This is a genomic window from Bacillus sp. EKM208B, from assembly GCF_011800725.1.
Classification (GTDB): domain Bacteria; phylum Bacillota; class Bacilli; order Bacillales; family Bacillaceae; genus Bacillus; species Bacillus velezensis.
The window spans coordinates 57672-516248 of the sequence record NZ_JAANHO010000002.1 but is presented as its reverse complement, the minus strand read 5'-3'; the positions used below and the strand labels follow the sequence as shown (position 1 = coordinate 516248).

The following is a 458577-nucleotide window of genomic DNA, read 5'->3' as shown; positions in this document are numbered from 1 at the left end:
CGAAACTAAACAGCCAATCGCCGATACAATATCGGCAATTGGCTGTATGAAGGTGTTTTGATCCCTGTCTCAAAAACAGGGGTCAGTCCCGAAATGCCGGGCTTCTTTGTGCATTATGCTTTTTTGACGCGGGGACTTCTTGGTTTTTGGTATTTCTCCGCTTGTTTGATTCCTTTTCTCTCGCTCGCTAATGACTTGTACAGAGACACGATCATCAGAAGGATCACGACTGAAAACGGAACCGCGGCGAGAATGGCCGTGTTTTGCAGTGCGGCCAGACCGCCGGAATATAATAATACCGCTGCCACGGCGGACTGGATGATGCCCCAGATGATTTTCACCCGGTTTGAAGGGTCTAATGAGCCGTAAGACGTTTGCATTCCAAGCACAAATGTCGCTGAATCCGCTGATGTAATAAAGAATACAGCGATCAGAACAAGCGTTAATACGGATGTCACCATTGTCAGCGGATAGTGGCTGAGTGCGCCGAACAGCATCGTATCCGTTGACATTCCCGCGACATTGAATACGCCTTTCTGCTGAAGATCCATCGCGGATACACCGAAGATTGCAAACCATAAGAAAGCCAATATACAAGGTGTCACCAACACCCCGATTAAAAATTCCCGGATCGTCCGGCCCCTTGATACACGGGCGATAAAAATGCCGACAAACGGCGACCAGGATATCCACCAGGCCCAATAGAAAATGGTCCAGCTGTTAATCCATTCGCGTTTTTGGGGATCATTCGGAGACAAGCGAAAGCTCATCTGCACGATATTTTGGATGTATTGGCCGATAGAATCGGTAAATGAGTTCATAATCAGCACCGTCGGGCCTGCAATGAGCATAAAGATCATTAAAATACCCGCGAGCGCCATGTTGGTATTGCTTAAGTATTTAATCCCTTTGCCGATTCCGCTCCACGCAGAAATCAAAAATAACACGGTCACGACAGCGATCAGGATCAGCTGAATGGAAAATGTTTTCGGAATGCCGAATAAATAATGCAGACCGCCGTTGATCTGAGTCGCTCCGAGCCCTAAGCTTGTCGCCACACCGACAACGGTCGCAAACACCGCGATACAGTCAATCGCTTTGCCGATCGGCCCGTTTACTTTATCGCCCAAAAGCGGTGTCAGTGTGCTGCTGATCAAACCGGGCGCGTCTTTTCTGAATTGAAAATATGCGATACATAAAGCGACGACCGCATAGATGGCCCAAGCGTGCAGCCCCCAGTGGAAAAATGTGTACCGGAGCGCATCACGAAATGCTTGGGGCGTTTCTGTTTCACCTGAGGGAGAGCTGATGGCGTAATGGCTGATCGGTTCCGCAGCCCCGTAAAATACCAAACCGATTCCCATGCCTGCGCTGAAAAGCATGGCAAACCATGATAATAAGCCGAATTCCGGTTTTTCCCCGGGTTTTCCGAGTTTTATTGTGCCGATCGGACTCACAATGAGAAAGAGACAGAAACCGACAAATATAGAAACGACCAGCAGATAATACCAGCCGAAAGAATCCGTAATAAATTTTTGTGCCGTATCAGTGACTTGCTGCAGGCTGTCAGGAGAAATGGCCCCCCATAAAACCGCAGCTGCTGTGATGACAATCACAATCCAAAAAACACTGGAGATGTTCTTCTTCAAACGTTCTCACCCTCTGACTATTTTTTTCAATACGCCATTTTGTTTTAGTGTGGTCGTACGATTACAGATCATTCCTTTCTTCCTATTCCCTCAATCAGGTGAAACAAAACGCAGAAAACTCTATCATGTTTTTGGTCAATTATCAACGGGGACGCTCAGGTAAATGCGCTTTAAACCATTTAGAGCGAGCGTGAGAAACGTCCTGCATTCAAACCGGCGAGACGACCCGTGACAAAGGCTGAAGTGATATTGTAGCCCCCGGTATAGCCGTGAATGTCGAGTATTTCTCCGCAAAAATATAAGCCTTCCATTTTTTTAGACGCCATTTGTTTCGGCTCAATCTCTTTTACGGAAACACCTCCGCCTGTGACAAACGCTTTGTCCAAAGAAAGCGTTCCGTCAGCGGCAACCGTAAATTGTTTGCAGTCTTTGACAAAAGCCCTGAATTGATCCTTCGGCAGTTCCGTAAAGCTTGTCTGCGGATCAAGACCGTTCCGTTCCAGAAGAAAAAGCAGGTACCGTTCCTGCATCCACGGCTTCAGCGCGTTTTTGAGCGCTTTTTTCGGTGCGTCTTTCAGTTCCTTGTGCATCTTTTGAAATAACTCTTCCTCGTTGAGGCCGGGAAACAGATCGATGCGGAGTTTGACCTCTGGCTGCTTTTTCAGTTCTTTGACGACAAACTGGCTGCAGCGGAGAATGGCGGGGCCTGACAAGCCGAAATGGGTAAACAGCATGTCCATCACGTGTGTGACGATTGGTTTTCCTTTTTTATTCAGGACGCTGACGGCCGCGTTTCTAAGAGACAGCCCCTGAAGTGTTTTTTGTTTAATAAACGGTTCTGACGACGTAACCGGCACTTCCGTCGGAAAGAGTTCGGTCACGGTATGACCAGCCGCTTCCGCCCATGCATAGCCGTCTCCGGTGCTGCCGGTATGCGGGACTGATTTTCCGCCGACCGCGATAATGACGGCGTCTGCGTTAATGTGTTCGTCATTGTTTGTCGTAATGCCTGCTGTCCTGCCGTTCTCGTACCGCACTTCTTTGATTTTTTCATTTGTGCGGATGGTGACATTCAGTTGTTTTAATCGGTTCAAAAGCGCATCGACAACGCTTTGCGCTTTGTCCGTCACCGGGAACATGCGCCCGTGGTCTTCTTCTTTCAGCTGAATGCCGAGTTTTTCAAAAAAGGCGATGATATCTTCATTATTAAATTCGGAAAACGCGCTGTATAAAAAGCGGCCGTTGCCGGGGATGTGTTTGATGATTTCTTCAACGGGGAGGCGGTTGGTCACGTTGCAGCGCCCGCCGCCGGAAATCGCCAGCTTCCGTCCCAGCTTGTTTCCTTTATCGATTAATAATACGTCCGCCCCTTCTTCGCCTGCCGCAATCGCAGCCATTAAACCGGACGGACCGCCGCCGATCACAATCACGTCATAATGTTTCATATTTCATCAACAACTTTCTTTTTCACGTATAATAGGCGGAAATGTCCGCTTTCTGCTATTATAGCGAAAGAAAGGGAATCCTTAAACGTATTTTGTTTTTCAAAGGGTTTTCCCAAAAAGTTTCCCGCTGTAATTATTACCGTCTAATTGCCCAGTTGTGTTAAAATAGAAAAGTTGAATCTTCGTAGAAAATGGTGATGAGGAAACATGTCAAGCAAATTGTTAAGGGGCACGTTCGTGCTGACGCTCGGCACCTATATATCGCGGATTTTAGGGATGATTTATCTGATCCCGTTCGGAGCGATGGTCGGAGCGACGGGCGGAGCTTTGTTTCAATACGGATATAATCAATATACACTGTTTTTAAACATTGCCACGATGGGATTTCCCGCCGCGGTTTCAAAATTTGTCTCGAAATATAACTCCAAAGGAGACTATGAGACGAGCAGGCGGATGCTGAGAGCGGGAATGTCGGTTATGCTCGTAACCGGGATGATCGCTTTTTCAATTCTTTATATTTCGGCGCCGTTTTTTGCGGAAACATCTCTCGGCGGCACGAGTAACAACGGACTTACGATTGACCACGTCGTTTATGTCATCCGGATGGTCAGTCTGGCACTTTTGGTCGTGCCGATTATGAGTCTTGTGCGCGGTTTTTTCCAAGGTCACCAGATGATGGGGCCGACAGCCGTTTCACAGGTTGTGGAGCAGCTTGCCCGGATCATCTTTTTATTGGGCGCAACGTATTTGATTTTAAGAGTGATCAACGGCGGCCTTGTCATCGCGGTCGGATACGCGACTTTCGCGGCGCTGATCGGATCATTCGGAGGGCTTGTCGTCCTTTATATTTACTGGAATAAGCGGAAGGGCGATCTCCTGGCGATGAAGCCGAATCTCGTCCCGTCTGCGAACTTAAGTTATAAAAAAATGTTCATTGAGCTTTTCAGTTATGCCGCTCCTTACGTATTTGTCGGACTGGCGATTCCTTTGTATTCATATATCGATACGAATACGTTTAATAAAGCGATGATTGCGGCGGGCCATAAGGATATCAGCCAGGACATGCTTGCGATTGTCACCCTTTATGTGCCGAAGCTTGTTATGATCCCGGTTTCTCTGGCGACCGCTTTCGGTCTGACGCTGATTCCGACGATTACTGAATCGTTTACGAGCAGGAATTATAAGCTTTTGAACCAGCAGATTAACCAGACGATGCAAATCATTCTGTTTTTGGTTATTCCCGCCGTTGTCGGGATGTCCGTGTTATCGGGTCCGGCCTATACGTTCTTCTACGGCTCTGAAAGTCTTCGCCCGGATATCGGACAGGATATATTGTTCTGGTACGCGCCTGTCGCGATTCTGTTTTCTCTGTTTACCGTAAACGCCGCGATCCTGCAAGGGATTAATAAACAGAAATTTGCTGTCGTGAGCCTTTTCATCGGCGTCATTATAAAAGTGGTGCTGAACGTGCCGCTGATCAAGCTGTTTCAGGGGGACGGGGCCATCTTGGCAACGGCGCTCGGTTATATCGCTTCTCTTCTGTACGGTTTTATCATGATTAAGCGCCATGCGGGCTATTCGTATACGGTACTTATAAAACGGGTCATTTTAATCGCAGTCCTGTCCGTCCTGATGGGAGTCGCGGTCAAGCTGACTCAATGGCTGCTCAGCTTCTTTGTAACATACCAAAGCGGCCAGGTGCATGCGGCGATTGTCGTCTTTGTCTGCGCCGCTGTCGGCGGTGCGGTGTACATGTTTGCCGCGTACCGAATCGGATTTTTACAGAAAATGTTTGGAAACCGTCTGCCCCGCGTTTTGAGAAGAGGCAGGCATTCCGCCCATTAAGAATAATGAATAGTCCGCTTATCGCGGGCTTTTCTTTTTAAAGGAGAGGATCAGGATGAGACTTGATAAGCTGCTTGCCAACAGCGGATTCGGCTCAAGAAAAGATGTGAAAAAAATCGTCAAGGCTGGGGCTGTCATGATTGACGGAGAGCCGGCGAAAGATGTGAAAACCCATGTCGATCCGGAAAAACAGGACATCACGGTATACGGAGAGCCGGCAGATTATCGTGAATTTATTTATGTCATGATGAATAAGCCGCAAGGAGTGCTGTCCGCTACCGAAGACAGCCGCCAGCAAACGGTGGTTGATCTGCTGACGCCTGAAGAACAGCGATTTGAACCGTTTCCGGCGGGACGTCTTGATAAGGATACGGAAGGCTTTTTGCTTTTGACCAATGACGGGCAGCTCGCTCATCGCCTGCTTTCTCCGAAAAAGCATGTGCCTAAAACATATGAGGTCCGGTTAACTTCACCCCTGTCACCGGAAGACATCGTTCATCTGGAAAGAGGCGTCGTCATTGAAGGAGGCTATAAGACGAAGCCGGCAGCCGTTGAAATCATTACAGAAAGCCCGGATGAAACGGTGATTCACTTGACCATTACAGAAGGCAAATATCATCAGGTGAAGCTGATGGCAAAGGCTGTCGGAAATGAAGTGGCTTATTTGAAGCGGCTTTCGATGGGGGCTGTTTCTCTTGACCCGGATCTTAAACCGGGAGAATTCCGCGAGCTGACTGAAGAGGAGCTCGAAACGCTGAGAGGCGCTGAAGTGTAATCGATATCAGAAAAGCCCAAAACAGATTTGTTTTGGGCTTTTTATATAGAGGAACAAAAAACAAGGCAAAGACGCTGCTTTGCCTTGCAGCATGTCAGGCCGAAAAGGGCCTTATGTAATTGTTCGCTTAAGATGTAATTTTCACTTTTTTTCGTGTTGTCTCCCACTTGCCTCGGCTAGGACTATGAACAAGATCATTGTATGCTAACACATTTAAGTCTCGCTGAATGGTTCTAGGTGTAATGCCGAATTCATCAACCAGTTCCTGTGTTGTCACAAGGCCTTTTTCCTGGATGAACATGTAAACTGATTTAATCCGAGTCAGCATACGATTTGTTGAAGGTTTCAAAAAACCACTCCCTATCATAAGATCGGATGGACTTGATATACCACAACTTTCGACTCTAAAACTTCGTACGAATAAGCAACAAAGGATGACATTCTGTTTTTTCTCTTTTAACTGCCTCCATTATACACGATATGGACGACATGAATCTAGGAATAAGCGCAGATAATTTTTTCCAAATGGGTGCCGCCTTGGTGCATTACTATGTCCGGTCCGCTTTTATTATTATGGAAACTGAAACTTTTTTTATACATGTCCGTATGAAAACGGGGGAGTGAGAAGTTTGGGAGAATTATTGAATGCAAACATTGTCTGCGCCGGTTATGCTGACAGGCCGAAGGTGATTTCTGATGTATCTCTGTCAGTCAACGCTGGTGAAATTGCCGGTTTAATCGGAGCGAACGGCGCGGGGAAAAGTACAGTGATAAAGGCGGTTCTCGGGCTGTCCCGGGATATAGAAGGCGGTATTGAGTGGAATGATTCATCTTATGCTTACATACCGGAGCGTCCGAGTTTTTACGATGAACTGACGCTTTGGGAGCACCTCGAGCTGACCGGGTCATTGCGGGGTATAGAAGGGGAAGAATGCCGTGAGCGGGCAGGGCGGCTGCTTGAAGAGTTTTCGCTGACTTCTGTAAAACATGATTTGCCTTCCGGCTTTTCAAAAGGGATGCAGCAAAAATTGATGCTCATACAGGCATTTTTGGCGAAGCCGGATATTTACATCATTGATGAGCCTTTTATCGGACTTGATCCGATCTCAACGAAGCTGTTTACCGACATGCTGATTGCTGAGAAAGAAAGGGGCGCGGGGATTTTGATGTGCACTCATGTTCTGGATACGGCGGAAAAAATCTGCGACCGGTTTTATTTGCTGGATCAGGGCGCTCTGCTTCTTCAAGGCACGTTAGAGGAGCTTCAGGAAAAAACGGGGAGCCGTTCACTGCTGGATTGCTTTTATTCAGCGGTTCGGAGCAGTCAGCGATGACCGGGCGGGCTTTGTTTTTTCAAAGGCTGTTTCATTATTGGCGCTATCAATGGAAGGTGTTCCAGACGGTCATTGATTGGACGGTCGCGCTGTATATCGTTCTTCCCGCTGCCGCATTTGCCGTTTATCAATATGCTGATTGGCTGAACGGCAGGGGGCTTCTTAATGGAGCGGCAGGAGTATTAGGGTGGGGCTGGCTGTATGTATTCAGTGCCCTGCTGTTGTGCACGGGTTTTATTCATACCTTTTTGCTGGAAGCGGATCACGTATTTTTGGTGCATGCAAAACATCTGATGCAAAAGCTGAAACGGTATGCGCTTTTGTATTCGATGTTCCTTTCCCTTATCAAATGGGGTGCGCTTGCCGTATTGTTATTTCCCTTATGGCGCCAATACGGTGACTGTACCTTACCGGCATATTCAGGTATGTTTTGCTGTCTGTTCGGCTTCCATACTGCAATATTAGCGGTGCACCGGCACAGAAAAAACAGCAGGCGGACATTCGGGAATCAGGCGGCGGGCTGGCTGAAAGTGATGGTTCTGATGGCGGGGGCGTTTTTTATGATCGTCTTTGCCGCCGAATGGTATTGGCTTTGGCCGGCGGGCTGTATATTGTTCATCTGTTCCGCTCTTTTGACTTGGAAAGGGACGGAGACATTATCAGCCTTTGAGGAAGAAGTGCTTGAAGAGAACAGGCGCAAGCTTTCATTCGCGGCCTCTGTTTTGATGCTCAGCCATGATGTGCAGCTCCCGAATGGTAAAAATAAAGGGCGGAGCAAGCCGTTTTTATATCCCGGCTCAAAGCACATCTTTACAAAACGGTCGGCGTATACGGCGTGGAAAGAATTGTTCTTTAAAGTGCTGATCCGAAACGGCGGGTATCTCCGGCAGCTTTACCTTTTAACCGCGGCTTTTACGGCTCTTATTCTCGTTCTTCCGCTCTTAGTGAAGCCGGCAGTCCTTATTTTATTTGCGATCGTCAGCCGCTATGCCGCGTCGCTTTTATTTGACCGGATCACGGATAAACCGGTTTTAAGCGGTATCAAGAGAGACAGTGATGACTATTTCAGGGCGCGAAACAGCGCATTAACCGTCATTCAAATCATCTGTTCCGCCTGGTGTCTCATTGCCGCGATTCTTTCCGTTCTTTATATGTGAAAATCCCTTTCCGAAAAAGGAAAGGGATTTTTCTTAATGTCCGTTCAAAATAAAAAGCTGAATAAAAAACAGCACGGCGAAGATGATGACTAGAGGATGGATTTCGCGCCATTTTTTCTTAGCTGCTTTAACAAGCGGATATGAAATGAAGCCGAGTGCGATTCCGGTTGAAATACTGGACGTTAAAGGCATCGCCAAAATGACGAGAAAGGCCGGGAACGCTTCATCAAGCTCATTCCAGCGGATATTTGAGACTGCGCCCATCATCAGGCTGCCGACAATAATCAGAGCCGGTGACGTAATCGCGGACACTTCCGATAAGACGCTGACAAGCGGGCTGAAAAACATGGAAACGGCAAACATAACGGCTATCGTCAGCGCCGTCAGACCCGTTCTTCCGCCGGCCGCCACACCTGCTGAAGATTCAACGAACGCGGTCGTCGGGCTGGTGCCGAAGATGCTTCCCACCGTCGTAGCGGTCGAATCAGCCAAAAGCGCTCTTCTGGCATTCGGCAGCTGATTGTTTTTGATCAATCCCGCTTGTTCGGCGACACCGATCATGGTGCCGGTCGTGTCAAAAATCGTAACGAGAAGAAAAGAAAACACAACGGCGTACAGACCGTGATGCACGACATCCCCGAGGGCACCGAACGGATTTGTGATCAAAAGCCCCTCCGGCAGGTGCGGGAAGGACATGAATCCTTTCGCGAAATGGATCTGTCCGGTCAAAAAGGCAATGATAGCGGTCAGCGCCATTCCGATGAACAGAGCCCCGTTTACATTCAGCACCATCAGTACAATACTGATGATAAGTCCGATAAGCGTTAAAATGACGGCGGGCGAATGAAGATCGCCGAGTGCGACCAGATTAGATTTATCAGCGGTGATGATTCCGGATTGGCGTAAGCCGATAAAAGCGATAAATAAGCCGATGCCGGTCGTAATTCCGTATTTTAAATTGTCCGGAATCGCTTCTATAAGTTGTTTTCTTAAAGGCGTTAACGATAAAATAATAAAGATGACTCCCGCGATAAAAACGGCGCTGAAAGCCGTCTGATACGTAATGCCGCTGCCTGTGCCGACAACGTGAAAGGCGAGATACGCGTTTAAGCCCATGCCGGGGGCAATGGCGATCGGAAAATTCGCAGCGAGAGCCATCCATAAAGTTCCGACAATGGAAGCGATAATCGTCGCGGTGAACACCTGGTCAAACGGAATTCCCGCATTGGAAAGGATCACCGGATTGACGACAATGATATATACCATTGTGAAAAAGGTGGTCAATCCCGCGGTAATTTCTCTTTTTATTGTCGTTTGATGCTTGTCGAGATGAAACATAAGTACCTCCAATGACGAACATTTTTTCAAAACATCATCTATATTATTCGTTTTATCGACATTTTGCAAGTCTTTATCAAGAAAGGGGATTTGTGATGAACTGGGAAGTTGAAGTCATCAGAAACAAAGAAGATCTGATCCGTGACACGCAGAAGTTTTTGCAGATCAACAGCGTAATGGACGAAACAACAGCCGGTCCCGGCCGGCCGTTTGGAGAAGGCGTCAATGCCAGCCTGACGTCACTGCTGGAATTCGGTGAAAAAGAAGGCTTCACCGTAAAGAATCTTGACGGCTATGCGGGCCATATTGAATGGGGAACGGGTGACGAAATCGTCGGCGTTCTGTGCCACGTCGATGTCGTTCCGCCCGGAGACGGCTGGACGAGCGATCCGTTTTCAGCCGATATCAGGGACGGCCGGATATATGCCAGAGGCGCCATTGATGATAAAGGGCCGACAATGGCGGCGTTTTATGCGCTGAAAATCGTCAAAGACATGCAGCTTCCTTTATCCAAACGCGTGAGAATCATCATCGGAACGGATGAAGAAAGTGATTGGAGATGCGTGGATCACTACTTCAAACACGAAAAAATGCCTGACATCGGCTTTGCTCCTGACGCGGATTTTCCGATCATTAACGCGGAAAAAGGAATTATAGATGCGTCACTGCGCATTGCAAAAAGCGCTTCTGATAAAGACGCAAAAAACGGGCTTCTGTCCTTCCGTTCAGGACTGCGCTTGAACATGGTGCCGGATGCGGCTGAAGCGGTTATTGAAGGGAACGGTCTTGATGCCGTGCACGCATATTTCAGCAAATGGCTTGAGCAGTCAAAAACACAAGGTGAAGCAGTTTCGGAAAATGGAAAACTGACGCTTCGGGTATACGGAAAATCATGCCATGCGATGGAACCGGATAATGGTGTCAATGCCGGCTTAAAGCTTGCTGAATGCCTTAACGGAACGGAGCTGGATGGAGCCGGAAAGCACTTTGTCAAAACCGTCAGTGACTATTTTTCAAATGATACACGAGGCAAAAAACTGAAAATTGATTGCAGGGATGACATCAGCGGAGAGCTTACATTGAATGTCGGCACCTTTACATACAGAAAGGGTGAGGAAGGAGAACTCGGCATCAACATCCGTTATCCCGTCACTTCAGACAGCAAAGTCATCCGTGATGCTTTTACGTCTGCTGAAGAATTCAGGCTTGAAGAATTTAAAGACAGCAAACCGCACCACGTTTCTGCCGATCATCCGCTCGTAAAGACGCTTCAAAAGGTTTACGAAGGACAGACGGGAAAGAAAGCGGATCTGATTTCAATCGGCGGAGGAACGTATGCGAGATCCCTTTCGGCGGGCGTCGCGTTCGGGCCGCTGTTCCCCGGCCGGCCTGACAGCGCGCATCAAAAGGATGAGTACATTGAAATCGATGACCTTCTCCGGTCAACCGCTTTATACGCCGAAGCCATTTATGAGCTTGCCAAGTGATAATAAAAAGGGACGCCGAAAGCGGCATCCCTTTTTATCATTCAAATGACCATAAATCCGTTGATAAATAACGTTCTCCCGTATCGGCCGTCATACAAATGACGATCTGTTCGGAAGGGAGGCGTTTTGCGGTTTCAATGGCGGCGAAGCAGGCGGCGCCTGAAGACGGGCCGACGAGTATACCTTCTTCCCGGGCCAGACGACGTGTTGTCGTATACGCATCTTCATCAGATATTTTCATGATTTCATCGTAAACGTCCTGATTCAGTATGCCGGGAATAAATCCGGGGCTTGTCCCGACAAGCTTATGGGCGCCGGGTTTTCCGCCAGACAGGACGGGAGATCCCGCCGGCTCGGCGACATGAACAATCATATCCGGGAAAAGCTCCTTCAGCGTTTCTCCGGTTCCGGTAATGGTTCCGCCCGTTCCTGCCGTTGCCACAAAAGCACCGAGCGGTCTGTTGAGCTGCTGAACGGCCTGATAGATTTCAATGGCGGTCGTTTTTCGGTGGGCATCTGGATTAGCGCCGTTATCGAATTGCATCGGGATAAAACTTCCCGGAATCTGTTCGGCGAGTTCTTTCGCTTTTTTGATGCTGCCGGGCATTCTTTCCGCCCCCGGTGTTAACACAACCTCCGCGCCGTACGCTTTCAGGAGGTTGATGCGTTCTTTCGTCATCGTGTCAGGCATGACGAGGATTGCCTTGTAGCCGCGCGCCGCCGCGTTCATCGCCAGGCCGATGCCTGTGTTGCCGCTTGTCGGTTCGATGATGACAGAGCCGGGTTTTAAATGCCCGCTGTTTTCCGCTTCAATGATCATATTGTAAGCCGCTCTGTCTTTGACACTGCCGCTCGGGTTAAACGATTCTAATTTTAAATAGACCTGCGCTGCATGTTCTGGCTGAAGGCGATTGAGCTTTACGATCGGTGTGCCGCCGATCAGCTCCGCCGTGCTGTTTACGATTTTCAAGGCCGGCTCATTCCTTTCTGTATAAAACGTTCAGTACATAATATCCTATCATAATGAGCGGACAGGGTTCTCCTCTCCGCTTATCCGTTTTATAATAACACCATAACCAAAGAGGGGGAGATCCTCGTATGAAAGCTTCATTGCCGCATTATTTTATCGGCATTCCGATTCCGGCTGACATTGCTGAACCGATTTGGGAAGCAGCCAAAAAGGAGCCGGCGTTATCATTCAAAAAATGGGTGCACCCGCATGACTATCATATTACACTCATTTTTCTCGGAGCCGCGGATGAAGAACGGCTTGCGAAATTATCGTCTCTGCTCGCAGATGCGGCGTCGGCAGCGCAGCCGTTTACCGTACAGTTTCAGCATCTGGATATTTTCGGCGACCGCAGACAGCCGAGAGTGCTTCACCTTGAGCCCGAACGGAATGAACTGCTCTTTGATTTGCGGGAAAAAACAAAACAGGCTGTTTTGAAAGCCGGTTTTCAAGTGGAAAAACGGCCGTATCACCCTCATATGACGATGGCGCGGAAGTGGGCGGGAGACCGGCCGTTTCCTGACGATGTGCCGTTTGAAAGCGGCAGGGTGCAAAGTGCCGTCAGCCGGTTTTCCCTGTTTCAGACCCATCTTGACCGGTCGCCTAAATACGAAGAAATCGCACAGTTTCAATTGACATAAACAAATATTCGGAGTGGAGAAATCACATGGCACAGATCATCAAAATTCACGACTGCATATCCAGATATGAACTTGATCCATATCATTATATGAACCAGTTTATCCGGCTGAAGAAAGAACGCTGGGAGGCGCTTCTTGAAGCGTTTGACCGGATGACGGAAGAAAAAGAAACGGAAACGGCTGCAGGCGGGGAAACCGATCAAGCGCCGGCCAGGAAAAAATTTTCTTTAAAAAAGAGAAAAGAAGAAAATACGGCCGATATAAATGAAAAGAGGCACCAATGGTTTGATGAGCCGGAGGGAGAAGAGGCGCTGTTCGGGAATCTTCCGTCTCAAAAATCTGAGCTCGCGCCTTTTTTCAAAGATCAGCTGTATGACTTTCAATTAAAATGGGCGAGCTCCACGCTTTCTCAAAAGTCTGAGCTTTCGCAGGCGGTCAAAAGGGACAGGATGTTAAAAATGCTGGCTCAAAAGCTGCCCGATTCCTATTTTGTGATGTATCATCCGGTTCTGCAAATTCAGCAGGCGTCCGTCGAACTGAGTATGATCATCATCTCGCCGCTGGAGATTTCCTGCGCCGCTTTTATGGAAGCGGAAGAGGACAGCGTATATATCGGATCAAAACACCGTTTTTGGGAAGAAAGAGGCTCCGGCAGCACGCGCCAAGTATTGAATCCGTCTCTCAGCCTGCACCGGACGGGCTCGGTCGTTTCGCAAATCGTAAAAGAAAAGCAGGCCGACATTCCCGTGCAGAAGCTTTTGCTCAGCAGAACGTCTTATATTGATTACCCGGAGCCGCCGTACGGGCTGGAAATAGCTGATAAACGGACTGCCGCAGAGTGGCTGGAAAAGCAGCAGAAAAATACGGCGCCGATCAAGCACCACCAGCTGAAGGCGGCGAAGGCTCTTTTGTCTTACGGCTTGAGCGATTCAAGCCGGAGACAGGAATGGCTTGATTAAAACGGACGTTTGCCGGCTGTCTCTTCATCTATGAAGCAGGTGAAAACAAACGATGAGTCAATGGTTTTTTATTATTAATCCGGTCTCAGGAGGCGGGCGGGGCCGGCGTGTCTGGAAATCAGTTCAAAAAGAGCTGACCAGGCGCGGGGTCAGCCACCGCTCTTTTTTGACCGGGCATCCCGGACATGCGGAGGTGCTGGCGAGACAGATTTCAATGATGCAGGATCATAAGCTTAAGCGGCTGTTCGTCATCGGCGGTGACGGGACGATGCATGAAGTCATTAACGGACTGAAAGGAACGGATCAGATTGAGCTGACCTTTGTGCCTGCCGGTTCGTACAATGACTTTTCCAAAGGGCTCGGTATTAAGAAGTCGGCGCTCCTCCAAGAAATCAAAGGTCTGCACCGCCCGCTCACACGGAAATTTTTTGCGGGAAACATCAACTTTTTTCATGACAAAGCGCAATCACTTTATTTTATTAACCACCTGTCTGTCGGCTTCGATGCCTCAGTTTTGAAAGCAGCCGCGAATTTTCCGTTTTCGCGCGTTCTTCGGTTTTTGCGTCTCGGATTTGTGATTTACCCGCTCGCGCATTTACATACGGCCTCGGGGTTTCAGCCGTTCAGATTTGTTTGCACGGCAGACGGCCAGAGGCGTGAATTCCGCAATGTCTGGTTTGTCATTGCGGCTAATCACCCTTATTACGGAGGCGGCATGAAAGCGGCGCCTTCAGCAAATCCCCGTCAAAACCATTTTGATATTGTCATCGCAGAAAACCTGTCCTTTTTCTCGCTGTATCGTTTTTTATGGGCGATGAGCTTCGGCCGGCATATCAAAATGGACGGAGTGACGATGATAAAGGGGAAGGAATTCGTTTTTGAAACAGATGGGAAAATTCCGTTTCACTCTGACGGCGAGCTGATCGGAACGACGCCGTTTCGGCTTATGCCGGGCGGTACGCCGTTGAAAATAAAAACATAATAAACAAATGAAACCCGTCAAATGTTTCACGGCAAAGAGCGGTTCGCGGCATAAATCTTCAGAATTCACAGGTGTTCTTGCTAGTTTTGCTTGACGAAGTTTGTGCTGTAGCGCTAAAATTTATAGGACGGCTATTGATTAGCATATGAGACTCTCAATAGCTGTCTTTTTTATTCTCATGAAATTGTTTATGACAGGCCGCTCCGCCAATAGAGAAAGGCTGGAGGCCTATTCTAAAATATTTTAAGAAATGATGGGTTGAACATTGATATGAACTGGTTGGGACAATTACTAGGTAGCGATTGGGAGATCTTCCCCGCCGGAGGAGCTACAGGAGATGCATATTATGCGAAACATAACGGCCAACAGCTTTTTTTAAAACGTAATAGCTCGCCCTTTTTAGCCGTGTTATCCGCCGAAGGCATTGTTCCGAAGCTGGTTTGGACGAAACGGATGGAAAACGGGGACGTCATTACGGCTCAGCATTGGATGGCGGGCAGGGAGCTGAAGGCAAAGGATATGAGCGGACGCCCGGTGGCTGAGCTGCTCCGCAAAATCCACACATCAAAAGCTTTGCTCGACATGCTGAAAAGATTGGGAAAAGAACCGCTTGATCCGGGCGCCCTTTTGTCGCAGCTGAAGCAGGCCGTCTTTGCCGTGCGGCAATTTTCGCCGCTTATTCAGGAAGGCCTTGCTTATTTGGAAGCTCATGTGGATCAGGTGCAATTCGGTGAAAAAGTCGTTTGCCATTGTGATGTGAATCATAATAACTGGCTTCTGTCTGAAGACAACCAGCTGTATTTAATAGATTGGGACGGCGCCATGATAGCCGATCCGGCCATGGATCTCGGCCCTTTATTGTATCATTACGTCGAAGAGCCAGCGTGGGACAGCTGGCTTGGGATGTACGGCATGAAGCTCACGGAAGGGCTTCGGCTGCGGATGGCGTGGTACATGTTATCGGAGACCATCACCTTCATCGCCTGGCACAAATCAAAAGGAAACGACAAAGCGTATCATGATGCCATGGAAGAGCTTCATGCCCTGATGAAGCGGATTGTCAAGTAGTCAGGAGTACGAATCCATCTGCTCCACCCATTGGGACAAATGGTTTTGGTGCTCCTGAATATGCGTGTCGATGGAATCGGCCGTGATGCCGGACTGGCTGTAGCGGTAGACATCCTCGAGCACGTTTTTTATATTTGAATCAAGCCCGGTGTTGGCCATCAGTGATTTGATGACGCGCTCCAGCTGTTCATACTCGGCAACCGTGCCGCAGCAATCCAATTGATGGTCGGCCAGTATGTCCTTTAATAACCGGACCTGATGTTCGCTTGTTAAGCCCATGATTCATATACACATCCTTTCTGTGTCATACATTGTGCAAAGCGGTGCGGTTTTATGCATCACATGAGTGTTCCGGACCGGGGAGCCTCTTTTTTTATGCAGCCGGCGCCTTTAAAAGGCGCTTGCGGCTCTTTATGTTTCATGGTATGTTGTTACTCGAAATTATAGATAGAGGTGTCAATCATATGAGAATGCGCCATAAACCTTGGGCGAATGATTTTCTGGCAGAAAACGCTGACATCGCCATCAGTGATCCGGCCCAGTATAAAGGGCGGTGGAACACGGTCTTTGGCAATGACAACCCGATCCATATTGAAGTCGGTACGGGAAAAGGGCAGTTCATTTCAGGAATGGCCAAGCAGAATCCGGATATCAACTATATCGGGATTGAGCTGTTTAAAAGCGTCATCGTCACTGCCGTCCAAAAAGTAAAGGACAGCGGGGCTCACAATGTCCGTTTGTTAAATATAGACGCGGAAACACTGAATGACGTATTTGAACGGGGAGAAATCAAGCGCGTATATTTAAACTTTTCTGACCCGTGGCCGAAAAACCGTCACGAAAAGCGCCGTTTAACATTTAAAACGTTCTTGAAAAAATACGAAGAAGTGATGGGCGAAACAGGTGAGATTCATTTTAAAACCGATAACCGCGGGTTATTCGAATACTCTCTGAAAAGCTTTTCCGAATACGGCCTGCTTCTGACGGAAGTCAGCCTTGATCTGCACAACAGCGATCCGAAGGGCAATATTATGACAGAATACGAAGAAAAATTCTCCGCGCTCGGCCAGCCGATTTACCGGGCCGAAGTTGAATGGAGAACAAAAGACAGACTCTGATGCGGGAGTCTGTTTTTTTATGCCGCCATTTGCTACCATTACATCAGGAGGGATCAAGATGGAGACATTGAATATTGGGAATATTTCATTAACATGGCTGGACGGCGGTGTAACGCATATGGACGGCGGAGCGATGTTCGGCGTTGTCCCGAAGCCTTTATGGTCGAGAAAATACCCCGTAAATGACAAAAACCAGATTGAATTAAGAACAGACCCGATTCTGATCAGAAAAAACGGCCTGAATATATTGGTTGACGCGGGTATCGGCAGAGGGAAATTCTCTGATAAACAAAAAAGGAATTACGGCGTAACACAGGAATCCAATTTGAAACAATCTCTTCGTGAACTCGGGCTTTCCTGTGAGGACATTCATATTGCCGCGATGACCCATCTTCATTTTGACCATGCATGCGGTCTGACGGAGTACAGCGGAGAGGAGCTTGTCTCTGTTTTCCCGAATGCCCGCATTATCACTTCTGCGACAGAGTGGCGCGAAATGAGAAATCCTAATATCAGATCGAAAAATACATATTGGAGAGAAAATTGGGAGGCGGTACAAGATCAGGTCGAAACCTTTGAGAACGAGTATCAGCTGACAGAAGGCATTACGATGCACCACACCGGCGGCCACAGCGACGGCCACAGCGTTATCGTCTTAGAAGACGGAGGGGAGACGGCTGTGCATTTTGCCGACCTGATGCCGACGAACGCGCATAAAAATCCGTTATGGGTGCTGGCCTATGATGATTATCCGATGACTTCCATTCCGCAAAAGCAGAAATGGCAGACGTTCGCGGCAGAAAAAGACGCCTGGCTGATTTTCTATCACGACGCGATTTACAGAGCGGTAAAATGGGGAGAAGACGGCGAAGTGGCTGCATCTGTCAAACGGGAGAAAAAATAAGCGGATCGATGATTTGCCTGTATGAATTTCGGGAATAAAAGCAAACCTAAGACAAATTGCTTTGAAAGGAAGAGACAGGTGAATCAATTTCAAGTGACGAAAGATGGAGAAATCAAAACAACTCTGCGCGGATTAGAAGTGCTTTCTACGCCTTTTTTAAATAAAGGGGTGGCCTTTACACAGGAGGAAAGAAAGGAACTCGGGCTCGAGGGATTTCTGCCGCCGAAAGTATTGACAATCGAAGAGCAGGCGAGGCGGGCCTACGAACAATTCAGTTCGCAGCCTGATGAGCTGAGCAAAAATGTCTACTTGACCGCTCTCCATGACCGGAATGAAACGTTATTTTACAGGCTGTTAAATGATCATTTAGGCGAAATGCTTCCGATCGTATATACGCCGACCGTCGGCACTGCGATCCAGCGTTACAGCCATGAGTACAGAAAACCCCGCGGTCTGTATTTGTCAATAGATGACCCTGAAGGAATGCGCGCCGCATTTCAGCAGTTCGGAAAAAATGAAAACATTGACTTAATCGTTGCCACAGATGCGGAGGGCATTCTGGGAATCGGTGACTGGGGCGTCGGCGGCATCGCCATTTCTGTCGGAAAACTCGCGGTGTATACGGCGGCGGCCGGAATTGATCCGTCACGAGTGCTTGCGGTCGTATTGGACGCGGGGACAAATCAGGAAAGCCTCTTAAATGACCCGCTTTACGTCGGAAACCAGCATTCAAGAGTGCGCGGCGAGAAATATGACCGCTTTATTGATGAGTATGTCTCGCTTGCCCGGGAAACATTCCCGAATGCGCTGCTTCATTGGGAGGATTTCGGTACGGCTAACGCCCGCGGCATATTAAAACGGTATAAAGATAAAGTCTGTACGTTTAACGATGACATTCAAGGAACGGGCGCGGTATCGCTTGCAGCTGTTTTAGCGTGTGCGAAAGCATCAAAAGTGCCTTTAAAAGAGCATAAAGTCGTCGTCTTCGGCGCGGGAACGGCCGGTATCGGAATTGCTGAGCAGCTGCGCGAAGCCATGGTGCATGACGGATTAAGCGAAGAAGAATCCTACAGCCATTTTTGGTGTATCGACAGAAACGGATTGTTAACGGATGATATGAAGGACTTGCGTGATTTTCAGGTTCCGTACGCTCGCCCTGCTGATGAAGTGAAAGAGTACGGCCGCAGCGGTGAAGGCGGATCAATCGATCTGGCGGAGACGGTGCGTCAAGCCAAGCCGACGATTCTGATCGGCACATCCACCGTATCAGGCGCATTTACGGAAGAAATCGTCAAAGAAATGGCCTCGCATGTCAAACGGCCCGCTATTTTGCCGATGTCAAACCCGACGACATTATCAGAAGCAAAACCTGAAGATTTAATTAAATGGACGGAAGGCCGCGCGCTTGTCACTACGGGAAGTCCATTTCCGCCTGTTGCGTATAACGGCGTTACCTACCATATCGGACAGGCGAATAACGCGCTCGTATTCCCGGGACTCGGACTCGGCACGATTGTGACGAAAGCAAGGCTCATTACGGACAATATGTTCGTTGCCTGCGCGAATGCCATCGCCGGTATGGTGGACGTCGGCAAGCCCGGTGCGCCGATGCTTCCGAAAGTGGAGGATCTCAGGACGGTATCGGCAACCGTGGCGGTAGCCGTAGCGAAAGCAGCCATTCAGGACGGTGTAGCGGAAACGGAACCCGAGGATCTGATCCAAGCGGTGCAGGACGCGATGTGGCACCCCGTATATAAACGAATTCGGCCGATGTAACCGAATAAAGCCCAAAACGCTGATGGTTTTGGGCTTTATTTTTTGCTTGTCCGAATTATGAGGCGACAGAATCAATGACATCGACAATCTGGCCTGTTTTTGCATTGACCATAACTTCATATTGCTCCAGTTCGCCGAATGCCGAACGTGTCACGCCGGTTTTGTATACCTGGATGGTTTCTCCGTTTACCTGGTAGGGCTCGGGCTCTGTGTAAATCCATGATCCGTCTATCGGCCCGCGCTGTTTAAAAGCCGCTTTCACGATACGGAGCGCTTTTTCTGAAGAGATATAAGGTTTCATCGCATACTTTTTCACTGCGATGGCAGCGCATAATCCGACTCCTGCACCTAAGAGAAAATGACGTAATTTCAATATGAAGCACCTCCAATTATGTCGTAGTTTTTATTATACAGAAGATGCCAGACGGTGTTAAGTAAAGCGGCGGTTTTCCAGCCCATTCAATCTGAGCGCTTGGAAAACGGTTGTTTTTCTAATAAAATAAAAGCATTACATAGAAATGAGGGGAAAATATGAATGAGGAAACGAAAACGCTTTTCCGGACGCTGACGCAGCTTCCCGGCGCACCGGGAAATGAACATCAGGTCCGCTCCTTTATGAAACGGGAGCTTGCGAAATATGCGGATGACATCGTGCAGGACAGGCTCGGAAGTGTTTTCGGAGTAAGGCGCGGCGCTGAAGATGCGCCGACCGTTATGGTAGCCGGCCATATGGATGAAGTCGGGTTTATGGTAACGCAGATTACGGATAACGGCATGCTGAGATTTCAGACGCTAGGCGGCTGGTGGAGCCAGGTGCTGCTTGCCCAGCGCGTCGAGGTGCAGACGGATAACGGACCGATTATCGGCGTCATCTCAAGCATCCCGCCCCACATTTTAACAGATGCCCAGCGCGCAAAGCCGATGGAGATCAAAAATATGATGATTGATATCGGTGCCGATGACAGAGAGGACGCGGTCAAAATGGGGATCAGACCGGGACAGCAGGTCGTGCCGGTCTGCCCGTTCACCCCGATGGCCAACGAGAAGAAAATATTGTCCAAAGCGTGGGATAACCGCTACGGCTGCGGGTTAAGCATTGAATTATTAAAAGAGCTGCAAGGAAAAGACCTGCCGAACAATCTGTACGCCGGGGCCACCGTTCAGGAGGAAGTCGGCTTGAGAGGGGCGCAGACAGCGGCCAACATGATTCAGCCTGATCTCTTTTTCGCGCTTGATGCCAGCCCGGCAAATGATATGAGCGGCGATAAGGAGCTGTTCGGCCGTCTCGGCGAGGGGGTGCTGCTCCGCATTCTCGACAGAACGACGGTCATGCACCGCGGGATGAGAGAGTTCGTCCTTGATATGGCGGAAACGCACAATATCCCTTATCAATATTTCGCTTCAGGCGGGGGAACGGATGCCGGACGGGTCCACATATCAAACAGCGGGGTTCCGTCTGCCGTCATCGGCATTTGTTCAAGATACATTCATACAAATGCCGCTATCATCCATGTCGATGATTATGCCGCGGCGAAAGAAATGCTCATTAAGCTGGTCATGGCGAGTGACAAACAGACGGTCGAAACGATCAGAGAAAATGTGTAAAAAAATAAGCAGGACCGCATAAAGGCGGCCTGCTTATTCTGTTTCAAATAAATAAGAGAGTGCTTTCATCGCTTGATTGACGGTTTCGACCGTGATATTGGCTTTTCTGGAAAGCTCTTTCAGCGGATGATGAAGTTCTTTCGGACGGATGAGGATGAGCGGCTTTCCTTTTGCGATGGCATAAGAAGCATCCATCGCGGTATTCCACTGTTTATATTTCTCGCCAAACAGGGCGATCACAAAATCGGCTTTTTCCATCAGCACCTCTGTACGGAAATTGTTGATATCGGAAGCTCTGGCGTCTTTTAAAACAGAATCGGGCTGCACGCCCATAATCTCTTCTCCGATATTGTCTGAGCGTTCATGGTTTTCCATCGGGCCGACAAACGTAATCGGCAGGTCCAGCGCTGTTGCTTTTTGTTTGATTTCATCCCGCCAATCACTGTGGATTTCACCCGCTAAATACACGACAAACTGCATCTTTTGCCCCTCCTTATGTACATATTCAGATTTTCGTACGGCTACAAGCAAAATGGTAAACGAAACTTGCTTGATAATGCAAATGAAATATGATAATGATATTGCATATAGTTGGTCTTGCCGTAAACAGTCTGGTATGATCCAATTGGACAAACATCAGCATATAAAAAACTCATAATCCAGATGGAGGAATGACAATGAAAAAGATTGAAAGCACGGAAGAATTGCAAAAAGCGGTACAAGACGATTGGGCGGTATTTATGTTTTCAGCGGATTGGTGCCCGGACTGCCGCTTTGTGGAGCCGTTTCTCCCTGAGCTGGAAGCGGACTTTCCTGAATTCACTTATTACTACGTAGACCGCGATCAATTTATTGATACATGCGCGGAATGGGAAATTTACGGCATTCCGAGCTTTATTGTGTTTAACGGAGGAAAAGAAGTGAACCGCTTCGTCAGCAAAGACCGTAAAACAAAAGAAGAAATTGAGCAATTTTTAACCGATTCCCTTGCTAAAGCATAAAGGAGGCCACGGGCTTTGAAAATGACGTCAAGGAAGCTGGCGGATTTATTAAAACAGCGCCTGCAGCACGAGAACCGATCCTTCTTTTTTGACAGAGAAAAAGACACCCTCCGTGTTGAGGATCAAACGACCAAAAAAGGCATCACATTGGAGCTCCCGCCGATCATTGCGAAGTGGGAGACGAAAAAAGAAGAAGCGATCGACGAAATCGTATACTATGTGTCAGAAGCAATGGAGGCGATGGAAGGCAGCGGACAGGAGATGTCCGGAAAAGAAGCCGGAATCTATCCGGTCATCCGCTCCACATCATTTCCCGATCAAACGAGCGACGGCATTCCGCTCGTGTATGATGACCATACGGCCGAAACGAGAATCTACTACGCGCTTGACCTCGGTAAGACGTACCGCTTAATTGACAGCCGTATGCTCGAGAAAGAAAACTGGACAAAAGAACGGATCAGGGAGACGGCGTCATTCAATCTCCGCTCTCTTCCTTCGGTTGTGAAACAGGATACGGTTGCGGACAATTATTTTTATTTTTTCAGGGCGAATGACGGCTATGACGCCAGCCGGATTCTCAATGATTCGATTCTTCATGAATACAAGCAGGCCGCTGAAGGCGAATTGGCGATTTCCGTCCCGCATCAAGATGTATTAATACTTGCTGACATTCGAAATGAATCGGGTTATGATATTTTAGGGCAAATGTCCATGAGCTTCTTTGCAAGCGGCACGGTGCCGATTACGGCCCTTTCATTTCTGTATAATGAAGGCAGACTGGAACCTGTGTTTATCATGGCGAAAAGCCGGCCGAAAAAGGATTAGAAAGGATTTTTCTTATGAACGCTTTTTACAATAAAGAAGGTGTGGGAGATACGCTTCTGATCTCTCTTAAAGATGCGGCACGCGAAGAAATCGCCTATGAAAGAGAAGGCGATGTCATCAGAATTTTTAACAAAGAAACAAAAGAAACGACGGGCTTTAACATTTTTAATGTGTCTTCTTACTTACAGATTGAGGACAATGGCCCCGTCGCTTTGTCTGAGACATTCGTTCAGGATGTGAATGAAATACTGAACAGAAACGGCGTTTCAGAAACGCTGACGGTTGACCTTTCTCCGAAATTTGTTGTCGGTCACGTTGAATCGAAAGAAAAACATCCGAATGCGGATAAACTGAATATCTGCCAAGTGAATGTGGGAGAGGAAACCCTTCAAATCGTTTGCGGCGCGCCGAACGTGGACAAAGGGCAAAAAGTCGTCGTCGCTAAAGTCGGCGCGGTAATGCCGAGCGGACTTGTGATTAAAGACGCTGAATTAAGAGGCGTTCCGTCAAGCGGCATGATCTGCTCCGCGAAAGAACTCGCTTTGCCGGATGCGCCGGCGGAAAAAGGGATTCTTGTTCTTGAAGACAGCCGCGAGGCCGGCGAAGCATTTCAATTCTAACTCCCATAAATAAGCGCACAGAATCGAATGATGTGAGAGAAAGCCGTTAAGCAGGCCTGCTTAACGGCTTTCTTTAGTTAGAAGCTTAATCTTTTCTGAGCCGCCCGGCAATGGTATACTAAATATCGTCCCAGACTACTAAAAAGGGAGTTAGAGAGTGATTAAACATGAGTTGGCTGAATAAATTTTTTGACTTATTTTTAGGTGAAAAAGAAGAAGAGCATGAACGTGAACCGAACACGCATACCCAAATCCCGAAACAGCAGATACCGGATCAGCCAGAAGGCAAATTAACGCGCATGGAAGATCCTAAAATATATTACGAATATCCGAAAGGGAATTTCCGCTTCCCCGTCGTTCCGGACGGCTATAAGCGAACGGAGCAAAACCAAAGACAGCGGGAAAGGCACGAACGCCGCCAGCCGTCCCGGGGTTATGCCGCCGGGCAGGAGCAAACCGAGCGGAAACAGCATACACATAAAGAGCCTGATACGGTGAAAAAGCCCTTTAAACCGTCATCCATTCCTTCACCGGTTTACGGCTTTCAATCTCAGCACAGCATAAAAAAAGCGCCTATTTCCGAAAAGCGGCGTGAAGAGAACGTAACATTGCTGTCAGAGGAGCAATTTGTTTCGCCAAAATCCGGTCAGGAAACGGAAAAAGAGCCCGTCTTCACAACATCCGGCATAACAAAACAGACGAATGACCGGCCAGAACCGTTTGCGAAACAAGAAACGGAAGAAATCCAGGCTGCTAAAAAAGAGGAGCTTCACACCGAGGGTGAGAATGCAAAAGAGCAAGTGTTTACAGCAGCAGAACCGCAGCAGACTGAAGAGCGGGAGCACACGGAAAGCGCGGAGTCTGCCGGCTTTACAGAAGAACAGGAGCATGAACAAACCCGCCCGCACCCTATAATAGAGCCTGAGTATGAAGCATCCCGAACGGCTGACAATACAGAGGAACAAGCGGCGCCGCAGGAGGAATACCAGGAGCCTGAGCCGGAAAAAGCACCGCCTTTTGAAACCGCAGAAGAACCGGTGTATACATACACAGAACCCGGATACGATGAGGAAGTTCAGCCGCAGTCTGAAGACAAGCCTGAATCAGCTGAAACCGAAGCGGAACAGGAAGCAGACTCTCAGCCTGAGTACAATGAAGCAGAGCGGCATTCAGACCCCGAGCCTGAACCTGCAAGCATCGAGACGGCCGATGCCCCGTCCCGGCCTGCCGAAGAAAAAACGGAGCATCCCGGACAGCCTCAGACTGTGAAAAAAGCGGAGCGGCCGAAAGAGCGCAATGTACCGTTTAACGTCATGATGCTTAAAAGCGATAAACACAAGCAGACGAAGACGCCAGAGGGCGGAGCGAGCTATGTCTTTCCGAATCTGTCGCTTCTGGACGTACCGCCGGCGCAAAGACATGACGACCAATCGTGGATTGAAGAACAGCGCGAGCTTTTAAACGTTACACTGAAAAACTTTAATGTGCGCGCCCAAGTCGTTCATGTCACACAAGGCCCGTCCGTCACACGTTTTGAAGTGCATCCTGAGCCCGGAGTGAAAGTAAACAAAATTACAAACTTAGCAGATGATATTAAACTGAGCCTGTCTGCCAAGGATATTCGGATTGAGGCGCCGATCCCCGGTAAAAACACGATCGGCATTGAAGTTCCGAACCGCGTAAGCAAAGTCGTCGATTTAAGACAGATGATCAGAAGCGCCGCTTTCAGGACGAATCCGTCTCCGCTTACAGCCGCGCTCGGTGTCGATATTTCCGGAAACCCGGTCGTCATTGATTTGAAAAAGATGCCGCACGGGTTGATAGCGGGTGCGACAGGATCGGGAAAAAGCGTCTGCATCAATACCATTTTGGTCAGTCTGCTTTATAAGGCGGATCCGAGTGATGTCAAAATGCTTCTGATTGATCCGAAAATGGTCGAGCTTGCGCCTTATAACCAAATTCCGCATTTGGTCAGCCCCGTCATCACGGACGCCAAAGCCGCGACCGCCGCGTTAAAATGGGTTGTGGAAGAGATGGAACGGCGATATGAACTGTTTGCCCATTCGGGTGTGAGAGATATCGGCCGCTTTAATGAATTAACCGCCGATCATAAGACAGGCGAAAAGCTCCCGTACCTCGTAGTGGTTATTGATGAGCTTGCCGATTTAATGATGGTCGCGCCGAACGATGTGGAAGAAAGCATTGCCAGAATCGCGCAGAAAGCGAGAGCCTGCGGCATTCATCTGCTTGTCGCGACACAGCGTCCGTCTGTCGATGTCATTACCGGAATGATTAAGGCAAACATACCGACGAGGATTGCATTCTCCGTCTCAAGCCAGGTAGATTCCAGAACGATCATCGACATGGCGGGAGCGGAAAAGCTGCTCGGAAAGGGCGACATGCTGTACTGGGAAAACGGTACCGGAAAACCGGTGCGCCTGCAGGGCAACTTTGTATCCGACAGAGAGATTGACCGCGTCGTCTCTCATGTCAGAAAGCAGCTGCCGCCTTCTTATTTGTTTGAACAGGAAGAACTGATCAGGCAGGGAAGCGCCCTCAAGGAAGAAGACGAACTGTTTCCTGAGGCGTGCCAATTCGTCGTGGAGCAAAACAGCGCCAGCACCTCAAGCCTTCAAAGAAGGTTCAGAATCGGTTATAACCGCGCCGCGAGGCTGATTGACATGATGGAAGCCGAAGGCATGATCTCAGAAGCGAAGGGCAGCAAACCCCGTGAAGTGCTGATTACGGCCGCTGACATTGCTCAAGAATAAGAATATCGTTCATTTTTCTCACAAACATGGTATGATAGTGGATGGACCATCAAAACTGCATCACTGTCACGCGCTGAAATATCATGCGGCAGGTTTAATCAAAAAGAAAGTTACAGATACTGACGATAACGTAAAAATAAATGGAAGCGCCGCTGTGCGGGCTTTTTGCCCGCGGCGGTCGCAAAATGAAATGAGCGTCATATACTGGGGAACAGATAGACGTTTGTTGGAGGTACGATTATGACTGTTTATCATTTTGTTGGAATAAAAGGGACAGGTATGAGCCCGCTTGCTCAAATCCTGCATGATACAGGGTATCAGGTGCAGGGATCGGATATCGAGAAGCAGATTTTCACTCAGGCTGCCCTTGAAAAAAGAAATATCCCGATCTATCCGTTCAGCACCGATAACATCAAACCCGGCTTAACGGTAATCGCCGGAAACGCATTCCCTGATTCTCATCCGGAAATCGCAAAGGCGCTCGCTGAAGGGATTCCTGTCATCAGATATCATAAATTTTTAGCTGAATATATGAAAAAATATACAAGTGTCGCGGTAACGGGCGCACACGGCAAGACGTCCACAACGGGCCTCTTGGCACACGTGATGCAGCAGGCGAAGCCGACTTCGTTTCTTATCGGGGACGGAACGGGCAGAGGAAATGAAAGCAGCGAATACTTTGTATTTGAAGCCTGCGAGTACCGCCGTCATTTCTTAAGCTATCAGCCTGATTATGCGATTATGACGAATATTGATTTTGACCACCCTGATTATTTCGCCAACATTGACGATGTGTTTGATGCTTTCCAAAACATGGCGCTTCAAGTCAACAAAGGCATCATTGCCTGCGGTGATGACGAGTACCTGCCGAAAATTCACGCCAATGTGCCTGTCGTGTATTACGGCACGGGAGAAGAAAATGATTTTCAAGCGAGAAACATCGTAAAAAATACGGAAGGCACGACATTTGACGTCTTTGTCCGCAATACGTTTTACGATACGTTCTACATCCCGGCATACGGCCATCACAATGTCCTCAATTCCTTAGCGGTCATTGCGCTCTGCCACTATGAAGAGATAGACGTGAACATGATTAAGCTCGGACTTGAATCATTCGGCGGCGTCAAACGCAGATTCAATGAAAAAGTGATCGGCAGCCAGGTACTGATCGACGACTACGCCCACCATCCGACTGAAATCAAAGTCACGATTGAGGCGGCGCGCCAAAAATATCCCGAACGTGAAATCATCGCGGTATTTCAGCCGCATACGTTTACACGGACGCAATCATTCCTGGATGAATTCGCAGAAAGCTTAAGCGCGGCTGACCGCGTGTATCTGTGTGACATTTTCGGCTCTGCCCGCGAGAACGTCGGCAAGCTCACGATCACGGATCTTCAGGAAAAAATCGATAACGCAGAACTCATTGAAGAAAATGACACATCCGTGTTAAAAGCGCATGAAGGCGCAGTGCTGATCTTCATGGGCGCCGGAGACATTCAAAAATATATGAGAGCCTATGAAAACGTCATAGCGTAACGAAAAAGCAGTGGGGCTCTCACTGCTTTTTTGTGCGTGCTGCAAAGGGATTTACCGAGAAACGGAGAAATAGTATACATACAGATCTTTCATATATGTTTATCATTTTAAGAATTGGGTATATACCACTATATCCTGCAATAAGGAGGTATTAGATGATCATCATTCTTTACTTAAGCGTCGCACTCATTGCCGTTGCATTTCTCATCCTCGTCATCTATCTGTCCAAAACATTAAAGTCCGTGCAGATGACTTTAACAAACGTTGCCTCGACTTTAGACGGCCTTGAAGGGCAGATGAAAGGCATTACCGCAGAGACAACCGAGCTGTTACATAAGACAAACCGTCTCGCGGAAGACATTCAGGAAAAATCAGAGAAATTAAATACGGTTGTCCATGCTGTCCAGGAAGTGGGAACTTCCGTCCAGCAGTTTAATACATCCATAAAGCAGGCAGCAGGTTCCGTTACGGCCTCTGTAAGAGAGAATCAGGATAAGATCAGTCAGGTTGTCACCTGGAGCCAGGCCGCTATGGAAATATGGGACAAGTGGAAGCAAAAGAAAAAAACATCGCTTTAATCATAAGAAAAATCCACTAAGGAGGAATCATAATGAGCAAAGATGGAATCAATAGTAAGGATTTTTTAATCGGAACGCTGATCGGGGGAATTATCGGCGCGACAACGGCGTTGTTTCTGGCGCCTAAATCAGGTAAGGAGCTGCGCGACGATCTCGGCAGTCAGGCTTCTGCGTTAAAGGATAAGACGGACAGAATGACGGCCGACGCGAAAGAAAAAGGCTCTCAATATGTCAGCATCGCCAAGGACAAAACATCTAATATCACCCAGCTGGTAGCTGATCAGTCAGGCCAGATTATGAATAAAGTGAAGGATTTAAAAGACCGTTCTAAGAGCACACTAACCGAGAAAGCCGAAGAGACGAGAAGCGAAATGCAGGACACGGCCCAAAGCATCAAGGCCGAAGCGGAAGACGCCGGGGAAAAAGCCGGTCAGGCAAATCGCTGATCTTCAATAAGGAGAGATAACCGACATGACAAAACAGCTGATATCGTCTGAAGAAGAGTTCAAAAATGCCGCTGAGAAAGAAAACACGCTCGTGTTTTTGAAACACAGCACAACCTGCCCGATCAGCCAAGCCGCGTTTCAGGAGTTTGACGCCTTTGCATCGGAGCATTCGGAAGTGCCTTCTTATTACCTGCAGGTGCAGGACAGCCGGCCGCTTTCAAACTATATCGCCGAGACATACGGCGTGAAACATGAAAGCCCGCAAGTATTCGTCATTACAAACGGCGAAGTGAAATGGCACGCGTCTCATTCACAAATCACAAAAAACGCAATAGAGCAGCACCTTTCATAATTGCTGGCCGCCGGTTGATACCGGCGGTTTTTTTTTGAAAAAAACTATTGATCATTTCAGCCGGATCATGTAGGATATCAATATACGTTACTTCAACGCATAAAAGCTTAAAAGCGTTTTGGTGATAAAGTAAAATGTGAAAAAATTTATTATTTCATATTCCTATTTTCGCATAACTGTAGTAAGATGCATGTTAACCATTAAAATAAAACATAGCATAGAAGGGATGAAAAAGATGAGCAACAAGGAATTAGAGAGCCTAAGACAGCAGGCAGACGCACTAAACTTAGAAATCCTTAAATTAATCAATGAACGCGGAGCCGTTGTAAAAGAAATCGGTAAAGCAAAGGAAGCACAGGGTGTCAACCGATTTGACCCTGTCAGAGAGCGTACAATGCTTAACCGCATTATTGAAAGCAATGACGGCCCATTTGAAAACTCAACGATCCAGCATATTTTCAAAGAAATTTTCAAAGCCGGACTTGAACTTCAAGAAGAGGATCACAGCAAAGCGTTGCTCGTCTCCCGGAAGAAAAAAGCAGAAGATACGATCGTTGATATTAAAGGCGAAAAAATCGGTGACGGCGATCAGAGATTCATCGTCGGACCTTGTGCCGTAGAAAGCTATGAGCAGGTTGCCGAAGTAGCGGCCGCAGCGAAAAAACAAGGCATTAAAATCCTGCGCGGGGGCGCGTTTAAACCCCGCACAAGTCCGTATGATTTCCAAGGTCTCGGTGTAGAAGGCCTGCAAATTCTTAAACGCGTCGCTGATGAATATGACCTCGCGGTGATCAGTGAAATCGTAACGCCCGCACACATTGAGCAAGCGATTGATTACATTGACGTCATTCAGATCGGCGCGCGGAACATGCAAAACTTTGAATTGCTGAAAGCGGCCGGCTCCGTTAAAAAGCCGGTATTGTTAAAACGCGGTCTTGCCGCAACAATTTCAGAGTTCATCAATGCAGCTGAATACATCATGTCACAAGGAAACGACCAAATCATTCTTTGTGAGCGCGGAATCAGAACGTACGAAACGGCAACGAGAAACACACTCGACATTTCTGCCGTGCCGATTTTGAAACAGGAAACTCACTTGCCGGTGTTTGTTGACGTCACACACTCAACAGGACGCCGCGATCTCCTGCTTCCGACAGCAAAAGCGGCGCTTGCGATCGGCGCTGACGGCGTGATGGCCGAAGTTCACCCTGATCCTTCCGTTGCCCTTTCAGACTCTGCGCAGCAGATGGATATACCTGAATTCGAGAAATGGCTGAACGAATTAAAGCCAATGCTGAAAGTAAAAGCATAATACAACGTTCCGCTCTTTAAAGGCCGCCTCGCGCGGCTTTTTTTCGTATCTTCATTTTATTTAATTATAAAATGAAAGTGAACGTTTTCATCACTGGGAAAAACGTGTATAATTTCATGAGAGATATTTAAATTTGATGAATAATGAAAAATAATGTACACTACTGACTTACGCTTACAATCATAAACGACAGAATGCGAAATCGTACGACATTTCTTTACATAAAGTGTTTATGCTATAGATAAGGATAAGTGTATCCAGTAAAAGGAGTGGTTTCAGTGAGCAACATTACGATATACGATGTGGCCAGAGAAGCAAATGTCAGTATGGCGACTGTTTCCCGCGTCGTGAACGGCAACCCGAATGTAAAACCGACGACCAGAAAAAAAGTATTGGAAGCCATTGACCGGCTCGGCTACCGCCCGAACGCGGTGGCAAGAGGGCTTGCAAGCAAAAAAACGACAACGGTCGGCGTCATCATCCCTGATATCTCAAGCATTTTCTACTCTGAACTTGCGCGTGGAATTGAAGATATCGCGACGATGTACAAATATAATATTATTTTAAGCAACTCGGACCAAAATCTTGAGAAAGAACTGCATCTGTTAAATACGATGCTTGGCAAACAAGTGGACGGTATCGTATTTATGGGCGGCAACATTACGGACGAGCATGTCGAAGAATTTAAGCGCTCTCCTGTGCCGATCGTCTTGGCGGCATCAGTGGAAGAACAGGGCGAGACGCCTTCTGTCGCCATTGATTATGAACAGGCGATTTATGATGCCGTTAAGCTTTTTATTGATAAAGGGCATCGCGATATTGCATTCGTCTCCGGACCGATGCAAGAGCCGATCAACCGTTCGAAAAAACTGCAAGGGTACAAACGGGCGCTTGAAGAAGCGGCGATTCCGTTTAACGAGCAATTCGTAGCGGAAGGCGATTACACCTATGATTCCGGTATGGAGGCGCTTCAAAGCTTGATGGGCCTTGACCGGAAACCGACGGCGATTCTTTCTGCGACGGATGAAATGGCCCTCGGCATTATCCATGCGGCCCAAGATCAAGGTCTTTCGATACCTGATGATCTTGATATTATCGGTTTTGACAATACGAGATTGAGCCTGATGGTCCGCCCTCAGCTTTCAACAGTCGTGCAGCCTACGTACGATATCGGCGCCGTGGCGATGAGACTTTTGACAAAACTGATGAACAAAGAGCCGGTTGAAGAGCATATCGTCGAATTGCCTCACCGCATCGAATTAAGACAATCAACCAAGTCATAAAAAAACGGAAAAGCAAGCTTCACTCTGAGGGGTGGAATCTTGCTTTTTTACTTGAGTAAGGAGAAGATATGAAACGTTTTGATTATCTGACGCCCGTTGGCTTTATGTTAGGCTGTATTATTGTCGCAATCGGTATTCTGTCAGGGACGGGACTGGCGGGAATCAGTTCATTTTTAGATTTGACTTCTTTTTTAATCGTCACAGGCGGCCTTGCTGCGGCGATCTTTATCAGTTTTCCGCCGAGGGATTTAAAGAAAACCCCTTCTGTTCTGAAACAGGTATTCTCCCGTCAGGATGACAATGTGAAAGAGCTTGTCAGAGTATTTGTCAGCCTTTCGGAGCAGGCGCGCAGGCAGGGGCTTCTGTCTCTGGATGACCAGGCGCGTGAGATCAAGGATCCGTTTTTAAAAAAAGGGCTTTTGCTTGCGATTGACGGCTGGGACGAGGAAACGATCCGGCTGGTGATGGATTCTGAGATCGCCGCGATGGAAGAAAGACACAGAAAAGGAAGACGCGTTTTTGAAAAAGCCGGTGATTTCGCACCCGCCTGGGGAATGATCGGGACGCTCGTCGGGCTCGTTCTCATGCTCAAAAACTTAAATGACCCGCATACCCTCGGACCGAACATGGCCGTTGCGCTATTGACGACGCTGTACGGAGCGCTGCTTGCCAACTTGGTATTTATCCCAATCGCGGCAAAGCTTGAAGAAAAAACGGAAAGTGAAATTTTCATCAAACAGGTCATGATCGAAGGGGTTGTCGGCATCCAATCGGGCAAAAATCCCCGCAACCTCGAAAGTCAGCTTGTCGTCTTCAGCTCAAGAGAAGACTGGCGTAAAGGACAGCCTGCGAACAAGAAAAAGGGCGCTGTCCATGAAGCTTAGAAAAGAGCGTTTTGAAAGAAGAAACAAACCGGAACATTCCGGCGGTTCACCAAGATGGATGGTGACGTTCGCTGACTTGATCACGCTCATTCTCGTGTTCTTTATATTGCTTTTTTCGATGTCGCAAATAGACGCGGAAAAATTTCAATCTGCCGTTTCATCGATTCATACAAACGGCAGCGGGGGTGAACCGGCGTCATCAGACAAAGCAAACGAAAATAAAGAACAGGATTTGCTGTTACAAAACGTGAAGACATACATAAAAGCGCATCATTTGAGTTCGAAATTGACGGCGAAGCGCGATGAGCGCGGAGTGGTTCTGGTGCTGCAGGAGGCCGTTCTGTTTCAGACAGGAAAAGCGGATGTGCTGAAAAACGCCGAGCCGGTTCTGCATCAGATCGCGGTGCTTTTAAAAACAATTCCGAATGACATACAGGTAGAAGGCCATACGGACAGCCGCCGGATTTCCACCTATCAATTTCCGTCGAACTGGGAGCTGTCGTCTGCAAGAGCGGCGAGTGTGATCCGGTATTTTACCGCGAATGAAGACTTTTCCGCCAAACGGTTTATCTCTGCCGGGTATGCGGATACGAAACCTGTGAAGGACAACAAAAGTCCCGGACATATGAAAGAAAACCGCCGTGTAGAAATTGTGATCAAAAAAACGACCTCCTCATAAGGTCGTTTTTTATTTTGTCTTATACCGCTGCTCAGACCGGATGGCAAAAAGTGCTTTTTCCACGGTTTGGGCATTTTTTTCTGAAATTTCTTCTTTGCGGGGAATCGGAGGATATAATTGTTCAGGATCACTCCAAAAAGCGGGCAACGTGCAGGGGGAGTGCTTCTGCCATTTATCAATCCATTTCTGCGGTATGCGTTCCCCGGGATCAATCCCTTTCATCTCAAGCCAAATGCGGCTCCATGCTCTCGGGACGACTCTCCAAATATCGTATCCGCCGCCGCCGACCGCGATCCATCTGCCGCTGCAATATTGATGGGCTAATGAATGAGCGAGCCGCGGGATCTCCTGATAAATGGAGATTGTATTGGACAGGTGTGTCAACGGGTCGTAATAATGGGCGTCCGCACCGTTTTGGGTAAGAATCACATCCGGTTTAAAAAAAGCCGCGATTTCTGAGGCGGCCGTTTTGTAAGCGTGAAGAAAGGAATCGTCCTCTGTGAAAGCGTCCAGCGGAATGTTAAAAGAATAGCCGTAGCCTTGCCCGCTTCCTTTTTCCAGTACCTGTCCCGTCCCGGGAAATAAATAACGCCCGGTCTCGTGAAAAGATACAGTGCAGACATCAGACCTGTCGTAAAACGTAAATTGAACGCCGTCGCCGTGATGAGCGTCTGTATCAATGTATAGCACTTTTGCCCCGTAGTTCTTCTGGATGTATTGGATGGCCACGGCGCTGTCATTATAGATACAAAAGCCTGAGGCCCTGCCGCGGAAGCCGTGGTGAAGGCCGCCTCCTAAATTGCAGGCGTGCCTAGCTTGTCCCGTCATGACATAATCAGCCGCCGTTAAGGTGCCGCCCACCAGAAGTGACGCGGCATCATGCATGCCGGCAAAAACGGGAGTGTCTTCCGTTCCGAGACCGTAGCTTTCTCCTTCCGCGGCAGGGAGCCGGCCCGCACCCGCTAGTTCCACCGCCTGTATATAATCCTCCGTATGAACGAGAGCCAACTCTTCTTTAGCGGCCGTGCGCGGTGTGACGATATCTCCTTCGTCAAACGCATCCGCCGCCTGAAGCAGATCGTATGTTAAAAGCACGCGGCGCTGATTGAACGGATGTTCCTGATGAAATTGATACGTCTGATAAGAAGGCGAGTAAACAAAAACGCTGTCTCTCATGGCTGATCCCTCAAATGTTTCGGCCATAAGACATTGTATCCGGCTTCTTGAACGGCACGGATAAAAGGGAGCGGATTCATCGTCTTCACCCGGAAGACGAGAATGTTCGACCCGGCGGAATCATGGGGATAGACGAGCACACTCAGGATTTGCAGCTGAAGATCACGGCACATGCAGCTGAGATCAGCAAGGCTTTTTGTCATATCCGTCACCAGGATTTCCACCTGTGATCCCGGCTGGGCCGCGCCTGTCAGGCTGACGAAAGTCCGGAGCACGTCGGTTTTCGTTAAAATGCCCGTCAGCTTATGGTTTACCGTAATCGGCAGACAGCCGATGCCGTGCTCATAAAAGGAAGCGGATATTTCTTCTACAAAGTCAAGCGGATGGGCGCAGATGACATTCCGCTTCATAATGGTCTCCACTTTGTTTGTCAGAAACGCGCCGCGTTCCTTTTGTTCAAAGCTGCCGGGGCCGGCCTGTTTAATGTCTCTATCTGTGACAATACCGGTGACGTGCAGCTCGTCGTCGATGACAGGGAGATGGCGGATATGATATGCCTTCATTTTACGGACGGCTGTTTCAATGGAGTCGTGTTTTGAGACGGTGATGACGTCCCGTTTCATGATTTGTTCTGCAATCATCTTTTTATCCCCTTTGTATGTCAGTCAATACATAAATCGCTGATAAAAACGAAGCCTGTCGAACTGTTCAATTGACTCCTGACTGACGTGCCTGCCGATGCGGGCCATCAGACAATTGGCCGGGTGAGAGCTGATTTCCGGTTCATCCGTTGCGAACCAGACAAGACCCCCGGCATTCATCATCTTTTCCATGATCTTTCTGTATTCCCACACATCTTTTTTCATTCCTTTTAAATCCCAATGCCAGTAATATTCCGTCGTCATGATGATGTACCGTTCCATCTGTTCATCCATCATGCTGACTGTCAGCAGCGTTTTTCCGACAGAACAGCCCCTGTAGCCGGGAGCGACCTCGATCGCCCCGAGTTCAAGGAGGTCTTCCATATTTCCGTCAGACCACCGTTCAAGCGGATCAGGATATAAATACGTCACATAGCCGATAATCGTCTGTCCGTCCCTGGCGATAATGATCCGACCTTCAGGAAGCCCGGCGATCTCGATTAACGCTTTGTGCTGTTCATGAGGAAGGCGAAAGGCTGTCAGGCCTTCATGAAACTCATACTGTGCTAGGTCATCTGGAGGAACGGGCCCTTCTACTAAAAGAGGGCCGGCTGCTGTCTGAATTAATGAAGAATGGTACGTTTTATGATGTTTCACTGATTCACCGCCTGTCGGTTCTTAATAAAAACACATCTCTCTTAAGCATAACAAAATATAAAGCGTTTTCAATAGTGTTGTAATTTATATTTTAAAAATTGAGAAAACTGTGAACATCTACTATAATTAGTCTATAGATAAGCAAAGGGGGATGTTGCATGAATTTGAAAGCGTTGCCGGCGGAAAAGGGGAATTATCATCTGCGAAATTATGAGGAAACGTACCGCAGCTTCGATTGGAAAGAGGTCGAAGCGGAGTTTTCCTGGCATCAGACGGGGAAGCTGAATGCGGCGTATGAAGCAATTGACCGTCATGCCGAATCATTTCGAAAAAACAAAGTAGCGCTGTATTACAAGGACGCAAACCGGGATGAAAAATACACATTTAAAGAAATGATGGAGGAATCGAACCGGGCGGGAAATGTACTGAGACGGTATGGAAACGTGGAAAAAGGGGACCGCGTTTTTATTTTCATGCCGCGTTCGCCGGAGCTTTACTTTATCATGCTCGGCGCAATTAAAATCGGTGCGATCGCCGGTCCTTTATTTGAAGCGTTTATGGAAGGCGCCGTCAAAGACCGCCTTTTGAACAGCCAGGCAAAGGTTGTCGTGACGACACCTGAACTGGCCGAACGGATTCCGGCGGACAGCCTGCCCGACCTCGAGCATATTTTCATTGTCGGCGGCAGCAAAGAAGCGGGAGATAAAATCATCCATTATGATAAAGCGGCTGAGGGAGAAAGCACGAGACTTGATATTGAATGGATGGACAGAAGAGACGGCTACCTGCTTCACTACACATCAGGATCTACCGGAACGCCCAAAGGTGTGCTCCACGTTCATGAAGCCATGATTCAGCAATACCAGACCGGCAAGTGGGTGCTTGATCTTAAAGAAGACGATATTTACTGGTGCACTGCGGACCCGGGCTGGGTGACCGGGACGGTGTACGGGATATTTGCGCCGTGGCTGAACGGAGCGGCGAATGTGATCGTCGGCGGCAGATTCAGTCCGGAAAACTGGTACGGCACGATTGAGAAGCTCGGTGTCAGCGTCTGGTACAGCGCTCCGACGGCTTTCAGAATGCTTATGGGCGCCGGAGATGAAATGGCATCCAAATTTGACCTTACTTCACTTCGTCACGTCCTGAGTGTCGGAGAACCTTTGAACCCCGAGGTCATCAAGTGGGGACATAAAGTATTCGGCAAGCGCATCCACGACACATGGTGGATGACAGAAACGGGCGGTCAGCTCATCTGCAATTATCCTTGCATGGAGATCAAGCCGGGTTCAATGGGGAAACCGATTCCGGGAGTGGAAGCGGCGATCGTTGACAATCAGGGAAATGAGCTTCCGCCGTACCGAATGGGAAATCTCGCCATTAAAAAGGGCTGGCCGTCGATGATGGATTCCATTTGGAATAACAAAGAGAAATATGATTCTTATTTCATGCCGGGCGGCTGGTATGTTTCCGGAGATTCTGCTTATATGGATGAAGACGGTTATTTCTGGTTCCAAGGCAGAGTCGATGATGTCATCATGACATCCGGCGAGCGCGTCGGCCCGTTTGAAGTCGAAAGCAAACTTGTTGAACATCCGGCGATTGCCGAAGCCGGCGTTATCGGAAAGCCGGACCCTGTCCGGGGAGAAATTATTAAAGCGTTTATCGCGCTCAGAGAAGGGCATGAGCCATCCGATCAGCTGAAGGAGGACATTCGCCTCTTTGTAAAACAGGGGCTTGCCGCGCATGCCGCACCGCGGGAAATTGAATTCAAAGATAAACTTCCAAAAACACGGAGCGGAAAAATCATGAGACGTGTGCTGAAGGCATGGGAGCTGAACCTGCCGGCAGGCGACCTGTCCACAATGGAAGATTAAAGACGGCGTTGACATCGTATCTTATTTATGTTAAAAATGAGTAAGCTTCATACGAAAAGGTTTTGATTGAGACAAGTAGGGTATCTGATTGTTCAAGAGAGCTGATGGCCGGTGAAAATCAGCACATAAGATATGCCGAATACACTCATGAACCGCTTTTGCGAACAAAGCCATTCCAAGGCTTTCAGTAGTGAAAGAGCGGACACGGTCCGTTATCAAAAAGAGTGATAAAAGCTTTTTTTATGTTTTTATTAGTAGGGTGGTACCGCGATTATATCGTCCCTTCGTTTTAAACGAAGGGGCGTTTTTTATTTTCATAAACAAAGGAGCAGACAAAATGACTAACTTATTAGAGGATTTATCATTCCGCGGCTTAATCCAGCAAATGACGGATGAAGAAGGACTGAATAAACAGCTGAACGAAGAAAAAATCCGTTTATACTCAGGGTTTGACCCGACGGCTGACAGCCTGCACATCGGACACCTTCTGCCGATATTGACACTGCGCCGTTTCCAGCTTGCAGGCCACCATCCGATTGCGCTTGTAGGCGGCGCGACGGGACTGATCGGCGATCCGAGCGGCAAAAAAGCGGAGCGTACGTTAAATACTCAGGATATCGTTGTCGAATGGTCGCAAAAAATTAAAAATCAGCTTTCCCGATTTTTAGATTTCGAGGCCGGAGAAAACCCCGCTGTCATAGCGAACAACTTTGATTGGATCGGAAAGCTGAGCATTATTGAATTTCTCCGTGACGTCGGAAAGAACTTCGGAATTAACTACATGCTTGCGAAAGATACTGTAAGCTCAAGAATTGAAACCGGAATTTCTTACACAGAATTCAGCTACATGATCCTGCAATCCTACGATTTTCTGAATCTGTACAGAGAAAAGAACTGCAAACTCCAAATCGGAGGCAGTGACCAGTGGGGCAACATCACGGCCGGTCTTGAACTGATCAGAAAATCAGAAGAAGAAGGGGCGAAAGCTTTCGGTCTTACCATTCCGCTCGTCACAAAAGCTGACGGCACGAAATTCGGCAAAACGGAAGGCGGCACCATTTGGCTTGATAAAGAAAAAACATCGCCGTACGAATTCTACCAGTTCTGGATCAATACAGATGACCGCGACGTCGTCAAATACTTAAAATACTTTACTTTCTTGTCAAAAGAGGAAATTGAAGCTTATGCTGAAAAAACGGAGACGGCTCCTGAGAAAAGAGAAGCGCAGAAACGTCTCGCCGAAGAGGTGACTGTTCTTGTACACGGCCGCGAAGCGCTTGAGCAGGCCGTTCATATCTCCCAGGCGCTATTCAGCGGCAATATTAAAGAGCTTTCCGCTCAAGACGTCAAGGTAGGATTTAAAGATGTACCTTCGTTTGAAAAAGACCGCTCTGAAGAACTGTCTTTAGTAGACGTGCTTGTGGAATCTAAATTGTCGCCTTCAAAACGGCAGGCCCGCGAAGACATTCAAAACGGAGCTGTTTACATTAACGGCGAGCGCCAGACGGACATCGGGCATCTTCTGACTGCGGAAGACCGCATTGAAGATCAATTTACCGTACTGCGCCGCGGAAAGAAAAAATACTTCCTGATCACGTACTGAAAATAAAAAGCAGTCCGGCCGCTCAATGCGGCAGGCTGCTTTTTTATGTTTTGTGAATACTGCACGGGGAAATGAGTACAGTACATAGTATAAGCAAAACAGGGAAGGGGTGCTGCGCCGTGAATTTCATGTTTACCATCGCAAAAGAAAGATTGCAGCGGGATCATTGGGAACAGCAGCAAAGCATAAATGCCGAAGCCAAAGCCGAGGAATCAGAGACGGAAGAAGAAAATCCGACATCATAAAGGGAAAGCCTCCATTCTGCGGAATGGAGGCTTTTGATTGTCACCATATCAGCCTGACGGCGGCCATCAGCACGACTCCTGTGATGACCGTGATGGATAAGCTTTTTGTCCGCATCGCGCAAAGCAATGTCGGGATGAGAACGATCATTGCTTTCCAATCAAAGGTCAAAGCGCTGTTTGTTTTCACAATCATGCTTTCCGTTACCAGAGCCGTCAAAATACAAAGCGGAATAAAGGAGAGCCATTTTAAAGCCAACTCAGGCATCTGAATGTTCCGGACAAATATAAACGGAACAATGCGCGGCACAAGTGTAACAATCATGCAGCCGAGTATAATCCAGATCATTTGTGTGCTGATGCTCATTTGTCCGTCACCACCCCGATCGTTGCCACAATCACGGTTGAGGCGATAACCGCGATGTGTGACGGGACGAAATACGATAACAAGACCATAAAAATGATCATATAGAGAATTAAGGAGAGGCTGTGCTTCAGCTTTTCCGAAGCGGACGACTGCAATTGCAGCACAAGCAGCGCCGCAAACATAGCGGGCAAAGCAAAGTCCAGGCCGAGCGCGTAAGGATCAGATATCCATTGTCCGAGAAGCCCGCCCATCACGCAGGAAATAACCCAGCACACGTAAGCGGTTATATTGAGACCGTTCATCCACTTATCGTATAACCTGCCGTTCTGAGCCGCTTTGTTCACCGCTACCCCGAAAGATTCGTCAGTAAGCAAAGCCCCGAAGCCGATATTTTTCGCCAAAGAGTATTTCGTGAAATACGGCGCGATGGTCAGGCTCAGCAGAAGGTGCCGCAGATTGACGATAAACGTCGTTAAAATAATGGCGGAAATAGGACTCCCGGAAACAAGGAGCGAGCAAATAATAAATTGGGCGGCGCCGGCATAGACACATAAAGATAACAAACAAATTTCAAGAATGCTTAGATGTGAGGCAACGCCAACGATGCCGAAAGCAAAACCGATGCTCATATAGCCCAGCAGCGTAGGCACACAATCCCGCACCCCCTGTAAAAACGTATCGTTCATTTCCCGGGAAACGGCGGTTTTTTGCACTTCTGTGTTAATCATTTTTTATACTCCTTTCATAGAGATTATAATGATAACGACTAATGAAAAAATCAAAGAAAATACGGTTCACATTTATATGAACCGATTTCCGGTGACGACATGAAATAACGAATGATTTTGTTTCATCAGGCCTTCAACTTTCTCAGCCCCGACTTCTTTCACAAGCTCCGCGAACATCAGATCGTGCCTCATATATTCCATAGCCACGAGAACGAGAGCGGGATCTTCTGATTTAATGGCCCAGGCATTCGTCTGCGGAGAAAAATTGGCGATTAAGACTTCTTTATTATCGCGGGCAGCTATCGTTAATCTCCCGCCCATCCGTTTCTCCGCCACTTCAGGAGACATATTATGATTTGTCGTATTTCCAAGTTTCACTTCCGGAGGGCCGAACACAATCGAAAAGACGGGCAATTGTTCGGCGGCGCGTTTGTTAGCGGCTTCTTGAATAAAGGGAATCTGCTGTTCCCAGACAGACAGCCACAACTCTTCCTCGGCTTTTTCAATCATATCCTTCATCTCATTGATGACATGATCATTCGTGCTGATGCGGCGGATGACATTCATCTCCTGCTCGCTTTCCAGCGCCAATAACTTTTCCTCAAGGTAGCCGAATGAGCTCTCGAAATCGTGCCGGAGCCGGTCGATTAATTCCTTTCCGGCCAGCGGGGCATATGTAACCGGATCAGACGGCACAATATGGACAGCGCCTTTATCAACTAATTTCCCCAATACCTCATAGATCATTGAGCGGGGGACGCCTGACCTTTTGCTGATTTCATATCCGGTAACAGGCGAGTGTTTCAACAAGCCGATATATGCTTTACATTCATATTGAGAAAATCCAAATTTCTGTAATTCTTTCAGAACATCCTCCATAAACATCCTCCATAAACATCCTCCGTAGTGGTTATTCATGAAACTACTATAATGTAAGCGATTATATCTTGTCAATGGGACTTGAGTGCTGAAAGAAAGGTGCGCCTGTTTTGTCGCTTTCCAACTTAGTTTATGGTGAGTTACATGTATGGCTTTTGTGAAAAACGTTGCCGTAGACCCACACGAATGCCGTTTGATACGATAAATTCAAGAAGTTAAAAAGAGGAGGATCACGGTGGAAAACACCTCTAAAATCGCTTTTTTATCGGTTATAAGCAATTCCCTGGTCGTCATGCTCAAAATAGTGGTGGGGATAATAACCGGATCTGTCGCGATACTTTCTGAAGCCATTCATTCTTTTTTAGATTTGATCGCCGCCTTCATCGCCTTTATCTCCGTCAGGATTTCAAAAAAGCCGGCTGATACAGGGCATCCGTACGGTCATGGAAAAGTCGAGAATCTGTCGGGGACTATCGAGACGATTCTGATTTTTGCGGCAGGGATTTGGATGATATATGAATGCGTTCAAAAACTGGTCAACCCGGCGCCGGTTCATCTGCCCGTATTGGGCATTGTTGTGATGCTTGCGGGGGCTCTCATTAATTTGATCGTTTCGAAGTTCGTAAAAAGAGAAGCCGAAAAGGTTAATTCCGTGGCAATGAAATCAAATGCCCTGCATTTACTGACTGACGTGTACACATCATTAGGCGTAGCGGCAAGCCTTTTGGTCGTTACCATAACGGAGTGGTACATACTTGATCCCATTATAGGTATGGTGCTGGCGATGTATATCATATATGAAGCGTTTAAGTTAATGAAAGAAGCATTCCCGCCGCTGATTGATACCCGTTTGTCGGAAGAGGAAGAAAAAACAATTTTAAAGATTATTGAAACATTTCAACAGGAATTTATTGAAATTCACGATTTTCGTACAAGACGCTCCGGCCCGCAGGAGTATATTGATTTTCACCTGGTCGTAGCCTCTCACGTGACGATTAAAGACGTGCACGACCTGTGTGACCGCATTGAAAGAGATATTACGAATGAATTCAAACAAGCACAGGTAATGATTCACCCCGAGCCGGAGAGCGAGAGGAAGAAATAAATCGATTTTATGTTTGCGTTTGTTCCCGGCAAAAGGCCCGTTCCCACGGGTCTTTTTGTTGTATAAATGACTATTTCTCGCTCATATGAGAGAGAAGCTTATACACGTGAGGGGTTCATTTCATACGTTATGTTGTAAAGAAAAAGGGAGGTGAACAGAATTGAACGCTATTTCTGTTAAAGAAATTGAACATGGAGTTGCCGTTGCGGAAAGAGAAGGTTTAGGGGAGTATTTATACCAAGAACCGGTTTCTAAAAAATGTTCGCGCCGTTCCCGCAGCAGAAAACGGACACACCGTTCCCGCAGCAGAAGACGGACGCATCACCGGACACACCGTTCCCGCAGCAGAAGACGGACGCATCACCGGACACACCGTTCCCGCAGCAGAAGACGGAGCCATCACCGGACACACCGCTCCCGCAGCAGAAGACGGACGCATCACCGGACACACCGTTCCCGCAGCAGAAGACGGACGCATCGCCGGACACACCGTTCCCGCAGCAGACGGTCTCATCAAAAACGTACCCGCAAACGCTGTTTTAAATGCTGACTGCAGACTCTATTACAAGTAACGGGGATCTGCTATAATGGCAAGAGAACTGCATAAAAGATCCGGTATCATCATCTGCGGACACTGAACTGACAACATGGCGCTGTTTGTTCGTGTCCGTTTTTTATGTCAAAAAAGATGCCGGAGGATAAAAAGGAAGGGATGACGCCGAATGAAGCTGAATGAGGATTTTTATAACTCTGAAGGAAAGACAGTCTCTTTGCCAAACATAAGCAGCAAGCTTTTGCATATCACGGACAGCGGGCATATCAGCATTGACTTCATCAGCATAAGCAGGCTGCGGAAGGCTTCAAAAATCGCGATCTTAGGTGACAGCGTCGCCCGGGGGCTGCGTGCGGAATACGGCTTTGGTGACATTCTGAAAGACCGGACAAACGCTGAAATAACCAATCTGTCTGTCAGCGGCGTTAACATGAGCAACAACGGAAGCGGTAACATTTATCAGCAGGCGCTTAAAACAAAGGGACATGATGTCATCATTGTCCAGGGAACAGATGATGATTGGTGCAACCACATTCCCATCGGCACAGATGAAAAGGATATCACCACATTTTACGGAGGCTTCTGCCAAGTGATCCAGCAGCTGCGGAGCGGAAATAAAGGCGCGAGCATCATTGTGGTGACCCCAACGAGACAAGCAAAAATATCAAAAGGAAAAATCGTCCGCCGTGATACTGATAAAAATAAACTGGGCCTGAAGCTGGCTGACTATGTGAAAGCCCAAAAAGAAGCCTGCACACTCCTCTCTGTACCGTATGCCGACCTGTTTGATACAGATCTCATCGACCCGTATAATCCCGCTTTCCGCAGCATGTGCATGTCAGAAGGTCTTCATCCGAACGAGAAAGGGCATCAAATCATATTTCAGGAAATCTGCCGGAATTATTATTACTATTATGGGTAACACAGCGCTAACAGATTATTTTCGGCTTTGCTTTTCTAAAAGCTCAATTATTCTTTGAGATGCGTGTCTTTGCGCTCTCAAAAGCGAGATGATATTACCGGTAAAACCGATTAAAATGATAAGCAGCAAGATGATCATCCACATAGCGAACCTCCTGTCGAGTGTCGAAAAACCCACTCTTAATTTTACTTATTATGGATGGGGAAGAGAATAGGTCTAACTATTGGTGTTTCTTTATAAATCCATAAAAAAAGCACAGACTGAACGGGTCTGTGCTTTTTTCTCTTATTTCAGCAGGTTCAATGATTCACGATTAAAGGCTTCCAAATCGTCAGGTGTTCTGCTCGTTACGATGTTATGGCTCACGACGACTTCTTCATCTTTATAATGTGCGCCGGCATTGATTAAGTCTTTGCGGATGCTGCGGAATCCCGTGATATCTTTTCCTTTAAGAAGGTCGGTATCAATCAGTAGCTGCGGGCCGTGGCAGATTGCGAAAACAGGTTTCTGATCTTCCACGAATGCTTTAGTGAATTCACCCGGGCGGTCATCTCCGCGCAGAAGATCCGGTGAAAAGCCTCCGGGAATCAATAACGCATCGAATTCCTTGGCGTCTGCGTCTGAGATCGCTTGATCAATCTTTACTTTCTCACCGTGCTTGCCCGTCACTTCTTTCCCTGCTTCCAAATCTATTGTCACCACACTGTGGCCCGCTTCTTTAAATGCGTCCGCCGGGCTTGTATATTCAATATCCTCAAATTGATCTGTCATCAGAACTGCGATTTTTTTGCTCATACATCATGCCTCCTGTGAATTTGTATATGACAAGAATATCAGGCAGATTCCCGCCTCACAACGTATTTGCTTATGAAAAAAGACCCCTCTGAAAAAGAGGAGCCAAAAGGTACGGAGGTCTGCTGAAACTTACGTGTTTAACTTGAGATAAGGCAAGAAATCGAACCAATTACTTTTTGCGTCTTTTTTTATGCTTTTTACACCCGCATTTCCCCGGATCTCCCGGATCAATGACTTCGTGAATTGTTTCTTCCTTATAAACGTGGCGGGGAACATAACGGATATGCTCTCTGTTAATGTGTTTGATGGGATGGACGTAAACCACTTCTTTGTCAGTATACTTGTCAGTCACAATATACTTAGGGTCACAGTAATACACTTTCGATTTTTTACCCATTCATCTCACCTCCCGTATTTTATTAAATGCTGGCAAGGAGGGTTTTGCATCGGACAAGTACACCGTGGCAAGTCCACAATTTTTCATATGCAATTTCGTTTTTCTGGTTTTTCCTGAATCCGCCTCAAATTGGAACGGTTAACCCTTTTTGAGCGGGGAAATCTATAAAAAAGAATTCAAAAACGATTCTTTTCTCAGGTCAATCGAGATGCATACATCTTTAGGGGGATTTCAGAATGCTCGATGAAAAAACGATTGAAATCATTAAAAGCACAGTGCCGGTCTTAGAAGAGCATGGTGAAGAAATCACAGGCCGATTTTATGACCTGCTGTTTCAGCATCACCCTGAGCTGCTGAATATCTTTAATCAGACAAATCAAAAGAAAAAAACACAGCGTACGGCCTTGTCGAATGCTGTGATCGCGGCCGCAGCCAATATTGACCGGCTGGAAAACATCGTTCCCGTCGTCAAACAAATCAGCCATAAGCACCGGAGTATCGGTGTTAAGCCCGAGCATTACCCAATCGTTGGAAAGTACTTGTTAATCGCGATAAAGGATGTGCTAAAAGACGGGGCCGCTCCTGAGGTCATTCAGGCATGGGAAAAAGCATACGGCGTCATTGCAGACGCTTTTATCGGAATTGAGAAGGACATGTATGAACAAGCGGAAACGCAAAAAGGCGGCTGGAAAGACTATAAGGCGTTTACAATTGATAAAAAGGTAAAAGAAAGCAAGGAGATAACGTCGTTTTATTTAAAACCGGAAGACGGACAAGTTCTCCCCGAATTCAAAGCGGGGCAGTATATCAGTGTAAAAGTATACATTCCGGACACGGGCTATACGCATATCCGCCAGTACAGCTTATCCGACGTGTCCGGTAAGGATTATTACCGGATTTCCGTTAAAAAAGAAGGGGTTGTTTCCTCATATCTGCATGACCAATTACACGAAAAGGATTCAATTGAGATCAGCGCTCCGGCCGGGGATTTCGTATTAGACCCTGATTCCAAAAAGAATCTCGTTCTCATCAGTGCCGGTGTCGGAATTACTCCGATGATCAGCATGTTAAAGACGGTTGCCAAAACCCAGCCGCAGCGAAACGTTCTCTTTATCCATGCGGCAAGGAGCGGAGAGTATCATGCGTTGCGGCATGAGGCTGAAGAAGCCGCGGAACACTCATCCGTTGACACCCTCTTTATTTACAGCGAGCCGTCCGAACAAGACCGTTCAGAAAACATTCGTTTTCGGGAAGGCCGGATTGACAAAAAGCTGTTAGAAGAAGTGATGACAGATAAAGATGCTGATTTTTACCTGTGCGGATCACCGTCGTTCATTAAAGAAATGAAAAAGCTGATTTCTGAATTCAATACACCGCCGGAATCCATTCACTATGAATTATTCGAACCCCAGCTGAGTATGGTGTGATGGAAGAAGGAAGGACGATGATTTTAATGTATGAAGCACCCGGATTGGGTGCTTTTTTATTCTCTTGCAAGGAACGATTGAATTAAGTGCCGCCGCATGTTAAAAACACATGAGCCGAGAGTTGGATATTAGCGTGATTGCTCTCAGTCAGCTTTCTCACGGGGCGTTGAACAGCGGCAGGATAAACGACCGATGATGTCAGACATAAGAGAATCGGGACACATTGAACAGGACGCGGATGTCATTGGGGTTCTTTATCGGGATGATTATTACGACAAGGAAAGTGAGAGCAAAAATTTATTGAGATCAAATAGGCAAGCAGCGAAACGGCCCGGTCGGAACTGTTTCACTCGTGTTCATCAAAGAGTACGGGCTTTTTGTCAACTTGGAGCGGCGTTTTGACGATTAGAGATTGGTATGAAGCAGCGCTCCGAAACAATTATTACTCACTTATCCTGCTGATCGAATTTTTGGTGTGCGAGAAAAAAAACGGTGCGGCTGCAGGATTCGGAAGAGGTGCTGAATTTTTATTTACAAGAGAAATTTAAAGACGGGATGAACGCTTATTTGTTGGTATACGAACAACGGATTTAAAGGAGGAAACAGTATGAGATTAATCAGTTTAGATCATATAAAGAGATAAACTTGTCATAGACACGACACAGTACGGTTACTTTGCGGTTATTCTATCCAATGGAGCTGCAAGGATGGCTCCGCTCCCCACATACAGGGAAACAAAGATAATTACAAATCATGGCAAGATCACCCGCGTTAAATGGGACGAAGGAGAATTGTTTAATTGGATACAAGTCCAAGACGGAAAGCCTGCGGACACTGATCATTGTACAGAATTACTGTGCTCTGATTGGTGTCCGTTTTTTTGTTTTCCGGAAGCGGCTTATTTAAGGGGAATTAAACAGGAGGAAACATATGTAAGATTTAATCATTGAATATAAAAGCGCATTGAAAGATGTACCGGCAGTTATCGGAGGTTGCTGACAGTCTCTTAACCGCTGAACAAAACAGCGATAAAAAGATTATTGGCGGCATGATAAGCGACATTGAATACAATCGAATGGCTGCAGAACGGAAGACAACCCGGCGCCCGCCGTGGTGCTGATCGCAGGGATGCGTATAAAAGGACGATCCTTTCTGATCCGCGTTTAATTGATGCGCTGCCGGAAGAATATGCAATCGTTCAGGACCCTGATGGAGAGGCAAGCGATTGGAACAGGGAAAGAATAGCGATCTTTATCTGTACTGACAGACCGCGAGAAAGATATTTTTATCATGCACGCTGTGCAAAATATGTTTATGAAGAAATAGCTGCTTTACTCAATATAAAAAAAGGAACCGTCCAAAAGAATATTGAACGATCCCTCTTAAAAATGAAAAATAGAGCAAATGACAGCCTTTTTGTTTAGCTTAACAGGCTGTCTTTTTTATGATGATCTTTTATTAATGCCAAGCCGCTCACGTAATGCAAATTGAAGAAGCTGCGAAAAGTTTACACCTTCTTTTTCTGCTGCTTCCGCCAGCCATTTAGGTACAGTAAGTGTCTTTTTCACCGCTTTGTTTTCCATTTCATCACGGACAATATCTGTCCAGGCGCTTACCATAACAACAAAACCGGTTGCCGGCACTTTGATATATTTTGGAGCGGAGGGGGAAGGGATGTCTTCGCCGTCTTCTTCCATGCCATATAGAAAGCCTTCGAGCGCATCTTTTGCCATGATCATAGCATCATCCACGTTCTCGCCTTCTGAAATGCAGCCGGGTAAATCGGGAAAGGTAATTGTGTAGCCGTCGCTTCCGTTTTCTCCTGCATCAAAAATCGCCGGAAATAAATACTTTGCCATATATATAAAACCTCCTTACAAGGGGGTTGTTTAAGTATAGAATTTAGTGTGCTGGGTTTGAAGTCTTTTTTGGATGTGGGACTGTTACCGTGCCCGGTTTGGTTGGATGTTAAAGTGGTGATGACTACCAACAACCCGCTTTAAATACTACTCACCTTTAGTAAGTATCTTTACGATATCTCTTGATAATTTCATGTTTCCCTTCCTTACATATAGGATTATAATGCGTATTATTTATACGTGTTGATACTTATTTGTGAAAAAAAGCATTTTTTGTCTTGCGGTTGAGTCTAATTTGTGAAAGGAACTTTTTGTTCGACAAATTTTTTCAAATGGTTCCTTTATCGCTCTCCTTTACCGATAATAAGGAAGGAGGGATCTAATTTGAGACTTAATATTAAAAACATCATATTCATATTTGTTATTGTTTCTTTATTTCTTGGAGATTTGCTACTTTACTCAGGAATATTAAATATGTTTTTTAAAGATAAAGAAACTATATGGGCTGGGTTAATTGCTTTTACTGGTGCAATATTAGGAGGTGCAATTACATATTATGGTGTCAAACTTCAGATTCAGCACAGAGAAAAAGAAATTTTTATGAGCACTGTGACTGAAACTTTGACCAAGATAAATGTTTTAATGAGTTTTCTAACACCTAGTTTCAATAGCTTTTTCTTTTTAGAACATTGTTATATGGATGAAGATATTAAGGCAAGGCATATACGAAGAAGTGTTATAGAATTTAACAAAGTTCTAACGGCACAAAAAGATATTGTTTACAAATATATTGATTATGAATTGGTAGAATTAATTGAATTTCACCAGAAGTTCTTACATTTGCAAAATGAAAAATTGAGTTATAAAGAGGCGCATGCTGCAATGGAAAAATGCAGAGATATTTACACTGTGTTGAATAATGGAAAAGAGAGAGTAAAACAAAAGTATAGAAAATATAAAAGAACAGAATAGCAATCTTCGGGGTGCTTTTTTATATTCCATGTAAACAACTCTGGTGAATCGTTCGACAAATTTTGCAAACAGTTCCTTCATTACGCTCTTTCACTGATAATAAGGTGGGAGGGGAAGCAGATTGAAAAAAATATTTATAATTATTCCTATACTAATTTTTGTTCTATCCGGTTGTGGTCTAGAAACAAAAGAGGCTGAAACTTTTTTAAAAGAGCTATCAAAAAATAAATCATTATCACAATATCTTAGTGGGGAGCCAACTTTAGAATATACAAACTCAATAAAAAAATATTATGAATTTAAAATTAATTTATCCATGAATAAGAAATTTAATAAACTCTCTGATAAAGAAAAATATAAAACTCTTTACCAAGTTTATGAGTTAATTAAGGATAAAGGCTTTTCTTATAAGATCAGTTGTGGGGATAAGTATACTTGTTCAGTAGATGAATTACATGCCAAGTATAACAACGATGATTATACAATTGATTTTAAAGATGGTTATTCTTTGAATCAGTTAGAAAAAAACGATGAAGTTATTTTTGATGTGGAGGATGAGAAAGAGAAAAGTAAAGAAAATTTATCAGAAGAAGAGACTCAATCATCTAGTGACCAAATCATATATGATTACATGGAAAACGAATTTAATAGAATTACAAATTACGGGGAGAATTACACCCCTGAGATACATGATTCAATGGTTGCTGAACTTGCAAGCAAAAAGTTCGGTATAACAGCTGAAGAAGCAAATGAAATATACGTGAGCATGTCTATGAATAAATATAAATAACTATAACTGAGATAAATCTTGAAATTAAATCTATAATTATGCTAGCGCCTCAAAATGAGGCGCTTTTTTATATTCTCTGTAAACTTCACCCGGTGATTCTCAGGATAAACAATTGGCGGTTAACGGCTTGAGTGCGGGGGCAGTTTAGAAAGAATATGATTGGAGGGATTACATGAAAACAATTAGTCAAGCCTTTGAGGAATTAGGAAAGAATCTGAGGTGTGCGGCTGAAAGGATGCCAACGCCCAAGCCGCTTTCCACTGAAGCTTTTATTATGTTGAGTAAAGGAGATAGAGCATGGAAACAATTTATGCGCACCCATTTGAAACGTCATGGTTTATTGCGCTCACGTTCTTCTGCTTGTCGTGTGTAGTCTGTTCAGGTGAATCAGAAAAGGAATAAGCATGGCAAGGCAACGTGACGAATTAGACAAAATCTATAATACAGCAAGCTGGAAGCGGGTAAGAAAAGCCGTTCTAATTAGGGACGGCTATTTGTGTTGTGAGTGACGTCGTCGTGGATTAATAGGAGGCAAATACGGTCCACAATCTCAACACATTAAGAGATGATCCAAGCGGGGCATTTGATCTTGATAATCATAAAACGATCTGTTTAAAGTGCCACAACAGGAGGAACCCGGAAAGAAGCGGTGGGGAGAAGGAAAAAACGATTATATGAAAGTAACACTTATAGCGGAAAATATGGAAGGTTTTTTCTCCATAATAGAGAATTTTTAGGGAAGGATGTTAAAGCAGGTAAATCATATTCAAAGTCGTATTATCCTAAAAAGACAAAGTTTTTTATGTCCCAACATACTTCGGTAGCCGGCTGGAAAGGTTCACTTCCTGATACTTCAACTGGAACATTGGCTCCTGCTCTTGCGAATAAAATAGCAATGCTGTATCCAGAGATAATAAATACTCACAGCAAAAAAACAATGCCCTTACCGGCTAAAGCAAATTTCCCGGCTGTACCTGTCGATAAAAGAGCTAAATGGGATAGCAGAACGGATCGAGGTAACTATATAAAGAAGTACATCGACACATACGGTGATCCGAAGTGGAATTGGAGTTCATTCGATATTCACCATGTGCTTCCGCTAAAGTATGGGGGAAAAAATAACTTTAATAATTTGTATCCTCTCCCTCGTGATATGCACCAAAATCTATTAAATCCTTGGAGGGATAAATATTAATAAGTAAGAGGTGGCTCAATGGCAGTTTTTGTTGAAAAAACGATCCAGGGTCTAAAAGAATTAATTGATGAAAAAGGCCGCTTAAAAATTTTAGGGAATGAAGGAACTCTTTTAGAAACAGAATGTACTTTCTCTAAAGGTGCAACAGATCTGGAGATTGAGAGTTTTGAGAAGAAAATAAAAGTCTCACTTCCTGAAGATTATAAAACCTTTTTAAAATTGCATAACGGAGCCAGAATATTTGATTTGTTGATTTACGGTGAGAATGTAGGTGGGGGTTTGCATATTCTTAATGTAGAAGAGATTGAAAAGTATATGCAAAATGGTTTTTTAAAGCCTCAGTTTATTCCCGTCGCACATCTGTTAGACGGATGTTATTTGTTAATTGACAAAACCAAAATATCCACAGATCCAAACTATTTATGGTTCCGCGGATTTGTCGAGTATGAACCAATGCAACTTAATTTTGAGATATTTTTAGATAGGTATATTTTATCTCAGGGATCAAGTTTTTGGGAATGGAATATCTACACTGCTGAAAATTATTATAGGACTCACCAGGGTGATGAGGATTAACCTTTCCTACAGTTGGGTTGGTTCATTTTTACTATTAGACTTCGATTTGAACTTTTAAAAATAGGTTTAATTTAAGAGACGAACCGATTAATTGGTGTATAGAGGATTTATAAAAAGCGCAGATACTCTGCGCTTTTTTATTTAAGTATTTTCCGAATCATTCGCAGCCCGTTTTTGGAAGAAGGATAACGGAAAGCGAAGTCGAAGCGGTTCGTTTGTTTGACGACGCTTTTTTTGTGCGTAAACGTGTTAAAGCTGTCAAATCCGTGATAGCTGCCGATGCCGCTTTCCCCGACGCCGCCGAATGGCAAATACGGCGTCGCAACATGCATTAACGTATCATTGACACAGCCTCCGCCAAACGACAGATTCTCTAAAACAGCGCGCTCAGTTTCTTTGTTTGTGGTGAAGAGATACAGGGCGAGCGGCTTTGGGCGTGATTGGACTTTCTCAATGACTTCCCCGATATCACGGTATGTAAAGAGCGGAAGAATCGGCCCGAAAATCTCCTCCTGCATCACTGGAGAGTCATCCCTCACTTGTTCGAGAATGGTCGGCGCAATTTTATGATGAGCGGGATCAGATTGTCCGCCTGTGAGCGGGATGCCATCATGCAGAAAGCTGAGCAGCCGCTGATAGTGGCGTTCACTGACGATTTTGCCGTACTGCGGATTTTGTTCAGGCTGAGGGCCGTAAAATTCGCTGATCGAACGCTTCATTTCTTCTGTGAGCTTCGTTTTGATATCTTGGTGGACAAATAAATAATCCGGTGCGATGCAGGTTTGCCCTGCATTTGTAAATTTCCCGAAGACGATGCGTTTGGCGGCAAGCTGTATATCAGCATCCTTATGGACAATGCAGGGACTTTTGCCGCCGAGCTCCAAGGTAACGGGAATTAATTGTTTGGCGGCGGCCTCCATGACGATTTTTCCCACGGCAACGCTTCCGGTGAAGAAAATATAGTCAAAGGGCTGCTGTAATAACACAGTGCTGACGTCGGGTCCGCCCTCCGCCATAGCGACATAGTCACTCGGAAAAACGCTGCTGATGAGTTTGGAAAGAACAGCGGAAACCGCCGGCGTATATTCTGACGGTTTAAGAACGACTGTGTTTCCGGCCGCAATGGCTCCAATCAAGGGTGAAAGCGCCAGCTGCAAGGGATAGTTCCAAGGCGCAATCACCAAAACGGTTCCATACGGCTCAGGGATGATGATGCTCTTGGAGCCTAGGTGAGTCAGAGGCGTTTTGGCTCGTTTCGGTTTGATCCATTTCCCAAGCCGCTTCATCACAAAACTGATTTCCTCCAGTACAATTCCGATTTCTGTTGTGTACGACTCCTGTTCGGATTTGTGGAGATCCTGATAGAGAGCGGCTGTTATATCGGCTTCTTGTGTTTTGATGGCTTGTTTCAGCTTTTGCAGCATGTTCAGTCTCGATTCTAGCTGTCTCGTATGCCCCGCCGCAAAATAGGCTTTGTGCTTGCTGACGATAGAGGGGATGCTGTTCATTTCGTCTCTCCTTTTTGTAAGGTATGGTGATTTATTATGTGGAAAATTTCTTCTGCTTGTCAAATGGGGGTTTCTAATGTACATGTAGCTGAAAAGCCAGTAGGCACATAAAAAAAGCCCCGGACAGGGGCTTTTTTTAATAAAGAGAGGGAGCATCTGTCCATTATTCTGACAGCCCAAAAGAAAAACCCCGGAAACATTGTCATTACAACATGTCCGGGGTTTAATCCAATGCTCTTTAAAGAGCGTTTTACTTAACGGGAGTAGAACTCAACGATAAGCGCTTCGTTAATTTCCGGAGCAAGCTCAGAGCGCTCTGGAAGACGAGTGAATGTACCTTCAAGCTTTTCAGCGTCGAAAGTAAGGTACTCAGGAACGAAGTTGTTTACTTCTACAGATTCTTTGATGATAGAAAGGTTTCTTGATTTTTCGCGAACACCGATTGTTTGACCAGGTTTTACTTGGTAAGACGGAATGTCAACGCGGCTTCCGTCAACAAGGATGTGACCGTGGTTAACTAATTGGCGTGCTTGACGGCGAGTGCGCGCAAGACCGAGCTTGTACACAACGTTATCAAGACGTGCATCTAAAAGAATCATGAAGTTTTCGCCGTGTTTACCAGTCATTTTTGCAGCTTTGTCAAACAATGTGCGGAATTGACGTTCGTTTACACCGTACATGTGACGAAGTTTTTGCTTTTCTTGCAATTGCAAACCGTATTCTGATAGTTTTTTACGCTGTCCCGGACCGTGGGGACCTGGTGCGTAAGGGCGTTTTTCTAATTCTTTACCTGTACCGCTAAGAGAGATTCCTAAACGGCGAGACAGTTTCCAAGATGGACCTGTATAGCGAGCCATAATGTGACTCCTCCTTTGGTTTTATTTTGTGGAAAATAAAAACCGTCTGTTCGATCCGACCGTGCACATTTTGTTTTCATGTATCCTCGCTCCAGCAGCAGAGAGTTACACGATACACCTTACAGCTAAGGAACAAAATGCAAACACAGAAGCTGAACAAAAAGGCTGCAATATTTCACACAAAGAACATTATATGATTTTTCCCCGCCGCCGTCAACCATTTCTCCATGAAGAGTGCCGGTTTATGATATAATGTACAAAAATGAGTAGTACATGTTTAGGTGATAAAAATGAAAAAACAAACAATTGATGAAGTGACGGCCTTTCATCAGAAAATGCTTTCTTTTTTCTTAACGAAATCTGAATCCGTCTCATTATCCGACTCGCTGTTATGGCTGGCCTCAGCTCTAGAATCCTGCTTTACATCTCTTTCATTGACCCTTTCACCGGCAGAATCAACACGTTTCACCATAAAAACAGAAGATGAACCGCATTATGCTCCGCTGAAAGAGAGCGACGGCCGTTTTATGATCAGGAATCAGACGTCCGGCAGATCCTTTTATCTGTGCTCGGAAGGCGGGCTGCCGATCCCGGAATCATTGCCTGAGATCGTTACTCAGTTTATTAATCAATCTGTGAGACAAAGCGGGCTGTTTGACAAAACGAAGCATCAGCGGAAAATTCACAGAATGACAGAAATGTTCCATTCGCTTTTGGACCAAAATGAGGTTTTGGAAAAACTGCAGGCAAGTTTGAGTACGGCTTTCCGGTCTTTCCGTTTTTCACTGTTTATCACGCAGGATCAGGATACGGACAGACAGCTTCCCGCAAAAGAATTACATATGGAAGGAAAAGATGCCGATCCGTCTGCCCTGAAGGTTTATTTATCGGGGAGACTGCTCAGAAAAGGCAGGTCATCTGCTTATCTGCCGATCAAAGGCCAGCAGGGGACTTACGGGGTTCTGAAGACGGAGGGGCTGCAGGATGCCGTTCTTTCGTGCAGTACTCTCAGTGAAATGCTGCTGCTTGCGGGCGCAGCGGGAAAAGCATTTGAAAATGCGCAGCTCTATGAGCAATCGAAAAAAAGCATTGCGAATCTGGAGCTCATTAATGAAACATCGCGCCAGCTGAATCAGCGCCTCAGACTCACTGATACGATGAGGGAGCTCGCCGCCATTATGACCCAATCGTTTCATGCGGAAGAAGTGGCTTTTTTTCATATTGATCATTTTGAGACGCAAAATCTGCTTCCGGGACATACCGCTTTTTTTAAGACAGAACGTGCGAACCCTTATATCAGCATTGTGAAAGAAAAGCTGTTCGAGGGAGAAAAGGGCGTGTTTATCGGCAGCGGAAAGACTGTATTCGGCGAAAACGGCTACGGCTCGCTGATGGCGGTGCCGATGATCGAAAATGACACCGTCTTCGGGTTCGCGATTTTATTGAAAAAGGATTTGTATGCTTTTACGTTTGAAATGTATAAGCTTTTTCAAGCGCTCATTCACCATGCGACATTGGCGGTCACGAACTCCATGCTGCGCGACAGGCTTGAGCATCTTGTTCAGACAGACCAGCTGACGGAGCTGTATTCAAGAACCTATTTGGATGAGAAAATTCAATACAGCATGAAAATTCATAAACGGGGTGTATTCATCCTCGTTGATATCGATAATTTCAAAAATATTAATGATACATACGGTCATCAAACGGGAGATTCGATCCTGATTCAGGTGGCCTCCGTTATGAAGAACCATATTCGTGAGCATGATGTCGCTGCAAGGTGGGGGGGCGAGGAGCTGGCTGTCTATCTGCCGAATATCAACGTGTCATCCGGAGAACGCATCGCTAAAAGGCTGGTTCGCGCCATCCGGGAAAACACCGAGCCGCGCGTGACGATTTCCTGCGGCGTTTCCTGCTGGTCAAAGTCCGGCCCGATGCCGTTGAAATTGCTCGTTCAGCAAGCGGATGAGGCGCTTTATATCGCCAAACGGAACGGCAAAAACCGGCTGATCATCCATCAAAACAGCACGACGACATAAAAAAGGAGCCGGCCTGCCGGCCGGGCTCCTTTTTTTATCCTAATCGTTTTTCAAGCGTTTCAACGAACTTTGCTAAATAGGTTTCGTCCGTTTCATCAAAACGGTTTTTCACGGGGCTGTCAATGTCCAGCACACCGATCACTTCACCGTTTACGCGGATCGGGAGAACGATTTCTGACTGGGAAGCCGCGTCACAGGCGATGTGTCCCGGGAACGCATTCACATCGGCAATCCGCTGCACGTCGCCATTAGAGTAGGCAGTGCCGCATACGCCTCTGCCGAACGGAATGCGCACACAGGCAGGAAGTCCTTGAAACGGTCCGAGCACGAGCTCGCCCTCTTTAGCGAAGTAAAACCCCGCCCAGTTGACTTCATGTAATGAATGGTATAAAAGCGCTGACGCATTCGCGTAATTTGCGATCGCATCCGTTTCATCTTCTGTCATGGCTTCGAGCTGTTTAAGCAGAAGCTGATAACTTTTTTCTTTATCTCCGGATTGTTTTTCGACATGAAACATGGAAAACCCTCACTTTTTCTATAATATCAAACAAAGTTCCGGCCGTTCTGCCGGCATTTGTCGAGAAGTTCTTACAGGAACGGCGCCTTTCTGCTTGAATTGTTACACATAAAGGGGTGAGCCGTATGAAAGTAAGCACCAAAGACAAAATTATTAACGCCGCTGTCCAGCTGTTTAACCAAAAAGGTTATTCCGGCACGTCCGTCCGTGAAATCGCAAAGTCAGCTGATGTAAATGTTGCGCACATCTCCTACTATTTTAAAGGGAAAGGCGGATTAATGGAACATTTAGTTTCCGAGTTTTACGAAGGCTATACTGAAGCGCTGGAAAAAGCCGCCGTCAGTATGAACGGTGAAGACGCGCAGGAACGCATCCTGCGGGTGATTTTCGATATTTTATCCTATCAGCACGATAACCGTCAATTAACGCGGTTTGTATATCGGGAAGTAACGATTGATTCCGTGCTTATCAGGGAAATTATGTCTACTTACTTAATGAAAGAAAAATATATTTTCCAGCTGGTGATTGAAGAAGGGCAGTCACGCCACAGACGGCTGACGCTGCCCGTGCCGCATTTTATTCTGCAATTGAAATCCCTCTTGATGATGCCGTATCTTCAGCCTCAATACATTACCGAGGTGCTCTATATGCAGCCTCATGAACCGTACTTTTATAAAAGGTATTTTGAAGAGGTGAAGATCTGGATCGAAAGCGTGTTCCGACGGCCTGATGCGGCGCTTATGAAGTAATGATGCTTTTGTACGTTTCATAGGAACTGCCGACATCTTCCGCTTGATGGGCGTCCGACCCGAATATGAGCGGGATTTTTTTTTGCTTCGCCGTCTCAGCCATCCAATCCTCCATGTATACTTCCCCGGCAAACTTCTTTCTGAGCCCGGATGTATTCACATCCAGCTCCATTCCGTGTTCTTTCACGGCGTCAAGACAGCGGGCCGCAAGCTCTCTTATTTGAGGTGACATGCTGTAAGGGAAAAGGCGCGCGAATTTTTTGACGAGCGTGATATGGCCGACCCGTTTTGGCTTAAAGGGGCCGAGCGGTGTTACAATGGAAGAATACACAGTTTCATAGTATTGTTCATATACGGCTTCAACGCTTCCGAAGTGCGCGGCGAGCTGCTGAAAGGCGTGCTCGTCAAAATCGAGGCAGATATAAGACGGACCGGTCTTCAAAAAATGAACGGATAAAATGCCGTCATCCAGTGAGGGGCCGTACGTGTTCAGAAACGCCGCGGTTTCCTCTTCATACCCTGTGATAAAATCGGTTTCTAGCCCAGTCAGAATGCTGATTTGTCCATCGTATTCCTTTTTCAGCTGTGACAGCCGCTCCAAATAAACCTCCATCTGTCTGAGATCCATCGCGCTGTCCTGAAGCGGTACGGGATCTTGAAATGACGGAGGAAGGGGGGCGTGCTCTGTAAATGTGATCGAGTCAAAGCCTCTTTCCAGGGCCTTTTCGACATATTGTTTCAGCGCATCCTTCGAGCCGTGAGGGCAAAAAGGCGTGTGGATATGAGCGTCTCGTTTTTCCATTTGTGTCACTCCATTAAAAAATTGCAGAATCCTGCCGAAATTATGCAAAAAGTTTTTGATTTCTGGTCAAAAAATGTTGGTTACATGGTATCATAATAACAATGAAAACGACAGATTTTCTCAATACATATATTGAAATCTTTCTGAATACATAAAACACCCTGACAGATTAAGAGAACAACAAGGGGGCTCATTATGGAGTTAGTCATCGGATTATTGGTTATACTGCTCGCGCTCTTTGCGGCGGGCTACTTTTTCAGGAAAAAAATTTATACGGAAATTGACCGGCTGGAGTCATGGAAGATTGAAATTTTAAACCGTTCGATAGTGGAAGAAATGTCCAAGATCAAACATCTGAAAATGACCGGAGAGACGGAAGAGTTCTTTGAAAGATGGCGCGAGGAGTGGGATGAAATTGTCACAGCCCATCTGCCGAAAGTAGAAGAGCTCCTTTATGATGCCGAAGAGAACGCCGACAAATACCGGTTTAAAAAAGCGAATCAGGTGCTTGTCCACATCGACGACCTCCTCACTGCAGCCGAATCAAATATAGAAGGCATACTGCGTGAGATCAGCGACCTTGTGACGAGCGAGGAAAAAAGCCGCGGAGAGATTGAACAGGTGCGTGAGCGGTATTCAAAAGCGAGGAAAAACCTTCTGGCGTACAGCCATCTCTACGGAGAGCTTTATAACAGCCTGGAGACGGATCTCGACGAAATCTGGAGCGGCATAAAAGAGTTCGAAGAAGAGACGGAAAGCGGCAATTACATCAAAGCGAGAAAAGTGCTGCTTGAACAGGACCGCAGACTGGATCAGCTTCAGACATACATAGATGACGTTCCGAAACTGCTTGCGGACTGTAAACAGACCGTGCCGAACCAAATTGCCAAGCTGAAAGACGGCTACCGGGAAATGACGGAAAAAGGCTACAAATTGGAGCATATTCAAATCGAAAAAGAGCTGGATACACTCACAAATCAATTGAAACGGGCCGAAAACGCGCTTTTGGAAGAATTGGATGTCGACGAAGCGTCCGCCATTCTTCAGCTGATTGATGAAACCATTCAATCGATGTATGACCAGCTGGAAGGCGAAGTGGAAGCCGGACAGTCCGTATTAAGCAAAATGCCTGAGCTGATCATCGCGTATGAAAAGCTTGAGGAAGAAAAAGACCGCACAAAAACCGAAACGGAGCTCGTCAAGGAAAGCTATCAGCTGACGGCGGGTGAAATCGGCAGACAGCATGCCTTCGAAAAACAGCTGGAAACGATCGGCCGGCTCCTTGAGCAGGCGAGAGAAAAGCTTGACGGTGAGCATGTCGCTTACTCGCTGCTGATTGAAGAAGTCGAGGCCATTGAAAAGCAGATGGAAGAGGCTCAGAAAGAACATGCCGAATACCGTGAAAATCTGCAGGCGCTCAGAAAAGAAGAACTGCAGGCGCGGGAAACGCTGATGCATCTTCGGAAAACCATTTCTGACACGGCCCGAATGCTGCAAAAAAGCAACGTGCCGGGAATTCCTGAACAAGTCAAGGACAAGCTCGAGGCGGCAAATCATCATATAGAAGAAACCGTCAGCCAATTGGAAGTGCTGCCGCTGAACATGGAGGAAGCCGCCAAACATCTGACCGAAGCCGAAAAGGTGGTTGAGGAAGTCAGCGAAGAGGCGGAAGATCTTGTGATTCAGGTGAAGCTGATTGAGCGGATCATCCAGTACGGCAACCGCTTCCGAAGCCAGAATCATATTTTATCCGAACAGCTTAAAGAAGCGGAACGGCTGTTTTACGCTTTCAGCTATAATGAAGCTTATGAGATGGCGGCAGATGCTGTTGAAAAAGCAGCTCCCGGCGCCGTGAAAAAAATTAAAGCTGATCAGTCTGCTTCATAGACGCACAAGCAAAAACTGCACCCTGATGGAAATCAGAGGTGCAGTTTTTTAGTTTCTCACGGAATATAAAAAGCGCCTGCGGCTGATATACGTCAAGCCGCAAGCGCTGAATGTTACGATTTTGCTTTATTTAATTCGATGGGCGGGCTGGTAAAAAACGTGATGATGCAGCCGATGATCGCTCCGGCAATGCCCGGAAGCACCCAGCCGATTCCCATGCTGTAAAGCGGAAGATTTGCGTTTAAGAATGAATCTAATGATCCGAGCGGAATGCCTGCTGCCTTCAAACCGTCCAAGATACTGAACAGCCCCGTTCCGATCAGGCAGGCGATATAGACTTCCCGTCTTTCCTTAAAGATTTTATCAATAAAGGAAAGGACGATAATGACAATCGCCAGCGGGTAAATCGCTGATAAAATAGGAACTGAAAATGCAATAATCTCAGCAAGTCCGAAATTTGAAATCGCCAGACTGAACAGCGTGACAATCGTAACCACCATTTTGTATGATAAAGCGGGAATCAATTTTGAAAAATATTCGCCGCAAGATGTGACAAGCCCGATGCTTGTCGTTAAACACGCAACGGTGATGGCAGAGCCGAGAACGATGTTTCCCAGTGAACCGAACAGGTAATCTGATGAAGCTGATAAAATCTTTGCGCCTTCGCCGATCGGCCCCACAGCGTCCGTGCTTGTCGCTCCCAAATAGGCCAAAGATAAATAAATGAATGTCAAACCTGCCGCTGCAATCAGACCCGCTTTAATACAAGCGGCGGCGAGCGCTTTACGCTGGGTGACGCCCCTGCTTTTAACAGCGTTGACGACAACGACGCCGAAGACGATTGAGGCGAGCGCGTCCATTGTTTTATAGCCTTCCAAAAATCCTTTGAACACAGGCGTTCCGGAATATGCCTGATGTACGGCGCCCAGCCCGCCCATCGGAGTGACAATGGCTTTTACGACGATGATTAAAATAATACCGAATTTAATAGGAGTCAAAATCTTTCCGACTCTGTCAACGATTTTGGAAGGATTAAGAGCTAAATAATACGTAATAGAAAAAAAGATCAACGTGAAAACAAATAAAGATAATCTTTCCGGAATGCCGCTTAAAAACGGAACTGCACCGATTTCATATGAAACGGTTCCGGTTCTCGGAATCGCGAAAAGCGGCCCGATTGATAAATAAAGAACAACGGTGAAAATAGTCCCGAATACCGGATGAGCTTTATCGGCAAGCCCTTTCGCGTCTTTGCCCGTTAATGCGATGGCGATAATACCCAAAAGCGGCAGACCTACGCCGGTCAGTAAGAAACCGCCCATCGCTTTCCAGACATTATGCCCCGCCGCTTGCCCGAGCTCCGGCGGATATATCATATTTCCTGCCCCGAAAAAAAGTGCGAAAAGCATGAAACCGATAATAACGGTATCTTTGACAGGTAGTGAGTGTTTCATAAAAATCCTCCTAAATACTATGTTGAAATATTCTGTCAATTAATTGTCAGATAATATAACAAAACGAACATTACTTATTATATGGCAATGTACAGAGAAGTCAATACTCGATTTATTGCGAATTTATATTTACTTTTGTTATGGTAGCATAAATATCATACGATGTACCGTTTTCATTAAAGGAGTAAAAAAAATGATATATTTAGACAACAGCTCAACGACCGAGCCGTATGAAGAGGTATTGGATGTGTACAAACAGACGAGCAGCCGGTATTTCGGCAATCCTTCGTCTCTGCACCAGTTAGGAACTGAGACGGAACAGCTCCTTGAAGCGGCCGCTCAGCAAATAAAAAAAACCTTGCGTTTAAAAAATTATGATATTGTATTTACATCAGGCGCGACTGAAGCGAATAACGCTGCGTTAAAGGGAGCAGCCTGGGCAAACATGAGTAAAGGAAGACATATCATTGCTTCGGCGATTGAGCATCCTTCTGTGACGGAGACGCTTGATCAGCTGACAGAGCTGTTCGGCTTTGAAGTCACATATCTTCCGGCCGATCAAAACGGCTTCGTTTCTTTGAAAGACGTCAAATCGGCTATCAGGCCGGATACGATAATCGTCAGCGTCATGCATGTCAATAACGAAGTCGGCTCCATTCAGCCTGTAAAGGAAATCGGCGGGTTTTTGAAGCAGCACCGGAATATTCTGTTTCATGTTGATCATGTGCAGGGCATTCATAAAGTTCCGCTGTCTATAGAAGAAGCGGGCATTGACCTTTGCACCGTTTCAGGGCATAAGTTTCACGGCTTAAAAGGGACAGGAGCGCTTATCGTCAAAAAAGGAACGCGGCTCATTCCGCTTATCACGGGCGGCTCGCAGCAAAAAGGCGTCCGCGCCGGAACGGAACACACGGCAGGCGCCGTTTCCCTTGCGAAAGCGATCAATCTTTCCGCGCGTGACATGAACGAGCGGCTTTCTTCCGTGGAGGCTGCCAAGAATGCGCTCATGGAAAGGCTGAGCGGGACGGACGGGGTCGTCATCAACACCCCCGCCGAAAACAGCGCGCCGCATATCATTAATTTTTCCGTTCCGGGCGTGAAGGCGGAAGTGCTGCTGCACATGCTTGAGGAAAAAGGAATATATGTCTCCACAACCGCGGCATGTTCGGCAAGAGAGCACAAACCGAGCCGTGTTCTTCTGCAAATGAATAAAGGCGAACAGATTGCATCAAGCAGCATAAGAGTCAGCCTGAACTTCAGCCATACGGCTGACATCACGGAGCCGTTTATGGCCGCGTTGGTGCCGGCTGTTCAAAAACTAAAAAAAATGATGAGGTAGCATATGAATTACGATCATATTTTAATCCGTTTTGGTGAAATATCCACAAAAGGAAAAAACAGACGCAGTTTTATTGAAAGATTAAAACAGAATATCCGCCTGGTATTAAAGGATTATAAAAAAGTAAAATACTTTTCAAACCGGGACCGGATGTCAATTACACTTAATGGAGAAAACCCGGAGGAAATTTGTTCCTTATTAAAGAATATATTCGGCATTCAAAGCTTTAGTCTCGCAATTAAATGCGAAAGCAAGCTGGAAGACATTAAAAAAACGGCTTTAGCCGCGATAGAAGGCGAATATAAACCGGGGAATACGTTTAAGGTCGAGACGAAACGGGCTTACAAACAATTTGAATTAGATACGAATGCGATGAACGCTGAAATCGGCGGGCATATTTTGAAAAACACGGATGGATTAACCGTCGATGTGAAACATCCCGATATTCCGCTTCGGATTGAAATCAGGGAGGAAGCGACATTCCTGACCATTCGTAACGAAAAAGGCGCCGGAGGCCTTCCTGTCGGTTCCGCGGGTAAAGCGATGCTGATGCTTTCCGGCGGTTTTGACAGTCCGGTCGCCGGTTTTTACGCGATGAAACGGGGATTATCAGTTGAAGCCGTACATTTCTTCAGTCCGCCGTATACGAGTGAACGGGCAAAGCAGAAAGTCATGGATCTCGCGGGATGCCTCGCGAAGTTCGGCGGCAGTATGACGCTTCATATCGTGCGGTTTACAAAGACGCAGGAACTCATCCAAAAACAAATCCCGGAGAACTATACGATGACGGCGACGCGGCGTCTTATGCTGCAAATCGCGGACAGAATCAGAGAAGAACGGAAAGCGCTCGCGATCATTACGGGAGAAAGCCTCGGGCAGGTAGCGAGCCAGACGCTTGAAAGCATGTATGCGATCAATGCCGTGACGGCAACGCCGGTTTTGCGCCCTTTAATCGGAATGGACAAAACAGAAATCATCGAGAAATCAAAAGAAATCGGCACGTATGAAACAAGCATTCAGCCGTTTGAGGACTGCTGCACCATCTTTACGCCGCCAAGTCCGAAAACACGCCCGAAAAAAGAAAAAATCGAGCACTTCGAAAGCTTCGTTGATTTTGAACCGCTGATTGCAGAGGCCGCTGCGGGCATCGAAACCATCACTGTTTACTCAGAGCAGGAAGCTCACGATAAGTTTGCCGGCCTGTTTTAAAACTGTATACAATTACCAAAGTTTTTTTGAATGAAGACATGTGTTTTATCACATTCTATACTCACAAGGAGGTGATACACATGTCACAACAATCAAACAGCGGAAACAGCAACCAGCTTTTAGTGCCAGGCGCTGCTCAAGCTATCGACCAAATGAAGTATGAAATCGCTTCTGAATTCGGTGTAAACCTTGGACCGGAAACAACTTCTCGCGCCAACGGTTCTGTCGGTGGAGAAATCACAAAACGTCTTGTCTCTTTTGCTCAGCAAAGCATGGGCGGAAGCAGCCAGCAGCAGTTTTAATCACAACTTCACATAATGGCTAAGAGAGCGGGGAATTCCCCGCTCTTTTTTCATGAGTATAGATAGAAGGCGGGAAGCAATTTATGCATATTTTTATTGTAATGGCCTATGTTTATGTATAATGGGGAAAGAAAGTGAGGAGTTGTTCGTGTTAAAACGAGAAGATTTAATCGCCCCAAAGAACTATAACCTTGTAAATGAAATCGAAAAGTTCAGCCGTTCCAAAGAGAAGAACGCGCTTATTTGGGAAGATCAAACAGGCGGCAAGAAAGTCTGGACGTATGAAAAATTGATGGAAGAAACGAATAAAATCGGAGCCCGCCTGAAAGGTCTCGGATTTGAAAAAGGCGATAAGCTGATTGTCATGGTTCCGAGAGTGCTTGAAGCGTATGCCGTTTATTTAGCGATCTTAAAAGCGGGGATGGTCGTCATTCCTTGCTCGGAAATGCTGCGCGCCAAAGACCTTGAATACCGGATCAAACACGCCGAAGTGAAAGGCGCTATCGTTTATCCTTCATTTATAAACGCGTTTGACGAGGTGAATACCGGGCAGCTGGTGACATTGTCAATCGGTGAAAATGATGCCGGCTGGAAAAACCTCCTAACGATTGAAGCGGACGGAGACAGTTTTCAAACAGCTGATACAACAAGAGAAGATATGGCGTTTTTGTCCTATACTTCAGGCACGACCGGCCAGCCTAAAGGCGTTGTACATACACACGGCTGGGCCTTTGCCCATTTAAAAACATCAGCCGGTGCATGGCTGGATATTTCTGAAGACGATACAGTGTGGGCCACCGCGGCGCCCGGCTGGCAGAAATGGGTGTGGAGCCCGCTGCTCGCAATTCTGGGAAGCGGCGCGACAGGAGTCATTTATCACGGCAGATTCAACGCCAAGACGTATTTAGAGCTGCTGGAGCGCCATCAAGTAAATGTCTTCTGCTGTACCCCGACGGAATACCGCCTGATGGCAAAAGTGGAGGAGTTGGACAAATATGATCTTTCTGCCCTTCACAGCGCAGTTTCTGCTGGTGAGCCATTAAACCGGGAAGTCATTGACGTATTCCGGAAGCATTTCGGCATTAAAGTGAGAGACGGATACGGCCAAACGGAGAGCACCCTGTTAGTCGGCGTCCTGAAGGACATGGATATTAAGCCGGGAAGCATGGGCAAACCGACCCCTGGAAATCAAGTGGAGATTATAAACGATAAAGGCGAAATATGCGAAACTGGCGAAACGGGCGATATCGCCGTGCATTTGAGCACACCGGCCTTATTCAAGGAATATTATAAAGATCCCGAAAGAACGAAAAAGCAGATTCGCGGAGATTACTTTCTTACAGGAGACCGCGCGAAAAAAGACGAGGACGGCTACTTTTGGTTTGAAAGCCGCAATGATGACATCATCGTCAGCTCCGGATATACAATCGGGCCTTTTGAAGTAGAGGACGCGCTCGTGAAGCATCCGGAAGTGAAAGAATGTGCCGTCGTGGCGAGCCCGGATGAAATCAGAGGTTCAATCGTAAAAGCTTATGTCGTTTTACAAGACGATGAAAAGCGCAGTGACGAACTTGTCAAAGAACTGCAAAACCACGTAAAAACGATTACGGCGCCTTATAAATATCCGAGAGAAATTGAATTTGTCGAAAGCCTGCCGAAAACGGCGTCCGCAAAAATCAGACGTGTGGAGCTGAGACAGCGTGAAGAACGGCTGAAGGCTGATAAAAAAGCATAATACAGGATAAAGGGTGAGCGGGGATGAAAGCGATTTGGCACGGCGGCACCATCTATACAATGCTGGACAAGAATCATGTCACTGAAGCCGTTTATACCGAAGAAGGCGTCGTCAGGCAGACGGGCAGCTTCCGGGAACTCCAAGGAACATACGGTTCGCCTGATACGGAGGAAATCGATTTACATGGAGCTGTCATGTTCCCGGGGTTTACGGACAGTCATATGCATTTAATCGGGCACGGGGAAAAACAGCTTCGCCTCGATTTGTCGCAGCTGACGTCAAAAGAAGCGATACTGCGGGCTGCAAAAGAAGCAGAGCGTGAATTGGAAGATGGCGAATGGCTGATCGGCGAAGGCTGGGATGAAAATCTGTTTGAACGGCCGGTTTACGTCACGAAGCATGACCTTGACCTGCTCTTTCCCGACCGCCCCGTCCTGCTGAAGCGGGTATGCCGGCACGCCGCGGCGGTTAATTCGGCCGCATTGCGCGCGGCGGGAATTACAAACGAAACACCTGATCCATACGGCGGGATTATCGTCCGGGACGGAACCGGTCCGACAGGCCTCCTGCTGGATAAAGCCCAAGAGCTTGTGACACAGGCCCTGCCGCCCGTCTCACTTCACTATGTCAAACGCGCGCTTCAAACGGCGATTACGGACTGCTGGTCAAAAGGCCTGACCGGCGGGCATTCAGAAGATCTGGCATACTACGGAGACGCGTCCATTCCCGTTGCCGCGTACGAGTCGTTAACCGGCAGCGGCCTTTATCCTTTTCGCGCCCATCTGCTCGTACATCACGAAGCCGTCGACAGCTGGAGCGCTCTGGATAAATCGATCGGACCTTATCTGGAATACGGAGCGATGAAAATTTTTGCTGACGGCGCGCTCGGCGGCAGAACCGCTCTATTGAAAAAGCCTTATCACGATGATCCGTCAGTCTCCGGCGTTCAGGTGCATGATGACGAAACCCTTGCCGCTCTTGTTTATAAAGCGAGAGAGAAAGGGATGGAGATTGCCGTGCACGCGATTGGCGACCTTGCATTTGAAAAGGTGCTGGATGTTATCGAAAGATACCCGGCAAAGCCCGGACAGCTAGACAGGCTCATTCATGCGCAAGTATTAGATGACGGATTGATTGAAAGAGCCGCCCGGCTGCCGATCGGACTTGATCTTCAGCCGCATTTTGTGGCCAGTGATTTTCCGTGGGTGATTGACCGGCTCGGAGAAGAGCGGATGAAAACGGCTTTCGCCTGGAAAACACTGCTGTCAAAAGGGCTGCTGTGCGCCGGAGGTTCAGATGCCCCGATTGAGCCGGCCGATCCGCTTCTGGGCATTCAATCGGCTGTGCTCCGTACAAGCAAGCAGCACCCGGAAGGTCCGGCCTATTATGAAAAAGAGTGCCTGACCGTGTACGAAGCCATTCAGCTTTACACGGAGGGAAGCGCGGCCATCATCCATAAAGAACATAGCCGCGGACGGATCGCCCCCGGCTATGATGCCGACTTTACCGTACTCAGCGGTGATCCGTTCATGACGGACCCGAAAAAGCTTCATGAATTGGAAGCGGTCAAAACCGTCGTCGGCGGCCGTATCGTATATGAAAAAGAGGACAGGCGCTGATGCCCGTCCTCTTTTTTTATGATAAAAATGATCGTTTTACTTTTTCCCAGAAAGAGTTGTCTTTCAGTTTCACCGTTTTGATTTTTTTATCGGATAGTCTAATCTCAACCTTTTTGACATTCCGCGTGCTGAGCGCTTCATTATCAAGCCCGATAATCGGATGCTCATTGCCGTCTTGCACCACCTGCAGTGTCAGCTTCCGGTCTGAGCTTAAAATAAACGGAGATCCGAGTGTACGGTATGTGTTGTTGTTCAACGACGCCAGTTCGGATACCTGCATGCAGGAAATCAAAGGATCAACAACGGCGCCTGAAACAGATTTATTGTAGGCGGTGCTGCCCGTCGGGGTGGAAATGATCATCCCGTCTCCTCTGAACGTCTCAAAATGAAGATCATCAATTAACACATCCATCACAAACGTTTTAATAATGCTTGAACGGATGGAAACCTCGTTTAAACAGTGAAAATGATTGCTGCCGTCCACCGTTACGTGAATGAGCGGGTATTTTCTGACCTCAAGCTGTTCCGCGGTCATGCTGGCCGCCATTTTTTCAGGCTCATCGCTGTGAAAATCACAGTACAAATGGGCTTTCCCTTTTTTAGCGATGCCGACATACAGACAGTCATCACGGAATCCGGTTTTTCTGACGGCTTGCAGAAATGAGCCGTCGCTGCCGATGCTGGCGATAATTCCGGCATCCTCCGGTTGAGCCGCAACTGTAAAACCGTGCGATTCAGCAAGCTGCTTCAAAGAGCTGACTTGTTCTTTTGTTTCGTTGTTTTGTTTGTGAAAAAAATAAACATTGCGGCGAAGATCGGTCATATCCCCATTCCCCTTTGCTGTCATATTTACGTTTTTCTCCCAGCAGGTATTGTGTTAAAATACCTGTGGCAATAGTGTAACATGTTTCCTGTTTATCCGTTAAGGGAAAGCGCTTCATGAAAAAAATGAATCTTTTTTTACGGGGGAACGTACGAATATTGACAGAAAAGGAGGAGAACAAATGAATGCAAAAAGATGGATTGCGCTCGTCATCGCGCTCGGCATTTTCGGCGTATCAGTCATTGCAAGTGTGACCGTCGGGGTGCTGAAGAATATCGGAGATACAGGGTCTGACTTTGCATCACTGACAGATGACACAGAGGAAGTGACGCTGGATAAGGGCAGCCCCGGCAGTAAAATCGCCGTGCTTGAAGTGGACGGCACGATTGAGGATAACGGCGGGTCCGCTGGCCTGCTCAGCTCAGGCGGGTATGATCACAGATCATTTTTAAAACAGGTTGAGCGTGCGAAAGAAGACAAAAGCGTCAAAGGAATTGTGCTGAAAATCAATTCCCCTGGCGGAGGCGTGTACGAAAGCGCGGAAATACATAAAAAACTGGAAGAACTAAAGAAAGAAACGAAGAAACCGATTTATGTATCCATGGGCTCCATGGCGGCATCGGGAGGCTACTATATTTCAACGGCCGCCGATAAAATCTATGCTTCACCGGAAACGCTCACGGGTTCACTGGGCGTCATCATGGAAAGTGTCAATTATTCCAAGCTCGCCGATGAACTCGGCATCAAGTTTGAAACCATTAAAAGCGGCGCGCATAAAGACATCATGTCCCCGACCCGCGACATGACGAAGGAAGAAAGAAAGATCATGCAGACAATGGTAAACGATTCTTATGAAGGATTTGTCAATGTCATTTCAAAAGGCCGGCACATGTCAAAAGCGGATGTGAAAAAAATTGCCGACGGCCGTGTTTACGACGGCAGACAAGCGAAAAAAATCGGCCTCGTTGATGAGCTCGGTTTTTACGATGATACGATCAGCGCGATGAAAAAGGATCATAAAAATATGAAAAACGCTTCAGTCATCACATACGAGGAAGGATTCGGATTAGGCTCGCTCTTTTCCATGAGCGCAGCGAAAATGTTTAAAAGCGAAATTGATTTTCTGAATATGAAAGAACTCATTTCGCAATCCGGTTCGCCGCGGATGATGTATCTCTATGCAAAGTAGGGGGGAAGAAAGAATGGACGCGACTTACGAAGGCTTTCACGGCAAAGAAGGGGAAGCTGAACAACAGAGGGCGCCCGAGCAGGCATATGCGGGCTTTTGGATCAGGTTTTGGGCGTTTCTTCTCGATTGGCTGGTGGTCTGGGGACTAAACCATCTCATCGTTTCACCGATTTTCACGCTGATGAAGCTCCCGGCAACAAGCGGAATGTTTACAATCTCAGCTTATTCCGTCACAACCCTGATCGTCTACCTCGCCTATTTTGTGTTCATGACGAAATGGTTTCATCAGACACTCGGCAAGATGGTCTTCGGGTTAAAGGTCACTTCTTTGACGCCCGGAAAGCCGCTGACTTGGAGCACCGTCATTTTCAGAGAAGCGGTGGGGCGTTATATCGATAAAATCTGGATTCTCTATATCGTCATTGCGTTTACGCCCAAAAAGCAGGGCATTCATGATCTGATCGCCGACACAACGGTGATTCACGAAGCGCTGTACCGCAAATAAAAGCAGTAAACCCGGAATAAACGTCCGGGTTTATTTTTTTTGGTTTTGGCGATAATGCTGCTAAGGAAGTGAAGCTTATGGGATATGCCGCAGCAGCTGTTATTCTCATTCTCATTTTGGCCTGGCTGCTCATGAGGATGAAAATCCATCTGACTTTCGAATATCTTCATGATAAAGATAACGACAAACTGACGTTTAAACTCTCGGCCTTATACGGGCTGGTCCGTTTTAAAAAAACGCTGCCCGTCATTAAAGTAAACAGCGAAGACGCGTCAATTGATGTCAAACAGGACACGAAATCAGAAATGAAAGGTCAGAAAAAAGAGAAGAAAAAAATCACATATGAAGATGTCAAACAGAGCATTCACAGAATAGAAATGATTCTGCACCAAGTCTTTCAGATGCGCCAAATCGGCGCCTCATTTCTTGCGGGAGTCCGTGTTACGAAGTTCGAATGGGTGACGGTTATCGGAATAAAGGACGCCGCCGTTACGGGAATCGCCGCCGGCGGATTGTGGGCCGTAAAGGGAGGCCTTACGGCGATGCTGTATGATCATCTGCGTTTCATACATAAACCGGTGTGCGAAGTCATTCCGTCTTTTCAAGTGCCTGCATCCAAGACGCATTTGCAGTGTATATTCTTTTTTCGTTTTGGACATCTTATAGGTGCAGCTTTCAAATTGCTCAAATACGGGCGGAACGGACTTTCTATCATACGAAAGAAACAGCCGGTTCCGGTTGCTTCAAAGAATGATTCATCAGTTTAAGGAGGAGCGCATATGGCAGACCATCCCATTCAAGGTTTAATGAAAACCGCTATGGAAAATTTAAAAGAAATGATTGACGTGAATACAATCATCGGCGATCCTGTTGAAACGCCTGACGGCAGCGTAATCTTAACGGTTTCAAAGGTCGGATTCGGATTTGCGGCGGGCGGAAGCGAGTTTGGAGGAAAGCCGGCTGAAAAAAGAACCGATGATGATGAAAGAAAAGAGCAGAAGCTCCCGTTCGGCGGCGGAAGCGGCGGCGGAGTATCCATTACGCCGATTGCGTTTCTGATTGTCGGAACAAACGGCGTGCGTATGCTTCATTTGGACGAAAACACCCATCTGATTGATAAACTGTTAGACTCCGCGCCTCAAACGATTGAACGCATCCAGCATATGTTTAAAAAGAATGAAAAAGGCCGGAACCAAAAAAGAACGGATATCGATTTATAACAGAAAAGTTAACTGCCGCCCGCAGTTAGCTTTTTTTACGATGCGGCATAACCTTTGCAGTTTGCATAAAACTCGACTATGATAGAGCTATACATAGATAAAGGGAGGAATCAGAATGGCTGAAATTACATTTAAAGGCGGAGCCGTGACGCTGATCGGACAAGAAGTGAAACCGGGTGACCAAGCTCCTGACTTCACGGTTTTGACAAACGGATTAGAAGAGAAGACATTAGCAGATATGAAAGGGAAAGTAACGATCATATCCGTTATCCCTTCCATCGACACAGGCGTATGTGACGCGCAGACACGCCGCTTCAACGAAGAAGCCGCAAAACTCGGTGATGTGAACGTTTATACAATCAGCGCCGACCTTCCGTTTGCACAAGCGCGCTGGTGCGGAGCGAACGGAATTGATAAAGTTGAAACGTTATCGGATCATAAAGAGATGTCATTTGGTGAAGCATTCGGTGTTCACATCAAAGAACTTCGTCTTTTGGCGCGTTCCGTATTCGTCCTTGATCAGGACGGAAAAGTCGTTTACGCGGAATACGTAAGCGAAGCGACAAACCACCCGAATTATGAAAAGCCTATCGAAGCTGCAAAAGCGTTAATCAAGTAAAGAGAGAAAAAGAGCTCCGGGTGCTGCCGCGGAGCTCTTTTCATGGCAAGGAGGAAACAGCATGCAACACGACCATGTCGGTCAGATTTATGAACTTTTAGATGAAGCTGCCCAAGTGATAGCAGAAGGCCTTCAGATTTCTTATATTGAGGGGCTTGCGGAAGCGGGAGAAATGTATTTTCTTGAAAAGGCCGACCAGCTTCCGCTTCAGGAAAAGCAAACCGGCGAGCTTAACAGCCTGCTCGCGAAAGCAGACTTCAGAAAATGGGAGCATGAATGGATCCGCAAGGCGTTCCAGCTCGCCATTTTAAAAGGGCTCAAAGATAAGTCCCATCCGAACAGACAGATGACGCCTGATACGATCGGCCTTTTCATCAGTTACCTCGTGAATAAATTTACGGGCGGCCGAAAAGGCCTGACATTGCTGGACCCCGCCTGCGGCACCGGAAATCTTCTGCTGACCGCGGCAAACCAGCTTTCTGACAAAGCGGGAAAAAGCTTCGGCATTGAAATCGACGATGTCCTTCTGAAGATCGCATATGCGCAGGCGAATCTGCAGGAAAAAGAAATGGAGCTGTTCTGCCAGGACAGTCTTCAGCCGTTATTTATCGAACCGGCCGATGCGGTCATCTGCGATTTGCCGGTCGGCTACTATCCGAATGACGAAGGCGCTGAAGCGTATGAGCTGAAAGCGGATGAAGGCCACTCATTTGCCCACCACTTATTTATTGAGCAGAGCGTCAAACATACAAAACCGGGCGGATACTTATTTTTTATGATTCCGAACCATCTGTTTGACAGCGCGCAAAGCGATAAACTGAAGCGGTTTTTTGCGGAAAAAGTGTATATCAACGCCCTTCTTCAGCTGCCGGCTACTATGTTTAAAGACGAAGCGCAGGCAAAGAGCATTTTAATCTTGCAGAAAAAAGGCGAAGATGCAAAGCCGCCGAAACAAGCGCTTTTGGCGAATCTTCCTTCCTTTGCGAACCAGCAGGCGATGCGGGAGATGATGGCAAAATTGGATCAATGGATTCAAAAAGAAAAATAATGGCGAAAAAGCAGTGTGAGATGCAAAATCCCGCGCTGCTTTTGCTTTTTAAAATGAATGGAAATCAGGACGATAACACAAATTAAGGAAAGAAAATAACATTCCGTAAGGCGGTACCGTCCATTTGGCACAAATGAAATTTATCAGAAAATATCGACTTCATATTGTAAGCGGTACCAATGTGGATGTTGACTTGAAATGCTGAGTTGACAATGTTTAAATGGAAAAGTCAGATATTTTTTGGACTGCAATTATGGTCTGGGAAAAAAGAACGAACAAACGAAGAAGAATTTTGATAGGAGCGTCATTTATGTCTAAAATTATTGCAATTAACGCAGGAAGCTCATCTTTAAAATTTCAGTTATTCGAAATGCCTTCAGAAAAGGTGCTAACAAAAGGTTTAGTAGAACGGATCGGTATCGCCGACAGCGTTTTCACAATCTCTGTTAACGGCGAAAAAAATACAGAAGTGACAGATATTCCGGATCATGCGGTTGCGGTGAAGATGCTGCTTCACAAGCTGACTGAATTCGGTATTATAAAGGATTTAAATGAAATTGACGGAATCGGCCACCGTGTGGTTCACGGCGGAGAAAAATTCAGCGATTCTGTTTTGCTTACGGATGAAACAATCCGTGAGATTGAAGAGATTTCAGAACTTGCGCCGCTTCACAACCCGGCTAACATCGTCGGCATTAAAGCCTTTAAAGAAGTGCTTCCGAATGTGCCTGCGGTTGCAGTGTTTGATACGGCGTTCCACCAAACGATGCCTGAACAATCTTACCTGTACAGCCTACCGTACGAATACTACGAGAAATACGGCATCCGCAAATACGGTTTCCACGGCACTTCTCATAAATACGTGACACAGCGCGCAGCTGAGCTTCTCGGCCGCCCGCTTGAAGATTTGCGTCTGATTTCCTGCCACCTCGGTAACGGCGCAAGTATCGCGGCCGTAGAAGGCGGAAAATCCATTGATACGTCAATGGGCTTCACACCGCTTGCGGGTGTCGCGATGGGAACACGTTCAGGAAACATCGACCCTGCATTGATTCCGTACATTATGGAAAAAACGGATCAGACGGCAGATGAAGTATTAAATACATTAAATAAAAAGAGCGGACTGCTTGGCGTATCCGGTTTCTCCAGCGACCTTCGCGATATCGTGGAAGCTTCAAAAGAAGGAAACGAAAGAGCGGAAACGGCTCTTGAAGTGTTTGCAAGCAGAATCCATAAATACATCGGTTCTTACGCTGCGAGAATGAGCGGCGTTGACGCGATTATTTTCACTGCGGGTATCGGTGAAAACAGCGTTGAAGTCAGAGAACGCGTGCTTCGCGGCTTAGAATTCATGGGTGTATATTGGGATCCTGCGCTGAACAACGTGCGCGGCGAGGAAGCGTTTATCAGCTACCCTCACTCTCCTGTCAAAGTCATGATCATTCCGACTGACGAAGAGGTCATGATCGCACGCGACGTTGTCCGCCTTGCACAGTAATGATCGAAAAAAGCACATCCTTTTAGGGTGTGCTTTTTTATTGAATGCCTTAGAATCAAACGTTACGATATGTTTAATACATAAACGATGAGGTGAAGCAATGAGTGTGCATGAACATAAACAAGAAGCCCCGTCAGCGGTGCGCTGCAAGGTGATCACAGTCAGCGACACGAGAACGAAAGAAACCGACAAAAGCGGGCGCGTCATGATGGACTTCCTCAGGGAAGCGGGATTTGAAACGGTCGCTTATGACATTGTTAAAGATGAAAAAGATGAATTGCAGAAAGCCGTTTTATCCGGCTGTATGGATGAATATACAGATGCGGTGCTGTTAAACGGAGGGACGGGCATTGCCGAAAGGGATGTCACAATTGAAGCGGTCACGCCGCTGTTTTCAAAAGAACTCCCGGGATTCGGCGAGCTGTTCCGCATGCTGAGCTATACGGAGGACATCGGTTCCGCCGCCATTTTGTCCAGAGCGGCAGCGGGTGTGATCCAAAATACCGCAGTCTTCTGCACGCCCGGCTCCTCAGGCGCCGTAAAGCTTGCGATGAGTAAACTGATTATTCCTGAACTGCCCCATGTGCTCCGGGAAATCCGAAAAGATTTATAAATGTATAAAAAGGCTCTGCTCCGCTCAAAAAATTGGGTGGGGTTTTTTTTATAAAAGGCTTGAAAAAACAGAATTTACTTGTTACAGTGTATACATACTAAATGCATTTTTATTAATTAAAACTAATTTTTATACAAAGGGAGCTTTTAACATGGCAGAACAAAAAAAGGTTGTATTGGCATACTCAGGAGGTCTTGATACTTCTGTAGCGATAAAATGGCTGCAAGAACAGGGATACGATGTTGTTGCCTGCTGCTTAGATGTAGGGGAAGGAAAGGATTTGGCATTCGTTCAGCAAAAAGCGCTGGAAGTAGGCGCCGTAAATTCCTATGTGATTGATGCGAAAGAAGAATTCGCACGGGAGTACGCGCTTATTTCTATGCAGGCCCATACAATGTATGAAGGCAAGTATCCGCTCGTATCTGCATTATCCCGTCCGTTAATCGCGAAAAAACTCGTTGAAGTCGCGGAAAAGGAAAACGCGGTGGCCGTAGCGCACGGCTGCACGGGAAAAGGCAACGATCAGGTTCGTTTCGAAGTATCCATCAAATCATTAAATCCTGATCTGGAGGTCATTGCTCCGGTCCGTGAGTGGCAATGGTCGCGTGAAGAAGAAATTGAATATGCCGCAAGCCGGGGCATTCCGATTCCGATCAATCTTGACAGCCCTTATTCCATCGATCAGAACCTATGGGGACGCGCCAATGAATGCGGTATATTAGAAGACCCGTGGGCGGCGCCGCCTGAAGGGGCATATGACCTGACAGCATCTCTTGAAAACACGCCGGACGTTCCGGAAATCATCGAAATCGCATTTGAAGCCGGTGTTCCGGTTTCAATCGACGGCGTAACCTACCCGCTCGCTGATTTAATTCTCAAGCTGAACGAGACTGCCGGAAAACACGGCATCGGCCGGATTGACCATGTGGAAAACCGCCTGGTCGGCATTAAGTCCCGTGAAGTTTATGAGTGCCCGGGCGCGATGACTTTGATTACGGCTCACAAAGAGCTTGAGGATCTGACTTTAGTGAAAGAAGTGGCCCATTTCAAACCGGCAATTGAACAAAAACTGTCTGAAATCATCTATAACGGTTTATGGTTCTCGCCGTTAAAAGACGCGCTGCTTGCATTCTTGAAAGAAACTCAAAAACACGTCACCGGCGTCGTGCGCGTCAAGCTGTTTAAAGGCCATGCCATTGTAGAAGGACGTAAGTCGGAATATTCACTCTACGATGAAAAACTTGCGACATATACAAAAGACGATGCGTTTGACCATCACGCGGCAATCGGTTTCATTGAGCTTTGGGGGCTGCCGACAAAAGTAAACAGCATTGTGAAAAAGAAGGAGCAGATTGAAGCATGAAGAAGCTTTGGGGAGGCCGTTTTCAAAAAACACCGGAAAAGTGGGTCGATGAGTTCGGCGCATCCATCACATTCGACCAAAACTTAGTCAAAGAGGATATTACAGGGTCTCTCGCTCATGCGGCAATGCTGAAAAAATGCGGCATTCTGACGGAAGAAGAAGAAGGCGCCATCCGACAGGGGCTGCAGATCCTCCTGCAAAAAGCAGAGGAAGGGACGCTTGAATTCTCTGTTGATTATGAAGATATCCATTTGAATATTGAAAAAATGCTGATCGAAGAAATCGGACCGCTAGGCGGCAAGCTCCATACCGGCAGAAGCCGGAATGACCAGGTGGCGACCGACATGCATTTGTATTTGAAAGATCATGTCTCACATATCATCGTGCTGATTGAACAGTTCCAAAAAGCGCTGATCGAAAAAGCGGAGGCCAATGTCGAGACCATTCTGCCGGGGTACACCCATTTACAGCGGGCTCAGCCGATTTCTTTCGCCCACCATCTGCTTGCTTATTTTTGGATGCTTGAACGGGATAAAGAGCGTTTTCGCGATGCTATGAAGCGGATTAACATATCGCCGCTCGGATGCGGGGCGCTTGCCGGAACTACGTTTCCGATAGACCGTAACTATTCGGCGGAGCTGCTCGGTTTTGACTCCATTTATGAGAACAGTCTTGACGGAGTCAGTGACAGAGATTTTATTCTCGAGTTTTTAAGCGGCAGCAGCATGCTGATGATGCACCTTTCGCGTTTATCAGAAGAAATCATTCTATGGTGCTCGCAGGAATTCAGATTCATTGAACTGGATGATACGTATGCGACGGGAAGCAGCATGATGCCGCAGAAGAAAAACCCCGACATGGCGGAGCTGATCCGCGGTAAAACCGGACGCGTATACGGTGATATGATGGGGCTTTTCACGATTATGAAAGGGCTCCCGCTCGCTTACAACAAAGACCTGCAGGAAGATAAAGAAGGCATGTTTGACACGGTGAAAACCGTTGAAGGAAGCCTTCAGATTTTCACGGGCATGATTGAAACGATGAAAGTAAACAAAGACATCATGAAACAAGCGACAAAACAAGATTTTTCAAACGCGACGGAACTTGCCGATTATTTAGCTAAAAAAGGCATGCCGTTCAGAGAAGCGCATGAAGTGGTCGGCAAGCTTGTGTACAGCTGCATTGAAAAAGGAATCTATTTAAGTGATATGGCATTTGAAGAATTCCTTCAAGCCAGCAGTCTCTTTGAAGAAGATATCTATACCGTGCTCGATCCGCATCATGCGGTTGAAAAAAGAATGAGCGCCGGCGGAACGGGTTTTCAGCAGGTAGAACAGGCGCTCGTAAAAGCAAAAGCCTGCGCCGGCATTTAATTTGCTGAAATTTCCTTCATATTTTCCCGTTATATCAGACACCCTACATCTATAAAGATGGGAGGTAGAAGGAATGCGCAAAGAACAAGACCGTTACATCTACGATGAAAAAGAAAGTGAAGAAACGGCCAGACTCATCTCAGAGGCATACGAAAGCGGTTATGTCGGCATGGAGGAAGCCTCTGCTCCTTCAGAAAATTAAGCTGTCTGTAAAGACGGCTTTTTTTTCGTGCGGACGAAGTGCAAAAAAGTGATATTGCCGTTTGTTTATAGTAAAGTAGAGGGAGAAACGTCTTGATTCTATTGAAGCGGCAACGTTGCCTGGGGAGGGTATTCAATGTGCGACATGCTCTAATCACTGCCGGTACAAAGGGATTGGGCCGAAAAGTGACTGAAATGCTTCTGGAAAAAGGCTTTTCTGTCACAGTGAATTACAGACAAGACGAAGAAGCGGTCGCCTGTCTGAAGGCGGATTATCCCGGGTGCCATGACAGATTGCAATTCGTTAAGGGCGATGTAACCCGGAAAGAAGATCTCATTCGGATCGCCGATGCAGCCCTTCAGCGGTTTGGAAGGATTGACATACTGATTAACAATGCCGGGCCGTACATATTTGAGCGCAAAAAGCTAGCCGATTACTCCGATGACGAATGGTATGACATGCTTGAAGGGAATTTAAGCGCCGTTTTCCATCTATTTAAAGCGGTTATCCCGGTCATGAGACAGCAGCGGTTCGGCCGGATTATTACATACGGTTTTCAAGGAGCGGACCATGCCCCCGGCTGGCTTCACCGTTCCGCTTTCGGAGCGGCTAAAGTCGGATTGGCTTCGTTAACGAAAACCATTGCGATTGAAGAAGCCGAATCAGGCATTACGGCCAATATGGTCTGCCCGGGTGATATTGTAGGAGATATGAAAGAAGCGTCTATAGAGGAAGCAAGACGGAAAATCGGCAAAGAAAAGACGCCGATCGGCAGGTCCGGAACCGGAGAGGATATTGCGAGAATCATCGCCTTTTTATGTGAGGAAGATTCCGATCTTGTAACCGGAACGGTCATTGAAGCAACAGGCGGGCTGAATGTGATTAACAGGCATCAATCCCTGTAAGTTTTTTCGTTTGTCAAAAAGGGAACTTGATAAATATTAATTTTTTATGAGGTGAAAACGATGAAAGTGACTTATCACGGACATTCTGTCATTCAAGTGGAAACGAAAACCCATAACATTATTTTTGATCCGTTTCTGACCGGAAACAGTCTGACAAATTTGAAACCGGAAGAAGTGAAAGCGGATGTCATCCTGCTTACTCACGGACACAATGACCATGTCGGAGATACAGAGCAGATCGCTAAACAAAACGATGCGCTCGTCATTGCGCCGAACGAGCTTGCCGTTTATCTCGGCTTTAAAGGTTTAAAGGTCCACCCGATGCATATCGGCGGGGCGCGCCAATTTGATTTCGGCAAAGTGAAACTGACACAGGCATTCCACGGATCGGCGGTCACTGATGAAGAAAACAAAACCATTACGTACACGGGGATGCCGGCCGGGATTTTATTGACGATTGACGGCAAAACGATTTTCCACGCCGGAGACACGGCGCTGTTCTCAGATATGAAACTGATCGGGGAACTGAATCACATTGACCTGGCGTTTCTGCCGATCGGTGATAACTTCACCATGGGCCCTGAAGACGCGAAACTCGCGGCTGAGTGGCTGAGAGCGAAACAGGTCGTTCCCGTTCATTACAATACATTTCCTGTCATTGAACAGGACCCTGACGCTTTCGCCGAAAGTCTGCCCGGAGGCGTCGGCAAAGTCATGGCGGCCGGCGAGACCATTGAGCTTGCCTGACATATGTGTCAAAGACCTTCTGAATCAAGCATTCAGAAGGTCTTTTTGTGATGCCGCCTTTTTTCGGGCGTCTCATTGCGAATGAATCCCCCGTACCCTTATAATAAAAGCAGAAGACTGTCCTTAGAGGTGAAACGCTTGGCAACAAAGCATGAACAAATCCTATCATACATAGATTCGCTTCCTGTCGGTGAAAAAATTTCGGTCAGAAGAATTGCGAAAGAAATGAAAGTCAGTGAAGGAACGGCTTACAGAGCCATTAAGGAAGCCGAAAACAAAGGATTCGTTTCCACTATTGAACGTGTGGGGACCATCCGGATTGAACAGAAGAAAAAAGAAAATATTGAAAAGCTGACATACGCCGAGGTCGTCAATGTGATAGACGGCCAGGTGCTCGGCGGAAAAGCCGGTCTGCATAAAACGTTGAATAAGTTTGTGATCGGCGCGATGGAGCTTGACGCGATGATGCGTTATACGGCGGCGGGGAACCTGTTAATCGTCGGGAACCGAATCAACGCCCACCGCCAGGCGCTTGAGGCGGGCGCAGCTGTTTTGGTAACGGGAGGGTTTAATACCGACGACAGCATTATCGAGCTGGCCGATATGCTTGAGCTTCCGATTCTCTCTACGAGCTACGATACCTTTACGGTAGCCGCGATGATCAACCGGGCGATCTATGATCAGCTCATAAAAAAAGAGATTGTGCTCGTGGAAGACATTTTGACGCCCGCAGATCGGACAGTGACGCTGTCCCCTAAGGATAAGCTGGAGAAATGGTACGAAAAGAACTATGAAACCGGACACGGCCGCTTCCCGGTTATCGATCAGCAGATGAAAATCCACGGAATCCTCACATCGAAAGATATCGCGGGGCATGACCGGTCAGTTCCGATTGAAAAAGTAATGACTAAAAACCCTGTCACGGTGATCGGGAAAACATCTGTCGCCTCAGCGGCTCAAATGATGGTTTGGGAAGGAATTGAAGTGCTTCCGGTGACAGACGGGCATCACAAACTGATCGGAATGATCAGCCGCCAGGATGTCTTAAAAGCGCTTCAAATGGTTCAAAAGCAGCCTCAGGTCGGTGAAAAGCTGGATGATATTGTTTCAAGAGGATTTAAAGAAGAGGAAGATGACAAAACGCCGGCCGTTTATCAATATGAAGTCACGCCGCAAATGACCAATCAGCTCGGCACGATTTCTTACGGGGTGTTTACGACGATTTTAACCCAGGCCGCCAGCCGATTTTTACGCTCCCGCAAACGCGGCGAGCTGGTCATTGAAAGCATTACGATTTTCTTCTTGAAGCCCGTACAGATGGAGTCGGTCATTGAAGTGAAACCGCGCATTTTAGAGGCGGGCCGGAAATTCGGGAAAATGGAAGTGGAAGTGTCAAGCCAAAGCGGCATCGTTTCAAAAGCGATGCTCATGGTGCAGCTGATGGAGAGAAGTTAAGGGACGCACCCGGGTCCCTTTGCATTCATTATGCGTGGTCCCTCTCCGCTTCCTTTGCATGGATGGGCTCATAATGCTTATAGGCTCTATACCCGGCCCATGCGCTGCCTGCTCCGATTAAAATGAAGACGCCGCCGATGACCAGGGTCAGGACGGAGTGAAACAGAATCATTTGGTTTACTCCGTACAAAAGCACCAGCGCCCCTAATGCCATACTTGATTTAGCCGAAAAACATTCCTTCTCCAGCGCCCGTTTCGTCTGGATTCCTTTTACTTTGTAATACACGTAAAAGCAGGCAGAAAGCCCGATGAGAAAAACAAAAACCAGCATAAATGAAATCCTCCATTATATGAGTTTGCAAAACCGTTTATACCGTTACTGAAAGATTTTCCTTTTCCATGGATAAAGAGTATGATTAAATGAATAAAAACGAAAAGGAGAAAACGATGAAATCCGAACTGATCAGAACCATATCATTATATGACACCATTATCTTACATAGACATGTGAGGCCTGACCCGGACGCCTACGGTTCACAGTGCGGCCTTACGGAAATCCTGCGGGAAACGTATCCCGAAAAAAATATTTTTGCCGTCGGACAGCCTGAGCCGTCCTTGTCTTTTTTATATTCCCTCGATGAGGTGGATGACGAAACATATAAAGATGCTCTTGTCATCGTGTGCGACACCGCAAACCAAGGCAGGGTCGACGATCAGCGCTACCATTCCGGCGCAAAGCTCATGAAAATAGACCACCATCCAAATGAAGATCCGTATGGCGATCTGTTATGGGTCGATACGAATGCAAGCTCCGTAAGCGAAATGATCTATGAGCTGTACCTGGAAGGAAAGCAGCACGGCTGGAAACTGAATACGAAAGCAGCTGAGCTGATCTACGCGGGTATCGTCGGTGATACGGGGCGCTTCTTATTCCCGAACACCACAAAAAAGACATTAAAATACGCGGGAGAGCTCATTGAGTTCCCATTTTCATCGTCAGAGCTGTTCAATCAATTGTATGAAACAAAATTAAATGTGGTGAAGCTTAACGGCTTTATTTATCAAAATGTGTCACTGTCTGAAAACGGCGTCGCTTCCGTTTTCATTAAAAAAGACATTTTGGAGACATATGGAACCACCGCTTCTGAAGCGTCGCAGCTTGTCGGAACACTCGGAAATATTTCGGGTATCCGCGCTTGGGTGTTTTTCGTAGAAGAAGACGATCAAATCAGAGTCCGGTTCCGTTCAAAAGGTCCGGTCATCAACGGAATTGCCCGGAAATACAATGGCGGCGGACATCCGCTTGCGGCCGGCGCATCCATCTTCAGCTGGGATGAAACCGATCAGATTCTTGCTGATCTGGAAGAGATATGTAACGAACACAAGTAGAGGGGAGACCCTCTTTCTTAGTGTTCATCTGTCACGGGGATGAACCAGCAGCCGAATTCAGTCAGGTCTTCGTAGACGCGGAGATTACAGATTTGGAGTTCTTTTTTTATGAGGGAAGCGAGTGTGTTTGTTTCTGCATATGCGGAATAGCCTTGTCTGATTCGGGCTGCATGATCTTTTGCCAAGCGTCGTTCACTAAAAACCTCCATTTTCCCTTCCTCCCTTCAGAATCATTGAAAATGTCTCATCTACAGTTTATAAAAAAGCGGAGAAAAAAGCGACAGATCTATGGAAAATTTTTAAAAATGACATAATTACGTCGCAAAAGAAATATGAATTTCGACAGACAATCTCGTATAAATCGTCAGTTCCTTTACTTCAGCTTTAAATTCCTTCTCATTTATGGTGTATATTTTGTTTTCGATCGTCCGTTTTAAAAGCTCCTTTGTTTTATACACGCTTTCAATATCCTTTGTGATGACTTCAGAAATATTATCTTTCACTTGTTCCTCAAATTTCATCTTGTCAGGCTGGGCGATTCTGTATTTTTCCCCATTGATCAGCTTCACATCAACACTTTGGATGAGCAGCCTTTGCTTATTATCCTCATTTAATTTATGAAGATCTTTCTGATAGATGGAGATTTGGTTTTTTAAATCCCGCGCGTGCTCCCGCTGCTTTTCAATTAACGTCACCTGTTCTTCCTGAAACGTTCCGTATGTAAACAGAAAGAACAGCCAGCTGACGATGGCTCCGCACATCATTCCCGCAAAAAAACGCTGCCATCCCGGTTTTTTATAATACTCGGGAATTCTCATGATGACATATTCTCCTGGGTCAGCCATGAAATAATCAGCCAGCCGGTCTGCGCGCCGCCCATTGCTGAAATAATTAAAAGAAGCTGTTTGAAGATGTCGCGCGTGTTACCTTCCCACAGCCCCCGCTCGAAACTGTATACCGCGTCAAATGTTCCCCCGATGGCCGCGACAAGCGCCCAGATCTTCAGCCTGTTCGCCAATTTTGTGATCGCCGTCAGCGGAGGCTCGCCTGATAAATAAGCTCCGAGGCCGCCGATCAGCGCGCCGCCGAGCAACACACCGAGGGCGATAAAATAACTGCTGATGAAATTCGCCATAAATCCGGCTTCCTGATCCATATATACACCACCTCACTTTTCTATCATATTGAGCGAAACGGACAAGTATGATGATGAGTCAAAAAAGAACATTTGTTTCTTAAGAAAACCCGTCTTATAATGTAGAAAGGCAAAATGAACGTATGGGAAAGGAGTGGCGGCATTGTCTTTTGTTCACCTGCAAGTACATAGCGGCTACAGCCTGTTAAACAGCGCCGCTTCTGTAAAAGAGCTTGTTGCACAAGCGAAGGAACTCGGATATTCATCATTGGCGCTGACGGACGAAAATGTGATGTACGGCGCCATTGAGTTTTATAAAGCATGCAAATCAAACGGAATTAAGCCGATTATCGGTCTGACGGCTTCTATATACACGGATGATACGGAGCTTGAAGCACACCCGCTCATTCTTTTAGCAGAGACAAACACGGGATATCAGAACTTGGTGAAAATCTCAAGTGCGCTGCAATCCATGGCAAAGGGCGGCATGAAGCGAAAATGGATGAAGAGCTATCATGAGGGGCTGATCGCCATTACGCCCGGTGAAAACGGGTACATTGAAAGCCTGCTTCAAGCCGGGAAGTTTGAAGAAGCGGTCCGGGCTGCCGAAGGATTCCGGGAGCTGTTCGGAGACGGCCGTTTTTATTTAGGGTACCAGCCGTTTAAAGGACATGAGACATTATCAGAAGAGATTCTCCGCCTGTCAGCCGAAACGGAAATCGCTGTCTGCGCTGCGGGAGATGTCCGCTATATCAAGAAAGAAGATCAAGATGCGTACCGCTGTCTGTGCGCTATTAAAGCCGGAGAGAAATGGGAGGATCAGAGCGGGAATCTGCCGGACTTATACTTGAGGACGCCTGAAGAAATGGCAGAGCTTTACACGCGGCATCCGGAAGCGATTGAAGCAGCCGCCCGTATCGCCCGGCAATGCCGGGTCGATGTAAGCCTCGGACAGACACAGCTTCCGTCTTTTCCGGCGCCGGACGGCAAATCAGCCGATGACTATTTGGCGGAAGTCTGTCACGAGGGGCTGCGCCTCCGTTTCGGCACTCCTGATGATCGCGCTGTCCGCCGTCTTGAATATGAGCTGGACGTCATCAGGCGCATGAAATTCAGTGATTATTTTCTCATCGTATGGGACTTTATGAAGTACGCGCATGAAAAGGGTATTGTGACAGGCCCGGGAAGGGGGTCCGCGGCAGGCTCGCTTGTCGCTTACTCGCTTTTCATTACCGACGTGGATCCGCTTAAACATTCTCTGCTGTTTGAGAGATTTCTTAATCCCGAGCGGATCAGCATGCCGGATATTGATATCGATTTCCCTGATACGAGAAGGGATGAGGTCATTCAGTATGTACAAAATAAGTACGGGGCCATGCACGTGGCCCAGATTATCACCTTCGGGACATTGGCCGCAAAGGCGGCGTTAAGGGATACCGGGAGAGTGTTCGGAATCAGCCCGAAAGAAGCCGACCAGCTTGCCCGCCTGATCCCGTCGAAACCGGGAATGACGCTTGAGGAGGCAAGGCGGCAGTCCGCTCAGCTGAACAGGCGGCTGTCCGAATCCGCCGTTCTTCATAAAGTGTTTCAGATCGCAAGGAAAATTGAAGGTCTTCCGCGGCACACGTCAACACACGCGGCCGGGGTCGTTCTCAGTAAAGAGCCGCTTTCTGAAGTTGTCCCTCTTCAAGAAGGGCATGACGGCGTATATTTAACGCAGTATGCGATGGATCACCTGGAAGATCTCGGTCTTTTAAAAATGGACTTTTTAGGTTTGCGCAACCTGACGCTTATTGAATCCATTAAAACGATGATTGAAAAAGAGACGAATACGAAAATTGATTTTTCCGAGATTTCTTATCAGGATAAAAAAACGTTCTCGCTATTGTCAAACGGTGATACGACGGGTATTTTCCAGCTGGAATCATCAGGAATGAGAAACGTGCTGAAGCGCCTGAAGCCGTCAAGACTGGAAGACATTGTCGCGGTTAACGCGCTTTACAGGCCGGGACCGATGGAAAATATTCCGTTATTTATCGATCGGAAGCACGGACGGGCGCGTGTGGAAGTGCCGCACGAGGACGTAAGAAATATTCTCAGTGACACTTACGGCGTCATCGTCTATCAAGAACAGATAATGATGATCGCCTCGCGCATGGCAGGGTTTTCATTAGGTGAAGCGGATCTGCTCAGACGGGCTGTCAGCAAAAAGCAAAAGGACATTCTGGACAGAGAGCGAAGCCATTTTGTTGAAGGGTGCTTAAAAAAGGAGTATTCTGTAGTCACTGCAAACGAGGTCTACGATCTGATTGTAAAATTCGCTAACTACGGATTCAACAGAAGCCATGCTGTCGCATACAGCATGATCGGCTATCAGCTCGCCTATTTAAAGGCGCATTATCCGCTATATTTTATGTGCGGGCTGTTGACGAGCGTCATCGGCAATGAGGACAAAATATCGCAATATCTGCATGAAGCGAAGGGGAGCGGGATTCAAGTCCTTCCGCCGTCAATAAACAAAAGCGGTTTTCCGTTTGCGCCGGAAAACGGAGCCGTCAGATACAGTTTGCGGGCCGTTAAAAACGTAGGCGTCTCGGCAGTGAAAGATATTTATAAAGCAAGAACACATAAACCGTTCGAGGATCTTTTCGATTTCTGCTTTCGCGTACCTGCAAAAAGCGTGAATCGGAAAACCATCGAAGCCCTTATATTTTCTGGCGCCATGGACGAATTCAATCAAAATCGCGCAGCCTTGCTGGCCTCCGTTGATGTGGCTTTAGAGCACGCTGAACTTTTTCGTGCAGGTGATGACCAAATGGGATTGTTTTTGGAAGAATCGTTCTCCATTAAGCCAAAATATGTAGAGGCTGAGGAATTTCCGCTCGTGGACAAGCTTCGGTTCGAAAAAGAAGCTCTCGGTGTTTATTTCTCAAGCCATCCTTTGTCTGCTTTCAGGGATCTCCTGAAAAAACGGGGGGCCCAAGCGATCACAGCAGCGCGGCAGATGCCGAAGGGGCAGCTGTCAATCGGCGCTTTGCTCGCGGGCATCAAAACGATTCGGACAAAGACAGGTCAGCATATGGCGTTTCTCACATTAAGCGATGAAACGGGAGAAATGGAAGCCGTCGTTTTTCCTGACCAATATAGAAGGCTGTCTCCGCTGTTAGAAGAAGGCGCGCTTTTATTCGCCGCCGGGAAAATGGAAGAGCGTCAGGAGAAGACACAATTCATCATGTCATCCGCCTCTCTTCTTGAGCAGACGGAGGCAGACAGAGCGCCGTCTGTTTACATCAAAATCGAAGGCAGCCGGCACAATCAGGAGTTTTTGGAAAAGATGAAGCGTATTTTACTGGAGCATAAAGGGGAAACCGGCGTTTATCTTTATTATGAAAAAGACAAGCAGACGATCAGGCTGCCGGATACTTTTCATATTCAGGCGGACCATCAGGCGTTATACCGTTTAAAAGAGCTGCTGGGCCGCGAAAACGTCGTGTTAAAATAGTGGTAACAATAATCGTTTTGTTATACAATTGAAACAATTGTGCTATCTTATTTAAAGATTCTGAAATTTTTCATCTCCAGCGATTGTACCAGTCTATGCGGCAGAATATGTAACAAAGTACTTAAAAGGAGTGTTTAGAATGTCATTAAGAGAAGAAGCGTTACATTTACACAAAGTAAATCAAGGAAAGCTGGAATCAAAAGCAAAGGTAGAAGTCAGAAACGCGGACGACTTAAGCCTTGCCTACTCTCCCGGAGTAGCTGAGCCTTGTAAAGAGATTTATGACGATAAAAATAAAGTATATGATTATACAATGAAGGGGAACATGGTAGCAGTCGTAACAGACGGATCAGCCGTTCTCGGTCTCGGTAATATCGGGCCTGAAGCTTCACTTCCGGTCATGGAAGGGAAAGCGGTGCTGTTCAAAAGTTTCGCGGGCGTGGATGCATTCCCGATCGCGCTTGACACAAACGATGTGGACAAAATCGTTGACACTGTGAAGCTGCTTGCACCGACATTCGGCGGTGTCAACCTTGAAGATATTGCGGCGCCGAACTGCTTCATTATCGAAGAGCGCCTGAAAAAAGAAACAAACATTCCGGTTTTCCACGATGATCAGCACGGCACTGCCATCGTAACCGTTGCCGGACTTGTAAACGCGCTGAAATTATCAGGAAAATCCATGTCATCCATTAAAGTTGTGGCAAACGGAGCGGGAGCCGCAGGCATCGCGATCATCAAGCTTCTTTACCATTTCGGCGTACGCGACATCGTAATGTGCGACTCTAAAGGGGCGATTTACGAAGGGCGTCCGGCCGGCATGAACGCAGTGAAAAACGAAGTGGCGAAGTTTACAAACCAAGACCGCAACGACGGTTCGCTGCAGGATGTCATTAAAGATGCAGACGTCTTTATCGGCGTATCAGTCGAAGGCGCGCTGACGAAAGAAATGGTGGAAAGCATGGCGAAAGATCCGATTATCTTCGCAATGGCCAACCCGAATCCGGAAATCATGCCTGAAGACGCGCGCGCAGCCGGCGCAAGCGTAATCGGAACAGGCCGTTCTGATTTCCCGAACCAGGTCAACAACGTTCTGGCATTCCCTGGAATTTTCCGCGGGGCGCTTGACGTTCGCGCGACTCACATCAACGAAGAAATGAAAATTGCTGCGGTTGAAGCGATTGCTTCCCTCGTTTCAGAGGAAGAATTAAGCGCTGATTATGTCATCCCGGCTCCATTTGACAAACGTGTGGCTCCTGCCGTTGCGAAAGCTGTTGCGAAAGCAGCGATGGAAACGGGCGTCGCCAGAATTACGGTCGATCCTGAGGAAGTGGCTGAAAAAACAAGACAGCTCACAGTCATCGGCGAATAATAACACAAAAATGAAATGGCAGCGCGTTGGAAAAAAACAACGCGCTGCTGTTCAATATACGGACTGCTGGCATTTTTTTAAGGGCAGGTCTTAAAAAAATTTCAGCAGAATCCTTATTTCTTTTGAAAACGCTGACAGATAAGGCTGAACAACGCTTTTCACGGTATGAAATCCGTCCGTTTCCGTCTGTTTTGCAGCAAAAAATGTCGAATGGAGGATGACACCGTTTGACAAAAAAAGTACAATAGTTTCGGTAAAGTTATTATTAAGTCTATCTAATCGGAAGACATGCAGTGAAGAGAACCCTTCACAAAAGGGAGGTAATCATTTGTTAAAGGATATATTCACAAAAAAGAAAAAATATGCTTCCGTGCCGTCTGAGCAGGCAAAACATGATGTTCCGGAAGGCATTATGACAAAGTGCCCCAAATGTAAAAAAATCATGCTCACAAAAGAGTTAGATAAAAACCTGCGCGTCTGCATGAACTGCGGGCACCATTTCCCGATGAATGCAAAGCAGCGCATTGAAAGCCTCCTGGATGAAGATTCATTCGAAGAATTCAACCAGGGAATGATATCTGAAAACCCGCTCGGTTTCCCGGGATACTTAGAAAAAATCGAAAAAGACCGTGAGAAAACATCGCTGAATGAAGCGGTGGTTACCGGAAAAGGAACCATCGGCGGATTCCCGGCCGTGATCGCGATCATGGATTCAACATTCCGAATGGGCAGCATGGGTTCGGTTGTCGGCGAAAAAATCACGCTTGCAATTGAAAAAGCAAAAGAGGAAAAAGTCCCGTTTATCATCTTTACCGCTTCCGGCGGCGCACGTATGCAGGAGGGGGTCTTAAGCCTTATGCAAATGGCCAAGACAAGCTCTGCATTAAAACTGTTCAGTGAGGAGCAGGGACTGATTATTTCTGTCATGACCCATCCGACGACAGGCGGCGTATCGGCCAGTTTCGCGTCTCTCGGTGATTATAATTTCGCTGAACCGGGCGCCTTGATCGGATTTGCCGGAAGACGTATTATTGAACAGACGATCGGGGAAAAACTGCCGGAAGATTTCCAGACGGCGGAATTTTTATTAAAGCACGGCCAGCTTGATGCGGTGATTCACCGAAACGACATGAAAGACAAACTCGCATTTCTGCTGGACATGCACCAAACAGGAGGTGAGCATGAGTGGCTGCAAGATTAGAATTTGAAAAACCAGTGATTGAACTGCAGACGAAAATCGCCGAACTGAAAAAATTCACCCAAGATTCGGAGATGGATTTAAGCGCTGAAATCGCAAGGCTTGAAGACCGGCTCAGCAAGCTCCAGGATGAGATTTATAAAAACCTGAAGCCGTGGGACAGAGTGCAGATCGCACGCCTTCCCGACCGGCCGACGACGCTTGATTACATTCAATACCTGTTTACCGACTTTTTTGAGTGCCACGGAGACAGAACGTACGGAGACGATGCGGCGATTGTCGGCGGAGTCGCCAAATATCACGGCATGCCGGTCACCGTCATCGGTCATCAGCGCGGAAAAGACACGAAAGAAAACCTCGTCCGCAATTTCGGAATGCCTCACCCTGAGGGCTACCGCAAAGCGCTTCGTCTCATGAAGCAGGCGGATAAGTTCAACCGCCCGATTATCTGCTTCATCGACACGAAGGGAGCGTACCCGGGTAAAGCGGCGGAGGAACGGGGACAAAGTGAAGCCATCGCCAAGAACCTGTTCGAGATGGCCGGCCTGACAGTGCCTGTCGTTTGTATCGTCATCGGGGAAGGCGGCAGCGGAGGCGCGCTTGCGTTAGGTGTGGGCAACCGCATGCTGATGCTTGAGAACTCGACGTATTCCGTTATTTCTCCTGAAGGAGCCGCGTCCATTTTGTGGAAAGACTCCAGCCTTGCGAAAAAAGCGGCCGAAACCATGAAGATTACTGCGCCCGATTTATTAGAATTAGGAATTATTGATGATATGATTAAAGAAGTGAAGGGCGGAGCTCACCATGATATCAAGCAGCAGGCGGGCTACATTGACGGTATTCTTAAAGAAACGTTAAAATCTCTTCTTCAAATGAACGCCGAAGAATTGATCTCACAGCGCTATGAAAAATATAAAGCAATCGGGAAAGTTTCGGTTGAAGATCAATATATCGGGGTAAACTGAATAGACGTGAAGCCTATGGCTCACGTTTATTTTTTGTGATTTTTGTGATATTCCTTAAATTTTATTTAAAAACAATTTATTTAATTGTATAATAGGTAAGGTTTCATGGGAGCTCAGGCGTCCCTTTTCATTGTTTTAGGGCAATGATCATGATATGTTTAACATATATATGTTGCTGAGGTGAATAGGAAATGAAGCGTATAGGAGTTTTAACGAGCGGCGGGGATTCCCCGGGTATGAACGCTGCGGTGCGCGCGGTTGTGCGGAAAGCTATCTACCACGACGTCGAAGTGTACGGAATTTATAACGGTTATTCAGGATTAATCAGCGGAAAAATAGAGAAACTGGAGCTTGGTTCGGTCGGTGACATCATCCACCGCGGCGGAACAAAGCTGTACACGGCCAGATGTCCTGAATTCAAAACAGTTGAAGGCCGTGAAAAAGGAATCGAAAATTTAAAGAAACTCGGCATTGAAGGTCTTGTCGTCATCGGCGGAGACGGTTCATACATGGGTGCGAAAAAATTAACGGAACACGGGTTTCCGTGTGTGGGTGTACCGGGTACGATAGATAATGACATCCCGGGAACTGATTTTACGATCGGATTTGATACGGCGCTAAATACCGTAATTGATGCGATTGATAAAATCCGTGACACCGCTACGTCTCATGAGCGTACATACGTTATTGAAGTGATGGGGCGCCATGCGGGCGACATTGCTTTATGGGCAGGTCTTGCAGGCGGAGCGGAATCAATTTTAATTCCTGAAGCGGACTACGATATGCAGGAAATTATCGGCCGTTTGAAGAGAGGGCACGACCGCGGCAAAAAACACAGTATCATCATCGTTGCAGAAGGGGTAGGCAGCGGGGTTGAATTCGGAAAACGCATCGAAGAAGAAACGAACCTTGAAACACGGGTATCCGTTTTAGGGCACATCCAGCGCGGCGGATCTCCAAGCGCTTCTGACCGGGTTCTTGCAAGCCGCCTCGGCGCTTACGCGGTTGAGCTTCTGCTTAAAGGAAAAGGCGGACGCTGCGTAGGTATACAAAACAACAAGCTTGTAGACCATGATATTATAGAAATTTTAGAATCAAAACATACTGTTGAACCAAACATGTATCAGCTTTCAAAAGAACTGTCTATTTAAGGCGGAAGAAGCTGAAGATTTCAGAAGGAAGTGAACGAGTTGAAAAAAACAAAAATCGTTTGTACAATCGGTCCGGCCAGTGAAAGTGTAGAAATGCTGACAAAATTGATGGAAGCGGGTATGAACGTTGCTCGTCTGAATTTTTCACACGGTGATTTCGAAGAGCACGGCGCAAGAATCAAAAACATCAGAGAAGCAAGCAAAAAGCTCGGCAAAAACGTGGGGATTCTCCTCGATACGAAAGGTCCGGAAATCCGCACGCACGATATGGAAAACGGCGCGCTTGAGCTTCAGGCGGGAAATGAAATTATCGTTTCTACGAAACAGGTGCTGGGAACGCTTGAAAAATTCTCAGTTTCTTATGAAGGCCTGGCAGACGACGTGTCAGCAGGGTCTATCATCCTGTTGGATGACGGTTTAATCGGATTGGAAGTGCTGGAATCAAATCCGGAAAAACACGAAATCAAAACAAAAATCTTAAACAGCGGCACGCTGAAAAATAAAAAAGGCGTAAACGTTCCCGGCGTCAGCGTCAACCTTCCCGGAATTACTGAAAAAGACGCCAAAGACATCGTATTCGGTATCGAGCAAGGCGTTGATTTCATCGCTGCGTCATTTGTACGCCGTTCTACGGATGTCCTGGAAATCCGCGAACTGCTTGAGGAGCATAACGCCTCTGACATTCAAATCATTCCTAAGATCGAGAACCAGGAAGGCGTGGACAACCTGGATGCGATCCTGGAAGTATCTGACGGCTTAATGGTAGCGCGCGGAGACCTCGGCGTAGAGATTCCGGCCGAAGAAGTGCCGCTCGTGCAAAAAGAAATGATCAAAAAATGCAACGCGCTCGGCAAACCGGTTATTACTGCGACTCAAATGCTTGACAGCATGCAGCGCAACCCTCGTCCGACACGCGCTGAAGCAAGTGACGTTGCCAACGCCATTTTCGACGGCACAGACGCTATCATGCTTTCCGGTGAGACGGCTGCGGGACAATATCCTGTCGAGGCGGTTCAAACAATGTTTAACATCGCCACACGCACGGAAGAATCTCTGAACTACAAAGAAATTCTGTCTAAACGCAGAGATCAGGTCGGCATGACGATTACCGATGCGATCGGCCAATCAGTTGCGCACACGGCGATCAATCTGAGTGCGGCAGCTATCGTTACCCCTACAGAAAGCGGCCATACGGCGCGTATGATCGCGAAATACCGTCCGCAGGCTCCGATTGTAGCCGTTACGGTTAATGAGTCTGTATCACGCAAACTCGGCCTTGTATTCGGTGTATTCCCGGCAAGCGGCCAAAACGCGAATTCAACCGATGAAATGCTTGAAGATGCGGTTCAAAAATCACTTGACAGCGGCATCGTGAAACGCGGTGATCTGATTGTCATTACAGCAGGTTCTGTCGGTGAATCAGGCACGACGAATCTGATGAAAGTCCACACTGTCGGCAGCGTTATCGCGAAAGGGCAAGGCATCGGACGCAAATCTGCATTCGGTCCGGTCGTTGTTGCAAAAAATGCGAAAGAAGCTGAACAAAAAATGACAGACGGCGCAGTATTGGTTGCTTCAAGCACTGACCGCGACATGATCGCTTCACTTGAAAAAGCATCAGCGCTCATCACTGAAGAAGGCGGTCTGACAAGCCATGCAGCCGTTGTCGGTTTAAGCTTGGGCATTCCGGTTATCGTCGGTCTGGAGAACGCAACTTCAGTTTTAACAGAAGGACAGGTTATCACAGTTGACGCTGCCCGCGGCGCTGTGTATGAAGGCCGCGCAAGCGTTCTTTAAACAGCTTTAAAAAAGAGAGGGGGGGTTCTCCCTTCTCTTTTGTCTTTAGGCTGATTTTCCTATTCCCATGCGGGCGGTGACGCGCTTTTAGAAGGGCGGGAGGGCAGAAAAATGAGAGTGTTATTCTTACTGTTTATCGTGTGTCCGGCAATTGAAATCGGCTTGTTTTTGCTGGCGGGAAAATGGCTCGGTATTTTTCCGACCTTCCTTCTCATCATTTTGACAGGCGTGTTAGGCGCCTTGGTGGCAAAAAGACAGGGAACCGATGTGTATCATCGGGTGATGCGCGACCTGCAGCACGGCAAAATGCCGGGGGAAGCGCTTCTTGACGGAATATGCGTCTTTTTCGGAGGCCTGCTTTTGATGCTTCCGGGTTTTCTGTCCGATATTGCAGGGGCCTGTCTTCTGATTCCGTTCACTCGGAACCGCATGAAGCCGCTTTTGTTCAAATGGCTGAGAGGAATGTCAAAAAATAAGCGGATCATTATCAAATAAAAACGGCAGCCTTCTTACAGGGCTGCTGTTTTTATTTGGACTGAACAGTAATATAGGCCCATATTTCTTTTAAAGCGCCCGTTGTGATAAAGGCTTGAATGAAAACGAGCAGCGCGGGCCCCGCAGCCAGTCCTAAAATTCCGAACAGTTTAAAGCCGGCAAACAGGGCGATTAAGGTCGCAAGCGGATCAAGTCCGATTGACTTGCTTAAAATTTTCGGCTCCGTCAGCTGGCGCTGAATGAGAACCACAATATATAAAATACCGAGACCGATCGCTTGAGGAAGCTGACCGGCAATGGCCAAATACATAATCCAGGGAACAAAGACCGACCCGGCGCCGAGATACGGGAGAAGGTCCACCAGGCCGATAAAAAAGGCGATGGTTGCCGCATGCTCAATCCCTAAAAGAAAAAGTCCGATAAAGACAATGATCATCGTGAAAAGGATGAGCACGGCCTGCGCCTTAATGAAACCTGCCATCGCTTTTTTCAGCTCTCCCGATACGGCCTTGGCGTTTGCTGAAACCCGTTCCGGAAGAATAGAATAAAGCAGCGCCTTCAGCTTATGCCAGTCCTTTGTCATAAAAAAAGTCGCCAGCATTGCGAAAATGAAGACGGCAGCTGTATTGGGAAGGAAGGCAATCCATTTCGGCACCAGCTCCAAAAGATGTGAAAGCATTAGCCCCGCATTTTTAGCGGCTGTATCACCGAGGGTCTGAATATGCGTCACGATGGATGCCTGCTGATTGGTTTCCAGTCCGTTAAATAAGACGGTCAGCTCGTGGTACAATGGCTGAATGCGGGAAGTGAACAGCTCTTCGCAATACGTCATAAAGGCGCTGATATGGGGAGGGAGCGTTTTGGCCAGATAGGCGGTTCCCGAAATGATTTCCGCAACGAGAAATGTCGCCGCGCCAAGAAGAATAAGCAAAAAGAAGACCAGGACAATGACAGTATTGACTGACCGGGGCAGCCCCGTCAGTTTGTCCAGCCAGTCAACTACGGGAATGATCGCCGATGACAGAATAAGGGCGATCAGAAACGGATAAGTTAACGGAAATGAGGCGTAACCGGCCGCTAAAGCGCCGCCGGCCGCAGCGAGTACAAACAGCGCGCGGAAAAAAACAGTTGCATAGTGCGGGTTCACATCGATCCTCCTCTCGGTCGGCACGTCCTATTACATTAGTTTATTCTTCAAAAAAAAGGATATGAATACAGATATGATGAAAGAGGGTGCTTTCAGGATGTTTACACAGGCGAATTTATTTTTACTATTATTGCTGGCCATCGCATTGGTAGCCAAAAATCAGTCATTGCTTTTTGCCGTCGGCTTTCTCATTGTGATAAAAGCTGTCGGTCTTGATCAGAAACTATTTCCGGTTATTCAGTCAAAAGGCATCAACTGGGGGGTCACCGTCATTACAATCGCCGTTTTAGTGCCGATTGCCACAGGTGATATCGGTTTTAAACAGCTCGGAGAAGCGATGAAATCATATTACGCGTGGATCGCTCTCGGTGCCGGGATCGCGGTTGCCTTAATCGCCAAAAACGGTCTCACCTTATTGGAAAACGACCCTCATATTACAACGGCGCTGGTCATCGGCACGATACTTGCCGTCGCGCTTTTCGGAGGCGTCGCCGTCGGCCCGTTAATCGGCGCCGGAATCGCCTACTTGGCCATGCAAATCGTTAAAATATTCACTTCGTAGAGTAAAAAAGCGGCGTAAAGCTGCTTTTTTTTGCGGGAGAATTGCACTTGCGCATTTTGTAAGTCAGACAAATGCCATTTACATTATTCCGATGAATGAAGTGGCTTACCATGTAACAAAGAACTTCGGGATTGACGGCGCACATGGAGCGAAAACAGCGATTGCAGTAATTCCAATTGATGAATGGATTGAAAGGCTGATGGAATTTATGGGCCTGATACCAAAGCAAAACTTAAAATAAGCGGAGGCCCTTTCCTTCAATTTGAAAGTTTGTTAAATTTATAATGAGAATGAAAAAACACAATTCGGTTGGTAGTCCGGATGCATGATTTAAAATGTCAGTAACCTTCCCCTCCTCGGGATGTCCATCATTCTTCAGTAAATTTAGGAGGAGGGAATCGTTATGAAATTAACGGTTTACTACGATGGTCAGTTTTGGGTAGGAGTCATTGAAGTTGTGAATGATGGAAAATTAAGAGCAATTCGTCATTTGTTTGGACAAGAGCCAAAGGATTCAGAAATAATGCATTTTGTTAATAATCAACTTTTACAGACTCTCTCCCACACTGAACAAGAAGGGGTTTGTGTTAAAGCAAAATCTAAGAAATTAAACCCAAAAAGATTGCAACGACAAGCTTCTAAAGAGATGAAAAATATCGGGATATCAACTAAGGCACAAAAAGCGATAAAACAGGAGCTTGAAGCAAGAAAAGAAAAGAGAAAACAACTGAATAAAAAACAAAGAGAAAAAATAAAGGAACAAAAATATTTAATCAGAAAACAAAAAGCAAAAGAAAAGCATAGGGGCAAATAGTCGGAGAACCCGATGAAGCCTTCCGATTAAAAGTTGAGCGGCATCAGTTAGTTTCTTCGGAATGATTTAGAGAAAAAGAAGTATAAGTCAGAGCCCTTCTCGAGATGAGGAGGGTTTTTCTGCAATTTATTTAAATTCACTTACATCAGTAAATGAGTCAGTTTCAATTGTGAACGGCTTGATGAAGATATTTACGGACCGAAATCAGCAAATGCAGTCAAACGATTCCAGTCCATGTACGGCGTGACTGCTGACGGCATTCATGGGCCAAAGACAAAGATGAAAATCAGCGTTAAAGAAATAGGGAAAATTAGATAAAGAACGAAAAAAATTTCTAAATATAGTTGGATTGATATATTATTGAACCCTGCATATGTGATAACAATAGCAGCTTTAAATAGGTGTAACAGGAGGTAGATTACTAAAGAATCTAAGGTTAGTATTTGGGTTTTAATATTTGATTAGGGGGAAAGAATGCTATCACTTAATAGAGCTTTAAAATTACGTGATTTAGAAGTTTTTCGTGTGCTGAAAGATGGTAACATTTTATCTTACGTAATAATTGAAGATACTCGAAAGCCATTTACAGAAGAAGACAAAAAATTAGAACCATTATGTTATATGGACGAAGAAGATATTAATGCGATTTTAAATGTTTTTAAGATTTCAATTGTTAATGATGAAAAATTAAATGAAGATAATTCAATTTTTATAAGATCTTACTTTTCTGAATTTGTTAATCATACAAATTTAACGAATTTTATTATCAAAGAATATGTTCAAAAGGATTTATATAATTACGATGATGAAGATGACATCATTTTCTTTAATAGAATTTTACGTAGTATAGGATCAGATTATGTTATCAAAGAATTTGACGATATAAATTGGATTTATTTATCTCAAGATTGATTTCTTATTTAGATTTTAAAGGAGTACAGAAGATAATTTCTGTACTCCTTTTTAAGGCAAAAAATAGACTTCTAGTTTCTCTTTATAGCATAAATACAATTGACGAAAATCGTAAGTTCAGCACCCGCAAGGGGTGTATACAAGTGCTTTATTATCATGGATGTTCTATTTCCAAAATCGCTATCATTTTTTGTTATTTTCGGTTAATTAGGAAAATTGCGGTATTTTTTCGTTTACAGAAAATAAGAAATTAGTGGAAAATAAATCAAAAGAGGAGGAGGGGAATGAATGCATGGACCAGGTATTACCGTCTTCACATGTAGGCGTTAAAATTAACGAGTGGTACAAGATGATTCGTCAATTTAGTGTGCCAGACGCGGAAATTTTAAAAGCCGAAGTGGAACACGAAATAAAAGAAATGGAAGAAGACGAATATTTACTTATTTATTACTCTCTCATGACTTTTCGTCATCAACTTATGCTAGATTATTTAAACCCAGAAATAAAGTATAGGACTGATAGGCCAACCACCACAGAACTACTTGAGAAGATTGAGAAACCACAAAAAACACTTACCGGCCTCTTAAAATATTACTCACATTTTTTTCGCGGAATGTACGAATTTGATCAGAAGCAGTATGTAGAAGCAATTAATTTTTATCGTAAAGCAGAGATGGAAATTCATCATGTCTCTGATGAAATAGAACAAGCTGAGTTTCATTTTAAGTTGGCAGAGGCTTATTATAATATGAAACAAACGCACGTATCCATGCATCATATTCTAAAAGCGTTAGAAATTTATGATCGAAACCCGCTTTATACCGTCCGAAAAATTCAAAGTTTATTTGTAATTGTGGGTAATTATCTTGATTTTAAACATTACGAAAAAGGATTACAGCATCTTGAGGAAGCCTTGAAGCTTTCGCAAGAATTTGGTCATAAAAGGTTGATTTCCTCTGCTCTTTATAATTTGGGTGAAAGTTATCACTACATGGGACAAGAAGAAAAGGCCGAAGCGTATTTGAGACAAGCAATTGTGATTGGTGAAGAAATGAAATTGAGAACTCTGCCCCATTCATATTATTCACTTTCCATAGTATTATTTAAGCAAAAGAAAACAGCCGCGGCAGGCCAAGCTTTAAAAGAAGGTTTAAAAACAGCAGTAAAATATGACGACAATTTGTTTTGCTTATTAACAGAGTTTTTATATGTTTTATTTGCTGAACCGATTAACAAAGACAGCCTTGTAGAAATTTTAAGTAAGCTTGAAAATATTCATATGTATTCGTATGTCGAAGAGTTGACACTTTTAACAGCAAACTTTTTCAAAGGAATGAAGGACTTTGAAATGGCTACAATTTTTTATGATAAGATGGTGGAGTCTCAACTTCAAATACAGCGGGGGGATTGTTTGTATGAATATTAAAAAAGCAATTTGTTTCTCTGTCTCTGCTTTCGCTATTACGTTCGGTGTAATTGCTTTTGTAGGAAACACGACTCATCTTCATCATAATGCAGCCAAAACTGATAATGAGGTAATACAACTAGCTGCGCGACTGCAAACATGATTTAAAAGATGTGGCCTTTTTAGGGCTGCATCTTTTTTTGTCATGCATTTTCGATTTTTCTCTTTTTAGGCGGGGCTGCGGCTGCTGCATTACAAGCATGGTAACAGGTTATGTTACAAGGGTGATATTCGTTTGAAGTCCGCATAAAAATACAAAAGGATCGTTATATACACAAAAGCGAAATACGAAGTAACAACAAAGATATATATAAGAAAATTTGAGCCAACTAAAACCAAGACATGGATTTCTGAAGCTGATCCGAACATTGATTCAGTCGAGTAAACAAATTAACCCCCTTCTCCGGTAAAGAAGGGGGTTAAACTTGCGGTGAAGTTGTCGCGCCTGTCCTTTTAAAGTCTCCTCCAAAACTCCCCCAAATGAAAACATGAGAATACATGGTTTTACAAAGCGCCTGAAAGCAAACGATTAAATTTATCAACGAAAAGCCTTGATATATAAGGCTTTTAAAACATTTTTAGTTAAAAGTCTACAAATTAATCAGATTATTGTTTATAATAAGAATAGGCTTAAACTTAAATAAGCTTATAAGAATTTGTTATGTTCCTCTATAAGCATACTGGTTATGTAATCGCAACCATTGAAATGTAAGCATTTTCTTAAAGGGGAAAGGGATTGTTTGCATGACTCATTTTAAGTAAGCCGTATGTTTTATATACTCTTTAAAGGGGAATTTTGATTGAAAAGGAGAGGTTGAATATGACAGCAACACGCGGTCTTGAAGGGGTTGTAGCAACAACATCATCTGTAAGCTCTATTATCGACGATACCCTTACATATGTAGGGTACGATATTGACGACTTGACAGAGAATGCAAGTTTTGAAGAAATCATTTATTTGCTGTGGCATCTGCGCCTGCCGAATAAAACGGAACTTGCTGAACTGAAAAAACAGCTTGCGAAAGAAGCTGCCGTTCCACAAGAAATCATTGAGCACTTCAAATCCTATCCCCTCAATAACGTACATCCAATGGCTGCGCTCCGGACGGCGATTTCATTACTCGGTCTGACTGACAGTGAAGCCGATGTCATGAATCCGGAAGCGAACTACAGAAAAGCCATCCGTCTGCAGGCGAAAGTGCCGGGCATTGTCGCCGCTTTCTCAAGAATCCGCAAAGGACTTGATCCTGTTGAACCGAAGGAAGAGTATGGAATCGCGGAGAACTTCCTTTACACCTTAAACGGTGAAGAGCCTTCTCCGATCGAAGTGGAAGCGTTTAACAAAGCGCTCATTCTTCATGCGGATCACGAGCTGAATGCATCAACATTTACGGCGAGAGTATGTGTCGCCACCTTATCTGATATTTACTCAGGCATCACTGCCGCCATCGGCGCTTTAAAAGGACCGCTTCACGGCGGAGCCAATGAAGCCGTCATGAAAATGCTGACAGAAATCGGCGAAGTGGAAAACGCCGAGCCTTATATCCGCAGCAAAATGGAGAAAAAGGAAAAAGTAATGGGCTTCGGACACCGTGTGTATAAGCATGGAGACCCGCGCGCCAAACACTTAAAAGAAATGAGCAAACGCCTGACGAATCTGACGGGTGAAAGCAAATGGTACGAGATGTCAATCCGTGTCGAAGAAATCGTAACGTCGGAGAAAAAACTCCCGCCTAACGTTGATTTCTATTCCGCATCTGTATACCACAGTCTCGGCATTGATCACGATCTGTTCACGCCGATCTTTGCGATCAGCAGAATGTCAGGATGGATCGCCCATATACTTGAACAGTACGATAACAACCGCCTCATCCGCCCGCGCGCTGATTACACGGGTCCGGATAAGCAGACTTTTGTTCCGATTGATGAAAGAGCCTGATCAAACGGGAGGCTGGTGATTTTCATGTCGTTAGCCTCTTGTTAATCAAGCCCGGATTGGTTTACAATTTTGATAGAATCTTGAGAAAAGTCATTTTATTTTCTATACAAGAAAAATAAAATGTTTTCTAAATATGAATTACATACTGGGAGGTAATATTGTGTCACAAGGTGAAAAAATTACAGTCTCTAATGGAGTATTAAACGTACCAAATAATCCGATTATCCCGTTTATTGAAGGCGACGGCACAGGCCCTGATATTTGGAACGCCGCTTCTAAAGTATTGGAAGCCGCTGTTGAAAAAGCATATAAAGGCGAGAAAAAAATCACGTGGAAAGAAGTTTATGCCGGTGAAAAGGCTTATAATAAAACAGGTGAGTGGCTTCCTGCCGAAACGCTGGAAGACATCAGAGAGTACTTCATCGCCATCAAAGGTCCTCTGACGACACCGGTCGGCGGCGGTATCCGTTCTCTGAACGTGGCGCTGAGACAGGAGCTTGATTTGTTTACGTGCCTGCGCCCTGTCAGATATTTCACGGGAGTGCCTTCTCCGGTCAAACGTCCTGAAGATACGGATATGGTCATTTTCCGCGAGAATACGGAAGATATTTATGCCGGAATTGAGTATGCGAAAGGTTCTGAAGAGGTTGAAAAGCTGATCAGCTTCCTGCAAAATGAAATGGGTGTTAACAAAATCCGTTTCCCTGAAACGTCAGGAATCGGCATCAAACCTGTTTCTGAAGAAGGCACAAGCCGCTTAGTCAGAGCTGCCATTGAGTATGCGATCGAAAACGGCCGTAAGTCTGTCACGCTTGTCCACAAAGGAAACATCATGAAGTTCACTGAAGGGGCATTTAAAAACTGGGGCTACGAGCTTGCCGAAAGAGAATACGGAGATAAAGTATTCACTTGGGCTGAATATGACCGCATTGTCGAAAAAGACGGAAAAGAAGCGGCTGATAAAGCGCAGAGCGACGCGGAAGCGGCAGGAAAAATCATCGTCAAAGACAGCATCGCTGATATTTTCCTTCAGCAGATCTTGACCCGTCCGAGCGAATTCGACGTCGTGGCGACTATGAACTTAAACGGAGACTATATCTCTGATGCGCTTGCCGCTCAGGTAGGCGGAATCGGAATCGCGCCGGGAGCGAACATCAACTATGAAACAGGCCATGCGATTTTCGAAGCGACTCACGGAACGGCTCCTAAATATGCCGGCCTTGACAAAGTCAACCCGTCATCCGTCATCCTTTCAGGAGTGCTTCTTCTTGAACACCTGAACTGGAATGAGGCTGCTGACTTGATCATTAAATCTATGGAAAAAACGATTGCTTCAAAAGTAGTAACGTACGATTTTGCTAGATTAATGGACGGTGCAACTGAAGTGAAATGTTCAGAGTTTGGTGAAGAGCTAATCAAAAACATGGACTGAACCTAAAGCAGACTTCTAATGAAGCCAAAAAAGGAGAAGAGAATCATGGGAAAAACACGCAGTAAAGTTTCTGTTATCGGAGCAGGATTTACGGGAGCGACAACAGCCTTTCTTACAGCTCAAAAAGAGCTTGCAGACGTTGTGCTCGTTGATATTCCGCAATTAGAAAACCCGACAAAAGGAAAAGCGCTAGACATGCTCGAAGCAAGTCCGGTTCAAGGATTTGACGCGAAAATCACAGGCACGTCCAACTACGAGGACACAGCCGGTTCTGATATCGTCGTCATCACAGCCGGAATTGCGAGAAAACCGGGCATGAGCCGTGATGATCTTGTATCTACAAACGAAAAAATCATGAGAAGCGTCACACGTGAGATCGTGAAATATTCTCCTGACTGCATTATCGTTGTATTGACAAACCCTGTTGATGCGATGACATATGCGGTGTACAAAGAATCAGGCTTCCCGAAAGAACGCGTCATCGGACAATCCGGAGTGCTTGACACTGCGCGATTCAGAACATTCGTCGCTGAAGAATTAAACCTGTCTGTAAAAGATGTGACCGGTTTTGTTCTTGGCGGACACGGTGACGACATGGTTCCTCTCGTCCGTTATTCCTATGCGGGCGGCATTCCGCTTGAAACGCTTATCCCGAAAGACCGTCTTGATGCGATTGTAGAACGCACAAGAAAAGGCGGCGGGGAAATCGTCAACCTTCTCGGCAACGGAAGCGCCTACTACGCGCCTGCTGCATCACTGACTGAAATGGTAGAAGCCATTTTGAAAGATCAGCGCCGCGTGCTTCCGACTATCGCTTACTTAGAAGGCGAATACGGTCATGAAGGTATTTACTTAGGCGTACCGACGATTATCGGAGGAAACGGCCTAGAGCAAATCATCGAGCTTGAACTGACAGACTATGAAAAAGCGCAGCTGAGTAAATCAGTTGAATCTGTCAAAAACGTGATGAAAGTATTGTCATAAGAAAAAAGGGAAGGCTTCCGAATCAGAAGCCTTCCTCTTTTTACAATTAATGAAAGCGTTTTCTTTTTCCCTGAGCGATCCTTTCTCTGAAAATGATCAAAAAGGCGAATTGTCTGAACGGGCAGTATTGGATAAAATGAAATCATAAAGTGATATGCAGCACATAAAATAGAGAAAATTGGATGTCGGGGAAAATAGACAGCGGAGGGCGCAGCATGAACAAAAAAATTTTAGTTGTAGATGATGAACAATCTATCGTTACTCTTTTACAGTATAATCTGGAACGGTCCGGCTATGATGTCATCACCGCATCAGACGGCGAAGAGGCTCTGGAGCAGGCAGAGAATGAAAATCCGGATTTAATCGTACTGGATGTCATGCTGCCGAAAGTGGACGGAATCGACGTCTGTAAACAGCTCAGACAGCAGAAAATGATGGTTCCGATCTTGATGCTGACAGCAAAAGATGAGGAGTTTGATAAAGTGCTGGGACTGGAGCTCGGAGCGGATGATTACATGACAAAGCCGTTCAGTCCGCGGGAAGTCACTGCGCGGGTGAAAGCCATTTTAAGAAGGGCTGACATTTCTTCGCTGTCACAAGGCAGAGAAGAGGAAAAGGACGGGCAGATCCTCATCGGCGAGCTGAAAATTCTTCCGGAGCATTACGAAGCGTACTTTAAGTCAGAACAGCTGGAACTGACGCCTAAAGAATTTGAACTGCTTCTGTATTTGGGAAAACATAAGGGAAGAGTGCTGACGAGAGATCTTCTGCTGAGCGCGGTCTGGAACTATGATTTTGCCGGGGATACCCGGATTGTTGACGTTCATATCAGCCATCTGCGCGACAAAATCGAATCAAATACCAAAAAACCCATCTATATTAAAACAATCAGAGGTTTGGGGTATAAACTGGAGGAGCCAAAAATGAATGAATAAAGTCCGTGTGCGTCTGTTCGCTTTACTCGTTGTATGTATCATATTGGTTTTCAGTGTTCTCGGCCTTTTTTTACAGCAGCTTATTTCTTCATCCGCTGAAGAAAGAACGGCGGATCAGCTGAAAAAGGAATCGGTATACATAGCGGGCCTTCTTGACACCGGCCGAATTGGCAATAAAAGCAATGAAACGGTAATCCGTGATGCCGGCCGCACCCTCGGTATAAACGTCGCCGTGCTCAACGAGAAGGGTGACGCCGTATATCATTCCGGCAGTCATGCTGATGATTCAGCCGTAAAGGAGTTCATTTCTCACAATAAAAGTGAGGAAGCCGTACAGTCGAAAAGCAAAGTCATCCGCGGCACTGCCGTAAAAAATGACGCCGGGAAAATTGCGGGGTATGTACTCGTTTCCTCTGAGATCAACGGCGGTTCAAGCGTTGCCGGAGAAATGTGGGGCATGCTGGCAGCAAGTCTTTGTACCGCTTTTATCATTATCGTTTTCTTTTATACAAACATGACGTCCCGTTACAAAAAATCCATCGACGCCGCGACAAAGGTGGCGACGGAGCTGTCCAAAGGGAATTATGACGCCCGCTCCTACAGCGGTTACGCAAGGCGGTCGGACCGTCTCGGGCGTGCGATGAACAGCCTGGCGGTCGATTTAATGGAAATGACGAGAACGCAGGATATGCAGCGCGATCGTCTGTTAACCGTCATTGAAAATATCGGATCCGGTTTGATTTTAATAGACGGGAGAGGTTTTATCAATCTCGTGAACCGATCATACACGAAGCAGTTTCATACAAAGCCTGAACGTCTGCTTCGGCGTCTTTACCATGATGCGTTTGAACATGAGGAGATCATTCGGCTTGTCGAAGACATTTTTATGACCGAGACGAAAAAATGCCAGCTGCTCAGACTTCCCATCAATATTGAGCGGCGCTACTTTGAAGTTGACGGCGTTCCGATCATGGGCCCTGACGATGAATGGAAGGGCATCGTCCTCGTCTTTCACGATATGACGGAAATTAAAAAATTGGAGCAGATGAGAAAGGACTTCGTCGCCAATGTCTCCCATGAACTGAAAACACCGATCACCTCCATTAAAGGCTTTACGGAAACACTGTTAGACGGAGCGATGAAAGACGAAAAGGCGCTTTCAGACTTTCTGTCTATCATTCTGAAAGAAAGTGAGCGGCTCCAATCTCTCGTGCAGGATTTATTGGATTTATCCAAGATGGAGCAGCAAAACTTTACGATGCGTGTAGAGTCCTTTGACGCCGCAAAAATTCTGCATGAAATTGAGGCGCTTTTGCAGCATAAGGCTGCGGAAAAAGGCATCAGCTTTCAGCTCGATCTCCCGGAAGAGCCGATTTTTGTGACGGGTGATGCGCACAGGCTGAAGCAGGTATTTTTGAATCTGGCGAACAATGCCCTGACCTACACGCCTGAAAAAGGGACGGTGGGGATTTCGGTACATGTGAAAGAAACCGTTGTCGATATCAAAGTGTCCGATACGGGAATCGGTATTCAGAAGGAAGAGATCCCGCGGATATTTGAGAGATTCTACCGCGTGGATAAAGACAGAAGCCGCAACTCGGGAGGAACCGGGCTCGGCCTCGCCATCGTGAAGCACTTAATAGAAGCCCATGAAGGTAAAATCGAGGTCACAAGCGAGCCGGGACAGGGGACTGTATTTACCGTGACGCTGAAGCGGCAGCCGGAAGCGTGATCAGCTTTACAAAGGATTAACAATTTCTTCATGGCCTGTTAAACCTATCTTGTTAGGATGTAACAGAACCCCTTCATCCAAGGAGCCAATTTTGACGGCGGGAACGTATTTTCTTGTTCCCGTCCTTTTTTGCGTTTTCACGGGGTTCGCTCATTTTCCTTTCAAATTGAACTTTGTTAAAATAAGAGAAGCTGTGAGATTAAAAAATAGAGGAATGACGAGCTTTTGCTCTTAGGAGGATATTGAATGACGGAACGAAAAAAATTAGTGCTTGTCGACGGAAACAGTCTGGCGTACCGGGCGTTTTTTGCATTGCCGCTTTTAAGCAATGAAAAAGGCATCCATACAAATGCCGTATACGGGTTTGCGATGATTTTAATGAAAATGCTGGAAGATGAAAAGCCGACCCACATGCTGGTGGCTTTTGATGCGGGAAAAACCACTTTCCGCCACAGCACGTTTAAAGAATATAAAGGCGGAAGACAAAAAACGCCGCCGGAGCTTTCAGAACAGATGCCGTTCATCCGCGAGCTCCTTGATGCCTACAAAATCAGCCGCTATGAGCTTCCTGAATATGAAGCGGACGATATTATCGGCACGCTTGCCGTATCTGCTGAAAAAGACGGCTTCGAAGTAAAGGTAGTTTCGGGGGACAAGGACTTAACCCAGCTTGCAACCGGGAAAACGACCGTTGCCATTACGAGAAAAGGCATTACCGACGTGGAAGATTACACGCCGGAGCACGTGCAAGAAAAGTACGGTCTGACCCCTTTGCAAATCATTGATATGAAGGGATTAATGGGGGATTCATCCGATAATATACCGGGCGTCCCCGGCGTCGGAGAAAAAACCGCGATTAAGCTTTTAAAGCAGTTCCATTCGGTTGAGAAACTGCTTGATTCCATTGATGAAGTCAGCGGAAAAAAATTAAAAGAAAAGCTTGAAGAATACAAGGAACAAGCCCTGATGAGCAAAGAGCTGGCGACGATTATGACAAATGCGCCGATTGAAGTCAAGCCCGAAGATTTAGATTACCAAGGGTTTGACCGTGAACAAGTTGTTGCCATTTTTAAAGACCTGGGTTTTAATACGCTTCTTGAGCGGCTCGGTGAAGAAAGCGGGGAAACGGCGGAAGAAAATTTTGAAGACATCAATGTCGAAACGGCAGAAGAAATCACCGAAGATATGCTCGTTTCGCCGTCCGCTTTGGTCGTCGAACAAATCGGTGATAACTATCACGAAGAACCGATCCTCGGCTTTTCCATCGTGAATGAAACAGGTCTTTATTATATTCCGAAAGAAATCGCCATTCAGTCTGAAGCGTTTAAATCTTGGGCTGAAGATGAATCGATGAAAAAGTGGGTGTTCGACAGCAAACGTTCCGTCGTCGCTTTGCGCTGGCAGGGAATTGAGCTGAAGGGAACGGAATTTGACGCGCTTCTTGCTGCCTACATTATAAACCCGGGCAACTCGTACGACGATGTCGCGAGCGTAGCGAAAGAATACGGGCTGAATATCGTTTCAAAAGATGAAGCGGTATACGGAAAAGGCGCAAAGCGCGCCGTTCCGGCTGAAAAAGAGCTTGCCGATCATCTCGCGCGGAAAGCGTCTGCCGTTAACAGCCTCCGTGACAAACTGCTGCACGCGCTGGAAGAAAATAATCAGCTTGAATTATATGAAGATCTCGAACTTCCGCTTGCGCTTATTCTCGGAGAAATGGAATCAATGGGCGTCAAAGTGGATGTTGAAAGACTGAAGCGAATGGGCGAAGAGCTTAAGGCGAAGCTGAAGGAATATGAAGAAAAAATCCATGACATCGCCGGTGAGCCGTTTAACATCAATTCACCAAAACAGCTCGGCGTCATTCTGTTTGAAAAGCTCGGCCTGCCGCCAGTAAAGAAAACAAAAACAGGCTATTCCACTTCAGCCGATGTCCTGGAAAAGCTCGCAGACAAACATGATATCGTCGCTTACATTCTGCAATACAGACAAATCGGCAAGCTTCAATCGACTTATATAGAAGGGCTGCTGAAAGTCACGCGCAAGGATTCTCATAAGGTGCATACACGGTTCAATCAGGCGTTGACTCAAACCGGACGCCTCAGCTCAACGGATCCGAACCTGCAAAATATTCCGATCCGGCTGGAGGAAGGGCGGAAAATCCGTCAGGCTTTCGTACCGTCCGAACCGGATTGGCTTATTTTCGCCGCCGATTATTCACAAATTGAATTAAGGGTGCTTGCGCATATTTCAAAAGATGAAAATCTGATCGAAGCGTTTACGAATGACATGGACATTCACACAAAAACCGCCATGGACGTGTTTCATGTCAGTGAAGATGAAGTGACACAAGCGATGCGCCGCCAGGCAAAGGCCGTCAATTTCGGCATTGTTTACGGCATCAGTGATTACGGGCTGTCACAAAACCTCGGCATCACCCGGAAAGAAGCGGGCGCTTTTATTGACCGCTATTTGGAGAGCTTCCCGGGCGTCAAGGCGTATATGGAAGAGTCGGTGCAGGAAGCGAAGCAAAAAGGATATGTCACGACACTTATGCAGCGCCGCCGCTATATTCCTGAGCTGACCAGCCGCAACTTCAACCTGCGGAGCTTTGCGGAACGGACGGCCATGAATACGCCGATTCAGGGAAGCGCCGCCGATATTATTAAAAAAGCCATGATTGACATGGCAGCTGAGCTGAAAGAAAAAAACCTGAAGGCGCGATTGCTGCTTCAGGTGCACGATGAATTGATTTTTGAAGCGCCTAAGGAAGAAATTGAAATATTAGAGAAGCTGGTTCCTGAAGTGATGGAGCATGCTTTGGCATTAGACGTGCCGCTGAAGGCGGATTATGCTTCAGGGCCGTCTTGGTACGATGCAAAATAAACAGAGAAAAAGGAAGTGATGATTGTGCCGGAATTACCAGAAGTTGAAACGGTCCGGCGCACTCTGACCGGTCTTGTGAAGGGGAAAACGATTGAATCGGCGGATATCAGATGGCCGAATATCATCAAAAAACCCGCCGAGCCGGAGGAATTCGCGCGGCAGATTGCAGGAGAAACAATCCGATCCATCGGAAGAAGAGGAAAGTTTTTGCTTTTCCATCTGGATCATTATGTCATGGTGTCCCACCTGCGGATGGAGGGGAAATACGGTCTTCATCAGGCCGATGAGCCTGACGATAAACATGTGCACGTCGTGTTTCACATGACGGACGGAACACAGCTCCGCTACCGGGATGTCCGGAAATTCGGCACGATGCATTTGTTTGCGCCGGGAGAGGAACAAAATGCATTACCGCTTTCACAGCTCGGGCCCGAACCCGATGATGAAGCATTTACCGCTGCTTATTTAAAAGAGCGGCTTGCAAAAACGAACCGCGCGGTGAAAACTGCCCTGCTCGACCAAAAAGCGGTCGTCGGCCTCGGCAATATTTATGTCGATGAAGCTTTATTCCGGGCGCGGATTCATCCTGAGACAAAAGCGAACAGTCTGTCAGACGGGCAGATAAAAACGCTTCATACAGAAATTAAAGACACCCTTCAGGAAGCGATTGACGCGGGCGGGAGCACCGTCCGGTCTTATATCAATTCTCAAGGGGAAATCGGAATGTTTCAGCTCAAACATTACGTATACGGCAAAAAGGATGAGCCGTGCAAGTCGTGCGGCACGATGATTTCTAAAATCGTGGTCGGCGGAAGAGGGACGCATTTTTGCGCCCGCTGCCAAAAAAAATCATAAACTGAAGCTGTTCAAGCAGGCGGCAGCAGAATGAATTTTTTCTAACACAGTTGATGACCTTTCTCCATATATATATTGTGATTCACCCAATAGGCATATGTCACAATTGCCGATCAAGAGAAAGGGAGAAACGGATATGGAGATTGTTTCTTTGCTGCTTTTGGCTTTTGCTGTCAGCTTGGACAGTTTTTCAGTCGGGTTTACGTATGGTTTGAGAAAAATGAAAATCCCGTTCAAAGCGATTGCCGTGATCGCTTGCTGTTCAGCCTCTGTGATGTTTATATCCATGCTGATCGGCCATTTTCTGACAAAGATTTTTCCCGTATCCGTCACGGAAAAACTGGGCGGGCTGATCTTAATCGGAATCGGGGCATGGGTCATCTGGCAATTTTTCAAACCGGCTAAAGAGCCGGATTACTTATTGCATGAAAAAACGTTACTTAATCTTGAAGTGAAATCGCTCGGCATCGTGATTCACATTTTAAAAAAACCGACGAGCGCCGATATTGATCAATCCGGAACCATTAACGGAGTCGAGGCGCTTCTGCTCGGTATCGCCTTATCCATTGACGCGTTTGGCGCCGGGCTGGGAGCGGCCATTCTCGGCTTTTCTCCGGTTATGATGAGCGTGACTGTCGGGCTGATGAGCTCGCTGTTTGTTTCACTCGGCATAAACGCGGGGCATTTGCTCTCAAGATGGAATTGGATAGATAAAATGACATTTTTGCCGGGAGTCCTGCTGATTATCATCGGGATTTGGAAAATGTAAGAAGGAGTGGGCTTTTTGAGCTTGGTCATCGGTTTAACGGGAGGCATCGCAAGCGGCAAAAGCACGGTAGCGCGTATGCTGATCGACAAAAAAATAACAGTCATTGATGCGGATGTCATCGCAAAACAGGCGGTGGACAAAGGAATGCCGGCTTACGGACAAATTGTGGAGGCATTCGGAAAAGACATCCTGCTGGAAAATGGCGGTATTGACAGAAAAAAACTCGGTTCTATCGTTTTTACTGACGAACAGAAGCGTCTGAAGCTGAATCAGATCGTTCATCCGGCGGTGCGTGCGGAAATGCTGAAACAGCGGGATGAAGCCGTTGCGCGAAAAGAGCGGTTCGTCGTTTTGGATATACCGCTTTTGTATGAAAGCGGGCTTGATTATCTTGTCGGCAAGGTGCTCGTCGTCACCGTACCGGCAGACATTCAGCTCAAACGGCTGATGGAGCGGAATTCCCTTACAGAAGAAGAAGCGATGAGCCGGATAACGTCGCAAATGCCTTTAGCGGACAAAACAAAAAAAGCTGACGCCGTCATTGATAACAGCGGCAGTCTTGAACATACAAAGCACCAGCTTGAGGAAGTATTGAGCGGCTGGGCATAAACAAACACCGTTCGGAAAGCCGAACGGTGTTTTTCTGGTTAAAAATCAAAATTGTCAGGATCAGGACCGACACGGAGATTTTCGTTCAGATCATCAATCCGCTTCATATCGTCAGCTGACAGTTCGAAATCAAAGACATTTGCATTTTCTTCAATACGGTGTTTTTTAGTTGATTTCGGAATGGTGATGACACCGTTTTGCAAATCCCAGCGCAAAATCACTTGAGCGGCTGATTTGCCGTACTTCTCAGCGATCTCCTGTAAGACGGGATGATCAAGCAGCTGACCTTGCATCAATGGCGACCACGCTTCAAGCTGAATGCCTTGTTCAGTACAGAAAGCAAGCAGTTCTTTCTGTGTCAGACGCGGATGGTACTCCACCTGGTTGATCATCGGCTTGATTTCCGTTTCTTTCATGAGATGTTTCAGATGGTGAATTTGGAAATTGCTGACCCCGATCGCCTTAATGCGTCCATCCCGGTAGAGGGTTTCGAGCGCCCGCCACGCATCGATATACTTTCCTTCGACAGGCCAATGGATCAAATATAAATCCAAATAATCTAAACCGAGTTTTTCTAAGCTTGTGTCAAACGCTTTTAACGTTTCTTCATATCCTAAATCGGCATTCCATACTTTTGACGTGACAAAAATGTCTTCACGTTTTAATCCCGCTTCTTGCAGCCCTTGGCGGATGCCTTCGCCGACACCTTCTTCGTTTCCGTAAATCGCGGCGGTATCGACGCTGCGATAGCCGTGCACCAATGCCGTTTTCACCGCGTTGACGAGTTCCGCGCCTTCCTCTACTTTGAAAACTCCGATGCCGAACCAAGGCATCTCTACTCCGTTATGCAATGTTGCTTTTGCTTGTAAATGTGTTGTCATGTATATATTCCTCCTATTAGTTGTCTGTTGAAACAATCAAAATGCGCTGAAGAAAAACTCACCTCCTTTCAAGGGCAGTGCGATCCCGCTTTTCAAGCTTCCTGCTCCATCCGGTTAATACGACCGCGCTGAGCACCATCAGCGCCCCGATCCAAGCGGTATGAATGATTCCGATTGAGTCTGTAATGATTCCCCCGGCAAACGAGCCGATCGCGATTCCGGCATTAAATGCCGCGATATTTAAGGCTGATGCTGTATCAACGGCGCTTGGCGCAAAACGTTCACTCAGCATCACGACATATACCTGAAGCCCCGGCACATTCATAAACGCCAACAGCCCCATGAAAATAATGGTGATCAGCCCGGCTGTTTTAAACGGCGCGGTAAAAGTCAGAACAAACAGCACAGCAGCCTGGACAATGAACATATAAAACAAGGCTTTCAGCGGATTCCGGTTTGATAAACGGCCGCCAATCATGTTTCCGATGGCAATCGCAATTCCGTAAATGAGCAGGATGGCCGCGACGGTTTCTTTCTGAAAACCGGTTACCTCCTGAAGAAGCGGAGATAAATACGTAAACACGACAAACGTTCCGCCGTAGCCTAACGCCGTAATAATAAATAAAAGCAATAACCGGCCGTTTGTGACGAGTTTGACCTGCTCGGAAAATGCGGTTTTCGTCCCTTTGCGCAAATGTGACGGAACGAGAAGCGCGTTTGTGAGGAATGCAATGATTCCTACCGCCACAATGACGGCAAATGCGATTCTCCATCCGAATTGCTGGCCGAGATAGGTGCCGAACGGAACACCGGTCACCGTAGCCACCGTCAGCCCCGTGAACATGATGGAAATCGCGCTTGCTCTTTTATGCTCCGGCACGATATTGGCGGCGATTGTTGCTCCGATTGACATGAAAATGCCGTGGGAAAACGCCGAAATGACCCGTGCCGCCAGTAAGACGCCGATTGAGGAAGCACTCGCTGCGAGCGTATTTCCGGCGATAAAAATTAACATCACCCAGAGCAGCAGCGTTTTCCGCGACATGCCGGATGTGAGAGACGTTAAAACCGGCGCGCCGAATGTCACGCCCAGAGCATACATGGAAACGGTAAGTCCCGCCGTTGTCACAGGTATATGCAGATCTTGAGATATAAGCGGCAGCAGCCCGACGCTGATAAATTCGGTTGTGCCGATCGCAAAAGCGCTGACGGCTAATGCCAGCAGCGCTGGTAAATAGCTTTGGCGATGTGAAGACATCTGTTTTCCTCCTTGAACGATAATGTATGGTTGAAATGATGCCGGGTAAACGATATAAGTATAAGAGTACATTCCTTTTCAGCCGGCAAATGTCATTATGATCGATAGAAGTGTCATTGAAAAGAACGTACTTTTAAGTGCCATAGGCACTTTTTAGTTCCTATAGATGAGGAGGAATTACCGTTGCTGAAGAAAAAATACAATATATCCGTAGAGGCGGCGCTTGAAGTGATCGGCGGAAAATGGAAGTGTGTGATCCTCTGCCACCTCATGCGCGGGAAAAAACGGACAAGCGAATTGAAGCGGCTTATGCCGGACATCACCCAGAAGATGCTGACACAGCAATTGCGGGAGCTGGAAGCTGACGGCGTCATCAACCGGATCGTGTACAATCAGGTGCCGCCGAAAGTGGAATACGAGCTGAGTGAATACGGGCACAGTCTGGAAAGAATTTTAAACGCGCTGTGCGACTGGGGCGCGATGCATATTGCTAAACGGTACGGCGAGGTGTCTTCCGTTTTAGAGGACAGCATTTTAAATGACAAATTTAAAGAACCGGGACAAATATAAGAAAAAAGCAGGCAGCCTGAGACGCTGATCCTGCTTTTTTTATGGAAGAAAGATCATTTTATATGCAAAAAAACCGATTGAACAACATATTGATCGGTATAAGGGTGGATTTTTATCAAGTTGTACTGGCGGATTTCTTTTAATGTGTTATACTATATATAAATAAAATTAAATTAGAGTGGCATATTAAAAAGGGGTGACCTGAGCATGAAGGTAAAAGTAGCAATCAACGGGTTTGGAAGAATCGGAAGAATGGTGTTCAGAAAAGCAATGGAAGATGATCAAATTCAAATAACAGCCATTAATGCAAGCTATCCCCCGGAAACGCTTGCTCATTTGATAAAGTATGACACAATTCACGGCAAATACGATCAAGAAGTTGAGACCTCCGACGACAGCCTGATCGTCAACGGAAAACATATTATGCTGTTCAATCGCCGGGACCCGAGAGAGCTTCCGTGGAAAGAATGCGGAATAGACATCGTCGTAGAGGCAACGGGGAAATTTAATTCAAAAGAAAAAGCAATGAGCCATATTGAAGCAGGGGCGAAAAAAGTTATTTTAACGGCTCCGGGCAAAAATGAAGACGTTACCATTGTCATGGGAGTAAATGAAGAGCAATTCAATCCCGATGAACATGTCATTATTTCAAATGCATCCTGCACGACAAACTGTCTTGCGCCGGTCGTCAAAGTGCTTGATCAGGAATTCGGGATTGAAAGCGGCCTGATGACGACTGTTCACGCTTACACGAATGATCAAAAAAATATCGACAATCCGCATAAAGATCTGCGGAGGGCGAGAGCGTGCGGAGAATCCATCATTCCGACTTCTACAGGCGCCGCCAAAGCGCTGTCGCTCGTGCTGCCTCATTTGAAAGGAAAACTTCACGGTCTCGCTTTGCGTGTTCCCGTTCCGAATGTGTCATTAGTGGACCTTGTCTGCGATCTGAAAACAGATGTGTCGGCCGAGCAAGTGAACGCCGCTTTCCAAAGAGCCGCAAAAACGTCGATGTACGGAATTCTTGATTATTCGGATGAGCCGCTCGTTTCTTCGGATTATAATACGAATTCACACTCTGCGATCATCGACGGACTGACAACGATAGTGATGGAAGACCGAAAAGTAAAGGTGCTCGCCTGGTATGACAATGAATGGGGATATTCCTGCCGGGTCGTTGATCTTATCCGTCACGTCGCCGCGCGAATGAAACACCCGTCAGCTGTGTAGACTAAAGATCATGGACATTTGTTAGAAAAACACCCTTAACGGCATATTCGCAAAAAACACACCTTGCAAAATAAACTTAAACACAGTATACTATCTTTCGTGAACTTCTTGCTCGTGACTGCTTCGGAATTACTTAAAGGGTTAGGACCTCTCCGGACTAACTTTCCCCCGTGGTAAATGGCCGGGTCAGTTCTCGGAAATTCACTTTTTTAATTCTTGTTAAGGGGGGTCCATGATTATGGAAACAATGGGGCGTCACGTCATCTCCGAGCTGTGGGGATGCGATTTTGATAAGCTCAATGACATGGATTTTATTGAAAAAACGTTTGTAAATGCTGCTTTGAAATCAGGAGCTGAGGTGCGCGAGGTCGCATTTCACAAATTTGCACCGCAAGGCGTAAGCGGAGTCGTTATTATCTCTGAGTCACATTTAACGATTCACAGTTTTCCTGAACACGGATATGCAAGCATTGATGTTTATACTTGTGGAGACCTGGATCCTAATGTGGCTGCGGATTACATTGCGGACGCATTACATGCAGATACAAGAGAAAACATTGAAATACCGAGAGGAATGGGGCCTGTACAGATTAAACAGGCACAAGCGAAAGTACTGTAATTTTCAAAACGCAAACACAAGGGAGCTAAGCTGAAAAAGCCATTACGCGCTTTGAAGCTGATGCTCCTTTTCTAATGTAAAAAAACAGCATTGCTTTTTCTTTAAGCATTTTTTTTGTAAAATAGAAAAGATAAGGCCGGTCTATCGGCTCTCCCAACAAATAGGCTCATCCTAGAAACGTTGGCGGGCATTTACCGGAAGCTTGCGAACCGCATTACAGCAACGAAACAGATGGGAGCTGATCCAATTTGAAATGTCCTTCATGCCAGCATAACGGTTCCCGCGTACTTGATTCACGGCCTGCGGACGAAGGGAAATCAATCCGCAGAAGGCGGGAATGCGAAGCCTGCCATTACCGCTTCACTACATTTGAGAAGTTTGAAGAGATGCCTCTGATCGTCGTGAAAAAAGAAGGCGTCCGGGAAGAATTCAGCCGTGAAAAAATGCTGCGCGGGTTAATTAAAGCTTGTGAAAAAAGGCCCGTTCCTTTAAAAACATTGGAAGACATGTGCTTTGACATTGAAAAAGAGCTGAGAAACCAAGGTGTATCTGAAGTCAAAAGCGAACTTGTCGGAGAAATGGTAATGGACCGTCTGGCGAAAATCGATGAGGTGTCTTATGTCCGCTTTGCCTCCGTCTACCGGCAGTTTAAGGATATAAACGTGTTTATCGATGAATTGAAAGATTTAATAAAGAAAGAACGCTGAGAGAGCTAAGAGATTGTGTCTGGCTCTTTTCTCATGAGCAAAATTGGCATTTGATAGATCGCAGAAACGGTGTAAAATGAGAGTAGAAACATATCGGAAGGTTTGAGAATCATGGCTGACTATTGGAATGACGTATTGCCTGTAGATCCTTATACGGTCAAAAGCCGTTCGCTTCTTCAGGATGTCGACAGACAGGTTTTGACACATCTGTACCAGCCGCTGATCGGTTCTTTTGCATTCTCCCTTTATATGACCTTATGGGGGGAGCTTGAGCAGAACCGCTTGTGGGGAGCGGAATCCACGCACAGGCAGCTGATGGGCATGATGCAGTCAAATTTAAAAAAGATTCATCATGAACAGGGAAAGCTTGAAGGAATCGGGCTGCTGAAAGTGTATATCCGGGAGTCCGAGCAAAAAGAGCGGATGTTTATTTATGAGCTGCTGCCCCCGCTCAGACCGAATGATTTTTTTGAAGACGGCATGCTGAATGTCTTTCTTTATAACAGAGTCGGTAAAACGAAATACCAGCAGCTGAGACAATTTTACACGCACCCTTCCGTCGGCGCGGACGCAAGGGAAATTACCCGTCCGTTTAATCACGCCTTTGCCTCTTTTCAGCCGAGTGAATGGAAAATGACGCCTGATATGGAAGAGGCGATGAAGCTACCCGAGGACTATGAGACGGCGTCTGTCGGACAAGCGCCTTCCTATACGGTGACGGAGGAAGTGTTTGATTTTGAGCTTTTCATGGCGGGACTGTCAGAAACGATGATACCGCGCAAATCAATCACGCAGGACGTGCGGGAGAGCATTAAAAAGCTTTCATATTTATACGGAATAGATCCTATCTCCATGCAGCACGTCGTCATGACCGCAATTAATGAACAGGATACGATAACGGCCGAAGCGCTGAGGAAAGCGGCCAGCGACTGGTATCAAATTGAAAGAAGCGGGAAGCTTCCCGAACTGATTGATAAAACACAGCCTGTCACCTTGAGAGAAAACCGGACGGAAAAAGACGATTCATTGAACGGCGAACTCATCGCACAGCTTGAGACCATATCACCGAGAAAGCTTCTTCAGGACATTGCGGATGGGACCGAGCCGTCAAAAGCCGACTTGCAGATTATCGCCGATATTATGTTCGAACAAAAGCTTGAGCCCGGCGTCACCAATGTGCTGATTTATTATGTCATGCTGAAAACGGATATGAAGCTGTCCAAAAACTATATCCAAAAAATCGCCGCCCACTGGGCCAGAAAGAAAGTCAAAACGGTACGGGAAGCAATGAAGCTCGCAATAGAAGAGCACAGGCAATATCTTGATTGGGCGGACGGCAAAACAAACGGCGCGGCGCGCGGCAAAAAAACCGTCCGGGAAGAAAAGCGCCCTGATTGGATGAAAGAAGAAGAAACCGGGAAGAAACAAGAACAGCCGGCTCTTTCCGCGCAGGATCTTGAAGAACAGAAGAAAAAAATGATGGAAGAAATGAAAAAACTGAAAAAATACTCTGCCTATTGAGACAGAGAAGCGGGGTGATATTGAATGGAACCGATCAGCCGATCCTTAGAAGGCGTGACGAAAAGACCTGACTTTCAAAAACGCCTGGAACGAATGCAGCAGCAAGTCATGGCCGACGAAGACGTCCAGGCTTTTTTGAAGGAACAGAAAGATGTAATCAATCAAAGCATGATTGACAGAGGGTTAAATAAACTGTACGAATTCGTTCAGCAAAGCAAACAGTGCGCCTTCTGCTCGAAAGACAGCCGGACGAACAGCCTGCTTGAAGGCTATCATCCGAAGCTTGTGATCAACGGGCGTTCCATTGATATTGAATATTACGAATGTCCGGAAAAGAGAAAGCTCGACCGCCAGAAAAGGCAAAAGTCCCTGATGAAGAGCATGTATATCCAGCAGGATCTTCTCGGCGCGACGTTTCAGCAGATCGACATTACCGATCCGAGCAGAGTCGGCATCTTCCAGCATGTGACGGATTTTCTGAAGAGCTATAATGAAACGGGAAAAGGCAAAGGGCTGTATCTGTACGGAAAATTCGGAATCGGAAAGACATTTATTTTAGCCGCCATTGCCAACGAGCTGGCGGAAAAAGAGTATTCATCAATGATCGTATATGTTCCCGAATTTGTCAGAGAGCTGAAAAACTCGCTCCAGGATCAGTCGTTGGAGGCGAAACTGAATATGGTGAAAACGACGCCCGTACTGATGCTTGATGACATCGGAGCGGAATCAATGACAAGCTGGGTCAGGGATGAAGTCATCGGCACCGTGCTTCAGCACAGAATGAGCCAGCAGCTTCCCACTTTCTTCTCGTCTAATTTTTCACCAGACGAGCTGAAGCATCATTTTACGTATTCACAGCGGGGAGAAAAGGAAGAAGTAAAAGCGGCAAGACTGATGGAGCGGATTTTATATTTGGCTTCGCCCGTCCGTCTTGACGGGGAAAACCGCCGCCGTTCATGATGCCGGCGTCCAATGGGAAGGATTTGAGGGAATGAGGAATAAGAAGGCTGTCACTTGGGCTGCGGCTGCGGCGGGAGCGGGCCTTTTGCTGTGGGCAAACCGCAAATATCTGAATCTGTCGCCTAAGGAGATCCGGCTGTGGGTGTTATCGTTCGGTGTTTTTGCGCCGCTTGTGTTTATCGGAATTTCCATTGTCAGGCCTTTTGTGCTGTTTCCCGTATCAATCGTTTCCGTCGCCGGAGGATTGGCGTTCGGCCCGTTTTTCGGCACCGTGTATACGCTGGCGGGCTCAATGGGCGCTGCCGCCGCGTCTTTTTTTGCGGCGGGGCTGTTTGCCTTTAATGAGAAAAGCCGTCATGGAAAAATGGAAGCCATTCAAAAGCAGATGAAAACCAATGGCTTCTTTTATATTTTTATCCTGCGCATTCTGCCTGTTAACTTTGATGTGATCAGCTATGCCGCGGGCCTATCGAAAGTCAGGCCGATGACGTATTTTTTGGCGACCGCAGCGGGCATTATTCCGGGGACGATCGTCCTGAATGTGCTCGGCGCGAGCTTTATGTCCGGAAATGTGCTGACCGTACTCGGCGTGATGTGTCTTTACATCGTATTTTTATCGCTTCCCGTTATATTTAAAAAGAAGGTGCGCCATTTGTTCGGCGGTGAAAGCTAACCTTTACGTCTATTTTAAAAACATCCCCCATATACTTGTAACAGATGCCGTAAGGGGGGACAAATATGCTTGAAGTGATCTTTGAAGATGACCACGATACCGCCGCTTTTTTACATCTCATTCAGCAATCGGACGACCGGAGACATTTTATTGTCCGTGAAGGCATAAAAAAAGTCGGAATCGCAAGGTCTGAAACGGCTTTTTGCGTTCAGCGCTTTATTGAGCCGATACTTGTCAGGTTTTTTTTGGAATGCAAAGAAGACGAGCATATGCTTTCGCTTATTGAGGACGCATACTGCTTCACCGATCAGGATGAACAGCAGCAAATCCTTCAGCTTGCACACAGCATTATGGAAGGAGAGCTTGAGGATCATCCGTTCGAGCCGAAGAAAGAGCCGCGCACACAGTTTATTTCAGATGCGCTCCGGACGATTTCACTTGATGCGGGTGTTTTTTCCGTGCGTTCGTTTCAGACGTTCCGGCTCGGCAGGTATTATGAGCGGCTCAGAGAATACGCGGAGGCTGCGATAGATGAATATCGGATGGAACAGGAATATCAAAACTTTATCCAGTCTCTGAGAGATTATGTGACATCCAATCCGCCGCGGATGAAGAAAGTCCGCATCGTACATGACCGGGCTTTTACGCTGTGGGAGCTGCGCTATTTGTCAGAACGGGAACAGAAAAAATACATAGACAGACGGTTTGTGCGGGAGCACCCGATGTATATAGATTCCCATCTCCTTGCGCCGCTGATCTCCATTGCGCCTGAGACGGTAGAACTGTATACGGACAAACCGGAGCATATGATGTCCAGAACGATTCAAAACGTGTTTCAGGAGAGGGTGCGCCTTTTTCCGCTGGGCGCGTTTGCAGCCGAGAAGACGGAAGGATAGCCGCACGGACGGCCTTGTGTAAGCGGCAGGGCTGTCTGTGCGAAATCAGACGGAAAACCGAGTTGCATTTTTCTCGCAGACATTTTATAATACATAAAAGATTAATGATTGCTACACGTATTGATAAGGACATGAAGCATTGATACCGGCTTTATAAGAGAGGAGAGCCCAGGCTGAAAGCTTTCCAGCTATGGATCATTGTCTTTACCGCCTTTGAACTTCAGCTGTGAACGCCGGAAGAAGCGCCAGTAATAGCTGACGGGAACTCCCGTTACAGAGTTTAGAGCCGCAGGTGCCGAAACAATCGGCCGTGCGGAAAAAAGGGTGGAACCACGATTCCGTTTATTTAACCTCGTCCCTTTCATAGGGGGCGGGGTTTTTGATTTGCATAAAAAAAGGAGTGACGAAGATGTCAGATATGATCAACATCACATTTCCGGACGGAGCGGTAAAGGAATTTCCGAAAGGAACAACAACAGAAGATATCGCGGCATCCATCAGTCCGGGATTAAAGAAAAAGTCTTTAGCCGGAAAACTGAACGGACAGGAAATTGATTTAAGAACGCCGATTCAAGAGGATGGTGCCGTAGAAATCATTACAGAAGGCACAGAAGAAGGCTTGAACATCATGCGGCACAGCACGGCGCATTTATTGGCCCAGGCGATTAAACGCATTTATAAAGATGTGAAATTCGGTGTCGGCCCCGTCATTGAAAACGGGTTCTATTATGACGTTGAAATGGAGCAGGCGCTGACGCCGGATGACCTTCCGAAGATTGAAAAAGAAATGAAACGCATCGTCGGTGAAAATCTGCCGATTATCCGAAAAGAAGTGAGCCGTGATGAAGCAAAAGCCATGTTTGCGGAAATCGGCGATAATCTGAAGCTTGAACTGCTGGATGCCATCCCGGAAGACGAAACGGTCTCCATTTATGAGCAGGGCGAATTTTTTGACCTGTGCCGCGGCGTGCACGTGCCGTCTACAGGCAAAATTAAAGAATTTAAGCTGCTGAGCCTTGCGGGCGCATACTGGCGCGGCGACAGCAAAAACCAAATGCTTCAGCGCGTTTACGGCACGGCCTTCTTTAAAAAGGATGACCTGAAAGAGCATTTGCGGATGCTTGAAGAAGCGAAAGAGCGCGACCACCGAAAACTGGGCAAAGAATTAAAATTGTTCGCCAACTCTCAAAAAGTCGGACAAGGCCTGCCGCTCTGGCTGCCGAAAGGCGCAACCATCCGCCGCGTGATCGAGCGCTACATTGTGGATAAAGAGCTGAGCCTCGGTTATGAGCACGTCTATACGCCTGTTCTCGGAAGCAAAGACCTGTATGAAACATCGGGCCACTGGGATCATTATCAGGATACGATGTTCCCGCCGATGGAAATGGACAATGAAACACTCGTGCTCCGTCCGATGAACTGTCCTCACCATATGATGATTTACAAGCAGGACATTCACAGCTACCGCGAGCTTCCGATCCGCATCGCCGAGCTGGGAACGATGCATCGTTATGAAATGTCCGGGGCGCTTTCAGGTCTTCAGCGCGTACGCGGCATGACGTTAAATGACGCGCACATTTTCGTCCGCCCTGATCAGATTAAAGAAGAATTCATCCGCACGGTCCGTTTGATTCAAGACGTATACGAAGACTTCGGCCTGAATGATTACACATTCCGCCTGTCTTACCGCGATCCTGAAGATACGGAAAAATATTTTGATGATGATGAGATGTGGAACAAAGCGCAGTCCATGCTGAAGGCGGCAATGGATGAGATGGGGCACGACTATTATGAAGCGGAAGGCGAAGCGGCGTTTTACGGCCCTAAGCTTGACGTGCAGGTGAAAACGGCGATCGGCAAAGAAGAGACATTGTCAACTGTACAGCTTGACTTCCTTCTTCCGGAACGCTTTGATCTCACTTACGTCGGAGAAGACGGCAAACAGCACCGCCCTGTCGTTATTCACCGCGGCGTCGTGTCAACGATGGAGCGTTTCGTTGCTTTCTTAATCGAAGAGCACAAAGGCGCCCTTCCGACATGGCTTGCGCCGGTGCAGTTCCAAGTCATTCCTGTATCACCGTCCGTGCATCTTGATTATGCGAAAAAAGTGCAGGAGCGCCTGCAGCGTGAAGGTCTGCGTGTCGAGCTTGACAGCCGGGACGAAAAAATCGGCTATAAAATCCGTGAAGCGCAAATGCAAAAAATCCCGTACATGCTTGTGGTCGGTGACCAAGAAGCGGAAAACGGCGCGGTAAACGTCCGGAAATACGGCGAGCAGAAATCAGAAACCGTCTCATTGGACGATTTTGTGAAAAAGGCTGTAGCCGAAGCGAAAAAATAACCGGAAATACAAAAAACCCCGTTCATTCAGAATGGGGTTTTTTTGCGTATAACATTATCTTTCTTTTTGTTTCTCTATAATCGCAAACAGCTCGTGAAGATCGCTGATCACGTAATCAGGTGCAATGTCCGTATCATTTTTCTTTTGCGTCCGGTTTACCCAGACTGTCGTAATGCCTGCCCGTTTCGCTCCCAATATATCAGTATTGAGGTTATCTCCGACCATAATGGCGTCTTCTTTTTTCAGGTTCAGGAGGCCGAGGCAATGTTCGAATATGGAGGCGTCGGGTTTCCCTTTTCCGAAAGCGCCTGAGATGACGATTTCATTAAAATAAGGCGCGAGCTCAGGAACGCCGGCGAGTTTTTCTTTCTGTAGGCTGGGGTCGCCGTTTGTCAGCAGAAGCAATTCATAAACACCTTTCAGTTTATCAAGCACCGCAAACGTTTCATCATACACGTACGGACGCTGTCTGCGTTCCGCCGCGAAAAACTCCGCCAAATATTCGCCGTAAGCCGCATCGTCTATACCGACGCTTTTTAAGCCGTTCGTCCAGGCGTTTCGTCTGTATTCCGGCGCAATCCGATTCAGCTGTTTAAATCCTTCGCTGACCGGCTCGGAAAAATTCGCCCATAATCCTTCAAACGGATTAATGCCGATCATGACCGTATAAGGATAGGTTTCGTATGACATATACAATTCCCGTGCCGCTTTCCGAACCGCTTCTTCAAATGTATGCGGGTCAAGGCCATATTTTTTTTCCGCTTGTAAACATGTTTCCCTGAATGTTGTTCTGACGCTTTTTTCATCCCATAACAGTGTATCGTCCAAATCAAAAAATACGGCTTTCATGATCTTCTCCTCTTTGTTATATTCTGAAACTCTCTGCCGCAAGGCTCCCGTTTATTCTACAATAGATATATAGACTGTGAAAGATTTGTTTTCAGATGATTTGAAAAAAACAGGCAGGTTTGTGTCAGATTCTGTCTCAGGCTCTAAAACGTGATAAAATAAAATTTGAAAGAACAGGTGAAAAGTATGCTGCATTTGATCATCATGATGCTGGAAAGAGTGGGAATTATCGTCATATTGGGATTTGTTCTGGCTCATACCAGATTGTTCAGACAGGCGCTCCAGCAGCCTGAGAGCTATAAAGGCAAAGCGGTGCTGATTTCAATTTTCTCGCTGTTCAGTATCATCAGCAACTATACGGGAATAGAAATTCAGCGGAATACAATCATGAATAATGACTGGGTGTTTCAAATTAATCCGTCCGGTTCAATTGCCAATACAAGAATTATGGGCGTTGAAATCGGCGGACTCTTAGGCGGCCCGTATGTGGGGATCGGCGTCGGCATACTGGCCGGCCTGCATCGTTTATCACTCGGCGGCGCGACCGCAGTCAGCTGTGCCGTCTCATCCGTTTTAGCGGGCATTTTGTCCGGCTGGATCGGACGGTATTTCAGAAAACGCTATGCGATGCCGACACCGCGGGTGGCCGCGCTTGTCGGACTCGGAATGGAATCGCTGCAAATGCTGCTCATCCTCTTGATGGCCAAGCCGTTTTCTGATGCTTGGACGCTTGTGAGCATCATCGGCATCCCGATGATATTGGTAAACGGGTCAGGGACTTTTATTTTTCTTTCGATCATTCAGTCGATTATCCGGAAGGAAGAACGGGCGAGAGCCCTTGAAACCCACAGGGTGCTGATGATTGCCGATCAGACGCTTCCGTTTTTCCGCCAGGGGCTGAATGAAAGCTCATGCAAAAGCGTCGCCGCCATCATCCACAGGCAAACAGGAACGGACGCGGTATCGCTTACGGATAACGAAAAGATTTTGGCGCACGTCGGCGCGGGTGCCGACCATCATATTCCGTCTGAAAGCCTGATCACCGGATTGTCAAAACGCGTCATTAAAACGGGTCATATTATGAAAGCGACATCAAAGGCAGAAATTGAATGCACGCACGATCCCTGTCCGCTGCATGCGGCGATCGTATTGCCGCTGACGTCAAACGGCAAAACGATCGGGACGCTGAAAATGTACTTTAAAAGCCCGTCAGGATTAAGCCGGGTTGAAGAAGAGCTTGCAGAAGGACTCGCCATGCTGTTTTCCACCCAGCTTGAACTCGGCGAGGCGGAACTGCAGAGCAAATTGCTGAAAGACGCAGAAATAAAAGCGCTTCAAGCACAGGTCAATCCGCATTTTCTGTTTAATGCGATCAATACGATTTCTGCTCTTTGCCGTACGGATGTGGAAAAAACCCGAAAGCTTCTGCTGCAGCTCAGCGTCTATTTCCGTTCCAATCTGCAGGGGGCAAGGCAGCTGCTCATCCCGCTTTCTAAAGAACTGAACCATCTGCAGGCATATTTATCATTGGAGCAGGCCCGTTTTCCCGGGAAATATAAAATCAGCCTTGAAATCGAACGCGGTTTGGAGGACATCGAAATTCCTCCTTTTGTGCTGCAGATCCTCGTCGAAAATGCGCTCCGCCATGCATTTTCAAGAAAGCAGGACAGCTGTGCCGTCAATGTCAGCGTGGTATCCGCCGGTCAGTCGGTTTTAATGCGGGTTGGAGATAACGGGAGGGGAATTGATCCTGAATTGCTGTCCGTGCTCGGAAACCGTCCGCTCCCGTCTAAAGAAGGGACGGGAACCGCGCTTTACAATTTAAATCAGCGGCTGATCGGGCTGTTCGGCCCCAAGGCAGCCCTGCGATTGGAAAGTGAGGCCGGCAAAGGTACGGAGGTATCATTTGAGCTGCCTTTGAAACTGATGACTAAAGGAGAAGAACATGCTGAAGGTGTTAATCGTTGATGATGAAATGCTGGCAAGAGATGAATTAGCTTATTTGCTGAAACGGACGAATGAAGTAAGTGACATAAACGAAGCTGAAAATATTGAATCCGCTTTTGACAGTATGATGGATCAAAAACCGGATCTGCTGTTTTTGGACGTTGATTTGTCAGGAGAAAACGGATTTGACATTGCCAAACGGCTGAAAAACATGAAAAATCCGCCGGCCGTCGTTTTTGCGACGGCGTATGACCAATTTGCTTTAAAAGCCTTTGAAGTCGACGCGCTCGATTATTTAACGAAGCCTTTTGATGAAGAAAGAGTGCGCCAGACGATCAGAAAGTTTAAAAGAGTGAAGCAGGACAGGGCAGGAGGCGTCTCAGAGCAGCCGTCCGCAGCCGGAGCGCATAAACTGGCTGTATCAGCCGGTGAATCTATTGTCATTTTAGATACGAAGGACATTATTTTCGCCGGCATGGAGGACGGACACGTTTCTGTCAAAACGTTTGCCGCTTCTTATTCCGTTCATGAAACTTTGGCGGTCATTGAGAAAAAACTGCCTGAGACGGGTTTCTTGAGAGTGCACCGCGCGTTCATCGTGAATACGGAGCATATTACGGAAATTCATCCGTGGTTTAATTCGACGTACAATCTTATCTTAAAAGACGGCTCTAAAATTCCCGTCAGCCGTACATACGCCAAGGACTTAAAAAAGCTGCTTCATATTATATGAGGCGGCTTTTGCATTTCAGCAGCCGTTTTTTGCATTTCAGAATGAATATTCAGCCGTTTATTACGAAAGCGCTTTAAAAATCGATTTCTCTTTTATAATGGACCTAACAAAGAGAAAGAGGTGAAGAAAATGAGTGCGAAAAAAGTGTACGGATTTCTGACACAAGCATTTATTTTTGCCGTAATTATGCTCATATCTAATGGGATTGCAGCGATTGTCCCCATTCCTATACCCGCTTCCGTAGTAGGTTTGGTGTTATTATTTGTCCTCTTATGCCTGAAAGTGATTAAGCTTGAACAAGTAGAAACGCTGGGAACATCATTAACGTCACTGATCGGATTTTTATTTGTCCCGTCGGGCATCTCCGTGATGAATTCACTTGGCGTCATGCAGCAGTACGGCGTGCAGATCGCACTCGTCATCTTACTCGCCACCATCATTCTGTTAGGGGCCACGGGCCTTTTTTCTCAGCTGATCTTGTCTGTCAGCCAAAAACGTCAGAAGACTGCTCCTGAAAAACAAACGGTGCGCCGTTCCAATCAGGAAAAAGAACTTGTGCAGCATTAGGAGGGAAATCGGATGAGTCCATATTTCGGTATTGTCGTTTCACTTGCGGCCTTTGGCATCGGCACGTATTTATTTAAAAAAACGAGAGGCTTTTTCCTCTTCACCCCGCTGTTTGTCGCGATGGTGCTTGGAATCCTTTTTCTGAAGCTCGGCGGTTTTTCATATGAAGATTATAAAAGCGGGGGAGACATTATTAAATTCTTCCTGGAGCCCGCGACGATCGCTTTTGCCATCCCTTTATACAAACAGCGTGACAAACTGAAAAAATACTGGTGGCAGATCATGTCTTCTATCATTGTCGGCTCTATCTGCTCAGTGACGATTGTCTATTTGATCGCAAAAGGCATTCATCTTGACGCGGCCGTTATGAAAAGCATGCTTCCGCAGGCGGCGACAACGGCAATTGCCCTTCCGCTGTCAAAAGGAATCGGCGGCATCACCGATATCACCGCTTTCGCCGTCATTTTCAACGCCGTTATCGTCTATGCTCTGGGCGCTCTATTCTTAAAACTGTTTAAAGTAAAGCACCCAATCTCTAAAGGACTGGCTCTCGGCACATCAGGACACGCACTCGGTGTTGCGGTCGGCATTGAGATGGGGGAAGTAGAAGCGGCAATGGCAAGTATCGCGGTTGTCGTCGTGGGAGTGGTGACGGTGCTGGTCATTCCGGTATTCGTTCAGCTCATCGGAGGATAAGCCCGGGTCATAGACCCGGGTTTTTTATTGTGTTGGCGCGTCCGCGGGCGGCAAAGAACGAAATTTCACATTTTTCCTTGCGCTCGCCCCGGCATCGTGTTAAAATGAAAAAGTTGATCCGGAGAAGTCATTCTTGACTAATGATCCGGTATTGTGTAGAATAGTTATTGAATTGAATATAAATCACAAGCAGAGGCACCCGCTTCTCACCTGATTGACACATTCATGTAGTTGGCAGGTTGACCGTACATTTTTATTTATGCAGATGTTCGTAGTGTGGGTGTGTTGTCATGCCCGCACTTTTTGTTTGCCTGCAGAATGCAGTCAAAAAGCGTTGTGAATCAATTCGAAGAAACTATGGAGGTGGCTCATTATTAGCAAAGATCAATTGGTTAATGAGGGTATCCGTGCACGTGAAGTTCGTCTGATCGGACAAAATGGCGATCAGCTCGGCATCAAGTCCCGTCAGGAAGCACTTGAAATCGCCGGCCGCGCAAATCTTGACCTTGTGTTAGTTGCAGCAAATGCAAAACCGCCTGTCTGCCGCATCATGGACTACGGTAAGTTCAGATTCGAGCAGCAGAAAAAGGACAAAGAAGCACGCAAAAATCAAAAAATCATTAACTTAAAAGAAGTTAGATTAAGTCCGACGATCGATGAGCATGACTTTAACACGAAATTGCGCAATGCGATTAAATTCCTTGAAAAAGGCGATAAAGTGAAAGCTTCTATCCGCTTTAAAGGGCGCGCAATCACTCATAAAGAAATCGGCCAGCGCGTATTGGACCGTTTCTCTGAAGCATGTGCGGAAGTTGCGACAGTCGAAACAAAACCAAAAATGGACGGCCGCAGCATGTTCTTAATGCTCGCGCCGAAAAACGAAAAGCAATAAGGAGGAAATCCCATGCCAAAAATGAAAACTCACCGCGGATCTGCTAAACGTTTTAAAAAGACAGGTTCTGGGAAGTTAAAACGTTCTCATGCATATACAAGTCACTTATTCGCCAACAAATCCCAAAAGCAAAAGCGTAAGCTTCGCAAGGGTGCTATTGTAAGCGCAGGAGACTTCAAACGCATCAAACAACAGCTTGCCAACATCAAGTAATCGGACAAGGAACAATTAGGAGGGAAATATAATGCCAAGAGTAAAAGGCGGAACTGTGTCGCGTCAGCGTCGTAAAAAGGTTCTTAAATTAGCAAAAGGTTATTTCGGTTCAAAACATAGATTATACAAAGTAGCAAACCAGCAGGTCATGAAATCAGGAAACTATGCATTCCGTGACCGCCGTCAGAAAAAACGTGATTTCCGTAAGCTTTGGATCACTCGTATCAACGCTGCTGCACGTATGAACGGTCTTTCTTACAGCCGTTTAATGCACGGTCTTAAGCTTTCAGGCATCGAAGTAAACCGCAAAATGCTTGCTGATCTTGCTGTAAACGATCTTACTGCTTTCAATCAGCTTGCTGATGCTGCTAAAGCTCAGTTAGACAAGTAAGTTGAAAAAGCCGCTCTCTTTCCGGGAGCGGTTTTTTTACGTAAAGGGTGACAATCAATGGCTCTCTTCATTTACGCCGTATTGATAAACGGATACGGCTTTTGGATCATGGGCGCTGATAAAAGAAGAGCAAAGGCGCACAGGTGGAGAATATCAGAGAAACGAATATGGCTCACAGCCGCCATGTTCGGCTCACTCGGCGTATGGATCGGCATGTGCACCTTCAGGCATAAGACGAAACACAAATCCTTTTTATACGGGGTGCCGCTGCTTTTTCTCACTGAAGCCGCCCTTGTGCTGATGTATTTGATGTATAAAACATAAAAAGCAGGAGAGCTTATCGCTCGCCTGCTTTTTTCGCTTTTTTGATGGGCTGGTCCCAATCAATCTTGCAATTCGGATACCGCTCCAATACCTTTTTTTCGACTTCTTCAAAATCACCTGCAGAAAAGCGGTTCAGCTTTTCCGGATTTTCGGTCCATACAAATATCGTATGAATAAACAGCGGATGATCTTTGGAAGGGATATGCTTTTCTCCCTCAAAGAGCACTCCTTTATAAGTAAGCTGGAGATTTTTTCGCGTGTTTTTCTGTTCGTCAATAAAATAAAAATTCTCTTTTGATTGTGCCAGTCTGAGCCTTCTTTTCGGGTTTGCGTAAAATTTGACGCACATGTAAATAAAATAAATAAGAAGTGCAAGCAAGACAATCCTCAATACTGTAATGGCCATATGTGTGAAGGCACCTCCTCACCTTTGTCATGATCTGATGTAATACGAAAAACAAAACAAAAGGTTTCATTTTTTTAAAAGAAATAGATAAAAACATTTACCCGTTTTTCAGGCGAATTAATCGTATGCTTCAGCATTGGTTTTGTATAATAAGAAGGGTAGTGAAAAAAAGGAGGTTTATTGATGACAAAATTAGATGAAACGCTCACCATGCTGAAAGCGTTAACGGATGCAAAAGGGATACCGGGAAATGAGAGAGAAGTAAGACAAGTGATGAAATCATACATAGAACCATTTGCCGATGACGTCACAACAGACCGGCTGGGAAGCTTAATCGCCAAAAAAACCGGCAAAGAAAACGGTCCGAAAATCATGATCTCAGGGCATTTAGACGAAGTCGGTTTTATGGTGACGCAAATCACTGATAAAGGCTTTCTCCGCTTTCAAACCGTCGGCGGCTGGTGGTCTCAGGTCATGCTGGCCCAGCGCGTCACCGTCGTGACAAAAAAAGGGGACATCACGGGGATCATCGGTTCGAAACCGCCTCACATTCTGCCTCCTGACGCCAGAAAAAAAGCCGCCGATATTAAAGAGATGTTCATCGATATTGGGGCGTCCAGCCGTGAAGAAGCAATGGAATGGGGCGTTCTTCCGGGTGACCAGATTGTGCCGTATTTTGAATTTACAGTGATGAACAATGAAAAGCATTTATTGGCGAAAGCATGGGACAACCGTATCGGCTGTGCGATTGCCATCGATGTATTAAAAAATCTGAAAAACAGTGATCACCCCAATGAAGTATACGGGGTCGGAACGGTTCAAGAAGAAGTCGGGCTGCGCGGGGCGAAAACAGCGGCACATACGATCCAGCCTGATATCGCGTTCGGTGTGGATGTCGGAATTGCCGGAGATACACCGGGAATTTCTGAAAAAGAGGCGCAAAGCAAAATCGGCGAAGGGCCGCAAATTATTCTGTATGACGCGTCAATGGTATCTCACAAAGGGCTGCGCGACCTTGTCGTGAACACGGCGGAAGAAGCGGGAATTCCGTATCAATTCGATTCCATTGCCGGAGGGGGCACGGATTCAGGTTCCATTCATTTAACCGCAAACGGAGTGCCGGCGCTGTCCATTACGATCGCGACGCGCTACATTCACACTCATGCCGCTATTTTGCATCGGGATGATTATGAGAATACGGTAAAATTGATTACAGAAGTGATTAAAAAATTAGATCGGGAAACAGTTGACCGTATTACTTACCAATAAAGATACGGAAGAATCTGCTTTTTTAAGCAGATTCTTTTTTTTGTCTGTACAAATATGAGCCCTGCGTCTACAATAAGAGAAGACATAGAAAAATCTGACAACATGTTTTTGAAAGCGCTTTAAAAAAGGGGAGGGTTTACAAATGAAAAACAGATTCAGACGCATGATCCGCTTTTCGTGCGCAGCCGTTACAGCCGGGCTGCTGTTGATGTCTTCATCTCCGGCATCTGCCGCGTTTTGGGGGGCATCAAATGAATTGCTTCACGATCCGACAATGGCGAAGGAAGGAAACACGTGGTACGCTTTCGGAACCGGTTTGGAAGGGGAGAGGGGGCTTCGCGTCTTAAAGGCGGGCAGCGGCGGCGTATGGACCGTTCAGAAATCAATCTTTACTTCCCCGCTGTCATGGTGGGGCAATTATGTGCCGAATTACGGGCTGAATCAATGGGCCCCCGATGTTCAATATTATAACGGAAAGTATTGGCTGTATTATGCGGTTTCTTCATTCGGCAAAAATACCTCCGCGATCGGTCTTGCATCATCTGCAAGCCTCAGTTCGGGAAACTGGAAGGACGAAGGGCTCGTCATCCGTTCAACAAGCGCCGATAACTACAATGCAATTGATCCGGAGCTGACAATTGATAAAGACGGAAACCCTTGGCTTGCCTTCGGTTCTTTTTGGAGCGGCATTAAGCTGACAAAGCTTGATAAAAATACGATGAAACCGACGGGATCACTTTATTCCATCGCTGCCAGACCGAATAACGGCGGAGCTTTGGAAGCGCCGGCCATCACCTACCAGAACGGCTACTATTACTTAATGGTGTCGTTTGATAAATGCTGTTCAGGCGTGAATAGTACGTACAAAATCGCTTATGGAAGATCCAAAAGCATCACGGGCCCATATCTCGATAAAAGCGGGAAAAGCATGTCAGAAGGCGGAGGGACGATTCTTGACTCCGGCAATGACCGCTGGAAAGGCCCGGGCGGTCAAGACATTGTGAACGGGAATATTTTAGTGCGTCATGCGTATGATGCCGAAAACAGCGGAATTCCGAAGATGCTCATCAATGATATCGACTGGAGTTCAGGCTGGCCTTCCTATTAATTGATCAGCCGGGCATGTGTGTCCGGCTTTTTTACTTGCAATAAAAGATTGACAGGTTGATTCCTCCTTAACTATAATAAAATTGTTCGTACAAATAGAAGGATAAAAGTTTTATAGTTTATATTCATACGTATATTTCTAAAAATGCAAGCGCTTTATTTTGATGGAAAGGGGAAATGAATGTGCTTCAGAACAAAGAATATGAATTTTGGTTTGTAACGGGAAGCCAGCACTTATACGGAGAGGAAACGCTGCAGCTTGTCGATAAACACGCAAAGGGGATATGTGACGGTCTCAGCGGGGTGTCATCAAGATACAAGATCAGGCATAAACCGGTTGTCACGTCATCTGAAACGATCAGAGAGGTTTTGCGGGAAGCGCAGTATCAAGAAAACTGTGCGGGGGTCGTGACGTGGATGCATACATTTTCCCCTGCGAAAATGTGGATTGAAGGTCTTTCCGCTTTTCAAAAGCCGATGCTTCATCTGCATACCCAGTATCATCGCGACATCCCGTGGAAAACGATTGATATGGACTTTATGAACAGCAACCAATCCGCTCACGGAGACCGGGAATACGGATATATCCAGTCAAGAATGGGGCAGACGAGAAAAGTCATCGCAGGCTATTGGGATGATGAGGAAGTCAAACATGACATTTCGCAATGGATGAACACTGCTGCCGCTTGGAATGAAAGCAGGAATATTAAAGTAGCCCGGTTCGGCGACAATATGCGGAATGTGGCGGTTACTGACGGAGACAAAGTCGGCGCCCACATCCAATTCGGCTGGCAAGTTGACGGGTACGGAATCGGCGATCTTACCGAGGTGATGAACAACGTCACCGACGCAGAAATTGAGGCGCTTTATGAGGAATACGACAAATTGTATGTCATCAGCGACGAAACAAAACGGGATGAAGCAAAAGTTTCTTCCATTAAAGAACAGGCGAAAATTGAACTCGGATTAACGGCCTTTCTCGAACGGGGCGGATATACAGCGTTTTCGACCTCCTTTGAAGTTTTGCACGGAATGAAGCAGCTTCCGGGTCTTGCCGTTCAGCGTCTCATGGAAAAAGGGTACGGATTTGCCGGCGAAGGCGATTGGAAAACGGCTGCCCTTGTGCGAATGATGAAAATAATGGCGGACGGAGAACAAACCTCCTTCATGGAAGATTATACGTACCATTTTGAACCGGGGCGTGCGATGATTCTCGGATCACATATGCTTGAAGTATGTCCGACGATCGCCCTTGATCAGCCGAAAATCGAAGTTCATCCTCTCTCAATCGGAGGGAAGGAAGATCCGGCCCGGTTGGTCTTTAACGGAATCGGCGGTTCAGCCATCATCGCCAGCATCATTGATATCGGCGGGCGATTCCGTCTCATTCTGAATGAAGCGGAAGGCAGGGAAATTGATCATGATATGCCGAATCTCCCTGTGGCGCGGGTGCTGTGGAAGCCGGAGCCATCGCTGAAAACAGCTGCGGAAGCATGGATTTTGGCGGGAGGCGCCCACCATACCTGTATGTCCTTCCGGCTTACGGCTGAACAGATGCTTGACTGGGCTGAGATGGCAGGCATTGAAAGCATCTTTATTTCCCGCAATACCGAAATACATGAGCTGAAAAAAGAGCTGAAATGGAATGACGTATTATACCGGCTGGGAGGGAATTGATATGGCGTATACGATTGGTGTTGATTTCGGCACATTGTCCGGCCGGGCGGTGCTTGTCAATGTCCGCACGGGCGAAGAAATCGCGTCTGCGGTAAAAGAATACACTCATGCCGTCATCGACCGCACGCTGCCGAAGACGGGTGAAAAACTCCCTCGGGACTGGGCGCTTCAGCATCCTGCCGATTATATCGAAGTTCTGGAAACGGCGATTCCGAACCTGCTTGAGCAGGCGGGCGCTGATCCAAAAGACGTGATCGGCATAGGAATTGATTTTACCGCCTGCACGATTTTGCCGATAGACGGCGCGGGGCAGCCGCTTTGTATGCTGCCGGAATTTGAACGGGAGCCCCACAGTTATGTGAAGCTGTGGAAGCATCATGCGGCTCAAAAACATGCAGACCGTTTGAACACGATTGCCGAAGACACAAAAGAAACATTCCTTAAAAGATACGGCGGTAAAATTTCTTCTGAATGGATGATCCCGAAAATCATGCAAATCGCGGAAGAAGCGCCGCATATATACGAGGCGGCAGATCGGATTGTGGAAGCGGCAGACTGGATCGTCTATCAATTGTGCGGTTCATTGAAGCGAAGCAACTGCACGGCCGGCTACAAAGCAATCTGGAATGAGGAGACGGGGTATCCGCCGGATCATTTTTTCGAAAAGCTCAACCCGTTAATGAAAACGATTACAAAGGATAAATTAGGCGGTACCATTTATTCAGTCGGGGAAAAAGCAGGAGGTTTGACCGAAAAAATGGCGGAGCTGACCGGGCTTCTGCCGGGGACGGCCGTTGCCGTCGCCAATGTCGACGCTCACGTGTCAGTGCCCGCGGTCGGTATTACAGAGCCGGGGAAAATGCTGATGATCATGGGAACGTCTACCTGCCATGTGCTGCTCGGCGACGAAGAACATATCGTCCCCGGTATGTGCGGGGTCGTCAATAACGGCATCTTGCCCGGATATGCGGGATATGAAGCGGGGCAGTCCTGTGTCGGCGACCACTTTGAATGGTTCGTCAAAACGTGTGTTCCGAGAGACTATGAGAAGGAAGCTGAGGATAAACACATAGACATTCACGAGCTGCTCAGCAAAAAAGCAGCTGAACTTGTTCCGGGGGAAAGCGGCCTTCTCGCGCTTGACTGGTGGAACGGAAACCGGTCAACCTTGGTGGACGCCGATTTGACGGGCATGATGCTTGGCATGACGCTGCACACGAAGCCGGAAGAAATCTACAGGGCATTGATTGAAGCGACGGCGTTCGGAACGAGGATGATTATCGAAACGTTCCGGGAAAACGGCGTTCCGGTCGAAGAGCTTTACGCAGCCGGAGGAATCGCCGAAAAAAATCCGTTTGTCATGCAGATTTATGCAGACGTCACAAATATGGATATTAAATTATCCGGGTCTCCGCAGGCGCCTGCACTGGGCTCCGCGATTTTCGGAGCGCTCGCCGCGGGACGGGAAAACGGGGGATTCTCCAATATTGCTGAAGCATGCGCGCATATGGGGAAATTAAAAGACGGCTTTTATGCCCCGAACCCGGAAAGAGCTGAGATTTATGACAATTTATATGCGGAATATAAAGAGCTCGTACACTACTTCGGCAAAGAAAACAATGTCATGAAACGCCTGAAAGCCATTAAAAACCGTGATTTTGCAAAAGGAGGGAGCCGCCATGCTTGAAGCGTTAAAAGAAGAAGTGCTCGCCGCCAATCTGAAGCTTGAGGAACATAACCTTGTCACGTTTACATGGGGGAATGTCAGCGGCATTGACAGAGAGAGCGGGAGAATCGTCATTAAACCGAGCGGTGTCGATTACAGTGAGCTGACCGCTGACAAACTGGTCGTCCTGAATGAGGACGGAGACATTCTCGAAGGCTCGCTGAAACCGTCTTCTGACACGCCGACCCATCTTTATCTGTATAAAGCGTTTCCGGCTATCGGCGGAATCGTTCATACTCATTCCCGCTGGGCGACGAGCTGGGCACAGTCCGGAAGAGACATACCCGCTCTCGGAACGACTCACGCGGATTACTTTGAAAGCGCTATACCCTGTACGAGGGAAATGTATGAAGAAGAAATTGTGAAAGATTATGAATATCATACAGGCAAAGTCATAGCCGAAACCTTTCAAAACGAACCGTATGAACAAAATCCGGGTGTCCTCGTCCACAGCCACGGCCCGTTCTGCTGGGGAACGGACGCGCTGAATGCCCTGCATAACGCCGTTGTGCTCGAAACGGTAGCGGAAATGGCCTACCATTCGCTTATGCTGAACAAACAGCTCAGTCCGATCGACAGAGTGCTGCATGATAAGCATTTTTACAGAAAACACGGGGCGAATGCTTATTATGGCCAAACTTGACGCAGCCGGGTTTCTGATTGATTTAGACGGAACCGTATTCAGGGGGCGGGAGCTGATTGACGGCGCAAAAGAAGCCGTTCATACCCTTCAGTCACTGGGCAAAGCCGTTGTCTTTTTAAGCAACCGCGGCAATCTATCAAGAGCAATGTGCCGAAAGAAACTGCTGGGTGCCGGTATCCGCACGGATGAACGGAGCATCGTGCTGTCCTCCAGTGTGACGGCATCATTTTTAAAGAAGCATTATCCTTTGTCAAAGGTGTGGGTGTTAGGAGAGAAAGGGCTGACTGATGAACTCGCTTTAGCGGGTGTCGCCTTGGCGCAAAACCCGCAGGCGGCAGACTGGCTTGTCATCTCCCTGCATGAAACCGTCACCTATGAGGATCTGAATCTCGCTTTTAAGGCGGCTTCCTCCGGCGCGCGCATCATCGCCACGAACCGGGACCGCTCCTTTCCGAATGAAGGCGGCCATGCCATGGACGTCGCGGGAATGATCGGGGCCATTGAAGCATCCGCCGGAGCAAAAACGGAGCTTGTCATCGGCAAACCGTCTTGGCTGATGGCTGAGGCGGCATGTGAAGCGCTCGGACTTCCCCCTGAGGAATGCGCCATTATCGGAGACAGCCTCGAATCTGATATCGCAATGGGCAGGCTGTACGGAATGAAAAGCGTATTGGTTCTGACGGGGGCGGCCAAACTTGGGGAGCCCCGTCTATATGAACCTGACATCGTCCTTGATTCTATTAAAGACCTGACAGAATTAGCGAAGGAGGGAATCCTTTTATGAAACGTTCTCCTGAGGACATTCAATCCGAGTTTGACAAGGAAGGGGCCAGCCGCTCACCGATTCAAATAGAAGATATCGTGATCGGGTCGAATGCAAAAGAAGAGCTTCTCACATTTCTGCAAAAAAAATGCTGGAATCATCCGGTCATCGTCTGTGACCGGAACACGTACGAGGCGGCGGGACGTCTGCTTGCGGACGAATTGAGGGCAGGCGGGATCAAAGCGTCAAAAGTCATCATTCCGGAGCATGAAGCCGGGACCGCCGCGGCTGATGAGAGGACATTGGTCTATACGCTGATCAATCTCGCGGAAGAGACGGATGTCATCATTGCGGCCGGTTCAGGAACGATTCACGACATTACACGGTTTGCCGCCTGCCAGCGCGGATTGCCGTTTATCTCATTCCCCACCGCTCCGTCAGTCGACGGTTTTACATCGGCGGGAGCGCCGCTCATATTAAACGGAATCAAAACGACGATTCAAACGAAAGCGCCGATCGCCTTATTTGCGGATACGAATGTATTAAAAGAAGCGCCCCGTTCAATGACAGCCGCGGGCTTCGGAGACATGCTCGGAAAAATAACATCGCTGGCAGATTGGGAGATTTCCAGCAGGCTAGCGGGTGAGCCGTACTCAGAAGCCGGGGCGAAGCTTGTGAAAGACGCGCTTTGGCAGTGCATTGATCACCGCGCTGACATTGCCATGGGAACGGAGGCCGGCATTCAGATACTGATGGAAGCGCTGATCGTTTCGGGTCTTGTCATGCTTGCGCTTGACCACTCCCGCCCCGCCTCAGGAGGAGAACATCACATCTCGCATTGGATTGAGATGGAAATGCTGAAGGCAAAACAGCCTCCGATTCTCCACGGTGCGAAGGTCGGCTGTGCGTGCGCGGTGCTGAGTGATATTTACAAAGAACTGGCTTGTCACGAAAAGCTTGCTGAACTGCCGCCGCACTTTCGCGAGGCGATTCAATCTGCATATGAAGGGCTTCCCGACGGCAAAACAATTGCCGGGTGGCTCACATCTGCGGGGGGTCCCGCCTGTTTTGATGAGATCGGTGTAAAACAGGACCTTGTCAGCGATGCGCTTAAGCATGCGCACACACTGAGAGACCGTTATACCGGTTTAACCATCATAAATGAAAATGCAGCGCTCTTTGCACATCATTTGCATCAATAGCCGCACGGCCTAAAGTGGAAGGGGTAATGACATGAAAAAAACGACCGCTGTATGTTTGGTGCTGATGATGCTCTTCTTGTTTACCGCCGGCTGTTCACAAGAACGGACTGCCGGCCGGCCGGGAGAAACGGAGCTGACGTTTTGGACGTTTAACGGTCTGCACGAACAGTTTTATCAGGAAATGGTCAAAGAATGGAATCAGAAATATCCGGAGCGCAAAATCAAGCTGAATACCGTTGTTTATCCTTATGGACAAATGCATGATAATTTATCGGTTTCGCTGATCGCGGGTGAGGGGCTTCCCGATATAGCCGACGTGGAATTAAGCCGGTTCTCGAACTTTCTGAAGGGGAAGGATATCCCGCTTGCCGATCTGACGCCGCTGATTGAAAAAGACCGCGATAAGTTTGTGGAAGCGCGTCTGGCCTTGTACAGCAAAAACGGAAAATTGTACGGCCTTGATACACATGTGGGGACGACCGTCATGTTTTACAACATGGATATTATGAAAAAAGCGGGCGTTGATCCCGCCTCCATTAAGACATGGGAAGATTACCGGCGGGCAGGGAAAAAAGTGCATGAAGCATCTGGGAAACCGATGGGAACGGTTGAAACAAACGACTCCGCCACATTCCTATCCATGATTTCGCAGCAAGGGTCAGGCTACTACAGCAAAAACGGAAAATTGATTCTGAACAGCAAGACGAATACAGACACACTGAATTACGTAAAGGACATGGTAAATGATAAAACCCTTCTGCCGGCTCCCGGCGGCGGCCATCACAGCGAAGAATACTACGGTTTTATGAATCAGGGCGGGGCAGCCTCAGTGCTGATGCCCATTTGGTACATGGGACGGTTTATCGATTATATGCCTGATTTAAAAGGAAAAATGGCGATTTACCCTATGCCGGCCTGGAAAGAAGGCGGTGACAGATCAGCGGGTTTAGGCGGAACAGCCACCGTCGTGCCGAAGCAGGCTGAACATCTGAAGCTCGCGAAAGAATTTCTCGGTTTTGCGAAAGGTTCGAAGGAAGGGAATATAAAGCTTTGGACGGTGCTCGGCTTTGACCCGCTCCGCTGGGACGTGTGGGATTCAAAAGAATTGAAGGAGAAAAACAAGTACACGGATTTCTTCCGGAACGGTACGTCAATTTTTTCCTCGCTCCTTGAAATAAAAGATGAGATCAATCCGATTTATCTGCATGAAGACTTCTCTAAAGCGGCTGATCTCGTTGTCAGACAAGTGCTGTTCGATGCGCTGAAGACGCAGGAAAAAACACCTAAGGAAGCCTTGGACGAGGCGGCAGAGCAATTAGAGAAATAGGAGAAGCCGTCCTATTTAACAGTGAAAGCGGGGGAGCTTTTATGAGACCTGTAAAGACAGAGACAGCACAAACCGTTTCTGCAGTCCGGAAGAAGCCGCGCCGGCGCAATGTGCTGTATTCAAAAAAAGCGGCGCCTTATCTTTTTACGGCGCCATTTATCATTTCGTTTCTCGTTTTCTTTTTGTATCCGATCATCAGCGTGTTTATCATGAGCTTTCAGCGGATACTGCCGGGAGAAATTACATTTGTCGGGTTTTCCAATTATACCGCTCTTCTTAATCCAACCTTTTATACGGCATTATTTAACACATTGGAATATACCTTCTGGACGCTGATCGTGCTGATTCCGGTGCCGCTTCTTTTGGCGGTGATTCTGAATTCGAAGCTCGTCAGGTTCAGAAATGTGTTTAAATCGGCTCTGTTTGTACCGGCTTTAACATCGACGATCGTAGCGGGGATTATTTTCCGTCTGATGTTCGGAGAAATGAATACGTCGTTTGCAAACGAGCTGATGATGAAGCTTGGCGCATCACCCCAAAACTGGCTCAACAACAAAGGTACCGGCATGTTTTTAATGGTGCTGCTTGCGTCATGGAGGTGGATGGGCATTAACATTCTTTACTTTCTGGCCGGATTGCAAAACGTGCCGAAAGAATTGTATGAAGCGGCTGAAATTGACGGGGCGAGTACGTGGAAAAAGTTCCGGCATATTACCCTTCCATTTTTAAAGCCGGTGTCCGTTTATGTATTAACGATCAGTATTATCGGCGGTTTCAGAATGTTTGAGGAAAGCTATGTGCTTTGGCAGAATAATTCCCCGGGCAATATCGGCCTCACACTTGTCGGTTATTTATATCAGCAGGGGCTTGCATACAACGAAATGGGGTACGGGGCCGCAATCGGAATTGTCCTTTTGCTTGTCATCTTACTAGTCAGCCTTGTTTCACTGAAACTGTCCGGTTCGTTTAAAGGGGAGGGATAAGCGTTGCGTAACAATTACATGTTTTCCGTGTACAGAGTCGCGTTTACCTTGTTTTTTATCATGCTGAGCCTGTTGTATATCTTTCCGATGATCTGTCTATTGCTCGGTTCTTTAAAGCCGTCATCTGAGCTGATGCGCATCGGGCTGAATCTGCGTCTTGATCCGGATGTAATGAGCCTTGATAACTACACCTATTTGTTCAACGGGGGGAGCATTTATTTCAAATGGTTTTTTAACAGCCTGCTGCTCGGCGTTCTCACCACGGTTCTCACGCTGTTTTTTTCCTCTTTGATCGGCTACGGACTCGGTGTCTACGAATTTAAAGGCAGAAATATTATTTTCGTTCTTGTGCTGATCATTATGATGGTGCCTCTTGAAGTGATGATGCTTCCGTTGTTCAAATTGACGGTGGGTCTTCATTTGATCGATTCTTATACGGGGGTGATTCTGCCGTTTATTGTGTCGCCTGTCGCCGTGTTCTTTTTCCGGCAATATGCGCTCGGACTTCCGAAGGATCTGCTTGATTCAGCGAGAATGGACGGCTGCACCGAATTCGGCATTTTTTTCAGAATTATGGCACCCCTCATGAAACCGGCATTCGGGGCAATGATCATTCTTCAATCTTTAAACAGCTGGAATAACTTTTTATGGCCGCTGATCGTGCTTCGGTCGAAAGAAATGTTTACGCTTCCAATCGGACTTTCAGGGCTGCTGAGTCCGTACGGCAACAACTATGACATGCTGATTTCCGGGTCCGTTTTTGCGATACTGCCGGTGATCATCATATTCTTGTTTTTCCAAAAATACTTCATTTCCGGCCTCACAGTAGGCGGAGTGAAGGGATAGAGAGAGGGAGGAAATATAATGAAAAAAGCGGGGATTACAGCAGATAAAGAATATATCATCGGTGAAGTGGACAAACGGATGTACGGATCATTTATAGAACATATGGGCCGGGCGGTGTATGAAGGCATTTATGAGCCCGGACACCCGAAAGCCGACAAGGACGGCTTCAGAACAGACGTGCAGGAGTTAATCAAAGAATTGCAAGTGCCGTTCATCCGCTATCCGGGAGGGAATTTTCTCTCAGGCTACAATTGGGAAGACGGTGTCGGACCGGTGAAGGACCGCCCGCGGAGGCTTGATTTGGCATGGCAGACGACAGAAACGAACGAAGTGGGGACGAATGAATTTTTAACGTGGGCGAAAAAAGTGAACGCCGAAGTGAATATGGCGGTTAATCTCGGGACGAGAGGGATCGATGCCGCCCGGAATCTCGTCGAATACTGCAACCATCCTGAAGGGTCATACTGGAGCGACTTACGAAAATCGCACGGATATGAAAAACCTTACGGCATCAAAACATGGTGCTTAGGAAATGAGATGGACGGCCCTTGGCAGATCGGTCATAAAACGGCGCATGAATACGGACGGCTCGCTGCTGAAACGGCAAAGGTGATGAAATGGACGGACCCGGCGATCGAATTGGTGGCTTGCGGAAGCTCAAACAGCGGCATGCCGTCCTTCATTGAGTGGGAGGCCGAGGTGCTTGAGCATACGTACGAGCATGTGGATTACATCTCACTGCATACGTATTACGGCAACCATGAAAATGATCTTGAGAACTATTTGGCGAAGTCGATGGATTTAGACCATTTTATTAAATCCGTCACAGCCGTATGTGATTATATGAAAGCGAAAAAACGCAGCAAAAAAACGATTCACCTTTCTTTAGATGAATGGAATGTGTGGTATCACTCAAATGAAGCGGATAAAAAAGTGGAGCCATGGATTACGGCCCGGCCGATTCTTGAAGACATCTACAATTTTGAAGATGCGCTGTTGATCGGTTCACTGCTGATTACGATGCTGCAGCATGCGGACAGACTGAAGATCGCCTGTCTCGCCCAGCTTGTCAACGTAATTGCGCCTATCATGACTGAAAAGGGCGGAGAAGCATGGAGACAGCCGATCTTTTATCCTTACATGCACGCCTCTGTCTACGGGAGAGGGACTTCAATGAAGCTGCTGATCACCTCCCCGAAATACGACTCAGCGGATTTTACGGATGTACCGTATGTTGATGCCGCGGCCGTTTACCATGAAGAGGATGAAGCACTGACCATTTTTGCCGTCAACAAAAGCAAGGAACTGATGGAAACGGAGATAAGGCTGAGGGGGTTTGAAGATTACCGCATCATTGAGCATATCGTGCTGGAGCATCAGGATATGAAAGCGACCAATCAAAAAAACAGAAAAGAAGTCATTCCGCACTCCAACGGAACGTCTTCGGCAAATGCTGAAGGGATAACGGCTCATTTTACTCCGCTGTCCTGGAATGTCATCCGTTTATCAGGAAAATAATGTTCCGAAAAGCCGGGCTGCGCTGCCGGCTTTTTTTTTACGCAAAAATCATCTCCTGTTATCTGATAATTGTGATAATATTTAGAAAAAGAGAAAAGGGGCTGGGATTAAATGAATGCGATTACAATCGTCATAGCGTCTATATGTATTTTGGCGATCGCCTATCGGCTTTACGGTACCTTTATGATGGTCAAAGTATTAAAAATCAATGATCAGACACCGACTCCGGCCCATGTGCTTGAGGATGGGAAAGATTATGTGCCGACGAATAAGTGGGTGTCATTCGGCCACCACTTCGCGGCAATCGCCGCTGCCGGCCCGCTTGTCGGACCGATTCTGGCAGCTCAGTTCGGCTATCTGCCCGGGCTGTTATGGCTGTTAATCGGGGCGGTGATCGGAGGAGCCGTGCACGATATTGTCGTATTGTTTGCATCAATGCGGAAAAATGGGAAAACGCTTTCTGAAGTTGCCAAAGAAGAGCTCGGCCCGGTGGCGGGTTTTTGCACGGGTCTCTCGATGCTGTTTATCATTACGATCACGATGGCGGGGCTGTCCATGGTTGTGCTGCACGCGCTTGAGAAAAACCCGTGGGGAACGTTTGCGGTGGGGATTACGATTCCGATCGCGATGGGGGTCGGCCTCTACTATAAAAAAACAGGCAATCTCAAACTCGCATCAACTGTCGGGTTTCTTTTGTTAATGGCCGGTGTTGTCATCGGGCCGTGGCTGCAGGCAACGGCTCTCGGGGACATGCTGACACTGGATGCGAAAACGCTTGCAGTGGCGCTTCCTGTCTATGCGTTTTTCGCCGCGGCGCTTCCGGTTTGGCTTTTGCTGGCTCCGCGTGACTATTTAAGCAGTTTTATGAAAATCGGGGTTTTTGCCGCTTTGATCGCGGGCGTCTTTTTCGTCAATCCCGCCATTAAATTCCCGGCCGTAACGGAGTTTATTCACGGCGGAGGGCCGGTGATCGCGGGTCCTGTCTGGCCGTTTATTTCAATAACGATTGCCTGCGGCGCCATTTCAGGCTTTCATGCATTTGTCGGTTCCGGCACAACGCCGAAAATGCTGGATAAATGGAGTGATATAAAGCCGGTTGCTTTCGGAGCGATGCTTGTGGAATGTCTCGTCGGAATTATGGCGCTCATTGCAGCTGCCGCTCTTGAGCCCGCCGACTATTTTGCCATTAACAGCACGCCTGAAATATTCCGCACCCTCGGGATGAATGTCGTCCATCTGCCTGAATTGAGCAAAGAAATCGGGCTCAGTCTGGAAGGAAGAACGGGCGGAGCCGTTACGCTTGCCGTCGGAATGACGTATATCTTTACGGAGATTCCGTTTTTCAGTCATTTGGCTTCATACTTTTTTCAATTCGTCATTATGTTTGAAGCGGTTTTTATTTTAACGGCGATTGATGCGGGAACCCGTGTTGCCCGGTACTTGATTCAAGAGTTTTTCGGGGAGGTCTATAAGCCGCTGAAAAAAACAGACTGGCTGCCGGGCTCGATTTTCTCAAGCGCGCTCGCCTGCCTGCTGTGGGGCTATCTTCTGTATTCGGGCGACATCAGCTCCATTTGGGCGCTGTTCGGCGTATCCAATCAGCTTATGGCGTCTGTCGGCTTAATTATCGGTGCGACCGTCGTATTAAAAATAGCGGATAAGCGGCGCTATATGCTGACATGCCTGATTCCTCTCGCTTATTTGTACGTGACCGTCAACTATGCGGGTTATTGGATGGTGCGGTATGTGTATTTGAACCCCGAAGCGGCGGGATACAACGTGCTGAATGGCGTTTTATCCATTATCATGCTTATTCTCGGGCTTGTGATTATCATTGCGGCTGTGAAAAAATGGGCAAATGTATGGCGTGATCCGAGTGCCAGACTGGAAGCTTCAATACCCGGATAAAATCCGCGGCCGATCCGAACATTGCAGCATCATAAAAAAGCAGAGAGCCGATCGGTCTCTCTGCTTTCATCTTATGACAAATCCGCCGCTTCCAAAAGGTAATCCGCCAAATGAACCGCGCGGACACGGCCTGTTAACCCTTCGCGCAAAATGCCCAGCTGCATTTGCAAAAGGCATCCGGGATTGGCTGTCACGATGACGGCCGCCTCCGTTTTTCCGGCGGCTTTCATCTTGCTGTCTAATATTTTCATAGACATCTCTGACTCTGTTATATTATAAATTCCCGCCGACCCGCAGCAGCTGTCGGCCTTTTCCATTTCTCTGTACTCAGCCCCTTTAATGCTTTTCAAAAGCGTGCGCGGTTCCTCTGACGTATGCATCACATTGCGGAGGTGGCAGGAGTCCTGATATGTGACGATATGAGGAGACTGTGCCCGCAGGTTTTTTTGATGGAACTTCAGATCAACCAGTACGGATGAAAAGTCTTTGAGCTTCCGGACGAATTGTCCGGCACGTTCCGCCCATCCAGGTTCATCTTTCAGTAAATGCGGATATTCCTGAAGAAAGGCGCCGCATCCGCCGGCGTTTGTAATGATATAATCAGCATCAAGCGCTTCAAAAGCCGCGATATTCCGCTTGGCCAGTTCTTTTCCCATCTCTTTTTCTCCGCTGTGCCCGTGAAGCGCGCCGCAGCACGCCTGGCCGTCCGGAACCGCGATTTCACACCCGGCCGCCTGTAAAAGCGCCGTTGTCGCATGATTTGTCGCTAAAAACATCGTATCCATTAAGCAGCCCGAGAAAAAAGCGGCCCGTTTTTGGACGGGACCCGCGGCAGGAAGAAAACGCGGCCTTTCCTTCATGTCTTTCCGTTTCGGGGCGGGCGGGAGCACTTGTTCCATTGTGCGCAGATGTTCAGGCAAAACGCGAAGCATACCGGTTTTTCTGACGGCGGTCTGCAGTCCCGATCTTTGGTATATTCCGAGAAGATTCACGGCTGTCTGCATGCGGTTTTGGTGAGGGAAAAGCCCGGTGAAGGCGGCTTTCCGCAAGAGGCGCACGCCCGGCTTATGTTTTTTATTTTGATGAATGATATCCCTCGCTTCTTCAAGCAGCTGTCCGTAATTGACCCCTGCCGGACAAACGGGCTCGCATGCCCGGCATCCGAGACACAGCGAAAGTGAGCGCTCGACATCTTCATCCGGCTCGATCAGTCCGTCAGTGACGGCTTTCATCAGGGCGATCCGGCCGCGCGGTGAATGGGATTCTTGAAATCCCGATTCGATATAGGTCGGACAGGAAGGAAGGCAGAAGCCGCAGCGCATACAGTTCAGCAATTCACCTTCATCCATGCGGTTTTTGAATTCTGTTTGAATTTGTTGCTGCTCTTTAGCCGTGGTCATTTCATCACCACCACGCGTTTCCTTGATGAATTGGCGAATATTTTTCCCGGATTCAGCAGATTTTGGGGATCAAGCGCTTGTTTGATCGCTTTCATGGCGGTGATGCCTTCTGTTTTCAGTTTCATTTCTAAATACGGCGCTTTTACGATGCCGACCCCGTGTTCACCCGTTATCGTCCCGCCCAGCTCAATCGCTTTTTCAAAAATGGCGGCAAAAGCTTTTTCGACACGTTCCATCTCCTCTGTATTCCGGATATCGGTGGTGCACGTCGGATGGAGGTTGCCGTCTCCGGCATGGCCGAATGTGCAGATGGACAGGCCGTATGTTTCTGCAATCTCGTTAATGGCTTTGACCATGCTGGCAATTTGTGATCTCGGCACGGTCGCATCTTCCAGAATCGTTGTCGGTTTCAGCCGGGCAAGGGCTGATAATGCGGACCGTCTGGCCTCTGTAAGCGCGAATGCCTCTTCCTCGGTTTCAGCCGTTTGGACGGATACGGCTGCTCCGTTTTTACAGATGGCTTCGATTTTTTCCATATCTCGTCTGACCGTTTCGATGTCACCGTCCTGTTCGATCAGCAGCACCGCTTTTGCGTCGGTCGGAAGCCCGATCTTGGCGTAATCTTCAATGACCTGCAGTGTCGGCTGATCCAGAAATTCGAGTGTCGCCGGAATGATTTTTTCAGCGATGATGGCAGAAACCGATTCCGCAGCCGCTTCAATATGTTCATAGAGTGCAAGCAGCGTTTTTTTCGTTTCCGGCTTCGGAACCAGCTTTAAAGTCGCTTCCGTCACAACGCCGAGCGTCCCTTCTGATCCGACGAAAAGCCGGGTCAGATCATAACCGGCGACATCCTTTGTCAGCTTTCCTCCTGTGCGGATGATATCGCCTGAAGCCAAGACGGCTTCAAGGCCGAGGACATAATCCCGGGTGACGCCGTACTTCAGCCCGCGCAGTCCGCCGGAATTTTCATTAATATTCCCGCCGATCGTCGATATTTTCATGCTGCTCGGATCAGGAGGATAAAATAAACCTTTTTGTTCAACCGCACGGATCATATCTTGCGTAATCACGCCCGGCTGGACGGTTGCCGTCAAATTTTCTTCATCGATTTCCAGAATGCGGTTCATATGTTTGAATAAAAGCACAAGCCCGCCTTCAGACGGACATGTGCCGCCGCATAAGTTTGTGCCTGAACCCCTCGGCACGATCGGAATGTCATGCCTGCTGCAAATCGTTAATATACGGGACACGTCATCCGCGCTGCGGGGGGCGATAACCGCATCCGGCATGGCTTGCAGCTGAGGAGCCGCATCATAAGAATACACAAGACGGCCCGCCGCCGAATCATCATAATTCTCCTTCCCGACCGTCCGGATGAACGCTTCTTTTGCCTCTCGTGAAATCATGTTCTCCCAACCTCCCTGATAAGAAAAGCGTTTTCATTTAATTGTAAAGAAAAACGATTCCGCACACTATGGAGAAACATATGAAAAATGATGATATGATTACGTGCTTTTTGTATGTTGATCTAAAAAGCGCAGCGCCAAATAAAAAGCCGTTATGTCTTCGGGGCGGTCAAGCTTCATATTTGTCAGTGATTCCAGTTTGGCAAGACGGTAGCGCAATGTATTGATATGAATATGCATGTCGTCGGCGGTGCGCTTTAACGATAATTGCCGATCGAAAAAGGCGCGCAGCGTATCCAGAAGTTCTTCCCGGCCGAGTACATGCTCGAAAACCCGCCGTGAAAATTCCGACCTCGTGCCAGGTGCGATATCGGCAAGACACATATCCAGTTTTAAATCTTCTTCAAAGACGGCCTGCTTGTCACCGATTCCGGCTGAAAGTGCTTTATCCGCCTGTTCGTATGATTCCGTGAGGCGCTCTCCCGGAACGATCCGTCCGATGCCGGCGGTGACAGGCTGCCCGAAAACGGCGCCGATCTTTTTAATGAGCTGTGTTTTGGAAGCCGAATTTGCTTCATGATTAATGAGAATGCGTTCATTTCCCCAGCGGACAAACAGGTCTTCAGGGCATTCGTACTGCCAGAGCCGCCCGAGCTCCTCCGCTTTATATTGCTCATAACGGCCTTGAATGAGTATGATCCGGCGGTATGCGTGAAGGTCTGCGCCGATGAGCTTTGCTTTTTCTAAAAAGCCCGGAGACCATTCTTTCAGCTGCAGCCAATCAACCATAAAGGATTCAAGCATTCTCCCACGCCACTGCGCTTCTTCCATATGGCGCGTTTCTTTAATAAACAGCTCCGTCATTTTTCTGAGCAATTCTCCGAAAGGAAGGATATCGTCAGGGTCTCCTGTCAGACCGAATACTCCGATCACTTCATGGCCTGAAAAAACGGGGAGGTTCAGTCCTGCTTTTACGCCCTCGAGCCGTTTTTCATCTTCTTTCGTAATGATGACATTCCGTTTTTCGCGCGCGCAGATCAGTGCGCCTTCATGAAACCATCCGGCGCGCGCCTCGTTGGTGCCCGCGATGATCATTCCTTTTGTATCGGCAATAATCACTTCGCGGCTGTACATATGTTTGACTTCGGCAATCAATTTCTTTGCCAGTTCCGGCTGTAACTGCATGGCGATCCCCCTCGCCATTATTATACAAAAAAAACCGGGTGTGCCATCACCCGGTTCAAGCTTATTGCGCAGGTTTTAATCCGCCTTCAAGTGTTTTGAGCATTTCATTTTTTTCTGAGTCCGACGCATGCTGCCAAAGAACTTCGAATAAGACGCCGAGGCCCGGAAGCATTTTTTCTTCACCGCTTTGGATGGCGTCAACGATAGTATGCTCCAGCTGATCCTGGTTATTGCCGGTTACATTGGCAATAACGGCGTTGCGTAAATTAAGATCCATTACAACCGCTCCTTTTTCTGAATGTGATACGCATATTCTTACCGCGCACGCGGTTTATTATGTGCTGTTCTTAAGATATAATAACAACATGCATGAAAAAAGGAGAGCACAGACATAAAGTGAAACGAATCGACTCTGCAAAAAACCAAAAAGTGAAGGACTGGAAAAAACTTCACACAAAAAAAGAGAGACTTAAAACGAATACATTTCTGATAGAAGGAGAGCATCTGGCAGAAGAAGCGCTCAAATCAAAGGGAACGGTAAAAGAAATTCTCGTAAACGATGAGAGCGCCATCCCGGCCGATCTGGACATGAGCATCCCGTGCTACGTGCTGAGCGAAGACGCGTTTTCAGCCGTGACGGAAACAGAAACGCCGCAGCGGATCGCCGCGGTCTGCCATATGCCGGATAAGCAGCCTGATCAGCTGAAACGGCTGCTTCTGATTGATGCCGTGCAGGACCCGGGGAATTTAGGAACAATGATCAGAACGGCAGATGCGGCGGGGATCGACGCCGTTGTCCTTGGTGAGGGAACAGCAGACCCGTACAATGGAAAAACGCTGCGTTCAGCACAAGGATCTCATTTTCATATTCCCATTTTGAAACGTCCGCTTGATGAGTTTACCGCTGAGCTGAAATCACAAGGCGTCGCGATCTACGGCACGGCGCTTGAAAACGGGGCGGCTTATCAAAGCGTGAAGCCTGAAGAATCGTTCGCGTTAATCGTCGGGAACGAGGGGGCGGGAGTGGACGCCGGCCTTCTGCAAAAAACGGATCTCAACCTGTACGTTCCGCTGTACGGACAGGCGGAATCGCTGAATGTGGCGGTAGCGGCCGCCATCCTCGTTTATCATCTCAGAGGATAGGTTGCGAAAAGCCTTGGATTTCACTATAATAGATAGCAATAATGTAAAAACCGTGACAGAGGACGTCAATTTTTGCACACACTGCCTTCCAGGGAGAAAATGCCGCTGACTGAGAGCATTTTTATCGCAGCACAAAAATTGATTTTCACCTCTCGAGTTGTCACCGGGACCGCGCCAAACGCGCGTAAAGGTGAACCGGAACGATCGTTTCCGTTATGTCAATGAAGCTGTCGGCAGATGAAGTCTGCCTTAAAAAGGGTGGTACCGCGGCCACAACTCGTCCCTTCTCTCAAGGGGCGGGTTTTTTTGTTTTCTGAAAAAGGCATAGAACGGTTTGGTTTACATAAAAGGAGGATGCATGATGGAAGAGAAGCTTAAACAGCTCGAACTGGAAGCTGCAGAAAAAGTAGAAGCGGCGGGTTCATTAAAAGAAGTTAACGACATTCGGGTGCAATATCTCGGAAAAAAAGGGCCGATTACAGAAGTTCTCCGCGGCATGGGCAAACTGTCCGCCGAAGAGCGCCCGAAAATGGGAGCGCTCGCCAATGAAGTGAGAGAGCGCATTGCAGCAGCCATTACGGCGAAAAATGAACAGCTTGAACAAGAAGAGATGAATAAAAAACTCAGCAGCCAGACGATTGACGTCACATTGCCGGGCAGTCAGGTAAACATCGGCGGACGCCATCCGCTGACGGTCGTTATTGAAGAAATTGAAGATTTATTTATCGGAATGGGATATACCGTCGAAGAAGGCCCTGAAGTGGAAACGGATTATTACAACTTTGAGGCGCTGAACCTGCCGAAGGAACATCCGGCCCGCGACATGCAGGACAGCTTTTACATTACAGAAGAAATGCTGATGAGAACGCAGACGTCACCGGTGCAGACGCGCACGATGGAAAAGCATAAAGGAAAAGGCCCCGTCAAAATCATTTGTCCCGGTAAAGTGTATCGCCGCGACAACGATGACGCGACACATTCCCATCAGTTCATGCAGATTGAGGGTCTCGTCGTCGACCGCAAAATCAGCATGAGCGACCTGAAAGGCACGCTTGAATTGGTCGCCAAAAAAATGTTCGGCCAAGATCGTGAAATCAGGCTCCGTCCGAGCTTTTTCCCATTCACAGAGCCTTCTGTCGAGGTGGATGTGACCTGCTTTAAGTGCGGCGGACAAGGCTGCTCCGTCTGCAAAAAAACAGGCTGGATCGAAATTCTCGGCGCCGGCATGGTTCACCCGAACGTGTTGAAGATGGCCGGATTCAATCCTGAGGAATACCAGGGTTTTGCTTTCGGAATGGGTGTGGAACGTATCGCGATGCTGAAATACGGCATTGAAGATATCCGCCATTTCTATACCAATGATGTCAGATTCATTTCGCAGTTTAAACAGGCGTAAGAGGAGGATACACATGTTTGTTTCTTATAAATGGTTAGAAGATTACGTTGACTTGCAGGGAATCGACCCGGCCGTGCTTGCAGAAAAAATTACGAGAGCCGGTATTGAAGTTGAGGGTATCGAGTATAAAGGGGAGGGCGTAAAAGGCGTTGTCATCGGACACGTGCTTGAGCGTGAACAGCACCCGAATGCCGACAAACTCAACAAATGCCTTGTTGATATCGGTGCGGAGGAACCCGTGCAGATTATCTGCGGCGCCCCGAATGTTGATAAAGGACAGAAGGTTGCCGTTGCAACGGTCGGAGCCGTGCTTCCCGGCAATTTCAAAATTAAAAAAGCCAAGCTGCGCGGCGAAGCGTCTCACGGCATGATCTGTTCCCTTCAGGAGCTCGGCATTGAAAGCAAGCTCGTGGCGAAAGAATATGCGGAAGGCATTTTCGTTTTTCCGAATGATGCTGAAACGGGAGCTGACGCAATGGCGGCCCTTCAGCTTGATGATGCGATTTTAGAATTGGGCTTAACGCCGAACCGCGCCGACGCGATGAACATGCTTGGCGTGGCTTATGAAGTTGCGGCTATTCTCGGCGCAGAGGTAAAGCTTCCGGAGGCTTCATATGAAAAAGCGGCAGAAAAAGCGGCGGATGCTGTTTCCGTTAAGGTTGAAGATACGCAGGCCAATCCGCATTATGCCGCAAAAATCATTAAAAACGTCAAAATCGGCCCGTCACCGCTTTGGATGCAGACGAAGCTGATGAATGCAGGCATCCGCCCGCATAATAACGTCGTGGACATTACAAACTTCGTCCTCCTTGAGTACGGACAGCCGCTTCACGCTTTCGATTACGACCGGTTCGGTTCAAAAGAGGTCGTCGTCAGAAAAGCGGCGGAAAATGAAACCATCGTGACGCTGGATGAGCAAGAGCGCAAGCTGTCAAGCAGCCATTTGGTCATCACAAACGGAAAAAAAGCGCAAGCCGTTGCGGGAGTCATGGGCGGAGCTGAGTCTGAAGTCCGTGAAGACACCACTGCGATTTTACTGGAAGCCGCTTATTTCGACGGACAGACCGTCCGCAAAGCGTCGAGAGACCTCGGGCTGAGAAGCGAAGCGAGCGCCAGATATGAAAAAGGCATTGATCCGGCACGCGTTCTGCTGGCGGCTGAACGGGCCTGCAGTCTCATTCAGGCATATGCCGGCGGAGAAGTGCTCTCAGGCACGGTTGAAGAAAACCATCTGAAAATCGAAGCAAACAATATTCACGTGTCTGTTGAAAAAGTGAACGCCGTGCTCGGCATGACAATCGCTAAAGAAGAAATCATCAGCATTTACAAGCGCCTCGGGTTTGCAGTCGGTGAAGCTGAAGACGTTCTCGTCGTAACGGTCCCGTCGCGCCGCGGAGATATTAGAATAGAAGAAGACCTGATTGAAGAAGCGGCGAGATTGTACGGGTATGACAATATTCCGTCCACGCTTCCGGAAACGGCCGGCACGACAGGCGGCTTGACACCGTACCAGGCAAAACGCCGGAAAGTGAGACGTTTCCTTGAAGGAGCGGGTCTTTCACAAGCGACCACTTATTCATTAACGAATGATAAAAAAGCGGCCGCTTTTGCGATCGAAAAATCATTCAACACGATGCTTGCTCTGCCGATGAGCGAAGAAAGAAGCATTCTCAGACACAGCCTCGTGCCGAATCTTCTTGAAGCCGTTTCATACAATCTGGCCAGACAGACTGATTCCGTTGCTTTATATGAAACGGGTTCTGTATTTCTGACGAAAGAAGAAAACACAAAACCAGTTGAAAAAGAACGGGTTGCCGGAGCTGTAACCGGATTGTGGCGCAAAAATTTATGGCAGGGTGAGAAAAAGCCGGTTGATTTCTTCGTCGCCAAAGGAATCGTTGAAGGCCTGCTGCATCAATTGAATGTGTCAGACCGGGTTGAATTTGTCCAGTCAGAACGCAAAAACATGCATCCCGGCCGGACGGCAAACATTCTATTGAACGGTTCGCTTGCCGGATTTATCGGCCAGGTGCATCCGGCAATGGAAAAAGAGCTGGATATCAAAGAAACGTATGTGTTCGAGCTTGATCTGCACGCGCTTCTGACCGAGGAAACAGAACCTGTCGTGTATACGCCGATTCCGAAGTACCCGTCCGTCACGCGCGACATTGCGCTTGTGGCAGATAAAACCGTTACAAGCGGACAGCTCGAAGCCGTGATCAAAGAAGCCGGCGGCGCGCTGCTGAAAGAAGTCACCGTATTTGATGTGTACGAAGGTGAGCATATGGAAGAAGGCAAAAAATCCGTCGCCTTCTCGCTCCAATATGTTAACCCTGAACAAACATTGACAGAAGAAGAAGTGACAAAAGTACATGAAAACGTGCTGAAAGCGCTGGAAGAAACGTATCAGGCCGTATTAAGAGGATAAAGAAAAAGCTTGCAGATCACTCTGCAAGCTTTTTTACTATGACCGCTTCCGTTCAACAAGGCGTTTCGCTTTTTGCGTATTGGCAAAATGAAGTTTGGTGAACGTTCTGAGCGCACCTTCTCCCTTATTGATGATCAGCTTGGCGGCAGCTTCATCGACGTGCGGCCCCGCGCCTTTTGGAATCGTCATCCCAGCCTCACGCGAAAGCTTATCCATTTCAATTAAGAAAGAATATCGCGCAATGATAGAGGCTGCGGCGACGGAAAGATGTATGCTTTCCGCTTTCGTGCTGAAAAACGTTTTTTCTTTTACGATATCCCGTCCGGAAAGATGCTTAAAATAAATGCCGGGCTCTGCGAATTGGTCAATCAGAATCGCTTCCGGTTTAACGCCGTTCATTTTTCTCAGCAGATTGGAAATCGCCTGATTATGAAGGAGCGCCTTCATTTTTCCTTGGCTCATGCCTTTTTCCTGCATCTGATTGTATTTTTCGTTTTTTAACACAAGCAGGCTGTAAGGAATGGTTTTAATTAACAGTTTGGCGATTTCAATAATCTGCGGATCTTTTAAATCCTTCGAATCCTTCACACCGAGTTCTCTCATTAAAGAGAGCTTTGTTTTGTCGGCGTAGGCGCAGGCAACCGTTATCGGCCCGAAGTAATCGCCTGTTCCGACTTCATCAGAGCCGATCACTGACATGGAGGCAATGCCCGCCGGGGGAGCGTAAAGCGGGTCGGCCGCTTTTTTGACGGTTTTCTTTGCTTTCGGCGTCTCAGCCGTTCCCCAGCGGGCCGCTTCTGTGCCGGCGTTTTTTCCTTGAAAGAGAACCTTGCCCGAGCGGTAGGCTGTAATGGTACAGCCCGGAGGCTTGGCCTGGAAGACGGCGCCCTGCGGAACGGCGGGAGTAAGGGAGCCGGCGTAGGATTGTTTCATTTGTTCCATAGCGGAAGCGGATACTTTTATAACAGAATGGGACACGATATAATCTCCTTTTTTGGCACTTTTCACTGTATATACCAGTGTATCATAACAGCCCGAGGCTCGTCTTTCCATTCAAACGATAATCGTGGTATGATAGGAACTAGGATTCTCGCGGAATGGAGGAGAAACGTTGTCTGACGGCAAAAAAACCAAAACGACAGTAAACATTTACGGCCAGCACTTCACCATTATCGGGGAAGAAAGCAAAGCGCACATGCGCCATGTGGCCGGAGTGGTTGATGATAAAATGAGAGAAATCAACGAGAAAAATCCATATCTTGATATAAATAAGCTCGCTGTATTGACTGCGGTCAATGTCGTGCATGATTATATGAAACTGCAAGAAAAATATGAAATACTGGAGCGGCAGCTTAAAGAAAAGGAATGAACACCATATGATAGATATCATCATCTTAGTTTTGCTCTTAATGGGCACATTGCTTGGATTAAAAAGAGGATTTATCCTCCAATTTATATATTTAACGAGTTTCATCCTCTCGATTGCGTTTGCGGCGCTTTTTTACAAAAGCCTGGCCCCGCATCTGAGCTTTATACCCGCGCCTGATTTTTCCGGCGGGCAGGCGGCTCTGTCTTTTATTAAAGGAAACGTAGAGACGGCTTATTACAACGCGATCGCGTTTGTCATTTTGTTTATCATCGCAAAGATTCTGCTCCGGATTATCGGAGCGGCGCTTAATATCATCGCCGGCATTCCGGTCATTAAACAGATCAACAAACTGCTGGGCGGGGTGCTTGGGTTTCTGGAAGTCTATTTATTTGCGTTTATCCTGTTATACGTCGCATCCGTACTGCCGGTAAGCGCGCTTCAGGATATGCTCGCACAATCGACGCTTGCAAATATCATCACACATCATACGCCGTATCTGTCAGGGCTCCTGCAAGAACTGTGGGCCCAGTACGGGGCATAAAAAACTTCTCTTGACCGGAGAAGTTTTTTTCAAGCTCTGCGTCAGTTGTGCCGGAGGAGAAAAATTTGTATGATGAAAAGCAGGAAACGACTGGGGGTTAACAGTATGCATAAAAAAGATATCATCAGGCTGCTTGAAACGATTGCGGTCTATATGGAACTGAAAGGGGACAACCCGTTTAAAATATCAGCCTTCCGAAAAGCGGCAGCGGCGCTTGAGCAGGATGACCGCAGCCTGTCGGAAATCGACGACATGATGTCTTTATCCGGAATCGGAAAAGGCACCTACGGCGTCATTCGTGAATATATGCAGGAAGGTGTGTCCGGCACGCTTCTCCAATTGCAGAAAGAAGTCCCGGAAGGCTTGGTTCCTCTTTTGAAGCTTCCGGGCCTCGGGGGCAAAAAAATTGCCAAGCTGTATCAGGAGCTTGGCGTTCATGACGCGGAATCGCTGAAAGAAGCATGCGAGCAGCAAAAAGTACAGGGGCTCGCCGGTTTCGGCAAAAAAACGGAGGAGAAAATCCTCCAGGCTCTCGGAGAAGCCGGAAAACAGCCGGAACGGTTTCCGATCGGCTATGCGCTCAGCATTGCTTCAGTAATTGAAGAACATTTGGCCCGGCTGACGGATATTCAGAAATATTCCCGGGCCGGCAGTCTCAGAAGAGCGCGGGAAACCGTAAAAGATCTGGATTACATTATCGCTACAGATCATCCGGAGGCTGTCAGAGAACAGCTTCTTTCCCTCCCGAACGTAAAAGACGTGATAGCGAGCGGGGACACAAAAGTATCAGTCATCCTGACCTTTGAATATGAGACGAGTGTGGATTTCCGGCTTGTGACAGAGGAACAGTTTGCCACCACACTGCATCATTTTACCGGTTCTAAAGATCACAACATTAAAATGCGCCAGCTGGCGAAAGAGCGCGGTGAACGGATCAGTGAATACGGAGTAGAAACTATAGAAACGGGAGACGTCAAAACATTCCCGAGCGAAGAAGCGTTTTACGCCCACTTCGGTCTGCCGTTTATTCCTCCTGAGCTCAGAGAAAGCGGGCAGGAGGTCGACACGTACCGGGAAGAAACGGACCTTGTGGAGCATAAAGCGATAAAAGGCGATCTCCACATGCACTCAGCCTGGAGTGACGGCGCTTTTTCCATCAGGGAAATGGCAGAAGCATGTATGGCAAAAGGCTATCAGTACATGGCGATCACCGACCATTCCCAATATTTAAAGGTAGCCAACGGGTTAACGGCCGAACGGCTCAAAAAACAGGCGGAAGAAATTGACGCGTTAAATGCTGAATTTGAAAATTTTCATATTTTTAAAGGCGTAGAAATGGACATTCTCCCCGACGGTTCGCTTGATTATGATGACAGTGTTCTGTCTGAAATGGATCTTGTCATCGCATCTATTCATTCAAGCTTCAGCCAGCCGGAGCATGTCATTATGAAACGGCTTGAACAGGCGCTGACGAATAAGCACGTGGACATTATCGCCCACCCGACGGGACGCCTGATCGGCAGACGGGCCGGCTATGAAGTCGACATCGACATGCTGATTGAACTCGCCGCCAAAACAAATACGGCGCTTGAACTGAATGCAAACCCCGCGCGCCTCGATTTGCGGACTGAGCATCTGATCAAAGCAAATGAAAAAGGTGTGACTTTGGTCATTAATACCGATGCCCATAATATCGAGATGCTCGATGATATGAAAACGGGCGTGACCGCTGCGCGCAAAGGCTGGACGGAGACAAAACATGTGTTAAACGCCCGGCCGCTACACGAGGTCAAAGCATTTCTGACGCGCAATGATTAAGTAAGGAGGATCACAAAACCGTGCAGCAAAAAGTGTTATCATCACTTGAATTTCATAAAGTAAAAGAACAGATTACCGCACATGCCGTCTCATCGCTCGGCCGGGAGAAGCTTCTGCAGCTGAAACCTTTGACGGATCTCTCAGACATCCAAAAACAGCTGGATGAAGTTGAAGAAGCATCCGCGGTCATGCGCTTGAGAGGCCATGCTCCGTTCGGCGGACTGACCGACATAAGATCCGCTTTACGGCGGGCGGAAATCGGCAGTGTGCTGACACCGGCGGAATTCACCGAATTGTCCGGGCTGCTGTATGCCGTTAAACAAATGAAGCATTTTATCAGCCAAATGACAGAAGACGGCGTCGGCATTCCGCTGATACAGGCCCATGCAGAAGAGCTGATTACATTAGGCGATTTGGAAAGGGAGATTAACTCCTGCATTGATGACCATGGTGAAGTGCTTGATCATGCGTCTCCCGCTTTAAGGGGAATCCGCACGCAGCTCAGGACGCTTGAATCAAGAGTCAGAGACCGGCTTGAATCGATGCTGCGTTCATCTTCCGCTTCTAAAATGCTGTCTGACACCATCGTTACGATTCGGAATGACCGCTTTGTCATCCCGGTCAAACAGGAATACAGATCAAGCTACGGCGGAATTGTCCACGATACATCTTCATCCGGTGCGACACTGTTTATTGAACCGCAGGCGATCGTAGATATGAACAACTCGCTTCAGCAGGCGAAAGTAAAAGAAAAACAGGAAATCGAACGGATTCTTCGAATGCTGACGGAGCATACGGCTGAACACACACAAGAAATCGCTCAAAATGTGGAAGTGCTGCAGACACTGGATTTCATTTTCGCCAAAGCGAGATACGCAAAAGCGATGAAGGCGACAAAACCACTCATGAACGGAGACGGCTTTATCCGGCTGAAAAAAGCGCGCCATCCGCTGCTGCCCCAAGATCAAGTCGTGGCCAACGATATTGAACTGGGCGGAGATTATTCAACGATCGTTATCACGGGGCCGAATACGGGCGGTAAAACCGTTACGTTAAAAACACTCGGGCTGCTGACGATTATGGCGCAGGCAGGATTGCACATACCGGCTGATGAGGGATCGGAAGCAGCCGTATTTGACAATGTGTTTGCCGATATCGGCGATGAACAGTCGATCGAACAAAGTCTGAGTACGTTCTCATCCCACATGGTCAATATCGTCAATATTTTAAAAGACGTGTCTGAAAACAGTCTTGTGCTGTTTGATGAACTCGGTGCCGGAACAGATCCGCAGGAAGGGGCGGCGCTTGCCATGAGCATCCTTGACGAAGTTCACCGGACAAACGCCAGAGTGCTTGCGACAACCCATTATCCGGAACTGAAAGCATACGGATATAACAGACAAGGCGTCATGAATGCCAGCGTTGAATTTGACATTGAAACGCTTTCGCCTACCTATAAGCTTCTGATCGGAGTGCCGGGCCGAAGCAACGCATTTGAAATCTCAAGACGCCTTGGGCTTCCGGAGCATATCATCGGCCAGGCGAAGTCAGAAATGACCGCCGAACATAACGAAGTCGATCTGATGATCGCATCGCTTGAAAAAAGCAAAAAAAGAGCGGATGAAGAGCTTTCTGAAACCGAATCAATCAGAAAAGAAGCAGAAAAACTGCACAAAGAGCTTCAGCAGCAGATCATTGAGCTGAACGCCCAAAAAGATAAAATGATGGAAGAAGCCGAGCAGAAAGCTGCGGAAAAACTGGAAGCCGCCGCAAATGAAGCCGAACAGATTATCCGCGAACTCCGGTCCATCAAGCAAGAACACAGATCCTTTAAGGAACACGAGCTGATTGACGCCAAAAAACGCCTCGGAGACGCGATGCCGGCTTTTGAAAAATCAAAGCAGCCGGAAAGAAAAACAGAGAAAAAACGCGAGCTCAAGCCGGGCGACGAAGTAAAGGTGCTCACATTCGGACAAAAAGGGGCGCTGCTTGAAAAAACCGGCGAGAAAGAATGGAACGTCCAAATCGGCATCCTTAAAATGAAGGTGAAGGAAAAAGATCTTGAGTTTCTCAAATCGGCTCCTGAACCGAAAAAAGAAAAAGCAATCACCGCCGTAAAAGGGAAGGATTATCACGTATCCCTTGAACTTGACCTCAGGGGAGAGCGTTACGAAAACGCCCTCAGCCGCGTCGAAAAATATTTAGATGACGCGGTGCTTGCCGGCTATCCGAGAGTGTCCATCATTCACGGAAAAGGCACGGGCGCCCTCCGAAAAGGGGTGCAGGATCTTCTGAAAAACCACCGCAGCGTGAAAAGCTCGCGGTTCGGGGAAGCGGGAGAAGGAGGATCAGGCGTAACGATTGTCGAACTAAAATAAAAAGGGAGTAAACGTCATGAATGCTTTTTGGGAAAATGAGCTTGTTGAAATCGCGGCTTATTACAGTGTAGCCGTCTTGTGTCTCGTCATTTTTCTGACCGTGTTTGAATTGGTGACATCCTATAAAAACTGGGTGGAAATCCAAAAAGGCAATCTTGCGGTGGCAATGGCGACCGGAGGGAAAATTCTCGGTATCGCAAATGTCTTTCAGCACAGCATCGCCCAGCATAATTCGCTTTTGCAAATGATCGGCTGGGGCGTATACGGATTTATTATGCTTTTAATCAGCTATTTTATCTTTGAATTTCTGACGCCCCGGTTTAAAATTGATAAAGAAATTGAAAAAGATAACAGAGCTGTCGGCTTTATTTCATTTGTCATCTCAGTCGGCCTGTCATTTGTGGTGGCCGCCGGGATTTAAGGGGACGGGGAAAAATGGAGAAGCTTGCGAAAGTGCTGCTGTCGGCAGCGGGAATTTTTCTGTTCATCGGACTTATTTATCTGGTCATGACATCTTAATACTGAAAAAAGGCTGCCGAACTAGAATCGGCGGCCTTTTTTATTGAGAATACCAGTTTATGCAGGCCGTATCAGAGCAAATGACGGCTTCCCAATTCATGGCGCGGATGACAGACGGCATGTCTTGATCTTCCATGAGAAAGAGTGTCGTAAAAGAATCATATATGCTCATAAAAGCGGCGCGCCGTTTTTCGTCGGCAATGATCATGTCAGCCCGCAGCAATCCGCATACATCCGAAGCCGCCGTTTGATTGAGTGAAAATATGCCTTTCTCTTCGACCGGCTCATAATAAGTGCAGCGCTTTATGCCTTTTGAACGGAACACATCCAAAAGTCCCGGAATTAAAAATGGTGAAGTGACATCATCGCTCGGCAAGTACAGATCGGGATGAAGCCGATTAAACAGCCTGGCGGATTCAGGAAGTGCATATTCCTCCCGCAGTGCCGTGACAGCGCTCATAAGCGCAAGCGCCGTCTCTTTTTCAGAACGCAATCTGACGGTTTTCCAGGAAACGGGTCTGCCCATCGCGATGATCTCCTCATCACTCGGATATATATGTTCATAAGGCCGTTTGCGCTTTTGCTCTTCCCACCCATCAGACATCAGGACAAAGGGATGAAGCAAAAAGGCGGCCGACGTAAACGGCTTAGGCAGCTGGCGCAGGATAGGAACTCCCTCTTCAAAATGCAGCGTTTCCAGCAAACTCAACACCTCCTGAGACTCGAAATTTCACATGAAACGCTTTCCAATTCCAATCACCCTTCTGCTATAATAATAGTGTATAGGAAAACAGAAGGGAGAGGTATTATGCAGTCTGAAAAGCCATGGCTTTCTCAATATCCCGAAGAGATTCCGCATGAGCTTGAATTTACTGATCAAACCCTGCCATCCAATCTGACAAACTCCGCAGCTCAATTCCCGAACCACACCGCCATTTATTTTCTCGGAAAAAAACTCACATTCCAAGACGTTCTCACAGATTCGTTAAAGCTGGCCGCTTTTTTACGCAAAACAGGCCTGAAAAAAGGTGACAGAGCCGCCATTATGCTGCCCAATTGTCCGCAGTCGGTCATCGCTTTTTACGGCGTATTGTTTGCCGGCGGCATTGTCGTTCAGACCAATCCTCTCTACACGGAACACGAGCTTGAGTATCAGCTGAAAGACAGTGCGCCGCGCGTGATCATCACCCTCGATATGCTGTTTCCGAAGGTGATAAAAATGAAAACGTTATCAATCGTCGAACGCATTATTACAACGAGTATAAAAGACTTTTTGCCGTTCCCGAAAAATATGCTGTATACGCTCACGCAAAAACAACAGGTGCATATTGATTATGACGGCTGCGAACAAATTCACAAATTAGCGGATATTTTAAAAAACGAAAGAGCGGAGGAAGCGGAGCCATTTGATATTGACCCTGCGCATGACATCGCCGTGCTTCAATACACGGGCGGAACAACCGGCTACCCGAAAGGCGTCATGCTCACACACCGGAACATTCAGGCCAATACAGAAATGTGCGCCGCCTGGATGTACAAAATGAAAAAGGGAGCCGAAAAGGTGCTCGGCATCGTGCCTTTTTTTCATGTGTACGGATTGACCGCCGTGCTCAATTTTTCCATTATGCAGGGATGTGAAATGATCCTTCTTCCTAAATTTAATCCTTTGGATACCCTGAAAACAATCGACAGGCTGAAGCCGACGGTTTTTCCCGGGGCACCGACGATTTACATCGGGCTGTTGCATCACCCGGAGCTGAATAAGTATGATTTGTCCTCCATTGAAAGCTGTCCGAGCGGTTCAGCGGCGCTTCCGGTTGAGGTCAAACAGAAATTTGAAAAAGTGACCGGAGGAAAGCTTGTGGAAGGCTACGGATTATCCGAAGCATCACCGGTTACCCATTCAAACTTCATTTGGGGAAAAAATAAACCAGGCAGCATCGGCTGTCCCTGGCCCAATACCGACGCCGGAATCTATTCAGAAGAAAAAGGCGGGCTTGCGGGGCCGTATGAACACGGCGAGCTGATCGTAAAAGGTCCTCAGGTCATGAAAGGATACTGGAATAAGCAGGAGGAGACGGCGCGTGTCATCAGAGACGGCTGGCTGTTTACCGGTGATATGGGGTATATGGATGAGGAAGGATTTTTCTACATCGCCGACAGGAAAAAAGACATCATCATTGCCGGCGGATACAACATTTACCCCCGGGAGGTGGAAGAGGCGCTTTATGAGCATGAAGCCGTTCAGGAAATCGTCGTAGCGGGCGTCCCTGATTCCTACAGGGGGGAAACGGTGAAAGCATTTATCGTTTTGAAAAAAGGCGCCGAGGCAGATGCCGATGAGCTTGATGCGTTTGCAAGAGAGCGGCTTGCGCCGTACAAAGTCCCGAAGCTTTACGAATTCAGAAAAGAGCTTCCGAAAACGGCCGTCGGAAAAATATTAAGAAGGCGTTTAGTCGAAGAGGAAGATGCTTCCCGTGAAAACAAGGTGCCTTAAAAGAAAAACTTGACAAAATCCGGATTCCTTTTTATCATGAAGTTATGAATGAATAGTCATTCATTTATCGAAGGAAGGAACGATGACATTGAACCAAAAACGGCCAAAGTATATGCAGATTATTGATGCAGCAGTAGAAGTCATAGCGGAAAACGGCTATCACCAATCACAGGTGTCCAAAATCGCCAAGCAGGCCGGCGTTGCGGACGGCACCATCTATTTATATTTCAAAAACAAAGAGGATATACTCATTTCTCTTTTTAAAGAAAAGATGGGCCAGTTCATTGAACGCATGGAAGAAGAAGTGAAAGAAAAAACGACGGCAAAAGAAAAACTCGCCCTCGTTATTAAGCAGCATTTCACACTGCTCGGCAATGACCGCCACCTCGCGATTGTGACCCAGCTTGAGCTCAGACAGTCAAATATCAAGCTGCGCCTGAAAATCAATGATATTTTAAAAGGTTATTTAAACATGCTGGACACCATTTTGACCGAAGGAATCAAGTCGGGGGAATGGAAAGACAATCTCGACGTCCGCCTCGCCCGGCAGATGATATTCGGGACGATAGATGAAACAGTGACAACATGGGTGATGAACGATCAGAAATATGATCTTCCGGATTTGTCAGACAAGGTATTGGAGCTGTTGGTGTCAGGGATTCATCAAAACTAAAGGGGGTTGACGGATGAACAGCCTTTCGATGGCGGTAGAACAATCTGTTGCGGTGATCACCATTAATCATCAGCCGGCCAACGCGCTGTCCGGTGCGGTTTTAGATGAGTTGTCCGGTCTGTTCGACCGGTGTGAAACAGATGACAGCGTCAGAAGTATCATTATTCGCGGTGAGGGAAAATTTTTCTCGGCGGGCGCCGATATAAAGGAATTTACGTCGCTTGAAAATCTTGAGCAATCTTCTGCCATGGCGGATAAAGGCCAGCAGCTGATGGAAAGAATTGAAGGGTTTCCGAAGCCCGTTATCGCAGCGATTCACGGCGCTGCGTTCGGCGGCGGTCTTGAGCTAGCCATGGCCTGCCATATCAGAATCGCTACATTGGATGCAAAGCTCGGCCTGCCCGAGCTGAATCTCGGCATTATTCCGGGCTTTGCCGGGACGCAGCGGCTTCCCCGGTACGTCGGTACGGCGAAAGCGCTTGAAATGATCGGCACTTCAGAACCTGTGACCGGAGAAGAAGCGCTCAGCCTCGGCCTTGTCACGATAGGCGCCGAACATGAGGAAGAGCTGCTGCAAAAAGCGAAAACGCTCGCGGGCAAGTTTGCGGAAAAAAGCCCGCAGTCAATGGCTTATCTGCTTGAGCTCCTTTATTCAAACAAGATCTATTCTTATGACGGCGGCTTAAAGCTTGAAGCAAAGCGCTTTGGGGAAGCATTTGCATCAGATGACGCAAAAGAAGGCATTCAGGCATTTCTCGAAAAAAGAAAGCCTCAATTCGGTGGGCGAAGATAAAGGGGATAAGAATATGAATCTATTTGTACTGATGAAACGGACGTTTGACACAGAAGAGAAAATCGTCATTGAAGCAGGAAAGATTCAGGAGGACGGGGCCGAATTTATCATTAATCCGTATGATGAATACGCCATTGAAGAAGCCATTCAGCTGAAGGAAGAGCACGGCGGAACCGTTACCGCTGTAACCGTCGGCGGAGAAGATGCGGAGAAAGAACTGAGAACCGCCCTTGCGATGGGCTGTGACCAGGCGGTGTTAATCAATATTGAAGATGATCTGAGCGATCCTGACCAATACTCCATTTCAACTATCTTATATCATTATTTCAAGGATCGCGAATATGATCTGATTCTCGGAGGAAATGTCGCGATTGACGGCGGTTCCGGCCAAGTGGCTCCAAGGCTTGCCGAACTGCTAAACATTCCTTGCGTCACAACGATTACAAAACTGACAATCAGCGGCGATGAAGCTGTGGCAGAGAAAGACAACGAAGGGGATACCGAAATCATTAAAACCTCACTTCCTTTAGTCATCACGGCACAGCAAGGCTTAAACGAGCCCCGCTATCCGTCGCTTCCGGGCATTATGAAGGCGAAGAAAAAACCGCTGGAAGAACTTGAGCTCGATGATCTCGATATTGATGAAGATGATGCCGCACCGAAGCTCAAAACGATCGAACGTTTTCTGCCGCCGCAAAAAGAAGCGGGCAGACTGATCGAAGGAGAAGCCGCTGAGCAGGCGAAAGAGCTTGTGTCACTGCTGAGAAAAGAAGCCAAAGTCGTATAAACCGATATTAAAGAAACTGGGGGATGTCAGAATGGGAAAAAAAGTGATCGTACTCGGAGAAATTCGTGACGGCGCCTTACGGAACGTCACCTTTGAAGCCATAGCCGCAGGCAAAACCATTTCCGGCGGAGGAGATGTCATCGGCGTGCTGATGGGAAAAGGCGCGGCTGATGCAGCATCAGAACTCATTCAGTACGGCGCCGACAAAGTATTTACGGCCGATGCGCCGGGGCTTTCTCAGTATACGGCGGACGGATATGCCGCGGTTCTCGGGGATTTGATCGAAAATGAAAAGCCTGATGCGGTCATTTTCGGCCACACTTCTATGGGAAAAGATTTGTCACCTAAGCTTGCGGCCCGGTTTGAAACGGGGCTGATTTCAGACAGCACGGATGTAAGCGTTACCGGAGACAACATCGTTTTTACAAGACCGATTTATTCGGGAAAAGCCTTTGAACAGGTGATTTCAACCGATCCTTTCATTTTGGCGACAATTCGGCCGAATAATATTCAGGCATTAGAAAAAGAAGCGAACCGGACGGGTGATATTGAAGAGCTTGCGGCGCCTCCGGCAGATTTGCGGACAGTCATTGAAGAAGTAGTCAAAAAAACGGCGGACGGCGTGGATTTATCAGAAGCGAAAATTATCGTAGCAGGCGGCCGCGGTGTAAAAAGCAAAGATGGGTTTGAACCGTTAAAAGAACTTGCCGAGGTGCTCGGAGCAGCGGTGGGCGCTTCACGCGGCGCGTGTGACGCGGACTATTGCGATTATTCTCTTCAAATCGGCCAGACGGGAAAAGTCGTCACGCCGGATTTGTATATCGCCTGCGGCATTTCCGGAGCGATTCAGCACTTGGCGGGCATGTCAAACAGTAAGGTCATTGTTGCCATTAACAAAGACCCGGAAGCGGAAATATTTAAAATAGCGGACTACGGAATTGTCGGCGATTTGTTCGAAGTGGTTCCGCTTCTGACCCAGGAATTTAAAAATGCCAATATTCATTCATAATCAAAACCCTCTGGCTTAATTTGTCAGAGGGTTTTGATTTGTGTTAATTGGTTCGTACAAATTATAGATTAATAAAACAATAGATTGACATGTACGAACCAATGTAATAAGCTTTTGTAAAGCGCTTACAAACTTATCCATTCAGCATGCATTCCAGATACATAGATCGGCTGTAGTGCTTTCATTCTTATTAAGGGAAAGGAATGATCAAGTTTGTCTCACAATACGGCAGTCATTCAAACTGATATCACACGGGGAACCATTAATAAAAACATATACGGACATTTCGCGGAACACCTGGGAAGAGGCATATATGAGGGCATCTGGGTCGGAAAAGATTCCGATATTCCGAATACCGGCGGGGTCAGGACGGATGTTGCCGCCGCCCTCAAACAGCTTCAGATTCCCGTCCTCAGATGGCCGGGCGGCTGTTTTGCTGATGAATACCATTGGGCAAACGGCGTAGGGAAACGCAAAACCATGCTGAATACCCATTGGGGCGGGACGATTGATTCCAATGAATTCGGCACGCACGAGTTTATGATGCTTTGTGAACTGCTCGGCTGCGAACCGTACATCGCCGGAAACGTCGGCAGCGGAACGGTTAAAGAAATGGCTGATTGGATTGAATACATGACGTTTGAAGCGGGCACGCCGATGTCCGACTGGAGAAAAGAAAACGGGCGGGAAAAACCGTGGAAGCTGAAATATTTCGGAATAGGAAATGAGAACTGGGGCTGCGGCGGAAACATGCATCCTGACTATTATGCCGACCTTTACAGAAACTTTCAAACCTATGTCCGTAATTACAGCGGCAATGAAATCTATAAAATTGCCGGCGGCGCGAATGTCGACGATTACCGCTGGACTGAAACTTTAATGAAAAAAGCCGCTGATCTCATGGACGGGCTGAGCCTGCATTATTACACAATACCGGGCGACTTCTGGAAGGGGAAAGGATCAGCGACGGAGTTTACGGAAGATGAATGGTTCACCACGATGAAAAAAGCGGCGCATATGGATGAATTGATCACAAGGCACAGTGCCATCATGGATCAGTACGATCCCGAAAAAAGAGTCGGGCTGATCATTGATGAATGGGGCACGTGGCTTGATCCTGAGCCGGGCACGAATCCGGGCTTTCTGTATCAGCAGAATACGATCCGCGACGCCCTTGTCGCCGCCACGCATTTTCATATTTTTCATCAGCACGCAGACCGCGTACAGATGGCCAATATCGCGCAAACCGTCAACGTGCTTCAGGCAATGATCCTGACAAAAGGGAAAGAAATGCTGTTGACGCCGACGTATCATGTGTTTGATATGTTTAAGGTGCATCAGGACGCATCTCTTTTGGCGACAGAAACAAAAGCAGCCGGGTACGAATGGAATGACGGCCGGCTCCCGCAAGTCAGCATTTCAGCGTCCAAACAGCAAAACGGAGACATACATATCAGCATTTGCAATATCGATCATCTGCAAAAAGCTGATGTGAAGATTGAACTGCGGGGCATGAAAAAGACAGGGAAGCCTTCGGGAACGATTCTGCACGCGGAAAAAATGAATGCCCATAATACATTCAGCAGTCCGGAAAACGTCAAACCGAAGCCGTTTTCCGGGTTTGCTCAAAAGAGCGGAAAACTTGAGGCGGAGCTTCCTCCGATGGCGATTGTATTAATCACGCTGCCTGCGGGCCCATCTTAAGTTTTGAACGCCCGCCGCCCGGTTATAATACACTGTATAAAAAAGATTATTTCCGGCGGGTTCGGGAGAAAATAATATAAGCATTAAATTAGCATGAACGAATGGGAGATGCTATACTAAAAATCATCATTTGACAATTGGAGGAATAACAAATGGCTATCGTAAAAGCAACTGATCAATCGTTCTCAGCTGAAACAAGTGAAGGTGTCGTATTGGCTGATTTCTGGGCTCCTTGGTGCGGACCTTGTAAAATGATCGCGCCCGTTCTTGAAGAGCTCGATCAAGAAATGGGAGACAAACTGAAAATCGTCAAAATCGACGTGGATGAAAACCAAGAAACTGCCGGTAAATACGGCGTCATGAGCATCCCGACACTTCTCGTATTAAAAGACGGAGAAGTCGTTGAAACATCTGTCGGTTTCAAACCGAAAGAAGCTCTTGAAGAGCTTGTAAACAAACATCTGTAAGCCGAAAGCTTCCGTTACGGCAGGGCGATTCCTTTGAAAGGGAATCGCCTTTTTTGATCTTCCAAAAGCTGAAAATGGAGAAAAACAAATGTTCGTGATACACTGAATGGACACGAGAAATGAATGTAAGGAAGGGTAACGTATGAATAAACAACTGAAAGAAAAGCTGGCCCTCCTTCCCGATCAGCCGGGCTGTTATTTAATGAAAGACCGTCAAAAAACAGTCATCTACGTGGGGAAAGCGAAAGTCTTGAAAAACAGGGTGCGATCTTATTTCACCGGTTCTCACGACGCAAAAACCCAACGGCTTGTGACGGAGATTGAGGACTTTGAATATATCGTGACTTCCTCCAATCTTGAAGCGCTTATTTTGGAAATGAATCTGATTAAAAAATACGATCCGAAATACAATGTCATGCTGAAAGATGATAAAACCTATCCCTTTATTAAAATCACCCATGAACGCCATCCGCGGCTGATTGTCACCCGGAATGTCAAAAAAGACAAAGGACGCTATTTCGGCCCGTATCCGAATGTGCAGGCGGCGCGGGAAACGAAAAAACTGTTGGACCGCCTTTACCCGCTCAGGAAATGCTCAAAGCTTCCGGACCGCGTCTGTCTTTATTATCATCTCGGACAATGCCTCGCCCCATGTGTAAAGGATATATCTGAGGAGACAAACCGCGAGATTGTTGAAGACATCACCCGTTTTTTAAAGGGAGGGCATAACGAAATCAAAAAAGAGCTCGAAGCGAAAATGGCAGAAGCGGCGGAAAAGCTTGAATTTGAACGGGCTAAAGAATTCCGCGACCAGCTTGTTCACATCGAATCGACGATGGAGAAGCAAAAAATGACCATGAATGACCTTCTGGACCGCGATGTGTTTGCATATGCCTACGATAAAGGCTGGATGTGCGTCCAAGTCTTTTTCATTCGCCAAGGAAAACTGATCGAACGCGACGTCAGCATGTTTCCGATGTATCAGGAAGCGGATGAAGAATTCCTGACCTTCATCGGCCAGTTCTATTCCAAAAACAATCACTTTCTGCCTAAGGAAATTCTGGTGCCTGACAGCGTTGACAGGGACATGATCAGCGAGCTGTTGGAAACCGCCGTGCATCAGCCGAAAAAAGGCCCGAAAAAAGAGCTGCTTTTGCTTGCGCACAAAAATGCGAAAATTGCTCTGCGGGAAAAATTCTCGTTAATCGAGCGGGATGAGGAACGGTCGATCGGTGCAGCCGAACGGCTCGGCGAAGCGCTGAATATTTACACGCCGCATCGGATTGAAGCGTTTGACAACTCCAATATTCAAGGCACAAACCCCGTATCGGCCATGATTGTCTTTATTGACGGAAAACCGAATAAAAAGGAATACCGCAAATATAAAATTAAAACCGTAACAGGGCCGGATGATTACGGCTCAATGAGGGAAGTCGTCAGAAGAAGGTACACGAGGGTGCTCCGCGAAAATCTTCCGCTGCCGGATTTAATCATCATTGACGGCGGAAAAGGGCAGATTAACGCGGCGCGCGACGTGCTCGAGAATGAGCTCGGCCTTGATGTCCCGGTAGCGGGATTGGCGAAAGATGATAAACACCGAACATCCAACCTTTTGATCGGCGACCCGCTTGAACCGGTGTTTCTGGAGCGGAACAGCCAAGAGTTTTACCTGCTTCAGCGTATTCAGGACGAAGTTCACCGTTTTGCGATCAGCTTTCACAGACAGATCCGGGGAAAAAGCGTCTTTCAATCCGTTCTGGATGATATCCCCGGAATCGGCGAAAAACGCAAAAAAATGCTCTTAAAACATTTCGGATCTGTCAAAAAGATGAAGGAAGCAAGCCTTGACGATATCAAAAAAGCCGGTGTGCCGGCCGCGGCGGCCCAGCTGCTGTTTGAAAAATTGAAAAAATAGTATTGTGCTTTTCTGAAAAATCTGCTAGAATGTGAACTAATTTCATAAGATCGTGTTATATGGTGAAGATAGAGGTGCGAACTTCAATAGTAAGCCTTTGGAGAATGATGGATTCTGCGAAAAAGGCTGAAAGGGGAGCGTCGCCGAAGTGTATCACATCCCATCGGTGTGATTCGCTGGCCTTGCATTAAATAAATGTAAGGCTGTCAAGAATTCATTTTCTTGGAGGGCTATCTCGTTGTTCATAATCAATCGTAATGATATGAAAAAGCAATGAGAGCTATTCCTCTCATTGCTTTTTTTATTGTGGACAAAACGCTCTTTTCTCCTCACCCGCACGAACCAAAATGTAAAGGGTGGTCTAGTATGGGTCTTATCGTACAAAAATTCGGAGGCACTTCCGTCGGCTCTGCCAAAAAAATTCAAAATGCCGCAAATCGCGCCATTGCTGAAAAGCAAAAAGGCCATGATGTCGTAGTCGTCGTTTCGGCAATGGGAAAATCAACCGACGCGCTCGTTAACCTCGCGGCTGAAATCACATCTGAACCAAGCAGACGCGAGATGGATATGCTTTTGTCTACGGGAGAGCAGGTCACGATTTCGCTTTTGGCCATGGCGCTTCAGGAAAAAGGATATGACGCCGTCTCTTATACGGGCTGGCAGGCGGGTGTCCGCACGGAAGCCGTTCACGGCAATGCGAGAATTACGGATATTGATATCACGGCGATTCGTTCGCAGCTTGCAGAAGGCAAAATCACAGTCGTTGCCGGTTTTCAGGGCGTAACGGAAGACGGCGGCATCACGACGCTCGGACGGGGCGGTTCCGATACGACGGCGGTCGCTCTTGCAGCAGCGCTGGAAGCGGATAAATGCGACATTTATACAGATGTTCCGGGCGTATTTACGACAGATCCGCGGTATGTCCGGTCAGCGAGAAAACTGGCGGGAATTTCTTATGATGAAATGCTGGAGCTTGCAAATCTAGGAGCGGGTGTTCTTCACCCGCGGGCGGTTGAGTTCGCGAAAAACTACCAAGTGCCTTTGGAAGTGCGGTCAAGCACGGAACATGAAGCTGGAACATTAATTGAGGAGGAATCATCAATGGAGCAGAATTTAATCGTCAGAGGAATTGCATTTGAAGACCAGATCACAAGGGTGTCCGTTACGGGTCTTGCAAGCGGACTGACAACACTTTCAACAATCTTCACCGCGCTGGCAAAACGAAACATCAACGTTGACATTATTATTCAGACACAGTCGGACGATGGGGAAGCGGATATTTCTTTCTCAGTGAAAACGGAAGATGCCGCGCAAACGGTCGCCGTGCTTGAAGAATATAAAAACGCGCTTGACTATGAAAAAATTGAAACCGAAAGAAAACTGGCGAAAGTCTCTATTGTCGGGTCGGGCATGGTTTCAAATCCCGGCGTCGCCGCGGACATGTTTGCCGTACTGGCGGAAAAAAATGTACAAGTCAAAATGGTGAGCACATCTGAAATAAAAGTATCAGCGGTTGTCAGCGAAAATGATATGGTGAAAGCGGTCGAAGCGCTTCATGATGCGTTTGAGCTTTCTAAACAGCCGTCTGCCGTATAAACGGGCAGGCAAAAAGGCGGGACTTGGAGTCACCGCCTTTTTTCAATTATACAGGGTCCTTCATATCCCATTTTACGGTCAGGACGACTTTATCCGCTCTCTTTTTTACCTGTTCATAAGATTCTGCAATCTGATCGTTCATCAATTGAATCTGTTCGGCTATAAAACCGGCTTCAAGCTGAAAACAAGGCTCTTTCTGATGTTTGAGCCTGCTGGATACGAGCGGTCCTTCCAGTTCAAATTCCAGTTCTTGTTTTTTTGATCCTGCGTTTGTCAAAGTTCCCCAGCCGGCTTTTTCAAAAAAGGCGGGGATTTCTTCCCACGATTGAAGAGGAAATTTGCGGGCGAGGCGTTTTCCCGCCCAATACATCATCGATGAATGTTCCGGGCCGAGGATATCCGGAAGCACGATTTCCCGGATTAATTCGTAGCCGTATGCGCTGACGTCGAGTTCAGTTAAAGGTTCTAAAGCTGCTTCATAATTATTCTTCATATTATGTATTCCCCTCTCTCCTTCGTTTATTATAGCTTAAACAGGGGGGAGGATTACAGGATGATCCTATAAAACAAGCGAAAAAATGTGAGAAAGATATCGCAGGAAAATAAAATTTTCCCTCCAGATAATCAATTCCGAAAATTATAATTTATGTACACGTTTTCTTGACGCCCTTTTGAGGGAGGAGTAAAATGAAATTGTCAATAAATTTTAATAAAGTGCTTACAATTGAAACGAAGTGGGGGCAGAGATTTTAGTACATTTCGCACTTAAATCAAACAGGGGGTAAAGTAATGTCTGGGAACAGAGAGTTTTATTTTCGAAGATTGCATTCCTTGCTCGGTGTTATTCCGGTCGGCATCTTTTTGATCCAGCATTTAGTCGTCAACCAATTTGCCGCAAGGGGAGCGGATGCGTTTAACAAGGCGGCCGGCTTTATGGACAGTCTGCCGTTCAGGTATGCGTTAGAAATTTTTATTATTTTCTTACCTTTAATTTATCATGCGGTTTACGGTGTGTACATAGCATTTACTGCGAAAAACAACGCTGGCCACTACAGTTATTTCAGAAACTGGATGTTTGTGCTTCAGCGTGTCACTGGTATTCTCACCCTTATTTTCGTCAGCTGGCATGTGTGGCAGACGCGGATTGCCGCGCAGATGGGCGCTGAAGTCAACTTCGATATGATGGCGAATATTCTGAGCTCGCCGTTTATGCTCGGCTTTTACATTGTAGGCGTTTTATCGGTCATTTTTCACTTTTCAAACGGCTTATGGTCTTTTGCGGTCACATGGGGGATCACGGTCACGCCGCGTTCTCAAAGAATTTCGACTTACGTGACGCTGATTATATTTTTAGCGCTTTCATACGTAGGTTTAAAAGCGATTTTTGCGTTTGTGTAAGAGAACTAGATTACTAGAGGGAGAGGGGCTATCATGAGTCAATCAAGCATTATCGTAGTCGGCGGGGGTCTTGCCGGCCTCATGGCGACAATTAAAGCAGCGGAATCAGGCACGGCCGTTAAATTGTTTTCCATCGTTCCGGTCAAACGCTCTCACTCGGTCTGCGCGCAGGGCGGGATAAACGGAGCTGTCAACACAAAAGGGGAAGGAGACTCTCCGTTTGAGCATTTTGATGACACGGTATACGGAGGCGACTTTTTGGCAAACCAGCCTCCTGTAAAAGCGATGTGTGAAGCGGCGCCGTCCATTATCCACTTATTGGACCGCATGGGGGTTATGTTTAACAGAACGCCGGAAGGGCTTTTGGACTTCCGCCGTTTCGGGGGTACACAGCATCACAGAACCGCATACGCGGGAGCGACGACGGGTCAGCAGCTTCTTTACGCACTGGACGAGCAGGTGCGCAGATATGAAGTGGCGGGTCTCGTCACAAAATACGAAGGCTGGGAATTCCTCGGCGCCGTTCTTGACGATGAGCGCACGTGCCGCGGTATCGTAGCCCAAAATCTGACCAATATGCAAATCGAGTCATTCCGTTCTGACGCCGTTATTATGGCGACGGGAGGACCCGGAATCGTATTCGGAAAATCAACAAACAGCATGATCAACACGGGATCTGCCGCATCAATCGTTTATCAGCAGGGCGCTTATTATGCAAACGGCGAATTTATCCAAATTCACCCGACAGCAATCCCGGGGGACGATAAACTGCGTCTGATGAGTGAATCGGCGCGCGGCGAGGGCGGAAGAGTCTGGACGTACAAAGACGGAAAACCTTGGTACTTCCTTGAGGAAAAATATCCGGCTTACGGAAACCTCGTACCGCGGGATATTGCGACACGTGAAATCTTTGACGTGTGTGTGAATCAGAAACTCGGCATCAACGGAGAAAACATGGTGTATCTCGATCTGTCGCACAAAGATCCGAAAGAGCTTGACGTTAAGCTTGGCGGCATTATCGAAATCTATGAAAAATTCATGGGCGATGACCCGCGCAAGCTTCCGATGAAAATTTTCCCTGCCGTTCACTATTCAATGGGCGGACTGTGGGTTGATTATGATCAGATGACAAGCATCCGCGGACTGTTCGCAGCGGGTGAATGTGATTATTCAATGCACGGAGGAAACCGTTTAGGGGCGAACTCTCTGCTTTCCGCCATCTACGGAGGAATGGTGGCCGGACCGAATGCGGTGAAATATGTTTCCGGACTTGAAACATCAGCGGAAGACCTGTCTTCTTCATTATTTGATTCCTATGTGAAAAAAGAAGAAGAAAAATGGGCCGATATTATGAAGATGGACGGCGACGAAAATGCCTACGTGCTTCACCGTGAGCTCGGAGAGTGGATGACGGCCAACGTCACGGTGGTCCGCCACAACGACAAGCTTTTGAAAACGGATGACAAGATCCAAGAGCTGATGGAACGCTTTAAGAAAATCAATATCAACGATACGACAAAATGGAGCAACCAAGGGGCGATGTTCACCCGCCAGTTCTCCAATATGCTTCAGCTTGCCAGAGTCATCACGCTCGGCGCATATAACCGAAATGAAAGCCGGGGAGCGCACTATAAACCGGATTTCCCTGAAAGAAATGACGATGAGTGGCTCAAAACGACGATGGCTAAACATGCCGGTCCGTTTGAAGCTCCGGAATTTGAATATCAGGATGTCGATGTATCACTGATTGCGCCCCGTAAACGCGACTACTCGAAGAAGAAGGTGGCGAAATAATCATGAGTGAGAAAAAGATACGGTTTATCATTACACGTCAGGATACGCCCGAAAGCGCGCCATACGATGAAGAATTCGAAATCAATTACCGCCCGAATCTGAACGTGATTTCTGCCCTGATGGAAATCCGCAGAAATCCCGTGAATGCAAAAGGAGAGAAAACCACTCCGGTCGCATGGGACATGAACTGTCTTGAAGAAGTATGCGGCGCCTGCTCCATGGTCATCAACGGGAGACCGCGCCAGTCATGTACGGCGCTGATTGATAAGCTGGAACAGCCGATCCGTCTGAAGCCGATGAAAACATTCCCGGTTGTCCGTGACCTTCAGGTTGACCGCAGCAGAATGTTTGATTCACTGAAAAAAGTGAAAGCATGGGTGCCGATTGACGGAACTTACGATTTGGGGCCGGGGCCGAGAATGCCGGAAAAACGCCGCCAGTGGGCATATGAATTGTCTAAATGCATGACATGCGGCGTCTGCCTCGAAGCCTGCCCGAACGTCAACAGCAAGTCGAAGTTCATGGGGCCTGCCCCGATGTCGCAAGTCCGTCTGTTTAACGCCCATCCGACGGGCGCGATGAACAAAGCAGAACGTTTAGAAGCGTTAATGACAGACGGCGGCCTCGGAGATTGCGGGAATTCACAAAACTGCGTTCAATCCTGCCCGAAAGGCATTCCGCTTACGACTTCAATCGCCGCTTTGAACAGAGATACCAATTTACAAGCATTCCGTAATTTCTTCGGAAGCGACAGAGTATAAGAAAGAGAAAAAGAGCCTCTTCCGCACGGGAGAGGTTTTTTTATAAGGAGCTGAAGGTGATGAAACAACCGCAATATATTGATATCCCGTTTGAAGAATGGAGACAGTCGTTTTCTTTCTTTACTGAAGTATCGGTTCGTTTTTCAGAAACGGATATGTTCGGCCATATGAATAATGTAATCCCTTTCATCTATTTTGAAGAAGCACGGATCGCTTATTTTAAACAGCGGGGCATAACGGCGCAAAACTCGGAAACGATGACGGTCGTCGCAAGCCAGCAGTGCGACTATATGCGTCAGGTGATGCCGTATGAAAATCTGCGGATTTATGTGAAAGCAAGCGCTGCCGGAAATGCGTCCGTCACCCTTCATTACCTTGGAGAAAATGAGTCGGGCCTGCCGTGCTTTACAGGTTCCGTCGTTATGGTTCAAGTGTCGAAGAAAAGCGGCAAAGCGGTCAGCTGGACGGAGCGGGAGAAAGGCATTCTGCTCGCCTGAACGGATAACTATTTCTCTAAGAGACGTCACCTCCGAAGCGCCCTTTACATATGATATCTTGACTATATAAACCCATTCGTTTCAGATTCGCTCTCACCTTAGCAAGGAGGGTTACAATACTTGAAGGAGAAAGATTTTCAATCAAAGCCGCTGCTGACCAAAAGAGAAAGAGAAGTATTCGAATTGCTCGTTCAAGACAAGACAACAAAGGAAATTGCAAGCGAGCTATTTATCAGTGAAAAAACTGTACGGAATCACATTTCAAATGCCATGCAGAAGTTAGGTGTGAAAGGGCGTTCGCAAGCTGTTGTCGAGCTTCTTAGAATGGGTGAGCTAGAGCTCTGATTCTTGCCGGTTTTCCTTCTTTTCGAGAAGGAGCCGGTTATTTGCATTGGCGCCCGGGCTGATGGGCATGCGGTGAAAATCCCGGTTTTTCCTTTTTCTCCGTCAGTCTTGCATTTTCTTAAAAAAAGAAGGAAAATAGACATGGAGCGCATAGCCCAGAAAGATCCTTGAGTGAGGGATGGACAAATGACATCAAAATCTGTAGAGCATGTTGCGGATATCGAAAAATCACTCCGCCATATCGCTGCGATCATTAAACAAAAAGGAAGAGAAATCCTTAACCAATATGCAATTACACCGCCGCAATTCGTGGGGCTTCAATGGCTTTATGAATTGGGGGATATGACAATAGGCGAATTATCAGCCAAAATGTATTTGGCTTGCAGCACGACGACGGATCTGATAGACCGCATGGAAAAAAATAAGCTTGTCGAGCGGGTCAAAGACCCGGCTGACAGACGGGTCGTCAGAATTCATCTTCTCGCTGAAGGAGAGCGCATTATCCAAGAAGTGATTTTGAAAAGACAGGCTTATTTGCGGGATATGTTTGCGACATTTTCCGAAGAAGAAACAGCCGCTTTCGAAAAATCATTATTGAAACTGCAGCATGAAATGAAAAGAAAATGAGGCGATTTTGTTGGAACAGCCGATAGGAGTCATTGATTCCGGGGTTGGCGGGTTAACCGTTGCTAAGGAAATCATGAGACAGCTACCGAAGGAAAATATCATCTATGTGGGAGATACAAAACGCTGCCCGTACGGTCCGCGTCCTGAAGAAGAAGTTCTTCAATACACGTGGGAAATGACCGATTACCTGCTGGAAAACCACCATATCAAAATGCTCGTGATCGCCTGTAATACGGCCACGGCCATTGCCTTGGAGGATATTCAGCGCAAAACGGATATTCCGGTTGTCGGAGTCATTCAGCCGGGTGCGAGAACGGCGATAAAGGTCACGAAAAACCAGCATATCGGCGTCATCGGCACGGTCAATACCATTAAAAGCAGAGCGTATGAGCAGGCGCTGCTCGGGTTAAACGCAGAACTTCAAGTTGAGAACACGGCTTGTCCGCTGCTCGTGCCGTTTGTAGAAAGCGGACGGTTTCTTCAGGAATCGGCGGAGGAAGCGGTTGAAGCATCGCTTGAACCTTTAAAAGGTACATCAATTGACACCTTGATTTTAGGATGTACGCATTATCCGATTTTAAAAGATCCGATTCAGAACTATATGGGAGAGCATGTGAAAATCATTTCCTCCGGAGACGAGACGGCGAGAGAAGTGAGCACCATCTTGTCTTATAAAGGTTTGTTAAACCAATCGAAACATGCACCGGAGCATCAATTTCTTACAACGGGGGAGCGGAACGGTTTCGCAAAAATTGCCGAAGACTGGTTCGGCCACGAAATCGGCCATGTCGAGTGCATCTCCCTTCAAGAGCCGGTCAGAAAATAAATCAAAAAACCCGCTGTTTACGGCGGGTTTTTTTGCGCTTCCCGGTCTATTTCCCGGACAGGGCTCGTATACATCATAGTACAAACAGCCTTAGGAGGGAAAAGTATGCTGAAAAAAGGACCTGCAGTCATTGCTGCAACATGTCTTACTTCGGCTTTTGTGTTATCTGGATGCGGTTTGTTTCAATCCGATAAAACAGCCGGGGAAATTGACCCGCCTCAAGACATTTCATATGTAAAGGATGAAGCGGGAATTCAGGCAAAACCAAAGCAGTCAGAGAAAAACGGCACTTCTAAAGCCGACCAGCCGGCCAATACAGTCATGCGAGAGCTGTATCTGATTGATAAAAACGGCTATGTCGCAGCACAGACACTGCCTCTTCCGAACAGTGAGGGAACCGCAAAGCAGGCCCTTGAGTATTTGGTTCAGGGAGGGCCTGTGTCAGAAATCCTGCCGAACGGCTTCAGAGCGGTGCTCCCTGCGGATACGACGGTAAATGTTGATATTAAAAAAGACGGCACTGCCGTCGCTGATTTTTCGAAGGAATTTAAAAACTATAAAAAAGAAGACGAACAAAAAATCCTGCAATCGATTACATGGACGCTTACCCAATTCAGCTCAATAGATAAAGTCAAAATCAGAATCAACGGGCACGAGCTGAAAGAAATGCCTGTGGGCGGCACGCCTATTACGGGCGACTTAAGCAGAAAAGACGGGATTAATATTGAAACGGCCGGAGTGAATGATCTGACAGACACCCATCCGCTGACTGTATATTATCTGGCGGAAACAGAGACAAGCGAATACTACGTGCCTGTCACAAAGCGGATTGACAATTCGGAAACAAATGACATCACCGCTGCCGTTGAACAGCTCGCTGACGGACCGGGCAAAGCAAGCGGGCTTTTGACGGACTTTAATAACGATGTTAAGCTTCTCAGCAAGCCGAAAGTGAAAGACGGCCAGGTTACACTGGACTTTAACAGCTCTATTTACGGAAGCGCCGACGAAAAAACAAAAATGGTATCATCGGGCGTACTGGACAGCATCGTTCTCACGTTAACCGAACAGCCGTCGATCAAAAGTGTTTCTATAAAAGTAAATGGAAAATCAGAACTGGTGAATGAAAAAGGAGAATCCCTTTCAAAACCTGTTTCGAGGCCGTCACAAGTGAATACGGGTAGTTTTTAATTTGCGATTTTTGATATACTAGTAAAAAAGAGGTTAGCGTTCCGGCTGCCTCTTTCTTTATTCACAATCCGGAACAAAAGGTTTATGTACATATAATCGGAGGTAAAATATGAGACACGACGGAAGACAGCACGATGAGCTGCGCCCTATCACATTTGATTTGGATTTTATCACTCACCCGGAAGGCTCGGTTTTAATTACAGCGGGAAATACGAAGGTCATCTGTAATGCATCTGTGGAAGACCGGGTGCCGCCATTTTTACGCGGCGGAGGAAAAGGCTGGATCACAGCGGAATACAGTATGCTTCCCCGCGCGACGAATCAAAGAACGATAAGAGAATCTTCAAAAGGAAAGGTCTCCGGCAGAACGATGGAAATTCAGCGGCTGATCGGGCGCGCGCTCCGGGCCGTCGTTGATTTGGAGAAGCTCGGCGAACGCACGATCTGGATCGACTGTGACGTCATTCAAGCCGACGGCGGAACAAGAACGGCTTCCATTACGGGCGCCTTCTTGGCGATGGCCATTGCGATCGGCAAACTCGTAAAAAGCGGCGTTATCAAAACCTCTCCTGTGACAGATTATCTCGCGGCCATTTCTGTCGGGATGGATAAAGAAGAAGGCCTTCTTTTGGATCTGAATTATGAAGAGGATTCGGCGGCTGAAGTCGACATGAATATTATCATGACGGGAAGCGGACGTTTTGTAGAGCTTCAAGGGACGGGCGAAGAAGCCACATTCTCCCGTGAAGATTTAAACGGACTGTTAAGCCTTGCCGAAAAAGGAATCCAGACGCTTATTCAAAAGCAAAAAGAAGTGCTGGGAGAAACATTGCCTGAACTGAAATAAGAAAGAGAGGCCTGATCACCGTGAAAGAAGCCATTATTGCGACACACAATCAGGGAAAAGTGAAAGAATTCAAGGAAATACTCGAACCGAAAGGCTACAGCGTCTCTTCTTTGGCGGAAATCGGATTTACGGAAGAAATTGAAGAAACCGGACATACCTTTGAAGAAAACGCCATCTTAAAAGCGGAAGCCGTGGCAAAAGCCGTAAACAAAATGGTCATTGCAGATGACTCCGGTTTATCGGTGGACAACCTTGGAGGCAGACCGGGCGTTTATTCAGCCCGTTATGCCGGAGAAGCAAAAGATGATAAGGCGAATATGGACAAGGTGCTGTCAGAATTAAAAGGCATCGAAAAAGAGCAGCGCACGGCCCGTTTCCGCTGCGCCCTTGCCGTCAGCATGCCGGGGCAGGAAACAAAAACGGTCGAAGGTCATGTTGAAGGGTATATTGCGGAAGGACCCGAGGGGGATAACGGGTTCGGCTATGATCCCATTTTTATTGTAAAAGATAAAGATAAAACCATGGCCCAGCTGACAAGCGCTGAGAAAAACAAAATCAGCCACAGGGCTGAGGCGCTCAAGAAACTGTCAAAGCTGCTTGATTCATAAGGGGGAGCGTATGCAATGAAAGTGCTGATAATAAGTGACAGTCACGGCCTTGAAGATGAGCTGGAGACGATTGCAAAGCGGCACGAAGACGAAGCGGATCTGATGATTCATTGCGGTGATTCAGAGCTTGACGCCGCACATCCGGCGCTTACGCCGTATCACACGGTAAAAGGCAATTGCGACTTTGGCGGCGGGTTTCAGGATGAACTCCTTCTGGACGCCGGTTCAAAGAAAATTCTGGCCGTTCACGGGCATCTTCACGGCATTAAACAGTCACTTTTAACTGTTTTTTACCGGGCGGAAGAGCTTGGGGCGGATATCGTCTGCTTCGGCCATTCACATATTGCCGGGAGTGAAGAGCTTCGGGGCAAGCTTTTGATTAATCCGGGCAGCATCCGTCTTCCGAGAGTCCGCAATGTGAAAAGCTATGCCATTCTTACTCTTACAGAAAGAGAAGGCGCCGTGACATTTTACGACGAAACGGGTCGGGAATTGAAGGACTTGGAGACTGCAATCAGTTTTTAACAAGTGATGGGGGAGATTTCATTCTTCCCCATCAAAAGTTTTTAAAAAAATATTGACTTATGATTTGAACCTGTATATAATAAATCTTGTCGCTGATACATAAAGCAAAAGCTGTCCCAGTAGCTCAGCTGGATAGAGCAACGGCCTTCTAAGCCGTCGGTCGGGAGTTCGAATCTCTCCTGGGACGTACAAAAAAAGAGCTGGTGACATCAGATTGAAAACTGATGCCGCTGGCCTTTTTTATCGGATGACTATATTGTCAATTCGCTGATATCATGGTAAAATGATCAGCAGAACAATTTGATTTTCATGTCCCAGTAGCTCAGCCGGATAGAGCAACGGCCTTCTAAGCCGTCGGTCGGGAGTTCGAATCTCTCCTGGGACGTATAAAAAACCTCAAGCCCTGACAATGGGTTTGAGGTTTTTTTGTATTTTATTTTTAATTTTACGAAACAAAAGTTCCGTATTTGATGAAAATTGTAAAGTAATTTTAATATAAATGAAACTTAATGTAATATTTACCGTAATAAATATATGTATAAAGATACTTAAGGCGCCCTTGAGTGATAAATTATCTAATTTCTATCATGCGTTTTGTCAATAATTGATAGAAAGACAGCAGGAGGAATTAGCTTTTGAAGTACGCATTTGCATATAAAAATCACAATATAGAAACGATCTTTTGCGGAAAAGACGAGCTGTTTGAGGAACTGAAGCAATTTTTAATCACTCAATGCGGTTTAATCATTGTTGAGGTTTCAAGGGCTGATTACTATACGGAGCAGGAAATGAATCAATGGAATGACCGTTATACTCTGTGAATAAGAAAAGAAACCGGCCGTGTGAGACCGGTTTTTGTATCATCTGAATCCGCTCGGAGCGCTGAAGCCCCCGGCATGGCCGCTGAAACCGCCCCCGAGCGCGCCGGGATGTGCCCCGGCGCCGAGGCTTCCGCCGACGTCACTGAAGGATTGGCCGTAGTACCCGGATGTATAAGGGTATGGGACGAATTGCTGTCCGGCGAATGACAGCGTGCTTTGCGGGGTCTGCTGTCCGTATCCGGATGACGGGAATCCCTGCTGAAAAGAAGGGTCACCTTGATATGGTGCTGTATGCATCGGGGCCGGAGGATAATAAGACTGCGGCGGTAAGACCGGTAAAGGCGGAAATCCGGGAGGCAGGCCCTGCATGCCTGATAACATCTTATTCATGACATCACTCATTTCTTACGAGATAAGAACAGTGTATGCGTATGTCTGTATAAAGAGCCTGTTCAATCGAACGGAATATCTGACAAGCATGCCGGAAGGACAGAGAAAAATCGTGTAATAAAATGTGACATATTCGTATATGAACGGAAAAATTTCATGTAATCTTGAGAGATTAATAAAAAAATGATAAAAACTTTTAATATTTACAGATCCCTTTGTACCAGTAATGAAAGCGTATACAAAGTAGATTGATTAATCTAAATTGTCTAATAATTATAAAAATGCTGTTGACACTGTCTGCAAACGGGCGTAATATGAGTTCAAACAAAAATAAATAAATGATTCACGCTAAAAAGAAAAATCATAAAACACTGAAAAAACAAACAAATGAAGGTTCTTTTTTAATAAAAGAGCTGCCATAATAAAAAGCGCAGAAGAGGATAAGTAGCTTTGCTGAAGTTTTTCACAGAGAGCCGGTAACGCTGAGAGCCGGTAAAACAAATCAAAGTGAACTCCCCTCAGAGTGCCGGTCTGAAATGTAAAGAGTAGGACTCGGCCGAGTGAACGCAATGTTTACTCGTTATCAAAACGGATAATCATTATCCATGAGACGGTCTGCATATGACCGTAAACAAGGGTGGTACCGCGGAGAGCAAAGCCTTTTCGCCCCTTTTGGCTATCGCATGAAATGCTTGGCTGAATGTGGGTGGGAAGGCTTTTTTATTTGCGTCAGCCGGCGCTGCGTTTTATGAATTGGATTTTAGAAGGGAACATTGAAAAGGAGGAACTGAAAATGGGCACAAATGTACAGGCGGATTCTTTGTCTGCCGATTGTACAAAAACAATGAACGGGGCTCTGATGCTGATTGAATCATTAAAGAAAGAAAATGTCGAGATGATCTTCGGCTATCCGGGGGGAGCCGTCCTTCCGATTTACGATAAGCTGTATCAGTCGGGATTGGTTCACATCCTGCCCCGCCACGAGCAAGGCGCGATTCACGCGGCAGAAGGGTATGCGAGAGTCTCCGGAAAGCCGGGGGTTGTGATTGCTACCTCCGGACCCGGAGCGACAAATTTAGTTACCGGTCTTGCGGATGCGATGATAGATTCATTGCCGCTCGTAGTGTTTACCGGTCAGGTGGCCACTTCGGTCATCGGCAGCGACGCTTTCCAGGAAGCCGACATTTTAGGAATTACGATGCCGATTACGAAACACAGCTACCAAGTCCGCCGTCCGGAAGATCTCCCCCGTGTGATTAAAGAGGCATTCCATATCGCCACGACGGGAAGACCGGGTCCGGTATTAATTGATATACCGAAGGATGTCGCAGCATTTGAAGGAGAGTTCAGATATGATCACGAGATCAGCCTTCCGGGTTATCAGCCTGTAAAAGAGCCTAACTATCTGCAGATCCGAAAGCTCGTGGAAGCTGTCAGCAGTGCGAAAAAGCCGGTTATTTTAGCCGGAGCGGGTGTTTTGCACGGTAAAGCTTCAGAAGATTTAAAAAATTATGCCGAACAGCAGCAAATTCCGGTAGCGCACACGCTCCTCGGTCTGGGCGGTTTCCCGGCAGACCATCCTCTTTTTCTGGGAATGGCGGGGATGCACGGCACATACACAGCGAATATGGCGCTTTACCACTGTGACTTGTTGATCAGCATCGGAGCGCGGTTCGATGATCGCGTGACCGGAAATCTGAAGCATTTTGCAAAATCGGCCAAAGTGGCGCATATCGATATTGATCCTGCTGAAATCGGAAAAATTATCGAAACGCAGATTCCGGTGGTCGGCGACAGTAAAATCGTCCTTCAGGAATTATTGAAGCAAAACGGAAAACAGGGACAGACAGAGGAATGGAAACAGCAGCTTTCAGAATGGAAAGAAGAATATCCGCTTTGGTATACAGACAACAGAGAAGAGGGCTTGAAACCCCAAAAGCTGATTGAGTATATTCACCAATTCACAAACGGTGAGGCGATTGTGGCGACGGATGTCGGCCAGCACCAGATGTGGGCGGCTCAGTTTTATCCTTTCCGAAAGGCTGATAAGTGGGTGACCTCGGGGGGACTCGGCACAATGGGCTTCGGCCTTCCGGCGGCTATCGGAGCGCAGCTGGCCGATCGTAACGCCACGGTCGTTGCCATCCTCGGAGACGGCGGTTTTCAGATGACCCTTCAGGAATTAGATGTCATCCGGCAGCTGAATCTTCCTGTCAAAGTGGTTATCTTGAACAACGAATGTCTGGGCATGGTCAGACAGTGGCAGGAAATCTTCTATGAAGAACGCTACTCTGAATCCAAATTCTCGGCGCAGCCTGACTTTGTCAAATTGTCAGAAGCCTACGGCATTAAAGGCGTCCGGATTTCATCGGAAGAAGAGGCGGAAGAAGAGCTTAAAAAGGCGCTTTCATCAAAAGAACCGGCCGTTATTGACGTCCGGGTCGCCAAAAGCGAGAAAGTATTCCCGATGATTGCGCCGGGTAAAGGACTTCATGAAATGGTGGGGGTGAAACCTTGAAACGCATTATCACATTAACGGTGGTCAACCGCTCGGGAGTATTAAACCGGATCACCGGCCTGTTTACAAAAAGACACTATAATATCGAAAGCATCACTGTAGGCCACACGGAAACAAGCGGTGTTTCAAGGATTACATTTGTCGTCCATGTGGAAGGCGAAAATGACGTAGAGCAGCTGACAAAGCAGCTTAACAAACAAATTGACGTCCTGAAAGTGACGGATATTACAAACCAATCAATTGTACAGCGTGAGCTGGCATTAATCAAAGTTGTTTCCGCACCGTCGGCCAGAACGGAAATCAATGGAATCATTGAGCCGTTCAGAGCTTCCGTCGTTGATGTCTCAAGAGACAGCATCGTCGTTCAGGTTACCGGCGAATCTAATAAAATCGAAGCGCTCATAGAGCTTCTCAAACCTTACGGAATTAAAGAAATCGCGAGAACGGGCACAACGGCTTTTGCGAGGGGAACCCAGCAGAAGGCGTCATCCAATAAAACAATTTCAATTGTATAACACAAAAAAGGGAGAGATTAAAATGGTAAAAGTATATTATAACGGTGATATCAAAGAGAACGTATTGGCAGGTAAAAAAGTAGCGATTATCGGTTACGGTTCACAAGGTCATGCACACGCGCTGAACTTAAAAGAAAGCGGAATTGATGTCATTGTCGGCGTCAGACAAGGCAAATCATTTACACAGGCCCAAGAAGACGGTCATAAAGTCTTTTCGGTAAGAGAAGCGGCTGCCCAGGCTGATATCATTATGGTTCTTCTTCCGGATGAACAGCAGCAAAAAGTATATGAATCTGAAATCAAAGATGAATTGACGGCGGGCAAGTCATTGGTATTCGCACACGGATTTAACGTCCATTTCCATCAGATCGTGCCTCCTGCTGATGTGGATGTATTCCTTGTCGCCCCTAAAGGACCTGGACACCTTGTCAGAAGAACATATGAACAAGGCGCGGGCGTACCGGCATTGTTTGCCATCTACCAGGATGTATCAGGCGAAGCGAAAGATACGGCTCTTGCTTATGCAAAAGGAATCGGCGGAGCGCGTGCGGGCGTTCTTGAAACAACATTTAAGGAAGAAACGGAAACGGATTTGTTCGGTGAGCAGGCTGTTCTGTGCGGAGGTTTAACAGCGCTTGTCAAAGCGGGTTTTGAAACGCTGACAGAAGCCGGCTACCAGCCTGAACTCGCATACTTCGAGTGTCTGCACGAACTGAAGTTGATCGTAGACTTGATGTATGAAGAAGGATTGGCGGGCATGAGATACTCTATCTCCGATACGGCTCAATGGGGAGACTTTGTATCAGGACCGCGCGTAGTCGATGCGAAGGTAAAAGAATCGATGAAACAAGTATTAACGGATATTCAAAACGGTACATTCGCAAAAGAATGGATCGTGGAAAACCAAGTGAACCGTCCTCGTTTCAATGCGATCAATGCAAGTGAAAACGAGCATCAGATTGAAAAGGTCGGCAGACAGCTTCGTGAAATGATGCCGTTTGTCAAACAAGGCAAAAAGAAGGAAGCGGTGGTCTCCGTTGCGCAAAATTAATGTTTTCGACACGACCCTTCGTGACGGTGAACAATCCCCCGGGGTCAACCTCAATTCCCGGGAGAAACTGGCGATAGCCAAGCAGCTTGAAAGACTCGGGGTGGACATTATTGAAGCGGGATTTCCCGCTTCATCCCGAGGTGATTTTTTAGCCGTGCAGGAAATCGCAAGAACGATTAAAAATTGTTCGGTAACAGGGCTTGCCCGATCTGTCAAAGGTGACATCGACGCAGCCTGGGAAGCGCTGAAAGACGGGGCCAGCCCGCGGATTCACATCTTTATCGCCACCTCTGACATTCATCTGAAGCATAAGCTGAAAATGACGCGGGAAGAGGTTAAGGAAAAAGCGGTTGAAATGGTGAAGTATGCAAAAGAACGCTTTCCGATCGTTCAATGGTCAGCAGAAGACGCATGCCGCACCGAACTTCCGTTTCTGGCTGAAATCGTAGAAAAAGTGATTGATGCCGGCGCGAGCGTCATCAACCTGCCGGACACTGTAGGTTACCTGACGCCGGCTGAATACGGAAACATCTTTAAATATATGAAGGAACACGTTCCGAATATCGGCCGGGTAAAGCTTTCAGCCCATTGCCACGATGATCTCGGAATGGCGGTTGCCAACTCACTTTCGGCAATTGAGAACGGCGCAGATCAAATTGAATGCGCCATTAACGGCATAGGAGAAAGAGCCGGGAACGCCGCGCTAGAGGAAATCGCCGTTGCGCTTCATGTCAGAAATGACGCGCATCAAGCCGATTCATCCCTCAATCTTCATGAATTGAAGCGGACGAGTGATCTTGTCAGCAAACTGACGGGCATGGCCGTTCCCCGCAATAAAGCAATCGTCGGAGATAACGCTTTCGCACATGAGTCCGGCATTCACCAAGACGGTTTCCTGAAAGAAAAATCAACATATGAAATCATTTCACCGGAACTTGTCGGCGTGACTGCTGATGCGCTCGTACTCGGAAAGCATTCCGGACGCCATGCGTTCAAAGACCGCCTGAATGCGCTTGGATTCCAGTTTGATAGTGAGGAAATCAATAAATTTTTTACGATGTTTAAAGAACTGACCGAAAAGAAAAAAGAAATCACCGATGATGACTTGATTTCTCTTATTTTAGAAGAAAAAGTGACGGACAAAAAAATCGGCTATGAATTTTTGTCTCTGCAAGTGCATTACGGGACGTCTCAGGTGCCGACTGCAACAGTCTCTTTAAAAAATCAGGAAAACGAACAGCTGATTCAAGAGGCGGCAACGGGGGCGGGCAGCGTGGAAGCCGTTTATAACACGCTCGGGCGCTGCATCGATAAAAATATTGAACTGACAGACTACCGCATCCAATCCAACCGGAAAGGCGAAGACGCGCTGGCTCAAGTTTTTGTCAGAGTGACCGTGAACGGAAAAGAAACATCAGGGCGGGGAATCGCGCAGGATGTTCTGGAAGCTTCTGCTAAAGCTTATCTGAACGCCGTGAACCGGCAGTTGGTGCTGGATTGCAATTTAGACGGATTAAAGAGACAGACTGCGGTCGGCTCGTAATAGAAAGGAGAACGTTTGATTTGAAAAAACGCATTGCTTTGCTGCCCGGTGACGGAATCGGACCGGAAGTGGCGGAATCAGCGGCAGATGTATTGAAAAGCGTTGCCGAACAATTCGGACATGAATTTGAATTTGAAAACGGGCTGATCGGGGGAGCAGCTATTGACGCCCATCAAAACCCCCTTCCTGAGGAGACGGTGGCTCTTTGTGAAAGATCCGACGCCATCCTGCTCGGAGCCGTCGGCGGGCCGAAATGGGACCAAAATCCTCCAGAGCTCAGACCGGAAAAAGGCCTGCTTGGCATCAGAAAAAAACTCGGCCTGTTTGCCAATCTGCGTCCCGTGACCGTATTTGAAAGCCTGTCTGAGGCTTCTCCGCTGAAAAAAGAATATATCAGCGGCGTCGACTTTGTAATCGTCAGGGAACTGACGGGCGGCCTCTACTTCGGAGAACCGAGCAGACAGTATGTCAATGAAGCGGGAGAAAAGGAAGCGGTCGATACCCTTTTTTATAAGAAAGAAGAAATCGCACGCGTTGTCAGAGAAGCCTTTAAGATGGCTGCCGGCAGAAAAGGAAAAGTGACGTCCGTCGATAAGGCGAATGTGCTTTCATCAAGCAGGCTGTGGCGTGAAACCGCAGATGAAATCGCAAAAGAATTTCCTGATGTGACGCTTGAACATATGCTTGTCGATAATGCCGCGATGCAGCTCATCTACGCTCCGAGCCAGTTTGACGTCATCGTAACTGAGAATATGTTCGGCGATATTTTAAGCGATGAAGCTTCCATGCTGACAGGTTCGCTCGGCATGCTGCCGTCAGCCAGTTTATCAAGTTCAGGTCTTCACTTGTTTGAACCCGTGCATGGATCTGCGCCTGACATCGCCGGTAAAGGGATGGCCAATCCGTTTGCGGCGATTTTATCAGCGGCGATGCTTTTGAGAACATCTTTCGGGCTTGAAAACGAAGCTCAGGCGGTGGAAAAGGCGGTCGCAAAGGTGCTTGCAGACGGCAGCCGTACACGTGATATCGCCCGGGACGGCCAATATGCCGGAACGCATGACATTACTGAAAAAGTAAAAGCCGCATTAGCCGGCTCGAATACAAAATCTATAGTGTGACGCTTTAAAGAAAGCGGTCTTAGTTCATAGGTAGAGGGAGGAAACAAAGATGATGCCTCGAACAATCATCGAAAAGATTTGGGATCGGCATGTTGTAAAAAGCGGTGAAGGAAAACCCGACCTTCTCTATATTGATCTGCACCTAATTCATGAGGTGACGTCTCCTCAGGCGTTTGAAGGGTTAAGGCAGAAGGGGAGAAAGGTCAGACGGCCGCAGAACACATTCGCGACGATGGACCACAATATTCCGACCGTCAACCGTTTTGACATTAAAGATGAAGTCGCAAAGCGCCAAGTAACCGCGCTTGAACGGAATTGTGAGGAGTTCGGCGTCCGTCTTGCGGATCTTCACAGCGCAGACCAGGGAATCGTTCACGTGGTCGGGCCTGAGCTTGGTCTGACACTTCCGGGAAAAACGATCGTTTGCGGAGACAGCCATACATCGACTCACGGCGCGTTCGGAGCGCTTGCCTTCGGTATCGGCACAAGTGAGGTGGAACATGTTCTTTCCACACAGACATTATGGCAGCAGCGGCCGAAAACGCTTGAAATCCGCGTTGACGGAACGCTCCAAAAAGGAGTGACCGCGAAGGATGTCATCTTGTCGGTCATCGGAAAATACGGGGTGAAATTCGGTACCGGATATGTCATTGAATACACCGGGGAAGTATTCAGAAACATGTCTATGGACGAACGCATGACGGTCTGCAATATGTCAATAGAAGCGGGAGCACGGGCGGGACTGATCGCTCCAGATGACACGACGATTGAATATTGTAAAAACCGTAAATACGCGCCAAAAGGCGAGGAATTTGAAAAAGCCGCCGCAGAATGGAAAGCGTTACAAACCGATCCGGGCGCCGTATACGATCATTCCATCGTGTTAGACGGCAGCGAGATTTCTCCAATGGTAACATGGGGCGTCAATCCCGGCATGGTTCTTCCGGTCGATGCCCAAATACCGGCGCCGGAAACCATTGATTCTGAAGACGGTAAAAAAGAAGCCATCCGCGCGTACGAATACATGGGAATCGCACCGAATCAAAAAATTGAAGATATTAAAGTCGAGCATGTGTTTATCGGCTCCTGTACAAATTCGCGGATGACCGATCTTCGCCAGGCTGCGGATATGATCAAAGGCCGAAAAGTCGCTGACAGCGTCAGGGCCATTGTGGTGCCGGGTTCTCAAAGCGTGAAACAGCAGGCCGAGGAAGAAGGGCTGCACCGCGTGTTTCTCGAGGCCGGCTTTGAATGGAGAGAATCAGGCTGCAGCATGTGCCTCAGTATGAACAATGATGTCGTGCCTGAAGGGGAACGATGCGCTTCCACTTCCAACCGCAACTTCGAAGGCAGACAGGGAAAAGGCGCGAGAACACACCTTGTCAGTCCGGCGATGGCGGCAATGGCAGCCATTCACGGGCATTTCGTCGATGTAAGAAAGTTTTATCAAGAAAAAACAGTTGTGTAAGGAGTGCGCGAAAAGATGGAACCTTTAAAAACGCATACGGGAAAAGCGGCCGTCTTAAACCGGATCAACGTCGATACGGACCAGATTATTCCGAAACAGTTTTTGAAAAGAATTGAAAGAACCGGATACGGCAGATTCGCGTTTTTTGATTGGAGATACCTTGAGAACGGTGAGCCTGATCCTGAATTTGAATTAAATCGCAAAGTCTATGAAGGCGCGTCCATATTAATTGCCGGAGAGAATTTTGGCTGCGGATCATCCCGTGAGCACGCTCCTTGGGCGCTGGATGATTACGGCTTCAAAATCATCATTGCTCCGTCATTTGCCGATATTTTTCATCAAAACTGTTTTAAAAACGGTATGCTTCCCATCCGTATGCCGTATGATCAGTGGAAAAAACTCGCCGGTCAATATGAAAATCAGTCTCTTAACATGACGGTTGATTTGGAAAACCAGCTCATTCACGACAGTGAAGGAAAAGAGATTTCATTTGAAGTCGATCCGCACTGGAAGGAAATGCTGATAAACGGTTATGATGAAATTTCATTAACGCTTCTGCTGGAGGACGACATTCAGCAGTTTGAATCGAAAAGAAGTTCATGGCTTCAAGCCTGAAAAAAGCCGCCCGGCATCTGTCCGGCGGCTTTTTTTACCGTGCGCACCATCCTTTCTTGTGTTTCATGACGCGTGTTGATACACTTGAACAAAATAGCGCCTGAAAGGAAATAAAGTATGACGCATGACAAGAAAAAAGCTGATATCATTCCTTTCCCCCGTCTGAAAGAACGCTTGGTTGATAAAGGGATGGCCGCCATGAAGGATAAACAGTATCAGGAGGCCCTCGAACTGTTCTCAGAGGCGGTAAGCCACGGTGATACCGAGTCCGACGTACATTTAGGCATGGCGATTTGTTTTCTGGAACTCGGGGAATTGGAAGAAGCAAAACAAGTTTGCGAGAAAATGCTGAATGAAGGGTACGGCCATTATTTTACCGTACTGCAGGTGTACATGACCATTTTAATTCAGCTGAAACAATATGAAGAAGTCAAAAGTACAATTGAAGCTGTGCTGGAAGAAAACCAGCTGCCCGCAGAAAGTGCGGAGCAATTCTACCGGCTGCTCGAATTCAGCCGCAAAATGACCGATCCCGACCAGCAGGATGAAGCATGGGAGGAGGAATACGAGGACATTCTTGATGCGGAAAAAGTGCTGAACAGCCCCGCTGAACAAATGAATCTGATTCATTCTCTTAAAGACCGCAATATTGCAAAATACACGGGTCTCTTAAAAACAATTCTTCAAGATCCGGCCGCGCATCCGCTTATCAAGACGATGATTTTGACGCTGATGGCGGAGCATGACTACAGCAAGCCGGTCCATATTACAAAATTCGGCGATTCAATGACCGCGGTTCCGAGTGAAACGGTTCAGCCTGATGCGGCTCCGATTTTGCATCGCGTTCTCCGGGTGCTTGATGAAACGCTCGGCAATGAAAACCCTACATTATACGCTGCCGTCGAGGAGCTGTGGAGAAGGCATCTGTATGTCCTGCACCCTTTTATGCCGAAGTTTTTGAACGCAGATTTATGGGCGGCGGCGCTTCATAAGGTCGGTTACGAGATGCACGGCATTGACATTGAGCCGGAGGAACTTCATATGATGTACGAGTTTGACAGCCGCGAACTCGAAGAAGCCTGCACGATGATTAAGGATATTGAAGAAATTTCTTATTTGTAAATCACGCCATATAGTTGAAAGCGGTAGGCGTTATGTTATAATATAGTGGTTGTATTTATGTATAGCGGTTTAACTGAAATGAGAATTACGGTTGGACAGGCTGCCAGTTCATTACATAATGATTCTGATTCAAAGCGGTTTTTTCTTTGACAAAGCCGCGGATTGCTTTAGAATGGAAGACCGACACAACCTGAATAGATTTTTGGAGGGAAACACATGTCTGTAAAATGGGAAAAACAAGAAGGCAATGAAGGCGTATTAACGGTTGAGGTTGATGCGGATACGTTCAAAACAGCTCTTGATGATGCATTTAAAAAAGTAGTAAAACAGGTTTCTATTCCTGGATTCCGCAAAGGGAAAGTTCCCCGCGGTTTATTCGAACAGCGTTTCGGCGTTGAAGCTCTTTACCAGGATGCTTTAGATATTTTACTTCCTGTAGAATACCCTAAAGCGGTTGAAGAAGCCGGCATTGAGCCTGTAGACCGCCCTGAAATCGATGTTGAAAAAATCGAAAAAGGCGAAAGCTTGATTTTCACTGCAAAAGTGACCGTAAAACCTGAAGTGAAACTTGGCGACTACAAAGGCTTAGGAATCGAAAAAGATGACACTGCCGTTACTGACGAAGATGTACAAAACGAACTTAAAGCGCTTCAAGAGCGTCAGGCTGAGCTTGTCGTGAAAGAAGAAGGCGCTGTTGAAAACGGCGATACAGTCGTTCTTGACTTCGAAGGTTTCGTTGACGGCGAAGCGTTTGAAGGCGGAAAAGCTGAGAACTACTCACTTGAAGTAGGATCAGGTTCATTCATCCCGGGCTTCGAAGAGCAGTTAACAGGCCTTGAAGCAGGCGCTGAAAAGGATGTTGAAGTAACATTCCCTGAAGAGTACCACGCTGAAGAGCTTGCCGGAAAACCAGCTGTTTTCAAAGTGAAAATTCATGAAATCAAAGCGAAAGAGCTTCCTGAGCTTAACGACGAATTCGCAAAAGACATTGACGAAGAAGTTGAAACGCTTGCTGAATTAACTGAGAAAACAAAAAAACGCCTTGAAGAAGCAAAAGAAAACGAAGCTGACGCTAAATTGCGTGAAGAGCTTGTTCTGAAAGCATCTGAAAACGCTGAAGCTGATGTTCCTCAAGCGATGATCGACACTGAGCTTGACCGCATGCTGAAAGAATTCGAACAGCGTCTGCAAATGCAAGGCATGAACCTTGAGCTTTACACTCAATTCTCAGGCCAAGACGAAAACGCGTTAAAAGAGCAAATGAAAGAAGATGCCGCAAAACGCGTAAAATCAAACCTGACTCTTGAAGCGATCGCTCAAGCAGAAAACCTTGAAGTAACGGACGAAGAAGTTGAAGCTGAGCTGACTAAAATGGCTGAAGCTTACAACATGCCGGTTGAAAACATCAAGCAGGCAATCGGTTCAACTGACGCGATGAAAGAAGATTTAAAAGTTCGAAAAGCAATTGATTTTCTTGTAGAAAACCGTTAATATGGTTCATAATAATAGACATAATAAAACAGGGCGCGATTAATTCGTGCCTTGTTTTGTACAATTATGATATAACTCTTTTTCTTGGGGCAAGATAGTCATTGCCGGGCTGTTTTTCGTCATACATATAGAATGTGCAAGTGCGAAACACATTGTTACCGTCTTACTGGAAAGTATGGTAAAATGCAATACATACTCGATCGTAGCAAGAACCGTTTTCTTTTGCCCTTCAGGTAAAAGAAAAAGTGAGACAAGATTAAGGGGTGAAAGAATGTTTAAATTCAACGAGGAAAAAGGACAATTGAAATGCTCGTTCTGCGGAAAAACGCAAGATCAGGTTCGTAAGCTGGTTGCAGGACCGGGTGTATATATATGCGACGAATGTATCGAGCTCTGTACAGAAATCGTAGAGGAAGAGCTTGGTACAGAAGAAGAAGTCGAATTTAAAGACGTTCCGAAGCCGCAGGAAATCCGTGAGATTCTGAATGAATATGTCATCGGACAGGATCAGGCGAAGAAATCACTTGCGGTTGCGGTATACAACCATTACAAACGCATCAATTCCAACAGTAAAGTGGATGATGTCGAGCTTTCTAAAAGTAATATTTCTTTAATCGGGCCGACTGGAAGCGGGAAAACACTTCTTGCCCAGACGCTTGCGCGTATTCTGAACGTGCCGTTTGCGATCGCGGACGCTACATCTCTGACTGAAGCCGGATATGTCGGTGAGGACGTAGAAAACATCCTCCTCAAGCTGATTCAGGCAGCAGACTATGATGTGGAAAAAGCAGAAAAAGGCATTATTTATATCGATGAAATCGATAAAGTAGCGCGAAAATCTGAAAATCCGTCCATTACACGCGACGTATCAGGCGAAGGCGTTCAGCAGGCGCTGCTGAAAATTCTTGAAGGAACGGTTGCAAGCGTGCCGCCTCAAGGAGGACGCAAACATCCTCATCAGGAATTCATCCAGATCGATACGACGAACATCTTGTTCATTTGCGGCGGTGCATTTGACGGCATCGAACAAATCATCAAACGCCGTCTCGGACAAAAAGTCATCGGCTTCGGCTCTGATAATAAAGCGGCAGACCTTGAAAAAGAAGAACTGCTTTCTAAAGTTCTTCCGGAAGACTTGCTCCGTTTCGGGCTGATTCCTGAATTCATCGGCCGTCTTCCTGTCATTGCAAGCCTTGAGCAGCTTGACGAAACGGCACTGGTTGAAATTCTGACTAAACCGAAAAACGCACTCGTCAAACAATACAAGAAAATGTTAGAACTTGATGATGTCGAGCTTGAATTTGAAGACGAGGCATTATCTGAAATTGCGAAAAAAGCGATCGAGCGTAAAACAGGCGCACGCGGCCTGCGTTCTATCATTGAAGGCATCATGCTTGACGTCATGTTTGATCTGCCGTCCCGCGATGATATTGAAAAATGTGTCATTACCGGAGCGACAGTCGCAGACGGTGAAGCACCGCGTCTTGTATTAAAAGACGGCACAGTTGTCGGCCAAGATAAAACATCAGCATAACATGACAAAACCTCCTGACCCGAATTGATCAGGAGGTTTTTTTTCTTGTCCTGACCCTTCTGAAAATGTTTATTCCGGGCTTTGCTGGGAGATACTAGCGGACAGAGGAATGAATTGGATACATAAATCGTTTTTTCAGGAGGGACCAGCATGAGTTGGACAGGGATCGCATTATTTGTACAGCTGTTTTTCGGGATAGTCATCGGATTATATTTTTGGAATCTGCTCAAAAACCAGCGTACACAAAAAGTGACGATAGATAAAGAATCAAAAAAAGAAATGGAACAGCTGCGCAAAATGCGCGCCATCAGTTTATCAGAACCTTTATCAGAAAAGGTGCGGCCGAAAAGCTTTCAAGACATTGTCGGCCAGGAAGACGGAATTAAAGCGTTAAAAGCAGCACTTTGCGGACCGAACCCGCAGCATGTCATTATTTACGGTCCTCCGGGAGTCGGTAAAACGGCTGCGGCGCGGCTGGTATTGGAAGAAGCGAAAAAACATAAACAGTCACCGTTTCAAAAGCAGGCTGTATTTGTTGAACTTGATGCGACGACCGCGCGGTTTGATGAACGGGGGATTGCCGATCCGCTTATCGGTTCAGTGCATGATCCGATTTATCAGGGAGCGGGAGCGATGGGCCAAGCAGGCATTCCGCAGCCGAAACAGGGGGCTGTGACCCATGCTCACGGCGGGGTATTGTTTATTGATGAAATCGGCGAGCTTCATCCGATTCAGATGAATAAAATGCTGAAGGTGCTTGAAGATCGAAAAGTATTTTTAGACAGTGCGTATTACAGTGAAGAAAATACGCAAATACCGAATCACATTCATGATATTTTTCAAAATGGGCTTCCGGCAGATTTCCGTTTGATCGGAGCGACAACGAGAATGCCGAATGAAATTCCGCCGGCCATCCGTTCGCGCTGTCTTGAAGTATTTTTCCGCGAGTTGGAAAAGGATGAACTTAAAATCGTTGCGAAAAAAGCAGCCGACAAAATTCAGAAAGAGATTTCTGACGAAGCTCTCAGTGTGCTGACCGCATATACGAGAAACGGACGTGAAGCCGTCAATATGATCCAGATCGCCGCCGGCATGGCGGTGACTGAGGACAGACAAGAAATTACGACAGAAGATATAGAATGGGTTGTTCATTCCAGTCAGCTTACACCTAAAAATGAGCAGAAAATCGCCGATGAACCGCAAGTCGGCATCGTGAACGGACTTGCTGTCTACGGGCCGAACAGCGGCGCATTGCTGGAAATTGAAGTGAATGTCACACCTGCGCAGGACAAAGGAAGCCTGAATATCACGGGAATTGCAGAGGAAGAAAGCATCGGCAGCCAATCGAAGTCGATCCGCCGCAAAAGCATGGCGAAGGGATCTGTGGAAAATGTTCTGACGGTTCTGCGCACAATGGGCATCAAACCTTCAGACTATGACATTCACGTCAATTTTCCGGGCGGAGGCCCGATTGACGGACCTTCAGCAGGTATCGCGATGGCCGCGGGGATTTTTTCCGCGATTCACCGCATCCCGATCGACCATACGGTGGCGATGACGGGAGAAATCAGCCTGACGGGGCTTGTCAAACCGATCGGCGGCGTCATTCCGAAAATTAAAGCCGCAAAACAGGCCGGAGCAAAAACGGTCATTATCCCATATGAAAATCAGCAGTCCATTCTGAAACGAATAGACGGAATCACCATTAAAGCGGTAAAAACGTTCCAGGAAGTGCTTGACGTCATATTGGTTGACCCTCCTTCAGAACAAAAACCGTTTGATATCCAAATGAATAAAGAATCCGTATAAACCCCATTTTTATAATGGGGTTTTTTTATGGAGGACATCTTTTCCTTTTTCAGAACAGAAAGAAAGGGTATACTACGAAGAGACTGTTTTATATACAGGGCAGGCGGATAAGCCGATTTTGCCCGATCCCGGAATTGTACAACGATGAAAAAGTTGTATTATAATGGTTCATACTAAAGTCACGGAGGTGTCAGTCACATGGCAGAAGATACAAAACGCAGCATCCCGCTCCTCCCTTTAAGAGGCTTATTGGTATACCCGACAATGGTTTTACATTTAGATGTAGGCCGTGACAAGTCGGTTCAGGCTCTTGAACAGGCAATGATGCATGATCATATGATTTTTTTAGCCACTCAGCAGGATATTTCGATAGACGAACCGGGTGAAGAGGATATTTTCGCCGTCGGCACTTATACAAAAATTAAACAGATGCTGAAGCTGCCCAACGGTACGATCAGAGTGCTTGTAGAAGGAATTCAGCGGGCGCAGATTCTTGAATACACCGAGCTCGAAGATTATACTTCGGTCGATATACAGCTGATGCATGAGGATGATTCAAAAGACGTGGAAGACGAAGCGCTTATGCGGACGCTGCTGGACCATTTTGACCAGTACATAAAAATTTCTAAAAAAATCTCCGCAGAAACGTATGCGGCTGTGACTGATATTGAAGAGCCCGGCAGAATGGCGGATATCGTCGCTTCTCATCTCCCGCTGAAATTAAAGGACAAGCAGGACATTTTAGAAACGGCGGATATTAAAGAACGTCTGAATAAGGTCATTCGTTCCATTCATAATGAAAAAGAAGTGCTGGAGATTGAGAAAAAAATCGGTCAGCGCGTCAAACGTTCGATGGAACGCACTCAAAAGGAATACTACTTGCGTGAACAGATGAAAGCCATTCAGAAGGAGCTTGGCGACAAAGAAGGAAAAACCGGCGAAGTTCAGTCGCTCACTGAAAAGATAGAAGAAGCAGGCATGCCTGAGCGTGTCAAAGAAACGGCGCTTAAGGAATTAAGCCGTTACGAAAAAGTGCCGTCAAGCTCAGCGGAAAGCTCTGTTATCCGCAACTATATTGACTGGCTCATCGCCCTTCCGTGGTCGGATGAAACAGAAGATAAACTTGATATTAAAAAAGCCGGGGAAATCTTAGATAAAGAGCATCACGGCTTAGAGAAAGTGAAAGAGCGGATTTTGGAGTATTTGGCCGTGAAACAGCTGACGAAAACGCTGAAAGGGCCGATTCTTTGTCTGGCCGGACCTCCGGGAGTCGGTAAAACATCTCTTGCAAAATCAATCAGTACGAGCATGGGGCGCCGTTTTGTGAGAATTTCACTGGGCGGAGTGCGCGATGAGTCTGAAATCCGCGGGCACCGGCGTACATACGTCGGAGCGATGCCGGGCCGTATTATACAGGGGATGAAAAAAGCCGGTAAACAAAATCCCGTCTTTCTCCTGGATGAGATCGACAAAATGTCGTCTGATTTCAGAGGCGATCCGTCTTCGGCGATGCTTGAGGTGCTGGATCCGGAACAAAACAGCACATTCAGCGACCACTATATTGAAGAGACGTTCGATTTATCGAAAGTGCTGTTTATCGCGACTGCGAATAACCTTGCTTCCATACCGGGACCTCTCAGAGACAGAATGGAGATTATCAGCCTGTCAGGCTACACTGAAAACGAAAAGCTGGAGATCGTGAAGGACCACCTGCTTCCGAAACAAATCAAAGAGCACGGGCTCACAAAGAGCAACCTGCAGATTCGGGATCAGGCGATTACGGACATCATCCGCTACTACACGAGGGAAGCCGGCGTGAGAACGCTTGAACGCCAGATTGCCGCCATTTGCCGAAAGGCTGCGAAAGCCATTGTGTCTGAGGAGAGAAAACGCATTACCGTTACAGAGAAAAATCTGGCCGACTATCTCGGAAAACGGATATTCAGATACGGACAGGCGGAAACCGAAGATCAAATCGGGGTTGTCACGGGGCTCGCGTATACGACGGTCGGCGGAGATACGCTGTCAATCGAAGTGTCATTGTCACCGGGAAAAGGAAAGCTGATTCTGACCGGGAAGCTTGGAGATGTCATGCGGGAATCAGCGCAGGCCGCTTTCAGTTATGTCCGCTCGAAAGCGGAACAGTTCGGAATCGACCCGAAATTCCATGAGAAGTATGACATTCATATTCATGTCCCTGAAGGAGCGGTGCCGAAAGACGGCCCTTCTGCCGGAATTACGATGGCCACGGCGCTCGTTTCAGCATTAACGGACCGTGCGGTAAAACGCGAAGTCGGTATGACGGGAGAAATCACGCTGCGGGGCCGCGTGCTTCCGATCGGCGGACTGAAAGAAAAGGCGCTCGGCGCGCACAGAGCGGGCCTGACTACTATTATTGCGCCTAAAGATAACGAAAAAGATATAGAGGATATTCCAGAAAGCGTCAGAGAGGGACTGAAGTTTATATTCGTTTCTCACCTGGATGACGTTTTGGAACATGCCTTAGTAGGAGAGAAGAAATGAAAGTCACAAAGTCAGAAATCGTGATCAGCGCGGTCAAACCCGAACAGTACCCTGATGGGGGGCTTCCGGAAATCGCGCTGGCGGGAAGATCAAATGTAGGAAAGTCATCTTTTATCAATTCATTAATCAATCGGAAAAACTTGGCCAGAACGTCATCAAAACCGGGGAAAACACAGACCTTAAACTTTTACATCATCAATGATGAATTGCATTTTGTCGACGTTCCCGGGTACGGATTTGCGAAAGTTTCCAAAAGCGAGCGGGAAGCATGGGGGAGAATGATTGAAACCTATATGACGACCCGCGAAGAGCTGAAAGCCTGCGTGCAGATTGTCGACCTCAGGCACGCGCCGTCTGCTGAAGACGTGAACATGTATGAATTCCTGAAGTATTACGGCATTCCCGTCATCGTTATCGCGACAAAAGCGGATAAGATTCCAAAAGGAAAATGGGACAAGCACTTAAAGGTTGTCAAACAGACGCTTGATATGGATCCTGAAGATGAGCTGATTTTATTTTCCTCTGAAACGAAAAAAGGCAAAGATGAAGCATGGGGAGCCATTAAAAAAATGATCAGCCGGTAATGAAAAACCCAAAACGCAGTGCGTTTTGGGTTTTATCGTATAGTTTTGTTCCGCTTGATAAACAATAATAAAAGGCTGATTCCGATGAAAACATACGGCCAGTATGTTTTGAAGTGTTCCGTCGGAATATGGACGGACTCCAGCCACGCCGTAATTTGTTTAAAGAAGTATAAAAAGAGGGAAAAACCAATCATGGCAGCCGCTTCGTATACATATTCTTTTCTGGCAGCCGCAAATAAGGAGAATCCGAAGACGAAGAGAATCATTTCAAAATCTCCCGGCCACCATGAGAGCTCAGGTTTGGCGAAAAAGTGTAAACCTATGCCGAAAAGAAGCAAGCCGATCAGGACGTGAGGCCCGGCCGCTTCCTTTTTGCCCTGATACAAGAGCACGGCGCCCAAGAGCATAAGGAGCACCGGCCATTCCCCCTGATTCGCAAACAGGTGAACCTGTCCGCTCTGAAGCCATGCGAATAATGAAGCGGCAAGCAGAAGTCCCGGTAATAAAATTGATGTTTTTTTCATCCTGTCACCTACCCGCAGTAAAGGATTTTTAGTATGATGATTAAGTGGAAACGAGCTTTTTATACTATAGCATAACATTTTTGAAATCTGTTCACATTTTCCCGAAGAAACTATGTTATAATTATTATAAATAATAAATTCTATGTTAGAATGATTATAAATAAATTGCGATGTACGGAGGTGCATGAAAGCGATGCATATTCTTGTTGTGGGAGTAGATTATAAATCCGCCCCTATTGAAATACGCGAAAAAATAAGTTTTCAGCCGGATGAGCTTGCAGAAGCGATGCTCCGTTTAAAAGAAGAAAAAAGCGTTCTTGAAAACATTATCGTGTCAACCTGCAACCGCACCGAAATATATGCGGTGGTCGACCAGCTCCATACCGGCCGTTATTATATAAAAACATTTTTATCCGAATGGTTCTCGCTGCCGAAAGAAGAGCTGTCTCCGTTTCTGAAATTTTATGAGAGCGACGCGGCGATCGAGCATTTATTCCGTGTGGCGTGCGGCTTGGATTCCATGGTCATCGGAGAAACGCAAATACTCGGCCAGGTCCGCTCGAGCTTTAAAACGGCGCAGGCAGAAAAGACGATCGGCACCATTTTCAATGAGCTGTTTAAACAGGCGGTGACCGTCGGCAAACGCACGCATGCCGAAACCGATATCGGCGCCAATGCCGTTTCCGTCAGTTACGCCGCCGTTGAACTCGCGAAAAAAATCTTCGGCTCATTGTCAAATAAGCACATTTTGATTCTCGGTGCGGGAAAAATGGGCGAGCTCGCCGCAGAAAACCTGCACGGTCAGGGCATCGGCAAAGTAACGGTCATCAACAGAACGTTTTTGAAGGCAAAAGCGCTTGCTGACCGTTTCTCCGGAGAAGCGCGCAGCTTAAACCAGCTTGAACATGCACTTGCTGAAGCTGATATTTTAATCAGTTCGACAGGCGCAAGTGATTTCGTCGTGTCCAAAGAAATGATGGAGAGAGCGGGCAGACAGCGGAAAGGCCGTCCGTTATTTATGGTGGATATCGCTGTGCCGCGAGACCTCGATCCGGCGCTTAACGATCTTGAAGGTGTTTTTCTGTACGATATTGATGACCTTGAAGGAATCGTTGAAGCCAACTTACAAGAACGCCGTGAAACCGCTGAAAAAGTCGAGCTGTTTATTGAAGCGGCAATTGTTGAGTTTAAGCAGTGGCTTAATACGCTCGGCGTCGTGCCGGTCATTTCGGCGCTGCGTGAAAAGGCGCTGTCCATCCAGTCCGATACGATGCAGAGCATTGAGCGCAAGCTGCCTCATCTGACGGTAAGAGAGAAAAAACTTCTCAGCAAACATACGAAAAGCATCATTAACCAAATGCTGCGCGACCCGATTCTGAAAGCGAAAGAGCTTGCGGCTGAAGCGGATTCAGATGAAAAGCTGAAGCTGTTTATGCAGATATTCGATATTGAGGAAGAGGCCGGCCGCCAGCTGGACAAAAGCCTGGATAACCGCCAGACGGTTCATTCGTTTCAAAAGGCAGAAGCAAAAACGGGCTTACGTCCGCTTGTAAGTGAGTGAGGGCTGTATGATTGATACAGCAATGGCAAGACTTAATGAAGCGACAATTGTTATTTATGCAGTAAGCGTCCTTTTTTACTTTATAGATTTTCTTCAACACAACCGGAAGGCTGGGAAAATGGCCTTCTGGTTGCTTTCTATTGTCTGGACTCTGCAAACCGTCTATCTTTCTTATTTCATGTGGCAGACGGGCAGATTTCCGGTCTTGAATATTACAGAGGCCCTTTACTTTTATGCGTGGGTGCTTGTCACGCTCTCACTTGTGGTCACGCAGATTCTGCGCGTTGATTTTATCGTGTTTTTCACGAATGTCATCGGTTTCTCGATGATTGCGATCCATACGTTTTCACCGACGGATCAGCATTCGGCCGCTTTTTCCGGCCAGCTGGTCTCAGAGCTTTTGGTCATTCATATTACAATGGCGATTCTGTCTTACGGCGCTTTTTCCCTTTCTTTTGTCTTTTCGCTTCTTTATCAGTTTCAATATTCTTTATTAAAGAAGAAAAAGTGGGGAAAATGGCTGTTGAGAATTGAAGATTTGTCAAAACTTGATTATATGGCTTACGTTTTAAATGTCATCGGGGTTCCGATGCTGCTGTTGAGCCTGATATTAGGCGTGATCTGGGCGTATGTGTCGCTGGAAACGCTGTACTGGTTTGATTCAAAAGTGCTCGGTTCGTTTATTGTGCTGCTTTTATACAGCTACTATTTATATATCAGAATGATTAAGGAACTGCAGGGAAAAGTGGCGGCGTTATGGAATTCAGCATGTTTTCTCGTGCTGATGATTAATTACTTCCTGCTCGGAAGCCTGTCGCAATTCCATTGGTTCAGTTAACGCACGCGCCCAAACAGATTCGGGAGGAAAGAAAATGAGAACGATTAAGGTAGGTTCCAGACGGAGCAAACTGGCTATGACCCAGACAAAATGGGTGATTAACAAACTGAAGGAATTGAACCCTTCCTATAACTTTGAAATCCGGGAGATTGTCACAAAAGGCGACCGCATCCTTGATGTTACACTGTCAAAAGTGGGCGGCAAAGGTTTGTTTGTCAAAGAGATTGAACAGGCGCTGCTGCATCAGGAGATTGATATGGCGGTTCACAGCATGAAAGACATGCCCGCCGTTTTGCCTGAGGGTCTTGTCATAGGCTGCATACCGAAACGTGAGGACCCGCGTGATGCGCTGATTTCAAAGGGGCATCAAAAGCTGGACGACATAAAAGAAGGGGGCATCATCGGCACCAGCAGTTTAAGAAGAAGCGCCCAGATTCTTGCTGAACGCCCTGATCTTACAATTAAGTGGATCAGAGGCAATATCGATACGAGACTTCAAAAGCTTGAAACGGAAGATTACGATGCTATTATTTTAGCGGCTGCGGGACTTTCGAGAATGGGCTGGAAAGATGATGTTGTATCTGAATTTCTCGAACCGGACCGCTGTCTGCCTGCGGTCGGCCAAGGCGCTCTTGCCATTGAATGCAGAGAGTCGGATGAGGAGCTTTTGAAGCTGTTTGCGCAATTTACTGATGAGTATACGCAGCGCACGGTGGCAGCCGAACGGGCTTTCTTACACGCGATGGAAGGCGGCTGCCAAGTGCCGATAGCCGGGTATGCGTCCGTCAATGACCGGGATGAGGTTGAATTGGTCGGTCTTGTCGCGTCTCCGGACGGAAAGACGATTTATAAAGAAACAGCGGCGGGACATGATCCGGAAGAAATCGGGAAACGCTGTGCGGCGATGATGTCTGAAAAAGGAGCCAAAGCACTAATCGACAGTGTAAAACAGGAGCTCGATCAGGATGGCAAATGACCTTCCTTTACAAGGAAAGACCGTGCTCGTCACCCGGAACAAAAGACAGGCCGCACCGTTCCGAAAAAAAGTGGAGGCGCTCGGCGGAACGGCTGTTTCGGCTTCGCTGATCGCTTTTCAGGAAGCGCTCCCGGATGAATGTGCGGACAGTCTCCGGGAAGACCTTTCTGAGCCGGGATGGCTTGTGTTTACAAGCGTAAACGGTGTCCGGTTCTTTTTTTCCTATCTTGATCGGCACGGTCTTGCGCTTTCGGGACGGAAAAAAATCGCAGCCGTCGGTGAAAAGACTGCGCGCGCCCTGAAAGAGCGGGGAGCCCGGACGGATGCGATGCCTGACGAGTATGTGGCGGAATGTCTGGCTGATACTTTAAAACGGCACGCATCAGCTGCCGAACCCATTTCAGTGATAAAGGGCAATTTATCACGCGATGTCATAAAAGCGGAGCTTGAGCCGCTTGGCTATCAAATAAGGGAATGGGTGTTATACAATACCATTCAGGATGAAAAAGGCATGGACGAGCTGAGACGGGCTGCATCCCGCTCTCATTTTGATTTTATTACGTTTACCAGCTCATCGGCGGTGCATACGTTTATGCACGCGGTCGGAGACGGAGAAAAAGCGTGGGAAAACAGCGGTGCGAGCTATATCAGCATCGGCCCTTTGACAGAGAAAGCGCTCTTGGAATACGGGATCTCGTCCCATGTGCCTGACATTTATACGATTGAAGGCATGCTGGACGTCATGTGCAGCATGTCGGGAAAGGATTGATAATGATGAATCAAACATTTAACAGACACCGCCGTTTGCGCGCGAACGCTGCGATGAGAGATTTAGTAAAAGAAACACGTCTTCACCCCTCAGATTTTATTTACCCGTTATTTGTCGTTGAAGGGCTCGAAGGAAAAAAAGAAGTTCCTTCCATGCCGGGGGTTTATCATGTATCACTCGATTTGTTAAAGGATGAAATGGCTGAGCTGATATCGCTCGGCATTAAGTCGGTCATCGTTTTCGGCGTGCCGGAAGAAAAAGACGCCTGCGGAACCCAGGCTTTTCATGATCACGGCATTGTGCAGAAAGGGATTGCTGAAATTAAAAAGCATTATCCTGAAATGATCGTAATCGCTGATACGTGTCTCTGTGAATACACGGATCACGGCCATTGCGGCGTCGTGAAAGACGGAGAAATCTTAAATGACGAGTCGCTTGAGCTGCTGGCGCAGACAGCCGTCAGCCAGGCCAAAGCAGGCGCTGACATCATCGCTCCTTCAAATATGATGGACGGTTTTGTCACAGTGATCAGAGAAGCGCTCGACAAAGAAGGATTCACGAATATTCCGATCATGTCTTATGCCGTGAAATATTCAAGTGAATTTTACGGTCCGTTCCGCGACGCGGCTGACAGCACGCCGCAGTTCGGAGACCGAAAAACATATCAGATGGATCCGGCCAACCGCTTGGAAGCGCTCCGTGAGGCTGAATCAGACGCGGCAGAAGGCGCTGACTTTTTAATCGTCAAACCGTCTATGTCATACTTAGATATTATGCGTGATGTGAAAAACCGCCATCACCTGCCGCTGGTCGCATATAATGTGAGCGGGGAGTATTCCATGGTGAAAGCGGCAGCCCAAAACGGCTGGATTAAAGAAAAAGAAATGGTGCTGGAAATTTTAACGAGCATGAAACGTGCAGGAGCCGATCTGATTATGACGTATCATGCAAAAGACGCAGCAAAATGGCTTGCTGAGTAACGATTTCATTTGACGGGAGCTGAGGCAGATGAGAAGCTATGAAAAATCAAAAGCCGCTTTTAAAGAAGCGCAGAAACTGATGCCGGGCGGAGTGAACAGCCCGGTGCGCGCGTTTAAATCAGTTGATATGGACCCGATCTTTATGCAGCGCGGAAAAGGATCGAAAATTTTTGATATTGACGGCAATGAATATATCGACTACGTCCTGAGCTGGGGGCCGCTCATTTTGGGCCACACAAATGACCGGGTCGTTGAAAGCCTGAAAAAAGTAGCCGAGAACGGGACAAGTTTCGGGGCATCTACTGAGGTGGAAAACGAACTGGCCAAATTGGTCATTGACCGTGTGCCGTCTGTTGAAATCGTGCGGATGGTCAGCTCCGGCACAGAGGCGACAATGAGCGCCCTGCGTCTGGCAAGAGGATATACCGGCCGCAACAAAATTTTGAAATTTGAAGGCTGTTACCACGGCCATGGCGATTCGCTGCTGATCAAAGCGGGATCCGGAGTGGCGACACTCGGCCTGCCGGACAGCCCGGGCGTGCCGGAAGGAATAGCAATGAATACGATTACCGTTCCATACAACGACTTGGAAAGCGTTGCACTCGCATTCCGGGAGTACGGTGAAGATATTGCCGGGGTCATTGTTGAACCGGTAGCAGGCAATATGGGCGTTGTTCCGCCGCAGGAAGGCTTTTTACAAGGACTTCGCGACATTACGGAACAGTATGGCGCGCTGCTCATTTTTGACGAGGTCATGACCGGTTTTCGCGTGGATTATAACTGTGCGCAAGGGTATTTCGGCGTGACGCCTGACTTAACGTGTCTCGGCAAAGTCATCGGCGGCGGTCTTCCTGTCGGTGCGTATGGCGGAAAAGCTGACATTATGGAACGAATCGCGCCGAGCGGTCCGATCTACCAGGCGGGAACATTGTCAGGAAATCCGCTTGCCATGACAGCGGGACTTGAGACGCTACAGCAGCTCACACCTGAATCTTACCAAGAATTTGTGAAAAAAGGCGATATGCTTGAAGAAGGCATTTCAAAAGCAGCTGCAGCACATGGCATTCCGCACACGTTTAACCGGGCGGGTTCCATGATCGGCTTCTTTTTCACAAATGAGCCTGTCATTAACTATGAAGCAGCCAAATCTTCTGATTTAAAGCTGTTCGCCAAATATTATAAAGGGATGGCCGACGCAGGCGTATTTCTGCCGCCGTCTCAATTTGAAGGATTGTTTCTCTCCACTGCGCATACAATGGAGGATATTGAAAAAACCATTCAAGCCGCTGAGAAAGTGTTCCAGGCGATCAGCCGCTGATAACGAAAAGCCGATGCAAGCAAGACTTGTATCGGCTTTTTTCAATGCCTCCATTATCATATTTTCCCGGATTGCGGCATACACCTTTAGTGACATCTAATTGTATGGATTAGATGAAAGGAGGATATGAACTTGCCGCATAATCACCGATTGCAATTTTCTGTTGAAGAATCAATCTGTTTCCAAAAAGGACAGGAAGTTTCTGAATTACTTTCGATTTCATTAGACCCTGACATCAGGGTGCAGGAAGTAAATGATTATGTCTCAATTAAAGGATCATTAGAACTTACTGGCGAGTACAACATAGATCACAGCAGTCATTTTGAAGAGCTTGATAGGGAGCTGAGGCATGTAGAGGAAGTGAGGGCGAGGGAGGATGGCACGGCCGAGCTCATTCATTGTTTCCCGGTGGACATCACGATTCCGAAAAATAAAGTGAGCCACCTCAATGATGTTTTCGTATTTATTGATGCCTTTGATTATCAGCTGACGGATTCAAGGATCTTAACCATTCAAGCTGATTTGGCAATTGAAGGGCTGCTTGAGGAATCCGAGCCAAAAGAGCCGGAGATCCCTTTGTACGTGGCGCCTGAATTTGCCAGAGAAGAAATGATCAATCTTGCCGGACATTATTCTGAGGACGAAAACGAACCAGAATTAATGATACGCCATGAGCCTGAAATACCTTTGACTGTATCAGAAGAAGCAGCACAAGAAACCGAGAAGAACGAGGAAGAAACTCCGCCTTTACTCAGGCAGGAGGAAGAAGAGCCGGAGACTGCTCCGATTCTGAGGGAACGGGAAGAAGAGCCGGAGACTGCCCCTATTCTGAGGGAGCGGGAAGAAGAAGAGCCGGAGACTGCCCCGATTCTGAGGGAGCAGGAAGAAGAAGAGCCGGAGACTGCCCCGATTCTGAGGGAGCAGGAAGAAGAAGAGCAAGAAACTGCCCCGATTCTGAGGGAGCGGGAAGAAGAAGCGCAGGAAGCTGCCCCGATTCTGAGGGAGCGGGAAGAAGAAGAGCCGGAGACTGCCCCGATTCTGAGGGAGCGGGAAGAAGAGCAGGAAGCAGCCCCGATTTTGAGGGAGCGGGAAGAAGAAGAGCCGGAGACTGCCCCGATTTTGAGGGAGCAGGAAGAAGAAGAGCATGAGACTGCCCCGATTCTGAGGGAGCAGGAAGAGGTGCCGAAACCTGTTTCCTTTACTGAGCCTCCTCCTCCCGTTTCCTTTCAACACGAAGAAGAGCCGGAAGAAGCTGAGGAGCCTGCAATCATGTCGGCTGTGAGGAATGAACCTGTATTTGAGGATGATTCAGCAGAAGTGCAGGAAGAGTCAAAAGATGATAACGAGCCGGTTTTCCCTGCGTTCACTCTGACTCCGCATGCGGAAAAACCAAAAATTGCGGAACAGCCCTTCCTTCAAAAAGAAGAACAGCCAGAGGCCGAGCCGCTTCTCCGTCAGAGTGATCATGAGGCGGCAGAAGACGAAGATGAGCCTGCGGTTTTTCAAGAAGAGCAGGCGCCCGTTTATCGCGAGTTCGTTCCGGAACGGCAGGAAGAGGAGTTTTACAGCGCTCCTAAGCTGCTTGAAGAAGAGGCTCATGATGAAGAAGGGTTTGAAATTGAGGTAAGGAAGATGGCGCAGCCGGAGGAGGAAACCGGGAAGCCTCTCGATTTGTCTTTTCAGTTTTCCAAACTGCCGCCTGAGGAGCCGGCGCAAGCTGAACCGCCTGAGCCGCTTAAGTCTGAAAGAAAGAATGAAGAAGCGGCACCGGGAACCGAGCAGAAGGAAAATGACAACTCTCATTACTTGACAAAATTATTTACAAGGGAAGAAGAAAAGTTTTCAAGAATGAAAATTTGTATCGTACAGCAGCAAGATACTATCGACCGGGTGTGTGAACGATATGACATAACATCCCAGCAGCTCATCAGAACGAATGCTTTATCGTTTGATGACGAGCTTGAAGAAGGTCAGCTTCTGTATATACCTGAATATAATAACAGCCATGCGTAAGCACAAAGAGGCCGTAAAAATGTGGTGAATGGAATGGAAGCAGTCCAATCAGTGCTTCAGGAATACGGGCTGGCGGCAGAGTATATTGAGCCTGTCAGCCCGCATGTTTGGAAGGTCTACTCAAACTACGGCATTTTTGCTTTGAAACAGCTCAAGCCGGCCCGCAGCAGTGAATTTACGGATCTTATGATTGAGATTGAGGAGAAAGGCTACCGTTCGTTTGTGCCGATCTGCCGCACGTATGCCGGCGATTTTTTTGCGGGAAGACAGACGGAGAATTCTTATTATTTAATGCCTTGGCTTCAGTACGATCAGGAAGAAGAACGGGATCAAAAACATGTTTACCTTTTTAAAGAGGTCGCGAAGCTCCACTCCGCGACTGTGCGGGACATCCAAATCCGGACTGAAGATATCAGCGGCTTTTATGAAGTAACGAAAAGAGATTGGGAAAATGATAAGCTTGTCTATGAACAATTCGCCGACCGGGCGGAAAAAGAGTGGTACCTTTCACCTTTTGAACTGCAGGCTGTTACGTATCTTACAGAAACGGTTTCCGCCGTCAATTTTGCTCTGGAACGTCTGGAAGAATGGTTTGACGCGGCAAAGGATCATGACAAGACGAGAGCGGTGATCAACCACGGCAGCTTATCGAGCCGCCACTTTCTGTATAATGATGCGGGATCGGGCTTTTTCACGAATTTCGAGAAAGCTGCGCTGGGCCCTCCGCAAAACGACCTGCTCGGCTTTTACTCCAGAATGTTCAGAAGCTATCCGAAAGCATGCCCGGAGTGTCTGGACTGGTTTTATACGTATCACAAATCATTCCCGCTCCGTGAAGCGGAAATCAGCCTGTTTCTCAGCTATATGGCTTATCCGTCCGCCATGTACAAAGTGCTGAAACGGTATCAGACCGGCCAAAGGGGCTCTGAAAAAGAAGAGTGCACGCAATTATTAAGAGCGTTTTGGCAGATGAAAAATGTTGAGCCTTTTCTCATGAAGGTTCATCAGATTGAGCGGGAGAAAAAAATAAAAGCGGAAAACGAGTCCTCTTCATAACGGGACTCGTTTTTTTATATCCATTCCAAATGCAGGGCGCACGCTAAAAACAGCAGGATGGCAAGCAGCAGGACATCAAAAGTCGTCGGAAAGAAAATCGTCCTGATCCCCTGAAAGATCGTAATCGGGATAATGACTTGCACGGATACAAGGCGGACCTGTCTGGCCCACTGGGGGAGCGAATAAGAATTGAATTTTTTTCTCACGGGCAATTCCTCCTCACATTCGCCTTTCTATGTATCGTATGTAAGGGAAAGGGCGGGGTGCATGCCCATTTATGTATGACGGCAGCGGTTTTTGGAAAAGATGATTGACGAATCAAAAACACTTTTACTATAATAAAGAACATAATAAATAAGATCATGAGCTGATATAAATACACCTGCTTTGAACGGGAAGAGTACAAGAAAGACGCATGAAGAGAGAGAAGCTACTGTGCTGAAAGGCTTCTTATGCAGTCTCATTGGAAGGTCGCCCGGGAGCATAATTTCTTGAACATACAGTAGAGAAATTCGGGCCGCACCCGTTATCCGTTTAAGTGCATGAACAAATCTGTTCATGAAAAAAGGTGGTACCGCGAAAGAGCTTTTCGTCCTTTATCAGGATGAAGGCTCTTTTTTAGTTGCTCAGCCATTTCTAAACATGCTGGAGGGTTATCATGGATACAAATGAACAAACAATGCCGACAAAATATGATCCGTCTGCGATTGAAAAAGGCCGCTATGATTTTTGGCTGAAAGGAAAATATTTTGAAGCGGGCGGCGATCAAACGAAACAGCCGTATTCTGTCGTCATTCCGCCGCCGAACGTGACGGGCAGGCTGCACCTCGGACATGCGTGGGATACGACGCTGCAAGATATCGTTACGCGTATGAAACGCATGCAGGGCTATGACGTGCTCTGGCTTCCGGGCATGGATCACGCCGGCATCGCCACTCAGGCAAAAGTCGAAGCGAAACTCCGCGAACAGGGCACAAGCCGTTATGACCTCGGCCGTGAAAAGTTTTTAGAAGAAACGTGGAAGTGGAAAGAAGAGTATGCTGATTTCATCCGCAGCCAATGGGCCAAGATGGGACTCGGACTCGATTATTCACGCGAACGTTTTACTCTTGATGAAGGGCTGAACAAAGCCGTGCGTGAAGTATTCGTCAAGCTGTACGAGAAAGGCTTGATTTACAGAGGCGAATATATCATCAACTGGGACCCTGCCACAAAAACGGCTTTATCCGATATTGAAGTGATTTACAAAGACGTACAGGGCGCGTTTTATCATTTGCGCTACCCGTTAGCAGACGGTTCAGGCTCAATTGAAATCGCGACCACCCGTCCGGAAACGATGCTTGGCGACACGGCTGTCGCGGTTCATCCTGAAGATGAGCGCTACAAGCACTTAATCGGCAAAACGGTGATTCTGCCGATTACAAACCGCGAAATTCCGATCGTCGGCGATGATTATGTTGATATGGAATTCGGATCAGGCGCTGTTAAAATCACGCCTGCCCATGACCCGAATGACTTTGAACTCGGAAACCGCCACAATTTAGAGCGGATTCTCGTCATGAATGAAGACGGAACAATGAATGAAAAAGCGCTGCAATATAACGGCATGGACCGGTTTGAATGCCGCAAAAAACTCGTCAAAGATCTTCAGGAATCCGGTGTTCTCTTTAAAATCGAAGACCATATGCATTCTGTCGGCCACAGTGAAAGAAGCGGCGCCGTTGTTGAGCCGTACCTGTCCACACAATGGTTTGTCAAAATGCAGCCGCTGGCCGATGCTGCGGTTGACCTTCAGTCAAAAGAAGAGAAAGTTCACTTCGTTCCTGACCGGTTCGAGAAAACGTACCTGCACTGGATGGAAAATATCCGTGATTGGTGTATTTCCCGTCAGCTGTGGTGGGGCCACCGCATCCCTGCTTGGTATCATAAAGAAACAAAAGAAGTGTACGTCGGCCTTGAGGCGCCTGAGGACAGTGAAAATTGGGAACAGGATTCAGACGTGCTTGATACATGGTTCAGCTCCGCGCTTTGGCCGTTTTCTACAATGGGCTGGCCTGATGAAAACGCTGAAGACTTTAAGCGGTATTACTCAACCGATGTTCTTGTAACGGGATATGACATCATTTTCTTCTGGGTATCCCGGATGATTTTCCAAGGCCTTGAGTTTACCGGCGAGCGTCCGTTCAAAGACGTGCTGATTCACGGCTTAATCCGTGACGAGCAAGGCAGAAAAATGAGTAAATCCCTTGGGAACGGCGTGGACCCGATGGATGTCATCGACAAGTACGGAGCGGATTCCCTGCGCTATTTCCTGGCAACCGGAAGTTCACCGGGACAGGATCTCCGTTTCAGCTATGAAAAAGTGGAATCCACATGGAATTTCGCAAATAAAATTTGGAACGCCTCCCGTTTTGCATTAATGAACATGGACGGCATGACGTATGACGAGCTTGATCTGTCCGGTGAAAAATCAGTTGCTGATAAGTGGATTCTCACAAGACTGAATGAAACGATTGAAGATGTAACCCAGCTTGCGGATCGTTATGAATTCGGTGAAGTCGGACGCCACCTGTACAACTTTATCTGGGACGATGTGTGCGACTGGTATATCGAAATGGCGAAGCTTCCGCTGTACGGGGAAGATGAAGCGGCGAAGAAAACAACCCGTTCTGTTCTGGCATACGTGCTTGACCAGACGATGCGTCTTCTTCACCCGTTTATGCCATTCTTAACGGAAGAAATCTGGCAGCACCTTCCTCATGAAGGCGAGTCAATCACGATCAGCTCTTGGCCGGTTCCGGTGCCGGAACATACGGATAAAGAGGCAGCGGCGGATATGAAACTGCTCGTCGAATTAATCCGTTCTGTCCGCAATATCCGGAGCGAAGTCAACACGCCGATGAGCAAGCAGGTTGAGCTTTACATTAAAACATCTACCGAAGACATTGCCGGCCGCCTTGAGAAGAACCGTTCTTACGTTGAACGCTTTACGAATCCGAGCACGCTGAAAATCGGGACGGATATCACTGCGGCAGACAAAGCGATGACAGCGGTCGTCACCGGAGCGGAAGTCATTCTGCCGCTTGAAGGGCTGATTAACATTGATGAGGAGATCGCCCGTCTGCAAAAAGAATTCGACAAGCTGACAAAAGAGGTCGAACGCGTTCAGAAAAAACTCGGCAACGAAGGATTCATTAAAAAAGCTCCTGAGCATGTCATTGAAGAAGAACGCGGAAAAGAGAAAGACTACACGGCAAAACGCGAAGCTGTCCGGCAGCGGATTGCAGAGCTGAAAGGCTGATAAAACAGCGGGGCGGTTTCCTAAGAAACCGCCTTGTCGTATAAAAGAGGGGATTTCATTGTTTAATACGTACAAAGAAGCGATCAGCTGGATTCACGGCAGACTCAAGTTCGGCGTTAAGCCGGGCCTTCTCCGTATGGAAAAGCTGATGGAAAAACTGGAACACCCGGAAAAGAACATTCGCGCTATTCATGTGGCGGGCACAAACGGCAAAGGATCGACCGTCGCTTTTATCCGTTCCGTGCTTCAAGAAGCCGGTTATACGGTCGGCACGTTCACATCGCCTTACATTATTACGTTTAATGAGCGTATCAGCGTCAACGGCACGCCGATTTCTGATGAGGAATGGAGAACGCTCGTTAATGACATAAAACCGATAGTCGATGAGCTTGATAAGACCGATGCCGGGACGGTGACAGAATTTGAAATCATTACAGCGTGTGCATTTTTATATTTTGCGAAGCGGGCTGATATCGATTTTGTCATTTTTGAAGCGGGGCTCGGCGGCACATTTGATTCAACCAATATTGTGAATCCGCTTCTGTCGGTCATTACAAGTATCGGACATGACCATATGGCGATTTTAGGCAATACCATCGAGGAGATCGCCGGGCAGAAAGCCGGTATCATTAAAAATTCCATTCCGGTCATTACGGGCGTCAATCAGCCGGAAGCACTCGGCGTTATTGAAGCGGAAGCCGAAAAAAAGCAGGCTCCGTATCAGTCACTATATAAAACGTGCAGACTGTTTAATGAAGCGGCGCTTCCGTCCGGTGAAAGCTTTTCGCTGGAAACGGAAACGAAATGCTATGAAAACATTCAAACGTCGCTGATCGGCATTCACCAAAGGCAGAATGCGGCATTGGCGATATTGGCCGCTGAATGGATGAATCGTCTGGGAGCCGCAGCCATTTCTGAAGAAGCGATGCGAAACGGTCTGAAAAAAGCTTCCTGGCCGGGCCGGTTTGAACGTCTTCAAAGCCGCCCTTTAGTGTTTGCGGACGGCGCGCATAACGAAGAGGGCGTTGAAACGCTGACAGAAACGATCAGGCAGCGCTTTTCCGATAAAAACGTTCATGTCGTATTCAGCGCATTAAAAGACAAACCGTATCAGGAAATGATTAAAAAGCTTGAAACCGAAGCGGACTCTATTCACTTTGTATCATTTGACTTTCCGCGTGCTTCAAGCGCCGAAGCCCTTTACAATGCAAGCAGTATTGCGGCTAAGAGCTTCGATGAGAACCCGGACAGTGTGAAAGAATGGATAGAACAAAAAGACGGGGCGGATGATGTCATCATCATTACCGGCTCCTTATATTTTATTTCAGAAATGAGAAAGCGGCTTATCTGACAGCCCCTCGGATGCCCGGCAGACCCTTTTCCGGTTTTGCCGGGTGTTTTTATGCTGAAAATATATTTTCAGCCATTTCAGTCATGGTGTTTTTCTTTGCTATAATCTGAGCCAGATTGATAGTAAAGGTGTGGTCTGAGTGCTTTTGTTTCTGTTTTTTCTCGGCTTGATTTTCGGTTCTTTTTTTTATACAGCAGCGTGCCGTATCCCGCTTCGAATCTCGGTTATTTCGCCGCGTTCAGCCTGTTCGTTTTGCCGCTTGCCGCTCTCCTGGGGGGAGCTTGTGCCCGTCGTTTCCTATATTCTGCAAAGAGGCAGATGCAGAAACTGCCGTGCGAAGCTGTCGGTTATGTATCCGGCGGCGGAATGCTCGACGGCGTGTTTATTCACGGCTGCAGGCATTCATTTCGGTTTCTCAAAAGAACTGTTAGTCGCGCTGTTATTTCTGTCTCTGCTCATGATTGTTACTATGACGGATCTGCAATATATGCTGATTCCTGACAAGGTTCTGCTGTTTTTTCTTCCGCTTTTCATCGCCGGCCGTATGTTTTCTCCGCTGGATACATGGTATGCAGGGTTTGCCGGAGCCGTTTGCGGATTTTTTCTGCTTGTTTTTATCATGTTTGTCAGTAAAGGAGGCATCGGCGCAGGTGATGTGAAACTGTTTGGGGTGATCGGCCTGCCGCTCGGCGTGAAGCTCGTGCTCATTGCATTCTTTCTTTCCGTTATGATCGGAACCGTATACGGTATGTGCGCCGCAGCCCGGGGCAGGCTTGGTAAAAAGCAGCCATTTCCGTTTGCGCCGGCCATCTCAGCCGGGAGCGCTTTGAGTTATTTATACGGAGAAGAGCTGTTTTCGTTTTACATCAAGCTCGCTTCAGGCGGAGCTTAAAAAATTTGGCGAACGTTTTTTGGACAAGACGACAAAAGTCTTGTTCTTTTTTTTTTTGCCTATGCTAAAGTGTGAACCATGATCAGTTCAAGGTACGGCCAAGACGAATGCAAGGGGGAAGAGACGTTGAAAAAAAGGAAGAGCAAAAAGCACAGCAAAGCAAAAAACAATGCCCTTAAAGTAACCATTAACGGACAAGAAGAAACGATGTATGGACAAGAAGATGTGAAAGAAGGCGGGGAGAAAACCGTCACATTTTCAAATTGGGAGGAAACAAAAAAGGCGGAGCAGGAGACCGCCGCATCCCATGAAGATCCGAAAGAAGAAGATTTCAATTGGGATCATGAGAAGAATTCTGAGGTATTTGAAGATGACCCGAAAGTCGTTCCGCCATACCAGAAGAAAAAAACAGGCCCTCATTTTCCGAAAAAAAAGCAGCCGTCTTCTCCAGTTAAAAAAGCGGTCACGACAATTGCCGTTGCGGCTGTTTTAGGCACCGGGCTCGGCCTTGTCGCCTTAAATATGTCGGGAAGTAAAGAAGCCTCCGCTCCTGCATCAGCTGACAAAGGTTCACAAGGGCAGACGGCGAAAGCGGGAGATGTTTCTAAAGACAAATCTGAAACAGCCGGCACAGGAGATGCGGAAACTTCAGAGGGAAACTATAAAACATATGCGGTGCAGGCCGGAAAATTTTCATCAGAAAAAGGAGCGCAAACGCTTGTTGACCAGCTGACTGAAAAAGGATACTCGGCCGTCTCATTGGCTAAAGAAGACGGATACACATACGTGATCGCCGGGCTTGCAGCGGAAAAAAGCTTATCACAGCAATTGGGTCAGACACTGATAGACCATGATTTTGAGGCTTGGGGCGGTAAAGAGCTCAGCTTTGCGGTCGATTCAGGACTGGAAGACTCTTTTAAACAAGCATCTGAGCTCTCCGCCAAAGCGATTACCGGCAAAGATCTTTCAAAAACGGAAGTGGCTGAAGCGGCAAAAGCGGCAGACGGTGCAGACGCCGCTGACAAAAAGCAGAAAGAGGCCGTGCTTCAAGCGCTGAAAGAACTGGAAACGTCGGGTTCGGAATCCGGCTGGAAAGCCCAAAAAGAGCTTTTAAGTGTTGTAAAATAGTATCTCATTTCCCGTCATCCGGCGGGATTTTTTATTTTGTCATCAAAAAGTTATTTTTCTGAAATTGTGGTTGCCCGTTTGATTTGGTAGGATAGACAAGTATCTTTTTTTCTTAAGCAAACCCTGAAAGGATGACAATCATGACAAAACGCTTAATACTCGCATCACAATCTCCGCGAAGAAAAGAACTCCTTAATCTTCTTCAGATTCCTTACAGCATTATTGCAAGCCGCACAGAAGAAAAATTAAATCGAAACCTTTCGCCGGAAGAAAACGTCCAATGTTTGGCCGAGCAAAAAGCCGGTGCTGTATTGGCCGAAAATCCCGATGCAGTCGTTATCGGGGCTGACACGATGGTGTGCATAGACGGCGAATGCCTCGGCAAACCGCATGACAGAGAAGAAGCGGCACACATGCTGCGGAGGCTTTCCGGCCGAAGCCATCAAGTCATTACGGCGGTCAGCATTCAGACGCATGACCGGAAAGAAACGTTCTGTGACACGACGGAAGTGACGTTTTGGCCGCTCAGTGAAGACGACATACAGCTCTACATTGAAACAAAAGAACCGATGGATAAAGCAGGTGCATACGGCATCCAAGGAAAAGGCGCGCTTTTAGTGAAAAAAATAGACGGTGATTTTTATTCTGTCGTCGGGCTTCCTGTCGCTAAAACAATGAGAGCCTTGAAAGAATTTAATATAAAAGCTTGATGTTCAAACCGGGAAGGGGAACAAGGAGGGGTTGATCATCCGTGATCTGCCGTTAAAATTAAGAGATTTCCCCGAAAAAGAAAAACCGAGAGAGCGGCTTCTGCACTTCGGAGCCGAACATCTCTCTAACAATGAATTGCTCGCCATCCTGCTGCGGACGGGAACGAAACATGAGTCCGTCATGAACCTCGCTCACCGGCTGCTGCGGACGTTTGACGGGCTGCGACTGTTAAAAGGCGCCTCTGCCCAGGAGCTTTCCAGCATTCCGGGAATCGGCACGGTGAAAGCCGTTCAGATTCTTGCCGCAATTGAGCTGGGGAGCCGCATTCATAAGACATCCGCCGGGGAGCATTGCGTCATCCGCTCTCCGGAAGACGGGGCGAAGTATGTGATGGAGGATATGCGCTTTTTATCCCAGGAGCATTTTGTCTGTTTATATTTAAATACCAAAAATCAAGTCATTCATAAACGCACCGTTTTTATCGGAAGTCTGAATTCATCTATTGTCCACCCGCGGGAGGTGTTTAAAGAAGCTTTCAAACGATCCGCCGCGTCCTTCATTTGTGTTCACAATCATCCTTCAGGAGATCCTACACCGAGCAGGGAAGATATAGAGGTAACCAGGCGGCTTTTTGAGTGCGGAAATTTAATCGGCATCGAGCTGCTGGATCATTTGGTCATTGGTGACAAAAAATTTGTGAGTTTAAAGGAAAAAGGATATTTGTAACACTTTTTTTTTCGTTGATTTAAGATATAATAGATTTTATGAGTTTTTCCCTTTAGGGTATTTTTGCTTTAAGAAAGGAAGATACATACATATGTTCGGAATTGGTACAAGAGACCTTGGTATAGATTTGGGAACCGCGAATACGCTTGTGTTTGTTAAAGGTAAAGGAATCGTAGTGAGAGAGCCGTCTGTCGTTGCTCTGCAAACGGATACGAAGTCCATCGTTGCGGTCGGTAACGATGCGAAAAACATGATCGGAAGAACTCCGGGCAACGTGGTTGCGCTCCGTCCGATGAAAGACGGCGTTATCGCTGACTATGAAACAACTGCGACAATGATGAAATACTACATTAATCAGGCTGTGAAAAATAAAGGATTGTTTGCGAGAAAGCCTTACGTTATGGTGTGTGTGCCGTCAGGTATTACGGCCGTTGAAGAACGGGCGGTCATCGACGCGACAAGACAAGCGGGCGCACGTGACGCTTATCCGATTGAAGAACCGTTTGCGGCAGCAATCGGCGCGAATCTTCCGGTATGGGAGCCGACGGGCAGCATGGTCGTTGATATCGGCGGCGGAACAACTGAAGTGGCGATCATTTCTTTAGGCGGCATTGTTACGTCTCAGTCAATCCGCGTAGCCGGTGACGAAATGGACGACTCAATCATCAGCTATATCAGAAAAACATATAATCTGATGATCGGTGACCGTACGGCGGAAGCTATTAAAATGGAAATCGGTTCAGCAGAAACCGGTGAAGAAAATGCGTCAATGGAAATCCGCGGCCGCGATCTTCTGACAGGTCTGCCGAAAACGATCGAAATCACGGGAACGGAAATTGCAAATGCACTGCGTGATACAGTTCTCTCAATCGTTGACGCGGTGAAGAGCACGCTTGAAAAAACACCGCCTGAGCTGGCCGCTGACATTATGGACAGAGGTATTGTATTAACAGGGGGAGGCGCCCTGCTCCGCAATCTCGACAAAGTCATCAGCGACGAAACGAAAATGCCTGTTCTTATCGCTGAAGATCCGCTGGATTGTGTTGCGATCGGCACTGGAAAAGCACTGGAGCACATCCATCTTTTCAAAGGAAAAACAAGATAATCAGGAGTTAAATAGAAGAGGTGTATCACGATGCCGAACAAACGGTTAATGCTATTACTTCTGTGTATTATCATATTGGTGGCTATGATTGGATTCTCGCTGAAGAACGGCCGTAATACCACCTGGCCTGAAAAGCTGATCGGTGATACGACGGGAGTATTTCAAAACATTTTTCACACGCCTGCCGAATATTTTGCAGGGTTCTTCGGGGACATAAAAGACCTGAAAAACACGTACAAGGAAAACGAACGCTTAAGACAAAAGCTGGACGGACAGACACAATATGAAGCGAAGCTCCAAGAACTCAAAGATGAAAACAAGAAGCTGCGTGATGAACTCGGGCATGTCAAATCAATTTCCGACTATGATCCGATTTTAGCGACCGTTATCGCCAGAAACCCTGATCAATGGTACAAGCAGATCATGATCAATAAGGGAACGAAGCAGAAAGTGGCCAAAGACATGGCTGTCACGAACGAAAAGGGTGCGCTGGTCGGGAAGATCAAAAGCAGCGGACTCAACAGTTTCACATCCGCCGTTCAGCTGCTGAGCGATGTTGACCGCAATAACAGAGTGGCCACCAAAATCTCCGGCAAAAAGGGAAGCAAAGGCTACGGTTTAATTGAAGGGTACGATAAAAAGAAACAGACCCTGAAAATGACTATCCTTGAGCCGGATGAAAAACGTGAAGTGAAAAAAGGCGACCTCGTGGAGACATCCGGAACGGGCGGCGTATTTCCTCAAGGGCTTACGGTCGGGGAAGTGACCGATGTAGAATCAGATGCTTACGGCCTGACGAAAATCGCTTACGTGAAACCGGCTGCCGACCTGTACGATCTTGACCATGTCATCGTCGTGAACCGAAGCGTAGCAACAGGGGAGGAAGGATCGTGAAACGTTTCCTTCTCCCTTTGATTATGATTTTGGTCTTTTGTGCGGAAAGCATCTATACCGATCTGGTGCGTTTTCCTTTCGTTTCCGTCGAGCAGCAGGTCGTTCCGCATTTTCTTTTGCTTGCGCTGATTTTTATGTCCGCTTATATCAACCAAAAGCATGCGGTGATCTACGGTTTCATTTTCGGATTTCTTTATGACATCAATTATACGGGTGTTTTAGGCGTTTATATGTTTGGTTTTGCCGGTTTATGCTATCTGGCGGCCAAAGCGTTTAAAGTGCTGCAGACAAACGCCCTGATGGTCATTCTGGTCGCGGTGCTGAGCGTATGTGTGCTTGAATTTTACGTCTACGGCATTCAGACGTTAATCCGCAGCGGCACAATGACGTTTAACGATTTTGTCATTCAGCGGTTCTTGCCGACCGCTTTGCTGAATATTGCGGGGGCCGTTATATTAGTCCTGCCCTTCAGGCTGTTTTATATAAGTCTGAAGAAAGAATTAAGAGATGAGTAAAAAGGATTTTATCTTTTTTTGACGAAAAGAGTATGTTGTTGAGGTGAACATTGATGAAGACCAAAAAGCAGCAATATGTAACAATAAAAGGAACAAAAAACGGCTTAACATTGCATCTGGATGATGCATGTTCTTTTGATGAGCTTCTCGATGGTCTTCAAAACATGCTGTCGATTGAACAATATACTGATGGCAAAGGCCAAAAAATCAGTGTTCATATTAAACTCGGGCATCGGTATCTGTATCAGGAACAGGCAGAGCAGCTGACTGATCTGATCGCGTCAAAGAAAGATTTAGTCGTGCATTCAATTGACAGTGAAGTCATCGCCAAAGAAGAAGCGCAGCGGATGAAAGAGGAGCAGGAAATTGTTTCTGTTTCCAAAATCGTCCGTTCGGGCCAGGTGCTTCACGTGACGGGAGATTTGCTTTTAATCGGAGATGTGAATCCCGGCGGTACGATCAGAGCCGGAGGAAATATATTTGTTCTCGGTTCATTAAAAGGGATTGCCCACGCGGGTTATAACGGAAATAACCGGGCTGTGATCGCCGCATCCGAAATGATGCCGACACAATTGAGGATCAATCACGTGTTAAATCGCTCCCCAGACCACATTCAAAAAGGGAACGACATGGAATGTGCTTATTTAGATACTGACGGAAATATGGTCATTGAACGCCTTCAGCAATTGGCTCATTTAAGACCTGATCTAACAAGGCTTGAGGGAGGAATGTGAAATTGGGTGAGGCTATCGTAATAACTTCGGGAAAAGGCGGAGTAGGTAAAACAACAACATCTGCAAACCTCGGTACCGCCTTAGCCATTTTAGGGAAGCGCGTCTGTTTGGTAGACACAGATATCGGACTGCGCAACCTTGATGTCGTAATGGGTCTTGAAAACAGAATTATTTACGACTTAGTAGATGTAATTGAAGGCAGATGCAAGACGCATCAGGCGCTTGTCAAAGACAAACGTTTTGATGATCTGCTTCATTTAATGCCGGCTGCCCAGACAAGCGACAAGACGGCTGTTGTCCCTGAGCAGATCAAATCGCTTGTGCAGGAGCTTAAGCAGGAATTTGATTATGTCATTATTGATTGTCCGGCCGGAATTGAACAAGGCTATAAAAATGCCGTCTCCGGAGCTGATAAGGCGATTGTTGTGACGACGCCGGAAATATCAGCGGTGCGGGACGCTGACCGCATTATCGGACTTTTGGAGCAGGAAGATATTGAACCGCCGCGCCTTATCGTGAACCGCATCAGAAATCACCTGGTGAAAAACGGTGACACGATGGATGTGGATGAAGTTGTTCATCATCTGTCTATTGATCTCCTCGGAATCGTTGCTGACGATGATGAAGTGATCAGGGCTTCAAATATCGGCGAACCGATTGCCATGAATTCCAAAAACCGCGCCAGCATTGCGTACCGCAATATCGCCCGGCGCATTTTAGGAGAATCCGTTCCTTTGCAGGTGCTTGAAGAGCAGCAAAAAGGGATGATGGCGAAAATCAAGTCATTTTTCGGCGTGCGTTCATAATATATACCAGAATACAAAGATCTGATGAAGCCCAGCTTATCAGGTCTTTTTTGTTTTTCAAGAGCGCATATTTGCAATGGACAAGACATAGGATGTACAAACCCAACGATTGCAAAGGATGATGGCGATGAGTCACAGAGCTGATGAAATTAGAAAAAGACTGGCCAAAAGAAGAAAACAGCGGCCTGAATCAAAACTTACTTTCGTTCAAAACGCCCAAACACAGAATTTTCCCGCGTGGCAGACGGTCAAGGAGCAGGAAAAGCACAAGCTTCTACCGGACTACGAATATCAAACGGAACACCCGCCCGAATTTAACGGACGGCATCCATTGATCAGCGCTCATTCTATTATTTTAAAATGCCTGCTGGCCGCCTGTCTCGTACTGATCTCCGCTATTGCCTATAAAACCGACAAACAGCCGCTGAGTCAGATCAAACCGGCGATCGCACAAACCTTTCAAAAAGAATTTCAGTTTGCTGCCGTAAGCAATTGGTTCGTATCTTCCTTCGGAAACCCGCTCGCTTTTCTTACGCCGGGAACGAAAAAGAAGGACGGTCAGGTGGCGGTCAGTCAGGATATGGCCGTTCCTGCCGCGGGGAAAATCCAGCAGGACTTTCAAAATAACGGAGAGGGCGTCGTCGTCGAAACCGCCAGCGAAGCCATTGACAGCGTAAAAGAAGGCTACATTATGGAAGTGAGCAAAGATAAAAAAACAGGACTGACGGTGAAGGTGCAGCATGCCGACAATACCAGCAGCATTTACGGCCGGCTAAAAGATGTTAACGTTTCATTGTATGACTTTGTCGATAAAGGGAAAAAGATCGGTTCGATCAAGCTCAACGATAAAAGTAAAGGCCAGTACTATTTCGCGATCCAGGATGGCGATAAATTCATAGATCCGATCCAGGTGATCACTTTTGATGAATAAATGGCTCAGCCTCCTTTTCAAAGTTCATGTCCATCCTTTTCTTTGGATTATCATGGGGCTTGGTCTTATGACGGGGCACATCAAAGCGCTGCTGTGTCTTTTGCTGGTCGTATCCGTTCATGAGCTGGGGCATGCTGCTCTGGCTGTGTTTTTTTCGTGGCGCATTAAACGAATCTTTCTGCTCCCTTTCGGCGGGACGGTTGAGGTGGAGGAGCACGGAAACCGGCCGCTTAAAGAGGAATTTGCGGTCATCCTGGCGGGCCCGCTTCAGCATGTGTGGCTTCAGGCGGCAGCCTGGCTCTTTTTCATGTCAGGTTTTGCAAGTGAGCAGACATTTGAGATGTTTACCTTTTATAATCTCTCCATTCTTTTCATCAATCTTTTGCCGATCTGGCCGCTTGACGGCGGAAAGTTTGTGTTTTTATACTTTTCTAAACAAATGGCTTTTCAAAAAGCGCATCTCCTCAGCCTGCAGACATCGGCCGTTTCCGCGCTTTTGCTCTGCTGCTGGATTGTGCTGGCCGTCCCCCTTCAGGTCAGCGCATGGGTGCTGTTCGTCTTTCTCGCCGCTTCTTTATGGGATGAATACCGGAAGCGGCATTATATTCAGCTGAGGTTTCTTTTGGAGAGATACTACGGCAAAAACCGCGATGTCACCATGCTGCATCCTTTGACGGTCGCGGCCGATGCCAAAGTGAAGCATGTCATGGCCGAATTCAAACGGGGATGCAAGCACCCCATTATCGTTGAAAAAGCTGGCGAAAAGCTCAGCCAGCTCGATGAAAATGAAGTGCTTCATGCGTATTTTGCCGATAAACGGACAGATTCCTCTATGGAAGACCTGCTGCTGCCTTACTAGAAATAGATTGACATATCCTTTTGGTTCTGATATATTTTTTAATGTTATGGATGTAGCACCAATGCTACAACCGCTCGGGACAGGTGATAAGAGCTTTAAAGCCCCCTGTTGCTGGCGAGTCTTAGTCTAATAGGAGGTGCAGAGAATGTACGCAATCATTAAAACAGGCGGAAAACAAATCAAAGTTGAAGAAGGTCAAACTGTTTACATCGAAAAACTTGCTGCTGAAGCAGGTGAAACAGTGACGTTTGAAGACGTATTGTTTGTTGGCGGAGACAGCGTGAAAGTCGGCAACCCAACAGTTGCAGGCGCGACAGTTACAGCTAAAGTTGAAAAACAAGGCCGTGCGAAAAAAATCACTGTTTTCCGTTACAAGCCAAAGAAAAATGTTCATAAAAAACAAGGTCATCGTCAGCCTTATACTAAATTGACAATCGAAAAAATCAACGCGTAAGCATGATTGAGGCAACAATTCGAAGATCCCGGAATGACGGGGGCATTTTGTCCTTTGAAATGACGGGACATGCCGATTTTGCTGAACATGGACGAGATCTCGTATGCGCCGGGGTCACGGCTGTCGTTTTCGGAGCGGTCAATGCGGTTATCGCGCTGGCTCCTCTCGAACCGATTCTTGATATAGGCGAGGACGGGGGTTATTTCTACTTTGAATTCCCTGAAGCCGCTGATCAGGAAGCTTTGCAAAAAGCGCAGCTGCTGATTGAAGGCATGATTGTTTCTCTTGAAACGATCGAGCGGGATTACAGTGAACACTTACGGTTGACTGCAAACCAAATATAGGAGGTGAGTTACATGCTTAGATTAGATCTTCAGTTTTTCGCTTCTAAAAAAGGTGTAGGTTCTACAAAGAACGGACGTGACTCTGAATCTAAACGTTTAGGCGCTAAACGTGCAGACGGTCAATTCGTAACAGGCGGATCTATCCTTTACCGTCAACGCGGAACGAAAATCTACCCAGGTGAAAACGTGGGCCGCGGAGGAGATGACACTCTTTTTGCTAAAATCGACGGAACTGTTAAATTCGAACGTTTCGGCCGTGACCGCAAAAAAGTGAGCGTATATCCTGTAGCTCAATAATGACACAAAAAACTCCGGTCGTTGACTGGAGTTTTTTTTGCAGTAAGCGGAGTAACATCAAGAATGAAAAGCAGAGGATGCGTGAGTGAACCCCGCCTTGAATGAGGACATCAGCTTCCCATACCCACTGGATATGTTCCCCAAGCAGTGATACCAAAAATGTTTCTGCCTGGCATCCGCATTGTATGCGATCCGAAAAAGGAACATGATGAACCAGGAAAAACAAGTGTTTTTTTAACAAAGCCTTCTCTGTTATAATTCATAGTACACACTTATCAAGACTCCTAAAAAGAAATTAAACGATTGGGAGTGCGAAAATGAAGGATGTATCGAAGAAACAAGAAGAACCTGTAAGCGATGCGGCTCTGATCAATGAGCTGATCCAATTAATGGGCCATTTCCGTCATGATTGGATGAATAAGCTGCAGCTGATAAAAGGAAACTTAAGTTTGCAGAAGTATGACAGGGTCGTTGAAATTATTGACGAAATGGTCATAGATGCAAAGCACGAATCAAAGCTCTCAAACCTGAAAACCCCGCACTTGGCGTTTGACTTTCTTACATTTAATTGGAAGTCCCGTTATATGAGGCTCGAATACGAAGTGCTCGGAGAAATTAAAGATTTATCGGCATATGATCAAAAGCTGTCGAACCTGATGAGAAAACTGTTTCATCTGTTCGGTCTGGCGGTAAACAATGAAAGTGAAAATCATCTGACCGTATCGCTGCAGACGGATCACCCTGACAGACAGCTTATTGTATATCTCGATTTTCATGGAACGATTGCAAATGCAGATGTGTTTGATGAATTTCGCAAATCCCGGTATGAGGACTTTGATGTCATGCAATTTGAGCTGACCGGCCATGAATGTGTGGCCGAAATTGGAATGAACTAGCGGTTTTTTACGGTTTAGAACGGAGGATATTATGTTTGTAGATCAGGTGAAAGTATATGTAAAAGGCGGCGACGGCGGTAACGGAATGGTTGCGTTCCGCCGTGAAAAATATGTGCCGAAAGGCGGGCCTGCCGGCGGTGACGGAGGTAATGGAGGCGACGTCGTTTTTGAGGTTGATGAAGGACTGCGCACGCTCATGGACTTCCGGTACCAGCGGCATTTCAAAGCGATACGCGGCGAGCACGGCATGTCTAAAAACCAGCACGGCAGAAATGCGGACGATATGGTTGTTAAAGTTCCGCCCGGCACAGTCGTAACGGATGACGATACAAAACAGGTCATTGCCGATCTGACTGAGCACGGGCAGCGCGCCGTCATCGCAAAAGGCGGACGCGGCGGACGCGGAAATACCCGCTTTGCGACACCGGCCAACCCGGCACCGCAGCTGTCAGAGCACGGAGAGCCCGGAAAAGAGCGCTATATCGTGCTTGAACTGAAAGTGCTTGCAGACGTAGGTCTCGTCGGCTTCCCGAGCGTCGGAAAATCTACGCTTCTGTCTGTCGTTTCATCGGCAAAGCCGAAAATTGCCGATTATCATTTTACAACGCTTGTTCCGAATCTGGGCATGGTGGAAACGGATGACGGAAGAAGCTTCGTCATGGCGGATCTGCCCGGTTTGATTGAAGGAGCGCACGAAGGAGTCGGCTTAGGCCACCAATTTCTCCGCCATATCGAACGGACGCGTGTCATCGTTCATGTCATTGACATGTCAGCGATGGAAGGCCGTGATCCGTATGAGGATTATGTGACCATTAATCAGGAGCTCAGTGAATATAATCTGCGGCTGACGGAGCGTCCGCAAATTATCGTTGCGAATAAAATGGACATGCCCGAGGCGGCTGAAAATCTTAAAGCGTTTAAAGAAAAGCTTCAGGATGATCACCCTGTCTTCCCGATCAGCGCGGTGACGAGAGAAGGGCTCCGCGATCTTCTGTTTGAAGTCGCCAACCAGCTGGAAACAACGCCTGAATTCCCGCTGTATGATGAAGAAGAACTGGCGGAAAACCGCGTGATGTACACGATGGAAGATGAAGAAATTCCATTTAACATTACCCGTGATCCGGACGGTGCGTTTGTGCTTTCAGGTGACAGCCTGGAACGCCTCTTTAAAATGACTGACTTCTCCCGTGACGAATCCGTCAAGCGTTTTGCAAGACAGATGCGCGGTATGGGCGTTGATGAAGCGCTCAGAGAACGCGGTGCTAAAGACGGCGATATCATCCGGCTTCTGGAATTTGAATTTGAATTTATTGATTAAAAAAACGGAGAGCTTGCAATGCAGGCTCTCTGATGTAAAAGGGAGGGGTGCAGGTGAAAGAAGAGACATTTTATTTAGTGCGTGAAGACGTTCTGCCTGATGCGATGCGGAAAACCCTTGAAGTCAAAAAGCTGCTCGACAGAAAAAAGGCTGAATCGGTTGCAGATGCCGTGCAGAAAGTTGATTTAAGCAGAAGCGCTTTTTACAAATACCGAGATGCGGTTTTCCCTTTTTACACGATGGTTAAAGAACAAATAATCACACTTTTCTTTCATTTGGAGGATCGGTCAGGCGCGTTATCCCAGCTTTTGCAGGCGGTGGCTGACTCAGGAAGCAACGTGCTTTCCATTCACCAGACGATTCCGCTTCAGGGCAGGGCGAATGTCACGCTCTCAATCAGTACGTCCGCAATGGAAGAAAACATTCATACGTTAATGAATAAACTGAGAAAATTTGATTTTATAGAAAAAGTTGAGATCTTAGGGTCAGGCGCGTAAGGAGAGAAGAGACATGAAAGTCGGTTATTTAGGGCCAGAAGCCACATTTACACATCTAGCAGTCAGTTCCTGCTTTCAAAACAGCGTGACACAAGCACCTTATCAAACAATACCGGCATGCATGGATGCGGCGGTTGCGGGAGAAGTTGATCTTGCATTTGTTCCTTTGGAAAACGCGCTGGAGGGTTCGGTTAACTTAACGATTGACTATTTGATTCATGAGCAGCCTCTTGCGATCGTGGGGGAAATGACGCTGCCGATTCACCAGCATCTGCTCGTTCACCCTTCGAGAGAAAATGAGTGGAAAAAGCTTGAGAAAATTTATTCTCATTCCCATGCGATTGCGCAATGCCACAAATTTCTTCACCGGCATTTTTCGTCCGTTCCTTATGAGTATGCGAAGTCAACAGGTGCGGCTGCCAAGTATGTCAGTGAGCATTCGGACCTTCCGATCGGCGTGATTGCAAATGAAATGGCCGCCGCTACATACGGATTGAGCATCGTGAAGCGGGATATTCAGGATTATCAGGACAACCACACGAGATTTGTCATTCTTTCGCCTGAAAAAGACGTCTCATTCGAAGTGAATGCGAAACTGTCTTCACGGCCGAAAACGACGATGATGGTAACGCTTCCCCAAGATGACCAATCAGGTGCGCTGCACAGGGTGCTGTCCGCTTTTTCATGGAGAAACCTGAATTTATCAAAGATCGAATCGCGCCCGACAAAAACGGGTCTCGGCAACTATTTCTTTATTATTGATATTGAACAGGCGATGGATCAGGTTCTCATTCCCGGTGCCGTTCAAGAGATGGAAGCCCTCGGCTGCCGGGTCAAGCTTCTGGGAACATATCAATCCTATTCGATATAAAAAAAGCCCTTCAGGGGGCTTTTTTTTAATCTTTTATTAAAATACCCGCGTCGTCCAGCGCTTGGCAGGCTTGGTCAATCCGCTCTTTTGTCGGGGCGCTTAACGTATGGAGGTGCACGCCTCCGGTCAGCTGTGAAAGGTAAGCGGCATTTGTCGAGTTAATGTGATCCATGAATTGTTTGACTTCTTTCCGTGTGCTGACTCTTATGGCGGCGGTTAAATCGCCGTATACGGGGTGTTCAATAATGACGTCCTTTATGGTGACGCCTTCATCGACAATGAGTTCAAGCTCTTCTTCCGTCCGCTCCGGGCCGTGCAGACAGGCGACAATCCGTTCGGCGTTTTTTTCACCGCCGGCATTCATGCTGATGTATAAGTAGCCTTGGCTCGTCGCGATGATCGGCTCGTTTTTTGCTTTCAAGAGTGATATGTCCTGCACGATCACCTGTCTTGAGACATTTGCTTTTTTGGCTAATTCGCCTCCTGTTAATGGCGAGCCGGCTTCTTTCAGCCAATGAAGCAGCATGTCGCGTCTTTTCTCCCCAGTAAGCTTCGTTCCTTCTGTCAAATTGCTGATTCTCCTTTCTTTTGCTCCCACAGCGCCGTAAATGTATGTATCAGCATATCGAGCTGTTCACATGTTGTTTCGTTTCCGAATGAGATTCGGAAAAACTGCCGCGCTTCCCGTTCGGTTTTTCTCAGCGCCTTCATAGCTGAAGAAGGGCCGTGGCTGCCGGCGGAACATGCGCTCCCGGTTGAGATGCAAATATCGTTACGATTACATTCTAACATAATATATTGTCCTTCAAAGGAGTGAAAAAAACACCCGACAATGTGGGGCAGGCATTCACCGCCGGTTTCTTCCTCTGAAAATGAAATGGGGAGGCCTTGACGCCGAATTTGGTCATACAAATAATTCCTCAGCCTGTCAGCATGCTTACGGTGTTCCTCCATATGTTTCACTGCATACTCCGCAGCAGCGGTAAAAGCGCCGATGGCCGGCACATTCACCGTACCGGGCCTGAACCCGTTTTCATGCACGGTATACGGATAAACCGGGTTCCAGCTGACACCGGGCCGAATGTAAACAGCCCCGGTGCCTTTCGGGCCGTATACTTTATGACCGGAGACGGAAAGGGCGTCGATTCCTGCCTGATCCGCATCAATCGGCAGTTTGCCGAAACTTTGAACACAATCGCAATGCAGCAAAATGTTTCGATGGTGAAGAAAAGCGGCCAGGCGATCCACTGGCTGGATGAGGCCGGTTTCTGAATTGGCGTGCTGTATGGAAACGAGCCCCGTGTCAGGACGGATATGAGCCGCCAGTATGTCCTCGGTTATAAGTCCGTTCTCGTCGGGATATATGATGGTGACATCAATTCCCCGATCAGCTAAAAACGCCGCGGCATTATGGATCGAATGGTGTTCCATTGCGGTCGTAATAAAATGTTTTTTGTGAACGGGCAGACCGTGCAGCAGTGATTGGACGGCCAGGATGTTCGCTTCCGTTCCGCCGCTTGTAAAGTAAATGCCGTCTGCGGCTCCGCCGATCAATTTTCCTGCAGAATGTCTGCAATATTCCAGCACGTCCGCCGCTCTTCCTCCGGCGTCATGAAGGCTGCTTGCATTGCCGTATACCTCTGTGCTGAGATGCTGAAAGACTTTTGCGGCTTCTTTGCTTAAAGGCGCTCCCGCCGCGTAATCAAGATAAATCATACAGCCCGTCTCCTATCCGTTTATGTTAAAAAAAAGCTTGAGTTTATTTTATCGCTGTGTAAATATAGGTGTCAAGACAGGTGTAAATATAACAGGAGGGTGATGTATGTCTGAAAAAACAATTATCGTCATTGGTTCGGGGACGGCGGCCCTTGCCTGTGCTTCCTCATTTCCTCCGTCATATCAAGTGACCGTCATCACAAAGAGAAACGTAACGAACAGCAATTCGCATTATGCTCAAGGCGGGATTGCTGTTTCATACGCAAAAGATGACTCTTTAGAATCCCATGTGAACGATACACTGTATGCGGGATGCGGACACAATGACGTGACAGCCGTGCGGCATTTGCTGAAAAGCGGACAGACCATGATAAACAGGCTGATAGAAGGCCATTTCCCTTTTGATACGAAGTCGGACGGAACGTTTTGTCTCGGCAGGGAAGGGGCTCATTCCAAAAGGAGGATTCTGCACGCCGGGGGAGATGCGACCGGACGGATGTTGGTTGAGTTTCTGGTTCGGCAGCTGAGGGACGGCATACGGATCATTGAACACGAGTCGGTTGTTGATCTGCTGATTGAACACGGACGATGCGCAGGCGTTGCCGTAAAGGATGCTTCAGGCGCCGTTTCTTACAGAAGAGCGGATTGTGTAGTGCTTGCATCAGGCGGCTGCGGCAGTCTGTACCAATATCACACAAATGATTCCGCCATAACGGGAGACGGCATCGCTCTTGCCTTTCGCGCGGGAGCTGAGATCACGGATATGGAGTTCACCCAGTTCCACCCGACCCTCCTTGTGAAAAACGGGACTGTGTACGGCCTGATTTCTGAAGCAGTGAGAGGAGAAGGAGGATATTTAGCGGATCGCTTCGGGCGCAGGATCATGGCTGGCAGACACGCACTAGAAGATTTGGCGCCCCGGGATGTGGTTTCACGGGCGATTTATGAAGAAATGATGAAAGAAAATCCTGTTTTTATAAATTGCAGCCGAATAGCCGATTTTAAGAAACGTTTTCCGACCATAACAGAAATTTGTCAAACAGCCGGTGTTGATCTCGAAAGCGGAATTCCCGTAGCACCCGGAATGCATTTTTTAATGGGCGGAGTAAAAGCCGATACATGGGGGAAAACGTCCGTGCCTGATTTGTACGCTATAGGCGAAACCGCCTGCACAGGCTTGCACGGGGCGAACCGCCTTGCGAGCAACTCACTGCTGGAAGCGCTGGCAAGCGGGCAACGATGTGCTGAACATATCATTCAAACACCGTTAAACGGAAGATATAAAAAAACCCCGAAGAAATTTGACGTCATCTTAGAAGTGCCGGACACAACGCTTCATGTGCTCCAAGCCAAAATGACAACCGGAGCGGGCATCGTCAGGGAAAAAGAAAACATGCAGGCGCTGGCATCCTGGCTTAACAACGTATCTGTGCGTCATATAAATGTGAAGGATATCACAATAGAACAAGCCGAGCTATCCTGCCTATGGAAGACTGCACAACTTGTTGTGACCTCAGCCCTTATTCGGGAAGAAAGCAGGGGAGCTCATTTTCGCGCTGATTTTCCCGGGACGGAGAAAGAGTGGCACGGAAAACAAATCATTCATTCAACATCTGGAACAGTTATCAGAAAAAACGAAAGGATTGGGGAACTATGGACATTCTGCAGCTGAAACAAATGCTGACTCATTTTTTTCAGGAAGATATCGGAACGGGTGATGCGACGTCACAAGCGATTTTTGCTGATCAGCAATGTAAAGCGCGAATCATCGCAAAAACAGATGGCGTGTTTGCCGGAGAAGCCGTTATCCGTGAAGGATGGAAGCTTTTACACGATGATATCCGCATCCGCTCCCTGAAAAAAGACGGAGAACGGATGAAAAAAGGAGACGTGCTCGCTGAAATGGAAGGCCAGGCGGCGGCTCTTCTTACGGGGGAGCGGGTCATTCTGAATCTCTTACAAAGAATGTCAGGCATTGCGACAATGACGGATGAGGCCAAAAGGCGTCTTGATGATCCGTCCATTAAGATTTGTGATACGAGAAAAACGACACCCGGGCTCAGAATGCTGGAAAAATACGCCGTTCGGGTCGGAGGCGGCTTTAATCATCGCTTCGGCTTATATGACGGCATCATGATAAAAGATAATCATATTGCCGCCTGCGGATCGATAAAGGCGGCCGTGGAGCGGGCAAGAAAAACGGCGGGGCAGATGCTTGCGGTTGAAGTCGAAATCGAATCCGAACAGCAGCTGCTCGAGGCAATTGAAGCGGGCGCAGACGTTATTATGTTTGATAACTGTCCGCCTGAGTCCGTCCGGCGTTTTGCAGGCATGACACCGGGCCATATCAAAACGGAAGCATCCGGAGGCATAACGCTCGACACATTGCCCGCTTATAAAGGAACGGGCGTCCAATATATTTCACTCGGATTTCTGACTCATTCAGTAAAAAGCGCCGACATCAGCATGGATGTTGAGGCTGCGGAACAGGGGGATTTTTAAGATGTCTATTTTTGACGTGTTAACTGCATCAGCCGAAATGATGCCGAGCCATTATAAAGACATGAGCACCGGAGAAATGGAGAAGCGGGTCGCTGCCATTAAACGGGATTTCGGAAAGCGCCTGTTCATTCCGGGGCATCACTATCAAAAAGACGAAGTAATACAATTCGCCGATACGGCAGGTGACTCCCTGCAGCTTGCTCAAGTGGCAGAAAAAAATAAAGAGGCGGAATATATTGTGTTTTGCGGCGTGCATTTTATGGCGGAAACCGCTGATATGCTGACTGATGATAACCAAACCGTCATTTTGCCCGATATGCGCGCCGGATGCTCGATGGCTGATATGGCAGATATTCAGCAGACGGACAAAGCATGGCAAGAGCTTCAAGAACTGTACGGTAACACCATCATTCCGTTAACATATGTTAACTCGACGGCGGAAATTAAAGCATTCGTCGGACGGCACGGAGGAGCGACCGTCACCTCTTCGAATGCCCGGAGTGTGCTGAAATGGGCTTTTAAACAAAAAGAGAGAATTTTATTTTTGCCGGATCAGCATTTAGGCAGAAATACAGCCTATGATCTCGGCATTCCGCTGACAGAAATGGCTGTATGGGACCCGGGGCAGAACCGATTGCTTACTGACCATCCGGAAAACATTAAAGTCATCCTTTGGAAAGGGCATTGCTCCGTACACGAAAAGTTCACAGCGGAAAATATTTCTCAGCTGCGGCAGCGGGATTCCGGCATCCGCATTATCGTTCATCCGGAATGTTCGAGGGAAGTGGTCTCGCTCAGTGACGACAGCGGGTCTACCAAATACATTATTGATACGATTGAACAGGCTGAACCGGGAAGCAAGTGGGCGATCGGAACGGAAATGAATCTTGTTCAGCGCCTCATTCAATCGCATCCGGATAAACAGATTGAATCATTGAATCCCGATATGTGTCCGTGTCTGACAATGAACAGAATCGATCTGCCGCATTTATTGTGGTCGCTTGAGCAGCTTGAAAAAGGCGAGCTGAAGGGTGTCATTAAAGTTCCGGAAGCGGTTCGGACAGAAGCGCTTCGTGCTTTGAACAGAATGCTGAGTCATACGTAGTTATAAAAATTTCCCCTCCTTCCCAAATTTTTTATCATCATGCCCAGTCCATCGGCATATAGTGTGAAGAAACGTATTGTAATGACAAATGTACCGTTCACGTTTTGTGCATAGGAGGGGAAAACGTTGAAAATTCATATCGTTCAAAAAGGCGATTCGCTCTGGAAAATAGCTGAAAAATACGGAGTTGATCTTGAAGAGCTAAAAAAACTGAATCATCAGCTTAGCAATCCAGACTTAATTATGCCTGGAATGAAGATAAAGGTGCCTTCAGAAGCCGTTCCGGTCAGAAAAGAACCTAAGGCCGGCTTCGGAACGTCTGCGCATAAGCATGAGCATCCATATGCCAAAGAAAAACCGAAATCAGTTGTGGACATTGAAGACACCATACCGGAAGAACCAAAGCCGTCGATTCCGTATGTGCCGCCAATCCCTGAAAAGCATGAAAATGTGCTGCCGGAAGCTGATATGAACCAATATTACCCGTCCAATCAGCTGTTTCAGCCGTGGTCGCCTCCTAAGCCGGAGGAACCGGTGACACATTTTGTCGAGCCGAAAGAAAAAGAGCATGACAATAACATTCCACAACAGGAGGAAATGATCAACATGGAAAACGCGAATTACCCGAATATGCCAAAGGCGCCTGAAGCCGGAAAGATGGAAGAAGAAAACGCCGCTTATCATCTGCCGAACATGCCAAACATTCCGAATGTCCCGTTTCCGAATATGCCGGCCGTTGAACCGCCTTTTATGCATTACCCGATGCCGTGCATGCCTTGTCCTTGTCCGGTTCCGGTGACACCGATGCTGCCGGGTTCTGGATTATGCCATCCGTGCTTCCCGGTAGGCGGAGGTTTCGGCGGTTTTGGAGGAGGTTTCGGAGGCTTTCCGGTCATGCCGATGCCGTTACCGTACGGATTCCATCATCCGGGATTTGGGCCGCATGCGGGTTACGGTGAATATGAAAATCAGGCCCATGAAAATGCAGAGCATTATGATGGTTCTGCATCTGGTTTCGATGGTGCTCCTTACGGTCAAATGCCGTATTACGGCGGATATTCGTCACATTACGCAAACGTGCCTCATCATGATGGAAAATATAAGGATGATGATTGCGGCTGCCATGATTCACATCATCACCATCATCACCACCACGGTTCACATCACCATCACGCAAATATGCCTGTGCAGCCATATCCGAATATGGGTGCAAACGCAGGACATTTTATGCCTTACGGCGGAGCAAATCCCAATGTCGCGCCGAATCAGCCGAGTCCAAATCAAGTATTCGGACGGCCGGAGGAAGAAGAAGATTAATGTTTCGGGACGATGTATGTCGTTCCTTTTTTTATGTCCAACTGAGGAATGGACATAACTGACAAGCTTAAACCCGCCGCCCGCCGCACATCCTAAACATGAGCGGAAAACGCTCAAACAGCGATGAATCCACGGGGGGTTTTTCCATTGGGTAAAAAATTGATGACGATCGCGGGCGTTTTAGCCGTGACGGCAAGCTTAACGGCATGCGGAGCAAATAATGCCATGAATGACGGACGCAACAATCAGTCAACACGTCCGGTCGGATATTATTCGAATGATAATGGTAATGGCAGAGGCCAGTACGGAATGGACCATCAAGGACCCGTTTCTGAAATGATGGAAAACCGAAACGGCCGTCATAATACGACAAACGTGTCCGACCAGTACGCCCCTAATGACGGGGTTCCGTTAACGACGGACGGCACATATAACGGCCGAAATGTCAATACGCCGCCGGCAGCAATGTCTTATAATGGGTATGACAACGCCGAAAACATCAGGTTGGCGGCAAAAGTTGCAAACCGCGTGAAAAAAGTAAAAGGCGTACAGGATAGTCAGGTCATCGTGACTGACACGAGAGTCGTCATTGCCGTCAGAACAAATCATCCTTTTACGAAAAATGATGATAAACATGTCAAACATGCGGCCAAAAAATTCGCGGACGGCCGTACAATTCAAGTGTTTACCGACAATGCTACTTTTACAAAGCTGCAAGACATGAACAGAAACAGCCGTTAAACGGACTGCCGGATGATTTCATCCGGCAGTATTTTTATGGATAAAGCTTCATCATTTCTTTACATATTCTTAAAACGCTCTTTATATTGCGGTGTTAACATAAAAGTAATAAAACGTAACGGAGGGGCCGGGATGAAAAAAACGGAGCATGACAAAAGCCGCGGAACAAAAACTGTGTATCTGACCGTAAGGGGATACCGGCTCAAACTGACGCCCGGACAAATGAAACTGATTTCAGCCGGCCGGGCATAATCATCGGGGCAGCCCTCATTTAGAGAGCTGCTTTTTTTCGGCTGAAACAGACAAATGAAAGAAAACGATTAAGCACCGGCATCTTTGGTCAAACTAGCATCAAGAGTTTGATTGAATAAAGAGGTGTTATTGGTGAAACGAATTTGCGGTGCTCGTCTATTGTTTATGCTTATCTTATCAGCTGCAGTCCTGATTTGCGGAGGAAAAGGCGCATACGGGGCGGAGGTCGAGCATTACGGGCCGCTTCGGGTGCATGTCCAGCTGGAAAAGGTCTATCTTGACGGTGATGTCGGCATTGAACATACGGATGAAACCGTTTTAGCGATGGAGGATTTTTGGGCCGCATATGCCGGCTGGACGCTCGTTGAGCAGAAAAAAGGCTTCGTCCTTTTCCGTAAGCATGTTGATGATATTTCTCCGCTCAGTAAGGTTAACGGTTATATCGGCGTCACGGACGGAGGCGTCATCTCCACTTTTCACGGCCGTCCCGGATCGCTGGCCGAGCCGATTCAGTCTTTCTTCCAGATTGATATAGAAAGGCTGGAAAGCCGATTGCAAAAGCACTTGGAACACGGCATACCGTACAGAACAAAAGCGGAGTTTGAGAGCGTGATCGATCATATTAAGACTTACAGCGGATGACTTTGACGCAAGACATGTGACACATGTCTTTTTTTTCTGAATGGAAGGTGTCAAAGCGAACATACGTTAACTTTTCTATAAGACTTTGGCTGTTTTTGTGTTACAATGATAAGCAGTCAAAGAGGTGAATAGGTGTGATTGAATTCGTGAAGGGGACGATTGATTACGTATCTCCCCAATACATCGTGATTGAAAACGGCGGAATCGGCTATCAGGTCTTCACTCCGAATCCGTTTATTTATAAGGTAAGCAATCAAGAGACCATTTTTACGTATCATCATATAAAAGAAGACGCCTTTTCTTTGTACGGTTTTTCAACCCGGGAAGAAAAAGCGCTTTTCACAAAGCTGCTGAACGTCACCGGCATCGGGCCTAAAGGGGCGCTCGCCATCCTCGGTTCCGGTGATCCCGGAGCCGTCATCGAAGCGATCGAACAGGAAGATGAAGCCTTTTTGGTGAAATTTCCGGGTGTGGGCAAAAAAACGGCGCGGCAGATTATTCTTGATTTGAAAGGCAAACTGGCCGACGTCGTGCCTGAAATGATTGACAACCTGTTCAATCATGAAGCGCCCATTGAAAAACAAGAGGCTGAAACGGCGCTTGACGAGGCGCTTGAAGCGCTCCGGGTTCTCGGCTACGCCGAAAAAGAAATTAAAAAAGTGCTTCCTCACTTAAAAGAGGAAACGGCGCTTTCAACAGATCAATATGTGAAAAAAGCATTGCAAAAATTATTAAAGTAAGGTGATGTTCATGGATGAACGGCTCGTTTCAAGTGAAGCAGACAGCCATGAATCAATAATCGAGCAAAGCCTCAGGCCGCAGAATCTCGCCCAGTATATCGGCCAAAAGAAGGTGAAAGAAAATCTGCGCGTGTTTATCGATGCGGCAAAAATGAGGCAGGAAACACTGGACCACGTTCTTTTATACGGGCCTCCGGGTCTCGGGAAAACAACGCTTGCGTCTATCGTGGCCAATGAGATGGGTGTGGAGATGCGGACGACGTCAGGTCCCGCCATCGAAAGACCGGGAGATTTGGCAGCCATTTTGACGGCGCTCGAACCAGGGGATGTGCTGTTTATAGACGAAATTCACAGGCTGAACCGCTCAATTGAGGAAGTGCTGTACCCGGCGATGGAGGATTTCTGCCTTGATATCGTCATTGGAAAAGGCCCGTCCGCCCGCTCCGTCCGTCTCGATCTTCCCCCTTTTACGCTTGTAGGAGCGACGACAAGGGTCGGATTATTGACCGCACCGCTCAGAGACCGGTTCGGGGTGCTGTCGCGCCTTGAATACTATACGCAGGAAGAGCTGACAGATATCGTGTCAAGAACGGCTGACGTTTTTGAAGTGGATATCGAAGAAGCTCCGGCTCTGGAAATCGCCAGACGGTCAAGGGGAACGCCGCGGGTTGCAAACCGGCTTCTCAGAAGGGTGAGAGATTTTGCCCAGGTGCTCGGCGACAGCCGCATCACGGAAGAAATCGCTCACGACGCGCTCGAACGTCTTCAAGTCGATGCGCTCGGCCTTGACCATATCGACCATAAGCTGCTGATGGGCATGATCGAAAAATTCAGCGGCGGCCCCGTCGGCCTTGATACGATTTCCGCGACAATCGGCGAAGAACCGCATACAATAGAGGATGTGTACGAACCGTATCTGCTGCAGATCGGATTTCTCCAGAGGACGCCGAGGGGACGGGTCGTGACTCCGGCTGTGTATGAACATTTTCGATTGGAGGCGCCCGCCCGTGACTGACTTTCCGAAGGTTCTCATGGTTCTCGGTGCCGTTTTGCTTATTGCCGGCGCAGTCTGGCACTTTGTCGGAAGGCTGCCCGGAGATATTTTCGTTAAGAAGGGAAATGTTACATTTTTCTTTCCCGTTGTCACTTGTATTGTGATCAGTGTGATACTATCCATTCTGCTTAATTTTTTCGGCAGAATGAAATAACAATAGACAGAATAAAGGTGAAATGATGAAAGTCGATTTATTTGATTTTGAACTGCCTGAACGCCTCATTGCCCAAGTGCCGCTGAAAGAGCGTGACGCATCGCGGCTGATGGTGCTCGACAAACAGACGGGCGGGCTGACGGACAGTTCATTTAAAGAGATTGTAAGCTTTTTTAATGAAGGGGATTGCCTCGTCTTGAACAATACCCGTGTGCTGCCTGCAAGATTATTCGGCACAAAAGAAGATACGGGAGCGAAAGTGGAGCTTCTGTTATTAAAACAGGAAGAAAATGATACATGGGAAACGCTCGTAAAACCGGCGAAACGCGTAAAAAAAGGAACGGTCCTGACATTTGGCGACGGCCGGCTGACAGCGGTCTGCACGGAGGAGCTTGATCACGGAGGCAGAAAAATAGAATTCCGGTATGACGGGATTTTTTACGAAGTGCTTGAATCACTCGGTGAAATGCCGCTGCCTCCTTATATTAAAGAGCAGCTTGATGATAAAGAACGGTATCAGACCGTCTTTTCAAAAGAAATCGGATCTGCCGCAGCTCCGACGGCCGGACTTCATTTTACGGAAGAGATTCTGGACGAGCTGAAGCAAAAGGGTGTGCGGATTGAATTTATCACACTTCATGTGGGACTCGGCACATTCCGCCCGGTCAGTGCGGATGATGTGGAAGAGCATAACATGCACGCGGAATTTTATGAAATGACGGAAGAAACCGCCGCCTCTTTAAACGAGGTCAGAAAGGCGGGAGGGCGCATTGTGTCGGTCGGGACGACATCAACGCGCACCCTGGAAACCATTGCCGGCGAGCATGACGGCGTATTTACCGCTTCAAGCGGCTGGACGTCCATCTTCATTTATCCGGGATATGAATTTAAGGCGATTGACGGCATGATCACCAATTTTCATCTTCCGAAATCTTCCCTTATCATGCTCGTTTCTGCGCTTGCCGGCAGAGAGCATGTTCTTTCCGCCTACCGTCATGCGGTAGAAGAGGAATATCGTTTCTTCAGCTTTGGCGACGCCATGCTGATTATCTAATTTGAATGACAGGAGGCCTCATACAAAGTGGCTGAACAACCGATACGTTATGAATTTATAAAGGAATGCAAACAAACGGGAGCGCGCCTGGGCAGAGTTCATACGCCCCACGGCTCCTTTGAGACGCCTGTATTTATGCCGGTCGGCACGCTTGCTACGGTAAAGACGATGTCTCCGGACGAGCTGAAATCTATGGATGCGGGCATTATTTTAAGCAATACGTACCATTTATGGCTCCGCCCGGGACATGACATTGTAAAAGAAGCGGGCGGGCTTCATAAGTTTATGAACTGGGACCGCGCGATTTTAACGGATTCCGGCGGTTTTCAGGTCTTTTCATTGAGCAAGTTTCGTAATATAGAAGAAGAAGGCGTTCATTTCCGCAATCACTTAAACGGAGACAAACTGTTTTTATCTCCGGAAAAAGCGATGGAAATTCAAAACGCCCTCGGCTCTGATATCATGATGGCGTTTGATGAGTGTCCGCCGTATCCGGCAGAGTATGATTACATGAAACGCTCTGTGGAACGGACCAGCCGCTGGGCGGAACGCTGCCTGGAGGCGCACGGGCGCTCAGATGAGCAGGGGCTGTTCGGAATCGTACAGGGCGGAGAATACGAAGATCTGCGGACACAAAGTGCAAAAGACTTGGTTTCGCTTGATTTTCCGGGTTATGCCATAGGCGGATTATCTGTCGGCGAGCCGAAGCACGTCATGAACCGAGTGCTTGAGTTTACAACTCCGCTTTTACCGAAGGACAAGCCGAGATATTTAATGGGTGTGGGTTCACCGGATGCCTTAATTGACGGCGCCATCCGCGGCGTGGATATGTTTGACTGCGTACTGCCGACCCGGATTGCCCGAAACGGCACGGTGTTTACGAATGAAGGGCGTCTGAACATGAAAAACGCCAAATATGAGCGTGATTTCCGTCCGATTGACGAAGAGTGCAGCTGCCATACATGCCAAAATTACTCCCGCGCTTACATCAGACATTTGATCCGCTGTAATGAAACGTTTGGAATTCGATTAACAACTTACCATAACCTTCATTTTCTGTTACACTTAATGGAGCAGGTCAGACAAGCCATCCGGGAGGATCGTCTTGGTGATTTCCGAGAAGAGTTCTTTGAGCGTTACGGCTATAATAAGCCAAATGCGAAAAGCTTCTAAATAAAACCATTCTTGAAAGGAGGGAAACAGATGGGTACTTTAGGCACAATCGTTCCTATTATTTTAATGTTTGCAGTGCTTTATTTCCTGCTCATCCGTCCGCAGCAAAAGCAGCAGAAGGCCGTACGCCAGATGCAGGAAGAGCTGAAAAAAGGGGATACAGTGGTGACAATCGGAGGATTGCACGGCACTGTTGATTCAATTGATGAAAGCAAGGTCATCATTAAAACAGGTGATAACACCCGTTTAACATTTGACCGCCGTGCAATCAGAGAAGCTTCCGCTGAATAACAGCGAAGCTCATACATACAAAAAAAAGAGCGGAGAATCCGCTCTTTTTTTATTACGCTGATCTGCTTCCTTTCAAATTCACTCCGAAAATGCCGCCCAGCATGCTGACTCCCAAAAAGCCGAGATGAAACAAAAGCTGACCGGATGTAAACGTTTTTCCGAACCCTAAATATTGAAACAGCAAGATGATTAATGAAAAACAGACGGCGGTTAAAGCCCCGATCATCCAGCCTTTTTCCTTCGCTTTGCCGCCCGATATAAAACCGCCCGCAAATAAAGAAAGAAAGGAAAGCGCGGTGATCAGCCAGCTGAAAGATGATTCTTCCATTGAGGTAACCGTCAGTAAAAGCGAAATCGCCAAACTCGTAAGAAGCATCACCGCAAAGATAGCCACTAAGCCATACAAGACGCCTCTTCCCACTTGTTTCGTTTCTTCCATTTTTATCTCCTCTCCGCCCCTGCGGCCTGATATATGACAAGCCGGAGCCCGTCTTTTTCTAAATGTATTCTCTGAATGTTCGAATTAGACGTAAATGCATGATGTTCAGCCCGTTTCTTACATAATTCAGAGCCGATGGCAAATGCTATGACCGTTGGAGGTGCGATATGGAAGATATTATCATTATTACGTTTCGTACGATTGTGCTTTATTTTATCATTCTTGTGATTTTCAGACTGATGGGAAAACGGGAAATCGGAGAACTGAGCATTTTAGACCTTGTCGTCTCCATTATGATTGCCGAGATTGCCGTATTGGCAATTGAAAATGTAAAAGATAAGCTTTTGCATACAATTGTGCCGATTGTCGTTTTAATGATTATTCAAGTAAGCCTTGCTTTTATTTCGCTCAAAAGCCAAAAAATACGGCAGCTGCTTGACGGAAAACCCACCATTATTATAAAACAGGGAAAAATTGATGAACGGGCGATGAGATCGCAGCGCTACAATTTTGACGATCTTCTTATGCAGCTGAGGGAAAATAACATCGATAGAATCTCTGACGTGTCATATGCCATTTTGGAGTCTTCGGGCAAACTGTCGATCGTCAAAAAGAAAACTAATAAGGATAAGCAGATGGAAACATCGCTTATCGTTGACGGGGTCATTCAGAACGAGCATCTGGACAGAATCGGGAAAGATAAACACTGGCTCGAAAAAAACTTAGCAAAAAGAGGATATCGCGATCTTTCGGTTATATCATTCTGCACGTTTACGGACGGCGCTTTTTTTATTGATCTTAAAGATGAAAAAGGGGAGCCATAAATCGGTTTTACCGCGTCACGAACTTGCCGATGACCGGAATCCGGATCAGCTCTTCCCTTTTTATCAGCCTGAATAACAGAAGAAGCGCAATGTACAAAACCGCGGTCATTGCAATCCAGCCAGTGAGATTAACAGCCTCTGACCCTGAAAAATGAACGGCGTGCTTGATGATGCGGCTGACATAACCGCAAATGAATATAACGGCAAAACAGCGCGCGTATTCTTTTATTTTAATGCTGATCGGAAGCACCTTGCTTACGGTGGCCGCATGCAGCAGGGTGACAAGGACCATCCCCGTTACAATCGCAAGTGCGGCGCCCATGATGCCCAATGAAGGCCTGGTCGCCAAAACAAAAATCAGGCCGGTTTTGACAGCGGCGCCGATAAAACTGTTCATCATGGCGGCCCCGGCTAAATTGAGAGCCTGCAGCACCGCCTGAAGGGGCCCCTGAAAATAGTAAAGCAGAAAAAACGGCGCCATCACTTTAACAAATACCGCTGCATTAGTTGATCCGTACATGACGGACATCAGTTCATCAGCGAAAGAGAATAAAATAACCACCGAAATGCCTCCGCTTAAAAGACACAGCCTCATCGCCTGTTCCAGACGGTATTCGACAACTTGCAGCTTTTTTTGCTCCATTCCTTCACTGATCGCAGGAACAAGCGCCGTTGACAGAGAATAGGTTATAAAGCTGGGCAGCGTCAAAACCGTCATGGCAAATCCGGTCAGCTCCCCGTACTGGCTGGTGGCGGCAGCGGTGGCCACTCCTGCAATCGCAAGGCTCTGAGCGACGACAATAGGTTCAAAAAACCAAGATAAATTTCCGATGAAGCGGCTTCCGGTTGTCGGGAGCGACACGCTCATCAGCTGGCGGAAGGTTTCTTTTCCATTTGCAATCGACTTGAAAAATTGTTTTCTGATTCTGATTGTTTTATTTGCTTTAAAACAAATGAATAAATAAATAAGAGAGGCAAGCTCCCCGATGACAGACGAAATCATAGCTCCGGCTGCGGCATATTCAATCCCGTACGGCAGAAACACCGTCGTGCAGACCGCGACAAGTGAAATCCGCACGATCTGCTCAAGCACTTGGGAAAACGCCAGCGGGTTCATATTCTGCCTGCCCTGAAAGTAACCGCGCAGCACGCTGGAGATTGCGATAATCGGCACGACGGGCGTAATCGCCAGAAGCGGGTAAACCGTGCGCTGATCCGTCAGCATCGTTTCGGACATAATCGGCGCAAAGCATAAAAACAGCGGCGTGAAGATGAGACTTAATATCCCGGTGACGGTAAGCGACATCACTAAAATGTGTTTCATTTTCTGCCGGTCCCCCCGCGCGCTTGCTTCAGCGACAAGTTTGCTGATGGCAACGGGGAGGCCGAATTGAGTCAAAGTGGTGGCCAAGAAAAATGTCGGGGCAGCCATCATGTATAAACCGACCCCTTCTTCACCGATAAACCGGGCGATAACCACCCGGTTGACAAAGCCGAGCATTCTCGTAATCATCCCGGCTGCGATGAGAATAAGAGTGCCTCTTAAAAAAGTCTGTTTTGCCATTTTATAAACCCCTGCCTTCTCAAACTACCTGGAATCATATACAATAAAGATATGCGCCGATGTCGTCCGAGCATGACAAGTCTTCGAGAAAAATGGAAAAAGGAGCGAGCGCCCAGTGGAGAAACATCCCGCCGAAATATACAAAGATCATTTGCGGCCTTTTTTGTACAGTAAACTTGAAGAGTTCAAAATCCTCGGATACGATGATGTTGAGCACGAGAGTTTATGGTCATACTTAATACATAAAAAGTGGAAACAGAAAAAGGAACTGCCGCTGCATGAATTGGCCGGTCATATTTTATCAGTTAAAATTGGCGATTTTATGAACTATGCAACCGTTGAAGCTTTTAAGTCGTCTAATTGGCTGGAAAGCGATGAGGGTCAGGAAGCTTTAGATGAACTGCTGAGATAATGATTTGACGGCATAGGTTTAAGGAGGAAATACATAATGAAAAAAGGACGCTTGATTGCGTTTTTCCTGATCGTATTATTGATCGGCACAGGGCTGGGGTATTTTACAAAACCGGCTGCCAATAATATTACGTTAGGATTGGATTTACGCGGCGGGTTTGAAGTTCTGTACGATGTGCAGCCCGTCAAAAAAGGCGATAAAATCACAAAAGACGTGCTCGTCAGCACGGTGCAGGCGCTGAACCGCCGGGCTAACGTTCTCGGCGTAAGCGAGCCGAACATTCAGATTGAAGGAAATAACCGCATCCGCGTACAGCTGGCGGGCGTCACGAATCAGAACAGGGCGCGCGAAATTCTGTCAACGGAAGCGCAGCTCTCGTTCAGGGATACGAATGATAAAGAGCTGTTAAACGGCTCTGATCTCGTGGAAAACGGCGCGAAGCAAACCTTTGATCCGACGACGAACGAACCGATTGTCAGCGTTAAGCTGAAGGATGCGGATAAGTTCGGAGAAGTGACGAAAAAAGTCAAGAAAATGGCGCCTAATAATCAGCTTGTGATCTGGCTTGATTACCAAAAAGGCGATTCATTTAAAAAAGAAGTCGGCAAAAAACATCCGAAATATGTATCCGCTCCGAATGTGAGCCGGGAACTAAATACAAAGGATGTCACGATTGAAGGCCAGTTCACCGTTCAAAAAGCGAAGGACTTGGCCAATATTTTAAACGCGGGCGCGCTGCCTGTGAAACTGACCGAAAAATACTCTACTTCCGTAGGGGCGCAATTCGGACAGCAGGCTTTGCATGATACGGTAGAGGCCGGCATCATCGGTATTGCAATTGTTTTCTTATTTATGCTGCTTTATTACAGACTGCCTGGACTCATAGCGGTAATTACGCTTTCTGTATACGTGTATATCACGCTTCAAGTGTTTGACTGGATGCAGGCGGTGCTGACGCTTCCGGGTATTGCGGCGCTCATTTTGGGTGTCGGGATGGCGGTTGACGCCAACATCATCACCTATGAACGGATAAAAGAAGAACTGAAACTCGGCAAATCCGTCCGCTCAGCTTTCCGTTCAGGGAACAGACGGTCATTCGCGACGATTTTCGATGCGAACATCACAACGATTATCGCAGCGGTCGTGCTCTTTATTTTCGGGACAAGCTCTGTAAAAGGGTTTGCGACGATGCTGATTCTGTCAATTCTGACAAGCTTTATTACAGCTGTCTTCCTTTCAAGATTCCTGCTCTCTCTTCTCGTGGAAAGCAGATGGCTTGACCGGAAAAAAGGCTGGTTCGGCGTCAAGAAAAAACATATTATGGACATTCAAAAAACGGATGAAAATACTGAACCGCATACGGCATTCCAAAAATGGGATTTCACGAGCAAGCGAAAATATTTCTTTATTTTCTCAAGCGCTGTAACCATTGCGGGAATTATCATCTTACTGGTCTTTAAACTCAACCTGGGAATTGATTTTGCAAGCGGCGCACGGATTGACGTGCAGAGCAATCATTCTTTGACGGTGCAGCAGGTTGAAAAAGATTTTGATTCTCTCGGCATGGAGCCGGAAAACATCGTGCTTTCTGGTAAAGAGAACCATGTTGCCGCGGCCCGGTTTGTCGGAGAGCCGTCTAAAGAAAAAATCGCTGAAATCAAAACGTACTTTAAGGACAAATACGGATCTGAACCGAACGTCAGCACGGTATCGCCGACAGTCGGAAAAGAACTGGCCCGTAATGCTTTATATGCTGTCGCCATTGCATCAATCGGCATCATTATTTACGTGTCAATCCGTTTCGAGTACAGAATGGCAATCGCCGCAATTGTATCCCTGCTGTATGACGCTTTCTTTATCGTCGCGTTTTTCAGCATTACCAGGCTGGAGGTCGATGTCACCTTTATCGCCGCTGTACTCACCATAATCGGTTACTCGATAAATGATACGATCGTTACATTTGACCGGATACGTGAGCAGATGAAAAAACGTAAGCCGAAGTCATTTGCCGATCTGGAACATATCGTGAATCTGAGCTTGCAGCAAACCTTTACACGTTCGATCAATACGGTCTTGACCGTTGTGATTGTTGTCGTCGTGCTGCTCATTTTGGGCTCATCGTCAATTACAAACTTCTCCGTCGCTTTATTGGTCGGTTTATTGACGGGTGTTTATTCCTCTCTTTACATCGCCGCGCAGCTGTGGCTTGTATGGAAAGGAAAAGAATTTAAAGGGAAAAAATCAATCGAAGAGTAAAATGGGAACAGGCTGTCTTGCAGAAGGCACCTGTTTTTTCAGGCTGCATTGAACTTAAAACCTGCATTTGCTATAATGACATACGCTTACATAATCAATCATCATTGTAAAAACATGTAGGAGGGTTCTTATGAACGTTCGTGAGTCGGAGCTTCCGGGCATCGGCCAGAAAGTAGAAGTCATTACGAAAAATCACGATAAAATCAGTATTATTCTTCATGATGACGGCAGAAAAGAGCTCTATTACTTCGATGAGAATGATCATGACGAATGCTTGGCATCCGTTGAATTTAACGACGAAGAGGCGAGGCAGATTTCCGCTATTTTAGGCGGGATGACGTATAAGCCGAAAGCGCTGGAATCTGTGGAAGTCGCGCTTGATGGCCTCGTTATTGAGTGGTTTAAAGCCGAATCTCATGCACCGGCTGTCAGCCGTACAATCGGAGATTTGGAGATCAAGAAACATTACAACGTCCAGATTATTGCGATCGTAAAGAAAAATCGGCAAAAACAGCTGAGCCCCGGCATTGATACCGTAATTGAAGAAGGGGACACCCTCGTCATATCGGGAGAAAGAAGCGGACTGAAAAAGCTGGTCCGCGAGCAGTTAACGGCCCGAATTTCCTGAGGCCGGAGTTTACTCCCGGGAAAATGGGGGAAAAGATAAGAGTGAACGATTGGGGGCAGACGCATGAATAAACAATGGACTATTATATTCGCATTACTATTTACTCTGATTGTCGCCATTTTTGCTGTCATTAACGTGCGGGCGGTTGAGGTTGATTATCTGTTCGGAACCGCTGAATGGCCGCTGATTTTAGTCATTTTAGGTTCTGTGTTAATGGGAGCGCTGATCGTGTTTTCGGCCGGTATATTTCAAGTGATGAAGCTGAAGCGCGAAATTAAAATCCTGCGGAAAGAAAACAGATCCGCAGGTGAATTGACGGCTGATTCGGACGGCCAAAAAACAGCCGCGCCGCCAGAAGAAATGCTTGAAGAGAAAAAAGGATCAGAATAACATTTGAAACCCCTCAGTCCGCTCTAGTATAATAGTGTGGTTGAGGGGTGAATTTATGTTAGCGTCAAAAATGCGCTGGGAAATCCAGCAGCCGGATCAGGAAAAAGTCAAATCACTCACAGAACAATTGGACATAACACCTCTTGTGGCATCACTGCTTGTAAAAAGAGGTTTTGATACTGCCGAAAGCGCAAGGCTGTTTTTACATACAAAGGATGCAGACTTTTATGACCCGTATGAATTAAAGGGAATGCGGGAAGCAGTTGATCGGATAAAACTGGCGGTTTCTCAAGGGGAACCGATTATGATTTACGGAGATTACGATGCAGACGGCGTTACAAGCACGTCAGTGATGCTGACGGCACTCAGACAGCTGTCGGCGGACGTTGACTTTTATATTCCCGACCGTTTCACAGAAGGCTACGGCCCGAATGAACAAGCTTTCCGTTCCATAAAAGAGCGGGGATTTTCGCTGATCATTACAGTGGATACGGGAATCGCCGCCGTCCATGAAGCTGAAGTCGCAAAAGAGCTGGGCTTAGACGTCATTATTACCGACCACCATGAGCCGGGACCCGAGCTTCCTGACGTATTTGCGATCATCCACCCGAAGCAGCCGGGATGCGGCTATCCGTTTAAAGAATTGGCCGGCGTCGGTGTGGCGTTTAAGCTTGCCCACGCGCTTACGGGTTCTTTGCCGGTAGCTATGCTGGACTTGGCGGCAATCGGTACGGTTGCAGATCTGGTGCCTCTTCATGATGAAAACAGATTAATTGCGTCACTCGGGATCGAAAGGCTTCGGACGACAAATCGGCCGGGCCTCAAAGCTCTGATTAAGCTTTCCGGCGGAGATATCGGACAAGCTGATGAGGAAACGATCGGATTTCAGGTCGCGCCGAGGCTCAATGCCGTCGGAAGAATAGAACAGGCCGATCCCGCCGTGCATCTGCTGATGACCGAAGATCAGTTTGAAGCGGAGGAACTGGCTTCGGATATTGACCGGCTGAATAAAGAGCGGCAGAAAATGGTGAAAACCATGACCGAAGAGGCTGTTGAAATGGTTCAGCAGCAAGGCGGAAACCCGTCTGCCATTGTAGTGGCAAAAGCCGGCTGGAATCCGGGAGTCGTCGGTATTGTCGCATCGAAGCTGGCTGAACGTTTTTACCGGCCCGCTGTTGTGCTTGGGATAGATGAGGAGCAGGGCATCGCTAAAGGGTCGGCGCGAAGCATCAGAGGCTTCAACCTTTTTACGAGCCTTTCACAGTGCAGAGACATTCTTCCTCATTTCGGCGGGCATCCGATGGCGGCAGGAATGACGTTGAAGGCTGAAGATGTGGCGGAATTAAGGGACAGGCTGAATCAAATGGCTGAAGAAACCCTTACGGAAGAGGATTTTATTCCCGTTCAGGAGGTTGATCTTGTCTGCGGCGTTGAAGACATAACCGTTGAAAGCATTACAGAATTGAAGATGCTGTCGCCGTTCGGCATGCTTAACCCTAAACCGCATGTGATGGTGAAAAATGCCGTGCTTGATGATGTGCGCCTGATCGGAGCGAATAAAAATCACGTGAAAATGACGGTGAAAAGTGATTCCGCCGTCCTTGACTGCGTCGGCTTTAACAAAGGGGAGCTTGAAGCCGGAGTTGTCCCCGGATCAACGATTTCCATTGTCGGCGAGATGTCCATTAATGAATGGAACAACAGAAAGAAACCCCAGTTGATGATTAAAGATGCTGCGGTGCCGGAATGGCAGCTTTTTGATATCAGGGGCAAGCGGACGTGGGAAGACACGGTCACCGCGCTGCCGAAGGAAAAACGGGTGCTCATCAGCTTTAACGAAAAAACCGCTCAGAAGCTTCGTGAAAAAGAGCTGTCGGGCGAGCTGGCCGGGATCACTTCGGAATCCGAGGCGGAAGCTCTCCAGCTTGACGGAAAATATGCCGTTTTTCTGGATGTGCCGCCGTCAGCGGATCGCCTGCAGCATTTGCTTGACGGAAAGAAGCCGGAACGGATTTATTTTGTTTTTATCAATCATGAAGAACATTTCCTGTCCTCATTTCCATCGCGGAATGATTTCAAGTGGTTTTACGCATTTCTCTTAAAAAGGGGCGCTTTTGACTTCGGCAAGCATGGTTCAGAGCTTGCGAGACACAGAGGATGGTCAATTGACACAATCAATTTCATGACAAAGGTGTTTTTTGATCTCGGTTTTGTTAAAATAGAAGATGGTGTGCTGTCTGTCGTGAGCGGCGCGAAAAAACGCGACCTGGCAGATTCGCAAACCTATCAGGTAAAACAGCAGCTGATGGAATTAGACCAGAAGCTCAATTATTCCGCAGCCCATGAGCTGAAGGAATGGCTGAATAAGCTGATGAACCAAGGTTCAGAAGCTTATGAAAGTACGAGGAGGACATAGAACAGATGGATCTTAAAAAATACGTAACAATTGTGCCCGATTACCCGAAAGAAGGCGTACAATTTAAAGATATTACGACATTGATGGACAAAGGCGACGTATACCGTTACGCTACTGACCAAATTGTTGAATATGCAAAAGAAAAAGAAATTGATTTAGTTGTCGGGCCTGAAGCGCGCGGCTTTATTATCGGCTGTCCGGTTGCATACGCTCTCGGAGTCGGCTTTGCGCCGGTTCGGAAAGAAGGAAAACTTCCGCGTGAGGTCATTAAAGTCGATTACGGTTTGGAGTACGGAAAAGACGTACTGACGATTCATAAAGATGCGATTCTGCCGGGACAGCGCGTGCTGATTACTGATGACTTGCTTGCAACAGGCGGCACGATCGAAGCAACGATTAAGCTAGTCGAAGAACTGGGCGGCGTCGTAGCCGGTATTGCGTTCTTAATCGAGCTTTCTTACCTTGACGGCAGAGACAAGCTTGACGATTACGATATTTTAACATTAATGAAATATTAACCGCATATGGAAAAAAGCACTCGTGTCAGGGTGCTTTTTTCCTATTATTTCATCATCCTGACAGATTCTTTAGGTGTTTTGAACTTCTGCCCTTTACATCTCTCGTTTTTTTCTTGATAATAAACTAATACAGTTTACATTTAAAAAAGGTGATTCCATGGCGAACGAACAAGTATTGACTGCCGAGCAAGTAATAGATAAAGCGCGCACTTATCTGCCGGAGGAGCAGATTGCGTTTGTTGAGAAAGCTTACCTGTATGCGCAAAACGCGCATCGCGAACAGTACCGCAAATCAGGTGAGCCGTACATCATTCATCCGATTCAGGTGGCGGGGATTCTCGTCGATCTGGAAATGGACCCTTCCACAATTGCGGGCGGATTTCTGCATGACGTGGTAGAGGACACGGATGTCACCCTCGACGACCTGAAGGAAGCATTTTCTGAAGAAGTGGCGATGCTTGTCGACGGCGTGACGAAGCTCGGTAAAATTAAGTATAAATCTCAAGAGGAGCAGCAGGCGGAAAACCATCGAAAAATGTTTGTCGCTATGGCTCAGGATATCAGAGTCATATTGATCAAGCTGGCGGATCGCCTTCACAATATGCGGACGTTAAAGCATCTTCCGCAGGAAAAGCAGCGGAGAATTTCAAATGAGACGCTGGAGATTTTCGCTCCGCTGGCCCATCGGCTCGGGATTTCTAAAATCAAATGGGAGCTTGAAGACACCGCTCTCCGTTATTTGAATCCTCAGCAGTATTACAGAATCGTCAACCTCATGAAGAAAAAGCGCGCGGAACGCGAACTTTATGTCGAAGAGGTTGTCAATGAAGTGAAAAAACGGGTCGAAGAAGTGAATATCAAAGCGGACTTTTCAGGACGCCCGAAGCACATCTACAGCATTTACCGCAAGATGGCGCTACAAAATAAACAGTTCAATGAAATATATGATCTGCTCGCCGTCCGTATTCTTGTCGGAAGCATTAAAGACTGCTACGCCGTACTCGGCATTATTCATACGTGCTGGAAGCCGATGCCGGGCAGATTCAAAGATTATATTGCGATGCCTAAGCCGAATATGTATCAGTCGCTGCATACGACCGTAATCGGGCCTAAAGGCGATCCGCTGGAAGTGCAGATCAGAACGTTTGAGATGCATGAGATCGCTGAATACGGGGTGGCCGCACACTGGGCATATAAAGAAGGCAAGGCTGCAAACGAAGAAGCGACATTTGAGAAAAAACTGTCCTGGTTCCGTGAAATTCTGGAATTCCAAAACGAGTCTACCGATGCGGAAGAATTTATGGAATCGCTGAAAATCGATCTGTTTTCTGACATGGTATACGTATTTACGCCAAAAGGCGATGTCATTGAACTGCCGTCAGGCTCTGTGCCGATTGATTTTTCCTACAGGATACACTCGGAGATCGGCAACAAAACAATCGGGGCGAAAGTGAACGGAAAAATGGTGACGCTTGACCATAAGCTCCGGACGGGCGACATCGTCGAGATTCTGACGTCCAAGCATTCATACGGCCCGAGCCAAGACTGGGTCAAACTGGCGCAGACGTCCCAGGCGAAACACAAAATCCGCCAATTCTTTAAGAAACAGCGCCGTGAAGAAAACGTCGAAAAAGGCCGTGAGCTTGTCGAGAAAGAAATTAAAAATCTTGATTTTGAAGTGAAAGATGTTTTAACACTCGAAAATCTTCAAAAAGTTGCCGACAAGTTCAATTTCTCAAATGAAGAGGATATGTACGCGGCGGTCGGGTATAACGGCATTACCGCTCTTCAGGTGGCCAACAGGCTCACTGAAAAAGAGCGGAAGCTGCGTGACCAGGAAGAGCAGGAAAAAATCGTTCAGGAAGTCACTTCCGAGCCGAAACATTATCCGCAAGGGAGAAAACGGGAAGCGGGTGTGCGCGTAAAAGGCATTGACAACCTTCTCGTCCGCTTGTCGAAATGCTGCAACCCGGTGCCGGGCGACCATATCGTCGGTTTTATTACAAAAGGGCGCGGTGTATCCGTTCACCGGGATGACTGTCCGAACGTCAAAACGAATGAAGCGCAGGAACGTCTGATCCCTGTTGAATGGGAGCATGAATCACAGGTTCAAAGACGCAAAGAATATAACGTTGAGATTGAGATTTTGGGGTATGACCGTCTCGGGCTTTTAAATGAGGTGCTCCAAGCCGTAAATGAGACGAAAACCAACATCTCCTCTGTCTCCGGCAAATCCGACCGCAATAAAGTCGCTACGATTCATATGGCGATTTTTATTCAAAACATCAATCATCTGCACAAAGTGGTCGAGCGGATTAAGCAGATCAGAGACATCTATTCAGTCCGGCGGGTAATGAACTAAAAGGAGCTTGCTATGAAATTAGTTGTTCAGCGTGTAACAGAAGCAAGTGTGACGGTTGACGGCGCTGTCGCCGGCCGGATCGGACCCGGCATTATGGCGCTTGTCGGCATCACTCATGAAGATACAGAAGAAGATGCCGCTTACTTGGCGGATAAAATCGTGAATCTTCGGATTTTTGATGATGAAAGCGGCAAGATGAATTTATCGCTTTTGGATACGGGCGGGGAGATTTTATCCGTTTCCCAGTTTACGCTTTACGGCGAAACGAAGAAAGGGAGACGCCCGAATTTTATGAATGCGGCTAAACCGGATCAGGCTGTGCTCCTTTATGAAAAGTGGAACGAACTCCTTCGGGAAAAAGGAGTCAAAGTGGAAACCGGAATATTCGGAGCCATGATGGATGTTCAGCTGACGAATTCGGGGCCGATTACATTGATTATGGATTCTAAACAATAAAAAAAGCTGCCGTTCGGCAGCTTTTTTTATGATTGAAAATAATGTTCCAATCCGCTTTCAATTCCGTCTGTCACTTTTTCCTGATAAGAGCCGCTATGTATGATTGTTTCTTCTTGCGGTTGACTGAGATAGCCGAGCTCATACAGCATGGCAGGCCGTTTATTTTCCCTCAGGACGTAATAATCGCCAAACAGAACGCCGCGATCCGGGATAGGGGAACGCTTCACTACTTCAGAATGGACGTCTGAGGCAAGCTGGCGATCCTTAGACGGACTGTAATAATAAGCCGTGCTTCCCCGTGTTGACGTATCGGCATAGCTGTCATAGTGAATGCTGATAAAGGCATCCGCATTCCGGTAATGAGAGGTTGAAACCCTGGCCTGCAGGCTGATAAAAGTATCATCCTGTCTGGTGATATACACGTTTGCACCGGATGCCCGCAATTTTTGGGCCAGCAGCTTAGCGGTTTTAATCGTTACGTTTTTTTCAAACTTTCCGGAGTAGCCGATCGTTCCGCTGTCTTTTCCTCCGTGTCCGGGATCAACGACGATCGTTTTGTTTTTAAGTGAGCCGCTGCCGCCTGACGTGTTGGGAGAAGGTGCTTCGCCTGTTTCCTCACCGCTTTTTGACGTTTGTACGACCCAGTTTGCCACATATGCGGTTTGTCCGTTTTCAAGCCGGACTTCATACCATTTGCCGCTTGAGCCGACAATCGGGTAGGCTGCGCCTTTATCTGCTCTTTTTACGATAGAAGCGGAAGTCGAGGCCGAGCTCCTTAAGTTGGTGCCGCCGTAAACAATATACGCTTTTTTCGAGGAGCCTGAGCCCGCAGAACCGTCTCCCGAGCCGGATGCGCTGTCCGATGAGTCAGAATCCTTTATGATGTAGTGGCTTGCTGCCCAGCCTTTTTGCCCGTTTGCTTCAATTTTCAGCCAGCCGTGGTCTTCACTTAAGATGGAAACCTTTGTTCCGCGTGATAATTTAGTCATAATCGCTGAATCATGTGATGCTGCACTTCTGACATTCAATGAAGAAACGCCGACCGTTCCGCTTTTTGACCCGCTTCGGGCCGAAGTTGCTTTCGTATCCGATCCGCCGCTGTCCGCGGTGACGTATTCGGAAGAAACCCATCCGGTTGTGCCTTGATAAGAAATGTTCACCCATCCGCTGTTCTTGTCCAGCACAGATGCATGTGCGCCTTGCGGAAGTTTGCCGATGACTTCATATGATGTTCCCGGGCCTTTTCTGATGCGGAGGTCAGGATCGGTGGAAGTGACTGTTCCGCTTGTTGCGGATGAATTGTCTGCTCCCCCGGCTGTTTTTGATATCAGCCAGGAAACGACCCATCCGGTTTTACCGGGGCTCAGCTGAAGCTGCACCCAGTCTCCCTCTTCTTTAGCGATCGGGTATCTTTCCCCTTTTTTTACTTCAGCCTTAATTCCATAGCTCAGGCCGGGACCGCCTCTGACATTGATCTTGTCTGTCGCGATGACCGCTTCTCCCTCTGCGGCGATTGCGGTGTGGAATGACGGAAGAAGCGCTGTGATGATGACGCCGCATAAAATAAGAGCAAGAGTTCTCTTCTTCATGGCTGTCCTCCTTTCTGAACTAACTAAAATACATTCTTGTATAATATCGTATTTTCCTTGCTGAATGTTAAATAAAAATAAAATGGTTTGTTTATACTAGTCATAAATACAGCGAAAAGGTGTGCAAATCATGAAATATCAACCAAAAATGGGACGCGCGCTGCACGATGCGGAAGGAAATCTGCACTTCAGTGATCAGAGCGATAGAGAAAAGGCGGGTTTTCTTGAAGAGACGGCGACGGAGTTCGGTCTCTTATCGAAAGAAGCGGTCGCAAGGAAAAACAGACGGAATAAAACTTGACAGGGGAGTGCAATCCCATTATTATAATAGAAATTGATGTACATAAGTCATGATAACGATTTTGAACCGATAATGGAGAAGAGTAGGTCAGAATGCATGGAGAAGAGAGGAACCGTCCCGGGCTGAAAGCGGATCCGCACTGCATCTTTCTCGAAACAACACTCCGGAGGTTCCCTGCTGAACGCTTTTGCAAGTCATTAGGCAGCGGACGTGAACCTGCGTTAAAGGTCAGAGCGGGGATGCTTCGGCATTCCAACTAGGGTGGCACCACGGGTATAACTCTCGTCCCTACTATACATGTATAGTAGGAGCGGGAGTTTTTTTATTTGAAGAAAGACATTAAGGAGGCCTGTAACATGGCATATCACATTCCAAGAGGCACACAGGACATACTGCCGGGTGAATCAGACAGATGGCAGTTCGTCGAACAAATTATGAGGGAGACGTGCCGCACTTATCAATATAAAGAAATCCGCACACCGATTTTCGAGCATACGGAATTGTTCGCAAGAGGCGTCGGTGAGTCTACAGATATCGTGCAGAAAGAAATGTACACGTTTGAAGACCGTAAAGGGAGAAGCCTGACGCTTCGGCCGGAAGGAACAGCCGCCGCAGTCCGCGCGTTCAATGAAAATAAATTATTTGCGAACCCGGTGCAGCCGACGAAGCTTTATTATGTCGGACCGATGTTCCGTTACGAACGTCCGCAGACGGGGCGTTTCCGCCAATTCTATCAATTCGGAATTGAAGCGATCGGCTCCAAAGATCCGGCCGTGGATGCAGAAGTCATTGCACTTGCGATGAGTATTTACCGTAAAGCCGGTTTGAAACATGTCAAGCTTGTGCTGAACAGCCTTGGTGACCAGGAGAGCCGCAAATCCTACCGGGAAGCGCTCGTCAAACATTTTGAACCGCGCATCGGAGAATTTTGCTCAGACTGCCAGTCGCGTCTGCACACAAACCCGCTCAGAATTCTTGACTGCAAGAAAGACAGAGAGCATGAACTGATGAAAACGGCTCCGTCCATTCTTGATTACTTAAATGAAGAATCAGCCGCTTATTTTGAGAAAGTAAAACAATACTTAAACGATCTCGGCATCCCGTTCGAAATAGATCCGAACCTTGTCAGAGGGCTTGATTATTATAACCATACCGCTTTTGAAATTATGAGCAATGCCGAAGGATTCGGAGCGATTACAACCCTTGCCGGCGGGGGCCGCTATGACGGGCTTGTTGAACAGATCGGCGGACCTGAAGCGCCGGGTATCGGATTTGCGATGAGCATCGAACGTCTGCTGGCAGCCATTGACGCTGAGAAAACAGAGCTTCCCGTCAATCAGGGGATTGACTGCTACATCGTGACGCTCGGAGAAAAAGCGAAGGATTATTCCGTTTCCCTCGTGTACAAACTGAGAGAAGCGGGCATCTCAAGTGAAATCGATTATGAAAATAAAAAGATGAAGGGCCAATTCAAAACGGCTGACCGTCTCGGCGCACGTTTTATTGCGATTTTAGGGGAAGATGAACTTGCCCAAAATAAAATCAATGTAAAAGATGCGGAAACAGGAGAGCAGCGTGAAGTGGTGTTAGACGAGCTGATACAAGTGTTAAAGGCAGATCAAAAGTAGTGAAGGAGAGGAACGCTATGTTTGGAAGAACATATTATTGTGGCGAGATAACTGAAAAAGCGATTGGCGAAACCGTCAAACTGAAAGGGTGGGTGCAGAAACGGCGCGATCTCGGCGGCTTGATTTTCATTGATTTGCGCGACCGCTCGGGTATTGTGCAAGTCGTGTTCAACCCTGACGTATCGAAGGAAGCCCTTGCCGCAGCGGAAGCAATCAGAAACGAATATGTGCTTGATATCGAAGGCACGGTTTCTGCCCGTGAAGAAGGCACGGTGAATCCCAACCTGAAAACCGGTAAAATTGAAATCAAAGCTGAAGCGGTGACGGTGCTCAGCACGGCGAAAACGCCTCCGTTTCCGATCAGTGACCAGGCGGCTGACGTTTCTGAAGACGTCCGGTTAAAACACCGTTATTTGGATTTGCGCCGCCCGGCGATGTTTCAAACATTGCAAATGCGCCATCAAGTCACAAAATCCATCCGCCATTTCTTGGATGAAAACGGATTTCTTGATATTGAAACACCGATTTTAACAAAAAGCTCTCCCGAAGGCGCCCGTGATTACTTGGTGCCGAGCCGGGTGCATGAAGGAGAATTTTACGCCCTTCCGCAATCGCCGCAGATTTTTAAACAGCTTCTGATGGTGTCGGGCTTTGAACGGTATTATCAAGTGGCCCGCTGCTTCCGCGATGAAGACTTGCGTGCCGACCGCCAGCCGGAATTTACGCAGATTGATATCGAAATGTCCTTTATGAGTCAAGAGGACATCATGGCTCTGGCGGAAGAGATGATGGCGAAAGTCATGCTTGAAACAAAAGGTGTTGAAGTACCGCTTCCGCTTCCGAGAATGACATATGAAGAAGCGATGAACAGCTACGGTTCCGACAAGCCAGATACCCGCTTCGGCATGCTGCTGACGGACGTGTCAGACATAGTGAAAGATACTGAATTTAAGGTGTTCTCATCAGCCGTGGCAAACGGCGGCGTTGTAAAAGCGATCAATGTCAAAGGCGCTGCCGGCGACTATTCCAGAAAAGATATCGATGCGCTCGGCGTTTTTGCCGGAAATTACGGCGCGAAAGGTCTCGCTTGGGTGAAAGTTGAAGCTGACGGCGTAAAAGGCCCGATTGCGAAATTCTTTGATGAAGAGAAGCAGGCAAAACTGGCTGAAGCGCTTGATGCTTCTGAAGGCGATCTGCTCCTGTTCGGGGCTGATAAGTTTGAGGTTGTGGCTCAATCCCTCGGCGCGCTTCGCTTAAAGCTCGGCAAAGAACGCGGCCTGATTGACGAAAGCCTCTTCAACTTCCTGTGGGTTGTGGACTGGCCGTTACTGGAGCATGACGAGGAAGAAGGCCGTTTCTATGCGGCTCACCACCCGTTTACAATGCCTGTCCGTGAAGATCTTGACCTGATTGAAACGGCGCCTGAAGATATGAAAGCGCAGGCTTACGACCTTGTCTTAAACGGCTATGAACTCGGCGGAGGCTCAATCCGTATTTTTGAAAAAGACGTTCAGGAAAAAATGTTCGGGCTTCTCGGCTTTACAAAAGAAGAAGCGGAGGAGGAGTTCGGATACCTTCTTGAAGCCTTTGAATACGGCGCCCCTCCGCACGGCGGAATCGCGCTCGGCTTAGACCGTTTGGTTATGCTTCTTGCAGGCCGCACAAACTTAAGAGATACGATCGCTTTCCCGAAAACGGCAAGCGCAAGCTGCCTTCTTACGGAAGCGCCCGGCGAAGTGAGCGACGCCCAGCTTGAAGAACTTCACCTTTCTGTCAAAAGAAAAGTGAAACAGTAAAGATCAGCAGTTTGTTTCTTGAAAATCAAAATCTGCTGTGATATGATTTTGACAAGTTAAATAAAGTCCTGATGTGTTAGTTGTACACCTAGTTTTGACCGAACATTTTTTTGATTTGGGAGCCCGTATTTTTAAATGGCGTACATGCCTCTTTTCATTCGTTAAGAGGACTTACAAGATTTAAAAAAGGGCACCCACCTGCTGAGAGCGGGTTCAAAACGAAGGAAAGCTGCAACGGCACAATTGGGACTTTATTTTTTGTGCGCTAAAACCAGCGGCTTTTTGACAAGCCGAGTTTATAAAACCAGAATGTGGAGTGAGGTTCTTGTTACATCAGTTTTCCAGAAATGAGCTAGCGATTGGAAAAGAAGGGCTGGACACGTTAAAAAACAGCACGGTGGCCGTTCTCGGCGTCGGCGGAGTCGGTTCATTCGCAGCCGAAGCATTGGCGAGGTCCGGAGTGGGGCGGATCGTGCTTGTCGATAAAGATGATGTTGACATTACAAACGTAAACCGCCAGCTGCATGCGCTCTTGTCGACGGTGGGACAGCCGAAAACAGACTTGATGAAAGAGCGGATCGCGGATATTAATCCGGATTGTGACGTCGTCGCCTTAAAAATGTTTTATACGGAAGAGACGTATGAGCAGTTCTTTGAGCATCCGCTCGATTACGTCATTGACGCGTCGGATACGATTCATTATAAAATTCATCTGATGAAAGAATGTCTGAAACGGAATGTTCCGCTGATTTCAAGCATGGGAGCGGCGAATAAAACAGACCCGACACGCTTTCAGATTGCTGATATTTCAAAAACCCATACCGATCCGATTGCCAAAGTCGTCCGCACAAGGCTTCGCAAAGAGGGCATTAAAAAAGGCGTACAGGTCATTTTTTCTGATGAAAGCCCGATCGTCATCCGTGAAGACGTCAGAAAAGAAGTCGGGAATGATGAAGCGAAAATCCGTAAAGCGCAAATGCCGCCGTCTTCCAACGCCTGGGTTCCGTCAGTGGCCGGTCTGATTATGGGCGGACATGTTGTCATGGAGCTCTTAAAGGACATCGACATTAAACGGGTTAAAGATAAATAAAAAGAAAAACAGCCTTCTTCAGGAAAGGCTGTTTTTTATTTGAATCCGCCGTTTACACGAAAGATTTTGGCCGGTATCAAAAAAGACAAGAACACATAGGGTGTCCTTGTCCGGTTATTTTTTCTGCTTCATCAGTTTTTCATACACTTGCTTTATGGCGGCTTCAAATTTCCCCGTTTGTTTCGGTTTATAGTATTGCTTGTTTTTTAACGGATCAGGCAAATATTGCTGTTCGACCCATCCGTTCTCGAAATCGTGAGGATATTGATAGCCGATCCCGCGTCCGAGCTCTTGGGCCCCTTTATAGTGGGCGTCTTTTAAATGTTTCGGCATATCGCCGATTTTACCCGTCCTGATGTCTTTGAGCGCCTCATCAACGGCTGAGATGGCGGAGTTTGATTTTGGCGAGAGGCATAATTCGATTACCGCATTGGCCAGCGGAATTCTCGCTTCCGGAAAGCCGATCCGTTCTGCGGTCTGAATCGCGCTCAGCACCCGGGGGCCTGCCTGCGGGCTTGCGAGGCCGATATCTTCATAGGCGATCACGAGAAGCCTTCTTGATATGCTTTCAAGGTCTCCGGCTTCGATCAGACGGGCCAGATAATGAAGGGCGGCGTTTGCGTCCGAGCCTCGTATCGATTTTTGGAAGGCGGATAAGACGTCATAATGCGCATCGCCGTTTTTATCATGGGTATAGCTTTTTTTCTGCAGACATTCTTCCGCCGTTTCCCGTGTAATCCGGATCGTGCCGTCGCTTGATTCCTTTGTGGAGAGCACGGCAAGCTCCAGTGCGTTCAAAGCGGAGCGGACGTCTCCTCCGCACCCTTGTGCGAAATGATCCATCGCGTCGTCGTCCACCGAAACGCTGTAGGAACCGAGTCCCCGGTGTTCATCTGTGAGCGCTCTTTTCAATGCCTGTTTGATCAGATCGGGTGTTAACGGTTCGAGCTCAAATATCTGGGTCCGGCTTCTGATGGCCGGGTTAATGGCATGATAAGGGTTGGCGGTCGTCGCGCCGATTAAAATAATCATGCCGTTTTCTAAATAGGGCAGCAGAAAATCCTGCTTTCCCTTATCAAGCCTGTGCACTTCGTCAAGGATTAAAATGACCTGGCCTGACATTTTCGCTTCCTGTACGACAATCTCCATGTCTTTTTTATTATGAATGACGGCATTCAATTTCCTGAATGCGATGCTTGTCGATCCTGCGATCGCTGTGGCGATGGACGTTTTTCCGATGCCCGGCGGTCCGTACAGGATCATGGATGATAAGTGCTTTGCACGCACCATTCTGCCGATGATTTTATCTTCTTTGACCAAATGTTCCTGGCCGATAATGTCTTCGATATTGGCAGGCCGCATCCGATACGCCAATGGTTTCATGAACATCTCTCCTTACATATACAGGGTAACGGAAAACGGACGATTAGAAAAGCGAATTGCGGCGGGCCCCGTGTTTCAATGAAAATTAGGATAAGTTATGTTATAATAACAGTTGGTCTATAAGATACTAAACAGATTATTCATATCCATTTACTTGTATAAATTAACAATTAGAATTGACTGGGGTGTTCATATTGAAAATATCGACAAAGGGAAGATACGGGCTCACCATTATGATTGAATTGGCGAAAAAGCACGGAGACGGTCCGACGTCGCTCAAAAGCATCGCCCAAACAAACAGCCTTTCTGAGCATTACTTGGAACAGCTTGTATCACCGCTCAGAAACGCGGGACTCGTAAAAAGCATCAGAGGCGCTTACGGGGGTTACGTGCTCGGGGGCCAGCCTGAAGAGATAACGGCCGGAGACATTATCAGAGTGCTGGAAGGGCCGATCAGCCCGGTAGAAGTGCTTGAGGATGAAGAGCCTGCCAAGCGGGAGTTATGGATACGCATCCGCGACGCTGTAAAAGACGTGCTGGACAGCACGACGTTAGAAGACCTTGCGAGCTACACGGACGGCGAGCAGGAAGCTTATATGTTCTATATTTAAACCAGAGGTGTACAGACAATGGAACGGATTTATTTAGATCATGCCGCGACTTCCCCGATGGATGAGCGTGTGCTCGAAGAAATGAAGCCCCATTTCTTCGGCAGTTTCGGCAACCCGTCAAGCATTCATTCATTCGGGAGAGAATCCCGGAAATGGGTCGATGAAGCGAGAGCGGACATCGCGCGCGAAATCAGTGCGAAAGAACAGGAAATTATTTTCACAAGCGGCGGCACGGAGGCTGATAATTTAGCGATTTTCGGAACGGCTGCCGCCCGGAAGAATGAAGGAAAGCATATCATTACGACCGCTGTTGAGCATCATGCTGTATTGCACGCCTGCGAAAAGCTGGAAGAAGACGGCTTTGAGGTGACATACCTCATCCCCGGCCCTTCAGGACGGATCAGTGCAAATCAGGTGAAAGAAGCGCTCCGTGATGATACAATCCTTGTTACCGTCATGTATGGCAATAACGAAGTCGGAACCATTCAGCCGATTGACGAAATCGGAGAGCTGTTAAGCGGGCATCAGGCCTATTTTCACACAGATGCCGTCCAGGCATTCGGTTATATGCCGATTGACGTGAAAAAAAGCAGAATTGACATGCTGTCTGTTTCCGGTCACAAGCTTAACGGGCCTAAAGGGACAGGCTTTTTATATGTAAATCAAGAGGTGAAGCTGTCACCGATTCTTCTCGGGGGAGAGCAGGAACGAAAGCGCCGCGCGGGGACGGAAAATGTACCGGGCATCGCCGGCTTAAAAGAAGCGGTCGTCCTTTCAAACCGTGAGAGGGAAGAGAAAACAGCGAAGTATAAGGAGTTTAAGAACATTATCATGAGCACGCTGGAAAAATCCGGCGTTACAGCGGAGGTGAACGGAGATGCCGAGAAATGCCTGCCTCATATTTTAAACCTTTACTTTCCCGGTGTGCCGGTGGAAGCGCTGCTGGTCAATCTTGACATGGAAGGCATTGCCGTCTCCAGCGGATCTGCTTGTACAGCGGGATCCGTTCTTCCGTCCCATGTGCTTACGGCCATGTTCGGAAGTGAGAGCGGCAGGCTGACTTCGTCAATCCGCCTCAGCTTCGGCCTCGGCAATACGGCGGAACAAATCGAAACAGCCGCCGAAAAGCTTGCCGCCGTCGTTAAACGGCTTGCTTAAAACGGCGGACTTATGTTTTTAATGGAGTGAATGCAAATGGAAAAACGGCCGGAGGATACAAGAGTCGTAGTCGGCATGTCCGGCGGCGTGGACTCTTCCGTGGCGGCCCTTCTGCTGAAGGAGCAGGGCTACGATGTAATCGGAATCTTTATGAAAAACTGGGATGATACGGACGAAAACGGTTTTTGCACGGCGACGGAAGATTATGAAGACGTCATCCGGGTCTGCAACCAGATCGGAATTCCGTATTATGCCGTCAACTTTGAGAAGCAATATTGGGAAAAGGTATTTCAATATTTCCTTGATGAATATAAAGCCGGAAGAACCCCCAATCCGGATGTCATGTGCAATAAAGAAATTAAGTTTAAGGCTTTCTTGGATCATGCTCTGTCACTCGGCGCGGATTATCTTGCGACGGGCCATTACGCCCGTGTAGACAGAAGCGCAGGTACAGTGCGCATGCTCCGCGGTCTGGATGAAAACAAGGACCAGACTTATTTTCTGAATCAGCTCAATCAGGAACAGCTCAGCAAAGTCATGTTCCCGATCGGTGATCTGCAAAAAAGCCGCGTGCGGGAAATCGCCAAAGAAGCGGAACTTGCGACAGCTGCGAAAAAAGACAGCACGGGAATCTGCTTTATCGGCGAACGCAACTTCAAAACGTTTCTCAGCCAATATCTCCCTGCTCAGCCGGGCGATATGATGACAATGGACGGAGAAGTAAAAGGGCGTCATGACGGTCTGATGTATTATACAATCGGACAGCGCCACGGTCTTGGAATCGGCGGAAGCGGCGAGCCGTGGTTCGCCGTCGGTAAAGATCTTGAAAAAAACATTCTGTATGTTGATCAAGGATTCCATAATCCGCTTCTGTATTCCGATAAGATCACGGCGACAAATGTCAGCTGGACGCGTCCCGGTCTGATGGACGGCGGCGAAATGACATGCACGGCGAAGTTCCGCTACCGTCAGGAAGATCACAAAGTAACGGTGAAAATGACGGGTGATGATGAAGCGGAAGTCATTTTTGACGGGCAGGTACGCGCCGTTACGCCGGGACAAGCCGTCGTTTTTTATGACGGAGAAGAGTGCCTCGGCGGCGGAACGATAGATGACGTTTATAAAGACGGAACAAAACTGTGGTACGTATAACACATGTAAAAAACCTCAACTCGCATGTTGGGGTTTTTTAGCGAAAGGAAGTTAAAAATGGATTATAATAAAATCGGGATTGACGCCATGCAGGAGGGCGATTTTGAAAAAGCGGCAGAGGCTTTTACGAAAGCGATTGAGGAAAACGGCCAAGATCCGGTGCCGTATATCAACTTCGCAAATCTGCTTTCTTCTGTGAACGAACTCGAACGGGCGCTTGCATTCTATAACAGAGCGCTCGAATTGGACAATTCGGCGGCAGCCGCTTATTACGGTGCGGGAAACGTATATGTGATGAAAGAATCGTTTTCCGAAGCGAAGGATATGTTTGAAAAAGCGCTTCGCTCCGGAATGGAAAACGGAGATTTGTTTTATATGCTGGGGACCGTTCTCGTTAAATTAGAGCGGCCGAAGCTTGCACTGCCGTATTTGCAGCGTGCCGTTGAATTAAACGAAAATGACACGGAAGCACGCTTCCAGTTCGGAATGTGCCTCGCAAATGAAGAAATGCTGGATGAAGCTCTGGCGCAGTTTGAGACGGTGATCGAGCAGGACCCAAGCCACGCGGACGCATTTTATAATGCCGGAGTCGCTTACGCGTACAAAGAAAATCGTGAAAAGGCGCTTGAGATGCTCGAAGGCGCAATCGGCATACAGCCTGATCATATGCTTGCGCTTCATGCGAAACAGCTTATCACCCAGTCATAACAAAAGGAGGGAAGGCTCGTGGATCAGCTGAACATCGAAGAACAGCCGTATGTAAAAGGCGTCATTCATACGGTCATTTATCATAATGACACCAACCTGTATACAGTGCTGAAAGTCAAGGTTGCAGAAACGTCTGAGGCGATCGAAGACAAGGTCGTATCCGTAACGGGCTACTTCCCTCTGCTGCAAGAAGATGAGACCTACACATTTTACGGAAAAACCGCCACGCATCCTAAGTTCGGCCTGCAATTTCAGGCTGAACACTTTAAAAAAGAAATTCCGACCACAAAAGAAGGGATCATTCACTATTTATCAAGTGATCTGTTTGAAGGAATCGGAAAAAAAACGGCGGAAGAAATCGTCAAAAAGCTCGGAGACGGCGCGCTCAATAAAATTCTGACGGATGCGTCGGTGCTTTACGATGTGCCGAAAATGTCGAAAAAGAAAGCGGATAAACTTGCCGGAGAGCTGCAGCGGCATCAGGGGCTTGAGCAGATTATGATCTCTCTGAACCAATACGGTTTCGGGCCCCAGCTATCAATGAAAATATATCAGGCCTACGAAACGGAAACCCTGGAGAAAATTCAGGAAAATCCTTATCAGCTTGTAAAAGACGTTGAAGGCATCGGCTTTGTGAAAGCTGACGAGCTGGGCGGAAAAATGGGTCTGTCAGGAAACCACCCGGAGCGGATCAAAGCGGCAATCTTATATACGATTGAATCGACCTGTCTTTCAGAAGGCCATACGTACATAGAGACAAAGCAGCTGATTATCAATACGCAAACGCTCCTGAATCAGTCAGCTGAAGGCGGCCGCGTTACGGAGATGGATGCGGCTGACGGCATCATCGCCCTCGGGGAGAGTAAGGATATCGTCATTGAAGGAGAGCGCTGCTATTTTCCGTCCTTGTTTTACGCCGAACAAAATGTCGCAAAACGCGTGCTCGACATTGCGGCTCAGACGGAGTATGCCGATCAATTTCCTGAATCGGAATTTCTGCTTGCACTCGGTGAACTGGAAGAACGGATGAATGTTCAATACGCACCAAGCCAAAAGGATGCCATTCAAAAAGCGCTGTCTTCACCGATGCTTTTATTGACCGGAGGACCCGGGACGGGGAAAACGACCGTTATTAAAGGAATCGTGGAATTATACAGTGAACTGCACGGAGTATCGCTTGACCCCGGTGATTATAAAAAAGACGAGACGTTCCCGGTGCTGCTTGCCGCGCCGACGGGAAGAGCCGCAAAACGGATGAGCGAATCTACGGGGCTGCCGGCTGTTACGATTCACAGGCTGCTCGGCTGGAATGGCGCTGAAGGCTTTACCTACAATGAAGATCAGCCGATTGAAGGGAAACTGATCATTATAGACGAAGCGAGTATGCTCGATATCTGGCTCGCCAGCCATTTGTTTAAGGCGCTTCCTAAGCACATTCAGCTCATTGTCGTCGGTGATGAAGACCAGCTTCCTTCAGTAGGACCGGGGCAGGTGCTCAGAGACCTTTTGGCTTCTGAGGTGCTGCCGACCGTGCGTCTGACAGATATTTACCGTCAGGCTGAAGGATCATCCATTGTGGAACTTGCGCATGATATGAAAAAAGGACTGCTTCCAAAGGGGCTGACCGCGCCGACAAAGGACCGCTCATTTATCCGCTGTAATTCTTCACAGATTAAAGAAGTCGTGGATCAGGTCGTCTCGAACGCGTTAAAAAAGGGGTATACCTCCAGGGATATTCAAGTGCTCGCCCCGATGTACAGGGGAAAAGCGGGAATTAACGAGCTGAATATGCTTCTTCAAGACATCATGAATCCGCCGAAAGAAAAAAGGCGGGAGCTGAAATTCGGTGATGTCGTCTACAGGACGGGCGATAAAATATTACAGCTTGTCAACCAGCCGGAAAACAATGTGTTTAACGGCGATATCGGCGAAATCGTGTCCATTTTTTATGCCAAAGAAAATACGGAAAAAGAAGACATGGTCGTCGTCTCGTTTGACGGCAACGAAATCACCTTTACGAAAAAGGATTTCAGCCAGTTTACCCATGCTTACTGCTGTTCCATTCATAAGTCGCAGGGAAGCGAATTCCCGATTGTCGTCCTGCCTGTCGTCAAAGGCTACTATCGAATGCTCAGGAGAAATCTGCTTTATACCGCCATAACAAGGGCGAAAAAATTTCTGATTCTTTGCGGAGAAGAAGAAGCGCTTGAATGGGGCGTCAAAAACAATGATGCCACCGTCAGACAGACGTCGCTTAAAAACAGGCTCACAGAGCAGACTGAAGAGATGGATGCAGAACTGGCCGCCCTGCAAAAAGAGCTGCCGTTCAGTGTATATGATGCGAACATCGGAATGGAAGGCATCACGCCGTTTGACTTTATGGAAGAAAAAGCGTAAATAAAACCCGGAGCATAAACATGCGCCGGGTTTTCGCCTGTGGAAGTCATTTCAAAGTATGCTGCCCGGCTTCTTGGCAAAACCTATACGTGTTCAACAAAAGGTGGTTGATCACACTTTGAGAACATGCCATGCAGCTGAAGGACGAACAGTATATGACGAAAACTCCGGGCGCAGTCTCGGGATGATATCGGATGTTTGTTTCTCTCTGGACGGCCGGCTTCTCGGTTTCGTGCTGGAGCAGAAACGCCTGTTTCACAACCGCCATCTTTTTTTAGAGGCAAGTGATATAAAAGAGATGGATCAAGAAGCCGTAGCTGCCGGTCATGCTCATTTGCAGCCTTTGCCGAAGAGCTGTTTCACTTTTGAACAGATTAAGATGCAGCCGGTGAAATCGCCTGATGGTGAAATGCTCGGTTTGCTGGAAGATGTATACTTTTGTTTGGACAGGGGCATAATCGTAGCATATGAACTCTCGGACGGCTTCTTTTCAGATCTGGCTGGCAGACGCCAAGTGCGCCGCGCCGCCGATACGCTTATTGAAGCGGGGAAAGAAGGCATCGTCCTGAACGGATAAGAGGTGTAGTCTGTGCTTGTATGTCCGAACTGCAAAAGTAAAGATATCGGCAAAATCGGCGTAAACCAATACTATTGCTGGGGCTGCTTCATTGAGCTGACGGTGGCCAAAGGCAAAATTGCGACACATCAAGTAGAGGAAGACGGCACGTTAAGCAGTCTTGATGATTTGTTTTCTGAAGACGAACGCAGTATCAATTTTTAAAGTTGAAAGGAGATACGCGCGATGGGCAGAACAATGACCTCTCTGTTGGCTTTAGGAGCTGGAGCCGTTATGTATCGTATGGCTTCTCAGTCCGATATGCTGAATAAAAAAGGTATGAAACGGATGAGAAGACGAGTCATGAAAATGTTTTAAGCAGAAAAAAGGATACTTCTCCGGAAGTATCCTTTTTACGTTTGTCTCGCTTCCAGCCGTCTGGCTGCGAGAGACAGGCTGTAATTGACCGCGAAATACATCAGGGCCGCCAGCAGAAAGATCGGGAAAAAATACCCTCCGTCAGCGCTTTGTCCGTTTAAAATCTGCGCGTTATGAATCAGTTCGGGCAGAGCGATGACGACCGCAAGTGACGTATCCTTTAATAAAGAAATAAACTGGCTCACAATCGGAGGAACCATACGCCTGAGCGCCTGCGGCATGACGACGAGAAAAAGAGTCTGCGTGTACGTCAGTCCTGAAGAACGCGCCGCTTCAATCTGTCCTTTGTCAACGGATTGCAAACCGCTTCTGATGATTTCTGACAGCATGGCCGATTCAAAAATCGTCAGCGCCGTGATGGCGGCCGCGGTAATTTCCAGTTTGATCCCGATTTCCGGAAGGGCAAAAAACGTAAAGAAAATGATTAATAACAGCGGCAGGTTGCGGATGGTTTCCACAATGGCCGCTATAATGCCCGAGACGATAGGAATTTTCGCATAGCGCAAAGTGCCGGCGGCAAGCCCGAAAATAAAACTCAGGACAATGGAGATCAGCGCAACATAAAGTGTGACCAAAAAGCCGTCCCATAAAAACTGCAGATGGTCAGGTGTATAGGCGCCGCTAAAATCCATGTTTTTCACTCTCCTTCTCTAATAACTCTTTCCGAGACGTCTTTCCAAATAGTGAACCCCGATGCTGAGCGGGATCGTTACTATCAAATAAAAAAGCGCGACGAAAATATAGACATCAAACACGACAAGAGTGCTTGAGGAAACGAGATCCGCCTGATACATCAAATCGAGTCCCGCCACCACTCCGAGTATTGATGAGTTTTTGACAAGGTTGAGAAATTGGTTTCCGAGCGGGGGAATCACGATTTTTACGGCCTGAGGAAGAATGACGTATCTCATCGCCTGACTGCAGGTGAAGCCTGACGATCTGGCCGCTTCCATCTGCCCTTTGGAGACAGTCAGAATTCCGGCTCTGATAGCTTCTGCGATAAAGGCCGACGTGTAAATCGTCAGCGCAATCGTTCCCGCCTGAAAGCCGTCCAATCTCAGCCCGGCGTTCGGAAGTCCGAAATAAAAAACGAATGTGATGAGGAGAAGCGGGATGTTGCGGATAAATTCCACATACGCAGTGCCGATCCATTGAAGGGGTTTGAAAGCCGTGATTCTCATGACTGCGATCAGAACGCCCAGCGCAAAGCTGCCTGCCAGCGCGATGAAGCTCGCAAGCAATGTGTGCAGGAAACCGTCCATATACATATCGAAGTTTTCCGTTAAAATTGAAAAGTTCATCTATGTCACTCCTTATAAAACGGGGATGAGCATGCCTGCTCATCCCGCGGTCCTTTCTATTTTGCCGGTTCTTCTTTAATCCATTTTTTATAGATTTTTTCGTACCTGCCGTCGGCTTTCATTTTTTTCAAAGAGGCGTTGATTTCCTTGATGAGTCCGGATTGGCCTTTTTTGACGGCGATTCCGTAAGGTTCATCGGTGAAGGTTTCGCCTGTCAGCTGATATTGTTTATTTTCATCTGCCATGCCGTATAAAATCGCATTATCGGTTGTGAGCGCATCTCCCTGTCCCGCTTTTAGCGCGGTGAACGCTTCGGCGTAATTTTCAAATTCCAGCACTGAGGCGTCAGGCGCTTTTTCTCTGATGTTTTGTGAGGAAGTAGAGCCTTTTACCGCCAATACTTTTGAGCCTTTTCCCAGGTCTTCGGTGCTTTTGATGCTGCTTCCTTTTTTGACGAGCAGGGATTGCCCGGCTTCAAAATAAACATCTGAGAAATCAACTTCTTTTTTCCGCTCATCCGTTATCGTCATCGTGGCGGTGATGGCGTCGATATCGCCGTTTTGCAGCATCGGAATTCTCGTTTTTGACGTTACTTCTTTAAATTCCGCTTTCTTCTCATCCCCCAGAATATCTTTTGCGAGCTGTTTTGAGATATCAATATCGAAGCCTTCAATATCACCGGAGCTTGGGTTTTTCAGTCCGAATAACCTCGTGTCGGTTTTGACGCCGAAGATGATTTTGTCTCTGTCTTTAATAGAGGCTAACGTGTCTTTTCCCGTTCCCTTTGAATCCCCGGACGTATCTTTCCCTCCGCAGGCTGCCAGCATAAAGACGGCCAGCAGTGATATCAATCCGAATGACAACCATTTTGTTACGCGTGACATAAGCGCTCCTCCGTTTCTTTTCAGTGATTTAAAATACGGCTTAAGAATAAACGCGCCCTCTCTTCACGGGGGCTTTCGTAAAATTCAGCCGGTGCAGCTTCTTCTAAGATGGCTCCGCCGTCGATAAACACGATGCGGTCCGCCACTTCTTTTGCGAATCCCATTTCATGTGTGACGACTGCCATGGTCATGCCTTCCTTTGCGAGTGTTTTCATGACATCCAGCACTTCCCCGATCATTTCCGGATCAAGCGCGGATGTGGGTTCATCAAACAGCATAATTTCGGGCTTCATCGCAAGCCCCCTGGCGATGGCGACACGCTGCTGCTGGCCGCCCGAAAGCTGTGAAGGATAAGCGTCCGCTTTTTCCGGTATACCGACTTTTTTCAAATAGTATAAGGCCGTTTCTTTTGCTTCTTCTTTTGATTGCTTAAGCACTTTGATCGGTGCGAGCATAATGTTTTGCAGAACGGTTTTGTGCGGGTACAGATGAAAATGCTGAAACACCATGCCGATATTGCGGCGGACCTTATTTATATCCGTTTTCTTGTCATGGATGGAGACGCCGTTTACCGTTAAGGCGCCTCCATCAACTGTTTCCAGCTGATTAATGCAGCGGAGAAGCGTGCTTTTTCCCGATCCTGAAGGTCCGATGATAACGACGACTTCCCCTTTTTTAATGTGCAGATTAATGTTTTTCAGCACGTGGAAATGTCCGTAGTGCTTATTTACATCCTGAAATGAAATCATGGCCATCCTCCTTAAAAAAACATGAGTCATATTGACTGGACAGTTTTTGAAATCCTTTAACACATTACGATGGTTATACAGATTTTTATGAATATTATTTAGATTATTTCGTAATTTCTGATAATTATTTCCGTCAAGAGGTCTGCGTCATAAGGCGGAGTTTATGAAACGGGAATAATTCCGGCTTTCTGTCAAAAGATAAAGCAAGGGGTGAAACGTCATGCTTCAAAAACCGCTGCAGCTCTTAATGTGGACGGCTGTATGTCTGCTCGTTTTGTTAACAGTGTATGTCTTTTGCATGCTCGATATGTTATGGTCTCCCATTTGGCTTGTTATAAAATCTCTCTTTATTCCTATATTCATCGCAGTATTTATTGCTTATCTTTTACTTCCGATTACTGAATGGCTTCATAGAAAAGGGATGCCTAGAACTTTAAGCCTGCTTCTGATTTATTGCCTGTTTTTCGGCGGAATCGGCTGGGGGGTTTATAAAGGGGTTCCTGTTTTAATTGAACAGCTGCAGGATCTGTCTGAGAGCATTCCCGGTCTTGCCAAAAACTACAACAGCATGCTGACGCATCTGCATAATCACACGGATCATTGGCCTGACGGCATGCACCATCGGATGGACAAAATGATTCAGCAGACAGAAACGTTTCTTGCCGGCACGATTGAAAGCACGATCAGAAGCATCCGTTTCGTGCTTGATTATATCCTGATCGCGGCGACGATTCCTTTTCTCGTGTTCTATATGGTGAAGGATATAGACGTCATGAAAAAGACAGTCTGGTATTTGACGCCGAAGTCCTGGAGAAAAAGGGGGAGTGAATTTCTGCGGGATGTGGACGACTCTCTCGGTGATTACATCCGCGGTCAGCTTCTCGTTTGTTTTTTGCTCGGGTTAATAGCCGGCGTTTCATTTTGGCTGTTCGGGCTTCCTTACCCGCTGATTTTGGGCCTTGCCATCGGGATTACGAATGTCATCCCGTATTTCGGTCCGTTTATCGGCGCTGTACCGGCGCTGCTCCTTTCGCTGGCGATTTCTGCTAAAGCTGTGATCATCGTAATCGTCACGATTTTTATTCTGCAATTTATAGAAGGAAACATTTTGAGCCCGCTTATTGTCGGGCGCAGTCTCAGAATGCACCCCGTCGTGATCATGCTGGCGCTCCTTGCCGGAGGAGAGCTCGCGGGCATTCCCGGCATGATTCTTGCTGTTCCGGCGGCAGCCGTTTTAAAAGTGACGGCCATTCACTTTTTGCGGATCAGGACGGAACATTGACATTCGGGTTCTGCTTGTCTATAATTTCGAGTAGAATACATACGAATCTCGAGTGACGGATATGAGTACGCCGAAGCCCTGTTTAAGAGAGAAGCTCCGATACGCTGAAAGGAGCTTCAGCAGAAGATCGGCCGAAGCTAATCCTGAGTGCAGTTAAAGGCTGCCGCAGTCCTGCGTTACGGGATGAAAGGTGACAGGCCTTTTTCGGCCTGTAATCAGGGTGGTACCGCGAGACAGCTCTCGTCCCTGTGTGAACGCATGGTTTGCATAGGGAGAGAGCTTTTTTGCTGTCGCAAAAGAGAATTTCGGGTAGTGATAAGGAGGAATATAGATGAAACACTTAACTTCTGCTGAAGTGCGTCAAATGTTTTTAGATTTCTTTAAAGAAAAAGGCCATGCCGTTGAACCGAGCGCCTCATTGGTTCCGCATGAAGATCCGTCTTTACTGTGGATCAACAGCGGCGTTGCGACGCTGAAAAAATACTTTGACGGCCGCGTTGTGCCGGAGAATCCGAGAATTGTAAACGCGCAAAAATCAATCCGTACAAATGATATTGAAAATGTGGGGAAAACGGCGCGCCACCACACGTTCTTTGAGATGCTCGGAAACTTTTCCATCGGTGATTATTTTAAAGAAGAAGCCATCACGTGGGCATGGGAGTTTTTAACGAGTGAAAAGTGGATCGGCTTTGATCCGGAGCTGCTGTCTGTAACGGTTCACCCTGAGGATGAAGAAGCTTATACGCTATGGGCGGAAAAAATCGGCGTTCCGGAAGAAAGAATCATCCGTCTGGAAGGGAACTTCTGGGATATCGGCGAGGGCCCGAGCGGACCGAATACGGAAATTTTCTATGACCGCGGCGAGAAATACGGCAATGACCCGTCAGATTCTGAATTGTATCCGGGCGGCGAAAATGACCGCTATCTTGAAGTATGGAACCTGGTATTCTCAGAGTTCAACCACAATCCGGACGGCACGTACACACCGCTTCCGAAGAAAAACATTGATACGGGCATGGGGCTTGAACGGATGGTCTCCGTGATTCAGGATGTCCCGACAAACTTTGACACTGATTTGTTTATGCCGATTATTGAAGCGACAGAGCGCATTTCCGGAGATGTTTACGGAAAGGACGCAGCGAAGGATACGGCTTTTAAAGTGATTGCCGATCATATCAGAACGGTCGCATTTGCGGTAAGCGACGGAGCTCTGCCCTCAAATGAAGGGCGCGGGTATGTACTGAGACGCCTCTTGCGCCGGGCAGTGCGATACGCGAAAACCATCGGTATCAGCCGTCCGTTTATGTATGAGCTGGTACCGACTGTTGCAGGAATTATGGACGCTTTCTATCCGGAGGTGAAAGAAAAGCAAGAGTTTATCGCCAAAGTCATCAAAACGGAGGAAGAGCGCTTCCACGAAACATTAAACGAAGGCCTGGCCATTTTATCCGACGTGATAAAGAAAGAGAAGGAAAAAGGCAGCGGCATCATCTCCGGAAAAGACGTATTCAAACTGTACGATACGTACGGATTCCCGGTTGAATTAACGGAGGAATACGCGGAAGATGAGCAAATGAAAGTTGACCATAAAGGCTTTGAAGCCGAAATGGAAAAACAGCGTGAACGGGCGAGAAATGCGCGCCAAGATGTAGGAAGCATGCAGGTGCAGGGCGGCGCATTGCGCGACATTACCGCAGAAAGCACATTTGTCGGCTACAGTGCCGTAAAAGCTGAAACGAAGGTGATCGAGCTTCTTCATGACGGGCAATTAATCAGTGAGGCGCATGAAGGGGATACCGTCCAAATCCTTCTTGACAAAACGCCTTTCTACGCTGAAAGCGGCGGACAGATCGGTGACAGAGGAGTGCTGAGAAGCGAGCAGGCTGTCGTAACCATTAAAGACGTGAAAAAAGCTCCGAACGGTCAGCATGTACACGAAGGCACGGTGGATAGCGGCACGATTCAAAAAGGCGCAAGCGTGACGGCTGAAGTGGAAGATCAAATGAGAAGCGGCGTGGTGAAAAACCATACGGCTACCCACCTTCTGCACCAGGCGCTGAAAGACGTTCTCGGCACACATGTCAACCAAGCGGGTTCACTCGTTACCGAAAACCGTCTGCGTTTTGACTTCTCTCATTTCGGTCAAGTGACGAAAGAAGAACTTGAACGCATTGAAGGAATCGTCAACGAAAAAATCTGGGAGAGCATTCCGGTAGCGATTGATTTGAAACCGATCAATGAAGCAAAAGAAATGGGCGCGATGGCCCTGTTCGGCGAGAAATACGGCGATATCGTCCGCGTCGTACAAGTCGGAGATTACAGCCTTGAGCTTTGCGGCGGATGCCATGTCACGAATACGGCTGAAATCGGTCTGTTTAAAATCGTATCCGAATCAGGGATCGGTGCAGGGACGCGAAGAATCGAAGCCGTAACAGGAAAAGGCGCTTATCAGGAAATGAACAGCCAGCTCAGCCTTCTGCAGCACGCTGCGGACGAGCTGAAATCAAACGTAAAAGACGTACCGAAGCGAATTCAGTCTCTTCAAGCGGAGCTGAAGGAAGCGCAAAGAGAAAATGAATCATTGCTCAGCAAACTCGGCAATGTGGAAGCCGGAGCCATTCTGTCTAAAGTAAAAGACATCGGCGGCGTAAAAGTGCTGGCTGAAAAAGTAAATGCGAAAGACATGAACCACCTTCGCACTATGGTGGATGATCTGAAAGCGAAGCTCGGTTCTGCGGTCATCATTCTCGGCGCCGTGCAAAATGAGAAAGTCAACCTTTCAGCAGGCGTGACGAAAGACCTGATCGAAAAAGGCCTTCATGCCGGCAAAATGGTCAAACAAGCGGCTGAAGTCTGCGGAGGCGGAGGCGGAGGCCGTCCGGACATGGCGCAGGCCGGCGGAAAGCAGCCTGAAAAATTGGAAGAGGCGCTCGCATCTGCGGAAGATTGGATAAAATCCGTTTTATAATCCTTTCAACTAGTGTAGAATGATGATAAGATGAGGACCTCAGGCTGAACTTTGCCTGCGAATTTGGGAAAGAGGTGCAAAACGGTGAGCTCGTTTGATAAAACGATGAAATTTAATTTCTCCGATGATTCTGCTGAAACAAACGTCGAAGAAGTGCTGATTACGGTATATGATGCGCTTCAGGAAAAGGGGTACAATCCTATCAACCAGATTGTCGGATACTTGCTGTCTGGAGATCCTGCATACATTCCTAGGCATCGCGACGCCCGGAACTTAATTCGCAAACTGGAACGTGACGAATTAATCGAGGAATTGGTAAAATCCTATCTAGAACAGCATAAAGAGGCGTAAATACATTCATGAGAATATTGGGACTTGATCTTGGAACGAAAACACTCGGCGTAGCTTTAAGCGATGAAATGGGCTGGACCGCTCAAGGCATTGAGACGATAAAAATAAACGAGGCTGAAGGAGATTACGGTCTGGACCGTTTATCCGAGCTGATGAAAGACTATAATGTAGAGAAGATCGTGCTCGGTTTTCCGAAAAACATGAACGGGACGATCGGTCCGAGAGGCGAAGCCAGCCAAACATTTGCGAAACTGCTTGAAACAGCGTACAATGTCCCTGTTGTGCTGTGGGACGAGCGTCTGACGACGATGGCGGCTGAAAAAATGCTGATCGCGGCTGACGTCAGCAGGCAAAAACGAAAAAAAGTCATTGATAAAATGGCGGCTGTCATGATCCTTCAAGGATATCTGGACAGTTTAAACTAAGAGGTGAAAGAAATGGAACACGGCGAAAAACACATTACAATTGTCGATGATCAAGGCAACGAACAGCTTTGCGAAGTGCTGTTCACATTTGAAAACGACACATTCAACAAATCTTACGTACTTTATTATCCGATTGATGCTCAAGACGATGATGAAATCGAAATTCACGCTTCAAGCTTCGAACCGAACGAAAACGGTGAAGACGGCGAACTGATGCCGATTGAAACCGATGAAGAGTGGGAAATGATCGAAGAAACGCTGAACACGTTTTTAGCGGAAGAAGACGAAGAATAAAATGAACGGAAAAAGCCGGAGCGCATATGCGCTTCGGCTTTTTTTTGTAATAAATTGCCGAATGCACATGAATCATGTAGTATAAGAGCTGTTGGGAGGAAAATACTTGTATGAATATCAATCAGACTAAAAATTCATTTCCGCGTAAAAACAAAAAAACGACGATAATACTGTCCTCCGTGATCGCTCTGCTTATCATCATTGGCGGTGCTTTTTTCTATGGAAAATCTCTGCTGTCCCCGGTTGACAAAGGCAGCAAAACGGCAGTCAATATTAATATTCCGAGCGGTTCTTCCGTTTCGGCAATCGCTGAAATTCTTGAGGATCAGCATGTCATCAAAAGCAAAAAAGCATTTCAGCTGTATGTAAAGTATAAAGGCGCTTCCGGGTTTCAGGCGGGATTTTACCACCTGAATAAAGGAATGGATGCGGATGCGATTATCAAAAAACTGACCGCGGGATCAACGGGATATGCCTTTCAGATCTCCGTTCCTGAAGGAAAACAGCTTACGCAGATTGCGGATGCGATCGCAAAAGAAACATCATATTCAAAAGAAGAGATCATGGCGAAACTGGATGACAAAACATTCATCGGCAAACTGAAAAAACAGTTTCCTGATACGATAACGGACGCGCTTTCAAACAAGAAGCTCAAGCATCCGCTCGAAGGCTATCTGTATCCGGCCACATATCCGTTTAATGATCCGGATGCATCGCTTGACACGATTTTGACGGCAATGGTTCAGGAAACAAACACCCGTATCGAAACGTATAAATCTGAACTGGAAAAAAAGAAACTTTCCGTCCATAACGCGCTGACAATGGCATCACTTATTGAAGAAGAAGCCACCGCCAAAGCCGACCGTCACAAAATCGCCAGCGTTTTTTACAACAGGCTCGAAGAAAAAATGCCGCTGCAGACTGACCCGACGGTATTATATGCGGCCGGTAAGCATAAAAGCCGGGTCTACTACAAAGACCTGAAAATTGATTCTCCGTTTAATACGTATAAACATAAGGGGCTGCCGCCGGGACCGATTGCAAATGCCGGTGATTCATCATGGGAAGCGGCTCTCCGCCCTGACAAAACGGATTATCTCTATTTCCTTGCAAAATCAAACGGCGAGGTTGTTTTCACCAAAACATTAAAAGACCATAATAAAGCGAAGGAAAAGTATATTTCCAAAAAAGACAGCGAATAAAAGGAGGGCAAAAGCTCTCCTTTTATTCCATTCTGAAAGGTTTTATGATAAAATATATCGGGTTGTTTACTTATGGATAAAGAAGTGTCTTAAGAGAGTGTCCCCGCGGATTCGTCAGGGGCACTCCTTTTTAGAACGGAGGCTGTTTGCCGTGAATGATCGGTATGAACAAATAAACGAGTATATAAACGCGATGCTGAAGCCTCGGCCTGATAAAGTGAAAAAGCTTGAAGCCTATGCAAAAGAGCACCATGTTCCGATTATGGAAGAAGCGGGCATTGAAGTGCTGCTTCAAATGCTGTCGATTCAACAGGCGAAAAACATTTTGGAAATCGGCGCGGCAATCGGATATTCCGCCATACGGATGGCGCTTGAGCTTCCGGATGCGAATATTTACACGATTGAACGGGACGACAAACGCTATGAAGAAGCTGTGAACAATATAAAAGACTTTGAAATGGAAAACCGGATTCACGTAATGCACGGGGATGCGCTGGAACTTTCTGAGTCTGTCCGTGTCACGGCTCCTTATGATGCCATTTTTATCGACGCGGCCAAAGGCCAGTACACGAACTTTTTTGAGCTCTATGAACCGATGCTTGCGCCGGATGGAGTCATTTTTACGGACAATGTTCTGTTTAAAGGACTGGTGGCGCAAAATCACTCGGACATTGAGCCGAAAAGAAGACGGAAGCTTGTTGAAAAAATTGATCAATATAACCAATGGCTGATGGACCGGCCTGACTATCAAACGGTCATACTGCCGGTCGGAGACGGCATCGCCATCAGTAAAAAGAAGAGGTGAAGGATCATGAAAAAACCTGAACTTTTGGTGACTCCGACTTCTGTACAGGATATTCTTCCGCTCATTCAAGCGGGCGCAACGGCCCTGTTAGTCGGAGAACAGAGATACGGCCTGAGACTGGCCGGTGAATTTTCAAGAGAAGATATAAAAGAAGCCGTAAAGACAGCTCATCAGGAAGGCGCGAAAGTGTACGCCGCCGTGAATGCTATTTTTCACAACGAAAAAGTGGACGAGCTGAACGGCTATCTTGCCTTTTTGCAGGAGGCCGGCGTTGATGCGGCTGTTTTCGGTGATCCGGCCGTTTTAATGGCGGCGCGTGAAGCGGCTCCCGAGCTTAAACTGCACTGGAGCACGGAAACAACGGGAACCAACTACTATTCCTGCAATTACTGGGGACGCAAAGGCGCACGGCGGGCAGTGCTGGCTAAGGAATTAAATATGGACAGCATCATTGACATAAAAGAGAACGCCGAAGTGGAAATTGAAATTCAAATCCACGGTATGACGTGCATGTTCCAATCGAAGCGTTCTTTAGTGGGCCATTACTTCGAATACCAGGGAAAAGTCATGGACATCGAACAGAAGAAAAAAGAAGCGGGGATGTTTCTGCATGACAAGGAACGGGGCAATAAATACCCGATTTTTGAAGATGAAAACGGCACGCACATCATGAGCCCGAACGATGTGTGCATGATTGATGAATTAGAGGACCTGATGGATGCCGGCATCGATTCTTTCAAAATCGACGGAGTTTTGAAGTCTCCTGAATACTTAACTGAAGTGACCCGCATGTACAGAGAAGCAATCGATTTGTGCTTCGAAAGCCGAGAGACATACGAAGAGAAAAAAGAGAGCTGGATAGAGCGGATTGAAAGCATTCAGCCTGTGAACAGAAGCATCGACACAGGATTCTTCTTTAAAGAAACGGTCTATTAAAAAGGAGGGTGCAACGGATGACAGCCGTAAATCAAACCATTTCCAAAGTCGTAAACGGAAAACGCGTCATTACGAAAAAACCTGAACTCCTTGCTCCGGCAGGAAACCTTGAAAAATTAAAAATTGCCGTTCATTACGGAGCGGACGCGGTTTTTATCGGAGGGCAGGAATACGGACTCCGCTCAAATGCGGATAACTTCTCAATAGAAGAAATCGCAGAGGGCGTAGAATTTGCCAAAAAATACGGGGCAAAAATATATGTGACAACAAACATTTTCGCCCATAATGAAAATATGGACGGTCTGGAAGAATACTTAAAAGCGTTGGGAGACGCAAAAGTTGCCGGAATTATCGTCGCTGATCCGCTGATTATTGAAACATGCCGGAGAGTGGCCCCGGACGTAGAAATTCACCTCAGCACACAGCAGTCCCTTTCCAACTGGAAAGCGGTGCAGTTCTGGAAAGAAGAAGGGCTTGACCGCGTGGTGCTTGCCCGTGAAACGAGCGGACTGGAAATTAAAGAAATGAAGGAAAAGGTGGATATTGAAATCGAAACCTTTATCCACGGCGCCATGTGTATCGCTTATTCAGGCCGATGCGTGCTGAGCAATCACATGACGGCCCGGGATTCCAACCGCGGCGGCTGCTGTCAGTCCTGCCGCTGGGATTACGACCTGTATCAGACAGACGGTGCAAACGCGGTCGCGCTCTACGACGAAGAAGATGCTCCGTTTGCGATGAGCCCGAAAGATTTAAAATTGATTGAATCCATTCCGCAAATGATCGAGATGGGCATCGACAGCCTGAAAATTGAAGGCCGGATGAAATCAATTCATTACGTTGCGACGGTTGTCAGCGTGTATCGCAAAGTCATCGACGCATACTGCGCTGATCCTGAAAACTTTGTCATTCAAAAAGAATGGCTGGATGAGCTGGACAAATGTGCAAACCGGGATACCGCGCCTGCTTTCTTTGAAGGCACGCCCGGGTATGAAGAGCAGATGTTCGGTGAACACGGAAAGAAAACAACATTTGATTTTGCCGGTCTCGTGCTCGCGTATAACGAGGACACTCAAATGGTGACGCTCCAGCAGCGCAATTTCTTTAAACAAGGTGACGAAGTGGAATTTTTCGGTCCTGAAATCGACAATTTCACATTCACAATCGGCACTATTTGGGACGAAGACGGAAACGAGCTTGATGCTGCCCGCCATCCCCTGCAAATCGTTACATTTAAAGTAGACAAAAAGATTTATCCGAGCAACATGATGAGAAAGGGGAAGTAATCACCAATGGGTAAGAGTCCTGTAGTTATAGGCATCGCAGGAGGTTCCGGATCAGGAAAAACAAGCGTCACCCGTTCCATCTATGAACAGTTTAAAGGACACTCGATTTTAATGATCCAGCAAGACCTTTATTATAAAGACCAAAGCCATCTTCCGTTTGAAGAAAGGCTGAACACAAACTATGACCACCCGCTCGCATTTGATAATGACTATTTAATCGAGCATATTCAAGAGCTTTTGAATTACCGGCCGATAGAAAAGCCGATTTATGATTATAAACTGCATACGCGTTCTGAGGAAACCATTCCGGTTGAGCCGAAGGATGTCATTATTCTGGAAGGCATTCTCGTTCTCGAAGATAAAAGGCTTCGCGACCTCATGGATATGAAACTTTATGTCGACACGGACGCAGATCTCCGTATCATCAGACGGATTATGAGAGATATTAACGAAAGAGGCCGTTCAATCGATTCTGTCATTGAGCAGTATGTGTCCGTCGTCAGACCGATGCACAATCAGTTTGTTGAACCGACGAAACGCTACGCGGACATCATTATTCCGGAAGGCGGGCAAAACCACGTCGCAATCGATCTGATGGTCACGAAGATTCAAACGATCCTTGAACAAAATGCAATTTTGTAATACCATAGCATAGACATAAATAACTCAGACCATATTATGTATAGGCTGGAAGGGAATGAGACAGTTCCCTTCTTTCCCTGTTTATAAACCGAAACATTTGCAGAAAACACACATTCAGTTTAAGATAAACAGTACCTATATGGGAGAGAAGAACGAGGACTGCCCTGTGTTCTCATTCTTGATTTTTTCGTTTATGCTCTCATACATAATCACACGTTATTGTTGAGGGACAACCACCAAGGAGTGAAGGAACATGGCACAAGAAAAAGTTTTTCCGATGACTCACGAAGGAAAACAAAAACTTGAACAAGAATTAGAGCAATTGAAAACGGTTAAACGTAAAGAAGTAGTAGAACGTATTAAAATCGCAAGAAGCTTCGGAGATCTGTCAGAGAACTCTGAGTATGATTCTGCAAAAGAAGAACAGGCATTTGTGGAAGGGCGCATCACGACGCTTGAAAACATGATCCGGAATGCGAAAATCATCGAGGACGACGGCGGTTCAAATGTAGTCGGTTTGGGAAAAACCGTATCATTCATCGAATTGCCGGACGGTGAAGAAGAATCTTACACGATTGTCGGAAGCGCTGAAGCTGATCCGTTTGAAGGGAAAATTTCAAACGACTCGCCAATCGCCAAAAGCCTGCTTGGCAGAAAAGTGGACGAAGAAGTGACAGTTCAGACGCCGGGCGGAGAAATGCTCGTGAAAATTGTGAAAATTTCATAAGATCCGTTTAACAATGAAACACCTCGTCCAAAATGTGGATGAGGTGTTTTTTATGATCGTATCAAAAAGGCTGAAAGCGGCCGTGATTTGTTTTCTGCTCGTGTTTTTCTTTCTGCTTGCCAGGCTGGCTGAAATTCAGCTGTTTTTTACAGAATCTTTTTCAAAATCCAATATTAATCTGATTCAGGAAAGCGTCAAGCAGCGGACGGAAGAAGTCCTTATTTCAGACGGACGCGGCTCTTTTCTTGATCGGAACGGCAAAGAACTGACCGGAAAAAAGCAGCCTGCCGTCATACTGTTTCCTTTTCTCGTGACGCAGGATTGGCCGGTTGACCGGGTATCAGACATTCTCGGAATGAAACAGGGGGAGCTCAGGCAGCTGCTCACGGAAGCAAAAAAACCGGTGATCCTGAACAGCAGAAAAATAAAACATTTGACGAAACAATCCGTGTCAAATATCAATTCTTTGAAATATCCCGGCATTTACGGCGTATATATGAAAGACAGCAAAGAAACAAACATAGCCGCTCATCTGTTGGGCGCGACAAACCAGGACCCTGAGCTTTTGAAAAAGAAATACCCCGGCAGGAAGGAACTGCCGATCACGGCAAAAATCGGGACAAGCGGGATGGAGCGGACGTTTGATGAGTTTTTACTGGCGGATCAGGACACAAAACTTTTGTATCATGTCGACGGAAGGGGAAACCCTTTATTCGGAATGGACGTCAAATATACGGCTGAAGCAAACGCGTTTTATCCGCTGCAAGTCAAAACCTCCATCGACCGCAATATTCAAAAAGCAATGGAAGATGTATTGAAAGACCGCGGGTTAAAAAAGGGGGGAGCCGTCCTTTTAGACATTGAAAAAAGCAGTGTGCTCGGAATGGTATCTAAGCCTGACGCCGACATGTCAAAGCAGCAGACACTGCAAAATTACATGCTGACGCCGATTTATCCGGGATCAGTATTTAAAACGGTGATCGCCGCAGCCGCAATAGAACAAAACGAAGTGAAGCCGGGCACATCCTTTAACTGCAATCTCAACCTGTACGGAGAGCCGGGTGATGACAAAGGCACGCTCAGTTTTGGAGAAAGCTTTGCCCAAAGCTGCAATTATACGTTTACAAGCCTTGCGGAAAAATTGATCAAAAAAGATGAATCCGTTATTGAAAACATGGCGGAAAAACTCGGTCTCACCCAGCGGGCGGGCTGGGAGGGCAAGCTGTACCGGGAAGACGGATTCAGACAGCTGTATAATGAAAAAAGCGGGGTCATTTGGGGAGATGACAAAGACAAAACCGTAAAAAAAGCCGTCGCACAGACGGCGATCGGGCAAAAAAACGTGAAAGTCACCCCTCTTGAAGTCGCCAATATGATGGCGGCGATCGCGCGCGGCGGTGAAAAAAAACAAGTGAAAATCGCGGACAAAATTGAATACAAAAACAAAACGACGATGGCGTCATTCAAAGATCAGCAGTTAAAAGGGGAAAACATCGACAAATATACGGCGCAGCAGCTTCAAAAAATTCTCAGAGAAGTCGTCACCTCACCGAAAGGAACCGGCCGAAGGTTTCAGGATCTGCCGTATGAGATAGCAGGCAAATCGGGAACGGCCCAGACGGGAATGTTCACAAAAGAAAAACAGACGCTTTACCACAAATGGTTTGCGGGATACTTTCCCGCGGACAAGCCGAAATACGCTCTCGTGGTGCTGCACATGGACACGCCGGGGGATAAGGCTCTGACAAATACAGTGTTTTATGATATTGTTAAAAAGGTACATGAAAATGAAATAAATCAGACATAGAACAACCGCTCAGCCCATGTTAAAATATATGCTGAGCAAGAGGGATAAAGGAGTGCAGAATGATTGAGCAATAAACAATCTCGTTTTGAAAACCGTGATAAGCGCAGAAAAGCAAATATGGTGCTTAACATTTTAATTGCTATCGTATCTATTCTTATTGTTGTCGTTGCCGTCAGCCTCTTCATCAACAGTCCGTCGGGCGACGTGAGCGAAAAAGCGGACACGAGCCAGAAGCAGGAAACACCTGCATCAGGCAAGACGAAGCAGACATCGGATGAAGACATAAAAGACAGCAAAAAAGATACGGCATCAGACGATGACAAAAAAGATAAACAGGATAAGGACACATCTGATTCATCTTCAGACTCTGACAGCAAAAAAGACGATGATTCATCGAAAAGTGATGACAGCAGCAAAAAAGACTCTGATTCAAGCGATCCTTTTAAAGGCGCAAAAATAACAGAGGGCGGCTCATCAAGCGATGTCGAGAAAACAATTGTTAACCCAAAATGGAAAGCGGTCGGCACAAAGCAGACGGGAGAACATGCGGCGACGTATGACTCAAGCTCTGAAGACTGGGCCGAAATGCTTGACGCCATCTCTTACGCAACAGGCGTGTCAAAAGATCACATGACAGTGCTGTGGCTCGGGAACAATGGAAGCCCGCAAGATGCGAAGGGTAAAGTTTTAGACAAAACGAACGGCAAAAAGTATCAGGTCACCATCACTTGGAAAGACAAAAAAGGCTGGAAGCCGACAAAAGTAGAAACCTTAAAATAACCGCAAAAAAGCAGCTGAGTAATCAGCTGCTTTTTTCTGTCATACGTCAGCTGAAAAATGCACCGACGCGCTGTAAAGGATTCTGCCGTCAACGACCGTCACCTGATGGGATACGGAACGGACGCGAAGCATAATCGCCTGGTTGTTTTCAATCTGAACGTTTATTTTCTTTTCAAGCTCCTGCAAAGATGCCGCTTCGAAAAATTCTACTTTATCTTTGATTAAATCCAATTGAAAATTCATCAGTACAGATCCTCCTGATTTTTCTTCTGAGTCAATGAAAGTATAAGCCTTTCTGCCGTAATTGCGCAATAATCCCAAAGTATTTTAGTACCCTTCCATTCTTTTTTGTGATAGGATAGGAACTGTTCCACGATTAATCCATACTATACTCATAGGAATTATAAATTATGGAGAGTGAAAAATATGGGCCGTGAATTTATTCCTTTATTTGAAGATTGGGCAGCGACTTATGACGCCACAGTGCACGGGGCTGACAAACAATATGCTGCTGTTTTTAAAGGATATGACAATATTCTTGACAGCATTGTCGCACTTTCAGGTTCAAACGTTTTAGAGTTCGGACCGGGAACGGGGAATTTAACGGCGAAATTAGCCGCCGCGGACAAAAAGGTGTTTGGTGTAGAACCGTCTCCGTCAATGAGAAAACTGGCGTCTGACAAGCTTTCTGACAAAGCCGTGTTCAGTGACGGAGATTTTCTGGAGTTTCCCGCTCCGCCTTTTCAAATAGATACCATCGTCAGCTCGTACGCCTTTCATCATTTAACCGATGAAGAAAAGCGAACGGCTGTAAAGCAGTATGGCGCAATCCTTCAGAAGCATGATAAAATAGTGTTTGCCGATACTGTCTTTAAAGATCATGAAGCTTATGATGAAGCCATTCAAAAAGCAAGCCGAAACGGCTATCATCAATTAGCGGACGATTTAAAGACGGAACATTATCCGACACTCGCGACAATGAAAAACATCTTTTCAGAAGAGGGATTTGCCGCGCGGTTTACGCAGCAAAATGACTTTGTCTGGATAATGGAGGCGATTAAACGGTAAATCGAAGGGATTGTGTATAAATGAAACTGGCAGTCATCGGAGCAATGGAAGAGGAAGTTACGATTTTAAGAAGCAAACTGAAAGACGCAAAACAAGAGATGATCGCTCACTGTGAGTTTACAACTGGCAGCTATGAAGGCGTCGAAGTCATCTTGCTGAAATCGGGTATCGGGAAAGTCAACGCGGCGATCAGCACGACGCTTCTGCTTGACCGTTTCAAACCTGATTATGTGATTAACACAGGCTCAGCGGGCGGTTTTCATCATACATTGAATGTAGGCGACGTCGTCATCTCAACAGATGTCCGCCATCATGACGTGGATGTGACGGCGTTTGACTATGAATACGGACAGGTGCCGGGTCTTCCGGCAGCATACAAAGCTGATGAAAAGCTGATCAGCATTACTGAGGAAGCGGTTTCTGAACTGAACGGCATTCAAGTCGCCAAAGGCACAATCGCTACGGGAGATTCTTTTATGAATGATCCGAAGCGGGTTGAAGACGTACGCGCCAAATTTGCGGATTTGTACGCGGTTGAAATGGAAGCTGCGGCTGTCGCACAGGTGTGCCACCAGTTCAAAACGCCTTTTGTTGTCATCAGAGCTTTATCTGATATTGCCGGAAAAGAATCTGACGTTTCATTTGATAAATTTTTAGAACAGGCTGCCGTTCATTCAACTGAGCTTGTCCTGAATGTCATCAAACGAATTCACTAAGCGGGGGATTCTCGTTCTCCTCCGCTTTTCCAGGAGGAGGACATATATTGAACGTGATAACAGATATTACAGAACTGATCGGAAATACACCGCTGCTCCGTCTCAAGCATTTTGATATACCGGAGGGAACAGCGGTTTATGCTAAGCTTGAGATGATGAATCCGGGCGGAAGCATTAAAGACAGGCTGGGCGGGATGCTCATTGAAGATGCGCTTCGCACTGGAAAGGTGAAACCGGGCGGCGTTATCATTGAGGCGACTGCCGGAAACACCGGGATCGGACTCGCTCTGTGCGCCAGAAAGCATCAGCTTCGCGCCGTTTTTTGCGTCCCGGAGCATTTCAGCAGAGAAAAGCAGCAAATTATGAAAGCTCTCGGAGCGGACATCGTGCATACGCCGAGAGAAGAAGGCATGCAGGGAGCCATTCGAAAAGCGGTTGAACTGGAGAGAGAGATTAATAATTCTTATGCCGTTCTGCAATTTAAAAACCGAGTAAATCCATTGACTTACTATAAAACGATCGGGCCCGAAATATGGAACGCGCTCGGCGGGGATATCCACGCTTTTGTCGCAGGAGCTGGTTCCGGCGGCACTTTTGCCGGTACGGCAGCTTATTTAAAAGAGAAAAATCCTGCCGTCAAAACGGTGATCGTTGAACCGGAAGGCTCGATCCTGAATGGCGGAGAGCCGCATGCCCATAAAACGGAAGGCATCGGCATGGAGTTTATCCCGGATTATATGGATGAGAACCATTTTGACGCCATTTACACGGTGGAAGACGATACGGCGTTTTCGCTTGTCAGAGAAGCGGCCGAGAAAGAAGGCCTCTTAATCGGAAGCTCTTCAGGGGCGGCTCTTTATGCAGCGCTTGAAGAAGCGAAAAAAGCGCCCGCCGGATCAAATATCGTCACTATTTTCCCTGATGGCAGCGATCGATATATAAGCAAAAACATTTTTCAAGGAGGTCAGTAAGATGAAGAAAAAAACGCTGATGGTGCACGGAGGAATTACGGGAGATGAAAAAACAGGAGCGGTTTCCGTACCGATTTATCAAGTAAGCACGTACCGGCAGTCGAAAGCGGGCGAGCACACGGGTTATGAATATTCAAGAACGGCCAATCCGACGCGGACGGCGCTTGAAAGCTTAATTGCGGAGCTTGAAGGCGGCGCGGCGGGATATGCGTTCGGCTCAGGCATGGCTGCGATTACTGCCGTCATGATGCTGTTTGACAGCGGCGATCATGTTATTTTGACGGATGATGTATACGGCGGCACTTACCGCGTGATGACAGGCGTGCTGAACCGCTTCGGCATTGAAGCGGACTTTGTCGATACGAGCAGTGAAGAAAAAGTCCAAAAAGCCATCCGTCCGAATACGAAAGCCATTTATATCGAAACACCGACAAACCCGCTATTGAAAGTGACTGACCTCAAACTGATGTCTGACATCGCAAAAGAAGCGGGCGTATTGCTTATCGTCGATAATACGTTTTACACGCCGTATTTTCAGCAGCCGCTCAGCTTCGGCGCGGACATCGTGCTGCACAGCGCGACAAAATATCTCGGCGGCCACAGTGATGTCGTCGGCGGCTTAGTCGTCACGGCTGATAAAGAGCTCGGTGAAAAACTTCATTACGTGCAAAACTCAACAGGCGGCGTTTTAGGACCGCAGGATTCATGGCTCTTAATGAGAGGCATTAAAACACTGGGACTCAGAATGGATGCCATCAATCACAGCGCCGGAAAAATCGCCGAGCTGCTTGAAGCGCATGATGCCGTTCAGACGCTCTACTATCCGGGATCAGCGAAACACCCGGGCCATGAGCTGACAAAAGCGCAAAGCTCCGGTTTCGGCGGAATGATTTCCTTTGATGTCGGCAGCAGCGAACGCGTCGACGCGTTTTTAGAAAAATTGAACCTGTTTACGATCGCGGAAAGTTTAGGAGCGGTTGAAAGCTTAATCTCCGTGCCGTCCAGAATGACGCACGCTTCGATCCCGCGCGACCGCCGGCTTGCGCTTGGCATTACCGACGGGCTCGTGCGGATCTCAGTCGGTATTGAGGATACTGAGGATTTAACGGCGGATGTGAAACAGGCGCTTGATTCACTTTTATAAAGAATGGATAGATTTACATTCTCTGTCGGCTGTCAGCTTGTATTATAATGTTGGTAGACTATAAAACTGGCAGGTGACCTTATATGGAGAAGAAAAGACTGAAATCATTAATAGAAGATTTTAAGCATTACGCATTTATTCTGCTTGCAGTCAGCACCTTCATTTATATCGGCGCGGTTCTTCCCGGACAAGGGCTGACTGCGGGCCAGAAAATGCTGATGTTTGTAACGGATTGTGTATTTTTAGCGGGCGCTTATTTCTGCGTTGACCGTTCACTTATTTATAAAAAGAGGCTGGAAGAGGCCGATGAATAAAAAAAAAGCCATTGTCTTTTGACAATGGCTTTTTCGTTTCTTATTCAGACGGGTTTTCGCGTAATTCTTTTCCCATTCCTTTTAAAAACTGCAGCCCGAAGCCGAGCGCGCGGTTAATATCAGGATCACCGACGGCTTTCATCAGTTCAAACATACTGACTTTCCTGTCCTCTTTTAAAAATCTTTGCGCCTGATCCGTCCCGGCCATGGCGCTTTCTAAAAGTCTGCCCATAAATTCGGGATCAGCTTTTGACAGCGCGCCTCCCGCGGCCATCATCGTATTCAGGAGATTGGTGACAGGTTCCCGGGAAATCTGTCCGAGTGCGATTTTGGCAATCTCCTCTTTTGCCTGGAGCATATAGCCGGCGGCATCAAAAATGCCCAAGCTATTCAGCTCTGCCATGATGGACATCGTTTTCGCGACGGCTTCTTCATTTTCTGCGAGAAGCGTCTTCAGCTCTTCCAGTTTTTCAGCTTTCAGCTGTTCCTCTGTTTTCGTTTCTTTTTGAATTTCAGTAATTGGGCTTGCCATAATGTTTCCTCCTTTCCTTAATCAGTTAAGTGCACATAGCCCGGACGGTTCCATTTTCGCTGAGCTTCCACACCGTTTTGCGGATGACGTTTTTTGTTCCGCGGATTCGTTTTCGGAAGCGGCGGAGTATCACAGGAACCGAGCACTTCCATGCGGACTTTTGTCTGCTTATAGGCAGGTGTATGTGTCCGTGAATCATACGCAGGCCCGGTCAGGAAATTAATCGCAGAATCTTTATCTGTAGAGTTCATCGGCAGATAAAGCTCATTTGCGCGGACGCGGTCTGTCACAAGCGCGTTCAATTTAACCGCCCCAAAAGGAGAGACGAGCCGGATCATTGTTCCGTCGCAAATTCCGCGTTCAGCCGCGAGCTCCGGCGATACTTCAACAAATACATCCGGAACTTTAGACTGAATGCCTTTTGACTTGTTTGTCATGTTTCCTTCGTGGAAATGTTCAAGCATCCGTCCGTTGTTAATATGCAGGTCATATTCTTCAGGGAATACAGCAGGCTCCACCCAATCGCTCAGCGCAAAGCGGGCTTTTTTGTCCGGGAAGTTAAAGCCGTCTTCATAAAGAAGCGGAGTGCTTTCTCCCGTAAAGCTTCCCCACAGGAAGCTGTTCCAGCCGCTAAGAACGTCGTAGCTTGCTTTTCCGAACAGCGGAGAAAGGCTCGCCATTTCTGAGAAAATGTCGCTAGGATGCGTGTAATTCCAATCAGCGCCTAAACGATTGGCGACTTCCTGAATAATCCACCAGTCGGGTTTTGCATCGCCGAGTGTCGGAAGCGCCTGATACAATCTTTGCACACGACGCTCTGTGTTTGTAAATGTTCCGTCTTTTTCAAGAGATGGAACCGCAGGCAGGATGACATCCGCGTATTGCGCCGTTCTTGAAAGGAAAATATCCTGTACAACAAAGAAATCAAGGCTGGATAAAATGTCATGAACATGGTTGGCGTTTGAATCGACGAGCGCCATATCTTCACCGACGAGATACATGGCTTTCATGTTTCCTTCTTCAATCGCATGGAGCATTTCGATATTATCAAGACCCGGCTTGCCGTCAATTTCAACACCGTAAGCTTTTTCGAATTTAGCGCGTGCCGCATCATCTGTAATATGCTGATATCCCGGAAGCCAGCCTGGAAGAGTTCCCATATCGCAAGCGCCTTGAACGTTGTTATGTCCCCGCAGCGGATAGGCTCCGGCGCCCGGACGGCGGTAGTTTCCTGTGGCAAGCAGCAGGTTGGAAATCGCCGCTGATGTATCAGAGCCGCCTGTATTCTGGGTTACGCCCATGCCCCAAAGAACACAAGTGCCGTCTGCATCACGAATCATTTCGGCAATGCGGATGATCGTATCCTGAGAAAGTCCGGTGATGCGCTCCGCATATTCCAATGTGTATTTTTCCAGCGTTTCTTTATAATCATCAAAGTAGTTGACATTTTCATCAATAAACGCCTGATCGTGCCAGCCTTGGTCAATCATATATTTCGTTACTGCCATGAGCCAGACCTGGTCAGTCCCTTGTTTCGGGCTGATAAAGAGGTCGGACCGTTCAGCCATTTCATTTCTGCGCAGATCGGCAACAATCAGTTTTTGGCCGTGCAGCTTATGGGCGCGCTTCACGCGTGTGGCCAGAACCGGATGTCCTTCCGCCGGATTGGCGCCGACGATGAGCACGAGGCCCGCTTTTGCGATATCTTTAATTGTGCCGGCGTCTCCGCCCATACCGACGGTGCGGAATAAGCCGTCCGTTGCCGGTGACTGGCAGTAGCGTGAACAGTTATCCACGTTGTTGGTTTCAAATACTTGGCGTGCCAATTTTTGAATGACGTAGTTGTCTTCATTCGTAATTTTAGAAGAAGAAATAAAACCGACAGAACCATTTCCGTGTTCGGCCTTGATCGAACCGAGTCTTGAAGCGACAAGGTCAAGGGCTTCTTCCCATGACGATTCAACAAATGCGCCGTTTTTCCGGATGAGCGGTTTTGTAATCCGTTCTTCCGAATTCACGAAGTCCCAGCCGAATTTCCCTTTCACACAAGTGGAAATCGCGTTAACCGGAGCATCGGAAACAGGCTGAATTTTAAGGATGTCACGGCCTTTTGTCCATACTTCAAAAGAGCATCCGACGCCGCAGAACGTGCAGACTGTTTTTGTTTTTTTCGTCCGTTTATCGCGCATAGCCGCTTCCACTTCTGACACGGCGAAGATGCTTGTATAGTCGGGTTCAACATTTTTTACTAAATCAATCATCGGTTCCATGACATCTTCTTTTATACCTGTCATAAATCCGGCTTGGCCGAGCATTGATTTTTCCATCAGTGCGTTACAAGGACAGACAGTGACACACTGGCCGCAGCTGACGCAGGATGATTCATTAATGGCGACGCCTTCATCCCAAATGACCCGCGGGCGGTCGCGCTCCCAATCAATTGAAAGAGTCTCATTCACCTGAAGGTTTTGACACACTTCCACACATTGGCCGCAGGCGATGCATTGGTTCGGATCATAGCGGTAAAACGGGTGAGACATATCAACCGCGCACTTTGAATCATCTTTCGGCGTATATGGATATTTCTGATGCTCAATTCCCATCATTTCCGCTGTATTATGCAGTGTGCAGTTGCCGTTGTTGTTATCGCATACCGTACAGTAAAGCAGGTGATTCTCGAGCAGGCGATCCATGGCCTCTGTCTGAGCCTCTTTTACCCTTCCCGACGTAAGCGAGATGGACATCCCGTTTTCTGCAGCCGTGGAACAAGAGCGCTGCAATTTCCCGTTTACTTCAACAATACAGGTGTCACATGTTTGAATCGGATCCACTTCCGGTACATGGCATATTTGCGGAATCTCAATTCCGTTTTGGTTTAAAATATCTAAAATCTTAGACCCCTCTGGTGCTTCATACTCCGTGCCGTCAATTTTGACACGGATAGACTGAACGTCTGTCACTTCCAATTCCCCTCCATCTTTTAAACTCGAAAAAAAGCCATGCACATAGATACCGGCCTCCTGTCCGGAGAACGGTATAAATACGCATGGCGGAATAGTTCACTAGCAAGTCTTACTAACAGACCAATCCTATTTGTATAAAACGATAGACTCGTAACACGTTTCCTATTACAAATCCATCTTCACTGCTTTTATTATAAGGTGATATTTATTATAATACAATACGAAAGGAAAACTTTAACCAGGTGAAATGTCACAAAGGGGAACCGGGAATGTCTTTCATAGGCTAAAATCGGAGGGGACAATATGTCTAAAAAAATTCATGAATTTAACGATATTATCCGGAAATTGCGCAAAGAATTATTTGGAAAGGGGCCTGAACGAATTCACACCGTTTTTGTGGATAACATGGCGGTATCTACACTTTACGGCAATCTAAGCGCAAGTGAGCAGTTTATCGCACGCACGCCTGAAGGAAGAGAAATGGTTCATGCGGCGCGGACCAGCTTAATTCAGGAACTGTATTCAAAACAAACGCCTGACGGAATGGAAGAGCTCATCGGAGCAAAGCTGGTGCATCTGTTTTCAGATATAAAAATAGAGGAAAATATTGCTGTATCGGTGTTTGTCTTTGACCGCTCAATTGAAGAGCATAAAGAAGAAATCAAAAGCTGACAATATTCAATTGACACGAAATTGTCACATTTGATATGATATGAACTGCCGGCAGTGGCCTAAGGACGATTTTTTATGGAATGTGTGCATGATCTGTACATATTCTATACCGCATATTTTCATTCTGCTTGATATTGGTGTATGGGTATGCATACAAGTTAGGCAGCATTCAAACCCTCGTTTTTTCAGACGGGTTAGTTGAATGCTGCCTTTTTTGTTAGGCGTCTTTGGAAACTGCGGGCTGAATTGTTAAATGGAGGGGTTATTATGGCTTTTCGTAAACCGGACGAAATAGCGGAGCTTGCGGTCGAATCAGGGGTAAAAAAGGTGCATTCACCGCTTTCAGCACTGATTGTATTAGGATTTTTGGGAGGAGCGTTTATCGCACTCGGTTATTTGCTTGATATCCGTGTCATCGGCGACCTTCCGAAAGAATGGGGAAGCCTGTCGAGTTTAATCGGGGCGTCCGTGTTTCCCATCGGATTGGTGCTCGTCGTTCTTGCCGGCGCGGAGCTGATTACGGGAAATATGATGTCGGTATCCATGGCGCTGTTTTCCAGAAGAATATCCGCCGGTGCATTAGTGAAAAATTGGGTGATCGTGACGTTGATGAATCTTGTCGGCGCACTGTTTGTCGCTTACTTTTTCGGACATGTTGTCGGATTAACCGAAACAGGACCTTACTTGGAAAAAACGATTGCGGTCGCACAAGGCAAATTGGATATGCCGTTTGGAAAAGTTATTGTTTCGGCGATCGGCTGTAACTGGCTTGTCTGTTTGGCCGTCTGGCTTTCTTTCGGCGCAGAAGACGGAGCCGGAAAAATCGCGGGTATATGGTTTCCGATTATGGCGTTTGTCGCAATTGGTTTTCAGCACGTTGTAGCCAATATGTTTATCATCCCGGCTGCGATTTTTGCAGGTTCTTTTTCGTGGGGTGATCTGATTGGCAATCTCATTCCGGCCTTTATCGGGAATGTCATCGGCGGGGCAGTGTTTGTCGGCCTTATTTATTTTATTGCATATTCAAAAAAAGATCAGAAAAAGCAAGGGATGAAAAGAGTTTCCTGAGGTAAGAAAGATGCCGGAAAACACGGACAATTGAAGCGGAATGCCAGCACATTTTCCGTCCAAATCTTGAAAAAAATGTTTACAAAATGGAAGTTGATGGATATACTTACAAAGTAAGAAAAAAGCAAAGGGAGGTTGAATCACATGACGACGTTAAACGGCAATCAAAATCTACAATTGAACCGATTCAGCCTGTGGAAGAGTTCGTGTCCTTCCTTAACCTCTGCCCGTCAAGCACGTTAATTTCGGAGTATCAGGACATTCGCAGCTCCCCGCAGGGAAAGAAGCACCGTCTTCTTTTGTCTGCGGATTTAGTCTGCCCGCAGCGCATATGAACTTTGCTGCGGGTTATTTTCGCTTGTGCGGATATTGAAAGGGGGTGAGCGATAATGACCATTAATCTTTTCTTTTTAACACTGACCATTTCAAAGCGTTTTAAAAGTGCGGAAGAGTATGAACGAGAACAGCAGGTCGAAGAGTTTTATAATGAAGCGAAAGAACGCCAGCTGAAACATTTTTATATGAACTAACGGACACGAAGGGCCAAAACGGAGGAGAAGGAGGAGATCATCATGTTCAGAATTGAACTGCTGAATCATTACACAATGGAGAAGGACCAGGTTTAGCGAGGATGTTGCTGTCACGTCGCAGACGGCCTGCATACCATGGTAAAGAAAGAAAAATTGGTTAGCGGGTGATAGCATGCAGGGCGGTCAGAACAGAATTCCATCCATCGGGCACGGGTATGCGTCAATGCCTCATTCATTTAAACACGGCTACGGCAACCCGTACCGCCGGCAGAGAATGGCGGCGCTTTCCCGGCAGACAAGATATATAGCACCGTATTATTGGTACTAGAGCAGGCGGAAAACCTACGTTTTCCGTCTTTTTTTTATGAAAACAAATATAAATTTCAAATAAATCGAAACGTTCATGAAGAGAAGTGCGTCTAGTTAGTACCTCATACTAATACGAGGTAATATTATTTCTGAATAATAAATCACAGGAATGGAAAAGCGGGTGTTATACAATGTTGCAACATACATCTTCAGCATTAAAACGAATGCGCGCGAAATACTTTGCTGCATCAGAACCGGCAGAGTCAGTCATTCAGCAAATCTTGATGGACATACAGGAATACGACCGCATTTTGGAAATCGGGACCGGAAACGGCTCCATGTTTAAACAAATCATCGGACAGCTTGAAAAGGGCAGTCTTAAAAGCATAGAAACATCGAAACGTAAAATACGGAAAACACAGCGCGCAAACCGTTCGGTTATAAAAGCCGGGCTCGGAAACATTCAGCAGGGGAGGCCGGAAAGCATACCGTTCCGCGACCGCAGTTTTCATAAAGTCTTCTCGTTACATACTGCTGAAACAGTCAGCGATTACCGGACAGCATGTAAAGAAGTGTACCGCGTTCTTCAAATTGACGGGTGTTTCTATATGGTTTTGAAGCCTTCGCGGATGAGTGAGAAGGATGTGATTGAGGTGCTCTATGATCAGCATTTCAGAGACATTTCAGTTGTCAGCAGAGATTCATTCCATTTTATTACTGCCATTAAATAGAATATTTCTTGGGAAATAAAAAGAGCTGCTTAAGTCACTGCAGCTCTTTTTGTGAAATTGGGCATATTTCCTTATTTTTGGTTATTTCACATATATTTTATATTAAAAAAAGTTTTTTTCTTATACAATGATAATCAGATGACCGTACATTTTAAATATTTTGAACAAACGGAATGAATATTCATTCCGCATTTAGAAAGGGGGATGAAATGACAGCTTCAAACAAGGTTGAACTCATTATGAAAGCGTCGCTTACTTTGTTTACAGATAGAGGATTTGACGCAACGACGATTCCGATGATTGCCGCTCAGGCCGATGTCGGAACCGGCACAATTTACCGTTACTTTGACAGTAAAGAGACACTTGTGAACGTACTGTATCAGGAAAGTGCGCAGCGTTTTATGAAAAAAGTCAAAACGGACTTTCAGGATATATCTGTAAGAGAAGGGTTTCATCACCTGTTTTATTGTCTGATTGATTTTACGAAGGAAAGTGAGTATGCATTGTTTTTTCTTGAAACGAATAAGGACGCCTACTTTCTGAATGAAACGAGCCGTAAGCTTCTTGATGAAATAACACAGATGCTTGACGTCTTTTTTCAGCGCGGCAAGTCTGAAGGTGTGCTCCGCAATCTGCCGTCCAATGTGCTGATGGCGCTGCTGCTCGGGGCATATCTAAAACTCTATCAGCTTGTCCGGACGGGAAGCGTCGAAATAACAAAACCGTTTCTGAAAGAATTGGAACAATGTTCTTGGGATGCCATCAGAACTCATTAATTATACGCCGAAGGAAGGAAGATCGATATGAAACAGCTAAGCGCTATACCGCAGCCGAAAACATACGGGCCTCTGAAAAATCTCCCTCACTTGGAAAAAGAAAAACTGTCACAATCGCTTTGGAAAATTGCCGAAGAATACGGCCCGATCTTTCGTTTTGAATTTCCGAGCTCTGTCGGGGTCTTCGTATCAGGCCGCGAGCTCGCGGCAGAAGTCTGTGATGAAAAGCGATTTGACAAAAATCTCAGCAAAGCCCTGCTGAAAGTCCGTGAGTTTGGCGGTGACGGACTATTTACGAGCTGGACTCACGAAAAGAACTGGCAGAAAGCGCATCGGATTTTATTGCCGAGCTTCAGCCAGAAGGCGATGAAAGGCTATCATTCAATGATGCTGGATATTGCCATGCAGCTCGTGCAGAAATGGAGCAGATTAAATCCGAATGAAGAAATTGACGTCGCCGAAGATATGACGCGCCTGACGCTGGATACAATCGGCCTGTGCGGATTTCATTACCGCTTTAACAGCTTTTACCGCGACACACAGCATCCTTTTATCACAAGTATGCTTCGTGCGCTGCAGGAGGCAATGCGCCAATCGCAGAGACACAGCCTGCAGGACAAGCTGATGATCAAAACGAGACATCAGTTCCAGCAGGATATTGAAGAGATGAATTCGCTTGTAGACCGGATCATCGCTGAGCGGAGGGAAAATCCGGATGAAAATCTGTCTGACCTTTTAGCATTGATGCTTGAAGCGAAAGACCCTGTAACGGGGGAAAGGCTGGATGATGAAAATATCCGTTATCAAATCATTACCTTTTTGATCGCGGGGCATGAAACCACAAGCGGGTTGCTTTCTTTTGCGATATATTGCCTGCTGAAAAATAAAGATAAATTGAAAAAAGCCGTTCAGGAAGCCGAGCGGGTGCTGACGGGAGAGACACCTGAATATAAGCAGATTCAGCAGCTGACATATATCCGCATGGTGCTAAACGAGACTTTGCGGCTGTATCCGACTGCCCCGGCATTTTCTCTGTACGCGAAGGAAGATACGGTTCTCGGCGGGAAATATCCGATTGCGAAGGGACAGCCGGTGACGATTCTGACTCCGCAGCTGCACCGGGATAAAAGTGCGTGGGGAGAAGATGCCGAGTCATTCCGCCCGGAAAGGTTCAGTGATCCCGCGGCCATTCCGGCAGATGCGTATAAGCCGTTCGGAAACGGACAGCGCGCATGCATCGGGATGCAGTTTGCCCTGCAGGAAGCGACAATGGTGCTCGGCCTTGTCCTGAAACACTTTGAACTGATTGATCATACTGATTATGAGCTTACGATTAAAGAAGCTCTAACCATTAAGCCCGGTGATTTTAAAATCCGTGTGAAAAACAAGGACGTGTCCAATCAGCAGTCCGCACAAAACCATAAAGCTGAAGGCAGCGGTCACAAAGAAGAAATGAAAGAAATCCCGTCCCACGGAACGCCGCTTCTCATTCTTTACGGATCAAATTTAGGAACTGCGGAAGGAATCGCGGAAGAGCTGGCTGATATCGGAAGAAGCAAAGGATTTTCAACTGAAACCGGACCGCTCGATGATTATGCCGGGAAACTGCCTGTAAAAGGCGCGGTCGTTATTGTTACGGCTTCTTATAACGGGGCGCCGCCTGATAATGCGGCGGGTTTTGTGAAATGGATGGAAACCCTTGAAGATCAGGAATTAAAGGGTGTTTCTTACGCCGTCTTCGGCTGCGGAGACCGCAACTGGGCCGCCACTTACCAGAGGATCCCCCGCCTGATAGACAAAGTGCTTGAAGAAAAAGGGGCAAAACGGCTGACCTCTATCGGGGAGGGCGACAATGCCGATGATTTTGAGTACAGTCAGGAAGCCTGGGAAGACTCATTCTGGAAGGACATCATGAAGGCTTTTCATATAGAGGCCGCTCCAAAACAGACAAACAAATCACAGTTATCAATCGAATACGTGAGTGAAGCAGCCGAGACGCCGATTGCCAAAACGTACAAAGCATTTGAGGCGGAGGTCATCACGAACAAAGAGCTTCATACCGAAAGCAGCAAGCGCTCAGTCCGGCATATTGAGCTGCGTCTCCCCGAAACAGAAACGTATCAGGAAGGAGATCATCTCGGGGTGCTTCCGCAAAACAGCGGGGAACTGATCAGCCGTGTCATTCGCCGATTCGGTCTTGATCCGAACCAGCACTTTAAGATCAAGGGCCGGCAGCTGCCTCATCTGCCGATGGACCGGCCGGTTAATGCGCCGGAGCTTTTGGCGTCCTATGTAGAGCTGCAGGAGCCGGCAACGAGAGCCCAGCTTCGCGAACTTGCCGCACATACCGTGTGCCCGCCGCACCAAAAAGAATTGGAGCATCTTTATTCTGATGATGCGGCATATAAAGAAAACGTGCTGAAAAAACGAATGACCATGCTGGACCTGTTGGAAGATTATCCTGCATGTGAACTGCCGTTTGAGCGCTTTTTAGAACTTCTGCCATCCTTAAAGGCGCGCTATTATTCAATCTCAAGCTCACCGAAGGCAGCCAGCGGGGAGCTCAGTATCACGGTCGGCGTTGTGACGGCTCCGGCATGGAGCGGCCGTGGGGAATACCGGGGCGTGGCTTCGAACTATTTAGCCGGATTACAGAATGGCGATCCTGCCGTCTGTTTCATCCGCTCGCCGCAGTCGGGTTTCGCATTGCCTGAAAATCCGAAAACGCCTCTCATTATGGTCGGAGCAGGCACAGGAATTGCGCCGTTCAGGGGATTTATCCAGGCGCGGGCTGCCGAAAAAATGTCCGGTAACAGCCTGGGCGAAGCTCATTTATACTTCGGCTGCCGGCATCCTGAAGAAGACGATCTGTACAAAGATGAATTCGACGATGCGGAGAAAAACGGCCTTGTCACCGTGCATCGGGCGTATTCCAGATTAGATCAGGACTGTAAAGTTTACGTACAGGATGTCCTGCTTCGCGAGGCTGCACAAATTATTGCGCTTCTTGACCAAGGCGGCCATCTCTATATATGCGGCGACGGAAGCAAAATGGCTCCGGCCGTCGAAAATGTACTGCTTCAGGCGTATGAAAAGGTGCATAACACTGATTCAAAAGTTTCCTTGAATTGGCTTGAACAGCTGCAGGCGGAAGGAAGATATGCGAAAGATGTTTGGGCAGGTATGTAACAGAAGAGTGAGACAACTGAAGAATGTTTTTTAATTGAAGAAAGCCGGCACGATATTTGAAATCTACTGAATCAAAAGGAATAGTTATAGGGAGTATCGTGCCGGCCTTAACTTTAGTATCGGACAAAAGACACAAATCTTTAATGTTTTTATTGATTTACATGCAGGCGGCTATGTCCCTTTTTTCTGAATTCCGCCAGAAATAAAACCGGATAAGACACTAATAGCAAAACCGAAATAAATGAAATGATACCGATCCAATGAAAATGCGTCCAAAAGAAACCGCCGCAAGACCCTGCCACGCTTGAACCGATATAGTATGCAAGCAGATATAATGAAGAGGCTTGCGCGCGATGATCACCGGCTGCGCGGCCGACCCAGGCGCTTGCGATCGAATGCGCGCCGAAAAAGCCGAAGGTAAAGACGGCAATCCCCGCGATTTTAAGCGCAAGCTGGGGCAAAAGTGTCACCGCTGCACCGGCAAGCATAACAAAAATCGCAACCTTAATCATTTTTGCGCTTCCGAAAAGATCTGCTTTTTTTCCCATATAGACAGAGCTGAACGTTCCCGCGAGATAGACAATAAAAATAAAACCGATCACAGTCTGCGACAAATGATAAGGAGCCGCCATTAAATGAAAGCCGATATAATTATATAATGTCACAAAACTCCCCATTAATATAAATCCCAGAGATATTAACAAAAGCAGCCGTTTGCGGTGCAGGACCGCTCCGTATTCCTTACATGCCGCTTTTACGCCCTCATGCCGCTGAGATGAATGGCGCGGAGCCGGAAGAAAACGCCAAAACAAATAGCTTAATACAATAGAAAGAATGCCGATGATGGCAAGCGCCGGCCGCCAGCCGAATACATCGGTCAGAAGCCCCGTTAACAGCCTGCCGCTCATTCCCCCGATGCTTGTGCCGCTGATATACAAGCCCATCATTTTCCCGAGGCCCTGCGGATCAAACTCCTCGCCTACATATGTCATAGCGACAGCCGGAACGCCTGCCAGGAAAATACCGAGCAGCGCCCTCATCGCCAAAAGCGCCGGAAAAGCCGGACTGAACGCTGTTAATAGACCTAAAACAGATGTAGCTGTTAACGACAGCACCATTAATTTTTTTCTGCCGAATCCGTCAGACAACGAAGCGGCGGCCAATAATGAAAATGCCAAAACGGCTGTTGAGATGGATAAAGTTAAACTGGCAGCCGCAGCGGAAATATGAAACTCTTCCGAAAACAAAGGCATAAGCGGCTGTGTCGTGTAAAGCGTGGCGAAGGTCACAAAGCCGCTGATAAACAGAGCCAAGCTGGCCTTTCTGTAAGCCTTTGTATGAGGCTGAATAAACGTCATGAATGTCCCTCTTTTCTCACTGTTGGTTATATATGTATCGTACGCTTTTCATTTCAATGTGTCTAATTTATAATAACTATAGAATTAATGCGTGAAGGTTATGAAGAAAGGGGAGAAGGAGAAAATGGAGCTTCATCAAATTGACAACTTCATTGCGGCGGCAACTCATCAGCATTTCACAAATGCGGCAAAAGAAAGAATGATTTCTCAGCCGGCATTAAGCCGATCGATTATCAGGCTCGAAGAAGAATTAGGCGCGCCGTTATTTTACAGAGAGACAAAAGCAGTCCGGCTGACAAGGCACGGAGAGCAGTTCTTAATAAAAGCAAAACAAGCGAGACGAGCTTTAAATGAAGGCGTTGAACAAGTGAAAAAGAATATGAGCCTGGAACACGGCGAAATATCTGTATCTTTTCTTCATACGCTCGGGCTGCGTTTAATGCCTCAGCTGATTGCCGAATTTAAAAAGCTATACCCAAACGTGACCTTCCGGCTTTATCAAGGCGCAAATGAAACGCTTCGCAAAATGGTGGAAACGGGAGAGGCGGATATCTGTCTCAGCTCCCCGCCGCTTCCCAGCGAGCTTTTACAATGGACAGTGCTGGAGAAAGAGCCTCTTTATGCGGTGCTTCCTGAGAACCACCCGCTTGCAGGAAATAAAACCATTCAAATGAAAGAGATGCAGGACGAGGATTTTGTGGGTTTTAAACCGGGATACGGACTGAGGTATATGTTTGATCTGATGTGCCGGGATTTGAATATACACCCGCATCTCGCATTTGAAGGAGAGGAAGTGTCAACCATATTAGGGCTGACCGCCGCGGGTCTGGGGGCTGCAGTGCTGCCGAAAACCGCGGAGCATTCATACTTTCCGGTCGTTTTTCTTCCGGTTGCAGATTACCAATGCGAACGCACCATAGCGTTAGCCCAGCTGAAAAACCATGCACTCTCTCCCGCTGCTGAACGTTTTAAACAGTTTGCACTTGAGTATTACAAAGCACGCAACTGAGCGGTCATTTTATTAAAATCGAAGTTGAAAATAAAGCGGAAATACAGAAAATGGAGGAAAACCATGGCGAAAAAAACAGTGAAAACAAATGCTGTCCGTATCATTGAGCAGCAAAACATTCCCTATGAGCTATTAGGTTACAAAACAGAAGGGGGACAGCCCGCAGACGGTCTTTCCGTTTCACAAAAAATCGGATACGCTGCCGAATATGTTTATAAAACCTTAGTGGCATCTGCAGGAACAGATCGTTATTACGTCTTTGTCGTTCCCGTTGCAAAAGAACTGAATCTGAAAAAGGCTGCGAAGGCGGCAGGTGAGAAGAAAATAGAAATGATTGCCATGAAGGACCTTTTGGGAGTAACCGGCTATATGCGCGGCGGCTGCTCTCCGATCGGCATGAAAAAAAGGTTTCCGACTTTTATTGATAGATCCGCTGAAACACTGGAGTTTATGATTGTCAGTGCGGGGAAAATCGGAATGCAGCTGAAAGCAGCGCCTCAAGATTTAGCCGAAGCAAGCGGGGCGGTATTTACAGACATTGTATAAATGTCCGATGAATCTAATGGAATACACGTGTCAAGGGAGAATGATAATGAAAAAAAGATATGAAAACTTGAATGGCGTGAAGAATGAACATGGATTCAGGGACATGTTGAAATGGATGAAAGAACGAAGAGAGAAAAGTAAAGACTTAAGCGAGAACATTCCGAAAGCGGTCACTAGGGATGTCCGTGATGTTGCCGTCAATCGGACGGAAACCGCCATAACATGGATCGGCCATTCTTCATTTCTGATCCAAATACAGGGGCTTAACATAATGACCGACCCTGTATGGGCGCGGCGGATGGGTTTTCAAAAACGGCTGACAGAGCCGGGATATGAATTGAGCGAACTGCCCGACATTGATGCCGTGCTCATTTCACACGGGCATTATGACCATCTTGATTTTCCGAGCATAAAAAAACTGAGAGGAAACCCGGATTTTTACGTGCCTGCGGGACTGAAAAAGCTGTTCAACAAAAAAGGCCGCAAAAAGGTCCATGAAATGAATTGGTGGGATCGTTTTGAGATGCGGGGGGTGAATATATCATTTGTTCCGGCCCAGCACTGGACACGGAGAACGCTTTGGGATACCGATACCTCTCATTGGGGAGGCTGGGTCATAGAAAGCGAAAACGGCGAGTCCATCTATTTTGCAGGAGATACAGGCTATTTTGAAGGCTTTAAAGAAATCGGAGAGAGGTTTCGTATTAAGGCGGCTCTGATGCCGATCGGAGCATACGAACCGGAATGGTTTATGCAAGTGTCACATATCAATCCGGAAGACGCCGTGAAAGCGTTTTTGGAGCTGAAGGCTGACAGCTTCATTCCGATGCATTACGGGGCATTCCGGCTTGCTGATGATACAGGCCCGGAAGCATTAAGCAGACTGCACGGCGAGTGGAACCGGCTTGCATTACCTCCTGAAAACCTGAAAGCATTAGCGCTTGGCGAAACATTTTGGCTGTAACAGCAGGTTTTCGCTGCCGACACCAATCGTTTAAAAACGGTTGGTGTTTTATTGTCAATGTGAATAGCTCTGTATAAAACATGATTTTTCCGGAACCTGCGGTAAAAAACAAAACTTTTTACTCTTTTGTTTCACTATAAAATGAAAACGGTTTCGTATGTGCAGTATATTTAACCTATCACAATTGCTTCAGCAGAAACGGACAGGAAGGATAGAAAAACAGATGAAATACATGAATTCAAGGCAGAAAAAGATTTTGTATCTGTTGTTATCTGAACCTGATGACTACTTAGTTGTGCAAGATTTCGCAGACAGGGTCCGCTGTTCTGAAAAAACGATCAGGAATGATTTGAAAACGATTGAAGATTTCCTGAATGAACATGCTCAAGCTCAGCTGATCCGCAAACCGGGATTAGGCGTCTATTTACATATATCTGAACAGGAAAGGTCACAGTTAAGCCGGCAAATTTATAATGAGCACTTTACGTGCAGGCACAAGACCGATGAAGAAAGAATACTTCACATCGCTTATGATTTATTAATGAATTCAAAGCCCGTTTCCGCAAAAGAAATTGCCGCACAGCATTTTGTAAACAGAGCTTCCATTAAAAAGGATGTAAGTGCGGTTGAAGAGTGGCTGAAGCGATTTGATCTCACGCTGGTTTCTAAACAGCGGCTCGGCTTAAAGATTGAAGGGGACGAAAAAAACAAAAGAAAAGCATTGGCGCGAATTTCAGATTTGATTGATAATATGGAGTTTACAAGCCAATTTATAAAAAGTAAGTTTTTAAGTCATGAAGCGGACTTTGTGAGAAAAGAAATCAAGTTATTACAAAAAAACCATTCTATCTATTTTACGGATGAAACATTTGAAAGTTTGCTGCTGCATACATTGCTGACGATCCGCCGTATCAAAATGAAACAGCCGGTCGCCATTTCTGCAAGACAGCTGGACGCGGTAAAAAAGAAGAAAGAATATGAATGGACACTGGCTTGTTTAAAACGGCTTGAGCCGGTATTTGCCATCCGGTTTCCTGAGGAAGAAGCCGTCTATTTAACTTTACATATTATAGGCGGGAAAGTCCGCTATCCATCGCAGCAAGAAAAGAAGCTTGATCTTGAAGATTCTGAGCTTTCCAAAGTCGTCAGGCATTTGATCAACTGTGTTTCAGAACTGCAAATGCTGGATTTTCATAAAGACCAGGAACTGATCAACGGATTGAACATTCATCTCGATCCGGTGTTGAAGCGGCTGAGCTATGATCTCTCTGTTTCAAACCCCATGCTTCACGACATCAAAAAAATGTACCCTTATTTGTTTCATCTTATCATTGACGTTTTAGAAGACATCAATCAAACATTTGATCTCTGTATTCCTGAAGAAGAGGCGGCATATTTGACGCTGCATTTTCAGGCAGCGATCGAACGGCTGCGCCGAAGCAGCCATAACCCTAAAAGGACGATCATCGTCTGCCATATGGGCATTGGCATGTCGCAATTGCTGCGGACTAAAATTGAACGCAAATTTCATCACATTACGGTAAAAGACTGTATCGCAAAAGCGGAGCTGAAAGAGTATATCAAAAAGCATAAAGATATAGATTTCGTCATTTCTACGATAGGGCTTGGAAATGTAACGATCCCTCATATTGTCGTATCACCGCTTTTGGAGTCTGCTGATGAAAAGAAGCTCAGCGCATTTATGCAACAGCTTGATACATCACATCGCCGGGAGCAAAAAACGTTTAAAATGCTGAACGACACGACTCCGTTTCTCGTTTTTTTACAGCAAGAGACAGAGCACCGTTATCAGGTCATTGAAAAGCTGGCGCAGGCTTTGTATGAAAAAGGCTATGTAGAAAAAGAGTATGGCATTCATGCAGTAATGAGAGAAAAAATGTCGGCGACAAATATCGGGGCGGGTATTGCTATCCCTCACGCGAACTCTAAATATATCAAACAATCAGCCATTGCAATCGCCACCTTAAAAGAGCCGATTGAGTGGGGGACGGAAAAGGTGTCGCTCGTTTTTATGCTTGCCGTCAAACACGAAGATCAAAACAAGGTAAAGCAATTATTCAGTGAGCTTTCCTATCTTAGCGAGCAGCCGGCATTTATTCAAAAACTGACGGAAGAAAAAAATGTGATGACGTTTTTATCGTATTTAAACTATTAAAAGCAGGGAATGGCTCCCTGCTTTTTTTCTGTTTATAGGGAAAAATGCCGTTATTTCCGGAACTTATGGTAAAAAAACGCGCTTATCACAGGCTGATTTCAGTATAAAGTTGAGACAAGATCTTGAAATTCAGACTGCAAAGGAGGATTTATATGAAACTGTTAGCGATTACATCATGTCCGAACGGCATTGCCCATACGTATATGGCTGCTGAAAATTTACAAAAAGCAGCCGGCAGATTAGGCGTTGAGATCAAAGTGGAAACCCAGGGTGGAATCGGGGTGGAAAATAGGCTGACCGAAGAGGAAATCCGGGAAGCAGACGCAATCATTATCGCGGCGGACCGTTCGGTGAACAAAGACCGATTCGCGGGAAAAAAGCTGCTGGCTGTCGGGGTTCAGGAAGGCATCCGCAAACCGGAAGAATTAATTCAAAAAGCGCTTAGCGGTGAAGTGCCGGTCTATCAATCTGCTTCAAAAGCTGAATCCGCAAGTCAGCAGGGCAAAAAACAAAACCCGATTTACCGTCATTTAATGAACGGCGTTTCTTTTATGGTTCCTTTCATTGTCGTCGGCGGATTATTGATAGCGGTTGCATTGACGCTTGGAGGAGAAAAAACACCAAAGGGGTTAGTCATTCCGGACGAGTCTTTTTGGAAAACGATTGAACAGATCGGCAGTGCTTCTTTTTCATTCATGATCCCGATTTTAGCCGGGTACATCGCGTTCAGCATCGCTGATAAGCCGGGTCTTGTCCCCGGAATGATCGGCGGATATATTGCGGCATCCGGCAGCTTTTACGACAGTGCAAGCGGCGCAGGATTTCTTGGAGGAATCATTGCGGGATTTTTGGCGGGATATGCGGCGCTTGGAATCAAAAAATGTAAAGTTCCTAAAGCAATACAGCCGATTATGCCGATCATTATTATTCCGGTGTTTGCCTCACTGATCGTCGGTTTGGCGTTTGTATTTCTGATCGGCGCCCCCGTCGCTCATATTTTCGCATCATTAACGGTTTGGCTTGCGGGAATGAAAGGTTCGAGCTCAATTCTTCTGGCATTGATTTTAGGAGCGATGATCTCCTTTGATATGGGAGGACCCGTAAACAAGGTGGCCTTTCTTTTCGGATCGGCAATGATCGGAGAGGGAAATTATGAAATTATGGGCCCGATTGCCGTTTCCATTTGTATACCGCCGATAGGGCTTGGGATTGCGACGTTTTTAGGAAAAAGAAAATTCGCCGCCGCAGAAAGAGAAATGGGAAAAGCATCATTTACGATGGGCCTTTTCGGTATCACGGAAGGAGCCATTCCATTTGCGGCCCAAGACCCCCTTCGAGTGATCCCGAGTATTATGGCGGGTTCTATGACCGGCTCGGTGATAGCAATGATCGGCCATGTGGGGGACAGAGTGGCACACGGCGGCCCCATCGTTGCTGTACTTGGAGCAGTAGATCATGTATTGATGTTTTTTATCGCTGTAACAGCAGGCTCTCTTGTCACCGCTCTGTTGGTTAATGTACTGAAAAAAGATTTGGCGAAATCCCCCGCGTCCGGCGAGGTGCTGCCGTCTGCCGCACCAAATGAAGCTGCAGCGGCAAAAGAAACAAAGGAACCATCTCAGGCTGACAGCCGAAAAGCCGGGATGACCGAAATCAAAAAACTGACTGACATTATCAGTACGGACTTGATTGAACCGCATTTATCCGGCGAAACGAGGGATGACATTATCGATGAAATGATCGAGAAAATGTCCCGTCAAGGTATGCTGCTGTCTGACAGCGGATTTAAGCAGGCCATTTTGAGCCGGGAACAGCAGGGAACCACGGCGATAGGTATGAATATCGCCATTCCGCACGGAAAGTCTGAAGCCGTCAAAACGCCGGGTGTCGCATTCGGAATAAGACGTTCGGGTGTTGACTGGAACAGCCTTGATGGTTCTGATGCAAAACTGATTTTTATGATTGCCGTACCGAAGGAAAGCGGCGGAAATCAGCATCTGAAAATATTGCAGATGTTATCCCGAAAACTGATGGATGACAGCTATCGGGAAAGGCTGCTCTCCGTTCAGACAAAAGAAGAGGCGTATGAGCTTCTGGAAGAAATCGAATAAAGCGGGGGATGATCATGTCTACTGAACCGATATTTTTCAATCCGGTTTTCAAAGAAAGAATTTGGGGAGGCGCCGCCCTGCGTGATTTTCACTATAATATTCCGTCCGAGCGGACAGGGGAGTGCTGGGCCTTCGCCGCTCATCAAAATGGACAGAGCACAGTTCGAAACGGCATGTATAAAGGATGTACGCTCGGTGAATTGTGGGAGCATCACAGAGATTTATTCGGAAACCTTGAAGGAGACCGTTTTCCTCTTCTTACAAAAATTTTGGATGCGGACCAAGACCTGTCCGTTCAGGTGCATCCGAATGATGACTTTGCCAAAATGCATGAAAACGGGGAACTTGGAAAAACCGAATGCTGGTATATCATTGATTGTGCAAAAGATGCGGAGATCATTTTCGGCCACAACGCAACTACAAAAGAAGAACTGATATCCATGATTAAGCACGGAGAATGGGACGGGCTCCTGAACAGAGTTAAGGTAAAGCCGGGAGATTTCTTCTTTGTTCCAAGCGGCACCGTTCACGCGATTGGAAAGAGCACACTTATTTTAGAGACGCAGCAAAATTCAGATACGACTTACAGATTGTATGACTACGGAAGAAAAGATGCGGACGGCAGGATGCGCGAGCTCCATTTGGAAAAAAGTATAGAAGTGATAGACGTTCCATCTGTCCGTGAACGGCCGACCGTTCACTATAAACAAACAGATGATCTGCTTGCGGCTATTTTAATAGAATGTCCTTATTTTTCAGTCGAAAAGTGGGATGTAAAAGGTGAAGCAAATCTATTCCAGCATCAGCCCTTCCTTCTTGTCAGCGTGATCGAAGGAGACGGAATAATGATTGCAGGCGGGCATGAATATCCCTTTAGAAAAGGAGATCATATTCTCCTGCCTTCCGGTTTGGGAGAATATAAACTGGCCGGCCATGCAAATTGTATTGTGTCTCATCTGTGATCCTCAAAACCCTTCTCTAGCATCAGAGAAGGGTTTTTCATTATTTTTACAAAAAGGACGAAATTTCCAGTGTATCAGTGTTTTCGTTCCTGAACTTATTCTCTCAATTTGTATATCTCCCGAGCCATCGATTCAAGTATGTACATAGCGGGGATTTGGGTGGTGACATTCGCATTTTCAACCCATTCTTCCGTCACGTAATATGAAATATTCACATCGGACATTTTGGCAATGGTTGAATGTTTATGATTTGTAATACTGATGACCCGGCTGCCTTCTTGTTTCAGCTGATTCAGATGAGTCACCGTAGAATCTCCTTCACCTGAAACCGATAATGCGATCGTGATGCTGTTATGACGGAAATGGGAATGGGCCGGAAAGTAAGGATCTTTAATATACATTGAAAGTTTCCCTAAGCACGAAAAATATCTGGCTCCGTATTCGGCGAGGATTCCTGAACTTCCCACTCCGATAAAAATGACGCTTTCTGCATCGGCCGCAAGGGCTGCTGCTTCCTTCAGCTTTTCTTCCATGCCTCCGCTTACTGTTCTTTCAAAAAATTCGGCAACGGAATGATGAGGACTCTTTAAAATCGTTTTTTTATTTGCCTCCGTATACATTTTCAGCTTCACCTTAAACTCCGAAAACCCTTCACAGTTTATTTTTTTGCAGAAACGTAAAATAGAAGCCGTCGATACATGGGTTTCATTTGCCAATTCACGGATTCGCATATAGACGACTTTCTCGCTGTTTTGGGAGATGTAGTTGTATAAAGAAGTTTCAAGCTCATTAAATGAAGCAATCATTTCGTGTGTGAACATGCAGGGGGATTCTCCTTTTTATGAGAATGGTGAATGTACATCTAATCGTAACATATCATTTTTAAAAGAAACATAGTGTTATATTGATGTGACAAATCACTTTTTGTGTCATTCAAAACAAGACGTCATCCAATGATTTACGGCACGGAACACCTGTGGATATAATTCGTTCATACGCTTTATGCATGATCTCTTCAAGGGTCTCTGACAAAAGCGGCCGAAAAAAGGAGGACAATATGAGTATCAAACTGATAGCGGTTGATATGGACGGAACGTTTTTGAATGATGAAATGGCATATAACAAAGAGCGTTTTATGAATCAGTATCGTGAATTAAAAGCGCGAGGAATTAAATTTGCCGTAGCAAGCGGAAACCAATATGCGCAGCTTACATCCTTCTTTCCGGAAATCAAAAGTGAAATCGCTTTCGTTGCCGAGAATGGCGCTTTCGTCGTGAATGCCGGAGAAGAATTATTCGCGGGTAACATGTCTGAAGACACTATAAAAGCAGTAATCCGTGCTTTAGAGCAGTATGAGGTGAAAAACGTCATTGTCTGCGGAAAAAAAAGCGCGTATATTCATGAAAATGCCAGTGAAGATGAATATCTGCATGCCAGTAAGTATTATTATGTGTTAAAAAGGGTGCCGCATTTTGAAAACATCGATGATCACATTTTTAAATTTTCCATCAGCTTTCCCGCCGAACATTGTTCCGTACTTCTGAGCCATTTGAAAAACACCATCGGGTCTTTCGTCACGCCTGTATCAAGCGGGCACGGTGACATAGATCTGATCATACCGGGGCTTCATAAAGCAAGCGGGATTAAGCTTCTCCAGAAACAATGGGGGATAAATGATGAAGAATGCGCGGCCTTCGGAGACAGCGGCAATGATCTGGAGATGGTGTCCGCCGTGAAATACGGGATCGCCATGGATAATGCGCAGGAAAGCATTAAACAGGCTGCCGCGCATATCACGCAATCAAACAATGAAGAAGGGGTCTTAAATGCGATTGATTCCATCCTCAAATGTGAAAAACCCTTTGTCTGAAAAAGACATTTTAACTGCGGAGGTGCTGAACGATGATTAAATTAGTGATTACGGATTTAGACGGCACATTTTTAAATAATCAAGGCGATTTTGACAGAACGTTATTTGAAAAAACAAAACGAGTAATGGAGGAACAGCATGTCGCTTTCGCCCTCTGCACCGGGAAGCAGTGTGAAAGGGTCGAAGCTTTATTCGGAGAAGACGTGAAAGATTTTTGGATTTTAGGAGACAGTGCCACACGTATAAAAAAGAACGGCACATTCGTATATGAATCTTTGATCAGCAATGAAGCGGGACTGTCAATTATAGGCGCTTTAGAAAAAATCAGCTGCGGGCATAGCATTATCGCATGCACAAAAAATGGCGCGATCGTAAAAGAAAATCTGTCTGAAAGTGAGATGAAATATGTAAATGCCTCTTATGCACATGTAACGAGAATAACTGATTTTACCGAGATAAAAGACGATTTTATCAAGATTACGGTTCATGACCCCGACGCCAACTGTCCGGAAACGAGAGAAAAGCTGCATGAATTTTTTCACCAATTATATATCGTAGCATCAGAGGATACCTGGATGGACATATCAAATATCGGAATACATAAAGGAACAACAGTACAAGAACTGCAGCGATTATTAGGGGTTTCGGCTGATGAAACAATGGCATTCGGAGACGGCCGCAATGACAAAGAATTGATGGAAGCGGCATCCTACAGCTTTGCGGTTAAGAATGCCATTGACGAAATAAAAGATGCGGCGCACTTTGTCATCAAATCAAATGAGGAAAGCAGCGTCATGCACACGATTATGAGAATATTAGCGCTGCAAAAACAATGATGGGCTAAAGCCAATGCGGCAGGACTTACTAGGGAAAGAAAAAGCGGGCTATCCTCAGACTTTAATTCACTCCTGATTTCCCCGAAATATGTTAAAAGTGAATAAAACGGTGTAATATCAAGATGAAAAAAATCACTTCATATCAGACAAAAAGCAGGAACTGCCTCGTTTTGAAATTGGGAGGTGTTTGTATTAGCCCGCTGTTTAGTCCCGCGATATCATTCTCATTTTTCTTCCGGCAGCTTCTTTTCTGTTAGGGATATTAGGGTATTTCATCTTTAAAAAAGTATGGATGATGGTTGTTATTGTCTTCATTTTGTCCTTGATATTCATGTTTATTGTAATAGGTGCCGAGCCGACATTTTTCATTTGGGTGGCCATGATGACGGGGAGCTGTTTTGTCTCCGGTTCAATCACTAAGACGATATGGACTTTCGCAAAGCGAAAATATTAGACAGAAGAATCCTGTTTGAACAGCTATCCTTTTTTGTCGATTGAAGAAAAAGAAGTATAGAGTTATCCGTTATGTTCTTATATTTTGTCAGTTGTTGTCAGATCGGGCTTTCTGTTAAAAATGTCTGTCTATCGTTTTGTTCTTTTTTAACTAAGCGGAGCACTATAATTGAACTGTAGATACATAGAAAAACAAAAAAGGATAAGGAGGATTTTTATGTTTCAAACCTTAGACCATTTTTTGAAATCTTGGGAGTTCGAAGCCGATGCGACACAGAAACTGCTGAATCATCTGACTGATGAATCACTTAAACAAGAAATCACTTCACAACATTGGACTTTAGGCCGTATTGCTTGGCATACTGTCGCTGCCATTCATATCATTACCTCGAACACAGATTTAACGTTCCACGCTCCGGCTGAAGATTATCCTGTTCCTGCATCGGCGCGGTTTATTGCTGAGAGTTATCATCAAGCCAGTAATGCATTTGTACAGGCGTTAAAAACGCAATGGACTGACGATACACTTCAAGAATGTGTCAACTTTATTGGTCAGCAATTGCCAAATGGTTCACTTTTGATGTTTTTAATTCAACATCAAAACCATCATCGAGGACAAATGACTGTCCTTATGAGACAAGCAGGTTTACCTGTTCCGGGTATTTACGGTCCGGCAAAAGAGGAATGGATTAAATTCGGTTTGGAAGCTCCGAAATAGGATATTGTTGTAAGGGCTCGAATGAATAGATGATACCAATCGATGTTGGTATCTTTTTTGTTTTTGAGTTATTAAACCGGTATCCATGACATGCAGACGAATCAACAGTTCAAAAGATGTAAGTTAAGGTCAATAAATGCAGAAAGGTGATTATGATGATAACTAAAATGACGCGATTCAATATGAAAGACTTCAATAAACCAAACGAACCTTTCGTTGTTTCAGGGAGAATCATCCCTTCATTTGAGGACAATGTTTGGACATATACAGAGGAGAAATTTGCTGAACCTTATGTCAAAAAATATGACGATGAAGACATTGATGTCAGTTATATTGAAGCAGAGGATAAAGCTGTCTTTTTTTATTACGCAGAGAACGACTGTGTCGGCCGGAGTAAGCTTCGTTCTAATTGGAATGGATACGCACTGATTGAAGACATTGCCGTTGCAAAAGATTATAGAAAAAATGGTGTCGGGACGGCTTTATTACATAAAGCGGTTGAGTGGGCAAAGGAGAATCATTTATGCGGTCTTATGCTTGAAACACAAGATATTAATGTTTCAGCTTGTCATTTTTATGCCAAAAATAACTTTGTCATAGGAGCTGTCGATACAATGCTTTATTCCAATTTTTCAACAGCAAATGAAATTGCGGTTTTTTGGTACTGTAAATTTTAAATATAACAGTATTTGATGTTTCGTCATTTAGCGGGTGTGGTCGCAAAGTATTCAAAACATCGGCTTGAAGATTTATAATAAGGTATATCAATCAATGCAGGGGGAGTTATGTATGAAGTGCAAAAAAATGAACAGGGTACAATTAAAAGAGGGAAGCGTATCAATGGCCCTATAAACTGCGTCTGCCCTCATTAATGGAGGGAAATTTGTGAATACGCCTTATTCACAGTCAGCTTTACGGCACAACCAAGTGTTCATTTGGCTTTGTGTTCTGTCATTTTTCAGCGTATTCAATGAAATGGTTTTGAACGTCTCATTACCTGATATCGCCAACGATTTTCATAAACTGCCGGCGAGTGCAAACTGGGTGAACACGGCCTTTATGTTAACCTTTTCCATCGGAACTGCTCTGTATGGGAAGTTATCAGATCAGCTGGGCATCAAAAAGCTGCTTCTATTTGGAATTATGGTAAATGGCTTTGGGTCGATCATTGGATTTGTCGGACACTCTTTCTTTCCTGTACTCATTCTGGCCCGATTTATTCAAGGGGCTGGTGCAGCCGCATTCCCGGCTCTTGTGATGGTTGCAGTAGTACGCTATATTCCGAAAGAAAACAGGGGTAAAGCATTTGGTCTGATCGGGTCGCTGGTGGCAATGGGGGAAGGTGCCGGACCAGCTATTGGCGGAATGATCGCTCATTATATTCACTGGTCATATTTGCTGCTTATTCCGACAGCAACAGTTATCACCGTTCCATTCCTGATGAAACTGCTGGAAAAGGAAGAAAGAATCAGCGGGCGCTTTGATATGGCGGGGATTATATTAATGTCTGCAGGCATCGTATTTTTTCTGCTGTTTACAACGTCATATAGACTATCTTTTCTGATCATCAGTATTCTGGCTTTCCTGATATTTGTGAAACATATTAGGAAAACTCAAGATCCCTTTGTTGACCCTGCACTGGGGAAAAATGTCTTGTTTATGATGGGCGCCCTTTGCGGTGGCCTGATATTCGGCACTGCAGCAGGATTTGTGTCTATGGTTCCTTATATGATGAAAGATGTTCACCATTTAAGTACTGCGGCAATTGGAAGCGGGGTTATGTTCCCCGGGACGATGAGCGTCATCATCTTCGGTTACATTGGAGGATGGCTTGTTGATCGGAAAGGTTCTTTATATGTGCTGACCATTGGGATTGCATTGATGTCTTCCAGCTTTTTAATCGCTGCCTTTTTTATAGATGCGACACCATGGCTCATGACCGTTATCATCGTTTTTGTTTTTGGGGGGCTCTCCTTCACAAAAACGGTTATATCTACAATTGTGTCTGGCAGTTTGAAACAAAAGGAAGCCGGCGCCGGAATGAGTCTGCTTAATTTTACGAGCTTTTTATCAGAGGGAACGGGTATTTCGATTGCAGGCGGTTTATTATCGGTCCGCTTGCTGGATCAAAGGCTGCTGCCTGTTAACGCTGATCATTCCGCTTATTTGTACAGTAATATGCTCATTCTTTTTGCAGGAATCGTTGTTATGAGCTGGCTGGTAACCATGAATGTCTATAAACGTTCGCAAAGAAATGACTAAAAAGGGAAAAGGATCAAACTTGATAAAAGTTTTGATCCTTTTTTTAGGAGCTTCCTTATTCCGAAACCTTTTGTCGATCAATGAAAGGGGAGTTAAAGTGAATTACATTTATAAGAAAAAGGAAAAGAAAAATGGAAATTGTATCATTTCAATCAGAGATAAATGGGAGAATGCACTTATTGAGTTTGAACAAAAAAATAATCAAATTGAGATCATGATCAATTATCGTAACGAGAAAACAACCAAGTTTTCACTGCCAATCGAGACTTTTGAGAAAGTGTATGAGGATATTAAAATAGGCCGGAGAGAAAGTTAATCATTCTGTTTGAAAATGACCATGATGAAAGATTAGATTGTTAATAAATGATAAATAATATGGAATCATTAAAAATGGATTTTGGGCGGCTCTGATAGATATGGCATCAGTAGGCATTGCCTGCACCGATTATTAAGGGATTAGCGGAATGCAAAGAAGCCGGAATTTTAGACCGGCTTTAAAATGCGTAAATGAGCGGAAGGTGTCCCGCAAGTAATCATTGTAAAAGAATAACTATGTCCTATACGAACTGTAAAATCTCCCGTTCTTGTTTATACATCCAAGTATGGGTGAGAAATTTCATGACTTCTTAAAATCGTAATTTGTCTTGAGAATTAGTAGCGGATTTCTTTAATTGACGCATCCAAATAAAGTGTCGGATCAAATAAAAAGCAGTTATAAGGGCAATCATTAATAAAACCCATATTGATGAGAAAGAAAGGATAATTAAAAAGCTGATAATAAGCATTAATGATAAACTCTTTGAAAACTTACCAGGTAGCAGTTTATATGCAGACAAAATACCGCAAATCGCATTACTAATAAAGAAAGCATTTGCTATGCCGACAATTTGTTCAACATTAATGAAGTTTATAAATAAAAGAATAAAAACGATTGTATGAATTAATGTTAATAAGCCTATGGCTCCAATTGGTATGTTTGTTTTGGAGCGGAAAGAAATCAAGGTTGTTTTTTTATTCTCTGAGGCTATTAGACGTGATACTCCGCCAGTAACCAATAAATATGTGCTCATACATAATATTGTTGTGATGAAAGCCATTGTCGGTGAAGCAAACGTTCCAAGCAATGGAATTAAAATAATCGTTAATGTGTGTGTGTGATGTAAATCAATCCATTGATAAGAAGCAGCTACAACAATACAAACCGTTGTGATGACCACCGAGCTTATTACTATTGCTTGGGGAATCGTTCTTTTTCTGTTTTTGACATCCAAACTATAATTACCTATAATTTCCCAACCAACTAGAGCCCAAAAAAGTAATAGAATACTATTACCAAAATCATCAAGATGAAATGGTGTTTTAATAAAAGCTTTATCCCTCATAAAGGGAATTGAACTAATTCCGCCACTTAACAATATTGCTGTGGCAATTGTGGAGAACATAAATGACACTTTTCCTACAGAAGAGATATTCAATAATAGAACGAATAAACAAATCATCATCAGAATGATTCCATATGTCTCTAGCGGCCAACCATTACTTTTGAACAAAGCCTTTAGGTATTGACTGGCTGTCATGAGAACGGCAACTGGCCCCACACTGCCCGCAATAATAAAAAATACAGAAGTTAATTGTTTTATATGTTGTCCAAATGCAAGTTCGACTGTATGCGCAACACCAGATTCATTCGGAAATAAAACACTCAATTTTCCAAACAATGAAGCAAATAGAAAACTAATGATCATCATCATAAACCATGCTAATATGGCATAATCTCCAGTCTTACCATAAATGATTGGTGGAAGCAATATAATTCCCGATCCTAAAATAGGACCAACAATTAATCCGCTTAAAAGTACGGGGCCGAGTTTTCTTTCTCTCACTTTCCATTCCATCCTTTCCTAAACGTGTTTTACGATCATATTCCAATTGTAATTTGTTTCCTTTCATCGGTAAAATAGATATATATGAACTGTTCCATCGGAATTAGTGATGTTCAAAGGGGGAGACATGATGGAAATACGGCACTTAAAAACATTTATAACAATTGTGGAAAAGGGAGGATTTACAAAGGCAGCCGAATATTTGGGTTATGCCCAATCGACTATAACTTCACATATTAAAGATATTGAGCAAGAAATAGGAAAACCGTTATTTAATCGTTTTGGGAAGAAAATGCTGTTAACTGAAGCGGGGGAACTTTTGTTTCCTTATGCAAACGAAATGATCAGGATATCTGAAAAAGTAAAACAAATACAATCAAACGATGAACCGATGGGGACTCTCGTTATTGGTGCTCCGGAATCTTTAACGGTTTACCGTTTACCTCCAATTATTCACGAATTCAAAAAGCTCTTTCCTAAAGTGAAAATAACATTAAAATCATCGACATGCTGGGAATTAAAAAATGATCTCCGAAATGGGAAGGTGGATTTAGCGTTTCTTTTGGAGTACGAACAAGAGGAAGCTGATTTATATATAGAAAAATTGATAACTGAACCAATGATCTTGATATTCCCTGAACATCATCAATTGAAAAATATTCCATTTGATGAATTTTATTTTTCACCTGATGAAGTGATTTTATATACAGAATATGGGTGCAGCTACCGTACTTACTTTGAAGAGTATATGAAACACCAAGGACCGGTTTCGGAGAATACCTTTGAATTCTGGAGTGTTGAGGCAATTAAGCAGTGTGTGATGTGCGGATTAGGAATTTCGTTATTACCGTTGATCACTGTACAAAAAGAGTTGAAAGAAAACAAATTAAGTGGATTGATTTTGAATGAAACACGTATTTTAACGCAGATGGCTTATCATAAAAAAAGATGGCATTCCTTAGCGATGGCTGAATTTATAAATATCGTAAAAAAACATGCGGAATTATGGAAAAGAACTCAGACTTTATAGTCGATGCTCATTAAAGTTTTCGAGTCGGTGCAAAAAGAGGAGGGAATGAGACCCCTCCCTTAAAACCTTCAATTCCTCTAATTTCATTATAAGATATATTACTTTTTTGAAATGGGGATCCAAATTTCACTTTTAAAAGATGGCGATGTTACATCTTTATGCTCGTTCCATAGGATTTCTGGGCCTTCAATTTGTTCATAATGTGACGATGGAAACCATTCGGAATAAATCCGCCCCCATACTTCCTGCAGTGCATCCGGAAATGATCCGGCTGCTTCGAATACAGCCCATGTTGAGGCAGGGACTTCAAGCTGTGATAGGTGATTTGGGCAATGTTTCGTTGTGGCTGCGCCAATATAGTGATCAAGCTCTCCTGTTTCCTCTGTCCGGCCTTCAGAAAAGTTCGTGGATGCACTAATGAGTCCTACAGGCGCTACATTAGAAAGCTCTTTTAGTTGATTGATTGCTGCTTCATCTAAACTTTCCCACATCGATGCAATGTCAGGATTCACGCCTTTAAACAAAATAGGGACTCTTTTTTTAATGCCGACGATGCGAAATGCCTCTTTTTCTTCAATGCGATAGTTCATTTCATTTCCTCCTTTGATTGATAACTGGAAGGTCATTCGCGGATAAGCTTTAAGTGAATGGCCATTATGTTTAGCTTCTGATGGTTTTATGCCATGCAAATTTTGAAATGCTCGTGCAAAAGAATCTGGTGAGTGATAACCGTATTTTATTGCAAGATCAATCACCTTTACGCGGCTGTCTTTAAGTTCAAAAGCTGCAAGAGTAAGACGTCTGCGGCGAATATATTCCGATAATGAAATACCTGTAAGGAAGGAAAACATCCTTTTAAAATGATATTCAGAGCAGAAAGCAAGCCTTGCTGCTTCTTTGAAATCAATATCGTTCGTGAGGTTTTCTTCAATATACGTTAATGCGCTGTTCATCCTTTTAAGCGAATCCATTTATTTGACCTCCTTTAACAAAAGAATAACAGGAGCGAAATGTATCTACCCGACATTTCGTGCACAGTTTTGCAGGATAACTTATATGTAATAAATTAAGTTATTCACCTGTATTTGTACAGATAAAGAAAACACCTAATAACTGCTTGGGTTTCATAAGATGAAAGAAGTTATCATTGTTTTATATTGAAAAGAAAATAAAAAAAGCCGGAATGTCAGATCCGGCTTTTCGCTCATTTCCCCTTCGACTTCTTCCGCTTCTCTTTCTCCGCCCGGTAAAACTCATGGAACATTTTCATCAATGCGCGTTTTTCAATCCGCGACACATAACTCCTTGAAATGCCGAGCTTATCGAGATGGTATTTATAGACTGAAAGAGCAACTTAAAACTTTATTAAAATAAGAGAAGACCCTCTATAGGGGCCTTAACATTAATAAATTTGACATTTTTTATTTGCGTGCCCATTCATTCCATAAAGGTTCTAAGCTGTTTTTTAGGTCTATGAATATCCATGGGTAGAGTGAGAAAAAAATAAGAATAATAACAAAAATATAAGAAGAAAGTTCATTAAACAACACTTTTCTTCTGTTGAAAGAATTGTGTTTATAAATTGGTAATGCATTCTTGCCTGTTGAATAGAATACAAAAAGAGTAAGAATCAACATCCCTGCGCTTCTAAAAATGAAAAAATAAAAAGTAGTAGTATTCCATATACTGAATGTGTATTTAAATAAGTCTATAAGCCAAATTTTAAAGGAGGTGCCTCCTTCAAAATTTACTTTTATATGATCAGCAACTATTTGTAATTCCTGTGGTGCTGAAAAAAACAGCAGACTTAGAAGAATGCAACATAAAATTATTTGCTGGATAAAATTGATGAAGAATTTACTTTTGTCATATAAGTTTGATGTAAGCTTTATGGCAATTGAAAAACGAATAAACTTAATAAACCGGATTATAAAGACAGCCAACAGAATTGCAACAAACCAATAATAGTAACTAGTATAAAATGCACCAAAGATAATGATAGCTATATAAAAAAGAACAATCATAAAATAGTTATCTGAGCCGGGCTCCCTTTTTGCATTGGTGACTTTATCTATTTGGTTTTGACTAGGCATGAAAATGTTTATTATATTGATTTTCTTTTTTCCAATATGCACAGAGTTGTTATTGCCTCGTTGAATTATTTTAGTAGGAGTTTCTTTGGTAGCGGCAAACCCTAGAATTATTGTTATGATGGTTAACAATGATGCAATAATACTTAGACCGGTATTTGTAAGATCAATCAATAGTTAAACTCCTTCTGTTCTAAAAATGAATTATCAAACATTATTCAATATTCCTCTGCTATTTTTAGAACCTTGAATGCCAAGGACACTCAGAGTTATGTTCGGAAATTTCAGAACTATAGTCAAAAAACTTAATGTTGTTCTTCAAGCTTGTCCATTAAGTCTGTAAATGAATCACAAACATAGCTAATGGAACTTTTCTTATCTTCATAAGCGATCTCATGATCCCAAAAAACAATTGCAGGTTCTTGAGAAGACATTCTGTAATCAAAACAAAAGAGATTTCCCCCTGCATCTGTAGCAAAAGGTATAATCTTATCAACTAACCGGTCTTTAACATTATCAATTGTACTAAGGAGATCAATTGGTCGAGTAGGATCTCCTATGCTCAATAAATTGTTGATTGATTCTCGAGAGTTTTGAAATAAAACGACCTTTTTATCTATAGGGGAACATCCATTATGGTCTTTAATGAAATCTCTGTAATCTGTCGGGAACTTGATTTTTAATTTTTCTTCTACCTCTTCGATCTGACTGTTTGTCGCCTCTTGAAAAGTGCTTCGTTTTCTCCATTTAATACTTTGCATTGATTAACCTCCTATTTCTCATCTTTTCCCCAAATTTTATATCCGCCAGTGTGACCAGTTTTAGTATGAATGACTCGATCTACTAGCTCCATTTTTCCAGGAGTTTGATGGTGGTGCCATGTGTATTTCTCTGGTGTTATTCCATCTTGAAGATCAAGTAAATCATCTTCGTTCAAATCAAGCTTCTTAATCAATGATGGATCTTCTTCAATCTGCTTATATAATTGTTTATTTAATTTGTCAAAATGCTGGTCTCTACTTTTTTTAAAGTCGGCTTTATCGAGTGTGAGTGTATGTTTTGATTCGAATATTGGAAATCCGTCTTTATCATAGGGAACTTTTGTTACTGGATGGACATCATTTTTCAAATGACCCATTCTTAAGTTAATAGTCGTTGTTTTGCCCGCGCTGTTTTCGTACGTGTATGGTGCAGCTTTAACAAACTGATCATGTTTGGATTGTATTGCTTTTTTTAATATAGACGTATTCTTTACATTATGGGTATTCTCAATATCTTGTGCTATACCTACAAGTGCTAGATCATCTTTATTTCTAGATAAAGAATTTATGTAGTTTTTCCCTACGGTAATCCCTTTGTTTACATGTCTAGTAGCTGCTTTTTCTCCAGTTTCAATCACTTTATCTACTTTGGTAGCACCGGCTTTCCCAAGTTTGCTTGTTACTTTCACAGCAGAGCCAACGCCTTTTAGTCCAACAAGGCTCCCGACCACATAGGTAATATAATGAGATCGTGAGTATGCATCTCCGTTAACCATTTTATCATTCCATGAATCCGCTATGTTTGTCCATATGATTTTTGCATAGGAAGGTGTCTTCAATACAGCTGAAATTGTTTTGGCTAATTTTTGTTCTTCGGAGAGCTGGGAAAACTCCCAAGTCCCGACAGCTAAATCTTTAACGCCAGTCACAGTATCCTTAGCGACATCGTAGAGACCGACTCCAACTCCTTTCAGGACTTCCCATGTGGTTTCACCAACTTCTTCGAGCTGTTGTGCTTGTTCAAGCTGAATCACATATTTTTGCTGGGAAGGTTCAAGATTCTCGTAACCGATCTTCTTCGCAATTTCCAAGTATTCATCCGGATCGGTCACACCGTCAGCGAGCTTTTTCTTCAGATCCTTGATTTCCCGCTCTTTCGCTTCTTCCTTCTTAATCGTCAAATAAGCATCCGAATGTCTTGCAATCTCGCCTTTTTTCTTATGTATGTCACTTTCTCTGTACGCCTTGGCGTTATAGTGAAGTGGTGTTGCATTTTTTCCCTTACCCGTGGCATTTTGGAGCTGCTGAAAGTCGGCCTGGATGAACTGTTCGTTCGCTTCTGTTTCTGCGTATTCTTTCGTTAGATCGTGATCAAGCTTTCCGAGTTTATGTATGGTCTTATCCCGTTTTTTGTCTGCTGAATCCAGCTTTTGATCGACATCTTCTGTAGAGAAAACATCAAGATGAATGATATCGCTGATTTCATCAAGGATACCTTTCATTTCATTGCGCTGCTCCTGCATGATGGCTTTTGATTTATTCTTCGCATGAATCAGCTCATGTTCTAAAAAGGACTCTTCCATAAACGAATCGACTAATCCCGCATCAGTTACTTTTCCTGAGATACTGTTAAGAAAAGCAATCTTCATATCGATCAGATTAAGCCAGCTGTCTGTAACGCCTGCGTGGTCTTGAAAAAAGGCTTTGATATTGTCGGCGCCTTTGCCTGAAAACTCACTGTCGTCTAAGTCAGCCATCCCCTGAAAAGCTTTCCTGAGATTGATAAATTGTTCTCTAATCTGATCATATTCTTTTGCCCGCTTTTCCGCTGCTGAGATTAACGAGGATGCTTCAAATACTTTCATATCTGTCTCCTTCCCACTTAATCTTATCTAAATTTTACCACATTATATTACATGTAAGAAGCTTCTTCCTTTTGTTAAAGATACTTTCTTTAGGAGATTTGAACTTTAACAAAATCTTAAAATAGGATTAATTCAGTTGATGAAAAATGGAAGAAATGGTTAGGCATTGGTGCATTATCTCTAAGCTTTACTTTGGCTGCATGTGGGTCTGATTCTGCTTCTACAGATAAAACAGATTCAGATAAAGCTAAAACAACAGAGCAAGCAGCAGTTTAGCGGACGAAGGAGAAAAATCAGTTGCCTTACTTGAATACTGAATAGGTGTAAAAAAAGCGGTTATTCATACGGATTGAAAAAGAAGAACACGCAGCAGATTCACTTGCTCTTGTTTGGGGCAAGTGTTGACAACCCTATACTGGTTTAATTAAAGAAGGAGTATAAAACCTGTATCAATGGTGTTACTAGATATCTGCGACACAGGTTTTATATGTAGGTAACTAATATTCTGATATATGTAACATTGCATTTTTTTATTATGCAATAGTTCACTCTATTTCTGCTTTCAATTTTTCGAACCACTCTAAATTAACCAAGTGATGTGAACGGGAATTTTCATTCATGCGGCGAAAGTAATTGATTGTGCCGGGAATTTCTTGAGTGATGGACAGGTATTCATCAAGAAGCTCGATTCGAGTTTTAGTCTGATCGATTTGTGATTGGATCAGATCCAGTAATTTATTTTTGTCGAATTCATCGGCAAAGAGTAACGCCCCATAAAATGGCAGGTTCACATATTCCGATTTGGTGCCGTATTTGATCATTAATTTTTCGAATTCTGCCCTTCCCGAATCTGTGACTTTAAAGTTACGGATTTCACGCCCGCTGGTTGAGGGTTTCTGCTGAATCTGTTCAATCAAACACTTTTCTTCAAGTTGCTGCAGATTGTAATAAAATGAACCTTTCGTGAAGTTAACAATGTATTTGTAATGACGTTTTTCCATTAAAGCCAGAAGTTCATAGCCGTGAGCTCCGGGGTTTTGGATGAGCAAGCCAAGGATAAGTAAGGGAATCATGGTTTCATCACCTTCGCCATCCGCGCCTCAAATTCCGCGTACGTGATTTTACCCGAAGCCAAATCCATACTATGAAGGTAAATCTGTTCTGTTTTAGAATAGCCACCATGCACTTTCAGTGATTGCTCCTCTCCCGAAATGGGTTTCAGGATATGGTGCTTTTTCGAAAAAGCCTCGAAATAGCGGTAACCGAATTTACGTTGTGAAACTGCGTCTAAATGAATGCCATCAGGATTCGCAGTCAAACCTGCCGCAGTAACAAAATAACAATTCTGTTGTTCATTAGCAAAACGCAGCAATTGTTCATTAACCTGTCGAAATTCAGTCGCGTGCTGTCCAAAACCAGTCTTCCCAAGAAAGTCACCAAGCCCTCCAATAATCAACGGTACCTCATCAAGTTTCAACTCGTTTCTTAGCGTCTCGATGATAAGAGTTAATTTCTCGTAATAAGTTTCATGCAGCGAACGATAACTGTCACTCTCACCTTGGTGCCAAAGGATTCCGCAAATTTGACTGGATCGGAGGGCGAAGCGGGCTTCGGACAAAGCATGCTGAAAAAGGATGCCTTCCGGATGCCAGTCATTCAATGAACTGCCGCCTTCCGCACACGGGATCAAGCCAATTTCTTCATCGGGATGAGCTTTCGACCATGCATCTGCAAAAGATGCCGCCAGGCCAACGCCGGAAACCGGACGGTCGTAATTAATCGGCTCTGTCATCATCTGCCACTGTCCATTGCGCAGCATTTTTATTTTTTCATTATAGATAGGGTCTGCTTCATTCAAAAATCCACGGCCCGCCATATTCGACTGCCCCAACATTAAAAAAGACTTTATCATCTAATTTTTCACTTCTTTACATCAATATTTTAGTCTAATTAGACTATAGTCAATTCAGCTTGTCTTGTAAAGTTCTAATAAGGTCTTACTTTTATTAGTAGTATGTATGAAAAGCAAACTAACATTGAAAATTTGGTGGGTGTATTTGAGAAATAGCAAGTTCTTTTGCTTTAGATCTTGATAAACAATGAAAAACAACAAAAACCCTGTCATGTAAGGGTTCCTATGAGGTTCAAAATCATTAAAAAGGTTAACCATTGTACCAATTCTATTTATTTGTTATGTTTTATTTTTAAATCCTGAAGTTATACTAGAAGAGCAATGTCCTAAAATGCAGAAAAAGCCGGGATGTCAGATCCGGCTTTTCGCTCACTTCCCCTTCGACTTCTTCCGCTTCTCCTTCTCCGCCCGATAAAACTCATGAAACATCTTCATCAATGCGCGTTTTTCAATCCGCGACACATAACTCCTTGAAATGCCGAGCTCCTTTGCGATCTCGCGCTGCGTTTTTTCTTTTTTTAGATCAAGCCCGAAGCGGCCGACGATGACTTCTTTTTCGCGGTCGTCTAAAATGTCGATATATTTTTTGACCTTTTCAAGTTCCATGTTGAGCTGAATGGTGTCGATCACATCTTCGCTTTCCGACTTGAGGACATCGATCAGGCTTATTTCATTCCCTTCTTTATCCTGGCCGATCGGATCATGAAGGGAGACGTCTTTTTTCGTTTTTTTCAATGCGCGCAGGTGCATTAAAATCTCATTTTCAATACATCGTGCGGCATATGTGGCAAGCTTCGTGCCTTTCCCGGCTGAATAGCTTTCAATTCCTTTGATCAGCCCGATTGTACCGATGGAGATCAGATCTTCTGCGTCCTCTCCCGTGTTTTCGAATTTTTTCACAATATGGGCGACTAAACGGAGATTATGTTCGATCAGCATGTTGCGGGCGTGTTCATCTCCTTCAGCCATAAGGTCTAAGTATTTTTTCTCCTCATTATTTGAGAGCGGTTGTGGAAAGGCATTATTTTTCACGTATGATACTAAAAACACAAGTTCTTTCACAATAAACCCGAGCGCTGCAAAAACACCTGTCACCGTCCTCACCTCCACAAAGTTATGTAGGCAATCGCCTATATGTAACTGTATGTGTCGGTAGGGCTGTTTGTGTCTGTACAGGGAAATTAATCAAAATCGGGTTTTATTTCTCACAGCCTCTTGATTTTTGCTGATTGAGCCTGTATATTGTTAAAAAAAGTAAGGGTAAAAACAATATAACCGAAAAGCGCTGAAGAGACGAGTAGACAGATATCATTCATGACAGAGAGCTCCGGGAGCTGTGAAGGAGTATGAATGGATGTGTTGAAACAAACCTCTTAGCTTCGCATCGGAATCATGCAACACGAGGATGATGCGGCGGATACTCCTGTTACCGAGTAAGCTTTGTACCCGGCAAGGCCGGCACCAAACCGAATTGAGGTGGCATAGCGGGCTGTTTCCCGTCCTCAAGACTTTATTGTCTTGAGGGCGTTTTTTATTTCTAAGGGAGGGATAAGATGAAAAACCTGAAGTCTTGGCGGTACCCGATGTTTCTGTTAACCGGAATCGGGATAGCAAATATTGGTGAATGGATTTATTTTTTGTCTCTTAATCTTATTGTCTTAAAAGAAACGGGGTCTGCTTTTGCGGTTTCCATCCTTTATTTAATCAGGCCTGCGGCTGTTTTGATGACAAATGGGTGGGCGGGCAGCATCATCGACCGGTGCAACAAACGGAATATGATGATGTCGCTTGATTTCATCCGGGCTGCATTCATTGCCGTTCTGCCGCTGATGTTTACTGCACGGTCTTTATTTTCCGTTTATTGTATTGTATTTTTGATTCAAATGGCCAATGCGATGTTTCGTCCGTGTTCCATGGCGTATGTGACGATGCTTATCCCGGCTGAAAGGAGAAAACGATTCAATTCACTAAGGGCTTTGTCTGAATCAGGGGCTTTTCTCCTCGGTCCGGCTGCGGCCGGGCTGCTTTTTATCGCCGGCACGCCGATTTTTGCGATTTGGGTGAATGCGGCGGCTTTAGTGCTGTCCGGGTTCATCACGATGATGCTGCCGAACCTTGAAAATGAGCCTCACGTACATTCTCCCAGACAGAAGCTTTCTTTGACAGTGTACAAAGAAGATTGGAAGCTCGTCTATCGCTTCAGCCGAACGGCGCGAAACGTCATGATCATTTATTTTTTATTCAGTCTGGTCATGACTGTTATGCCATCCGCGCTTGATTCGCTTGAAGCCGCTTTTGCAAAAGAGGTTCTTCAGCTGACTGATGCCGATTACGGTTTTCTCGTCAGTGTCTCAGGGGCAGGCATTATTGCGGGGGCGCTTGTCAATGTGTTCTTTAATAAAAAAATGCCGGCTTCTTTATTGATGGGAATGGGCTCTTTATTCACAGCGGCCGGATATATGATTTATGCGTTTTCTGACGTTTTTTGGACGGCTGCTTTCGGATTTTTCCTTCTCGCTTTTTTTCTGGCGTTTGCCAATACAGGCTTTCTGACGTTTTATCAAAAGAATGTTCCGGTGGACATCATGGGGAGAGTGGGGAGCTTTTATTCATTAGTCGAAGCTGTCTTCATTATAGTGGTAACGGCGGTTTTCGGAGCGGCTTCTGTCAGTTCGTCCGTCCGCGGCATCGTCATCGCAGGCGCTGCTGTTATGCTGGCGTTGGCAGCCGTTTTATGCTCGTTCTTATTTGCGGCCGCAAAAAGGAGGACTCCTGATGTATTTCAAGCGGATCAATGTAAACAAACATAAAGAGACGGCCGTTTCATTTCGTGAGGATTCGTTTTTCGTCAGCTTTTCAGAGCGAAGGGTGTTTCGGAATATCACCTGAGAGTTTCGGGGGCAATAAAGCGGCTCTGTCATTTTACAGAAAGAAAAACATGGAGTGATCGGTTCAGAATGTAACGGAAAAGTTCTCAGAATGAGAGGAGCCGTACCGCCGGAATAGGGGGCGGTACGCGCTTCATTTTTTCGTTGTTTTTAAAAGGCCGTGAAACTTCTTATAAATGACCGCCATTAAGACGAGCATATACATTCCGTAAATCCCGAAAGACAGCAGTTTGTTGCTTGTAAATGAAGCGCCTGCGACTGTCACGATCACAATGTTCGGAATTTTGCCGAGCACCGACGCAGAAAAAAAGATCGGCCATCGGATATGACTCAGCCCGCAGACGGTATTCATGGCAAGCGACGGTATAATCGGAATCAGCCGTCCGAAAAGCACCGCCGTAAACGCGTGCTGATGAAATGAATCTTCATATTGGGCCGCGGCCGGGTAAGCCAGCAACTTTTTTCTGGCCCAGTCTCTGAATCCGTACCGGACGAGAAAAAACAATGCCATTGTTCCGAGCATTGCGCCTGACAATGTAATCCACACCCCGTTTACAATCCCGAAAACCGCTCCGTTTAAGGCCGCGATAATGGCGAATGGAACGATCGGAAAAAATACGTCAGCTGCGACCAGAAGGATACTCATAAGCACGGCGTACATGCCGCCCGCGCGAATCATGCTGAGCCAGACGTCTTTTTGCATAAAGCCGATCATCACGACAGCAATGATGACGGCAAGACTGAATCCCTTTTTTATCATCTGCACGTTCACCTCTTTTCAATTAGTATACAGCACAAATCTATCTCCTTCTATTAAAATAAGCTGTCCGATAAGCTCATTTGTTTATCAGCATTTGCCGTTTGATGAGAAACGGCTGCACCCGGATTTGGACAAAAACAAGCGGGAAGCGGGTGATGTGCATCATTTGATGCAGAGAATGATTTTTTATAAAAGGGGACACGTTAACAGTAGTGTTTACTGGAGGTGTAAACGTTGAGATGCTTTCATCTGATCATCATGATATGCGTCCTCACGAGTCTCACTGCCGTGTCCGCCGATGCGAAATCTTTAAAAAGAAGTGACATGGAGAAGACGGGAAACGTGTACTGGGATATAAGGTCTGAAAAAAAGAAACTATCTTTAACCTTCGATGACGGCCCCCATCCTGTCTATACGGAGGCAGTGTTAGACGTGCTGAAACAGCACAATGTGAAAGCAACCTTTTTTTGTGTCGGGAGCCGTATAGACAAATACCCCATAACGGCAAAACGCATCGTTGAAGAAGGGCATGAAATCGGCAACCATACGATGAACCATGTTTATTTTCACCGTCTGAAACGCAAAGACATTTTACAAGAGCTTCACAGCTCAGCGCATCATATCACATCGCTGCAGCCGGAAGGGGACAAGTTATTCCGCCCGCCGGGAGGGTCGCTGAATCATACGGCTTTCAAAAGCATCTTAAAAGAGGGCTATCATATCATCATGTGGTCATGGAACCAAGATCCGAGGGACTGGAAAAGGCCCGGGAAAGGAAAAATCGTCAGGCACGTTGTTTCTCATGCCAGAGATGGAGATATCGTTCTTCTGCATGACGGCGGAGGAAACCGGCGCCAGACGGTTGAGGCTTTGAAAGAAATCATTCCCAAGCTGAAAAAGCAGGGCTACACGTTTGTTAAGGTTTCGGATTTGATCGGACAGGATTCGGGCCCTTTTCATATCCAGTAAAGAGAGCGCCGCGTTGAAAGCCGCCAAAGAGATGTGTACCATAGGAGGTAAGGTTTGGGGGGAGAGAAAATGAAGTTTGCTGTTCTTTTTATTACGATAATCTGTCTGTTATCAGGATGCGCTGCGGGCAAAGAGAAAAGTGTTGTCGCGTTCGGCGACAGCAATACGCGCGGTTCCAACTGGGATTATCGTGATTATCCGAAGGCGCAGCAGTGGGTAAACATGTTAAAAACAGCGGAACGCGGCCGTCTTACGGTTATAAATGCGGGAATAGGCGGCCAGACGACTGAGGATGCGCGCCTGCGCTTTCAAAGCGACGTGCTGGACCGTAAGCCCCAATATTTATTTATCATGTTCGGAACAAATGATGCGGGCATTTTGACGGGCGATCAGCCGCGGGTATCAAAGAAACGGTTTAAAGAAAACCTGACTTATTTCATAAACGAAAGCAGAAATCACGGCATAAAGCCGATTTTAATGACGTGCATCCCGGTTATAGAAGGAAACGGAACGCATCATCTCTATTACTATTCGAGATATAAAGCCTCAGCCTTTAAAGAAAAAGGCGGCGCGAGAAAATGGCATAATTCCTATAACGGCGTTACGAGGCAGGTTGCAGCTGAGTTGAAAGTGCCGCTGGTGGATAACTGGAAACACTTTATACGCGCGGACGGCGGCAAAGATACAGACCGGGCGCTGATCCAATCCGGACTGATAGATCCCTCCGGAAATCATATGACGCCAAAAGGCGCCAGAATCTTAATTGAAGGCATAAAAAATGGGCGGGTTTTGGAACGCTGACGCCGTCAGCTGCCTAAACCGTTTTGCTTCTGCTTCATAGGCTGTAGAAAAAACATCTTTTTGGAGGCGATTGCTATGAACCGCGGTTTCCCTCTGCAATATCCTGTATGCCCGCCTCCTCGGGTGAATGCGGGGTACTGGTACGCATTTTTTGTTGTGCTGCTCGTCGTCATTCTCGTCCTGGGCGGTCTGTATTGGTTCAATATATAGCAGCCATCCTCTTAAACACCTCTATTTTAGGGGTGTTTTTTGTTGAAAGTGGTAGTAATGCGCATAACCGAAGTGATATAATATCAGTCATCTGAGTAAAAAAAGGAAATTCGCCCGGGAATTTTTTTCTGTTTAAGAAGAAACGGAAATAATGTGTCCGAGCGATCTTCTTTTGATTTCGTTTTCAATTAACTCGATAAATTCACGGCTCAAATTCATTTCAGTGGCTTTGAAATAAGATTCTATTAGTAATTCATCAGAAAGCTTTCTCATGCCGGGGACCCAATTAATGGGAGTGGCACCTCCTTACAATTGTAATCAATCATCAGACGCAAGCATATGATGGAAGGTTGCGTTTCAATCATGGTGAGGTTATCTTTAATCTACCATGAAATACAAATAAGAACAATCGTTCTGTTATCCACACTCGTAAGTGGATAACTTGTTAGTATCTTGTTTATAATCTGGATAAATCCGGATGTAATAAGAGTGGATAATGTGTGTAATTTTATCCACAACTGGTGAAGAAACCCAATTTTTGTCGAAATTTTTTTACTGAGTCCGACTTTGTTTTTAAATCTGACAGGTTTCGACATATAGATGATAGAAAGAAAAGGAAGGGTGCGGGTTTTGTTAAAAAAGTTTTTTTTACCTGACGAATTTGTGAAAAATATATTTCATATCACACCGGAAAAGCTCAAAGAACGCAATGTGAAAGGGATTATTACAGACCTTGACAACACGCTTGTGGAGTGGGACAGACCGAGTGCGACACCTCGATTGATCGAGTGGTTTGAAGAAATGAAGGAGCACGGCATTAAAGTCACGATCGTCTCCAATAATAATGAACGAAGAGTGAAATTATTCTCGGAGCCGCTTGGCATACCGTTTATTTATAAGGCAAGAAAACCGATGGGACGCGCCTTTAAAAGAGCCGTCAGCAGCATGGATCTGAAAAAAGAAGACTGTGTGGTCATCGGCGATCAGCTGCTTACTGATGTTCTCGGCGGAAACAGAAACGGGTATCATACGATCCTCGTCGTGCCTGTCGCTTCCTCTGACGGAGTCATGACGCGCTTTAACCGCCGGATTGAACGGAGAATATTGAGTTCTTTGAAACGTAAAGGCCATATTCAGTGGGAGGATTAGAAATGGAAAAGGTTGTTTGCATCGGCTGCGGAGTAGCGATCCAGACCGAGGATAAACAAGGTCTCGGATACGCGCCAAAGGCATCGCTCACGAAAGAGAATGTCATCTGCCAGCGCTGTTTCAGACTGAAAAATTACAATGAAATTCAAGATGTTTCATTAACGGATGATGACTTTTTAAATATCTTGCACACAATCGGCGATACTGACTCTCTAATTGTCAAAGTCGTTGATATTTTTGATTTTAACGGAAGCTGGATAAACGGGCTGAACCGCTTTGTCGGCGGTAATCCGATTATTCTTGTCGGTAATAAGGCCGATATCCTTCCGAAATCCGTAAAACGGGAACGCCTCGTTCAATGGATGAAACGCGAAGCGAAAGAATACGGCTTAAAACCCCTTGATGTCTTTTTAATCAGCGCTTCCCGCGGACAAGGGATGAAGGAAGTCATTGACGCCATTGAACATTACCGCGAAGGCCGCGATGTGTATGTGGTGGGCTGTACCAATGTCGGCAAATCCACATTTATCAACCGGATTATTAAAGAGGTCTCAGGGGAAGAGAATATTATTACCACCTCTCAATTTCCGGGCACGACGCTTGACGCGATTGAAATCCCGCTCGATGACGGATCTGCGCTTTATGATACGCCGGGAATCATTAACCATCACCAGATGGCGCATTACGTGGACAAGCGTGACTTAAAGGTGCTGACACCGAAAAAAGAACTGAAGCCGCGCACTTTTCAGCTGAATGAAAAACAAACGCTTTATTTCGGCGGGCTTGCCCGGTTTGACTATGTATCAGGCGATAAAACGGCGTTTGTCTGCTATATGCCGAATGAATTGATGATTCACAGAACAAAGCTTGAAAATGCTGATGCCTTATACGAAAAGCATGCGGGAGAACTGCTTACCCCGCCCGGAAAAGATCATTTGGATGAATTTCCGGAGCTTACGCCCCACACGTTTACGATTAAAGAAGGAAAGACGGATATCGTTTTTTCCGGTCTCGGCTGGGTCACGGTGCAGCAAGCAGATAAAAAAATAACGGCATACGCTCCGAAAGGCGTACACGTATTTGTCCGCCGTTCATTAATATAGAGAGAAGGGGAGAGGGAGCATGAAACAATTGTACGGAGTAATCGGAAATCCGATCGGGCATTCAATGTCACCCGATATTCATAACGCGGCTTTGCAAGATAAAAACATCAACGGGCAGTATTTTGCGTTTCAGGTGGAACCTCATCATCTCAAGGACGCCGTTAACGGAATTAAGGCGCTTGGCATCTGCGGAGTGAACGTCACAGTCCCGCATAAAGTCGCGATCATGGAGCATCTGGATGAAATACATGAAAGCGCGAAAGTACTCGGGGCCGTAAATACCGTCAAAAGAGAGGGAGACAGGCTCATCGGGTATAATACTGACGGAGATGGGTTTTATAAATCCTTAGTCAAAGTATTGGACAAACCGATATCAGAACTCTCCATCCTCATGATTGGGGCGGGAGGAGCGGCAAGAGCGATTTTTACGACGATCGTCCGCAGAGAGCCGAAACAATTTGACGTTTGCAACCGCACGCCGGAAAAAGCAGAAAGTCTGATTGCGGCTGCTCCCTCTTTTCAGCAGAAACGCGCCCTTACTATAAAAGAAGCTGAAAATCAGCTTGAACAATATGACGTCATTATTCATACAACATCTGTCGGCATGTATCCGAAAACGGATGCCGTGCCGCTCTCATTGGAATGGGCCAAAACGGGCGCCATCGTTTGTGATATCGTATACAACCCGATTCAAACGGCGTTCTTAAAAGAAGCTGAAAAAAGAGGTTTAACAACCCTTGACGGTGTCGGCATGTTTGTGGAACAGGCCGCACTGTCTTTCAAGCTGTGGACGGAACAAGAGCCTGACAGCGGCTTAATGAGAGCGATTGTTGAAGGAAAACTAGGAGGAACACAATGTTAACAGGAAAACAAAAACGGTTTTTGCGTTCAAAAGCGCATCACTTAACGCCTATTTTTCAAGTGGGAAAAGGCGGAGTCAACGAAAACATGGTAAAACAGATTGCCGAGGCTTTAGAAGCAAGAGAGCTGATTAAAGTCAGCGTGCTTCAAAACTGCGAAGACGATAAAAACGATGTCGCAGAAGCCCTTGTGAAAGGCAGCCGCTCACAATTGGTGCAGACGATCGGAAATACGATCGTATTGTATAAGGAATCAAAGGAAAATAAACAAATCGAGCTTCCGTAAGGTGGTTGACATGAAGAAAATCGGAATATTCGGGGGCACATTTGACCCTCCGCACAACGGACATCTTCTGATGGCTAATGAAGTCCTTCATCAGGCGGAGCTCGATGAGATTTGGTTTATGCCCAATAAAATCCCTCCGCATAAGCAGAATGAAGACTTTACAGACAGCCGGCACCGGGTGGAGATGCTGAAGCTTGCCATCAGCTCCAATTCCGGCTTTAAGCTTGAGCTTGCGGAAATGGACCGGAAAGGCCCTTCTTATACCTATGATACCGTCCGTTTACTGAAGGAGCGGCACCCGAACGACAAGCTTTTCTTTATTATCGGGGCGGATATGATTGAATATCTGCCGAAATGGTACAAACTGGACGAACTGCTCACGCTCATTCAATTTATCGGAGTGCGGCGCCCGGGGTATCATATTGAGACCCCGTACCCGCTGCTTTTTGCCGACGTTCCGGAATTTGACGTTTCGTCAACGATGCTGAGAGAACGTCTCAAAGCAAAAAAGCCGACGCAATACTTAATGCCGGATAAAGTGAGGCAGTATATAGAGGAGAATGATTTATATGAATCGTGAGGAAGCACTTGCCTGCGTCAAAGAGCAGCTGACCGAGCATCGCTACATCCACACAATCGGCGTGACAGATACGGCGGTTATTCTCGCAGGCCGGTTCGGAGCAGACCCGAAAAAAGCGGAAATGGCGGCTATTTTTCATGATTATGCGAAATTCCGGCCGAAAGAAGAAATGAAGCAGATCATCGTGCGGGAAAAAATGCCGGCTGAGCTCTTGGATTACAATGCCGAGCTGTGGCATGCCCCTGTGGGAGCGTATCTGGTTGAGAAAGAAGCGGGGATCACTGATCCTGAGATCTTGGATGCAATCCGCTATCACACGTCAGGGCGCCCCGGAATGACCCTTTTAGACAAAGTCATTTACGTTGCGGATTACATTGAACCCGGCCGCCATTTTCCCGGAGTGGAAGAGGTGCGCCGTCTGGCGGAAACGGATCTGAACGAAGCGCTCATACAAGCAATGAAAAATACAATGATATTTCTGATGAAAAAAAACCAGCCGGTCTTTCCGGAGACGTTTGCAACCTATAACTGGCTGGTGTCTCAAAATTGACAGGAGGAATTTGAAGAATGAATCAAGCTTCCGTATTAAAAATCGCGGCAAAAGCATGCGACGATAAACGTGCAGAAGATATTTTAGCGCTGGACATGGAAGGAATCTCACTTATAGCGGATTACTTTTTAATCTGCCACGGGAATTCTGATAAGCAGGTTCAGGCAATTGCGCGTGAAATTAAAGATCAGGCAGAAGAAAACGGCATTGATGTCAAAAAGATGGAAGGGTTTGATGAGGCCCGCTGGATTTTAGTTGATCTCGGCGACGTCATTGTCCACGTTTTCCATAAAGATGAAAGAAGCTACTACAATCTTGAAAAGCTATGGGGCGACGCGCCGCTCGCAGAGCTTGAGCTCGGCTTGAACTCATGATTTACCAAGGCTTCGCCGGCGTATATGACGAGTTAATGTCACATGCGCCGTATGATGAATGGGCGGGCTGGATCGAAGCGTCTCTTCCGGAAAAGGGAAGGGTGCTTGATCTTGCCTGCGGAACCGGAGAAATATCCATCAGGCTTGCTGAAAAAGGCTGCGAAGTCACGGGGATTGATTTGAGTGAAGATATGCTGAGCTGTGCCCAGCAGAAAAAAACGGGAAAGCCGATTCTTTTTCTCCAGCAGGATATGAGAGAGCTTTCCGGTTTTGAAGAACAGTTTGATGCTGTAGTCATCTGCTGTGATTCCCTAAATTACTTAAAAACGAAAAATGATGTCTTAAGCACCTTCAAAAGTGTTTTTCAAGTTTTGAAGGAGGGCGGCCTGCTTCTGTTTGACGTCCATTCCCCATTTAAAATGAAGGAGCTTTTTCCGGACAGCACCCATGCGGATCAGGATGAGCAGATCAGCTATATCTGGCAAAGCTTTGCCGGCGATGAAGAGCTTTCTGTCATCCATGATATGTCCTTTTTCGTATGGAACGGACAATCTTATGACCGCTACGACGAGACGCATGAGCAAAAAACATTTTACATTGAAGAATATGAACAAATGCTTGCAGAGACCGGATTTGAACTGAAGAAGGTGACGGCTGATTTTACAGACCGGCCTCCTTCAACAGAGTCTGAACGTCTTTTCTTCACGGCAGGCAAACCAAAAACCATCGTTTAAACGGAACGATGGTTTTTAAAATGCATTTTTTGCGATTGGCGCGATAAAGCACTTTATGGCATACTCAGTTACACGTGAAATTGCTTCTTCACTAACGATATATCTTCATCGTATTTGTCATGTGTACGCTGAAAGACACGGTTGAACATATCCTGAACACCGCTTTCGAGAGCCTTCAGCCCTTCCCCGGTGACGCCGCCTTTTACGCATACTTTTTCCTGCAAGGCGGGAAGCGTGTAACGCCCTGTTTCAAGAAGCTTTCCGAGACCGACAAGCATTTCCGTCGACATAATTACTGCTTCTTCTTTGGTGATGTCCGTTTCTTCCACTGCCGCGTCAATAAAGCGCTGAACGAGATAACTCATAAAAGCGGGCCCGCAGCTGACAATGTCTGACGCCGCTCTTGTAATGCCGCTGCTGATTTCTACAGGTTTTGAGATATGAGTGAACAGCGTTTGAATATCCGCTTTTGCAGACTCGCTGCAGCTTTTGCCGAACGTAACAAGCGAGACGCCGGCCAAGGCGCGGTTCGTAATGCTCGGAATGACGCGGACCGTCTGACACGGAACCGTATGTTCAATCTGATCCGTCTGAACGGGACTGGTAATGGAGATTAAAATGTGATCTTTCCGTAAATGCGGTGTGAGTTTCTTCAGCAAAGGATATATATCCAGCGGTTTTACACAAATGAATATTATTTCATTTTCCTGTACGAGCTTTTCCTGATCCTCGGTGACATGGATGCCGCTGAAACGTTCTTTTAGTTTTAATGCTTTTTCGATTGTTCTGTTTGTGATGGTGATATGTGAGGGATCGGCAGCGTTTGATTCGATAAACGATTCAATCAGGATCGTTCCCATGTTTCCGGTGCCGATAAAGCCTATTTTCAATGAATTCCCCTCCTTTTTCTCTTAATCCTCTAAACCTTATGCGGGGAGGCAATGCAATATGACGAAAGCGATGATGACGGAGCGGCTGCGGCGGAACCTGAAAATTCTGGGCGCTTGTCTTGCTGCAGGAGCGGTTTTTATCTGTATTTGGCTGTTTCGTTCTGAAAAGGAAGAGCCGGTCAAACAGCAGTCCGTGCTCGGCCAAACAGCCTCAGCATCCGTCGCGGACAAAAAAGACACCGCAGACGATAAGATTATGATTGATGTGAAAGGCGCGGTCCGAAATCCCGGCGTGTATGAAATGGAAGCGGGAGACAGAGTGACGCAAGCCATTGAAAAAGCCGGCGGCCTGAAGAAAAAGGCGGATGAATTGAATGTTAATTTAGCAGAGCAGCTGCAGGACGGGACGATTGTTTATATTCCGAGTGAAGGCGAAGAGGAGAATCGCCCGAAAACAACAGCGGGTGAAAAGGAGAATGCAGCTGTCAATATCAATACGGCATCTCTGGACGAACTTCAGGCGGTTTCCGGGGTGGGGCAGAAAAAAGCGGAAGCGATTATCGCCTACCGAGAAGAAAACGGACGGTTTCAGACTGCTGAAGATTTGATGAATGTATCAGGCTTTGGAGAAAAGTCATTTGAGCGGATAAAAACTTCCATTACGGTAAAGTGAATTGACGGTTTTGCTTAAATCTATGTAAACTTAGAAAAGCAACAAGACTTTTTGGAGGGAACACTTGTGGAACGAATCTCATGGAATCAATATTTTATGGCGCAAAGCCATTTGCTGGCGCTGAGAAGCACATGTCCGAGACTGTCAGTCGGGGCAACCGTAGTCAGAGACAAGCGGATGATCGCCGGCGGATACAACGGCTCAATTGCCGGAGGCGTCCATTGCGCTGATGAAGGATGCCTTTTAATAGATAATCATTGCCAGCGGACCATACATGCAGAGATGAATGCGATTCTGCAATGTTCTAAGTTCGGTGTTCCGACGGAGGGTGCCGAAATTTATGTGACGCATTATCCTTGTATTCAATGCTGTAAATCAATTATTCAGGCAGGTATCAAAACGGTTTATTATGCCGAAGATTACAAAACACAGCCTTATGCAAAAGAGCTGTTCAGCCAAGCCGGAGTCAAGGTGGAGCAGGTCGAACTTGATGAAATGATCATCGATCTGAAAAACCGCGAAAAATTGTCTTTTGTAGCAGGTCTGATTCAGCAATTATCTGATGCGGGGGTTAAGGCAGATGAACTGAAAAAAATTCATGAACAGGCCAATGAGCTGTTTACCAGTTACGTATAAATGAAATATAAATACCTTCTTCTGCCTCTGGCGGCGGTTTCTGCAACTGCGGGAATTGCCGCCGCTCATGTCTTCTGGGTTCTGCTCCTTTTTCTTCTGTATCTTCTCTTTATTATTGTAAAAACAAAGCAGCATGCTCCGGTTATTGTCTGCCTCGTTTCTTTTTGTCTTTATTTCTTTCTTTATACGGTTTGTGACGCTGCGAATGTAACGCGGTATCAGGCCGGCAGTTATACTGAACAGGCCGTCATCACTAACATTCCGAAGGTTGACGGAGCGAAAATGTCAGCCGTTATCCGTACACATGACAAGGAAAAATGGACGGCTTCGTACAAAATCCGGTCTCTTGAGGAAAAGAGACTCATTGAACAGCTTGAACCGGGGATGCGCTGCACGTTTACAGGTTCTCTGGAGCAGCCTGCACATGCGACGGTTCCCGGAGGTTTTGATTATAAGGAATATCTTTACTCTCAGCAGATTCACTGGTTATTTTCCGTGACTTCCATTCAGCAGTGTGAAAAATCCAAACAGCCGCTGTTTAAACTGCTGAACATCAGAAAAAATTTGATTTCGATCATTCGGAATCACGTGCCTGAATCTTCCGCCGGAATTGTTGAAGCGCTGACCTTAGGTGAAAGATTTTCTATAGAGGACGATATACTGAGTGCATATCAAAATTTGGGAGTCGTTCATTTAATGGCGATTTCCGGAATGCATGTCGGTCTTATTACGGCGGGATTATTTTATGCTCTGATCAGAATCGGGCTGACAAGAGAAAAAGCGGGAATTTTGCTGCTGTTGTTTTTGCCGGTGTATACGCTGCTGAGCGGTGCCGCCCCATCCGTATTGCGCGCATCCCTCATGCTGGGATTTTATATCGCCGGAACTCTTGTTAAACGCGGCATTCATTCCTCCGCTGCATTGTCCCTGTCTTATCTGCTGCTCCTGCTGTTTAATCCTTACTTCCTTTGGCAGGCGGGCTTCCAGCTTTCCTTTGCGGTAAGCGCCTCTTTAATTCTGTCATCCTCCATTTTAAAGAAAGCGGGGAAAAGCAGACTTGCCGGGCTTGCGATGGCTTCATTCATTGCGGAGCTCAGCTCACTTCCGTTTCTTCTCTATCATTTTCAGCAAATTTCACTTGTCAGTTTTCCGATGAATATGGTGATGGTGCCATTTTATACGGTATTTGTCATTCCGGTTTCTGTCATCGGTTTCCTTCTTCTTTTACTTTCAAGGCAGATGGGAGAATGTTTGTTTGATATGTTCGACCTTGTGATGAAGCCTGTGCATGATTTCATTACATATGCGGCATCCGTTGATTTATTTACTATGATTGTGTCAAAGCCTGACTTTGTTTCCCTTCTGCTGCTTGCGGTTTCCGTTTTTACGCTTTTTGCGGCTTTGGAAAAGGGAGGTTTTTTAAAACTCAGGAAAACGGCTCTTTTTTTCTGCGCGGTTTTGGCTTATTTAATATGCCATCCGTATTTCAGTCCATGGGGAGAAGCGGATATGCTTGATATCGGGCAGGGAGACTCACTGTTTATAAGCGCGCCGCACCGCAAAGGGACCGTAATGGTTGATACAGGGGGAGTGATTTCTTATACTGGAGAATCATGGAAAGAAAAACGCCACCCGTATTCTATCGGCGAGAAGGTTTTGATTCCGTTTTTAAACGGAAAAGGGGTGAAAAAGCTGGATGCACTGATTTTAACCCATGCGGATCAAGATCACATCGGAGAAGCCGGAGTGTTAATCAAAAATCATAGAGTCAAACGGTTAATTGTCCCCGTGGGATTCGTAAAAGAACCGAAAGATCAGACCATATTAAATATGGCGAAAGAAAACAACATTCCCGTTGCCGAAGCAAAGCGGGGCGACACCATTACAGCCGGTGATCTTCAGTTTCAGGTGCTGTCTCCGGAGTCGTCTGACGGAAGGAGTAAAAATGATTCGTCATTGGTGCTTTGGACGGTTTTAAGCGGAGTGAGCTGGCTTTTGACGGGAGATTTAGAATCGGACGGCGAAACGGAAGTGCTGAAAACGTATCCGAATCTGAAGGCTGATATATTGAAGGCGGGTCATCACGGCAGCAAAAGCTCAACGAGTGAAGCCTTTTTGAAACAGCTTCAGCCGGAAGCGGCACTGATTTCAGCAGGAAAAGAGAATCGATACCATCATCCGCATGAAGAAGTGCTGGATCGTTTGAAGGCGTACTCTGTCAATGTGCTTCGCACCGATATCAGCGGAACGATTCAATACAGATTTAAAAAAGGCGCCGGAACGTTTTCCGTCTTCCCTCCATATGATATAGAAGAAACCAGGGCGCAAGAAGTAAAAAAGACTGCCGATTGACAGCAGCCCGGAATGCGGCTAAGAGCCGATAAGATGGATGGCTGTTGCCATCACGAACAAAAAGGCGAAAAATCCGAAGGACACGACAAAACCGACAGCTGAGTCAACAGCATCATTTCGTTTGCTTTGAACGTTTTTTTCAAAATCATTCAATTTCATCCCTCCTGACTTCCCTAAGTATACTGGAATTGTTTTGAAAAATCTAGAAGTGATGGTAACGTTTTCTGTTCTTGTGATTATCGCCTTTTTACAAGCAGACCCGGGAGCTTGTGAATCAGGCGTTTATTATAAATGAGGAAGCTGTCCTTAAAGCTTCCTCTTTACTATTTGCCGAACTCAATTTAGGATAGAAGGGGATCAAGAAAGAGAGGAAGTCATACGATCATGGTATTTGATGTTTGGAAAGCCCTGAAAAAAGGGGATGTCCGCTCCGTTTATTGTTTATATGGAAAAGAAACGTATCTGCTCCAAGAAACTGTCAGCCGGATCAGACAAGCTGTCGTTGATGAGGAGACAAAGGATTTTAACCTGTCTGTTTTTGATCTTGAAGAAGATCCGCTTGACCAGGCCGTAACCGATGCGGAAACGTTTCCGTTTATGGGAGAGAAGCGGCTGGTCATCGTAAAAAATCCGTCTTTTTTAACAGGGGAAAAAAAGAAAGAAAAAATAGAGCATAATACAGCCGCTCTGGAGACTTATCTGAAGGAGCCTGCACCTTACACGGTCTTTGTGATTGTGGCTCCGTATGAGAAGCTGGACGAACGGAAAAAGCTGACGAAAGCGCTGAAGCAAAAAGCCCTTATGATTGAAGCTAAGGAGCTGAATGCAAAGGAGACGACTGATTTTACGATTAATCTGGCGAAATCCGAAAATAAAATGATCGATACAGAAGCTGCCGAGCATTTGGTTCTGCTTGCAAACGGCCATCTGTCTTCCATATATCAGGAAATACAAAAACTCTCCGCCTACACCGGTAACAGACATGAGATCACACTTGAAGATGTCCGGGAGCTCGTCGCAAGAAGTTTGGAGCAGAATATTTTTGAGCTGATCAACAAAATCGTGAACCGAAAACGGACGGAAAGTCTTCAAATATTTTATGATCTTTTAAAACAAAACGAAGAACCGATCAAAATTATGGCGCTGATCGCCAACCAATTCCGTCTGATTATGCAGACGAAGTATTTTGCGGGACAAGGATACGGCCAAAAGCAAATCGCTTCCAACTTAAAGGTGCACCCCTTCCGGGTAAAGCTGGCGATGGATCAGGCGAGGCTTTTTTCTGAAGAAGAGCTGCGGCGTATTATAGAAAGACTCGCAGTGATGGATTATGAAATGAAAACGGGGAAAAAGGACAAGCAGCTCTTGCTGGAGCTCTTTCTCCTTGAGCTTCTCCGGACTGAATGAAAAAAACGATCCCCGTTACAGGGATCGTTTTTGTATTATGCAGAAAGTCCGTTCACTTGTTTCGCAAGTCTAGATTTGTATCGAGCTGCGGCATTTTTGTGTACAAGACCTGTTTTCACTGCTTTATCAATGCGTTTCGCTGCTTCAGAAAGAGCAGTTTTCGCTTTATCCGCTTCGTTGTTAGCAACAGAAGCTTCAACTTGTTTGATTGCAGTACGCATAGCAGATTTGATTGTCGCGTTATGAGCGCGGCGTTCGTTGTTTGTTTTTGTACGTTTAATCGCTGATTTAATGTTTGGCATGTGTTTCACCTCCTAAGATACAACCTGTAGCACAGTGTCTTAAGGTTAAATCTTCTTCACAATAGAACAAATTGTATTCTATCAAACAGAACTTTAGATTGCAATATAAATGTAAAGTATTTTTCGTTGATGGGTAAATTCGCATGATTCGTTTTGTAAATGGCCACACTATGTACCACGATGATTGAAGGAGGTCTTCCCTGTGAAAAACAACGAACTGGATGTCAATCAATTTCTGATACGGACGGATTTAGCGGTAGAAACGAAACAGGCGGTAAAAGACGGACAAGCCGGTCAGAAAAAAGAAATAAACGGGTTTATTGAAAAAGAACGCGACAAGGGCGGCATTAAAGTCAGAACCGTCGATATTACCAAAGAAGGCGCCGAGCTATCGGGGAAAAAGCAGGGACGCTATGTCACGATCGAGGCTCAAGGGGTTCGGGAACACGACTCTGAGATGCAGGAAAAAGTAACGGAAGTGTTTGCCGAGGAATTTTCCGCCTATCTGTCGGCATTAAAGATTCCAAAGGATGCAAGCTGTTTGATCGTCGGTCTGGGCAACTGGAATGTGACGCCGGATGCGCTCGGCCCTCTCGTGACCGAAAACCTTCTCGTGACAAGGCATTTGTTCAGGCTTCAGCCGGAAAATGTGCAGGAAGGGTACAGGCCGGTCAGCGCGCTTGCTCCCGGTGTGATGGGATTAACGGGAATTGAAACGAGCGATATTATTCAAGGTGTGATCAAAGAATCAAAGCCGGATTTTGTGATCGCGGTAGACGCTCTTGCGGCAAGAGCCGTTGAAAGGGTGAACACGACCATCCAATTTTCTGATACGGGCATTCACCCGGGATCAGGCGTCGGCAATAAGAGAAAAGAATTAAGCAAGGAGACGCTCGGCATCCCCGTCATCGCAATCGGGGTACCGACTGTCGTTGATGCGGTTACGATCGCAAGCGATACGGTGGATTATATTTTAAAACATTTCGGCAGAGAGATGAAAGATGACAGCCCGTCAAGATCTCTGGTGCCCGCCGGAATGAACTTCGGCAAAAAGAAGGTGCTGACAGACGAAGACCTTCCCGGAGAAAAAGAACGCCAATCCTTTCTCGGTATTGTCGGCACGCTGGACGAAAACGAAAAACGCCAGCTGATTCACGAAGTGCTTTCTCCGCTCGGCCATAATCTGATGGTCACGCCGAAGGAGATTGACACCTTTATTGATGATATGGCGAATGTACTTGCAAACGGGTTAAACACCGCCCTTCATGAAAAAGTGTCACAAGATAACAAAGGTTCTTATAATCATTAAAATGGTTCTACCTCCTCTAGCTTGTTCATAGAGTAATTACTAGACAAGCGCTGGAGGGATTCAAATCATGAGAAAAAAACGCAGAAACCGTCAAATTGTCGTTGCAGTAAACGGTGGAAATGCGCTCAAGGGCATGTTTTTGTTTATGACAAGCCTTATCGTTATTTTCGTATTATCGGGTGTGCTCACATCGCTTCGCCCTGAACTGAGGCTTTCTTCGGATTCTCTTCACGGAATTGCCGGAGAACTTCCGGGTGACGCGTTTGCACACCTCCTCGGCATGGAAAATCATTATTTCGCCTCAGAGCTTCCTGAAAAAGACTCTTTTCAGCTGTCCCGGCTTTCCTTAAAACTGGCGACAAGCATTAATATGGAAGACCCGCGGAGTTTCTTGGGACGTGAGCTGCCGGGATTTGCCCAATACGATACGGAGATCCTTCTGGCGGGGCAGGGGACGGATTATACGAATATGCCGGCTGAATCTCCGCCGCCGTCAAAGGTGATGGAAAAAGAAAAAGAAGTGAACCTGGCAGAAATCGAAAACAAAACGAAAAAAGAAGAAACGGCGCCGCCGAAACATTCAACAGGCAGCAAAAAAGTCGTCTTTATTTATCACACTCACAATACCGAATCCTATCTCCCTCTGTTAAAAGGGGAAACAAATCCGGATAACGCCCGCCATTCGAAGGCCAATGTCACGCTTGTCGGAGATATGTTCGGAAAAGCGCTTGAAGCGCAAGGTGTAGGAGCGACCGTAGATAAAACCGACATTCAGGCCCGCCTGAACAAAGATGGCTTAAATTATGCGCGAAGCTACGACGAATCAAGGCCGGTCGTAAAAAGCGCGCTCGCCAAAAATAAAAACCTGCAATATACCATAGACATTCACCGGGATTCCCGCCGCAAGAAAAATACGACAGCCGACATTAAAGGAAAAAGCTATGCCAGAGTCGCCATCGTCGTCGGCAAAAAAAGCGCTAATTTTGAAGAAAACTATAAACTCGCAAGTGAACTTCATAAGCTGATGGAGAAAAAATACCCCGGCTTAAGCGTCGGTGTTTTATCAAAAGGCTCTCCGGGAGATAATGGAGTATACAACCAAGATTTAAACGATCGGTCACTTCTGCTGGAATTCGGGGGCGTGGATAACAATCTTGAAGAACTGAGGCGCGCATCAGATGCCGTGGCCGATGTGTTCAGCGAACTGTACTGGGATGCAGAAAAGGTCAGCTCGCAATCAGGAGAGAAGAAAAAACAATAGAAATCAGGTGATTCAAATGATCCGTTTTACCGGCAAATGCCTGCTGATCGCCATTGTCATGTTTTTCGGCGTTTTGTTCGGCATGCAGCAGGCAAACAGCGGAATGCTTGATATGAAAGGATACAAAGATCCCTCCTTAAAAGGAGCATTCACGCTCGGCGGCGGAGAAGGACAGGAAAAAGAAGCTTCCATTTTGGGACAAACCGTTACGGCGAAAGATCTGGAAGAAAAACAAAAACAGCTGGAACAGGCGGAAACCTTCAACCTGTTTTCAAAAGCCGGAGAAACCCTTTCAAATACCGTGACGGACTCGGCGCAGGCGATGTATGAGTGGGTTTCGAAACTGAACCGTTAGCATTGATGAAGAGAAAAGCGGATGATTCCTTAAAGGAAGCTTTTCTCTTTCTTGTTTTAATTGAATGTTTACAATCCTATTGATATAATCTAAACTAGTGTATTTTGCGTTTAATAGTAGGAGTGATAGATTGTGACAGATAAAGAAAAGCGTTTAGAGAGGCAGTCAAGAATCCGGAATTTCTCCATCATCGCCCACATAGACCACGGCAAATCGACCTTGGCGGATCGGATTTTAGAAAAAACATCGGCGATCACCCAGCGGGAAATGAAAGAACAATTGCTTGATTCAATGGACCTTGAACGCGAACGGGGAATTACCATCAAATTAAATTCCGTTCAGCTGAAATACAAAGCAAAAGACGGAGAAGAATATATATTCCATCTCATCGACACGCCCGGACACGTCGACTTTACATATGAAGTATCGCGAAGCCTGGCTGCCTGCGAAGGCGCGATTCTCGTTGTTGATGCGGCTCAGGGAATAGAAGCGCAGACATTGGCGAACGTCTATCTGGCGCTTGATAATGATCTTGAGATTCTTCCTGTCATTAATAAAATCGATCTTCCGAGCGCAGAGCCAGAACGTGTGCGTCAAGAGGTTGAGGACGTTATCGGCCTTGACGCTTCAGACGCCGTCCTCGCTTCAGCGAAAGCGGGCATCGGCATCGAAGACATTTTAGAGCAGATCGTAGAAAAAGTGCCGGCTCCCGCGGGAGATCCGGAAGCTCCGCTGAAAGCGCTCATCTTTGACTCGCTTTATGACGCGTACCGCGGAGTCGTCGCGTATATCAGAGTCGTAGAAGGAACGGTCAAACCGGGCCAGAAAATTAAAATGATGGCAACCGGAAAAGAGTTTGAAGTGACAGAAGTCGGTGTGTTCACGCCGAAAGCAACTCCGACAGATGAACTGACCGTCGGCGATGTCGGCTTTTTAACTGCTGCGATCAAAAATGTCGGTGACACACGCGTCGGTGACACGATAACAAGCGCGGCCAATCAGGCTGCCGAAGCATTGCCTGGATATCGCAAGCTGAACCCGATGGTGTATTGCGGTTTGTATCCGATCGATACGGCCAAATACAACGATTTAAGGGAAGCTCTTGAGAAGCTTGAACTGAATGACTCATCGCTTCAATATGAAGCAGAGACATCCCAAGCGCTCGGATTCGGTTTCCGCTGCGGATTTTTAGGTATGCTTCACATGGAAATCATTCAGGAGCGGATTGAGCGTGAGTTTAAAATCGACCTGATCACAACGGCACCGAGTGTTATCTATGATGTGTATATGACAGACGGCGAAAAGGTTGTTGTCGACAACCCGTCCAACATGCCTGACCCGCAAAAGATCGAAAGAATCGAGGAGCCGTATGTAAAAGCGACAATGATGGTGCCGAACGATTATGTCGGTGCGGTGATGGAGCTTTGCCAAGGAAAACGCGGCAATTTTATCGACATGCAATATTTAGACGCAAATCGTGTCAGCATTGTCTATGACATGCCATTAGCGGAAATCGTCTATGAGTTTTTTGATCAGCTGAAATCAAGCACAAAAGGCTACGCGTCCTTTGATTACGAACTGATCGGCTACAAACCGTCTAAACTTGTCAAGATGGACATTATGCTGAACGGAGAAAAAATCGACGCGCTGTCATTTATCGTGCATCGCGATTACGCGTACGAACGCGGAAAAGTAATTGTGGAAAAACTAAAAGAACTTATTCCGCGCCAGCACTTTGAAGTACCGATTCAAGCAGCGATCGGACAGAAAATCGTGGCCCGCTCGACCATTAAGGCCATGCGGAAAAACGTCCTTGCAAAATGTTACGGAGGAGACATCTCGCGGAAACGGAAGCTTCTTGAAAAACAAAAAGAAGGAAAACGCCGGATGAAGCAGGTCGGCTCAGTAGAAGTGCCGCAGGAAGCGTTTATGGCCGTTCTTAAAATGGATGACAGCCCGAAAAAATAACGGAAGCCGCCGCAGTCCCGCACTGCGGCTTCTTTCTGTAAAGAAGAAGGTGTTTCAAAATGAAATCAGCTTATATTCATATCCCGTTTTGTGAGCATATCTGCCACTATTGCGATTTCAATAAATATTTTATTCAGAGCCAGCCTGTCGATGAGTACTTAAACTCACTCGAAAAGGAAATGATAAATACAATAGAACGGACGGGACGCCCTGATCTCCGTACGATTTTTATCGGGGGAGGCACGCCGACATCGCTCTCACCCGTCCAGCTGGAAAAATTGATGGATTCCATTCACCGCGTGCTGAAGCCTTCTGACGGACTCATAGAATTTGCCGCGGAAGCGAATCCGGATGATTTGTCCCCGGAAAAATTAAAAATCATGAAAAATGCCGGTGTCAACCGGCTGAGCTTCGGTGTTCAAACCTTTGAAGATGAGCTTTTACAAAAAATCGGCAGAGTGCATAAACAAAAGGACGTATTCACTTCCTTTGAACGTGCGAGGGCTCTCGGCTTCGACAACATCAGTCTCGATTTGATGTTCGGCCTGCCGGGTCAGACGCTGGCCGATCTTGACAATTCCGTCAAAACGGCTTTGTCTCTTGATGCGGAGCACTATTCCGTTTACTCGCTGATCGTAGAGCCGAAAACGGTGTTTTATAATTTAATGCAAAAAGGCCGCCTGCATCTCCCGGCGCAAGAACAAGAGGCCGAGATGTATGAAACGGTCATGAGGCAGATGAGTGAAGCGGGCATCCGTCAATACGAGATCAGTAACTTTGCAAAGCCCGGATACGAATCGCAGCATAATCTGACGTATTGGAGCAATGAAGAGTATTTCGGTTTTGGCGCTGGCGCTCACGGATATATCAGCGGCACGCGCACCGTCAACGCCGGGCCTGTGAAACATTACATGCAGCTCATCGAAGAAAAGGGGCTGCCTTACCGTGACACGCACGAGGTGACACGTGAGGAGCAGATTGAAGAAGAAATGTTCCTCGGTCTCAGAAAAATGTCCGGCGTACAAAAGCAAGCTTTTCTCGATAAATTCGGACGCTCGGTCGACGAACTGTTTCCCGATGTTCTCAAAGATTTAACCGAAAAAGGCCTGATCTGTGACACGGAAGAATCGGTTGCATTAACGCATGAGGGCAAATTATTAGGAAATGAGGTTTTTGGCGCTTTTTTGGGTGAGTTATAATTGACATTTTTCTTTTGGTTTGTTACTTTTGATATAGAATTAGCACTCGCTGACCTTGAGTGCTAACAGGGGTGATGATGATGTTAACAAATCGTCAGCTGTTGATCCTGCAAGTGATTATTAATGATTTTATACAATCAGCGCAGCCTGTAGGATCAAGAACTCTTTCAAAAAAAGACGAGATTACATTCAGCTCTGCAACGATCAGAAACGAGATGGCTGACTTGGAGGAATTGGGCTTTATTGAAAAAACCCATTCATCCTCAGGACGGATTCCGTCGGAAAAAGGGTACAGGTATTATGTCGATCATTTGCTGTCACCCGTCAAGCTGACAAAAACCGATCTGGATTTAATTCACTCGATATTTAAAGAAAAAATCTTCGAGCTGGAAAAAACAGTCCAAAAATCAGCGCAAATCTTGTCCGATCTGACAAACTACACATCGATTGTCCTCGGGCCGACGCTGAGCGAGAACTATCTTAAACAGATTCAAATCGTTCCGATCCAGCCGGATAAGGCGGTCGCCATCCTCGTCACGAACACGGGGCATGTCGAAAACCGCACTATCAATTTCCCGGCTAAAGTGGATCTGGCCGATATTGAAAAACTGGTCAATATATTAAACGATCGATTAGCGGGCGTGCCGATGGACGAACTGAATGAGCGCATTTTCAAAGAGGTTGTCACATATTTAAGGCAGCATATCGCCAACTATGACAGCATACTTGAATCGCTCCGCTCCACATTCCATCCGGCGGCCCACGTTGAGAAATTATTTTTCGGCGGAAAGATCAACATGCTGAATCAGCCGGAGTTCCATGATATTGAAAGGGTCCGCTCGCTCTTATCTTTAATTGAAAAAGAGCAGGATGTTCTGAAGCTGTTTCAGTCATCAAAAGCCGGGATTTCAATCAAAATCGGCAAAGAAAATGACTACGAAGAAATGGAAAATTGCAGTTTAATCACGGCCACCTATACAGTTGATACGAAACAGATCGGATCAATCGCCATTATCGGGCCGACGCGCATGAATTATTCAAGAGTCGTCAGCCTGCTGCAGCACGTGACTTCGGACTTGTCAAAAGCATTCACAAGTTTGTATGATGAATAAGGGAATTTTGGCAATCATTTTCAGTCATCTTTTTACAGCATTTGAGGGAGGTGAACACAATGTCAGAAGAAAAACAAACCGCAGAACAGGTTGAAGCAGCAGAACAAGAAGAAGTGACAGAACAGGCAGAACAAGCCGCTTCACAAGAGCAGCATGAAGAAACGGCAGGTCAGGAAGAAGCCCTTCAGCACCAAATTGATGAATTGCAGGGTTTGCTTGATGAAAAAGAAAACAAACTTTTGCGTGTTCAAGCAGACTTTGAAAACTATAAACGACGCAGCCGCCTTGAAATGGAAGCTGCCCAGAAATACCGTTCTCAAAACGTCGTAACTGAAATCCTTCCGGCTCTCGACAACTTTGAACGGGCGTTACAGGTAGAAGCTGAAAGCGAGCAGACAAAAAGCTTGCTGCAAGGTATGGAAATGGTCCGCCGCCAGCTGATGGACGCACTTGAAAAAGAAGGCGTTGAAGCCATCGAAGCTGTCGGTCAGGAATTTGATCCGAACCTTCACCAAGCCGTCATGCAGGTGGAAGATGAAAACTTCGGCAGCAATATTGTTATCGAAGAACTGCAAAAAGGCTACAAACTGAAGGATCGCGTCATCCGTCCTTCAATGGTAAAAGTGAATCAATAACTACATAGCAGGAGGTAATTCAAAGTGAGTAAAGTAATCGGAATTGACTTGGGTACGACAAACTCATGTGTGGCAGTGCTTGAAGGCGGAGAGCCTACAGTCATCGCCAACGCTGAAGGAAACCGTACGACTCCGTCAGTCGTTGCATTTAAAAACGGCGAGCGCCAAGTAGGGGAAGTGGCGAAACGCCAATCAATCACAAATCCTAACACAATCATGTCTGTTAAACGCCATATGGGTACTGACTATAAAGTGGAAATCGAAGGAAAAGACTACACGCCTCAAGAAGTGTCAGCTATTATCCTTCAGCATCTGAAAGCATATGCTGAAAGCTACCTCGGCGAAACAGTTTCAAAAGCCGTTATCACGGTTCCTGCATACTTCAACGATGCAGAGCGCCAAGCGACAAAAGATGCCGGTAAAATCGCCGGTCTTGAAGTAGAGCGTATTATCAACGAGCCGACTGCAGCAGCGCTTGCATACGGACTTGATAAAACGGACGAAGACCAAACAATTCTTGTTTACGACCTTGGCGGCGGTACGTTTGACGTATCTGTTCTTGAACTTGGCGACGGCGTGTTTGAAGTCCGTTCAACTGCCGGTGACAACCGTCTTGGCGGGGACGACTTTGACCAAGTCATCATCGATCATCTCGTAGCAGAATTCAAAAAAGAAAACGGCATTGATCTTTCAAAAGACAAAATGGCGCTTCAGCGTTTGAAAGATGCGGCTGAGAAAGCGAAAAAAGATCTTTCCGGCGTATCATCCACACAAATTTCTTTACCGTTTATCACGGCGGGAGAAGCAGGTCCGCTTCACCTTGAGCTGACCCTGACCCGCGCTAAATTCGAAGAGCTTTCCGCTCACCTTGTTGAGCGCACAATGGCTCCTGTCCGTCAGGCTCTTCAAGATGCGGATCTTTCTGCAAGCGAAATCGACAAAGTTATCCTTGTCGGCGGATCAACACGTATTCCTGCCGTACAGGAAGCAATCAAAAAAGAAACGGGTAAAGAAGCGCATAAAGGCGTAAACCCTGATGAAGTTGTAGCGCTGGGTGCAGCGATTCAAGGCGGCGTCATCACGGGAGACGTAAAAGACGTTGTTCTTCTTGACGTTACACCGCTTTCTCTCGGTATTGAAACAATGGGCGGCGTGTTCACGAAACTGATCGACCGCAACACGACAATTCCGACGAGCAAGTCTCAAGTATTCTCAACCGCTGCTGACAACCAAACGGCTGTTGACATTCACGTGCTTCAAGGTGAGCGCCCGATGTCTGCCGACAACAAAACGCTCGGCCGCTTCCAGCTTACTGATATCCCGCCGGCACCGCGCGGCGTACCGCAAATCGAAGTTTCTTTCGATATTGACAAAAACGGTATCGTAAACGTAAGAGCGAAAGACTTAGGCACAGGAAAAGAACAAAACATTACTATCAAATCTTCTTCAGGTCTTTCTGATGATGAGATCGAACGCATGGTAAAAGAAGCGGAAGAAAACGCTGACGCTGATGCGAAGAGAAAAGAAGAAATCGAAGTCCGCAACGAAGCTGACCAGCTTGTGTTCCAAACGGAAAAAACATTAAAAGATCTGGAAGGCAAAGTGGACGAAGAGCAAGTGAAAAAAGCAAACGACGCGAAAGACGCGCTGAAAGCCGCTATCGAGAAAAACGAAATTGAAGACATCAAAGCGAAAAAAGATGAGCTTCAAACAATCGTTCAAGAGCTTTCTATGAAGCTTTATGAAGAAGCTGCAAAAGCGCAGCAGGCTGAAGGCGGAGCAAACGCTGAAGGCAAAAAAGCGGACGACAACGTTGTCGATGCGGAATACGAAGAAGTAAAAGACGACGAAACGAAAAAATAAGTTCTTTCCCGCATGGCTATAGGCGGAAGAACACACAGCATATTCTGATTCAACAGACAGAAAGTCAAAGTCAGGCATCTCTTGGCTTTGACTTTTTTTCTTGCCCGGGATAAAAGGAATTGAAAAAACATAATTCAAAATGATACAATCTAATTTATGTGAGAAATTCGGGAGAGTGAAGCGAGATGAGTAAGCGTGATTACTATGAAGTGCTTGGGGTAAGTAAGAGCGCTTCAAAGGATGAAATCAAAAAAGCCTATCGGAAGCTTTCAAAAAAATATCATCCTGATATCAATAAAGAATCCGGAGCAGATGAAAAATTCAAAGAGGTAAAAGAAGCGTACGAAGCGCTCTCAGACGACCAAAAACGCGCTCAATATGACCAATTCGGCCATACAGACCCTAACCAGGGATTCGGCGGCGGTTTCGGAGGCGGCGGAGACTTCGGCGGCTTCGGTTTCGATGACATCTTCTCAAGCATCTTCGGAGGCGGCACGAGACGCCGTGACCCGAATGCGCCGCGGCAAGGCGCGGATCTGCAGTATACAATGACCCTGTCATTTGAAGACGCGGCTTTCGGAAAAGAAACGATCATTGAAATTCCGCGCGAAGAGAATTGCGAAACATGTAAAGGGTCTGGCGCGAAGCCGGGAACAAAGCCGGATACGTGCTCGCACTGCGGAGGTTCAGGCCAGCTGAACGTCGAACAGAACACGCCGTTTGGCAAAGTGGTTAACCGAAGAGTCTGCCACCACTGTGAAGGAACAGGAAAAATCATCAAAAACAAGTGTTCTGACTGCGGCGGCACGGGCAAAGTGAAAAAACGGAAAAAAATCAATGTCACGATTCCTGCCGGTGTGGATGACGGACAGCAGCTGCGCGTTCCGGGCCAAGGTGAACCGGGCGTAAACGGAGGGCCTGCGGGAGATCTGTTTGTCGTATTCCATGTGCGCGCCCACGAGTTCTTTGAGCGCGACGGAGACGATATTTATTGCGAAATGCCGTTAACGTTTGCCCAAGCGGCACTCGGAGACGAAGTGGAAGTGCCGACGCTTCACGGAAAAGTGAAATTGAAAATACCTGCCGGCACACAAACCGGCACGAAATTCAGATTAAGAGGCAAAGGCGTTCAGAACGTCCGGGGCTACGGACAAGGCGACCAGCACATTGTCGTCCGCGTCGTCACACCGACGAATCTGACAGATAAACAAAAAGACATCATCCGCGAATTCGCTGAAGTCAGCGGAAACCTGCCGGATGAACAAGAAATGAGTTTCTTTGACAAAGTAAAACGCGCATTTAAAGGCGAGTAATGATTGGATAGGAGTTGGTAGTTTTGAAATGGTCCGAAATCAGCATTCACACAACACATGAAGCGGTCGAACCCATCTCAAATATTTTGCATGAAGCTGGTGCGAGCGGGGTTGTCATCGAAGATCCGCTTGATTTAATGAAAGAGCGTGAGAATGTTTACGGGGAAATCTACCAGCTCGACCCCAATGATTACCCCGATGAGGGTGTCATTGTCAAAGCGTATCTGCCGATCAACAGTTTCCTCGGCGAAACGGTGGACGGCATTAAAGAGACGATTAACAATCTGCTTTTGTACGACATTGATTTGGGCAGAAACAAAATCACCATTTCTGAAGTCAATGAAGAAGAATGGGCGACCGCTTGGAAAAAGTATTATCATCCTGTGAAAATTTCTGAAAAGTTCACGATCGTTCCCACATGGGAAACGTATACACCTGTTCATACAGATGAACTGATTATCGAAATGGACCCGGGTATGGCATTCGGTACGGGAACGCATCCGACAACAGTTCTGTGCATTCAGGCGCTTGAGCGTATCGTTCAAAAAGGCGACCGTATCATTGATGTCGGCACCGGTTCAGGAATTTTAAGCATCGCGGCCGCCATGCTTGAGGCCGAATCGGTTCATGCGTATGACCTTGATCCGGTCGCTGTTGAAAGCGCGCGTCTGAATGTGAAATTGAACAAAGTGAGTGATACGGCCGAAGTGAAGCAGAACAATTTGTTAGACGGCATCACGGGCGAACATGATGTCATTGTCGCAAATATTTTGGCGGAAGTGATTCTCCGCTTTACATCACAGGCGTACGACCTGCTCAAAGACGGAGGCCATTTTATTACTTCAGGCATTATCGGCCAGAAAAAACAGGAAGTAAAAGAAGCGTTGGAAAAAGCCGGCTTTACCATCATAGAAATTCTGTCTATGGAAGATTGGGTCAGCATCATCGCGAAAAAATAACAGTTAGTAGGTGTCACAGCGTATGCAACGATATTTTATCGAGCTCACGAAGCAGGAGATGGACGAAACTCCTGATTTTCAAATCACGGGGGAAGACGTCCACCATATAGCGAACGTCATGAGAATGAGTGCGGGAGACCGGATTATCTGCTGTTCGAAAGACGGCCATGAAGCGTTATGCCTGCTTAAAGAGGTTTCTAAAGATCATATATCATGCAGCATTGCTGAGTGGACGGGTGAAAACCGTGAACTGCCTTTGAAGATCAGGATCGCAAGCGGCCTCCCGAAAGGCGATAAGCTTGAATGGATTATCCAAAAAGGGACCGAGCTGGGGGCAAGTATGTTCATCCCTTTTCAAGGCGCCAGATCCGTCGTTAAGCTTGACGACAAAAAGGCAAAGAAAAAACGGGAGAGATGGGCGAAAATCGCGAAGGAAGCGGCGGAGCAATCGTACCGCAATGAAATTCCCGAAGTGAAAACCGTTTATACGTTCCGGCAGCTGCTTGAAATGGCGGAGAATGTCGATAAATGTGTCGTTGCATACGAGGAGTCATCAAAGCAGGGAGAAACGGGCGCTTTCGCCGCGGAGCTCAAAAGCCTTCCGCAAGGTTCGTCTCTTTTAATCGTATTCGGCCCTGAAGGCGGTCTGACTGAGTCTGAAGTTCATCAGCTTTCAGAAAAAGGCGCCGTCTTATGCGGCCTCGGACCGAGAATTTTACGGACTGAAACTGCGCCTCTTTACGCGTTAAGCGCAGTTTCCTATCATACAGAGTTATTAAGAGGTGATCAGTAATGGCAACTGTTGCTTTTCATACCCTTGGCTGCAAGGTCAACCATTATGAAACAGAAGCAATCTGGCAGCTGTTTAAAGATGCGGGTTATGAACGAAAAGAATTCGAACAGACAGCAGATGTATATGTCATTAATACATGTACGGTAACAAACACGGGAGATAAAAAAAGCCGTCAAGTCATCAGACGGGCGATCCGCCAAAATCCTGACGGCGTCATCTGCGTAACAGGGTGCTATGCGCAAACCTCTCCGGCAGAAATTATGGCCATCCCGGGTGTTGACATCGTCGTCGGCACGCAGGATCGTGAAAAAATGCTCGGTTACATTGAGCAGTACAGGGAAGAGCGCCAGCCGATCAACGGCGTCGGCAATATTATGAAAGCACGCGTGTTTGAAGAGCTGGATGTTCCCGCTTTTACTGACCGCACAAGAGCGTCGTTAAAAATCCAAGAGGGCTGCAACAACTTCTGTACGTTCTGCATTATCCCTTGGGCGCGCGGCCTGCTTCGTTCCCGCGATCCGGAAGAAGTCATTAAACAGGCGCAGCAGCTGGTGGATGCCGGCTATAAAGAAATCGTCCTGACGGGGATTCATACGGGCGGCTACGGCGAAGATATGAAAGATTATAATTTCGCCAAGCTTCTCCGCGAGCTTGATACACGTGTAGAAGGACTGAAGCGGATCAGAATTTCATCTATTGAAGCAAGCCAAATCACTGATGAAGTGATTGAAGTGCTGGATGCGTCTGATAAAATCGTCCGCCACCTTCATATCCCGATTCAGTCAGGATCAAACACCGTTCTGAAACGGATGAGACGCAAATATACGATGGAATTTTTCGCGGACCGTTTAAATAAGCTGAAAGAAGCGCTGCCGGGTCTGGCCGTCACATCTGATGTCATCGTCGGTTTCCCGGGTGAAACGGAAGAAGAATTTATGGAAACATACCGGTTCATTAAAGAACATAAGTTTTCAGAGCTTCACGTATTCCCTTACAGCAAACGCACCGGAACACCTGCGGCCAGAATGGAAGACCAGGTTGACGAGAACGTGAAAAACGAACGGGTGCATAAGCTGATCGCGCTGTCTGACCAGCTTGCAAAAGAATACGCCTCCGATTATGAAGGAGAGGTTCTGGAAATCATTCCGGAAGAGGCGTTTAAAGAGTCTGATGAAGACGGCATGTTCGTCGGCTATACGGACAATTACATGAAAGTCGTCTTCAAAGGCACGGAGGATGTAATCGGCAAACTTGTCAAAGTCAAAATTCAAAAAGCGGGCTATCCGTATAACGAAGGACAATTCGTCCGTGTCGTTGAGGATGAAATGACCCGGAACATGCGCATGTCTTCATAACAGATAAAAAAACCGGTGCCTTCCCGCATCGGTTTTTTTACGGTTTCGGAGGAATCAGCCTGTCAATCAGCCGGTAAAATAAATGTGTGAACGGCAGAAACAATAGGGCGGTGACTACGTTAAATAACAGGCTGAAATGCGCAATCATCTGCGCGGGATCATCAGACAGGCGCTCCGTAAAACCTGCTGATGCGGACAGGAAGGGAAATACGAGCAGCACGCCGAGAATATTAAACACAACGTGAGCACCGGCGGTCTGTCTGGCGGCATAACCGCCTGAAACAGCAGCCATGACGGCCGTGACGCATGTCCCGATATTAGATCCCAGAACGACGCTGACCGCTTGTTCAATGCCGATCACCCCTTCGTTCATAAAACTCATCAAAATGCCGATGCAGACGGAGCTTGAATGAATGATTGCCGTCAATATCATACCGATAAAAAGAGCGGACCAGCTCGAATCATTCACATGGCGCAAAACCTCCGCCCCCGCCTTCATTTCTGTCAGCGGAACGGCGAGCCGGCTGAAGCATGTGATGCAAAAAAAGATGATGCCGAGACCGAGGAAGCTTATGCCGATCTGCCTGAACGGATATTTACGGATGAGGATAAACACAAGGCCTCCGATAAAAAGCACCCAAATGAGCACATCCATCTTTATGGCTAAAAACTCCGTCGTAAACGTGGAGCCGACATTCGTGCCGAGAATCATCGGAATGGTCCGTTTAAAAGATAAAGCGCCTGCGCTGACAAAGCCGATGACAATGACCATGAAGGCTGAGCTGCTCTGAAGAAAACCAGTGAATACGATGCTTATGAGAAAAGCTTTCAAAGGGTGGTCGGTAAATAAGAGCAGGCTCTTCTCAATTTTTGAATACGTTAATGCGATCAGCCCCTGCCTGAGCAGGCTCATTCCGAGTAAAAAAATCAGGATAAGTGCGGTAAAGAGAATCAGTATCATCAAATGAAACACCCCTTTCCATCATTATATAGACAAGCAGCCTTATTCATGACGGAAAAGTGAGCTCGCTTAGTTGACCTGACTGATGGCTTATATTATAATGTCAAAGTACATGTTTATATATGTATCTTTTTAAAGGTAGTCGATTGGTGTATTCGGAGGGAGGGAAAGAGAATGTCAAAAACGGTCGTTAGAAAAAACGAATCGCTTGAAGATGCTCTTCGTCGCTTCAAACGCAGTGTATCAAAGACAGGTACTTTGCAAGAAGCAAGAAAGCGCGAATTTTATGAAAAACCTAGCGTAAAGCGCAAGAAAAAGTCAGAAGCTGCTAGAAAACGCAAATTCTAAAAGAGGGTGGATTTATGAGTCTTCTTGAGCGACTTAACCAAGATATGAAGCTGTATATGAAAAGCCGTGAGAAAGACAAACTGACTGTCGTTCGAATGGTGAAAGCTTCACTTCAAAACGAAGCAATTAAGCTTAAGAAAGACAGTTTGACCGAGGATGAGGAACTTACTGTCCTATCTCGTGAACTTAAGCAACGTAAAGACTCCCTCCATGAATTTTCAAACGCTAATCGTTTAGATTTAGTAGATAAAGTTCAAAAAGAGCTGGACATTTTAGAAGTTTATTTACCGAAGCAGCTTTCTGAAGAAGAGCTGCAGACAATCGTAAATGAAACCATCACTGAAGTCGGTGCGAGCTCCAAAGCGGACATGGGCAAAGTGATGAGTGCTATTATGCCTAAAGTAAAAGGTAAAGCTGACGGCAGCGTAATTAACAGACTTGTCAGCAGTCAATTATCTTAATTGACAAGAAAAAAGACATCTTTCCTAGAGAGATGTCTTTTTTTATACATAAAAAAATGAAACTAAAGTACATTTGTTACGTATATAAAGAAGAACGAAACGGGAAGGAGGGTATATTTGCCTTGTTCCGAAAAAAAACCGGAATTGCTGTTGCTCTATTGGGCTTATTTGTATTATCTTTATTAGGGGTTCAATTGAACGCGAAAGCTGATCATCCATCGGTTTATGTCATCCCGGTTGAGAAAAATGTCGAACAGGGGCTCGCCTCTTTTTTATCGCGTTCTTTCAAAGAAGCGAAGGAGTCCGGCGCGTCACACATTATTCTTGACATCAATACACCGGGAGGCGCCGTTCAATCAGCCTTGGATATTGCGGATATCATCGGCCGCGCGGATGTGCCTGTTACCGCTTACGTTAATAAACGGGCGCTTTCTGCCGGAGCGTATATAGCGCTTCAGGCAGATGAAATCTATATGGCGCCGGGCGGAAAAATGGGTGCCGCAGCCATCATCGACGGAAAAGGAAACGCGGCAGACAAAAAGGCTCAATCACTGTGGCATGCAGAAATGGAGGACGCAGCGGTTAAAAACAACCGAAATCCGAAATATGCGCTGGCCATGGCTGACCCCGCCATCAACGCAAAGGAAGCGGGCGCCCCAAAGGGAAAACTGCTGACACTGACAGCTGAAAAAGCTAAGGAAGTCGGATATTCGGAGGGCACGGTTTCAGACCTTGATGCTTTATATACAAAGCTCGGTTTTGACAAAGCGGATGTTCACCATGCAAAAGAAGGTTTCGTCGGCAAACTGGGCAGATGGCTGACAAATCCGTTTGTTGTCCCCGTCTTATTAACGCTTGCTTTGCTTGGTTTGACCATTGAATTGTTCTCGCCGGGCCTCGGGATACCGGGTGCCGTCGGACTGACGGCCATGCTGCTGTTTTTTACCGGGCATATCGCTGCCGGATTCGCCGGCTATGACAGCGTATTCTTATTTTGCGCGGGCTTGGTTTTTATCCTTTTAGAGATATTTCTGCCCGGAGGCATAATCGGTCTTATCGGTATTGCAGGCGTCATCGCGAGCCTCTTTCTCGCTGCGGGCAGCTTTACTGTAATGGCGGTTTCTCTCTTGATCGCCTTTGCTGTATCTATTACAGCTTTTATCATATTAACAAGGGTGTTGGGGAAACGAATGAAATTCTTTAAAAAATTAATATTAACTGATTCAACAAGCACGGAGAGCGGTTATGTTTCAAATCAGAACCGGACGGAGCTGTTGGGAAAAGTCGGCATTACCGCTACAGCCCTCAGACCGTCAGGCACCGTCATTATTGATGATGAACGTCTGGATGTCGTCTCGGAAGGATCATTCACTGAAAAAGACAGACAGGTGAAAGTAGTGAAAGCGGAAGGCTCACGCATTGTCGTGAGAGAAATATAGATGATAACCTTGAGGAGGAATTAGATGGAACTGTCAAGTTTGGCGATTTTAGCATTAGTTGCTGCTGCCATTATTGTGTTAGCCATATTCTTCACCTTTGTACCGGTGATGCTATGGATTTCGGCGCTTGCGGCAGGAGTCAGAATCAGCATTTTCACTTTGGTCGGGATGAGGCTGCGGCGCGTCATACCAAGCCGCGTTGTCAATCCGTTAATTAAAGCGCACAAAGCCGGCCTATCCGCAACAACAAATCAGCTCGAAAGCCATTATCTGGCCGGAGGTAATGTCGACAGGGTGGTCAATGCCCTGATTGCGGCACAGCGCGCCAATATTGAACTGACATTTGAACGCTGCGCAGCCATTGACCTGGCCGGGCGTGACGTATTGGAAGCCGTACAGATGAGCGTCAATCCGAAGGTCATTGAAACACCGTTTATCGCGGGTGTCGCCATGGACGGAATTGAAGTAAAGGCAAAAGCCAGAATCACGGTAAGAGCCAATATTGAGCGCCTTGTCGGAGGAGCGGGAGAAGAGACGGTTGTCGCCCGTGTCGGAGAAGGGATTGTCTCAACAATCGGTTCTTCACACAATCATAAAAAAGTGCTTGAAAATCCTGATATGATTTCGCAGACTGTACTTGGCAAAGGGCTGGATTCAGGCACCGCATTTGAAATTCTTTCGATTGACATTGCCGACGTTGATATCGGCAAAAACATCGGAGCGATTCTTCAGACGGATCAGGCAGAAGCAGACAAAAACATTGCGCAGGCCAAAGCCGAAGAGCGCCGCGCCATGGCGGTCGCCCAAGAGCAGGAAATGCGCGCTCGCGTAGAAGAAATGCGTGCAAAAGTCGTGGAAGCAGAAGCCGAAGTGCCGCTTGCGATGGCAGAAGCGTTGCGTGAAGGAAACATCGGCGTCATGGACTATATGAACATAAAAAATATCGACGCGGATACGGACATGAGGGATTCTATCGGCAAGCTGACGAATGACCAGCAAGATGAAGACCAACAATAACCTCTCTATTAAGGAGGGAGCCGCTATATGCACGAGATTCTGACAAATCCGCTCGTCATTGCCGCCGTCATCGGCATTATATCGGCAATATTCGGCAAGAAAAACAAAGATGAAAAACGTCCGCCGGGTACACGTCCCGGAAATCAGGCAAAAAAGCAGGATCAAAAACAGCCGCAGAAAGAGCATAAGCCGGAAGCGGAAGAATTGCCTGCCGTTTCAGAAGAGAACCCTTTTGAGCAAAAAAGAAGGGAAGCTGAAAAGCGCCTAGCGGAGACGGAGCAGATGTTTAACGGGCTTGAACATAAGCTGACATCCGCACGCGCACGAAACGCGTCTCTGAAGAAATCAGCCCTCAAAATAAATAAAGAAACTGCGGTTCAAGGCATTATATTCAGTGAGGTTTTGGGTCCGCCCCGTGCAAAAAAACCGCACCGGACCATGCGGAACATCGGTAAAAAATAAAGTGTTAGAACCCCTTTTCAAATCATACATATGAGATGAAAGGGGGTTCTTTTTTTATGGGGCAAAGAAAGAATCGTGTAAAGGCATGGCTGACAAGAGCATTGGAAATTCCCCCGGACGTTATGATGGATCTGCCTCGTATTACGATGGTCGGCAGACTTCATATCTACATAGAGAATCACAGAGGCCTCCTGCTGTTCAGCGAAGAAGAAGTCAGGCTGATGCTCAAGCAGGGGCAGTGTATCATATCAGGAAAAAACTTGGTCATTAAGGCAATCCTTCCTGAGGAAATCCTTTTGGAAGGCACGATAGATCACGTACGATATGTCGATTCATAAAGCCGGGGGGAAATAATGTGAAAAACAAATGGCTGTCATTTTTTTCGGGTAAAGTCCAAATGGAAGTCAAAGGAAAAGGAATTGAACGGCTGCTGAATGAATGCACGAGAAACGGAATCGCCATCTTTGCGGTGAAAAAAAAGCAAGACTGTGTCCTGCTGATGATTCAGCTTCAGGATGTACATGCTTTCAGAAGAGTCATCAGAAAACATGAATGCAAAGCAAGCTTTACAAAAAGAAAGGGTCTTCCCTTTCTGCTTCTCAAATCAAAATTAAACCTGGGCTTCACTGCGGGATTTGTGATATTTTTTGTTATATTGTTTCTTTTGTCCAACATGATTTGGGAAATTGATATTAAAGGGGCCAAGCCCGAAACCGAGCATCAGATGGTAAAGCACCTTGAAGAAATCGGTGTGAAAAAAGGCCGTTTGCAATTTTTAATGATGACGCCGGAGAAAATTCAAAAATCATTAACAAACGGTATCGATAATATTACGTGGGTCGGTGTGGAATTGAACGGGACAGCCCTTCATATGAAAGTGGTCGAAAAAAACGAACCGACAAAAGAAAAGTACGTGAGCCCCCGCCATATCGTTGCCAAAAAGAAGGCGGTCATCAAAAGGATGTTCGTGCAAAAGGGGCAGCCGATGGCTTTTGTGAACGATCATGTTGACAAAGGACAGCTCCTCGTCTCAGGACTGATCGGAAATGAAGACCGGAAAGTCGCCTCAAAAGCGGAAATTTACGGAGAAACATGGTACAAGTCAGAAGTAACCGTGCCTCTTGAAACATCATTTACGCTATATACGGGTAAAGTAAGGACGAAGCACAAGCTGTCTTTCGGATCATGGGGCGTGCCTTTTTGGGGCTTTGAATTTAATGAGAAGCCGCTGAAACATCCGAAAACAGAGGAAGAAAAGCATCCGTTTCAATTTCTGGGGATGAAGCTTCCGGTTTCTTACGTTCAAGAACAGACAAGAGAAAGTGAAACATCCGTGCGGACTTATACGAAAGGCGAAGCGGTTCAGGCCGGTATCAAAATGGGAAGACAAGATGTAGAAAAGCGATTAAACGGCAGCGGAGAGGTGGAAAGTGAAAAAGTTTTGCACCAATCCGTTGAGAATGGTAAAGTAAAGTTGATTATTCTCTACCAAGTTATAGAAGATATCGTTCAAACCACACCTATTGTTCAGGGAGACTAAAGAATGGCAGAACATTTACTTGCGATTAATCACAAACTGAAAAGCCCGGACGAAGCACTTTCTTTGTTCGGCAGCCAAGATGCTTTTTTACATTTAATGGAGAAGGATCTGGGCATTAGCCTCATCACACGCGGTGAAACCATTTACGTTTCCGGGAATGATGAAACATTTGAGATCGCTGACAGATTATTGGGCTCGCTCCTTACTTTAATTCGCAAGGGGATCGAGATTTCGGAACGTGATGTGCTGTATGCCGTGAAAATGGCAAAAAAAGATGAACTGGACTATTTTGAAAGCATGTATGAAGAGGAAATAACGAAAACGGCAAAAGGCAAACCGATCCGTGTCAAAACCATCGGCCAAAGAGAATATGTGGCGGCGATGAAGAAAAACGACATGGTGTTCGGCATCGGGCCGGCGGGAACCGGCAAAACTTATTTGGCGGTCGTAAAAGCGGTGCACGCTTTAAAAAACGGCCACATTAAAAAAATCATTTTAACAAGACCCGCTGTGGAAGCCGGCGAGAGCCTCGGCTTTCTGCCCGGAGATTTAAAGGAAAAAGTAGATCCTTATCTGCGCCCGCTGTATGACGCGCTCCATGATGTGCTCGGAAGCGACCATACGGAGCGTCTTATGGAAAGAGGGGTTATCGAAATCGCCCCGCTTGCCTATATGAGAGGGCGGACGCTTGACGACGCGTATGTGATTCTTGATGAAGCCCAGAATACCACTCCCGCTCAAATGAAAATGTTTTTGACGAGATTGGGTTTTGGCTCTAAAATGATCATTACGGGCGACGTAAGCCAAATTGACCTGCCGAAAGGCGTCACATCGGGACTTGCAGTAGCGAAGGACATGCTGAAGGACGTAAACGGCATCTCCGTGATTGAACTTGACCAGACAGATGTGGTCAGGCATCCGCTTGTTGCAAAAATTATTGAAGCTTATGATAAGCAAAAGTAATGCAAAAATGACCCGATCTCCCGTTATCGGGTCATTTTTATATGATGTGTTCCTGATGTTTCAGGGAGGAGGTTCTTGTTTTGAAAAAGAAGGGAAAGGGCAAAAGCGCCCGAGAACGGTTCCGCAGTTTCAGACATGCCCGCTCAGCCCATGTGCTGCTGTACCTGCTGCTTTCAGCGATCATGTTTGGTTTGCTCTTTATTCATGTAAAACCTGAATCACTTAATTTGGATTTGTTTTCAGTCAGTGATAAGACGATTTACGCGCCCGCCACAGTGGAAGATCAGCAGGCGACGGAATCGAAAAAGCAGGCGGCCGAAGATGCGGTGGAAGATCAATACACTCTGAAAAAAGGCTATACCGACAACCGGCTTGACCTGATCACTTCCATTTTTGACAGCATCGGCGAAGTGAAAAAAGATGCGGAAAAAGATAAAAAGTCACCTTCGGAAAAATCACTGGTAAAATCGGTGAAAAACAAGCTGACACAGGATGTCAATGAATCCGTCTCGGAAGATGCCATTAAATCGCTTCTCCATGCAAACAATGAAGATTTCTCATTTGTGAGGGATTCCGTCATTACCGCGGTGAATACGGTGATGAGCAGTGAAATTCCTTCTGAAAAGCTTGCCGAAGCGAAGGATAAGGTCGCAAAAGAGCTGAAAAGCGCTTCTGTGCCGTCAAAATATTTAGCGGCTGCGACTGAAATCGGAAAATACGCGGTCATCCCGAATTACGTGTTTGATCCGAAAGCGACGGATGAAAAACGCCAGGAAGCGTCAGACAGCGTCCAGCCGGTACAGATCAAACAAGGACAGGTTCTCGTGGAAGAGAATGATCTGATCGACCGGGAAGTATACAGGAAGCTCGAACTGACGGGGCTTTTGAATAATTCCAACCTGTTAAAACCGATCAGCGGTCTCCTTCTGATGATCGGGCTGTTTATTGCCACGCTTGTCTACTATTTTGAGAAACAGCAGCAGGAGCTTAAGCTGAAAAATAAATCTCTTTTGCTGTTTTCTATCATTACAACGCTTATTCTCGTCATTATGGAAGTCGTCAGTCTCTTTCAGAAGATTGAATACACCAATATCGGCTATCTTGTGCCGATCGCTGCCGGCGCGATTTTAATCAGGCTGCTGCTCAATGAAAGGCTCGCCATTTTAGGAAGCATCATTCTGGCGATCTGCGGCAGTATGATGTTTAATCAGGGTGTGACGGGAACATTTAATTACGTCATCGGCATTTACTATTTAATCAGCAGCATTTCAGGCATTCTGTTTTTGGGAAAACATAATGCGAGATCAAAAATATTGCAGGCGGGACTGTTCGTCTCATTTATTAATATGATTATCGTGCTGTCGCTTTTATTAATACAAAATACGGCGCTGTCACCGGTTGAAATCGGAACGCTGATGCTGATGGGGGCCGTCTCGGGACTTGCTTCATCCGTTCTGATTATCGGTCTGATGCCGTTTTTTGAGACGGGATTCGGCATTCTTTCAACAATGAGGCTGATTGAACTGTCTAATCCGAATCATCCCCTGCTTCGAAAGATTTTAACGGAAACACCCGGTACATATCATCACAGCGTCATGGTGGCAAATCTGTCGGAAGCGGCTTGTGAAGCCGTAGGGGCAAACGGTCTTTTAGCACGGGTCGGAGCGTATTATCACGATCTCGGCAAAACGAAACGTCCGCAATATTTTATTGAAAATCAGATGAATATGGATAATCCGCATGACAAGCTGTCTCCGCAGCTCAGCAAAAATATCATTATCGCACATACGACAGACGGTGCGAATATGCTCAGAAGCTATAAGTTTCCGAAAGAGCTTGTGGATATCGCGGAGCAGCATCACGGAACGTCCCTTTTGAAATTCTTTTATTATAAAGCGAAAGAAAAGGGCGACCAGATTACTGAGAAAGAGTTCCGCTACCCGGGGCCGAAGCCGCAATCGAAAGAAGCGGCTATTATCTCAGTGGCCGACAGCGTTGAAGCCGCCGTCCGTTCCATGCATAATCCCAATCCCGAGCGGATCGAAAAACTGGTGCGGGGAATTATATCCGATAAGCTTCAGGACGGACAATTCTCAGAATGTGATCTCACGTTCCGAGAACTGGATACGATCGCAAAAACACTATGTGCGACTTTAAAAGGAATTTTCCACTCCCGGATTGAATATCCGGAGGCTACGAAGAAGGTGAAATAAATGGGTTTACTCATAGATATTGTTGATGAAACGAACAGCGTCTCAGCTGATGCGCTCCAAGAAGTGGAGAAGCTGCTCCAATTCGCGGCGGAAAAAGAAGGCGTTCAGGATCAGGCTGAAGTATCGGTCACGATTGTGACAAATGAAGAAATCAGAGAAATCAACAGAGACTACCGGGGAAAAGACACTCCGACTGACGTCATTTCGTTTGCGCTTGAAGAAGAAGGCGAGGACGAGGTTGAAATCGTAGGCGCCGACATGCCGCCTGTTTTAGGAGATATTATCATCAGCGCAGACAGAACGAAAGAGCAGGCGGAAGAGTACGGCCATTCGTTTATGAGAGAGCTCGGTTTTCTGGCCGTCCACGGCTTTTTGCATTTGCTTGGCTATGATCACATGACAAAAGAAGAAGAGGAAGAAATGTTTTCAAAGCAAAAGGATTTGCTGGATGAGTATGGACTCACGAGATCATAAAAACGAGTGGAGCAGGTTCCTGAAGAGCTTTGTCCATGCATGGAGGGGAATCTGGAAAACGGCGCGGTCAGAGCGGAATTTTCAATTTCATATTACCGCGGCCTGCGCCGTTATCGTTTGCGGTTTTCTCACCGGGCTGAGCACAGCCGAATGGGCCGTTGTTTTGGTGCTGATCGGAGGGATGCTTGCTTTGGAGCTTTTAAATACGGCGATAGAGCATGTTGTGGATTTAGTTACCGATCAGTATCACCCGCTCGCAAAAGCGGCAAAGGACGCGGCCGCCGGAGCCGTTTGCGTCTTTGCCGTGATATCGTGTATCATTGGTTTACTCATCTTCTTGCCGAAGATATGTTAGCAGAAGATTCTTACAATTATTTTACATTGCCAAAAATGGGCGTGAAAAACCAATCATAATTATGTAAAATAAAAGTGACAGCGGTATCATACAGGATAAAGGTAAGAGAGGAATTAAGTACACATGAACAGACAAGAATTGATTGCAGAAGCATTAAAAGCGCGGGACACAGCGTATGTGCCGTATTCAAATTTCAGAGTGGGAGCCGCTCTTCTTACCAAAGACGGAAAAGTGTACAGAGGCTGCAACATTGAAAATGCGGCATACAGCATGTGCAACTGTGCTGAACGCACGGCGATATTCAAAGCTGTTTCCGAGGGGGATACGGAATTTGCGATGCTCGCCGTGGCTGCGGATACTCCGGGACCGGTTTCGCCGTGCGGAGCCTGCAGACAAGTAATTTCCGAGCTGTGCTCAAAGGATATGCTTGTTATTCTGACCAACTTACAAGGACAAATAAAAGAAATGACTGCGGAAGAATTATTGCCGGGCGCATTTTCATCGGAGGATTTACATGACGAACGAAAGCTTTAAATCAGGATTTGTATCTATCATCGGAAGGCCGAATGTAGGAAAGTCTACCTTTTTAAACAGGGTCATCGGTCAAAAGATCGCCATCATGAGCGACAAACCCCAGACGACAAGAAATAAAGTCCAAGGGGTGCTGACAACCGGCACGTCGCAGACCATTTTTATTGATACACCGGGCATTCACAAACCAAAGCACAAGCTTGGCGACTTTATGATGAAAGTGGCCCAGAATACGCTGAAAGAAGTTGACTTGGTGTTATTTATGATTAACGCCGAAGAAGGGTACGGAAAAGGCGACGAGTTTATCATTGAAAAGCTCGGACAGACGTCCACGCCGGTCTTTCTGATCGTAAACAAAATTGATAAGATCCACCCCGACCAGCTGCTTCTTTTAATTGATGAGTACCGTACGCGCTATCCGTTTAAGGAAATCGTGCCGATCTCAGCTTTGGAAGGGAACAACGTCGAAACCCTTCTCGCGCAGATTGAAGCGTATTTACCGGAAGGGCCTCAGTTCTATCCGAGCGATCAGGTGACTGACCATCCCGAGCGGTTCATTATTTCTGAACTGATCAGGGAAAAGGTGCTCCATCTGACAAGGGAAGAAGTGCCGCACAGCATCGCTGTCGCTATCGAGTCCATTAAAGGGCAGGAAAACGGCTCTGTCCATGTCGCCGCCACGATTGTGGTCGAGCGGGATTCTCAAAAAGGCATCGTCATCGGCAAAAAAGGAGCGCTTCTGAAAGAAGTCGGCAAAAGAGCGCGGGCTGATATTGAAGCTCTTTTGGGCTCACGCGTTTACCTGGAATTATGGGTGAAGGTGCAGAAGGACTGGCGGAATAAAATGTCTCAGCTGCGTGATTTCGGCTTCAAAGAGGATGAATATTAATTCATCTAAGGCGCATGCCTGAGGTGTGAGATTACCTCACAGAAGCAGGGATTCGTTAGCAAAATTTGTTTAACATGAAAAGGAGGACATCAGGTCAAGATAAGGGTAAGAATTTGGATTGCAAAGCTAGTTTAATGATGAAAGGTGGGTTTTTTGTGTTGAATTTTACCTGGAACGTATTTTCTCAAACAGGAAGTGTTGATACGTACCTTCTTTTTAAAGAACTGGAAAAAGAGAACCTGGAAAGACCCGAAGAACCGGAAGATGAGCTAGCCCGAATTGATTTTCCAATTTTGTAAACCTCTTGGCCCCTCCCGTTGTTGGAAGGTGCGGAAATGCTGACTAAATGTGAAGGAATCGTGCTCCGTACGAATGACTACGGGGAGACGAATAAAATCGTGACATTGCTGACGAGGGAACACGGCAAAATCGGCGTCATGGCAAGGGGCGCCAGGAAGTCAGCCAGCCGGCTGTCAGCAGTCAGCCAGCCGTTTTTGTACGGGTCATTTTTAATGCAAAGAACATCCGGACTCGGCACGCTCCAGCAGGGTGAAATGATTCTCAGCATGAGAACGATCAGAGAAGATTTATTTTTGACGGCGTATGCCGCTTTTATCGCTGAACTCACTGACAAAGGAACGGAAGAGAAGAAACCGAACCCCTATTTATTCGAATTGATTCTCGAATCCTTTAAGAGGCTGAATGACGGGACTGACCCGGACGTGATCACCTTCATCGTGCAGATGAAAATGCTCGGCGTCATGGGGCTGTATCCGGAGCTGAATCATTGTGTCCACTGCAAAAGCGGGGAAGGGACGTTTCATTTTTCGATAAGAGATAACGGGTTTATCTGCCACCGCTGCTTTGAAAAGGATCCGTACAGAGTTCCGATTTCGCCGCAAACGGCAAGGCTGCTAAGGCTTTTTTATTACTTTGATATCGGAAGGCTCGGCAGCGTCTCGTTAAAACAGGAAACCAAAAACGAAATTAAACGGGTCATTGATCTGTATTACGAGGAATACTCAGGACTTTATTTAAAGTCAAAACGGTTTTTAGATCAGATGGAAAGCATGAAGAACCTTTTGGATGAAAACAAAAGTTGACATTCTGCCCATCTTTTTATATGATCATTTATTATAAAATATGTTGCAGTGACAGAAAGAAGTACTTGCGTCCAACTCATACAAGCGACCTTAGGGCAGTGTAAGCTAAGGATGAGCGCGCAACGAAAGGCATTCTCGAGCAACCCTTTAAAAAGAGGCTGAGTGATTCACATCCTCAGCAACTAGGGTGGAACCGCGGGAGAACTCTCGTCCCTATGTTTGCGGCCGGCAAGCATAGAGACGGGAGTTTTTTGGTTGCCGCCGCACTTGTAAAAGAATGGAGAAAGTGGAGGTGCTTGAAATGAACATTCAAGATATGATTTTAACCTTGCAGAAGCACTGGTCGAATGAAGGCTGTGTGCTCATGCAGTCGTATGATGTGGAGAAAGGCGCAGGCACAATGAGCCCGTATACATTTTTACGAAGCATCGGGCCGGAACCGTGGAGAGTGGCTTACGTTGAGCCGTCCAGACGGCCTGCGGACGGACGGTACGGTGAAAACCCGAACAGGCTCTATCAGCATCACCAATTCCAAGTCATTATCAAGCCGTCGCCTGATAACATTCAAGAGCTTTACCTTGATTCATTGCGTGCGCTCGGCATTGACCCGCTTGAACATGATATCCGTTTCGTAGAAGACAACTGGGAAAACCCGTCTTTAGGCTGTGCAGGTCTCGGCTGGGAAGTATGGCTTGACGGGATGGAAATTACTCAGTTTACATACTTCCAGCAGGTGGGCGGAATTGAATGTAAACCGGTATCCGTTGAGATCACATATGGTATTGAACGTCTCGCGTCATATATTCAGGATAAAGAAAACGTCTTTGATCTTGAATGGACGTCAGGATTTACTGTGAAAGATTTATTTATGATGGCTGAATATGAGCATTCCGTTTATACTTTTGAAACATCTGACGTGGATATGCTTTTCCATTTGTTCAGCACCTATGAAAAAGAAGCGATCAGACAAATGGATAACGGGCTCGTGCATCCGGCCTATGATTATGTGCTGAAATGCTCTCACACATTTAATCTGCTCGATGCAAAAGGCGCGATTTCGGTGACAGAGCGGACGGGTTATATCGGCCGTGTCCGCAACTTAGCGAGAAAAGTGGCAAAAACGTATTATGAAGAACGGGAAAAATTAGGGTTCCCAATGCTTAAAGAGGAGGGCTCTTCCCATGAGTAAACAAGACTTGCTTTTAGAGATCGGACTCGAGGAAATGCCGGCGCGGTTTTTACATGACAGCATGGTGCAGCTCGGTGAAAAGCTGACCGGCTGGCTGGCTGAAAAAAATATAGCCCACGGCGAAGTGAAACTTTTTAATACGCCGAGACGTCTGGCAGTATATATAAAAGACGTAGCAGAAAAACAGGCTGATATTCAGGAAGAAGCAAAAGGCCCTGCGAAAAAAATCGCTCTGGATGCTGACGGAAACTGGACAAAAGCCGCTATCGGATTTTCAAAAGGCCAAGGCGCCGGAGTGGATGACCTGTATATAAAAGATGTAAACGGCACGGAATATGTCTTCGTTCAAAAATTCCAGGCGGGACAAGAGACGAAGACACTTTTACCGCAGCTGGAAAATTTGATTGCCGGAATGCATTTTCCGAAAAACATGCGCTGGGGCACGCAGGATCTGCGCTATATCCGTCCGATCAAATGGATTGCCGCCCTCTTTGGAAAAGACGTCATTCCGTTTGAAATCACAAATGTCGAGACGGGCCGGAACACGCAGGGACACCGCTTTCTCGGCCAAGAAGTATCTGTTGATACGCCGGCATCATACGAAAAACTGCTGAAAGAACAAAGCGTCATTGCTGACCCGAAAGAACGCAAACAAATGATCCAAAGCCAGCTGGACGCGCTTGCGGCCGAGAAGAAATGGAACATTCCGATCGATGAGGACCTGCTGAACGAAGTCAACCATCTGGTGGAATACCCGACGGCGCTTTACGGATCTTTTGAATCCGAGTTTCTTTCTATCCCTGAAGAAGTGCTTGTGACAACAATGAAAGAGCATCAGCGCTACTTCCCGGTAAAAGATGAAAACGGGAATCTGCTGCCTCATTTTATTACGGTAAGAAACGGGAACAGCCATGCAATTGAAAATGTTGCCCGCGGAAACGAGAAAGTGCTGAGAGCAAGGCTTTCAGATGCTGCGTTCTTCTACAAAGAAGACCAAAAGCTGAACATTGATGAAAACGTGAAGAAACTGGAAAATATCGTTTTCCATGAAGAGCTCGGCTCCCTTGGAGATAAAGTAAGAAGAGTGGCCGCCATTGCGGGCAAACTTGCCGTCCGCCTGAAAGCGGATGAACAGACGCAAAAACTTGTGAAGCGCGCCGCAGAGATTTCTAAATTTGACCTGGTTACACATATGATCTATGAGTTCCCTGAGCTTCAAGGCGTAATGGGAGAAAAATATGCGCGCATGCTCGGTGAAGATGATGCCGTCGCTGCCGCTGTCAATGAGCACTATATGCCGAGAGCGGCCGGGGGAGAAGTGCCTTCAACCTTTACCGGCGCGGTCGTGGCGTTAGCTGATAAACTGGATACGATTGCTTCCTTCTTCAGCATTGACGTAATTCCGACAGGTTCTCAGGATCCGTACGGATTGCGCCGTCAGGCAAGCGGCATCGTTTCCATTCTGATCGACCGCAATTGGGACATTTCGTTTAAAGAGCTTCTGTCATTGACAGAAACGGAAAAAGAAAATGAGCTCCTCGATTTCTTTACACAGCGTCTGAAATACGTCTTAAACACTGAAGACATCCGTCATGACGTTATTGAAGCCGTTCTGGACAGCACAGAGCTTGAGCCGTATGCAGCCGTTCATAAGGCAAGAGTGCTTGAGAAGCACCTCGGCGCACCCGGCTTTAAAGAAACGGCTGAATCACTCGGCCGGGTTATCTCTATCAGCAAAAAAGGCGAGAGCCGGGATATCAAGCCGGATCTGTTTGAAAATGAACAGGAGGAAAAGCTGTTTGACGCTTATCAAAAAACAAAAGACAGTGTCGCGGAAAGCTTTGCCTCCAAAAACTATGAACAGGCGCTTGATGTGCTCAGCGGATTAAAGGAGCCGATTGAAGACTACTTTAATCACACGATGGTAAATGCGGACGATGAAGCATTAAAAACCAACCGTTTAGCGCAAATGACCGCTCTTGCAGATGTGATCAAGTCTTTTGCTAATATGAATCATCTTATTGTAAAATAAAGAAAAAGACGGTTGCTGTGTGATCGGCAATCGTCTTTTCCCCTTTTACATAAACATCACAGAATGAAAACATAGATAAAGAAACCCTTCCATAAAGGTGGTGAGTACGATCGAATTAAATAAACGGCAAGAACAAATTTTACAGATTGTAAAGGAAAACGGCCCGATTACCGGCGAGCATATCGCAGAACAGCTCAATTTAACGAGGGCCACGCTGCGGCCAGACTTGGCCATACTCACCATGTCAGGCTTCTTAGAGGCCCGTCCGCGGGTCGGTTATTTTTATACGGGGAAAACGGGAAATCAGCTGCTTGCGGATAAACTGAAAAAGCTGCAAGTGAAAGATTTTCAATCGATCCCTGTTGTCATCAATGAAAATGTCTCGGTATACGATGCCATCTGCACCATGTTTTTAGAAGATGTCGGCACGTTATTTGTCGTAGATCGTGATGCTGTCTTAGTCGGTGTGCTGTCACGCAAAGATTTGCTGCGGGCGAGCATCGGCCAGCAGGAACTTGCCTCAATACCGGTTCATATTATCATGACAAGAATGCCGAATATCGCCGTCTGCCGGCGTGATGATTATGTGATGGACATCGCCAAGTATTTAATTGAAAAACAGATCGATGCCCTGCCCGTTATTAAAGATACGGATAAAGGCTTTGAGGTCATCGGCCGGTTTACCAAAACGAATATGACTAAGATACTTGTCAGTTTATCAGAAAATGAAATCATATAAGCTTGAAAACTAACGGGGGGATAACATGGACAATCGCATCATTTATGTAGTATCAGACTCAGTCGGAGAAACCGCCGAACTCGTTGTAAAAGCCTCGCTCAGCCAGTTTAACGGCTCAGCCGATGATACGCATATCAGAAGAATACCTTATGTGGAAGATATCGGCACCATTAATGAAGTCGTGTCTCTCGCCAAAGCGGACGGCGGCATTATTTGTTTTACGCTCGTTGTTCCTGAAATGCGCAAATACCTGGTTGAACAAGCTGAAAAAGCGAATGTGCTGTATTACGATATTATCGGTCCGCTCATCGATAAAATGGAATCGGCTTACGGTCTGACCGCCAAATATGAACCGGGCCGCGTCCGCCAGCTTGATGAAGATTATTTCAAAAAGGTCGAGGCGATCGAGTTTGCCGTCAAATATGACGATGGCAGGGATCCAAGAGGCATTTTAAAAGCCGATATCATCCTGCTCGGAGTATCCAGAACGTCTAAAACCCCATTATCACAATATCTTGCCCATAAGCGTCTGAAAGTGGCCAATGTGCCGATCGTTCCTGAGGTCGATCCGCCGGAAGAACTGTTCAGCGTTGATCCGAAAAAATGCATCGGCTTAAAAATCAGCCCTGATAAACTGAACCATATACGTAAAGAACGGTTAAAATCTCTCGGCTTAAATGACAAAGCCATTTACGCCAATATCAACAGAATTAAAGAAGAGCTGGAGTATTTTGAGAAAATCGTGGACCGGATCGGCTGCCAAGTCGTTGACGTTTCGAATAAAGCGGTCGAGGAAACAGCGAACATCATTCATCATCTCAAAACAAAGGGCCGATAACTCAGGACGCTTTATCCTGGGTTTTTGGGTATGCAAATAGGGAATAAACAAAAAGGATGGCATCTTCGCGAAGTTTGTATTATAATAAAAAATTGTGATAAAATGTTTATTTTTAGGTTTAAGCTTCGTGTGATACGAATAAACTATTATGGGTAAGATGTCAAGAATAACTCCCGGAAATTTTTCGACAAAGCTCAAAATAGATCCGCAGTCATGGAGCATATGCGATTTCGCTTGTTTTTATGCAGGAGATTGATGGAGGGATGGAGAATTAGTCTTCTAAATGAAAAAGAAAAGACGATTTTTGTCGATGCAGACGCATGCCCCGTAAAAGAGGAAATAATGCTCATTGCATCGCAATTCAGCGTTCGGGTTATTTTCGTCGCATCATTTGAACACTACCAGCTTTCCAGAAGCAAAGACGAGAACTGGGTATACGTTGATCCTCATAAAGAAGCGGCGGATTTATATATCGCAAACCATGTGAGATCGGGAGACGTCGTAGTCACGCAGGATATCGGTTTAGCCTCTCTTTTGCTGAACAGAAATATTGCCGTCTTATCGGAAAGGGGCCGTTCTTATACTGAAGACACGATTGACTTCGCTCTGATGAGCCGTCATATGTCAGGCAAAATGAGAAGAAGCGGCATTCATTCCAAAGGACCTAAAAAATTAAATAAAGAAGATCGGAATCGATTTGTTACCCTGCTTAAAAAAATCCTGTCGAATGATGAAGGGATTTCAAATCAAAACATCGAATAATGTACGACGGAGTGTTATAAGATGGGAAACCGCATACCAGATGAAGTAGTTAATCAGGTGCAGCAGTCAGCAGACATTGTTGAAGTCATAGGTGATTATGTCCAATTGAAAAAGCAAGGCCGCAACTACTTTGGGCTCTGTCCGTTTCACGGGGAAAACACGCCCTCGTTTTCCGTCTCCAGCGATAAGCAGATCTTTCATTGCTTCGGATGCGGTGCGGGCGGGAACGTTTTCTCTTTCTTACGGCAGATGGAAGGCTATTCATTTACGGAAGCTGTTTCTCACCTTGCGGATAAATATCAGATTGATTTCCCTGATGATATAACGATTCACTCTGCATCCAGGCCGGAATCTTCCGGAGAGCAGAAGATGGCGGAAGCCCACGAGCTTCTGAAGAAATTTTACCATCATTTGCTAATAAATACAAAGGAAGGCCAGGAAGCGTTAGATTACCTTTTATCAAGGGGTTTTACGAAAGAGCTCATAGATGAGTTTGAAATCGGCTACGCGCTGGATTCCTGGGATTTCATGACGAAATTCTTGAAAAAGCGCGGTTTTGAGGAAGAACTGATGGAAAAAGCGGGTCTGCTGATCAGAAGGGAAGACGGCAGCGGGTATTTTGACCGTTTCAGAAACAGAATTATGTTTCCCATTCATGATCACCACGGAGCCGTGGCGGCTTTTTCAGGAAGGGCGCTCGGAAGCCAGCAGCCGAAATATATGAACAGCCCGGAAACGCCGCTGTTTCATAAATCCAAGCTTCTGTATAACTTTCATAAGGCGCGCCTGCCGATCAGGAAAGAGGAGAGAGCCGTTCTGTTTGAAGGCTTCGCTGACGTCATATCCGCCGTCAGCTCAGGCGTAAAAGAAAGTATCGCCACAATGGGGACGTCGCTCACCGAAGAACATGTGAAAATCCTCAGGAGAAATGTTCAGGAGGTCATTCTCTGTTACGATTCGGATAAAGCCGGGTACGAAGCTACGCTGAAAGCGGCCGGCCTGCTCCAGAAAGCCGATTGTAAGGTAAGAGTAAGCATGCTGCCTGACGGGCTTGATCCTGATGATTATATCAGAACCCGGGGCGGAGAAAAATTCCGGACCGATATCATTGATGCAAGCGTTACGGTCATGGCTTTTAAAATGCAATATTTCCGCAAAGGGAAAAACTTATCTGACGAAGGAGACCGGCTCGCTTACATGAAAGAAGTGCTGAAAGAAATCAGCGCTCTTTCCGGGTCGCTTGAGCAGGAAATGTATGTGAAGCAGCTCGCCTCGGAATTTTCTCTTTCGGTAGAATCTTTGACGGAACAGCTTTCCATCTACGCCAGACAAAACGCCCCCGGCGACAAAAACGCTGAACCGCAGACAAGACGGGCCCGGGTGACGACAAAAGCGAAACGGCGCCGTCTCCGTCCCGCCTATGAGAACGCGGAAAGACTTCTGCTCGCTCATATGCTGAGAGACCGAAACGTCATAAAGAAAGTGATTGAGCGTGTCGGCTTTGAATTTAACATTGACGGACATCGTGCGCTGGCAGCATACCTGTACGCTGTTTATGAAGAGGGTGCTGACATGACGCCGCAGCATCTTATGGCGAGAATGCAGGATGAGGAAATCAGCCAGCTGCTTTCAGATATAGGGATGCTCCAAGTAAACGAGGAGCTCTCAGAGGCCGAGTTATCCGATTACGTAAAAAAAGTGTTGGATCACCGAAAATGGTCAATGATAAAGGAAAAAGAAGCAGAAAGAGCGGATGCGGAGAGGCAGAAAGACTTCGTGAAAGCTGCGTCTCTGGCTCAAGAAATTGTTGCATTGAACCGATCATTAAAGTAACACCAAAAAGAGGCTTGCGTTCTGATTGGCAATGATTCCTTGCGGAGGAGCAAATAGATCGCTTAACCTCATCATGAATTGTCATTTATTATCCGCAGCCCTGCATGCTGAAAAAGAGAGAAGGCTTCCGGGTCGGATAAGAAACATACCGCTTTTAGAATTCGTTGCAAGCTTTGGAAGGAGGGATCCATAATGGCTGATAAACAAACCCACGAAACAGAAACAGAACTTACATTAGACCAGGTAAAAGAGCAGCTTACTGAAACTGGAAAAAAACGTGGCGTTTTAACATATGAAGAAATTGCTGAACGCATGTCCAGCTTTGAAATTGAATCAGACCAAATGGATGAGTATTATGAATTTTTAGGAGAACAAGGTGTTGAATTAATTAGTGAAAATGAAGAAACGGAAGATCCTAATATTCAACAGCTTGCCAAAGCCGAAGAAGAATTTGACCTTAATGACCTCAGCGTACCGCCTGGCGTAAAGATCAATGATCCAGTCCGCATGTACCTTAAGGAAATCGGACGGGTAAATCTTCTTTCTGCTAAAGAAGAAATCACCTACGCTCAAAAAATTGAAGAGGGTGACGAGGAATCTAAACGCAGACTGGCTGAAGCAAACCTTCGTTTAGTTGTCAGCATTGCTAAACGGTATGTCGGCCGCGGCATGCTTTTCTTAGACTTGATCCAAGAAGGAAACATGGGTCTCATGAAAGCCGTCGAGAAGTTTGACTACCGTAAAGGATATAAATTCAGTACGTATGCGACTTGGTGGATCAGACAGGCGATTACACGCGCCATCGCTGACCAGGCGAGAACAATCCGTATCCCGGTTCACATGGTGGAAACCATCAACAAATTAATCCGGGTGCAGCGTCAGCTTCTTCAGGATCTTGGCAGAGAGCCGACACCGGAAGAGATTGCTGAAGACATGGATCTTACGCCTGAAAAAGTCCGTGAAATATTAAAAATTGCTCAAGAGCCTGTTTCTTTAGAAACGCCGATCGGTGAAGAAGACGACTCACATCTCGGTGACTTCATCGAAGACCAGGAAGCGACATCTCCGTCGGATCATGCGGCATATGAGCTTTTAAAAGAACAGCTGGAAGATGTGCTGGATACGTTGACAGATCGTGAAGAAAACGTGCTGCGTCTCCGTTTCGGTCTGGATGACGGACGCACAAGAACTTTGGAAGAAGTCGGCAAAGTGTTTGGAGTAACGAGAGAGCGTATTCGCCAAATTGAAGCAAAAGCGCTTCGCAAATTGAGACATCCGAGCAGAAGCAAGCGTCTGAAGGATTTTCTCGAATAGAATGGAACGGGTCTTTTTGATCCGTTCTTTTTTATGTATAAGATATATGGATAATATACCTTTATTTTACTGGATAAGCATATGTTTTGCAAATGAGTTCGGAAAAAATGCGGCATGTCCTGAAAGGGGGAAAATGAGATAAGTTTATTTATATTCTTTATTGTAAGCGTATACAATTCATTATACAATAGAATAAAGATAATTTTGTGATAAACAAAACAGTTATTTTTGCTTTTTGTATAAATTGTGAAATCAATGAAATTGCTGAGCAAGACCATTTACTTTTTGTAAAAATAAGTTAGAATTAGAAGTGTTTACATAGGGGGAGAATGAAAAAGGGGGATGGAGATATGAAGTGGAATCCGCTGATTCCTTTTTTGCTCATTGCAGTGCTGGGAATAGGGCTGACTTTCTTTTTAGCTGTAAAAGGCAACGGAGATGCGCATCAGATCGCAAGCGGCGGTGAAAGCAAAAATGCCGAGAAGGAAACTGCAAACGCTTCACCTGAAGAGATTTATAAAGCGAACTGCATCACCTGTCACGGGGAAAACTATGAAGGTGTGTCAGGGCCGAACTTAAAAGGCGTCGGCAAAAGAAAAGATGTCGCTGAGATTAAAACAAAAATTGAAAAAGGCGGCAACGGGATGCCCGCGGGCCTTGTGCCGGCCGAAAAGCTGGATGACATGGCAAAATGGGTTTCTGACATTAAATAAAGCTTTACCGGTCCCTATATAAAAGACATATGAAAAACTCTATCCGCCGCTTGGATTCCGGGCGGTTTTTTTATATGATAGTAAAGGAAAAAGAACCTGAGAAAAGTTGTGATATTGTGAATGAAATGAAGTTATCTAAAAGATTGCAGTCTGTGGCGGAATATATCCCTCCGGGTGCCCTGGTTGCTGATATCGGGTCGGACCACGCGTATCTTCCTTGCTATGCCGTTTTGAATCATTTGGCAAGCCGGGCAATCGCCGGTGAAATTACAGACGGGCCGTTTCTATCCGCCAAACAGCAGGTGGAAAAACTGGACTTAAGCACTCTTATCTCCGTAAGGAAAGGTGACGGGCTGAGCGTCCTTGAAAAAGGAGAAGCCGGCGCCATTACAATCGCGGGCATGGGCGGAGCACTGATCGCTCATATTTTGGAGTCGGGAAAAACGAAATTGACGGGGCGTGAACGGCTGATTCTGCAGCCGAATATTCATGCCGTTCATATAAGAGAGTGGCTGTATCAGGAAGGCTATGAACTGCTTGATGAAGTGATTCTCGAAGAAGACGGAAAGTGTTATGAAATCCTCGTTGCGGAAACTGGCGACCGTGATACGCCTTATCGGGACGTGCCGATGGCTGCCGGAATGCTTGCGGGTCCGTTTTTATTAAAAGAGAGGAATGAAGTGTTTCTTCGGAAATGGAGCCAGGAACTTAAGCATACTGAACAAATTTATGAACAGATCAGCCGCAGCGCAAAGCATGAAAATCATGAAAAATTAGCTGAATTGAAAGAGCGGATCTCTCTGTTGAAGGAGGTAATCGGACATGCCTAAACATGTAAACGGACAGGAAATCATCCAGCTGTTTGAACAATTTTCACCGAAGGCTTTTGCGGTGGAAGGAGATAAAATCGGCCTGCAGATCGGTACATTGAATAAGCCGGTGAAAAATGTCATGGTGACATTGGATGTTCTGGAACAAACGGTAGATGAAGCCATTGAGAAAAAAGTTGACTTAATTATCGCCCACCACCCGCCGATTTTTCGGCCGCTTAAACAGATCACCACTGATCAGCCTGGCGGAAGACTGATTGAGAAATGTATAAAGCATGATATTGCCGTATATGCGGCTCATACGAATCTTGATGTGGCGGACGGCGGTGTGAACGATCTGCTTGCCGAAGCTCTTGGCCTGACAGAGACAGAGGTGCTCGTCCCGACATATTCGGACCCGTTGAAAAAGCTTGCCGTATATGTTCCGAAAGACTATGAAGAAGCTGTAAGAACTGCACTTGGCAACGCCGGAGCGGGACATATCGGCAATTACAGCCATTGCGCGTTCTCCTCTGAGGGAATCGGCAGCTTTAAGCCGCTGGACGGGGCAGAACCGTTTATCGGACAGACGGGAGAACTGGAGCTCGTCCATGAAGTGAGACTTGAGACCGTTTTTCCGGCAAGTATGGAGAAAACCGTCGTAAAAGCGCTGAAAAAAAGCCATCCGTATGAAGAAGTGGCATATGATATTTATCCGGTGGAGCAGTCTCCGCTTGAAAAAGGGCTCGGCCGCATCGGAAAACTTCAGCAAGACATGACGCTTGAAGAGTTTGCGCTGTTTGTGAAAGAAAAGTTTGACGTTAACGGAGTCCGGATGGTCGGAGAGCGAAACAGCAAGGTGAAAAAAGTCGCGGTTCTTGGCGGTGACGGAAATAAATATATTTATCAGGCAAAGCGGAAAGGTGCAGATGTTTACGTGACGGGCGATCTTTATTTCCATGTAGCGCATGATGCGATGATGATGGGACTAAACGTTGTGGACCCGGGGCATTATGCTGAAAAGATCATGAGAAAAGGCACGGCTGAGAAGCTTACGGCAATGGCCGGAGAGAAAAACTATGATGTGCGCATTTTCGCTTCCGAAACAGATACAAACCCATTTACCTTCTTATAAAAAAACTGAGGCCTAGGGCCTCAGTTTTTTATTTTTACTTTCGGAAGGATTTTTTTAAGCGGCACACTGTGTTCAAGCTGCCATGTCGATTCATCGTTGTGGTCAAACTGCTCTAAAAAGCGGATGACTTCCTTTGTAATCGGTGTCGGTGTTGATGCGCCTGCGGTAACGGCGACGGTATTGACGTCTTTCAGCCATTCGAGCTTCAGTTCACTGATGTCTCCGATTCGGTAGGCTTTTGTTCCGGCGATTTCTTCTGACACTTGCGCCAGTCTGTTGGAGTTATTGCTTTTCGGATCGCCGACAACAATGGTTAAGTCCGCTTTCTTTGCCTGCTCTGAGACAGCTTCTTGACGAACCTGTGTAGCCAGGCAGATTTCCTGATGATATTCCACGTGCGGGTACTTTTCTTGAACTGATTCCATAATATCATGGACGTCCCACTGGGACATGGTCGTTTGGTTTGTAACGATTAATTTCTCAGCCTGAATATCGAGGTTTCTCACGTCTTCCTCTGTTTCAACGAGATGAACGATTTCAGGAGCGACGCCGACGGCTCCCTCAGGCTCGGGGTGGCCTTTTTTACCGATGTATATGACGTGATAGCCTTCAGCTTTTACTTTTCGGATTAAGTCATGTGTTTTCGTGACGTCCGGGCATGTGGCGTCAATCGTAACAAGCCCTTTTTCCTCAGCGGCTTTTCTTACTTCGGGAGATACCCCGTGAGCCGTGAAAATAACGGTTCCTTTTTCCACCTGCTTTAAAATCTCCAGACGGTTTGTGCCGTCAAGCGTGTAAATGCCGTCTTCCTCAAACGCATCTGTGACATGCTTATTATGAACAATCATTCCGAGTATATATATAGGTCTTGGCAGTGTTTTATCGAGTGACGCGTTTTTGGCTATGACCATGGCATCAACAACGCCGTAACAGTAGCCGCGCGGCGATATTTTGATAACGTCCAATGTAGATGTCCTCCTATCAAAAGTGAGTGTAGAGGCAATATAAAAAGCCGTAGTTAAACGGCTCAAATCTTGCATTCTTCTGATCTCATTATAGCTAATCTTTCGTGAGATATCAAAGAATGTTAAATATATAATTTCGGCTTTGATCTGCCCGATGTTCTTTTTGGAAGCGGCTGTTCCGCTGAGTCCGCCTGTGCGGCGTCTTTTTCTTTTGAAGCGGATGCTTTTTCGGACGTCTTCTTTGATGTTTTGGATGAGGCGTCTGATTTGTTTTCATCTTCTGTTTCATCTGTTTTTTCAGCTTCATCCTTTTTGTCCTGTTCGTCTGTTTCTTTTGTCTCGTCAGATTCATTCTCGTCATCACTGCTGCTTAATTGGCTGTAAAGCTTCATCATGGCGGGCAGACTCCGTACTAAAGGACCGTACTGCTGGATCATCGGCGTAACCTGCTGCGCCACGCCGAGCACCTTCTGAACGTTGCCGAGCATGCTCGACAGGGATGCCGGACTTGCCAGGTTCTGTATTCCCTGCAGTCCTGCACCTGCTCCTCCGCTGGCCGCCGCCGGTGCCGACGCGGCAGCGCTTCCTCCTCCTGAACCGGGTAAAAAACGGGAAAGCATCCCTTTTAAGCCCCCTCCGCCGCCCGTGCCTGCGTTTCTCAGGCCCGCTCCGGCCATCTGCTGCTGAGGGAAAAGCTGCCGGCCCTGCTGCATCAGCTGCCGGCCCGGCAATGACGGTCTTCCTCCCATCATCATACGCGGATTCATAAACGGCCGGCCCTGCTGCGCCATATTTCTCATCGGCTGCTGTGGAAACATACTTGTACCTCCTTTCTGTCTCTCTGCTATTACAATATGCATCGGAGGGGGCATTTGCTTTTCTGTCTCGAAAACAGGATTCCCCCAAGACATGGTGTTTTTAAGTAAAATCGGTTATAATGTGATGATGGACACAGAATGTGCCGCTTTAAGGAGCTGGGAAAAATGAAAGAAACTAAATTTGATGGATACAACTTAAAACCGTTTATTATAGATGCAGTTCACCGCCTTGGTTTTTATGAACCGACAGATATTCAAAAGCGTCTGATACCTGCCGTACTGAAAAACGAAAGCGTGATCGGGCAGTCCCAGACGGGGACGGGGAAAACCCACGCCTATTTATTGCCAATTTTGAATCGGATTGATCCGGGTTCTGATACGGTACAGGCTGTTATCACGGCGCCGACGAGAGAGCTTGCCAATCAGATTCATCAGGAAGCGCTCAAAATCACACAGGGTGCGGAAGATGAGCCGATCCGGACAAAATGCTTCATCGGCGGGACGGACAAGCAAAAATCAATTGATAAGCTGAAAACACAGCCTCATCTCGTCGTCGGAACGCCGGGCCGGATCGCGGATCTGATTAAGGCGCAGGCATTGAACGTCTATAAAGCGCAGTCTCTCGTCATTGACGAAGCTGATCTGATGCTTGACATGGGTTTTTTAGAAGACGTTGATTACATCGGATCGCGTATGCCGGAAGAACTTCAGATGCTTGTGTTCTCAGCTACGATTCCGGAAAAGCTGAAGCCGTTTTTGAAAAAGTATATGGAAAATCCGAAGTACGCGCATGTTGAGCCGAAAAGAATCACAGCCGAAAAGATTGAACATGTTTTGGTTCCTTCTAAACAGCGTGATAAAGACAAACTGCTTTTTGATATGATGTCTCATCTGAACCCTTATCTGGGCATTGTGTTTGCAAATACGAAAAACACGGCTGACCATATTGCGAAATACCTGACTGAAAAGGGTATGAGGATCGGTCTTCTGCACGGGGGATTAACGCCGCGTGAGCGTAAGAAGGTAATGAAGCAGATTAATGATCTGGAATTCACTTATGTCATTGCGACAGACCTTGCGGCAAGAGGAATTGACATTAAAGGCGTAAGCCACGTCATCAACTATGAGCTTCCGGACGATCTGGATTTTTATGTTCACCGTGTCGGAAGAACCGCACGCGCCGGTTCATCAGGCCAAGCACTGACCATTTATGAGCTTTCTGACGAAGATGCGCTCGTAAGACTCGAAAAGATGGGTATTGTGTTTGACTATGCGGAGCTTGTAAACGGCGAATGGAAGAAAGGCGATGACCGCCACCGCCGCAAAAAACGCAAAAAATCGGAGAATGAGGCCGACCAAATGGCGAAGCGCCTCGTGAAAAAACCGAAAAAAGTGAAGCCGGGCTATAAAAAGAAAATGGGCTACGAAATGGAAAAGATAAAAAGAAAGCAGAGAAGAAACAAATCTAACAAAGGAAAGTAGGGGAATCGGGTTGCTGAAAATAGGTTCACACGTCTCAATGAGCGGAAAACATATGCTCCTTGCCGCAAGCAAGGAAGCTGTTTCGTACGGGGCGAATACATTTATGATCTATACGGGCGCTCCCCAAAACACGCGCCGCAAAAAAATTGAAGACTTGAATATTGAAGCGGGCCGCGCCCATATGAAGGAAAACGGCATCGACGAGATTGTCGTGCATGCGCCGTACATCATTAACATCGGAAATACGACAAATCCGGCAACGTTTGAGCTGGGCGTTGATTTTCTGCGTTCTGAAATTGAAAGAACGGCAGCGATCGGCGCGAAACAGATCGTGCTTCATCCAGGAGCGCATGTCGGAGCCGGGGCTGAGACGGGCATCAAAAAAATCATTGAAGGTTTAAACGAAGTGATTGTTCCCGGTCAAAACGTGCAGATTGCGCTGGAGACAATGGCGGGCAAAGGATCAGAATGCGGGAGAAGCTTTGAAGAGCTGGCCGAAATCATTGCGGGAGTCACGCATAATGAACATCTATCCGTCTGCTTTGACACTTGTCACACCCATGACGCCGGGTATGATGTCGCTAATGATTTTGACGGTGTTCTTAACGAGTTTGATAAAATCGTCGGCATCGATCGGATAAAAGTCCTTCATGTTAACGACAGTAAAAATATCAAAGGCGCCCGGAAAGACCGCCATGAAAATATCGGGTTCGGAGAGATCGGTTTTGACGCTCTGCAGTACATCGTTCATCACGAGCAGCTTGCCGATATTCCGAAAATCCTCGAAACACCGTATGTAGGCGAAGACAAGAAAAATAAGAAGCCGCCGTACCGTTTTGAAATCGAAATGCTGAAAGAAAAACAGTTTGATAAGGAGCTTCTCGAAAAAATATCAGCTCAATAAGAAAGAAAGGAGGGGCGGGTGTCCCTCCTTTCTTACCCTGAGAATTGATTGAAAAGTTCGTCAACTTTCCGCGCCGTTTCTTTTGAGGTTATCGTTTCCACTTTTTTCAGCAGGCGCAGCCGCTCCTGATCATCAAAAATATTGATGTTTTTTCCGTGCATCAGAGCCGCTACCTCAGCCGCTTGACTCCTCGTAATGCTGATTCCGTATTGCTTGGAATATTTCAGCAGATCGTCCGCAGTGACTTGATTGAGCCGCTGCAAAATAATTCTTTGTATTAAAATCATCGATACTTTCACCTCTTTAGACATAATGTATTGAGCAGATCATTAAAATGTTACAGCTTTTAATGGTAAAATAAAGTTGCTTACTGTTTAAAATAGTTATTATAGGAAAGGAGATTTTATGACCCCAAATAAACAGCATAAAAGAGAATCATTTTTACACTTTATCTTCAGGGTCATTATGATTCTGATCGGGGCGGGTTCAGCCGCCGTAAGTATTGAATTGTTTCTGGTCCCTAATAATTTTATCGACGGAGGCATTATCGGTGTTTCATTAATTTTAGACCACCTCTTTATGTCCAATCCCCTCCTCAATTTTGCCTTATTCGTTGTGTTACTCAACATTCCATTTATGATTTTCGGATATAAATATATCGGAAAAACATTTCTCATCTCTACTGTTATCGGAATCGTCGGTTTAGCGCTGATTGAATCCTCATTGCACCATGTGGAGGCCATTACGACCCAGCCTATTTTGGCGACGGTATTCGGGGGGCTTTTGCTCGGTTTCGGGGTAGGCCTTGTCATCCGAAACGGAGGCTCGATGGACGGTACTGAAATCCTCGGTATCCTTCTCACGAAAAAGCTGCCCTTTTCAGTCGGGGAATTCGTTATGCTCATCAATGTGTTTATTTTCATTTGGGCCGGTTTTGTGTTCGGTCCGGAGCAGGCAATGTATTCTTTCATGACCTATTATATTGCCATGAAAACGATTGACGCCGTCATCCAGGGGCTTGATGAAACAAAAGCGGTCATTATTGTTGCAGAGCAATATGCTGAGATCTCAGATGCTATATTGCACCGGCTTGGACGGGGAACCACCAAGCTTCAGGGAAAAGGCGGATATACGGATGAAACCAAAGAAGTCATTTACGCGGTCGTGACAAGGCTTGAAGTGACTAAATTGAAATCCATTGTGTTTGAAATTGATAAAAACGCCTTTATTACGATCATGAATACCCATGAAACGAGGGGCGGTAAGTTCAAAACCGCGATTCACTAGGCTTTCATTTACTTTTCATCATTTTATAGGTATAATTTGATACATCATAAGAAAATGGCCTGCTGTTCAGACAGCTGCCATTTTCTTTTTGGAGCGATACCGTGTTGTAAAGGGGAGGTCCTCATGAACGTACAAGAAGCGTTGAACCTGCTGAAAGAAAAAGGGTATAAATATACGAGTAAGCGAGAAGACATGCTGCAGCTTTTTGCTGATTCTGATAAATATCTGACCGCCAAAAACGTGCTTGCCGCATTAAATGACGACTATCCGGGTCTGAGCTTTGATACCATATACAGAAATCTTTCGTTATATGAAGAACTCGGCATTTTGGAAACGACGGAGCTTTCCGGAGAAAAACTGTTCCGTTTTACATGCTCTTATACCCATCATCATCACCATTTTATCTGTTTAACCTGCGGGAAAACGAAGGAAATTGAGTCCTGTCCGATGGATAAGCTGCACGATGATTTGGAAGGGTATGAAATCAGCGGCCATAAGTTTGAAATTTACGGCACCTGTCCGGCGTGCCGATAAAAAACCTCCTGCTTATACAGGAGGTTTTTTTTCAGCTTTTCACATGCTGAAAGCTATGTTTGTTTTTATTAATCCAGGCGACGGCTTCAAGCCAATTCTGCACCCTGATAATATTGGAATCGATGGGGAGCTGATTATATGGGGAGTTAAAAAGGATAACCGGAATGCCTGTTTCTTTTGCGATCATTGTCGCATTGCCGTGGTGATCTTCGAAAAATAAATCAATGCCGTGTTTTTTGACGGCTTCCACTTTGTGATGGCCTCCGACAAGCTCAATGTGATCGTAATGAATGTCCCGGTTTGCAAACCAGTCCAGCGTAACATCTTCTAAGTGGCCGCGTCTTGCCGTAATGTAGATCAGACGGTGCTCTTCTTTCAGTCCGTCCAGTGCCTGCTTGGCAAAATCCGCGAGCTTCGCTTCTTTATATATGGCTGCTTCATGAACGTTCATCCATTCCCAAAATTCCTCGTCTGTAATGTTCAAAAGCTTCGTCAGATCATAATCAGTCATATCATCCAAGGTAATGGAAAGATGAAATGAGCGGTTTAAATAAGGGACAAATGTATCCTGTGCCGTAACTGTGCCGTCAATATCTATACCTAACCGTAACATGTCCACACTCCTATAAATTCATCCCTTCAAGTGTAACATAAACAATTAACAATACCAGAAAAGTTTAGCAAACATGAATCCGTAAAAAACGCGGAAACTAAAAAAGCTCCTTTCATAAAAGAAAAAGGGGGAATTGAAGGTGGCATACGATTACGAAAATCGAAAAGGCAACGACTACTATGTGGATCATGGATCGGAAGGAACCGATATCACGCGTGATGTTTATTCAGAAGAAACAGCGGCTGAAATTTCAGAGCCATATCGTGCTTCTGACCGGGCAGCAGACCGTGATGATAACCGGGACGGAGTAAGTGAAGGCCGGGGGATAGGGTATGCAGCATTGGCTATTTCTATCATTTCCCTGTTTGTGCTCCCTGTTTTATTAGGGGCATGCGGCATTATCGTCGGCTATATCGCCAGAAGAAGAGGAGCAGGCGCTTTAGGCGGATGGGCGATGGGAATCGGTATTGTTTCCCTTGTGCTCGGCATCTTCATTACACCGTTTTTTTAACACAACGCAAAAAAAAAGCTTGGCGGAATATCCGTCAAGCTTTTTGTGTTTCTTGTTCTGCTTTTGCTTTTTCCGCTTCAAGCTTTGCGTAGTGTTCTTCTGCCAGCTTATCGATTTCTTTTTTCAGCTCATCGACCATGGTTTCTTCAGGGACTTTGCGGACGATTTGGCCTTTGCGGAAAAGAAGTCCTTCGCCGCGCGCGCCGGCAATCCCGATATCGGCTTCTCTTGCTTCACCCGGTCCGTTAACGGCGCATCCGAGAACGGCTACTTTAATCGGCGCTTTGACTTTAGAAATATATTCTTCCACTTCATTTGCGATGCTGATAAGATCAATTTCGATCCGTCCGCATGTCGGGCATGAAATAAGCGTAGCCGCGTTTGAAGCAAGACCGAATGATTTCAGCAGTTCTCTGGCTACTTTTACTTCTTCAACCGGGTCGGCGCTCAGAGAGATCCGGAGCGTGTTTCCGATTCCTTTGCTTAAAATCGCTCCGAGTCCGGCCGCGCTTTTTACCGTTCCGGCAAACAGCGTGCCCGATTCTGTAATTCCGAGGTGGAGCGGATAATCAAATGCTTTTGACGCTTTTTCGTATGCTTCTATGGCTAGATTGACGTCAGACGCTTTCATGCTGACGATGATGTCATGAAAGTCAAGGTCTTCCAAGATTTTGATATGATGAAGCGCACTCTCAACCATTCCGTCAGCAGTCGGATAGCCGTATTTTTCTAAAATGCGTTTTTCCAAAGAACCCGCGTTTACGCCGATCCGGATCGGAATTCCTTTTTCTTTCGCCGCTTTTACGACGGCTTCCACTTTTTCGCGGCGGCCGATGTTACCCGGGTTGATTCTGATTTTGTCGGCGCCGCCCTCAATTGCTTTTAATGCAAGCTTGTAGTCAAAATGAATATCGACAACGAGAGGGATGGAAATTTGTTTTTTGATGTCGGCAATCGCGTTAGCGGCGCGTTCGTCCGGACATGCCACCCGGACAATTTGGCAGCCGGCTTCGGCTAAACGGTTGATTTCCGCAACTGTTGCTTCTACGTCGTGTGTTTTGGTCGTCGTCATACTCTGAATGACGACTTCGTTATTTCCGCCTATTGTTAAAGGTCCCACTTTGACGGGACGCGTTTTTGTACGATGTGTGATTTCACTCACTTGTCAATCGCTCCTTAATTGTAGTTACCGCTTTTGCAGGCTGAGCCTTTTACATGTCAGGCAACTTCTATTTACATGTTATATTGTAACAGTGTATTTGCCGAACTGACAAGAAATTAACGTTTAATTGCGGTAGACGGGGAATTTATAAGCGGTGCCTGCCTGAATGGCGTTTGCTTTTACATTCGGATTCAGCGCTTCAAAATCTTGTGCAATATCATCTGGCGCTTTATGTGCGCCGACTATCGACATCACCGTATCGCCTTTTTTGACCGTAACCGTTCTGTATGAAGCTTCCTGTTGGGCTGGCTGCGCCGCCGCTGCGTATGCCGGAAGGTCTTGAGAAGGGATCGTGCCGATTTTAAGATCGTAAAAGATAATGAATATCACAAATAAACTGCCGAATACAAAAGTAAGCCGCTTCATTCCAACCGCCTCCCGCATACATTTTTACTTCATTGTATGCTTGTCCCATTTTGTTCATGACAAAAAAGAAGACCGCCGGGGGCAGTCTTTGTTACACAGCTGTTTTTCTTGGCGGTATCTCTTTTAAGACGAGGAAAAGGATGATAAAGTTTACAAACCAATTCACTAAAAATTCACTCGGCACCGTAATAACAAGCGCGCGCATGATCGTAAAGAATATGGTCGAAAGTGTAATGGAATAAGCCGAAAGCTTCCAGAGCTGCTGGTAATTCAATGTCTTTCTTTGCGCATTTTTCAATATCAGGCCGATGACGGCGAGAAATGATACTTCAATGAATTTTCCGGCCGCTGTCATGATGAACAGCAAAACGGACAGGACGGTGACGATCATTGTTTTATTTTGGTTTAATGCTGATATGATTTCTTTTTTTGTGATATCAGCAGGCATCAGCGAATAATTCATTTCTGTCGCCTGTCCGTCTACAGCAAGCACCATTTTATTTTTCAAAATGCCGATCGCATTTTGTTTCGCCGCTATTTGTTTAGCGCCGTAAGCATCCGTCGGATCAAACACGATGACGAACCCGTTCGCTTCCGTTTCCTTAGAGGCGGACGCTTTCGTCTGCAATTCTCCGTTTGAAATGCTGAAATCAGGGAAATCTTTCTTTAACACGGTTTTGAAACCGTTCATTGAGTTTACGGTGCCGGAGCAAAGGTAATAAGCGCTTGGCAGCGTAAAAAGGACAGACAGCAAAAATACATAAAGGATCGCTTTTCCTATCCCCTGAAACCGTGTTTTTGCAATATCTGCCGGAGAGTATGTACTTTTCAATAAAGCCGTAAATATGTTCAACATCTTCACTTCCTAGCCTAAACTGGTATATGTTGCTTATTGTATCGTTCACAGGGGATGAACACAAGTGAGAGTATTTAAAGCGGTGATAAGGAATCATACATAATAAGATAAAGCGGGAAGCGGTGATCGCCCGCAAAACAAAGGAGGGTGTTTTTGTCATGAGTGTTTTGTATTGGCTGATGATCATTGCGGTCTTCGTCATTGCTTTTATCGGGCTTGTATATCCGGTGATTCCAAGCGTTATTTTTATTGTGGCCGGTTTTCTTCTCTACGGATTTTTGTTTTCCTTCAGTCCTTATTCTTACCTGTTTTGGCTCATTGAGGCGGTATTTGCGGCCGTTTTATTCGCCGCTGACTATGTGTCAAATTTACTTGGCGTTAAAAGGTACGGAGGAAGCAGGGCGGCAATCTGGGGAAGCACGATCGGATTATTGATCGGGCCCTTCGTTATTCCCGTGGCAGGCATTATATTAGGCCCGTTTATCGGTGCTCTCTGCGCTGAGGTGTTTGTTCATCAAAAGGATATCAAGTCCGCGGCAAAAGTGGGGCTCGGCTCGTTAATCGGCTTTTTAACAAGCGTGGCGGCAAAAGGCGTCATTCAGCTCTTTATGATCGGATATTTCTTATGGACGGTGCTTTAGAAAGGTTTAATTTCGGCCGTGAACGGATAAAGTGTAATATGTCTGCTGGAATCGCCGGATTGTGAGCTTTTTCATTGATTACCACGCTTTCTTTTGTTACATTGAGATTAGAAAAGTTCGCGTTAAGCGGCATTTCAGTACATATATTTAAAGGAGGAAAAAATTATGGCTTACAAACTTCCAGAATTGCCTTACGCTTATGATGCTTTAGAACCGCATATCGATAAGGAAACGATGACGATTCACCATACGAAGCACCATAACACATACGTGACAAACCTCAACAAAGCGATTGAAGGATCAGCGCTTGCAGAGAAATCTGTAGATGAGCTTGTTGCTGATTTGAACGCAGTGCCGGAGGACATCCGCACGGCAGTCCGCAACAATGGCGGCGGACATGCAAACCACTCTTTATTCTGGACTCTTTTATCTCCGAACGGCGGAGGCGAACCGACTGGTGAGCTTGCTGAAGAGATCAAAAGCACGTTCGGAAGCTTCGATCAATTTAAAGAAAAATTCGCCGCAGCAGCTGCAGGCCGTTTCGGTTCAGGCTGGGCTTGGCTCGTTGTAAACAACGGCAAACTTGAAATTACAAGCACGCCAAACCAAGATTCACCGCTTTCAGAGGGTAAAACACCTGTTCTCGGTCTTGATGTTTGGGAGCACGCGTACTACCTGAACTACCAAAACCGCCGTCCTGATTACATTTCAGCTTTCTGGAATGTTGTGAACTGGGATGAAGTTGCCCGTCTTTACAGCGAAGCAAAATAATTGAGTTGAATGATCACAAGGTCTCCCGCGGGAGACCTTGTTTTTTTATTGACTTTGATTCCTCTTACATATCTCAGTTTGAGTGAGACAAACTAATGTGTAGTAAAGGGGAGTCAATGATGAGCAAAATAAAAAAAATTATCGGCGACATCGAAATAAATAAAGGGCTGCTGCTGTTATTGACGATTGGCGGCCTTTACTCATTGGGCATCGCGCTGTCAAATACATTTGTCAACGTGTATTTGTGGAAGCAGTCGGGAAAATTTATTGATTTGGCCATATACAATTTGTCGGTCGTGACGATGCAGCCGGTTACCTTTCTGCTGGCGGGCCGGCTGGCTAAAAAAATTGACAGAGTGTTTATTCTAAGGTTCGGCGTTATCTTTTTGGCCGCTTTTTATTTAAGTGTGCTGCTTGCCGGAGAAACTGCGGCTTCCCGTCTCGTTTTGATAGGGGCCGTGCTCGGAGTTGGATACGGCTTTTACTGGCTGGCTTTTAATGTGCTGACTTTCGAAATCACGGAACCGGAAACGAGAGATTTTTTTAACGGGTTTTTAGGCATTTTGTCTTCATCGGCGGGCATGATCGGTCCGATTGTGGCCGGATATGTCATTTCAAGACTTGAAAACAATACGGGTTATACAATCATTTTCAGCCTGTCGCTCGGTTTATTTGCCCTTGCCGTGGTCATGAGCTTTTTTCTGAAGCGGAGGGAGTCGAAAGGCCGGTTTATGCTGAAAAAAGTTTTTGATGAGCGCCACACGAATCTGAATTGGCGCCGGATTACCAACGCGCACTTTTTTCAAGGCTTGAGAGAAGGGATTTTTGTTTTTTTAATCAGCGTATTTGTATTCATTGCGACAAACAGTGAGCTGGCGCTCGGAACATTCGGCCTCGTCAATTCCGCGGTTTCTTTTTTTGCCTATTATTTTGCATCAAGGCTCATCAAAAAAAGAGCGCGGAAAAAGGCGATTCTTATCGGCGGATTGATCTTGTACGGCGCTCTGTTTCTCATTATTTTTAAAATGAGCTTCACGACGCTCCTTTTGTACGGAGTGTTTATTGCGATCGGCTATCCAGTTCTGCTCGTGCCGTATGTCTCGCTTACATATGATGTGATAGGCCGGGCGCGGCTTGCCAGAAAAGCCAGAATTGAATACATTGTGCTCAGGGAGTTATTTTTAAATGCGGGCCGGATCGTTTCCATCCTTTGTTTCCTTGTAATCGTTACATTATTCAAGGAAAAAGTGGGGATACCGGCGGCGCTCGTGCTGCTCGGAGCCGGGCATCCGCTGATTTATTACTTTATAAAAGACATCAAACTGGATACGGAAACTTCTGATGAAACAGTAGAAGAAGACCGACAAAAACAGGCGGCGGAACCGAATTTTATAAAAGGAGAAAGATAAAAGGGTTATCTGTAGAAAAATATCGAAAAAACCTTTAGAATGAAAAATGGCACCTGAACAGAAGGTGTCATTTCTTTCTGTAAATAAGAAAAGGTGATGTCATGAGGAGAAATAAAAAGAAAATAGCTGTAAACAAAGAAAAGAAAAAATCACTGCCGATCCGGCTTAATTTTTTGTTTTTGGTTGCGTTTCTTATTTTCACTTGGATTATCGTCGAGCTTGGCATCAAGCAGATCGTTCAGGGTGATGATTATAAAAACGCCGCTAATAAGCAAGAGGAGTCTGATGTCAGCACGGCGGTTCCGAGAGGGAAAATTTACGACCGGAACCTAAATCCCATCGTAACGAATAAAGCATTAAATGCGATTACATATACACGTTCAGCCTCAACCACCCAGGCGCAGCGTTTAAAAATCGCAAAAAAACTGGCGGGTATGATTAAGGTAAGCACCAAAAAGGTGACTGAGCGGGATAAAAAAGACTATTGGATGTTAACGAGGCCTGATGAAGCGAAAAAACTGATTACGGCTGAAGAAAACCAAAAAGCTGAAGACAAAAAACTGTCTGACGATGATTTATATCAGCTTCAGCTGAAACGCATCACAGACAAACAGCTGAATGAGCTCACTTCAAAAGACATGCAGATCCTTGCGATCAAAAGACAGATGGATTCAGGATACTCCCTGACGCCTCAATACATCAAAAATGAAGGCGTGTCGGCAAAAGAAATGGCCGTCGTCAGCGAACATTTAGATGAACTGCCGGGGGTTGACGTGACGTCTGACTGGGAACGGTCTTATCCAAATAAAGGGTTGTTAAAATCAGTTCTCGGCAGTGTCTCGAGCTCCAATGAGGGACTTCCTTCAAATCTTCTTGAGCATTATTTGTCACTCGGCTACAGCAGGAATGACAGAGTAGGAAAAAGTTATTTAGAGTATCAATATGAAAATCTGCTGCAGGGCCAAAAAGAGAAAGTGAGAAATGTGACAGATTCCTCTGGAAACGTAACAGATACAGAAACGGTATCAAAAGGTAAAGCCGGGGATGATTTAGTGCTTACTATAGATACCGAATTGCAAAAAGACGTTGAAAAAATTATTGAGAAAAATTTAAGGGCTGCAAAGGCAAGACCGAGTACACAGTTGCTTGACAGAGCATTTGTCGTAATGATGGATCCCCGTAATGGAGAAGTGCTTACAATGGCGGGTAAACAGATTAAACAAGTAGACGGCAAATATAAAATTGACGATTATGCACTAGGAACAATGACTTCCTCTTACAACATGGGCTCAGCTGTAAAAGGGGCAACACTGTTAACAGGTTATCAAACAGGTGCTATTAAAATCGGAAATATATTTACGGATGAAGTTTTAAATATTAAAGGCTCTCCTCCTAAAAAATCGGTAAGTGTAATGGGGCCAATAAATGATTTAACTGCACTTGAGCGTTCATCTAACGTTTATATGTTCAAAACGGCAATTGCAATTGGTAAGGGTAAATATATATCAGGACATTCACTGCCGCTTGATTACAGCGCATTTGATAAATTTCGTTATTACTTCAGTGAATTCGGTTTAGGGGTAAAAACAGGAATTGATCTGCCTAACGAAGCTACAGGATATGTGGGAACTAAAAGGCAGTCAGGTTTCTTGCTTGATTTTGCGATTGGCCAATATGACACATACACTCCGCTTCAAATGGCTCAGTATGTATCGACCATTGCTAATGGTGGCTATCGTATGAAGCCCCAAGTCGTGAAAGAAGTAAGAAAACCTTCAAAAAAAGGTATCGGGGCCGTCGTTGAATCTGTTAATCCGGAAGTGATGAACCGTCTTGATATGACGGAAAGTGAAATTAAACGTGTTCAACAAGGTTTTAAACTTGTTATGAATGGAGCTCAAGGGACTGCGAGAGCAAATTTTGCTAATAAAAGTTATAACCCTGCCGGTAAAACTGGAACAGCACAAGCTTTCTATGACGGACCTATAAAATCAAGAACTGGTGCTTATACTTATAACACAACCTTGGTGGCTTATGCTCCTGCAGATCATCCTGAAGTTGCTATTTCGGTAGTGGTTCCATGGGCTTATGAAGATTATAATGACAGGTATTCTATAACTAACGACATAGGGGAAGCAGCTCTGGACAAATACTTTGAGCTGAAAAAGAAACAAGAAGATAATAATACGAAGCAGAAAAACGAAGATAAAATTCAGGAAGACGCTGAAAACGGCAATACAAACAACTAATAGAAAAACGCTCACAACTTGTGAGCGTTTTTTTTATACAAAAAAACATCCGGATTTACAAAACCTTAACACTTGATTTATACGCATTTTACAAGAACCCTTTACTCTATACGTGTAGGACAAATTACACATTAAATGCAGGGGGAATTCAGGAAATGAAAAAAAACAAATGGATGCTTATGCTTCTGATGGCTGCTGTTATGATTGTTGCTGCAGCATGCGGAAATGCAAAGGAAAGCGGCAAGACAGACAGTCAATCTGCAAGTGAGGATAAAAAAGCATCAGGTTCTTTAACCATTTCTGGTTCATCAGCCATGCAGCCGTTAGTACTGGCAGCGGCGGAAAAGTTTATGGAAAAGCATCCGGATGCTGATGTGCAGGTGCAAGCGGGAGGTTCAGGAACAGGTCTTTCGCAAGTGTCTGAAGGGGCAGTGCAAATCGGCAACTCAGATGTCTTTGCTGAAGAAAAAGAAGGCATTGATGCAAAAGCCCTAAAAGACCACCGAGTAGCGGTAGTGGCGATGGCGGCTGCGGTCAACCCCGGTGCGGGCGTAAAGGATATAACCAAAAAACAGCTGACAGACGTCTTTACAGGTAAAATTAAAAACTGGAAAGAGCTTGGCGGTAAAGATCAAAAAATTACACTCGTGAACCGTCCTGATTCATCAGGAACACGCGCTACGTTCGTCAAATATGCGCTTGACGGAGCAGATCCTGCTGAGGGCATTACAGAGGATTCCTCCAATACAGTCAAAAAAATCATTGCGGAAACGCCGGGAGCTATCGGTTATCTGGCATTCTCTTATATAAACGATGACAAAGTAACGCCTTTATCGATCGGAGGCATCAAACCGGAAGAGAAAAACGTCGTCACAGGCGAGTATCCGATTTGGGCTTACGAGCACTCTTATACGAAAGGTGAAGCGTCAGGCCTTACAAAAACGTTTCTTGACTATATGAACAGCGATGAAGTACAGAAAAGTATCGTAAAAGATCAAGGCTACATTCCGATCTCTGATATGAAAGTCACACGTGACGCAAACGGCAAGCAAAGCTGAGGGGAGGGCGGGCTCCCCGCCTCTTCTTCCTTATAGGAGTGTAAACAAATGATAAATCACAGAGAAAAAGAGTCTGTAAGCGAACGCTTAATAAGCTCAAAACAAAACAGGCAATTGGATGAAGTCCGCGGAAGGGTGATTGTGTCTGTGTGTGCCGCGATTATCATTGCGGCATCAGCGGCGATCACAATTTTTCTCGGCATAAAGGGGCTGCAATCTTTTTTTGTAAATGGTGTAAGCCCGATTGAGTTCTTAACAAGTCTGAATTGGAATCCAACCCAGGCAAAACCTGAGTTCGGCGCGCTGCCTTTTATTTTCGGATCATTTGCGGTCACGGTTCTGTCCGCTTTGATCGCAGCGCCCCTCGGTATTGCGGGTGCCGTGTTTATGACGGAAATTGCGCCGACTTGGGGAAAAAAGGTGCTGCAGCCGGTAATTGAGCTGCTTGTCGGCATTCCGTCCGTCGTTTATGGATTCATAGGTCTTACAGTATTGGTTCCGTTTATCGGCTCTTTTAAATCAAGCGGAACGGGTCACAGCCTTCTGGCGGGGACGATCGTACTCTCGGTAATGATTCTGCCGACTGTTACATCGATTTCCGCTGATGCGCTTGCGTCACTTCCGAAACACCTTCGCGACGGTTCATATGCGCTTGGTGCGACGAGGTGGCAGACAATCAGAAAGGTGCTTATCCCGGCGGCGTTTCCGACATTGCTGACCGCTGTCGTGCTCGGGATGGCAAGAGCGTTCGGAGAAGCACTCGCCGTACAGATGGTTATCGGAAATACAAAGCTTCTGCCGGAAAGCCTGCTTGATACGGCGGGAACATTAACGACGATTATTACGTTAAACATGGGCCATACCACATACGGCAGTATTGAAAATAATACGTTATGGTCTATGGGGCTCGTTCTTCTCATCATGTCGTTTCTGTTTATATTGCTCATACGCTACTTGTCATCTAGGAGGAAAGTGTAATGAACCGGAAAATAACGGATAAATTGGCCACCGGTGTATTCGGGTTATGCGCCGCTGTAATCGCGGCGATTTTGGCAGGATTGTTTTTGTACATTCTTATTCACGGCGTCTCTGAAATCTCCTTGCATTTTCTTACGTCAAAATCGAGCGCCATTGCGTCAGGCGGCGGAATACGGGATCAGCTTTTTAACTCCTTTTACATTCTGTTTATCACCATGCTGATCACGATACCGCTTGGTGTGGGGGGCGGCGTCTTTATGGCTGAATATGCGCCCCAAAATAAAATCACTGATTTTATCAGAACGTGTATTGAGGTGCTGTCTTCGCTTCCGTCCATTGTCATCGGGATGTTCGGCATGCTGATGTTTGTCAACCTGACCGGATGGGGCTACACGATTATCGGAGGCGCGCTCGCATTAACCGTCTTTAACCTTCCCGTTATGGTCCGGGTGACAGAAGGCGCGCTCACTGCAGTTCCTAAGGAGCTGAAAGAAGCTTCTCTCGCTTTAGGTGTATCGAGATGGCATACCGTCAAAACGGTGCTGATTCCGAGTGCGATTCCTTCGATTTTAACCGGAGCCATTCTCGCATCAGGAAGAGTATTCGGAGAAGCGGCCGCATTGTTATTTACAGCGGGACTGACAACGCCGCGGCTGAATTTTACGGATTTGAACCCGTTTTCTGAATCATCTCCTTTCAACATTTTCAGGCCGGCTGAGACGCTGGCGGTTCATATATGGAGTGTCAATACGCAGGGAATCATCCCTGACGCCGAAGCGATTGCAAACGGCGGCTCGGCGGTGCTGGTGATTTCGGTGCTCTTGTTTAACCTTTGTGCAAGATGGCTCGGATCTGTCATTTATAAAAAGCTTACGGCAAACTAATCGGAAAGAGGCGAAAACATGATTGATCACATCATCAGGGAACATGCGGAACAGACAAAGCGTTCGCCGGAGTCTTCAATTTTGGAAGTGAAGCATTTATCAATTTATTACGGTGACAAACAAGCGGTTAAAGATGTAAACATGGATATTGAAAAACATGCGGTGACGGCTCTGATCGGTCCGTCCGGCTGCGGGAAATCAACATTTTTGAGACAGATTAACAGAATGAACGATGCCATTCCTTCGGCAAGAAGCGAGGGAGAGATCCTTTATGAAGGGCTGAATATTTTGGGGGAAGCGATTAATGTCGTGTCTCTCAGACGGGAGATCGGTATGGTGTTTCAAAAACCGAATCCGTTTCCGAAATCCATTTACAATAACATCACACATGCGCTGAAGTATGCGGGTGAACGCAGGAAAGCCGTTTTGGATGATGCGGTCGAGGAAAGCTTAACGAAGGCTGCGCTTTGGGATGAAGTCAAAGACCGGCTTCATTCATCGGCTCTTTCGTTATCAGGCGGCCAGCAGCAGCGCCTTTGCATCGCCCGTACGCTTGCGATGAAACCTGCCGTGCTTCTTTTAGATGAACCGGCTTCAGCTCTGGACCCTATTTCAAACGCCAGAATCGAGACGCTTTTGACAGAACTGAAAAAAGATTATTCGATTATTATCGTTACGCATAACATGCAGCAGGCGCTGAGGGTGTCTGACCGAACGGCTTTCTTTTTAAACGGGGAAGTGGTGGAATACGGGCAGACAGAACAAATTTTTACGAGTCCTAAAGCGCAAAAGACAGATGACTACATTAACGGAAAGTTCGGATAGGGGGAAGGACTGTGAGCCTTGTGAAGGAAGCGGTGCACACACAGAATTTATTTGATATTTACGGCATGAACGTATGGTACGGAGCTCATCAGGCTTTAAAAGACATTACGATCGGTTTTGAGGAGCGGAAGGTAACTGCGATCATCGGTCCGTCCGGCTGCGGGAAATCCACTTTTATTAAAACATTAAACTTAATGCTGCAAATGGCTCCGAATGTCAAAGTGACAGGCGACATGATCTATAACGGGCGCAATCTGCTGAAAGAAAAGACGGATGCGGCAGAAGTAAGAAAACAAATCGGTATGGTGTTTCAAAAAGGCAATCCGTTTCCGCAGTCAATATTTGAGAATGTCGTGTACGGTCCGAGAATTCACGGCGAAAAAAATAAAAAGAAACTGCTTGAAATCGCCGAGGAATCTTTAAAGGCAGCTGCGCTCTGGGATGAAGTGAAAGATCGCCTTCACCAGCAGGCGCTTTCACTGTCAGGCGGTCAGCAGCAGCGGCTGTGCATCGCAAGGGCGCTCGCCACCAAACCGGACGTCCTTCTGATGGATGAACCGACGTCCGCTCTCGACCCCGTATCCACGCGGAAAATAGAAGAGCTGATTTTGACATTGAAAGAAAAGTATACAATCGTCATTGTGACGCACAACATGCAGCAGGCTGCGAGGGTCTCTGATCAAACCGCGTTTTTCTATATGGGCGAACTGGTAGAGTGGGGGGATACGGACAAAATATTTTCTCAGCCGGATCATCAAAAAACACATGATTATATCACCGGAAAATTCGGATGAAAAAAACGGGCCCGGCCATTGATCGGGTCCGTTTTATATTGCTTATTAAAAAAGCCTGCCGGCCGTATCCATCTGAATGGACGATGCCTGCAAGCTTTTTTAGCGGGTTAATGTTTTGACGATTTTTTTAAAGCTCATATCTGAGTCGACTTTGAAATGGCCGGCGCGGATTTCTTTATGGTAGCCTGCGTCAATGACGTAATCATTAAAGTCCTTCGCTGAAGGAATAATCCCTTCTTTTTCAAGAATGGATGACACATCAGCAGTGCTCATTCCGTTTTTAATCGTCAGTTTGTATGTTACTTTTTTCTTTTTGTCGTCTGTGTTTTGGTCGTTGTTTAACGCTTTTTCTTTAGAATCAAGAAGTTTTTGATAGTCATCCCGGTTGACGGAGACTTTTTGCTGATCGTCGAGGTAGCTGTTTACTTCTTTTTCTGTCAATGCTGTTTTTTCGGTTTTAACGGCGGCTGCCTGGTCATGGTCAGTCAAATAGAAGACAGCGGCGAGAACGGCCGTCGCTAAAATCATGCCTGCTGCAAAAGCCTGAATGCCCCGTTTTGTCATACGAGCACCTTCTCATTATCTTTAATAATGGTATTGACGTCCTCGACAGACACGTGCTCCGCTTTTGCGATGGCTTCCGCAGACATTCCGTTGTTATATTTTGAAATGATTTGTTTGGCGATTTTTTGGTTAATGCCGCTGCTTTTGGCTTTGCGGATCACGAGGTTGGTTTCCAGCAATTCTTCTTCAAGCACCGTCATTTTCTTTTTCAACTTGTAAATTTCCTGCATGGCGGAAAGCTGAAGCGTTTCAAGCTCCTGTTCCACGTCTTTCATCGGATCTCTTTGAGAATATGAGAATGCAATAAGCGCTATACTGACGATAAACAACGCAATAATAGCAATTTCCACGTTTCATCACCTTCTATTATTAATTTGCCCTTCTTTTTTATACCATAAAACGCCGCCATTCTAAAGGAAATAGAGAAAAAAACGGAATTTTGTCGGGAAATCTTTTTTATTCGGGGAGCAAACGGTTATTTCTCTATAGATTTCGTATCAGAAAGTCCTTTTTTGTCCTGTTTCGTCATATTTTCCCTTCATCTGACGCAGGCTCATTCAGAGGATCAGAAGCGTAAACTGATATTTTCTGCACTTAAACAACATTTCATGTAAATCACTCTAGCATTCCGTCCATTATAGTGGTATTATATATAAGTCTGAATAAGTAAATGATATTTAGTTTGGAGGGAAAATAATGCGCGTTAATATTACTTTGGCTTGCACTGAATGTGGTGAGCGTAACTATATTTCTAAAAAGAACAAACGCAACAATCCGGACCGCGTTGAATTTAAAAAATATTGCCCACGTGATAAAAAATCTACGTTACACCGTGAAACAAAATAAGCTGTTTAAAACAGCGGAAAAAGCTGGAGCTTTCAATAAAGTTCTGGCTTTTTTGTCTTTCTGGGAGGTTTGAGAAACGTGAAAGCACAAATCAGAACCGATATAAAAGCAAAGCTTTCTGACATGACAGAAAGTGAAAGGGAGAAAAAATGCCGCAGCATGCGTGAAACGCTGTTTTCTTTAAAAGAATGGAAACAGGCCCGCGTGATCGCCGTTACCATCTCGACACGCCTGGAAATTCCGACACGGCCGATTATTGAACAGGCCTGGAAAGAGAAAAAACAAGTCTGTATCCCAAAATGCTTTCCGCAGACGGGAGCGATGGAGTTCCGTACATTTTCTGCGTATGATCAGCTGGAAACCGTATATGCGGGCCTCAGTGAACCGATCGAGAGCCTGACGGAAAAAGCCGCCCAAAAAGACATTGACCTTGTGATTGTGCCCGGCGTGGCTTTTGACCGGGAAGGCTTCAGAATCGGATACGGCGGAGGATATTATGATCGGTACCTCTCCGGTTATAAAGGCCGTACCGTGTCGCTTCTCTTTGACTGCCAGCTGACAGACCGCATTCCCCGCATGCCCCACGATATTCCGGTCGATATGATCGTGACTGAATCTGAAACCATCGCTTAATCGCATAAAAAACTTCTTGCACCGGAATAATTCTCGCTGTTTGACAAACGATAGGGGCAGGAGGGATAAGATGAAAAAATTGTTGATCTACTCATTATGCGCCGTATCTGTTTTAGCCGTTTACCAAAACCGCTACCGTCTGATGAACAGCGTGCTCAGCCAGCCGGGGATCAGACGGTCATTCATTCATTTCTTTTTAAAAATACCGTTTATCAGAAACAAATTCATTCAGCAGGCATTTTAAACAAATCCCGTTTTTCAGCAGGCATTTTAAACAAATCCCGTTTTTCAGCGGGATTTTTTGCATAAGAAAACCTGCCGGTAAAAAACGGCAGGTTTTCTCGTATTGTCAGCTTTTTTTCAGGAAACCGAGCAGAATTGAGATCATAGGAGAAATGTACAGGAAAAAGGTAAACGGCAGGTAGTCGATGACGGAAACCCCTAATGCGCTTGCCATAAAAGCGCCGCTTACTCCCCAGGGAATCAGCGGGTTGATCAATGTTCCGCCGTCCTCAAGCGACCGCGCAAGGTGAATCCGCTTAATGCTGAGCTTGTCATATAAAGGTTTATAAGATTGGCCCGGAATTAAGATCGACAAATACTGCTCACCTGTCGCAAGGTTTACGCCTATACTTGAGAAGACGGTCGCCATGACAAGACGTCCTTTCGTATGCACGCCTTTTATCAATCCTTGAAGCAGCGCCGCGATCAGGCCCGTTTTTTCCATCAGGCCGCCGAGCGCAAAGGCGATCATGATCAGAGAGACTGATCCCATCATCGATTGGAGCCCGCCTCTGTTGATAATGCTGGCCACAGCCTGGTCGCCGGTTTTAAACGCCGTCCCGCTTTGCAGGGCGGATATAAATCCTTGAATGCTGCTGTCAGGAATAAAAACAGCAGTCAGAAGCCCTGCGGAAATAATACCGGCGGTAAGCACCGGAATCACGGAAACCCGTCTCACAGCTAAAATGATCACCAACAGAGGTGAAAGAAGCGACCAAGGCGTAACGTGAACGGCCTCTTTTATTCCGGAAATGACCGCCTCAATATTTTGCGTTGAAGCGGCATTTATTGAAACCGATGAACCGAGAATATAAAAAAGAACAATCGTGATCAGCAGTGCCGGAACGGTAGTGCCCATCATATGGCGAATATGCTTAAAAATCGGAATTTCGCCGATTCCGGCGGCAAAATTCGTCGTGTCGGACATCGGTGACATTTTATCACCGAAACAAGCCCCGCAAATGACTGCTCCCGCCGTCCATTCGAGCGGAACTCCCGCCGCGCTTGCTACCCCTAACAGCGCGACGCCGATTGTACTGACAGTTGTCAGACTTGAGCCGACAAGCGTGCTGATAATCATGCAGGAAAATAATGCGGTCAAAAGCAGCTGACTCGGCTGTATAATTGACAAAGCGTAAACGGTGACGGTGGGAATGGCGCCGCTGTACATCCAGGCGCCGATCAGCACACCGATCAAAGCCAGCACGATAATCGGCTGCACACCGTTTTTCAATCCGCTGACAATTCCTTTTTCAAGACTGTCCCACGAGAAACCGAGCCACAAACCTGCCAGAGACAGAATAATGACGCAAAAGAACAGCGGCATATGCGGCTCTGTATGAAAGAAAAACAGGCAGGAAATAATGACTGCTAACATCAAGACAAATAAACTGATGGCTGAGATGAACGTCAGCCTTTTTTCTTGTTTCAAAACAACACCCCATCAAACTTTAATCCTTTTGTGCTTTTGGGCACGAAAGTATTGTAACAGAAAAACGCATAAATGAGTGTTTTTTTACAATTTTGAATATACAATTTATGAAAATAATACAAGGATATTTTCTCCAATCGTTTTTTGCTTGACGCCCGGATCAGTGATGAAATACGCTTATACTAAGAAGAATAGAAATGGTGAAGAAGATGAATTCATTTTATGACGTGCAGCAGCTGTTTAAGTCATTCGGACATATCGTTTATTTCGGTGACAGACAAGCCGAAATTGACTTTATGAAAGATGAATTAAAGGAAATGTACTTGTCAAACGTGATTGAAAGAGAATTATGGCAAAAAGCCGCCGGAGTTCTTCAGAGAGAATCGGAGCGGATCAAAGGCAGATAACACAGCAGGATTTTAATAAGAAAAGGAGATTATTATGGAAGATACATGGTTTGCGGGGATTGATCTTGGCGGAACAACCATCAAGCTGGCCTTTATCAACATGTACGGTGAAATTCAGCATAAATGGGAAGTTCCGACCGATAAATCAGGAAATACAATTACGGTCACGATCGCCAAAGCGCTTGACCAGAAGCTGGAAGAACTGAACAAGCCGAAACGGATCGTAAAATGGATCGGAATGGGAGCGCCCGGACCCGTGGAAATGGCGACGGGAATGGTCTATGAGACGACAAATATGGGGTGGAAAAACTATCCGCTGAAAGACCATCTCGAGGCGGAAACGGGTATTCCGGCCGTCATTGAAAACGATGCCAATATCGCGGCGCTCGGAGAAATGTGGAAGGGTGCAGGTGACGGGGCCAAAGATGTCATTTTAGTGACGCTCGGAACCGGAGTCGGCGGAGGCATCATCGTCAACGGAGAAATCGTTCACGGTAAAAACGGGGCCGGCGGAGAAATCGGTCATATTTGCAGTATTCCGGAAGGAGGAGCTCCGTGCAACTGCGGAAAATCCGGCTGCATCGAAACGATTGCGTCCGCAACAGGCATCGTCCGCATCGCGAAAGAAAAGCTTGCGGCGGTTTCCGACTCTTCGCTCTTACAAGTGGATGATCTGACGGCACGTGACGTGTTCGAAGCGGCTAAACAGCAGGATAAGACAGCGCTTGAAGTCGTCGATTATGTCGCAAAACATTTAGGCCTCGTGCTCGGAAACCTGGCAAGCGCCATGAACCCGACGAAAATCGTGCTCGGCGGAGGCGTGTCTAAAGCGGGTGAAATCCTGCGGTCAAAAGTGGAAGAGACCTTCAAAATCACCGCGTTCCCGCGTTCTGCGGAAGCGGCCGATATTTCGATTGCGGCACTTGGAAATGACGCCGGAGTCATCGGCGGGGCGTGGATTGCCAAAAATGAATGGCTCAAACATCAAAACTGCTGAAGAAAGTCTGCCTGCCCATATCGCGGGCGGCTTTCTTTTTTTATCTCCCCTGTCATATAGTTTTTAAAAAAGGGGGATGAACATGGCGGGAATTCGTGTCAAACCTGAATTGAAACAGCATATGAAAGATATCGCAAAGGTGCTTTCAATTGATGAAAAACTGTTGAAAGCCGCTGATAAAACGGCGGAAAACGATGAATTATTTTGTCCCGGCTTTGCTGTGTGCGGGCAGTCAGAGAGTCCGCCGCTTGAGACGCTGAGCGGGCTTTCGCGATACATCCGGCACTGTGAAAGGATTCTTTCCGATGATCAATGGGTGAAGGAAGAAAAGGTGTACGGCTCCCAATCGGTTTATGAAGAAATTGAGAAAATAACGGATGTCTTTCCGTTTGTCACGTGCCGTAAAATCGGCAGTTCCGTATTGGGAAAGCCGCTTTATGAGCTGAAAATAGGTGCGGATACGGCTGAAAGAAAAGTCCATGTAAACGCCTCATTTCATGCCAATGAATGGATCACCACCTCGGTCGCGCTTAAATGGTGTAAAGAATATTGCGCGGCATTATGCGAAAATAAAACTGTTTTCGGGCACTCTGCGCTTGATATATTCAGCCTGACATCATTGTCATTCGTTCCGCTCGTAAATCCCGACGGTGTTGATCTCGTACTTTACGGATGTGAAGATTTATCAGAAAAAAATGAATTTCTTAATCAATTAAATGAGCACCGCCCGGATTTCCGCGAATGGAAGGCGAATATAAACGGTGTGGATTTAAATAAACATTTCCCATCCAATTGGGATATTGAACAGAGGCGCAAACCGAAAGCCCCTTCATACCGTGATTTTCCGGGGACGGCGCCGCTCACTGAACCGGAGGCGCAGGCGATGCACCGGCTGATAACGGAGCAGCCGCCTGACAGGCTGATCGCGCTTCATACGCAGGGAGAAGAGATTTATTGGGGATACGAAGGATGTGAACCGGAGCAATCATCCCGGATGATTCGGGAGTTTGAAGCGATAAGCGGAAACTGCTATCAAGGCGTTAAAACCATTGACAGCCATGCCGGTTTTAGGGATTGGTTTATACAGCAGTATGGAAAAGAGGGCTATACCATTGAGCTCGGGAAGGGAAAAAACCCTTTGCCTTTTCATCAGTTTGCTGATATTTATCAAGCGACGGAAGGTATTTTGTGGAGGTCGCTTGTTTTTTGAGACATCTGTGAAATTTCTCATTTGTTTACATAAACAAATATGGGACAATAGAAAAGAATGGAGGGAAGGCTGGTGAGATACTTGGTTTGTGTTCTGCTGTCCGCATTCGTTCTGTGTTTAGCGGCCTGTGAACCATCTCATCAGCAGCAAGACACAGGCGTTTCGGCAAAATCGGCAGAACAGAAAATCGTTCCGCTCAGTAAAAAGGAAGCGGAGAAAACGGAAGGATGGCTGGATAACAGAACGATCCTGTATACAGCACATCATCAGCTGATGAAATATGATCTTTTCAGCGGAAAATCCGAACGGCTCTATGAAACAAAGGGCCATATTGTCAATGTAAAGATCAGCCGGAAAAAACAGCTGATTCTCGTACAGGTGACAAGCAGCGGTCAGACTGAGCTTGTGCTTATGAACAAGCAGGGGAAAAGACTTTATCACAAAGCCTTTAACTCTTATGAGCTGGAGACGGCTTGGAATCCGTATGACCCGTATCAAATGATGATTACCGTTTTTACTGAAACATGGGACTTCACAGCCTATACGGCCGATATGAAAAACGGCATTTTAAAAAAGAGTCCCGTTCAGGCCCCTTTTGTCCATTGGACCTCCACTGATGAATTCCAATATATTAAGCAAGGAAAAACGGAGGAAGAGGGTCCTTTATATTCTTATGACTTGCAGACAAAAAAAGAAAAAAGAGTGCTTCATCACGTCATCTGGGCCGATTCCCGCCCGGGCATGACGATTGCCGTCAGACAAACGGATCAATCGGACGGAGACGGCGAGTTCCTTTTCCAAAAGCCGGCATCCGTGACACACCGTTTTCCTCTCCAAGAAAAGTATAAGAGCTTTGCGCCGATGGAATATGATTACGATCAGACACACAAGCGGTTTTACATATTTAAGCCTGAAGGCCGCTCTTACAATCTGATCAGCTTTGACTTAGGAGACGAACGGGAGCGGACGGTGCTCAAAAACACGGAAATGGAGCCGATTCAGATCTCTCCGAACGGGGAATACGCTTTATACGGCTTTACGTATGACCGTCTGATTTCACTGAAAACAGGCATGACAGAACCAATCATAACAAATGAAAAAGGAGTTTGAACCAAATGGCAATTGCAGATGTGACAATCATTCCGATCGGAACAAAAACACCGAGCGTCAGTGAGTATGTAGCGGATGTGCAAAACATTTTGGAGGGTTACAAAGCTGCCGGCAAAATCAAATTTCAGCTCACGCCGATGAACACGTTGATTGAAGGTGAGCTGAGCGACTTATTCGCAGTCATTCAGGACATTCACGAAGCTCCGTTCCAAAAAGGGCTGCACAGAGTGGCGACAAATATCCGCATTGATGACAGACGTGATAAAGAAACAACGCTGGAGAGCAAAATCAAAAGTGTCAGCAAACATTTGCAGCAATAAAAAATAAGCCTGTATCCATTGGATACAGGCTTTTAATGTGCAGTCGGATAGCCGCTGGTTACAACGGTCATTACGGTAAACCAGCCAAACACGCCCAGCGTGGCGGCGGCTAACAAAAATCCCAGGATATTTCTCTGTCTGACAGCCCGCAGGACTCCTAATACAGCTAATAATGCGACAAGGCCGAAGATTACAACAAGTAACATGATGCTCCTCCTTTGTCATTGGAACCTGAAAATCTTTCCATTTTATTTTAACCGTTTTCATTTTGTTTGTCGATAGCGTTTTCCCGGCCGCATTCATTGAATCTTCCGCAGAAAACCTTCATAATAAGGGCATATACATAAAGAGGTGATGAAAGTGAAATGGAGACGAATGCCGGCCGGTCCGATTCAGGCAAACGCGTATTTTCTTGTCAGTGAGGATCAGTCCTGTCTTATTTTTGATCCGGGCGGGGAAGCGGACAAAATCAACAATTACATAAAAGAAAACAATCTGAAGCCGTTGGCCATCTTACTGACGCACGCTCATTTTGACCATATCGGCGCGCTTGACGAAGTAAGAGACAGATGGGATGTTCCCGTATATCTTCACAAAAATGAAGAAAAGTGGCTGGAGGACTCTTCCTTAAACGGATCAGGCATATTGCGGGGCATCGCCGTAACGGCACGGCCCGCCGAACGGCTGATTGAAGGCGACGGCATATTGGACATCGGGCCTTTCCATTTGGAGACATTGTTTACGCCGGGACATTCACCGGGAAGCGTTTCTTATTATGTGAAGGACGCGGATCTGGTGATTTCAGGTGATGTGCTCTTTCAGGGAGGCATCGGCCGCACTGATTTACACGGCGGAAGTCAGAACGTATTGCTTGATTCCATTCATCAAAAACTGCTCACGCTTCCCGGACATACACTTGTATTAAGCGGACACGGGCCGGAAACGGATATCCAGACAGAGCAGGAGCGAAACCCGTTTATTAATGGTTTTTCACTGTAAATGAAAAAAGACAGACCTAATCGGTCTGTCTTTTTCTGTCAGTGGGTTCCGCCGCCCGGTGTCATAATAAAAATTGAGTAATATGTAAATCCGGCGAAAAATACGGTTAAGTAAGCTCCGAAAATATAAATATACATCCGCTCAGTCAGATTCAAATAAGAAAGAAATACGAAAAAGATCGTCTGTCCAAAAAACAAAAGAGAAGCGTCTTTCATGCCCCCTAAAAAAAACATGACTGCAAATATCCCCGTCCAAAATCCTAACACCCGGAACATGCGATTCATTCCTTATCCCCTCCCGAGAGTCTATCTGAAGTTTATTATAATAGATCGGCACTCGAAATGTAAACATTTTCATGATTATATTTATTGTGGAATTTATGTCTTTCCCTGTGTTTTATATCTTATGCCGCTCTCTGAAAAAGATCCGAAAAATTTTTTTGAAATATGTTTAATGAAAAAAAGTTCAGGGTACTTATGTTAACAAAGAGACGGATTATCCGAGGGAGGAATTTTTAAAAATGAAAGAACTTATTTTTTATTCATACCCGAGCTGCACATCATGCCGAAAAACGAAACATTGGTTAAAAGCCCACAATGTTGACTTTCAAGAGCGCCATCTATTCAGGGAGACACCGACAATTGATGAATTGAAGCAGATCTTATCATTAACGACCGAAGGAATTGATGAAATATTGGCGACGAGAAGCCAAACATTTAAAAACCTCAACCTGAACATTGAAGAAATGACTGTAAATGAAGTGCTGAAGCTTTTGACTGAGAAGCCGAAACTGCTGCGGCGTCCGATTCTGATCGATCGCAATAAGCTCGTTATCGGATACAATCCGGGAGAACTGATGAAGCTGACGAAGAAAAAAACGGTACATCAATCTGTATCATAAGAGAAAAACGAAGATCCGCTGATCAAAATTTATCAGCTAATCTTCGTTTTTTGCGGTTGCGGGACTGGGCTAGCTGGATTCGAACCAACGATCACGGAGTCAAAGTCCATTGCCTTACCGCTTGGCTATAGCCCATCGGATGTAATTACAGTATGTGCGTCCGGCGCCGATTTATACATACAAAGGAATTTGAATGGAGGAGACCCGTGAAACATTTGAACGAAACATTATCTCGAACCTTAATTGAAGAATCAGGTGAAATCACACGCCAGTGGCTGCTCATACCAAAATCGGGGCGGCCTTCAGACGATCAGAAAGCGGAAATGCAGCACCGTCTGTTAATTGAAATCGTTGCCGGCATTCTATCGGAAAAAGACGGCGGGGAAGAGGAGCTGACAAAATGGGCGCTTCAGTTCGCAAGGGACCGGGCCGTCCATGAAGTACCGGTCTATGAAAGCGTCACGAGCTTTAAAGAATTCCGGAGATTGGTCTGGAACCGCATACAGACATGCTGTGAAAAAATGTCTGAGAAGCCTGGGGCGAATGCGGTATTCCATTGGGGAGAGAAGCTGAACAAAGCAATTGACCATATGATTGAAGTATTTACAGAGGAATATTATAAAGTGACGGTTACACAATTAAACGCCCAAAAAGAAATGATTAACGAACTAAGCGCGCCGATTATGCCGATTGCCGACGGTATTGGAATTTTGCCGCTCGTCGGCGAAATTGACACCTACCGGGCAAAAATGATTTTGGAATCGGTGCTTGATCAATGTTCTTCACTCCGGCTTTCTTATTTATTTTTAGATATATCAGGTGTGCCGATTGTGGATACGATGGTCGCTTATCAGATTTTTAAAGTGATTGACAGCACAAAACTTCTTGGCATAGAAACGACAATCTCAGGCATCAGGCCGGAAATCGCGCAGACCGTCGTGAAGCTCGGCATTGATTTTTCTCAGGTGAAAACGGAGCAGAGTCTGGCGAAAGCGCTGGCAAAAAACGGATTTATCGTAAAAGAATCATTAAGATGATAAAAAGCTGAATGGCCGGGAGGGATTTCTCCCTCAGCTATTCAGCTTTGTCAGCTTCAATCGTAATGATATGATGGCTGTCGATTTCTTTTACCGTAAATGTGTAGCCTTCAAAATCAATGGTGCTCCCGGGCTTCGCGTCAATATGCTGAGTAAGAAACCAGCCCCCGAGTGTATCGACTTGATCAGCCGTAATCTCTGTTCCGAGTACATCATTGACGTCACTGATCAGCAATTTGGCGTTCAGGAGATAGCGGTTCTTCCCAAGCTTTTGAACGGAAGGTGTTTCGTCCGTATCAAATTCGTCGCGGATTTCGCCGACGATCTCTTCAATGATATCTTCCGCCGTTACTAATCCCGCGGTTCCGCCGTACTCATCAATGAGAATGGCCATATGGGCGTGTTCCCGCTGCATTTTAACGAATAATTGATAAATCGGAATCGTCTCAATCACGTGGATCGCCGGCTGGATGTAAGGGCTGAGTTCGTGTTTTGTAAACGCCGCTCCTTCTGACAGGAATCTGAATAAAACTTCTTTTATATTGATGATGCCGACTACATGATCTTTATCTCCTTTTACTACGGGATACCGGGTATATTTATTTGTTTTGATAATGTCCCGGAGCATATGTCCCGATCCGCTGTCTAACGGCAGGCTCACCATTTCATTCCGGGGCACCATAATTTCTTTGGCAGTGCGCTTATCAAATGTAAAAATGTTATTTACGTAATGCAGCTCGCTTTTTTTAATCATGCCGCTTCGATAGCTTTCGGCAAGGAGCACCCGCAATTCCTCTTCCGTATAAGCCATTTCATGTTCGGAAGCAGGCTTCAAGCCGAACATTGCTGTAATCAGGCGGGCGGAATGATTGAGCAGCCAGATGAACGGAAACATTAACTTATAAAACAAAATCATCGGTCTGGCAGACAAAAGTGTAATCCGCTCGGCTTTTTGGATAGCAAAACTTTTCGGGGCGAGTTCGCCGATGACGACATTCACATATGTAACCAGCAGAAAGGCGATGATCAATGACAGGACTTGGGCAACCGCTTCGTGAACTCCGGTCTTTAAAAATAACGGCTGAAGCATTGCTTTGACTGTCGGTTCACCCAGCCAGCCGATTCCCAAAGCGGTGACGGTGATACCCAATTGGCAGGCCGATAAATATTCATCAAGGTGTGTAATGACATGCTTGGCTGCTTTTGCTCCTTTTACATTTTCCTCAATGAGCTGATTAATGCGGGAGCGCCTTGCTTTAACGATTGAAAACTCTATGGCGACAAAACACGCCGTTAATAAAATAAATAGTACGATGGCAGATAGTTTGATGATATACAATGTAACGCCTTCCGCGAAGGAAGGCTTGCACCTCCCTTTTTTCGGAATAATACCACTGTAGAAGGCTGCTCAAACATCGAACCTGGTTTAGCCTGCTTCATTTACGGTAATAAAACAAGAAAGCGATACTGGAGGATGACAAGAGATGAAGGTACATTCGGGTGCGGACTGGCTGTGGTACCAGCTCGGTCCGCATGAAAAAACAGAAGCGAAAAAAATGATCCATCACAATCACTGGCCGCAATGCGAAAAGTGGTTTGAACATGAAAATCATATAAACTTTCTGCGCTCAGATACAAATGATCAGAATAATGAAGCGGTTTTCGGTTCTTTAATCTATCATCAAGGATTAGATGATGAAAAAAACCATACCGTATTTCACTTTTATATTACGAGAGACTTCTTTTTTACAATTAATTTTGATTTTTCGCTGCTGCGCGGTGTAAAAGAAAAGCATGCCACACAGCAGATTCAAACCTGTGAAAATCCGATTGAAGGCTTTTTCGTTTTACTCGGAGAGCTGATGAATTCCTATCTGATCGGACTGGATGAATTTGAAGTCAAGCAGCGGACGCTGAAATGGCAGATTCATGATGACAACAGCAAAGGAATCTTGGAAAATGTGCATAAACTGCGCCATGAGCTGTTCATTTGGAAAGGTCTTACACTGGGGGCTAAAAAAGTAGAAATGGCTTTAAAAGAAGCTTTTCTTCCGAAAAATGACAGGCAGAAAGATTACCTCAGAGCTCATCAAAAGATGGAAAGAGGAATTACATATATCAATGAGTTTGATCAGGAATTGAGCAATCTGCTGCACGCCGAGGAAGTCATTACCTCCCAAAGAGGAAATGAAATTGTGAAAGCCTTGACGATCTTTACAACACTCTTTACACCGATGACGGCGCTTGGAGCTCTCTGGGGGATGAACTTTGATAACATGCCGGAGCTTCATTGGAAATATGCGTATATCTGTTCCATCGTGCTCATTATTGTATCAACCCTGCTGATTTATATTTATCTGCGGCACAAAGGCTGGACAGGGGACATTTTGAGGGAGCATCAAAAAAAATATTTGCGGAAAGAAAAGAAACGCTAAGAAGAGCAGGCATTCGCCTGCTTTTTTTGATGGCTGAAAATGGCCGAATGGTTCCGGATTTCATTCGGTAAATCAATGTCAGGGGGCTTGTTTTTTATTTTTTTGCGTTTTACACAGTGTAAAACGCATAATCTCTCCTTTGCCGGCTTTTGTGTATCTGATTTACAATACGTGCGGAAGGAGGGAAGTCTTGTGAAAAATATTGAAACATACAGCAGGAACATCATAAACGAGGCCTATACGGCAAGGGCTTCAGATATACACATTGTGCCGAGAGAAAGGGATGCTTTCATTCATTTTCGCATCGGCCATGCTCTTGTGAAAAAAAGAGTCTTAAAAAAAGAGGAATGTGTAAGGCTTATTTCTCATTTCAAGTTTTTATCGGCCATGGATATAGGAGAAAGACGAAAGCCGCAAAACGGGTCATTGTCTCTGCCGCTTCCGACAGAAACCGTTCATTTGAGAATGTCAACCTTGCCGACAATGAATGATGAAAGTCTTGTCATCAGGCTTTTGCCTAAGCAGCAGATTCCCCCTCTGGATAAACTGTCCTTATTTCGGGGGGCAGGCGCCGCACTATTGTCCTTTCTGAAGCATTCGCACGGCCTGCTTCTGTTTACCGGCCCGACCGGATCTGGAAAAACGACCACTCTTTACTCGCTTGTCAACTATGCAAAACGGCATTTCAACCGGCGGATTGTCACGCTTGAAGACCCCGTAGAAACAAGAGATGAGGATGTGCTGCAAGTTCAGGTGAATGAAAAAGCCGGAGTCACATATTCCGCCGGTTTAAAAGCGATTTTAAGACATGATCCCGATATGATCATCTTAGGGGAAATCAGGGATGCCGAGACGGCTGAAATCGCAGTCCGCGCGGCAATGACGGGACACCTCGTTCTTTCAAGCCTGCATACAAGAGATGCTAAGGGCGCCATATACAGGCTGCTGGAGTTTGGCGTGAACATGACAGAAATTGAACAAACCGTCATTGCCATTGCCGCTCAGCGTCTGGTTGATTTAACATGTCCGTTCTGCAAAGAGGAAAACTGTTCCGTGTACTGCCGGATGTACAGGCAGACACGCCGTGCGGGCATTTATGAACTGCTCTACGGGAAAAACCTCACCCAATGCTTTCAGGAAGCAAAGGGAGAGCACGCCAATTTTCAATATCAGACGCTCCGCAGGCTGATCAGAAAAGGAATCGCGCTCGGCTATGTCACGACCGACAATTACGATCGGTGGGTGTATCATGAAGCGGATTAAACGAACCTGGCCGTTGAAGGATCAAGCGGCTTTTTTGAAAAGGCTCGGTGAAATGACGGAAAAAGGATACAGTCTGATTGAAGGGCTAAGACTGCTGAAACTCCAGCTGCATAAACGTCAGCTTGCAGAGCTGACGGACGGAATCCGCCGGCTGAGGGAAGGTGATGCGTTTTACCAAGTGCTTGAGGCACTGTCTTTTCACAAAGAAGCCGTCTCTATCTGCTATTTCGCTGAGAAACACGGGGAATTGCCGGGGGCGATGAAACAAAGCGGCGACTTGTTACAGAGAAAGCTCATGCAGACGAATCAAATCAAAAAAATGCTCCGGTATCCGATGTTTTTAATATCTTCCGTCTGTGTCATGTTTTATATCCTGCAAAGTTTAATCATTCCGCAGTTTTCTGGGATTTATCAATCAATGAATATGAATACATCCGGTGCGACTGCTTTGATCTTTGCGTTTTTTCGGCATTTTCATGAAGCCTGCGCACTGGCGCTGTCCGCCGCTTTCTGCTTGTTTTTGTACGTTTGGTTCTTATGTAAGAAAAAATCCCCGCAAGATAAAATGCTGATTGTTGTGAAAATCCCCCTATTAGGAAAAGCGGCCGTTCTTTTTAACAGCTACTTTTTCTCTTTACAGCTCAGCAGTCTTCTGAAATCCGGCCTTTCTATCTATGACAGCTTAACAGCTTTTAAAGAACAATCTTTTCTGCCTTTTTATCGTGAAGAAGCAGAGATGCTCATTACACGTCTGAAAGCCGGAGAAACCATAGAATCCGCTCTTTCCGGGCATCCGTGCTATGAAAAAGACCTTGCGGCTGCAGTCAGCCACGGACAGGCAAACGGCCGGCTTCACCGCGAACTTTATACGTACAGCCAGTTTATGATGGAGCGTCTTGAACAAAACGCGGCGAAGTATACCGGCATTCTCCAGCCTGTCATTTACGGTGTTGTGGCCGGTATGATTTTAATTGTCTACATGTCAATGCTGATGCCGATGTACCAGATGATGAACCAAATGTAAGGGAGTGCTTCGTCTGAAAAATCAAGATGGATTTACTTTAATTGAAATGCTGATTGTTTTATTTATCGTTTCCATTCTGCTTTTAATCACCATTCCTAACGTTACAAAACATAATCAAAGCATTCAGCGTAAAGGCTGTGAAGGACTGCAGAATATGGTGAAAGCCCAAGTGACGGCGTACGAAATCGACCATGAAGGTAAAATGCCGGATATGAACGATTTACAATCAGAGGGGTATATCAAAAAGAATACAGCCTGCCCGAATGGTAAACAGATCTTAATTAGTGGCGGAGAAGTTACAGTTGAACAATAACAGGCGGACAGAAAATGGGTTTACCCTTCTTGAAAGCCTGATTGTGTTAAGCCTGGCGTCCGTCCTGCTGACGGTTTTGTTCACGACGGTTCCGCCGGTCTGCACCCACCTTGTCGTGCGGCAAAAAACAGAACAGCTCCAAAAAGATATTCAGCTTGCTCAGGAAACGGCTATCGCAGAACATAAAAGAACAAAAATCACTTTTCTTCCAAAAGAGCATAAATACAAACTGCAGTCAGGCGGAAGGATTGTCGAGCGTTCTTTTGATTCGCTTCACATTACGCTTGTGACTTTACCGGAGAGCCTTGAATTTAACGAAAAAGGCCATCCGAATTCGGGAGGAAAGATTCAATTGAAGAGCGCCGGGTTCACCTATGAGATCACAGTTTACTTAGGGAGCGGAAATGTCCATGCTAAACGGAAATAAGGGGTTCTCTACTATTGAAACGCTATCAGCAATGGCCATTTGGCTGTTCCTTATGACGTCTATCATTCCGGTCTGGACGGGCATGCTGACAGATGGCCTGAAAATAGAAGATCGCCAGGAAGCGTACCAGCTTCTTCAGAAACATATCAGCACTTATATGATGACCGGAAAAAAGCCGCCGTCTCCCGGTGTGAAGTGGAAGGAGGATGGTGAGTATTACAAAGTGTGTGCGGCTGACCCCGGCGAAAAAGAAATGTGCCTCAGCATTCTCAAAACAGACTGGCTTTACGCTTCTTAATGTTTTGTTCTCCTTGGCAGTCTGTCTTTTCCTATCAGGCACCCTGGGCCCGATTTTACATCTGTTCTTATCAAACCGGACCGATAACGGCGGATTAGACAGCCGGGAGCATCAAATTGCCGTTCAGCAGATCATGAACGAATGTAAACAGGCTGAGACTGTGAAGCCGGCGGACGGCGGACGGGCGTTAGCATGCCGGAAAACAGGAGGCGAAGAAGTGCGTTTTGAAATTTATCATAAGATGATAAGGAAAAGAGTAAACGGAAAAGGCCACGTGCCGATCCTGCAAAACGCGGCATCATTAACGGCTGATGTGAAAAATGGCCTGCTCTTATTAGAGATCTCAAGCGTTACAGGTAAAAAGAATCAGGCGGTCATTCCGGTTTACAGCTCTTTTAAAGGTGATTAAATGTACAAATCTGACGGTTTTATATATCCCGCGGTTCTGTTTGTTTCTGCCGCAGTTTTACTTGTCATCAGCTATACTTCATCTGATTTCATCACCCGAAAAACATTTGCAAAAGAGGCCGGGGAGTACTGGATCGGAGAGAACCTGCTCCAAAACGGCGCGCTGCTGTCAAGCCGCCATATGACACAGGGACAAAAGGGCCAAACTGGTACACAGCGTTTTCCGTACGGCACCGTTTCTTTTCACATCACCGGGAGTGATCGAAGGGAAACGGTTCAGGTTACAATTCAGGCGGAAACCACGACAGGCACGAGACGGGAGGCTCACCTTTTGTTCGATCAGAAGAAGAAACAGCTGATTCAATGGACGGAAGTATAAAAAAGAGGCGGCGGGACAACACTTCATAGTAAAGACAGCACTATGAGGTGAGAGCCGTGAAAACAAATGATTATGTAAAATATATGACTGAGCAATTCGTTAAATATTTCGATACGCCGAAACAGGAACGGAGAGAGCGAAAAGAAGTGCGGAAAGAAAAGAAAGTGCCGGCTTCTCAGCACTGGTTCGGAATATTGCCGTACAGTTTTAAGCTGTGGATGCAGCGGAAAAAATAAAGTTGAATCACACGAAAGGTCCTCCTGATACAGGAGGGCCTTATTGGTATTCCTCAATGACGGCAATTTTATTTACTTTTTGGCTGTAGGGATTAAAAGAAATCGTAACGAACACACCAAATTCTTTTGCGCCATCCCGCAATGTCAAGTGGTATTGCTTGACTGCTTCATCCGTTCTTTTCCGGTCCCACACCTTTTGAATAAATAACGTTTGGGCGAGCGGATATCTTTTTTTAGCTTCTTTTTCTGCTAACTTTTCCCATTTTGATTTATGGTGAACAGCATAATAAGGCACCGTTTCCGCCTGAGCTGTTCCTGAAACCCCGAAAACAAGAAGAGAAAGGCAAATCAGACTTTGTTTGATCATCATTCTTCGTCCTTTCGCTGTATATACTTTCCATTTTGTGCTAGGCACCTCGTTATTTTCTCACGTTTTATTAGAAAAAATTCCAAAAAGGTGTGTAATTTGAAGCAAAACGATGTTTTTGAAAGATACCATTCTCAAAAACGAACAATTTGACCGAATTTGACATTTTTCAAGACGATAATCCTTGATTATACTTTGTTCATACAGTTCTTTAAAGAGAACGGTTGTCATATTTATTAACAGTTTTACAGGGGGTAAGGCATGTTCCGATTGTTGCGAATGGAAAAAAAGGGCAAGGTGAGATGGCGGATGATGCTATTTTTACGGCTTTCGTTCATTTTTTGCCTGTCCGTGATGATATGTGCTCAGTTCACAGGTGATACAAGTTCCTCCTTCAATGATGTGAAAAGCTTCAGTCTCCCGGTTCAAACTTGCGGAGATTTTCAATATACGGATGACGATTGCCGTTATGACGAACGCTGGGATCAAAGTGATTTACATATAACAAATCAAACTGATACGTCAGGCACCGTGTGTGCGCCGCTTCAGCTCTATGCCGAGCTGGAGAATAAGGGAAAAGAGCGGACTGTTTCTGACTGGAAATGGGAGCTCCATAAAATCACTTCTCAGCAGCAGCCTTTACGAAACGGCAATGTTGTGGATAAAGGGCTTATTACTGATAAAAAAAGCAAAACGATTTATAAAATTGAGTCAAAACGGTCTTTGCAGCCGGGCATATACGCATTCAAGGTTTACAAGCCTGAAGGGTACCCGGCCGACGAAGAAAAATTTGAGTGGTCAAAACCGATGAAACTCGTCAAATGCCGGGAACAGGCGACCGTTTCCGATCTAAAGAAAACGGAGAAAGAGCCGGCTGAGCCGGTAAAAGAAAGCGGGGAAGAACATGAAAAAAACGCTGAAACTGATCAGTAATATTTTGTATGCCGTCATCTTCAGCTTGATTATTGTGCTGACGTTAACGGTGATTTCGACCCGGGCTTCCGGGGGTGAGCCGGCCATTTTCGGCTATACGCTGAAATCCGTGCTGTCGGGTTCAATGGACCCGGAATTTAAGACGGGTTCGCTCATAGCGGTAAAGAAAATTTCTGACGTGAATGACTTAAAAAAAGGGGATGTGATCACCTTTACGCAAGATGACGGAACAGCCGTCACACACAGAATAATCGGGATCACAAAAAAGGACGGGAACCTGCTGTTTGAGACAAAAGGGGACCATAATGCCGCCCCGGATGCCGCACCCGTTCAAGCTGAAAAAGTGGCGGCCCAGTATACGGGATATCAGCTTCCGTATGCCGGATATGTCATACATTTGGCCAGCCAGCCGATCGGAACGGCGATTCTGTTAATCGTTCCCGGCGTCATGCTTTTGATTTACTCAATAACAGTCATTGTCAGCGCCCTCCGCGATATTGAGCGGAAAACGAAAGCGCTGGAAGAACATGCGAAAAAGGGAACCATCTCCACATGAATACGGTTGCAACCTGGCGACAGGATTTGATAACAAAAATAAAAAGTAAGGGGAGAGTACAAACATGGGTATGAAAAAGAAATTAAGCTTGGGCGTTGCCTCAGCCGCACTCGGTTTAGCATTAGTAGGAGGAGGCACATGGGCCGCATTTAATGATGTGAAGTCGACGGACGCTACATTTGCGTCAGGAACACTTGATTTATCGGCTAAAGAACAATCAGCCAATGTCAATTTGTCAAACTTAAAACCAGGCGATAAATTGACGAAAGATTTCGAATTCAGAAACAACGGTTCACTTGCCATTAAAGAAGTGCTGATGGCTTTGAATTTTACTGACTTTAAAGGAGCAAAGAAAGGAAATGAATCTGCGGAGGATTTCCTCAGCCAGTTTGAAATTACGGTTCTGACAGTCGGTAAAGAAGGGGGCAACGGCTATCCTAAAAATATCATTTTGAAGGCGGCCAGCCTGAAAGACTTATACTTAATGTCAACAAAACAGGATAAAGCAGCTGCCGAAGCGATCAGCAAGCACATTGATCCGAAATTCCTGAGTGAGAGCGGAAAAGTCAATGTAGCAACCATTAACGGCAAAACAGCTCCTGAGTACGACGGAGTTCCGAAAACGCCTGCTGATTATGACCAGGTGAGAATGGAAATCCAATTTAAAAATGACACCGCAAAAACTGCGGACGGATTAAGTGTGCAAAACAAGTTCCAAGGCAATGCGATTTCTCTTCAATTCTCTTTTGAAGCAACGCAATGGAACGGCTTGACCATTACGAAAGATCATACGGATAAAGACGGTTACGTCAAGGAAAATGAAAAGGCTCACAGTGAGGATAAAAACTAATCCGAAAGTCGGACAGTTAAAAGAGGAGTTGTGCACATATGGCGGCACTACTCCTCTTTTTGCGCTTTTCTCCATTTTTGATAATCTAAAAATTCACGAAATTGTTTTTTTGATACCCCGGATGTCATTGCATCGCGAACTAATTTCTCCCATTCACTATCTAATTGACCATCGTATTCGGTTTCATGTTTTTCATCAAGTAAAGTATGAACCGAGACGTCCAGAACAGCGGAGACTTTTTCGAGAAATTGAATGGAGGGGTTCGTCTGTAAATTTCGTTCTATTGAGCTTAAATAAGACTTCGCTACCCCAGCTTTTTCAGCTAGTTCTGATAGTGAGTAGCCTTTTTCTTTTCGGTATTGTTTAATACGCTGGCCAATCAATGTCATCACCTTCCTTGTGATATTATAGCACATTCAGAAAGGATTTACGGTATGACTTCTGGCTGCCTGGATATGTTGAGAAGACTTTTTATTCGAAAGCAGGTATTTGCGTATTTCTTCTAGGCTGATATTTGCTTTTTGGGCTTCTAATATCAGCTCAACCCATTCCTTATCTAATTGCGAAAATTCTGTTTTTGCATTTTTCATGCATTTTCTCCTCCTAAAATACTTGTTTATGTATTTCAGCCAATCCGGCCATGACCTTATCTTTACATGTCTGGAAGTGATTCATCGCATGCGAAACGCCAGAAATTTTTTCTATATACTTTTATTATAATATAGAATTTCCAGAAAAAACGGGAAAGGTGTCGAATGGATAACGCTTATCCAGAAAAATTACTTTGCAGGAAAAATAAACCGCCGTTTTCAATCTGAATGTGAATTTTCGGCTGATATAAGGCTTTCAGCGCTTGTTTTTCCAAATGATATTCCTCAGGTTTTTCCTCTGTCTGCTCATAAAACTGATCGAGCAGCCTGAGGTCCTTTTTCCATCTGGCGATCGCGCTGTCAGCCCAGTCTGATGGCTCTTTGGCGGCAGCGTCTTTTAAGTAATGCTCCATCCTTTTAATCCCGCTTTCCGGCTTAATCATCGGCGATATGGTAAAGCAATAGTCTGATATTTGCGAGGTCAGCGGAAGCGGTGCAAGCTTCTGCTGAAACCCTTCTATAATTGTTCCAGAAACAAGATGCAGGCCTAAAGACAAAAGTCTGTCTTTTTTCATGTCGGATTGGTATGAAATCACTACATTTAATCCCAGCCAGGGCTGAAGCGGCACTCTGGCTCCGGCTGATACAATTTTCTCATATATTCTTGTAAATCTCCCATTTTGTTTAACTGCTTGAAAGATTTGAAAGAGGCGCGGGGCTCCAAAGTAAATAAATTCGCCGTCCATATCCTCCGGAGCCGTTTCTTTATCAGTGATGAACGTGATCTTCATCGGGTTCGGTTCGCCGCCCGTTTTTTCACGCCAATGCCAATAAAACGGGCGGTTCATAATTTGTTTGTCCATCTCGACCGTCAACTGAACCGTCATAAAACCCGGCCCGTGTTCTGTAATCGGACAGTGGTTCGCTTCAAAAAAGCGCAGTAAAAATTCGTGAACCTCCTGCTGTCTCATGTCGCGCTTCCTCCTTTTAGATTAAGATCCTTTTTTTCTGGCGGGCTTGTCCGTACCGTACGACAGAAAAGAGGTGAGATTGTCCATTTTGATTCTCATTTCTTCCTCTGTCAGCGAATGGCATAAAATATCATGCAAATGGTCTTCAAAATTGCTCACTTTGATTTTTGTTAAAATGTCATCTAATTCTCCGACGACATTTTCAAATAAATGAATTTTGTCATACAGAAGTTTTAAGATATGCTCTTCCACCGTATGTTTTGTCGCCATATTGTAGATATGGACATCTCTTTCCTGACCGAGTCTGTGAATCCTTCCGATTCTTTGTTCAAGCCGCATCGGGTTCCACGGGAGGTCATAATTGATAATATGGTTGCAGAATTGCAGGTTGATCCCCTCGCCTCCGGCTTCTGTAGCGATCAGCACCTGCACTTTGCCGCGGAAGAGATCCTTCATCCAGTCTTTTTTTCCGCGTTTAAATCCGCCTCTGAACGGAACGGAGCTTATGCCGTTCTGCTGAAGGAACCATTGCAGGTAAATCTGTGTCGCCCTGTATTCAGTAAAAATAATGACTTTATCATTAATCTTTTGGATCAAGTCAACAACTTGAATTGCTTTTGAGTTTTGCGTGACTTGATTGATGCGGTCCATTAAATTAGCGATCGTCTGGTCATCGAATGCGGGCGCATGTTTGTCTTTTTGGTCAAGCATTTTTTTGAGCGTCATATACACGGCTTCCCTGCTTGAACAGCACTCTCTTTGCAGCGTCATAATGGAAAATGCGCTTGCGGGCTTTTCCGTGCCGTTTTTCAGTGCGGCAATGTCATCGTAAAGCGCCTGTTCCGTCGGTGAAAAGGTGATCGGCACTGTTTCCACGTGGCGCTTCGTCCATGTAAGGCCGGTGTCGCTCCGCGTGTTGCGGATCATCACCTTATTGACGAGCTCTTTCAAATGCTCATGAGCGTCAATCCCGTCCTTCTGATTGAAGGTTTCTTGAAATCCGCTTTCATTTCCTAAATGGCCGGGCTTTAACAGTGACACTAAATTGAAGATTTCTTCGATCCGGTTTTGAATCGGCGTCGCCGTCAGAAGCAGGCAGTATTTCTTCACAAGACTTCTCGCAAATTCATAATTTTTCGTTTTGCTGTTTTTGAGCTTGTGCGCCTCGTCAATAATGACGAGATCATACGGAATAGAAAGCACAATGTCCTTGTGAGGCGAGCGTTTGGCCGTATCAATAGAAGAAACGACGATATCGCACTGTTCCCACACATAGCTTTTCTTCTGTTCAACAGCGGGTATCAAAAACTTCTCCTGAAGCTCTTTGACCCACTGGGAAACGAGTGATGCCGGCACAAGAATCAGGATTTTTTTGGCCAGCCCGCGAATCATGTATTCTTTTAAAATCAGGCCCGCTTCCACCGTTTTTCCGAGCCCCACTTCATCAGCTAAAATCGCCTTGCCGTTCATTTTTTCAACGACTTTCTGCGCGACTTCAAGCTGATGGGGAAGCGGAGTGAAATCGGGCAGGTATAAAGGAGCCCTCAATCCTTCAAATTCAGGAATGGCAAGGGTCTGCTGGACTTCAGCCGACAGTTTGTACATCTCCCAATTTGACCAGGGACCGTCCGTTTTCAGCCGCTCAGAAAACTCTCCCGGCCAGTTTGCATCAAATATGATCTCTGCTGTCATATGTAACAAAACCGCCTTTCTTTTAAAAAACTGATTTATCATAATTTTTGTTGCCGGACGTAAGTGAGGGTGGTAGGATATAAGTAATGATTTCACTAAAAGATATTGCTTTAGTATGTCCATAAAATTGGTAAATATGAGCGAATGACAGCAAGGGGAGAGACTCGGACGAAAGATGGGCGTCCGGGCGCCGAAGGAGCAAACTGCGGAGTGAATCTCTCAGGCAAAAGAACTCTTGCTCGACGCAACTCTGGAGAGTGTCTGCACTTAGAAGAAGCAGGCCACCAAAGGGGACGTCTTTATGATATGTTCATAAAGTAAACTTTCAGGTGCCGGGACAGAGAAACCTTCATTTTCATGAGGTGTTTCTCTGTCCTTTTTTATATGTTTTTACAATGCGCCAATGACTGAAGGGGGAAGATGATGCTGAAACGAACACCGCTTTATGACGTGTATAAAGAATACGGCGGAAAAACGATTGATTTTGGAGGATGGGAGCTGCCGGTTCAATTTTCTTCTATTAAAGAGGAGCATGAAGCCGTCCGCACAAAAGCGGGCCTGTTTGATGTGTCTCATATGGGGGAAGTTGAAGTATCCGGTAAAGACGCCCTGTCTTTTCTGCAAAAAATGATGACAAATGACGTTGCCGATTTAAAGCCGGGAAACGCGCTCTATACCGCCATGTGTTATCCTGACGGCGGTACGGTGGATGACTTGCTGATCTATCAGAAAAGCGAGAGCTGCTATCTGCTCGTGATTAACGCGTCCAATATTGAAAAAGACATCGCTTGGCTGACGGAACATGCAGAAGGCGATGTCACGCTGACGAATCAGTCTGACGGGATTTCACTGCTTGCCGTTCAGGGGCCGAATGCTCAGTCGGTTCTTGCGAAGCTGACTGAATGTGATTTGTCCTCCTTAAAGCCGTTTACGTTTATTGATGGGGCGGACGTTGCCGGACGACAAGTCCTGCTTTCAAGAACAGGCTATACCGGTGAAGACGGGTTTGAGTTATATTGCCGCAATGAAGATGCAGTTCATCTATTTAAGGAGATACTTGCAGCGGGAGAGTATGAAGGTCTCGTTCCGTGCGGCCTCGGCGCCCGTGATACGCTGAGATTTGAAGCGAAGCTTGCTTTATACGGTCAGGAATTGACGAAAGATATTACACCGATTGAAGCCGGAATCGGATTTGCCGTGAAACACAAGAAAGATTCCGATTTTTTCGGGAAGTCTGTATTGCGCGAACAGAAAGAAAAAGGAGCCCCGCGAAAGCTGGTCGGACTTGAGATGATTGAAAAAGGGATTCCGAGACACGGGTACGCCGTGAAAAAAGACGGTGTTCCGATCGGTGAAGTCACGACAGGCACGCAATCTCCGACTTTAAAGAAAAATATCGGCCTTGCCTTAATCAAAACGGAATTCAGTGAAGTCGGAACGGAAGTAGAAGTGGAAATCCGTAAAAAAACGGTAAAAGCGAAGATTGTCCGCACACCGTTTTATAAACGTCCAAAACAGAGCTGAAAAAGGAGAGTCATATGAAGCATCGATATTTGCCCGCGACAGAACAGGATAAAAAAGAAATGCTGAAAGCCATCGGCGCAGAAACAATTGATGAACTGTTTGCCGATATTCCGGAAAATGTACGGTTTCAAAAAGACTACCGCATTAAACAAGCAAAGTCAGAAACTGAGCTGACGAGAGAGCTGACAAAGCTTGCGGCGAAAAATAAAGACGCTGTTACATATGCATCTTTTCTGGGTGCAGGAGTGTACGATCACTACCAGCCGGTTATCGTCGATCATGTGATATCCCGATCAGAGTTTTACACGGCATATACGCCTTATCAGCCTGAAATCTCACAAGGAGAGCTGCAGGCGATTTTTGAATTTCAAACGATGATCTGTGAATTAACGGGAATGGATATCGCAAACTCCTCTATGTACGATGGGGGAACGGCGCTGGCGGAAGCGGCGATGCTTGCGTCGGGCCATACGAAAAAGAAAAAAATCGTCATTTCCGCAGCCGTTCATCCGGAATCACGGGATGTTTTGAAAACATACGCAAAGGGCCAATATATTGAGGTTGTAGAGGTTCCCGCGAAAAACGGCGTCACAGATCTTGAAGCATTGGAACATGCCGTTTGTGATGAAACGGCCGCCGTGATCGTCCAGTATCCGAACTTCTTCGGACAAATCGAGCCGTTAAAGGACATTGAGCCGCTCGCACATAAAGGAAACAGCCAGCTGATTGTTTCTTCAAACCCGCTCGCGCTCGGTATTTTGACACCGCCCGGGGCATGCGGAGCTGATATCGTCGTCGGGGACGCGCAGCCTTTCGGCATACCTGCGGCGTTCGGCGGCCCGCATTGCGGCTATTTTGCAGTAACGAAAAAACTGATGAGAAAGGTGCCGGGCCGGCTTGTCGGCCAAACGGAAGATGAAAACGGGCGAAGAGGCTTTGTTCTCACTCTTCAGGCGCGCGAGCAGCATATCAGAAGAGACAAAGCCACGTCTAACATTTGCTCAAATCAGGCGCTGAATGCTTTAGCGGCTTCAGTCGCGATGACGGCGCTCGGAAAAAACGGCGTCAAAGACATGGCCCGCCAAAATATATTGAAAGCTGATTACGCGAGACGCCAAGCGGAAAAAGCCGGCTTGCACGTAGCATTTGACGGCCCGATATTTAATGAATTTGCCGTCAGGCTGAATCTTCCCGTCAAGGAAGCAAACCGGCGGCTCCTGCAAGACGGCATAATCGGCGGATATGATTTAGGCCTTGCGTATCCGGAACTGAATCAGCATATGCTCATTGCCGTCACAGAGCTGAGAACAAAAGAACAGATCGATTCGCTTATTGCGGGATTGGGGGATCAACATGAATAATCAAGATCAGGCGCTTATTTTTGAAATGTCCCGCGAAGGGCGTATCGGTTACAGCCTTCCGGAGCTTGATGTGCCGGAAACAGAGCTTGAAAGTCTTCTTCCCGGTGACTATATCCGCGATGAAGACGCAAAGCTGCCGGAAGTATCAGAGCTCGATATTATGCGGCATTATACCGCTCTTTCTAAGAGGAACCACGGAGTTGATTCAGGCTTTTATCCGCTCGGCTCCTGTACGATGAAATACAATCCGAAATTAAATGAAAAAATTGCCCGGATCGCAGGTTTTTCCGCTATTCATCCGCTTCAGGACGAGGACACGGTTCAGGGGGCGCTTGAGCTTTTATACGATTTAAGCGGACACTTGGAGGAGATTACGGGCATGGACGAGGTGACGCTGCAGCCTGCGGCGGGCGCTCACGGCGAATGGACCGGTCTGATGATGATCCGCGCCTATCACGAAGCGCGGGGAGACTTCGGACGGACGAAGGTGATTGTCCCTGATTCAGCCCACGGCACGAATCCGGCATCCGCCACGGTCGCCGGTTTTGAAACGATTACCGTCAAGTCAAATGAGCACGGGCTGGTTGACATTGAAGATTTGAAAAGAGCGGTAAATGAAGAAACAGCGGCGCTGATGCTGACGAATCCGAACACCCTCGGGTTATTTGAGGAAAACATTACGGAAATGGCTGAAATCGTCCATCAGGCCGGCGGAAAGCTTTATTATGACGGAGCGAATTTAAATGCCGTTTTAAGTAAAGCAAGACCGGGAGATATGGGATTTGACGTCGTTCACCTTAATCTGCATAAAACATTTACCGGCCCGCACGGCGGGGGAGGACCTGGCTCAGGGCCGGTCGGCGTAAAAAAAGAATTCATTCCGTATCTGCCGAAACCCGTTCTCACGAAAAAAGAGGGCCGTTTGACTTTTGACTATGACCGGCCGCAGTCGATCGGGCGCGTAAAACCTTATTACGGTAACTTCGGCATTAATGTCAGAGCCTACACGTATATCCGGTCCATGGGGCCTGACGGCTTAAAAGCTGTGACCGAAAACGCGGTTTTAAATGCAAATTATATGATGAGAAGACTCGCGCCTTATTATGATCTCCCGTATGACCGTCATTGCAAGCATGAATTTGTGTTATCGGGTAGAAGGCAGAAAAAGCTCGGCGTACGAACGCTTGATATTGCCAAACGGCTTTTGGATTTCGGCTATCATCCGCCGACTGTGTATTTTCCTCTCAATGTTGAAGAAAGCATCATGATCGAACCGACGGAAACGGAATCAAAGGAAACGCTTGATGCGTTTATAGATGCCATGATTCAAATTGCGCGGGAAGCGGAGGAATCGCCTGAAATCGTTCAGGAGGCGCCGCATACAACAGTTGTCAAAAGAATGGATGAAACCAAGGCGGCAAGAAAGCCGGTTTTAAAGTACGAACATACACCTGACGTCAGCCGCTGACACGGTGTAAAAAAAGAGCTTCCGTATAAAACGGACAGCTCTTTTTTCATGATTAGTTTTTTGCTTTAATTTTTCCGCCCCATTTTTTAAATCCGCCTTTCAGGTTGTAAATATCTTTACAGCCGTGTTTGCGGAGCGTCTGTGCCGCGCGTCCGCTGCGGACATTGTTTTGGCAGTACAGATAAACGGGTTTATCAGGACGGATTTCACTTTTGCGCTGTTTCAGCTGTGACAGCGGAATGTTGCGCGCGCCGAGAATATGGCCGCCTTCAAATTCATTCGGCTCACGGACGTCAATCAGCTGCGCTTTTCTGTAGCCCGCGCGGAATTCCTCTTCCGTAAGTGTTTTCATTAAACGCTGCTGGTAAAAATACGACACGATCATATAAACGATAAACGCCGCAACAATAATTAAAGCAATCATATTAGACAATGCGATTCTACTCCTTTAGCTTATAAAATAAAACCCTGCTTCCTGAAAACAAGGCTTACCGGACGTTTTGGGACAAATACTATTATAGTAAAGCATGAAGCGATTGTCATCCTTAATGAAACGAAATATTTTTCATTTTCAAGGCAGTTTGTTAAACTGATTTTATTAAAACGATAAAGAAGGGTTCAGTGTATGGAAAAAGAAACATGGCGGTTTATTGACTCAGGGAATGAAAGCCCGGCATTTAACATGGCGCTGGATGAAGCGCTTTTATATTGGCACAGCCAAAAAAAAATTCCTCCGGTGATCCGTTTTTACGGCTGGAATCCGGCAACTTTGTCTGTCGGGTATTTTCAAAATATTAAGAAGGAAATTAACTTTGACGCAGTACATAAACACGGCCTCGGGTTTGTCAGAAGACCGACAGGCGGACGGGGTGTTCTGCATGATAAAGAATTGACATACAGCGTAATCGTTTCAGAGGATCACCCGGAAATGCCGGCCACGGTGACAGAGGCGTACCGGGTGATTTCAGAAGGTATTCTGCAGGGATTCAGAAACCTTGGACTTGATGCCTGCTTTGCGATTCCCCGAACGGAGAAAGAAAAAGAAAGCTTGAAAAATCCGCGCTCGTCCGTCTGCTTTGATGCGCCTTCGTGGTATGAACTGGTCGTCGAAGGACGGAAAGTTGCCGGAAGCGCACAGACACGCCAAAAAGGCGTCATTCTTCAGCACGGTTCCATCCTGCTTGACATTGATGAAGATAAGCTGTTTGATCTGTTTTTATATCCGAGCGACAGAGTCCGTGAGCGCATGCAGCGGAATTTCAAAAACAAAGCGGTAGCCATCAACGCCTTAGCGCCGAAACGGGTAACGATGGATGAGGCCAGAATCGCTTTTAAAGCCGGTTTTGAGGAAGGGCTGAACATTCATCTTGAGCCTTACACACTCACGTCTGAAGAGCTTGCATTTGTCAATGAGCTGGCTGAGACGAAATACGCGTCTGATGAATGGAATTATAAGCGCTGATAAGGCTTGACAGACCGGAAGCATCCTTGTTTTTTCATGACCGTTAGTGTAAACTTGTAATGGTTTATAAAGTTAAGGTGCTTTTTGGGAGGGTTACTTATGACAACACCAAGTATGGAAGATTATATTGAACAGATTTATATGCTGATAGAAGAAAAAGGATATGCACGGGTTTCTGATATCGCGGAAGCTTTGGCAGTCCACCCCTCCTCTGTAACGAAAATGGTTCAAAAACTAGATAAAGACGAGTATTTGATTTATGAAAAATATCGCGGGCTCGTATTGACGTCAAAAGGCAAAAAGATCGGCAAACGGCTCGTATACAGACACGAATTGCTTGAGCAGTTTTTAAGAATCATTGGTGTTGATGAAGAGAAGATTTACAATGATGTTGAAGGAATCGAACATCATCTGAGCTGGAACAGCATTGACCGCATCGGCGACCTCGTTCAGTATTTCGAAGATGACGAAAGCCGGAAAAAAGAATTGAAATCCGTACAGAAAAAAACCGAAAATCCCGGTGAATAAAGGGCAGCCCGAAATGGGGCGCCCTTTTTTTAATGTCTTCATTCTTTGGTCTATTTCGCCCAGCCGTTTCTTAAAATAATAATACACCTTGAGATGGAAGGGAGAGGGCGCGCTATGCAGATTGACGGCGTATTTTCGGGCGGGGGGATAAAAGGGGTGGCGCTTGCCGGCGCTTATGAAGCGCTGGAAGAAAAGGGCTTTCGCTTTGAAAGGCTCGCCGGAACAAGCGCCGGCGCAATTATTGCCGCATTTATCGCTGCGGGCTATACGAGCAGAGAGGTTCATTCCATCATAGATGAGGTGGACGGAAGGCAATTGCTTGATCAGAGATACTCATTCCTCCCGCTGAAAATCCTGCAGTGGGTGTCGATATATTGGCGCCTCGGACTATACAGAGGCGATATGCTGGAAAAATGGATTGCGGATAAATTAAAAGCGAAGGGCATCATCGCGTTCGGTGATTTGAAAAAAGGTTCGCTCCGTCTCATCGCTTCAGATCTGACGAACGGAACGATGATCGTGCTTCCTGACGATCTTCCCCGCTACGGATTAAATCCGGAAATGTTCCCGGTTGCCAGAGCCGTCAGAATGAGCTGCAGCATTCCTTATTTTTTTGAACCGATAAAACTGAAAACCGAAAAAGGCACCTCGACGGTCGTTGACGGCGGCGTGTTAAGCAATTTCCCGATTTGGCTGTATTCAAAAGAACGCAAACGGCCGGTCATCGGAATTTCACTTTCGCCCAACGAAAAAGAGCGCCCGAAAAAATCAATCCGCAACGCTTTTGAGCTGTTCGGGGCTTTGTTTGAAACGATGAAAGACGCTCATGATGCCAGGCATATCGCGACAAAGTACGAACAGAATATTATTTTTATTCCGGTGGAACATGTGATGGCGACGGAGTTTCATCTCACACCGCAAAAAAAACTAGCTCTCATTGAGCTAGGAAAAAGCAGAACAGAGCAATTTTTGAAGCAATGGAGCTATTAAAAAAGCGCTCTGTTTTTCTTTTTATTCTTTTTGCCTTCTATGACGGTAAGCTGGGTCTGGCTTTTTTTCTTAAGAATCATCGGCTTCGGTCTGCTGCTGCTCGGCACGCTCCGCAAATGGCTGACCCGGCCTCTGTGTCCGGCGCGGTGCTTCGCTTTTTGCTCCTTCATTCGGAGCCGCGATTGTCTGGCCGCTTTTCTGAAAGCGGTTCCGTCACGGCCGGTGCGGCGGTTCAGGACCGTCCTCACGATAAAATAAATAATGATGCCTGCGATAATAACGGTGATCGCTCTTGAAATCATCTGCCCGGGGTTGGTTACCGCGGCATAAATGAAACCGAATGCGCCAAGCGCTATCAATACAGCAAAAAAAGGTTGTACACGATGATTCATAACTGCCCACCTCCAAAATAATAACGGTAACGGTTCAGATTACGTTGTGAGACGGCTTTTCGCTCTGTTCTGAAATGTCTTCCAGTCTGAGAAGCTCGTTAAAGCTTTCTATGGCAACCTCGACCTGGTCATCCGCCGGTTCCTTTGTCGTTAAAAGCTGCAGCCACAGGCCGGGATAACCGAGCACTTTCAAAACGGGGATATTCCGCACTCTGTTCGTCAGCTGGAGCACTTCAAAGGAGATGCCGAGAACGACCGGTATAAGCGCAATCCTGTCTAAAATCCGCACCCAAAGCGGATCTGTCGGAACGAGTAAATAGACGAACATGCCGACAATGATCGTAAATAAAATAAAGCTTGAACCGCAACGGTAATGAAGCCGTGACTGTTTCTGAACATTTTCTATTGTAATTGGCAAATTCTGTTCATAACAGTTTATGACCTTATGTTCGGCTCCATGATATTGAAACACTCTTTTAATTAACGGCGTCATTGATAAAAAATAAATGTAGCCGAGAAGCAGAATAAGCTTAAACAGACTTTCGATTCCGATCTGCGCGGCGTCTGAGGAAAATACGGGCCTTACAAGCTCCGCTAAGAAGACCGGGACGAGCGTAAAAACGAATTTGCTGAACAAAAACGACAGAACGCCGATCACCGCCAGGCTGAAAAACATCGATAAGCCCGAACCCTTCTTATCTTCCTGCTCCAGCTTGGCGTCATCTTGAGGATCAAGCCCGTATCGTTCGCTGGAAAAGTTTAAATGCTTTGTGCCGTTGGCGCTCGCCTCAATGATGGCGACGATTCCCCGCAAAAAAGGAATCTTTTTTAAAGCCGAAAGCTTGGCGTTCGGCACTCTGGGAAGCTTGAAAAAATCAATGCTTCCGTCATTCCTGCGGATGGCGGTAACATAATTCTTTCTGCCGCCGAACATGACCCCTTCAACGACAGCCTGCCCGCCGTATGCAGGGGGCGTTTTTTGTTTGGACATTGTTTATCAACCTGCCTGTTTTTTTAGGATTTACTAACCATTTCCTTTCACTCTATTGTACAGGAAACCGCGGTAAACCTCTAGTTAGACAGTTGGGAAATCAATGCTTTTTCTACATGCAGTATACCCCGTTTCTTTAGATTTTACTCATTGAATGAAAATATGGCGCAGCTTTTTATGACTTTTCAATTTTGGGGCAGTCTATGACTGGAGGTGCCATGATGACAAGCGAAAAACATTCAGAACAGGAAGAAAAAAAGAAGCGGGATGATGATCAGCAGCCTGTTTCATTTACCGGCAGAATTTGCGGTATCGGATTTGCCGGCGGTGTATTTTGGAGTTTGATCGGCTATCTCGGGTATGTCTTTCATTTTTCAGAGATCAGCCCCAACATGATTCTTCAGCCGTTTATGATCGGAGAATGGAAAAAACAATGGCTCGGCACGATGGTCAGCATCGTTGTCATCGGATTCATTTCAATTGCCGGGGCGTTTATTTATTTCGTCTGCCTGAAGCGTTTTAAAACGATGTGGCCGGGGATGGTGTACGGCGTCATTTTATGGTGTGCGGTTTTTTTCTTATTCAATCCGATTTTCGAAGATGTGAAATCCATCACTGAATTGAAATCAGATACAATCGTGACGACGCTTTGCCTTTACATTCTGTACGGTTTGTTTGTCGGCTACTCAATTTCCTTCAACTACAATGAACTTACGTCAGACAAGCTTGCAAGGGCGCTCGGCAACAAGTGAATAAGTGTATAAACCCTGTCCGGTATGGTAAAATGTTCACGAGAAGTGAACATTTTTTATGCTGAAAACCGGGCGGGGATGCTCCCGCGTTGTCAGGCGGCAGTCAAGAATCGGCGAGGAGGAGAAAGGGAATGAAACTTGAGAAATTGCGAAATCTTTTCGGTCAGCTGGATATAGACGGAATGTTGGTGACAAGCTCCGCCAATCTGCAGTATATGACGGGATTTACGGGTTCGTCAGGCCTTGCGGTCATATCGAAAGAACGTGCGGCATTTATCACGGATTTCCGTTACACCGAGCAGGCGAAGACGCAAGTGAAGGGTTTTGACATTATCGAGCACGGCGGAAGCTTAATCCAAACGGCTGCGGATACGATTCTTGAGTACGGCATTAAAAAACTCGGCTTCGAGCAAAACAGCATGACGTACGGAACATATGCATCCTATCAAGCGGTGCTGCAGGAAGCGGAGATGGTTCCCGTCGCGGATTCGGTTGAAAAGTTGCGCTTGATTAAGTCAAGTGAAGAGATTAAGATATTAGAGGAAGCTGCGAAGATTGCGGATGATGCGTTTGAACATATTCTGACGTTTATCAAACCGGGCATCTCAGAGATTTCAGTTGCAAACGAGCTTGAATTTTATATGAGACGTCAAGGAGCGGACGGCTCTTCCTTTGATATGATCGTCGCCTCGGGAGTCAGATCCAGCCTTCCCCACGGAGTGGCAAGCGGCAAATTGATTGAAAAGGGAGACTTGGTCACGCTCGATTTCGGCGCTTATTATAAAGGCTATTGTTCTGATATCACACGCACCGTCGCGGTCGGAGAGCCAAGTGATAAACTGAAAGAGATTTATCAGGTCGTATACGATGCCCAAGCGCTTGGTGTCCTGCATATTAAACCCGGCATGACGGGGAAAGAAGCGGACGCTCTGACGAGGGATCACATCACCGCAAAAGGCTACGGACAGTATTTCGGCCATTCGACAGGACACGGGTTCGGAATGGAAGTCCATGAATCACCGGGGCTGTCTTTCAGGTCATCGGCCGTTCTTGAGCCGGGCATGGCGGTAACGGTTGAGCCGGGCATATACATACCGGAAGTTGGGGGCGCAAGAATCGAAGATGATATCATCATCACTGAGGACGGCAACCGGACAATTACGCATTCCCCTAAAGAATTAATTATTTTGTGATCGGAATATAGGAGGACATCAAACATGATTTCAGTTAACGATTTTCGTACAGGACTAACGATTGAAGTAGACGGCGGCATTTGGCGCGTCGTTGACTTCCAGCACGTAAAGCCGGGAAAAGGAGCGGCATTTGTCCGTTCTAAATTGCGTAACCTGCGCACGGGCGCTATTCAGGAGAAAACATTCCGTGCAGGTGAAAAAGTCGCGAAAGCGCAAATCGAAACAAAAACGATGCAGTATCTTTATGCCAACGGCGATCAGCACGTGTTCATGGATACAAGCTCATATGAACAGCTTGAATTGAACGAAAACCAAATCGAAGAAGAATTGAAATACCTTCTGGAAAATATGTCTGTGCACATCATGATGTATCAGTCTGAAACGCTCGGTATTGAACTGCCGAACACAGTTGAACTGAAAGTTGTTGAAACAGAGCCGGGAATTAAAGGCGACACGGCGTCAGGCGGCACAAAACCTGCCAAAACGGAAACAGGTCTTGTCGTAAACGTACCGTTCTTCGTGAACGAAGGCGATACGCTTGTTGTAAATACATCAGACGGTTCTTACGTGTCAAGAGCGTAGTTAAAGAAATTCGGAGTCTGCTCCTTTTACGGGGCAGGCTTTTTTTGTGTTCTGCATCAAATCTTTCTTCTATATCAAAATAGTGAGACTACTTCCGTCAGCTAGAGCATATAGTGTAACAAAATGCTTGAAGTTGGGGGATTGCAATGAAATTTTTGTTTGGTTCAATCAATTCTACTGTTTTAACGATGGCCGGTTTACGAGTTTTGTCCTCGCTCATTGAATTATCGGCCGCTATTATCATGCTTTTGACAAACGACATCAGAAAAGCGGTTGTGGTGAATAGTATTTTGGCAATCGTCGGCCCGCTGATCTTTATCATCACAATGACGATCGGCATTTATCAGATTGCCGGACAGCTCTCATATGCAAAGTTAATATTGATTTTTGCGGGAGTGGTGCTGATTTTGGCCGGTGTGCATAAATAGAGGGCCGGGGTGTCATAAAGTCTGTCCCGGATCATACATTTTAAAGAAGCCAATCGGTAAAAAAGGAGGAGACTCTATTGAATGAGATTACAGAGGTTCTCCCTGAATTATTGAGAGATGCCATCTCCGCCGTGCCCGAAGAAGCGAGGCGGGATACAGAAGAAATCAGAATCCGCGTCGACAGGCCGGTTGAACTGATCCAAAAAGGACAACCTTTGTATTTGTCATATGTGTGCACGGCCGGCGACGCACAGCTGATCCTCAGCCGGCTCAGCAATTACAGTATGTACACGCTGGAAGAAGAGCTGAAAAAAGGATACATCACAATCAGAGGAGGCCACCGTGTGGGGCTGGCCGGAAGAGTCATCGTCGAAAACGGAGCCGTCAAAGGACTCCGGGATATTACTTCTTTTAATATCCGAATCGCCCGGGAGAAGCTGGGGATCGCAGAACCGCTCATTCCTTTCTTATGGAAAGAAAACTGGCTGAACACGCTGATCATCGGTCCTCCGCAAACGGGGAAAACGACCTTGCTTCGTGATTTGGCCCGGCTTTCCAGCACCGGATCAAAACGCATTCCTGCAAAAAAAACAGGTATCGTAGATGAACGGTCGGAAATTGCCGGCTGCCTGCGGGGCATTCCCCAGCACAGTTTCGGCCGCAGAATCGATGTCCTTGATGCCTGTCCGAAGGCGGAAGGGCTGATGATGATGATCCGCTCTATGAGTCCTGATGTCATAATTGTGGATGAAATCGGGAGAATGGAAGACTCACAAGCGCTGCTGGAGGCGCTCCATGCGGGCGTATCCGTTATCGTATCTGCGCACGGGTGGGACATGAAAGACTTGGTAAAGAGGCCGTCGCTGAAAATGCTTTGGGAGGAAAACGTGTTTGACCGGTATGTTGAACTGTCAAGGCGCCGCGGTCCGGGAACGATCAGCAGGATGTACGGAAAGGACGGGGAACCTGTTCCGCATGCTGAAAGCGTGATGACATGCTGAAGCTTTTGGGTGCCGTGTTTATTCTGACAGCGACGACTTGGACCGGATTTGAGATCGCCAAAATGTATATTGAAAGGCCGAGGCAGATCCGTCAGCTGCGCGCGGCGCTCCAATCGCTTGAAGCGGAAATCATGTTCGGGCATACACCGCTGCATACCGCCTCGGGACAAATTGCCGCACAGCTTTCCAAACCTGTATCGTTATTGTTTCAAGCTTTCAGCAGAAGGCTTGAGCAGGGAAGCGATTCCGCCAAAACGGCTTGGGAACAGAGCTTGAAACATAACTGGTCTTCCATGGCGATGAAAAAAAGCGAATATGATGTGCTGAAGCAATTCGGAGAGACGCTCGGGCTCCATGACCGTGTTTCTCAGCAGAAACATATCAAGCTTGCGCTTACACATTTGGAAGCGGCGGAAGCGGATGCCGGACGGGCGCAGGCGAAAAATGAAAAAATGGTGAAAAGCTTAGGATTTTTAGCCGGACTGTTACTCATTCTTCTATTGATGTAAACATGAGGGGAGCAAACATAAAATGGGAGTCGACGTAAATGTCATTTTTCAAATCGCCGGAGTCGGTATCGTGGTTGCGTTTCTGCACACCATACTTGATCAAATGGGAAAAAAAGAATACGCCCAGTGGGTGACGCTGCTTGGCTTTATCTATATTTTATTTATGGTGGCGACGATTGTCGATGACCTGTTCAAAAAGATCAAAGCTGTGTTTCTATTCCAAGGATAGGGGGGCTTACAGATTGAGATTGTTCAAATTGTAGGTTTAGGCCTGATCGCCACATTTCTCTCCCTGATCGTAAAAGAACAGAAACCGACTTTCGCGTTTATGATTGTCGTCTTCAGCGGCTGCGTGATCTTTCTTTATCTCATCGACCAGATTTACGACATTATCAGAATGATAGAAAAAATAGCCGTCAATGCAAATGTCAATATGGTCTATGTGGAAACCATTTTAAAAATTATCGGCATCGCCTACATCGCTGAATTCGGAGCGCAGCTTACAAAGGATGCGGGCCAGGGAGCGATTGCTTCGAAAATAGAGCTGGCCGGAAAAATTTTGATACTGGTAATGGCCGTGCCGATACTCACCGTCATTATTGAAACGATTCTCGGACTTATTCCTTCTTGATCATAAATAAAATGGAAAGGGGGGCACAAAAAATGAAGCGCTTTCGGTGGGCGGGAGCTTTTTTGTTCATCCTCTTATTTTTTCAGACTGAATGTGTACAAGCTGCCGGAACAGACGGTGCGTCGCAGGAAACCGCAGTTCACCAAGAATCCGCTGATGAAGTGGCGAAAAAGCAGGCCGAAGCGCTGAAAACAGAAGGCATCGGAAAGTTTTGGGACGACATCATGACAGAATACGGCGGTCTTCTGCCTGAAAGCCAAAAGGGAAGCATCATCGACTTTATTAACGGAGAAAAAACGTTCTCACCGGAGGCATGGCTGAAGGCTTTATTTTCATACTTGTTTCATGAAGTGCTCGCAAACGGAAAGCTTCTGGGAACTTTGATTCTTCTCACCATTTTTTGTGTCATTCTGCAGCTCCTGCAAAATGCGTTCCAGCAGAGCACCGTCAGCAAAGTGGCTTATGCAATCGTCTACATGGTGCTGATTATTCTCGCTTTAAACAGCTTTCATGTTGCCGTCAATTATGCCAGTGAAGCGATCCAGACGATGACAAGCTTCATTCTCGCGCTCATCCCGCTTTTACTTGCGCTTTTGGCGTCTTCCGGGGGAGCCGTTTCTGCTGCTTTTTTTCACCCCGTTATTTTATTTCTGATGAATACGAGCGGCCTTCTCATTCAAAACATCGTCATGCCGCTTATCTTCCTGTCAGCGATTTTAAGCATCGTCAGCACGATGACGGATCAATATAAAGTCACGCAGCTTGCCAATCTGCTCAGAAATATCGCGATCGGCGCGCTTGCCGTATTCCTCACTGTGTTTCTCGGCGTCATCTCCGTACAGGGGGCTTCGGCTGCCGTGACGGACGGGATTACGCTCAGGACTGCAAAATTTATAACAGGCAATTTTATTCCCGTGCTCGGCCGGATGTTTACGGATGCGACGGATACGGTCATCAGCGCCTCGCTCCTATTAAAAAACACCGTGGGAATCCTCGGAGTCGGAATTTTGATCTGCATCTCCGCGTTTCCGGCGATCAAAGTGCTCTCGCTCGCTTTTATTTATAAGCTCGCGGCCGCTATTCTGCAGCCGCTCGGAGGCGGGCCCGTCATTACGTGCCTCGGTGTCATCAGCAGAAGCGTACTGTATATTTTCGCGGCGCTCGCCATCGTCTCTCTCATGTTTTTCCTCAGCATCACAGTCATTATTACAGCAGGCAACCTCACCATGATGATGAAATAAAGGAGGCCCATTGGATATGAGCTTTTTAACAGAATGGCTGACAAGCATTATTTTATTTATCTTATTCGCCATCGTCATCGACATGCTGCTGCCCAGCTCCAGTATGCAAAAATACGCAAAGATGGTTGTCAGCCTGCTGTTAATCATTGTCATGCTCAACCCGATATTCAAACTTTTCAAAACAGACCCGGAAATCATCTTCGATTATTTGACAAAACAAGAGCAATCTCAATCCGCTGATATAAAAAATCAAATCAAATCAGAAAAAAAAGAAATACAAGCATCAAACCGCGCATATGTTTTAGAAGAAATGGCTGTCCAACTAAAAAAGAAAGCGGAGGAGATGTTCAGTCATGACGAATACAAAATAGACGACATCCGCCTTACAGCGGAAGAACAGGTTCGTTCAGAAGAAGATGTAAAAACGATCAGCGTGTATATGGCCCCATCTTCTGAAAAAACCGTGCAAACCGTCGCACCGATCGACATCCGCACAGACCGCAAATACGAACCGGAAGGCGCAGCCGACAAAAAAGAGGCCGCAGACATCAAAGGAAAACTTGCGGATATATGGGAAATCGGCAGTGAGAAAATTACGGTTTATATGGAAGGCGGGGAGAAAAACGGCCATGAATAAAAACGGACTATGGACCATACTCAAAAAACAGCTGATGATCGGACAGGCGAAAGACGGAGAAAAACCAAAACTGACAAAATATCATTACTTTCTGTTCGTGTTTGTGCTCGGGGTATCTTTTATGCTGGTCAGCCAGCTGTTCTCTTCACCGGAGAAAACCGGGAAGGACCAAACGGCGCAGACCGTCATGTCCGGCCGAACGGAAGACAAAAGCGGGCAAAAAAGCGCACCCGTTTTTAAGGCATCGAAAGACGGCAGCGCCAAAACCACGATCGATGATTACGAAAGAGACTATGAAAACCAGCTGAAAGAAATCCTTGAAACGATTATCGGCGTGGAGGATGTCTCAATTGTCGTAAATGTAGACGCAACATCTTTGAAAGTGTTTGAGAAAAATAAAACGAAAAAAGACACCACTACTGAAGAAACCGATAAAGAAGGCGGCAAAAGAAGCGTAACCGATCAAACCTCTGAAGAACAAATTGTCATGATTCGAAACGGGGACCAGGAAACCCCGGTCGTCGTCCAGACGAAAAAGCCCGATATCCGCGGTGTACTCGTTGTCGCTCAGGGAGTGGACAACGTTCAAATAAAAAAAACCATCATTGATGCCGTCACAAGGGTGCTCGATGTTCCGAGCTACCGTGTAGCGGTTGCCCCTAAAAAAATCAAGGAGGATTCATAAATCATGCTGAAAAAACAAACGGTTTGGCTTTTAACAATGCTCAGTCTCGTCGTGGTATTAAGTGTTTATTATATTATGTCGCCGGAAAGCAAAAATGCCGTGCAGATGAAAAGCGAAAAAAGCAGCGGAGAAGTCGCCACTGAAAAAACGCCGGCTCCTGAAACGAAAGATAAGAGCGGAAGCGGCACGGAAAAAGAAGACGGCACAAAAGGAACGAAAGATTCTAAAGGCACAAAAGAGGATAAAGAAACATCAGCCGAAGCATCGGACAAAGACGGATCGGTCGCCACAGAAACAGCTGATGAAAACTTATTTACCGCATACCGTATGGAACTTGAAGACGCGAGAAGCAAAGAAAGGGAACAGTTAAACAGCATTGTTTCAAGCGATGATGCGACCGCAAAGGAAAAAAGCGAAGCCTACGATAAAATGACGGCGCTGAGCAATGCTGAAGGGACGGAAAAACAGCTGGAAACGCTGATTAAAACACAAGGCTACAAAGATGCGCTCGTGGATGCTGAAGGAGACAAAATCAACATTACCGTCATGTCTGACAAACATTCAAACGCAAAAGCTTCCGCTATCATTGACCTGGTGGAAAAAGAAATCAAGACGATGAAAGACGTCGCCGTCACGTTTGAACCGACAAAGTAAGAGACCTGAACCGCCCGCACCCGCTGCGGGCTTTTCTGATGTCATTTTAGATCAGTGTTGAATTTACACAAGCGCTCCTGTAAGATAAACATAGTATGTACTTTTAGTAGCAACCCATAAATTTCTATTTTTTATACATAGGAGTGGAAACTGATGTTAAAAATCAACGAAATTCATGAACTGATAAAAAGAATCGATGAATCTTCCATCGACGAATTTGTTTACGAAATTGAAGGCGTAAGCCTCAAACTGAAAAAAAATGAAGCGCCGGCAGTGAATGTAACGGGACAAGCCCAAGCCGTTCCCGCCGCTTACGCACCTGCTCCGCAGGCTGCAAAACCGGAAGCGCGTGAAGCCGCTCCTGCTCAGGAAGCGCCGAAACAAGACGAAAACCTGCACAAAATTACGTCTCCGATGGTCGGAACGTTTTATGCTTCTTCATCGCCGGAAGCCGGCCCTTACGTAAACCAAGGTTCAAAAGTGAGCGAAAATACAGTTGTTTGTATCGTAGAAGCAATGAAACTCTTTAACGAGATTGAAGCCGAAGTAAAAGGAGAAATCGTTGAAGTGTTAGTTGAAAACGGCCAGCTGGTCGAATACGGACAACCTCTATTTCTTGTAAAAGCTGAGTAAGGAGACCTGCTATTATGATTAAAAAGCTATTGATCGCCAACCGAGGAGAAATCGCCGTCAGAATCATCCGGGCCTGCAAAGAGCTGGGCATTGAAACTGTAGCCGTTTATTCTGAGGCAGATAAAGACGCCCTGCATGTCCAAATGGCCGATGAGGCTTTTTGTATCGGGCCGAAAACATCAAAAGAAAGCTATTTAAATGTAACGAACATCGTCAGCGTCGCAAAACTGACCGGCACGGATGCGATTCATCCGGGATACGGGTTTTTAGCTGAAAACGCCGACTTTGCCGAGCTGTGCGAGGAATTAAACGTAACGTTTGTCGGCCCTACGGCTGACGCCATTTCAAAAATGGGAACAAAAGATATCGCGCGCGACACGATGCAGCTGGCGGGCGTGCCGATTGTGCCCGGTTCAAAAGGAATCATAAAAAATACGGAAGAAGCGGTTTCGCTTGCAGGTGAAATTGGGTATCCTGTCATTATAAAAGCCACTGCGGGCGGAGGCGGAAAAGGCATCCGGGTCGCACGCACAGAAGAAGAACTGATCAAAGGCATTGAAATTACCCAGCAGGAAGCCGCTACGGCATTCGGAAATCCGGGTGTGTACATCGAGAAGTACATAGAAGATTTCCGCCATGTTGAAATTCAGGTGCTTGCGGATAATTACGGAAACACGATCCATCTCGGAGAGCGTGACTGTTCTATCCAAAGACGTCTGCAAAAACTTCTTGAAGAGTCACCGTCACCTGCGCTTGATTCTGAAATCAGGGAGCAGATGGGCGAAGCAGCGGTAAAAGCAGCGAAGGCCGTCGGTTACACGGGAGCCGGTACAGTAGAATTCATTTATGACTACAGAGAACAGCGCTACTACTTCATGGAAATGAACACGCGTATTCAAGTAGAGCACCCTGTCACAGAAATGGTGACGGGAACGGATCTGATCAAAGAACAGATCAAAGTGGCATCCGGACAGGAGCTTTCGCTCAGACAGGAAGACGTTGAATTTAACGGCTGGGCGATTGAATGCCGCATCAACGCTGAAAATCCTGCGAAAAACTTCATGCCTTCACCCGGTAAAATTAACATGTACCTGCCGCCGGGCGGACTTGGCGTACGCGTGGATTCAGCCGCATATCCCGGCTATTCGATCCCGCCGTACTATGACAGTATGATTGCTAAAGTCATCACATACGGAACAACGCGTGATGAGGCAGTCGCACGGATGAAACGCGCGCTGAGCGAATTCGTGATTGAAGGTATTGAAACGACGATTCCGTTCCATTTGAAACTGCTTGAACACGAAACATTTGTCAGCGGAGAGTTTAATACAAAGTTTTTAGAAACATATGATGTAATGGGCTCATAATTTTTGCGGGAGGTGAATTGAATGGAAGACAACAGTGTGCTTAAAATGGATCATGATGAGGCTCATTTAGGCAAGGTTGAAATTGCTCCTGAGGTCATTGAAGTCATTGCCGGCATCGCCGCTTCCGAAGTTGAAGGAGTTGCTGAAATGCGCGGCAATTTCGCCACGGGCGTCGTAGAACGCTTCGGCAAAATCAATCACGGCAAAGGCGTAAAGGTCGATTTAGCCGATGACGGGATTACCATCGACGTCTATTGCGTCGTTCAATTCGGGATCTCGATCCCGAAAGTGGCGGCAAGCGTTCAGGAGAATATCCGACAAACCTTATTAAACATGACGTCTCTTACCATTAATGAAATCAATATTCATATCGTCGGCATTCAATTTGACACGAAAGCCCAAGAAGTCGAAATCGACGAAGAAATGTAATGAGCGTATAAAAACCAAGGGGATGGGCAGCCCTTTGGTTTTTTATACGTTTCCCGTCATTTCAGGCATGAAGAAAGCCGGCTTACAAACGGCAGCCGAGTTTCTTCATGCTGTGAAATCCGAATGAAATTAATACGGTTTGTGAAAATATTCGGCATTAGGGTGAAAAAACCTAAATTTCGACATGCGATTGAGAAAAAAATATGTTATGATCTCTTTAAGCTTAACGACAAGCGGATAAAGCGGATCTGAAGGAGAAAGAAAATGAAAAGAAGAACAGCTAGAGAAAAAGCTTTGCAGGCACTTTTTCAGATTGATGTCAGCGATATTGCACCGAACGATGCCATTGAGCACGCGCTTGATGGTGAAAAAACAGATGCCTTCTTTGAACAGCTGGTGTACGGAGTGATCGAACATCAGGTCCAGCTTGATGAAATGATTTCCGGCCATCTCGTCAATTGGAAGCTTGACCGGATTGCAAACGTAGACCGCGCGATCCTGCGTCTGGCGGTGTATGAAATGGTTTATTCTGACGACATTCCTGCTAACGTGTCATTAAACGAAGCAATCGAGCTGGCAAAACGGTTCGGCGACGATAAAGCTGCAAAATTCGTAAACGGGGTTCTTTCTAACATTAAAACTGATATCGAATCATAGGAGGAAAGAAAATGACTGCAACAATCATCGACGGAAAAGAAACGGCTAAAGAAAAACGCGAACAATTGGCAAAAGAAGTAGAAGAGCTGAAAGCACAAGGCGTAGTGCCTGGCTTGGCGGTCATTTTAATCGGAGACGATCCCGCTTCTGTTTCATATGTGACAGGCAAGAAAAAAGCCGCTGAAACAATGGGAATGAAATTTAAGCTTGACCGCTTTGACTCAAGCTTAACCGAGGCGGAGCTTTTAACAGTGATTGATCAGTATAATCAAAATCCGGAATTCCACGGCATTCTCGTCCAGCTGCCGCTCCCGGATCATATTTCTGAAAAAGCCGTAATCGAGCGGATCTCCCCTGATAAGGATGTTGACGGTTTCCACCCTCTCAACGTCGGGAAAATGCTGCTTGGCGAAGATACATTTCTTCCATGCACGCCGCACGGAATTGTCGAGTTACTGAAAAAGACGAACGTAGATCTTTCCGGCAAAGAAGTTGTTGTAGTCGGACGAAGCAATATTGTCGGTAAACCGGTCGGCCAGCTGCTGCTGAACGAAAACGCGACCGTCACATATTGCCATTCCCGCACGAAAAATATGTCTGAGCATACGAAAAAAGCAGATATTCTTGTGGTAGCGGTCGGTAAAGCGAACTTCATCAAAGCCGATCAAATCAAAGAGGGCGCCATTGTCATTGATGTCGGCGTCAACCGTCTCGAAAGCGGAAAACTCTGCGGAGACGTTCAGTTTGATGAAGCGAAAGAAAAAGCATCTTTCATTACGCCGGTGCCGGGCGGAGTAGGTCCGATGACCATCACAATGCTTGCGCATAATACTGTTAAATCTGCCAGACGTACGTTATCATAGATAACCGGAGACAGTCACAGAAAGTGTGACAATGAGCACGATACCCGCTTCTTAAGGCTCCTTTCAGCCAGAGCGGGTTTTCTTAGTTTAGGGCAAAAAGCCTTTATGAAAGGAGTGCAGGATGTGAGTGAAGCGGCATATGTCACGGTTTCCGCGCTGACCAAATACATTAAAAGAAAATTCGATGTGGACCCTCATCTTGAAGACATTTGGATTAAGGGTGAGCTCTCCAATGTTAAAATCCATACGAGAGGCCACATTTATTTTACATTAAAAGATGAGCATGCCCGCATGCAGGCCGTCATGTTTCAGAGGCAAAGTTCGAGGCTTGCGTTTAAGCCCGAGGACGGAATGAAGGTCATCGTAAGAGGCGGCATCTCCGTCTATGAACCGAGCGGAAGCTATCAGCTGTACGCGAAAGAAATGCAGCCGGACGGTGTGGGGGCGCTCTACTTAGCATATGAAGAATTAAAGAAAAAACTTGCCGGCGAAGGGTTGTTTGATGACCGGCATAAGCAGGCCATCCCCGCTTTTCCGGCTACGATCGGGGTCGTCACGTCTCCGACGGGAGCAGCCGTCAGAGACGTCATTACCACACTCAAAAGAAGATATCCCCTTGTGAAAGTCATTGTGCTTCCCGCGCTCGTTCAAGGTGAAAATGCCAGCAGATCGATTGTGAAGCGCATTGAAGAAGCCAATGCACAAAAAATGTGTGACGTCCTGATCGTCGGAAGGGGAGGGGGCTCGATCGAAGAATTGTGGGCATTTAACGAAGAAATCGTGGCCCGGGCGATTTTTGCTTCCGCCATTCCGATTATATCAGCCGTCGGACATGAAACAGATTTTACAATCAGTGATTTCGTCGCGGATATCCGGGCGGCAACGCCGACAGGAGCGGCAGAAATCGCCGTTCCTCACACGACGGACTTAATGGAACGGACAAAAACGGCGGAAGTCCGCCTGACAAGAGCGATGCAGCAGCATATCAGCAAGAAAAAAGAACGGGTTCAATCGCTCCAGTCATCCTACGCGTTCCGTTTTCCGAAACGATTGTACACCCAAAAGGAACAGCAGTTTGACCTTTTGTATCAGCAGTTCCAATCACAGCTCACAGGGCTTACGGACATGAAACAAAGGCAGCTGGAGCGGAATACGTACAGATTAACGGCGCTCCACCCTGAAACCCAGCTGAAACAGGCGAAAAAACGGTACGAGGAGCGCTCAAATCAGCTCGCCCGAAGCATGAATGTTCAGCTGAAGCAGCTTCATTCGCAGTTTCAGACGGTTCTTGGTAAACTGAATGCATTAAGTCCCCTTCAGGTGATGGAGAGAGGATACAGTCTGGCCTATAAAGACAAAGAGCTGATCAAAAGCGTTGACCAAGTGGAACAAAATGATACGCTTGAAGTAAAGATGACAGACGGCGTTCTGACGTGTGAAGTATTGCAAAAGAGAGGCGAACGATAATGACAGAAACCAAAAAAAGTGAAGAGCTGACATTTGAAGAGGCGATGAAAGGCCTTGAAGGCATTGTGGCAAAGCTTGAAGAAGGAGACGTGCCGCTGGAGCAGGCGATTAACTATTTTCAGGAAGGGATGGCCCTTTCAAAAATGTGCCATGAAAAGCTTCAGCATGTCGAAAAGCAAATGGACTTTATTTTAAAAGATAACGGAGAACTTGCACCTTTCAGCGTTCAGGAGGAAGACGAAGGTGACAAATAAACTGGACGCATTTTTAGCATCGCGCAAACAACTGATTGAACAGCAGCTTTCTTTATATACAGAACGGCTTGCGATGCCGGAAACCCTCAAAAAATCTATGCTGTATTCTTTGGAAGCGGGCGGAAAGAGGCTGCGCCCCCTCGTCGTCTTAGCCGTTCTGAATGCTTACGGAAAAGATGAAAAAGACGGGATTCCGGTTGGGTGCGCTGTCGAAATGATTCATACGTATTCTTTAATCCATGATGATCTTCCTTGCATGGACGATGATGATCTGCGCCGGGGAAAGCCCACAAACCATAAAGTCTTCGGAGAAGCGGCGGCCGTATTGGCCGGAGACGGGCTTCTGACAGAAAGCTTTAAATTGATCACATCTCACGTGTCTGAGGCGGTTTCAGCAGAAAAACGCCTCCGTCTCGTCGATGAGCTGATTAGTGCGGCAGGAACGGAAGGAATGGTCGGCGGGCAGGCTGCCGACATGGAAGCGGAACAAAAGCGGATAACGCTTGAGGAGCTGGAATCCATCCACGAGCGGAAAACGGCCAAGCTCCTCGGTTTTTCCGTGACGGCGGGCGCCATTTTGGCAGATGCGCCGGAGGATGAAGTCGAAAAGCTCCGTTTGTTCAGCAGCCATATTGGCATCGGATTTCAAATCAGAGACGACATCCTTGATATTGAAGGGCATGAGGAGAGGATCGGCAAACCGGTCGGCTCAGACACGTCGAACGAAAAATCAACGTATCCGTCGCTTTTAACGCTTGAAGGCGCGAAAGAAAAGCTTGCGTATCATATCAGCGAGGCGAAACAGATCATCAGCGGCCTTTCTCTTCAGAAAGAATTGCTGCATGACCTCTGTGATTTAATCGCGGCGAGAGATCATTAAAAACGGTCCTGATTTGAAGGGGCTGCCGCTCCTATGGTAAAATGTAAGCAGTTTCGATGAAAATACAAAGGGAGTCTTTTTCTTTTTTCAAAAAGACACTGTTTAATTTGCAGAAATTCATGCTGAAAGTGAGTTGATCCGCTTTGGATCTTTTATCAATACAGGACCCGTCATTTCTTGAAAAGATGTCAATTGAAGAGCTGGAAGAGCTGAGTGAGGAGATCCGCAATTTCCTCATCACATCGCTGTCTGCCTCTGGCGGCCATATCGGGCCGAACCTCGGGGTTGTCGAGCTGACAATTGCGCTTCACAAAGAATTTGACAGTCCGAAAGATAAATTTTTATGGGATGTCGGACATCAGTCCTATGTTCATAAACTGTTAACCGGACGCGGCAAGGAGTTTGAAACCTTGCGCCAATATAAAGGGCTTTGCGGTTTCCCGAAACGCAGCGAAAGCGAACATGACGTATGGGAAACAGGCCACAGCTCAACCTCGCTCTCAGGCGCGATGGGAATGGCTGCCGCCCGTGATATTAAAGGATCGAAGGAATATATCATCCCGATTATCGGAGACGGCGCTTTAACCGGAGGAATGGCGCTTGAAGCGCTGAACCATATCGGTGATGAGAAAAAAGACATGATCGTCATCCTGAATGATAATGAGATGAGTATTGCGCCGAATGTCGGGGCGATTCATTCTATGCTGGGACGGCTTCGGACTGCCGGCAAATATCAATGGGTAAAAGACGAGCTTGAATATTTATTTAAGCGCATCCCGGCCGTCGGCGGAAAATTGGCCGCCACAGCGGAACGGATAAAAGACAGTTTGAAATATATGCTTGTGTCAGGCATGTTTTTTGAAGAGCTGGGCTTTACGTATTTAGGCCCGGTTGACGGTCATTCCTACCACGAACTGTTTGAAAACCTGCAATACGCCAAAAAAACGAAAGGCCCTGTCCTGTTACATGTCATCACGAAAAAGGGCAAAGGCTATAAACCGGCTGAGACCGACACAATCGGCACATGGCACGGAACGGGTCCGTATAAAATCAATACGGGTGATTTCGTCAAGCCGAAAGCCGCGGCGCCTTCATGGAGCGGACTTGTCAGCGGCACCGTGCAGGAGCTGGCGCGCGAGGATGACAGAATTGTCGCCATTACACCAGCCATGCCGGTCGGCTCTAAACTGGAAGGGTTTGCGAAAGAATTCCCTGAACGCATGTTTGATGTCGGAATCGCAGAACAGCATGCGGCGACAATGGCCGCGGGAATGGCGCTTCAGGGTATGAAGCCGTTTCTTGCGATTTATTCGACCTTTTTGCAGCGGGCGTATGATCAGGTCGTCCATGACATCTGCCGTCAAAACGCGAATGTATTTATCGGCATTGACCGCGCCGGTTTGGTCGGCGCTGACGGGGAGACACATCAAGGCGTCTTTGACATCGCCTTTTTGCGGCATATACCAAACCTCGTTTTAATGATGCCGAAGGATGAAAATGAAGGCCGCCATATGGTCAATACAGCCCTTAATTATGAGGAAGGTCCGATCGCGATGCGCTTCCCGCGCGGAAACGGGCTCGGCGTAAAGATGGATAAAGAGCTGAAAACCATTCCGATCGGAACATGGGAAGTGCTCCGTCCCGGAAAAGACGCGGTCATTTTAACATTCGGTACGACCATTGAAATGGCGCTGGAAGCGGCTGAAGAACTGCAAAAAGAAGGCCTGTCCGTGCGTGTCGTGAATGCGCGGTTCATAAAACCGATTGATAAACAAATGATGAAGGTCATTCTTAATGAAGGTCTGCCGATTTTAACGATAGAAGAAGCCGTGCTTGAAGGCGGATTCGGCAGCACGATTCTTGAATTCGCTCATGACCTCGGCATGTATCATACACCGATTGACAGAATGGGCATCCCAGATCGGTTTATTGAACACGGCAGCGTAACCGCCCTGCTTGAAGAAATCGGTCTCACGAAGGCTGAGGTTATGAACCGGATAAAACTGCTGATGCCGCCGAAGACACATAAAGGAATTGGATCATGACAGCAAAAAAAGAACGATTAGATGTACTTCTTGTAGAAAAAGGCCTTGCGGAAACGCGGGAAAAAGCGAAACGCGCCATTATGGCGGGCATCGTATACTCAAATGAAAACCGATTGGACAAACCGGGTGAAAAAATCGCCCGGGATCTTCCGTTAACGGTAAAAGGAAACCCTCTTAAATACGTCAGCAGAGGCGGATTAAAGCTTGAAAAAGCCCTGGAAGTGTTTCCTGTCTCGGTAAAAGGCAAAACGATGATTGACATCGGCTCGTCTACAGGGGGATTCACGGATTGCGCCCTTCAAAACGGAGCCGAGCGGTCCTACGCAGTGGATGTCGGCTATAATCAGCTTGCCTGGAAGCTCAGACAGGACGAGAGGGTCGTCGTCATGGAACGGACGAATTTCCGCTATTCCGAGCCTTCCGATTTCACAGAGGGTTTGCCGGAATTTGCGACAATCGATGTTTCTTTCATCTCACTCCGCCTCATTCTACCGGTTTTAAAAACGCTGCTTGTACCGGGGAGCGATTGTATCGCACTGGTGAAGCCGCAATTTGAAGCCGGACGGGAATCCGTCGGAAAAAAAGGCATTGTCAGAGATCCAGGCGTTCATACTGACGTTCTCCGCCGCATGAATCAATTTGCCGCTTGTGAAGGATATACAGTGAAAGGACTGTCCTTCTCACCGATTACAGGGGGAGACGGCAATATTGAGTTTCTGCTTCATTTGGAATGGGGCGGAGAAGACGGAAACGGCGCTGAACTGCCGGAAGAAGACATTCTCCGTACCGTCCGCGAAGCACATGAAACATTAAAAGCCAAAAAGACAGATGTACCGGAATAATAGGGGGCTATTATTCCTTTTTTCTGCCATCATGTACTTTTTATCAAGAAGCGGTTAACATAATGACAAGAACAGCTTGAAAACAGAGGTGCTTATATGACAAAAGGCCAAAGGCATATAAAAATCAGAGAGCTTATTACAAGCCATGAGATTGAAACGCAGGATGACTTAGTTGACATGCTGAGAGAAGAAGGATATAAGGTAACTCAGGCGACTGTCTCCAGAGACATTAAAGAGCTGCATCTCGTAAAGGTGCCGACGAACAACGGCTCCTACAAATACAGCCTGCCGGCGGATCAGCGGTTCAATCCGCTGTCAAAACTGAAGCGTTCATTAATGGATGCGTTCGTAAAAATTGACTCAGCAAGCCATATGATCGTATTAAAAACGATGCCGGGGAATGCTCAGGCAATCGGCGCTCTGATGGATAATCTCGAATGGGAAGAAATCATGGGCACGATCTGCGGAGATGACACAATTTTAATCATCTGCAGGACGCCTGAAGATACAGAAGGCGTACAAAGCCGTCTTTTGGAGCTGCTGTAGCGTAATTATCAGATAAAAGGTGGAATGCTGTTTGTTAGCTGAACTATCAATAAAAAACTTTGCCATTATAGAGGAACTGACGATTTCGTTTGAACGGGGGCTCACCGTCCTGACGGGAGAAACAGGGGCCGGCAAGTCAATTATTATAGACGCCGTTTCCCTATTAGTCGGCGGCCGCGGCTCGTCTGAATTTGTCCGTTACGGTGAAACAAAGGCCGAGCTTGAAGGACTGTTTCTATTGGACAGCGGTCATCCCGTTTTTGAAGTATGCCGTGAGCAGGGAATAGACGCATCTGACGACATGATTGTCATGAGAAGGGACATTAATGCCGGAGGAAAAAGCGTCTGCCGTGTCAACGGAAAATTAGTGACGATTGCGGCTTTGAGGGAAATCGGCAGACTTTTATTAGATATTCACGGACAGCATGATAACCAGCTGTTAATGGAGGACGATAAACACTTAGAGCTGTTGGACAGGTTTGCGGGCGCTGAGGCCGAATCCGCGCTTCAGGCTTACCATGAAGGCTATGAGCGTTATATGAAGCTGCTCAAAAAAGTGAAGAAGCTGTCAGAAAGCGAGCAAGAAATGGCGCATCGGTTAGACCTGATTCAATTTCAGCTTGAAGAAATCGAGTCGGCGAAGCTTGAATTGAATGAAGACGAACTTCTTCAGGAAGAGCGGAAGCAGATATCCAACTTTGAAAAAATTTATGAATCATTGCAAAACGCCTATAATGCGCTCCGCAGCGAGCAGGGGGGGCTTGACTGGGTCGGAATGGCCTCTGCCCAGCTTGAAGATATTTCGGATATTAATGAACCGCTGCAAAAGCTGTCTGAAAGTGTGTCAAGTTCCTATTATCTGCTGGAGGATGCCACCTTTCAGATGCGCAATCTGTTAGATGATCTGGAATATGACCCGGAACGGCTGAATTTTATTGAAACCCGTTTAAACGAGATTAAACAGCTGAAGCGCAAATACGGAGCGACGGTAGAAGACATTTTGGAATACGGCTCCAAAATAGAAGAGGAAATCGATCAAATCGAGAACCGCGACAGCCACCTTGAAGCGCTGAAGAAGGAACTGGAGTCGGTCGGCAAAGATGTGGCCGTAGAAGCCGCCAATTTATCAAAAATCAGAAAAGCTTGGGCTAAGAAACTGGCGGAAGCGATTCATCAGGAATTAAAAAGCCTGTATATGGGCAAATCAACGTTTGATACGGAATTTCTCGTGAAAACCGATCCGTCAGCAAGTGAAGCGCCGGTTGTTAACGGGCAGCCCGTGCAGCTTACCCAAAAGGGGATTGACCTTGTGAAGTTTTTAATTTCAACAAACACCGGTGAGCCTTTAAAACCGCTGTCAAAGGTCGCTTCCGGAGGCGAGCTTTCACGGGTGATGCTGGCGATGAAGAGTATTTTTTCTTCCCAGCAGGATGTCACCTCCATCATCTTTGACGAAGTGGACACCGGTGTAAGCGGGCGGGTTGCCCAAGCCATCGCGGAAAAAATCCATAAAGTATCGACCGGTTCACAGGTGCTCTGCATTACACACCTGCCGCAGGTTGCCGCCATGGCGGATACGCACCTTCTGATCGCAAAAGAATTCAAAGACGGCCGGACGACAACGCATGTCACGCCGCTTTCCAAACAGGACAAGGTAGCGGAAATCGGCCGCATGATTGCGGGCGTTGAAGTGACCGATCTGACAAAACGGCATGCACAAGAGCTTTTAAAACAGGCCGGACAGGTAAAAACGACAGGATAAGCTGCTGATACAGGCAGCTTATTTTTTTGTTCCATTTCTCTAACAGTGTATCCAATGTTTTTCTTCGTATGCCGGTTATAAATCAAGCGCAGGAAGGCAAAAGTATAGATGTAGCAGAAAAAGAAAGTGGTGTGGGATAGGAGCGAGGAGAGTGAAGGAATGAATGCACGATAACATGAGGAAAGCAATAGGTGTAATTCTCCTTGTTTCTTTACTAAGTGTAGGCTTTTTTAAGCCGTTTAAAGAATATTTACTGATACCGTCAGAAATGAGCGTCTTTGAAAACCAGACACAAGCCGTTCCGGTCAATGCATCAATAAGCGCTGAAAAGGGCGAATTATCAGAAGCCTTTACGCTGAAAGAAGAGCACGGCCATGCAAACATAACAGGGCAAACACAAGGCCGGTCAGAAGTAGTATATGATCTTGCCGGGTTTCCCATTAAAAAAACGAAAGTGCGTGTCCTTCCAGAATTGAAGGTCATTCCGGGCGGACAGTCCATCGGTGTAAAACTGCATTCAGTCGGTGTTTTGGTCGTCGGCTTTCACCAGGTGATGACAAAGGATGGGAAAAAGTCTCCGGGAGAACAAGCGGGAATTGAATCTGGCGACATCATTATTAAAATGAACGGACATAAAATTGAAAAAATGAGCGATATCGCCCCGTTTATTCAAAAAGCGGGCAAAACCGGTGAATCTTTGGATTTATTGGTGAAACGCGATAAGCAAAAAATCAAAACAAAGCTGATTCCGACAAAGGACGAAGCCGAGGGGAAATATCGAATCGGCCTTTATATCCGCGATTCGGCAGCCGGCATCGGCACCATGACATTTTTTGAACCGAAAACAAAAAAATACGGCGCATTGGGCCACGTCATCTCTGATATGGATACAAAAAAACCGATTGTTGTAGAAGACGGAGAAATCGTCCGTTCAACTGTAACATCGATTGAAAAAGGAAAAGGCGGCAATCCCGGCGAAAAACTGGCAAGGTTTTCGTCAGAACGGAAAACGATCGGCGATATTAACCGCAACAGCCCGTTCGGCATTTTCGGGAAACTGCATCAGCCGATTAAAAACAACATTTCCGACAAAGCGCTTCCGATTGCTTTGTCAAATGAAGTGAAAAAAGGACCTGCGCAAATGCTGACGGTTATTGAAAACGATAAAGTAGAGAAATTTGATATTGAAATCGTCAGCACCACGCCGCAAAAATTCCCGGCGACAAAGGGAATGGTGTTGAAAGTGACAGATCCGAAACTGCTGAAAAGAACCGGCGGAATCGTTCAGGGGATGAGCGGAAGCCCGATCATCCAGAACGGAAAGGTCGTCGGAGCCGTAACCCACGTATTTGTCAATGATCCGACAAGCGGCTACGGCGTTCATATCGAATGGATGCTGTCTGAAGCGGGTGTTGATGTTTACGGGAAAGACAAAGCAAGCTGACTGCCGGATGATCCGGCAGTTTTTTTATGTGATGCGTTCTTCACTTCTTTCCTGGATTCATGTAAAATAAGACATGAAGATTTTTCGACAAATTCACGTTTCCTGATTTGTCAAACTTAATTTTTAGTCGAAAAACCTAGAAAATGCTAGAAAAACAAAGATATACCACTATTATTGGTAAATATGGATTTTTTAAAAGGGGAAGTAGTGGTTTTGTCGAATGTAACATGTAGCAGTCAAATGGGTTGCGTCCTGTTAATACATTGGGGGAGGAAGAAACGTGGAGAAAATTAAAGTTTGTGTTGCTGATGATAATCGAGAGCTTGTAAGCCTGTTGAGTGAATATATAGAGGGACAGGATGATATGGAAGTGATCGGCGTTGCTTATAACGGACAGGAATGTCTTTCTTTGTTTAAAGATAAGAATCCCGATGTGCTCGTTTTAGACATTATCATGCCGCATCTGGACGGACTTGCAGTTTTGGAGCGTCTGCGGGAATCAGAGCTCGAGAAGCAGCCGAACGTCATCATGCTGACGGCATTCGGTCAGGAAGACGTTACGAAAAAAGCCGTCGATTTAGGCGCGTCCTATTTCATCCTGAAGCCGTTTGATATGGAAAACCTTGTCGGCCATATCCGCCAGGTAAGCGGAAATGTCAGCAGTGTCACACACCGTGCGCCGTCCGCGCAAAGCAGCATTATCCGCAGCCAGCCGGAGCCAAAGCGGAAAAATCTCGATGCCAGCATTACAAGCATTATCCATGAGATCGGTGTGCCTGCCCATATCAAAGGCTATCTTTATTTGCGTGAAGCCATTTCCATGGTGTATAACGATATTGAACTCCTCGGCAGCATCACAAAAGTCCTTTATCCCGACATCGCCAAAAAATTCAACACGACCGCAAGCCGTGTAGAACGGGCCATCCGCCACGCCATTGAAGTCGCATGGAGCAGGGGAAATATTGATTCCATCTCTTCACTGTTCGGATATACGGTAAGCATGACAAAAGCAAAACCAACCAATTCAGAATTCATCGCGATGGTTGCTGACAAGCTGAGATTGGAGCATAAAGCTTCGTAACAAGCTTTTGGCTAAATGTCTTTTTCGCGCCTTCTATTCCGTGCATGAACGCGGAAGAGAAGGCGTTTTGAAATTTTGCTGACGAAAACAATGGGAATCACTCACGCCGGTACTTGTTCTATACATAAATGCGGGGTTTATGCCGTCTACACGTATAATACCGGGGCTGATATTTTAATGATTTTGCCGTCTCTGAAATAAAAGCGGGGGACGCGGCGGCTTAACACAGATAGGACTTCGTAGCTGATCGTACCGAGCATTTCGGCAATTTCATCAACGGAAATCTCGGCTCCTTGTTGTTTACCGTAGATGACGACTTCTTCTCCTTGTTTGCCCTCATTCTCACCTAAACTGACCATGATCATATCCATTGTCACTCTCCCCGCCACCGGCACCCGTCTGCCGCGGTGAAGAATAAACCCGCGGTTGGACAGGGCGCGGGAGTAACCGTCAGCATAGCCGATCGGAATCGTCGCGATGATTTCACCCGGTTCGGCGATATATGTGGCGCCATAACTGACGGTCCGGGGATCTGTCACCATAGCTTTCACATAAGCGATACGCGCCTTTAAACTTAGCGCGGGTGTGAGATCCACGAGGTTCAGTTCCTTTATCGAGGCGGACGGATATAAACCATATAACCCAATGCCTAAACGGATCATGTCGGCGCTGAATTCCGGGAATGCGATAGCGGCGGCTGTGTTGCACATATGCACGGTAGGCAGCGTAATGTCTTGATTTTTTAAAAAGCGGAGAAAGCTGATAAACTTTTCATGCTGCAGCATCGTCAGCTCAGTGTCCGGTTCATCCGCTGTTGAAAAATGTGTAAAGATGCCATCCCATGACAGGTATGTACTCGACTTGAGCGCTTTCACCACTGCTAAAAGGTCTTCTTCCGTACGCACACCCAGCCTGCCCATTCCGGTATCCACATTGATATGAATGGACAGCCGTTTCGAATCTGCTTCTTTTTCCAATATCCGATTCGCTTTTTTGATCCAGCTGACCTGAAACGCTGATAATGTTATGTTCCAAACGGCAGATTTTTTCACACAGCTGAGAGCTGTGAAGCCGAGCACAAGAATAGGTGCCGTAATTCCCGCTCTCCGTAACACAATTCCCTCTTCGACGCTGGCGACAGCGAGCTCGCTCGCCCCGCTTTCCAGTGCCTGCCGCGCTACTTCCACAGACCCGTGGCCATAAGCGTTCGCTTTTACGACGGCCATAATTTTAGACGTATTCGGAATATGGCGGCGGATCGCCCGTACGTTCTTTTTTATCGCATCAAGGTCAACTTCAATCCAAACTTCCCGGCAAAGTTTTTTCATCACGATTCCTTCTTTCCTTAATGAGATTCAGTACTCGCTTTCAATCTGCATTCTATTCATCTTGAACTGAAATCATTCAAAACAAGGGAAGGTGATCGCTGATGTTTAAAAATCTAGCTTTCGGGAAATCAGTGAGCCTGCTTTATTTATGCTGAAAGGGCTGCTTGTCAGCCCTTAAATTGACTTTACAATATTCTGATCTGAAAATTGATGTTCAAACATTTTGGTGTGGCTCACAGCATTGTTTTGAATGACAATGCCGATATTTCCCCCTCCGGCACCGAAAACGGTTTTTGATGCAGTCAGCGGACTGATGGATATGGCGCCGCCAACATTGACAACTCCGTTTCCTGATACGTTGTTTATCGTAATCGGGCAACCGCTCATTCTATTTTTTCTCCTTTCTCTCACAGTCTACTAACTATATGTACGCTGTGATATGGAATAAGATTAAACAAAACGGCAAAAAGAATCCGGCTGCTGCCAGCCGGAAAGGGAGGGAAATACGATGTCATAGTGTTTTCGTTACATTTTGATCAGAGTATTGAGAGCTTGAAGATTGAGATGTACTGGATTGATTCATTTGCAGGACCAACCCTGTATTTCCCCCTCCTGAGCCGTAGACGGTTTTTGATACGGTTAAAGGACTTATCGAAAACGCACCGCCGACATTGACAACCCCGTTTCCGGAAAGACTGTTAATCGTAATAGGAAAACCAGCCATCATATACGGTCTCCTTTCTATTAATCTATTTACTATATGTACGCTGTGTGTTAGAAATAGGAGTAAACAAAGCGGTAAAAACTTGTGAATCAAAAAAACTGCCGGACATCCGGCAGTTTTTTAGTCTACTTTTCAAACGGCACCCAGCCGCCTGTATTCTGAATCATTTCCCATAACGGTTCAGGAAGTCGGTATTTCTCAATTTCAGATGCTTGAATGGCTTTTTCGATTTCCTGTTCGCGGCCTTCTTTGACCAGTACCGCCCATTCGGGGTTAATCAAAATGACACGTCCCAGAGCCACCAGCGGAATTCCGCTTTCTAATACGGCAAGCGCTTCGTCCGCGGTATAGATGGAACCGACGGCCATCAGCGGCACTTTATGGCCGACGCGTTCGTTTAATAAATCCATCCGGGTCCGTGAAGTATCCGCCCCGCGGCGGGCTTTGGAATTGACATCCATCAGTGAAATATGCAGATAATCCAAGTTCTCTTCCGCAAGCGCGTCGGCGAGAATGAATGTTTCTTTCATTGTAAGCCCCGGTGTTTCCGGCTCTTCCGGTGACAGGCGGTAGCCGAGAACGAATGGATTTTCAGCGTGTGTATCAATTGCCTGTTTGACAGCGTTAACGACTGCAAGCGGGAACGCAAGGCGCTTTTCATCGCTTCCGCCCCAGCGGTCTGTGCGCCGGTTTGTTTTCGGTGAATAAAATTGGTGAATCAGGTACCCGTTTGCCCCGTGAATTTCAACACCGTCAAAGCCGGCTTCAATCGCTCTGCGTGTCGCTTCGCCGAATGCTTTCACGATGTGCTCAATTTCTTGTTCGGTGAGAGCCCGGGACGTTTGTCTCCCGTCTTCTTCTGAGCCGCTCGGACTGACGACGTCGTTGTTTGGCACGAGTTCAGGAGGGCATTCCAATCCTCCGTGGTGAATCTGCACAACGGCTTTCGCTCCTTGAGACTGGATCGCCTGAGCGAGTTTTTTCAAGCCGGGAATGTGAGAATCATCATAGATGCCGGGCTGGCCTGGAAACGCTTTGCCGTCTGGCGTTACGTTTGCACATGCCGTAATGACCATGCCCATTTCTTTTGAACGGGGAGTAATGTAGCTTAATTCACGGTCGGAAATCGTTCCGTCATCATTTGATGAATA

General features: G+C 46.5%; 474 protein-coding genes, 3 tRNA genes, 1 other RNA gene, 9 pseudogenes, 2 riboswitches and 7 other annotated features (1 of these 496 cut by a window edge). Of the genes and pseudogenes, 387 read left to right on the top strand and 100 right to left on the bottom strand.

Going from position 1 to position 458577, the window contains the following annotated elements:
• Positions 1–113: 113 nt before the first annotated feature.
• Positions 114–1649 (bottom strand): glycine betaine transporter OpuD, encoded by a 1536-nt coding sequence (gene opuD / locus G9F75_RS05360; RefSeq protein ID WP_014418673.1) that lies wholly within the window; start codon positions 1647–1649, stop codon positions 114–116.
• 179 nt (positions 1650–1828) lie between these two features.
• On the bottom strand, positions 1829–3094 hold the full coding sequence (locus tag G9F75_RS05355; RefSeq protein WP_100261959.1) for a BaiN/RdsA family NAD(P)/FAD-dependent oxidoreductase: 1266 nt from the start codon (positions 3092–3094) through the stop codon (positions 1829–1831).
• Positions 3095–3301: 207 nt separating this feature from the next.
• On the opposite strand from G9F75_RS05355, the gene G9F75_RS05350 reads away from it, so the two are divergent.
• Positions 3302–4939, top strand: coding sequence for a putative polysaccharide biosynthesis protein (locus tag G9F75_RS05350; RefSeq protein ID WP_014418671.1), 1638 nt, complete (start codon positions 3302–3304; stop codon positions 4937–4939).
• 55 nt (positions 4940–4994) lie between these two features.
• Positions 4995–5714, top strand: a complete 720-nt coding sequence (locus tag G9F75_RS05345) for a pseudouridine synthase (protein ID WP_007408795.1) — start codon at positions 4995–4997, stop codon at positions 5712–5714.
• 127 nt (positions 5715–5841) lie between these two features.
• Here the strand turns inward: G9F75_RS05345 and G9F75_RS05340 are convergent, their stop codons facing one another.
• On the bottom strand, positions 5842–6063 hold the full coding sequence (locus tag G9F75_RS05340) for a DeoR family transcriptional regulator (protein ID WP_003152337.1): 222 nt from the start codon (positions 6061–6063) through the stop codon (positions 5842–5844).
• A 280-nt stretch (positions 6064–6343) separates the two neighbouring features.
• Between G9F75_RS05340 and G9F75_RS05335 the strand changes: the two genes are divergently transcribed.
• Together G9F75_RS05335 and G9F75_RS05330 are read left to right on the top strand one after the other, a co-directional pair.
• Positions 6344–7048 (top strand): ABC transporter ATP-binding protein, encoded by a 705-nt coding sequence (locus G9F75_RS05335; protein WP_014418670.1) that lies wholly within the window; start codon positions 6344–6346, stop codon positions 7046–7048.
• The gene (locus G9F75_RS05330; protein ID WP_014418669.1) at positions 7045–8205 is read left to right on the top strand and encodes an ABC transporter permease; all 1161 of its coding nucleotides are present in this window, start codon (positions 7045–7047) and stop codon (positions 8203–8205) included. Before G9F75_RS05335 ends, G9F75_RS05330 begins: the two co-directional genes overlap by 4 nt.
• A 33-nt stretch (positions 8206–8238) precedes the next feature.
• Here the strand turns inward: G9F75_RS05330 and G9F75_RS05325 are convergent, their stop codons facing one another.
• Positions 8239–9543: an NCS2 family permease gene (locus G9F75_RS05325; RefSeq protein WP_014418668.1), complete on the bottom strand. Its 1305-nt coding sequence runs from the start codon at positions 9541–9543 to the stop codon at positions 8239–8241.
• A gap of 95 nt (positions 9544–9638) precedes the next feature.
• Here G9F75_RS05325 and pepV point away from each other — a divergent pair, with 95 nt between their 5' ends.
• The gene (gene pepV, locus G9F75_RS05320; RefSeq protein ID WP_014418667.1) at positions 9639–11030 is read left to right on the top strand and encodes a dipeptidase PepV; all 1392 of its coding nucleotides are present in this window, start codon (positions 9639–9641) and stop codon (positions 11028–11030) included.
• A gap of 37 nt (positions 11031–11067) precedes the next feature.
• Here pepV and cysK read toward each other — a convergent pair whose 3' ends face one another.
• Positions 11068–12000, bottom strand: coding sequence for a cysteine synthase A (gene cysK / locus G9F75_RS05315; protein WP_007408789.1), 933 nt, complete (start codon positions 11998–12000; stop codon positions 11068–11070).
• 128 nt (positions 12001–12128) lie between these two features.
• On the opposite strand from cysK, the gene thpR reads away from it, so the two are divergent.
• The 4 genes from thpR (at position 12129) to G9F75_RS05295 (ending at position 15689) form a co-directional block, all read left to right on the top strand.
• Positions 12129–12680: an RNA 2',3'-cyclic phosphodiesterase gene (gene thpR, locus G9F75_RS05310; RefSeq protein ID WP_012118221.1), complete on the top strand. Its 552-nt coding sequence runs from the start codon at positions 12129–12131 to the stop codon at positions 12678–12680.
• A gap of 26 nt (positions 12681–12706) precedes the next feature.
• Positions 12707–13639, top strand: a complete 933-nt coding sequence (locus G9F75_RS05305; RefSeq protein WP_100261953.1) for a hypothetical protein — start codon at positions 12707–12709, stop codon at positions 13637–13639.
• A 52-nt stretch (positions 13640–13691) separates the two neighbouring features.
• Positions 13692–14621 (top strand): YegS/Rv2252/BmrU family lipid kinase, encoded by a 930-nt coding sequence (locus G9F75_RS05300; RefSeq protein WP_094296087.1) that lies wholly within the window; start codon positions 13692–13694, stop codon positions 14619–14621.
• A gap of 270 nt (positions 14622–14891) precedes the next feature.
• Positions 14892–15689 carry a phosphotransferase family protein gene (locus tag G9F75_RS05295; protein WP_003152355.1) on the top strand — a complete coding sequence of 266 codons (798 nt, stop codon included), beginning with the start codon at positions 14892–14894 and terminating at the stop codon, positions 15687–15689.
• Here the strand turns inward: G9F75_RS05295 and G9F75_RS05290 are convergent, their stop codons facing one another.
• Positions 15690–15968, bottom strand: a complete 279-nt coding sequence (locus G9F75_RS05290) for a YtzH-like family protein (RefSeq protein WP_003152357.1) — start codon at positions 15966–15968, stop codon at positions 15690–15692.
• A 185-nt stretch (positions 15969–16153) separates the two neighbouring features.
• Here G9F75_RS05290 and trmB point away from each other — a divergent pair, with 185 nt between their 5' ends.
• From trmB to G9F75_RS05275, 3 genes are all read left to right on the top strand, one after another.
• Positions 16154–16807: a tRNA (guanosine(46)-N7)-methyltransferase TrmB gene (trmB, locus tag G9F75_RS05285; protein ID WP_003152359.1), complete on the top strand. Its 654-nt coding sequence runs from the start codon at positions 16154–16156 to the stop codon at positions 16805–16807.
• A 58-nt stretch (positions 16808–16865) separates the two neighbouring features.
• The gene (locus G9F75_RS05280; protein ID WP_167408951.1) at positions 16866–17711 is read left to right on the top strand and encodes a YtnP family quorum-quenching lactonase; all 846 of its coding nucleotides are present in this window, start codon (positions 16866–16868) and stop codon (positions 17709–17711) included.
• A gap of 78 nt (positions 17712–17789) precedes the next feature.
• Positions 17790–19487, top strand: a complete 1698-nt coding sequence (locus G9F75_RS05275) for an NAD-dependent malic enzyme (RefSeq protein ID WP_007408782.1) — start codon at positions 17790–17792, stop codon at positions 19485–19487.
• A gap of 55 nt (positions 19488–19542) precedes the next feature.
• On the opposite strand, the gene G9F75_RS05270 is transcribed toward G9F75_RS05275, so the two are convergent.
• Positions 19543–19860: a PepSY domain-containing protein gene (locus tag G9F75_RS05270; RefSeq protein ID WP_003152366.1), complete on the bottom strand. Its 318-nt coding sequence runs from the start codon at positions 19858–19860 to the stop codon at positions 19543–19545.
• Positions 19861–20018: 158 nt separating this feature from the next.
• On the opposite strand from G9F75_RS05270, the gene G9F75_RS05265 reads away from it, so the two are divergent.
• Positions 20019–21092, top strand: coding sequence for a M42 family metallopeptidase (locus G9F75_RS05265; protein WP_014418662.1), 1074 nt, complete (start codon positions 20019–20021; stop codon positions 21090–21092).
• Positions 21093–21125: 33 nt separating this feature from the next.
• On the opposite strand, the gene G9F75_RS05260 is transcribed toward G9F75_RS05265, so the two are convergent.
• A complete protein-coding gene (locus tag G9F75_RS05260; protein ID WP_109567134.1) occupies positions 21126–21572 on the bottom strand; it encodes a YtoQ family protein in 447 nt (148 codons plus the stop codon).
• Between the two features lie 197 nt (positions 21573–21769).
• Here G9F75_RS05260 and G9F75_RS05255 point away from each other — a divergent pair, with 197 nt between their 5' ends.
• From G9F75_RS05255 to motS, 12 genes are all read left to right on the top strand, one after another.
• On the top strand, positions 21770–22093 hold the full coding sequence (locus G9F75_RS05255) for a thioredoxin family protein (RefSeq protein WP_014418658.1): 324 nt from the start codon (positions 21770–21772) through the stop codon (positions 22091–22093).
• A gap of 15 nt (positions 22094–22108) precedes the next feature.
• Positions 22109–22918 (top strand): DUF1444 domain-containing protein, encoded by an 810-nt coding sequence (locus tag G9F75_RS05250; protein ID WP_012118213.1) that lies wholly within the window; start codon positions 22109–22111, stop codon positions 22916–22918.
• Between the two features lie 14 nt (positions 22919–22932).
• Positions 22933–23538, top strand: a complete 606-nt coding sequence (ytpR, locus tag G9F75_RS05245) for a YtpR family tRNA-binding protein (protein WP_022552814.1) — start codon at positions 22933–22935, stop codon at positions 23536–23538.
• A 167-nt stretch (positions 23539–23705) separates the two neighbouring features.
• Positions 23706–26309, top strand: a complete 2604-nt coding sequence (locus G9F75_RS05240) for a DNA translocase FtsK (RefSeq protein WP_095061256.1) — start codon at positions 23706–23708, stop codon at positions 26307–26309.
• Positions 26310–26549: 240 nt separating this feature from the next.
• Positions 26550–27848 (top strand): UDP-N-acetylmuramate--L-alanine ligase, encoded by a 1299-nt coding sequence (gene murC, locus G9F75_RS05235; protein ID WP_061862490.1) that lies wholly within the window; start codon positions 26550–26552, stop codon positions 27846–27848.
• 155 nt (positions 27849–28003) lie between these two features.
• The gene (locus G9F75_RS05230) at positions 28004–28426 is read left to right on the top strand and encodes a DUF948 domain-containing protein (protein ID WP_007408777.1); all 423 of its coding nucleotides are present in this window, start codon (positions 28004–28006) and stop codon (positions 28424–28426) included.
• Between the two features lie 32 nt (positions 28427–28458).
• Positions 28459–28872 carry a YtxH domain-containing protein gene (locus G9F75_RS05225; protein WP_003152380.1) on the top strand — a complete coding sequence of 138 codons (414 nt, stop codon included), beginning with the start codon at positions 28459–28461 and terminating at the stop codon, positions 28870–28872.
• Positions 28873–28897: 25 nt separating this feature from the next.
• On the top strand, positions 28898–29224 hold the full coding sequence (gene ytxJ / locus G9F75_RS05220) for a bacillithiol system redox-active protein YtxJ (RefSeq protein WP_014418654.1): 327 nt from the start codon (positions 28898–28900) through the stop codon (positions 29222–29224).
• A gap of 235 nt (positions 29225–29459) precedes the next feature.
• Positions 29460–30536 carry a bifunctional 3-deoxy-7-phosphoheptulonate synthase/chorismate mutase gene (locus G9F75_RS05215; RefSeq protein WP_003152383.1) on the top strand — a complete coding sequence of 359 codons (1077 nt, stop codon included), beginning with the start codon at positions 29460–29462 and terminating at the stop codon, positions 30534–30536.
• A 278-nt stretch (positions 30537–30814) separates the two neighbouring features.
• Entirely contained in the window at positions 30815–31819 is a 1005-nt protein-coding gene (ccpA, locus tag G9F75_RS05210; RefSeq protein WP_003152385.1) for a catabolite control protein A, read from the top strand.
• A 68-nt stretch (positions 31820–31887) separates the two neighbouring features.
• Entirely contained in the window at positions 31888–32703 is an 816-nt protein-coding gene (gene motP, locus G9F75_RS05205) for a flagellar motor protein MotP (RefSeq protein WP_007408775.1), read from the top strand.
• Positions 32693–33382, top strand: a complete 690-nt coding sequence (motS, locus tag G9F75_RS05200) for a flagellar motor protein MotS (protein WP_003152387.1) — start codon at positions 32693–32695, stop codon at positions 33380–33382. Before motP ends, motS begins: the two co-directional genes overlap by 11 nt.
• Before the next feature lie 9 nt (positions 33383–33391).
• On the opposite strand, the gene G9F75_RS05195 is transcribed toward motS, so the two are convergent.
• The 3 genes from G9F75_RS05195 to G9F75_RS05185 are packed head-to-tail and all read right to left on the bottom strand — an operon-like array spanning position 33392 to position 35856.
• Positions 33392–34558 carry an acetoin utilization protein AcuC gene (locus tag G9F75_RS05195; RefSeq protein ID WP_014418653.1) on the bottom strand — a complete coding sequence of 389 codons (1167 nt, stop codon included), beginning with the start codon at positions 34556–34558 and terminating at the stop codon, positions 33392–33394.
• The gene (locus G9F75_RS05190; protein WP_014418652.1) at positions 34555–35199 is read right to left on the bottom strand and encodes an acetoin utilization AcuB family protein; all 645 of its coding nucleotides are present in this window, start codon (positions 35197–35199) and stop codon (positions 34555–34557) included. The genes G9F75_RS05195 and G9F75_RS05190 overlap by 4 nt, the downstream gene beginning before the upstream one ends.
• Positions 35200–35223: 24 nt before the next feature.
• Complete coding sequence (locus tag G9F75_RS05185; RefSeq protein WP_014418651.1) at positions 35224–35856, bottom strand: GNAT family N-acetyltransferase; 633 nt, start codon at positions 35854–35856, stop codon at positions 35224–35226.
• A gap of 158 nt (positions 35857–36014) precedes the next feature.
• Here G9F75_RS05185 and acsA point away from each other — a divergent pair, with 158 nt between their 5' ends.
• The 3 genes from acsA (at position 36015) to sr7p (ending at position 39581) form a co-directional block, all read left to right on the top strand.
• On the top strand, positions 36015–37733 hold the full coding sequence (acsA, locus tag G9F75_RS05180; RefSeq protein WP_014418650.1) for an acetate--CoA ligase: 1719 nt from the start codon (positions 36015–36017) through the stop codon (positions 37731–37733).
• Between the two features lie 53 nt (positions 37734–37786).
• Positions 37787–38020 (top strand) — a binding site (T-box leader).
• Between the two features lie 50 nt (positions 38021–38070).
• Positions 38071–39336, top strand: coding sequence for a tyrosine--tRNA ligase (gene tyrS / locus G9F75_RS05175; RefSeq protein ID WP_167408950.1), 1266 nt, complete (start codon positions 38071–38073; stop codon positions 39334–39336).
• 119 nt (positions 39337–39455) lie between these two features.
• Positions 39456–39581, top strand: a complete 126-nt coding sequence (gene sr7p / locus G9F75_RS20045) for a small protein SR7P (protein ID WP_007408768.1) — start codon at positions 39456–39458, stop codon at positions 39579–39581.
• A 40-nt stretch (positions 39582–39621) separates the two neighbouring features.
• Here sr7p and G9F75_RS05170 read toward each other — a convergent pair whose 3' ends face one another.
• The 3 genes from G9F75_RS05170 to G9F75_RS05160 all read right to left on the bottom strand — a co-directional run bounded on the left by G9F75_RS05170 (position 39622) and on the right by G9F75_RS05160 (position 41552).
• Entirely contained in the window at positions 39622–39945 is a 324-nt protein-coding gene (locus G9F75_RS05170; protein WP_007408767.1) for an AzlD domain-containing protein, read from the bottom strand.
• Positions 39942–40673: an AzlC family ABC transporter permease gene (locus G9F75_RS05165; RefSeq protein WP_014418649.1), complete on the bottom strand. Its 732-nt coding sequence runs from the start codon at positions 40671–40673 to the stop codon at positions 39942–39944. Before G9F75_RS05165 ends, G9F75_RS05170 begins: the two co-directional genes overlap by 4 nt.
• Before the next feature lie 72 nt (positions 40674–40745).
• Positions 40746–41552 (bottom strand): TrmB family transcriptional regulator, encoded by an 807-nt coding sequence (locus G9F75_RS05160; protein ID WP_007408765.1) that lies wholly within the window; start codon positions 41550–41552, stop codon positions 40746–40748.
• A gap of 235 nt (positions 41553–41787) precedes the next feature.
• Here G9F75_RS05160 and G9F75_RS05155 point away from each other — a divergent pair, with 235 nt between their 5' ends.
• The 4 genes and pseudogenes from G9F75_RS05155 to G9F75_RS05145 all read left to right on the top strand — a co-directional run bounded on the left by G9F75_RS05155 (position 41788) and on the right by G9F75_RS05145 (position 44132).
• Positions 41788–42657 carry a cation diffusion facilitator family transporter gene (locus G9F75_RS05155; protein ID WP_065180599.1) on the top strand — a complete coding sequence of 290 codons (870 nt, stop codon included), beginning with the start codon at positions 41788–41790 and terminating at the stop codon, positions 42655–42657.
• Positions 42658–42817: 160 nt separating this feature from the next.
• A pseudogene (locus G9F75_RS20280) lies at positions 42818–42868 on the top strand (hypothetical protein); the annotation flags it as partial.
• Between the two features lie 47 nt (positions 42869–42915).
• Positions 42916–43200 carry a hypothetical protein gene (locus tag G9F75_RS05150; RefSeq protein ID WP_167408949.1) on the top strand — a complete coding sequence of 95 codons (285 nt, stop codon included), beginning with the start codon at positions 42916–42918 and terminating at the stop codon, positions 43198–43200.
• A 179-nt stretch (positions 43201–43379) separates the two neighbouring features.
• On the top strand, positions 43380–44132 hold the full coding sequence (locus G9F75_RS05145; protein ID WP_014418647.1) for an SGNH/GDSL hydrolase family protein: 753 nt from the start codon (positions 43380–43382) through the stop codon (positions 44130–44132).
• A 15-nt stretch (positions 44133–44147) separates the two neighbouring features.
• On the opposite strand, the gene G9F75_RS20040 is transcribed toward G9F75_RS05145, so the two are convergent.
• The 4 genes from G9F75_RS20040 to G9F75_RS20275 all read right to left on the bottom strand — a co-directional run bounded on the left by G9F75_RS20040 (position 44148) and on the right by G9F75_RS20275 (position 45401).
• A complete protein-coding gene (locus tag G9F75_RS20040; protein ID WP_014721673.1) occupies positions 44148–44276 on the bottom strand; it encodes a hypothetical protein in 129 nt (42 codons plus the stop codon).
• Positions 44277–44417: 141 nt separating this feature from the next.
• A complete protein-coding gene (locus G9F75_RS05140) occupies positions 44418–44927 on the bottom strand; it encodes a type 1 glutamine amidotransferase domain-containing protein (protein ID WP_065180600.1) in 510 nt (169 codons plus the stop codon).
• Between the two features lie 169 nt (positions 44928–45096).
• Positions 45097–45324 carry a hypothetical protein gene (locus G9F75_RS05135; protein WP_021494455.1) on the bottom strand — a complete coding sequence of 76 codons (228 nt, stop codon included), beginning with the start codon at positions 45322–45324 and terminating at the stop codon, positions 45097–45099.
• Between the two features lie 5 nt (positions 45325–45329).
• Positions 45330–45401: an SWIM zinc finger family protein gene (locus G9F75_RS20275; protein ID WP_223204447.1), complete on the bottom strand. Its 72-nt coding sequence runs from the start codon at positions 45399–45401 to the stop codon at positions 45330–45332.
• A 159-nt stretch (positions 45402–45560) separates the two neighbouring features.
• On the opposite strand from G9F75_RS20275, the gene hmpA reads away from it, so the two are divergent.
• From hmpA to G9F75_RS05105, 5 genes and pseudogenes are all read left to right on the top strand, one after another.
• A complete protein-coding gene (hmpA, locus tag G9F75_RS05125; RefSeq protein ID WP_104842751.1) occupies positions 45561–46751 on the top strand; it encodes an NO-inducible flavohemoprotein in 1191 nt (396 codons plus the stop codon).
• Positions 46752–46854: 103 nt separating this feature from the next.
• A pseudogene (locus G9F75_RS05120) lies at positions 46855–47160 on the top strand (DnaB-like helicase C-terminal domain-containing protein); the annotation flags it as partial.
• Positions 47129–47299 (top strand): hypothetical protein, encoded by a 171-nt coding sequence (locus tag G9F75_RS05115; RefSeq protein WP_014418644.1) that lies wholly within the window; start codon positions 47129–47131, stop codon positions 47297–47299. The pseudogene G9F75_RS05120 and the gene G9F75_RS05115, both read left to right, overlap by 32 nt.
• Before the next feature lie 159 nt (positions 47300–47458).
• A complete protein-coding gene (locus G9F75_RS20270; protein WP_014418643.1) occupies positions 47459–47701 on the top strand; it encodes an XtrA/YqaO family protein in 243 nt (80 codons plus the stop codon).
• A pseudogene (locus G9F75_RS05105) lies at positions 47694–48175 on the top strand (sigma-70 family RNA polymerase sigma factor). The gene G9F75_RS20270 and the pseudogene G9F75_RS05105 overlap by 8 nt, the downstream one beginning before the upstream one ends.
• A gap of 18 nt (positions 48176–48193) precedes the next feature.
• Here the strand turns inward: G9F75_RS05105 and G9F75_RS05100 are convergent.
• Positions 48194–48610, bottom strand: coding sequence for a type II toxin-antitoxin system HicB family antitoxin (locus tag G9F75_RS05100; protein WP_014418641.1), 417 nt, complete (start codon positions 48608–48610; stop codon positions 48194–48196).
• Positions 48611–48994: 384 nt separating this feature from the next.
• Between G9F75_RS05100 and G9F75_RS05095 the strand changes: the two genes are divergently transcribed.
• The 5 genes from G9F75_RS05095 to G9F75_RS05075 all read left to right on the top strand — a co-directional run bounded on the left by G9F75_RS05095 (position 48995) and on the right by G9F75_RS05075 (position 52143).
• The gene (locus G9F75_RS05095; protein ID WP_128496792.1) at positions 48995–49582 is read left to right on the top strand and encodes a hypothetical protein; all 588 of its coding nucleotides are present in this window, start codon (positions 48995–48997) and stop codon (positions 49580–49582) included.
• A gap of 121 nt (positions 49583–49703) precedes the next feature.
• Positions 49704–50372, top strand: coding sequence for a hypothetical protein (locus tag G9F75_RS05090; protein WP_063636784.1), 669 nt, complete (start codon positions 49704–49706; stop codon positions 50370–50372).
• A gap of 172 nt (positions 50373–50544) precedes the next feature.
• Entirely contained in the window at positions 50545–50745 is a 201-nt protein-coding gene (locus G9F75_RS05085; RefSeq protein WP_128496790.1) for a hypothetical protein, read from the top strand.
• A gap of 276 nt (positions 50746–51021) precedes the next feature.
• Positions 51022–51567: an HNH endonuclease signature motif containing protein gene (locus G9F75_RS05080; RefSeq protein ID WP_167408948.1), complete on the top strand. Its 546-nt coding sequence runs from the start codon at positions 51022–51024 to the stop codon at positions 51565–51567.
• 18 nt (positions 51568–51585) lie between these two features.
• Entirely contained in the window at positions 51586–52143 is a 558-nt protein-coding gene (locus G9F75_RS05075; protein ID WP_167408947.1) for an SMI1/KNR4 family protein, read from the top strand.
• Positions 52144–52280: 137 nt separating this feature from the next.
• On the opposite strand, the gene G9F75_RS05070 is transcribed toward G9F75_RS05075, so the two are convergent.
• Together G9F75_RS05070 and rpsD are read right to left on the bottom strand one after the other, a co-directional pair.
• A complete protein-coding gene (locus G9F75_RS05070) occupies positions 52281–53651 on the bottom strand; it encodes an aldehyde dehydrogenase (protein WP_053284947.1) in 1371 nt (456 codons plus the stop codon).
• Positions 53652–53905: 254 nt separating this feature from the next.
• Positions 53906–54508 (bottom strand): 30S ribosomal protein S4, encoded by a 603-nt coding sequence (gene rpsD / locus G9F75_RS05065; protein ID WP_003152406.1) that lies wholly within the window; start codon positions 54506–54508, stop codon positions 53906–53908.
• Between the two features lie 290 nt (positions 54509–54798).
• Between rpsD and G9F75_RS05055 the strand changes: the two genes are divergently transcribed.
• Positions 54799–56547, top strand: coding sequence for a sensor domain-containing diguanylate cyclase (locus tag G9F75_RS05055; protein WP_014418636.1), 1749 nt, complete (start codon positions 54799–54801; stop codon positions 56545–56547).
• A 34-nt stretch (positions 56548–56581) separates the two neighbouring features.
• Here the strand turns inward: G9F75_RS05055 and G9F75_RS05050 are convergent, their stop codons facing one another.
• Positions 56582–57064 carry a GAF domain-containing protein gene (locus G9F75_RS05050; RefSeq protein WP_007408037.1) on the bottom strand — a complete coding sequence of 161 codons (483 nt, stop codon included), beginning with the start codon at positions 57062–57064 and terminating at the stop codon, positions 56582–56584.
• A 125-nt stretch (positions 57065–57189) separates the two neighbouring features.
• On the opposite strand from G9F75_RS05050, the gene refZ reads away from it, so the two are divergent.
• A complete protein-coding gene (gene refZ, locus G9F75_RS05045; RefSeq protein WP_007408038.1) occupies positions 57190–57813 on the top strand; it encodes a forespore capture DNA-binding protein RefZ in 624 nt (207 codons plus the stop codon).
• On the opposite strand, the gene hisJ is transcribed toward refZ, so the two are convergent.
• Positions 57803–58615, bottom strand: coding sequence for a histidinol-phosphatase HisJ (gene hisJ, locus G9F75_RS05040; protein WP_070082212.1), 813 nt, complete (start codon positions 58613–58615; stop codon positions 57803–57805). The two genes, refZ and hisJ, sit on opposite strands and share 11 nt — an antisense overlap.
• A 195-nt stretch (positions 58616–58810) precedes the next feature.
• Between hisJ and ezrA the strand changes: the two genes are divergently transcribed.
• Complete coding sequence (gene ezrA, locus G9F75_RS05035) at positions 58811–60502, top strand: septation ring formation regulator EzrA (RefSeq protein WP_167408946.1); 1692 nt, start codon at positions 58811–58813, stop codon at positions 60500–60502.
• A gap of 113 nt (positions 60503–60615) precedes the next feature.
• On the opposite strand, the gene brnQ is transcribed toward ezrA, so the two are convergent.
• The gene (gene brnQ, locus G9F75_RS05030; protein WP_007613107.1) at positions 60616–61956 is read right to left on the bottom strand and encodes a branched-chain amino acid transport system II carrier protein; all 1341 of its coding nucleotides are present in this window, start codon (positions 61954–61956) and stop codon (positions 60616–60618) included.
• A 193-nt stretch (positions 61957–62149) separates the two neighbouring features.
• On the opposite strand from brnQ, the gene G9F75_RS05025 reads away from it, so the two are divergent.
• From G9F75_RS05025 to G9F75_RS05005, 5 genes are all read left to right on the top strand, one after another.
• Entirely contained in the window at positions 62150–63295 is a 1146-nt protein-coding gene (locus G9F75_RS05025; RefSeq protein ID WP_022552830.1) for a cysteine desulfurase family protein, read from the top strand.
• Positions 63296–63298: 3 nt separating this feature from the next.
• Positions 63299–64504 carry a tRNA uracil 4-sulfurtransferase ThiI gene (thiI, locus tag G9F75_RS05020; protein ID WP_154817601.1) on the top strand — a complete coding sequence of 402 codons (1206 nt, stop codon included), beginning with the start codon at positions 63299–63301 and terminating at the stop codon, positions 64502–64504.
• An 80-nt stretch (positions 64505–64584) separates the two neighbouring features.
• Positions 64585–64806: an alpha/beta-type small acid-soluble spore protein gene (locus tag G9F75_RS05015; RefSeq protein ID WP_007408043.1), complete on the top strand. Its 222-nt coding sequence runs from the start codon at positions 64585–64587 to the stop codon at positions 64804–64806.
• Positions 64807–64954: 148 nt separating this feature from the next.
• On the top strand, positions 64955–66541 hold the full coding sequence (mbcS, locus tag G9F75_RS05010) for an acyl-CoA synthetase MbcS (RefSeq protein ID WP_014418632.1): 1587 nt from the start codon (positions 64955–64957) through the stop codon (positions 66539–66541).
• 23 nt (positions 66542–66564) lie between these two features.
• A complete protein-coding gene (locus tag G9F75_RS05005) occupies positions 66565–68160 on the top strand; it encodes an amidohydrolase (RefSeq protein WP_017418363.1) in 1596 nt (531 codons plus the stop codon).
• 16 nt (positions 68161–68176) lie between these two features.
• Here G9F75_RS05005 and G9F75_RS05000 read toward each other — a convergent pair whose 3' ends face one another.
• Positions 68177–68983, bottom strand: a complete 807-nt coding sequence (locus G9F75_RS05000) for an NAD kinase (protein ID WP_017418362.1) — start codon at positions 68981–68983, stop codon at positions 68177–68179.
• A gap of 181 nt (positions 68984–69164) precedes the next feature.
• Between G9F75_RS05000 and sppA the strand changes: the two genes are divergently transcribed.
• From sppA to G9F75_RS04935, 14 genes are all read left to right on the top strand, one after another.
• On the top strand, positions 69165–70172 hold the full coding sequence (gene sppA / locus G9F75_RS04995) for a signal peptide peptidase SppA (protein ID WP_003152419.1): 1008 nt from the start codon (positions 69165–69167) through the stop codon (positions 70170–70172).
• Between the two features lie 13 nt (positions 70173–70185).
• Positions 70186–70677: an RDD family protein gene (locus tag G9F75_RS04990; RefSeq protein ID WP_021494443.1), complete on the top strand. Its 492-nt coding sequence runs from the start codon at positions 70186–70188 to the stop codon at positions 70675–70677.
• A gap of 77 nt (positions 70678–70754) precedes the next feature.
• Entirely contained in the window at positions 70755–71444 is a 690-nt protein-coding gene (locus G9F75_RS04985; protein ID WP_095061281.1) for a DUF2953 domain-containing protein, read from the top strand.
• 12 nt (positions 71445–71456) lie between these two features.
• Complete coding sequence (gene ytfJ / locus G9F75_RS04980) at positions 71457–71897, top strand: GerW family sporulation protein (protein WP_003152423.1); 441 nt, start codon at positions 71457–71459, stop codon at positions 71895–71897.
• Positions 71898–72012: 115 nt separating this feature from the next.
• On the top strand, positions 72013–72516 hold the full coding sequence (gene tpx, locus G9F75_RS04975) for a thiol peroxidase (protein ID WP_007613091.1): 504 nt from the start codon (positions 72013–72015) through the stop codon (positions 72514–72516).
• 61 nt (positions 72517–72577) lie between these two features.
• Positions 72578–73564 (top strand): class I SAM-dependent methyltransferase, encoded by a 987-nt coding sequence (locus G9F75_RS04970; protein WP_014418629.1) that lies wholly within the window; start codon positions 72578–72580, stop codon positions 73562–73564.
• Positions 73565–73874: 310 nt separating this feature from the next.
• The gene (locus tag G9F75_RS04965) at positions 73875–75062 is read left to right on the top strand and encodes an acetate kinase (protein WP_007408053.1); all 1188 of its coding nucleotides are present in this window, start codon (positions 73875–73877) and stop codon (positions 75060–75062) included.
• 100 nt (positions 75063–75162) lie between these two features.
• A complete protein-coding gene (locus tag G9F75_RS04960) occupies positions 75163–75675 on the top strand; it encodes a MogA/MoaB family molybdenum cofactor biosynthesis protein (protein ID WP_007408054.1) in 513 nt (170 codons plus the stop codon).
• A 151-nt stretch (positions 75676–75826) separates the two neighbouring features.
• Positions 75827–77038, top strand: coding sequence for an argininosuccinate synthase (locus G9F75_RS04955; RefSeq protein WP_003152428.1), 1212 nt, complete (start codon positions 75827–75829; stop codon positions 77036–77038).
• The gene (gene argH, locus G9F75_RS04950; RefSeq protein ID WP_007613085.1) at positions 77035–78411 is read left to right on the top strand and encodes an argininosuccinate lyase; all 1377 of its coding nucleotides are present in this window, start codon (positions 77035–77037) and stop codon (positions 78409–78411) included. Before G9F75_RS04955 ends, argH begins: the two co-directional genes overlap by 4 nt.
• Positions 78412–78484: 73 nt before the next feature.
• A complete protein-coding gene (locus G9F75_RS20030; protein ID WP_007408056.1) occupies positions 78485–78613 on the top strand; it encodes a hypothetical protein in 129 nt (42 codons plus the stop codon).
• Positions 78614–78750: 137 nt separating this feature from the next.
• Positions 78751–79518, top strand: a complete 768-nt coding sequence (locus G9F75_RS04945; RefSeq protein ID WP_095272590.1) for an SDR family oxidoreductase — start codon at positions 78751–78753, stop codon at positions 79516–79518.
• Positions 79519–79578: 60 nt separating this feature from the next.
• Positions 79579–80265 (top strand): metal-dependent hydrolase, encoded by a 687-nt coding sequence (locus tag G9F75_RS04940; RefSeq protein WP_007613083.1) that lies wholly within the window; start codon positions 79579–79581, stop codon positions 80263–80265.
• 138 nt (positions 80266–80403) lie between these two features.
• Positions 80404–81720, top strand: a complete 1317-nt coding sequence (locus tag G9F75_RS04935; RefSeq protein ID WP_007408058.1) for a CBS domain-containing protein — start codon at positions 80404–80406, stop codon at positions 81718–81720.
• A gap of 28 nt (positions 81721–81748) precedes the next feature.
• On the opposite strand, the gene G9F75_RS04930 is transcribed toward G9F75_RS04935, so the two are convergent.
• Positions 81749–82051: a YtpI family protein gene (locus tag G9F75_RS04930; protein WP_014418625.1), complete on the bottom strand. Its 303-nt coding sequence runs from the start codon at positions 82049–82051 to the stop codon at positions 81749–81751.
• Between the two features lie 116 nt (positions 82052–82167).
• Between G9F75_RS04930 and G9F75_RS04925 the strand changes: the two genes are divergently transcribed.
• Complete coding sequence (locus G9F75_RS04925; RefSeq protein ID WP_014418624.1) at positions 82168–83109, top strand: DHH family phosphoesterase; 942 nt, start codon at positions 82168–82170, stop codon at positions 83107–83109.
• Positions 83110–83126: 17 nt separating this feature from the next.
• Here the strand turns inward: G9F75_RS04925 and G9F75_RS04920 are convergent, their stop codons facing one another.
• The 3 genes from G9F75_RS04920 to ytrH all read right to left on the bottom strand — a co-directional run bounded on the left by G9F75_RS04920 (position 83127) and on the right by ytrH (position 84265).
• The gene (locus G9F75_RS04920; RefSeq protein ID WP_017418354.1) at positions 83127–83318 is read right to left on the bottom strand and encodes a YtzJ family protein; all 192 of its coding nucleotides are present in this window, start codon (positions 83316–83318) and stop codon (positions 83127–83129) included.
• Positions 83319–83423: 105 nt separating this feature from the next.
• Entirely contained in the window at positions 83424–83927 is a 504-nt protein-coding gene (gene ytrI / locus G9F75_RS04915) for a sporulation membrane protein YtrI (RefSeq protein ID WP_007408062.1), read from the bottom strand.
• A complete protein-coding gene (gene ytrH / locus G9F75_RS04910) occupies positions 83924–84265 on the bottom strand; it encodes a sporulation membrane protein YtrH (RefSeq protein ID WP_017418353.1) in 342 nt (113 codons plus the stop codon). Before ytrH ends, ytrI begins: the two co-directional genes overlap by 4 nt.
• 142 nt (positions 84266–84407) lie before the next feature.
• On the opposite strand from ytrH, the gene dnaE reads away from it, so the two are divergent.
• The 7 genes from dnaE to G9F75_RS04875 all read left to right on the top strand — a co-directional run bounded on the left by dnaE (position 84408) and on the right by G9F75_RS04875 (position 94724).
• Complete coding sequence (gene dnaE / locus G9F75_RS04905; protein ID WP_094296076.1) at positions 84408–87746, top strand: DNA polymerase III subunit alpha; 3339 nt, start codon at positions 84408–84410, stop codon at positions 87744–87746.
• 139 nt (positions 87747–87885) lie between these two features.
• Positions 87886–89118, top strand: a complete 1233-nt coding sequence (gene ystJ, locus G9F75_RS04900) for an NADP-dependent malic enzyme (protein WP_044801570.1) — start codon at positions 87886–87888, stop codon at positions 89116–89118.
• 328 nt (positions 89119–89446) lie between these two features.
• Positions 89447–90319 (top strand): acetyl-CoA carboxylase, carboxyltransferase subunit beta, encoded by an 873-nt coding sequence (accD, locus tag G9F75_RS04895; protein WP_017418350.1) that lies wholly within the window; start codon positions 89447–89449, stop codon positions 90317–90319.
• Complete coding sequence (gene accA / locus G9F75_RS04890; protein ID WP_014418621.1) at positions 90304–91281, top strand: acetyl-CoA carboxylase carboxyl transferase subunit alpha; 978 nt, start codon at positions 90304–90306, stop codon at positions 91279–91281. The genes accD and accA overlap by 16 nt, the downstream gene beginning before the upstream one ends.
• Before the next feature lie 191 nt (positions 91282–91472).
• Positions 91473–92432, top strand: coding sequence for a 6-phosphofructokinase (pfkA, locus tag G9F75_RS04885; RefSeq protein ID WP_007408068.1), 960 nt, complete (start codon positions 91473–91475; stop codon positions 92430–92432).
• Between the two features lie 39 nt (positions 92433–92471).
• Entirely contained in the window at positions 92472–94229 is a 1758-nt protein-coding gene (pyk, locus tag G9F75_RS04880; protein ID WP_007408069.1) for a pyruvate kinase, read from the top strand.
• A 111-nt stretch (positions 94230–94340) separates the two neighbouring features.
• Positions 94341–94724 (top strand): FxsA family protein, encoded by a 384-nt coding sequence (locus tag G9F75_RS04875; RefSeq protein ID WP_012118168.1) that lies wholly within the window; start codon positions 94341–94343, stop codon positions 94722–94724.
• Between the two features lie 31 nt (positions 94725–94755).
• Here the strand turns inward: G9F75_RS04875 and ytvI are convergent, their stop codons facing one another.
• Positions 94756–95871: a sporulation integral membrane protein YtvI gene (gene ytvI, locus G9F75_RS04870; protein WP_022552837.1), complete on the bottom strand. Its 1116-nt coding sequence runs from the start codon at positions 95869–95871 to the stop codon at positions 94756–94758.
• 97 nt (positions 95872–95968) lie between these two features.
• Here ytvI and G9F75_RS04865 point away from each other — a divergent pair, with 97 nt between their 5' ends.
• From G9F75_RS04865 to coaE, 16 genes and pseudogenes are all read left to right on the top strand, one after another.
• A complete protein-coding gene (locus G9F75_RS04865; RefSeq protein ID WP_003152447.1) occupies positions 95969–96433 on the top strand; it encodes a DUF441 domain-containing protein in 465 nt (154 codons plus the stop codon).
• 118 nt (positions 96434–96551) lie between these two features.
• Positions 96552–96718 (top strand): annotated as a pseudogene (locus G9F75_RS20265) (peptidoglycan-binding domain-containing protein); the annotation flags it as partial.
• A gap of 118 nt (positions 96719–96836) precedes the next feature.
• Entirely contained in the window at positions 96837–97247 is a 411-nt protein-coding gene (locus G9F75_RS04860; protein ID WP_014418619.1) for a YjdF family protein, read from the top strand.
• A gap of 183 nt (positions 97248–97430) precedes the next feature.
• Positions 97431–97565: pseudogene (locus tag G9F75_RS04855) on the top strand (peptidoglycan-binding domain-containing protein); the annotation flags it as partial.
• A gap of 156 nt (positions 97566–97721) precedes the next feature.
• Positions 97722–98159: a hypothetical protein gene (locus G9F75_RS04850; RefSeq protein WP_014418618.1), complete on the top strand. Its 438-nt coding sequence runs from the start codon at positions 97722–97724 to the stop codon at positions 98157–98159.
• Positions 98160–98451: 292 nt separating this feature from the next.
• Positions 98452–99585 carry a Rap family tetratricopeptide repeat protein gene (locus G9F75_RS04845; RefSeq protein ID WP_014418617.1) on the top strand — a complete coding sequence of 378 codons (1134 nt, stop codon included), beginning with the start codon at positions 98452–98454 and terminating at the stop codon, positions 99583–99585.
• On the top strand, positions 99575–99727 hold the full coding sequence (locus G9F75_RS04840; protein WP_017418344.1) for a hypothetical protein: 153 nt from the start codon (positions 99575–99577) through the stop codon (positions 99725–99727). Before G9F75_RS04845 ends, G9F75_RS04840 begins: the two co-directional genes overlap by 11 nt.
• A 717-nt stretch (positions 99728–100444) precedes the next feature.
• Positions 100445–101563, top strand: a complete 1119-nt coding sequence (citZ, locus tag G9F75_RS04835; RefSeq protein ID WP_017418343.1) for a citrate synthase — start codon at positions 100445–100447, stop codon at positions 101561–101563.
• A 160-nt stretch (positions 101564–101723) separates the two neighbouring features.
• Positions 101724–102995 carry an NADP-dependent isocitrate dehydrogenase gene (gene icd / locus G9F75_RS04830; protein ID WP_007408075.1) on the top strand — a complete coding sequence of 424 codons (1272 nt, stop codon included), beginning with the start codon at positions 101724–101726 and terminating at the stop codon, positions 102993–102995.
• 45 nt (positions 102996–103040) lie between these two features.
• Entirely contained in the window at positions 103041–103979 is a 939-nt protein-coding gene (gene mdh / locus G9F75_RS04825) for a malate dehydrogenase (protein ID WP_003152455.1), read from the top strand.
• A 215-nt stretch (positions 103980–104194) separates the two neighbouring features.
• A complete protein-coding gene (locus G9F75_RS04820) occupies positions 104195–104914 on the top strand; it encodes a response regulator transcription factor (protein WP_014418615.1) in 720 nt (239 codons plus the stop codon).
• Positions 104907–106646 carry a two-component system histidine kinase PnpS gene (gene pnpS, locus G9F75_RS04815; protein WP_095061294.1) on the top strand — a complete coding sequence of 580 codons (1740 nt, stop codon included), beginning with the start codon at positions 104907–104909 and terminating at the stop codon, positions 106644–106646. The genes G9F75_RS04820 and pnpS overlap by 8 nt, the downstream gene beginning before the upstream one ends.
• Positions 106647–106892: 246 nt before the next feature.
• The gene (polA, locus tag G9F75_RS04810; protein ID WP_095061302.1) at positions 106893–109532 is read left to right on the top strand and encodes a DNA polymerase I; all 2640 of its coding nucleotides are present in this window, start codon (positions 106893–106895) and stop codon (positions 109530–109532) included.
• 24 nt (positions 109533–109556) lie between these two features.
• Positions 109557–110387, top strand: a complete 831-nt coding sequence (gene mutM, locus G9F75_RS04805) for a DNA-formamidopyrimidine glycosylase (RefSeq protein ID WP_021494431.1) — start codon at positions 109557–109559, stop codon at positions 110385–110387.
• Between the two features lie 136 nt (positions 110388–110523).
• The gene (gene ytaF / locus G9F75_RS04800; RefSeq protein ID WP_003152461.1) at positions 110524–111156 is read left to right on the top strand and encodes a sporulation membrane protein YtaF; all 633 of its coding nucleotides are present in this window, start codon (positions 110524–110526) and stop codon (positions 111154–111156) included.
• A gap of 15 nt (positions 111157–111171) precedes the next feature.
• The gene (gene coaE / locus G9F75_RS04795; RefSeq protein WP_021494430.1) at positions 111172–111765 is read left to right on the top strand and encodes a dephospho-CoA kinase; all 594 of its coding nucleotides are present in this window, start codon (positions 111172–111174) and stop codon (positions 111763–111765) included.
• Positions 111766–111803: 38 nt separating this feature from the next.
• Here coaE and G9F75_RS04790 read toward each other — a convergent pair whose 3' ends face one another.
• Both G9F75_RS04790 and G9F75_RS04785 read right to left on the bottom strand, forming a co-directional pair.
• Positions 111804–112646, bottom strand: a complete 843-nt coding sequence (locus G9F75_RS04790; protein WP_003152464.1) for an aldo/keto reductase — start codon at positions 112644–112646, stop codon at positions 111804–111806.
• Between the two features lie 58 nt (positions 112647–112704).
• Positions 112705–113904, bottom strand: a complete 1200-nt coding sequence (locus tag G9F75_RS04785; protein ID WP_014305559.1) for an MFS transporter — start codon at positions 113902–113904, stop codon at positions 112705–112707.
• A gap of 183 nt (positions 113905–114087) precedes the next feature.
• Between G9F75_RS04785 and G9F75_RS04780 the strand changes: the two genes are divergently transcribed.
• The 9 genes from G9F75_RS04780 to thrS all read left to right on the top strand — a co-directional run bounded on the left by G9F75_RS04780 (position 114088) and on the right by thrS (position 123421).
• A complete protein-coding gene (locus G9F75_RS04780; protein ID WP_003152469.1) occupies positions 114088–114474 on the top strand; it encodes a winged helix-turn-helix transcriptional regulator in 387 nt (128 codons plus the stop codon).
• Positions 114475–114681: 207 nt separating this feature from the next.
• Positions 114682–115704, top strand: a complete 1023-nt coding sequence (locus G9F75_RS04775; protein WP_014418609.1) for a glyceraldehyde-3-phosphate dehydrogenase — start codon at positions 114682–114684, stop codon at positions 115702–115704.
• A 238-nt stretch (positions 115705–115942) separates the two neighbouring features.
• Positions 115943–116323 (top strand): adenosylmethionine decarboxylase, encoded by a 381-nt coding sequence (gene speD / locus G9F75_RS04770; protein ID WP_003152471.1) that lies wholly within the window; start codon positions 115943–115945, stop codon positions 116321–116323.
• 248 nt (positions 116324–116571) lie between these two features.
• Complete coding sequence (gene nrdR, locus G9F75_RS04765; RefSeq protein ID WP_003152473.1) at positions 116572–117030, top strand: transcriptional regulator NrdR; 459 nt, start codon at positions 116572–116574, stop codon at positions 117028–117030.
• A 111-nt stretch (positions 117031–117141) separates the two neighbouring features.
• Positions 117142–118551 (top strand): replicative helicase loading/DNA remodeling protein DnaB, encoded by a 1410-nt coding sequence (gene dnaB, locus G9F75_RS04760; RefSeq protein ID WP_014418608.1) that lies wholly within the window; start codon positions 117142–117144, stop codon positions 118549–118551.
• 24 nt (positions 118552–118575) lie between these two features.
• Entirely contained in the window at positions 118576–119511 is a 936-nt protein-coding gene (gene dnaI / locus G9F75_RS04755; RefSeq protein WP_012118157.1) for a primosomal protein DnaI, read from the top strand.
• A gap of 31 nt (positions 119512–119542) precedes the next feature.
• Positions 119543–120184, top strand: coding sequence for a TVP38/TMEM64 family protein (locus G9F75_RS04750; protein WP_014418607.1), 642 nt, complete (start codon positions 119543–119545; stop codon positions 120182–120184).
• A gap of 65 nt (positions 120185–120249) precedes the next feature.
• The gene (gene ytxC, locus G9F75_RS04745; RefSeq protein ID WP_014418606.1) at positions 120250–121080 is read left to right on the top strand and encodes a putative sporulation protein YtxC; all 831 of its coding nucleotides are present in this window, start codon (positions 120250–120252) and stop codon (positions 121078–121080) included.
• Positions 121081–121489: 409 nt separating this feature from the next.
• A complete protein-coding gene (gene thrS / locus G9F75_RS04740) occupies positions 121490–123421 on the top strand; it encodes a threonine--tRNA ligase (protein ID WP_014418605.1) in 1932 nt (643 codons plus the stop codon).
• 54 nt (positions 123422–123475) lie between these two features.
• Here thrS and G9F75_RS04735 read toward each other — a convergent pair whose 3' ends face one another.
• Positions 123476–124270 carry an HAD family hydrolase gene (locus tag G9F75_RS04735; RefSeq protein WP_014418604.1) on the bottom strand — a complete coding sequence of 265 codons (795 nt, stop codon included), beginning with the start codon at positions 124268–124270 and terminating at the stop codon, positions 123476–123478.
• Positions 124271–124456: 186 nt separating this feature from the next.
• Here G9F75_RS04735 and G9F75_RS04730 point away from each other — a divergent pair, with 186 nt between their 5' ends.
• The 8 genes from G9F75_RS04730 (at position 124457) to G9F75_RS04695 (ending at position 130033) form a co-directional block, all read left to right on the top strand.
• Entirely contained in the window at positions 124457–126238 is a 1782-nt protein-coding gene (locus G9F75_RS04730) for a sensor histidine kinase (RefSeq protein WP_014418603.1), read from the top strand.
• Entirely contained in the window at positions 126216–126950 is a 735-nt protein-coding gene (locus tag G9F75_RS04725; RefSeq protein WP_094296073.1) for a LytR/AlgR family response regulator transcription factor, read from the top strand. Before G9F75_RS04730 ends, G9F75_RS04725 begins: the two co-directional genes overlap by 23 nt.
• A gap of 129 nt (positions 126951–127079) precedes the next feature.
• A complete protein-coding gene (gene lrgA, locus G9F75_RS04720) occupies positions 127080–127517 on the top strand; it encodes an antiholin-like murein hydrolase modulator LrgA (RefSeq protein WP_007613022.1) in 438 nt (145 codons plus the stop codon).
• A gap of 12 nt (positions 127518–127529) precedes the next feature.
• Complete coding sequence (lrgB, locus tag G9F75_RS04715; protein ID WP_007408093.1) at positions 127530–128213, top strand: antiholin-like protein LrgB; 684 nt, start codon at positions 127530–127532, stop codon at positions 128211–128213.
• 181 nt (positions 128214–128394) lie between these two features.
• Positions 128395–128525 (top strand) — a sequence feature (ribosomal protein L20 leader region).
• A 58-nt stretch (positions 128526–128583) separates the two neighbouring features.
• Entirely contained in the window at positions 128584–129105 is a 522-nt protein-coding gene (gene infC, locus G9F75_RS04710; RefSeq protein ID WP_071543361.1) for a translation initiation factor IF-3, read from the top strand.
• 12 nt (positions 129106–129117) lie between these two features.
• Complete coding sequence (gene rpmI, locus G9F75_RS04705) at positions 129118–129318, top strand: 50S ribosomal protein L35 (protein WP_003152493.1); 201 nt, start codon at positions 129118–129120, stop codon at positions 129316–129318.
• A 31-nt stretch (positions 129319–129349) separates the two neighbouring features.
• Entirely contained in the window at positions 129350–129709 is a 360-nt protein-coding gene (gene rplT / locus G9F75_RS04700; protein WP_007613019.1) for a 50S ribosomal protein L20, read from the top strand.
• Positions 129710–129766: 57 nt separating this feature from the next.
• Positions 129767–130033: a DUF1294 domain-containing protein gene (locus G9F75_RS04695; protein ID WP_014418601.1), complete on the top strand. Its 267-nt coding sequence runs from the start codon at positions 129767–129769 to the stop codon at positions 130031–130033.
• A gap of 13 nt (positions 130034–130046) precedes the next feature.
• Here the strand turns inward: G9F75_RS04695 and G9F75_RS04690 are convergent, their stop codons facing one another.
• The gene (locus G9F75_RS04690) at positions 130047–130439 is read right to left on the bottom strand and encodes a hypothetical protein (protein WP_003152498.1); all 393 of its coding nucleotides are present in this window, start codon (positions 130437–130439) and stop codon (positions 130047–130049) included.
• Between the two features lie 183 nt (positions 130440–130622).
• On the opposite strand from G9F75_RS04690, the gene G9F75_RS04685 reads away from it, so the two are divergent.
• The 12 genes from G9F75_RS04685 to cstA all read left to right on the top strand — a co-directional run bounded on the left by G9F75_RS04685 (position 130623) and on the right by cstA (position 145408).
• A complete protein-coding gene (locus G9F75_RS04685; protein ID WP_007408096.1) occupies positions 130623–131708 on the top strand; it encodes a M42 family metallopeptidase in 1086 nt (361 codons plus the stop codon).
• A 142-nt stretch (positions 131709–131850) separates the two neighbouring features.
• Positions 131851–132816, top strand: a complete 966-nt coding sequence (gene abnA / locus G9F75_RS04680; RefSeq protein WP_021494425.1) for an arabinan endo-1,5-alpha-L-arabinosidase AbnA — start codon at positions 131851–131853, stop codon at positions 132814–132816.
• 182 nt (positions 132817–132998) lie between these two features.
• On the top strand, positions 132999–134492 hold the full coding sequence (gene araA / locus G9F75_RS04675) for an L-arabinose isomerase (RefSeq protein WP_167408945.1): 1494 nt from the start codon (positions 132999–133001) through the stop codon (positions 134490–134492).
• 1 nt (position 134493) lies between these two features.
• A complete protein-coding gene (gene araB, locus G9F75_RS04670; protein ID WP_167408944.1) occupies positions 134494–136179 on the top strand; it encodes a ribulokinase in 1686 nt (561 codons plus the stop codon).
• Positions 136172–136861 (top strand): L-ribulose-5-phosphate 4-epimerase, encoded by a 690-nt coding sequence (araD, locus tag G9F75_RS04665; protein ID WP_003152509.1) that lies wholly within the window; start codon positions 136172–136174, stop codon positions 136859–136861. Before araB ends, araD begins: the two co-directional genes overlap by 8 nt.
• A complete protein-coding gene (locus tag G9F75_RS04660) occupies positions 136839–137645 on the top strand; it encodes a sugar-phosphatase AraL (RefSeq protein ID WP_370530869.1) in 807 nt (268 codons plus the stop codon). The genes araD and G9F75_RS04660 overlap by 23 nt, the downstream gene beginning before the upstream one ends.
• A complete protein-coding gene (locus tag G9F75_RS04655) occupies positions 137642–138826 on the top strand; it encodes a sn-glycerol-1-phosphate dehydrogenase (RefSeq protein ID WP_025649711.1) in 1185 nt (394 codons plus the stop codon). Before G9F75_RS04660 ends, G9F75_RS04655 begins: the two co-directional genes overlap by 4 nt.
• Before the next feature lie 31 nt (positions 138827–138857).
• Entirely contained in the window at positions 138858–140153 is a 1296-nt protein-coding gene (gene araN, locus G9F75_RS04650) for an arabinooligosaccharides ABC transporter substrate-binding protein AraN (RefSeq protein WP_123117381.1), read from the top strand.
• Positions 140154–140194: 41 nt separating this feature from the next.
• Entirely contained in the window at positions 140195–141136 is a 942-nt protein-coding gene (gene araP / locus G9F75_RS04645) for an arabinooligosaccharides ABC transporter permease AraP (protein ID WP_167408943.1), read from the top strand.
• 18 nt (positions 141137–141154) lie between these two features.
• Complete coding sequence (gene araQ, locus G9F75_RS04640) at positions 141155–141982, top strand: arabinooligosaccharides ABC transporter permease AraQ (RefSeq protein WP_007612991.1); 828 nt, start codon at positions 141155–141157, stop codon at positions 141980–141982.
• A gap of 18 nt (positions 141983–142000) precedes the next feature.
• Positions 142001–143500 (top strand): arabinosylfuranosidase ArfA, encoded by a 1500-nt coding sequence (gene arfA / locus G9F75_RS04635; RefSeq protein ID WP_167408942.1) that lies wholly within the window; start codon positions 142001–142003, stop codon positions 143498–143500.
• A 111-nt stretch (positions 143501–143611) separates the two neighbouring features.
• Positions 143612–145408, top strand: coding sequence for a carbon starvation protein CstA (cstA, locus tag G9F75_RS04630; protein WP_167408941.1), 1797 nt, complete (start codon positions 143612–143614; stop codon positions 145406–145408).
• A gap of 71 nt (positions 145409–145479) precedes the next feature.
• Here cstA and G9F75_RS04625 read toward each other — a convergent pair whose 3' ends face one another.
• The 4 genes from G9F75_RS04625 to sspI all read right to left on the bottom strand — a co-directional run bounded on the left by G9F75_RS04625 (position 145480) and on the right by sspI (position 149679).
• The gene (locus tag G9F75_RS04625) at positions 145480–146808 is read right to left on the bottom strand and encodes a (Fe-S)-binding protein (protein ID WP_007408108.1); all 1329 of its coding nucleotides are present in this window, start codon (positions 146806–146808) and stop codon (positions 145480–145482) included.
• Entirely contained in the window at positions 146805–148217 is a 1413-nt protein-coding gene (gene glcD / locus G9F75_RS04620) for a glycolate oxidase subunit GlcD (RefSeq protein ID WP_021494418.1), read from the bottom strand. Before glcD ends, G9F75_RS04625 begins: the two co-directional genes overlap by 4 nt.
• A 99-nt stretch (positions 148218–148316) precedes the next feature.
• Positions 148317–149402 carry a CdaR family transcriptional regulator gene (locus tag G9F75_RS04615; protein ID WP_167408940.1) on the bottom strand — a complete coding sequence of 362 codons (1086 nt, stop codon included), beginning with the start codon at positions 149400–149402 and terminating at the stop codon, positions 148317–148319.
• 61 nt (positions 149403–149463) lie between these two features.
• Entirely contained in the window at positions 149464–149679 is a 216-nt protein-coding gene (gene sspI / locus G9F75_RS04610; protein WP_003152527.1) for a small acid-soluble spore protein SspI, read from the bottom strand.
• 119 nt (positions 149680–149798) lie between these two features.
• On the opposite strand from sspI, the gene G9F75_RS04605 reads away from it, so the two are divergent.
• From G9F75_RS04605 to pheT, 3 genes are all read left to right on the top strand, one after another.
• Positions 149799–150545: a TrmH family RNA methyltransferase gene (locus G9F75_RS04605; RefSeq protein ID WP_007408111.1), complete on the top strand. Its 747-nt coding sequence runs from the start codon at positions 149799–149801 to the stop codon at positions 150543–150545.
• A gap of 361 nt (positions 150546–150906) precedes the next feature.
• Positions 150907–151941, top strand: a complete 1035-nt coding sequence (pheS, locus tag G9F75_RS04600) for a phenylalanine--tRNA ligase subunit alpha (protein WP_003152530.1) — start codon at positions 150907–150909, stop codon at positions 151939–151941.
• Positions 151942–151954: 13 nt separating this feature from the next.
• Positions 151955–154369, top strand: coding sequence for a phenylalanine--tRNA ligase subunit beta (gene pheT / locus G9F75_RS04595; protein WP_012118137.1), 2415 nt, complete (start codon positions 151955–151957; stop codon positions 154367–154369).
• Positions 154370–154405: 36 nt separating this feature from the next.
• On the opposite strand, the gene rnhC is transcribed toward pheT, so the two are convergent.
• A complete protein-coding gene (gene rnhC, locus G9F75_RS04590; protein ID WP_053573141.1) occupies positions 154406–155347 on the bottom strand; it encodes a ribonuclease HIII in 942 nt (313 codons plus the stop codon).
• A 133-nt stretch (positions 155348–155480) separates the two neighbouring features.
• On the opposite strand from rnhC, the gene zapA reads away from it, so the two are divergent.
• The 5 genes from zapA to G9F75_RS04565 all read left to right on the top strand — a co-directional run bounded on the left by zapA (position 155481) and on the right by G9F75_RS04565 (position 160896).
• Positions 155481–155738 (top strand): cell division protein ZapA, encoded by a 258-nt coding sequence (zapA, locus tag G9F75_RS04585; protein WP_007408114.1) that lies wholly within the window; start codon positions 155481–155483, stop codon positions 155736–155738.
• A 7-nt stretch (positions 155739–155745) separates the two neighbouring features.
• Entirely contained in the window at positions 155746–156279 is a 534-nt protein-coding gene (locus G9F75_RS04580) for a CvpA family protein (protein WP_014418586.1), read from the top strand.
• 105 nt (positions 156280–156384) lie between these two features.
• Entirely contained in the window at positions 156385–158097 is a 1713-nt protein-coding gene (gene polX, locus G9F75_RS04575; protein WP_007408115.1) for a DNA polymerase/3'-5' exonuclease PolX, read from the top strand.
• 20 nt (positions 158098–158117) lie between these two features.
• Positions 158118–160475, top strand: coding sequence for an endonuclease MutS2 (locus G9F75_RS04570; protein WP_065181013.1), 2358 nt, complete (start codon positions 158118–158120; stop codon positions 160473–160475).
• A 16-nt stretch (positions 160476–160491) separates the two neighbouring features.
• Complete coding sequence (locus G9F75_RS04565) at positions 160492–160896, top strand: DUF350 domain-containing protein (protein ID WP_003152541.1); 405 nt, start codon at positions 160492–160494, stop codon at positions 160894–160896.
• A 138-nt stretch (positions 160897–161034) separates the two neighbouring features.
• On the opposite strand, the gene G9F75_RS04560 is transcribed toward G9F75_RS04565, so the two are convergent.
• Entirely contained in the window at positions 161035–161697 is a 663-nt protein-coding gene (locus tag G9F75_RS04560; protein WP_065181014.1) for a DUF2711 family protein, read from the bottom strand.
• A gap of 105 nt (positions 161698–161802) precedes the next feature.
• On the opposite strand from G9F75_RS04560, the gene G9F75_RS04555 reads away from it, so the two are divergent.
• The 9 genes from G9F75_RS04555 to G9F75_RS04515 all read left to right on the top strand — a co-directional run bounded on the left by G9F75_RS04555 (position 161803) and on the right by G9F75_RS04515 (position 172435).
• Complete coding sequence (locus G9F75_RS04555) at positions 161803–163491, top strand: AMP-binding protein (RefSeq protein WP_014721631.1); 1689 nt, start codon at positions 161803–161805, stop codon at positions 163489–163491.
• Between the two features lie 88 nt (positions 163492–163579).
• The gene (locus tag G9F75_RS04550; protein ID WP_007408119.1) at positions 163580–164164 is read left to right on the top strand and encodes a fatty acid metabolism transcriptional regulator FadR; all 585 of its coding nucleotides are present in this window, start codon (positions 163580–163582) and stop codon (positions 164162–164164) included.
• 13 nt (positions 164165–164177) lie between these two features.
• Positions 164178–164957 (top strand): enoyl-CoA hydratase, encoded by a 780-nt coding sequence (locus G9F75_RS04545; RefSeq protein ID WP_017418311.1) that lies wholly within the window; start codon positions 164178–164180, stop codon positions 164955–164957.
• Between the two features lie 13 nt (positions 164958–164970).
• Positions 164971–165744 carry an electron transfer flavoprotein subunit beta/FixA family protein gene (locus G9F75_RS04540; RefSeq protein ID WP_007408121.1) on the top strand — a complete coding sequence of 258 codons (774 nt, stop codon included), beginning with the start codon at positions 164971–164973 and terminating at the stop codon, positions 165742–165744.
• Between the two features lie 31 nt (positions 165745–165775).
• On the top strand, positions 165776–166753 hold the full coding sequence (locus tag G9F75_RS04535; protein ID WP_014418580.1) for an electron transfer flavoprotein subunit alpha/FixB family protein: 978 nt from the start codon (positions 165776–165778) through the stop codon (positions 166751–166753).
• Positions 166754–166966: 213 nt separating this feature from the next.
• On the top strand, positions 166967–168457 hold the full coding sequence (locus G9F75_RS04530; protein WP_167408939.1) for an alpha-N-arabinofuranosidase: 1491 nt from the start codon (positions 166967–166969) through the stop codon (positions 168455–168457).
• Between the two features lie 152 nt (positions 168458–168609).
• Positions 168610–168924, top strand: coding sequence for a thioredoxin (trxA, locus tag G9F75_RS04525; protein ID WP_003152560.1), 315 nt, complete (start codon positions 168610–168612; stop codon positions 168922–168924).
• A 142-nt stretch (positions 168925–169066) separates the two neighbouring features.
• Positions 169067–170839: an excinuclease ABC subunit UvrC gene (uvrC, locus tag G9F75_RS04520; RefSeq protein ID WP_017418307.1), complete on the top strand. Its 1773-nt coding sequence runs from the start codon at positions 169067–169069 to the stop codon at positions 170837–170839.
• A 61-nt stretch (positions 170840–170900) separates the two neighbouring features.
• Positions 170901–171080, top strand: a riboswitch (Lysine riboswitch).
• 125 nt (positions 171081–171205) lie between these two features.
• Positions 171206–172435 (top strand): aspartate kinase, encoded by a 1230-nt coding sequence (locus G9F75_RS04515; RefSeq protein ID WP_167408938.1) that lies wholly within the window; start codon positions 171206–171208, stop codon positions 172433–172435.
• A gap of 46 nt (positions 172436–172481) precedes the next feature.
• Here the strand turns inward: G9F75_RS04515 and G9F75_RS04510 are convergent, their stop codons facing one another.
• Complete coding sequence (locus G9F75_RS04510; RefSeq protein WP_007612940.1) at positions 172482–172928, bottom strand: YslB family protein; 447 nt, start codon at positions 172926–172928, stop codon at positions 172482–172484.
• A 296-nt stretch (positions 172929–173224) separates the two neighbouring features.
• Here G9F75_RS04510 and sdhC point away from each other — a divergent pair, with 296 nt between their 5' ends.
• The 14 genes from sdhC to G9F75_RS04440 all read left to right on the top strand — a co-directional run bounded on the left by sdhC (position 173225) and on the right by G9F75_RS04440 (position 182675).
• Positions 173225–173833: a succinate dehydrogenase cytochrome B558 gene (sdhC, locus tag G9F75_RS04505; protein WP_003152571.1), complete on the top strand. Its 609-nt coding sequence runs from the start codon at positions 173225–173227 to the stop codon at positions 173831–173833.
• A gap of 33 nt (positions 173834–173866) precedes the next feature.
• The gene (gene sdhA, locus G9F75_RS04500) at positions 173867–175627 is read left to right on the top strand and encodes a succinate dehydrogenase flavoprotein subunit (RefSeq protein WP_003152573.1); all 1761 of its coding nucleotides are present in this window, start codon (positions 173867–173869) and stop codon (positions 175625–175627) included.
• Between the two features lie 2 nt (positions 175628–175629).
• Positions 175630–176388 carry a succinate dehydrogenase iron-sulfur subunit gene (gene sdhB, locus G9F75_RS04495; protein ID WP_003152575.1) on the top strand — a complete coding sequence of 253 codons (759 nt, stop codon included), beginning with the start codon at positions 175630–175632 and terminating at the stop codon, positions 176386–176388.
• 59 nt (positions 176389–176447) lie between these two features.
• Positions 176448–176885: an acyl-CoA thioesterase gene (locus G9F75_RS04490; protein WP_021494405.1), complete on the top strand. Its 438-nt coding sequence runs from the start codon at positions 176448–176450 to the stop codon at positions 176883–176885.
• 120 nt (positions 176886–177005) lie between these two features.
• Positions 177006–177230 (top strand): spore germination transcription factor GerE, encoded by a 225-nt coding sequence (gene gerE, locus G9F75_RS04485; RefSeq protein ID WP_003152579.1) that lies wholly within the window; start codon positions 177006–177008, stop codon positions 177228–177230.
• A 186-nt stretch (positions 177231–177416) separates the two neighbouring features.
• A complete protein-coding gene (locus G9F75_RS04480) occupies positions 177417–177857 on the top strand; it encodes a MarR family winged helix-turn-helix transcriptional regulator (protein WP_014418574.1) in 441 nt (146 codons plus the stop codon).
• Between the two features lie 7 nt (positions 177858–177864).
• Complete coding sequence (racE, locus tag G9F75_RS04475) at positions 177865–178683, top strand: glutamate racemase (RefSeq protein ID WP_012118125.1); 819 nt, start codon at positions 177865–177867, stop codon at positions 178681–178683.
• Positions 178684–178788: 105 nt separating this feature from the next.
• Positions 178789–179874 carry a GerMN domain-containing protein gene (locus G9F75_RS04470; RefSeq protein ID WP_014418573.1) on the top strand — a complete coding sequence of 362 codons (1086 nt, stop codon included), beginning with the start codon at positions 178789–178791 and terminating at the stop codon, positions 179872–179874.
• Positions 179875–179983: 109 nt separating this feature from the next.
• Complete coding sequence (gene rph / locus G9F75_RS04465; protein WP_007612934.1) at positions 179984–180721, top strand: ribonuclease PH; 738 nt, start codon at positions 179984–179986, stop codon at positions 180719–180721.
• An 11-nt stretch (positions 180722–180732) separates the two neighbouring features.
• Entirely contained in the window at positions 180733–181329 is a 597-nt protein-coding gene (locus G9F75_RS04460; RefSeq protein WP_087920775.1) for an XTP/dITP diphosphatase, read from the top strand.
• 15 nt (positions 181330–181344) lie between these two features.
• On the top strand, positions 181345–181854 hold the full coding sequence (locus G9F75_RS04455; RefSeq protein ID WP_103526717.1) for a YfcE family phosphodiesterase: 510 nt from the start codon (positions 181345–181347) through the stop codon (positions 181852–181854).
• 113 nt (positions 181855–181967) lie between these two features.
• Positions 181968–182041, top strand: a tRNA-Arg gene (locus G9F75_RS04450).
• Positions 182042–182165: 124 nt separating this feature from the next.
• A tRNA-Arg gene (locus tag G9F75_RS04445) sits at positions 182166–182239 on the top strand.
• Positions 182240–182489: 250 nt separating this feature from the next.
• Positions 182490–182675, top strand: a complete 186-nt coding sequence (locus G9F75_RS04440) for a hypothetical protein (protein ID WP_007408136.1) — start codon at positions 182490–182492, stop codon at positions 182673–182675.
• Between the two features lie 39 nt (positions 182676–182714).
• Here G9F75_RS04440 and G9F75_RS04435 read toward each other — a convergent pair whose 3' ends face one another.
• Complete coding sequence (locus G9F75_RS04435) at positions 182715–183065, bottom strand: hypothetical protein (RefSeq protein WP_029973361.1); 351 nt, start codon at positions 183063–183065, stop codon at positions 182715–182717.
• 422 nt (positions 183066–183487) lie between these two features.
• Positions 183488–183739, top strand: a binding site (T-box leader).
• A 119-nt stretch (positions 183740–183858) separates the two neighbouring features.
• On the opposite strand from G9F75_RS04435, the gene ilvB reads away from it, so the two are divergent.
• From ilvB to yihA, 13 genes are all read left to right on the top strand, one after another.
• Positions 183859–185583, top strand: coding sequence for an acetolactate synthase large subunit (gene ilvB / locus G9F75_RS04430; protein WP_100262136.1), 1725 nt, complete (start codon positions 183859–183861; stop codon positions 185581–185583).
• Positions 185580–186098 carry an acetolactate synthase small subunit gene (gene ilvN / locus G9F75_RS04425; RefSeq protein WP_003152598.1) on the top strand — a complete coding sequence of 173 codons (519 nt, stop codon included), beginning with the start codon at positions 185580–185582 and terminating at the stop codon, positions 186096–186098. The genes ilvB and ilvN overlap by 4 nt, the downstream gene beginning before the upstream one ends.
• Positions 186099–186120: 22 nt before the next feature.
• Positions 186121–187149: a ketol-acid reductoisomerase gene (gene ilvC, locus G9F75_RS04420; RefSeq protein ID WP_014418562.1), complete on the top strand. Its 1029-nt coding sequence runs from the start codon at positions 186121–186123 to the stop codon at positions 187147–187149.
• Positions 187136–188692: a 2-isopropylmalate synthase gene (locus tag G9F75_RS04415; protein ID WP_021494398.1), complete on the top strand. Its 1557-nt coding sequence runs from the start codon at positions 187136–187138 to the stop codon at positions 188690–188692. Before ilvC ends, G9F75_RS04415 begins: the two co-directional genes overlap by 14 nt.
• A gap of 20 nt (positions 188693–188712) precedes the next feature.
• Positions 188713–189810, top strand: a complete 1098-nt coding sequence (leuB, locus tag G9F75_RS04410; RefSeq protein WP_003152604.1) for a 3-isopropylmalate dehydrogenase — start codon at positions 188713–188715, stop codon at positions 189808–189810.
• Between the two features lie 49 nt (positions 189811–189859).
• Positions 189860–191278, top strand: a complete 1419-nt coding sequence (leuC, locus tag G9F75_RS04405; protein ID WP_014418559.1) for a 3-isopropylmalate dehydratase large subunit — start codon at positions 189860–189862, stop codon at positions 191276–191278.
• Between the two features lie 15 nt (positions 191279–191293).
• Positions 191294–191893, top strand: coding sequence for a 3-isopropylmalate dehydratase small subunit (leuD, locus tag G9F75_RS04400; RefSeq protein WP_007408146.1), 600 nt, complete (start codon positions 191294–191296; stop codon positions 191891–191893).
• A 117-nt stretch (positions 191894–192010) separates the two neighbouring features.
• Positions 192011–193015, top strand: a complete 1005-nt coding sequence (ddcA, locus tag G9F75_RS04395) for a DNA damage checkpoint antagonist DdcA (RefSeq protein ID WP_021494396.1) — start codon at positions 192011–192013, stop codon at positions 193013–193015.
• Positions 193016–193231: 216 nt separating this feature from the next.
• The gene (gene tig / locus G9F75_RS04390; RefSeq protein ID WP_003152618.1) at positions 193232–194506 is read left to right on the top strand and encodes a trigger factor; all 1275 of its coding nucleotides are present in this window, start codon (positions 193232–193234) and stop codon (positions 194504–194506) included.
• Positions 194507–194777: 271 nt separating this feature from the next.
• Positions 194778–196040, top strand: a complete 1263-nt coding sequence (gene clpX, locus G9F75_RS04385; protein ID WP_007408149.1) for an ATP-dependent protease ATP-binding subunit ClpX — start codon at positions 194778–194780, stop codon at positions 196038–196040.
• A gap of 150 nt (positions 196041–196190) precedes the next feature.
• Positions 196191–197849 (top strand): ATP-dependent protease LonB, encoded by a 1659-nt coding sequence (lonB, locus tag G9F75_RS04380; protein WP_014418557.1) that lies wholly within the window; start codon positions 196191–196193, stop codon positions 197847–197849.
• Between the two features lie 198 nt (positions 197850–198047).
• The gene (gene lon, locus G9F75_RS04375) at positions 198048–200372 is read left to right on the top strand and encodes an endopeptidase La (protein ID WP_007612896.1); all 2325 of its coding nucleotides are present in this window, start codon (positions 198048–198050) and stop codon (positions 200370–200372) included.
• Positions 200369–200956 carry a ribosome biogenesis GTP-binding protein YihA/YsxC gene (gene yihA, locus G9F75_RS04370; RefSeq protein WP_003152626.1) on the top strand — a complete coding sequence of 196 codons (588 nt, stop codon included), beginning with the start codon at positions 200369–200371 and terminating at the stop codon, positions 200954–200956. Before lon ends, yihA begins: the two co-directional genes overlap by 4 nt.
• Before the next feature lie 32 nt (positions 200957–200988).
• Here yihA and G9F75_RS04365 read toward each other — a convergent pair whose 3' ends face one another.
• Entirely contained in the window at positions 200989–201480 is a 492-nt protein-coding gene (locus G9F75_RS04365) for a hypothetical protein (protein ID WP_017418292.1), read from the bottom strand.
• Positions 201481–201673: 193 nt separating this feature from the next.
• On the opposite strand from G9F75_RS04365, the gene hemA reads away from it, so the two are divergent.
• The 8 genes from hemA to ysxE all read left to right on the top strand — a co-directional run bounded on the left by hemA (position 201674) and on the right by ysxE (position 210991).
• The gene (hemA, locus tag G9F75_RS04360) at positions 201674–203041 is read left to right on the top strand and encodes a glutamyl-tRNA reductase (protein WP_003152628.1); all 1368 of its coding nucleotides are present in this window, start codon (positions 201674–201676) and stop codon (positions 203039–203041) included.
• Positions 203042–203048: 7 nt separating this feature from the next.
• A complete protein-coding gene (locus tag G9F75_RS04355) occupies positions 203049–203879 on the top strand; it encodes a cytochrome c biogenesis protein (protein ID WP_007408154.1) in 831 nt (276 codons plus the stop codon).
• A 34-nt stretch (positions 203880–203913) separates the two neighbouring features.
• The gene (gene hemC, locus G9F75_RS04350; protein ID WP_007408155.1) at positions 203914–204855 is read left to right on the top strand and encodes a hydroxymethylbilane synthase; all 942 of its coding nucleotides are present in this window, start codon (positions 203914–203916) and stop codon (positions 204853–204855) included.
• The gene (locus G9F75_RS04345) at positions 204845–205624 is read left to right on the top strand and encodes a uroporphyrinogen-III synthase (protein WP_014418554.1); all 780 of its coding nucleotides are present in this window, start codon (positions 204845–204847) and stop codon (positions 205622–205624) included. The genes hemC and G9F75_RS04345 overlap by 11 nt, the downstream gene beginning before the upstream one ends.
• 5 nt (positions 205625–205629) lie before the next feature.
• Entirely contained in the window at positions 205630–206604 is a 975-nt protein-coding gene (gene hemB, locus G9F75_RS04340; protein WP_015240312.1) for a porphobilinogen synthase, read from the top strand.
• 28 nt (positions 206605–206632) lie between these two features.
• Positions 206633–207922: a glutamate-1-semialdehyde 2,1-aminomutase gene (gene hemL, locus G9F75_RS04335; protein ID WP_014418553.1), complete on the top strand. Its 1290-nt coding sequence runs from the start codon at positions 206633–206635 to the stop codon at positions 207920–207922.
• A gap of 132 nt (positions 207923–208054) precedes the next feature.
• Positions 208055–209935, top strand: a complete 1881-nt coding sequence (locus tag G9F75_RS04330) for a LysM peptidoglycan-binding domain-containing protein (protein WP_022552876.1) — start codon at positions 208055–208057, stop codon at positions 209933–209935.
• 33 nt (positions 209936–209968) lie between these two features.
• Complete coding sequence (ysxE, locus tag G9F75_RS04325) at positions 209969–210991, top strand: spore coat protein YsxE (RefSeq protein ID WP_014418551.1); 1023 nt, start codon at positions 209969–209971, stop codon at positions 210989–210991.
• 14 nt (positions 210992–211005) lie between these two features.
• Here ysxE and G9F75_RS04320 read toward each other — a convergent pair whose 3' ends face one another.
• Positions 211006–211197, bottom strand: a complete 192-nt coding sequence (locus tag G9F75_RS04320; RefSeq protein WP_003152639.1) for a hypothetical protein — start codon at positions 211195–211197, stop codon at positions 211006–211008.
• Between the two features lie 172 nt (positions 211198–211369).
• Positions 211370–211591 (top strand) — a binding site (T-box leader).
• A 58-nt stretch (positions 211592–211649) separates the two neighbouring features.
• Here G9F75_RS04320 and G9F75_RS04315 point away from each other — a divergent pair.
• The 20 genes from G9F75_RS04315 (at position 211650) to pheA (ending at position 229621) form a co-directional block, all read left to right on the top strand.
• Complete coding sequence (locus G9F75_RS04315; protein WP_014418550.1) at positions 211650–214292, top strand: valine--tRNA ligase; 2643 nt, start codon at positions 211650–211652, stop codon at positions 214290–214292.
• A gap of 58 nt (positions 214293–214350) precedes the next feature.
• Positions 214351–215643 carry a bifunctional folylpolyglutamate synthase/dihydrofolate synthase gene (locus G9F75_RS04310; RefSeq protein ID WP_167408937.1) on the top strand — a complete coding sequence of 431 codons (1293 nt, stop codon included), beginning with the start codon at positions 214351–214353 and terminating at the stop codon, positions 215641–215643.
• 139 nt (positions 215644–215782) lie between these two features.
• Complete coding sequence (locus G9F75_RS04305) at positions 215783–216535, top strand: prepilin peptidase (RefSeq protein WP_167408936.1); 753 nt, start codon at positions 215783–215785, stop codon at positions 216533–216535.
• 126 nt (positions 216536–216661) lie between these two features.
• Entirely contained in the window at positions 216662–217663 is a 1002-nt protein-coding gene (locus G9F75_RS04300; protein ID WP_022552880.1) for an SPOR domain-containing protein, read from the top strand.
• Positions 217664–217803: 140 nt separating this feature from the next.
• Complete coding sequence (locus G9F75_RS04295) at positions 217804–218373, top strand: Maf family protein (protein ID WP_012118105.1); 570 nt, start codon at positions 217804–217806, stop codon at positions 218371–218373.
• A gap of 31 nt (positions 218374–218404) precedes the next feature.
• A complete protein-coding gene (gene radC / locus G9F75_RS04290) occupies positions 218405–219100 on the top strand; it encodes a RadC family protein (RefSeq protein WP_007408165.1) in 696 nt (231 codons plus the stop codon).
• A gap of 91 nt (positions 219101–219191) precedes the next feature.
• Positions 219192–220205, top strand: a complete 1014-nt coding sequence (mreB, locus tag G9F75_RS04285) for a cell shape-determining protein MreB (RefSeq protein ID WP_003152647.1) — start codon at positions 219192–219194, stop codon at positions 220203–220205.
• 30 nt (positions 220206–220235) lie between these two features.
• A complete protein-coding gene (mreC, locus tag G9F75_RS04280; protein WP_007408166.1) occupies positions 220236–221099 on the top strand; it encodes a rod shape-determining protein MreC in 864 nt (287 codons plus the stop codon).
• Positions 221096–221614 carry a rod shape-determining protein MreD gene (gene mreD / locus G9F75_RS04275; RefSeq protein WP_003152650.1) on the top strand — a complete coding sequence of 173 codons (519 nt, stop codon included), beginning with the start codon at positions 221096–221098 and terminating at the stop codon, positions 221612–221614. Before mreC ends, mreD begins: the two co-directional genes overlap by 4 nt.
• A 53-nt stretch (positions 221615–221667) precedes the next feature.
• Positions 221668–222348: a septum site-determining protein MinC gene (minC, locus tag G9F75_RS04270; protein WP_003152653.1), complete on the top strand. Its 681-nt coding sequence runs from the start codon at positions 221668–221670 to the stop codon at positions 222346–222348.
• A 2-nt stretch (positions 222349–222350) separates the two neighbouring features.
• A complete protein-coding gene (gene minD, locus G9F75_RS04265) occupies positions 222351–223154 on the top strand; it encodes a septum site-determining protein MinD (RefSeq protein ID WP_003152655.1) in 804 nt (267 codons plus the stop codon).
• 127 nt (positions 223155–223281) lie between these two features.
• Positions 223282–224085: a M23 family metallopeptidase gene (locus G9F75_RS04260; protein ID WP_014418545.1), complete on the top strand. Its 804-nt coding sequence runs from the start codon at positions 223282–223284 to the stop codon at positions 224083–224085.
• On the top strand, positions 224078–224944 hold the full coding sequence (locus tag G9F75_RS04255; protein WP_014418544.1) for a M50 family metallopeptidase: 867 nt from the start codon (positions 224078–224080) through the stop codon (positions 224942–224944). The genes G9F75_RS04260 and G9F75_RS04255 overlap by 8 nt, the downstream gene beginning before the upstream one ends.
• Before the next feature lie 58 nt (positions 224945–225002).
• Positions 225003–225076: a sequence feature (ribosomal protein L21 leader region), on the top strand.
• Between the two features lie 13 nt (positions 225077–225089).
• Positions 225090–225398, top strand: a complete 309-nt coding sequence (gene rplU / locus G9F75_RS04250) for a 50S ribosomal protein L21 (protein ID WP_003152660.1) — start codon at positions 225090–225092, stop codon at positions 225396–225398.
• Positions 225399–225400: 2 nt separating this feature from the next.
• Positions 225401–225742 (top strand): ribosomal-processing cysteine protease Prp, encoded by a 342-nt coding sequence (locus G9F75_RS04245; protein WP_012118103.1) that lies wholly within the window; start codon positions 225401–225403, stop codon positions 225740–225742.
• Between the two features lie 12 nt (positions 225743–225754).
• Positions 225755–226039 carry a 50S ribosomal protein L27 gene (rpmA, locus tag G9F75_RS04240; protein ID WP_003152662.1) on the top strand — a complete coding sequence of 95 codons (285 nt, stop codon included), beginning with the start codon at positions 225755–225757 and terminating at the stop codon, positions 226037–226039.
• A gap of 317 nt (positions 226040–226356) precedes the next feature.
• A complete protein-coding gene (locus G9F75_RS04235; protein WP_014418543.1) occupies positions 226357–226935 on the top strand; it encodes a sporulation initiation phosphotransferase B in 579 nt (192 codons plus the stop codon).
• A 31-nt stretch (positions 226936–226966) separates the two neighbouring features.
• On the top strand, positions 226967–228253 hold the full coding sequence (obgE, locus tag G9F75_RS04230; RefSeq protein WP_007408172.1) for a GTPase ObgE: 1287 nt from the start codon (positions 226967–226969) through the stop codon (positions 228251–228253).
• A 53-nt stretch (positions 228254–228306) separates the two neighbouring features.
• Complete coding sequence (gene thrR / locus G9F75_RS04225; protein ID WP_007408173.1) at positions 228307–228750, top strand: transcriptional regulator ThrR; 444 nt, start codon at positions 228307–228309, stop codon at positions 228748–228750.
• A gap of 13 nt (positions 228751–228763) precedes the next feature.
• The gene (gene pheA / locus G9F75_RS04220) at positions 228764–229621 is read left to right on the top strand and encodes a prephenate dehydratase (protein WP_003152668.1); all 858 of its coding nucleotides are present in this window, start codon (positions 228764–228766) and stop codon (positions 229619–229621) included.
• 25 nt (positions 229622–229646) lie between these two features.
• Here pheA and G9F75_RS04215 read toward each other — a convergent pair whose 3' ends face one another.
• Positions 229647–230189, bottom strand: coding sequence for a transcription repressor NadR (locus tag G9F75_RS04215; RefSeq protein ID WP_014418541.1), 543 nt, complete (start codon positions 230187–230189; stop codon positions 229647–229649).
• On the bottom strand, positions 230186–231337 hold the full coding sequence (locus tag G9F75_RS04210) for an IscS subfamily cysteine desulfurase (RefSeq protein WP_022552881.1): 1152 nt from the start codon (positions 231335–231337) through the stop codon (positions 230186–230188). The genes G9F75_RS04215 and G9F75_RS04210 overlap by 4 nt, the downstream gene beginning before the upstream one ends.
• Positions 231338–231443: 106 nt before the next feature.
• On the opposite strand from G9F75_RS04210, the gene nadB reads away from it, so the two are divergent.
• The 13 genes from nadB (at position 231444) to yajC (ending at position 242362) form a co-directional block, all read left to right on the top strand.
• Entirely contained in the window at positions 231444–233009 is a 1566-nt protein-coding gene (gene nadB, locus G9F75_RS04205; protein WP_095061085.1) for an L-aspartate oxidase, read from the top strand.
• The gene (nadC, locus tag G9F75_RS04200; protein WP_167408935.1) at positions 232991–233839 is read left to right on the top strand and encodes a carboxylating nicotinate-nucleotide diphosphorylase; all 849 of its coding nucleotides are present in this window, start codon (positions 232991–232993) and stop codon (positions 233837–233839) included. Before nadB ends, nadC begins: the two co-directional genes overlap by 19 nt.
• 1 nt (position 233840) lies before the next feature.
• Positions 233841–234944 carry a quinolinate synthase NadA gene (gene nadA, locus G9F75_RS04195; RefSeq protein WP_014418538.1) on the top strand — a complete coding sequence of 368 codons (1104 nt, stop codon included), beginning with the start codon at positions 233841–233843 and terminating at the stop codon, positions 234942–234944.
• Positions 234945–235070: 126 nt separating this feature from the next.
• The gene (gene safA, locus G9F75_RS04190) at positions 235071–236261 is read left to right on the top strand and encodes a SafA/ExsA family spore coat assembly protein (protein WP_061862436.1); all 1191 of its coding nucleotides are present in this window, start codon (positions 235071–235073) and stop codon (positions 236259–236261) included.
• A gap of 147 nt (positions 236262–236408) precedes the next feature.
• The gene (locus G9F75_RS04185; RefSeq protein WP_007612851.1) at positions 236409–237002 is read left to right on the top strand and encodes a YhcN/YlaJ family sporulation lipoprotein; all 594 of its coding nucleotides are present in this window, start codon (positions 236409–236411) and stop codon (positions 237000–237002) included.
• A 132-nt stretch (positions 237003–237134) separates the two neighbouring features.
• Complete coding sequence (locus G9F75_RS20260; protein WP_370531142.1) at positions 237135–237254, top strand: hypothetical protein; 120 nt, start codon at positions 237135–237137, stop codon at positions 237252–237254.
• 132 nt (positions 237255–237386) lie between these two features.
• Positions 237387–237896 (top strand): intercompartmental signaling factor BofC, encoded by a 510-nt coding sequence (locus G9F75_RS04180; protein WP_012118093.1) that lies wholly within the window; start codon positions 237387–237389, stop codon positions 237894–237896.
• A gap of 134 nt (positions 237897–238030) precedes the next feature.
• On the top strand, positions 238031–238636 hold the full coding sequence (ruvA, locus tag G9F75_RS04175) for a Holliday junction branch migration protein RuvA (protein WP_167408934.1): 606 nt from the start codon (positions 238031–238033) through the stop codon (positions 238634–238636).
• A 10-nt stretch (positions 238637–238646) separates the two neighbouring features.
• Complete coding sequence (gene ruvB, locus G9F75_RS04170) at positions 238647–239651, top strand: Holliday junction branch migration DNA helicase RuvB (protein WP_003152685.1); 1005 nt, start codon at positions 238647–238649, stop codon at positions 239649–239651.
• On the top strand, positions 239644–239844 hold the full coding sequence (locus G9F75_RS04165) for a DUF2905 domain-containing protein (RefSeq protein WP_003152687.1): 201 nt from the start codon (positions 239644–239646) through the stop codon (positions 239842–239844). The genes ruvB and G9F75_RS04165 overlap by 8 nt, the downstream gene beginning before the upstream one ends.
• Positions 239845–239869: 25 nt before the next feature.
• On the top strand, positions 239870–240898 hold the full coding sequence (gene queA / locus G9F75_RS04160) for a tRNA preQ1(34) S-adenosylmethionine ribosyltransferase-isomerase QueA (RefSeq protein WP_003152692.1): 1029 nt from the start codon (positions 239870–239872) through the stop codon (positions 240896–240898).
• Positions 240899–240925: 27 nt separating this feature from the next.
• Positions 240926–242071, top strand: a complete 1146-nt coding sequence (gene tgt, locus G9F75_RS04155; RefSeq protein WP_014305500.1) for a tRNA guanosine(34) transglycosylase Tgt — start codon at positions 240926–240928, stop codon at positions 242069–242071.
• Between the two features lie 30 nt (positions 242072–242101).
• Entirely contained in the window at positions 242102–242362 is a 261-nt protein-coding gene (gene yajC, locus G9F75_RS04150) for a preprotein translocase subunit YajC (protein WP_061862434.1), read from the top strand.
• Between the two features lie 52 nt (positions 242363–242414).
• Here the strand turns inward: yajC and G9F75_RS04145 are convergent, their stop codons facing one another.
• Positions 242415–242801 (bottom strand): TIGR04086 family membrane protein, encoded by a 387-nt coding sequence (locus tag G9F75_RS04145; RefSeq protein ID WP_003152697.1) that lies wholly within the window; start codon positions 242799–242801, stop codon positions 242415–242417.
• 167 nt (positions 242802–242968) lie between these two features.
• On the opposite strand from G9F75_RS04145, the gene G9F75_RS04140 reads away from it, so the two are divergent.
• Positions 242969–243625 carry a DUF421 domain-containing protein gene (locus tag G9F75_RS04140; protein ID WP_014418533.1) on the top strand — a complete coding sequence of 219 codons (657 nt, stop codon included), beginning with the start codon at positions 242969–242971 and terminating at the stop codon, positions 243623–243625.
• A 7-nt stretch (positions 243626–243632) separates the two neighbouring features.
• On the opposite strand, the gene spoVB is transcribed toward G9F75_RS04140, so the two are convergent.
• A complete protein-coding gene (gene spoVB / locus G9F75_RS04135) occupies positions 243633–245189 on the bottom strand; it encodes a stage V sporulation protein B (RefSeq protein ID WP_095284147.1) in 1557 nt (518 codons plus the stop codon).
• A gap of 115 nt (positions 245190–245304) precedes the next feature.
• On the opposite strand from spoVB, the gene G9F75_RS04130 reads away from it, so the two are divergent.
• From G9F75_RS04130 to dtd, 8 genes are all read left to right on the top strand, one after another.
• On the top strand, positions 245305–245601 hold the full coding sequence (locus tag G9F75_RS04130; RefSeq protein ID WP_014418531.1) for a post-transcriptional regulator: 297 nt from the start codon (positions 245305–245307) through the stop codon (positions 245599–245601).
• A gap of 36 nt (positions 245602–245637) precedes the next feature.
• The gene (gene secDF, locus G9F75_RS04125) at positions 245638–247857 is read left to right on the top strand and encodes a protein translocase subunit SecDF (RefSeq protein ID WP_095284145.1); all 2220 of its coding nucleotides are present in this window, start codon (positions 245638–245640) and stop codon (positions 247855–247857) included.
• A gap of 130 nt (positions 247858–247987) precedes the next feature.
• Positions 247988–248485, top strand: coding sequence for a cation:proton antiporter regulatory subunit (locus tag G9F75_RS04120; protein WP_017418232.1), 498 nt, complete (start codon positions 247988–247990; stop codon positions 248483–248485).
• Positions 248486–248548: 63 nt separating this feature from the next.
• Positions 248549–248875 (top strand): LapA family protein, encoded by a 327-nt coding sequence (locus G9F75_RS04115; protein ID WP_061862433.1) that lies wholly within the window; start codon positions 248549–248551, stop codon positions 248873–248875.
• A gap of 55 nt (positions 248876–248930) precedes the next feature.
• Positions 248931–251291 (top strand): single-stranded-DNA-specific exonuclease RecJ, encoded by a 2361-nt coding sequence (recJ, locus tag G9F75_RS04110; protein ID WP_061862432.1) that lies wholly within the window; start codon positions 248931–248933, stop codon positions 251289–251291.
• Positions 251292–251296: 5 nt separating this feature from the next.
• A complete protein-coding gene (locus G9F75_RS04105; RefSeq protein WP_003152714.1) occupies positions 251297–251809 on the top strand; it encodes an adenine phosphoribosyltransferase in 513 nt (170 codons plus the stop codon).
• 157 nt (positions 251810–251966) lie between these two features.
• Positions 251967–254171, top strand: a complete 2205-nt coding sequence (relA, locus tag G9F75_RS04100; protein WP_003152716.1) for a GTP diphosphokinase — start codon at positions 251967–251969, stop codon at positions 254169–254171.
• Positions 254172–254183: 12 nt separating this feature from the next.
• On the top strand, positions 254184–254627 hold the full coding sequence (dtd, locus tag G9F75_RS04095; RefSeq protein ID WP_007408194.1) for a D-aminoacyl-tRNA deacylase: 444 nt from the start codon (positions 254184–254186) through the stop codon (positions 254625–254627).
• A 26-nt stretch (positions 254628–254653) separates the two neighbouring features.
• Here the strand turns inward: dtd and G9F75_RS04090 are convergent, their stop codons facing one another.
• Positions 254654–256216 carry an N-acetylmuramoyl-L-alanine amidase family protein gene (locus G9F75_RS04090; RefSeq protein ID WP_089072454.1) on the bottom strand — a complete coding sequence of 521 codons (1563 nt, stop codon included), beginning with the start codon at positions 256214–256216 and terminating at the stop codon, positions 254654–254656.
• A gap of 130 nt (positions 256217–256346) precedes the next feature.
• Here G9F75_RS04090 and G9F75_RS04085 point away from each other — a divergent pair, with 130 nt between their 5' ends.
• The 5 genes from G9F75_RS04085 (at position 256347) to G9F75_RS04065 (ending at position 261031) form a co-directional block, all read left to right on the top strand.
• Positions 256347–256517: a YrzK family protein gene (locus G9F75_RS04085; protein ID WP_003152722.1), complete on the top strand. Its 171-nt coding sequence runs from the start codon at positions 256347–256349 to the stop codon at positions 256515–256517.
• 60 nt (positions 256518–256577) lie between these two features.
• Positions 256578–256810, top strand: a binding site (T-box leader).
• Positions 256811–256873: 63 nt separating this feature from the next.
• Positions 256874–258145, top strand: coding sequence for a histidine--tRNA ligase (gene hisS, locus G9F75_RS04080; RefSeq protein WP_021494380.1), 1272 nt, complete (start codon positions 256874–256876; stop codon positions 258143–258145).
• Positions 258146–258162: 17 nt separating this feature from the next.
• Positions 258163–259941, top strand: a complete 1779-nt coding sequence (gene aspS / locus G9F75_RS04075) for an aspartate--tRNA ligase (RefSeq protein ID WP_007408199.1) — start codon at positions 258163–258165, stop codon at positions 259939–259941.
• A gap of 62 nt (positions 259942–260003) precedes the next feature.
• A non-coding RNA gene (ssrS, locus tag G9F75_RS04070) (6S RNA) lies at positions 260004–260195 on the top strand.
• 71 nt (positions 260196–260266) lie between these two features.
• A complete protein-coding gene (locus G9F75_RS04065; protein WP_025285046.1) occupies positions 260267–261031 on the top strand; it encodes a tRNA threonylcarbamoyladenosine dehydratase in 765 nt (254 codons plus the stop codon).
• A 114-nt stretch (positions 261032–261145) separates the two neighbouring features.
• On the opposite strand, the gene G9F75_RS04060 is transcribed toward G9F75_RS04065, so the two are convergent.
• The gene (locus G9F75_RS04060) at positions 261146–262414 is read right to left on the bottom strand and encodes a replication-associated recombination protein A (protein WP_167408933.1); all 1269 of its coding nucleotides are present in this window, start codon (positions 262412–262414) and stop codon (positions 261146–261148) included.
• 194 nt (positions 262415–262608) lie between these two features.
• On the opposite strand from G9F75_RS04060, the gene cymR reads away from it, so the two are divergent.
• From cymR to G9F75_RS04020, 8 genes are all read left to right on the top strand, one after another.
• Positions 262609–263025, top strand: coding sequence for a cysteine metabolism transcriptional regulator CymR (gene cymR, locus G9F75_RS04055; protein ID WP_003152730.1), 417 nt, complete (start codon positions 262609–262611; stop codon positions 263023–263025).
• 18 nt (positions 263026–263043) lie between these two features.
• Positions 263044–264183: a cysteine desulfurase family protein gene (locus G9F75_RS04050; protein ID WP_007612815.1), complete on the top strand. Its 1140-nt coding sequence runs from the start codon at positions 263044–263046 to the stop codon at positions 264181–264183.
• Between the two features lie 36 nt (positions 264184–264219).
• On the top strand, positions 264220–265335 hold the full coding sequence (mnmA, locus tag G9F75_RS04045) for a tRNA 2-thiouridine(34) synthase MnmA (protein WP_012118077.1): 1116 nt from the start codon (positions 264220–264222) through the stop codon (positions 265333–265335).
• A gap of 87 nt (positions 265336–265422) precedes the next feature.
• Entirely contained in the window at positions 265423–266043 is a 621-nt protein-coding gene (locus G9F75_RS04040) for a tetratricopeptide repeat protein (RefSeq protein WP_088461189.1), read from the top strand.
• 18 nt (positions 266044–266061) lie between these two features.
• Positions 266062–268440, top strand: a complete 2379-nt coding sequence (gene recD2, locus G9F75_RS04035; protein ID WP_017418224.1) for an SF1B family DNA helicase RecD2 — start codon at positions 266062–266064, stop codon at positions 268438–268440.
• Between the two features lie 118 nt (positions 268441–268558).
• Entirely contained in the window at positions 268559–269017 is a 459-nt protein-coding gene (locus G9F75_RS04030; protein WP_095061069.1) for a PRC-barrel domain-containing protein, read from the top strand.
• A 12-nt stretch (positions 269018–269029) separates the two neighbouring features.
• Entirely contained in the window at positions 269030–269221 is a 192-nt protein-coding gene (locus G9F75_RS04025; RefSeq protein WP_003152738.1) for a hypothetical protein, read from the top strand.
• A 21-nt stretch (positions 269222–269242) separates the two neighbouring features.
• A complete protein-coding gene (locus tag G9F75_RS04020; RefSeq protein ID WP_003152741.1) occupies positions 269243–269374 on the top strand; it encodes a YrzQ family protein in 132 nt (43 codons plus the stop codon).
• Between the two features lie 35 nt (positions 269375–269409).
• Here the strand turns inward: G9F75_RS04020 and G9F75_RS04015 are convergent, their stop codons facing one another.
• Genes G9F75_RS04015 through G9F75_RS04000 form a run of 4 tightly spaced genes read right to left on the bottom strand, consistent with a single transcriptional unit; the run spans position 269410 to position 272368 of the window.
• Complete coding sequence (locus tag G9F75_RS04015) at positions 269410–270066, bottom strand: amino acid ABC transporter permease (protein WP_115940669.1); 657 nt, start codon at positions 270064–270066, stop codon at positions 269410–269412.
• 18 nt (positions 270067–270084) lie between these two features.
• Complete coding sequence (locus tag G9F75_RS04010) at positions 270085–270735, bottom strand: amino acid ABC transporter permease (RefSeq protein WP_100261915.1); 651 nt, start codon at positions 270733–270735, stop codon at positions 270085–270087.
• A gap of 56 nt (positions 270736–270791) precedes the next feature.
• Positions 270792–271619: a transporter substrate-binding domain-containing protein gene (locus G9F75_RS04005; protein WP_021494374.1), complete on the bottom strand. Its 828-nt coding sequence runs from the start codon at positions 271617–271619 to the stop codon at positions 270792–270794.
• A 20-nt stretch (positions 271620–271639) separates the two neighbouring features.
• A complete protein-coding gene (locus G9F75_RS04000) occupies positions 271640–272368 on the bottom strand; it encodes an amino acid ABC transporter ATP-binding protein (RefSeq protein ID WP_007408209.1) in 729 nt (242 codons plus the stop codon).
• Positions 272369–272588: 220 nt separating this feature from the next.
• Between G9F75_RS04000 and G9F75_RS03995 the strand changes: the two genes are divergently transcribed.
• The 13 genes from G9F75_RS03995 (at position 272589) to G9F75_RS03935 (ending at position 285873) form a co-directional block, all read left to right on the top strand.
• A complete protein-coding gene (locus G9F75_RS03995) occupies positions 272589–273650 on the top strand; it encodes an AI-2E family transporter (RefSeq protein WP_021494373.1) in 1062 nt (353 codons plus the stop codon).
• Positions 273651–273693: 43 nt separating this feature from the next.
• Positions 273694–273901 (top strand) — a binding site (T-box leader).
• Positions 273902–273981: 80 nt separating this feature from the next.
• Positions 273982–276618 (top strand): alanine--tRNA ligase, encoded by a 2637-nt coding sequence (alaS, locus tag G9F75_RS03990; protein ID WP_021494372.1) that lies wholly within the window; start codon positions 273982–273984, stop codon positions 276616–276618.
• Between the two features lie 84 nt (positions 276619–276702).
• The gene (locus G9F75_RS03985) at positions 276703–276969 is read left to right on the top strand and encodes an IreB family regulatory phosphoprotein (RefSeq protein ID WP_003152749.1); all 267 of its coding nucleotides are present in this window, start codon (positions 276703–276705) and stop codon (positions 276967–276969) included.
• 8 nt (positions 276970–276977) lie between these two features.
• Entirely contained in the window at positions 276978–277394 is a 417-nt protein-coding gene (gene ruvX, locus G9F75_RS03980) for a Holliday junction resolvase RuvX (RefSeq protein WP_003152750.1), read from the top strand.
• Positions 277395–277406: 12 nt separating this feature from the next.
• Complete coding sequence (locus G9F75_RS03975; protein WP_003152751.1) at positions 277407–277688, top strand: DUF1292 domain-containing protein; 282 nt, start codon at positions 277407–277409, stop codon at positions 277686–277688.
• Between the two features lie 110 nt (positions 277689–277798).
• On the top strand, positions 277799–278890 hold the full coding sequence (gene mltG / locus G9F75_RS03970; protein ID WP_017418219.1) for an endolytic transglycosylase MltG: 1092 nt from the start codon (positions 277799–277801) through the stop codon (positions 278888–278890).
• 151 nt (positions 278891–279041) lie between these two features.
• Positions 279042–279695 carry an O-methyltransferase gene (locus G9F75_RS03965; protein ID WP_007612793.1) on the top strand — a complete coding sequence of 218 codons (654 nt, stop codon included), beginning with the start codon at positions 279042–279044 and terminating at the stop codon, positions 279693–279695.
• Between the two features lie 6 nt (positions 279696–279701).
• Complete coding sequence (locus tag G9F75_RS03960; RefSeq protein WP_007408214.1) at positions 279702–280631, top strand: peptidase U32 family protein; 930 nt, start codon at positions 279702–279704, stop codon at positions 280629–280631.
• Between the two features lie 17 nt (positions 280632–280648).
• Positions 280649–281917 carry a peptidase U32 family protein gene (locus G9F75_RS03955; RefSeq protein WP_017418217.1) on the top strand — a complete coding sequence of 423 codons (1269 nt, stop codon included), beginning with the start codon at positions 280649–280651 and terminating at the stop codon, positions 281915–281917.
• Between the two features lie 6 nt (positions 281918–281923).
• The gene (gene udk / locus G9F75_RS03950) at positions 281924–282559 is read left to right on the top strand and encodes a uridine kinase (RefSeq protein WP_003152763.1); all 636 of its coding nucleotides are present in this window, start codon (positions 281924–281926) and stop codon (positions 282557–282559) included.
• 253 nt (positions 282560–282812) lie between these two features.
• The gene (greA, locus tag G9F75_RS03945; RefSeq protein WP_003152766.1) at positions 282813–283286 is read left to right on the top strand and encodes a transcription elongation factor GreA; all 474 of its coding nucleotides are present in this window, start codon (positions 282813–282815) and stop codon (positions 283284–283286) included.
• Positions 283287–283338: 52 nt separating this feature from the next.
• Positions 283339–285093, top strand: a complete 1755-nt coding sequence (locus G9F75_RS03940) for a peptidoglycan D,D-transpeptidase FtsI family protein (protein ID WP_167408932.1) — start codon at positions 283339–283341, stop codon at positions 285091–285093.
• Between the two features lie 63 nt (positions 285094–285156).
• Positions 285157–285873 carry a YrrS family protein gene (locus tag G9F75_RS03935; RefSeq protein ID WP_014418462.1) on the top strand — a complete coding sequence of 239 codons (717 nt, stop codon included), beginning with the start codon at positions 285157–285159 and terminating at the stop codon, positions 285871–285873.
• 39 nt (positions 285874–285912) lie between these two features.
• Here G9F75_RS03935 and G9F75_RS03930 read toward each other — a convergent pair whose 3' ends face one another.
• Positions 285913–286116, bottom strand: coding sequence for a YrzA family protein (locus tag G9F75_RS03930; RefSeq protein WP_167408931.1), 204 nt, complete (start codon positions 286114–286116; stop codon positions 285913–285915).
• 183 nt (positions 286117–286299) lie between these two features.
• On the opposite strand from G9F75_RS03930, the gene G9F75_RS03925 reads away from it, so the two are divergent.
• From G9F75_RS03925 to G9F75_RS03905, 5 genes are all read left to right on the top strand, one after another.
• A complete protein-coding gene (locus G9F75_RS03925; RefSeq protein WP_167408930.1) occupies positions 286300–286941 on the top strand; it encodes a class I SAM-dependent methyltransferase in 642 nt (213 codons plus the stop codon).
• A 20-nt stretch (positions 286942–286961) separates the two neighbouring features.
• Positions 286962–287657, top strand: a complete 696-nt coding sequence (gene mtnN / locus G9F75_RS03920) for a 5'-methylthioadenosine/S-adenosylhomocysteine nucleosidase (protein WP_003152774.1) — start codon at positions 286962–286964, stop codon at positions 287655–287657.
• Positions 287658–287704: 47 nt separating this feature from the next.
• Positions 287705–288628 (top strand): O-acetylserine dependent cystathionine beta-synthase, encoded by a 924-nt coding sequence (locus G9F75_RS03915; RefSeq protein WP_032873891.1) that lies wholly within the window; start codon positions 287705–287707, stop codon positions 288626–288628.
• Position 288629: 1 nt separating this feature from the next.
• Complete coding sequence (locus G9F75_RS03910) at positions 288630–289772, top strand: bifunctional cystathionine gamma-lyase/homocysteine desulfhydrase (RefSeq protein WP_128496742.1); 1143 nt, start codon at positions 288630–288632, stop codon at positions 289770–289772.
• Between the two features lie 83 nt (positions 289773–289855).
• Complete coding sequence (locus tag G9F75_RS03905) at positions 289856–290086, top strand: YrhC family protein (protein ID WP_012118061.1); 231 nt, start codon at positions 289856–289858, stop codon at positions 290084–290086.
• A 40-nt stretch (positions 290087–290126) separates the two neighbouring features.
• On the opposite strand, the gene G9F75_RS03900 is transcribed toward G9F75_RS03905, so the two are convergent.
• Together G9F75_RS03900 and fdhF are read right to left on the bottom strand one after the other, a co-directional pair.
• The gene (locus G9F75_RS03900) at positions 290127–290618 is read right to left on the bottom strand and encodes a helical membrane plugin domain-containing protein (protein ID WP_128496741.1); all 492 of its coding nucleotides are present in this window, start codon (positions 290616–290618) and stop codon (positions 290127–290129) included.
• 17 nt (positions 290619–290635) lie between these two features.
• The gene (gene fdhF / locus G9F75_RS03895) at positions 290636–293578 is read right to left on the bottom strand and encodes a formate dehydrogenase subunit alpha (protein ID WP_087920802.1); all 2943 of its coding nucleotides are present in this window, start codon (positions 293576–293578) and stop codon (positions 290636–290638) included.
• A 306-nt stretch (positions 293579–293884) separates the two neighbouring features.
• Here fdhF and G9F75_RS03890 point away from each other — a divergent pair, with 306 nt between their 5' ends.
• The 7 genes from G9F75_RS03890 (at position 293885) to G9F75_RS03860 (ending at position 300856) form a co-directional block, all read left to right on the top strand.
• Complete coding sequence (locus G9F75_RS03890) at positions 293885–294253, top strand: Na-translocating system protein MpsC family protein (RefSeq protein WP_007408224.1); 369 nt, start codon at positions 293885–293887, stop codon at positions 294251–294253.
• Between the two features lie 267 nt (positions 294254–294520).
• Positions 294521–295321, top strand: coding sequence for a formate/nitrite transporter family protein (locus tag G9F75_RS03885; protein ID WP_007408225.1), 801 nt, complete (start codon positions 294521–294523; stop codon positions 295319–295321).
• Between the two features lie 389 nt (positions 295322–295710).
• Positions 295711–295851 (top strand): YrzI family small protein, encoded by a 141-nt coding sequence (locus G9F75_RS03880; protein WP_003152787.1) that lies wholly within the window; start codon positions 295711–295713, stop codon positions 295849–295851.
• Positions 295852–296023: 172 nt separating this feature from the next.
• Positions 296024–296179 carry a hypothetical protein gene (locus G9F75_RS03875; RefSeq protein WP_007408227.1) on the top strand — a complete coding sequence of 52 codons (156 nt, stop codon included), beginning with the start codon at positions 296024–296026 and terminating at the stop codon, positions 296177–296179.
• 172 nt (positions 296180–296351) lie between these two features.
• Complete coding sequence (locus G9F75_RS03870; RefSeq protein ID WP_007408228.1) at positions 296352–296891, top strand: class I SAM-dependent methyltransferase; 540 nt, start codon at positions 296352–296354, stop codon at positions 296889–296891.
• A 209-nt stretch (positions 296892–297100) separates the two neighbouring features.
• Entirely contained in the window at positions 297101–297667 is a 567-nt protein-coding gene (locus tag G9F75_RS03865; protein ID WP_021494366.1) for a TetR/AcrR family transcriptional regulator, read from the top strand.
• A 27-nt stretch (positions 297668–297694) separates the two neighbouring features.
• Positions 297695–300856, top strand: coding sequence for a bifunctional cytochrome P450/NADPH--P450 reductase (locus G9F75_RS03860; RefSeq protein WP_167408929.1), 3162 nt, complete (start codon positions 297695–297697; stop codon positions 300854–300856).
• Between the two features lie 149 nt (positions 300857–301005).
• Here the strand turns inward: G9F75_RS03860 and G9F75_RS03855 are convergent, their stop codons facing one another.
• Positions 301006–302214 (bottom strand): MFS transporter, encoded by a 1209-nt coding sequence (locus tag G9F75_RS03855; RefSeq protein WP_021494364.1) that lies wholly within the window; start codon positions 302212–302214, stop codon positions 301006–301008.
• A gap of 124 nt (positions 302215–302338) precedes the next feature.
• Here G9F75_RS03855 and G9F75_RS03850 point away from each other — a divergent pair, with 124 nt between their 5' ends.
• From G9F75_RS03850 to manA, 6 genes are all read left to right on the top strand, one after another.
• A complete protein-coding gene (locus tag G9F75_RS03850) occupies positions 302339–303223 on the top strand; it encodes a LysR substrate-binding domain-containing protein (RefSeq protein WP_021494363.1) in 885 nt (294 codons plus the stop codon).
• 63 nt (positions 303224–303286) lie between these two features.
• Positions 303287–303769, top strand: a complete 483-nt coding sequence (gene ybaK / locus G9F75_RS03845; RefSeq protein WP_012118054.1) for a Cys-tRNA(Pro) deacylase — start codon at positions 303287–303289, stop codon at positions 303767–303769.
• Between the two features lie 46 nt (positions 303770–303815).
• On the top strand, positions 303816–304733 hold the full coding sequence (locus G9F75_RS03840; RefSeq protein ID WP_022552907.1) for an MBL fold metallo-hydrolase: 918 nt from the start codon (positions 303816–303818) through the stop codon (positions 304731–304733).
• Positions 304734–304956: 223 nt separating this feature from the next.
• Complete coding sequence (gene manR / locus G9F75_RS03835; RefSeq protein WP_022552908.1) at positions 304957–306909, top strand: mannose transport/utilization transcriptional regulator ManR; 1953 nt, start codon at positions 304957–304959, stop codon at positions 306907–306909.
• 152 nt (positions 306910–307061) lie between these two features.
• On the top strand, positions 307062–309020 hold the full coding sequence (locus G9F75_RS03830) for a fructose-specific PTS transporter subunit EIIC (protein WP_022552909.1): 1959 nt from the start codon (positions 307062–307064) through the stop codon (positions 309018–309020).
• Between the two features lie 14 nt (positions 309021–309034).
• Entirely contained in the window at positions 309035–309982 is a 948-nt protein-coding gene (gene manA / locus G9F75_RS03825) for a mannose-6-phosphate isomerase, class I (protein ID WP_017418205.1), read from the top strand.
• Positions 309983–310077: 95 nt separating this feature from the next.
• Here manA and G9F75_RS03820 read toward each other — a convergent pair whose 3' ends face one another.
• Positions 310078–310803 carry a MurR/RpiR family transcriptional regulator gene (locus G9F75_RS03820; protein ID WP_007612737.1) on the bottom strand — a complete coding sequence of 242 codons (726 nt, stop codon included), beginning with the start codon at positions 310801–310803 and terminating at the stop codon, positions 310078–310080.
• Positions 310804–311039: 236 nt separating this feature from the next.
• Between G9F75_RS03820 and G9F75_RS03815 the strand changes: the two genes are divergently transcribed.
• The 8 genes from G9F75_RS03815 (at position 311040) to G9F75_RS03780 (ending at position 316437) form a co-directional block, all read left to right on the top strand.
• The gene (locus G9F75_RS03815; RefSeq protein WP_025649662.1) at positions 311040–311852 is read left to right on the top strand and encodes a Cof-type HAD-IIB family hydrolase; all 813 of its coding nucleotides are present in this window, start codon (positions 311040–311042) and stop codon (positions 311850–311852) included.
• Positions 311853–311884: 32 nt separating this feature from the next.
• A complete protein-coding gene (locus tag G9F75_RS03810; protein ID WP_167408928.1) occupies positions 311885–312688 on the top strand; it encodes an HAD-IIB family hydrolase in 804 nt (267 codons plus the stop codon).
• A 217-nt stretch (positions 312689–312905) separates the two neighbouring features.
• Positions 312906–313142, top strand: a complete 237-nt coding sequence (locus G9F75_RS03805) for a DUF2651 family protein (protein WP_072177480.1) — start codon at positions 312906–312908, stop codon at positions 313140–313142.
• 216 nt (positions 313143–313358) lie between these two features.
• Positions 313359–313859, top strand: coding sequence for a DinB family protein (locus G9F75_RS03800; RefSeq protein ID WP_012118046.1), 501 nt, complete (start codon positions 313359–313361; stop codon positions 313857–313859).
• A 155-nt stretch (positions 313860–314014) separates the two neighbouring features.
• Positions 314015–314536, top strand: a complete 522-nt coding sequence (satA, locus tag G9F75_RS03795) for a streptothricin N-acetyltransferase SatA (protein WP_094296053.1) — start codon at positions 314015–314017, stop codon at positions 314534–314536.
• Between the two features lie 112 nt (positions 314537–314648).
• A complete protein-coding gene (locus tag G9F75_RS20255; RefSeq protein ID WP_134816631.1) occupies positions 314649–314711 on the top strand; it encodes a tetracycline resistance efflux system leader peptide in 63 nt (20 codons plus the stop codon).
• Between the two features lie 33 nt (positions 314712–314744).
• On the top strand, positions 314745–316121 hold the full coding sequence (gene tet, locus G9F75_RS03785) for a Tet(L)/Tet(K)/Tet(45) family tetracycline efflux MFS transporter (protein WP_167408927.1): 1377 nt from the start codon (positions 314745–314747) through the stop codon (positions 316119–316121).
• 97 nt (positions 316122–316218) lie between these two features.
• Positions 316219–316437 (top strand): hypothetical protein, encoded by a 219-nt coding sequence (locus tag G9F75_RS03780; protein ID WP_031378922.1) that lies wholly within the window; start codon positions 316219–316221, stop codon positions 316435–316437.
• 310 nt (positions 316438–316747) lie between these two features.
• On the opposite strand, the gene G9F75_RS03775 is transcribed toward G9F75_RS03780, so the two are convergent.
• Positions 316748–318004, bottom strand: a complete 1257-nt coding sequence (locus tag G9F75_RS03775) for an APC family permease (RefSeq protein ID WP_167408926.1) — start codon at positions 318002–318004, stop codon at positions 316748–316750.
• 130 nt (positions 318005–318134) lie between these two features.
• Here G9F75_RS03775 and G9F75_RS03770 point away from each other — a divergent pair, with 130 nt between their 5' ends.
• On the top strand, positions 318135–319034 hold the full coding sequence (locus G9F75_RS03770; protein ID WP_167408952.1) for a LysR family transcriptional regulator: 900 nt from the start codon (positions 318135–318137) through the stop codon (positions 319032–319034).
• A 98-nt stretch (positions 319035–319132) separates the two neighbouring features.
• On the opposite strand, the gene G9F75_RS03765 is transcribed toward G9F75_RS03770, so the two are convergent.
• From G9F75_RS03765 to sigK, 8 genes and pseudogenes are all read right to left on the bottom strand, one after another.
• On the bottom strand, positions 319133–320005 hold the full coding sequence (locus G9F75_RS03765) for an AraC family transcriptional regulator (protein ID WP_167408925.1): 873 nt from the start codon (positions 320003–320005) through the stop codon (positions 319133–319135).
• Between the two features lie 233 nt (positions 320006–320238).
• Positions 320239–320355 (bottom strand): annotated as a pseudogene (locus G9F75_RS03760) (sigma factor-like helix-turn-helix DNA-binding protein); the annotation flags it as partial.
• A 100-nt stretch (positions 320356–320455) separates the two neighbouring features.
• Positions 320456–321298, bottom strand: a complete 843-nt coding sequence (locus G9F75_RS03755; protein WP_021494344.1) for a hypothetical protein — start codon at positions 321296–321298, stop codon at positions 320456–320458.
• Positions 321299–321429: 131 nt separating this feature from the next.
• Positions 321430–321885, bottom strand: coding sequence for an SMI1/KNR4 family protein (locus G9F75_RS03750; RefSeq protein ID WP_021494343.1), 456 nt, complete (start codon positions 321883–321885; stop codon positions 321430–321432).
• An 11-nt stretch (positions 321886–321896) separates the two neighbouring features.
• Entirely contained in the window at positions 321897–323750 is a 1854-nt protein-coding gene (locus G9F75_RS03745) for a T7SS effector LXG polymorphic toxin (RefSeq protein WP_167408924.1), read from the bottom strand.
• Between the two features lie 545 nt (positions 323751–324295).
• Positions 324296–324823 (bottom strand): PadR family transcriptional regulator, encoded by a 528-nt coding sequence (locus G9F75_RS03740; RefSeq protein ID WP_021494341.1) that lies wholly within the window; start codon positions 324821–324823, stop codon positions 324296–324298.
• Positions 324820–325662 carry a sialate O-acetylesterase gene (locus G9F75_RS03735; protein ID WP_167408923.1) on the bottom strand — a complete coding sequence of 281 codons (843 nt, stop codon included), beginning with the start codon at positions 325660–325662 and terminating at the stop codon, positions 324820–324822. The genes G9F75_RS03740 and G9F75_RS03735 overlap by 4 nt, the downstream gene beginning before the upstream one ends.
• Before the next feature lie 369 nt (positions 325663–326031).
• On the bottom strand, positions 326032–326757 hold the full coding sequence (gene sigK / locus G9F75_RS03730; protein ID WP_014418430.1) for an RNA polymerase sporulation sigma factor SigK: 726 nt from the start codon (positions 326755–326757) through the stop codon (positions 326032–326034).
• A gap of 458 nt (positions 326758–327215) precedes the next feature.
• On the opposite strand from sigK, the gene G9F75_RS03725 reads away from it, so the two are divergent.
• A complete protein-coding gene (locus tag G9F75_RS03725) occupies positions 327216–328472 on the top strand; it encodes an MFS transporter (RefSeq protein ID WP_103526737.1) in 1257 nt (418 codons plus the stop codon).
• Between the two features lie 211 nt (positions 328473–328683).
• Here the strand turns inward: G9F75_RS03725 and G9F75_RS03720 are convergent, their stop codons facing one another.
• Complete coding sequence (locus G9F75_RS03720) at positions 328684–329310, bottom strand: TVP38/TMEM64 family protein (protein ID WP_103526738.1); 627 nt, start codon at positions 329308–329310, stop codon at positions 328684–328686.
• A gap of 234 nt (positions 329311–329544) precedes the next feature.
• Here G9F75_RS03720 and G9F75_RS03715 point away from each other — a divergent pair, with 234 nt between their 5' ends.
• From G9F75_RS03715 to G9F75_RS20025, 3 genes are all read left to right on the top strand, one after another.
• Positions 329545–330279: a polysaccharide deacetylase family protein gene (locus tag G9F75_RS03715; protein ID WP_007612700.1), complete on the top strand. Its 735-nt coding sequence runs from the start codon at positions 329545–329547 to the stop codon at positions 330277–330279.
• 69 nt (positions 330280–330348) lie between these two features.
• On the top strand, positions 330349–331080 hold the full coding sequence (locus G9F75_RS03710; RefSeq protein WP_022552932.1) for an SGNH/GDSL hydrolase family protein: 732 nt from the start codon (positions 330349–330351) through the stop codon (positions 331078–331080).
• 75 nt (positions 331081–331155) lie between these two features.
• On the top strand, positions 331156–331290 hold the full coding sequence (locus G9F75_RS20025) for a hypothetical protein (RefSeq protein WP_014721534.1): 135 nt from the start codon (positions 331156–331158) through the stop codon (positions 331288–331290).
• A gap of 132 nt (positions 331291–331422) precedes the next feature.
• Here the strand turns inward: G9F75_RS20025 and sda are convergent, their stop codons facing one another.
• On the bottom strand, positions 331423–331563 hold the full coding sequence (gene sda, locus G9F75_RS03705) for a sporulation histidine kinase inhibitor Sda (protein ID WP_014418425.1): 141 nt from the start codon (positions 331561–331563) through the stop codon (positions 331423–331425).
• A gap of 357 nt (positions 331564–331920) precedes the next feature.
• On the opposite strand from sda, the gene G9F75_RS03700 reads away from it, so the two are divergent.
• The 8 genes from G9F75_RS03700 to G9F75_RS03665 are packed head-to-tail and all read left to right on the top strand — an operon-like array spanning position 331921 to position 336926.
• Entirely contained in the window at positions 331921–332439 is a 519-nt protein-coding gene (locus G9F75_RS03700; protein ID WP_007408254.1) for a YqeG family HAD IIIA-type phosphatase, read from the top strand.
• Positions 332440–332441: 2 nt separating this feature from the next.
• Entirely contained in the window at positions 332442–333542 is a 1101-nt protein-coding gene (gene yqeH, locus G9F75_RS03695) for a ribosome biogenesis GTPase YqeH (RefSeq protein ID WP_014418423.1), read from the top strand.
• 19 nt (positions 333543–333561) lie between these two features.
• Positions 333562–334404: a shikimate dehydrogenase gene (gene aroE, locus G9F75_RS03690; protein WP_094296047.1), complete on the top strand. Its 843-nt coding sequence runs from the start codon at positions 333562–333564 to the stop codon at positions 334402–334404.
• Complete coding sequence (yhbY, locus tag G9F75_RS03685; RefSeq protein WP_003152858.1) at positions 334398–334688, top strand: ribosome assembly RNA-binding protein YhbY; 291 nt, start codon at positions 334398–334400, stop codon at positions 334686–334688. The genes aroE and yhbY overlap by 7 nt, the downstream gene beginning before the upstream one ends.
• A 10-nt stretch (positions 334689–334698) precedes the next feature.
• Positions 334699–335268: a nicotinate-nucleotide adenylyltransferase gene (locus tag G9F75_RS03680; RefSeq protein ID WP_007408258.1), complete on the top strand. Its 570-nt coding sequence runs from the start codon at positions 334699–334701 to the stop codon at positions 335266–335268.
• Positions 335258–335818 carry a bis(5'-nucleosyl)-tetraphosphatase (symmetrical) YqeK gene (gene yqeK, locus G9F75_RS03675; RefSeq protein ID WP_095272450.1) on the top strand — a complete coding sequence of 187 codons (561 nt, stop codon included), beginning with the start codon at positions 335258–335260 and terminating at the stop codon, positions 335816–335818. The genes G9F75_RS03680 and yqeK overlap by 11 nt, the downstream gene beginning before the upstream one ends.
• Before the next feature lie 17 nt (positions 335819–335835).
• Positions 335836–336192 carry a ribosome silencing factor gene (rsfS, locus tag G9F75_RS03670; RefSeq protein ID WP_007408260.1) on the top strand — a complete coding sequence of 119 codons (357 nt, stop codon included), beginning with the start codon at positions 335836–335838 and terminating at the stop codon, positions 336190–336192.
• Positions 336189–336926, top strand: a complete 738-nt coding sequence (locus tag G9F75_RS03665; RefSeq protein WP_167408922.1) for a class I SAM-dependent DNA methyltransferase — start codon at positions 336189–336191, stop codon at positions 336924–336926. Before rsfS ends, G9F75_RS03665 begins: the two co-directional genes overlap by 4 nt.
• A gap of 68 nt (positions 336927–336994) precedes the next feature.
• Here G9F75_RS03665 and comER read toward each other — a convergent pair whose 3' ends face one another.
• Complete coding sequence (gene comER, locus G9F75_RS03660; RefSeq protein ID WP_014418420.1) at positions 336995–337816, bottom strand: late competence protein ComER; 822 nt, start codon at positions 337814–337816, stop codon at positions 336995–336997.
• Positions 337817–337874: 58 nt separating this feature from the next.
• Between comER and G9F75_RS03655 the strand changes: the two genes are divergently transcribed.
• The 3 genes from G9F75_RS03655 to G9F75_RS03645 all read left to right on the top strand — a co-directional run bounded on the left by G9F75_RS03655 (position 337875) and on the right by G9F75_RS03645 (position 341477).
• Positions 337875–338489, top strand: coding sequence for a helix-hairpin-helix domain-containing protein (locus tag G9F75_RS03655; RefSeq protein ID WP_014418419.1), 615 nt, complete (start codon positions 337875–337877; stop codon positions 338487–338489).
• 66 nt (positions 338490–338555) lie between these two features.
• Positions 338556–339125 (top strand): ComE operon protein 2, encoded by a 570-nt coding sequence (locus G9F75_RS03650; RefSeq protein WP_003152868.1) that lies wholly within the window; start codon positions 338556–338558, stop codon positions 339123–339125.
• Positions 339126–341477, top strand: coding sequence for a DNA internalization-related competence protein ComEC/Rec2 (locus G9F75_RS03645; RefSeq protein ID WP_110124266.1), 2352 nt, complete (start codon positions 339126–339128; stop codon positions 341475–341477).
• 18 nt (positions 341478–341495) lie between these two features.
• On the opposite strand, the gene G9F75_RS03640 is transcribed toward G9F75_RS03645, so the two are convergent.
• Positions 341496–341630 carry a YqzM family protein gene (locus tag G9F75_RS03640; protein WP_003152870.1) on the bottom strand — a complete coding sequence of 45 codons (135 nt, stop codon included), beginning with the start codon at positions 341628–341630 and terminating at the stop codon, positions 341496–341498.
• 40 nt (positions 341631–341670) lie between these two features.
• On the opposite strand from G9F75_RS03640, the pseudogene G9F75_RS03635 reads away from it, so the two are divergent.
• Both G9F75_RS03635 and holA read left to right on the top strand, forming a co-directional pair.
• A pseudogene (locus G9F75_RS03635) lies at positions 341671–341822 on the top strand (hypothetical protein).
• Between the two features lie 39 nt (positions 341823–341861).
• A pseudogene (gene holA / locus G9F75_RS03630) lies at positions 341862–342957 on the top strand (DNA polymerase III subunit delta).
• Here the strand turns inward: holA and rpsT are convergent.
• Positions 342920–343186, bottom strand: coding sequence for a 30S ribosomal protein S20 (gene rpsT / locus G9F75_RS03625; RefSeq protein ID WP_003152876.1), 267 nt, complete (start codon positions 343184–343186; stop codon positions 342920–342922). The pseudogene holA and the gene rpsT overlap by 38 nt on opposite strands.
• A gap of 202 nt (positions 343187–343388) precedes the next feature.
• Between rpsT and gpr the strand changes: the two genes are divergently transcribed.
• The 12 genes from gpr (at position 343389) to mtaB (ending at position 357308) form a co-directional block, all read left to right on the top strand.
• The gene (gpr, locus tag G9F75_RS03620; RefSeq protein WP_014418417.1) at positions 343389–344495 is read left to right on the top strand and encodes a GPR endopeptidase; all 1107 of its coding nucleotides are present in this window, start codon (positions 343389–343391) and stop codon (positions 344493–344495) included.
• A 67-nt stretch (positions 344496–344562) separates the two neighbouring features.
• Complete coding sequence (spoIIP, locus tag G9F75_RS03615; protein ID WP_007612673.1) at positions 344563–345756, top strand: stage II sporulation protein P; 1194 nt, start codon at positions 344563–344565, stop codon at positions 345754–345756.
• Between the two features lie 16 nt (positions 345757–345772).
• The gene (locus G9F75_RS03610; RefSeq protein ID WP_007408270.1) at positions 345773–346111 is read left to right on the top strand and encodes a YqxA family protein; all 339 of its coding nucleotides are present in this window, start codon (positions 345773–345775) and stop codon (positions 346109–346111) included.
• A 132-nt stretch (positions 346112–346243) separates the two neighbouring features.
• The gene (gene lepA, locus G9F75_RS03605) at positions 346244–348079 is read left to right on the top strand and encodes a translation elongation factor 4 (RefSeq protein WP_014418416.1); all 1836 of its coding nucleotides are present in this window, start codon (positions 346244–346246) and stop codon (positions 348077–348079) included.
• Positions 348080–348138: 59 nt separating this feature from the next.
• Positions 348139–349278 carry a radical SAM family heme chaperone HemW gene (gene hemW / locus G9F75_RS03600; protein WP_012118022.1) on the top strand — a complete coding sequence of 380 codons (1140 nt, stop codon included), beginning with the start codon at positions 348139–348141 and terminating at the stop codon, positions 349276–349278.
• Positions 349279–349358: 80 nt separating this feature from the next.
• Positions 349359–350390, top strand: a complete 1032-nt coding sequence (gene hrcA / locus G9F75_RS03595) for a heat-inducible transcriptional repressor HrcA (RefSeq protein ID WP_003152889.1) — start codon at positions 349359–349361, stop codon at positions 350388–350390.
• 59 nt (positions 350391–350449) lie between these two features.
• A complete protein-coding gene (gene grpE, locus G9F75_RS03590) occupies positions 350450–351025 on the top strand; it encodes a nucleotide exchange factor GrpE (protein ID WP_003152892.1) in 576 nt (191 codons plus the stop codon).
• A gap of 24 nt (positions 351026–351049) precedes the next feature.
• On the top strand, positions 351050–352888 hold the full coding sequence (gene dnaK / locus G9F75_RS03585) for a molecular chaperone DnaK (protein ID WP_007408273.1): 1839 nt from the start codon (positions 351050–351052) through the stop codon (positions 352886–352888).
• Positions 352889–353073: 185 nt separating this feature from the next.
• A complete protein-coding gene (gene dnaJ / locus G9F75_RS03580; RefSeq protein ID WP_003152895.1) occupies positions 353074–354201 on the top strand; it encodes a molecular chaperone DnaJ in 1128 nt (375 codons plus the stop codon).
• Between the two features lie 23 nt (positions 354202–354224).
• On the top strand, positions 354225–355160 hold the full coding sequence (gene prmA / locus G9F75_RS03575; RefSeq protein WP_014418413.1) for a 50S ribosomal protein L11 methyltransferase: 936 nt from the start codon (positions 354225–354227) through the stop codon (positions 355158–355160).
• Positions 355161–355182: 22 nt separating this feature from the next.
• Positions 355183–355953, top strand: coding sequence for a 16S rRNA (uracil(1498)-N(3))-methyltransferase (locus G9F75_RS03570; protein ID WP_014418412.1), 771 nt, complete (start codon positions 355183–355185; stop codon positions 355951–355953).
• Positions 355953–357308 carry a tRNA (N(6)-L-threonylcarbamoyladenosine(37)-C(2))-methylthiotransferase MtaB gene (mtaB, locus tag G9F75_RS03565; protein WP_014305444.1) on the top strand — a complete coding sequence of 452 codons (1356 nt, stop codon included), beginning with the start codon at positions 355953–355955 and terminating at the stop codon, positions 357306–357308. The genes G9F75_RS03570 and mtaB overlap by 1 nt, the downstream gene beginning before the upstream one ends.
• Positions 357309–357345: 37 nt before the next feature.
• Here mtaB and G9F75_RS03560 read toward each other — a convergent pair whose 3' ends face one another.
• Complete coding sequence (locus G9F75_RS03560; RefSeq protein WP_021494332.1) at positions 357346–358272, bottom strand: Na/Pi symporter; 927 nt, start codon at positions 358270–358272, stop codon at positions 357346–357348.
• Positions 358273–358443: 171 nt separating this feature from the next.
• Here G9F75_RS03560 and rpsU point away from each other — a divergent pair, with 171 nt between their 5' ends.
• The 25 genes and pseudogenes from rpsU (at position 358444) to G9F75_RS03435 (ending at position 381428) form a co-directional block, all read left to right on the top strand.
• Positions 358444–358617 carry a 30S ribosomal protein S21 gene (gene rpsU / locus G9F75_RS03555; protein WP_003152957.1) on the top strand — a complete coding sequence of 58 codons (174 nt, stop codon included), beginning with the start codon at positions 358444–358446 and terminating at the stop codon, positions 358615–358617.
• A 14-nt stretch (positions 358618–358631) separates the two neighbouring features.
• Entirely contained in the window at positions 358632–359078 is a 447-nt protein-coding gene (locus tag G9F75_RS03550) for a GatB/YqeY domain-containing protein (protein WP_021494331.1), read from the top strand.
• Positions 359079–359200: 122 nt separating this feature from the next.
• The gene (locus G9F75_RS03545) at positions 359201–360517 is read left to right on the top strand and encodes an NfeD family protein (RefSeq protein ID WP_021494330.1); all 1317 of its coding nucleotides are present in this window, start codon (positions 359201–359203) and stop codon (positions 360515–360517) included.
• Between the two features lie 24 nt (positions 360518–360541).
• Positions 360542–361534, top strand: coding sequence for a flotillin-like protein FloA (gene floA, locus G9F75_RS03540; RefSeq protein WP_014418409.1), 993 nt, complete (start codon positions 360542–360544; stop codon positions 361532–361534).
• A 27-nt stretch (positions 361535–361561) separates the two neighbouring features.
• Complete coding sequence (locus tag G9F75_RS03535) at positions 361562–361996, top strand: hypothetical protein (protein ID WP_007408281.1); 435 nt, start codon at positions 361562–361564, stop codon at positions 361994–361996.
• A 56-nt stretch (positions 361997–362052) separates the two neighbouring features.
• Positions 362053–362334 (top strand): sporulation protein YqfC, encoded by a 282-nt coding sequence (gene yqfC, locus G9F75_RS03530; protein ID WP_003152966.1) that lies wholly within the window; start codon positions 362053–362055, stop codon positions 362332–362334.
• Between the two features lie 17 nt (positions 362335–362351).
• Positions 362352–363576, top strand: a pseudogene (gene yqfD / locus G9F75_RS03525) (sporulation protein YqfD).
• The gene (locus G9F75_RS03520) at positions 363540–364499 is read left to right on the top strand and encodes a PhoH family protein (protein WP_007408283.1); all 960 of its coding nucleotides are present in this window, start codon (positions 363540–363542) and stop codon (positions 364497–364499) included. The pseudogene yqfD and the gene G9F75_RS03520 overlap by 37 nt, the downstream one beginning before the upstream one ends.
• Before the next feature lie 80 nt (positions 364500–364579).
• Entirely contained in the window at positions 364580–366712 is a 2133-nt protein-coding gene (locus G9F75_RS03515) for an HD family phosphohydrolase (RefSeq protein ID WP_053284931.1), read from the top strand.
• The gene (ybeY, locus tag G9F75_RS03510; protein WP_003152973.1) at positions 366713–367186 is read left to right on the top strand and encodes an rRNA maturation RNase YbeY; all 474 of its coding nucleotides are present in this window, start codon (positions 366713–366715) and stop codon (positions 367184–367186) included. It abuts the gene before it with no gap.
• Entirely contained in the window at positions 367167–367541 is a 375-nt protein-coding gene (locus G9F75_RS03505; RefSeq protein WP_003152974.1) for a diacylglycerol kinase family protein, read from the top strand. The genes ybeY and G9F75_RS03505 overlap by 20 nt, the downstream gene beginning before the upstream one ends.
• A 123-nt stretch (positions 367542–367664) precedes the next feature.
• Positions 367665–368075, top strand: a complete 411-nt coding sequence (locus tag G9F75_RS03500) for a cytidine deaminase (RefSeq protein WP_003152976.1) — start codon at positions 367665–367667, stop codon at positions 368073–368075.
• Entirely contained in the window at positions 368056–368961 is a 906-nt protein-coding gene (gene era / locus G9F75_RS03495) for a GTPase Era (protein ID WP_007408285.1), read from the top strand. The genes G9F75_RS03500 and era overlap by 20 nt, the downstream gene beginning before the upstream one ends.
• Before the next feature lie 155 nt (positions 368962–369116).
• Entirely contained in the window at positions 369117–369260 is a 144-nt protein-coding gene (locus tag G9F75_RS03490) for a YqzL family protein (protein ID WP_007408286.1), read from the top strand.
• A 36-nt stretch (positions 369261–369296) separates the two neighbouring features.
• A complete protein-coding gene (gene recO, locus G9F75_RS03485; RefSeq protein ID WP_007408287.1) occupies positions 369297–370064 on the top strand; it encodes a DNA repair protein RecO in 768 nt (255 codons plus the stop codon).
• A 301-nt stretch (positions 370065–370365) separates the two neighbouring features.
• Complete coding sequence (glyQ, locus tag G9F75_RS03480) at positions 370366–371253, top strand: glycine--tRNA ligase subunit alpha (RefSeq protein ID WP_003152984.1); 888 nt, start codon at positions 370366–370368, stop codon at positions 371251–371253.
• Positions 371246–373285 carry a glycine--tRNA ligase subunit beta gene (gene glyS, locus G9F75_RS03475; protein ID WP_100261897.1) on the top strand — a complete coding sequence of 680 codons (2040 nt, stop codon included), beginning with the start codon at positions 371246–371248 and terminating at the stop codon, positions 373283–373285. The genes glyQ and glyS overlap by 8 nt, the downstream gene beginning before the upstream one ends.
• A 100-nt stretch (positions 373286–373385) precedes the next feature.
• A complete protein-coding gene (ccpN, locus tag G9F75_RS03470) occupies positions 373386–374024 on the top strand; it encodes a transcriptional regulator CcpN (RefSeq protein WP_003152989.1) in 639 nt (212 codons plus the stop codon).
• 25 nt (positions 374025–374049) lie between these two features.
• The gene (locus tag G9F75_RS03465) at positions 374050–374862 is read left to right on the top strand and encodes a pyruvate, water dikinase regulatory protein (protein WP_003152991.1); all 813 of its coding nucleotides are present in this window, start codon (positions 374050–374052) and stop codon (positions 374860–374862) included.
• A gap of 255 nt (positions 374863–375117) precedes the next feature.
• Entirely contained in the window at positions 375118–375624 is a 507-nt protein-coding gene (locus tag G9F75_RS03460) for a YaiI/YqxD family protein (protein ID WP_014418404.1), read from the top strand.
• 21 nt (positions 375625–375645) lie between these two features.
• On the top strand, positions 375646–377457 hold the full coding sequence (gene dnaG / locus G9F75_RS03455; RefSeq protein ID WP_007408290.1) for a DNA primase: 1812 nt from the start codon (positions 375646–375648) through the stop codon (positions 377455–377457).
• Between the two features lie 192 nt (positions 377458–377649).
• Positions 377650–378771 (top strand): RNA polymerase sigma factor RpoD, encoded by a 1122-nt coding sequence (gene rpoD, locus G9F75_RS03450; protein WP_003152998.1) that lies wholly within the window; start codon positions 377650–377652, stop codon positions 378769–378771.
• Between the two features lie 350 nt (positions 378772–379121).
• On the top strand, positions 379122–379484 hold the full coding sequence (cccA, locus tag G9F75_RS03445; RefSeq protein ID WP_003152999.1) for a cytochrome c550: 363 nt from the start codon (positions 379122–379124) through the stop codon (positions 379482–379484).
• A gap of 125 nt (positions 379485–379609) precedes the next feature.
• Positions 379610–380314 carry a tRNA (adenine(22)-N(1))-methyltransferase gene (locus tag G9F75_RS03440; protein WP_042893633.1) on the top strand — a complete coding sequence of 235 codons (705 nt, stop codon included), beginning with the start codon at positions 379610–379612 and terminating at the stop codon, positions 380312–380314.
• Positions 380307–381428, top strand: coding sequence for a Nif3-like dinuclear metal center hexameric protein (locus G9F75_RS03435; protein ID WP_021494326.1), 1122 nt, complete (start codon positions 380307–380309; stop codon positions 381426–381428). Before G9F75_RS03440 ends, G9F75_RS03435 begins: the two co-directional genes overlap by 8 nt.
• 20 nt (positions 381429–381448) lie before the next feature.
• Here the strand turns inward: G9F75_RS03435 and G9F75_RS03430 are convergent, their stop codons facing one another.
• Positions 381449–382393 (bottom strand): 4-hydroxy-3-methylbut-2-enyl diphosphate reductase, encoded by a 945-nt coding sequence (locus G9F75_RS03430; protein WP_021494325.1) that lies wholly within the window; start codon positions 382391–382393, stop codon positions 381449–381451.
• Between the two features lie 122 nt (positions 382394–382515).
• A complete protein-coding gene (vrrA, locus tag G9F75_RS03425; RefSeq protein ID WP_021494324.1) occupies positions 382516–383211 on the bottom strand; it encodes a VrrA/YqfQ family protein in 696 nt (231 codons plus the stop codon).
• A gap of 165 nt (positions 383212–383376) precedes the next feature.
• Here vrrA and G9F75_RS03420 point away from each other — a divergent pair, with 165 nt between their 5' ends.
• Together G9F75_RS03420 and G9F75_RS03415 are read left to right on the top strand one after the other, a co-directional pair.
• Positions 383377–384693: a DEAD/DEAH box helicase gene (locus G9F75_RS03420; protein ID WP_015417834.1), complete on the top strand. Its 1317-nt coding sequence runs from the start codon at positions 383377–383379 to the stop codon at positions 384691–384693.
• 10 nt (positions 384694–384703) lie between these two features.
• On the top strand, positions 384704–385597 hold the full coding sequence (locus tag G9F75_RS03415) for a deoxyribonuclease IV (protein WP_014418398.1): 894 nt from the start codon (positions 384704–384706) through the stop codon (positions 385595–385597).
• Positions 385598–385629: 32 nt separating this feature from the next.
• On the opposite strand, the gene G9F75_RS03410 is transcribed toward G9F75_RS03415, so the two are convergent.
• Positions 385630–385884, bottom strand: a complete 255-nt coding sequence (locus G9F75_RS03410; RefSeq protein ID WP_014418397.1) for a DUF2624 domain-containing protein — start codon at positions 385882–385884, stop codon at positions 385630–385632.
• A 118-nt stretch (positions 385885–386002) separates the two neighbouring features.
• Between G9F75_RS03410 and G9F75_RS03405 the strand changes: the two genes are divergently transcribed.
• Positions 386003–386884, top strand: a complete 882-nt coding sequence (locus G9F75_RS03405; protein WP_007408296.1) for a YitT family protein — start codon at positions 386003–386005, stop codon at positions 386882–386884.
• Between the two features lie 123 nt (positions 386885–387007).
• A complete protein-coding gene (zur, locus tag G9F75_RS03400; protein ID WP_003153018.1) occupies positions 387008–387418 on the top strand; it encodes a zinc uptake transcriptional repressor Zur in 411 nt (136 codons plus the stop codon).
• Positions 387419–387449: 31 nt separating this feature from the next.
• On the opposite strand, the gene G9F75_RS03395 is transcribed toward zur, so the two are convergent.
• Positions 387450–388031: a nucleotidase gene (locus G9F75_RS03395; protein WP_014418396.1), complete on the bottom strand. Its 582-nt coding sequence runs from the start codon at positions 388029–388031 to the stop codon at positions 387450–387452.
• 133 nt (positions 388032–388164) lie between these two features.
• Between G9F75_RS03395 and G9F75_RS03390 the strand changes: the two genes are divergently transcribed.
• A complete protein-coding gene (locus G9F75_RS03390; RefSeq protein ID WP_087920773.1) occupies positions 388165–388542 on the top strand; it encodes a DUF308 domain-containing protein in 378 nt (125 codons plus the stop codon).
• Between the two features lie 34 nt (positions 388543–388576).
• Here the strand turns inward: G9F75_RS03390 and ispG are convergent, their stop codons facing one another.
• From ispG to G9F75_RS03375, 3 genes are all read right to left on the bottom strand, one after another.
• The gene (gene ispG, locus G9F75_RS03385) at positions 388577–389695 is read right to left on the bottom strand and encodes a flavodoxin-dependent (E)-4-hydroxy-3-methylbut-2-enyl-diphosphate synthase (RefSeq protein ID WP_170616544.1); all 1119 of its coding nucleotides are present in this window, start codon (positions 389693–389695) and stop codon (positions 388577–388579) included.
• 132 nt (positions 389696–389827) lie between these two features.
• A complete protein-coding gene (locus tag G9F75_RS03380; protein WP_003153022.1) occupies positions 389828–390130 on the bottom strand; it encodes a LysM peptidoglycan-binding domain-containing protein in 303 nt (100 codons plus the stop codon).
• A gap of 91 nt (positions 390131–390221) precedes the next feature.
• Positions 390222–390986 carry a DUF1189 domain-containing protein gene (locus tag G9F75_RS03375; RefSeq protein WP_014418394.1) on the bottom strand — a complete coding sequence of 255 codons (765 nt, stop codon included), beginning with the start codon at positions 390984–390986 and terminating at the stop codon, positions 390222–390224.
• Positions 390987–391144: 158 nt separating this feature from the next.
• Here G9F75_RS03375 and G9F75_RS03370 point away from each other — a divergent pair, with 158 nt between their 5' ends.
• From G9F75_RS03370 to pstB (G9F75_RS03330), 9 genes are all read left to right on the top strand, one after another.
• Positions 391145–391627, top strand: coding sequence for a DUF456 domain-containing protein (locus G9F75_RS03370; protein WP_007408301.1), 483 nt, complete (start codon positions 391145–391147; stop codon positions 391625–391627).
• Positions 391628–391792: 165 nt separating this feature from the next.
• Positions 391793–392398, top strand: coding sequence for a superoxide dismutase SodA (gene sodA, locus G9F75_RS03365; RefSeq protein WP_003153025.1), 606 nt, complete (start codon positions 391793–391795; stop codon positions 392396–392398).
• Between the two features lie 119 nt (positions 392399–392517).
• Positions 392518–393807, top strand: a complete 1290-nt coding sequence (locus G9F75_RS03360) for an MFS transporter (protein WP_012118002.1) — start codon at positions 392518–392520, stop codon at positions 393805–393807.
• A gap of 101 nt (positions 393808–393908) precedes the next feature.
• Positions 393909–396056: a peptidoglycan D,D-transpeptidase FtsI family protein gene (locus tag G9F75_RS03355; protein ID WP_121984388.1), complete on the top strand. Its 2148-nt coding sequence runs from the start codon at positions 393909–393911 to the stop codon at positions 396054–396056.
• Between the two features lie 155 nt (positions 396057–396211).
• Positions 396212–397114: a phosphate ABC transporter substrate-binding protein gene (locus tag G9F75_RS03350; protein ID WP_007408304.1), complete on the top strand. Its 903-nt coding sequence runs from the start codon at positions 396212–396214 to the stop codon at positions 397112–397114.
• Positions 397115–397162: 48 nt separating this feature from the next.
• Complete coding sequence (pstC, locus tag G9F75_RS03345; RefSeq protein ID WP_007612605.1) at positions 397163–398092, top strand: phosphate ABC transporter permease subunit PstC; 930 nt, start codon at positions 397163–397165, stop codon at positions 398090–398092.
• Positions 398092–398976 carry a phosphate ABC transporter permease PstA gene (pstA, locus tag G9F75_RS03340; RefSeq protein ID WP_007408306.1) on the top strand — a complete coding sequence of 295 codons (885 nt, stop codon included), beginning with the start codon at positions 398092–398094 and terminating at the stop codon, positions 398974–398976. The genes pstC and pstA overlap by 1 nt, the downstream gene beginning before the upstream one ends.
• Positions 398977–398994: 18 nt before the next feature.
• Entirely contained in the window at positions 398995–399801 is an 807-nt protein-coding gene (pstB, locus tag G9F75_RS03335; RefSeq protein WP_014418390.1) for a phosphate ABC transporter ATP-binding protein PstB, read from the top strand.
• Between the two features lie 11 nt (positions 399802–399812).
• Complete coding sequence (pstB, locus tag G9F75_RS03330) at positions 399813–400595, top strand: phosphate ABC transporter ATP-binding protein PstB (RefSeq protein WP_121984389.1); 783 nt, start codon at positions 399813–399815, stop codon at positions 400593–400595.
• 99 nt (positions 400596–400694) lie between these two features.
• Here the strand turns inward: pstB (G9F75_RS03330) and G9F75_RS03325 are convergent, their stop codons facing one another.
• Positions 400695–401159, bottom strand: a complete 465-nt coding sequence (locus tag G9F75_RS03325; RefSeq protein ID WP_014418388.1) for an endolytic transglycosylase MltG — start codon at positions 401157–401159, stop codon at positions 400695–400697.
• Positions 401156–401509, bottom strand: coding sequence for a hypothetical protein (locus tag G9F75_RS03320; RefSeq protein ID WP_003153047.1), 354 nt, complete (start codon positions 401507–401509; stop codon positions 401156–401158). The genes G9F75_RS03325 and G9F75_RS03320 overlap by 4 nt, the downstream gene beginning before the upstream one ends.
• Positions 401510–401855: 346 nt before the next feature.
• Between G9F75_RS03320 and rpmG the strand changes: the two genes are divergently transcribed.
• From rpmG to G9F75_RS03305, 3 genes are all read left to right on the top strand, one after another.
• Positions 401856–402005: a 50S ribosomal protein L33 gene (gene rpmG, locus G9F75_RS03315; RefSeq protein WP_003153056.1), complete on the top strand. Its 150-nt coding sequence runs from the start codon at positions 401856–401858 to the stop codon at positions 402003–402005.
• A gap of 78 nt (positions 402006–402083) precedes the next feature.
• Entirely contained in the window at positions 402084–402638 is a 555-nt protein-coding gene (locus G9F75_RS03310) for a 5-formyltetrahydrofolate cyclo-ligase (protein ID WP_021494321.1), read from the top strand.
• 70 nt (positions 402639–402708) lie between these two features.
• Complete coding sequence (locus G9F75_RS03305; protein ID WP_007408311.1) at positions 402709–402882, top strand: hypothetical protein; 174 nt, start codon at positions 402709–402711, stop codon at positions 402880–402882.
• Positions 402883–402987: 105 nt separating this feature from the next.
• Here G9F75_RS03305 and nhaC read toward each other — a convergent pair whose 3' ends face one another.
• Positions 402988–404352 (bottom strand): Na+/H+ antiporter NhaC, encoded by a 1365-nt coding sequence (gene nhaC / locus G9F75_RS03300; RefSeq protein WP_021494320.1) that lies wholly within the window; start codon positions 404350–404352, stop codon positions 402988–402990.
• A 197-nt stretch (positions 404353–404549) separates the two neighbouring features.
• On the opposite strand from nhaC, the gene G9F75_RS03295 reads away from it, so the two are divergent.
• The 5 genes from G9F75_RS03295 to G9F75_RS03275 all read left to right on the top strand — a co-directional run bounded on the left by G9F75_RS03295 (position 404550) and on the right by G9F75_RS03275 (position 408396).
• Entirely contained in the window at positions 404550–404759 is a 210-nt protein-coding gene (locus G9F75_RS03295) for a YqgQ family protein (RefSeq protein WP_007408313.1), read from the top strand.
• 34 nt (positions 404760–404793) lie between these two features.
• Positions 404794–405756 (top strand): glucose kinase GlcK, encoded by a 963-nt coding sequence (gene glcK, locus G9F75_RS03290; protein WP_014418385.1) that lies wholly within the window; start codon positions 404794–404796, stop codon positions 405754–405756.
• An 82-nt stretch (positions 405757–405838) separates the two neighbouring features.
• Complete coding sequence (locus tag G9F75_RS03285) at positions 405839–406966, top strand: M14 family metallopeptidase (RefSeq protein WP_094296040.1); 1128 nt, start codon at positions 405839–405841, stop codon at positions 406964–406966.
• Positions 406967–407038: 72 nt separating this feature from the next.
• Positions 407039–408076, top strand: coding sequence for a YqgU-like beta propeller domain-containing protein (locus tag G9F75_RS03280; RefSeq protein WP_061862395.1), 1038 nt, complete (start codon positions 407039–407041; stop codon positions 408074–408076).
• Between the two features lie 5 nt (positions 408077–408081).
• Positions 408082–408396: an MTH1187 family thiamine-binding protein gene (locus tag G9F75_RS03275; RefSeq protein ID WP_003153073.1), complete on the top strand. Its 315-nt coding sequence runs from the start codon at positions 408082–408084 to the stop codon at positions 408394–408396.
• A gap of 32 nt (positions 408397–408428) precedes the next feature.
• On the opposite strand, the gene G9F75_RS03270 is transcribed toward G9F75_RS03275, so the two are convergent.
• Positions 408429–408602 (bottom strand): DUF2759 domain-containing protein, encoded by a 174-nt coding sequence (locus tag G9F75_RS03270; protein WP_003153076.1) that lies wholly within the window; start codon positions 408600–408602, stop codon positions 408429–408431.
• A gap of 154 nt (positions 408603–408756) precedes the next feature.
• Between G9F75_RS03270 and G9F75_RS03265 the strand changes: the two genes are divergently transcribed.
• Positions 408757–409395 (top strand): MBL fold metallo-hydrolase, encoded by a 639-nt coding sequence (locus G9F75_RS03265; RefSeq protein WP_017418145.1) that lies wholly within the window; start codon positions 408757–408759, stop codon positions 409393–409395.
• Positions 409396–409433: 38 nt separating this feature from the next.
• Here G9F75_RS03265 and G9F75_RS03260 read toward each other — a convergent pair whose 3' ends face one another.
• The gene (locus G9F75_RS03260; protein ID WP_003153078.1) at positions 409434–409679 is read right to left on the bottom strand and encodes a DUF2626 domain-containing protein; all 246 of its coding nucleotides are present in this window, start codon (positions 409677–409679) and stop codon (positions 409434–409436) included.
• Positions 409680–409915: 236 nt separating this feature from the next.
• Between G9F75_RS03260 and G9F75_RS03255 the strand changes: the two genes are divergently transcribed.
• Complete coding sequence (locus tag G9F75_RS03255; RefSeq protein WP_003153079.1) at positions 409916–410296, top strand: Spx/MgsR family RNA polymerase-binding regulatory protein; 381 nt, start codon at positions 409916–409918, stop codon at positions 410294–410296.
• Positions 410297–410360: 64 nt separating this feature from the next.
• Here the strand turns inward: G9F75_RS03255 and G9F75_RS03250 are convergent.
• Positions 410361–410431: transfer RNA gene (locus G9F75_RS03250), tRNA-Gln, on the bottom strand.
• Between the two features lie 71 nt (positions 410432–410502).
• Here G9F75_RS03250 and G9F75_RS03245 point away from each other — a divergent pair.
• A complete protein-coding gene (locus G9F75_RS03245; protein WP_025649847.1) occupies positions 410503–411333 on the top strand; it encodes an STAS domain-containing protein in 831 nt (276 codons plus the stop codon).
• A 37-nt stretch (positions 411334–411370) separates the two neighbouring features.
• Here the strand turns inward: G9F75_RS03245 and G9F75_RS03240 are convergent, their stop codons facing one another.
• Positions 411371–412672 (bottom strand): hemolysin family protein, encoded by a 1302-nt coding sequence (locus tag G9F75_RS03240; RefSeq protein WP_029973873.1) that lies wholly within the window; start codon positions 412670–412672, stop codon positions 411371–411373.
• A gap of 145 nt (positions 412673–412817) precedes the next feature.
• Between G9F75_RS03240 and G9F75_RS03235 the strand changes: the two genes are divergently transcribed.
• From G9F75_RS03235 to G9F75_RS03195, 9 genes are all read left to right on the top strand, one after another.
• Positions 412818–413768: a magnesium transporter CorA family protein gene (locus G9F75_RS03235; protein WP_014418379.1), complete on the top strand. Its 951-nt coding sequence runs from the start codon at positions 412818–412820 to the stop codon at positions 413766–413768.
• Between the two features lie 192 nt (positions 413769–413960).
• The gene (comGA, locus tag G9F75_RS03230; RefSeq protein WP_014418378.1) at positions 413961–415031 is read left to right on the top strand and encodes a competence type IV pilus ATPase ComGA; all 1071 of its coding nucleotides are present in this window, start codon (positions 413961–413963) and stop codon (positions 415029–415031) included.
• Positions 415018–416055, top strand: a complete 1038-nt coding sequence (gene comGB / locus G9F75_RS03225; protein ID WP_053284924.1) for a competence type IV pilus assembly protein ComGB — start codon at positions 415018–415020, stop codon at positions 416053–416055. Before comGA ends, comGB begins: the two co-directional genes overlap by 14 nt.
• A gap of 4 nt (positions 416056–416059) precedes the next feature.
• Complete coding sequence (gene comGC, locus G9F75_RS03220) at positions 416060–416368, top strand: competence type IV pilus major pilin ComGC (protein ID WP_014418376.1); 309 nt, start codon at positions 416060–416062, stop codon at positions 416366–416368.
• Positions 416358–416795, top strand: coding sequence for a competence type IV pilus minor pilin ComGD (gene comGD / locus G9F75_RS03215; RefSeq protein WP_095061019.1), 438 nt, complete (start codon positions 416358–416360; stop codon positions 416793–416795). Before comGC ends, comGD begins: the two co-directional genes overlap by 11 nt.
• The gene (gene comGE / locus G9F75_RS03210; protein WP_017418140.1) at positions 416779–417093 is read left to right on the top strand and encodes a competence type IV pilus minor pilin ComGE; all 315 of its coding nucleotides are present in this window, start codon (positions 416779–416781) and stop codon (positions 417091–417093) included. Before comGD ends, comGE begins: the two co-directional genes overlap by 17 nt.
• A 13-nt stretch (positions 417094–417106) precedes the next feature.
• Positions 417107–417502, top strand: a complete 396-nt coding sequence (gene comGF / locus G9F75_RS03205) for a competence type IV pilus minor pilin ComGF (RefSeq protein WP_025649850.1) — start codon at positions 417107–417109, stop codon at positions 417500–417502.
• Positions 417503–417880 (top strand): competence type IV pilus minor pilin ComGG, encoded by a 378-nt coding sequence (comGG, locus tag G9F75_RS03200; RefSeq protein ID WP_017418138.1) that lies wholly within the window; start codon positions 417503–417505, stop codon positions 417878–417880. It begins immediately after the preceding gene.
• 56 nt (positions 417881–417936) lie between these two features.
• Positions 417937–418116 carry a YqzE family protein gene (locus G9F75_RS03195; protein ID WP_003153093.1) on the top strand — a complete coding sequence of 60 codons (180 nt, stop codon included), beginning with the start codon at positions 417937–417939 and terminating at the stop codon, positions 418114–418116.
• A gap of 40 nt (positions 418117–418156) precedes the next feature.
• On the opposite strand, the gene G9F75_RS03190 is transcribed toward G9F75_RS03195, so the two are convergent.
• The gene (locus tag G9F75_RS03190) at positions 418157–418486 is read right to left on the bottom strand and encodes a DUF3889 domain-containing protein (protein WP_012117979.1); all 330 of its coding nucleotides are present in this window, start codon (positions 418484–418486) and stop codon (positions 418157–418159) included.
• Between the two features lie 258 nt (positions 418487–418744).
• Here G9F75_RS03190 and tapA point away from each other — a divergent pair, with 258 nt between their 5' ends.
• The 3 genes from tapA (at position 418745) to tasA (ending at position 420822) form a co-directional block, all read left to right on the top strand.
• The gene (tapA, locus tag G9F75_RS03185) at positions 418745–419416 is read left to right on the top strand and encodes an amyloid fiber anchoring/assembly protein TapA (protein WP_025649852.1); all 672 of its coding nucleotides are present in this window, start codon (positions 418745–418747) and stop codon (positions 419414–419416) included.
• A complete protein-coding gene (sipW, locus tag G9F75_RS03180) occupies positions 419388–419972 on the top strand; it encodes a signal peptidase I SipW (protein ID WP_012117977.1) in 585 nt (194 codons plus the stop codon). The genes tapA and sipW overlap by 29 nt, the downstream gene beginning before the upstream one ends.
• Before the next feature lie 64 nt (positions 419973–420036).
• Entirely contained in the window at positions 420037–420822 is a 786-nt protein-coding gene (gene tasA, locus G9F75_RS03175; RefSeq protein WP_007408329.1) for a biofilm matrix protein TasA, read from the top strand.
• 47 nt (positions 420823–420869) lie between these two features.
• On the opposite strand, the gene sinR is transcribed toward tasA, so the two are convergent.
• The 4 genes from sinR to G9F75_RS03155 form a co-directional block, all read right to left on the bottom strand.
• Positions 420870–421205, bottom strand: coding sequence for a transcriptional regulator SinR (sinR, locus tag G9F75_RS03170; RefSeq protein ID WP_003153104.1), 336 nt, complete (start codon positions 421203–421205; stop codon positions 420870–420872).
• Between the two features lie 33 nt (positions 421206–421238).
• Positions 421239–421412: an anti-repressor SinI gene (gene sinI, locus G9F75_RS03165; RefSeq protein WP_014418369.1), complete on the bottom strand. Its 174-nt coding sequence runs from the start codon at positions 421410–421412 to the stop codon at positions 421239–421241.
• Positions 421413–421588: 176 nt separating this feature from the next.
• A complete protein-coding gene (locus G9F75_RS03160) occupies positions 421589–422383 on the bottom strand; it encodes a YqhG family protein (RefSeq protein ID WP_014418368.1) in 795 nt (264 codons plus the stop codon).
• 21 nt (positions 422384–422404) lie between these two features.
• On the bottom strand, positions 422405–424075 hold the full coding sequence (locus G9F75_RS03155) for a DEAD/DEAH box helicase (protein WP_021494309.1): 1671 nt from the start codon (positions 424073–424075) through the stop codon (positions 422405–422407).
• A gap of 144 nt (positions 424076–424219) precedes the next feature.
• Positions 424220–424320, top strand: a riboswitch (glycine riboswitch).
• A gap of 178 nt (positions 424321–424498) precedes the next feature.
• Between G9F75_RS03155 and gcvT the strand changes: the two genes are divergently transcribed.
• The 3 genes from gcvT to gcvPB are packed head-to-tail and all read left to right on the top strand — an operon-like array spanning position 424499 to position 428428.
• Complete coding sequence (gcvT, locus tag G9F75_RS03150; RefSeq protein WP_061890721.1) at positions 424499–425599, top strand: glycine cleavage system aminomethyltransferase GcvT; 1101 nt, start codon at positions 424499–424501, stop codon at positions 425597–425599.
• Between the two features lie 14 nt (positions 425600–425613).
• Positions 425614–426960 (top strand): aminomethyl-transferring glycine dehydrogenase subunit GcvPA, encoded by a 1347-nt coding sequence (gcvPA, locus tag G9F75_RS03145; protein WP_103526759.1) that lies wholly within the window; start codon positions 425614–425616, stop codon positions 426958–426960.
• Positions 426953–428428, top strand: coding sequence for an aminomethyl-transferring glycine dehydrogenase subunit GcvPB (gene gcvPB, locus G9F75_RS03140; RefSeq protein WP_022552970.1), 1476 nt, complete (start codon positions 426953–426955; stop codon positions 428426–428428). Before gcvPA ends, gcvPB begins: the two co-directional genes overlap by 8 nt.
• A gap of 52 nt (positions 428429–428480) precedes the next feature.
• Here the strand turns inward: gcvPB and G9F75_RS03135 are convergent, their stop codons facing one another.
• Positions 428481–428861 (bottom strand): rhodanese-like domain-containing protein, encoded by a 381-nt coding sequence (locus G9F75_RS03135; RefSeq protein ID WP_007408335.1) that lies wholly within the window; start codon positions 428859–428861, stop codon positions 428481–428483.
• A 192-nt stretch (positions 428862–429053) separates the two neighbouring features.
• On the opposite strand from G9F75_RS03135, the gene G9F75_RS03130 reads away from it, so the two are divergent.
• The 3 genes from G9F75_RS03130 to G9F75_RS03120 all read left to right on the top strand — a co-directional run bounded on the left by G9F75_RS03130 (position 429054) and on the right by G9F75_RS03120 (position 431408).
• Positions 429054–429890, top strand: a complete 837-nt coding sequence (locus tag G9F75_RS03130) for a lipoate--protein ligase family protein (protein ID WP_003153114.1) — start codon at positions 429054–429056, stop codon at positions 429888–429890.
• Between the two features lie 99 nt (positions 429891–429989).
• On the top strand, positions 429990–430418 hold the full coding sequence (gene mntR / locus G9F75_RS03125) for a transcriptional regulator MntR (RefSeq protein ID WP_007408338.1): 429 nt from the start codon (positions 429990–429992) through the stop codon (positions 430416–430418).
• A gap of 114 nt (positions 430419–430532) precedes the next feature.
• On the top strand, positions 430533–431408 hold the full coding sequence (locus G9F75_RS03120; RefSeq protein ID WP_003153118.1) for a patatin-like phospholipase family protein: 876 nt from the start codon (positions 430533–430535) through the stop codon (positions 431406–431408).
• Here G9F75_RS03120 and G9F75_RS03115 read toward each other — a convergent pair.
• Both G9F75_RS03115 and G9F75_RS03110 read right to left on the bottom strand, forming a co-directional pair.
• Positions 431405–431800 (bottom strand): SA1362 family protein, encoded by a 396-nt coding sequence (locus G9F75_RS03115; protein ID WP_007408340.1) that lies wholly within the window; start codon positions 431798–431800, stop codon positions 431405–431407. The two genes, G9F75_RS03120 and G9F75_RS03115, sit on opposite strands and share 4 nt — an antisense overlap.
• 34 nt (positions 431801–431834) lie before the next feature.
• Positions 431835–432791 (bottom strand): DUF1385 domain-containing protein, encoded by a 957-nt coding sequence (locus tag G9F75_RS03110; RefSeq protein WP_003153120.1) that lies wholly within the window; start codon positions 432789–432791, stop codon positions 431835–431837.
• Positions 432792–433012: 221 nt separating this feature from the next.
• Here G9F75_RS03110 and G9F75_RS03105 point away from each other — a divergent pair, with 221 nt between their 5' ends.
• The 26 genes from G9F75_RS03105 to spo0A all read left to right on the top strand — a co-directional run bounded on the left by G9F75_RS03105 (position 433013) and on the right by spo0A (position 455374).
• A complete protein-coding gene (locus G9F75_RS03105) occupies positions 433013–433543 on the top strand; it encodes a YqhR family membrane protein (RefSeq protein WP_014418362.1) in 531 nt (176 codons plus the stop codon).
• A 131-nt stretch (positions 433544–433674) separates the two neighbouring features.
• Entirely contained in the window at positions 433675–434736 is a 1062-nt protein-coding gene (locus G9F75_RS03100; protein ID WP_003153122.1) for a M24 family metallopeptidase, read from the top strand.
• 24 nt (positions 434737–434760) lie between these two features.
• Positions 434761–435318 (top strand): elongation factor P, encoded by a 558-nt coding sequence (gene efp, locus G9F75_RS03095; protein ID WP_003153123.1) that lies wholly within the window; start codon positions 434761–434763, stop codon positions 435316–435318.
• Positions 435319–435464: 146 nt separating this feature from the next.
• Complete coding sequence (locus G9F75_RS03090; protein WP_003153124.1) at positions 435465–435746, top strand: YqhV family protein; 282 nt, start codon at positions 435465–435467, stop codon at positions 435744–435746.
• A gap of 77 nt (positions 435747–435823) precedes the next feature.
• Positions 435824–436747: a stage III sporulation protein AA gene (gene spoIIIAA / locus G9F75_RS03085; protein WP_012117969.1), complete on the top strand. Its 924-nt coding sequence runs from the start codon at positions 435824–435826 to the stop codon at positions 436745–436747.
• Entirely contained in the window at positions 436741–437256 is a 516-nt protein-coding gene (spoIIIAB, locus tag G9F75_RS03080) for a stage III sporulation protein SpoIIIAB (RefSeq protein WP_007408343.1), read from the top strand. Before spoIIIAA ends, spoIIIAB begins: the two co-directional genes overlap by 7 nt.
• 22 nt (positions 437257–437278) lie before the next feature.
• Positions 437279–437485 carry a stage III sporulation protein AC gene (spoIIIAC, locus tag G9F75_RS03075; protein ID WP_003153142.1) on the top strand — a complete coding sequence of 69 codons (207 nt, stop codon included), beginning with the start codon at positions 437279–437281 and terminating at the stop codon, positions 437483–437485.
• A gap of 12 nt (positions 437486–437497) precedes the next feature.
• On the top strand, positions 437498–437887 hold the full coding sequence (gene spoIIIAD, locus G9F75_RS03070; protein WP_071392571.1) for a stage III sporulation protein AD: 390 nt from the start codon (positions 437498–437500) through the stop codon (positions 437885–437887).
• Positions 437888–437919: 32 nt separating this feature from the next.
• On the top strand, positions 437920–439128 hold the full coding sequence (gene spoIIIAE, locus G9F75_RS03065) for a stage III sporulation protein AE (RefSeq protein WP_003153145.1): 1209 nt from the start codon (positions 437920–437922) through the stop codon (positions 439126–439128).
• Positions 439129–439144: 16 nt separating this feature from the next.
• On the top strand, positions 439145–439765 hold the full coding sequence (gene spoIIIAF, locus G9F75_RS03060) for a stage III sporulation protein AF (protein WP_014418359.1): 621 nt from the start codon (positions 439145–439147) through the stop codon (positions 439763–439765).
• On the top strand, positions 439758–440450 hold the full coding sequence (gene spoIIIAG / locus G9F75_RS03055) for a stage III sporulation protein AG (protein ID WP_014418358.1): 693 nt from the start codon (positions 439758–439760) through the stop codon (positions 440448–440450). The genes spoIIIAF and spoIIIAG overlap by 8 nt, the downstream gene beginning before the upstream one ends.
• Before the next feature lie 3 nt (positions 440451–440453).
• Positions 440454–441104, top strand: a complete 651-nt coding sequence (locus tag G9F75_RS03050) for a SpoIIIAH-like family protein (protein WP_007408346.1) — start codon at positions 440454–440456, stop codon at positions 441102–441104.
• Between the two features lie 153 nt (positions 441105–441257).
• On the top strand, positions 441258–441737 hold the full coding sequence (gene accB / locus G9F75_RS03045) for an acetyl-CoA carboxylase biotin carboxyl carrier protein (RefSeq protein ID WP_007612510.1): 480 nt from the start codon (positions 441258–441260) through the stop codon (positions 441735–441737).
• Between the two features lie 14 nt (positions 441738–441751).
• Positions 441752–443104: an acetyl-CoA carboxylase biotin carboxylase subunit gene (gene accC / locus G9F75_RS03040; RefSeq protein ID WP_007408348.1), complete on the top strand. Its 1353-nt coding sequence runs from the start codon at positions 441752–441754 to the stop codon at positions 443102–443104.
• Positions 443105–443125: 21 nt separating this feature from the next.
• On the top strand, positions 443126–443533 hold the full coding sequence (locus G9F75_RS03035) for an Asp23/Gls24 family envelope stress response protein (RefSeq protein ID WP_003153156.1): 408 nt from the start codon (positions 443126–443128) through the stop codon (positions 443531–443533).
• A gap of 264 nt (positions 443534–443797) precedes the next feature.
• Positions 443798–444190 (top strand): transcription antitermination factor NusB, encoded by a 393-nt coding sequence (nusB, locus tag G9F75_RS03030; RefSeq protein ID WP_007408349.1) that lies wholly within the window; start codon positions 443798–443800, stop codon positions 444188–444190.
• A gap of 11 nt (positions 444191–444201) precedes the next feature.
• Positions 444202–445053, top strand: coding sequence for a bifunctional methylenetetrahydrofolate dehydrogenase/methenyltetrahydrofolate cyclohydrolase FolD (gene folD / locus G9F75_RS03025; protein WP_007408350.1), 852 nt, complete (start codon positions 444202–444204; stop codon positions 445051–445053).
• 123 nt (positions 445054–445176) lie between these two features.
• Positions 445177–446520, top strand: a complete 1344-nt coding sequence (xseA, locus tag G9F75_RS03020; protein WP_167408921.1) for an exodeoxyribonuclease VII large subunit — start codon at positions 445177–445179, stop codon at positions 446518–446520.
• On the top strand, positions 446520–446774 hold the full coding sequence (locus tag G9F75_RS03015; RefSeq protein WP_007408352.1) for an exodeoxyribonuclease VII small subunit: 255 nt from the start codon (positions 446520–446522) through the stop codon (positions 446772–446774). Before xseA ends, G9F75_RS03015 begins: the two co-directional genes overlap by 1 nt.
• Positions 446764–447654: a polyprenyl synthetase family protein gene (locus G9F75_RS03010; RefSeq protein ID WP_007408353.1), complete on the top strand. Its 891-nt coding sequence runs from the start codon at positions 446764–446766 to the stop codon at positions 447652–447654. The genes G9F75_RS03015 and G9F75_RS03010 overlap by 11 nt, the downstream gene beginning before the upstream one ends.
• Positions 447655–447797: 143 nt before the next feature.
• Positions 447798–449699 carry a 1-deoxy-D-xylulose-5-phosphate synthase gene (gene dxs / locus G9F75_RS03005; RefSeq protein ID WP_167408920.1) on the top strand — a complete coding sequence of 634 codons (1902 nt, stop codon included), beginning with the start codon at positions 447798–447800 and terminating at the stop codon, positions 449697–449699.
• On the top strand, positions 449696–450541 hold the full coding sequence (locus tag G9F75_RS03000; protein WP_014418353.1) for a TlyA family RNA methyltransferase: 846 nt from the start codon (positions 449696–449698) through the stop codon (positions 450539–450541). Before dxs ends, G9F75_RS03000 begins: the two co-directional genes overlap by 4 nt.
• Before the next feature lie 96 nt (positions 450542–450637).
• The gene (gene ahrC / locus G9F75_RS02995; RefSeq protein ID WP_003153173.1) at positions 450638–451087 is read left to right on the top strand and encodes a transcriptional regulator AhrC/ArgR; all 450 of its coding nucleotides are present in this window, start codon (positions 450638–450640) and stop codon (positions 451085–451087) included.
• Between the two features lie 31 nt (positions 451088–451118).
• Positions 451119–452849 (top strand): DNA repair protein RecN, encoded by a 1731-nt coding sequence (gene recN / locus G9F75_RS02990; RefSeq protein ID WP_007408359.1) that lies wholly within the window; start codon positions 451119–451121, stop codon positions 452847–452849.
• A 163-nt stretch (positions 452850–453012) separates the two neighbouring features.
• Entirely contained in the window at positions 453013–454293 is a 1281-nt protein-coding gene (gene spoIVB / locus G9F75_RS02985; RefSeq protein WP_014418352.1) for a SpoIVB peptidase, read from the top strand.
• A 280-nt stretch (positions 454294–454573) separates the two neighbouring features.
• Positions 454574–455374, top strand: a complete 801-nt coding sequence (gene spo0A / locus G9F75_RS02980; RefSeq protein ID WP_003153177.1) for a sporulation transcription factor Spo0A — start codon at positions 454574–454576, stop codon at positions 455372–455374.
• Positions 455375–455520: 146 nt separating this feature from the next.
• Here the strand turns inward: spo0A and alr are convergent, their stop codons facing one another.
• From alr to G9F75_RS02960, 4 genes are all read right to left on the bottom strand, one after another.
• On the bottom strand, positions 455521–456702 hold the full coding sequence (gene alr, locus G9F75_RS02975) for an alanine racemase (protein ID WP_007408361.1): 1182 nt from the start codon (positions 456700–456702) through the stop codon (positions 455521–455523).
• 174 nt (positions 456703–456876) lie between these two features.
• Entirely contained in the window at positions 456877–457089 is a 213-nt protein-coding gene (locus G9F75_RS02970) for a spore germination protein (protein WP_014418351.1), read from the bottom strand.
• Positions 457090–457213: 124 nt separating this feature from the next.
• Positions 457214–457426, bottom strand: a complete 213-nt coding sequence (locus tag G9F75_RS02965; protein ID WP_029973891.1) for a spore germination protein — start codon at positions 457424–457426, stop codon at positions 457214–457216.
• A gap of 125 nt (positions 457427–457551) precedes the next feature.
• On the bottom strand, positions 457552–458577 hold the 3' portion of the coding sequence (locus tag G9F75_RS02960) for an NADH-dependent flavin oxidoreductase (protein WP_029973892.1). 93 nt of this gene lie beyond the right edge of the window; the window shows 1026 of its 1119 coding nt (coding positions 94–1119); its start codon lies beyond the right edge, outside the window; the stop codon is at positions 457552–457554.

Bases quoted from the DNA above. Each gene is read 5' to 3' on its own strand.
- clpX (WP_007408149.1), top strand. From the start codon at position 194,778: ATGTTTAAATTCAACGAGGAAAAAGGACAATTGAAATGCTCGTTCTGC.
- G9F75_RS05055 (WP_014418636.1), top strand. From the start codon at position 54,799: ATGAAAAAACAAACAATTGATGAAGTGACGGCCTTTCATCAGAAAATG.
- G9F75_RS03815 (WP_025649662.1), top strand. From the start codon at position 311,040: ATGAGTATCAAACTGATAGCGGTTGATATGGACGGAACGTTTTTGAAT.
- G9F75_RS03840 (WP_022552907.1), top strand. From the start codon at position 303,816: ATGAAAAAAAGATATGAAAACTTGAATGGCGTGAAGAATGAACATGGA.
- refZ (WP_007408038.1), top strand. From the start codon at position 57,190: ATGAAAGTAAGCACCAAAGACAAAATTATTAACGCCGCTGTCCAGCTG.
- G9F75_RS05330 (WP_014418669.1), top strand. From the start codon at position 7,045: ATGACCGGGCGGGCTTTGTTTTTTCAAAGGCTGTTTCATTATTGGCGC.
- G9F75_RS03160 (WP_014418368.1), bottom strand. From the start codon at position 422,383: ATGAGACAGCAGGAGGTTCACGAATTTTTACTGCGCTTTTTTGAAGCG.
- G9F75_RS04040 (WP_088461189.1), top strand. From the start codon at position 265,423: ATGCAGGAGGGCGATTTTGAAAAAGCGGCAGAGGCTTTTACGAAAGCG.
- G9F75_RS03925 (WP_167408930.1), top strand. From the start codon at position 286,300: ATGGGCCGTGAATTTATTCCTTTATTTGAAGATTGGGCAGCGACTTAT.
- hemC (WP_007408155.1), top strand. From the start codon at position 203,914: ATGAGAACGATTAAGGTAGGTTCCAGACGGAGCAAACTGGCTATGACC.
- araN (WP_123117381.1), top strand. From the start codon at position 138,858: ATGAAAAAAACGACCGCTGTATGTTTGGTGCTGATGATGCTCTTCTTG.
- comGG (WP_017418138.1), top strand. From the start codon at position 417,503: ATGTACAAATCTGACGGTTTTATATATCCCGCGGTTCTGTTTGTTTCT.
- G9F75_RS03035 (WP_003153156.1), top strand. From the start codon at position 443,126: ATGGAAGACAACAGTGTGCTTAAAATGGATCATGATGAGGCTCATTTA.
- G9F75_RS04050 (WP_007612815.1), top strand. From the start codon at position 263,044: ATGGAACGGATTTATTTAGATCATGCCGCGACTTCCCCGATGGATGAG.
- ruvB (WP_003152685.1), top strand. From the start codon at position 238,647: ATGGATGAACGGCTCGTTTCAAGTGAAGCAGACAGCCATGAATCAATA.
- G9F75_RS03770 (WP_167408952.1), top strand. From the start codon at position 318,135: ATGGAAATACGGCACTTAAAAACATTTATAACAATTGTGGAAAAGGGA.
- spoIIIAB (WP_007408343.1), top strand. From the start codon at position 436,741: ATGCTGAAGCTTTTGGGTGCCGTGTTTATTCTGACAGCGACGACTTGG.
- G9F75_RS20030 (WP_007408056.1), top strand. From the start codon at position 78,485: ATGCGCAAAGAACAAGACCGTTACATCTACGATGAAAAAGAAAGTGAA.
- G9F75_RS03405 (WP_007408296.1), top strand. From the start codon at position 386,003: ATGACCCCAAATAAACAGCATAAAAGAGAATCATTTTTACACTTTATC.
- G9F75_RS03000 (WP_014418353.1), top strand. From the start codon at position 449,696: ATGACAGCAAAAAAAGAACGATTAGATGTACTTCTTGTAGAAAAAGGC.
- G9F75_RS03870 (WP_007408228.1), top strand. From the start codon at position 296,352: ATGTTGCAACATACATCTTCAGCATTAAAACGAATGCGCGCGAAATAC.
- ytrH (WP_017418353.1), bottom strand. From the start codon at position 84,265: ATGGATCAGGAAGCCGGATTTATGGCGAATTTCATCAGCAGTTATTTT.
- G9F75_RS04985 (WP_095061281.1), top strand. From the start codon at position 70,755: ATGGGATATGCCGCAGCAGCTGTTATTCTCATTCTCATTTTGGCCTGG.
- G9F75_RS05000 (WP_017418362.1), bottom strand. From the start codon at position 68,983: ATGACCGATCTTCGCCGCAATGTTTATTTTTTTCACAAACAAAACAAC.
- aspS (WP_007408199.1), top strand. From the start codon at position 258,163: ATGTTTGGAAGAACATATTATTGTGGCGAGATAACTGAAAAAGCGATT.
- G9F75_RS04960 (WP_007408054.1), top strand. From the start codon at position 75,163: ATGAGTGTGCATGAACATAAACAAGAAGCCCCGTCAGCGGTGCGCTGC.
- G9F75_RS05170 (WP_007408767.1), bottom strand. From the start codon at position 39,945: ATGAGCATCAGCACACAAATGATCTGGATTATACTCGGCTGCATGATT.
- rpsD (WP_003152406.1), bottom strand. From the start codon at position 54,508: ATGGCTCGCTATACAGGTCCATCTTGGAAACTGTCTCGCCGTTTAGGA.
- G9F75_RS05230 (WP_007408777.1), top strand. From the start codon at position 28,004: ATGATCATCATTCTTTACTTAAGCGTCGCACTCATTGCCGTTGCATTT.
- G9F75_RS03090 (WP_003153124.1), top strand. From the start codon at position 435,465: ATGAAATTTTTGTTTGGTTCAATCAATTCTACTGTTTTAACGATGGCC.
- G9F75_RS04580 (WP_014418586.1), top strand. From the start codon at position 155,746: ATGATAGATATCATCATCTTAGTTTTGCTCTTAATGGGCACATTGCTT.
- G9F75_RS03855 (WP_021494364.1), bottom strand. From the start codon at position 302,214: ATGACGTTTATTCAGCCTCATACAAAGGCTTACAGAAAGGCCAGCTTG.
- G9F75_RS05100 (WP_014418641.1), bottom strand. From the start codon at position 48,610: ATGGCAAAGTATTTATTTCCGGCGATTTTTGATGCAGGAGAAAACGGA.
- G9F75_RS03440 (WP_042893633.1), top strand. From the start codon at position 379,610: ATGAAGTTATCTAAAAGATTGCAGTCTGTGGCGGAATATATCCCTCCG.
- dnaB (WP_014418608.1), top strand. From the start codon at position 117,142: ATGGCTGACTATTGGAATGACGTATTGCCTGTAGATCCTTATACGGTC.
- aroE (WP_094296047.1), top strand. From the start codon at position 333,562: ATGAAACAATTGTACGGAGTAATCGGAAATCCGATCGGGCATTCAATG.
- G9F75_RS05290 (WP_003152357.1), bottom strand. From the start codon at position 15,968: ATGGGCTTAACAAGCGAACATCAGGTCCGGTTATTAAAGGACATACTG.
- pstA (WP_007408306.1), top strand. From the start codon at position 398,092: ATGAACCGGAAAATAACGGATAAATTGGCCACCGGTGTATTCGGGTTA.
- G9F75_RS05280 (WP_167408951.1), top strand. From the start codon at position 16,866: ATGGAGACATTGAATATTGGGAATATTTCATTAACATGGCTGGACGGC.
- speD (WP_003152471.1), top strand. From the start codon at position 115,943: ATGGAAACAATGGGGCGTCACGTCATCTCCGAGCTGTGGGGATGCGAT.
- G9F75_RS03975 (WP_003152751.1), top strand. From the start codon at position 277,407: ATGGAACACGGCGAAAAACACATTACAATTGTCGATGATCAAGGCAAC.
- lonB (WP_014418557.1), top strand. From the start codon at position 196,191: ATGAGTTGGACAGGGATCGCATTATTTGTACAGCTGTTTTTCGGGATA.
- arfA (WP_167408942.1), top strand. From the start codon at position 142,001: ATGAAAAAAGCGGGGATTACAGCAGATAAAGAATATATCATCGGTGAA.
- G9F75_RS04000 (WP_007408209.1), bottom strand. From the start codon at position 272,368: ATGATTTCATTTCAGGATGTAAATAAGCACTACGGACATTTCCACGTG.
- G9F75_RS03050 (WP_007408346.1), top strand. From the start codon at position 440,454: ATGCTGAAAAAACAAACGGTTTGGCTTTTAACAATGCTCAGTCTCGTC.
- mdh (WP_003152455.1), top strand. From the start codon at position 103,041: ATGGGAAAAACACGCAGTAAAGTTTCTGTTATCGGAGCAGGATTTACG.
- rplU (WP_003152660.1), top strand. From the start codon at position 225,090: ATGTACGCAATCATTAAAACAGGCGGAAAACAAATCAAAGTTGAAGAA.
- G9F75_RS05015 (WP_007408043.1), top strand. From the start codon at position 64,585: ATGTCACAACAATCAAACAGCGGAAACAGCAACCAGCTTTTAGTGCCA.
- G9F75_RS03765 (WP_167408925.1), bottom strand. From the start codon at position 320,005: ATGGATTCGCTTAAAAGGATGAACAGCGCATTAACGTATATTGAAGAA.
- G9F75_RS03505 (WP_003152974.1), top strand. From the start codon at position 367,167: ATGGACTCACGAGATCATAAAAACGAGTGGAGCAGGTTCCTGAAGAGC.
- G9F75_RS04990 (WP_021494443.1), top strand. From the start codon at position 70,186: ATGGACGCGACTTACGAAGGCTTTCACGGCAAAGAAGGGGAAGCTGAA.
- tyrS (WP_167408950.1), top strand. From the start codon at position 38,071: ATGACTAACTTATTAGAGGATTTATCATTCCGCGGCTTAATCCAGCAA.
- mtnN (WP_003152774.1), top strand. From the start codon at position 286,962: ATGAAACTGGCAGTCATCGGAGCAATGGAAGAGGAAGTTACGATTTTA.
- G9F75_RS03940 (WP_167408932.1), top strand. From the start codon at position 283,339: ATGATCGTATCAAAAAGGCTGAAAGCGGCCGTGATTTGTTTTCTGCTC.
- G9F75_RS03910 (WP_128496742.1), top strand. From the start codon at position 288,630: ATGAAGAAAAAAACGCTGATGGTGCACGGAGGAATTACGGGAGATGAA.
- G9F75_RS05325 (WP_014418668.1), bottom strand. From the start codon at position 9,543: ATGTTTCATCTCGACAAGCATCAAACGACAATAAAAAGAGAAATTACC.
- manR (WP_022552908.1), top strand. From the start codon at position 304,957: ATGAAATACATGAATTCAAGGCAGAAAAAGATTTTGTATCTGTTGTTA.
- G9F75_RS05350 (WP_014418671.1), top strand. From the start codon at position 3,302: ATGTCAAGCAAATTGTTAAGGGGCACGTTCGTGCTGACGCTCGGCACC.
- nadB (WP_095061085.1), top strand. From the start codon at position 231,444: ATGTCTGAAAAAACAATTATCGTCATTGGTTCGGGGACGGCGGCCCTT.
- rpsU (WP_003152957.1), top strand. From the start codon at position 358,444: ATGTCAAAAACGGTCGTTAGAAAAAACGAATCGCTTGAAGATGCTCTT.
- yhbY (WP_003152858.1), top strand. From the start codon at position 334,398: ATGTTAACAGGAAAACAAAAACGGTTTTTGCGTTCAAAAGCGCATCAC.
- glyQ (WP_003152984.1), top strand. From the start codon at position 370,366: ATGAACATTCAAGATATGATTTTAACCTTGCAGAAGCACTGGTCGAAT.
- vrrA (WP_021494324.1), bottom strand. From the start codon at position 383,211: ATGTTTCCACAGCAGCCGATGAGAAATATGGCGCAGCAGGGCCGGCCG.
- G9F75_RS04365 (WP_017418292.1), bottom strand. From the start codon at position 201,480: ATGAAAAAAACATCAATTTTATTACCGGGACTTCTGCTTGCCGCTTCA.
- spoIIIAF (WP_014418359.1), top strand. From the start codon at position 439,145: ATGAGCTTTTTAACAGAATGGCTGACAAGCATTATTTTATTTATCTTA.
- G9F75_RS03190 (WP_012117979.1), bottom strand. From the start codon at position 418,486: ATGATGATCAAACAAAGTCTGATTTGCCTTTCTCTTCTTGTTTTCGGG.
- G9F75_RS04115 (WP_061862433.1), top strand. From the start codon at position 248,549: ATGAATAAACAATGGACTATTATATTCGCATTACTATTTACTCTGATT.
- G9F75_RS05135 (WP_021494455.1), bottom strand. From the start codon at position 45,324: ATGGGTAAAAAATCGAAAGTGTATTACTGTGACCCTAAGTATATTGTG.
- G9F75_RS04145 (WP_003152697.1), bottom strand. From the start codon at position 242,801: ATGGAAGAAACGAAACAAGTGGGAAGAGGCGTCTTGTATGGCTTAGTG.
- ytxC (WP_014418606.1), top strand. From the start codon at position 120,250: ATGCTTGAAGTGATCTTTGAAGATGACCACGATACCGCCGCTTTTTTA.
- G9F75_RS05225 (WP_003152380.1), top strand. From the start codon at position 28,459: ATGAGCAAAGATGGAATCAATAGTAAGGATTTTTTAATCGGAACGCTG.
- G9F75_RS03830 (WP_022552909.1), top strand. From the start codon at position 307,062: ATGAAACTGTTAGCGATTACATCATGTCCGAACGGCATTGCCCATACG.
- comGE (WP_017418140.1), top strand. From the start codon at position 416,779: ATGCTAAACGGAAATAAGGGGTTCTCTACTATTGAAACGCTATCAGCA.
- G9F75_RS04875 (WP_012118168.1), top strand. From the start codon at position 94,341: ATGAGAGTGTTATTCTTACTGTTTATCGTGTGTCCGGCAATTGAAATC.
- tapA (WP_025649852.1), top strand. From the start codon at position 418,745: ATGTTCCGATTGTTGCGAATGGAAAAAAAGGGCAAGGTGAGATGGCGG.
- rpmG (WP_003153056.1), top strand. From the start codon at position 401,856: ATGCGCGTTAATATTACTTTGGCTTGCACTGAATGTGGTGAGCGTAAC.
- dtd (WP_007408194.1), top strand. From the start codon at position 254,184: ATGAAATTAGTTGTTCAGCGTGTAACAGAAGCAAGTGTGACGGTTGAC.
- polX (WP_007408115.1), top strand. From the start codon at position 156,385: ATGCATAAAAAAGATATCATCAGGCTGCTTGAAACGATTGCGGTCTAT.
- argH (WP_007613085.1), top strand. From the start codon at position 77,035: ATGAAGAAGCTTTGGGGAGGCCGTTTTCAAAAAACACCGGAAAAGTGG.
- araB (WP_167408944.1), top strand. From the start codon at position 134,494: ATGGCGTATACGATTGGTGTTGATTTCGGCACATTGTCCGGCCGGGCG.
- G9F75_RS03810 (WP_167408928.1), top strand. From the start codon at position 311,885: ATGATTAAATTAGTGATTACGGATTTAGACGGCACATTTTTAAATAAT.
- pheS (WP_003152530.1), top strand. From the start codon at position 150,907: ATGGAAGAGAAGCTTAAACAGCTCGAACTGGAAGCTGCAGAAAAAGTA.
- rplT (WP_007613019.1), top strand. From the start codon at position 129,350: ATGCCAAGAGTAAAAGGCGGAACTGTGTCGCGTCAGCGTCGTAAAAAG.
- G9F75_RS04085 (WP_003152722.1), top strand. From the start codon at position 256,347: ATGAAATATCAACCAAAAATGGGACGCGCGCTGCACGATGCGGAAGGA.
- relA (WP_003152716.1), top strand. From the start codon at position 251,967: ATGGCGAACGAACAAGTATTGACTGCCGAGCAAGTAATAGATAAAGCG.
- G9F75_RS04480 (WP_014418574.1), top strand. From the start codon at position 177,417: ATGACATCAAAATCTGTAGAGCATGTTGCGGATATCGAAAAATCACTC.
- G9F75_RS04295 (WP_012118105.1), top strand. From the start codon at position 217,804: ATGACAAAACGCTTAATACTCGCATCACAATCTCCGCGAAGAAAAGAA.
- pstC (WP_007612605.1), top strand. From the start codon at position 397,163: ATGATAAATCACAGAGAAAAAGAGTCTGTAAGCGAACGCTTAATAAGC.
- pepV (WP_014418667.1), top strand. From the start codon at position 9,639: ATGAACTGGGAAGTTGAAGTCATCAGAAACAAAGAAGATCTGATCCGT.
- G9F75_RS04140 (WP_014418533.1), top strand. From the start codon at position 242,969: ATGGAAGATATTATCATTATTACGTTTCGTACGATTGTGCTTTATTTT.
- G9F75_RS03130 (WP_003153114.1), top strand. From the start codon at position 429,054: ATGGAAAAAGAAACATGGCGGTTTATTGACTCAGGGAATGAAAGCCCG.
- G9F75_RS20040 (WP_014721673.1), bottom strand. From the start codon at position 44,276: ATGTGGATGATCATCTTGCTGCTTATCATTTTAATCGGTTTTACCGGT.
- G9F75_RS03115 (WP_007408340.1), bottom strand. From the start codon at position 431,800: ATGAATCATCGTGTACAACCTTTTTTTGCTGTATTGATAGCGCTTGGC.
- polA (WP_095061302.1), top strand. From the start codon at position 106,893: ATGACGGAACGAAAAAAATTAGTGCTTGTCGACGGAAACAGTCTGGCG.
- sodA (WP_003153025.1), top strand. From the start codon at position 391,793: ATGGCTTACAAACTTCCAGAATTGCCTTACGCTTATGATGCTTTAGAA.
- ilvB (WP_100262136.1), top strand. From the start codon at position 183,859: ATGGGCACAAATGTACAGGCGGATTCTTTGTCTGCCGATTGTACAAAA.
- gcvPB (WP_022552970.1), top strand. From the start codon at position 426,953: ATGAATAATCAAGATCAGGCGCTTATTTTTGAAATGTCCCGCGAAGGG.
- yqfC (WP_003152966.1), top strand. From the start codon at position 362,053: ATGGGGCAAAGAAAGAATCGTGTAAAGGCATGGCTGACAAGAGCATTG.
- G9F75_RS05025 (WP_022552830.1), top strand. From the start codon at position 62,150: ATGATATATTTAGACAACAGCTCAACGACCGAGCCGTATGAAGAGGTA.
- ytxJ (WP_014418654.1), top strand. From the start codon at position 28,898: ATGACAAAACAGCTGATATCGTCTGAAGAAGAGTTCAAAAATGCCGCT.
- dnaJ (WP_003152895.1), top strand. From the start codon at position 353,074: ATGAGTAAGCGTGATTACTATGAAGTGCTTGGGGTAAGTAAGAGCGCT.
- murC (WP_061862490.1), top strand. From the start codon at position 26,550: ATGACTGTTTATCATTTTGTTGGAATAAAAGGGACAGGTATGAGCCCG.
- abnA (WP_021494425.1), top strand. From the start codon at position 131,851: ATGAAAAACAGATTCAGACGCATGATCCGCTTTTCGTGCGCAGCCGTT.
- G9F75_RS04750 (WP_014418607.1), top strand. From the start codon at position 119,543: ATGAGGAATAAGAAGGCTGTCACTTGGGCTGCGGCTGCGGCGGGAGCG.
- mreC (WP_007408166.1), top strand. From the start codon at position 220,236: ATGCCGAACAAACGGTTAATGCTATTACTTCTGTGTATTATCATATTG.
- minC (WP_003152653.1), top strand. From the start codon at position 221,668: ATGAAGACCAAAAAGCAGCAATATGTAACAATAAAAGGAACAAAAAAC.
- zur (WP_003153018.1), top strand. From the start codon at position 387,008: ATGAACGTACAAGAAGCGTTGAACCTGCTGAAAGAAAAAGGGTATAAA.
- leuC (WP_014418559.1), top strand. From the start codon at position 189,860: ATGATGCCTCGAACAATCATCGAAAAGATTTGGGATCGGCATGTTGTA.
- sspI (WP_003152527.1), bottom strand. From the start codon at position 149,679: ATGGATCTTAATTTACGCAACGCCGTTATTGCCAATGTAACCGGCAAT.
- G9F75_RS03375 (WP_014418394.1), bottom strand. From the start codon at position 390,986: ATGTTGAACATATTTACGGCTTTATTGAAAAGTACATACTCTCCGGCA.
- lon (WP_007612896.1), top strand. From the start codon at position 198,048: ATGGCAGAAGATACAAAACGCAGCATCCCGCTCCTCCCTTTAAGAGGC.
- ilvC (WP_014418562.1), top strand. From the start codon at position 186,121: ATGGTAAAAGTATATTATAACGGTGATATCAAAGAGAACGTATTGGCA.
- sdhC (WP_003152571.1), top strand. From the start codon at position 173,225: ATGTCTGGGAACAGAGAGTTTTATTTTCGAAGATTGCATTCCTTGCTC.
- G9F75_RS04545 (WP_017418311.1), top strand. From the start codon at position 164,178: ATGAACAGCCTTTCGATGGCGGTAGAACAATCTGTTGCGGTGATCACC.
- G9F75_RS03380 (WP_003153022.1), bottom strand. From the start codon at position 390,130: ATGAAGCGGCTTACTTTTGTATTCGGCAGTTTATTTGTGATATTCATT.
- sinI (WP_014418369.1), bottom strand. From the start codon at position 421,412: ATGAAAAATGCAAAAACAGAATTTTCGCAATTAGATAAGGAATGGGTT.
- G9F75_RS02970 (WP_014418351.1), bottom strand. From the start codon at position 457,089: ATGAGCGGTTGCCCGATTACGATAAACAACGTATCAGGAAACGGAGTT.
- G9F75_RS03865 (WP_021494366.1), top strand. From the start codon at position 297,101: ATGACAGCTTCAAACAAGGTTGAACTCATTATGAAAGCGTCGCTTACT.
- sdhB (WP_003152575.1), top strand. From the start codon at position 175,630: ATGAGTGAGAAAAAGATACGGTTTATCATTACACGTCAGGATACGCCC.
- G9F75_RS04730 (WP_014418603.1), top strand. From the start codon at position 124,457: ATGCTGCATTTGATCATCATGATGCTGGAAAGAGTGGGAATTATCGTC.
- G9F75_RS04845 (WP_014418617.1), top strand. From the start codon at position 98,452: ATGGACCAGGTATTACCGTCTTCACATGTAGGCGTTAAAATTAACGAG.
- ahrC (WP_003153173.1), top strand. From the start codon at position 450,638: ATGACAAAAGGCCAAAGGCATATAAAAATCAGAGAGCTTATTACAAGC.
- G9F75_RS04490 (WP_021494405.1), top strand. From the start codon at position 176,448: ATGAAACAACCGCAATATATTGATATCCCGTTTGAAGAATGGAGACAG.
- G9F75_RS03655 (WP_014418419.1), top strand. From the start codon at position 337,875: ATGACGAAAGCGATGATGACGGAGCGGCTGCGGCGGAACCTGAAAATT.
- yqeH (WP_014418423.1), top strand. From the start codon at position 332,442: ATGGAAAAGGTTGTTTGCATCGGCTGCGGAGTAGCGATCCAGACCGAG.
- G9F75_RS03105 (WP_014418362.1), top strand. From the start codon at position 433,013: ATGACAAGCGAAAAACATTCAGAACAGGAAGAAAAAAAGAAGCGGGAT.
- G9F75_RS03500 (WP_003152976.1), top strand. From the start codon at position 367,665: ATGAACAGACAAGAATTGATTGCAGAAGCATTAAAAGCGCGGGACACA.
- dnaG (WP_007408290.1), top strand. From the start codon at position 375,646: ATGGGAAACCGCATACCAGATGAAGTAGTTAATCAGGTGCAGCAGTCA.
- G9F75_RS03235 (WP_014418379.1), top strand. From the start codon at position 412,818: ATGAAGGTACATTCGGGTGCGGACTGGCTGTGGTACCAGCTCGGTCCG.
- mnmA (WP_012118077.1), top strand. From the start codon at position 264,220: ATGGAAAAACGGCCGGAGGATACAAGAGTCGTAGTCGGCATGTCCGGC.
- hrcA (WP_003152889.1), top strand. From the start codon at position 349,359: ATGTTAACAAATCGTCAGCTGTTGATCCTGCAAGTGATTATTAATGAT.
- G9F75_RS05190 (WP_014418652.1), bottom strand. From the start codon at position 35,199: ATGATTGCAGAACAAATCATGAAACGGGACGTCATCACCGTCTCAAAA.
- G9F75_RS04315 (WP_014418550.1), top strand. From the start codon at position 211,650: ATGGATACAAATGAACAAACAATGCCGACAAAATATGATCCGTCTGCG.
- nusB (WP_007408349.1), top strand. From the start codon at position 443,798: ATGAAAAGAAGAACAGCTAGAGAAAAAGCTTTGCAGGCACTTTTTCAG.
- G9F75_RS04455 (WP_103526717.1), top strand. From the start codon at position 181,345: ATGAAAGTGCTGATAATAAGTGACAGTCACGGCCTTGAAGATGAGCTG.
- sipW (WP_012117977.1), top strand. From the start codon at position 419,388: ATGAAAAAAACGCTGAAACTGATCAGTAATATTTTGTATGCCGTCATC.
- G9F75_RS03570 (WP_014418412.1), top strand. From the start codon at position 355,183: ATGCAACGATATTTTATCGAGCTCACGAAGCAGGAGATGGACGAAACT.
- gcvPA (WP_103526759.1), top strand. From the start codon at position 425,614: ATGAAGCATCGATATTTGCCCGCGACAGAACAGGATAAAAAAGAAATG.
- G9F75_RS04020 (WP_003152741.1), top strand. From the start codon at position 269,243: ATGGGCAGAACAATGACCTCTCTGTTGGCTTTAGGAGCTGGAGCCGTT.
- G9F75_RS03930 (WP_167408931.1), bottom strand. From the start codon at position 286,116: ATGAATTTTCAATTGGATTTAATCAAAGATAAAGTAGAATTTTTCGAA.
- G9F75_RS03285 (WP_094296040.1), top strand. From the start codon at position 405,839: ATGGCGGGAATTCGTGTCAAACCTGAATTGAAACAGCATATGAAAGAT.
- G9F75_RS05160 (WP_007408765.1), bottom strand. From the start codon at position 41,552: ATGGAGGATGTTCTGAAAGAATTACAGAAATTTGGATTTTCTCAATAT.
- G9F75_RS04345 (WP_014418554.1), top strand. From the start codon at position 204,845: ATGGCAAATGACCTTCCTTTACAAGGAAAGACCGTGCTCGTCACCCGG.
- G9F75_RS03420 (WP_015417834.1), top strand. From the start codon at position 383,377: ATGAAAGAAACTAAATTTGATGGATACAACTTAAAACCGTTTATTATA.
- dnaI (WP_012118157.1), top strand. From the start codon at position 118,576: ATGGAACCGATCAGCCGATCCTTAGAAGGCGTGACGAAAAGACCTGAC.
- lrgB (WP_007408093.1), top strand. From the start codon at position 127,530: ATGAGTCCATATTTCGGTATTGTCGTTTCACTTGCGGCCTTTGGCATC.
- G9F75_RS04060 (WP_167408933.1), bottom strand. From the start codon at position 262,414: ATGAAACCATTGGCGTATCGGATGCGGCCTGCCAATATCGAAGACATT.
- G9F75_RS03260 (WP_003153078.1), bottom strand. From the start codon at position 409,679: ATGAATCGCATGTTCCGGGTGTTAGGATTTTGGACGGGGATATTTGCA.
- G9F75_RS04435 (WP_029973361.1), bottom strand. From the start codon at position 183,065: ATGAATAAGATGTTATCAGGCATGCAGGGCCTGCCTCCCGGATTTCCG.
- G9F75_RS20270 (WP_014418643.1), top strand. From the start codon at position 47,459: ATGGCTCCGCTCCCCACATACAGGGAAACAAAGATAATTACAAATCAT.
- G9F75_RS03550 (WP_021494331.1), top strand. From the start codon at position 358,632: ATGAGTCTTCTTGAGCGACTTAACCAAGATATGAAGCTGTATATGAAA.
- tig (WP_003152618.1), top strand. From the start codon at position 193,232: ATGTCTGTAAAATGGGAAAAACAAGAAGGCAATGAAGGCGTATTAACG.
- G9F75_RS04930 (WP_014418625.1), bottom strand. From the start codon at position 82,051: ATGCTGGTTTTTGTTTTTCTCATCGGGCTTTCTGCCTGCTTTTACGTG.
- G9F75_RS04655 (WP_025649711.1), top strand. From the start codon at position 137,642: ATGAAACGTTCTCCTGAGGACATTCAATCCGAGTTTGACAAGGAAGGG.
- araP (WP_167408943.1), top strand. From the start codon at position 140,195: ATGAGACCTGTAAAGACAGAGACAGCACAAACCGTTTCTGCAGTCCGG.
- accB (WP_007612510.1), top strand. From the start codon at position 441,258: ATGTTAAAAATCAACGAAATTCATGAACTGATAAAAAGAATCGATGAA.
- G9F75_RS03535 (WP_007408281.1), top strand. From the start codon at position 361,562: ATGCACGAGATTCTGACAAATCCGCTCGTCATTGCCGCCGTCATCGGC.
- G9F75_RS03885 (WP_007408225.1), top strand. From the start codon at position 294,521: ATGGCTTTTCGTAAACCGGACGAAATAGCGGAGCTTGCGGTCGAATCA.
- alr (WP_007408361.1), bottom strand. From the start codon at position 456,702: ATGAAAAAACTTTGCCGGGAAGTTTGGATTGAAGTTGACCTTGATGCG.
- G9F75_RS05300 (WP_094296087.1), top strand. From the start codon at position 13,692: ATGAGTCAATGGTTTTTTATTATTAATCCGGTCTCAGGAGGCGGGCGG.
- obgE (WP_007408172.1), top strand. From the start codon at position 226,967: ATGTTTGTAGATCAGGTGAAAGTATATGTAAAAGGCGGCGACGGCGGT.
- G9F75_RS05140 (WP_065180600.1), bottom strand. From the start codon at position 44,927: ATGAGCAAAAAAATCGCAGTTCTGATGACAGATCAATTTGAGGATATT.
- yihA (WP_003152626.1), top strand. From the start codon at position 200,369: ATGAAAGTCACAAAGTCAGAAATCGTGATCAGCGCGGTCAAACCCGAA.
- G9F75_RS03350 (WP_007408304.1), top strand. From the start codon at position 396,212: ATGAAAAAAAACAAATGGATGCTTATGCTTCTGATGGCTGCTGTTATG.
- G9F75_RS03325 (WP_014418388.1), bottom strand. From the start codon at position 401,159: ATGACAAAACGGGGCATTCAGGCTTTTGCAGCAGGCATGATTTTAGCG.
- G9F75_RS05075 (WP_167408947.1), top strand. From the start codon at position 51,586: ATGGCAGTTTTTGTTGAAAAAACGATCCAGGGTCTAAAAGAATTAATT.
- sdhA (WP_003152573.1), top strand. From the start codon at position 173,867: ATGAGTCAATCAAGCATTATCGTAGTCGGCGGGGGTCTTGCCGGCCTC.
- G9F75_RS03750 (WP_021494343.1), bottom strand. From the start codon at position 321,885: ATGCAAAGTATTAAATGGAGAAAACGAAGCACTTTTCAAGAGGCGACA.
- grpE (WP_003152892.1), top strand. From the start codon at position 350,450: ATGTCAGAAGAAAAACAAACCGCAGAACAGGTTGAAGCAGCAGAACAA.
- G9F75_RS04555 (WP_014721631.1), top strand. From the start codon at position 161,803: ATGCAGTCTGAAAAGCCATGGCTTTCTCAATATCCCGAAGAGATTCCG.
- mntR (WP_007408338.1), top strand. From the start codon at position 429,990: ATGACAACACCAAGTATGGAAGATTATATTGAACAGATTTATATGCTG.
- G9F75_RS03890 (WP_007408224.1), top strand. From the start codon at position 293,885: ATGTCTAAAAAAATTCATGAATTTAACGATATTATCCGGAAATTGCGC.
- mreB (WP_003152647.1), top strand. From the start codon at position 219,192: ATGTTCGGAATTGGTACAAGAGACCTTGGTATAGATTTGGGAACCGCG.
- ezrA (WP_167408946.1), top strand. From the start codon at position 58,811: ATGGAGTTAGTCATCGGATTATTGGTTATACTGCTCGCGCTCTTTGCG.
- G9F75_RS03360 (WP_012118002.1), top strand. From the start codon at position 392,518: ATGAGCAAAATAAAAAAAATTATCGGCGACATCGAAATAAATAAAGGG.
- hemB (WP_015240312.1), top strand. From the start codon at position 205,630: ATGAATCAAACATTTAACAGACACCGCCGTTTGCGCGCGAACGCTGCG.
- G9F75_RS05085 (WP_128496790.1), top strand. From the start codon at position 50,545: ATGAAAACAATTAGTCAAGCCTTTGAGGAATTAGGAAAGAATCTGAGG.
- glcK (WP_014418385.1), top strand. From the start codon at position 404,794: ATGGAAGATACATGGTTTGCGGGGATTGATCTTGGCGGAACAACCATC.
- G9F75_RS03745 (WP_167408924.1), bottom strand. From the start codon at position 323,750: ATGAAAGTATTTGAAGCATCCTCGTTAATCTCAGCAGCGGAAAAGCGG.
- greA (WP_003152766.1), top strand. From the start codon at position 282,813: ATGGCACAAGAAAAAGTTTTTCCGATGACTCACGAAGGAAAACAAAAA.
- spoIVB (WP_014418352.1), top strand. From the start codon at position 453,013: ATGCACGATAACATGAGGAAAGCAATAGGTGTAATTCTCCTTGTTTCT.
- rsfS (WP_007408260.1), top strand. From the start codon at position 335,836: ATGAATCAAGCTTCCGTATTAAAAATCGCGGCAAAAGCATGCGACGAT.
- G9F75_RS03850 (WP_021494363.1), top strand. From the start codon at position 302,339: ATGGAGCTTCATCAAATTGACAACTTCATTGCGGCGGCAACTCATCAG.
- hemW (WP_012118022.1), top strand. From the start codon at position 348,139: ATGAAATCAGCTTATATTCATATCCCGTTTTGTGAGCATATCTGCCAC.
- uvrC (WP_017418307.1), top strand. From the start codon at position 169,067: ATGAATAAACAACTGAAAGAAAAGCTGGCCCTCCTTCCCGATCAGCCG.
- G9F75_RS05150 (WP_167408949.1), top strand. From the start codon at position 42,916: ATGTTCGCGCCGTTCCCGCAGCAGAAAACGGACACACCGTTCCCGCAG.
- G9F75_RS03645 (WP_110124266.1), top strand. From the start codon at position 339,126: ATGAAATATAAATACCTTCTTCTGCCTCTGGCGGCGGTTTCTGCAACT.
- G9F75_RS03875 (WP_007408227.1), top strand. From the start codon at position 296,024: ATGCAGGGCGGTCAGAACAGAATTCCATCCATCGGGCACGGGTATGCG.
- G9F75_RS03015 (WP_007408352.1), top strand. From the start codon at position 446,520: ATGACAGAAACCAAAAAAAGTGAAGAGCTGACATTTGAAGAGGCGATG.
- cstA (WP_167408941.1), top strand. From the start codon at position 143,612: ATGAATGCGATTACAATCGTCATAGCGTCTATATGTATTTTGGCGATC.
- brnQ (WP_007613107.1), bottom strand. From the start codon at position 61,956: ATGAAACACTCACTACCTGTCAAAGATACCGTTATTATCGGTTTCATG.
- gcvT (WP_061890721.1), top strand. From the start codon at position 424,499: ATGCTGAAACGAACACCGCTTTATGACGTGTATAAAGAATACGGCGGA.
- G9F75_RS03960 (WP_007408214.1), top strand. From the start codon at position 279,702: ATGAAAAAACCTGAACTTTTGGTGACTCCGACTTCTGTACAGGATATT.
- G9F75_RS04540 (WP_007408121.1), top strand. From the start codon at position 164,971: ATGAATCTATTTGTACTGATGAAACGGACGTTTGACACAGAAGAGAAA.
- tasA (WP_007408329.1), top strand. From the start codon at position 420,037: ATGGGTATGAAAAAGAAATTAAGCTTGGGCGTTGCCTCAGCCGCACTC.
- G9F75_RS04820 (WP_014418615.1), top strand. From the start codon at position 104,195: ATGAACAAAAAAATTTTAGTTGTAGATGATGAACAATCTATCGTTACT.
- queA (WP_003152692.1), top strand. From the start codon at position 239,870: ATGAAAGTCGATTTATTTGATTTTGAACTGCCTGAACGCCTCATTGCC.
- comGB (WP_053284924.1), top strand. From the start codon at position 415,018: ATGAAGCGGATTAAACGAACCTGGCCGTTGAAGGATCAAGCGGCTTTT.
- nadC (WP_167408935.1), top strand. From the start codon at position 232,991: ATGGACATTCTGCAGCTGAAACAAATGCTGACTCATTTTTTTCAGGAA.
- G9F75_RS03255 (WP_003153079.1), top strand. From the start codon at position 409,916: ATGAAAGAACTTATTTTTTATTCATACCCGAGCTGCACATCATGCCGA.
- rpoD (WP_003152998.1), top strand. From the start codon at position 377,650: ATGGCTGATAAACAAACCCACGAAACAGAAACAGAACTTACATTAGAC.
- glyS (WP_100261897.1), top strand. From the start codon at position 371,246: ATGAGTAAACAAGACTTGCTTTTAGAGATCGGACTCGAGGAAATGCCG.
- G9F75_RS03100 (WP_003153122.1), top strand. From the start codon at position 433,675: ATGAAACTTGAGAAATTGCGAAATCTTTTCGGTCAGCTGGATATAGAC.
- G9F75_RS04105 (WP_003152714.1), top strand. From the start codon at position 251,297: ATGGATCTTAAAAAATACGTAACAATTGTGCCCGATTACCCGAAAGAA.
- motS (WP_003152387.1), top strand. From the start codon at position 32,693: ATGAAGCTTAGAAAAGAGCGTTTTGAAAGAAGAAACAAACCGGAACAT.
- G9F75_RS04090 (WP_089072454.1), bottom strand. From the start codon at position 256,216: ATGAAGAAGAGAACTCTTGCTCTTATTTTATGCGGCGTCATCATCACA.
- G9F75_RS05070 (WP_053284947.1), bottom strand. From the start codon at position 53,651: ATGAACAGCATCCCCTCTATCGTCAGCAAGCACAAAGCCTATTTTGCG.
- yqeK (WP_095272450.1), top strand. From the start codon at position 335,258: ATGAATCGTGAGGAAGCACTTGCCTGCGTCAAAGAGCAGCTGACCGAG.
- G9F75_RS03820 (WP_007612737.1), bottom strand. From the start codon at position 310,803: ATGTTCACACACGAAATGATTGCTTCATTTAATGAGCTTGAAACTTCT.
- G9F75_RS03955 (WP_017418217.1), top strand. From the start codon at position 280,649: ATGACAGCCGTAAATCAAACCATTTCCAAAGTCGTAAACGGAAAACGC.
- hemA (WP_003152628.1), top strand. From the start codon at position 201,674: ATGCATATTCTTGTTGTGGGAGTAGATTATAAATCCGCCCCTATTGAA.
- ystJ (WP_044801570.1), top strand. From the start codon at position 87,886: ATGTCATTAAGAGAAGAAGCGTTACATTTACACAAAGTAAATCAAGGA.
- mtaB (WP_014305444.1), top strand. From the start codon at position 355,953: ATGGCAACTGTTGCTTTTCATACCCTTGGCTGCAAGGTCAACCATTAT.
- efp (WP_003153123.1), top strand. From the start codon at position 434,761: ATGATTTCAGTTAACGATTTTCGTACAGGACTAACGATTGAAGTAGAC.
- sda (WP_014418425.1), bottom strand. From the start codon at position 331,563: ATGAGAAAGCTTTCTGATGAATTACTAATAGAATCTTATTTCAAAGCC.
- hisJ (WP_070082212.1), bottom strand. From the start codon at position 58,615: ATGGAAAAACGAGACGCTCATATCCACACGCCTTTTTGCCCTCACGGC.
- G9F75_RS03665 (WP_167408922.1), top strand. From the start codon at position 336,189: ATGATTTACCAAGGCTTCGCCGGCGTATATGACGAGTTAATGTCACAT.
- manA (WP_017418205.1), top strand. From the start codon at position 309,035: ATGTCTACTGAACCGATATTTTTCAATCCGGTTTTCAAAGAAAGAATT.
- G9F75_RS04120 (WP_017418232.1), top strand. From the start codon at position 247,988: ATGAACGTTCGTGAGTCGGAGCTTCCGGGCATCGGCCAGAAAGTAGAA.
- G9F75_RS03860 (WP_167408929.1), top strand. From the start codon at position 297,695: ATGAAACAGCTAAGCGCTATACCGCAGCCGAAAACATACGGGCCTCTG.
- G9F75_RS03295 (WP_007408313.1), top strand. From the start codon at position 404,550: ATGGTGAAGAAGATGAATTCATTTTATGACGTGCAGCAGCTGTTTAAG.
- G9F75_RS20025 (WP_014721534.1), top strand. From the start codon at position 331,156: ATGAACCGCGGTTTCCCTCTGCAATATCCTGTATGCCCGCCTCCTCGG.
- G9F75_RS03900 (WP_128496741.1), bottom strand. From the start codon at position 290,618: ATGGCAAGCCCAATTACTGAAATTCAAAAAGAAACGAAAACAGAGGAA.
- yajC (WP_061862434.1), top strand. From the start codon at position 242,102: ATGGGTACTTTAGGCACAATCGTTCCTATTATTTTAATGTTTGCAGTG.
- accC (WP_007408348.1), top strand. From the start codon at position 441,752: ATGATTAAAAAGCTATTGATCGCCAACCGAGGAGAAATCGCCGTCAGA.
- G9F75_RS20260 (WP_370531142.1), top strand. From the start codon at position 237,135: ATGAAAAAAACGGAGCATGACAAAAGCCGCGGAACAAAAACTGTGTAT.
- trmB (WP_003152359.1), top strand. From the start codon at position 16,154: ATGAGAATGCGCCATAAACCTTGGGCGAATGATTTTCTGGCAGAAAAC.
- G9F75_RS05195 (WP_014418653.1), bottom strand. From the start codon at position 34,558: ATGAGAGACAGCGTTTTTGTTTACTCGCCTTCTTATCAGACGTATCAA.
- G9F75_RS04470 (WP_014418573.1), top strand. From the start codon at position 178,789: ATGCTGAAAAAAGGACCTGCAGTCATTGCTGCAACATGTCTTACTTCG.
- trxA (WP_003152560.1), top strand. From the start codon at position 168,610: ATGGCTATCGTAAAAGCAACTGATCAATCGTTCTCAGCTGAAACAAGT.
- G9F75_RS05215 (WP_003152383.1), top strand. From the start codon at position 29,460: ATGAGCAACAAGGAATTAGAGAGCCTAAGACAGCAGGCAGACGCACTA.
- thrS (WP_014418605.1), top strand. From the start codon at position 121,490: ATGTCAGATATGATCAACATCACATTTCCGGACGGAGCGGTAAAGGAA.
- ytpR (WP_022552814.1), top strand. From the start codon at position 22,933: ATGAACGCTTTTTACAATAAAGAAGGTGTGGGAGATACGCTTCTGATC.
- lrgA (WP_007613022.1), top strand. From the start codon at position 127,080: ATGAGTGCGAAAAAAGTGTACGGATTTCTGACACAAGCATTTATTTTT.
- rpsT (WP_003152876.1), bottom strand. From the start codon at position 343,186: ATGCCAAACATTAAATCAGCGATTAAACGTACAAAAACAAACAACGAA.
- G9F75_RS04970 (WP_014418629.1), top strand. From the start codon at position 72,578: ATGCAACACGACCATGTCGGTCAGATTTATGAACTTTTAGATGAAGCT.
- leuD (WP_007408146.1), top strand. From the start codon at position 191,294: ATGGAACCTTTAAAAACGCATACGGGAAAAGCGGCCGTCTTAAACCGG.
- G9F75_RS04790 (WP_003152464.1), bottom strand. From the start codon at position 112,646: ATGACAACACATTTACAAGCAAAAGCAACATTGCATAACGGAGTAGAG.
- G9F75_RS04685 (WP_007408096.1), top strand. From the start codon at position 130,623: ATGACAAAATTAGATGAAACGCTCACCATGCTGAAAGCGTTAACGGAT.
- G9F75_RS03610 (WP_007408270.1), top strand. From the start codon at position 345,773: ATGATCCGTTTTACCGGCAAATGCCTGCTGATCGCCATTGTCATGTTT.
- pheT (WP_012118137.1), top strand. From the start codon at position 151,955: ATGTTTGTTTCTTATAAATGGTTAGAAGATTACGTTGACTTGCAGGGA.
- G9F75_RS03880 (WP_003152787.1), top strand. From the start codon at position 295,711: ATGACCATTAATCTTTTCTTTTTAACACTGACCATTTCAAAGCGTTTT.
- araD (WP_003152509.1), top strand. From the start codon at position 136,172: ATGCTTGAAGCGTTAAAAGAAGAAGTGCTCGCCGCCAATCTGAAGCTT.
- G9F75_RS04965 (WP_007408053.1), top strand. From the start codon at position 73,875: ATGTCTAAAATTATTGCAATTAACGCAGGAAGCTCATCTTTAAAATTT.
- G9F75_RS03155 (WP_021494309.1), bottom strand. From the start codon at position 424,075: ATGACAGCAGAGATCATATTTGATGCAAACTGGCCGGGAGAGTTTTCT.
- G9F75_RS04625 (WP_007408108.1), bottom strand. From the start codon at position 146,808: ATGACCACGGCTAAAGAGCAGCAACAAATTCAAACAGAATTCAAAAAC.
- recO (WP_007408287.1), top strand. From the start codon at position 369,297: ATGCTGACTAAATGTGAAGGAATCGTGCTCCGTACGAATGACTACGGG.
- G9F75_RS04840 (WP_017418344.1), top strand. From the start codon at position 99,575: ATGAATATTAAAAAAGCAATTTGTTTCTCTGTCTCTGCTTTCGCTATT.
- G9F75_RS03110 (WP_003153120.1), bottom strand. From the start codon at position 432,791: ATGTCCAAACAAAAAACGCCCCCTGCATACGGCGGGCAGGCTGTCGTT.
- G9F75_RS05355 (WP_100261959.1), bottom strand. From the start codon at position 3,094: ATGAAACATTATGACGTGATTGTGATCGGCGGCGGTCCGTCCGGTTTA.
- G9F75_RS04940 (WP_007613083.1), top strand. From the start codon at position 79,579: ATGAAAGTGACTTATCACGGACATTCTGTCATTCAAGTGGAAACGAAA.
- G9F75_RS05145 (WP_014418647.1), top strand. From the start codon at position 43,380: ATGAAGCTGAATGAGGATTTTTATAACTCTGAAGGAAAGACAGTCTCT.
- G9F75_RS05305 (WP_100261953.1), top strand. From the start codon at position 12,707: ATGGCACAGATCATCAAAATTCACGACTGCATATCCAGATATGAACTT.
- G9F75_RS02965 (WP_029973891.1), bottom strand. From the start codon at position 457,426: ATGGCTGGTTTTCCTATTACGATTAACAGTCTTTCCGGAAACGGGGTT.
- mltG (WP_017418219.1), top strand. From the start codon at position 277,799: ATGAATATCAATCAGACTAAAAATTCATTTCCGCGTAAAAACAAAAAA.
- G9F75_RS03410 (WP_014418397.1), bottom strand. From the start codon at position 385,884: ATGATTTTAATACAAAGAATTATTTTGCAGCGGCTCAATCAAGTCACT.
- G9F75_RS04660 (WP_370530869.1), top strand. From the start codon at position 136,839: ATGCTTATTATGGCCAAACTTGACGCAGCCGGGTTTCTGATTGATTTA.
- G9F75_RS03395 (WP_014418396.1), bottom strand. From the start codon at position 388,031: ATGTTACGGTTAGGTATAGATATTGACGGCACAGTTACGGCACAGGAT.
- pfkA (WP_007408068.1), top strand. From the start codon at position 91,473: ATGAAGCGTATAGGAGTTTTAACGAGCGGCGGGGATTCCCCGGGTATG.
- G9F75_RS03120 (WP_003153118.1), top strand. From the start codon at position 430,533: ATGCAGATTGACGGCGTATTTTCGGGCGGGGGGATAAAAGGGGTGGCG.
- cccA (WP_003152999.1), top strand. From the start codon at position 379,122: ATGAAGTGGAATCCGCTGATTCCTTTTTTGCTCATTGCAGTGCTGGGA.
- motP (WP_007408775.1), top strand. From the start codon at position 31,888: ATGAAACGTTTTGATTATCTGACGCCCGTTGGCTTTATGTTAGGCTGT.
- G9F75_RS04695 (WP_014418601.1), top strand. From the start codon at position 129,767: ATGGCTCTCTTCATTTACGCCGTATTGATAAACGGATACGGCTTTTGG.
- G9F75_RS03995 (WP_021494373.1), top strand. From the start codon at position 272,589: ATGCTTCAAAAACCGCTGCAGCTCTTAATGTGGACGGCTGTATGTCTG.
- nadA (WP_014418538.1), top strand. From the start codon at position 233,841: ATGTCTATTTTTGACGTGTTAACTGCATCAGCCGAAATGATGCCGAGC.
- G9F75_RS05005 (WP_017418363.1), top strand. From the start codon at position 66,565: ATGAAAGCGATTTGGCACGGCGGCACCATCTATACAATGCTGGACAAG.
- G9F75_RS03735 (WP_167408923.1), bottom strand. From the start codon at position 325,662: ATGATAAAGTCTTTTTTAATGTTGGGGCAGTCGAATATGGCGGGCCGT.
- G9F75_RS04510 (WP_007612940.1), bottom strand. From the start codon at position 172,928: ATGAAGAATAATTATGAAGCAGCTTTAGAACCTTTAACTGAACTCGAC.
- G9F75_RS05255 (WP_014418658.1), top strand. From the start codon at position 21,770: ATGAAAAAGATTGAAAGCACGGAAGAATTGCAAAAAGCGGTACAAGAC.
- G9F75_RS05165 (WP_014418649.1), bottom strand. From the start codon at position 40,673: ATGATTAACACAGAAGTGCAAAAAACCGCCGTTTCCCGGGAAATGAAC.
- rpmI (WP_003152493.1), top strand. From the start codon at position 129,118: ATGCCAAAAATGAAAACTCACCGCGGATCTGCTAAACGTTTTAAAAAG.
- pheA (WP_003152668.1), top strand. From the start codon at position 228,764: ATGAAAGTCGGTTATTTAGGGCCAGAAGCCACATTTACACATCTAGCA.
- spoIIP (WP_007612673.1), top strand. From the start codon at position 344,563: ATGAGAAAAAAACGCAGAAACCGTCAAATTGTCGTTGCAGTAAACGGT.
- hisS (WP_021494380.1), top strand. From the start codon at position 256,874: ATGGCATATCACATTCCAAGAGGCACACAGGACATACTGCCGGGTGAA.
- G9F75_RS04355 (WP_007408154.1), top strand. From the start codon at position 203,049: ATGATTGATACAGCAATGGCAAGACTTAATGAAGCGACAATTGTTATT.
- hmpA (WP_104842751.1), top strand. From the start codon at position 45,561: ATGCTCGATGAAAAAACGATTGAAATCATTAAAAGCACAGTGCCGGTC.
- hemL (WP_014418553.1), top strand. From the start codon at position 206,633: ATGAGAAGCTATGAAAAATCAAAAGCCGCTTTTAAAGAAGCGCAGAAA.
- G9F75_RS04615 (WP_167408940.1), bottom strand. From the start codon at position 149,402: ATGCAGTTACAGCCGGAACTGGCAAAGAAATTGATTGCCGAAGTCAAA.
- G9F75_RS04010 (WP_100261915.1), bottom strand. From the start codon at position 270,735: ATGAACTTTTCAATTTTAACGGAAAACTTCGATATGTATATGGACGGT.
- G9F75_RS04565 (WP_003152541.1), top strand. From the start codon at position 160,492: ATGAATGCTTTTTGGGAAAATGAGCTTGTTGAAATCGCGGCTTATTAC.
- tpx (WP_007613091.1), top strand. From the start codon at position 72,013: ATGGCTGAAATTACATTTAAAGGCGGAGCCGTGACGCTGATCGGACAA.
- spoIIIAE (WP_003153145.1), top strand. From the start codon at position 437,920: ATGAAGCGCTTTCGGTGGGCGGGAGCTTTTTTGTTCATCCTCTTATTT.
- thiI (WP_154817601.1), top strand. From the start codon at position 63,299: ATGAATTACGATCATATTTTAATCCGTTTTGGTGAAATATCCACAAAA.
- G9F75_RS03520 (WP_007408283.1), top strand. From the start codon at position 363,540: ATGGCAGAACATTTACTTGCGATTAATCACAAACTGAAAAGCCCGGAC.
- recJ (WP_061862432.1), top strand. From the start codon at position 248,931: ATGTTAGCGTCAAAAATGCGCTGGGAAATCCAGCAGCCGGATCAGGAA.
- ddcA (WP_021494396.1), top strand. From the start codon at position 192,011: ATGACGCATGACAAGAAAAAAGCTGATATCATTCCTTTCCCCCGTCTG.
- G9F75_RS04515 (WP_167408938.1), top strand. From the start codon at position 171,206: ATGGGTCTTATCGTACAAAAATTCGGAGGCACTTCCGTCGGCTCTGCC.
- araQ (WP_007612991.1), top strand. From the start codon at position 141,155: ATGTTTTCCGTGTACAGAGTCGCGTTTACCTTGTTTTTTATCATGCTG.
- ytrI (WP_007408062.1), bottom strand. From the start codon at position 83,927: ATGAGAATTCCCGAGTATTATAAAAAACCGGGATGGCAGCGTTTTTTT.
- G9F75_RS03680 (WP_007408258.1), top strand. From the start codon at position 334,699: ATGAAGAAAATCGGAATATTCGGGGGCACATTTGACCCTCCGCACAAC.
- G9F75_RS04690 (WP_003152498.1), bottom strand. From the start codon at position 130,439: ATGGCCATTACAGTATTGAGGATTGTCTTGCTTGCACTTCTTATTTAT.
- ybaK (WP_012118054.1), top strand. From the start codon at position 303,287: ATGGCGAAAAAAACAGTGAAAACAAATGCTGTCCGTATCATTGAGCAG.
- G9F75_RS05240 (WP_095061256.1), top strand. From the start codon at position 23,706: ATGAGTTGGCTGAATAAATTTTTTGACTTATTTTTAGGTGAAAAAGAA.
- G9F75_RS04920 (WP_017418354.1), bottom strand. From the start codon at position 83,318: ATGGAGGTTTTTAGTGAACGACGCTTGGCAAAAGATCATGCAGCCCGA.
- G9F75_RS03270 (WP_003153076.1), bottom strand. From the start codon at position 408,602: ATGTTACTTGTTGTAATCTTCGGCCTTGTCGCATTATTAGCTGTATTA.
- floA (WP_014418409.1), top strand. From the start codon at position 360,542: ATGGAACTGTCAAGTTTGGCGATTTTAGCATTAGTTGCTGCTGCCATT.
- G9F75_RS04005 (WP_021494374.1), bottom strand. From the start codon at position 271,619: ATGTCACGCGTAACAAAATGGTTGTCATTCGGATTGATATCACTGCTG.
- G9F75_RS03720 (WP_103526738.1), bottom strand. From the start codon at position 329,310: ATGATAAAAAAGGGATTCAGTCTTGCCGTCATCATTGCTGTCGTGATG.
- G9F75_RS03800 (WP_012118046.1), top strand. From the start codon at position 313,359: ATGTTTCAAACCTTAGACCATTTTTTGAAATCTTGGGAGTTCGAAGCC.
- G9F75_RS03740 (WP_021494341.1), bottom strand. From the start codon at position 324,823: ATGATTCCCTTACTTATCCTTGGCTTGCTCATCCAAAACCCCGGAGCT.
- G9F75_RS04775 (WP_014418609.1), top strand. From the start codon at position 114,682: ATGAAGGTAAAAGTAGCAATCAACGGGTTTGGAAGAATCGGAAGAATG.
- udk (WP_003152763.1), top strand. From the start codon at position 281,924: ATGGGTAAGAGTCCTGTAGTTATAGGCATCGCAGGAGGTTCCGGATCA.
- G9F75_RS04015 (WP_115940669.1), bottom strand. From the start codon at position 270,066: ATGGATTTTAGCGGCGCCTATACACCTGACCATCTGCAGTTTTTATGG.
- G9F75_RS04210 (WP_022552881.1), bottom strand. From the start codon at position 231,337: ATGATTTATCTTGATTACGCGGCGGGAGCGCCTTTAAGCAAAGAAGCC.
- G9F75_RS04255 (WP_014418544.1), top strand. From the start codon at position 224,078: ATGAATAAATGGCTCAGCCTCCTTTTCAAAGTTCATGTCCATCCTTTT.
- spoIIIAG (WP_014418358.1), top strand. From the start codon at position 439,758: ATGAATAAAAACGGACTATGGACCATACTCAAAAAACAGCTGATGATC.
- G9F75_RS03370 (WP_007408301.1), top strand. From the start codon at position 391,145: ATGAGTGTTTTGTATTGGCTGATGATCATTGCGGTCTTCGTCATTGCT.
- satA (WP_094296053.1), top strand. From the start codon at position 314,015: ATGATAACTAAAATGACGCGATTCAATATGAAAGACTTCAATAAACCA.
- ybeY (WP_003152973.1), top strand. From the start codon at position 366,713: ATGGGTTTACTCATAGATATTGTTGATGAAACGAACAGCGTCTCAGCT.
- G9F75_RS04850 (WP_014418618.1), top strand. From the start codon at position 97,722: ATGCTATCACTTAATAGAGCTTTAAAATTACGTGATTTAGAAGTTTTT.
- G9F75_RS03725 (WP_103526737.1), top strand. From the start codon at position 327,216: ATGAAAAACCTGAAGTCTTGGCGGTACCCGATGTTTCTGTTAACCGGA.
- G9F75_RS04245 (WP_012118103.1), top strand. From the start codon at position 225,401: ATGATTGAGGCAACAATTCGAAGATCCCGGAATGACGGGGGCATTTTG.
- G9F75_RS05050 (WP_007408037.1), bottom strand. From the start codon at position 57,064: ATGTTTCATGTCGAAAAACAATCCGGAGATAAAGAAAAAAGTTATCAG.
- G9F75_RS04955 (WP_003152428.1), top strand. From the start codon at position 75,827: ATGGCAGAACAAAAAAAGGTTGTATTGGCATACTCAGGAGGTCTTGAT.
- spoVB (WP_095284147.1), bottom strand. From the start codon at position 245,189: ATGGCAAAACAGACTTTTTTAAGAGGCACTCTTATTCTCATCGCAGCC.
- pnpS (WP_095061294.1), top strand. From the start codon at position 104,907: ATGAATAAAGTCCGTGTGCGTCTGTTCGCTTTACTCGTTGTATGTATC.
- ysxE (WP_014418551.1), top strand. From the start codon at position 209,969: ATGGAAGCAGTCCAATCAGTGCTTCAGGAATACGGGCTGGCGGCAGAG.
- G9F75_RS04535 (WP_014418580.1), top strand. From the start codon at position 165,776: ATGGGAAAAAAAGTGATCGTACTCGGAGAAATTCGTGACGGCGCCTTA.
- G9F75_RS04785 (WP_014305559.1), bottom strand. From the start codon at position 113,904: ATGTCTTCACATCGCCAAAGCTATTTACCAGCGCTGCTGGCATTAGCC.
- thpR (WP_012118221.1), top strand. From the start codon at position 12,129: ATGAAAGCTTCATTGCCGCATTATTTTATCGGCATTCCGATTCCGGCT.
- sppA (WP_003152419.1), top strand. From the start codon at position 69,165: ATGAATGCAAAAAGATGGATTGCGCTCGTCATCGCGCTCGGCATTTTC.
- pstB (WP_014418390.1), top strand. From the start codon at position 398,995: ATGATTGATCACATCATCAGGGAACATGCGGAACAGACAAAGCGTTCG.
- G9F75_RS05265 (WP_014418662.1), top strand. From the start codon at position 20,019: ATGAATGAGGAAACGAAAACGCTTTTCCGGACGCTGACGCAGCTTCCC.
- G9F75_RS04260 (WP_014418545.1), top strand. From the start codon at position 223,282: ATGAGTCACAGAGCTGATGAAATTAGAAAAAGACTGGCCAAAAGAAGA.
- secDF (WP_095284145.1), top strand. From the start codon at position 245,638: ATGAAAAAAGGACGCTTGATTGCGTTTTTCCTGATCGTATTATTGATC.
- citZ (WP_017418343.1), top strand. From the start codon at position 100,445: ATGACAGCAACACGCGGTCTTGAAGGGGTTGTAGCAACAACATCATCT.
- G9F75_RS03905 (WP_012118061.1), top strand. From the start codon at position 289,856: ATGGAGAAGAAAAGACTGAAATCATTAATAGAAGATTTTAAGCATTAC.
- ytaF (WP_003152461.1), top strand. From the start codon at position 110,524: ATGGAGATTGTTTCTTTGCTGCTTTTGGCTTTTGCTGTCAGCTTGGAC.
- alaS (WP_021494372.1), top strand. From the start codon at position 273,982: ATGAAACACTTAACTTCTGCTGAAGTGCGTCAAATGTTTTTAGATTTC.
- ruvX (WP_003152750.1), top strand. From the start codon at position 276,978: ATGAGAATATTGGGACTTGATCTTGGAACGAAAACACTCGGCGTAGCT.
- spoIIIAC (WP_003153142.1), top strand. From the start codon at position 437,279: ATGGGAGTCGACGTAAATGTCATTTTTCAAATCGCCGGAGTCGGTATC.
- folD (WP_007408350.1), top strand. From the start codon at position 444,202: ATGACTGCAACAATCATCGACGGAAAAGAAACGGCTAAAGAAAAACGC.
- G9F75_RS04725 (WP_094296073.1), top strand. From the start codon at position 126,216: ATGCTGAAGGTGTTAATCGTTGATGATGAAATGCTGGCAAGAGATGAA.
- rph (WP_007612934.1), top strand. From the start codon at position 179,984: ATGAGACACGACGGAAGACAGCACGATGAGCTGCGCCCTATCACATTT.
- era (WP_007408285.1), top strand. From the start codon at position 368,056: ATGACGAACGAAAGCTTTAAATCAGGATTTGTATCTATCATCGGAAGG.
- rpmA (WP_003152662.1), top strand. From the start codon at position 225,755: ATGCTTAGATTAGATCTTCAGTTTTTCGCTTCTAAAAAAGGTGTAGGT.
- acsA (WP_014418650.1), top strand. From the start codon at position 36,015: ATGAATTTGAAAGCGTTGCCGGCGGAAAAGGGGAATTATCATCTGCGA.
- ytfJ (WP_003152423.1), top strand. From the start codon at position 71,457: ATGGCAGACCATCCCATTCAAGGTTTAATGAAAACCGCTATGGAAAAT.
- G9F75_RS03275 (WP_003153073.1), top strand. From the start codon at position 408,082: ATGGCAATTGCAGATGTGACAATCATTCCGATCGGAACAAAAACACCG.
- G9F75_RS04235 (WP_014418543.1), top strand. From the start codon at position 226,357: ATGAAGGATGTATCGAAGAAACAAGAAGAACCTGTAAGCGATGCGGCT.
- G9F75_RS04925 (WP_014418624.1), top strand. From the start codon at position 82,168: ATGAAATCCGAACTGATCAGAACCATATCATTATATGACACCATTATC.
- G9F75_RS04860 (WP_014418619.1), top strand. From the start codon at position 96,837: ATGAAATTAACGGTTTACTACGATGGTCAGTTTTGGGTAGGAGTCATT.
- G9F75_RS03460 (WP_014418404.1), top strand. From the start codon at position 375,118: ATGGAGGGATGGAGAATTAGTCTTCTAAATGAAAAAGAAAAGACGATT.
- G9F75_RS04865 (WP_003152447.1), top strand. From the start codon at position 95,969: ATGTTTACACAGGCGAATTTATTTTTACTATTATTGCTGGCCATCGCA.
- glcD (WP_021494418.1), bottom strand. From the start codon at position 148,217: ATGATTTCACGAGAGGCAAAAGAAGCGTTCATCCGGACGGTCGGGAAG.
- G9F75_RS05295 (WP_003152355.1), top strand. From the start codon at position 14,892: ATGAACTGGTTGGGACAATTACTAGGTAGCGATTGGGAGATCTTCCCC.
- G9F75_RS03710 (WP_022552932.1), top strand. From the start codon at position 330,349: ATGAAGTTTGCTGTTCTTTTTATTACGATAATCTGTCTGTTATCAGGA.
- G9F75_RS03435 (WP_021494326.1), top strand. From the start codon at position 380,307: ATGCCTAAACATGTAAACGGACAGGAAATCATCCAGCTGTTTGAACAA.
- G9F75_RS05260 (WP_109567134.1), bottom strand. From the start codon at position 21,572: ATGCAGTTTGTCGTGTATTTAGCGGGTGAAATCCACAGTGATTGGCGG.
- G9F75_RS03305 (WP_007408311.1), top strand. From the start codon at position 402,709: ATGAAAAAATTGTTGATCTACTCATTATGCGCCGTATCTGTTTTAGCC.
- G9F75_RS03355 (WP_121984388.1), top strand. From the start codon at position 393,909: ATGAGGAGAAATAAAAAGAAAATAGCTGTAAACAAAGAAAAGAAAAAA.
- G9F75_RS03465 (WP_003152991.1), top strand. From the start codon at position 374,050: ATGGACAATCGCATCATTTATGTAGTATCAGACTCAGTCGGAGAAACC.
- G9F75_RS04735 (WP_014418604.1), bottom strand. From the start codon at position 124,270: ATGAAAGCCGTATTTTTTGATTTGGACGATACACTGTTATGGGATGAA.
- G9F75_RS05345 (WP_007408795.1), top strand. From the start codon at position 4,995: ATGAGACTTGATAAGCTGCTTGCCAACAGCGGATTCGGCTCAAGAAAA.